Below are 461,373 nucleotides of genomic sequence, written 5' to 3'. Positions count from 1 at the left end.
TTTAGATCTTATTTTTTATTTGCTTCTATTTTATTAGAATTTTTGACATGAAACTGGTCCATGATATTTTGGAATAATTCTGGTTTAACAGAAGAAAAAAATGTGACTGAATAATCATTTTTTAGTTGAGCGATACGATGGAAATCATTTGTGGTTATCAAAATTTTAGGAGATTTTTTCACTCTCTCTATCCATTGATTAAAAGTTTCTCTATTCTGAGTGGCAATAACTTTAAATTTCATTTTTGAGAATCCATGACCACTATAATTAGATGAAATTCCATCAAACGTTCCTGATTTATTTGCAATTAAATTTAGATGAGTCTGCATTCCTGGCATAGCGTACATTTGACTTCCTAAGGCTGGAACAAAAAAGGAGTTCATTACTGTATGAGAAGTAATTTTGAAGTGTACAGGACAATTAGCTGGAAAAGCAATCTCATTTATAGTAGCAATACCTTGCTCAGGATAGATAAATAACCACTTCCAGTTTAGCGAAACCACTTCGATTAGGATTGATTTAACATCAGGTTTTAAAGATTGTCGAGGTTCTAGTTCGTGGGTCGATTTCCATGAAAGAATGCTGAGAAAGATAATTATCAAGATAGGAATAGTCCATACTATTGCTTCCAATTTATATGAGTGATCCCAATCTGGATTATATTGTGCCAATGTGTTGGATTCTCGATATTTCCAAGAAAACAGAATAGCCATATAAATTGCAGGTAATACAACAATCATCATTAGACCAAATGCTGTTAGAATTAGGGAGCGTTGTTCTATGGCAACGTGTCCTTTTGGATCCATTAACACACTTTGACAACTGTTGAGCAGCATGAGCTGCATTATTAATGAAAAAATAGCTATTCTTTTCTTATATGTTCTGCATTTCATGCAATAACCTCAAATAGCAAGGGTTTCATAAACATATACAATGATTATGACTTTTTGTTTATTAATTATTTTGATTTTGAAAATTTTATTTTAGTATATGACTATTTTTATAATTACTGTGTTTATAAAAAACATATTTTATAATAAAGGCCTTTCTTTTGTAAATTGTTAGCTTTTATTTTTCTTGATATTTTATTAAAACGTTAATCTAAATGATAGTGAATAAATAGAAGAAGTTAGTATAGCATTAGAATTAGCGTAGTGCGATCTGTTCTGTTTAATTTTAATTTCTTTTATCATGTATTTCAGAGAAATAAGCTAGAATTAATAGATTATTTAGGGCGGAAGAGATTTTACATTAGATCTTAATATTATAAATCTTGGAAAGTTGTAAAAATTGGATTTCTAGAAGTTTTTCTATTTTTTCATAAATAAAAAATAATTTTCATTTATTGTGTAAATTTATATTTTATATATTGATAATAAGTATGCGTGATAGAATAGATTGACTAATTAAGGATGATAATTTTATGCAAAATTATTTAAGTTTTAAAGATATCTTATCTTTAGGTCTTATGGCTTTAGCTTTTTTTTTAGGAGCTGGAAATATCATATTTCCACCTATGTTGGGTATTCAGTCTGGGGAATATGTTTGGTATACAGCTTTAGGGTTTTTGGTTATGGCCGTAGGACTTCCATTTCTTGGAGTTATTGCATTAGCACGAGTTGGAGGAAGAATTGAAGTTCTGAGCGAACCGATTGGTAAATACTTAGGGGTTACATTAGCAACTATTTGTTATCTTATTGTTGGGCCTTTATTTGCGATACCGCGTACTGCTAATGTTTCATTTGAAATGGGATTAGTGCCATTATTTGAACATACTAAATCGCTTATGTTGTATTATAGTCTTTTTTATTTTTGTTTAGTTAGTCTTATTTCTCTGTATCCTGCTAAATTATTAGATATAATTGGTCATGTTTTAGCTCCATTGAAAATATTATCTCTAATTTTTCTATCGATATCGGCATATTTGTGGCCCGCAGGTAGAATGATGTCTGTTTCTACAGATTATAAGAATATGGCATTCTCTCATGGTTTATTAGGTGGCTATTTAACTATGGATGCTTTGGGTGCATTAGTGTTTAGTACTGTGATTATTAATGCTATACGCTCGCGTTCTATTAGCGAAGAAAAATTATTGATGCGTTATACTATAATTTCAGGAGGTATTGCTGCTTTTGGTTTAACTTTAATCTATTTGGCTTTATTTAAAATCGGTTCTGATAGTGCTAATATTTTGGATCATCATGTTAATGGTACTGTGATTCTATATACTTATATTCAACATACTTTTGGTCTGGTTGGTACTATTTTTTTATCTATATTAATTTTTATTTCTTGCTTAGTAACTTCTGTAGGTTTGACTTGTTCTTGTGCGGAGTTTTTTGAGAGGTATCTACCTTTTAGTTATCGTCAAGTAGTTTGTATTATTGGTATTCTTTCTTTATTTTTTTCTAATTTTGGTCTCAGTTATTTAATTCAGATATCTGTTCCTATATTGATAGCAATATACCCTCCTTGTATCATGTTAGTCTTATTAAGTTTTACGACGCTTTGGTGGAAAAAGAGTAAAAGAGTTTTTATTCCAGTTTTTTTTGTTAGTTTAACCTTTGGTATTTTAGATGTAATACAAAATTCCAGTTTAAAAGTTATTCTTCCTGTGTTAATTCAAGATTTTCCTTTGATTGATCAGGGGATGATATGGCTTTTTCCTTCATTTGGAACAGCTCTTGTCTTAGGTTTTTATGATCGCTTTTTTCTTCAGTAAATAAGAAGATGTAAAGTAAGTAAAAGCTGTAAAATGGATATTGTTATCATATTTTATTTACAGCTTTCGCAAAATAACTCATGATTTAGATAGATTCTTGTAATATTTTCTATGTTATAGAATTCATTGAAATATATTTTTTAATTGAAATGCATCGTATGTTTAAGAGAGAATAAAAGAAGTTGATTTTTAGTAGAATAAAAGTTCTATAGAATTTTGAATTCATAGTCAAGGTTTCTGATATTATTAATATAATTTTGTTTTTAGGGCAGTATTCTCATCAATAAATTATATATTTATATCCAATATCTTTCCGAGATATTAGATATTGTATTATGAGTTAGTTATTTCTTAGATTTAGAGAATATAGATTAGGTTCTTCTGATATAATTTGTAATTATTAGGGTTAAATTATTTTCTAAATTTTTATTTTTAAATACTGGAACCTAGTTATGGGTTTATTTAAAAAGGATTAAAAGAACTATATGATATAGTACTAGAGTTAGGAATGTTGAATAACTATAGTATAACACTGTTAATATATGCTTCATATATTCTTAAGTGTTAGATTCATGTGTTTTTAGTTTTATGAGAAAGTAAGTTATGTAGTATTCGTTATAATTAATTTTAAAGCATTCCAAATTAAAGAATTTCAAAATTTGGATATTTTATCGTGAGGGAAGAGTTAGGTTTTTTAATTATGGTTATATTTTCATAAATGGTCTGATTTTAATTTCATGATTACATATGAATGTATTATGGATATTCTTACATTAATTTTTAATTTTATGGTATTTAGTCGCTGTGAAATGTTAGATTAGATATCTCTAGTGTATTATGTTTAATATATGCTAAGTTATTCGAATAATATCTATGCATATCTACATGTATTGATAATAATTATGGATTATCAAGCAATCTAATACGATTCTATTATAATTAGAAGAGAGTTATTTGATTCGAGCAAGATAATTAGTATTATACTACGTAGTATATATAATTATTGTATGTAGATTTAATTTTTTTAGTCAAGAAACTTAGTGGTGTGAATAGCAATGGTAATCCTAAGTGATTCACGCGTGTAATTTAACTCATTATTAAAATATAGTATCTCTAAAAATAGATTAATAAGTTATATATGACAACAGTTCTTTTGGGCTAGAAAATTATTGAATGATAGATAAAATTTATAGTATGTTTAGTTTATAAGTGATATGGATCACTAATAGAACTTAGTTGAATGTTGTTTTTTATTTTTTTCTTAATTTCATATTGGTTGTATTGTCAATAGCTGTTAGTGTTAGCTCTAAGCGTGTTAGATCATATTTAAACATTGATCTTAAAAATATCTAGATTGGTGCGAAAATTTTTAATATGGCATAATGGCATTGTAATTTATTTAAAATATTTCGTTTTAAAGGGAATTTTTTTCTTTTGATTTATATAGTGTGAGTATCATACCTAGAAGAAATGGTATAAGTAATACTAGAGACGATTTGCTAAGACTGCTATCATTTATAACTCTTTCTAGGGTTAATGCGATTAAGGGAAATATCATAAAAACAAGCGATGCCTGAAAGGGTTTAATAATTTTTTGAAGAAAAAAATATGCTAGAACTCCTCCCACGCTCGCTACTATACCGAGGTAGGCTATCGCTAATAAGGATTGTGTAGAAAACATCTTAACATCGGTAGTTTCACTCAGACCAGCTATGGTGAGAATTATGCCAGCACCCAAACAAGGTAGTGTGTTATAACTGAGAACCGAGATAGTCATGCAGCGTTTTTTGCATAGGACATACATAATAGCATGTATTAGAACTGCTGCAACGAGTGCTAATACACCCCGTATTTGGGTATCTAGGTTGTTATGATGTGCCTCTTGCCATAAAATTATGATTAATGTGCTAATGCTTATCCATAAACCCACAATTTGTTGCGTCGTGGTTCGTTCATTTAGAATGAATCGAGAGAGAATAAGAACAATAGCGGGCATGATGGAAAAAATAATTGACGCTAGACCAGAGGCAATGTATCTCTCTCCATAAATCATGAGCGTAAATGGTAAGGCAAAATAAAAAAGTGTTACATATAATTGGAAGAGACCCTGACTAGACGGGAATAAAAGAGGAGCTTGTTTATAACGTGATAACAAAAACAGCAGTGGCGTTGCAAATAGAAAACGAAGTCCGGTGGCAAGAATAGGTGGAACAGAAGAAACAGCAATTTTCATTGCCATCCAGGTAGTTCCCCAAGTAAAAGAGACAGCAGTAAATAAACTGATGATCACGAGGTTATGAAAAATTTTTCTTCGCATTATATCTCCATTCTATTAAACTTTGGTCATGTCTTACATAAGATTAACGATATATGTGGAGAAAAAGTTACTAAACTCTCATTTCAAAAGTTATTACAAGGAGAATATATTGCTACCAATAACGTTGGATAAAAAAGATCGTTTGTTACTCAGTCTTCTTCAGAAGGATTGTACTCTTTCTTTACAGGTTTTGGCAGAGACAGTTTGTCTTACTACCACTCCTTGCTGGAAACGATTGAAGAGGTTAGATGATGAGGGGTATATTCGTGCTCGGGTAGCATTATTAAATAGTTATAAGCTTGGTTTGGATCTTACTGCTTTTGTTTTTATAAAAACCCATCAGCATAGTAGTGATGGGTTTGATCAATTTGTTAGCACAATACAAATAATGCCTGAGGTTATGGGGTTTTATCGAATGGCGGGGGAATATGATTATCTTCTCAGAGTTCAAGTCGCTGATATGAAAAGTTATGATAGATTTTATAAAAACTTATTGCATAGCGTACCTACTTTGCTAGATGTTACTTCAAGTTTTGCAATGGAAGAGATTAAGTATACTACTTCTTTGCCAGTGCGCCTTTAAATAGAGAGGTTTCGGATGAGTCAGGCCGATCATCAGGATTTTTCAGTTAGGTTATTTAGCCAATTAAGCTGGTATTTTTTACGTGAATGGCGTCGTTACCTTGGGGCGGTCCTTCTTCTTCTTATAATTGCAATATTAAAGTTGTTACCACCATGGGTTGTAGGAAAAATAGTAGATGGTGTAAGTCGTAATGAGTTAAGTCACAGTCAGGTGTTGATGTGGGTTGGTGTTATGTTTCTTACTGCTACGGTTATTTATGTATTACATTATTTATGGCGTATACTATTATTTGGCGCTTCCTATCATTTAGCAGTAGAATTGCGTGCAGGTTTTTACAGGCAGCTTAGTTGTCAACATCCTGAATTTTATTTACGTCGTCGTACTGGTGATTTAATTGCTCGAGCTACTAATGATGTCGATCGTGTAGTCTTTGCAGCTGGTGAAGGTTTTCTTACTCTAGTAGATTCTTTAGTAATGGGAGTCACAGTATTGCTAGTCATGGGTTCACAAATTAGCTTAAAATTAACAATATTAGCACTTATGCCAATGCCTATAATGGCTTTAGTTATTAAATGTTATGGTAATCAACTGCATCAACGTTTTAAAAATGTACAAGCTGCTTTTTCGTTATTAAATGATCAGACACAAGAAAGTTTAAGCAGTATTCGAATGATTAAAGCTTTTGGTTTAGAGGATCATCAATCAGCTAAATTTGCGGCTATTGCTAAAGATACAGGAGAGGAAAATTTGCGCGCTGCTCGTATTGATGCTCGTTTTGATCCTACTATTTATGTTTCTGTTGCATTGTCAAATTTGTTAGCTATTGTTGGTGGAAGTTGGATGGTGTGGCATAGTACGATTACTTTAGGTCAGTTAACTAGTTTTGTTATGTATCTAGGTTTAATGATTTGGCCTATGTTAGCATTAGCATGGATGTTGAATATTGTTGAGCGCGGAAGCGTGGCTTGGAGTCGTATTTTTGCACTTCTATCGGAGGCTCCAGTAGTGGTTGATGGTCAGAATATTTTACCTAAAAAGCGCGGTTTATTACAAATTACCATAGGAAAATTTTATTATCCAGGGTCAGAAAAGGCTATATTATCGAATCTTAATGTGACAATCCAGCCTGGTCAGATGTTAGGTTTATGTGGTCCAACGGGTTCTGGAAAAAGCACTTTATTAAGTTTAATTCAACGTCATTTTGACATTGATCAAGGGGATATTTTTTTTCATGAAACTCCTTTATCTCAGATTCGTCTTGATTCGTGGCGCAGTCGACTTGCAGTAGCAAGTCAAACTCCTTTTTTATTTTCTGATAGTGTAGCAAAAAATATTGCTTTGGGGCGTCCTACTTCTACTCAACATGAGATTGAGTATGTGGCAAAACTTGCACATGTTCATGAAGATATATTGCGTTTACCTTATGGTTATGAAACACAAGTTGGTGAACGTGGTGTAATGCTTTCAGGAGGGCAGAAACAACGTATTGCTATTGCTCGCGCACTTCTTTTAAATGCTGAGATTCTAGTGTTAGATGATGCGTTATCTGCTGTGGATGGGCGTACTGAACATCAAATTATGCATAATTTGCGTCATTGGGGCGAAAGTCGAACGGTTATTATTACTGCTCATCGCCTTTCTGTTTTAGCTGAAGCTAATGAAATTTTAGTATTGAAAAATGGAATAGTGACGCAAAGAGGGGATCATCAAAAGTTGTTGGCTAATAAAGGTTGGTATCGTGAAATGTATCGTTATCAGCAGTTAGAGGATGTATTAGATAAGGATAATATAGAATACGGAGCGGCCGATGACTAATGTAGTCAAACTGTGGCCAACTATAAAAAGGTTGCTTGCATATGGCGCCCCATGGTGGAAGTCTCTTTGTTTAGCTATTGTAATGCTATGGGTTGCTGCGGGAGCAGAAGTTATAGGTTCAATACTTCTTAGTGTGCTCATTGATCAAATGGCTAAACACTATGTGCCTTTTGGAGGTTTGTCGGGATTAATAGTATTGGGTTACCTTCTCTTACAGATATTGGCGGCATTGTTATACTATTGGCAAGCGTTATGGTTTAATCAAGTTTCAGTTAGAGTGGTTCAGGATTTACGAACTAATGTGATGGATGCAGCATTACGCCAGCCTTTAAGTGTTTTTGATTCTCAGCCAGTCGGACAAATTATTTCAAAGGTTACTAATGACACGGAAGTAGTACGTGATTTATATGTGACCGTAGTTTCTACAGCATTGCGTAGCAGCGCATTAGTTGGAACGATGCTTGTGGCAATGTTTAGTCTTAACTGGCGTATGGCATTGGTAGCAATGACAATTTTTCCTGCTGTATTAATAGTGATGTTTATATACCAGCGTTGTAGCACTCCAATTGTGAGACGAGTTCGCAGTTATTTAGCTGATATTAATAATGGTTTTAATGAAGTTATTAATGGAATGAGTGTTATCCAGCAGTTTCGACAACAAGCCCGTTTTGGCAAGCGGATGGGAGAAATTAGTCGATTACATTATCTATCTCGTATGGAGACTTTAAGGCTCGAAGGGTTCTTATTACGACCACTTTTAAGTTTTTTGTCTGCGTTAATATTATGTGGTTTAATGATTCTTTTTGGTTTTTCATCTATTAATACTATTGAAGTTGGCGTATTATATGCTTTCATCAACTATCTTGCGCGGTTAAATGAGCCCCTAATTGAAGTAACTACGCAACAATCGATTTTACAGCAGGCCGTAGTTGCAGGCGAGAGGATTTTTGAGTTAATGGACTCTCCTCGACAGCACTATGGTGAAGATATAGAGCCATTGCATTCTGGAAGGATCGATATTCGTAATTTGACTTTTACGTATTCTTCTTTCTGCCCGGTCTTAACCGATATCAATATATCGGTACCTACTCGACATTTTGTGGCATTAGTCGGGCATACTGGAAGCGGGAAAAGTACATTAGCAAATCTTTTAATGGGTTATTATCCTTTAAATAAAGGTGAAATTTTACTTGATTCTAGACCGTTGTCTTCGTTAAGTCATTCTGTATTGCGCGATAGCGTAGCTATGTTACAGCAAGATCCAGTAATATTAGCTGATACGTTTTTTGCTAATGTTACTTTAGGTAGATCTATCACTGAGGAGGTAGTTTGGCAAATTTTAGAGATAGTACAATTGGAAGATCTCGCGCGATCAATGCCACAAGGTATCTATACTCATTTAGGAGAGCAGGGTAATTTTCTATCTATTGGACAAAAACAGCTTTTAGCGATAGCAAGAGTATTGGTTACCACACCTCAGATACTGATTTTAGATGAAGCAACAGCTAATATTGATTCGGGCACTGAACAAGCAATTCAGAAAGCTCTATGTCTTTTACGTAAAGAAGCAACATTAATAGTTATCGCCCATCGTCTCTCAACAATTACTGAAGCAGATACAATTTTCGTACTACATCGAGGACGAGTAGTAGAAAGTGGTAATCATCATCAATTATTACAAAAACAGGGTCGTTATTGGCAGATGTATCGATTGCAATTGGCTAGTGAAGAAATTTTCATGATGTAATATATTCATGAAATAGAGATTATGATAATTCTATTATTTTCAAGGTTTTGATATATTAGAATAAGGATATTACTTAGTATATATATAATTATATGTATAATATAAACGAAGAGATGAGATATAAGATGAAATGTTACTATATCATTTTGATAGAAATATAGTATATTTTATTCACTGTATTAAGAGTTATATTTGGTTATTTTTAATACATAGATGAAATTACAGTATCATGGGATTTAGAATGTTTTTTATTATTTGAGTATATTTAAGTTTTTATTCCTATTTTTTTCCATTTTTTTATTTAATCGTTTATGTTCGTTATGAGCATTAGATATTTTTATTTAATGGATGATATTTTTCTGCCATACATACAGCAGCAGTAAATAAAATAGCTGCAGATGAGTTGAGAGCGGTCTCAGCAGAATCCTGCAAGATGCTTATAATAAATCCGATTGCGACTACCTGCATGGCTATTTCATTAGGAATACCAAAGATGTGACATACTACTGGTATTAAAAGTAGAGATCCACTGGCAATACTAGAGGCACCACAGGCGCATAAAGACGCTACTAGGCTAAGTAGAATAGAAGTGGACCAGTCTAGACTAATTCCTAAGGTGTGCATTGCTGCTAGTGTTAACACCGTAATAGTGATAGATGCACCCGACATGCTAATATTGGCTCCAATAGGAATTGATACAGTATAGGTCTCTGGATTTAGATTTAATTTTTTGGCTAGAATGATATTGACTGGGATATTAGCAGCGGAACTGCGAGTAAAAAAGGCAGTTACTCCGCTTTCTCTTAAACAGATAAAGACTAATGGATAAGGATTACGACGTATTATATACCATACAATTAGCGGGTTTAATAGTAGTGCAATTAGAAGCATGCATCCTAGAAGAAGGCTGAGTAGTCCAGCATATTGCCATAATACCTTAAATCCAGTTGAGGCTAGGCTCGAGGAAACTAATCCGCAAATGCCAATTGGTGCAAATTTGATTATTAAGTGAACTAGTTGTGTGATTGCAGATGCAAGATCGTTCAGTAGAGAACGGGTAGTTTTACTGCTGTGACGAAAGGCAAATCCCAAGCTAATCCCCCATAAAAGAATACTAATATAATTAGCTTGTATTAATGATTGAAGGGGATTAGTTACCATGCTCATTAGCAAGATTCTTAATACTTCTAACGTTTTAGAAGGTTGGGTTACAATCGTAGTATTAGTTGAAGGTAGCGTTAAAGTTTGTGGAATTAAGTAACTGAAGATTAATGCAATTACAACTGCGCTAAATGTACTCAGTAAATAGAGAATAATAATTTTTCGAATGTTATGTTTTTGCCCTTCATTATAGTTAGCAATAGATGTTAGAGTAAGCACTAGTACGAGCAATGGAGAGATGGATTTTAATATATTTACAAATAAGTCCCCTAGAACTCCTATTGCTATTGCATACTCTTTTGAAAACCAAGCTAATGTCATGCCCAATGTTAAACCAAAAATAATTTGCATCACCAAATTATTTTTTATATTTTTTTTATTTTTTTGTATTATCATTGTAAGATCGCTATTTATTAAATTAATGTTTGTGATTGTCGGAATTTGTATATGTAGTATTGATTTAAAGAGGTATGAGGATATACTGTAAGAGAAAAAACAGACTAATAATTTTAAATTATGATTGTTTAAATTTGCAGAATTATAGTAATAAATGATCAAGAACAGTTGATTGAGTAATTTGAATGAGTCTTTTTTACTTAATATATAAGATTTTTCTCAATCAGAATTAGAAATAATTCTTTTAATGTAGAGTCAAAGCAGACTGTGTACTGCATATTACATGATATGTATAGGGAATATTTAATGTAATGATGTAATGATTAATAGATTGAGTTAATTTATAGGGTAGTTATACAGTGGAGGCGCTTATATAGTCAAAGGATTTTTTTTTAATTATAAGATGTTTTATTTACAGACAGGGTCTTCGTAATTCGTTTTTAGAAACATATTTTTTGTTTTTTTATTTATTTTTTATAGCTATATGCCTGCTATGTTCGTCAAATAAAGTGATCAAAAAATTATTTAATTATTTTTTATATGAAGAGCAATATTAGAAGATTAGTCAAAAGATATGTGTGGATATCTAATAGGGATTGATAGATATCAAGTTAATTATATTATATATTTTATATATTTTTCTAAGTAATATGTGTTTGGTTTTATTTTTCCTTCGTTGAATAATGAACTTACAGATTATAAGTTTAATTTTCAGTTTTTTCTTGTATTCTTTAGTCTTTAGATAAAAATAGATATTATAGAATTATTTCTTTATTTTTATGGGTGTAAATAAAAGAATTACTTTAACTTTTATTTATTAGTCATTAATTTTTTGTGATGAATATTAATGATTTAGTATGATGTATTAGTAATATAAATTTAATTGTGTTGAAATAGTTAAAGAATTTTTACAAATTAGTTTAGATTTGATCACCAATATCATTTAGTGATATGTTTTATAATTATGTTTTTCAATTAAAACAGTGGTTTTAAGAAAATTAGTTTGTAAAAACTAATTTAGACATGGATAAAATCCACAATTAATTTGTAACAATCAGAAAATTACTATGTTAGTATGTAATATTTGTCTAGGTTTTTTCAGGTTAATAGTTCAATGCCTATCACATATGTGGGGAACATGGAGACAATATTTAGTTTTATTCGTCTATTTGTTTGTGATTTAAACGGTTAGTATATTGCAATGATGTACTAAATTAAATTTAACATAATGGTCTCATTAATGTCATTAACATTACCATAACGGGTAGGCTAAGTCTATATTGAATATTATTCAATAATTGGTATACAGGTATCATCAAGTCTATGATTTTTAGATTAAAGAAACTGAATATTGTTTTGAAATCTATTAGCATATAGCTCATAAGAGAGAGATCGCCAATGCTTCGTTGTTCATATTAGTAATTAAAGATAGAAATAGTCATCATACTATTTTTTATTTTGGGCAAACTTATTCACTAAAAATTCACAGAGGTTAATAAAGATTCATTACCGCATATTAAGTCATGGATAACATCGTAAAATGGTAATAGATCAAAACTACTATCAAATTTTTATCTAGAAGCGATCTTCATTGGGCACGTTTGTAAAACAAACAATGTAAGTTATTATAACTACGTGGGATATAAGAACTCTCAGAGCGAGAAACTAGTAAAATTCTTAGTTTTTTTTAAATTTGTATCAGATAGATTTGAACACCGATTTGTGATGGTGACAAGGATTATATTTTTGTGTATGTATTTGTCAAATTTACTTGAATTCGTTCTAATATATATCAGTTTATAATGTAGGGTTGTTCTTTTCTTTTGTTATTAGGTGCTTATACAGTCTTTTTACGAAGATAAGACCTTCGATCTATTTTCTTTAATTTTTCATTAATCTCTGTTTTCAGAGAAAGTAAGCACTGATGAATTAAAGTCATAATTAGTTGATTTGTTATAAAATTCTATTAATATGCACAGATATTATAATATTTTTCTACAGTAAAAATTCTGATTTACTGATTTAATAGTGTTATATTACTTGATTTTAAATCAAGTGACTAGATTTTAAGAACTGATTTTTAAAAAATAACATTGATTAGATTTTAGTGATATTCTTGATTATCCTATACCTCTATATAGAGGTATAGGATAAGTAAACTTAGATTATAAAGTTTAGGAATATTGCATGTATTATGGTGTGCCTATCTGTAATACAGATTTCATATAAGTAACAATTATTTTATTATTTACTTCTATATGAATGTGTTAGAAAGTTTAAGAAGTATGAATCATAATGATTTTGTAATCGAAAATATATTATAGTAGAGTTTATAGAGTTTTCGATAAGAGAGTTAAGTTTAATACTTAGGGTTAAAACAATGGTCCATACAGATTAGCTATTGGGTATTTTAGATTTTTTCTTATGAAAATCAATATAAGTAGGATTCTAGTTTTTCTTTTTTTTTACCTTTAACACCTATACTCATATTATATCTTTTTTGTAAAAGAAATGATCTAGCAAATGATAAATATATCATATATGAATATCATGAATTGTATTAATTATTAAAATAGTAAAGTTAATAGTGCTTATTTTATTTAAGTTTGAATGATTTAGTTTTTATATTTTTCTTATTTTATCAGATTTTATGATATATAGAATTTTATTGCAATCTTAAGACATATCAGTCAACTCCCAATAAATACAGAAACTATATAAAAGTATTTTTTTTATTTATCTATATTTAGATCACATATCATTTCATTTTTTTATTAGTTATATTTAAATAGAAAAATCAGGTACAATTATATTTTTTCTGAATAAAAAGATATAACATTTATTATGCGAATATTATAATTTTCTATAAAAATATTAATTTACAGTATGTAATGTCATAAATATCATTATTATTGATGGTGAGTTCTACATTGGTATTACATTATTTATATTTTTATGGGTTTTTAACATTTGTAAAGATATGAGAATAATTAAAATTCCAATATATCTTATAGCCAATTATTTCTACTTCTACAAAGTTAACAGAAATATTAAACATATAAATTGATCTATTTTTTTTAAATATTCTTTAAATATTAAAGAAGGGCCCCGTCATTTCTGACGGAGCTTATATAGAGTATTTAGATTTTCACTGATCTTACTTATAGGTAGTCAATGATAAACTTAGATTACATATTAGATGGTGCTAACATTTACTGCAGCTGGGCCTTTCTGTCCATCCTGAATTTCAAATTCAACACTCTGGCCTTCAGCGAGAGTTTTGAAACCGTTACCCTGAATAGCGGAGAAGTGCACAAACACATCTTTGCTTCCGTCAGAAGGAGTGATAAAACCAAAACCTTTAGACTCATTGAACCACTTAACCTGACCTTTAATCTTTGCCATTTTACACATTCCTTAGAGAGATTATTCGCCCGTGGGCTTTTGACGTTCAGAAAAACTAAAAACATTACTGCATGAGATATTAATTAAGGCGTGGCAAGGAAGCGGTATTCAACGTCAACGTTTGTACTCATATCTTCTTTACTGTCTTTAATTCAAATCTTCTTTACTAAAGAAGTGGCTCATAAGCAGAGATGCATCTTGTTTTACTAAGATGTTTATCACATATCTGCTAATTAATGGCAAGTCATTTTTACAATGATAAGGGTATATCTTAACATCTTTTAAATTTTATTTGTCTCATGCAGTGTAACTGTTGGCGTATTATGTGCTAATGAAATGTTCTATTCATTAGAATAAAAGGTAATTTAATTGGTTAGTTTGATTAATAAAGCGATTTGTATCAAACATGTGTTTTTTGAGCATGTCGATGTTTATCTATTTTAAAGAATATAAATAATGTAATACCAATGTAGAACTCACCATCAATAATAATGATATTTATGACATTACATACTGTAAATTAATATTTTTATAGAAAATTATAATATTCGCATAATAAATGTTATGTCTTTTTATTCAGAAAGATTATAATTATACTTGATTTTTTCTGTTTAAATATAACTAATAAAAAAATGATAATGATATGTGATCTAAATTTAGATTAATAGAAACACTTTTGTAACATGTTTGTATCTATGCAGATTTTTTTATAATTTTTTATTAAGTGGGGTGAGCTAAGATGGAATGATAAGGTAGATGAGTTATAAAATTATTGTAAGTTGAGATTATATTTACATGATAGAGCATAAATTATATTTTCAGGATTATCAAAATAAAGCATTGTATTGTTAGGTAATATGTATCGTTTATAGGATTGTTTCCGTATGGAAGTGTCGTGGAAAATCTTTAGATGCAGTGTATGTGTGATGAAATAGATTAAACATTATGGTTTTACACATATAACCATACTCAAAGATGTTCTGTATATAAATATTATTTATTGTATTTTTATAAGATTATCAGGATTTTATAGAAATATCATAGTTTATGTGAATGACGTTATTATATCTGTAATTGATATATCAAAATATCATTGATACGTGTCATGATTTAGATAGAATTGGAATCTTAGATTCCAATTTTTTAATCTACAAATTACTATTAACTGTGATATATAATTATCATTATCTAGAGAGATGAAATTATTTCTAATTTTAAGCGAGATAGATTATTTGTATAGTATAAATGGAATGATTCTTTTCAAGGTCGTATTTCGATAATATGACACATTTATTATAGATATTATATTAATAAATAACATATCAGATATACCTGAGATTGTAATCAACTATTCCAGTACTCTATTCTTATATCTAATGTCTTATAGTTCTAATTTTTATAAGATTTTATAAAGTGATCTTAGTTGATTTTAGCTTAAGCAATGTCAGATTAAATAAGATTCTTATACTTTCTTTTATAGTTAGGTGGTTATAAATTTAATTATTTAGCCATTGTGAATTTTCATATTTTCTTTTTGAGAAATATCACATAATAAATTATGGATCTTTGATAAAATCAGTATTTATATTGTTTAGAGATTTTATTGGTTTTTTTCTATAGCGTAAAAGATGATTTTTTTGTATAGGATAGTATCCCTATACGTATAACGAATTATTTATTTCATAAGTGATTTGAAAGAGTAAGTTTATGCATCAACCTTTAACTTTATTTATTAGCATGCGTTATATGCAAGGTCGTAGATTCGATCGTTTTGGATACTTAGTTGGATGGTTCTCTATTATTGGACTTGCAATTGGTGTAATGGTTTTAATCACAGTGTTATCAGTAATGAATGGTTTAGAACACCAATTGGAAACAAAAACTCTTGGTTTTATTCCTCACGCATTAATTACTAGCCGCTCAGGATCTATTGATCCAAGAAAGATTCCTTCTAGCAGTTTTCATCTGAAAGGCGTTACTCGTATTGAATCATTAACTATAGGTGAAGTGGTGATACAGAGTGCTGATCACGTTAGCGCGGGGATGATTTTAGGTATTAATCCTAATGAACATGATATATTAGAACCTTTTTTTATTAATGCGCGACAGACAGATCTGAAAGTAGGAAAATATAATATTATTGTTGGTTCAAAGTTAGCCAATCAGTTAAAATTACATCAAGGAGGGCAGGTGCGCTTATTAGTACCAGCTGTTAGTTATTTGACTCCATTTGGTTTTCTTCCGAGTCAGAGGTTATTTAATGTCATTGGTGTCTTTTTTTCTGATAGCGATGCAGATGCTTATCAGGTTTTAGTTAATCAACAAGATGCTTCATCTTTGATGTCTTATCGTATTGGGCGCATTACTGGATGGCGTCTTTGGTTAGAAAAGCCATTAGAAATTGAAAAAATTAGTTCTCAATCCTTATTAGAGGGTCTTGTATGGAAAGACTGGCGTGATCACAAAGGGGTTTTATTTCAGGCAGTAAACATGGAAAAAAATATAATGGGGTTATTGTTGAGTCTTATTATTTTAGTATCTTCTTTTAATATTGTCACATTTCTTTTTCTTCTTATTCTAGAGAAAAAGAATGAGGTTGCTATTTTGCAAACTCAAGGTCTAAGGCGTAGCCAAATAGCTATGATTTTTATTATACAAGGGTCGATAGTTGGTTTCTTTGGCTCTTTGATTGGAGCTTCTCTTGGGATATTTTTAACCACCCAGATTGGTCGTTTGATGGGGGTATTAGGAGTTTTATTTACAGATATTGTAAGATTGCCTACGGTTATTTCTATATCTCAAGTAGTTGTTGTTACCATCAGCGCTACAATGATTTCGTTTCTTTCATCACTTATTCCATCTGTCCGTGCTTCTGCTCTTTCGCCAGTTGAGGCGTTGCGTCATGAGTAAACAGATTTTATTGCAGTGCAATAATCTATGTAAAAGTTATCAAGAAAATAATATAAAAACTGATGTTTTGCATAATATTACATTTAGTGTGCAACCTGGTGATATGGTTGGGGTTGTCGGAAGTTCTGGTTCTGGAAAAAGCACATTACTTCATATTTTAGGTGGACTGGATTCTCCTACTTCGGGAGAAGTTCAATTTGAGGGTCATTCGTTAAATACCATGTCCTCTTCAGATAAAGCTGAATTACGTAATCGAAAATTAGGTTTTATTTACCAGTTTCATCACTTGTTATTGGATTTTAGTGCATTAGAAAATGTAGCTATGCCTCTTTTAATTGCGAAAATGAATTATAGAAAGGCACGGGTTTTGGCAGAAAGGATATTAAAGATTGTTGGTTTAAGCTCTCGGATGACTTATCGCCCATCAGAGCTCTCCGGAGGTGAGAGACAAAGAGTAGCAATAGCGCGCGCCTTAGTTCATGGTCCTCGTCTGGTTTTGGCAGATGAACCGACAGGTAATTTAGATACAGTTAATACGCATGTAATCTTTGAATTATTGACTCAGATGAACAAAGAGCATAATACGGCGTTTGTTATTGTGACCCACGATTGGTATTTAGCTCAACGTTTACAACGAAAAATAAAGATGGAAGATGGTTACCTAGGAAATCTGAGTAGTGCATTAGGTCAAGTATCATGAAACGCTCTTTAGCTGTGTTTTTGGGTTTTCGTTTGAGTCATTCTAGTCGACGAGGTAGCATAGTTTCTTTAATGGGGATAGTATCCATTCTTGGAATGGCCTTAAGTACTTCTGTTTTAATTATTAGTTTTAGTGTAATCAATGGTTTTGAACATGAATTAAATCAACGTGTTCTCTCTGTAGTCCCACATGGTGAGATAGAATCAGTTAGTCAGATCTTTTCTACTTGGAAGTCTTTATTAAATGTTGTGGAAAAAGTTCCTGGTATAGAGGCGGCAGCACCTTATATTCATTTTTCCGGGTTAATTCAAACCGGAAAAAGAGTTTTAGCAGTTCAAATCAAAGGGGTAGATACACAATTAGAAAGTCGAATTAGCTCGATTCCTTTCTATGTAGAGGGAGTAACTTGGGAGAACTTCATATCTGGTCAAAAGAAAATTCTTATAGGAAAAGGGATTGCTCATAGTTTAAATGTTAAAGTAGGTGACTGGATTAATCTTATAGTGACTACGAGAAATTCTGAGAGTAATTTTTTAAAAAACAAGAAGGTCCTTCTTCAGGTTATTGGGTTTTTTAACCTGAATGGAGTGCATGCTAATAATTTAGTGTATATGCCACTTATTGATGCGCAGAATTTATTAGGGATCGGTGAGAATATTACTGGTATTGCTATTAAGGTTGATAATCCTTTTCATGCTGAAAAATTGGTTCATCTAGCTGGAGAGGCGACAGGTTTATATGTTGGAGTGCGTAGCTGGATAAGTGCTTATGGATACATGTATCATGATATTCAGATGATTCGAGGATTACTTTATCTAGCAATGGTTTTAGTCATGGGTATTGTTTATTTTAATATTATGTCTACATTAGTCATAGCTATTAAGGATAAAGGTTCTGATATTGCTATATTACGTACTTTAGGTGCTAAAGATGAACTAATCTGTTCTATTTTTCTCTGGTATGGATTGTTGTTAGGTAGTTTAGTGGGAAGTATAATCGGGGTATTGATTGGAATTATAGTGGTTGTTAATCTTCAATCTATTTTCTTTTGTGTTGAAAACATAACTGGATATCATATATTGCCAGGTGAAGTTTATTTTATTGATTTTATTCCATCAAAACTCTATTGGCTTGATATAATGATTATATTAGTTACGGCTTTAATTCTAAGTTTAGTAGCTAGCTGGATACCAGCTAAACAAGCTATAAGCCTGTGTCCTGCTAGAGTTTTATTTAAGAAGTAGGAGAGATAATCATATAGTATTATGAAAATAATTATAATACGTCGTTTTTTCTAAACTAAAGTATATTTTTTCTAAACTAAAGGATATAATGCTTATATTATATATTTAAAATAATATGTAATATTTCTAAATTTTTTATATTAAGAAAAGTCTAAATAATTAATATTAGATATATTTTTTGATGTTAGTATAGATTTAAAATTTATCTAGCAATATTTTTAGATCATTTTATATTATTTAAAGATGATATTCAGTATTTTTTGAAAATTATTATAGAATGTATATTTGTTTTATATATCTCCAGATAAAATTGAAAACTATTTATAATTCTTTTATTATTCATATATGTATTTGATATTTCTAAGATCTATTTACAATTATTAAATTTTTTATATTAATTGATGAGTAGTAAATTAATTTGATTTACTATAGTTTCTATTATGGATCTAGGATGAATGTAAACAAAATAAAATCATATTGTTAATAGATAGTTATTATCTGATTTTATTTACTTTGAGATATGTAGTATATTTTATCTTTTAAGAAAGATAAATTTTAGTATAGGATCAAATCTATCTTTGATTAATTTTGAAATATTATCAAGAATCTTATTTTTAATTAGCTATAAATATTAGTTTTATTAATTTAGATGGGTACTGAAATTTAATTTCAGTTAAAAATATACTATATTTTACACCAATGATTAAATAGTTCTATCTTGAGATATCAGATTTGGAGAATTTTATGTGGAAAGGGCTTAGATTAACTAATAGAGCAGTGAAACAGATTATCCATTTATCAAAAAGAGATCCTGACATCAAAGGTGTTCAATTAGACATTAAATCTTCTGGATGCGCTGGTTTGACTTATGCCATGAAATTAGTTAAAGATTCCTCAGAAAATGATTTGATTTTTACTCATGACGGCGCAAGCTTATTTGTTCCGGTTCGTGCTATGCCTTATATTGATGGTACAGAGGTGGATTATGTACGCATAGGTTTAAATCATATGTTTAAATTTAATAACCCTCAAGCTAACAATTCTTGTGGTTGTGGTGAGAGTTTTGCTATTGAGTAAAGTATATGTCTAATAATCATAATAAATCTGATGGCTCTCAAATCTTAAATAGTAGATATTTAAAATATAAGGAAGGTTTTGTTACTCAATTAAAAACTGAACAGTTAAAGAATGGCATTAACGAAGATGTAGTGCGTGCGATTTCATCTAAGCGCAATGAACCCGGGTGGATGCTAGATTTTCGTCTTCAAGCATATACGTCTTGGCTGAAAATGAAAGAACCTCATTGGTTAAAAGCGGATTATAATAATTTGAATTATCAAAATTATAGTTATTACTCTGCGCCTTCTTGTTCCAGTACCAATGACTCTCATCACTCGACATTAGACATGTCTGTACCTTCTTCTCATGGTATGTCTAATTATTTAACCAAAGAAGTAGAAGAGGCTTTTCAGAAACTAGGCGTTCCTCTGAATGATGAGGAGGGAGTAGCAGTTGATGCTATTTTTGATTCAGTGTCTGTATCGACAACTTATCGTGATAAACTAGTAAAAAAAGGTATTATCTTTTGTTCTTTCAGTGAAGCAATTCACATCTATCCTAATTTAGTAAAAAAATATCTCGGTAGCGTGGTTTCTTTTCGTGATAATTTTTTTGCTGCATTGAATGCAGCTGTAGCTTCTGATGGAACTTTTGTCTATATCCCTAAGGGAGTTAGATGTCCGATGGAGTTGTCGACTTATTTTCGTATTAATGCAGCTAAAACTGGTCAATTTGAACGCACCTTACTTATTGCTGATGAAGGAAGTTCAGTTAGTTATATTGAAGGGTGTTCTGCTCCAATTCGTGATAGTTATCAATTACATGCTGCGGTAGTTGAAGTAATTGTTCATCAGGATGCAAGCGTGAAGTATTCTACGGTACAAAATTGGTTCTCTGGAAGAGAAGCTACAGGTGGAGTTTTAAATTTTGTAACGAAACGTGCAGTATGTTCTGGGAAGAATAGCAAAATGTCTTGGACTCAGTTAGAAACTGGTTCTGCTATTACCTGGAAATATCCAAGTGTAATTTTACGTGGTGAGAACTCTGTTGGTGAGTTTTTTTCAGTAGCACTAACTAGTGGTCATCAACAGGCTGATACTGGTACTAAAATGATCCATATTGGTAAAAATACAAAATCAACTATTATTTCTAAGGGTATTTCAGCAGGTCGAGGTCAAAATACGTATCGTGGTTTGGTAAAGATCATGAAAACTGCTTTTAATGCACGTAATTTTACTCAATGTGATTCAATGCTTATTGGTTCTGAATGTTCTGCGCATACGTTTCCATGCGTTGAGGTTCGTAACCATACTGCGCATCTCGAGCATGAAGCAACAACTTCACGCATTGGTGAGGATCAATTGTTCTATTGCTTACAACGAGGGATTAATCAAGACGATGCTATTTCTATGATTGTTAATGGGTTTTGTAAAGATGTTTTTTCAGAGTTACCTTTAGAGTTTGCGGTTGAGGCCAAGAAGTTATTATCTATTAGCCTAGAACATAGTGTGGGTTAATTTGATATATATGACTGTGGTTGACAAGGACATCTTATGTTAAGGATTAAAGATTTATATGTTAGTATTGATGGGAAAGAGATCTTACAAGGTTTAAGTCTTCATGTTAAACCAGGTGAGGTACATGCTATTATGGGTCCTAATGGATCAGGAAAAAGCACTTTGGCGGCTACCTTATCCGGACGACAAAATTACGAAGTAACTAATGGTAGTGTTGAATTTAAAGGTAAAGACTTATTAGGTTTAGATCCTGATTCTCGTGCGGGAGAGGGTATCTTTATAGCTTTTCAATATCCAGTTGAAATATCAGGAGTGAGTAATCAGTTATTTCTTCAAACTGCAGTGAACTCTGTTCGTAAGTATCGCAATCAGGAAGTATTAGATCGTTTCGAGTTCCAAGATTTTATTCAAGAAAAAATTAATCTTTTGCAGATGCCTAAAGATTTACTGACTCGTTTTGTTAATGTTGGTTTTTCTGGAGGTGAGAAAAAACGTAATGATATTTTACAAATGTTTGCTTTAGAGCCTTGTTTATGCATTTTAGATGAAACGGATTCTGGTCTGGATATTGATGCTTTAAAAATTGTATCGAGTGGAGTTAATAGTTTGCGAAATTTTGGTCGTTCGTTTATTATTATAACGCATTATAAACGCATGCTAGATTATATTCAGCCGTCTATGATACATGTTTTATCTCAAGGGAAAATTGTAAAATCAGGAGGTTTTTGGTTAGTAAGTCAACTAGAGGAGCAAGGTTATGGTTGGCTTCTGCAGAAGGAAGAATAATGTAATCGAACAATGGTCGAGTTTGTTGAAACTTGGTCATAAGAAGCTTTCTAAGGAAAGAGATATTCATTGGAATGAGCTGCTTCGTTTAGGTTTACCCGAACCCCAGGAATCAATTTGGAAATATACTCCATTAGATCAATTAATTGATAAAAAATTTGTTTTTCCAGCATCACCTCAATTAGGTTATGATTTTATTAAAAAAGAAGCATTTACTATTGATGCAGTACGTTTAGTTTTTATAGATGGTTGGTTTGTACCTGAATTCAGTGATGATCAATATGATTCATTTTCTATTAAAGTATCTCAAGAATTTGCCCAAAAAGAGGAATGTTCACCAATCATATCTGATTTTTTTTTACATTTAACTGAAAGCTTGGCGAGGCAGGTAATCTTTATTCATTTAAAAAGTGGTATTATAGCTAGACGTCCACTATATCTATTACATATTTCTAGTGGTAGCACGAGCAACACTGTTTTTACTTCTCATTATCGTCATCATTTTCAACAGGATGATAGAAGTGAGGCTGTGGTTATTGAACATTATATTAGTCTAGACAACTCATCTCATTTTACTGGTTCGCGATTAACTGTATCTGTGGGAAATAGTGCTAAGTTAACGCATTATAATTTTTCATTTGAGGGAAGAAAGAGTTATCATATATCCCATAATGACTTAAAGATTGGTTGCGAATCAGAAGTATTCAGTCACAGTTTCCTTTTAGGATCCGGACTGACTCGCCATCAAACGAGCGCGCAATTGAATGGAGAGCGTTCTAATTTGATAATGAATAGTTTGATGATTCCTATAGGTAAAGAAGTCTGTGAAAGTCGTACATTTCTAGAACATCACGCTGGTTACTGTATAAGCTCTCAGCTTCATAAAACTATTGTTTGTGATTGTGCTCGAGCAGTTTTTAATGGCATTATGCGTGTATTAAAAGGTGCTAATAAAACAAAAGGTTATATAATTAATAGGAATATGTTACTTGGGCTTTTTGCAGAAGTTGATACCCAGCCTCATCTAGAGATTTATCATGATGATGTTCAATGTGGACATGGCGCAACAATTGGTGATATTGACAAAGAGAAAGTATTTTATTTACAGTCACGTGGTATTGATGAAGCTTCTGCGTATCGTATGATTATGTATGCATTTATTTCTGAATTAACTACCATGGTTAGTTATGATCTTATAAAAGAAGAATTAATTCATCGTATTATGAAGAGATTTTCTGGTGGTGTATTATGAGTTTTAATTTAACTTCTATTCGCGCAGAATTTCCATTATTATTGCGAAAAGTGAACGGATATCCACTAACTTATCTGGATAGTTCAGCAAGTACACAGAAACCTTGGGTAGTAATTAATGCAGTAAATCATTTTTATAAATATGGTTACTCTTCTGTTCATCGCGGTATTCATACACTTAGTTCTGATGCTACTTTTGAGATGGAGCGTATTCGAGCTCAGGTTGCCTCTTTTATTAATGCATCTAATATGGAAGAAATTGTTTTTGTGAAGGGTGCAACAGAAGCTATTAATTTAGTTGCCAATAGTTGGGGAGGGAGTAATCTTCAGTTTGGTGATAATATTATTATCACAGAAATGGAACATCATGCTAATATCGTGCCTTGGCAAATGGTGGCGAACCGTTTGGGAGTGGAAGTTCGTTTTATTCCTTTATGTTTGTCAGGAAATTTAGATTTACCAAAGTTGACATCATTGATAGATGATCGTACTCGTTTATTAGCAGTTACGCATGTATCTAATGTGTTAGGTACAATGAATCCAGTTAAAGAGATAGTTAGACAGGCTAAATCGGCTGGGATTGTGACTTTAATAGATGGAGCTCAAGCGATAATGCATCATTCAGTAGATGTTCAGGATTTAAATTGTGATTTTTATGTTTTTTCAGGTCATAAAATGTATGCTCCTACCGGTATTGGAGTACTTTATGGACGACAGGATATTTTGAGTGTGATGCCACCATGGCAAGGTGGAGGATCGATGATTTCTAGGGTTAGTTTAAAAGATGGTACATCATATGCTGATGTTCCTTGGGTTTTTGAAGCTGGTTCTCCAAATATTACTTCTATTATTGGCCTAGGGGCTGCTTTAACTTGGATTAAAGATTTAGGAATGGATCTGATTGTTCATCGTGAAACAGAGTTAATGCGTTATTCTTTAGATCAGTTATCATTGGTTCCAGATATTATAATTTATGGATCTTTGCAATCTTGTGGTATTATTTCTTTTAATCTCGGTAAACATCATGCATTTGATGTAGGTAGTTTTCTTGATCAGTATGGGATTGCTATACGTACTGGTCATCATTGTGCTATGCCATTAATGCAGTATTATAAAGTGCCCTCTATGTGTCGCGCCTCCTTTTGTCTTTATAATAGTGAAGAAGAAGTAGATCGTTTAGTCACTGGATTAAAACGAATCAATAATTTATTGGTATAAATTATTAGAATAATAAATGAAAATCTATAGGATGTTTGGTAGTTAATTTTTTAGTGGTATAAGAATATTTTAATAATGATATGATCATATCAAAGATAGATAAAAAGAGATTTCGGCATAGTTAGAAAGATTTGTTGACATTCATAAAGAGATTAAGATTAAAAGTTTAGTTTAGAATATATATTCTAAATGCAAGGCATGTCATCTTGATAATTTTTGTAGAGATAAGGATCTTATACATAGCTCCTAAGATAGTGTTACTAATAATACTTATGTTTATAACATAGATAGATTATTTGAGAAATATCTATATTACTGGATATAGAATCTATGATTTTGGTCGTTTTTGGAAGATAGAAAGATAGATTATGTAGGGTCATTATAGATTGAAGATTTAAAATTGATTTATTATAATTTTTTGTGTTTAAAAATTATGACATTAATAATCTATATTAGATATCAGTTTAATACTTAGGATTTTTAATAATATGATCAAATACACAATTATTATAAATAGAAATATTTAAAAGTAACATTTCACTAAAGTATGGTAAAGTTCGATCTTCTTGATTTCCTACGGAAATTTAGGTCGACTACAATTAGGTAGGGAGTGATGTATATGTTCAGAATTTTTATAAACTCCATTAGTTTCTAAGAAGTTAAAATAGGATTTTTATTGACATCATGCATAGATATGATTGAATCATAATTCAGGGATGGATTTTACTTTTAGTGAATGCCTAAAAGCAGATGAACAGGTGTCAGAATAAATTTTTAGTTATCTTATAGAGAATAGAATTCTTATTCTAGTAAGCGTTAGTCATCTAGAAAAGAGTTATACTGATTCAGTATAGAATTGTTTTGAGTCTTTGTATGTGTTTATAAGAACTATCAAAGATATACATAAATAGACCTATATAATGATATCGTTTTAATATCTTATGAATTAAAGAAAGTCTAAAGAAAATTAATATCATCAGAAAGTGGGTGAGAGTGAGGATTTTAGTGAGCGCTTTACCAGATCGAGAAAAGTTGATATCTAATTTTAATCGCTGTCTTAATCAGGAAGAAAAATATTTATATATTATTGAATTAGGCGCTAGACTGCCATTATGTCCTGACTCTCTTTACACATTAGAAAACATCATTCCTGGTTGTCAAAGTCAAGTGTGGATAACCGTTAATCTCGATAGAAATGGTTTAGTTATGTTTCAAGGAGATAGCGATGCTGCGTTAGTTAGAGGTTTAATTGCGATTGTTTTTTCATGCTATCAAGATATGACACCAAAAAATCTTTTAGAGTTTGATGTATGTGCTTGGTTTTCAGTTCTTACTCTTACTACACATCTAACGCCCTCTCGCTCACAAGGGTTGTTTTCTATGATTCGTGCTATTCAGAAGAAGTCATTATTATTAAAAAAGTATATCAGTAATTAAATATGAGTAATAGAAACATAAAATTAAAAGTTTTTAATTATAATATACATATATCATTTTGTCAATGATGTTAAGATTGAACATAAGTCAAGTAAATATTGTACTGTGTATGTTTTCATCAGTAATATATCTTTGTAATATTTCTAATAAAATATAGATTTATCTATAAAAATTAAATATTTTTAATATATATAATATATTTAGGTATATATATTTTTCTTGATTTTTTTATAGAAGATTGATTTCTTCTATTGACTACTATTTACATAGTAAATTTAGTAATTAGAATAAAAATCGTTAATTCTCTTTAAGGGTTAAAAAATTTAGCATGCGCGTTAATTTAAGTAAGACAACAGTGTTTCATGCTTGTTACGTTAATTAATTTATCTGATTAATGTAGATAATCATTCATGTATTTTTACATGAAGATGAAAGAGATTGTGTGTTATTTTATAATCGTTATGTAGGAAAGAAGATATTTATTTGTAGATTGGAAATTGATGACAGATGTCAAGAACTTGTTTTTTTATTCTGAGACTAACAGTTCGATTAGTAATATCGTCCAGTATGTCGCTGACCCATTCTGCAATTTTTTGTACTTCTTTTTCTTTTAATCCCCTCCTCGTTATGGCAGCAGAGCCAATACGTATACCAGATGTAATTAAAGGGTTTTTAGGATCATTGGGTATGCTATTTTTATTAACAATAATATTGGCTTGACTTAAGGCAAGTTCTGTTTCTTTTCCGGTTAGGTTTTTATTAATTAGATTTAGAAGGAATAAATGGTTATAAGTTTTACCAGAGACAACTTGATAACCTCGATTTAAGAAGATTTTTAGCATAGCCTGGGCGTTTTTAGCTACATTCTCTTGGTATATTTTAAATTCGGGTTCCATTGCTTCTTTAAAGGCAACTGCTTTTCCTGCAATTACATGTAATAATGGTCCTCCTTGCCCTCCAGGAAATACTGATGCATTTAGTTTTTTATATAAAACTTGATTTCCACCTTTTGCTAAAATAATTCCCCCTCGGGGGCCTGCTAGAGTTTTATGTGTAGTAGAAGTAACAACGTGAGCATAGGGTAAAGGGTTTGGATAAATATCAGCAGCAATTAAACCAGCAATATGTGCCATGTCAATCAAAAGATATGCGCCTATGCCATTGGCGATATAACGCATTTTTTCCCAGTCACAGATACCTGAGTAAGCTGAGAATCCGCCAATAATCATTTTAGGTCTATATTTTTTAGCAAGATCAGACATTTCATTATAATTAATATTACCATTATCATCTATACCATATGAAATTACATTATAAAGTTTACCTGATAAGCTTACAGAAGCTCCGTGACTTAAATGGCCTCCATGTGCTAATTTCATGCCAAGTATAGTGTCACCGTTCTGAAGAAGTGCGGTATAAACAGCAAAGTTTGCTTGAGATCCTGAGTGAGGCTGTACATTGACATAATCAGCTTTAAATAACTCTTTAGCTCGATCAATGGCTAGTTGTTCAATAATATCAATATATTGGCATCCACCGTAATAGCGTTGACCTGGATAGCCTTCTGCATATTTATTAGTGAGGCAAGAGCCTTGTGCTTCCATAACTCGTGGGCTAGTGTAGTTTTCTGAAGCAATCAGATTAATGTTGGTTTCTTGACGTTCTTTTTCTTTTTCTAAAGAGCGCCATAACTCTATATCATAATCAGAAATATTCATATTTCTTGTTAACATTTGCATGTCCTAATAGTATATAGGTTGATAAGGTTTGATTATCATTTTACATCAGAATATATCACTAATTTTTTCGTATGGATTTATTTGATTTTAAGCATTGGTTTATAGATTCAGTTATGAAATAGATTATGTAATATTAGTTGATTGGTAAACCATAACTGAATAGTTTATTTCTAATAATAAATAACAACAGTTTAGATCTCCAGTCTTTAAGAGATATTAATTTTTTATTTTGCTTGATTATTTTGATTTGGTATTTATATTTTATTACTCGATGTTGAATCAGAAATTATTACAGATTTATTATAGGGTTTTTATAATAAAAATTATGTTTAATAAGAATTCAATGAGTGTGTAGATAAGTAGTAGACAATAATTTAAGTATATTAAAATACGATGATCTTAATCATATCAATACATAATAGTAATTTCTATAATGAATAATTTTTTATGAAAAATTAGATTACAGATATGTAGTCTAGTATTTGGTACTATAGTAGAATTAAGTGCAATAATTTTTATAAGTATTTGATTAAGCTTATGAAATTTATATTTCAGCATGAAAGATTAGAAAAGTTTTTAATATAAAAGTTTTATATAATTCATATTAAAAATATGAATTTTTTATATAGTTATTCAACAAATCAGTATTATAGATGCATTATCTGTTTTTGTATAGAACATTAATCTAATGCTAGATAAGTATATTGGTTAAATCGATTAGTATCAGTATGACTAAATATTGTGATATTAATGAGGTTTCATAGATTGCTATTTTAGCAATCTACATAATGCTCTTACTATCTATGAATAGTAACATTTTAATCATATTGAGATATCATAATGGCTCTTTAAAAAAGATTTGTTATCTAAGTAATTTATTAGGTATTTATTTTAAATTGTTTTATATTGGATATGGTATGTATATTTTTATTTTTAGTCTAATTGCGTTAGACTAGGCCTTAGTAGGTATAAAATCATCTCTAGTTCTTACAGGTATTCTTGATAATCTTTTTGTTATATTATGGAGTATTTACAATTTAAGGGGTCTTGAGTAGAATTTAAAATTTAGTATATCGTTTTGTCGATATTTAGATAAATAGATTATCTTTTAATATCAAAGATAAGTATAGAAATAAAATATTTGACACATAATTCAGGGTTAATTGATATTTAATCAGATAGAATGTTACGTTTTTTAGTAAAGAACTAAGTTTAGTTCAATAGTGTTGTGTTATTATTTTGTGTAAAAAAATAGGTGTTCTACTTTTTAGAATTATAGGGATAATGGTTTTTTTGCATTAGATAGATTAGATGATAATAGCATCATTTAGCATTTTATGTGATTATAACATATTCATAGTTTTCATTAATGAAGTTTAATTTTTGCTTTCTTAGGTGAGATGATTGTTTTTAATTAAAATACTAATGTGAAGTAGAGATAATTTAATATGTTATAGGCAGCAATAGATTATATGAGTTCATGTAAATTAATCAATTATAATCTATATTAAAATATTGATATACTTAAAAGTAGATGATAGTTTTGTATTTCGTGTCTTTTTCATAGTTAGAACAATATGTTAAATTAATCCATTCAGTTTCTCATGGTACTATAAAAAGAGAATCACCTATGCATCATAGTGATACGATTGTGGCACAGGCCACTGCGGCCGGGTATGGAAGTGTTGGGATTTTACGTATTTCTGGTCATAAATCGGATGAGGTTGCACGGCAGGTGCTTGGAACTCTACCGAAACCGAGATACGCAGAATATCTTCCATTTTTTGATTTAAATGGTAGTATATTAGATCAAGGTATTGCACTATGGTTTCCTGCTCCATATTCTTTTACAGGTGAAAATGTTCTAGAACTTCAAGGGCATGGTGGTCCAGTTATTTTAGATTTACTTTTAAAACGTATCTTGTTATTACCTGGTTTACGTATTGCTAAGCCTGGTGAGTTTTCAGAACGTGCTTTCTTGAATGATAAATTAGATCTTACACAGGCTGAAGCAATTTCTGATTTAATTAATGCTAGTACAGAACAGGCGGCACGTTCAGCAGTATGCTCATTGCAAGGTGGTTTTGCGACGCGCATTAAAGATCTAGTTGAAAGTTTAACTAGTCTAAGAATGCACGTAGAAACTATTCTTAATTTTCCAGATGAAGAGATCGATGTCTGTTTTCAGAGGATCAAAACAGAGTTTGATCAAATAGTTTTTTATCTAGATTTAGTGCGTAAAGAGGCGCACTTAGGTAGTATTCTTCGTGAAGGATATAGAGTCGTGATCGCTGGTCGGCCTAATGTAGGAAAATCTACTCTTTTTAATCTACTTACTGGGCGCTCATCTGCTATTGTCACTAATGTTGCAGGTACTACGCGCGATGTATTGCGTGAGCATATTAATTTAAATGGTATACCATGTTGCATTTTTGATACTGCTGGATTGCACAAGGCTAATAATGAAATAGAGCAGATTGGTATTGAACGAGCTTGGAAAGAAATTAAAAAAGCCGACCATGTTTTATTTGTTTGTGACGCTACTTGTACTGATTATATCAGTCCAGATAAGATCTGGCCAGACTTTGCCCATCTTTTAGAGAGTATTCCTTCCTTTACTGTTGTCCGGAATAAGATAGATTTAACAAATGAAAAAATAGGCGTTGTAGAAAAGAATGGATATTCAGTTCTTTCTATTTCGGCATTGACCAGAGAGGGTATATCTGATCTTTATGCTCATTTAAAAGTGAAAATAGGTCTAGTTGGTTCCATTGAGGGTGCTTTTCTTGCTAGACGTCGTCATTTAGAGGCTTTAGAGTTAGCTGATATGTATCTTAAGAATGCCTATCATCACCTCTTTTTAGAGGAAGAGCAAGATGTATTAGCGGAGGATTTACGTTTAGCTCAAGAGGCATTGAATGAGATTACGGGTGTATTCAGTTCTAACGATTTATTAAATCGTATATTTTCTAGTTTCTGTATTGGTAAGTAAGTAGTAGTAAGTTAATAATGGGTAATATTAGTAATGCGTAAGATAATGTATAATGATTGTATCAATATAGTGATTGATGTTATAGATATTGAACAAGAGGATATTTTTAATGCTTAAAAATATTCATAAGGTATGTAATGATTCTTTATTCTTAATCTTATTTTTAGATTGGATTTTTTAATAAATAAATCTCTTTAAATTTATATATTTTAGTCAGGTAAAGATCTATTAAATGGTAGAAGGTAATGTTTTTTATTTTTATTGTGGGGTTTTATGTATAAAATTGGATAAACTTTTAGTATTTTTTATTATTGATTATGGATAAATAGAAGTTCAGATAAGGTTAAAATTTTTCTTTTAGTGTTTCGAGTAAACATATTGAAATTATTCTTTAATCAATTAAAGATTATATAAACATTATATAAGTTTTTTAGAGAGAAAAAATAGATAATCTATAATTAGTTTTGGGATGATATTTTTCAATTGGTTGAAGATTTTATTCTGTACAGAACCTTCTTCTTTAGTCAGAATGGTTGATTGTAATTCTATTAGAGAATATACAATATTTTATATTGTTTTCAGTGTTATACTATCTTGAGTGGGTCGGTATTAGGAGGTGTAAGTATGAATAAGATTCCCATGACATTAAGAGGTTTACATAAGCTTCGTCAAGAATTAGAAGAATTAAAAAATGTAAAAAGACCTGCTATGATTGCTGCAATTTCTGATGCTCGTGAGCATGGGGATTTAAAAGAAAACGCAGAATACCATGCCGCTCGTGAGGAACAAGGTTTCTGTGAAGGTCGAATTAAAGAATTAGAAACAAAACTCTCACATTCTCATGTTATTGATGTTAAAAAAATGGCTGTCAATGCTAATGGGCGTGTAATTTTTGGGTCTACTGTTACAGTCCTAAATATTAAAACGAATGAAGAATTTACCTATCGGATTGTAGGTGATGACGAAGCGGATTTTAAAAAACAATTAATTTCGGTTAATTCACCTATGGCGCGTGGATTGGTTAGTAAGATGGTTGATGATATCACTGTTATTAAAGCCCCTGGGGGCGATGTTGAATATCAGGTTATACGAGTAGAATATCTCTAGTTTTTGAATTTAAATGATATTAATCATACCTTCATGATATAGGCTATGATATTTAACAAATGTTTTCTGAGTATAGAAAATTATTCTTTACATGCTGTTTTATTTTTTATTGGTTAAGAAGTTTTATGATATCTATCAGTTTATTTTGATTAAAATATAATCTTTTCTATATTGATAGAAGGAATACAGTTATATAAATAAATGATTAGTGTGTTATCTTGAGAACATGTTTAGAATATGAGTATCGATATCAGAGGTTAAATACTATATAAATTAGTATATCTAGCGGGTTTTGAGAAGCTTGTATCTTAATAGTCTTAATCATCTTTGTGATATCCATCAATATTATTATTATATTTTTAAGTATTACAGTTATTCATAATAAGCAATATGGATTAATGAACAGTTGTGTTTATTTTTTTAGAGTTGCTTTGTAAGCAACCTTAGATATTTTGTTTGTATTTGTGTGATTGTGTGAAGTATTGATTTATGGTAAAAATATATTATTTTCGATGTACGTGATAAGGTGACATCATTGATAAATTGTTTTATATGTTAGCAAGACGTCAGATTAATTCGAATCATTGCGTTGCATGAATTGATTGCATATTGTTTATAGTCAAATCCCACAATGGTTAAAGACCTAATGTATAGTGTGTTTTGTATTTTGTATCAGATTAAGTCAGGACCTTACTCTATCTATCTAGTTTTTATTTAATCTAAAATAGATGTGGAAGTAATATGGGAACTAATAAGCGCTCGATAAGTTCTAATTGGTGGCTTCAACGACATTTCAGTGACCAATATGTGCTTCAAGCAAAAAAACAAGGTTTACGATCACGTTCTTGGTTTAAGTTGGATTCTATTCAAAAAAGCGATAAATTATTTAGTTATGGGATCACAGTGATTGATTTAGGATCTTCTCCAGGAGGATGGTCACAGTACGCATCAAGGCAAATTGGTTCTACTGGTCGTGTAATTGCTTGTGATCTTATTGTGATGAAACCACTTATTGGAGTTGAATTTTTACAAGGAGATATTCGAGATCCATTATTGATGGAGGCTATTTTGGAGCGAATAGGTTGCACTTCAGTTCAGGTGGTGATGTCTGATATGTCTCCTAACTTGACTGGTAATTCTGTGATTGATCTTTCACAATCATTTTACTTATGTAAAATTGCGTTAGAAGTTTGTTGTAAAGTTTTATCATTTAACGGGAGATTTGTAGTAAAAGTATTTCATGGTGAGGGTTTTGAAGAATATTTACGAGATATTCGCTCTTTATTTTCTAGTGTTAAAATTCGTAAACCAAATTCTTCACGTTCTTGTTCACGTGAGGTTTATATTGTTGCTACAGGACCTATGCCTCAAATCGTAGAAGAGAGAGATCTTATACTATCTTAAATTAAAGGAATGAGTGGTTTTTAGAGCAATACTTAATGCTGTTTATTTATAGCGTGTATAACATGAGGTTAATTACTTGAGTGATATGGCAAAAAACTTAATTCTTTGGTTAGTTATTGCAGTTATGCTAATGTCGATATTTCAGAGTTTTGGACCTAATGAGTCAAATGGCCATCAGGTTGATTATACCACCTTTTTGTCAGAAGTTAATCAGGATCAAGTACGGGAGGCTCGTATTAATGGTAGGAAAATTGATGTGCTCACCAGTAATAGCCGGAGATATGTTACTTATCTCCCAATGAATGACCCAAAACTATTGGATAATTTATTAACTAAAAATGTTAAAGTTCTCGGAGATCCGCCTGAAGAACCCAGTCTCTTAACATCGATTTTTATTTCATGGTTTCCGATGTTTTTGCTTATTGGTGTTTGGATTTTCTTTATGCGTCAAATACAGGTTGGTGGTGGCAAGGGAGCGATGTCTTTCGGAAAAAGCAAGGCCCGAATGTTAATTGACGATCAAATTAAAACTACTTTTTCTGATATTGCTGGTTGTGATGAGGCTAAAGAAGAGGTAAGTGAATTAGTTGATTATCTTCGTGAGCCTGGTCGATTTCAAAAATTAGGCGGTAAGATTCCAAAAGGTTTGCTTATGGTTGGTCCACCAGGTACTGGTAAGACCCTTCTTGCAAAAGCAATTGCTGGTGAAGCTAAAGTACCATTTTTTACTATTTCTGGTTCTGATTTTGTAGAAATGTTTGTTGGTGTTGGTGCATCTCGTGTGCGAGATATGTTTGATCAGGCAAAAAAAGCTTCGCCATGTATTATTTTTATTGATGAAATTGATGCTGTAGGTCGTCAGAGAGGAGCCGGATTAGGTGGGGGACATGATGAGCGTGAGCAAACACTAAATCAAATGTTAGTCGAGATGGATGGCTTTGAAGGCAATGAAGGTATTATTGTAATTGCAGCAACTAATCGCCCTGATGTATTAGATCCGGCATTATTACGTCCTGGTCGTTTTGATCGACAAGTTGTAGTGGGTTTACCAGATGTAAGGGGTCGTGAGCAAATTTTAAAAGTACATATACGGTGTGTACCTTTATCAACTGATGTTGAAACAGGTATTATTGCTCGTAGTACTCCTGGTTTTTCTGGTGCAGACCTTGCAAATTTAGTTAATGAAGCTGCGCTTTTTGCAGCTCGTGATAATAAGAAGACTGTATCTATGCTTGAATTTGAAAAAGCTAAAGATAAAATCATGATGGGTGCAGAGCGTCGTTCCATGGTTATGACTGAAGCACAGAAAGCCTCTACTGCCTATCATGAAGCTGGTCATGCAATTATCGGTCGATTGGTTCCTGAACATGATCCAGTACATAAAGTTACTATTATTCCTCGAGGTCGAGCATTAGGTGTAACTTTTTTTCTTCCTGAAGGTGATTCAATTAATGCCAGTCGACAAAAGCTTGAAAGTCAGATTTCTACTTTATACGGTGGTCGTTTAGCGGAAGAGATTATTTATGGTATTAAAAATGTTTCTACGGGTGCATCTAATGATATTAAAGTAGCAACATCCATTGCCCGAAACATGGTTACTCAATGGGGATTTTCAGAAAAACTTGGTCCCCTTTTGTATGCAGAGGAAGAGGGTGAAGTATTTCTTGGTCGTTCAGTAGCAAAACCTAAACATATGTCTGATGAAACTTCGCGTATCATTGATCAAGAAGTTAAGTCTTTAATTGAAACAAATTATAGACGTGCTCGTTCAATTCTTTATGAAAATATTGATATTTTACATGCCATGAAAGAAGCTTTAATGAAGTATGAAACTATTGATGCTTCTCAGATTGAGGATTTAATGGCACGTCGTGCGGTTCATCCTCCAGAAGGATGGGTCGATCTTGATCAAACCAATGAATCTGATATAAATAGAGTACCAGATACTTCTCCTATGGATAATGTTTCTAATGCATCTAGTATTAATAATACGATGTTTGAGAGAACTAAAAGTAAGTAAATACAATAATTCTGTTGTAGGAATGATTGTTAATAAATGATTGGTACTCCCAAGAGTGATATGGCTCAAAACTGGGGATAATGTATTATGAAGTTATGGGCAAGGGATGTCATGTTAGATTTAACTCACTCTCATGTGATGGGAATTTTGAATATGACTCCTGATTCTTTTTTTGATGGAGGTAAAAATCACGTATTACCTGAGGTAATTACCTATGTTGAGAGAATGATTGATGCTGGCGCTACTATAATTGATATAGGTGGCGAATCTACTCGTCCTTATGCTTTGAAGGTTAGTATAGAAGAAGAATTAGAGCGCGTGATACCTATAATTGAAGGTATTGCTCAACGTTTTTCAGTTTGGATCTCTATTGATACATCAAAACCTGAAGTAATGCATGAGGCAGCTCATTCTGGTGCTCATATGATTAATGATATTCGTTCTTTAAGGTCTCCAGGTGCTCTTGCTATGGTAGAGAGATTAGGTTTACCTGTTTGTTTAGTTCACATGCAGGGCGAGCCTCATAACATGCAGGATAATCCGTTTTATTATGATGTTTTAAATGATGTAGAAGCATTTTTCATAGAGAATATTGCTCGTTGCGAAGCGGTTGGGATCAAAAAAGTTCAGTTAATATTAGATCCTGGTTTTGGTTTTGGTAAAAGTATTATTCACAATTATCAATTATTAGGTCAACTGGAAAGATTGCATCATTTTGGTTTACCGTTGTTAGTGGGTATGTCGCGTAAGAGTATGATTTTTGATCTTTTAAGCGTAAGTTCCTTGAATAGTTTAAATGGAAGTTTAGCTTGCGCAGTTATTGCTGCGCTTCAGGGTGTTCATATTTTTCGCGTTCATGATGTAAAAGAAACTATAGAGGTATTGCGGATTGTTGAAATGATGCGGGCTGTTAATGGCAGGGATATGTAAATAGCATGCGCATACGGAAATATTTTGGTACGGATGGTATTCGTGGTAGAGTGGGTCAGCTACCTATTACTCCGGATTTTATTTTAAAGCTAGGTTGGTCTCTAGGAAAGGTTCTGTTACGCTATGATTCTAGGGAAATTATAATTGGAAAAGATACGAGAATTTCTGGTTATATGCTGGAATCTTCTTTAGGAGCTGGGTTATCAGCGGCTGGATTATCGACGGCTCTAACTGGTCCTATTCCGACCCCAGCTATAGCCTATTTAACTCGTGCTTTTCGAGCTTCTGCTGGAATTGTTATTTCTGCATCACATAATTTGTTTGATGATAATGGTATTAAGTTTTTTTCGAATGAGGGTAGAAAGCTTTCTGATGAAGTAGAATTAGCAATTGAAAATGAAATAGAGCAATCATTTACTTGTGTAGATTCCTCGATTTTAGGCCAGACTACGTGTATTAGTGACGCTACCCGTCGGTATATTGAATTTTGTAAAGGTACGTTTCCAAGTTATTTAACACTAAATCCGTTGAAGATTGTTGTTGATTGTGCTAATGGTGCAACTTATCATATTGCACCGAATGTTTTACGAGACCTTGGTGCTAAAGTTATTGCAATTGGTGTACAGCCTAACGGAATAAATATTAATAAAAATTGTGGTTCTACTGATTTACGTTTACTGCAGTCGCGTGTAATTGAAGAAAAAGCTGATGTTGGGTTAGCATACGATGGGGATGGTGATCGAATTATTATGGTTGATCATCTTGGTCATAAAGTTGATGGTGATCAAATTTTATATTTAATTGCTCGTGAGGAATTGTACCGAAAAGAGTTAAAAGGTTGTGTAGTTGGTACGATTATGAGTAACATGGGCTTAGAGATTGCTCTTAGAGAGTTGGGTATTCCATTTGCTCGATCTAGTGTTGGAGATCGCTATATATTGGAGATGTTAAGAGAAAAAGGATGGCGCTTAGGAGCAGAAAATTCTGGTCATGTAATTTTATTAGATAAAACTACTACAGGTGACGGTATTATTGCTGGTTTACAGGTGTTAGCTGTGATGTTAAATAATAATACGAGTTTGTATGATTTATGTAGTGGTATTAAGCTTTTTCCTCAAAGAGTGATTAATGTATCTTGTAGCAGAAATGGGAATCCGTTAGAATCGATACAGGTACAAGAAATACAATCTAAAGCAGAATTAGAGTTGAAAGGTTGTGGGCGCGTTCTTTTGCGCAAGTCTGGTACCGAGCCACTAATTCGTATTATGGTAGAAGGAGATAATATTAAGCAAGTTACTTTTTTAGCGCAACATATCGCGCATGTCATAAAAACTATAGTATAGATGTGGATTTTTTAATAATTTATTTTGTTATGATTGTTTTTTCGGATTTATTGTTTATATATCTACTTCACTTTTATTGGAAAATCAGATAGTTAAACCTATTGATATTCTTTGTCAACTTCAATGATGTTTTAATTTTTGCATTTTTTTTCTGATTGTAAAGAAATAAGATCAATGTAATATAATTTTATTATATATTGTTTGTTTTTTAATAGATACATTATGTATGAGTATCTGTTTGGGCATTAGTTTGATTGAGTTAAAAGAATATGGATATTTTGAAATTTTGCATATAATTGTTTTGACAATCAAAACAAGAAGAGTATATTTATTTTAAATAAAATGCCATTGTATGAAAATAGATTTTAAATATTTTTATCTGAATAGGGATTTGAATATATAGTTATTAGATTATGTTAGAAAATTTTGATTTATTACACGAAAGGATAATCGAATATTATATTTTGTTTAGAATGTAGTATAAATTTTATTTTTATTTCTGATATAAATAGCATATTTTGATTTTTTTCAAATAAAAAGATCTATGTATTGATAATATTTTTATGTTATATTATAATTATCAATGAATGAGATTAGATAAAAGAATAGTATTAAAAAATTAGAAGTACTTATTAGAAATAAGTAGCTATTATAGATATAATATCTTTTTAAGAACAGGGTTTATTCATTTTAATTGTTAAGATATTTTTTAGATTGTGATATTTATAGGCAGTGGAAAAAGGATGTTAAGTATTTATTCAGCCTTTGTTTGTATATTTATAATAATAGCAATTACGTTAATTATCTTGATTTTATTACAAAAGGGGTCAGGTATATCTATAGGCAATTCTTTAAGATCAGGTGCTTCTAGTACTTTTTTTGGATCTAGCGGCTCAGGTGGTTTCTTGACTCGTCGCATAACCCCTTTTTTAGCGATTTTATTTTTTTTTATTAGCTTGATATTAGGTAATATGAATAATCATTCAGAAAAAAATGATGATAAATTGGATAAAATTGTTCATTTAGAACATGATCAAAACTCTAATCCTAGTGTATCTTCTTCTTTTAAAAAAAAGAAAGATCTTCCTTAAATAAGACAGAAGGAAGATTTTTATAAAATTAAGTATATAGAAATTGTCTTGATTTTTTGATAAGCCGTGGTGGTGGAATTGGTAGACACGCTACCTTGAGGTGGTAGTGCCTAAATGGGCTTACGGGTTCAAGTCCCGTCCTCGGTACCATAAAAAATTATTTCTTAATTAAATTTTTTCTTGTGTATTGATTCTGGATTGATATATAATAAACCGCGGGGTGGAGCAGTTTGGTAGCTCGTCGGGCTCATAACCCGAAGGTCGTTGGTTCAAATCCAACCCCCGCAACCATTTTTATAAACTATTTTAGTGATATAGTTTTATATAACATATTATGGTAGATTGTTAGAGAGAAAGTTTTTGGACATTACCGAACTTTTATCAGCGGGTTACAATGGTCCAGTAATAAAAAACCCCGAAATGTTTCGGGGTTTTTTATTACTGGACCAAGGATTAATGGGCTCTATTAGGCCCTTTTTTTACATCTACTAATCGAGATTAAGATAAACAGGATGTATATAGATTGTAATCTTTTATCAATAAATTTATATCTATACTGTATTAGTATGTGATTTTTAAATAAGTCAGAGTATGGTTTTAGTTTTTCTCTTGTTGTCATGTTCAGACAGGTGAATAAAGATGTTACTGTTAAACTTCATAGTAGTTTTAGTATTTTAACTGAGTTATTTTGGTTGTCGGTTAAAATAAAGAGAGAACATGGGGTTTCTGTAGCCTTGAAGGATGAAAAATAAATTATTCATACAATGATGTAGATAGTATCGGATACAGTCGAGTCGCGTTTTATACATTAGAGATCAGAACCCTGAAAGTGGCAGGCTACTCTTTAGTTTTTTTTAAAGATATGATGGTAACCGTTTGCAAGGGTAACGACAAAACATGTGCTAATGAGCATCTAGCAAGCAAACGCGGTTTCCTACCTTTCGAAGTCTGGATTGAGGCATACTGGGATGAATAAAGAAATCTTAGCTGTTGTAGAAGCGGTCTCTAATGAGAAATCGCTCCCACGCGAGAAGATTTTTGAAGCGCTAGAGAGCGCATTGGGCATAGCCACTAAAAAAAAATACGAACACGATATTGATGTGCGCGTGATAATTGATCGAAAAAGTGGCTATTTTGACACTTTTCGTCGTTGGCGCATTGTTGAAGAAGTTAGTCATCCTACTTGCGAGATTACATTAGAAGCCGCACTGTATGATGATGGATCGCTTTCTTTAGGCGAGTATGTTGAAGATCAGATTCAATCTGTTACCTTTGATCGTATTACAACTCAGACCGCTAAACAAGTGATTGTACAAAAAATGCGTGAAGCGGAACGTGCTATGATTATAGATCAGTTTCGCAAACAAGAAGGTAGGATTATTACTAGTATAGTGAAGAAAGTTAGTCGTGACATGATTTCTCTTGAAGTTCGTTCCAGCGATAGCTCTAATGCTATCGCAGAGGCAGTAATTATTCGAGAAGATATGTTACCTCGTGAAAATTTTCGACCTGGAGATCGTGTTAGAGGAGTGTTGTACTCTGTTCGTCCTGAAGCGCGTGGGGCTCAGTTGTTAGTTAGTCGTTCTCGGCCTGAAATGTTAGTTGAGTTATTTCGTATTGAAGTTCCTGAAGTTGCGGAAGAAATTCTTGAGATTAAGGCCGTGGTTCGTGATCCAGGTTCACGAGCTAAAATTGCTGTTAAAACTAATGATAAACGCATTGATCCAATAGGTGCATGTGTTGGTATGCGCGGAGCTCGCGTTCAGGCAGTGTCTAGTGAGTTAGGGGGTGAACGTATTGATATTATACTCTGGGATGATAATCCAGCGCAATTTGTAATCAATGCGATGGCTCCAGCAGATGTGACTTCTATTGTGGTAGATGAGGATGCTCATACAATGGATATTGCTGTAGAATCTGGAAATTTAGCGCAGGCTATTGGTCGTAATGGTCAAAATGTTCGTTTAGCCTCACAGCTAAGTGGTTGGGATTTAAACGTAATGAAGCTAGAGGATTTACAAATAAAGCATCAGGCTGAAGTTGATAAGTCTGTTCATATTTTTACTAAATATTTAAATATTGATGAAGATCTTTCCATTACATTGGTGCAATCTGGTTTTTCTTCTTTAGAGGAGTTAGCTTACGTTCCTCTCAATGAGTTATTGGAGGTTAATGGCTTAGATGTGGCCAGGGTAAAAATGTTACGTGATCGTGCTAAGGATGCATTAACTACTCTTGCTCTTGCTAGAGAGGAAGGCATGGTTGATATTCAGCCGTCTGAAGATTTACTTAATTTTATGGGATTAGAGCGAGATTTAGCTTTTAGACTAGCTAAAAAAGGAGTTTGTACGTTAGAGGCCCTTGCAGAACAAGGTGTGGATGATTTGTCAGATATTGAGGGCCTAACCGATGAGTTGCAGGCTGGTAAATTAATTATGGCTGCACGCAATATATGTTGGTTCGGTGCCGAAACATAATAAACTGTAGCAGGAAGGAGTAGCATGACGAGAGATGTGACTATAAAATCGCTGGCTGTAGAAATTCAGACATCGATAGAACGCCTAGTACAGAAATTTGCTGATGCGGGAATGCAAAAAACTGAAACTGATTTTGTTACTCAGCATGAAAAAGAGGCACTTCTTGCTCATCTTAACTGTAATCATGATAGTGGATTAGGTAAATTGATTTTACAACGCAAAACGCGAAGTACTTTGAACGTTCTAGGCACTGGAGGTAAAAGAAAATCAGTGCAAGTTGAGATCCGAAAAAAGCGTACTTATACGAATTATGCTTCAACTCGTGGAACGCAAGGAGAAGAAAAAACGCAAGTATGTCGTGAATCTAAATCTGTTGAGTGTCGTAAAGATAATTCTAAATCTCAAATTTTAGAATTAAATTCAGAGTTAACTAAACATGTAGAGAAAACTAAAAATATTAAAAATAATAAGTTTCATCGTCAAATAATAGTAAGAAAAGAAATAAGTGATAAAAACTCTAATACTATTTCTTCTATTGAGCAAGCTGATAAAGTTCGTCGTGAAGCACAGGTATTGGAATTAAAACGTAAATCTGAAGAAGAAAATCATCGTAAGATTGAAGAAGAAGCTAAACGTGTTGCCCGCGAAGCGCGTAAAATGGCAGAAGAAAAAGGTGAAGAGTGGTCAACAATCATTAAAGAGATAGAGGATATTTCCGACTATCATGTTACAACCTCTACTCATGCTCGAGAAGCAGAAGATGAGAATGATGCTCAGGTTGAAAATGAGCGTCGAAGTCGTTCCATACGTATACCTAAAACTCAAGTTCGAAAAAAAGGTAATAAACATTCTGAAGCTAAAACCGATCGTGAAGAAGCTCGTGCACAAGTGCGCTATGGTAAAGGAGGCAAGCGTAAGACCAGTGCTTTACAACAGAGTTTTCATAAGCCTGCACAGGTTATTAACCGTGATGTAATAATTGGTGAAACTATTACTGTATCGGAATTAGCTAATAAGATGGCTGTGAAAGGGTCTCAAGTGATTAAAACTATGATGAAGTTAGGTGTTTTAGCCACGATTAACCAAGTGATCGATCAAGAAACTGCTCAGGTAGTAGCAGAAGAAATGGGTCATAAAGTAACATTACGGAGAGAAAATGAGTTAGAAGCAGCTTTAATGAGTGATCGGGATACTGATATAGTTTTAGCTAAACGAGCTCCTGTTGTCACTATAATGGGTCATGTTGATCACGGTAAAACATCTTTGCTAGATTATATTCGTTCTACCAAAGTTGCTTTTGGAGAAGCGGGGGGAATTACTCAACATATCGGTGCTTACTATGTAGAAACGGTAAATGGTATGATCACCTTTTTAGACACGCCAGGGCATGCGGCTTTTACCGCTATGCGAGCTCGTGGAGCCAAGGTGACAGACATCGTTATCTTAGTAGTAGCTGCAGATGATGGGGTTATGCCTCAGACTATTGAGGCGATTCAGCACGCTAAGGCGGCTAAAGTCCCGGTTGTAGTTGCAGTAAATAAATGTGATAAGGTGGAATCTGATCCAGAGCGTATTAAACATGAATTAACGCCATATGGTATTATTCCAGAAGAGTGGGGTGGGGAGAATATTTTTATCAATCTCTCTGCTAAAACTGGTAGAGGTATTGATGACTTGCTAAAGGCCGTTCTTCTACAAGCAGAAATGCTAGAACTTACAGCGGCACATCAAGGTATGGCAGTTGGTGTGGTTATTGAGTCCTTTTTAGATAAAGGTCGAGGACCAATTGCTAGTATTTTAGTTCGTGAAGGTACGATAAAAAAAGGTGACATTGTTTTATGTGGTCTTGAATATGGTCGTATTCGAGCGATGCGTGATGAATTAGGTCGTGAGGTTTTAACAGCAGGGCCATCAATTCCAGTTGCAATTCTGGGTATGTCTGGTGTTCCAGTAGCGGGAGATATAGCTACCGTCGTTCGTGATGAAAAGAAGGCTCGTGAAGTTGCATTATATCGTCAAGGTAAATTTCGAGAAATAAAATTAGCTCGCCAGCAAAAAGCTAAATTAGAAAAAATGTTTTCTAGTATTAAAGAGGGTGAGATATCTGAAATGAACATTGTACTAAAAGCTGATGTTCAAGGTTCGGTAGAGGCTATTTCAGATGCGCTAATTAGTTTATCCACTTCAGAAGTTCAAGTTAAAATTATTGGTTCAGGTGTTGGTGGTATTACAGAAACTGATGCCACTTTGGCTGCAGCCTCTAATGCTATTGTAATTGGTTTTAATGTGCGCGCTGATGCATCAGCACGGAGAATTATAGATGTAGAAAATATAGACCTTCGTTATTACTCGATTATATATAATTTGATCCATGAAGTCAAATTAGCGATGAGTGGAATGTTATCGCCTGAGTATAAACAGAAGATTATAGGTTTGGCCACTGTTCGTAACGTGTTTAAATCTCCCAAGTTTAGTGCTATTGGTGGTTGCATGGTAACTGAAGGTACAATCAAGCGTCATAATCCAATTCGTGTCTTGCGTGATAACATAGTAATTTATGAGGGTGAATTAGAATCGCTTAGACGATTTAAAGATGATGTGAATGAAGTTCGTAATGGAATGGAGTGTGGTATTGGTGTAAAAAATTATAACGATGTTCGTGTAGGAGATGTGATTGAGGTGTTTGAAATAATTGAAGTACAACGAACGATCGATTAAAACTCCTAATGTAGAAAATAAGAATTGCATAGATATTGTGCTTGATCAGTCAGTATAGGACTTTTTTATTTAGGTTATAGGGTTATAAAAAGGGTTGATGGTCGAGGCTCGCTAATGTTAAAAATTTACGAAATGGGCCTCTCTAGCTGAGTTAATATCAGGAGATCACTTATATGGAAAAAGAGTGCGGTCGTTTACAGCGTATTGCTCAAGAACTCCACAGAGAAATTGCCGTTATTCTTCAATCTGAAATTCGAGACCCTCGTTTAAATATAATGGTAACTGTTTCTGGGGTGGATGTCTCTCGTGATTTATCTCATGCTAAAGTATTTGTTACATTTCTAAATGAAAAAGAAGATGTACAAATTCAAATGCGTTTACTAGTTTTATCAAAAGTTTCTGGCTATATTCGTACTTTATTGAGTAAAGTAATGACACTTCGTGTTATACCTCGTTTGACTTTTTGTCATGACAACTCCTTAATAGAAGGTGAGCGTATGTCTAGTTTAATTTCTTCTTTAGTTACTCTTGACACACATCGACGAGCTTTAGCAGAAGACAAAATGGAAGAAGGTCATCTAAACTCATGAAATATCCTTTGTATGTGGGCCGCAATATACATGGTGTTTTATTGTTAGACAAACCTTCTGGTCTAACTTCTAATAGCGCTTTACAGAAAGTAAAGCGTTTATATCACGCTAATCGTGCAGGGCATACTGGTACATTAGATCCGTTAGCTAGTGGTATGTTACCTATTTGTCTAGGAGAGGCAACTAAGTTTTCTCGATATCTACTTGATTCTGATAAATATTATCAGGTTATTGCTAGACTTGGACAACGAACTACTACTGCAGATGTAGAAGGTGCTGTTTTAAGTGAACGTAAAGTGACATTTACTGATGAAATATTAGAAAAATCATTGCATAGTTTTCGTGGTGAAATAGAACAAACCCCTCCAATGTATTCAGCCATTAAATTTCAAGGACATAAACTTTATCAATATGCGCGAAAAGGTCGCCATGTACCGCGTTTATCACGTAGGATTATAGTACATAAATTATTATGCATAAGTTATAATAAACATGAAATAAAGTTAGAGATGCATGTATCGAAAGGAACATATATCCGCACTATTATTGACGATCTTGGTGAAAAACTAGGCTGTGGTGCGCATGTAATCTATTTACGTCGTTTACAGGTTGCACATTATCAGATAGATCAGATGATTACTTTAAAGAGCCTTGAAAAAATCAAAGATCAAGCCTGTCTTGCTGGTATAAAATCGCAATACTCGCTAGATCCTCTTCTTATGTCAATAGATAGTCCTGTCTCTTTATATCCAAAGATCAAGTTATTTCCGATACTCGCGGAGTCTTTCAAGAAAGGTTGCCCGGTACGAGTAGATAGTTCTCTGGAATCTGGATTAGTGCGCGTAAGTGAAGGTAGTCAAGATAAGTTTCTTGGGATGGCAGAGCTTACTTCTGATGGCATTGTGTTTCCTCGTCGTTTAGTATCAGTTGGAGTAAATGTGTAATGTAGAATTTATAATATAAAGCAGGTGTTATAGAGAATGGTATTATGTCGATTGGTATTAGGGATAAAGAGTACGAGATACTGATTATTTTTTATGATAGGTATAAATGTATTATGATGATTTTTAATTACATCATTTTCCTTTATTTAGATCATTAAAATAGAAAATTTTTACTTTATGAGTTGTGATAATTATATCTCCAACTAGAGAAGTAATTCTGTTGATTAAAAATTTACGTATATAGAATATAAGATTCTGTGTTTATAACTTAAATCTAATTGTATGTTATGCAATATGTATGAAATAGTATGTTACATTAATGGTAGTTACTGTAAAAACAGATATATCAGATACTAACGATTATTCTAAGATAGTTGATATTAAGTTATGCTACTAATAAGAAGTAGAGAAGTGTTTTTATTATATTTGATCCAGATTGCATATTTTTATTAGTTTATGAAGAATATTTAATAGCTGAATTAGAGATCGGCAGCTATATATGTATAGTACATTTATTGGAGTTATAACTATGTCTCTAAATAAGACAAAAAAACAAAAGATTATTTCTGAGTATGGTAAGAATGATAAGGATAGCGGTGCTACAGAAGTACAGATAGCATTGTTAACTGCCCGCATTAATCATCTTCAATCTCATTTTTCTGAGCACAAAAAAGATCATCATGGTCGTCGTGGTCTTCTTCGAATGGTGTCGCAAAGAAGACAGCTTTTACATTATCTAAAGAGAAAAAAGGTTAGATCGTACAATTGGTTAATCATGAAGTTAGGTTTACGACGTTAGATCAAGAGATAGAGTGCATCTATCTCTTGCTAAGAGATAGTATAGCCCGGGCTTAGAGGGGAGATTTGTTTTCCTTTAGCTATGGAAAATATTTATCGATCATGATGCATCACGAAGATTCGATTAATGACATCTATTTAAAATAGGCTAGATACTATATTAAGATAGACTAGACGCTATAATTGAGGAACTAATTTTGCTCACTTCGATGGTACAAAAATTTCAGTACGGTCAACATGCGATCTCTATTGAAACTGGTATAATGGCCCGTCAAGCTACTGCGGCTGTTATGGTCAGTATGGATGAAACAACGGTATTTGTAACTGTGGTTTGTCAGAAAAAGGCAAAACCAGGCCAGTCCTTTTTCCCTCTCACCGTCAACTACCAAGAACGTACATATTCCGCTGGTCGTATTCCAGGTAGTTTTTTTCGTCGTGAGGGTCGGCCTAGTGAAGTTGAAATGCTGACTTCACGTTTAATTGATCGGCCGATTCGACCGTTGTTTCCCCAAGGATTTTTTAATGAAGTACAAGTTATTGCTACCGTGGTATCTGTTAATCCTCAGGTCAATCCTGATATTGTTGCAATGATTGGGGCGTCTTCTGCATTAGCTTTGTCAGGATTGCCATTTAATGGACCTATTGGCGTTGCGCGAGTGGGTTATATCAATAACCAATATGTTCTGAATCCAACAACTGATCAATTAAAGGAGAGTAAACTGGATTTAGTAGTATCTGGTACTACAGGTGCGGTACTAATGGTTGAATCTCAAGCCGAGATTTTAACTGAAGAAGAAATGTTAGGTGCGGTCGTATTTGGGCACAAACAGCAACAGATTGTAATTAATAATATAAATTCTTTGGTAGCTGTAGCAGGAAAACCACATTGGGATTGGAATCCAGAAGTGGTGAATCAGTCATTACGATTACGAATGTCTGAATTAGCTGAATCGGGTCTTAGTGAGGCTTACTCTATTACTAAAAAACAGGAAAGGCAATCACAGATTAATTTAATTAAATCTGAAACTATTTCGTGTTTATTAGAAGATGACCAGTCATTGGATCTTGATTTAATCAATGCCATTTTTTATGATTTAGAGAAAAATGTAGTAAGAAGTCGTATTTTGGATGGTGAACCACGTATTGATGGTCGTGATAAAGATATGATTAGGGCCTTAGATATTCGCACTGGTATATTACCGCGCACTCATGGATCTGCACTTTTCACACGTGGTGAAACCCAAGCTCTTGTTACTGCTACATTGGGTACTTCGCGTGATGCACAGAATTTAGATGAAATCATGGGCGAGCGTACTGATAACTTCTTGTTTCACTATAATTTTCCTCCATACTCTGTAGGTGAAATTGGTATAGTTGGTTCACCGAAGCGTCGTGAAATTGGCCATGGTCGCTTGGCTAAACGAGCTTTACTTGCTGTAATGCCAAAAGAAGAGACTTTCCCTTATACCGTGCGTATAGTGTCTGAAATTACTGAATCAAATGGTTCTTCATCTATGGCTTCTGTATGCGGTGCATCTTTAGCATTAATGGATGCAGGTGTTCCTATACAATCAGCCATTGCTGGTATCGCAATGGGACTTGTGAAGGATAATGAAAACTTTGTTGTACTTTCTGATATTCTAGGTGATGAAGATTATTTAGGTGATATGGATTTTAAAGTTGCAGGTAGTCGTGAAGGTATTACTGCACTTCAGATGGATATAAAAATTGAAGGTATAACACCTGAAATTATGCGATTCGCGCTTAATCAAGCTCAGGGGGCTCGTTTACATATTTTAGATGTAATGGAAAAGGCATTAAGCAGTCCACGTTGTAATTTATCTCAGTTTGCTCCACGTATGCAAACTATTCACATTAGTGTTGATAAAATAAAAGATGTGATTGGTAAAGGAGGAGCTGTGATACGAGCTCTTACTGAAGAGACGGGGACTACCATTGAAATTGATGATGATGGGACAGTAAAAATTGCAGCTATTAATGATGAGAAGGTACAACATATTCTTAGTAGGATTGCAGCAATTACTGAAGATATTGTAGTCGGTCGTACTTATAATGGTAAGGTTATGCGGATTGTAGATTTTGGTGCTTTTGTGGCTATTACAGGTGGCAAAGAGGGGTTAGTTCATATATCTCAGATTACTGATAAACGTGTTGAAAAAGTAACAGACTATCTTCATATGGGACAAGATATTTTAGTTAAAGTCTTAGAGGTAGATCGACAAGGTCGAATTCGTTTAAGTATGAAAGATGCTATACAATAATCTTAGATTTAATAATCTACACCAAGAAACTTGAAAATAATAGAATGTTTAGTATGTTAGATTCATGCTCGCCTAGAATGGTGGGCATGTACTCTGAGAGAGTGTGTTGACTTTTCATACCAAGGTAACTAAAGCAGACAAGATGATTATTGAATTAATTTTTACTTATTGGATATGTATATATCTCTGAAGAACTATATTTATAGTTTTACTTTTTTATAAAAGTAAGAATAATTTTTTTAATTATGTGCTAAGGACATGTTTGCACGGCTTTTATATATGAAAATAGTGTTGTATGATGTAGATCATACAGGTCAATATATTATTGTGAATCATATTATTTATTTAAAATATATTTATCTACTTTTAGTGCAGATATTATCTATGAATCAAAGACGTTGAATTTTCTTTAATTTACTAGCTACAAGTGAGAATAAAATTTTGGATATTAGTTATGTTTAGTTTTAAATAGTCGATGATAGATTTTAGATTATGATTTTTCCAAGGATAGACCATCTCATTCTTCATTTTATCACAAGATGTAAAATACATATTTCAGATAGAATACTGTTCTATTAGGTTTTTCTAATTTTATTTAAAATTATATATTAGCATACTTAATTAGAGGAAGGATTAGAGCGTGGATGAGATTTATAAGTGTCATGATTTAATCAGGTATTAATCTGATCAAGATGTTTTCTTTTTTAAATAGGTAACATAATAATATATCAAAATATTTGATAATGGATTTTAATATTTAGTATTCTATGATTTATTATTGAATACAGTTAATATTTCAAATATACACAGATAATGACTGGTTCGAAATATCAGATTTTTATTTAATACCAGTCCGATCACCATGATATTGATGGATAAATTTTAGTGTATTGACATTAATTAATTGAGCCGGTACACATCTTTTGATGAAAATAATTATCAATTTTCACAATAAGTTATGTAGACTGGCCGATGCAATCTAAGAGGCACATGTACTACATGACTGATATGCAAACTACTTTTTCGTCTCTTGGTTTAAAAGAGACCTTAATTCAATCTCTCAATTCTATGGGTTATATTAGACCATCTCCTATTCAGGTCGAATGTATTCCGCATCTTTTAGCTGGTCGAGATGTATTAGGAATGGCTCAAACTGGAAGCGGAAAAACCGCAGCTTTCGCATTACCATTGATTCAAAACATTATTTTAACCAGCAAATCGCCACAGATTTTGGTTTTAGCCCCGACTCGTGAATTAGCAGTGCAGGTTTCGGAAGCAATTACAGAGTTTTCTAAAAATATGAGAGGCTTAAATGTTGTGGCTCTTTATGGGGGGCAGCGTTATGATGTTCAGTTACGAGCCTTGCGCCATGGACCTCAGGTTGTTGTTGGTACACCCGGTCGTCTTCTCGATCATTTAAAACGTGGTACGCTGGATTTATCTAAACTTCATGGGTTAGTTTTAGATGAAGCCGATGAAATGCTTCGAATGGGGTTTATAGAAGATGTTGAAACGATTATGGCGCAAATTCCGGATAATCATCAGACAGCTTTATTCTCTGCAACCATGCCAGATGCAATTCGTCGGATTACTAAACGTTTTATGAAAAATCCTCAAGAGATACGTATTCAGTCAAGTGTGAATACACGTCCGGATATTAGTCAAAGTTATTGGATTGTTTATGGGCGAAAAACAGATGCGTTAACTCGTTTTTTGGAAGTAGAAGATTTTGATGCGGTTATTATTTTTGTGCGTACAAAAAATGCTACATTAGAGGTAGCTGAATCACTGGAGAAAAGCGGATACAATAGTGCTGCTCTTAATGGTGATATGAATCAATCATTACGTGAACAGACTTTAGAGCGTTTAAAAGATGGTCGTCTAGATATTTTAATTGCTACAGATGTTGCCGCGCGCGGTCTCGATGTTGATCGAATAAGCTTAGTTATTAACTATGACATTCCTATGGATGTAGAATCTTATGTTCATCGTATTGGTCGCACTGGGCGAGCAGGCAGAGCTGGTCGCGCTCTTCTTTTTGTAGAGAATCGAGAGCGTCGTTTATTGCGCAATATTGAGCGTAATATGAAGCTGAGCATCCCAGAAGTTGAATTGCCAAATACTACATTACTTGGACAGCGTCGTTTAGAAAAGTTTTCTGAAAAAATTCAAAAGCAATTAGAAAGTTGCGATTTAGAAGAGTATCGAGCATTACTTTCTAAAATACAGCCTTCTGATTCAATAGATATTGAGATTTTAGCTGCAGTTTTATTAAAAATTGCTCAAGGTGAGCGTCCTCTTTTAATACCTTCAGATCCGATATATCGTTTTCGCCGCGAAGCTAGAGATCGCGAAGACCGTCGGAATCATCGATCTGGTCGTGATCTAAAAGATGGAGACCGATCTCGGAGATATCGGCAAGAGATTAGAGATATAATGGCCCTATATCGAATTGAAGTAGGACGCGATGACGGAGTAGAGGTACGTCACATCGTTGGTGCCATTGTTAATGAAGGTGAAATTAACAGTCGTTATATTGGTAATATTAAATTATTTTCGAAATATGCAACGATTGAGTTGCCAAAAGGCATGTCTAATACTTTAATTCAGAATGTTTCTCGTACGATGATTCTCAATAAGCCTATTAATATGAAGTTAATAGGTGATGCGTATATCCGTCGTAGTGTTGAACGTCGTTATAGTAATAGTAGTTTAAGCCCCTCTTATTCAAGTGAAGGAAATCGCTTCAGTAATGAAGCTAAAAATGAACGACGTTTAGGTAGCTTTAATCGAGATGATAACCGTCGTACTACAAGTTCACCGCGTGAATATAGTGTTAGATCCGTCTCTCGACGGAATGATGTATAGTTTAATTTACTTTATACACATTAGCATTATGAAGTTCAGGCGGTTATAACATATCCGCCTGAAACTGATCACTGATACTTAGTGCGTATTAATGTAATCAATAGCAGCTTGAACAGTAGTTATTTTTTCAGCTGCTTCATCCGGGATTTCAGTATCAAACTCTTCTTCTAATGCCATCACTAATTCAACAGTATCAAGAGAATCTGCACCCAGATCTTCTACAAAAGAAGCAACGTTGACTACCTCCTCTTGCTTAACACCAAGCTGTTCGCTAATGATTTTTTTAACACGTTCTTCGATAGTGCTCATATAGTTCAATTTCCTATCAAAACTCGCTTGCGCGATGGTTTTTATAGTTTATAAAATGTTGAAAAAGATGCAACTAAATTCCAGTGAGTTATGCCATGATTTATACAGTTTATTTAATGATTATATCATGAGCATTCCACCATTCACATGAAGTGTTTCTCCAGTAATGTATGAGGCTGCCTCAGAGGCTAAAAATGTTACAGCTTGTGCAATGTCTTGAACTTGACCAAGGCGACCGATAGGTATTTTTGTCATAATTTCTTCTCGTGTTTTTGCGCTGAAAGTCCGTGTCATGTCAGTTTCAATAAATCCAGGTGCTACGACATTTACGGTGATACCACGGGATGCTATTTCACGCGCGAGAGATTTACTCAATCCAATTAAACCTGCTTTAGTTGCTGAGTAGTTAGATTGTCCTATATTTCCTGTGCTGCCAATTACAGATCCAATATTAATAATTCTACCGTTTCTTTTTTTGATCATAGTTCGTAAAACGGCTTTAGATAAACGAAAGATCGATGTCAGATTAGTGTCAATTACTTTATTCCATTCATCATCTTTCATTCGAATAAGTAGTTTATCACGTGTAATGCCTGCATTGTTAACTAATATATCTATTTCACCGAAGTCTCCGTGAATGTGATCTAATGTTTGTTCAATAGAATCTATGTTGCTTACGTTTAGAAGGAAGCCTTTACCATTAGAACCTAAATATTTACTAATGGCATCTGCACCGTTTTGGGTTGTAGCTGTGCCTAATACTGTAGCACCATGTATTGTTAGATTCTCTGTTATAGCGCGACCGATCCCTCGACTAGCACCGGTTACTATTGCAATTTTACCTTTGAAGTTCATTTTATTATTTCCCTCCTTCGTATTGTACTTCGAGCGCCTTTTCTAAGCTATCTTGATCATTTATTGCAGTTAGCGTCAAACTAGGCTCAGTACGCTTACTCAGGCCAGTTAAAGTTTTTCCTGGTCCAATTTCCAGTAAACAGGTAATACCTTTTTTTTTAATAAATTTTATAATTTCTATCCATTGTATTGGGTGATCTAGCTGACGAATTAAGGCGTTACGTATAGCATTCGGTTTAGTTTCAATGACCACGTCAACATTGTTTATTACTGGAAAAATTGGCGAATGAAAATCTATTTTTTCAAGTGCAATACTGAGTTTTTCTGCTGCTGGTTTCATCAAAGCGCAGTGCGCGGGTACGCTAACTGATAGGGGTAATGTAAGTTTAGCTCCAGAATGTTTGCAGGCTAAACTAGCACGATCAACGGCTTCTTTATGACCTGCAATAACTATTTGATCTGGTGAGTTATAATTTACTGGTGATACGATTTGGTCACGTGAAGATTCTTGACAGATTTTCATTATAGATTGTGGATCTAGTCCAATAATTACTTGCATGGAGCCTATGCCTTCAGGGCACAGCTTCTTGCATGAGTTTTCCACGAAGTTCTACTAGGGTGATTGCGTCAGAGAAGTTAAGAACTTCTGCACAAACTAATGCGCTGTATTCACCCAGGCTGTGTCCTGCTAATAATGAAGGTATTTTTTTACTTTTTTCTTTCCAAATTTTAAAAATTGAAAAAGATGCAGCCAAAATCGCTGGTTGGGTGTGGTATGTTGTATTTAATTTTACTGATGGTCCCTCTTGTACCAGTTTCCATAAATCATAACCAAGTACATTAGAGGCTTCTAAAAAGGTTTTTTCTACTAGATTATAAGCTTGAGCTAAGTTAGCCAGCATTCCTATTTTTTGCGATCCTTGACCTGGGAAGACCATTGCAATATTGTTCATTTTGATTTCCTTTTTAATATGCAATCATGATTAAAATCGAATTAGTGCTGACCCCCAAGTGAGTCCCGCACCAAAGGCTTCTAATAAAATTAATTGACCATGTTTAATGCGATTATCACGGACTGCCTCATCTAGAGCTAATGGAATGGAAGCTGCAGAGGTATTTCCATGATGATCAAGAGTAATGATAACTTTATGTATATCTAAACCTAACTTGCAGGCAGTAGCAATAATAATGCGTAGATTAGCTTGATGTGGAATCAGCCAGTCTATAGAAGAACATTGAAGATTATTGGCTTCTAAGGTTTCTTTAACAATATTTGTTAGTTTATTGATAGCAACTTTAAATACTTCACTGCCTGTCATACTAAGATAAGTATTGTTATTTGGTTTAGTGTTATCTCGATTGGGCAATGTTAGTATATGACCATATCTTCCGTCTGAATGAAGGTGAGTAGAGATAATTCCTTGTTCTTCTCTAGCACCTAGTACTACAGCGCCTGCTCCATCGCCAAAGAGAATTAATGTATTACGATCGTTAGGATTTAACATACGACTCAAGATGTCAGAACCAATGACTAGTGCATACTTGACTAAATTGCTTTTAATATATTGATCTGCTACGCTTAATGCGTAGATAAAACCTGAACAGGCAGCTGATAAATCAAAAGAAGCAGCATCATGAATTTCTAACATTTTTTGAATCATACAGGCAGAGCTAGGAAAAGCATGACTTGAAGATGTAGTAGCAACAATAATTAAGTTAATTTCATTTTGTTCGATGCCGGACATTTCAAGCGCTCGTTGAGCTGCCTGAAAACCAATAGTTGCTACTGTTTCATTAGGTAGAGCAATCCGGCGCTCTTGTATGCCAGTACGAGTTTTAATCCATTCGTCTGATGTGTCTATCATTTTTTCCAAATCAGAATTTGTTCGCACCTGTTCGGGTAGGTATCTGCCTGTACCGATAATTTTTGTATACATGTGCGCTTAGTCACTCTTAGATAATAAAGCTTGTACGCACATTGAAATCCTGTCGAGAACTCTTTGTTGTACTATTTGCTCAGCTTGTTGAATGGCTGCGATAAATCCGAAATTATTCGCAGAACCATGACTTTTTACTACTACGCCTTGCAATCCGAGAAGAAGAGCGCCGTTGTATTTGTCAGGATTTAAATGATGTAATTGATGTATTAAATCTTCGTCTAACCATTTTTTTAGTAGATTTTGGTGATAGCTCGGTTTTTTTTCTAGACCGTTGGATTGAACTAGTAAAAGAAACATTCTTACTATTCCCTCTATAGTTTTTAAGATAATGTTTCCTACAAAACCATCACAAACAAGCACGTCTGTTTTGTCAGAAAGGAGATCATGACCTTCAATATAACCAATAAAATTAATTTCTTTAGATAATTTAAGTATATATGCTGCATCTTGAACAGAGTTCAATCCTTTGATTGGTTCTTGACCGATATTAATCAAAGCAACACGAGGTTTTTGGACAGCTAAGAGCTCTTCAGCTATTACAGATCCCATTATGGCAAATTGTACTAATAATTTGCTTTCTACAATAACATTGGCTCCTACATCTAACATTACAGTCTTGCTTTTTTTTTGGTTTGGTAGAATAGTCATTAATGCTGGACGATCTACTCCAGCTAGTGGTTTCAATAAGAGCTTAGCCAATCCCATAATAGCGCCAGTATGACCTGCGCTTACACAGGCATGTGCTTTACCGTTTTTTACTTGCTCTAACGTGATTCGCATAGAGCTTCCATGACTAGATCGAATAAATTCAGAGGGTTTTGCATTGTCAGAAATAACTGATTGAGAAGCAATAATTTCTAGACGAGATAGTAAGAAAATATCTGTATTAAGTAATAGCGGTTTAATAATGACAGGATCACCAACTAGAATAATATGTAAATATGGATTAAGTGATAACGCTTGAATTGATGCAGGGACTGTCATGTGGGCTCCTATATCGCCGCCCATGACATCTATTGCTAAAGTCAGATTTTTCAAAATAATGGTAGATGGTAATTTAAGTGAAAAGGACCTTTCGGCCTCGATAGTAGCCATCTGAAGTGATATGATGACGACGATGCAGTTCACCAGATAGTTTATCAATGGAGAGCGTAACTGTGGTTAAGGCGTCATGCGCTCGTCGCATCCCTCGTTTAGATCGCGTTGGTTTGTTTTTTTGTACAGCCATAAGTTTCTCTCCTGTTATGGGTTATTTTTTCTTTTTTTAGGTTTTTAGCGTGTCTAATTTATTTGTTATTATTATTTTTTTAGTTAAATTTATCATGTGTGTTTCTTAAAATCATAACAGTATATGATATGGTTTTATTATAATATTCATAAATAGCATATTTATTCTTCTGTGATAAATGATCGTTAATGCATATTATATCTAATAAAATATAATTTCTAATTATAGTTAATTTATATGTTATATAACATAATTTGTATTATTAATTATTTTAATTTTAATATCTTTAATAAGATGTACTATCGTATACATCTAAATAAATTCATATTACTATACTACTATAGAGAAAGAGTGATAGTATATAGCACTATGAAGACGAATTATCAATGTTCTAAAATATAATATATTTTATATTATTAAAACTTTTATATATAAAATAGGTGTACCCGTCAGAATAGGATATTGACTTGTCTTTTTATTATAAAGGTATTGTTCATAATGAATTTTAGTTTTTGTGCACATTAAGGATAACTAAACAGATATGTAAATTACAATAAATAATATATTATTTTATAGTTGCTCAATTTTTATTTTAAAATATTTTATTAGAGTATAGGATACTGTCTATCAAGATATCCTTGATATCTACTTGCAGTATTACGAGTGCAATATCTTGATCTTGAGATTTTTAGATGAGGGATCTTAAATGTAATATTGCGCATGGGGTATTTCCTAATATAATTTAAGGGTGTAAACTGAGATTGTGACAATACAACTTTTATTTACTAAATAAAGAAATTCTATTTTAATAGAAAGATACTTTGAGTATGTTCTCGATACTTTGTCTATTAATGTGACTATAGTAGTGTTTGTAATTGAAACTTAATGTGGATTTACAACATAGTTGAATGTTTTATGTCGTCCTTTTTTGGATTTATGAAAAGAGAACTATCATTTAAAAATGAATGATATTTTTCATTTTTAGATTAGTTACAGATGTCATTCATAGAATCAAGAGAAAAATTATTTGGAATTAAGAATTATTAGTGTATAGTTTTTTAGAATTTATGGGATTCTAATTTAAATTTAGTAAGATTGTTTGAGTGTTTTTATAATAGATCTTTTTCAGAAGTAAAAAGATCAAGATTATATAGTATATGTAAAGTATAGTATATATGAATTTGATTTATTTTTGTATTAGTATGTTCACTAATACAAAATATGGAGAAAATAAATTGATTATATATTTATAATATAAATAAGAATAATGTGTGATCTAATTTTATAGTACTAAAATATTAGTATAGGGATGCATCATATAAGATGTTAATATATAGACGTTATTTTTTTTATTAATTTAAGATCCCACAATCATTAATGGATCTATCTTACCGTCTACCTTAAATAAAACCATGAATTTTTAAAAAATTGTACTTATATTTAATTTTGTTTTCACAAGTTACCTGTATGTTCTATATAAAGATTTTTTATATTATTTTAGATAGAAAAAATTTTTTATTTTAGATTGGTTTTGTAAATAGGTGATATCTCTTTAAAAGAGATATCAGTAGGACTGAGAGTTAGTAGGATTAGATAGATTAATTTCATATAGATATTTTATATCTTGAATGCAAATAAGTGGCTTTAAGGTTAGAGTTGCGCACGATTTTTTATCGTGAAGATATATTGTAATACAACTAAATACATATAATTACTCATTTTATTAGTACAACACACTGTTCCAAAATAAACTAGCTCATAATTTAAGTTTTGGTTTCATTATGCCAATGAAATATGTTTCTATTTAATCGAGACAGTTTTTAATTTTTTTAGGTTCTTTGTCATGAATTCTTGATCTTGAGTCGATTTTTTGTATTTAGGTATTATTAGTATAATAATACACAAGTATTATGTTTATAATATTCTTTAAAGTTGTATTTAAGAATATCTTGTTTGTGATTGTTATTGATAAACTTTGGTATTATGTGGTTTATCAAGTAAAAGAGGATATGATATAAAATAATGATAAGCATCTATTAATATAGATTAGAGATGTAAAAATTTTTATCAGAAAAATATGAGCAAGCTGTCTTTATATAAATAATTTTTAGTTATATGAATATTAAAGATGAGGTTTAATATATGTTTTGGATATTATATCTAATTTTATATGATCTTTGTTGAGAGATAAGAAATAGTCTTATATTAGCTCAATAGCTCTGTATCTTCTATTGTATTTTAGACCTTTAATAACTAAGTTGATATATCATGGATTTTTTAAATGCATACGCAGAAGTGTAGTAAGGTTAGAGTATGCATTGGTTTTCTTTATTTTTTTTTGTGTTTTATTCAAAAAGTCTTTGATAATTAGTTCTTCTGTACCTTCTGTATCTTTATTGATTATTATTACAAATCTTGCACCTAGTTTCATTGCGTAAGTAAAGTGTTTTTTTAGGTTTCCGTCACAGGAATTACTTATTAGTTTTAAGTCAGGCATACTGTCACGTAATTGTTCAGACAAAATTAATCCTAAATTGTGTTGTTTATCTCCTTTGGTGATTAGATAAACATCGATAATCTGATTTGATATTGGTATTGAGTTAAAATTTTGTACTAATAGTGCTAACCTTTCTAATCCTATTGCGAAACCAATAGCTGGAGTTGATTGTCCACCAAGTTCTGCAACTAAATCATCATATCGACCACCAGAACAGATTGTTCCTTGTGCACCTAGACTATTGGTTGTCCATTCAAAAACCGTTCGATTATAATAATCAAGACCACGTACTAGACGTTGGTTAATATGATAAGGAATGCCAGCGATATCTAATTGGTCACATAGTCTTAAAAAATGATGATTGGATTCAAGATCTAGATAATCTTTTAGAGGCGGAAGATCTTTCAATAGTTCTTGAATATGAGGATTTTTGCTATCTAGAATTCGAAGAGGGTTAGAATATACACGATTTTTGCAATCTTTGTCTAAAAGAGGAGTGTTATTTCTTAAAAAGGAAATAAGTATATTATGATATTTCTTTCGTGTCTCTAGTGATCCGATAGAGTTTAACTCTAACCTAAGATAATGAGAAATACCTAATAGTTTCCAACATCTTGCAGTCATTAAAATTAATTCAGCATCGATGTTTGGACCTTTTAGGCCAAATACTTCAGCACCAACTTGATAGAATTGCCGATAACGACCTTTCTGTGGTCGTTCATAACGAAACATTGGTCCCATGTACCATAGGCGTTGTTCTTGATGATAAAGTATACCATGTTCAATTCCTGCACGTACACATCCAGCAGTCCCTTCCGGTCTTAATGTAATACTATCACCATTACGATCTTGAAAAGTATACATTTCCTTTTCTGTTACATCAGTGATAGAACCTATAGCGCGTTCAAATAGCGAAGTTTTTTCAACAATTGGAAGACGAATTTCACTGAAACCGTAGCTAGTTAGAACTTGTTTTAATATGCGTTCGATTTGTTGATAGCAAGAGATATCTATTGGAAGATGGTCTTTCATACCACGAAGTGCTTGAATTTTATGTTTTTTCACTATCTACCCTTTTATTTCTAATAATATATAATTTTACTTATGGTTTATAGATTTATAAAATTGTATATGTTTTGCATAATTTTTTAATGAATTGATATCTATTGGATTTCTTTAATAAGATAATAATCTTAAGATTTATTATAAGTTATGCAATATTCACAAGCTTAAATATGATTTCTATTTTTTTAGATGTAGTGCTTTAGCGCGAATACGTTCCTCTAGTTGATCCATAAGAGTCTGATTGTCGATTCGCGTATTTAACTGAATTCCATCTTCATAAAAACTACTTTTGTTACGGTTACCTACTAAAGCTATGGTCGCTTGTTTAGCCTCCCCTGGACCATTGACCATACAGCCAATAATTGCAATATCCATTGGAGTAAGAATGTCTTCTAATCGTTTTTCTAGAGTGTTAACTATATTAATAACATCAAATTCTTGACGTGAGCAAGTTGGGCAGGCGATAAAATTAATACCACGTGAACGAATACGTAGGGATTTCAAAATATCAAAACCAACTTTTACTTCTTCGATTGGGTCAGTTGCCAGAGATATTCGTAGTGTATCACCAATGCCCTCCAATAGGAGGGAGCCTATCGCTATTGCTGATTTTACTGTTCCAGATCGCGCTCCTCCAGTTTCTGTAATGCCTAGATGAAGTGGCTGTTTAATTTGTGTAGCTAAAAGACGATATGCTTCTATGGCGGTTAAAACATTAGATGATTTTACACTGACTTTAAACATGTCAAAATTAAGGTCATCAAAATGATTAATATTACGTAAAGCTGATTCAACTAAAGCCTCTGCAGTAGGACTATTATATTTTTTTTGTAAATCTTTTTCTAGTGACCCGCTATTAATTCCAATTCGAATTGGAATGTTATGATAGCGAGCGCATTCTACAACTTGGCGAATTCGATGTTTGTTACCGATATTTCCTGGATTAATTCGTAAGCAGTCTACTCCATACTCGGCAACTTTTAGGGCGATTCGATAGTCAAAATGAATATCTGCGACTAAAGGAGCAGTAACTTGTTGTTTGATAATACGAAATGACTCTGCAGCTTCCATAGTAGGTATAGATATTCGAATAATATCAGCACCAGCTTTTTCTAGAGATTGAATTTGAGAAATAGAAGCTTCAATATTAGTTGTAGGTGTATTGGTCATAGATTGAACAGAAATGGGCATATTATCACCTATAGGAACTTTCCCAATATTAATACGCATTGATTTACGACGGGTAAGAGGTTTCAAATTACTCATATTGTTCTCCATAATAACTAAGGATTAGGTGAGAATTAAAGGTAAACTAAAAGAAGGAGTATAAGGATAAATGAGTTTAACATTAAACATTCAAGTGCAGGGTTATCTTTATTGTGCCTGGAGAGAAAGGTGTAGAATTTATATTCTAAATAAAAGAACATTGGTTTAGTAAATTTATCTAATTTTTGGATTAGATGTTATTGGTATTATCTAATCTTATCTTAATTGTTATTCTCTTCATGAGAATTTATTATTATACATTCTGTCAGAAAAGAACAAATAATCTATTCCTAATTAACTTATAAAATTAATTATTTTGGTCTCGGTTAGATGTAAGATTAAGTAAGTATTGTTTTGAGTTTACTATGATTCATAGTATCTCTTTTAGAGCTGTATATAGATTATTAAATCTTGTATTAATCCATTATTCTAGTTTAGATTAATATAAGTATAAATTTATAAAAAACATTAATGATTCTCTCTTGTAATAATTGTATTTGAATTTTTAATAGATACCAGATGGTCTTAAGCAGTCGTGTAATTTTGCCACCACCAAGTCATGGTAAGACCAAGTATCAAAATGAGAATTAGCCAAGTAATTAGCATTAACCAGTTATCTCGTTTGGTTCTCTGTTGTCCTAGAGAGTAGCTTTTCATAATTTCTACTTTGGTATCATTAACTGGCATTTGTTGTTCCATAAGTGTAATAAGTTCTTCTTCTGAAACTTCAACCAAACGAGCATAAGAGCGGATATAGCCTCGCAGGAAAGTTGATGCGAGTGAAGAAGAGACGGTGTCTTCTTCAATATCTTGAATAATAGATACTTTTAGGCAGAGACGCTCAGCAATGTGTTGCTGTGTTAGGCCCATTTTTTCACGGGCATCCCGTAAGCGTTCTCCTATTAAAGTTATATGGTATTTATCTTGAGTAGCTTCAATAGTCATGAGAAAAAAATATCGCTGCTGTATCGATAGTGAAAAGTTTTTTAAATTTCTTGTGAAATTATATATCAAAAATGGAACTTTCTTTCCAAAGTAAGGAAAATAATCTATCTAAATTTTTTGAAAGAAATAGGATATTTTTTGATAAAATTTCACAGGAAGCATAAGTTAAAGTATTTTCTTACTATTAGCCCTAATGTTTATCTTATTTATTTCTCTAGATTAGTTTGAACATATAAATATCTAATCTTGTCTACAGATTTATTTATGGAAATATAAAATAATATCTATATTTCTATCGTTAGGAGCCATCTAGTTTTTGTATATTTTGTTATATATTATATAAGCATAATACTATATCACACCAAGTTAGATCAGAGGGAGTAGATTGTAATTATTATAATGTGATATCTTAGCTTGAATTTTTTCTTTTTTATTTAGAATATTTTATTTGTGTGGTCTATTCATTTATTGTACCTGGTTATACTACTGTAGTTAAGGATGTTTTTTTTAAAAGTTCTTTGTAACTTATAAATAGAAAATTAAATTGTATATTTATTGATTTTAAATCTGTATCGATAAAATCTATGTTTTTTTAAATTGAAATTTGGTTAATTTTGTATTTCTTCCATGATATTAGAGAAAATTTAATTATAATTTAGTTAGAAATAGAAAATTATAGATCTGAATATTTGTTTTTATTCTGATGATTGTCCTTAGTTTTCTAAAGTTAAGTCTAAGATCGTACGTAAATTATATGAATTAGTCAGATTTTTTCTGAAGTCTCTATGTATTTATATATATAAAACAACTGATATTATTGATCTATTTTTTTAAGTAGATTCTATGATAGGTAGTTTGTTATATAATTTGTATTAGATTATATCTTGTATTTTTCAGGAGTTTTATCTGAATGTGGTTGATTGTATATAGTCAGATTAAATCAGGAAGTGATCCTACGTGCAATTAATCGTATAGCTTGTTAATATTAATTATTTCATCTATTCTTTTATCATACATGATATTTTTAGTCCGGTTAATTACGTGTCCAGATAATTGCCCACAGGCTGCATTAATATCATTACCACGTGTTTTACGTATAATTGTAGTAAAACCATGATCTATTAGTATTTTAGCAAATCTATTAATGCGGCTATACGAACTGCAATGAAAGAGTGCACCCGGAAAGGAATTCCAGGGTATTAAATTAATTTTACACGGTGTATCTTGTAGTAGTTTTGCCAGTTGATGCGCGTTATTTTGGCTATCATTAATTCCATCGAGCATTACGTATTCAATAGTTACACGTCCTTTATTTGCTCGAGACATGTTAATATAGCGTTTAACTGATTCTAGTATATTTTCAATATTATATACTTGATTGATAGGCATAATTTGATTACGTATTTGATTATTTGGTGCATGGAGTGATACGGCTAGTGCCACATCAACTTTCTCTATTAGTTTATCTAGTGCCGGAATAATTCCAGAAGTCGATAAAGTAACACGTCTTTTAGATAAACCAAAGCCAAAATCATCTAACATAATTTCAATAGATGGAATAATATTATTTAGGTTCAAGAGTGGTTCGCCCATTCCCATGATTACTATATTAGTAATTGGGCGTTGATTAGTAATTAGATTTTTTTTAAGGATTGTGATAGCGCGCCAGATTTGTCCAATGATTTCAGAGGTTTGTAAGTTACGGTTAAACCCTTGTTGTGCTGTTGAGCAGAATTTACATGCTAATTTGCAACCAATTTGTGAAGATATACAGAGTGTAGAGCGATCTTTTTCTGGAATGTAGACGGTTTCAATTTGTTGATTTCCAATCTGCATACCCCATTTAATAGTACCGTCTGAGGATTTTTGTGTTGTTGTTACTTCTGGAGCACGAATTTCTGCAATGGATTTTAGTTTATTACGAAATAGTTTATTGATATTAGTCATATCATCAAAATTTGTATAGAAGTGATGATAGATCCATCGCATCACTTGTTCAACACGAAAGGGTTTTTCATTTAAATCAGAAAATAATTTATGCATTTTTTGACGATTTAGGTTTAATAGATTAATTTTTTCTGATTTACTAATTCTTATGTCATTTGAGGATGATAAGGATATGATGTTTGGTGCTAACATAAGTGGTCTCTGGTTTTTTAGAATAGATCAAAGGAATTGAGAATCAGTGTACATGTAAATAGCTTCTATAGGAATCCTAATTTATTAGAGAATATAGTTATTTAGATGTAGAATAGAGGATGATGAGTTTTGAATTTATTTTAAAAATAATAATATAGATACTACTATTCCTTTTGAAGGAAAGGAGGGATATTATTTTAATGTATACATAATAGGGAGCATAACTTATATCTGTATGTGAGTAAAATCGTAATAATTCTACTATGTATTGTATTACTTTATGTCATAGAACAACCTGATTGATTTTATCTGAATTTGTATCAAGTTTTCAATATTTTGTTTTGTAAATTTATTTTTTTATTTAGAGTTGTTTAATTATTTTGATATTTTTTGAATAGATCGATTGTAATCTATGATAGATATACAAGTATTTACTATTACTTGATGATTTTGATTTTTTATTAAGATCTATACAGTAATCAATCATCATGTTTCAAAAATCTTCGTTTTATTTAGAAAATACCGAGAGTAATATGATGATATATGAAAATCCTTAGTATTCTCTGTTACAGAGAATCAAGTATTGATCAGGTTCTTATTAAAGTAAGAAGTCATTTAAACGAGAATTATTCTCCATATTTTATTGAAAATTATTACTAAGTTATAAAATTCAAGTTCTATATTAGAGTTGTGTATAATCAGTCTATTTTATAAATATTAAATATTTTAAAATTTATAGTATCATGTATTATGGTATAATATCATATAATTATAATATATTATGTTGGTATATATTTTTAGGAGTTATTTATGAATAGTATAAAAATCAGATCTTTTTTTTAAGTAAAAATGTTGAAAATTAAAACTTAATGAGCTGAACGCCAGATTTTTTTGTTGTGAGTAATATACTAGATAGATAGATTTTATATTTATTTCATAGATTTATGTATCAATAAGTGTGATAGTAAATAGAGGTCATTTTAGTTAAAGATTTAGTAAGAGATATATATTGTGAGATATAATGATTACTACTATAATCTTAGTAAGCATACAATGAATACTAACGTAAGAATATGCTATCATAATTTCTTTATAAACTGTAATGCTTGATTGTTAATCAACATAAATGATTTAGAAATCATTATGATTATTTATTGAGATAGTATAATAATTACTTTCTAAGTTATGAATATCTAAGTTACTTTGTGACGTCTATATATAAAATATATATCTAACTTTAGTTTGTATTTAAATTAGAATTTTAATATACAGGACATTTTAAAATAAAAGAGAATTTTTCGGCTAAGTATATTTATGAATTCTGTCTTGGGTGTATTTCTTCTTTCTTGAAGAAGAAGAAAATTTCACGTTTTGCAGACACGGATGAATCAGAACCATGTATAGCATTTTCAGTCAAGCTATCTGCATAATCAGATCGTAGAGTCCCCGCAAGAGCCTTAGATGGGTTTGTATCTCCCATTAATTCTCTATATCGCTGTATAGAGTTATGTCCTTCTAATACTGAGAGAAGAATTGGCCCAGAAGTCATAAATTTAATTAAATTATCAAAAAATAATTTACTTTGATGTTCTTGATAAAAATCTCTAGCTTGTCTTTCGGACAAAATTTTCATTTTGTTAGCAATGATTTTTAATCCTGCGGATTCAAATCGATTAAAAATTGCACCAATAATATTTTTTTTTATAGAATTTGGTTTAAGAATAGATAAGGTTTGTTCCATAGTTATGCTCATCTTTGGGTGAATTTATATGTATATAAAGAATATTTTTCATAAAAACTACAATTTAAAATTAAGGTGTCAGTAATATTCAATATTCTATTTTAGATTCCTAACATACCATCGATTTTATTTTTCATGGATATGATTAAAATTACTTTATCATAGTTTTAATTCTTTTTTAAGGATTAAAATGAATATTGCAGAAGTTATATCAATGAAGATCAAGAGTATTTCCTTTTTAAAATTATCAGATTGGTTTTTTTGGATTATTATTTTATTCAAAGTAGTATTATTTGACTTTGATTGTATGTGGGGCAGTTATGTTTGCAAGTAAGTATAAAATTTTTTATTTATCAAATATAGAATAACTAAGTATATCAGAATAATTTATTTAAGTATTTTATTGTGTGGTTTTCATTTGTAATACGTGATTTTAAAAATATATAAAGTATATTTCTATATTTTGTTTTTAAGAAATATTAAAGAACATATCTTTATATTTTGATTTTTCTTATTTTATTTATCTTGAAAGGATAAAAAGATAAATAGTAGTGCATGTACAAAAATTTTAGAGATATATAATATTATCTATATTAATTATAGATAATTGGGCATTTTCTTTCCTCAAAAGATTTAGAATGTTCTATAGCTAAAATGTTTTTAATTTAGAGAAGGTGGTTGATGATACATTTTTATGAGTTTTTATAAATTATCATCTATCTTGTAAAATCTAGAATAATTTTTACAGAATTGTCTTTATTTTATTTAGAAGTAATTACATTTGAATTAGATTTTTAATTTTTATATCTGCGTCTACATGATTTTCATAGTTAATTTCAGGTAAGTTAAACCCAAACAGACGCATAAAAGCATTTTGATATCCAGAAAGGTCAGTCAATTCACAAAGATTATCATTAGTGATAATTTTCCATCGTTTAGAAATAGTATTTTGTACATCAGGGTGTAATTCTTTAGAGTCCATTCGAAATCGACCCATCTCATCTAAGAGAGGCAAAGGATTGTATAAGTTGTCTTTTAAAAGAGAGTATACTTGTTCGATACAATCTTCATACGTATCTCTTTCTTTCATCACTTTTAAGAGTAGTGATAAATATAGTGGCATCATCGGAATAGCAGAGCTAGCTTGAGTGACTACAGCTTTAAGAACTGAAACGCGGGCATCACCGTTATTTTTAGTCATTAAGGTGTTTCGTATATGCAATGCTCTTTTGTCTAGATCTTTTTTTGCTGCACCTATGGAGCCGTTCCAGTAGATATCGTGTGTAATTTTTTCTCCAAGATAGCTAAAAGCGGTGGTTTTTGCTTCTTTGGATAGCACATTAGCTTCAAGTAATGCATGTATCCATGTTTGCCAGTTTTTTCCTCCCATAACAGTGATCGTATTATTAATTTCTTCCAGTGAAGCAGGTTCTAATAAGATATGGGAAATTTTTTTTGTCTTAGTGTTTAATGTTTTTGTCATCATAGGTGTTCCTATGGGTTTTAATACGGAACGCAACACTTGGCCAGTATCTGGATCGGTACAATGCGAAGCAGCAAGGCTATATACGACAAGATCTACTGTTCCTAAATCTCTTTTAATGATTTCAATAGTTTTCTTTTTAACAGCATTAGAATAAGCATCACCATTAATATTTTTTACGTATAAATTAGATAATATTGCTAGTTCCGTAAATGCAGCAGAATTATACCAACCAGCACTTGCTGATTTATTTTTTTCTCCTGAGCGTTCAAAAAATATACCAAGTGTACTGGCTCTACACCCAAAAGCAGAGGCAATACGCATAGCCAATCCATAACCAGATGAAGAGCCAATGATTAGAACTTTTTTAGGACCATGTGCAAGAACTCCTTGGGTTTTAATATATTTTATTTGTTTTTCTACATTATATTTACAACCTCTTGGATGGGCAGTAACACAGATAAAACCTCTAGTCCGTGGTTGAATAATCATTTTTACCTCAATAAAATTATTTAACAAATCTATCTATTTATATATCGTTTTTAAGAATGTAGTTACTACGATTTGAGCATAAGTTTAAAAATATCTGTATTTTTATCTAAATAACTAGTTTTATGATATCGGTTTATATCAGTAAGATTTATTGTATCTCAGAAAATTTAGTTGTTTATATATATTTCTAAGATTTTTATCATCGTTAGGTACTTAGGAGTACTATTTCTAATAGATTTAAGTTTACATTAATATATTTGCGGTGTTTTAGGTAGGATATTACAATAATGATATGTTTTGTCAGAAAATATACAGAAATATTTTGTCTATAATTATTTATTAAAAAATTTTTTAGATAGGGTTTATCTTGTCGTCTTTTAGAAAACCCATGAAGTATTACTAGTATTAGATTTTATAAGAGAGTATGAATGAGTTTGGATAGTAATGTGCTTCAACCTCTTATCATTTTTATTTGAGAAAAGGAATGCTTCTTTTTGTGATGAAATATTAATTAAGATTCTTTATTAACTAAAATTCTTCATTAATGGAAGAGTATTAAAGGTTGGTTTGTTTCTATGAGACTTAAGTAAAAATTTAATTTTAATGAAAATTAATCTAAATATAGATAAATAGCTATGTTTGTGTGATAGATAAATATTTTACTGTATATGTTGGTATATGATATTCATAAGAAGGATTAGAGGGTTATTGATTATTTATAATACGAGTTATTGAATATAAAATTCAATATTTTAATAGTTTTTAAAAAAATCATTTTAAATTAAAAATTTTATTATGAGGTATTTCATACTATAACTAGTTATGAAGCTGACTGATAAGCCGGGTTCTGTCGAGGGCAGTCATTCATCTAGACTAGTAATCGCTTACTAGTTCAAGCAGCTTACCCGAGTTCTGTACGGGTCGTATTAGCGAACTCCTATTTAGCTTTGCTCCGGGTGGAGTTTACCGTGCCGCTATCTGTTACCAGATGCGCGGTGTGCTCTTACCACACCTTTTCACCCTTACCTGAAAATTCTAATTTCATAGAATATTGGCGGTATACTTTCTGTTGCACTGGTCGTTAGCTTACGCTACCCAGGTGTTACCTGGCACCCATACCCTATGGAGCCCGGACTTTCCTCCTTCCTTTTCTTTTTTATGATAAGAAAAAGACGGCGACTGCCTAGTCAGCTTCATAAGGAAGTATATAGGATATTATAGTTAATTGTCATTAATATTTTATGTTAATTTAATTTAAAAATAAGTTTAATATTAAACTTTAATTCTTGCAAAGTGATATTTTTTTATTTTTTGTCTGAGACAGATAGTTATTAAAGGTAGACTATTACTGTTTGAGCGAGTTAGGTTTGAAGAGGTTATTCTTTTTATTAAGAAGTTCTTGATGGATTGTGATTCCTTAAATTGTATTAGATATAATTAATATTTTTTTATTGTAGTTGTATTTGATGATTTCAACTTCGATATGTTTTGATATAAATATAAGTGATTGCAATTCATTGTATAGTATATATTTTGATATATAGAGATATAATCTAGCATAGAGTAGTATATATTACTTTAATTTGAAGTAAGTATAAATATGGAAGTTATTTGATAGATTGACTAAATATCATTAAATTTTTTTGATAACAATAGATTCAGAATCAGTGTGCGATATATTATTATTTTTTATAAAATACAAGTGTTAAAAGATGTTTTTCAGTTTCACAATTTATTATATTGGTTTGTAGCCTTATTATCATAGATTAGATTGATATTATGTATATATGTCATGCACGATGATTTTTTTAATTAGTAGATAGAAGAATTTTCGGAATTAGAAAAAAGATTGTTAATAGTAATGCATGTTATGTTGATCTTCTGTTAGTTTATATTTAAAGTTGGTTGTTTGTATCTGAATTCATTGTTTTTTTTAACTTTCATATCAAGATATGAACTATGATGTTTAAATATATTTATAGATGTATTCATAAGTGTATTCATAGATTTTATCTAGTATACAACTGAGTTATATAGATATCAGTTATATAGCAAGCAGTAGTAAATTAAGTAATTGTATTTAAGACAATGGTGTTATTTTCAGTGTAATAATTTATCTTTGATTGGAAGTAGATATCATGATTTTTAATGTATTTCACTGATAATAAAATAAATAATATTTATTTAAATTTAACTTAGCAATATATTAATTGGTCTTGTTGAGTATAAATTTTCAGGATAAATGTACTTGAATTTTAATAAAAGAATCGAAAGAGGTATTGAATGAAACGTGCTGTGGTTACTGGTTTGGGGATTATTTCCAGTATTGGTAATAACCAAGAAGAAGTTCTGGCATCCTTACGTTCTGGACGGACTGGGATTACTTTTTCCCAAGAGTTAAAAGATTCTGGTATGCGTAGTCACGTTTGGGGAAATATTAAGTTATCTAAAAATGATATCTCAGATCGCATTGGGCGTAAAATTCTGCGTTTTATGAGTGATGCATCTATTTATGCGTTTCTTTCTATGCAGGAAGCTGTAAAAGATTCGGGTCTTACGGATAAGCAATATCAGAATAATCCGCGTGTAGGATTAGTAGCTGGCTCAGGTGGTGGCTCTCCGTTTTATCAAGTAGCTAGTGTAGATGGAATGCGTGCTAAGGGTTTACGAGGTGTAGGTCCGTATATGGTTACTAAGGCTATGGCATCTGGTGTCTCAGCTTGTTTAGCTACTCCTTTTAAAATTTATGGTGTCAATTATTCCATTAGTTCTGCATGCGCAACCTCAGCGCATTGTATTGGTAATGCTGTAGAGCAGATTCAGTTAGGTAAACAGGATATTGTCTTCGCAGGTGGCGGTGAAGAGTTATGTTGGGAAATGTCTTGTGAATTTGATGCAATGGGTGCATTATCAACTAAGTATAACTCTATTCCAGAAAAAGCCTCACGTACTTATGATCTTGGTCGTGATGGGTTTGTAATTGCGGGTGGAGGAGGTATAGTAGTAATTGAAGAATTAGATCATGCGATTAAAAGGGGAGCCCATATTTATGCTGAGGTTGTTGGCTATGGTGCGACTTCTGATGGGGCTGATATGGTTGCACCATCCGGGGAAGGTGCAACTCGCTGTATGCGTATGGCTATGGAGGGCGTAGACCTTCCTATTGATTATCTTAATACTCACGGGACCTCAACATTAATAGGTGACGTAAAAGAATTATGTGCAATTCGGACTGTTTTTCGAGAACAACATCCGGCAATATCGGCTACTAAGGCGATGACTGGTCATGCATTGGGCGCAGCAGGTGTACAAGAGGTAATTTATTCGCTATTAATGTTAGAGCATGGTTTTGTTGCACCTAGTATCAATATTGATAGATTAGATCCTGCTGCGGAGGGGTTAGACATTGTTACTGTGCCTTCCAAAAGAAAGCTTACTACCGTTATGTCGAATAGTTTTGGGTTTGGGGGTACTAACGCCACATTAGTAATGAGTAAACGGGTATAATTTTTTAGATGTTTATGAATTCTTTTAGTGTATTGACATATAGCTTATGGTTGATATATTTCAGAAAAGAGAGATAATATATGGTATATGAAATGCTTTACTTACCTATGAGTAATAAGATTAAGATTCTAATTATTTATGAAGAATAGAATATATTAATGATTGTTATGAGTGTTTGTAGGTATTTGTTACATACAATGAATATAAAGTATTGATAGTATTTAGTTGATTTCTAGATATAATTTTTCAGTGATATTAGTGTAGATATATTAAAATTTAGATTTTTAGTATCTATATCTAAAATGTTCGATTATATTAAATATAGGATTAATTTGATACAGAAGGTATAGGACGCATGTGTTTTTGTATTTTTTTATTTATTAGTATGGTTAATTAATAAGAAGATTTTGTTTCTAGTTAATCTGATATAAAAGTATTTATATATTATTATTGTGTTTTTCAATATTTTTTATTAGATGAACTAAACATATAGCACGTATAATTTTGTCATATAAATATTCATTCTATCTTGTCATAAGATATGTATCTTTTCATTTTCTTTGTATGATTTATACTCTTAGTTGTCATAATTAATTTTTGTTTTTTTAGATATATTTGATAAGTTTATCATATTTTATTTTTTAATGAGAGCCTCTTTATTTTTAGATAATATAGTTACGTACTTATCAAGGTTCTTAAGATAAGGTTTGATATTTTCTTTTCATTGATAGTTTAAAAGAAAAGAGAAAATTACTGTTTATAGTTTCTAAAACTAGAGGACGATTGTAAATCTTTATCCGTATAGATATTTAGATATATTATTTAAGATATGTAGATAATATAAATTTTATTTATTTTTATAATTTTCTATAGAAATGATCTATGACGTATGCATCCAACTTCGGTTTGTTTTCATTTTTTTCTTTAATATTATCTAGTAGATTATATTTTATCAGTATTATGATGCTTGATGGGGTTTTTTTTAAAAAATAGATTTCATATCTTTAAAGAAATATTGTCAAGATCAAAAGATTCTTTATTAATTACTTGATATACTATTTATTTTCTTATTTGGATAAACAAAGGTTAGGTTTATGTTTAAAGATATTTTTATATTATGACAATCAATGTATTGTTTTCTTCGTACTGTTTTTAAATTTTTTGATCAAGTATCACAAAATTTAATTGTAGTTTTTTTATTCATACCCCATATGTAACAATGTTAGGTATTCAGAATATAGAAAGGTCGATATGAATATATGCATAGTTAATAAAATACACGATGATTATTTTATTTAGTAAAAAGTAAAATACAATAAATTTAATAGTTGCTCTTGGCAAATAATTAATAGTTTTTAGTGTGGTTAAGAATTTATTTTCTATTTATTTCAGTGAAGTATTAATAGATTCTTGAAATTTAAGTGATAGGTTTGTAAATAATATTTTATTGTTGGATATAAGACAATGCTTGCTTTTTTACGTGTCGTTTTTATTTTAGTTTATTCTATTATTGTTTCTATTTGTGGTTTTTTTTATTGTATTTTAAGTCCACGAAACCCGTGTCATGTTGCAACCTTTAGTAAGTTATTTGGTCATCTGTCTCATTTTATTGGTGTAACGGTCTGTCTACGTAAGCCTTTAGGTTCTGAACATTATCCTAATGCAATTTATATTTGTAATCATCAAAATAATTTTGATATGATTACTGCAGCTAAGATGGTTCAGGTTGGTACCGTTACTGTTGGAAAAGTTAGTGTATTATGGATTCCGTTTTTTGGAATTCTCTATTGGTTAAGTGGTAATATTTTGATTAGTAGGAAAAATTATACTCAATCATATAGGGTAATTAGAAAATTAATTAGAAAGTTTAAACAAAAAAAAATTTCTTTTTGGATATTTCCAGAGGGCACTCGAAGTCGAGGTCGAGGTCTTCTCCCATTTAAAATGGGGGCATTTTATACAGCTAAAGCTGCAGGTGTTCCTATTATTCCAGTAGTAGTATCTAATACTCATGGTAATATTAATCTGAATCGTTTAAAAAACGGTTTTGTTATTGTTGAAATGTTACCACCCATTGATCCTCGTTGTTTTTCTGATCAATCAGTTCGTTTTTTTTCTAATTATTGTAGAAAATTAATGATAAAAAAGTTATATCAATTAAATACTGAAATTTTTTTACATGAAAATATTCATCGTCGTTTTAAGTGAAACCAGATAAGATAAATTTCTGTAAATATTTTTAGTCTGCATTTAATCAGTAAATTAATATTAAAAATTTAGTATAAGAGATTATTTATGATTTCCTCCTATCTTTAAGATAGATTAGTACTGGAATTTCTAAATATATTTAATAAATTTTTTGGATTCGATTTCGTGATCTTTATCTTTAGTTTATGGTGATATTTATGATGTATCATGTAATATATATTAATTATTGTGATATTAATTAATTCAATTCATTAAATATTAGTCTTGATAAAATACTAGATAATATAAACAGTATTTCTATTTTTTAATTAAAATTTTATTAATATTTTATTTAATAAGGAATGGTATTGACATGTTGTCATATCGACCCATCCGTTGCGCATTGATTAGTGTTTCTGATAAAACAGATATACTTCCATTAGCACAAGATTTATCTCGACGCGGTATAAAATTGTTTTCAACCGGAGGGACCGCTCGTTTCTTGGCTAGTTCTGGTCTAATTATCACTGAGGTGTCTGATTATACTGGTTTTCCAGAAATCATGGACGGACGGTTAAAGACGTTACATCCTAAAGTACACGGTGGCATCTTAGGGCGGCGTCATAAGGATTGTGACGTTATGGATTCACATGGGATTATTCCTATTGATATGGTTGTGGTTAATTTGTATCCATTTTCTCAAGTTGCATCTTGTAGCGCGTGTACATTAGAAGAGGCAATGGATCAGATTGATATTGGTGGTTTAACTATGATCCGAGCTGCTGCCAAAAATTATAGAGATGTTGCTGTTGTAGTTAAGATTAGTGACTATACTACTATTAGTAAAGAATTAGATAAAAATGGAAATTCACTTACATTAAAAACTCGGTTTCATTTAGCAACTAAAGCATTTAAGTATACCGCATCTTACGATAGTAAGATTGCTAACTATTGTGGTGATATTTTAAAAGATTCTGATCAATCAAGTATGAAGTCATCTGAATGCTTTCCTTCTAACCTGCATTTAAATTTTATTAAGAAAGAGGATATTCGATATGGAGAAAACTCTCATCAACAGGCAGCTTTTTATATAGAAAATAAATATCTTCAACCGTCTGTAGCTACTGCACAGCAATTACAGGGTAAGAATCTTTCATATAATAACATTGTTGATGCTGATACAGCGCTAGAGTGTGTAAAGGAATTTGAGTTACCATCTTGCGTGATTGTGAAACATTCTAATCCCTGCGGAGTGGCATCGGCGCAGACCATTTTTGATGCATATGAGAAAGCTTATAAAACTGATTCATCTTCTGCATTTGGTGGTGTAATTGCTTTTAATCGTGAATTAGATTTAGCTACTATACAGGCAGTTATTAGTCGTCAATTTGTAGAGGTTATTATTTCTCCTTCTATTAGTTCTGAAGCTATGAACTTAACTATAACTAAAAAAAATTTACGTATACTTATTTGTGGAGCATGGAAGCAACGTCAGATGGAATTGGATTTTAAGCGTGTCAGAGGAGGTCTTTTGGTTCAGTCTCAAGATACAAAAATAGTATCTAAAAATCAGCTTCGAGTAGTTAGTAAGCGTTTAGCAAGTCAGAAGGATATGCTCGATTCTCTGTTTTGTTGGAAAGTAGCTAAATTTGTGAAATCAAATGCAATTGTTTACGCACGAAATAATATGACACTCGGTATAGGAGCTGGTCAAATGAGTCGTGTTTATTCTGCTAAAATTGCTTCTATTAAAGCGGCTGAGCAAGGACTGCAATTACATGGTTCAGTTATGGCCTCTGATGGTTTTATTCCTTTTAGTGATAGTATCGAAGTCGCTGCTTCTGTTGGGGTGAAATGCGTAATTCAGCCAGGTAATTCTATTCGTGATGATGAAGTTATTGCAGCTGTGGATAAGTATAATATGGTTATGATTTTTACCGATGTTCGTCACTTTAGGCATTGATCTTAGATGGAAAAATATTTAGTTATATAGGGAACTTAATAGATTATTTTTTATTGTATCTGATTGTAATAGATATTATAGGTAATTTTGCATTACTATAGTTAATTAAAAGAAAAAGGCTAAGATAAATATTGTAATTTTTATTGCAAGTGTTTGATTATTTTTGAGTAGATGATATTATTTATTATTAATAATAATATTAAGTTTTAAACAAAATATCAGCGCGCTTTATTAAATGAAAGAATTGATGTTATCAAGTATGTGCTACATATTAGGTGGTATACCTTATATTATCTGATTTTTAGAAGGATTGAAGAGAAATCCAGTTTTGTGTAACTAAAAACTCACTATTAAATATGATTTAATATGATATATAGATCCTTAGGTTGAATATACTGAATCATTTTGTTCTTACTATTGTAGTATACTCTTATTGAAAAGTGTTATTTTGGATTACTGTAAGATAGATCCTATCTAATTTAGATATTCATTATCTATAATATAGATAAGTATAGTTAAATATATTGATTTATAAAATTATATCTATGTATTATACATAATATACTCGATAAAACCAGATAAAGATCATGGTGATTTAAGAAAAGATTGACTCTCTATCTAGAGAGATAGAGAGTATTTTATATTATATTTTGGTATAATTGGTTCATTAACTTCAAATGTTCAGTAATATATATAGAAAATTATTTTAAATAGGCTGCTAGAAAGTTATTTGTCAGGTTTTTTAAAAAACCTAACTACATTATAGTATTAGAGTGGAATTTTTTATTTGTATTAGTATAGATGCGAGACTATTAAAAATAAACCTTTAATTTTAAACAAAATGAGATTTAGATGAAAGTTTTAGTAATTGGTAATGGTGGGCGAGAACATGCCTTAGCATGGAAAATTTCTCATTCTAAATTAGTGACTAGTGTATTCATTGCGCCAGGAAATGCTGGAACTGCTTTAGAATCTAAGATGAAAAATATAGCTATTTTGTCGAATGATCTGGATAGATTGTTGATTTTTGCTTTAAATGAAAAGATTGATTTAACGGTTGTAGGTCCAGAAACCCCTTTAACATATGGTATAGTGGATAGATTTCGTGAGGTGGGTTTAAGAATATTTGGTCCAACTCAATCAGCGTCTCTTCTAGAAGGTTCCAAAGCGTTTACTAAAGATTTTTTAGTTCGTCATAATATTCCAACAGCTGAATATCAAGTTTTTACTAAAATTGAGCCAGCACTTGTTTATTCGCGTGAGAAAGGATTTCCTCTTGTCATTAAAGCTGATGGTTTAGCGTCAGGCAAAGGAGTCATTATTGCCATGACAATGGAGGAGGCTGAATCTGCTATACGAGGGATGTTGGAAGGCAGTTTGTTTCACAGAGTAGAGAATCAAATTGTCATAGAAGAATTTCTATATGGTGAGGAAGTGAGTTTTATTGTTATGGTAGATGGTGAGCATGTTCTACCTATGGCTACAAGTCAGGATCACAAGCGGGTAGGCAATGATGATACTGGCTTAAATACTGGTGGAATGGGAGCTTATTCGCCGACAAAAGTGGTTACTAGTGTAGTACATAATAGAATTATGGATGAGATTATTTGGCCAACTATTCGAGGAATGGCTTATGAGGGTAATCTCTATACTGGATTTTTATATGCAGGCTTGATTATTAATAACAATAATCATCCTAAGGTTATTGAGTTTAATTGCCGCCTGGGAGATCCGGAGGCTCAGGTTATTTTATTACGATTGCAATCTGATTTAGTTGAGTTGTTATTGGCAGCCGAGTCTGGTTTTTTGCATAAAAAAGAGGCAAAATGGGATCCTCGCCCATCTTTGGGATTAGTTCTTGCAGCTAATGGTTATCCTGGAGAATACATAAAAGGTGATCCAATTTATGGTCTTTCATTATTAGATAAATTAGATGGAAAAGTATTTCATTCTGGAACAATTCTTAAAGATCAGTTTGTCATAACTAATGGTGGTCGTGTTTTATGTGTCACTGCATTAGGATCAGATATTATATCTGCACAAAGACATGCCTATGAAATTGCAAATTTAATTTCTTGGAATGGAAAGTTTTTTCGTAAAGATATAGGTCATAATGAGGTTAATCGGGAATTACTAAGAATAGATAAGGAGCTTTGATAAAAACAATTTAATAACTGATATTTTAAGTTTTTAATAGTGATAAAAATTTTTATTTGTATTTTTAAATTTTTAGATTTATTGTTAATATATTAGAAGATATATAGATGTTTTAAATAAAAATTGTTATATAGGTAATAGAAGTTAGAAAAATAGATTTAGTGTATTACATCGATGGCAATTTTGATAGCATTTCTTTTTATCTACTTGTTATAAGTAATTATTTTTTTAGAAAAATCATAAATTTAGTATTATTTTTTTATTAAGGTTTTGGTAAAGGATTTTTAAAAAAACCTATATATAACATAACGTTTTATATAGTGTCTTATAAGATAGATAGTTAGAATTTTAACTGAAGTTGTGATAGGACTTTATGAGATATATTATAGAATAATATATGTGTTGTATTGTTTTCTGTTTCATGATTTAATTAGTAATTAAATATACCATAAGCGATAGAATTAGTGAGATTCGCATTTGAATAAGAATCAAATGCGGGAGTGTTATTTTTCTTAAGTCTTCTTTATGTAATTACTCACAATCTACAGTTTTCTGAAGCAGAACTGTACTATATACTTTTAGTTTAATAATTAAAGTTTTGATATGTTAAATAGTTAATAATGATGATTAGAATTATTTTATTTTTTGTTTTTTTATATAGAAAATAGTTTATTATAGTTCTTTTTTTATATTCATGTAACCTAAATACGTAATTGTTATTCAAGTAAGTAATACTATTACATGTATATTTTTCCTACGGTTGGAATATTCCGACCATAATAAATTTCACGCATTTCTTTCCATAAGAGATTAGTAATTCTTTCATGTTCTTTTTTTCCTAAATCTTCTAATTTAGAATTAAATAGATAGTGTGTAAGATCAAATTTTTTTAGAAGCATCTTAGTATGAAAAATATTTTCTTGGTATACATTCACATCCATCATATCATGTTTTAATTTCATATCTTCTGACATGAAATTCTGTATTGAATTGATCTTATGATCAATAAAATGTTTTACGCCATTAATGTCACGTGTAAAACCTCGTACACGATAATCAATGGTCACAATATCTGAATCTAGCTGGTGTATTAAGTAATTAAGAGCTTTTAAAGGAGAAATAACCCCGCATGTGGATACCTCAATATCAACTCGAAAAGTACATAATCCCCCTTCAGGATGGCTTTCTGGATAAGTATGTACGCAAATATGACTTTTATCTAGATGTGCAATCATTGAGTGTGATAGTGGGCCGGGATGTTCTGATGTATCTATATCATGTGGATCTATGGTTTCTTCGCCAATTAGAATTGTTACACTAGCACCTTGTGGCTCATAATCCTGACGGGCAATATTTAGAACGTTTGCTCCTATAATTGAACAGGTTTTACTGAGAATTTCAGTTAACCTCGTAGCGTTATATTGTTCATCAATATAAGCGATATATCCGTCGCGTTCTGCTTCTGTATTAGCGTAACATATGTCATAGACGCAAAAACTTAAACTTTTAGTTAAATTATTAAATCCATGTAATTTCAACTTTTGCAATTGTATTTTTTTCCTTAAAATTCTGAGGAAGCTTCTAGCGCATCTAGAAAATATTGCGGTAAGGAAAAACTGCTAGCGTGTAGTGCTGGATTGTAATATCGGCATTTGAGATTTGTTTTATTATAACGATTAATGAGGGTTGATAGATTTATTTGGCGTAGCATAGGATTATTGCTTGACCAGGAAAAAGTCATTATACCGCCATAATAGGTAGGTATTGATGCTTGATAGAAGCTCACATCATTAAAATAGTTTTTTAATTTACGATAACTATTTATTGCTTCGTTTAATTGAAAAAAACAGACTCCACTTTGCGTCACCAAAATACCATCTGGATTTAGGCACTTGTGACATCCTTCATAAAATTCTGAAGTATACAGGTTTTCTCCTGGGCCAATTGGATCAGGAGAATCAGAAATAATTACATCAAATCGATCAGAAGTTGTTTGCACAAAATGAACACCATTATCAATAACAAGTTGACAAAAAGGGTTTTCAAAAGAACCAGCATGGTGATGAGGTAGATATCGTTTAGATAATTCAATTACACTTGAATCGATTTCAACTAGGGTAATTTGTTCAATATTTTTATGATAACTTATTTCGCGCAGCATCGCACCATCTCCTCCCCCAATAATTAATACTTTTCGCGCGTTACCATGGGCTAATAGTGGGACATGTGCCATCATTTCATGATAAATAAATTCATCAGATTCAGTAGTTTGTACTATTCCATCGAGTGCTAGGATACGACCTAAGTTTGTATTTTCAAAAATAATTAAATTTTGGTAATTGGTGCGTGTACGATGTAGTATTTTATTGATAGTAAAATATTGCCCAAATTTAGAATGAAGTGTTTCATGCCATAAGATATTGGTTAACATATTAAGGAAGTCCTAGTTACAATTATAAGAAAAATAACATTTTATTATATAACTTGATTTATGAGAGGTTGGTATGCTTGAGTGATATATTTATTTATTACATTATTCTATAATAATGTAATATAATTATCTTTATAACTAATATACACACAAGTCAATTTTTAATTATTTTCTTGATGAGAGGGAGAAGATTGTGCAATTTTTTTTTAAAAAATGGTAAAACATTACCATACGCCTTGTAAATCAAGAAATTTTTAGTGATTTTAAAATCTTGTAAGATCTTATCAGTCTAGTTCTAGAGCCGAATGACTCTTTTTTGCATATAGATGATTTGTATATTTGTTTAGATAACAACAAATATTGTCATTAAATCGTATTGTAATTAGTTGATTTAATTGGTTATAGATATTGTTTATATAATATTTCATTATATTAAAGCATACTTAATTTATTTAATAGTGTAATAAAGAATTATTATAAATAGAAAACTTTCTAAGTATGGTTCTATTGTCTTTTTATACATAACTAAGAGAAATAAATATTTTATCTTAAGAAAGTGAGTATTAGTATATACATAGTTTCTATATTATAGAAAGAGAATCATGTTAGATATTTTTTATAGTATAAATGATAGATTACCTGAATATGTTCTTTTAGAATTAAGTATATACAATAATATTAATTATCTTAATTTTAACAAATATTGTTTTGTGTATCAACGAAATAAGTCTCAAGAGATAAGATAACAATTTTTAAAATATATATTTTATAGGATATTTATTGATATTCACTGTATTCCGTATAGCACGTATAAGGTGTTTTCATTTATTTTGTCAGTATGCATTATTGTACTAATGAAATACCTATTTAATGTGTAAAATGATAGATATTTTTTATATTACAGAGTTACTCTGATTTATTAGTCATTGAACTTTTAAATACTGAATTAGTTCGGGATTATAATAATTATAGGATTGCAGTAATTTTGTTTAATCTGTTTGTAGCTATGTATACTTTTCATTTTCTATGTCTATTTGATTTTTCAGTAATTAATATCAAGAGAGACAACATGCTGTATATACAATTTATTTTTTAGATGAGAAGGCTGGACGAGCAATAATAGTTCGAGTATCCATCCGTATTTCTGTGATCGTTACATCAATCAAATCGGTGACTTGGTAAAGTAACTGGCCTTTTACGAGGATACTGCCAGTATCATGTTTGCAGATCAGGTTTTCACGAATTGAATAGATTAGTTCTGCAGGAATAAATGCTACAGCGCCATTTTCTTGAAGTCGAACGCGCATTCCGTGACGATATACATCTAACACTTCAGCTTTAAAGAAACGATTACTACCAATGTCTTTTTGTAAGAAGCGTGAATACAACCATTCACCTATATCTCGTCCAGCCATTCGGTTTTTTCGACGACGCTCTACCATGTAGGTTGTTAGTTCTTCTTTTGGATGTAAAGCTGTTTCACCTTTGATCATGGATTTTATTAAGCGATGATTAATCATATCGCCATATTTGCGAATAGGGGATGTCCAGGTAGCATACGCTTCTAAACCCAGACCACAATGTGGTCCTGGAGTAGTGCGAATTTCAGAAAATGATTGGAAACGTCGAATACGATTTGCTAGGAATTGATTTGATTGACAGTCTAGTTTACGTCGTAGGTTGCGAAATCCATCTAGGGTAGAAAGAATAACAGGATCTACGATAATTCCATGATTAGCTAAGATTTCTGATGCTTGATTTGCATGGACTTTGTCAAAACCATCATGAACATTATAGATACCAAATCCAAACCTTTTACTTAACGCCTGAGCAGCGCAAATATTTGCTAGAATCATTGATTCTTCTATGATTTTATTTGCAATGCGTCGGTGTTCAGTAATTATATCTAATATTTCTCCCTGTTTATTTATTACAAAGCGGAAGTCTGGTTGTTCCTGAAATAATAGAGCGTGCGTTTGTCGCCAGTTACTACGAGCTAAATAAAAACGGTGCAGAAGACAGATTTGGTTAGCTATTTCTTGGCTTTCTGGCTTCCAGGGGCTGGATTTGTCTGATTCTAACCAGTCAGAGACACTGCTATATACTAATCGTGCCTTAGATTTGATCCAGGCCGCAAAAAATTCTACAGATTGAGAGGGTGTGCCATCTTTGGAAATAGTAACGCAGCAAACAAGTGCAGGTCGACGCTGTCCTTGGCGCAGAGAACAGATATCTTCTGATAACTGTCTAGGTAGCATTGAAACATTAAATCCTGGTAGATAGTTGGTAAAAGAGCGTTCAGCGGCAATTTGATCTAATATGCTATTAGTTTCGATATAAGAAGTTGGGTCAGAGATTGCAATAAATAGTTTAAGTTCGTCATCACCAATATCTTCTATATATAATGCATCATCCATGTCTTCAGTATGAGCGCTATCAATGGTAATAAATGGGATGTTGGTAAGGTCTTTACGTTTTAGTTTTTCATTAAGCATTTCTTTTGGAATTGGCGCATTAGGTTCTTCGCGTTCTAAATTATAGCGCGCGAGCGTGACCCACCATGGCGCAAGATTATCTTCTTTTTTGGTAATAAACTCTGTAAGTTCAGCATAGAATGCGTTATCACCATTTAATGGATGATGGCGTATCTTTGCTACGGTCCAATCTCCTTCCTGGAAGCAATGTTTAACATTAAATCCAGCATCGCATGGGATTGCAGTTTTTAGCCAAGGATTATCCGGCATGATAAGTAAACGATTATTTTTTTTCTGTATTCGACCAACAAAACGCTTGAGAGATGGTTCAATAAGTTTTTCAGGACAGGCAATTTCTCGATCTTTATTTGTCTGAATTACCGCGCTTATACGATCACCATTCATTACTTTTTTCATAAAAGAGCGTGGAATGAAGTAACTTTTTTGTGCGTTAATTTCTAAAAATCCAAAACCTTTTTCGGAACTTTTAACTATTCCTTCCACCCGGAGAAGTTTAGAATTTAGTTGTTTTTTAAGCTTAGCAAGAAGAGGATTATTTTGGAGCATGATATTAATAGATTTTGAGTTAAATGAAATATGAATTATTATACGTTTTTTCTTTAAGGAAAATAAGACTGTAGAGAGAATTAAATTTTTACCTAATATTGATGAAAAAGAATTGTAAAAATCGATAATTTAATAATCGATAATTTAATAGAAAAAACTATAGGTTTAGATGTGCAATATATCAATAATTAACTCATTATTGAGTTTTTATAAAAAAAGAAATATATCATGTTGTTGAATGTGTTTAGTGATTATATTGATTTAATGTTAATTTCTAATTATGTTTGATAATAGCACAGATCTCTCATGGAATACCTAGGTTTTAAGTTATTTTATTTTAGATATGTTTCTAAGCATCTTCTTTGAATTGTTCATTATTAACAATAAACTTTTATATCCTAGTGAAAGATTTTAGAGTTACTATTTTATCGCTGAATATTGTTATTATTTTAACTAATGTAGAAAAACTATATTTGAGTTCTCTTAGGTGTTATTAAATTCAATCATATTTTATTATATCAAATAAACTCTTGATGGTATAATTTTAGATATTACATGGAATGACTGTTTTTATCAACTTTTACGTAAATAGATAATTATTTTGTAGATATATAGAATAATCTGTAGGAGATTGAACTTATAGTATAATATACTATATATATTATTTAATAGTGTAGATATTTATTTTTTATTTTACAATTACATTATTTTCATAGATCTTGAGAAATGGGAGAATATTGCATGTAATATATCAAATATTAAGATAGATAATGTCAGGTAAGAACAGTGCTTATACCATGTTTATATTACTAGGATCATATTTTTATTTTATTTTTTGGTTTTTTTATAGCTAATTTAGTATCTATTTTATAGATCAGATACTAAAGAATTCTTCTGTAGATGAAGAGAGACATATTTATATAGCATGAATGCAATTATTTTATTAGATAAATAACCAGAAGTTTTTATTATGAGTTAGTAACTATAAAAGAAGAGAAGATTTATTATATGCTATATTTTAGATAAAGTTTTAATAAAATATGTTCTTTATTATATATTTGAAGGGATTATATACCTATTGGATGGCTAGGTTTAATATATAAATCTTCATCATAATTCCGTAAAACAGAAAAAGTTTATAAGAAAAAGAAGAGAGTCTAATTACTTATTTTATACGAAAGGATCATTTGAAGATATTGATAATTACGTAATTTGTTGAGATTACTAAATCAGTGATTTAGATTATATGTGTTAGGTTTGGAGAGGGCTTTAAAGTAGTCGTTTAATATGTAATTTTATTACTCCAATAAGATTTTGACTGTTTATTAAGAATGGTTGAGTTTTCATCTCAAATTATCACTAGCGTACTAATTTTGTGTATATCACTCTGCGAGAGGTGATTGTATATTAAATAGATTTATTTCTTAATCTAAGATTCAGAGTCATTGTTGCGTATATATATTTTTTTACTATGTTCTTTTTAAGTTATTAGATAATGTGATAATCTATATATTTTACAGTTAATACTATTTTCTTATTCTGATATATATTATTCTTTTTTTAGCAAAATGTTAGTAGAAGTTAATATATTTTATAGTATATAGTATGTTTTTTTTCGAAAAGAACCTTTTTTCTTGTATCTTATATTTATCATAATAAATAGATCTATTCTCTAATAGATTGTGTTCCTTGCCTCTATAGGACAGGGTTAATCTTGATATGAGGCTGACTTATCCGTAAGGAGCGAATTAAATGCGTCATTATGAAATTGTATTTCTGGTGCATCCTGATCAAAGTGAACAGGTATCTGGCATGATTGAACGTTATAGTAGTATTATAACGATATCAAAAGGTAAAGTTCACCGTCTTGAAGATTGGGGGCGTCGCCAATTAGCTTATCCAATTGATAAGCTTCACAAGGCTCATTATGTACTTATGAATATAGAAGCATCAGAGGAAGCTATTGATGAATTAATAAATAGTTTTCGGTTTAACGATGCTATTATTCGTAATATGATTATACGAATTAAAGACGCAGTGACTGCACCATCTCCAATGGTTCGAGCAAAGGAAGAGCGTCGAGATCGTCATGAGGATTTTTCTAATGATTCGATTTCTAGTACAGAAATTAGTAATATCTCATAAAAAATCTTCTTTATTCGGGATGAATATGTAATTTTTTTTTGGAGTTATTCGTTAGGAACCAATAAGAATTGTTAGTCTATTAAGGGTTTCATATTGTCAGATAATTATTAAATATAATGTATAAGATATAGAAGCTAATTACAACTAGAGAAGTGGGTGTTAGATGCTTAATTGTAATAAGTGGTGATATTTGTTAGGTGATAAGAAAGTTTATAATTTTAGTTAATATGCTTAAATTTTAAAGGGGTAATTTCTTCAATTAAGGCTTGAATGGTTTGAGATAAATCATGCTTCATGTCATGAAGATTGAGTTTATAGAGTTTGGAGAGTAATTATATGGCCCGTTATTTTCGTCGTCGTAAGTTTTGTCGATTTACTGCCGAAGGTGTGCAGGAGATTGATTATAAAGATATTTCTATATTGAAAAATTATATTACTGAAAGTGGAAAGATTGTACCAAGTCGAATTACTGGTACTCGCGCAAAATATCAGAGACAACTTGCAAGGGCAATTAAACGAGCTCGATATTTATCTTTATTGCCGTATACTGATTGTCATCAGTAATTGAATATTCTTTGGTAAATTAAAGAGGATTGTGAATATGCAAGTGATTCTGCTAGATTGCGTAGAAAATCTTGGTAAATTAGGCGACCAAGTGAATGTCAAAGCAGGTTATGCTCGTAATTTCTTAGTCCCAAAAGGAAAAGCTGTTTTAGCCACTAAAAAAAATATTGAATTTTTTAATATTCGTCGCTCAGAGTTAGAAGCTAGAGTGATGGAGGTTCTTACTATTGCTCAGAAGCGAGCTACGAAAATTAATGAGTTAGGAAGTGTTACTTTGTTCGCTAAATCAGGTAGTGAAGGTAAATTATTTGGTTCAATTGGGACTCGTGATATTGCTTTAGCTGTTACAAAAGCTGGTATTGAGGTTTTGAAAAATGAAGTACGCTTACCAAATGGAGTATTGCGTACAATTGGAGAGCATACAGTAGATTTTCAAGTTCATAGCCAAGTTTTTGCTACATTAATTATTAACATTGTGTCGAGGTCTTAATTTACATCGTGAATATTTTAGTTTTTCTATATAAACATTATTATAGCATAGAATGAATTTAATCTTAAGTATAAAGATAAATTTAATTATTTATTGGATAATAAATGTTATAAAAAAGGATAAATTATTTTTCGATATGGTATTTAAAGATTAGTTATTTGTATTGACATGAATAAAAAAAAGGAGCAAATCAATTGAGATGGTTAGATCGAAATTTATTTCGATAATATATCTGTCATAAATAATATAATCAATGAATTAAAAAATGAGCATAGAAATATTATGCTCATTTTAAATCATAACTCTGAATATATATAAAATACTTGTTTTATACATTATAATCATCAATTTATTTGTGAATTAAGTATTCTACTGTAGATAGTGAATTGCTATTTCTTTAGTGTCTAAACACTAAAGAATCGGAATTCGATTAATAGAACTCTTAAAATTCGTTCTAATCTAAAAAAATTAAACATTTTATGTATTTGGCGGAACGGACGGGGCTCGAACCCGCGACCCCCTGCGTGACAGGCAGGTATTCTAACCAACTGAACTACCGCTCCACGGTATTAAGTTTATATTATATATAATTATCATATATATGATAGATCAAATTTTATATGTAGTCAATATTTTATTAAAAATTTATTTTACGCGCTTTATGTCGTTAAATAAAAATAAGAACCTAAGAAAGAAAAAGAATTGTGATTTTTTATTTGTTTTTATTTTTTTTATTCCACAAACACACTCCTCTTTTTTCGATTATTTCAAGATATGTTCTATGTTCTATAAGTTCAGATTTATTTGCTCGTATAATGCGTAATTTAGAATCTGCTTGCTTAATAAACCGCATTTTTTCTACATTTTGTATACTATTTAGATTTCCTGTTCTAGGTAAAGCAAAAGAAGTTTGACCTCCAGTCATGCTTAAAAATATTTTTGCTAGTAATTTTGCATCAAAAAGCGCACCGTGTATTATACGCTTACTGTTGTCTATATTATAACGCGCGCAGAGTGCATCCAGGTTATTTCGTTTGCCAGGAAATAACTTACGTGCTATAGATAAGGTATCTATTATTTTGTAGCATTCTTCTATTTTAGAGATTTCATGATTTAGTTTAAAGAATTCATGATTTATAAAGCCAAGGTCGAAATTAGCATTATGCATTACTAATACAGAGTTATGTATATAGGTTAAAAAATTTTCAGAAACTTGAGCAAATGTTGGCTTATCTTTTAAGAATGCATCAGAAATGCCATGTACTTTGAATGCCTCTGGATCTATTTCTCGATCGGGCTTAAGATAGACATGGAAATTATTATCTGTTAAGCGTCTATTTATTATTTCAACAGCTCCAATTTCAATAATACGATGCCCCTCATATGGAGTACCAATTATATTCATACCAGTAGTTTCGGTATCTAATACAATTTGCCTCATTGTGTTTATTTTATTCATAAAATTTATACATGCCAGTGGATTTAGTATTTGTTATGGTTTATTTGTCTGTAAAGGAGTTTACCAGATATGTGTAAAAAGGTAGAAGTTTTTACTGATGGATCGTGTTTGGGTAATCCTGGTCCTGGGGGATACGGTGTGATTATGTATAGCGATGGTTATAAAAAAACCTTTAGCGCAGGTTTTTATTTAACAACTAACAATCGGATGGAAATGATGGCTGCAATAGTAGCATTAGAATCGTTGCGAAACAGGTCCGTAGTGGTACTAAGCACTGATAGTCAGTATGTTCAACAAGGGATTTCTATCTGGATGACTGCTTGGAAAAAACGTTCATGGAGAACCGTAAATCGTCAAGTAGTTAAAAATATTGATCTCTGGAAGCGGTTAGATGAAGCAATTTCTTATCATCATATGACTTGGCAGTGGATAAGAGGGCATAATGGTCATATAGAAAATGAATCATGTGATACACTAGCCCGTTTTGCAGCTGCACATCCAACTTTCGATGATCTTGGTTACAGTTTATAAGATAATTTTTAGTATTTATGTATAAGTATAGATATGAAAACAAGTTTTTATATTGTATGAATGACTAGTTTTCTACAATTAATACTTATATATAAGTAAGATTGTTTTTATTATTACTAATTTTTGTGATCATTATGGCGTTTTAGTTAAATGACTAATTATAGAGAATTGTATTGTATACTATGATGATTAGTATAATAGATTATATCTGCAATATAAATTGCAGATTGTTTTTGGCCTGTATTGACAATATTTACTTTGGTTTTATAGTTTTTTATTTTTGTTTTTATATTTTTTATTGTGTTTTATCTTTGACCAAAGTTATTATATTTTATATTTTTAATAGAACAATTAAATAGTTATATTTTCTATTTTTAGCTTAACGAAGGTTAAAAAATTTCACTAATTATACATAGATTACCATTGATTAATTCATAGAATATATATTCTAATATATTAGACTCTACGTCTAATGGTATTTAAAGTAGATTTTAAATTAATTTATCTATATAGAATTTAGACATTTAGAGAAGGGATTATATAAAAATACTATTTTATTTTTCACAATCCATATCGTGGTTATGAATCTGATCTGATTATTTTAAATAATTTTCTATATATATTTATTATAAAAATCACGTGTTGGATCTTTAGAATTATATAACTAATAAAATATTATTTTATTTTTTAGAGTATTGATTGTTGTAACTACGTTTGAATGAGGTTGGTGTGAAGTTAATAAGTATACCAGTTCGAAAAGATAATTATGTTTGGATATTGAGTGATAACGATGGTCACTGTCTTATTATTGATCCTGGCGAAGCAGAACCTGTATTACAGATTATAAGTCAATATCGTTGGTCTCCAGTAGCTATTTTATTAACGCATCATCATAACGACCATACGAATGGAGTCTTGGAAATATTACTTTTTTATCCTAAACTTATGGTTTTCGGGCCATCAGAAACACAAGATAAGGGAGTGAATACTTTAGTAGAAGAAGGAGATCAGTTTTATCTTTTAGGTCTGAAATTTATAGTTATATCCACACCAGGTCATACTTTAGGACATGTTGTATATTATACTGATCCTTATTTATTCTGTGGAGATACGCTTTTTTCTGCAGGATGCGGTAGAATTTTTGAAGGTACACCACAACAAATGTTTCAGTCATTACAGAAGATTAATCGTTTACCCGGTAGCACTTTAATATGTAGCGCGCATGAATATACTTTATCAAATTTAATGTTTTCCTGTTTTTTTTATCCAACAGATCCTCTTATAAAAAAATATTATTCTAAAGTTAAAATCTTACGAGAAAAACAGCTTATTACATTGCCTACTAGGTTACAGAGTGAACGTAAGATTAATATTTTTCTAAGAACTCAGGATGTTAATATACACCGATTACTTAATATGGATGTAGTGAATTTTATTGAATGGGAAGTGTTTTCAGCATTACGCAAGAAAAAAGATTCCTTTATATACTGATTTAGTATGAGTAATAACTTAGTGTTTTATGTCATTTAAAATAAACAAATAACTTCATATAGAATAATAGGTGCTCTGTAAACACAGAGCGTAGGATCATTCTATCTATAAATATGATGGGTTGTATTATATACGTTAATTTTTTAAAATTATTTTAACTTTTATAATAATAAAATTATTTATATAATATTTTAGACTGAAATATAGTAAAGTCTATGTAATCTCTAATTATTGGCTTATTATAGGTAAGATAAAGATTTAAATATAACTATGCTTAATATGTTTTCATTAATCAAAGTACGTTTGTTTTATTATTTCTATTTTTTAAGAAGTTAAAAATGTTTAGAAAAACTTCAAAAGTTAGATTATGCCTTATGAAGCCTATCATTTCTATAAATTTATTTTAGATTGAAGATCATCAGGATGAGTGTTTACAGATCTTTATAATTATATTATTTTTATTTTAGTCGATTTACATTAATATTATATTGTATGTTTTTCTAATCTTATGGATATAAGAAGAAGTAGTTGTTTATTCACTGACATTCTATGTCTAGAACTATGATTTTTGGTCGTAATAACTAGAGTGTGATCTATGTGATTTAGGTTAAACTGTATAATGGTGTATTTATATTTTTATATTCTATACATAACGAATGTATAATATTACATTATATTATTTTTAATCAAAAAGAGTTTATTAGATCTTATTTTTTATTCAGACTAAGGTTGTCTATTGCTGGATTACTTTAATTATTATGTGTTTCTATTAATATAACTTATTGAGTATTCAATAGGTTAGTTTCGTAATATATGAAATATTTTGATTATTATCTCTAAAGAGAATTTAAGAGAGTTTTTATAATAAATAATGATGAGTATTTGATTTTAGTTTCTATATAATAGCCTATGTCAGTGACAATATGTATTAATCTTTAGATGAATCGAGTAAAATTATTGTGTTTATTAAGATAAAAAATAAGAATATCAATTGATTTATATTAACCATCTGATAATAAAGAGAGATTGCATATTTTAATATTCTTAGTTAGCATGAAAGATGATATGCTCTTATAGAGATATTTTCTCAAATAGTATTTTTTATTATCTGTTGGAAGAATGAATTATGTCTAATCGTGATACTTTGTTCTTATTACCAAGAAAAGAACTTGGAAATTGGAAATTTGACGCAGAGGTTGTAGAAGTATTTCCGGACATGATACAGCGTTCTATTCCTGGTTATTCTAATTTAATATCTATGATTGGACTATTATCCAGGCATTGTGTTCAAAGTAACTCGTTAATCTATGATCTTGGTTGCGCTCTTGGTGCTGCTGTTGTTTCTATTCAGAAAAATATTAAAGTAATAGGTTGTAAAATTATTGCGGTGGATAATTCTTCATCTATGACTAATAGATGTCGTCATTATATGAATAGTTTTAACTTTAATACTCCAGTGGAAGTTCTTACTATGGATGCTTGCCAGGTACCAATTCATAATGCTTCTTTAGTTTTATTAAATTTCACTTTACAGTTTATTCCTATAGATAATCGACAGAGGTTATTAGATTCTATATGGAATGGAATGAATCCAAAAGGTGTTTTGGTTTTGTCTGAAAAGCTTAGTTTCAGCGATCAAGAGATTGAGAGTTTATTTTTGAAGACGCATTATGATTTTAAGAGAGATAATGGTTATAGTGCATTAGAAATTCAACAAAAAAGCAAAATGCTCAATTCGGTTATGATCACTGAAACTCTTGATGTTCACAAAAAAAGGTTAGAAAAATCTGGTTTTCAGAATTATGAGCTATGGTTTCAGTCTATTAATTTTGGTTCTTTATTAGCATTCAAGAGAAATCTTAATTAATGGATTTTAGTGGATTTTATAACTTTTTAGCTACTAACCACCTTTCGCGTTGGTTAGAAACTTTACCAATGATTTTATCTAATTGGCGGGGCCAATTTAAACATAAGAATTTTAAAGCTTGGGAAAGTGTTGTGCAAACGCTTCCCTTTCTTATTCCAGAATCATTAGATTTGGTGGATGGAGTGAGTGCTGACAGCACTCTGATTACTTGTCGTCATCGCTTAGGTATTGAGAACTTATTACGTCAGTTGATGCCATGGCGTAAGGGGCCTTTTTTGTTGTATGGTATCTATATCGACTCTGAATGGCGCTCGGACTGGAAATGGGATAGGTTGTTTCCATATATCTCTTCTTTATCTGGTCGTATTGTTCTTGATGTAGGGTGTGGTAGTGGTTATCATATGTGGAGGATGCTGGGGGCTGGTGCACGTTTAGTGGTAGGTGTTGACCCTATTCCATTGTTTTTATGTCAGTTTGAAGCGGTGCGTAAGTTGTTGGGTGGGGATCAGCGTGTTCACCTTCTACCGATTTCTATAGAAAATTTACCTATTATGAAGGTATTTGACACAGTATTTTCTATGGGTGTTCTTTATCATCGGAGATCACCTTTAGATCATCTTATTCAACTAAAAAACCAGCTTGTGGATGGTGGTGAGTTGGTTTTAGAAACTTTAGTAGTAGAGGGTGATGATCAAAGAGTGCTTATTCCAAAAGAGCGATACGCTCATATGAATAATGTTTATTTTATTCCATCTAGCGCAGCATTGAAACGATGGGTAGAGCGATGCGGCTTTAAGGATGTGGAGATTGTTAATACTTCTGTTCTCAGCGTTGATGAGCAACGCTATACTAATTGGGCATATAATAACTCTTTATCTAGTTTTCTAGATCCAAAGAACTCAGATAGAACAATGGAGGGGTATCCAGCTCCCTGTCGAGTAATACTGATTGCAAAAAAAAATCTTAAACATATTAGTTTTTAATGTTCTTTTAACTATATTAAAATAATCTATTAATATAGTAATCTTTTCTATCTAGAAATTTATTCTGAAATAACGAAAGAGCATATAGGTATTGGTTGCATAAAAGATCATATCTTATATTTTTTAAATATTATTTATTTTATTTTTTTTATAATTAAGTATTTAAAAATCATACTTTAACTGACATACCGATATTTAGAGATAAAGGGGTAAGTTTCTGATAAGAAAAAGAGTAATAGTTTTTTATTTAGAAAATCCTTATTATTGATAATAAATAAGAATAGTTTTTTAATAATATTAAAATTAATGAAATAGGATTGAGCAGTCTTCAGATAAAATAATCATTTAGTGATTATTTAAGTGGCTTCTTAAGTTCTGATTTTGAAAGATATTCATACGATAATATTCCTAGTTATTGCAGTTGACTTGGAATTTAATACTGTAGAAAAATTTATGGAGATACTCTTATAATCGCGCATACCTTAATCCTTTAATGTATTGTATATTGTTTTTGATTTCATTTTATTATTATAAAATCATATTTTTGTATTATATAATTTATATGGTAAACGTTGAATCATTAGTTTTCCTTTGTGATCGTTCAGTAAGCGTAAAGAAGTATTTTCTTTGAGATTTTTTTTTAAAATAGCTTGAATCCAAGTAGTGGATTTTCCAATCTGGCATGCAGCAAGTATCGTTCCAGAACGACGCCATTCATGGTCAAGTTTCATTTCTAATGCATCTCCGGCTTTCGGAATGCTTTCTGTTGTTCCAGTTAACCAATATAATGATCGTTTAGTAGAATTACGAAATTGAGTTTGCGCGATTATTTCTTGCCCTATGTAGCATCCTTTATTAAAGCTAATAGCATTTAATTCTTGTAAATTAGTTTCTTGTGGAAGAAACTGACCGCTAGTATTATTATCAATAATTGGCAGGCCTGCTGCTATATCTAGCGCTAGCCACTGGTTGCTATCATACAGTTTTTCTTTTACTATTAATATTTCACGGATAACCAATGCCTGTTTTATTGTCGTTATTAGTAAAAAACGTTCAGAAGGTTCTCCAAACCATAGTAATACGTTGTTTTCTGAGTGAACAACTGGTGATATAGAATCAGGCAAAGGTTTAAAGATGGTTTCTAACATAGATCGAGATTGATAACCAGCTATACCAAGTAATACATAATTTTTGTCGATAACGATGTTCGTTTTGGAAAACACTGCATATTTTTTTAAGATATGTGATTGTGTTTCAATTACGTTTCGTCGTGTGATATAGGCTAATCCATTGTCATGATGAAACAGACGTATAGTGCTCCAAATTTTCCCCTTTGGATTACAGTGAGCAGTTATAAGATGCTGGTGAGGTAGTAGGGTTTTTACATTAATTGTCAGCTGGCTTTGTAAAAAATTAATATGATTAGGTCCATTAATATAGACCATCTTCCATTCATCTAACGACATAAGAACAAGAGGAAGATAAGTAGATTCTAGTGATCTACTAGGATGGTAATCTGTCATTACTATAATGGCATCCTCTGTTAACTAAGATTTTTTAGTTTTATATTGATAAGAACTAGAAATATTGCTTGGTAATTAACTTTCTGTGATCACAATAATATATTATATTGCTTGAAAAAAATAATTAAGAGTTATATTTAATATTATTTGATAAATTATAGGTTTTATATTAGATCCTAATTATTTTTTATATTTATCATGTTAACTATAACTGATGTTATCTTTTTATCTGTATAACCATATCATATTGATTGTCTATCATCTAAGTAGTATTAGATTAAAAGTTATAATTTCTATATGACTATATTCCTTTTATCTATCGTGACTAACATTAGATGTAATAGGTAATTTGTAATGATCTTCGTGTATCAATGTTTTATCTATATATCTTATAGATTATAAGTGATTGTTATTTTTAAACAATTATATTGATTAGGTTATAATCTTATTTTTGTCAAGTAAAGAAAAGTTAACAACAGATAAGTTACTTAATTAATATTGATGTATATATGATATATTGTTTTATTATCCACTGAGTTATCTTGTTACAATATCAGAACAAGGTAATAAAATTAAAAATTTTTTTCTTCAGTTTTATTTTGTCAGTAATCTTGATATAATAAATTTATTCAAACAGAGTCAAATACTATATCTCTGCATATATTTTATATTTTTGTTTAAAAAGATATTTTTATAGAAACGAGAATTTTATATTCTAAATAATCTTGTAATGTATTCAATTTAAATCTTACTTGATTGGTATTAAAGATTATCAGCAATGAATTTGTTGAGCATGTGTGTATTTATGTAAGATAGATGTATGAATAAGGAGTATTCTAGATAGTTGTATTTATATTTTATATTTAGTTATATTAATTATTGTTAATATAGTTATTTTTTGTTAATTATGTATGTTATTTTTTTAATTTTAGTAAGTTAGGTTCGGGTATATATGGATTTCTACTTTCTTTAAGCTGGATTTGAATTGGAGATCCTATGATATGTAACGCTTGACGAAAATAGTTTATAAGATATTTCTTATAAGAATCTGGTAGATCTTTAGTCATATTTCCGTGGATTACTATAATCGGTGGATTATATCCTCCGGCATGGGCATATTTTAGTTTAATTCGTCTATTACGAATGCGTGGTGGAGGGTGTTTATCTATAGCCATATTTATAATTTTCGTTAAGACAGATGCTTGCAGTGGGCGCATAGAACAGTCATATGCTTCATTAATGGATAGAAATAAATTATTTATACCTTGTTGGTTTATAGCAGAAATGAAATGAATTCGGGCAAAATCAATAAATTTTATGCGAGATTGAATTAGTATCTTTACTTCGTTATAGCGTGCTTTGGATATAGTATCCCATTTGTTAACAACTAAAATTAACGCACGTCCGTTATGGAGAATTAAACTGAGAAGTGATAAATCTTGATCAGATACACCTTGATGAGCATCGATCACTAATATTGCGACATTAGCGTCTTCAATTGCTTTTATTGTTTTGATTATAGAATATTTTTCGACAACATTTTGTATGTTATTACGTTTACGTAATCCAGCGGTATCAATTAAGATATATCTACGGGAATTACGTTGCATGGGTACGTATATACTATCGCGTGTAGTCCCAGGCAGATCAAAGACTATTACCCGTTCTTCGTCAAGAAGACAATTTATAAGAGTGGATTTTCCAACATTAGGTCGACCAATGATTGCCACTTTAATAGGAGAAGAGGATGAGTATAAATATTTTTTGTTGTTCTGTGTTGTTTTTTCTTTATTGTATATTTGAGGTTTTTGATCAGGGTGTTTTGGATCATTGAATTCTTCCGCTTGTTTGATGTATTCAGGGTTTGTTTGCAGGGCTAATTTTTTGGTCCATAGCAAGAGAATTATTTTTAATAAATTAGTAATACCGAGATTATGAGATGCATCAATTGGATAAACTTTCCCTAAACCAAGTGGCCAGAATTCTGCTAATACAGAATGTGTGTTAAGACCAATTATTTTATTAGCAATTACTATAGTAGGTTGATTTTTACGTAGTAATTCTTGAGCAATGTAAATGTCATCAGGCATTAGTCCAGCTCGAGCGTCAACTAAAAATAAGATGATATTAGACTCATTAATAGCTAGACGTCTTTGTTCTTTTATTAGTTTCTCTAAACCTTTTTGTTGTTTGTTATGTGCACCACCGGTATCAATACAAATAAATTCGTACCCCTCGATACTCGTGCGACCATATTGTCGATCTTGAGTCAGTCCAGGAAAATCAGATACTAACGCATTTCGTGTGCGTGTTAAACGATTAAAAAGAGTGGATTTTCCAACATTAGGACGTCCGATGAGTGTCATTACAGGAAGCATGTTAGAACCTCAGGAGTGTATATAATATATATTGATTCATGATAACTTTTTGACATTCTATAATTCATTTTTTTAAAATATTGTATTAATTTATCTTTTTTAGGATAATTTTATTATATTAATATAATAAACAATCTTATTGATTCAGGAGGTATTAATATTATTGGTAGTTTTTTTCTCTTAAAAATAGTTTTCTTTGAAAGACTTAAAGAAAAGAAAATGTATTTGATGGGCTTTGATTAACTTAATGATAATTAAATAAATAAGTGTTATATTGTATATAATTTTAGATTAAGATATGTACGTTCAATGGCTGAACCAGAAGGATAATGATAATTAGAATGTTCATGTTTGTAAGGTCGTATTCATAATCATACTCAAGAGATCAGTGTATATCTTATTCTTTTATTTATTCATTTAAGTAATGTTATACATGATTATAGTTATGATATTATTTTTGATCCATTTAAATATCATAAGTGATAATGATTAATGTTGTTGTTAATTAATATTAATGCTTCAGAAAATATTTTTAAATTTTATAAAAAATATTTTCTATTTTAGAAGACAATATTTTTAATTAAATAATTAAAAAAATGCATTTATTATAGAGAATTTCTTTCTATGGGTGATTGGTGATTAATGGTTATTTCACTTTTTCTAATTATGCTTAAGTAAAAGCATAGAGCTTAATTGTATTTAAATAGATTTAGTCAGGAAAAGAAACCTATATTAAGATTTTATGATATTTATTAGGAATAACGATGTTTCATTAAGAATGATATTTAGTTTTTTACATAAATCACTAAAACCTCAATATTAATTTTTAAATCTTTGATTCTGTTAATTTTTTTAATTTTTTACAACATTGATAACCTTCTAGAGGGAGATTTAAGAACTTAAGATAATTGTTAGGATTTAGTGAATTTATAGTTATAAACTATAGATGCACTTTGTAATCAAAGTATAATTGTTAGCCATATATTCTGATTATCGGAGATATCATTAGATTAATGAATAAATTATTGTATGCTTATTATCTGTATTGTAAATAGGTTTTATTAAATTTTGTTTTTTTAAAATTTTATAATTATCATGTATTATATTAATAATAAATCATATGATAAGAATAGTGAACATTTTTTAGATAGCATAAAGAAATTTTAGTTCTATATTATCTACATTTGATTATTTTTATTTTGAAATTTAGACAGATATACGATGTTGAGTTTACTATTATAGGTTTTTGACTGATTAAAGTTTAACTAAGGTTAAGAACCTTATTGCATGTCTATATAATTAGAGTGAGTAATTCTCTCTATTCAGTTGACTGTAATTATAATAAAAAATTTTATTTAGGTATAGTAAAATTGGTATTACCTCTAGTAAAACATTTTTAATTAGTATTAGATTTTAACAGTATATTTACGATAATGATCGTATTTTGATTAGTTTTTTTTAAAGGAGAATATATGTTGATTAGAGTTAGTTCTTTGTATAGTGATACCATTCACTTCTTTCGGCATCAATGGTTTAATATTATATTAATAGCATTTTTGATTTCATGTATAACGATATTACTGAATAAGACTTTCATGCCATCTCTTGATCAGATTCAAGTTCTTAACAATAAAGAAGTGATTAGTTCAACTAATAATCTAATAGAAATTATTCGTAATATGTCTCTTCAGCAACAACATGTTCTTTTACAAGTCTCTGCGGTTGGAACCTTTTCTTCTTTAGTCGGAAACACCATTCTATTAGGTGGAATGCTTAGTTTGATTTCTATCGCATCATCTGGAAAAAAGGTGAGTGCATTAATTGCATTAGGTGCTTCTATTCCAAGTCTTTCCCGTCTCTTTTTATTAATTTCTCTAATGACATTAAGTATTCAACTGGGATTTATGGTATTAGTTTTTCCAGGTATTGTATTATCAGTGTTATTTGCGTTAGCTCCAGTAATTTTAAATACTGACAAGGTAGGGATCTTGACATCTATACAGACTAGTAGTCAAATTGGATGGAGTCAGATACGGTTAATAGCACCTCCCGTCATGTTTTGGATGTTATCTAAGGTCTTTGTTCTTTTATTAATATCAAAGTTAATATCTGTTCCTCCAGATATAGCTTCTATTATTCTCAACACTTGTAGTAATTTAATTTCTGCTATATTGATTATATATTTATCTCGCCTTTATATGTTATTAAATTAAACTATATTTAATTGTTTAAAACAAACTAGCTGTTATACAAATTATTGATATTTCTTATGTTGGACATTGTTATGAAGAAATTATTTGATGCACTTCCTCTGTTATTTTTTTTTATTTTTTATAATATATACGATATTTTTATTGCTTCTGCAGCAATGATTGTTACTTCTGGATGTAGTTTAGTTATGAGATGGTGGTTGTATTCTAAATTAGAAACCTTGTCATTGATTTCTTTTGCTTTTATTTTTATTTTTGGAACTTTGACTATTTCTATGCATAACCCAGACTATATTAAGTGGAAGGGGACAATTTTATACGCACTTATTTCTATAGTGTTTTTATATAGCCATTTTTTTATGCAAGAGACTCTTGTTGAGAGCATGTTAGGTAAAGATATTCATTTGTCCAAATCTTCTTGGCGACGTTTAAATATCATCTGGGTAATCTTTTTTGTTTTTTGTAGTATTATGAATACATATAGCATCTTTTATTTTTCTCAAGCAATGTGGGTAACTTTTAAGGTATTTGGATTAGGAGGATTTGTTTTATTATTTGGATTATGGAATGGAGTTTATATTTATCGTAAATTATATACTAACAATAGTATCTTAAAGAGAAATAAGTAAAATTATAATAGGTTATAGTATTTAACTAATTAAGAGTATGTCATGAATATAGATCTAAGAAAACCGCCTGGTAAGATAGTTTTAAGAACCCTAGCTATGCCGGCAGATACTAATGCTAATGGCGATATATTCGGTGGATGGTTAATGTCACAAATGGATATTGGCGGCGGTATTTTAGCTAAAGAGATAGCAGAAGGGCGTGTAGTTACGGTACGTGTTGATGATATGACATTTTTAAAGCCTGTAAAAGTAGGTGATGTCGTGTCATGCCATGCTTGTTGTATTGGTACCGGCAAGAGTTCAATTAGAATTAAAATAGAAGTATGGATAAAAAAGATATCTTCAGAACCACTTGGCCAGCATTATTGTACAACTCGAGCTATGTTTGTTTATGTTTCTGTAGACAAGAACGGTAATTCGCGTCCTTTACCAGAAGGAAAAACTGGATGGGTTTTATAACCATCTTTATAGTTCAAATTTCAAATTATCCTATTTTATGAATGAATCTTATTCTCTAAAATATTCATAAAAAGATTGATTTTATTCTATATAGAAGGGTATTTGAGTATAAAATACGAAATGTAGATATTGTGGTATGGTTTTCTTTTATCAGATATAAGCTAAGACATTATTTTTAAATTCATGACAATAAAATTAATAATTTATGTGGAGTTAGATCTTTTTGATAAAGTAAAACTATTAATCTAGTTTTATATGATATATTAGATATGAAAAAACCAATTATTTGAAATAAAATATACTCAATTCTCATTGTAGTTATAATAAAGAAGGGTGTTATGCATTAAATAGGAATTATTAGTAATATGATAAATGTATTGATATAATACTTGATCATTATCTCCATGATAATTTAATAACAATTAATAGAACTAATGAGATTATGATCATAAAATATTTTTATGGATATTATAATTGCATATTAGCACACTGAGTATTTAATTACATCTATATAACTATTTTGTAAAAATATAGTTATTTTGATTTTATCACGAATAAAAGTTGATAATATTGCATAATTTATTTTATCTATAGTTTAATATTACTGGTTTAAAATATCAGGATTTGTATTGTAAAGATTTTTGTAGGTTTCTTTTTTTAATTAAAATTAAAATTCTTATATTATATTAATATTGATATTTTATCATATTGAGATAATTTTTATTTTGATAAGAAATTAGACTTTCACTTTGATAAAGTTAATAGTAATTACAGGATAAATAATATTTTTGTATACAATATTATTGTTTTAATAACATAAAAATTACTTGATTGATATTATATATATTTGATTAATTTATGTAAAAAATTTTTATGAGACGCTCTGATTATACCATTGTAGTATGTAATATTTTTATGAAGATCGATTAGTTTTATTTTAATGTTTGATTTTTTTATTTTGTTTCATTACAGAGTATATAATTTTTACTCAAGTAATCTCATATTTGTAGATCTTTTAGATTAATTTTATTTATGATCATTGTCTTTTAGGATGGAATGTTATATTTTTATTTTTTGTTAATGTGGTTAATATTTTTACTGGATTTATAATCAAGATATTTTAGACAAATTGATATAACTGAATTTAAATAGAATTTAAATATATCGAATAGTCTCAATTTTAATCAATATGATTATAATGATTCAATTAATTAGATTAGAAGCATCTCTTTTGGGTTCAACTAATGTAATAACTATGTATAATAGGTTATTGTTTACTTTTCTTAGTTAAAGAGAAAACTGTATTTATTTATGTATAGATAATGAATATCTTATGATTTTATTTTTTTTCTTTAGAGTGAACATATTACTAAAAAAAGAAATGGATCTACTTTATTAGCTAAATTTAATAAACCTGTAGTACAGTGTCATTCTTTTAATTCAGTTGTATTTTTAAACATAATTTTCTATTATTATAGTATATGTAGATTACAGAAGATATTAGATAGAATTAATCATATAGATTTTAACTAGAGTAGTGGTTTTCCGTAAGAGTTGGATAGAAGGTTCTAATTATTATAGGATTACAATTAATGATTGTTTGTATGTTATTAGAACTTGATTCGTATTTGTATTAAAAGTGGTTAGATGAATCTAATACTCTGCTATATCTTTTTATAGATTATGATTCATAATCACCATTATAATTATGATAAAACGTTATATAGTTTGTCTTTATTATGTTGAAATCACGATTTAATTAATAGATTGTTCTAATCATGTAAGAGTTTCTTGGATAGATATTTCAAAGATAGAAATATTTTTGTTTATTTTATAATACTACAGTTAGTTAGTCATGGTTATTTAAATATATATTAGTACCTAATATATTTATATTATATCTATAATATAGACCATGAGTTTCTTATTAGATGAGATCTATCTTAATTCTACTCAGGTAATAGTAGTAATGTCATTTTTGATGGTTTATGAATATTGACTATTACTTTTTCAATATATGGTTGTTTTATGAAAGGATTATCACAGATTATAGATAAGTGTTATATTTTAGAGAAAGCAGTTGAAACTGCTCTTAGTTTAGCTGAAGCGAATCATAGTCAAGCAGAAGTGACTGTGGTTCAAAGTAATGGTATTAGTATTAGTACTAGCTATGGAGCGATAGAAAATATTGAGTTGCATAGCGATACTTCACTTGGAATTACTGTTTATTACAAACACCATCAAGGAAGAGCCTTTTCTACAGACTTAAGTCAAGTGGCAATTAAACACACCATAGAGGCAGCATTAGGGTTTTCGAGATACACTTCTCCGGATCCTTGTTCCGGTATACCAGAACTAACTCTCTTGGCATGGGATTCTCCAGATTTAGATTTATGTTATCCATCCAGCATGGATATTGATTCTTCTATTAATTTAGCATCTCGCGCAGAGAAATCGGCTTTACAGATGGATCCGCGTATTACTAAGACTGGAGGCGGGAGATTTGATAGTCGTATAGGCATAAAGGTTTTTGGTAATAGTTACGGAATGCTTCAACACTATTGTTTTACTCAGTATGCACTTTCTAGTTGTGTCATTGCTGAAGTTAACGGGAAGATGGAACGAGATAATTTTTATTCAATTAGTCGGTCCATTACGGATCTTCAGTTGCCAGAGGAGATCGGCAAAGAATGTGGTCGTCGAGTTTTATCACGTTTATTACCTCGAAAAATTGGTACTATGAAAGTACCTGTTATCTTTTTTTCAGAAGTGGCAACAGAATTATTTGAGCATCTTGCGGTAGCTATTAATGGAAGTAATGTATATCAAAAATCTACTTTTTTATTAGATGCTTTGGGTCAGCAGATTTTTCCTAAATGGTTGAATATTATAGAAGATCCTCATATACGAAAAGGTTTAGCATCGGCTCCATTTGATAATGAAGGCGTGCGTACACAGAAAACTGAGATTATTAAAAATGGTATTTTACAACACTGGTTACTTAGTAGTTATACCGGTCGGAAACTTGGATTACAGAGTAATGGCCATGCTGGTGGTATTTATACTTGGTTTGTGTATGGAGAAAAAAAATCTTTTAATCAAATTCTTAAACAGATGGGCACGGGGCTTCTGGTAACTAAATTTTTAGGTCAGGGATTTAATAAGATGACTGGAGATTATTCTCGTGGTGCTTCGGGATTTTGGGTAAAAAACGGTACAATTGAATATCCGGTTAGTGAACTAACTATTTCTGGTAATTTAAGGGATATGTGGAAGGGGATTATTTCTATGGGTGATGATACTGAAATACGTGGTAACATTCAATGTGGATCTATTTTCATATCTGAAATACAAGTTGCAGGATATTAGTTTTTTTAACTACGTTTATTATGTAACATTCATAATATATTTTTTATAGTTATTGAATAATGTTCATATTATATATGCTTCATTATAAAAACGTTTGTCAAGCATAGAGGTGTCTGGTCCATAACTGTATTATAGCGATCTTCATATTTATCTCTGTCTATTTGTCTAAATATCAGAAGGCTTTAATATGTCAGTATATTGAAGGTATTTTGAGATGATAATTAATAGTTTAAGATGCTTATGTGCAATTGTGTTTTATGATTTGATTATTGTTTTGATATATAGTTGATAGTATTTATATATGTATAATGCTAAAATATAGTAGATAATATAAATTAGGAGGCAGATTTTTAGAGGTATTTGCATAAAGTTTTGTAATGAAAAAATTACTGCGTGTATAAAATAAAAAGAAAGATATCGTCGAGATAATTAAAAATAAAGAATCATATGCATTAAGATTTCTTTGATCGTAATAGATTTGATTTTAATATCAGGTCTATAATTGTTTTATTCTATTTTAGTTTGATCTAATAATAGATTTTATGAGGTGAGTGTCAGTAAGTTCATTAAAATCAGTTTTTTATAAAAAGATCAAGAATTTATGGATTAAATCCTGAGAATTTGATATGTTAATTTAACATAGAGAATTTCTATTTTATTAAATAACATATAAAACAAACGTTGTTTTTACCTAACAAATAATATCTATTATATTAGATAGATGCTAGGAAGAACAATTTTATTGTAGAAATGAAAAGATAAACATGATTATTTAGTGTTCAGGAGCTATAAAGAATGCGGAATAGCCTAGAAAATAATGCTGCATAGTTTAGAGCAGCTATAATATTTATTATATTGCATATGTTTATTATTGATATATAAATCATAGTGTTATGATTATAACACGTCTCTAGTGATCATTGTTCTTTAGTTAGACGAACTAAATATTTTATTAGCATGGACGAGTTTTATTTCTTAATATACATATATTATGGGATATACCAGACTGTTTATCTATTTTCTTTCTTCACTCATCTCTATAAGGATAATAATGAGAGATTGATAGAAGAAAGATTAGTTAAATAAAAATTAATTGGCAAGTGTTTCTTTTTTTTAGAAAATTCAATGTTTTATATAGACTATACAAGGTGATATTAATTATTTTTTGTAAGAGGATTAAATTTTGTGTTTAAAAAATAAGAACTAGACTTGGAATTAGTATAATAATGAATAGTTAATTGCACGCTCCTAATAGCGGGTCTTTGATAAAAAGAATGATATGATTAATGAATTAACCAAGTTATACATAGATAGCAAGATTGTCGATTAGATGAGATCTATCTGTAATAAACTGAAGTGGTTTCAATGGGTAGAGTAACCACTTGGTCTCATGTATTTTCTAATGAGAGAGATAAACCTTATTTTAAGGTTTTAATTGATCGACTTCATTATGAGAGAATGACTGGAAAAATTATTTATCCTGATAAAAAGGATGTGTTTCGTGCTTTTCGTTTAACTCCGTTAGCAGAAGTAAAAGTTGTTATTATTGGACAAGATCCCTACCATGGTCCTGGTCAGGCAGATGGTTTATCTTTTTCTGTAAAACCTGGTATACATATTCCTCCATCTTTATCTAATATATATAAAGAGTTAGTCAGTGACATTCCTGGTTTTTTGCCCCCTACACATGGATGTTTAGACAGTTGGGCAATTCAAGGAGTTTTATTACTTAATAGTATTTTAACTGTGGAAGCTGGGCGTCCTTATTCTCATTCGAACTTAGGTTGGGAAATCTTTACTAATCAAGTTATTTCTGTTATTAATCAATTCTCTAGAAATATAGTATTTTTTTTATGGGGTCTCTATGCGCAAAGAAAAAGTATACTTATTAACCCAAAACGTCATTGTATTTTTTTAGCACCACACCCATCACCATTATCAGCGTTTCGTGGCTTTTTAGGTTGTAAGCATTTTTCTAAGGCTAATCAATGGTTGATTAGAAAAGAAAAGACCATTATAAATTGGACACCGTATTTGCCTTTAAAGGGACATCCCATTGATTAGTTCTTTGATAAGAAATATTTAGATCATTCATAATGAATACATTATCTAATCAAGGAAGTATATTTCGTTCTTTGGTTAGATAATGTATTTGTTTATTTATACAACGCAGTTATTATCATGCGATTCTTAGAATAAGAATCGTGTATTTAATATAATAATTCCTTAAAAGAATAAAGGTTAGCTTTTCTTGCCTTTAGAAACAGAAACCATTGCTGGTCGAAGTAATCGACCATTTAATGTATAGCCATGCTGCATAACCATTATTACATGGTTGGATTCTACCTCTTCAGAATCTAATATTGACATAGCTTGGTGAACTTCCGGATTAAACGGAACATTAGTTTGACTAATTATTTCTATGCCAAACTTATGGACTGCATCTAGCAATGTTTTCATTGTTAGATCAACCCCTTCTATCATGGGTGCTAGTGCAGGATTAGATTTATCTGCTATTTCTAGAGCTCTTTCGAGGTTATCAATAACAGGTAATAATTCATTGGCGAATTTTTCTAGAGAAAATTTATGTGCCTTTTCTATATCTATTTTAGTACGGCGACGAATATTTTCAATTTCAGCTTGAGCTCTTAGCTTGGTATCACGTAAAGTATTTTTTAATTCAACTAAATGCGTTTCTAGAATAGCTAAGTTCTCAGTATTATCCTTTGTTACTTCTGACGACATAATTTGATCTTGTTGATTTCCGTTTTCTATTTCAATTTTATTTATATCTGTTTCATTTATTTTTTTTTGGTCTGGACTACTCATGAATTTCTCCGTGTATATAGACATTCATCTCGCTAGTCTTCTTACTATGGGGGTGATCATTGTGGTTTCAAGGGATATGTCACGGTCAGACTAGTTTGTTTTATAAGGAATATTAATATAATGAATCGGTTTTTTAGTTGTATTGGGATTATTGGACATCCACGTCGTCCTGCTATTTTGAGTACTTATAATATGCTTTATCGCTGGTTATTGGCAAAAGATTACCAAGTAATTATTGAGACGCATATTGCAACTCAGTTAAATCTCCGTTATCGTGTTAAAACTGGGACCTTATCAGATATTGGTCGTATAGCTGATTTAGCTGTCGTAGTTGGTGGTGATGGAAGTATGTTGAGCGCTGCTCGCAGTCTTGCTTGTTATGATATCAAGGTGATTGGTATTAATCGAGGGAATCTTGGATTCTTAACTGATTTGGATCCGGAAAACGCTTGGTTACAGTTAGAACAGGTGCTAGCTGGCCATTTCTTTGTTGACAGACGTTTTCTTTTGGAGGCGCAGATATGTCATAAATCAGGACCGCCATGTATTGCTACTGCAATGAATGAAGTAGTAGTACATTCTAGAAAAACAGCACATATGATTGAATTTAAAGTATATATTGATGAAATGTTTGCTTTTTCAGAGCGCTCTGATGGTTTAATTGTTTCAACTCCTACTGGTTCAACTGCTTATGCGTTGTCTGCAGGAGGACCTATTTTAATGCCATCAGTAGATGCAATAGCATTAGTACCTATGTTCTCACATACGTTATCAGCTCGTTCTTTAGTAATTCACAATAACAGCAGTATCTGTCTGCGTTTTTCAGACATATGTGGTGATCTTGAAATTAGTTTTGACAGCCAAACTGTTTTTCCTATTCAAAAAAGTGACCATATTGTTATTTATCGTAGTAATGATGAATTAAATTTAATTCATCCTAAACATTATAATTACTTTAATATTCTTAGTTCAAAGCTTGGATGGTCAAAAAAATTTTTTTAAAATTATATAAATATAATTTTATATATCTTTGAAAATATTAAAAAATAATGGCTAATTTTAGCTCTATCTATTTCGTTATAATATGGAAATATTGATTTCTCTTAAATGAGAAAATATTAATTTATACTGATACAAATGGGTTCATCATGTCTTGAAATGATCTCAGTATTGTAGTTAATTTTGCTTTTGAAATCACTATTTCAATAACTTGTTGCTCTAAAGCAGCATGCTGAACATTTTTCATAAGTGTGGTATTTTTTTTGTATAATGCGATCGTTTTTGATGAATCCTCATGAGAAAATGCTGTCTCTTGAATTAATTTTTGAACATGATCTTCAGTAATTGTTATGTTATGGGTGTGAATAATATTATTTATAAGGAGGTTAATTTGTACACGGCGTCGCGCTTCTTCTTCAAAGAGCTCACGAGGTAATGTTAGTGTACGTTTTTTATTTTCACTAAAACTCTCTTTTGTTTGATTTTTTAGGATATTAATTGTGTTTTCAAGTAAAGAAGCAGGCACTTCTATGTTATTAGCTTTAATGAGTTCATCGATCACCTGTTTTTTAATGTATTTATATACAGCAATATTAAGTTCGCATTGCATGTTTTTACGAACTTCGCTACGAAGCTCTTCTAGGGATCCATTTTTTATACCAAGATGTTTAATGAAATCAGGTGTTAAGTCTGGCAATTTTTGCCTTTCTACTTTTTTGAGTACTATTTTAAATACTGCATCCTTGCCTCTTAGGTTTTCAGTGGTATATTCTTCTGGGAATTGAATATTAATTGTGAATTTTTCGCCTGCTTTATGACCAATAATTCTTTCTTGTAAAGTAAGGATCATAATTTCTGAGTCTGTGTATCCTTTTCCTGTTGTTAATATAACATTAGAGGCTTTATTCCCTTCAAATGGTTGATTATCTATAAAGCCAATAAAGTCAAGAGTTACACGATTATCTATAGTTATGGGTTCAGAAGTTTCTTCCCACGTAGTTCTTTGTTTTCTAAGAAGATCTAACATTGCGCTAATATCGTCTTCAGTGACTTCAGTAATTGGTTGTTTAATCTCCATGCCTTCTAGGCCTTGCACTTTGATTTCTGGGTAAACCTCAAATTCAGCAGAAAAGGTATAATCCTCACCATAAAGATATTCTTTAGGCATGTATTTCGGTGCGCTAACTGGGTTAATCTTTTTTTGCGTAATTACATCAATAAAGTAATATTGCATAAGATCATTTAAAATATTTTGATGAATAGATGTGCTATAACGTTGCTTAATCAAAAATTTTGGTGCTTTGCCTTTGCGAAAACCATCAATTCTTATTTTTTTAGCTATGGTATCTAGCTCATTCTGGATTGCTTTTTCAATCACTGTCTTATCAATAGTAATTGTAATTCGTTTACCTAGACCTTGAGTTGTTTCAACTGATGTTTTCATTATGTGACCTCAAAAATAATTTATGTGGTTAACTTTAGATACATCCTGTTATTTTTTACAAGATGAATTGTATAACCAAAGTGCTAGAACTATACTCTTTTTAAACAAGTATTGTAAAAATATGTTAATATTATAAATATACTACTGTATCATATCTCTTCGTGTTTTAATCAGTTTAGAGCAGCTTCTTTAATTGAATATAGTTCCTTTTAATGTAGAAAAGTAATTGCAGATTCCTTATTAAAAGTAATATATACTATAATATAGTAATCGAAAGGGCATAATATGTAACGTAGGTTATATAATAAAATATTTAAGGATGTTATTGTAACTTTTTAAATAAAATATAGTAAAACACTGTGTGTTTAGAGAAAGCAAAATGTAATATCAAGGATTGATATTAAATCAATTTCAGTATAAGTAGATTTTCTTATCCAAGAATATAGGTATTGATTATGGTGACTCAGATTCATTTTTAGTAGATTTTTCGTGTATAACAAAGAGTTTTTCTTTGATTTTTCAGAGAAAGGTGGCTCTTTTTAAGAAATTTTTATTAATGAGATTGATTTATTTATTACATGCATGTGAATTAATGAGAATTCAATAAATTATTATTAACTAATAATATTAAATATTTATAGTTTATAAGTTTATATACTAGAGTAATTGATTCAAATGATTAGGATGGATATATGGTAATAATTTTACATTTTTTCTTTTTGAGAGGGAAGTTCTATCTAAATTAGATTCAATACTTATTATTATTTTTTAAAATAAAAATTTTCTTAAGTATTCATTCTTTTGTTTTGAAAAATAATTAATGATATTTATATTTGTATAAATAGACAATATCTTATTCTGAATTAAAGATAAATACTATCAAAAATATTTATACGAATCAAATGCTAAATGATCTATAAAACCCCAATGATGGGGTCTTATAGATCATTGAGGGTTAATCCAAATCATGGTCTTCAATAGATTGAAGACCTTGTACTTCAATTTCTACGCGACGATCTGGTGCTAAACAGGCTATCAGTTCTTCTCGTTTTTCTATATTTTCACAAGTATTCATAGAGATGGGGTTGGTTTTGCCTGCTCCATGTGAATAAATTTGATCAGAAGGAACACCTTGAGACACAAGGTAATCTACTACAGATTGGGTGCGTTTTTCAGATAGTTTTTGATTATATTCTTCAGAACCAATAGAATCTGAATAACCTACTAATTTTATAGAGCGGTGTTGAGGGTCCATACTTTGTAGTTGAGTACATACTTGATTAAGAGTGTGCCTTCCTTCTTTTTTTAAATCTGTTTGATCAAAATCAAACAATACATCAGATTTTAGTGTATAATGATTAGTTTCCTTAGTTAGAGGTGATGTGAAAATGTGCATTAAAGATGATACATCTTGACCAAAATGATAGGAGAGACCAATATTTAGCTGGTTATTATCAGGACGAGTACCTACAGTTGATGCATCTCCGATATTATTAATCCATTGATAATCGAGATGTGTAGTCCAATTTGGAGTTAGAGTGTATTCTATTCCTAGTGTTGCTACCGGTGACACACCAGTATAATTTGTTCTTTTTTGTTCTTTTTCTAATTGTTTTTGTTTGGTTTCAGTATGCCAAACCATACTTCCTAATCGGGTATATATATTAAAATTATGGGTCAGAGGGTAGCTTAATTTAGTTGCCAGCTGCACTCCTTGTGCTTTAAAAGCACCGTGCGTTTTTGTTCCTTTATAAGGCATGCGTCCTAACCAGTTGTAGCCCAAGTCAAATCCAAGATATTGATTAGCTTGATAACCAAAGAATGCGTTAGAGCTTAATTGGTTCTTGTGGGTGGGACCGTCATTATCAAGGTAATGATTACCATAATATTTTGTGTCATGGTACTGAGACCAGCCAAATTGTCCACCAATATACCAAGTATCATCTTGAGTATTGGATTGCGCTGTTGTAGTAAAACTAGCAAGCGCTGCTGTAATTGCGATAGCTGTTTTGTTCATTTTTTTTCTCGTTATTATGCATATCAAACATGGACTTTAAGTTGTGTCTTTGGTAAAACCATTTACTATATTATTCAGCTGTTTTATAGCCCTCCATAAATATATATAATGTTTAAGTTTTGTCCTAGTTGATAACTAAAGTTTACAACGTACTAGAAAACTTACAAGTGTGTTATTCTATAGTTGAATAAAAAAATAAAGTATTTATGAGGATATTATATTTAATTTTTAATTATTTATAGATTCTGGATAGAGATATAAATATATTAACAGATAGTATATTTAATTTTACCGAAAGAAATTTACAATAATCAGATGAATTTTTACAGATATACTTTCGGTATTAGATAATAGTACTTTATCGATCATGTTCTGAAAAATACTGTATTAAAATTGATAAGACTTTAGCATTGTCAAATCTAGCAAGTCAGATATTTTTTAAATGAAGATTTAATAAAATGTTTATGAAACAATAAGCCTAATAATAATCCAGCTTATAGATTTTTTCTATATCGGATTTTTTGAACCATAATTATATGATTGTTTCTATTTGCATATAGATTTATGTTTTAGACTGATATAGTCTAATATATTTTTTATATATCTATAATCTTTATTAACATATTGATAACAAAATATTGAGATATATGGAGATGGTTAATATCTAAGATGATTTTTTTAAGTATATCACTTGAATTGTGTCTAAGTTAGATAATTTTAGCATGGAGTATTTTAGATCAGAATGAAAGAGTAGCATGTGAGACGATCTATAAAATTTTATATTTATTTCAAGATAGAAGTATTTTAAATACTACATATTTTCTGTATTTAATCTATATAGGTCGTAACAATATAATAGAAAAATCATTAGAGTAAGATAAACAGAGAATTTGTATAAGCCTTTACGACGAAAATCTTAATTCATTAGTGTTTAAAAATTTATATAACAATACTTGATTTTGTGCGTTTGCTAAATAATGTATAATTTTAAATTAATAGATTAGGCATAATCAGTATATATCAAAAATATCATGTAGAATCAGACAAAGAGGGGTAGTGGTTATACTAATAAATAGAGTATTTTATAAGGACCGCATATAATAATAATTGAAAAATTAGGTATATAACACTTTATCATTAATGATTTATAGTTGTACGATTTATGTGTATAAATTTTTTATTTACTTTATGAACTAATTCTATAAGACCATATTGAATGTTATTATGTTAACCATGAGATATGTATATGCTGAATGCATTTAGACTAAAAAACAATCGTCTAAGCCGATTGGAATTGGAGAATCCTAGTTCTAACGACAATTTAAGTGAGTCAATTTGGGTTGATCTAATTGAACCAGAAGAGATTCAACGGGCACATGTGCAAAGCGTTTTAGGACAAGTCTTAGCTACTCGGCCTGAATTAGAAGATATTGAAGCATCAGCACGTTTTTTTGAGGATAAAGATGGGTTGCATGTACATTCATTTTTCTTTTATGCAGACATGGATGATCATGCCGGTAATTCAACAGTAGCATTTACAATTCGAGATGGTCGTCTTTATACTTTGCGTGAACGTGAATTACCAGCATTTCGCCTATATCGTATGCGAGCGCGTAATCAAACTTTAATTGATGGTAATGCTTATGAATTATTACTAGATTTATTTGAAACTAAAATTGAACAACTAGCAGATGAGATTGAAAATATATCGAGTAACTTAGAAAAATTTAGCAGAATAATTATGGGTGGAAAGCAATGCGATGAATTTGATGAAGCTTTATCTGCGCTAGCAGGTCAGGAAGATGTTGGTTGGAAGGTTCGTCTTTGTCTGATGGATACCCAAAGAGCTTTGAATTTTTTAGTAAGAAAAGCTCGTCTACCTAGTAATCAGCTAGAGCAAGCACGTGAGATTTTACGTGATATTGAATCTCTTTTACCACATACAGAGTCATTATTCCAGAAGGTAAATTTTTTAATGCAAGCAGCTATGGGATTTATAAATATTGAGCAAAGTCGTATTATTAAAATTTTTTCAGTTGTATCAGTAATTTTTTTGCCTCCTACTCTTGTGGCTTCTAGTTATGGGATGAATTTTATGTTTATGCCGGAGTTGAAATGGTCTCTAGGGTACCCTTTAGCCATTATAGTCATGATACTTGCAGGACTCGCGCCCTATGCTTATTTTAAACGAAAAAATTGGTTGTAGAATTGTAATCTATATTTTCAGATATAGACGGTTTAAGTATTAGGGTAGATGATTATAGAAATTACCTCATGCATAAAAGGTAGTTATCTGTAAGCTAATATAGTAAAGTACTATAAATGAGAATTTATGGATCATATAATGATGTTGATTTAAATTTATAGACTGTCTATTTTTTAAAAATTTGTTGAATTAGAGCTCTGACTGGATTTTATATGATATATTGGGAATGAATCGTTAGTCAGTTAACCTGAATTTAAAATAATAGTATTATCTAGATTAGTGATTTTCAATAAATCGAGAGATATTTTTCTGGATAGATTCAATGAATCTACGTTATTGTAATTAATTTTTAAAGATATTATTTATTTTTTTATTTGTAACAATTATCTCTTTGTTAGAGATAGCTGATATTTCATAAATTCATAATTTATTTTGTGATTATTCACAAACGTGAGTAAAAATACGGAGTTCTTTTGGAATTTTAAATATCACGTTTTCTTCACATCCTCTTAGTTCTGTAGGATATACTCCTCCGAGTTTGGACAGTTTGTGAATAACTTGTTGCACTAGAATGTCTGGTGCAGATGCTCCAGCTGTTACTCCAATATGGTGAGTGTTTTTTATCCATTTTTCATCAATATCTGCTTCAGAGGCAATGAGATATGAGTTCGTTCCTATGGATTTAGCTTCTTCGACTAATCGATTAGAATTAGAGGAGTTTTTAGATCCAACCACCAGAACAAGATCGCTTTTATATGCTAAAGTCCTGACTGCTTTCTGACGATTACTTGTAGCATAACAAATATTACTGTTAGGCGAGCTTTTTATTGCAGGAAAACGAGAGCGGAGCGTATGAATAATAGGTTGGCTATTATGAATGGATAGGGTAGTTTGTGTTATAAAAAACAATTTATTTTCGTTTTTCACTTTGAGTAAAAACACGTCTTCTTGTTTTTCAATTAGATATATGTCACCATTTGGGTTCTCATACTGACCCATAGTTCCTTCGACTTCTGGATGACCAGAATGGCCAATTAGAATAGTTTCGGTTTCTGAGCAGCTAGCGCGAGTTACTTCTATATGAACTTTTGTAACTAATGGGCAAGTTGCATCAAAAAGTTTTTTTAAACCTCTCTCTTTAGCTTGTTGACGTATTTTCCTGGATACACCATGAGCAGAGAAGATAAGAATGGATTTTTCTGGAACTTGATTTATGTTTTCAACAAAAACTACTCCACGATCTTTAAGATTATTAACTACATAGTGATTATGAACTATTTCATGGTACACAAAGACTGGTGCTCCATATATTTCTAATACACGCTCTACAATATTAATTGCACGTTTCACACCAGCACAGAAACCACGTGGTTTAGCTAATAATATTTTCATGAATAATTTCTAGGATAATAGATTGGTTTTATACTAATTTAGTAAAAGGAAATAGCGTTTTTTATAACTATAATGGTTAGTAGATCTTATCTGTTCTATAGAATTATGTTAAAAAGGCATCAGATCTATTTGTAAGAAAAAATATTTATAGTGCTTGTATCTCAATGTGAATAATATGTTTATAAATTGATTTTTTATATTTTAATCATATTAATTTACTTATTGGAGTTAGTAAAATTAGATTCATTTCATTATTTTATTTTAAATTAAAAATATTGTTCTGTAGTTTGATGTAGTATAACATACTAATGTTGTTACTATAACCAATTATATTATAATTGTTTATTTTTTGTTAGAATTTAATGGTGTCTTAGTTTAGTTCTAATTAAAATGGTACATATCGAATCTATAAACAATAAATTATAGAAATTTTTTATCTTTAATGATAATTAGTGATTGTAATAATCATAGAAAACAGATAAATGACTAATGATTCTTATTTTTATAAAAATTTATTTTTTACTACAATTAAAGGTTTTTGTATCTCATTATTTAATAACTATCATTAGCTTAATTATTAAGTAAATAAGTCAAGATAAAAGGAAGTACGGAAGAGTGCTCATTCAAGGTATTTAGCTGTTTTGGTCAACTTTATATTAATCGCATGATTACTTCATATTTTTTGAAAATCCTACGAGATTTAGGATATGGTTTGATATTTATATTCAGAAAAACAAGATATTTTCATATTATTTTTTATTAGTAGATAGCAAGGTAAGATTAGTTTAGTTTCTAACTATGGATGCGTTATAGCTAGATATTGTAGTAAAATTTTTAAAAAGAGATATTGATTAATATAAGTTATTGAACTGTGTGCTTGTATAAGAGATGGATTAGCTTTATATAACGATAATACTATATTTTTTAATAAACTTTTTATATTGTTTACAATTTAAATTGATTTATTCCTTAAATATAAAAAAATAGAACCAATGCATACCGAAGTATCTGCAATATTAAATGTAGCAAAATGCCAATTACTAATATAAAAATCAATAAAATCTACGACATATCCATAACACACTCGATCATAAAGATTTCCTAATGCTCCACCTATAAGCAAAGAATAGGCCATTTGATTTATTTTGTAATTAATATTAGTTCTATAAAGTTTGATTAAGAGAATAATTACGATAGATATCGTAATGCCAACTAAAGACCAGCGGTAGTAATTTGTTATATGTGAAAGAAAACTAAATGCTACACCGTAATTATGAGTATAAAAAAAATTAATATAAGGGGCTAAAGGTTTTAATTCATATAGCATTAAATGCTGCATAATCCATTTTTTACTGGCTATATCAATGGTACTTATTGTTACAATTAAATATAACCATTTCACTTTTCTGTAGATCAGATTTAATGATATCATACAAATTGTCGCTCTTCACCATCTCCCTTGATATTTGTAATACAACGTTCACAAAGGTCAAAATATTTGGAATTTAGGCCAACATCAGGAGTGTGATGCCAACATCGTAGGCATTTTCTTCCACTGGCTTTGTGTACAACTACCTTCAAGTCTTTAATCATATCGCTTTGATATGCGTCGCGAGGAGCATCATCCAGATGTAATACTTCACTGCTTGATGAAAGAAAAATAAAACGAAGCTCTTCACGTAGACGAGTTAACATGCTTGTCAATGGTTCATGTGTGTATAAAAGAATCTTTGTTTCTAGTGCAGATCCAATTTTTTTCTCAAAACGAGCTTGTTCTATGGCTTTATTTACTTCACTGCGAACTTTGAATATTGTATCCCAGTATTCATTATTCATAGATTCCTGATCATTTAAACTAAATAAGTCTGTAAACCATTCTTCTGTAAATACATATTTTGTTCGTTTACCAGGTAAATATCCCCATAGCTCATCTGCAGTAAAAGATATAATAGGTGCCATCCAACGAACTAATGATTCGGCAATATACCATAATGCTGTTTGACAGCTTTGACGAGCAGTGCTTTTAGTTTTTGCGGTATATTGGCGGTCTTTAATAATATCGAGATAGCATGATCCCATTTCAATAGAGCAAAATTGTACTAATCGTTGTACTACTGTATGGAATTGATATGCCTCGTAGGAGGCAATTATTTCATTTTGAACTGTTAGTGCGCGACCTATAACCCATCGGTCTATTATGACCATATTTTTTTCTTTTATTTTATCAGTGTCAGGATTAAAATCGATTAAATTAGATAATAAAAAACGTGCGGTATTACGGATGCGACGATAGCTTTCAGATGCGCTTTTTAGTATCTGATTTGAAATAGCTATTTCTCCAGAATAATTTGTTGATGCTGTCCACAAACGTAGCACATCGGCGCCTAGTCTATTGACAATCTCTTGTGGTCTAATTGTATTACCTCTAGATTTTGACATCTTATAGCCTTTGTCATCTACAGTAAAACCATGAGTCAAAACTTCTCGATATGGAGCTTTACCTGTAATAGCTGTAGAAATTATTAAAGATGACATAAACCAGCCGCGATATTGATCAGAGCCTTCTAAGTAGAGATCTGGTAAATAGTCTTTAAATTCATTTCGTGATTTAAATACTGAATAACTAGTTGATCCCGAATCGAACCAAACATCTAGAGTATCAGAGACTTTTAGATAGTCTTCTGAATTTAATGTAATGTAGTCAGACAGTTTCAGATCCCACCATGCTTGTACGCCATTTATTTCTACTAATTTAGCGACTTTCTCGATAATGTCTAATGACTGAGGATGTAATTGATTAGTCTCTTTATGGACAAATAACGTTAGAGGAACACCCCATATTCGTTGGCGCGAGATACACCAGTCAGGACGATTAGTGATCATAGATATAATTCGTTCCTGTCCCCATTCTGGTATCCATCTTACGTTATGCGCCTGATTTAAGGATTGTGCCCTGAGTCTTTTCTTATCCATGCTAAGAAACCATTGAGGGGTACAGCGAAAGATAATAGGCGTCTTATGACGCCAGCAGTGAGGATAGCTGTGATCTATTGTATCTATGTATAGAAGTGCGTTTTTTTCGCGTAGAAGTGTAATAATAATCTGATTGGATTTAAATACGTTTTTACCATCTAGCTTTGGGTGAATTGATGGAATATAGCATCCATCTGGTCCTACGGAATTAGAGACTTTAATCTCATATTTTTGACTGACAATGTAGTCATCTACACCATGAGCAGGCGCTGTGTGTACTAGACCCGTTCCATCGTCTAGAGTTACATGTTCGCCTAGGAAGATAGGAGAAATTTGAGGAAGAAAAGGGTGATGAAATTCTAACTTTTCCAATTCTGATCCAGAGGTTTCACCTAAAACTTTCCACTTCATTATACCAATTTTTCTCATACAACTATTCACTCTTTCTGAAGCAATTATGAGAGTTCTTTCGCCAGTACTCACTAATTGATAACTGAATTTTGGGTGTAGTGATATAGCGCGATTAGCTGGTATGGTCCATGGGGTAGTAGTCCAAATTACTATCGAAATTGGGCCAATAGTATCGAGATTACTAAATTTACGTTGTACTTTTTTTTTGTCAACAGCATCAAATAGAACTTGAATAGATGGAGAAATTTTATTTAGGTATTCTACTTCTGCTTCTGCTATTGCAGAGCGACAATTTAAGCACCATTGTACTGGCTTGGCACCCTTATATAGATGACCCTTTTGAATCATTTTTCCAAGTGATCGAATGATATTGGCTTCCGTCTGAAAGTCCATGGTTTTATACGGATTATCCCAGTCTGCTAATATACCGAGGCGAATAAAGTCAGTTTTCTGTTGTTCTACCTGTTGAGAGGCATATTGTCGACATGCAGCTCGGAAGTCAGATTTACTTATGGATCTCCTAGTTTTAGAAAGACTCTTTTCTACTTCTTGTTCAATTGGTAGGCCGTGACAATCCCATCCTGGGATGTAAGGAGCATTATAACCCGAAAGGCTTTTAGATTTGATAATAATGTCTTTTAAAATTTTATTTACTGCATGGCCAATATGGATATTACCATTTGCATAAGGAGGTCCATCGTGTAAAAAAAATGTTTTTTTCCCTTCTTTAGCATTTCGAATCATGTTATATAATTTATCATTATACCAACGTTGTAATATAAATGGTTCTTGTTTTGCTAAATTTCCTTTCATAGGGAAATCTGTTTTTGGTAAATTAAGAGTTGATTTATAGTTAATCATTAGATCCTTGTATTTCGTTTTTTTTTGTATTTTACGGGTTTATATTAATAAAAACCTTCTAAATAGATGGATAGAAATTTTTTGTATTTATTGAAAATCTAATTATAGTGGATGATAAGTATAAGTTACATAATATATTATATGTTTGAGTTATTATTTTAACTGAGAAAGAGCATTTTATATTTTAATAATAGCATTCACACCAAAGGTTTATGAATTTCTTATTTCACTAGTGATTGACAATACGTGTTCAGTTAGTTTTATAGCATGCAAAATTGTATTTTTGAGATCTTTGAATAACATATACTTTATTTTAATTTTTTGCGATACTGTTTATTTTGTTTTTTTTATTAATTTTTCTTAGTCTTGATTGATGTTATAAAATAAATATTTAGATGAGTGTAATGGATAATTACAGTCTATAATTTTTCTTAATAAGTTTTTTGTTAATAAAATTATAACTATAATATTAAATTTTGTTCATATTGTTTCACTGTGTAATTAATATAATGTATTATATGGATTGATTTTTTTATTGATGTAAAATTAAAAATAATCTATTTCAGAGATTGAATATGTATATAATTCATTATCGAAGATTTCTATATTGAGATGGTAGAAGTAAGATAACTTCGGTTCATATTGAAGTTTTGTAGATTAAAATATTTTATAGTGATATAAATATGATATTCGTTTATGTGTTATATAATTTTCAGTGCTATTAAAATAGGTATTAGGTTAATAAGATATAGTATTAGTGATCGTATTTAAAGGACAAGGTCTAAGTTATTGTTGGATTATTATGATTAGTTGTATATTATTACAAAGAGTTTAGAGTATTGCTTGAGATTACACAATTAAAGATTATCTCTTTAGAGATAATACATGATGTATTAATAGTTTAATCATGATTGCTTGCGAATAATGTTTGAAAATTTCTTGACACCTTTGTGAAAAAGACCATAATTTTTTTATTTATACATTCTTAATAATATTATTAGGAGTAATGTTTTGGCAAATATTAAATCAGCTCAAAAACGTATTGTAACTTCTGAAAAGCGTCGAAAAAATAATATCAGTGATCGATCAATGATCCGTACTTTTATTAAAAAAGTATACATGGCTATTTCTAGTGGGGACAAAAAGTCTGCTCAGAATGCATTTTCTATTATGCAGCCACTGGTTGATCGTTATGCCTCTAAAGGACTTATTCATAAAAACAAAGCTGCACGACATAAATCTAATTTAATGGCAAAAATTAAAAAAATGCCTATGAATTTATCTATACATAAATAATTTTTTTAAAAGTTTATATTTTTTATATTTTCTGTTTTTTATAAAAGGTTAATTAGGATGTTTGTTAATCTTCGAGAACATTTAGTTTCATGGTTAAGAATTATTTATCACTAATATAAATCATGTATTTTTATTGATATTTCTATATTAGAATATGATGATAGTAGATCAAATCTATAATTTTTATCTTTTTAAACATAAACTATATAATATATTATTAATCAAGATATGAGATAAGTAACTAATTTTAATTGATAAGTATCAATTATTTAAGTTTTGCGTAATACTCAATGTATAATCTAATTATACATCTTTTTTAACAATTTCGTGGTTAAGTTATTGATTAAATAAATATCGAAAAGATGTAAAGATTTTACATCGGAGACTATAAGCCTCTATAAAATGAAAATATTTATATTTCTTATTATATAGATTGAGATTTGAACAGTTTTCAGAACTATATTAATATAGATTTTTTTAATTGTTATATTATATTCTATAATACATAGAAGAGGTATGAGAACGTGATTTTTTCTGATAGAAAATATTTTAAAAAGAGAGATAAGTCAGTAAATTTGTAAATTTGAAGTAACGTATGTAATAATTAAAGTTTAATTCTTTACTTCTAATAAAAGAAGGATAGTTATTTTTAATTTAACTATTAATTAATCTTATTTAAATTAAAAAGACTTTTCTTGATCCGTTATGATATGTAATCTATCTTTGTATTTAGGTAAAATTTTCTTCAACTAGATGATTGTAGGAAAGTAATAACTAGAAGGTTTTCTACCTACTGATTTTTATTCATTTAATATATTGTGATGTAGTAGTTATTTTTTGGACTAAAATGATATAAGAATTATTAAGATTTATATTTTAGATAGTTTTTGATATTTTCTTGATCGTTCTTTCTTTCTAAGAGTTAGAATGATTTTTGTCTTAGTAAGATTTTAGTTTCTGGTGTACTTTTAGTCTAATACCTCCTGTTAGGTTATATTAGAATCATGTATTTTTTTGACTTAATTAAATTAAGTGACTTTTTTATTTGGATTAGACGAAAAAATTGTATTTCTTTTAAGTACAATTTTGAATTGCATCACATTTAGTTATTGGTCTAATAAATTACATATATTTAACAAATTTTTATTTTAACTAAAATAGATATATGAATTTATGGTTTATGTGTAACTTAGTTTTTTTATAGAAAGTAACTTGAGGATCATTAGTGATCTTAAGTTTTAAGAAAATGAATATTTTATAAATATAAAATAAGTAAAATTAAATTAAAGGTTTATATTTTTTTGTTTATTTTATATTATGTAAAGAAGGAGTTCTTTATTTGAGGGTATTTAAAGAATCTATATTTTTAATATATTGTTGTTCTGTGATCCATCCATGAAGATCTATTTTTTTGCATCGTTGACTACAAAACGGTCTCCAGTGATTAAGCTTATCCCAAATCACTTTTTTTTCACAAGTTGGACATTTCACTGAATTAGGATTGTTCATTATTCTTTCTTTATTATTAGTTTCGTAATGGTTTTATTTAATTTTTTATCTATTAATGTAGATTATTATTTAGATAATGTTCCTAGTTTAATTAGTTCAGTTATAAATAATTTAGATCTTTTATATTAGATGTACCTTTTAGTATCTAGAAGGAGTTTATATATTGATTGGTTGATAGATATTTATTTTTATATCTGAATGATAAAATATACATTACTAAAAAGATAGAAAGTTTGTTCCAAGAACTACGTGTGGTATTTTGAGATATTCTGTTTTGAACAGAATTAAGTTATTATAATAATTAACATACAAATATTAAAGAGAACTTGTTTATATCTTTCTAAGATAGAGGATTATGATGAATAAAGATTTCTTAATTTATATATTTCAGATATATTGATTATAGATTTGTAATCGTAATTATGATATTTAATAGTATATTGTCATAATTAGTTTTATGTATAAATATTTTATAGATTTTATGGTCGCTTATATATGATATATATCATATATAAGAATATTGTAGGTATATATACCATATATTACTAATTTTTATATATACATACAATTTATATTAGTTTTATATTTTATATTGGATGATAGTTTAATTTTTTTTCTTTAAGTTTACTATTGCTTTATAAATAAGTATTTAATTTATGTTAGTTTTCAACAATGATTTTTTTGAAAGAAACCGTCGTCTATTTGAATAATACAATCAAGTAAGGAATTTTCTAGTTTACCATACGTTTTCTATATTTTAATCATCATAATCCTATCTATTAATATAGATCGTGATTTATTTTTTTTATTTTAGAAAAATATAATTATATTGATATGTTTATCAAACGGGGTTTTTATATAAAAATAAAAATCAATCATTTTTATTTCTTTAATCTAAAAAGAAATGATATTGATCATATCAAATTATTAAGACTATTTCAATTTTATTTTTCTATTGGGAAAAGATTAAGAATTATAGTATAACTTTATGATATTAGAGTTGATCATTTGGAGCGGGAAACGAGACTCGAACTCGCGACCCCGACCTTGGCAAGGTCGTGCTCTACCAACTGAGCTATTCCCGCAAAAACTAGATAGGATTAATTGTTTTTTTTATTATTAACTACGAATTATAACAATATTATTTTTCTATGCAACTTGTCTCTTATGGACTAAGAGTATCAAGTTATCTGGATAATGATCGTATCATATTGCGATGATAATTAAAATATTTATTATTATATTCATTTCTAATTCTCTTACTATTTAAGGACTAGTAAGCATGCTGACTATTTATCACTCTAATGATTTAGAGATGTTGAAAAATTTGGTTTGTAGTAAAATAGAAAATACACCTCTTTCAAACCCATTGTGCCCTGAAGTATTTTTGATACAAAGCGTTCAGATAAGAGAATGGCTAAAAATAAAATTATCTGAAGAACTTGGTATAGCTGCTAATATTGATTTTTTTTTACCGTCTGCTTTTATGTGGGATATGTTTGCGCGTGTGTTTCCTTTTTTTACTCGAGACAGTACGTTTAATCAATTTAATATACGTTGGAAGTTAAGGGCTCTTTTCCCTACAATTTTGCTACACGAATCTTTTAGTATGATCGGTCAGTATCTAAGTAACGATCAAGAATATCGTAAGTTATTTCAATTAACAGAGCGTATTGCTCAATTATTTGAACAGTATTCCATTCATAAACCTGAGTGGTTAAATGCATGGGAAAATGGAGAAATAATAGAGAACGAGTTAGGAATCCATCAGGCATGGCAATCTAAATTATGGATGGAATTAGTAAAATATACCAAGAAGTTAGGAGAGTCCATTTGGCATAGGGCAAGTTTATATCAATATTTTATCTCTACATTACAGCAGGCATTATTAAAGATTCCTAATCTTCCTAGCCGTATTTTTATTTTTGGTTTCTCATCTTTACCGGCTGAGTATTTAGAGGCTTTAGGTAAGCACACTAATATTTATCTTATGTGTGTTAACCCTTGTCGTTACTATTGGGGTGAGATTCAGGAATATCAATTTTTTAAGAAACTTAAAAATTCTGTTTCATTGTGTTATAAAAAGAAAAACTCGATAGAACAATTGCATGGTCGTGATGATATTAATTTATCATTTTCTGAGATTAGGAAAAGAAAAGAAATTAATCCTCTTTTAGCTTCGTGGGGTCAATGGGGGAGACAATATTTTGTTTTATTAGAAAAAACTGAATCATATCAAGTATCTGATTTTGTAGATATTTCAACTACTAGTTTGATAAATATTCTTAAAAGAGATTTGTTAGAACGAGAGGATCATTCTGTTATTGGTTTTAATAGAAATCAGTTTAACCATAGTCATACAAAGCGTATATTAAGCATAGATGATAGATCAATAGAAATTCATCTATGTCATAGTGCAAAACGTGAAGTTGAAGTTTTGCGAGATCAGTTACTAAATATGATGGAGAAGGATTCAACGCTCAGTGTTCGTGATATTATTGTAATGGTTTCTGATATCAATATTTACGCGCCATTTATTGAATCTGTTTTTGGTGATGTGTCTTCGGATGGTTTTATTCCATTTACCATTTCTGATTCTAGAGTGACTACTCAGCCCAATTTAATTTTTCAAACTTTTATAACATTGCTTATTTTGCTAGATAGTCGTTTTACTTCTGAAGAGGTTCTTTCTCTGTTGGAGGTTCCTGTAATTGCTAGTCGTTTTTCTATAAATTCTGAGGGTTTATCTATACTTCGTAAGTGGGTAGTAAAATCGGGAGTAAGATGGGGGTTAGATGATGAGGTTTTTTATGAGATTGATCTTCCTGTCGTTAGTCAGCATACTTGGCGTTATGGTTTAAGTCGTATGTTTCTTGGCCACGCAATGGATAGCCAAGGGGGTTTATGGGAGGGAGTTTTGCCTTTTGATGAGTGTCGTGGGTTAATGCCTGAAGTAATAGGTAATTTTGCTGAATTTGTAATGAAATTAACATATTGGAAAAAGTGGCTTAGTCAGCCATTAGAGTTATCTAGTTGGTTACTTTTTTATCGTCAGATCATGGACGATTTTTTTCTTAGAGATAGCGATAATGAAACTGAGTTAGAATTAATTGAACAAACATGGAATAAAATTGTTAATTACGGCATTGATTCTTTGTATCAACAAGAGATTCCTTTATCACGTTTAAGAGAAGAGTTGGAATTAGAGTGGAACTCTCAAAAAAAAAGTAATTATTCTATAGGTTCGGCAATTAATTTTTGTAGTTTTACTTCTATGGGATCCATTCCTATAAAAGTAGTATGCCTTTTAGGAATGAATGATGGTGTCTATCCGCGTCTTACATCTCCATGTAGTTTTGATTTAATGCAAAAAAATGTACAAACAGAGTATCTTGATTCTTCTAGAGAAGATCACTATTCATTTCTTGAGATTTTATGTTCAGTTCAGGAAAAATTATACATTAGTTATATTTTTCGATCTATAGAGGATGATACTGTATGTTATCCATCAATTTTAGTTAATGAGTTAATAGACTATATTAGTCAAAGCTTTTGCTTGCCTGAATATCGAGATAAAGATATTGAGAGTAGTTCTAAGGCTGTAGTACAACATCTTCAATATTCACATAATCGTATGTTGTTTCCCACAGAGAATTTTACTTCTCAATCAAAATTTTATAATATTGATTCTGAGTACTTACCTTCTTTTAGTGCTGAAAATATGAAGAATTCATCTTTTATACAGAGCTCACTAAGAGAAAATAAAATAAATATTAGTTTGAATCATTTTTTAAATTTTTGGACTCATCCTGTTCGATCATTTTTTCAATCTCGTCTTGGTGTGTATTTTCAGATAGAAGAATGTATATTACCAGATACGGAATCATTTATACTGGATAGACTTAGTTGTTATCAGATGAATAGTCAGTTATTAGATCATCTTATTAATGATAAAAAAACTGACTTTCTTTATAAACAAGCACGCGCATCGGGTCTATTGCCTTATGGTTCATGGGGCGATCTTTTTTGGAGGGAACAAGAAGATAAAATGAGCGAGATAGCTACAAAAATTCAGTCTTATCGCACAAAATTAGAAAACAGAAACATATCTTTGATGATTGATGGTTTTGTTCTTACCGGTTCTTTAACTGAGATTCAAGTTAATGGGTTATTACGTTGGTCTCCCAGTATGCTTCGTTTATCACATGGTTTAAAGTTATGGTTAGAGCACTTAGTGTATTGTGCTACTGGAGGTACTGGTTTCAGCCTGATGTTTGGATGTAATAATAGTCTATGGCATTTTCTTCCAGTATCCATAGATGATGCGTACAAGCATCTATTAGATTATATTAATGGTTATCGACTAGGTATGCGTAGTCCCTTATTGCTTACCTTTTCTGGAGGAAAATGGTTACAAGCATGTTTTGATCAGAAAATGGGTATTATTAACAATAATGATCTGTCTCAAAAAAAAGCATATAGAAAGTTATTACAATGTTGGGAAGGAAATAGCCAGACAGATGGAGAAAGAAATGATGTTTATTTACAGAGATTACTACCTTGTTTAAACAAAGATAGTATTAAGTTAATAACAGATCAGGCAGAGCTCTGGTACACATCTGTATTGCGATATAATCAAGTATAACCAAGAAAGGTTTTAGTTTATTACAATAATTAAGGATATCTTACGTATTATTTGTCTTAAATATATTAGCATTTAAGAAGATGTATATTTTCTTAGAAGATAAAACAAGAGATGCTAATTATAGATAGATCGATGTTAGATAACATGTTACTCTTGAAAGAGTTCTATAAAGAACAATATATTCTTATATATGTTAAAAAATTATCATAAAGGGTAATGTATTTAAAATAGATTGCTTTTAATTAAGTATATCAGATTCTTTTTTTGGATGTGTTTTAATGTCTCTATTTTAGTAGAATGCCATTGGGTTACATATTGTTGTTAGTATAGAGATTATTGTTAATAATAGATTTTAAAAATCTTTATTTATTGCCTAATTTTGGTAGATTAGGTTCATAATGATATCTAATTTTAGTCATGAATATTTTCTTTAAAATGTAGTGATATATGAGCAAGTGGATAAAGCAGTCCTATGTTAAGGTAAATCGATTTTTAGTCAGATATAATCAGAACATATAGAAAATGAACATTTATAGTAAGGGAAAGGAAGAGCAACTTGGGTTTTATATCCTAGATATAGATGTCTTAGATGATTGATTGATAGAGTTTATGGCTCAATAATTAGTTTTTTTGATTATCTATAATAGATTTTATATTAAAATAAATTAGTTTTGGATAACTCTTTGAGGAGTGATCTAAAATAGATAGGATTTAATCCTAGTAGATAGAACATAGTCATGTATGTTTTAACTTCTATTATTGTAAAAAGATTTTGCAAGAAAGACTTAGTCTTTCTACAGAAAGAGTCACTTGATTGGCCAGGATATGTATAAAATATTAAATTATGTACTGTTTTGTTTTATAAAAAATAGAAATCTTCTTTTAACACAAGGCTTCTATTTCCTATATTAAATTTAAATAATTTGATTTATTTTCGATGATTGAAGATACTATTCTCGTATCATTTGTAATGAATGAGTTACTGGTCGTTACATATATTTTCTTTGTAGATTTGATGACTATTCTTTATTTTTTATACTGATAGTTTTCCGGTATGTTAGAGATTGTCACTATCATTGATAGTAATATATAATCTAGATTTGTTATTATTAAAAGAATAATATACGAAGAAGAACTGAATCGATGTGCAAAGAACTATTGAAGGCAGTGGTAAGTGAATTGGAAATTAGAACTATATAAAACTGGTTGATATTTTTATCTTTATATATTATAGATTTTTTTTCGTAGTTCTTTATGGTTAAAAATATTATTATTTATTGAATATTTATTAGTATTAATAGGTTATGTCTTTTAACATAGGAGATAGAAAATAAATTAATTTTACTTAAATTATATTTTGTTATCGAGACGATTGATTTAGAAAAAAATATTGAATGTTCTAAGCTTGTCTTATATTTTTGAGATGACTAGATCTCTAATATGATGATTTATTAGTATATTAATAATTATGTATAATCAGTATATTATAATTAAATAGATCAGAGAAAATATTTCTGGTTAGCTCTATGAGAAAGATATGCATTAATATTTTATTTTTAATTGAGTTAATAATAAGATAACTTATTTCATACTGTTATAACGTTTCTCTGAATTAAGAGTATGTTTCTAACAATTAAATATGTTGACTGATATTCTTTTGGTTATGTAATAACATGGGGGTTGATAGTATCATATACAATATAGTGAATTATAATTCAATGCCTTAAATACTCATCTGTATTAGAATTTCTATATTATAAGTTCTATATGGATTATTTAATTATTTAAAATAAAATTTATTTTTCTATTTTCCAAGATCTTAGATAAAATTATGTTATAATGATAAAATAAATTACTATTCATTTTATTTTGTAAAAATTCTAGTAATTTTTAATATAATAAATTATTGTTCTTTTTTCTTTTTATAGTTATGGTTTAGTTAATGTTATTTAATTTAGACAAGAATAAGGTAATGTATAGTGTTATAAAGTTTTGATTGATAATAAGTGAGTAAATAGAGAAATTTATTTTTTTTTAATTGTCTTAGGTTAAAGACTGAACAATCTTTTTATTAAAAAATATTATAAGTTTAATACGTATCGATTATGTATGTAATTTTGTTACATATGAGTTATTTTGACATCACATCTTTATTGTATGTATACAATATTTTACTTTTTAGATTATTTCTATAGTGTTTTAATATAAAAATTTTTATTGAAATTTATAAATAAATTGCAATTACTGAAAGATAGGAATTTCGAAAGATCGGTTTAGACCTGGTTTATTTTTTTATAAAATTTTGCTAATTTAAAGAAAGAATTAGATAGTATATCTACTAATATAATACACTCTTTATTCAAAAAGATATAAAATTGAATAATATAATTAGTTAAATTAATTAATTTATATGTGGGATTAGAATGTATTCCAATATAGGTATGTTATCTATAAAAAATGTAATATCACCTTCTCTAATTGTAAAACATGATATTATCTATCTATCGTCGTATAGAATAATCATGAATGCATATACTAAGTTTGCCATGTATTTAATGAACAAACAAGTAATGTGAAATTACTAATTTACTTTTTATTAAGATGAGATTTAAGATAAAACATTTTTTTAACTGCGCGTTATATGTCAATATATTAAGTTATTTATTTTATGTACACACATACAGAAATGTTATTTTTAATGACTGAGGCTAAGTTGTGATTGAGAAGCTGCGTAATATTGCTATTATTGCTCATGTTGACCATGGAAAAACTACCTTGGTTGATAAATTACTGTTACAATCTGGTACTTTTGATGAGCGAACTGAAATCACTGAACGTATAATGGACTCTAACACTCTAGAGAAAGAGCGTGGAATTACTATACTTGCAAAAAATACTGCCATTCAATGGCATGGACATCATATCAATATTGTAGATACTCCTGGTCATGCTGATTTTGGTGGTGAAGTAGAGCGTGTGATGTCGATGGTTGACTCTGTTCTTCTTGTGGTGGATGCTATAGATGGACCTATGCCTCAAACGCGTTTTGTAACTAAAAAATCTTTTGAATATGGTTTAAGACCAATTGTTGTTATTAATAAAGTAGATCGTCCAGGTTCTAGACCAGATTGGGTCGTAGATCAAATTTTTGATTTGTTTGTGAATCTTGATGCAAACGATGATCAACTTGATTTTCCTATAATTTATACTTCTGCTTTAAATGGTACATCATCTTTAGATCATAAGAATATGACAGACGACATGACTCCATTATATACAGCCATTATTAATCACGCTTCTCCTCCAAAGGTAGAAATAAACGCACCATTTCAAATGCAGATTTCTCAGTTGGATTATAATCATTATGTTGGACTCATTGGTATCGGACGTATTAAGCGTGGTCAAGTTAAACCAAATCAGTTAGTTAGTATAATTAATAGTAAAGGTCAAGTTCGTAATAGTAAAGTCAATAAAGTTTTTACTCACTTAGGTTTAGAACGTATCGAAGCGACTCACGCTGAAGCTGGTGATATAATTGCAATTAGTGGGCTTGGTGTATTACATATTTCTGATACTCTTTGTGATCCACAAAACCCAGATCCATTACCTACTCTTAATGTTGATAAACCTACTGTGAGTATGTATTTTAACGTGAATACATCGCCGTTTTCTGGTAAAGAAGGGAAGTTTGTTACTTCACGTCAGATCTTAAATCGTCTAAATAAAGAGTTGCTCTATAATGTAGCATTAAGAGTCGAAGAAACCGAAGATTCTGATGTATTTCTAGTATCTGGTCGTGGTGAGTTGCATTTATCTATATTAATTGAAACTATGCGTCGTGAAGGTTTTGAACTTGCTGTTTCCCGTCCTAAAGTGATTCTGTGTGAAATGGATGGTCGCATGACAGAACCATTTGAGTGTGTCACTGTGGATATCGAAGAATCAAGTCAAGGTGTTGTCATGCAAGCTATGGGTATGCGAAGGGGATCAGTAAAAAATATGTTATCTGATAGCAAGGGTCGAATTCGTCTTGATTATTTAATGCCATCTCGTGGTTTAATTGGTTTTCGAACTGAGTTTATGATGATTACTTCTGGTACAGGTAATTTGCATTCTACCTTTAGTCACTATGATGATATACTTCCTGGTAAAATAGGCCAACGGCAGAATGGTGTCTTAATTTCTAACGGAACAGGTAAAGCAGTTGCTTTTGCTTTGTTTAGTCTACAGGATCGCGGTAAGCTTTTTCTTGGTCATGGTTCTGAGGTGTATGAAGGTCAAGTGATTGGTTTGCATTCGCGTTTAAATGATCTTACGGTGAACTGCTTAACTGGTAAAAAACTTACAAATATGCGTGCCTCTGGTACTGATGAAGCATCTATATTAGTTCCTCCTATTCACATGACTTTAGAGAAAGCACTTGAATTTATTGATGACGATGAATTAGTAGAAGTAACTCCTCAGTCCGTGCGTATTCGGAAACGTTATTTAACTGAAAATGCTCGTAAACAAGCTAATCGACGCTTGATAGATTCTTAATTTTTTATCATATTTCAGTTTATGTTATTTGATAGAGACAATAGTCTAATGTTGTTTTGGATCACGCTTTTATCATATTGAGATAACCAGTAAAGTATCTAATCTTTATCTAGATTTTTTATTGATATGATTTTAGATTGTCATTCATTAATAATTTTATTAATTTTAATCTTGTAGTATCGTAGATTATTAGTATGTATGGTTACGTCACTAGTGTTTAACAATTCGTATTATAGTTTATAGATATAGATATAAAATTTGTAGTGATTTTTTTTGAGTTTTAGTTTTAATATTATTTATTAACTTGATCATTATCATTTTATATATTCTTTTTTCAAAAAGAATTTTAGAGATTGTTAGAAATTATATTTAGAATTTTTAAGATTTTAAATGAATTAGTTAGGGAGATGGTTTATATATAAAATATGAAAATTTTTTATTAACTTGATAATCGATAAGGTATATGGACTGTTTTATTTTTTTATTAGTTGAGTGTAGAGATTTTATTTTTTATCAATTTATCTTAGTATTAAGATAGAAATATACGTGCCTTAGTTTTTATATTACTTGACAATAGATATTTTACTATCGTAAAATAAAATAATGTTATTGATGGTTAAGTTTAATGCACGTTGCATCAGGAGAAGATCTAATTATGTCTAATAATTTTCTTAAATAGCATGAAGAGATAAGATTAGAAGTTTAGTATAATGTGTTTAGAAGATATTAGATCATATCAAAAATGTAATAGTTTTGTTTAATTAAATGGATCTTGTAGTTTGATTAGATCCTGTCAATTCTTTCTTTATTTATTTACTAGATATATTAGTTTTTTTAGTTAATATTGCTTATTTATTTAGATAAATTTTTTTAGTCTTGTTTATTTAGTTTTTTTCCATAAGTCATTACTTATTATTTTAATAAAATATTGTATATACAATATGTAAGAGATATATGCATAATCGAATTTAATAGTTCATGTTATAGATTTTATATTTTATTTAAAAAGGAATGTCGTCTTCAAAATTAATAAGTGGATCATTATCTTGAATGATGTTTTTGTGTTTTATTTTTTGTGGTAGAGAATTAGACAACTTATTTAAATCATTAGATAAGTTAATTTCGTGTTCATTTTGGTTTTTTTCTTCCCATTCAGTTCTTTTTCCGGGGTTAGATTGGGATCGACCTCCTAGCATATGCATAGTTCCTCCTACATGATTCACTATTATTTCGGTAGTGTATTTTTCTATTCCGGACTGATCTGTCCATTTACGAGTCTGTAAGCTTCCTTCAATATATATTTGAGAGCCTTTGCGTAGATATTCAGACGCTACTTCAGCAATTTTCCCGAATAATACGACGCGATGCCATTCAGTCTTTTCTTTTGTTTCTCCGGTTTGCTTGTCGCGCCAGCTATCAGATGTTGCTACAGTAATATTCGCTACAGCGCTTCCATTAGGAATGTAGCGAATTTCTGGATCTTGCCCTAGATATCCGATTAAAATAACTTTATTTATTCCTTTACTGGCCATATCATATCTCCAAATCATAATGTTATTTTACTAAAACTAAATATTACCATAGTTGGTACCTAACATCTATATTTATTAAATATGAAGGTAATGTATTTCTAATTAATTATTGATTTTATACAAAATTTTCATATATTGAAAAGAGGGATATGAATTTATTTTCAATATTTTTAATATTTTAATTTAAGTATAATTTTACGTTTTGATATTGGTGTTGCCTTCTTCTTTAAAAGAATAGAACTTTTCATTGTTATAAAAATCAAAGAATTTTTTATTTAGTAAGAGATTATGGTGTGTTAGATGTCACTAGTATTCATTTTTTTATTTATATTCTTACATTGCCTTCTATATATTATCTAAGATATCTTTTATATTATAGTCTACAGTTGTTTAGTCTGCTACATAATCATTATATATATAGATTTCTATAGTCAATAATTTTTATAGATTGGTAATAGTGTCTTTCTTTATAGGTTTATAAGTTTGAAAAATTTTATTGTGTCTTTGGTTAAAAATTATTAAAAATTTGAATTGGAAAGGATTTCGTGGATTAAGTTATAATAAATTATAACTGAGTTATTACTATATGTAATCTTTTCGCTTAAAATACTTATCAACTCTCAATATTGCTCATTTTGAATTTTCTTATAATGATTTTTTCTGATGTTTATTGTAAGTATTACCTATTGTAAGATATTTACTTGCTTATTCTTTAAGATCTTTCGAATGTACGAATGATATGCTAATAATTTTAAATATTAATTTAATGTGATTTTTTATTGAATTTAGTATTAAGATTTTATTTAAATATCCTTTCTGTTTAGAAGAAAGTTCTTTTTGTATACTGATGTGCATATTCTAGTAAGTGTTGCGTTGTATTGAGATATGTGTATCAATTATTAATTATTTTTAGGAAAAGAATAGGTTGATTATTTTATATCAATTTTCATATAATCAGTGTATTTATAATTCTTATAATTTAAGAGTTTTGTTATATTTACTATTCGTTATAGTAATGGACTAAAGAAGTAAAATAGTCTCTCTATAATCCGTTTCCAATAAGCCCGTTGTGACCAGAGTAGCGCATCAACTAGACGTGATTGAGAGATATATTCATTTTGTATACGTGATAACTCTCTACCACATTTATCATCATCAATTACTAGAGTAATTTCAAAATTAAGCAATAGACTACGCATATCAAGATTTACGGTACCAATCAAGCTAAGTTGGCCATCTACAAGAATGCTTTTGCTATGTAATAACCCCCCCTCAAACTGATAGATTTTTACCCCAGATTCAAGTAGCTCACTAAAAAATGCTCTGCTTGCCCATCGAACTAGAATGGAGTCATTATGGCGTGGAACAACAATCTTTACATCTACGCCACGATAAGATGCAGTGCAAATTGCATGTAGTAAATTATCGCTAGGCACTAAGTATGGAGTAGTAATGATTAGCGTTTTTTTTGAAGAATAGATTACAGTTAATAGAGACTGATGAATTATTTCTTTTGGAAAGCCCGGGCCTGAAGCAATAACTAAAATGGTATGATCATTTGTTTTCTTCAATGGAAGTGTAGTATGATTTAGAACAGAAGGGGGGGGGATGTGTTTACCTGTTTCAATTTCCCAGTCTCCTGAATAAATAATGCCCATAACTGTTGCAATCGGACCTTCGATTCGGGCCATAAGATCCACCCATTGACCAACTCCGGATTCTTGTTTAAAAAAAAGAGGGTCTACTAAGTTCATACTCCCAGTATAGGCGATATGGTTATCAATTAACACAACTTTGCGATGTTGACGTATATCCATTCGTCGGAGAAAAATACGAAGAAGACTAACTGGAAGCGCTTCTACTACATCTATACCAGCATTACGCATCAGATTAGGCCAATCCGTACGGAAAAATTCTACGCTTCCAGCAGAGTCTAGTAATAGACGGCAATGAACACCTCGGCGTGAGGCTGCCATAAGCGCTTTTGCAACATCGTCAGCTAGTCCACCAGGCTGCCAGATATAAAATACCATTTCAATATTATTGAGTGCTAGTTGAATATCTTGTACTACGTTTTTCAGTGTAGAATTGCTAGTTGTTAAGAGCTCAAATTGGTTTCCTTTTACGCCGGCTATTCCTTGACGTTTTTCACAAAGTTGAAACAATGGTTGAGCGATATCACTGTTTTGTTTATCATAAAAATCTTGATGAGATTTTAAATTTCTTAACCATATAGAGGTGGATAGCCATATAGTTCGAGCTCGTTTAGTACGGAGTTTTCCTAAATATAGTTCTCCTAGTGAAAGATAGGCAATAATTCCTAGAAGAGGAAGGATATAAATAATTAGAAGCCACGCCATAGCGAAAGGTACAGAGCGTCGTTTAATTAAAACTCGTAATGTTACGCCGGCAATCAATAGCCAGTAACTAAATATTAGTAGCCAGTTTGTTATAGTATAAAAGGTAATCATGAAATATGCAGTTTCGTTCACAGGTCTGTGTTAGCTTTATTAAAGCATCAGAACTCGTGATATAGTGACTTTTATCATGCTAATTTTGTTTTTTAACATTAATATTGTCATTAGTCATGGTAATATAATTTGATTTTAATGTAGATAGTTTTTTTCGAATCTCTATTTTCTGACTAATGATTAGATAAATGGTTATGATTAAATTTACATAATTTATTTTTTGAAATATCAATTTTATTGACTATAAGAATATATACTGGATATAAAATATATTTTTTCTGGAACTTTTTGTGCATCTTTGAATCAGGATTTATTTGATCTAGTTTAATGTAAAATATACATTATTTTATGCTGTATTTTATTTTCATGTGGATAATCTAGTTATATGTAGCGAATATTTGTATCTTTATATTAAGAGTTAGTATGATTTTATTTTATTCTCCTCTTGTTTTTATGATTGTATTTTTATGTAGTTCCCTATAATTAACACGTTGGTTTGTATATCTTTCATAAAACATAGATATTTTTGATTAAAATGCATATTTTCGATTTTTCTAACACTTTAGATTTTTTTTTCATCGTAGATAATACCAGATAGATTAATTATTTTTTTATTGTATCTTAACCATAGTTTATAGCTAAAGAAAGATTTTTTATCTTATATATATTGAAAAATTGATCATGGTAATGTATTCTATTTTAGAATTTCTCATCACTTTAATTAAAATAAGATATTTCATTGATTTTTAAATCAGTCTGATTAAGCGTACAGATTTAAATGTAATAAATATTATTACTTCAGAGTTGTCCTTTAATCTAAAAAGAGGGTAGTAAATGAGGGTATGTAACTGCAATAATTTTCTCAATAGTTCGAAACTGAATTATTTTTAGATTTTATTTTTCATACTTTTTTACGAAAGTATTATTTATATGATATAATCATCCTATGATTAGCGATTTTAGTTCTAGTTATATCAATAATACTTAGTTTTTGTAGTGGTCAGATAATTATACCATATGATATATTAGGTCTAGGTTTATTGATATAGTTATTCTATTTAATAATAGAATTTTTGATTAAATTTTGATTTAGTTAGACCACTTTAGTTTATGATACTCTTCTGTCTATGTTGGTTTGGTTTATTGACAGAGTCGAAATCATAAAATTACAGAATTAATTAAGCTCATCAGATTATAATATGAGTAAATTAAGTTAACTTGTTTTTAAGAAGTAGTTTCTAGTATTGTTATTTCTTTTTCTTAGAGTTTTCTCCAAGAATAGCAGTTGTTTTTAGAGTAATGTATTTATAAACATCATAAGAAAGGCATCATTATTTAGGGTTAAACCCTGTTGATATTAAATATATGATTTGTTTTATTTTAAAAATAAAGAGTAGCGTCTCTATTTTCTGTAGATAGGATTACAGAGAGTAATCAAATTTTTCTGATTGATGTGGGTTTATATGATTGATTATATTTGAGTGATAGAATAAAATTAATCATTTGGACAGATCAGTGACTTATAAAAAACGATAGTGTGATTAATTGGCCGCGTTTTAGTGACAAAACTAAATAAGTTTACTTACTTGCTAGACAAATAGATAAAAATTTTTTAATTTCGTTAATTGTATTAGTTAAGTATACGCTTTTAACTTAATTATAGGTTATTTTATATTTGTTTTCTTTTAAAATGTGTTGTTATGATAAATAATCAAGATTTGATTGATGTTTAATAAGTTTTTAGTATTAATTTAGAATAATATAAGTGATAGGTCTACATTTATCGAGATGTAGAGAAGATAACTTATATAACTATGATTATAATGCGAACTCTTATTAAGATCTGAGTTGTTATCCAGATAATACATCTATGATACTTAAATATATATTTTATACTTAAATATATACTTACAATAATTGTTGTAAGAGTAAATTCTCTGAACATCTATAATTGAATATATTAGAATTCAATTGAGTTTATTTTTAACCTATTAGTTAGAGATAGTTGATCTAAGCTTTTTCAGAGCGAGCTTGGTTTAGTAATTTTTTTCATAGAGATAGGAAAAAAGATTACCTAATTGGTTAACTAAAACTAATGTTAAGTAGTATAATTTTCTGAGCATTTTTTAATATCTCCCTAGAAAAGCGCTTAGAGATGTTATTAATTAGGAATTAATAGAATATATTTACTAAGTTATTAATTGTGTAAGTTTATGTAACATATTATGATTTAGGGATTAATGTATTTTCTTTTATATATAACATAATAAAAGAGTTAATTTCATATTTATAATCTATAATTGTTAAGGAGAGCCTATCGAAATGTCATCAATTAATTATTAAAATTTTAATAATAATTATTATTGAATAATTTTAATACACTCTTACATTATATTTAATAAATTTTAATATTTTTAATATTTTTTATTGAAAATTGCTTTCTTTTTAGTTTTTAGATCTATATAATAGGACATTAGGATTTTATAAACAATAAAGAAATAAAATATAATAATGAAGAGATAGTTTGTATTTTTTTGGAAAAAAAATCATAATATTTTTATGTATTGAAGACTGTTAGTATGTCAATGGGAGAGCTTTTAGCGTACCTACAATGTTAATTTGAGAATTCGGTCAGGTCTGGAAGGAAGCAGCCGTAACAAATAATACATGTGTTGGAATACAGCTAATGCAGCTCTCCCACCTATTTTTTTAGGAAATGATTAGATCATTTTATATTTGATTGATATATTAAAGTGATATGGATAACTTTGTAGTCTGAATAATAACAAGTAACATTTCTATGTTATTCTTTAGGCAAAAATAGTTTTCTTATATGGTCAGTCTCTACATAAGAATCAGAGTGTATAATATATTTTCTTTTGTTTAAGAAAAAAGCTAGATATATCTAATTTTTCATTTTTTCTATTTTTTAAGTAAAATTTAGATATTTTATTTGTATAAAAATTGATTTTAATCACATCTTTATGTTAACCTAATGAAGGTGATTTATATTGAAATCTATTTTTAATTCATACTGTATCTAGATGATCATCGATAATGTAAAGGTTAAAATACTGATTACGTTTTGTTTAAATAGATAGATTATATTTTTTTCGAGGTATAATTTTCTGTTTTATTATTTTTGATTTTTTAACGCTAATATAAATACAGTATGTGAGGTTAATTAGTATTTGCATTTTGTCTGCATTAGTTTTATTTTTTTTATTTGATTCACATATTGGTATTTCTTAAATTTTCTAATTCTCTTAGAAGAGAATGGTTATTACCACTATTTTTATATCCATGCATCTTAATAAGAACTATTTTGTCATTATATCTAGATAACTACCATAATGTTGTAGTTGGTTAATTATATACCATAATTTTCTAGTTTTCTTTGACTAACTCTGGATTGTTTCGCTTCTTCGTCAAATTTATGAATGTCTATAACTTCTAATTTTTCTTTTAAGAACTGATAGTGATATTTTTTAGCAAGGTCTAATCCAGTCTTCTCTAGACCTTGTTTTTTTAAAATATGAAGTAAACGGGAAGAATAGGTTAAACCTGGATTATCAAATGATTTTTGTAGATTCTGGCATGTCTTTTGGTAAAGAGGTTTTTTACTAGAGTTATCTAAAATTTTTGCTATTAGAATTAGGTCTTGAAGAAGTCTATTTCCTACCTGAGAAAGAAAATAGGGCTTATTATTATGACCCATATGGACTTTTTGTCCCATTTTACGTCCTTCAGTGCTTACTAAATTCCAGTTCTTTCGTGCATAATCTAACTCAGTATTATTTAATTCAGGAGAGTCTGCTAGGGAGCACCAAATAAGAAAAAGATCAAGAAAGCGTATTTGTTCATCTGTAATTCCAATTGGTGAGAATGGATTAATATCTAATGATCGTACTTCAACATATTCAATCCCTCGGTATTTCAGTGCGTCAGACGAAACTTCATTTAGATTTGTAAGACATTTAGGGCGTATAGGTATATATAATTCGTCTTCAATTTGTAGTATATTAGTATTGAGTTGTAACCAATTGCCTTGTTGATCCTTGATTCCTATTGCCGAAAACTCTTCTGAAGGCGTTTGAGTTGCCGTTTTAATATTAAAAATATAATCTTTCAGGTTGTTAAATGTGATAGCTAGTTGTTTGTTATTGCGATTAGTATAACCAATCTCACTAATTCGTAGCGAAGTTGCATATGGAAGTGAAAGCATGTCTGGATGGTTATATTCAAATGGTAATTTAAGATGTTTGTCTTGAATTAAAGAAGGGGGTATAGCTGGTGAAGAACCAAAAAGATAAGGAATTATCCATCCTAGTCTATAGTAGTTTCGTATTAAACTTAAGTAACCAATAGATATTATTTCTTTTTCATTGTTTGTTGTATTAATATTTTTCCAGAGGCGCCAAAAAGATAAAGGTAATGAAAAATTATAATGTATTCCTGAAATCATTTGTATTAATGCACCATATCGATTTTTAAGTCCTTGTCGATACTGGGTTTTCATTTGTCCAAGATGTGATGATCCGTATTGTGCAAGTTTTATACTTGAGTTAGGACATATTCGGCATGGCATGCTGATAGGCCACATCATTTCGTTTTCTAGTTGAGACGAGACATAACGATGAATATCACGTAGAAATTGTAGTAAATGATTAATATCTTGATCAACTGGTGTAATGAATTCTAATAATGCTTCTGCAAAATCTGTAGTGATCCAGTTATGTGTTAAAGGAGATCCAAAGTTTTTTGGATGGTCAGTGGTTGCAAGGTATCCATCAGGTTTAATACGTAGGGTCTCTCGTTCAATTCCTCGACTGATTCCCTTAAATACATAAGGATGAGCATTTAGCCAAGATAAAGCTTGTGACAGATCTGGAATCAAATGTGCCTCCAACTTAAAGATAATATGTGCATTAAAGAATTATATAGATCATTGTACCTATTGAAGGTGAATGAATCCATGATAGTATTCTATATTTCGTAGATCCATGGTATGGATGTATCTAAATATTTATATTGATATTAGAGTGCAATCATTATTAGTCTTAGTGTGTGCGTTATGAAAATATATTATAAAGTTGACAATGTTTAGAATTCTCCTTAAATCAGATACAAGGATTGGGGCTGATCTTTTATTGGTTTCTTTGAGTTAAGTAATTTAAGAGTATTGCAAGATTAGATTATTAAATCTATGAGAATATGTTTTTGTTGTGATCTAATGATATTTCTACATGATCTATATTTTTTTGACTCCATTTTATTACTTTAAAAAAATAATCTATTAGGAAAGTCAATTGGTTATTTTATTTTGATAATTAGATTAATTGTATATTAATGTGTGATTTAGATTTTAAAAATATTAAAAACAGCTGAGGACTTATAATCATCTCTATAATTAAAGGTAATTATACCTCTATTTCTGGAATTTTTTGGTCTTACTGATCTAGATAATCAACTTAATTAAGATCCTTTATTATGGTTAACAGAATCAATGTCTAAGAGAGATTGAAGTTTGAGGATAAGAAGTATTTTAATATTATGTTATAGACATTTTAATGAATTTATTTCTTGCATGAATTGTTTTATTTTCAGAAGTTAATAGAATCTTCAAAAATAATAAATCATCGAGTTCTTTATAATCGATATTACTTGAGGATTTAGTTTCTTGTATTAACAGAAATTAGTTAGTATAATATAATTATATTTACTAAATTTTGATAAAAATTATTATTTTACGTAAGAGTGCATTGTTTAGAAAAATTAGTTATTATTATATGGTCATTTTGATAGAATTCGAACATTGAAATATTGAGATATTATTGTAAAATAGAAAAGTAAAATACTTAATAAACCATATGTATTATTTTATTAGTACAGAGAGTGTCATGTCATTATATTTTTACTGTTATATTATTATAAGTCAGGATACATCCATTGTTTCTAACAATGATATATCATAAAATTTTGTATAAGCAGGATAATAAATATTTATGTATAAGGAGAAGGACTAACTTTAGTATTTGTATTTAGATTTATGGGTTATTGCATTAAGATTATTATTTAACTAGGAAAGAAATTTTTGTGATTGTGTTTAAATTAAAACGAAATAAGCATCAAGAGCATTTTGCAATGCTACCAAAAATTTCGCAGTCTGTGATGGATTTTATTACATTATTTTCTCCGGTTGACTTTCGTAAAACTTTATTGGAACGGATTTTTCAGGCTACAAGACGAGTTTGTATCGTGGCTTTATATTTAGAGAATGATGAGGGTGGTCAATCGATTTTTTCTGCACTTTATAAAGTTAAAAAACAGAAACCTAATTTAGATGTTAGCGTAGTAGTTGATTGGCATCGTGCTCAGCGTTGTCGTATCGGTAGTACTTGTAGTTTTACTAATGCTGATTGGTATTATGAGATAGCCAGTCAAAATCCTAATATCTCTATTCCTATTTATGGAATTCCTGTTAACACCCGAGAAGCTCTGGGTATTTTGCATTTAAAAGGGTTAGTTATCGACGATACTGTTTTATATACAGGTGCGAACTTTAATAACATTTATTTACATCAGAATAATCAATATAGATATGATCGTTATCATATTATTGGAAATCGATTGCTAGCTGATACAATGTTTAATTGGATCAGTGTTAATTTATTAAAATCTAAAGCTACGCAGAGATTAGATCAATGTTATCGTCCTCGTAGCTCACAGATTAAAAATGCAACAAGAAAATTACGTCATGATTTAAGAAGATGTCATTATCAATATTTGGGAAATATCATGAGTAATAAGCTATCGGTTACTCCACTTCTTGGGTTGGGTAGGCGTAGTTTATTAAATAAAACTATTTATTATCTTATTGTTTCTGTTAAAAGTCATCTTATTATTTGCACTCCTTATTTTAATCTTCCGTCTATTTTAGTACGAAATATCATCTATATTTTACGTCATGGCAGAAAAGTTGAGATTATTGTTGGAGATAAAACTGCGAATGATTTTTATATTCCTGAAAGTCAACCATTTCAGATTATTGGGATCCTACCTTATTTATATGAGATTAATTTACGCCGATTTTTAAGTCGTTTACAAAATTATATTTATAGAGGACAACTAACAATACGTATTTGGAAAGATGGTAATAATAGTTATCACCTTAAAGGATTATGGGTAGATGATACATGGATGATGATTACTGGAAATAACTTTAATCCGCGTGCGTGGTCTCTAGATTTAGAAAATGCAATATTAATTCACGACCCGCTACAGCAACTTGCAGATCAACGTTTCCGTGAATTAAATATAATTCGTCAAAATACTAAATTTATATATCATGCTAATGATTTAGAGAATATTGTTGATTATCCAGATAAAGCACGAAGATTAATTCTTGGGGTTCACCGTATGCAGATAGATCGACTGCTTCGACGTATTTTATAGGCATTGATAGTTGTTGGGGGTAGTGCTTTAATAATATTAATTAATAGAGGATTCTTTGATTGAGGAGAAATTATCTCTGTAATGTACATTTAAATTAAATAGTAAATAATTATAATTAGTTTTTTTATTTTTATTTTTTTTGTAAAAAAAGAATATGAGTTTATATGATATTAAAATTATAGATAAACTTAGGTTTTTTAAAAAATAGATCTAATATTGTTTTTTTATTTTTTTTTGAAATAAGTATTACATAGATATTGTTATGTTATATTGAGAATAATTTAATATGTATATCATATTTCTTGAGATAGTTAATCAATATAGTTTCTTTTATTGATTATGAAACGTACTTCGAATAAAAATATGATGTTCAGTTATAGAATTTAGGGTTAAGATGAAATGAGTGGTATTACAAAATTATAGTATGGTTATATTATAACTATTTACTAATAGTGAGATGTTTAATTTTTAGATTTCTATGGTTTTAGAATTAGATTGATTTTAGATGAAAAAATAATAGATAGTTTGATACTCGAGTATTGACAAATAGTGAGTAAAAAGTCTTGTGTATTTGATGTAATTTTAAAGAAGAAGTCTACAAAGAGATGATATTTTATAGAAAATTCTCAATAATTTTATCAGTTGTATAGTAACTAATTTATATAAGAATCTTTATAAGATATATTTTACTCTGAACTAGAGAATGATAAATATATAGTAATATTCTAACTAGGTAATCAAAGAAAATAAATATTTTCCATTATATAGTGATATGCAAAAGAGCAAGCATGCTCGTACTGTGCGGTTATTTACATAATTGGTAATCCTTAACTTATGAATAATGCTTACTATATCTATATAAATCAAAATTAGTAATTAGATTTTAATATAAGGTTAATATCAATATACGATTAATTTGATTATATATTGGGGAACGACTTCTTCTTAATAATTCTACTGAATTACTGAGATAGGTCTAATAATTAATTACACATCGCTTTACAATATCATTGTCCTAATATATTTAATATGAATATATACATTATATTAGGCTGTTTAATGATGGTATACACTTATGATTATTGTGTAGATTCTAATCACATTAAAAGTTGGAGAGAATTTAAATATCTATTTAATTATATGATTACAGATAAGTTATATATCATTAATATTTTAATTACATAATATTAAAATAATATTTTTTAGTTATTAGGGTGGGTCAAGAAAGAGATAAGCAGTAAGAGGAACAATTTATTGTGTTATTTCATATTGTATAATATTTATATTTTATTTTTCATTTTTTTATTTAGTAAGATCTTGTATAGATTGATGTTTTGTTAAATAAATTTGTTTCTGATTATAAGATCAGGGTTTTATATCTTCTAATCATAGGGTATTCATGGAATATTATTATGATTTTAAAATCATAAGCATTAATGAATATAAGTAGAATCAGTATCTTTTATGTGTGTCAATAATAAAATTATTCGATGTAATTCGATACGGATCACGTATTGTAAAATAAAGTATGTTTGATAGTAGATATTAAGATGTAAAGAGAATCAGTAAGTATCTTATTATCCGTTAAGTTATGTTAGTTTTAATAAAATTTAAGCTTGTCCTTCATTTATATAATATAGTAACTTAATGTGGTGTCATATTATATCCTAATAAGGATAATGCCATTGTTTCTATCATTACGTTATTTGAGATGTGTTTATCAATACAATACTTATTTTAAGAATCGAGCATTTTATATTACTAAAATTTGGATCTATTTAGTAGATGTTAGGTGTTTTTATAAAAAATGATATTCTACTATTGATTTTAAAATATCAGTTCATTGTCATTATATTCTATAATTTTCTAAACAGATTAATTAAGTGAAGTTTGGTGTTTTCTAATTAATTACAAGTATTTGTAGATTATGGTTCTGTTTTAGAAAAAGATAAAATTATTTTTTTAAAGTATTAACTTAAAGTTAATATAGTCATATATGTATTGTTAATTATTTTGATTGAATAAATAAAAAACTTGTTTTCTAGGATTTATTTCAAAGGAGTGTGAATATGAAGGTAGTATCTTTTTTGATATTAATGTGTAATATGTGTATGTTACAAGGGTGTTCAGCTGCATTAGTTACAAGCACTGCAATAGCAGCTCAGGTTGTTACTGATCCACGAACTGTAGGTACTCAAGTAGATGATCAAATTTTAGAATATCGAGTGACTAAGGCGTTGCGTAAAGACCAAAAGATACACAAAATGACACATATTTCAGCTACTTCTTATAAGGGGATGGTGCTACTAACTGGTCAAGCTCTTGATAATCAGTTGGTTCAGCATGCCCAAGAGATTGCTATGAGTATTAAAGGTACTACTTCAGTGTACAACGCAATTCGTATAAAAAAAAATGTAAGCTTGGGCACAGCTTCGTTTGATGCTTGGATTAGTACTAAAGTGCGTTCACAATTTTTGAGTAATAAAAAGGTGAAGTTTTCACACGTTAAAGTTCATACTGAATCTAGTGAAGTATTTTTGTTAGGCTTGGTCACCAAAGAGGAGGCAAAAATATTAGTAGATATTGCTGAGCATGTACACGGTGTGCAGCATGTTGCTACAATATTTACTATTGTACATTAATTCACGATGTTATGGTATTTTGGTTCTTATCTATATTAATTAGATTATTCTAAAAGTTAGGAGATATCGCTATGTTATTTATATTGCATGATATTGAATATTTAATAACATTATTAATATCTTCTAATATTTTTTTATATAAATTTATTAATAGATTATTTTAATTAATCTCACTATTTTTAACAGAACGCACTGTCTTTAAGAAAGAAATAGCTTTTATTTAAGAAGTTATAATTATATTTATAAGGTCGATATATCTTAATAAGATAGATAGTTGATTCTATTTAATGGGGTAAATCAAATTATTAATTATCTTTTTAAGAGAGATATGTAAACTTTTTAAGATTATGAAGTATGTCAGAATTAATTGATTATGTAAATATAGAAATATAGATGAGCGTATATTTTTCCATGAGTTTTATCTTAGTGAAATAACATAAGTGTTATTAATAGTGATTGTTATGTATTTTAAAGGTTATAATTTTGATGTTATGATATAAATATCTAATATTACGTTTAACTTTGGATTATTGTCAGGATTCTATTATAGCTATTTTATTAATATTTTATTTTTTTAAGTTTTTTGATTATTTTGTTTTTTTAATTATAAATAAATGTGATTGGTTATTACGTTTTCATTAATTATTACTTAATAATTGTAGGAATTCTTGTCGGGTTTGTTGATTAGATTTGAATAGTCCTCCTAAAGAGGTTGTTGTAGTTGTGGTTGTGTTATCACGAACGCCGCGTGCTTTAACACAATAATGTCTTGCTTGAATTGATACTGCTACATTACAGGTATTTAGAAGTATTTGTAATGCAACCAGGATTTGCTGAATTAATCTCTCTTGTAGCTGAGGTCGAGAGGAAAAAAAATGTACAATACGATTAATTTTAGATAATCCAATAACTGTATTTTTTGGGATATAAGCTATAGTAGCTTGACCATCAATCATCATGAAATGATGCTCGCATGTGCTAGTTAAGGAAATATTACGTATAATAACTATTTCATCAATTTTCATGTTACTGTTAAATAATGTAATTTTAGGAAAATTGGCGTAGTCTAGGCCGAAAAAGATTTCATCTACATACATGTTAGCTATGCGCTGTGGTGTTTCCATTAAACTATGGTCTTGTATATCAAGTCTCATAACTTCTAGAATTTTCGTTATATAATTAGAAATTAATGTCTTACAAGCATGTTTATCTATGTTAGAATGTGATTCTTTTAATGGGGCTTCCAAATTGAGTTCTACTAAGGCGTCATGCACGAGCTTGGCTTCTGAGCTTATTATCGACATCTATTATTTTCTCCGGAAGTGATTTAGTTTCTTGTTAATAAAGCATGCTAATCAGATTTTCTCTAATAGGAAATAGATGTGTGTTAGTTATTTAACTTAGAGAAGTTAAAGTTTCATATGTGAATTTAAAAAAATAATTAATATTATATAATCCATGCGTGTATCGGTATTGTTTTTATTTATTTATATCATAAAATCTATGTAAATAAGAATTTTGGCTAAAGCTAGTTTTATTGTATAAAATTATTATATCTGATTAGGTTTTTACACTTATAAGCATTAGGAGATATAGATTAAGCATTAGGAGATGTAGATATTTAATTTTTCTATAAAAATGAGATTATTATAGCATGAATTGAGGATATTCAATTATTTTATGAAGTGTTTAATAATTCTTATAAAGAATTTTCCCATATTGATAGAATAGCATGATTGTTATTTAATCGAGAGTATATTATATGGATATCAAAAATAAATCGCGAATTTATTGGGCATGCCATCGTGGTATGAGAGAACTTGATTTATTGATTATTCCTTTTTTTCAGTATGATTTTGATTCTTTGAGTAAAAATGATCAGAAGATATTTTTTCGTTTATTGCAGAGTAATGATCCAGATTTATTAAATTGGTTAATGCGTTATGAAGTACCGGAAGATACTGATCTACAAAGAATAGTATCCATAATTCAACAGAGAAATCAAATGCGTGAGTTTGTTATACGGTAAATGATATTTGAGTAATATTATCGTTTTGTTTTTACAGAAGTATATATTTATTGATTTTTAATTAGAGATATTTTTTAAGATTAGTATGGAATAAATGCATTAGTGTGTTCTATCTTAGAAGATAATCTACTAAGAATGGTCTGTTATAGTTTAATGATTGTGTTTATGAGAAACTTATAAAATAAGTTTATTGTTTATGACAATGACGCACTATAGATCACATCGCATTTTTAAGTGCTAAAATTTTATTTTGTTATGTGTGTGATATTGATTTTTATAATGGAATATTTTGTATAAACTATTTTTTTAATATTTTAATATTATTTTATATAGTAAAGTACTAAAATTTTTTAGTAATTATACTCATCTAGTAATTTTTATAATTAAAAATGATAAATTTCTTATATGATTAGATTAGAACATTTGGAGAATTTAACTCTGTTCTTATTTGATAAGAAATTATATAAGATTAAGATGATATATATGTATTAGAGATTATAGATCTATTATAGAAGAAGATTTCATTGGTAAATCTATTGATTGCACTCAAAACATATTATTTTAGTATGATTCACAGTAAAGTTAATTCAATTATAATATTATCTATTACTTTCTGGATTACAAGTACTCAATGAATAGATTGAATGGTCTCTATAAGACTAATTTTATTCATCGTTCTAGTGAGCTGTAATATTTATCATATATATCATTTTTATATAATGAATGGATATTGTTTAATTGATTAATTTTTGATTATATATTTATCATACCGTATTCAGCTCTTAAAGAGCTGAATACGGTTAGTTATGTAAGTAATTTATAGTGAATCCTTCTACTATTATGTTTAATATTTTCATCATATACTAAACTTTACATCAATTAAATTGAGAGTAGTCAGTGAAAAAGCTTCTATTGTCTTTCTTGATTAATGAAATAAAAGAATTAAAGATCCTATCTTATAGATGTAATTGTTAAAGAATAATATTACCGAATTGGTTACTAGATAGTAGAATATATTAGTTATAATATTAATTTATATACTGTTACTTATTAGACCTAGGTGTATTTAACAAGATGATTGTATTTATCTTAATTTAGATTATTTAATGTTCATAACTATTTGTATATTTATATTGTGTATACTCTTTATATAAAAAGAGTAATATAAATAATATTTTTTAGATTTTTCTACAATTGTTAATTGTTTTAAAGTAATTAATATAATTACATCTTATTCATTTCATATTTTTCTAGTCAATACTTATGTTTATATGAGTTTTAAGAAAAAATTAGATAATATCAACTCGTAACTAAGTGTGAGTCAGAAGTATTTTAAAGAAAAAATAATTCGTTTATGAGGGTGCTCCTGGCGGAGCTACTAGAGTTTACTATAGACTATCTTTATTTATATCTATGTTAGACATAAAATTATTTAATATTTTTTATTTCAGGTTATTAATTAATATTATATCCTATATCATAAATTATATATTAGTGTTGTTATGAAATTTAAAAAATTAGACTTATCAGTCTGCGAACAAGAAAAAGATTGAAATAGTTGATGATTAGAATGACTAGAATGAGATTTATTTTTTCTAATTAGAGCATAAAGTTTAATTTTTCTCTCATATTATGAAGATTATTTCTCCACGGTTAATAAAACACAAAGGATGCATCCTTTATAAATCAGAGGTCGTGGTAGATCTCATTATAGTTAAAGTTTCTCATTATATTAAGATATATACGTAGGGTTGGATAGGGCATCTGCATAGTGTAAGATTATTATCTGTATTTTTGAGATCAGTCTGATAGTAATTAGTTTTATCAAGAATAGTTAGCACATTAGCATAATTATGTCATTTAATATTCCAATCTTACTTACCTTGTGTCGTATAGGGCTTATTCCATTTTTTGTATTTGTTTTTTATTTGCCATGTCGCTGGGCTCCATTAGTATGTGCATTGATTTTTATATTTGCATCTATTACTGATTGGTTCGATGGTTTTTTAGCGCGTCGCTGGAAACAAACTACGCAATTTGGAGAGTTTCTTGATCCAGTAGCAGATAAAATTATGGTAACAATTGCATTAGTATTAGTAGTTGAATATTTTCACTCTTGGTTAATTACGCTACCAGCTTTATCAATAATTGCGAGGGAAATTATTATTTCTGCTTTACGTGAGTGGATGGCGGGACGAGGAAAAAGTAGAAGTGTTTCAGTATTATGGATAGGCAAGGTCAAAACTACTGTACAAATGTTAGCGTTATTCGCATTACTTTGGCGCCCAGATGGTATGGTTGAAAGAATTGGAATAGCAGCATTATATATTTCCACGATGCTAACAGTTTGGTCAATGTTTCAATATTTACATTCTGCACGTAGTAATTTATTTGAACATTAATAAATATTATAAGTATGTATAAAAAGGTGTTTTTATAGAAAATTATATTGACTTTATCTTTTGTTTACGTTTAAAATTTAACATTAAATAATGTAGTTTATTATAACTATATAGAATAAATTTAGAAAGTGTAAAAATATGAGTTACGCTTTTATGATACAATAAAATTGTATGTTATTGCTTAAATTAAGCATGAAATGGTGAATACTAGCTTGTGGGATTTTAGTTTTTTTATTTTGTTGTATTTTATGAAGATTGAATTGATGTTTAATTAATTTTCGAACTTAATGGGTTAATTTTATTGGTGAAATTTAAGGCGCGTTGGCAGAATGGTTATGCTGCGGATTGCAAATCCGCCCACCCCGGTTCAACTCCGGGACGCGCCTCCACTATTTAACTTTAAGCCCGGGTGGTGAAATTGGTAGACACAAGGGATTTAAAATCCCTCGGCTTATAGCTATGCGGGTTCAAGTCCCGCTCCGGGTACCATTTGAGACTTTACTACGAAAAGAAATTTTATTTACATGTTGATTTTTTTTGTTTTTACATTTTATATCTCTGAGTTATGAACAAATTTCTTATATATATGGTTTAATTTGTTTGATTTTAAGATATTAATTTAGTAATTTTGACAGTAGATCACATTGGAACATTGTATTCACATCGCAGTAGAATCGTATATATTTTTTAAATCATCATATTTTGATATATTGTTTTGAGATAATAGATAAGATTTTTTTAAATTTTTTTGCGAAAGAAAAACTAACTCAATTAAGAAAAGTATATATTTTAAAATTAAATATAGTGAATTAATGGATTTTTAGGATAAAGATAGTCCATATTAATATCGTCACTGTTTATATATTACTATATAAGATATAATCGATTTATGTTTACGGAAGGGTACATGTATATTAATTCGAATGAATTGAAGAGTGGTAATATATATTAAAATATGATATCATATAAGATGTAAATAAATTTTTAATAAATTACTTAGTGAGAGTTATATTAATAGAAGTGATTATTTTAATTCTAATTTAAATTAAAAAGTAAGAGGATAAAATCCTTTTCATTATTTTAATGAAAATCATTCTATTCAATAAAATAATTACAGAATTATCATTTCAGTGTTTTTTAAATCTAAAAAACTCCTAGATATTTTATTTTGATAAATGAAGAGGTCTGTTATTATATAATAATAGAAATTATTTAATTGAACTGGTTTTATAATGAATAAAATGATATTTAGAGGTTATTGAAGTATGAATTTTAAATTCAGATAAATATAGACTTGTCTTATATTATAAATTAAAATGTATATTTTAAGCATTGTTATAGTTCCATAAATTAGAAATTTATAGAATATCTATTTATTTAATTATCACTTCGTTTGATTAACAATTAAATTATAAAATTTTAGTCATGTTGTATAATTTAGAGGAAATTATATATTTTTTTTAAAATTGTAAATTTAATTTATAATTAATTTATAGATAATTTTTTCATATATAGTTTGTATAACTCTTTGCCCGGATAGCTCAGTTGGTAGAGCAGTGGACTGAAAATCCCCGTGTCCTTGGTTCGATTCCAAGTTCGGGCACCATATTAAGATATTAGATGGTAATATAGTAAAGAACCTTACTGTGATAAGAGATTGAGTTTGAGGTAAGACGATAATTAATCTACTTTTATAAAATTTGATTTTTATTATTATAATAATGATGATGCAATAAGTTAGCCTGGAGCGTTAATTATTTAATATAAATATTTTAGATGTCTTGATAAGTTTTCTTATTAAAATTTCTATAATAATATAAAAGAATTATTATAGAAATTTGGTTAAATACTAAAATCTTGATTAACAATAACTATATAAATTTTGATAAAGAAAATAACGTATTTTTTATTTTTAGATTTTATATTTGCAAGAATTTTATAAAGATTTTAAAGATATATATCTTATACTATTTTTTTGTTAGACTATACCATAAAGGTGAAATTGATATCATTTTTAAAATTTTAGTTAAATTTTTATAAGAAAAATAAGGGTTTAGTATAAATAAAAATATTTATTAAAATTTACCTCTTTACTATGATTTATAGTATAAAAATAATATTTATGCATTAAATATCTAAATCAGTATTTTATATTTACAGTAATTGTTTTATTACGTTTGAATTATGTAAAGTTATTGTTGTTAGTATATAATTATACAACTATTACTTTATTAATTCAGTATAATTAGCGTGATGTGATTTTTTAATTTATATCTAATACAAATTAGACTTATTTATATAGCGTGTAAAAAGATATTTAAAACTAAAAGGACGTAATAATGCTCATTATTCATGCTTCAATTCGTCAGAAGTGTGGCAAGAGTTCGAGCCGCCGGCTACGCATATCTAATAGATTTCCTGCAATTGTATACGGTGGAAACGAACCTTTATTTGCTATTGAAATAGCTGAGAAATTTGTAATTAATCTTCAGTTAGAAACTAGTTTTTATAAAAATGTTATTTCTTTAGTTGTTGATGGGATAGAAACTAAGGTTAGGGTGCAGGCAATGCAGCGACACCCGTTTAAGCCAAAGATACATCATATTGATTTTATGCGTATTGTCGAATCATCTAACTTGAGTAGATATGAGTCTTAATATATTTTAAATGGAACTCTATGACTTTTTACAAAGACATAGAGTTCCATTTAAAATATATTATTTGGAATATAAAATACTGATTTAGATATTTAATGCATAAATATTATTTTTATACTATAAATCATAGTAAAGAGGTAAATTTTAATAAATATTTTTATTTATACTAAACCTTTATTTTTATTGTAAGAATGTCATTCATTTTATAATTAGGCCTTTTTGTAATTATAGACAAATATATCTTCTTTTTTTTGTATTAGCAAATACAGGTGGTTTGATCCTAATTTATAGAATGCTTATTTTCCTGTTAAATTTAGTAAAAGGAATGTTTTCCATATTGATGGTCGGTGATATCTTGTATTCCTTTTAATTCTGGAAAGGAAGTCAGTAGTTCTTTTTCAATACCTTCTTTAATAGTAAGGTTTACCATAGAACACCCGTTACAACCTCCTATAAATTTAAGAATTGCATATCCTTCATCAGTTATATTTATTATTGAAACTCCACCACCATGATGAGCTAATTTTGGATTAATTTTTGTTTGTAAGATATGTTTTACTCGGTCAATAAGTGGAGAATTAGAATGAATTTTAGGTGTTTTAGCATTAGGTGCTTTTAATGTTAGCTGAGATAGAAGTGCATCAGTAACAAAATCGATTTCGGCATCTTGAAAATATGGATGACTATTTTCATCAATAAATACTGAAAATTGAGAGAATCTTAATTCAGTATCGGTTTCTGCTACTGTTTCAGGAGAGCAGTAGCTAACACCGCACTCAGCAGTTTCTGTACCTGGATTAATAATAAATAGACGAATTTGGGTTCCGTTTTTCTGAGTTGATAAAAGTTTTATAAAATGCATTTGGGCAGAATTAGTAATCATGATCATGATGAGTTCTCAATAATATAAATACTCATTTTGTTTTATCCATTAAGATTTGAAAAAATAAATAAATAATGGAGAATATTTCTATGGTTATTAGTGCAATAAATTAATGCATATACGTCATATATTTATATATAATGTATTTATTAATTAGTATTGATATTCCATGTATTTCATATCTATCATATCTGGCATTGATGATTAATCTGATGATATCAATTTAAAATTGATGTTAGAAACATTCTATAGTTTATGCATAATTTTTATTAGATAAAAGTGTAGTATAAATATGATTTTTAGTCTATATAATTAAATTAAATTATTCAGTCATATACTAATTATTCTATAAAATTCTGTTGAAAATGATAACAGATTATATCTGATAATTTGATTATTGATAGTAACATTGCCTATTGTTTATAGATGTAAATTTTTCTTATATCTATATTTCATTCATTCATGGATAAAGATATCAATTTGTTATTTTTAATATAAGCATTATATATTAGTATTTTTAATACTCTTATTAATTATCTATATATTTTATTTTAATTATGTTTATAGATATAAGTCTATTTTATAGTCAAATTTAGGCTTGTTGTTTATGTAGATAGAAAAGACTAAGGAAGATGATATAGTTTCTCTAAAATATATAGTTTCTATAATAACTGTATGAATTTTATTCGATAGGATATTTGTTATGTTTTAAGTTGTAAATTTAAATATGAAAGGTTGTGGAAATAGTTGTCCTTATGTTTCACATTTAAAATATGAAATTAGATAATTTTTTAGTGAATAAAAATAGTGATGAATTTAATTTCAATATTAAAATTCTTAATTTTAGATATTTCTAGAACTTAATCTTTATTAGAATTAGATATGCATTAGGCTGAAAAAGAATTAATAGGTTTTTTTAATGTATTTTTACGTACTTTGGTCTATATAGATAGAGATTAGATCTTTTATTAAAAGTAATTTATCGTAAAACATATATCAAATTATTTGTATATATAATAAAAGATATTTAAATTCTACCTTCTAGGTAGAACCATTTATTTATCATCTTAACACATACACCTACAAGTAATTTTTTATGTTCTTCAAAATTAAAATTATATGATAATAGAGATCTATTCTTGACAGATTTTAATTAGATAGCGTTTAGGTTCTGCATCTCGAGTAATTCTCTGTCATTGATTTTCATCTATTAATTATAATATTGATATTTAAATATGTGGTCAAGGGTAAATTGTTTTATTAATGATATTAATATTATATTTTTATAATTTTATATAGATAAAAGTAATAGTTTATCGAGATGCCGTGTTCGTAGTAGATTATTAAAATAATCGATTTATACCATTCAACGCCGCGACCCGATAGGCTTCCGCCATAGTTGGATAGTTGAATGTTGTATTAACAAAATATTCAAGTGTATTACCACCATTTTTCTGTTCCATTATAGCCTGACCAATATGAATTATTTCGGCTGCTCTCTCACCAAAACAGTGGACGCCTAGAATTTCTTTGGTTTCTCGGTGGAAGAGAATTTTTAGACTTCCAACGCTCATACCAATAATTTGCGCACGTGCCAGATGTTTAAACTGTGCTCTCCCCACTTCATAAGGGATCTTCATAGCTGTTAATTTTTGTTCAGTTTGACCAATAGAGCTAATTTCTGGAATAGTGTATATACCTGTTGGTATATCTTTACTTAAATTTGTTATTACCTCGCCTTTAATCATTGCTTGAGAAGCAAGACGTCCTTGATCATATGCAGTTGAGGCTAGACTAGGATAGCCGATAATGTCTCCTACTGCGTAGATGTGAGGTTGCTCTGTCTGATATAGGTGATTCACTTTTAACATACCCCGTATATCTGCCACGAGGCCTACATTTTTCAATGACAAGGAATGTGTATTACCTGATCGACCATTAGCATACAGGAGACATCCTGCTTTTATTTTTTTTCCAGATTTCAGGTGTACAATAATCCCATCAGGCACTTCTTCAATTTTTTTTAGTTCTTCATTAGGCCGAATTACTACTCCATTATTCCAGAGGTGGTATGAGAGGGAATCTGACATTTCTTGATCTAAAAATGAGAGAAGACGATTACGAGTATTAATTAAATCAACTTTAATAGAGAGCCCTCGAAAAATTGAAGCATATTCACAACCAATGACTCCAGCACCGTAAATAATAACGTGATTAAGATCATGTTGTAGATTAAGGATAGAATCACTATCATAGATGCGTGGGTTATTAAAGTCAATATTGGGTGGATGATAAGGTCGTGATCCACATGCAAGAACAAACTTTTTAGCTGTAAGTCTTTCGGTGCTTCCATCAGGAATTAAAATTTCAATTGTATGATTATCAATAAAATGAGCATGTCCTTGAAAAATGTCACAGTGGTTTCGTTCATAAAATCCTTGTCGCACATGAGTTTGTTGGTTGATTACATTAACAGTATGATTCAAGATTTCAGAAAAAGAAGAACGAAGGAATTGAGTTTGATTGCTATAAAGAGGATTGTGGTTAAACTCAATGATTCTGCTTACAGCATGGCGAAGTGCTTTTGAGGGAATAGTTCCCCAATGAGTACACCCACCGCCAATATTCTGATAGCGCTCAATAACTGCTATATGTACTCCTTGTTTAACCAGACCCATTGCAGCACCTTCACCACCTGGGCCTGAGCCAATAACAATGGCATGATAATCATGAGATTTTTTCATACTAAAATTTCCTATATGTTATATCATCAACAGAGTTTTTGGCATTATCTAAATGTGCTTTCATTATAAATATATGTTATCTGTAGTTGATTAATTTTTAATGTATAAGTATAGTTATCTTTGGTATAAGACTACTGTTTTATTAAAATTATTTCTAAGATATACATCTCTAGGATACAATAGAGATGACGATAAGTTCGAAATATATACATCCATAAAATAGGGAGTTTTTGAGAATTAAAGTACTATTAACTATTTTGGTTCTAACGCATAGTCCTGTTGATGCAGGTGTGTAATATTTTTAGAAATTTTAGGAGGATTTCTATCCGATTTGATTTTTATATTTATAATGTAAATTTTTTTTGAATATAGCTTTATAGATGTTAGATTTTGTATATAACTTATATTAAAAATATTATTTATATTATTTAAGATAAATAAGGGTTTTAATAAATTTTTCTATTTTTACATTTAATAGAGAGCTGAGATAGTATTTATTTATAATTTATCATAAATTTTAATGAGCATTTTATTTTTGTTCTTACAAAAAGTTATTGAAATTTTGTAAAATTTATGATTTCTTAATCTAAGAAATGATTTTTTATAGACATAATAATTAATTTAAGCATAATAAATAATAATGATAATTATTAATATAGAAATTATAGAGCAGATAGGAAGAAAATTACTGCATATTTATTGTATAAATTTTGTAGAAAAAAGGGAAATTTATACTCACACGAGTAAGTCATCGTAAGTTATCATTCTTATAACTGTGACTAAATAATTTATTTTGGTAAGAGTGGATCTCAAAAGGGTTTACGTATTTAGATTTAATTATAATATTATTTTAGTATTTTCTTTTCATATTTATGAAGATAACATTTTATTTTTATCAGATTATAGTTAATTTTTTTATTTATTTATATATATTTTATATAGTTTATATAAATGATATTATTATTTATACTTAAATCTTTCAATTATAATTTTTTATTTTGTGTTATTTATTATCTTATTTATTTTATATAATGTATATTAAAAATATGATTTATTCTATTAGTTCTAGTAAAAAAGGTAATCAGATCAATATTATTTAAATGTATTGTATATAATAAAATTGTATTTAAAATGGTTTATACAGTGGTTTTATATAGAGCAGAAAATTATATATATAAGATATGTTGTAATTTTAAATTAATTTCTTTTTAATATCGAAAATAACTATTTATAAAACTTTCTTGTGTAAATTATTTAATTTATTAAAATTTTATATTTACATATCTAATCATACATTTTTTGGAAAATATCTTATTTATTTTTAAAATAGATATTTTTTATAATATCTATTTTTTCATATTTTATATATTATATTTTAGATAGATCATAGGGTCTAAATAGAATATCTTAACAAGTCAATTTTTTAAGAATATAGATATAATATCGTATTCATTAATATTGAATAACGTTTGAGATCTGGAAAATTAATATTGTTTATTCATATTTGAATATGTTGTATTTTAGGATATTCAAGTAACTTCAGACTTTTAGTTACAGAAATGATACGCAGAAACTTGATACCAAGAAAAAGATAGAGAATAGTAGATTGGAGAAGACAATTAGACGGTATATTCTATAGAATATATTTTATTTCATAAATGTAAGGTAAATAGGTTGATAAGAAGATCTAAATAATTTTTTTATTGTTAGTGATCTATATGATATTTTACAATATATTGATTATTGAATAAATAATCAGATATGACGTTAACCATGTGTCGATTTAACAATTCTCAGTTTGTATATGAAGCTATTATTGTAATTAGATTAGTCTTGGATATAATTATTTAGATTTAAGATAACATCTTATTCAGATTACTTATAATTATTTAATATAGTAAAAAATTTATTTTTTTTATATTTTATTTTTAATAAGTTAGTTATTTTATGATATAAATACATAATCTTTAATTAAGATAGAATTAGAGAGTATTTTGCATTTTATTTAGCTAACTATATTAAATATAATTCAAGGATAGAATATTATTCTTCGGAAAAAAAGTGATTATTATAGATAATAGATCTCATGCATTTTACTATTAATAGCGTTTTTAATTTCTGAAATGTAACTTTAAATTCGTATACATAAAAACGAGTTTATCAAAAAATAATGTTATTATGCATTTATTCTACATCAATATAAAATAATATTTTCATATTTTTATTTGATTCCATTGATTTATTCTTATATTCAGTTTTATTGTAATTAAGTAAGTATTTTACTTATTTTATTTTAACATGCATTTTCTTTAAATAGTAACATGTTTAAATGGATAGAATTAGAGGATGTTAACTTATAGAAAATTTAGATTGAATTAATTAGTCTATATATTGAATTAATTAGTCTATATGTAGTAGAGAGTGATTCTATAAGTGCTACAGATGGTATAAATAAGAGAAAATATTTAAAATTATATAAATTAAATTACAACCTATACTAGGTGATCTCATTCTAATATGTTAGGTTTATTAATTTTAATTATATAGAGAGAAGAAATGAGTGTGAATTATAAATATTTGATTTTTAAAGTATTACTATGTATATAGTATAATGATAGATGTTGAATCATGTTCTCTTTACTGTTAGCAATAAAGAATCAAATGCTGTAAAAAAGACCTTACTATAATATAAATTAGTCCATGTTATTGCATTATGAACATATTTTTTAAAAATTGTATTTTAATTTATTTTGCAGGTAGTTTCTATACTATTCAACTTCAGGTATCTGATTTAGTTGTTGTGCTATCGATTTGTAGATAGAGAATGAATATTAAAATTCAGATTTAATTGGACAAGAATTGGTACTGTCTTATGAGATAATAATATGTAATAAAATATTTCATAACATATTCAAGGAAATAAGTAAATTAAATAATCACATTATTTGATAATAAGTTATCAGGGTTATAATTTACAGACGTGATTACGTAAGGATGGTTCATGGCTATTCTTGGTATTGGAATAGATATTGTGGAGATTTTTCGAGTATATAAAGTCATCTCTAGAAAAGGAGATCGTTTAGCACATCGTATTTTGAGTGAATCTGAATGGATTCAATATCAAAAAAACAATAAACCAGAACGTTTTTTAGCCAAACGTTTAGCTGTTAAAGAAGCAGCATCTAAGGCGTTTGGTACAGGAATGCAGGATTTAATAACATTTAACCAATTTGAGGTTTGTCATGATAAACTAGGTAAGCCGTTTTTATGTTTTTTAGATAATGCAAAAATTATGGCCAAGAAATTATTAGTTGAGCATGTTCATGTTACATTATCTGATGAACGGCGCTATACTTGTGCTATGGTTGTTTTAGAAAGTTAATTTATAGAAGATAAGTCTAAATTTATACTGATATTAAGTATGGATTTTATTTTATAGATAAAGAATCACTAGGGATATCAGATGTAATTATAACTTTTAAAATATATGTTATGTAGGTTCTTATTTAACGAAGGGATTTATTGAGACTATTTTATATTTAATATACATGTTAATTAATTGAACTTAGAGTGTGGCATATATTAAGATGAAGTTAAATAATCATTATTATATTTAGAATATAATTTTTTAGATTTTATTTGATTATTGATGTACTAAATATGGTTAGCAATAGTGTAGTTAAAACACCATATGTTATAAAAATCAGTTTTTATATACAAATACAGAATAATATTATCTTTTTATATTTTATCTCTATGTTTTTCTATGTTTGCTGTCTAAATTTATATAATATATATTTTATTAAAAATCTAATAGAGTTAGATTGATCATTTTGTCAATACTTAATTTTTATAAAAAAATTTTCTATACTTTGATTATAAATATTTATTTTTTACTAAAAAATACCTTTGAATATATATTAAAAATTAACTGAATAGATTTTTATTTTTCTACGATATTAAAAACTATAAAAAGTATAGTTTTATTAAACAATAGCATTTGAACGTAGTATTTTTATGATCATGAATCAATTTTTACCTAAAAATAATCTTATTTTTTTTAGTTATTATGATTCGTATTGAATATTATTTCTATTTTAGTAGATATATTTCTTTTTCATGGGTTCTTGAGAGAATTTATCATGAGATAATATAAGAGAATTTATTTAATACGGTTTTTAATTTAAATTAATTGGGATTAATAATTTTAATTTTTAAGTTTAATAGTTTTGTCTTTATTCTGTTTGATAAATAATTAGAATTTATATAGTGGAAGGAATTTTAATTTGAAATAAATATTTTATATATAAGATCTGATCTAAAAAATACTGACTTTATAATTAAGCCATTAGTATACATGCGAATATAGTTTTTGTTTTAAACAATGCCTGTGTATCAATATATATTATAAGTGCGATTTGTTTCTATTTTTTAGTAGATGACAAGAAAACAAGTCGTTATATCTATGCAATGACTTTATACAATAGATACTTAATCTAATTAATTTTCGAATAAAACTTTCTATTAAAAAGAATATAAATTTAATCTTTTTATATTTTTTTATATATTATCTTGCTTTTTTCTCATAGACCTGAATTTTTAAACTAACTTCACTAAGAGCACTATAGATTAGCTATAGATCTAAGGTGGGTCGTATAAATAATATAAATTTATGAAGTTAAATTTTAAAAAATAAGATTAAGATTTGATCTTAATCCATATTGCACTAAATAACACAGTTTGATAGTGGTTTTTCCCGCTTATTCAATGTTTAATTTTCGGTCGCCCAGAAAATATATTTTATTTTTAATAAATATTACAAAATAGGAATGTTTCATTATAGATTCGATACAAATGTAAATAGATTTTAATTTTTTACTACAGTCACTAGTGATAGTTTTTGTTATATTAGAATGTTATTCTAGTTTACATGATTTTAATAACTAATATCAGTCTCTTTATTACATATAGATTAAAGAAAATAGACTAATTATTGTGTTTAGTAAAATCTGGTTGTGATTAACAAGGCAGGTGTCAAAGATTTAAAATATTTTATTAAAAATAACTCACTATATATCTACATTATTAGTTATCAAAACATTAATAAACTTAATCTAATAAATTAGATTGCTTTAAAGTTATGCAAGCGGTTAATTGCTTCTAAATACGTGTGTTTTAACCATAATTCAGTGCATAAAGTGGCTTCATTAATTACATTAATAATTTTTTGTTTTTCTTCTTTAAGAGGTTGCCCTAATACAAATTCTACTACTTTATTGCGATCGCCTGGATGTCCAATACCAATACTTAGGCGGTGGAAATTTCTTTTTTTACCTAAGTTAATATTGATATTTTTTAAACCGTTATGACCTCCATAGTTTTCGTTATTTTTAAACTTAGCTATACCTACTGGGAGATTAAGATCATCATGTGCTACTAATATTTCTTCATTTTGAATATGATAAAAATTAGCCATAGCCAAGACAGATTTACCGCTATTGTTCATAAACGTTGTGGGAATAAGAAGTCTTAAATGCTTATTATCGATATGTAGACGAGCCGTATAACCAAAAAATTTTCGGTTTTTTTTAAAAGATACATCATAGCGTTTAGCCAAAAATTTTACATACCAAGCCCCAATATTATGTCGCGTGCTAGTATAAATAGCCCCAGGATTAGATAGACCAACAATTAACTGGATAGGAGAGGTCACTTTGTAGGATTCCTTTTTTATGTAAAAGATAATGATATATATGTCATTAATCTAGACGTTTTACGGGTCGGATTGAATCGAAGAAATATTTTTAAGTACATGGTTTTCTAGATTATATATTTAGGTCTTGTAGACTACATCAAGATTTATAGATTCTTTATTTAATTTTTTTCTTCATATTTTTAATGAAATTATTATAAAATAAAACGAAGAGGTATTTAATATAATTATATTGTACCTAAATAATAACAATTATTTATGTTTAAGAAATGATTGAATAATGTTGAAATATGCAAATAGAGATATTGGAAATATGAATTATATATGTAGTCAGAAACACTGCGATTTATCTTTTCATAGGTCTGTGTAGATAGTTTATTATTTAATTTTTTATAATTTTTTCAGTTAGAGATATTAGATACTGTTGGATATTGTAAGGAAGGTATGCTGAGATGTTTTTATTTGTTAGTTGATTTTTTAAATCAATAGATAACTTTATCTATTAAATCAAATTATCTGAAAAGATATAAATTAATTTTTAATTTAATAGACGAATTGGTATTATATATTTTTATCGTGTTAGATTAAAATTTATAAGATTCTTGTAACCATTGGTTTATTTTTTTATGTAACTGAGAAGTAACTTTGTTTTGTTGCTGAGTTGCGTCAATAATCTGAATTCGTTTGTCTTTCAGGGCTAGAGCAAGATATCGGTTTCGGGTTCGAGTAAAAAAACCAAGAGATTCTATTTCAATACGATCTAGAGCGCCTCGTTTTTGAGTTCTCTGTAAACTGATCTCAGGGGTTATATCAAGATACAATGTAAGATCTGGTGAAAAATCACCTAAGAGTTCTTCTTTAAGATGGTTAATAAAATCAGGTTTAATTTTTCTCCCGCCACCTTGATAAGCTTGTGATGAAAGGTCATGCCTATCCCCTACTACCCAGGACCCTCTTTCTAATGCTGGTTTAATTATATTGTCTACTAATTGAATTCGTGCTGCATATAGCATTAATAACTCAGCATAATCTGTTATTTCTTCTTTTAACATTTCCTTTTGTTGAATTAATGTTCGTAATTGTTCTGCTATTGGGGTGCCGCCTGGTTCACGTGTATATATAACATTTTTAATTCCATATTGATAAAGAAGAGTTATAATTTCATGACACGCTGTACTTTTTCCTGCTCCTTCGAGACCTTCGATAACAATAAATTTACCACTCATGCTATCTCATTATCTCCTTAAGTAATTTTGAGTTAGTGGATCATGCAACATAATATTTATACTGGTATTGATATAATTTTAGGTTACTTTTTATGTTAAATGGCATTATGTATGTTTACACTAGGGATGTTTAGATTTCTTACAATCACATCATATTCTAAAACTATGATAATAAAGGATTATATTTTTTATATAGTTGAATTGATAGTAATTTTAACTTTAATAATTATTAATGAACAGATGATTTATTGTGATTAGCAATGGAATGATTAGTCGAACTTTATTTTTTTTAGATGCGATTGATTGTTTATAAATTGATTGGTATGCATTCATCGTTTAGATTAGAATAAAAACTGTATCTTATCAGAATGAGAAGTATTTTTTTATTTATAATTGAAGTATATATAGGCATATATTAATGCGCTATTTTAGTCTTAAAAATAATAAGAAACTGTTTATTAAAGAACGATGATGTCAAATGTCTATAACATTATATTACTGAATAATTTCAGTTTGGATCTATTTATCTTTTTAATTATTAATTTACAAATTAATCATGTGTGTTAATTTTTAGTGGTTAATTTTATGTGTGTTTTTTAATAAAGAGGAGTAGAGGTGTATTTTTTATCTTTTATGCAACTAGGTTGTCTATTAATAATATTGTTTTTTTATTTAAGCAAGTATAATTGGTTCTCATGTAGATTGCATGGTTTAGATAGTTTATAAAAGGTTAAGTAGCTAATTTTGCTTCAAATCTATTATTTGGTGAATTGATCGTTTTATGACAACTAAGCTGGAGTTTTAGTCTATAATTTATAAGATATGATTATATTAGTAGTATTTTATTTAAATTTTTAGATAAAACAAGATAGAACGGTTTTTATTTATCTGATAAATATTTCATTCTACTCTGATTTAGCATTGTTCATTAGATAGAGATTAAACATATTACATTTTATAAAAATCGGAGCAAGAATGTTTAGCGTGATTAGAAATATAGGGTGATTGTTATAATTGTATAGAGTTAGTGGCTTATAATTAAAAAAACAATTTAATAACAAAGTGCTATAATTGAATAAAATTAACATAGACATAAATCAAAATCATAGAATTTGTAAATGATGTTAGATGGATGTCTATTTGATTAAATATAAGATTCTTATATATTAATTATTAAGTGATAGCCAATTGTGTTCTGGAATTTTTCAGTTATAAGCAATAGTTATTTTCAAATTATTTTAGAAAACAAGAATAAGAATAAGGAAATTGGAATGATGATAGTTAGTATCTTTAATACAGTATTCCGATATTGATTAAATTAAGTATGCATCAATGTTGATTTAAAACTTTCGGTAAAGGAGAATAAAAAACATCAAATACACAGTTGAAGTTGCAATAGTTGGTGGAGGAATGATTGGCGCAGCTCTGGCCTGCGGGCTTGCAAAAAATGGTTTTCAAGTTGCGTTGCTTGAAAAGAAAATGCCTCTTCTATTTGACCCTAACACTCACCCTAATTTGCGTATCTCAGCAATTAATTCTTCTTCAATTAGCTTTCTGAGACAGTTAGGAGTGTGGCAAGATGTTTTAATGATGAGATGCGCACCTTATCGAAGGCAGGAGGTATGGGAATGTCAAAACACAAAATTAAAATTTGATTCAGCATTAGTAGGATTGCCTGAGTTAGGATATATGGTTGAAAACCATGTTTTACAACATGCATTATGGAAAAAGCTATGTAAAGAGAATATATATCTTTTATGTCCTTCTTTATTGCAAAGCATGAATCGAGTTAATGATCACTGGAATTTGTTTTTAGATAACGGTGACAGAGTAGAGGCAAAATTAATCATAGGCGCAGATGGAGCAGATTCACAAGTATGTAAATTGGCAGGCATCAGAAAGACAGGTTGGTTCTATCAGCAATCCTGCATGTTAATTAGTGTGCATTGTGAAGGTGAAGCAGGAGATATTGCTTGGCAACAGTTTACACCACGTGGACCTCGAGCTTTTTTGCCATTGTTTGGCTGTTGGGCATCATTAGTTTGGTATGATAGACCGGATTGGATTCAAAAACTTCAGTCGATGAGTATGCTTGCATTAACAAAAGAGATTCACAATACTTTTCCAATTCAACTCGGAAAAGTTACTCCTGTTATGGCCGCGTCGTTTTCTTTATCACGAAAACATGTGACATCATATACTTTACCGGGTCTAGCTTTAGCTGGAGATTCTGCGCATACGATACATCCATTGGCTGGACAAGGGGTAAATCTTGGTTATCGCGATGCTATGGTGTTAATTTCGGTATTAAGTAAGGCAAGAGAGAATATGACTAAATGGTTTCATAGAGATGTGTTACAAGGTTATCAATATCAACGAGAAAGCGATAATCGAATGATGCAAAATGGGATGGATCTATTGTACTACGTTTTTAATAAGAAAAGTATACCGATAAAAGTTTTACGTAATATAGGATTATTGATTACTGAACATTCAATGTGGTTAAAACGCAAGACTTTATCGTATATGTTAGGTATTTAATATTTTTATCAATTTATTTATTTCTATCTCATTAATTAATTTTCAAAAAGATTAGTTCAATTTATAAGAATTTTAATAGATTCATTTGGATTCAGATTACGTGATTATTTCCGTAGTTTTTATGAAGTTCTATATAATATAACAAATATTATAATTTTTGTTGCATCTAGGCTCAGGTTTTTCTAAACTAGAGACTAGTTAATAGCCGGCTTAGCTCAGTTGGTAGAGCGACTGACTTGTAATCAGTAGGTCACCAGTTCGATTCCGGTAGCCGGCACCATTTAATGTTTAGGTGGGATTCCCGAGTGGCCAAAGGGAGCAGACTGTAAATCTGTCGTCATTGACTTCGAAGGTTCGAATCCTTCTCCCACCACCATCTTAGTTTATGATAGATGTTAATTAGAATAGAAATTCTAAGATTGATGATAATAAAGTTTATAAATTAAAGAGAATCTTATAGATTAAGATAAATGGTTGGTAAAGCACAATTAAGAAAAAGTGAATAGTAATGATAATTTATATCATGCAATGGTTAAAATTATAAATTAATAGCTAAGTCAGAAGAAAACAAAATGCGGATGTCGTATAATGGTTATTACCTCAGCCTTCCAAGCTGATGATACGGGTTCGATTCCCGTCATTCGCTCCAATCTTGCTGATATAGCTCAGTAGGTAGAGCACACCCTTGGTAAGGGTGAGGCCCCCAGTTCAAATCTGGGTATCAGCACCATTACTAATGCGATTGAGTATTATTGATATTAATATTATTTTTTTAAAATTAATATCAGTGAATAAACAAAATAGATTTTTTCTAATTTACAGAAAGTTAATAATATTCCTTATATATCAATCATAGATTTGATGTATTTAAAATTTAAATGTGAAAACAATTGTATTTTATCTAATTTTATTGATTTAAAGCGATTATTTTTTATGTTTTTATAAAATAAGTATTTTATATTTTCTTTTACACTAAAATAGATAGCTTGATATACAAGCTATCTATTTTAGTGTAATTGATAAAATAAAACAGATAAGTACCTTAAGTAAGATTATGGTACTCATTGACTACTTTTTTAAGGATGGTTTTTTAACAAAAACATAAGTTATATTAATATTTTGATAATTATAAAAAATATACACCTATATTGATAATTAGAATATTTAGAATTATAGATATCATTTTAACTTCATTAGACAGTTGTCTAATAAATTTATAAGATCTTGAATCGTATATTATTGAAAGACTTATCTTAAATAAGAGAGTATAATTTAATTGATTAAGAATCATTAAAAATTAAATATGTGGATGTATTTTATGACAGCTATCATCAGCGTAGTTCTCAAATAGAGAAGTTGATAGGTAGCGCTCGCCCGAAGAAGGTAAGATAACCACGATATTTTTTTCTTTAAAATTATTCTCTTCTTGTAATTTTAATGCTGCCACAATAGCGGCTCCAGAAGAGATACCAGATAAAATACCTTCTTTAAGCATTAAAATTCGTGCTCCATTAATCGCTTCATCATTTGTAACAGATATAACGCGGTCTATAAGATTTATATCCAGATTCATTGGAATGAATCCAGCACCAATACCTTGAATTTTATGCGGACCAGGTTGTATTTTTTTTCCTAATAGAACTTGAGAAATAACGGAAGAATCAGCTGGTTCTACTGCAACTGACATTAGGTTTTTTATTCCTTTCGTGAGTTTGAGGTAACGACTGACTCCAGTGAAAGTACCACCAGTACCTACGCCTGAAATAAATACATCTATGTTTCCATCCGTATCTTGCCAGATTTCTGGACCAGTTGTTTTTTCGTGAATTTCTGGATTTGCTGGATTATTAAACTGTTGTAAAAGAAGGAATTTTTTTGGATTATTGGTGATAAGCTCCTCAGCTTTATCAATGGCTCCTCTCATTCCTTGGATTCCTTCAGTTAATATTACATTAGCCCCTAATGCTCTTAAGAGCTTTCGGCGCTCAATACTCATTGAATCTGGCATTGTCAAAGTCAGGCTATATCCGCGCGCTGCCGCTACATAGGCCAGAGCAATACCGGTATTACCGCTAGTTGGTTCAATTAAATGTGTTCCCTTTTTAAGTACCCCCCGTTTCTCTGCATCCCAAATCATATTAGCGCCAATACGACATTTAACGCTAAAACTAGGATTTCTAGACTCAACTTTAACTAAAATTCGTCTATTTCCAATCCTGTTTAATTGTATAAGAGGTGTTCGTCCGATAGTACAAGAGTTATCTTTATAAATATTGCTCATAGTTTGCCTTTAACTGCAAGTGTAAAGATGTGATAGTGTATAAATATTAATTTTATAGTATTATCAATATCATATATATTTTTTTATATAGTTCAATGATTGACTAATAAGATAAGATTTTTGAGTAAAGAATCAAGAACTCTTTATTTTTATAGAGGAATTTAATTTTTTATTTTTTAAGATATTTGAGACAGTTATCTTATAAAATAATTAAAGCGTTCTGGGTCTTTTTGTTTGAGAATTAAGGTATAACATATTTTAATAATTTTCATTCATGGTATGAACATAAGTGTACAGTTCCATCTTGAGTTTGTATGATGAATATCGTTAGATTGATTTATATAAAAAGGCACTTTGACCTAAATACTAGATAATTAAAAATTAGATTACTATGATATATAGGATCATATCGATAAGTTAGGTATAATGGTTCTCTATTTTTTCATAAAAGACTAATAAAATATAAATAGCTTTATTTTATATGAGGGCTCCAATAAACAGTAAATATTTTTGTATACAAACATACTGGTACTGAAGATTAGTAAATATGATTTATTAGATAGTTTTATCTGAATTTTATTTAGAAAATATTTGATTTATTTTAAAAAAAAATACAAAAATAATCAGGAAGAAACAAAGATTATTTAATCTTATTATAGTTTTACATAATATAGACTGTTATAATCTTCTTCTGAAGATTATATTGCTTACCGTATGTATGTAGGAGGAAATTTGTTAGACCGTTTAAAATTGATTTTATACCGTTTCTTTCCTAAAAAAGTTATGACTGAATTATTAGGATGGGGAGCCAATAAACAAGGTGGATGGTTGACTAAAGCTATAATTGACGCTTTTATCTGGTTCTATAAGATAGACATGAGGGAGGCTAAGTACCCTGATACATCTATTTATCTTACCTTTAATGATTTTTTTATACGTCAGTTACGTGATGATTTATATTTCATTGATACTGATCCGCGGTTATTAAGTTTTCCAGTTAATGGTCGAATTAGCCAGTTAGGTTCTATTCAAGGTGATAAAGTATTTCAAGCTAAAGGTCATACTTATTCTCTCTTAGCTTTGCTAGCAGGAAATTCTTCTATGACATCTTTATTTGAGAATGGAGAATTTATTACTACGTATTTAGCTCCAGGGGATTATCATCGTGTCCATATGCCATGCTCAGGAAGTTTACGTACGATGATTTATGTACCTGGTGAGCTTTATTCACTTAATAGTTTAATGGTAAAGAAAATACCTAATTTATTTGCGCGTAACGAAAGAGTTATTTGTTTTTTTGATACTAATTTTGGAGAAATGGCGCAGATCTTAGTTGGTTCTTCTATTGTCGGAAGTATTCAGACTAGTTGGCTAGGAACTGTTACGCCACCGCGCGCAGGTATTATAAAATATTGGAATTGGCCTAATACCAATCAGGCATCGGATCAAATAGCATTAATGAAGGGTGAGGAAATGGGCTGTTTTAAATTTGGATCCACTGTTATTAATTTATTTCCACCGAGAAAAGTAAAGATAGTCGCAAATTTAATACCAGGAAGTCAAGTTCGTTTTGGTCAACCAATGGCCCAGGTGATAACAGAAGATAATCAAGAAGAAGATTGTTATAAACCCATAATGAGATAGATATGCTACGGCTTTTATTGATTATATTTCTCTTAGGGGGTATTACCCAATTACTTAATATTTTCGTAGCTATAGATGTAGCTCAGATTAGATCTGTATGTAAAGAAGAAAACTATAGTCATATTTATACTAATCCAAAAAGAATTAATAATTATCCATTTCACATTAAAGAAGATCAGTGTTGCTTATACAACCGATATTTGAATTACTCTCAAGAACCTAAGGATATAGATATTTCTTTCTTCTGGAGATATAGAGATTATTTGTCGACAATTCTTGTGACCCCTACACGTCTGATCAAATCAGGTTTTTACATAATTCAAAAGAGTCGTAAGAAGGTAGTTTTAGAGAGTAGTAGTCAGAATATAGACATGTTTTGGAAAACTCAAATTAAGCGATCTGAGTTTTGGAATATAGGTGTTTATTTATTGAACCTATTTTCTTATCCTATTGAAATAATTAATAATCTGAAGATCATAGATCATGTTTGGAAGATATTGTTTTTCTCTGTTTCTAATCAGAAATTGCATGAAGAGGAAAAAAGTAAAGAATTTTTGAGATATTTTTTTCAATTAAATTCCTCTAAATTATATCCAGTATTATCATCTAATTATGCTTGCTTAGAAACAGTTAGTGTTAATACCTATCTGTCTAAAGTAGATAGTTTTAATGTAAAAACAGTACAGCTATGCACTCTGCAAGATTATAATATCCGGAATGTTGTTGGGCAGAAATTAGTATTTATCGGGCAATTTCCTAAAGATCATTATAACATACCTGATAGTATTAGTTCTCAGTTAGATCTAAATCGTGAACTTTTATCAGAGCTAAAGAAGCAGCGTGTGCGTATGGAAATGGTGCTTGCTCAGCAGCATGTTGTTGCTAACCAAATTATACAAGTTCGGGAGGCGTTAAATACAATTAGTGAGCAGTCTCAGTGGCTCAGTATGTCAAATTCACTTGGTGAAGCACTTCGATCTTTAGTTGCTCGCTTACCTAAAATGCCAAAGACTCACCAGTTTAATAGTGAAATGGCTGAATTGCGTGCCAAGCGTTTATATTATATAGAACTTTTAGGGAAACAATCGCTGCTTCTAGAAAAAGATTATTCTTTTTTAACTAAAGATCTCAAAAATATATTCATAACTCAATTAAAAATGCAAAATAAGATTTTAACTTCTTTAATATCTGGTTCTGATATTCTTGCTCTAGAATTAACTAAGTTAAATGTGAGTAATACTCATTTGGTAGATGCTTTGAAGAAAGTTAAAGATGCTAGTCATCGTTACTTGTTCTGGAGTGCTGATGTAAGTTCATTAAATTTTAGATATCCGATTGAATTGGTATATGATTTAAAGAAGCTTTTATCATTGGATACGCTCGGTCAATTAAGTAGAGCAATAATAATGATGTGTACCACTCGGGATACAGTAATTCTACTGTTTTCATCTAGTCTATTAGTTAGTTTTAGCATTGGTTCGCATCCTCATTTTTGTTCTTTTCTTGATCGTGCTTCTAAAAAGGTAGGAAAAGTCACTCAAGACCAGTTTAGTCTAACAATGCGTACTGTATTTTGGTCAATTTTATTTGCTCTACCTCTTCCTGTTTTTTTTGCTGTGTTAGGCTATGGTTTGCAGCGCTCTTGGCCTTATTCCATCGCAGTGGCTATTGGATATGGTGTAACTGCTAGTGTTCCTTTGCTTTGGGGGTTTATGGTCTGCAATACTTTTGCCCACAATAAGGGGCTGTTTATTGTACATTTTCGTTGGCCAAGAGATCGAGTAGCTCTTGCGATGCGTTTTTATAGGTTATGTATAGGCGCAGTTGTTCCTTTGATGATGATGTTGATATCTTTTGAAAATTTATCGGATCGTGAGTTTTCTCCCACTTTAGGTCGTTTTTGTTTTATTCTCATTTGCGGAGCATTAAGCCTAGTTACGGTAAGTTTTAAACATGCTGGTATTCCACTATATCTGGATAAAGATGGGAATAGAAAAAATGTAATAAACAATATTTTATGGAATATTATGCTTTCTATTCCGATAGCCGCAGCCATAGCTTCCTGTGTTGGTTATTTAGAAACGTCTAAAGCTTTGCTAGCTAGATTAGAAACTTCTTTGGCTATTTGGTTTCTTCTTTTAGTAATGTACTATATTATTCGTCGATGGATGTTAATCCAGAGGCGTCGTATTGCTTTTGACCGAGCCCGTGCTCGTCGTGCAGACATTCTCGCGCATCGCGCTCGTAATGAAGAAGAGTTAGGTATTCAGCAGGGTATTTATGATAACATAGAGATTGATGAACCTGGTATTGATTTAGACGCTATTAGCGCTCAGTCATTACGTTTAGTTCGTTCTTTTTTAACATTAGTTGCTCTAGTTTCTGTTATTTTATTATGGTCAGAGATTCATTCTGCTTTTAGTTTTTTAGAGAATATCCGTCTTTGGGATGTAAGTACTACAATTCATGGGGCAAAGAAACCACAACCTATTACTGTTGGATCAGTAATGAATACAGCTTTAGTGTTAATCATTACAACACAGTTAGTTCGGAATATGCCCGCTTTATTAGAGTTAGCGTTACTACAACATCTTAGTTTGAACCCTGGTACAGGGTATGCAATTAAAACTTTAACTAAATATTTGATTGTTTTAATTGGTAGTTTGACTGGTTTTACATTGATTGGAATTGATTGGTCCAAGTTGCAATGGTTAGTTGCTGGGTTAAGTGTAGGATTAGGTTTTGGATTACAAGAAATTTTTGCTAATTTTATATCTGGTTTAATTTTGTTATTTGAGAAGCCAATTCGTATCGGTGATACTGTTACGATACGTGATTTAACTGGAAGTATCACGCGTATTAATACTCGAGCAACTACTATTACTGATTGGGACCATAAAGAAATTATTATGCCAAATAAGTCATTTCTAACTGAGCAATTTATTAATTGGTCATTGTCAGATTCTGTGACTCGGGTGGTATTAAATATTTCAGTCTCATTGGATTCTAATAGTGAAGAAGTGACTCAGGTTTTATTACAAGCAGCTAAAGGTTGTCGATATGTATTAGAAAATCCATATCCAGAAGCTTTTCTTGTAGACTTGCAAAAAGGGATTCAATTGTTTGAATTACGAATTTATGCGGCTGAAATGAATCATAGAATGTTGTTACGTCATGAGCTACATCGACGTATTTTATTAGGTTTTCAGGAGATTGGCATAGAAATACCTTTTCCAATCTTTCAGATATTATAATAAAATATACTTAAATCAAAAAAACTTAATGATTAAAGTTAATTTTATGAAAGAATTTTCTGTTCTAAATAGATTTGAATGAAGTGGTTGTCTATAGACCATGGCATATGAACTGTTTAACGATGTTATATCTTTTATTTTTTATTTTAGCAACGATCTTTTGTGAAGGCAATAACTTCACTTAATGTATTTGCTTTTAGCGCTATCATAATTAAACGATCTACACCTACTGCGACACCAGAGCAGTCTGGCATACCTGATTCAAGTGCATTAAGAAGATAAGTATCAATAGGATGAGTGGGTAAGTTAATAGAAGAACGTTTTTTATTATCTTTTTCAAAACGTTTTTGTTGTTCATGGCTATCAGTTAATTCACGAAATCCATTTGCTAGCTCAATTCCTTTAAAATACACCTCAAATCTCTCAGCAACACGAAAATCTTTTGAGCTGATTACTGCAAGTCCAGCTTGATCTGCTGGAAAATTATAAATAAAAATGGGTTTTTCTTGTCCAATTTTATTTTCAATACCGTTTGTAAACAAAAGTTGTAAGAGGGCATTTCGATTGGCGTTATTTTGTGTAAAATGACTTGCTCCTAGTGTTTTTGCTGCTTTAGACAGATTGTTGATGTTTTCTAATAAAGGATCAATTTTTAAATAACGTAAAAATGCCTCTTGATATGAGAGAAATTCAGCAGGTTTGCAGTCTAGTATAAATTGTAGTAGCTGATCTACTTCATGCATTAAGTGATGCATGTCATAGCCAGGTTGATACCATTCTAGAATTGTAAATTCCGGATTGTGATAACGCCCCATCTCCTCATTACGAAAACTGCGGCTTAACTGATAAATAGCTCCACTTCCTGCCGCTAAAAGACGTTTCATATGATATTCGGGGCTAGTAATCAACCATAGTCTCAGTTTATTTTTCTGCTTGGTCCACCCAGGGGGTTTAAAGTGTGTTTGGAAAGGTGAGAGATGTACATCAGTTACTGTATATTTACTCATAGATGGTGTTTCTACTTCTAAAATATTTTGTTTAGAAAAGAAATGCCGGATTTTTTTTATGGTTATTGAACGTTGTATTAAATTATGCAGTGACGCACTGGGGCGCCAGTCATTTTTATTATTCATTTTCGTCTAATGTTTTTATGAAATATGTGAAATATTTTTAGGATTCTAGGATTTAGTTAATTTTATAAATTTAAAATCTTATTTTCTTTTTAAGAACATATTTAGGATTGTGTTTATTTATTGCATGGTGTCTATTTTTCTATTTAGAGAACAGTTTACAAAAATTACTTATAGTGTATGAACCAATAAAATCTATTTCTAGAAATGCCAAGTAATATATTATGATCTTATTTTAAATAAAACTAGATTATTGTTCATAAATATTTATTATATGTAATATGTCATTAGATTCAAATGGTATACATACAGAAAGAATTTAGTATCACATAATGTGTAATTACTGCTTGACATAGTTATGTTAAAGAGATTGCTCAATGGAGTTTATGTATTATTTTCTGGATAATACAGAAGTTTTCTGACATTTAGGGTAGATTTTATTTACAATAGATTATTTTATGACATTCATTTTATTATATTGTTATTTTGTATAAGTTTTGCAGTTTAGATTCTGAATCTGTTATTTTGACAATCTTTGTGAATTATGATTATTTAAGTTAAGAACAGAAGTATTTTAAGATAAATTTTTAATCTTAAATCTGTATCTATATTGTCTTAGACAAGAGAGATATTTATAATAAAATTATTTTTTATAACTATATTATAAGGCTTTTAGAATAAGTCTGTTATTTAGTTAGCAAAGATAGTAATTATTGAATATGTTATAGAATTGATAATAAGTTTTTTTTGATTTTAATGTACCTTTCTTGTACTAATATATAGAAAATCCTATTTAAGAAATATATTATAAGAAGTCAATTAAACAATTGACTAACTATTTTCTATAAACATTGGTGGTAATGTTCATTATTCAATTTGAATAAATGATTCCATGATCTATTTTTTTAATACGAGTTAATTTTTAGTTGATTTTCGTTATAAAATTTAATATTCATTAACGATGTTGGTCATTAGTTATATTCTAGAAATATGTGTAATGAGTAGATATTTACGGATATGAGTTAAGTTAAATTAGTAAACTAGTTGATTCTAACCTAATGTATATATTGGTGCGATAGATGCATTACATAATATTGAACTTATTGTATAAGTGAGAAGAGAAGATGAAAAGTCATAATGCATATCATTATCCTTTAATCGAGATTTATAGTAACAAAAAAATTACATTTATCTTCGATTTATATTAAGAAGTTATGTTTAAAAAAATATAAAGATCATGGTTTATTAATGATTAATAATGGATTAATGTGATATTTTATCTCTAATAATGTTTTGAACGTTTTTATCAGTTGTACATAATAATTATTATATATAGATAAATTAATTTTTGAAAAAGGTATACGTGTGATTGTATTATTTTGTTACTTTCATTTTATTTCTAAATATTTAATCACTTTTTATACTTAAATAAGAATTGTTATATAATTAATATTATTTTATATGTTTATATGGTTTAGATTAGGTTCATTATTTTTTATGTCTAATGATCTATAATTAGTTTGTAATTTGATAGAAGGTGCTTAATTAGTTTTGGTAGGTGATGATTTTATAATCGGGATTTATTCTAAGCATCCGTAATAGTTAAAATGGTGAGTGAAGTCATTGATTGTAGAATATTTTATTTTCTAATGTTCATATCTATGATATTAATTTTTAATTAAGGATTTGTTCTTTTAGAAAAAGAAATTTAAGTCTTTTATTTAAAATGAATTAGTTAAAATAGAGTATTTGGTTGAGTTAAAATCGTTTTATTTTTGTTTTTTCTACGTTAGACTTTTATTGTATTTTAGTTTTTTTATAAAAGTTTCTAATGCATTTCCATTTATTTTCTTTGATCAATCCATAGAAGATATTGCGCCGGATTATTAGTACATGCGATGTATTATGATGCAATATTTTAAGTGTTTATTTTTTGTAGTTGTGTTATTTTGTGTGTTCCCTTTTGATGTTTTGGCTATATCAAATTTTTATGTGTTTAACAGTAAAAATAAGGCGAATATTACTTTAAGGTTCTCTGTTAAGCCAATATATACTGTGTTCCTTCTTCATCAACCTGATCGTCTAGTTTTAGATCTGTCTCAAGCGATATGGTTTCCTAAATCACCATTAAGTTTTAATAAAATTAATATTATTCACCGAATAAGTTGTAACTCAGAAAGACATAATAAAAGAATTCGATTAGTTTTAGATTTAGCTTCTTCTGTTAGCATTAGGGTGCTTATTAGGCATTCTGGTTTTCATTATAATCTTATATTAAGTATTACCACCTGTAGACGAAATGGGTGTCAAATGATACGTAGTTTCCCACGTGTCATGCGTTCTAAAATATATTCACACAAGGTGTATTGTTTGAATAATTCGTTGTCATCTAGTCGCACCAGTAGTTCTAGTAATGGGAAAAAAAGAACCAGATTAAAAAGGAACACTTACAAGGTAATAGTGGTTATTGATGCAGGACACGGGGGTCAAGATCCTGGAGCTATTGGAAGAAGTGGTTTACAAGAAAAAAATGTTACTATTTCTATAGCTTATAAACTTCAAAAACTTTTAAACTCTGATCCAATGTTTAAAGGAGTGATGACTCGCCATGGTGATCATTTTATTTCTGTATTAGGCCGTTCAGATGTGGCGCATAAGAAACAGGCTAATTTACTAATATCTATTCATGCTGATTCTGCGCCTAATCATAGCGTCTCTGGTGCTTCAGTATGGGTACTATCTAATCAGCGTGTTAAGGTTGAAATGGCAAACCGTCTCGAACAACATGACAATAGATTTGAAATGCCAGTAAGCACTAAAGGCTTTTTAGTTAGAAATAAGTCAGACGTCTCTGTTACTCAAGTCTTGCTAGATCTTCAGTTTGGGCATGTTCAGAAGGTTGGATATGATGTGGCAACTCAGATTATCAAACAGCTCAAATCTATTGGTTCATTACATAAAAATCAACCAGTATTTGCTAGTTTTGGAGTATTAAGTTCTCCTGACGTCCCTTCTCTTTTAATTGAAACTGGTTTTATTAGTAATCCATTAGAAGAAAAACTACTGAGAAGTAGTGCATACCAGAAAAAGATTACTAGGTCTATTTATCAAGGATTGCGTAATTATTTTGTATTTCACTTGTCAAAAGATATGAATAAAATAGGAGAATAGATGATTATCAATCTTAATTACAACAACAATTGTTAGAAGTTGGTTCAGATTAGGTTTAACGTAAAATAATATTAATTATAAATATGATTGATAATAGTTTAGAAGAATTCATTTTGAATTGTATATTATCATTTTTTATTAGGAATGTTATATATTTGATATACATACTATTAAATCACAGGTTTGTCCGAGGAGTTTTTTTGAGATTTTCATAGTATAATTTTTTTGGAGGAGAACGAATATAATTTTTGCAATCTTAAGCATATTTAATACAGTTAGTAGTAGGTTAATTATTTCGTATAAAACTGTTGATTTTTAGTTAAATTGAATTTTATAAAATAAAATATTTAGGATTATGCATTTATAGAAATATTTATAGAAATAATTATATTTATATTTTAATCACGATTTTTAGTTTTGTAGAAAGAATTAATGGTTTTTTTAAAAAGAATGATTTTTAAGTATATAAAGGATTTGATATGACAAAAGGAAATAGCTTTATATCGTATTATGTTTTGAGTGTTTACTGGTTAGATAAAGATTTTGTATAAATAAAACATTATGATGTTGCAATACTCTAATTTAGATATCCTATATCACATGAAGATATATTCCTGTTTGCTATCAATAAGTTTAGCGTGGAAAGTTATTCAAATTGATTTTTATATTTTGTTTTGTTCTTAGAGAAGTGTATGTCAATGATTACCGTTATCTTATCTTATCAAGAATCTATTCTTCATTGTTTTTAATGATAAGTTAAATGATTTGCTGAGAAAGTTCAGTTTTTTATAACAGTGACAATACTATTTGTTAATACATGAAAGTTTTTTAAAATGAGGTTTGAGAAAATTACTGAAAGAAATTAGTTAGAATTGTATGTATTGTATTTTTAGTAAAACTTTGCTCTGAGATGATTTTATGCATGGATGCGTTGTACCGAATGGTAGATATTTTTAATTACAATGTAGTATTTAAGTGGTTTAGACAAGTTTTATGATCTATTGTCTTATGATTTAGTTTTACAGTTAATCTTTTGAGTTAAGAATGATGAAATGTTTCTGGTTTATTAGAATAATCATAAAATTTTTTAATTTTATAAAAATTAGAAAGAATTATTTTCCAGGTACCGGAGAGAACTATTTAATCCTAATATCGATGAAATCGTGATTTCATAGTAATTACTTATTATTTTTTTATTTATGTTCAATATGTAATGTTTTGAAAAAAGCTTTATGTGATTTTAATATTTTTATTTTTTTGATCGTTTCAATTTGATAATAATATTATTAAATTAAGTTTTATCATATGGATAAAAGTTTCAAGAAGAATTTAATTGATTTAAATTATTTTAATAATTATTATTATAATTTTAGTCAATTTAAATTAAAGAGCATCATCTCTATATTATTATTAGCTTTATATATCAAGATTAATTTTATTAAGGCTTCTTTTGAAGCAAGATGTGTTAATTTTGGGAAAAGAGATCTGTTTTTTTCAAGTCTTAATAATAAGGTTTTAGCTGAAGGGCAATTAATTTTTTATTTGAGAATGCCAATAAGGTATAAAAATTTAAAATTTGGTAGAACAGTTTAGATTGATGCATAAAAATAATTAATGATAATATTGATTAAGAATATAAAGAATTTATTTTAAAGATAAATAGATTGTTTAATATTAAAAAATTTCTATTATGTATTTATATAAAAATAAATTATTTAAGCTAAATTAGCATATAGTTGTAATTGTATTGACAGAAGGTGATACAATGTTCTTGTATTTACTTTGGTATTTTAGAATAAAACGTATACAGATTTATTCTAAAAATGTTAGGATATATCGTATTGTTTGCAGTGTTTTGACAGATGGTTGAATTTTACTTTTGTGATTATGTTGTATATTTTTGGAAAAGTATTTTTAGTAGGGCGTATGATCTAATGATATTGTAAGACTATCTCGAAATTAGTATAATTATTTTATAAAATAATGTGCATAAAATTAACGTTAAGATGAATTTTAACACTCTAAAAAATGAATGATGTATTATGATTTCTGCACCATTAGCAATTTTTTTAATGGGTCCTACAACGTCTGGAAAAACTAGATTAGCATCTTTGCTATACAAGGAATTACCTGTAGAGTTGATTAGTGTTGATTCAGCGCTTATTTATCGAGGAATGGATATTGGTACCGATAAACCATCGAAAACGGATTTACAGTGTTCGCCATATCATCTATTAGATATTCGTGATCCTAAAGAGGTTTATTCTGTTTTTAATTTTCGAAATGATGCATTAAATGTAATGGCTAGCATTACTCGACGTGGGTACATCCCCCTCCTTGTTGGGGGAACCATGTTTTATTATAAGGCATTGTTAGAGGGGTTATCAGTTTTACCTCCTTCAAATTTACAAACTCGTAAGTTGATCGAAGATAAAGCCAATAAAGTTGGCTGGCCATACTTACATAGTCAGTTACAAGAAATAGATCCAATATCAGCCAAACTTATTCATATCAATGACACTCAGAGAATTTTGCGTGCATTAGAAGTCTTTTTGATTTCTGGTAAAACTCTGACTGAATTAAATAAAAATTCAGGGGAGTCGTTACAATATAATGTCTTGCAGTTTGTTATGGTATCCATGAGTCGTTTATTTCTCCAGAAAAGTATTGAAGATAGAGTATATCGTATGTTGGAATTAGGTTTTGAGGATGAGGTAAGAGTACTGTATTCTCGCGGTGATTTGCATATGAACATGCCGTCTATGCGTTGTATTGGTTATCGTCAAATGTGGTCCTACTTATCTGGTGATATTCCTTACAAGAGGATGATCGAGACTACTATATATGCTACTCGCCACTTAGCAAAGCGTCAGATGACTTGGCTTCGTAGCTGGAAAAATGATCTATATTGGTTAGATAGTGAAAAACCCGATATGGCGTACAATAAAATATTGCAGGTCATTCGAAGTCGGAGTGAGTCATTTTGTAAAAATAGTAAATGAATGTTCATATTTTCTTAGCCCTATAAGTACAGGGTTTATCAATTTAGAAATAATCAGCCTATTTAAGGAATAGCGAACATGGCTAAGGGACAATCATTACAAGATCCGTTCTTAAATGCACTACGCCGAGAACGTGTTTCGGTTTCTATTTATTTAGTAAATGGAATTAAATTATATGGTCAAATTGAGTCTTTTGATCAGTTTGTTGTTCTTTTAAAAAATACTGTTAGCCAAATGATTTATAAACATGCAATTTCTACTGTTGTTCCATCACGTCAATTCTTGCATCACAGCAATCATGGAACTTCCATGAGCACTCACTCTCATTATAACACTAGTTATCACAATAGTAACCTAACCGGAATCTCATACCTTGAAAAGGATCACCTTCAGACCTAGATATTAAGTATAGATTTGGATAATTAGAATATGTTTTATTATAAGAACTTTAGAGAATATACACTTGATTTTTATGAATAAAAATATTTTATTAATATATTCACTGGTTGGAGTAAGTCTTTAGTTTGATGCGAGTCTATTATCGTAGATATCATGTATAATAAAATATATAAGGTTGATACTTTAATGTTAATTTTTTCATTGATGTTAAATCTTTGTCTACAGATTAGTTTTAGGAGTAATTTTCATTGAATCCTTATTTTTTATTACAAAATATATTTTGTAAGATATAGTGTGTAGATTGCTGAGAATTTAATAGAGAAGTGTTAAATTATATGAAGAGTTAAATTTTTTGAGTTCTAGCATGAAATCTATATACTGTCCATAGCTATAGATTGGTTTATATTTATAGTAATTTAGCAGAATTTGAGTGGGTAAAGTTTAATTTAGTCTAGTGTTTTTTATTAAATGGTTTAGTTGATAGCGATCTTTGAGGAATGCAAGATAGGTTAGGTTAACTAGAAGAGCAATCTGTATGCCGTGTTGCTATTAGAGCTCTAATTTATAGAGATAATTTTAAAAGTATTAAAGTGTTTCTTTTATTTTATTGAATTGAATTAGTTAGCGCGAATAGGGTATAGTTTGTATATGAGTAAGATAAAACATTATATGATTTTCACCTGAATAAGTAAGAGTCTTTTATTTTTATTTATTTTGACTTTTACTTTATACAATGATTTTCTATAGTATTTTGTGATAGTTTTGAGTTTTATCTTAATCTAATTAATAATATTTTTTTATAAATAGAGTTGGAGTGAGAGCATGATTTGGGATCAGAGTTATTGCCAGTACAGCCAGTCTAGTTAATATACCTTTCTGGAATTAAGTGCATTGCGTATACGTGTATCCCGTTGTGGGTATTAAGACATACATAATTGATGGAGCATAAATATGGCCTGGAACCAACCCGGATGTGATGGACAGGACCGAGACCCTTGGGGGGGTAATAAGCATGCTAGTGGTAATTCTACGAATAATGAAGGAGGTTCTGATAAGCGGTCACCTAATTTTGATGACTTTTTTTACCACCTACGTAACAAGATGAGCAAATTAGTATCAGGAAGTGATAAGAATTTAAATAACAATTATGGTCGAAAAAAAACTCCGGGTTCTAAGAGAAAAATTGATGGTGTTATTGGAACTATAATTTTAGGTATAGCAGGGATAATCTGGTCTATAAGTGGACTCTATACTATCAAGGAAGCTGAGCGAGGAGTTATTACGCGTTTTGGAAAATTTAGTCATTTAGTTACACCAGGATTAAATTGGAAGCCGACTTTTATTGATGAGGTTAAGGCAGTAAATATTGAAGCAGTGCGTGAATTGTCAGCTTCTGGAACTATGTTAACTTCAGATGAAAACGTAGTGCGTGTAGAAATGAATGTACAATATCGGGTTACCAATCCAGAGCGTTATTTATTTTCTGTAAGCGATGCCGATGATAGCCTGCGTCAGGCAACTGATAGTGCTTTGCGAGGTGTTATTGGTCGTTTGACTATGGATCGCATTTTAACTGAAGGTAGAACTGTGGTACGAAGTCAGACTCAAAGTGAACTAGAGGAAACTATTAGCACCTATGATATGGGTATCACTCTATTAGATGTTAACTTTCAGACAGCAAGGCCACCAGAAGATGTAAAAGCTGCTTTTGATGACGCCATAGCTGCTCGGGAAAATCGTGAGCAAGTTGTTCGTGAAGCGGAGGCTTATGCTAATGATAAATTACCCCGTGCTCGAGGTGATGCGCAGGGTATACTAGAACAAGCTCGTGCCTATAAAGCACGTATTACCTTAGAAGCTCAGGGAGAAGTGGATAGTTTTGCGCGCATCTTACCAGAATATAAAGCCGCTCCAAGCATTACTCGTGAACGTCTTTATATTGAAACTATGGAAAGAATTTTGCGTCATAGCCATAAAGTTCTTATTAGTGATCAGGGTCGTAATTTAATGGTTCTACCGATAGATCAGTTAATAAAGAGCAAGATAGTGACATCAAGCAATGTCTCTAAAATTAATAAAGGCAGTCAGATGAAGCATCTTACCCCTGTGGCAACTAATCGTAGTAAGGAAAACCATAATAAAGATATCATAGACCAGCGTCGAGACTACGCCCAACGTAGTAATATATTAAACGAAGGGAGAGATTGATGATGCGTAAGATATTTATATTTGTATTAGTTATTTTAATCGCTTTCTATACTTCTACATTTATAGTAGAAGAAGGTCAGCGTGGTATTATGATGCGTTTTGGTAAGGTTCTTCGTAATGATAATAACCAACCTTTAGTCTATATGCCTGGTCTACATTTTAAAATTCCACTCCTTGAGTCAGTGAAATCACTAGATGCTCGTATTCAAACTATGGATAATCAAGCAGATCGATTTGTTACTAAAGAACAAAAAGATCTTATTGTTGATTCGTATATTAAATGGTGTGTGAGTGATTTTAGTCGATACTATCTTGCAACGGGAGGCGGGGATATTTCTCAGGCTGAAGTGTTGCTTAAACGTAAGTTTAGTGATCGTCTTCGCTCTGAAATTGGTCGACTAGATGTCCAAGAGATTGTGAATGATTTTAGTGGTCGCTTAACGACTGATGTACGCGATGCTCTGAATACTGGTAGTTCAGATCAGGACCATTTTGGAGCGATATTACCGATTAATCAAAATAGCATGGCTGAATTAGGTATTAAGGTTATTGATGTTCGCATAAAACAAATTAATTTACCTACAGAAGTTTCTGATGCTATTTATGCTCGAATGAGAGCTGAGCGTGAATCTGTTGCTAGAAGTCAACGGGCAAGAGGAGCTGAAGAGGCTGCAATAGTTAGGGCACAAGCAGATTATGAAGTTGAACATACTCTAGCAGAGGCAAGACGTGAAGCTTTAATTACTAGAGGAGAAGGTGATGCTGAAGTAGCTAAGTTATTTTCTTCTATTTTTAGCCAAGATCCTGATTTTTATGTTTTTCTACGTAGTTTACGTGCCTACGATAATAGTTTTAGCTCTACAGAAGATGTACTAATACTTAGCCCCGACAGTAATTTCTTTCGATTTATGCAGAATCCTAAAATGATTTCTAGTCAAGATAAGATGAAATAAGGATTTTTATAAGATTTGGACTATTGATGTACTCAACTTGCATGATCTATGATATTATATATCATGCAAGTTGAGTACATCAATCATATCAAAAAAACCTGTTTTATATGCTTTTAACCATCTTGCTGCTTTTAAAGCGCCTTTAGCAAAAATTATACGGTTTGAAGCTTTATGGCTAATCTCAATACGTTCTCCAATATTTGCAAACATCACTGTGTGGTCTCCAATAATATCTCCAGCTCGGATACTGGATAATCCAATGGTATTTTTAGTCCGACTTCCATGGATATCTGGAGCTGCCTGTAGAGTATGTGGATCTAAATTCCAGTTCATTTCGTTAGATATTGTTGCAGAAATTTTCTGTGCAGTACCGGATGGAGAGTCAGCTTTATGTCGGTGATGCGCTTCAATTATTTCAATATCAGAATCAGATCCTATAATTTTTGTTGTTTTTTCTACTAATTTTAGTAGTAGATTTATCCCAATACTGAAGTTAGAAGAATATACTAAAGCTATTTCTTTTGCTGATTCTTTAATGAACTCTTGACTTTGTTTATCTAATCCAGTAGTACCAATGACCATAGGTTTATGATATTGTAGACATAATTCCAGGTTTTTTAATGTTCTATCTGGATGAGTAAAATCAATTAGAATATCAAAATCATTCATAACTAACTTGAGATCGTCTGTAATAGATACTCCTAGATTTTCGTATTTGGCTAGTTCTCCAGCATCTTTACCGGAAAAAGATGAACCTTTTCGTACAATTGCAGCTCCAAGAAGCACACCCTTAGTATGTGTAGTGGTTGTTATAAGTTGTCGTCCCATCCGTCCAGAGGCACCTATAATAGCAACACGAACATCTTTATTCATAGAAATATTACCTAGTTCAGTATATATCTTATTAGATTTTATATATTTGAGCCCTTTGAGGGCTCAAATATATTAAGTAGCTATCAATTAAAAATAATTGTTATAATGTTTTAGTGCTAACTTCACTAAGATTAGCATTTAGCAATTCAGATAGGTTGGCTGAAGCCTCATCTGCTGTGAGAGCTTGTTTTTCAGTAGACCTCCTGGTATCTGATGATTTGCGTCGAATACGGGATTTATGATACGCATATCCAGTACCAGCTGGTATTAAACGTCCTACTATAACATTTTCTTTTAGTCCCCGTAATTCGTCATTTTTTCCTGCTACAGAAGCTTCAGTTAATACTCGAGTAGTTTCTTGGAATGATGCGGCTGAGACAAAAGATTCGGTGGCTAAGGAAGCTTTGGTGATTCCGAGTAAGTTACGGACATAGGTAGCGGCGATTTTCCCATTAGCTTCAAGATCTCGATTGCATATGCTTACGCGTGAAAATTCAACTTGTTCACCAATTAAAAAGTCAGAGCTACCTGTGCTTTGAATAGTTGCTTTACGTAACATTTGCCGAATGATTACTTCAATATGTTTATCATTAATCTTCACTCCTTGTAAACGATAAACTTCTTGAACTTCATTAGTTATATAGCGAGTCACTGCATGTACACCACGTAAGCGAAGAATGTCATGGGGTGACTCAGGACCATCTGAAACTACGTCACCACGTTCTACACGCTCACCTTCAAAGACATTTAGTTGTCTCCATTTTGGTATCATTTCTTCATAAGGTTCACTACCGTCGATGGGTGTAATAACCAGACGTCTTTTCCCTTTAGTCTCTTTACCAAAGGAAATAATACCACTAATTTCAGCCAAGAGAGCTGGTTCTTTTGGTCGACGCGCTTCAAAAAGATCAGCTACGCGGGGTAATCCTCCTGTAATGTCTTTGGTACCGCCAGATTCTTGTGGTACGCGCGCCAGGGTATCACCTGCGCTTATTTTCATCCCATCTTCTAGATGAACAATAGCTTTTCCTGGAAGAAAATATTGAGCAGGCATATCAGATCCCGGAATCATTACATCTTCACCATGACTATTAATGACTTTGAGTGCTGGACGTAGATCTTTGCCCCCTGCAGTGCGTTCAGAATTATCTAAAATGACAAGTGAAGAAAGTCCTGTCAAATCATCTGTTTGACGAGTAATGGTTTGTCCATCAATCATATCAGTAAAATGAATAAAACCACTGACTTCGGTGATTACCGGCATAGTGTGCGGGTCCCAGTTGGCCACTATTTCTCCTGCAGTGACATTTTCTCCGGCACCCTTCATCATAGTGGCGCCATAAGGAATTTTATAGCTTTCTTTGGTTCGTCCAAAGATATCAATTAATTTTAGTTCTGTATTACGCGAAGTAATAACTATCTTACCTGAAGAGTTAGTGACTGATTTGGCATTTATTAGCTTGAGTTGCCCTTGATTTTGTATCTGAATGCTCGATTCTAACGCTGCGCGAGATGCAGCTCCGCCAATATGGAAAGTTCGCATGGTAAGTTGAGTACCTGGCTCACCAATGGACTGAGCCGCGATTACTCCAATAGCTTCACCTTTATTGATGATATGTCCTCTGGCGAGATCACGTCCGTAACAATGTGCACATACGCCGAAATCAGTTTCACAGCTTACCACTGACCTAACTGTAAGGCTGTCTACTGAATTTTCTTCTAATAAATCACATTCTTTCTCATGAAGAAGAGTGTTTCTGGGTAAAAGAATGTCCATTGTACCAGGTTTTAAAACGTCTTCTGCCGTTACGCGACCCAAAACTCTCTCTCTCAGAGGTTCTTTGACATCGCCTCCTTCAATAATTGGCATCATCATGACTCCAGTCCGAGTTTTACAGTCATCTTCAGTCACCACTAAATCTTGAGCCACATCGACTAGTCGTCGTGTAAGATAGCCAGAGTTAGCAGTTTTAAGAGCAGTATCGGCTAGACCTTTTCGTGCCCCATGTGTAGAAATAAAGTATTGAAGCACATTTAATCCTTCACGAAAATTAGCAGTAATAGGTGTTTCAATGATAGATCCATCTGGTTTAGCCATTAGGCCTCTCATTCCAGCTAACTGACGAATTTGTGCCGCAGAACCTCGCGCTCCAGAGTCGGCCATCATAAATATATTATTAAAAGATACTTGTCTTTCTTCTATACCATTTCGGTTTATCACTACTTCAGTAGAGAGGTTTTCCATCATGGCTTGAGCAACACGCTCGTTAGCTGAAGCCCAAATATCAATCACTTTATTATAACGTTCCCCAGCAGTTACTAATCCAGACTGAAATTGATTTTGGATTTCTGCCACTTCTGATTCGGCTTGACTAATGATTTCAATTTTATTTTTAGGAATTACCATGTCATCGATACCTACTGATGTACCTGAGCGAGCTGCATAGGCAAAACCAGTATACATGGTTTGGTCGGCAAAGATTACAGTAGCTTTGAGCCCTAAGATTCGGTAACAGGTATTTAACATTTTAGAAATAGCTTTTTTACCCAAGACTTGATTGATAATTGCGTAAGGTAGACCCTTTGGTACTATCATCCAAAGTATGGCGCGTCCAATAGTGGTGTCTATAATATTAGTTTTAGGCACCCATTGACCTAGTTCATTTTTTTCATTTTCAGTGATGCGTACTTTTACTCGGGCATGTAGAGAGGCGAGTCCAGCGCGATATACACGCTCCGCTTCTTTAGAGCTACTCAGAAGCATTCCTTCACCTTTGGCGTTAACGCAATCACGGGTCATGTAGTATAGCCCTAAAACAACATCCTGAGAAGGTACAATAATGGGTTCTCCATTTGCAGGAGAGAGAATATTATTGGTTGACATCATTAGAACTCGTGCTTCGAGCTGAGCTTCCATTGTTAGAGGAACATGGACTGCCATTTGGTCTCCATCAAAATCTGCATTGTATGCTGCACAGACTAATGGGTGAAGCTGTATTGCTTTACCTTCTATAAGAACGGGTTCGAATGCCTGGATACCTAGACGATGTAGAGTTGGTGCGCGGTTTAAAAGAACGGGATGTTCTCGGATGACTTCATCTAAGATATCCCAAACTACTAATTCTTCGCGTTCAACCATTTTTTTCGCTGCTTTAATGGTAGTGGCAAGACCACGCAACTCTAGTTTGCCATATATAAATGGTTTAAATAATTCTAGTGCCATTTTTTTTGGTAGACCGCATTGGTGTAGATGAAGATAGGGGCCTACAGTGATTACTGAGCGACCAGAATAGTCAACGCGTTTACCTAGTAAATTTTGACGGAAGCGTCCTTGTTTACCTTTAATCATATCAGCTAAGGATTTGAGAGGTCGTTTGTTAGATCCAGTGATTGCACGACCTCTTCGGCCATTATCAAGCAACGCATCAACTGCTTCTTGAAGCATGCGCTTTTCATTACGAACAATAATATCTGGTGCTGCTAAGTCTAATAATCGTTTTAATCGGTTATTACGATTAATTACACGACGATATAAATCGTTTAAATCTGAAGTTGCAAAACGGCCGCCATCTAATGGAACTAAGGGGCGTAGATCAGGTGGTAAAACTGGAAGAACATTTAATATCATCCATTCTGGTTTGTTACCAGACTGGATGAATGACTCAAGTAATTTAATGCGTTTAGTTATTTTTTTACGTTTAGTCTCAGAGTTAGTTTCATTTAGTTCTTCACGTATTTGCTCGCATTCTTGTTCTAGATCCATATGTTTTAATATGCTTTGGATTGCCTCGGCTCCTATTTTAGCGTCAAATTCATCACCGAATTCTTCTAAGGCGTCAAGATACTGTTCTTCAGTTAACAATTGGTTTTTATCAAGACTTGTCATACCATTTTCAATAACTACATAGGACTCAAAGTAAAGAACTCTTTCAATATCACGTAATGGCATGTCGAGCAGTAAGCCAATTCGGGATGGGAGAGATTTCAAGAACCAAATATGTGCGGTTGGGGAGGCTAGCTCAATATGCCCCATACGCTCGCGACGTACTTTAGTTTGAGTGACTTCAACGCCACATTTTTCACAAATAACACCACGGTGTTTAAGGCGTTTATATTTACCACATAAACATTCATAGTCTTTTACTGGTCCAAAAATACGTGCGCAAAAAAGCCCATCTCGTTCTGGCTTAAACGTTCTATAGTTGATAGTTTCCGGTTTTTTAACTTCACCGAAAGACCATAAACGTATCATTTCTGGTGATGCTAAAGCAATTTTGATTGCATCAAACTCTTCGGTTTTAGCTTGTGCTTTCAAAAATTTCATTAATTCTTTCACTCATTAGCTCCTATCAGATAAGACTTCGTAGGATGTCAGAGGTGATCTGAAATTCCTGTGACAGGTAAAATAGATGTCAGTATCTATTCATCATCTTCTAGCTCAATATTGATAGCGAGAGAACGGATCTCTTTTAAAAGTACATTGAAAGATTCTGGCATTCCCGGTTCCATCTGATGATGTCCATCAACAATATTTTTATACATTTTAGTTCGACCATTCACGTCGTCAGATTTAACAGTTAGCATTTCCTGCAAGGTATACGAAGCCCCATATGCTTCTAAGGCCCATACTTCCATCTCACCAAAACGTTGCCCGCCAAATTGAGCTTTACCACCTAAAGGTTGCTGAGTAACTAAACTGTAGGAACCCGTTGAACGAGCATGCATTTTATCATCAACAAGATGATTTAGCTTTAGCATGTACATGTATCCTACAGTAACTTGACGTTCAAATACTTCACCAGTACGTCCATCAAATAAGGTAATTTGACCAGAAGAAGGTAAGTCGCCAAGTTGTAATAATTCTTTGATTTCACTTTCTTGTGCGCCATCAAAAACTGGAGTAGCAATAGGCATGCCATTTTTAAGATTTTTGGCTAATGACAAAACTTCATCATCACTAAAGGTTTGTAGGTCAACTTTTTGCCGAACATGAGCGCCGAGGTCGTAAGCGCGTTGAATAAATGCACGAAGACTAGATAATTCTGCCTTCTGCTGAAGAAGCAAGCTGATTTTTTTTCCAATGCCTTTAGCAGCCATACCTAAATGGGTTTCTAGGATTTGACCGATATTCATGCGTGATGGAACGCCTAACGGATTGAGAACTATATCTACGGGGATACCATGCTCATCGTAAGGCATATCCTCTATTGGATTAATTTTAGATATAACCCCTTTATTTCCATGACGACCAGCCATTTTATCACCTGGCTGAATTTGGCGTTTAACTGCTAGATATACTTTAGCAATTTTTAATATTCCCGGTGCCAGATCATCACCTTGTGTGATTTTTCGTTTTTTTGTATCCAGTTTTTGTTCGAATTCACTTTTTAGTTCATTGTATTGTCTGACCAGTTGTTCTAATTGATTTTGTTTTTCTTCATTTATTAGGTCAATTTCTAGCCATCGAGATCGAGGAAGAGTCTTAAGCCTTTCCGATTTAATTCCGCTAGAGAGAAGTAGGTAATAAATACGGTTAAATAGACTCGTTTCAAGAATTTTAACTTGTTCTGATAAATCCTTTTTTGCTTCTTTTAGTTGTAGTTCTTCAATTTCTAAAGCGCGTTTATCTTTTTCTACGCCATCGCGTGTAAAAATTTGAACATCGATTACAGTTCCTGTGACTCCATTGGGAACTCGTAAAGAAGAATCTTTAACATCAGAAGCTTTTTCTCCAAAAATTGCTCGTAGGAGCTTTTCTTCTGGTGTAAGTTGAGTTTCGCCTTTTGGAGTTACTTTTCCAACAAGAATGTCTCCGCCTTTTACTTCAGCACCGATATATACAATGCCTGACTCGTCTAGCTTAGCGAGAGCAGCTTCGCCAACATTAGGGATGTCAGAGGTGATCTCTTCTGGACCTAGTTTTGTATCACGTGAAATACAGGCTAGTTCTTGAATGTGAATAGTAGTAAAACGATCTTCTTGAACAACGCGTTCCGATATTAAGATGGAATCTTCAAAATTGTATCCATTCCAAGGCATAAAAGCTACCCGCATATTTTGACCTAATGCAAGCTCACCAAGATCAGTTGCAGGTCCATCTGCTAGAACATCGTTTTTTTGAATTTTTTCACCAATCTGAACGCATGGTCGTTGGTTGATGCAGGTGTTCTGATTTGATCGTGTATACTTAGTTAGATTATAAATATCGATACCAGCTTCGTTCGGATACATTTCACTTTCATTTACTTTTATGACGATACGGGCTGCATCTACATATTGAACGATACCACCTCGTTTTGCAACAGAGGTGACTCCAGAGTCGACGGCTACAGCACGCTCCATTCCAGTCCCAACCAATGGTTTATCAGCTCGTAGTGTTGGCACAGCTTGACGTTGCATATTTGCTCCCATTAATGCTCGGTTAGCATCATCATGCTCGAGAAACGGGATTAAGGATGCACCAACAGAAACGACTTGTTGGGTTGAGACATCCATATAGTCAATTTGCGCACGATTAAATAAACTAGATTCACCTTTATTGCGGCATGTGACTAGATCTTCAATAATATGACCTAATTGATTGAGATTGGTATTAGCTTGTGCAATAACATAATGACCTTCTTCAATAGCAGAGAGATAATGTATTTCATCTGTTACAATACTATTCTTAACTCGTCGGTATGGTGTTTCTAAAAAGCCGTATTCGTTAGTTTGTGCATAAACAGATAGTGAGTTAATTAGACCGATATTTGGCCCCTCGGGGGTCTCAATGGGACAAACGCGACCGTAGTGTGTTGGATGTACATCTCTTACCTCAAAGCCTGCCCGTTCACGTGTGAGACCACCTGGACCTAATGCAGAGATACGACGTTTATGTGTAATTTCAGAAAGTGGATTATTCTGATCCATAAATTGAGATAGTTGACTTGAACCAAAAAATTCTCTAACAGCAGCAGAGATTGGTTTAGCATTAATCATATCTTGAGGCATGAGAGTGTCTAAATCTCCTAGGGATAGACGTTCTTTCACCGCCCGCTCTACACGTACTAAACCAACACGAAATTGGTTTTCTGCCATTTCTCCAACGGAACGAACACGACGATTGCCTAGATGATCAATATCATCTATTTCTCCAATGCCATTTCGTATACTAATAAGTTTTTTCATGACCTGAATAATGTCATCTTTACTTAATATGCCAGAGCCTGTAATTTCATTTCGTTGTAATGAACGATTAAATTTCATACGACCAACCGTAGAAAGGTCATAGCGTTCTTCAGAAAAGAAGAGATTTTCAAATAGATTTTCAGCTGCCTCGCGAGTTGGTGGTTCACCTGGTCTCATCATGCGATAAATTTCAACAAGAGCACTAAGTCGATCTGTTGTTGGATCAATACGTATGACTTCGGAGATATATGGGCCATGATCTAAATCATTAGTGAATAATGTTTCGAGTTGTGTATGATTAGATTGGATTAATTTATCTATTAGATCTAATGATAGCTCCATATTAGCTTCGATTAAGATTTCTCCAGTATCATGATTAATATAGTCTTTTGCAGCTACTTTCCCAGACACATACTCCATAGGCACTGTGATGTAAGAAATAGCGTCTTTTTCTAATTGTCTAATATGTCGTGCTGTAATGCGACGACCTTTCTCAACGTATATTGTTCCATTTGCTTCAATATCAAATGAAGCTGTTTCACCACGAAGTCGTCCTGGAACGAGTTCCATTTGTAGTCTATTGTTGCTGATATGATATATAACTTTTTCAAAAAATAGATCCAGAATTTGTTCGGTTGTATAATTAAGTGCACGTAAAATAATTGTTGCAGGTAGCTTTCTTCGTCGATCAATACGAACGAATAAATTATCTTTTGGATCGAACTCAAAGTCTAACCATGAGCCGCGATATGGGATAATTCTAGCATTATAGAGAACTTTTCCTGATGAGTGAGTTTTTCCTTTGTCGCTATCAAAAAATACTCCAGGACTGCGATGTAATTGAGATACAATAACACGTTCTGTTCCGTTGATAATAAAAGTTCCATTCTCGGTCATTAGGGGAATCTCCCCCATATATACTTCTTGTTCTTTAATGTCTTTAACAGTTCCTTCTGGTGCTTCCCTCTCGTATATTACTAGACGTAGTTTTACGCGTAGAGGAGCAAAAAATGTAATGCCACGAATCTGACATTCTTTAACATCAAAGATAGGATCACCTAAGAAATAGCTGACATATTGAAGCTCTGCATGAGAGCTATAACTTTGTATTGGAAATATTGAACGGAATGCTGCATCTAGACCGTATTGACCTTCTGGATCTCGTTCAATAAATTTTCGGAACGAGTTCAACTGAATAGAAAGAAGATAGGGAATTCCCAGTACTTCTGGACGTTTTCCAAAATCTTTACGAATACGTTTTTTCTCGGTATAGGAGTAAACCATTAGGGTTCCTCAGTTTGCTGAACAATAGAACCTCTCTGCCCATTTAAATGGGGAGAACAGTTATTCCATGCTATTTAAATAAGAATAATTATGAATGCTAGGTCGATATTGGTCCTACTATTTCCTTTCTCTGATGCAATGATTGTATTGTTTTATCTGAATTCGTTGCATCGGAGTTAGAGAAAGATCTTAAGTAAGTCACTAATTAAATAGTTTCCATCTTTTTGATCTTGTATAAGTTAAGAACACGGTTATTATATCCTTTAGTAATTATCAGTTAAATTGATAATTTTGAATCAAAATATAGCCATTTCTTACAAATTATATTTTTTATTTTATTTCTATAGTTGCACCAGCTGTTTCTAATAGTTTTTTCAATGAAGCTGCGTCTTCTTTACTAATTCCCTCTTTTAATGTAGCCGGAGCAGACTCGACGAGATCTTTAGCTTCTTTAAGACCCAAGCCAGTAGCGCTTCGCACTGCTTTTATTACAGCTATCTTATTAGTTCCAATAGATTGTAGTACGACATCAAATTCTGTTTTTTCTTCTATATCTTCAACATCAGATGTAGGATTTGTCATAGCGTAAGAGGTAGCTGATATACCAAATTTTTCCTCCATGGCAGAGATGAGCTCAACTATTTCCATTACAGATAATGCTGCAACCCCTTCAATGATTTGTTCTTTAGTAATTAACATTGTATTTTCCTGAATTCAGACAGTGGTTGTTACGTAAGAAAATAAGAGAAACAATAAGCCTGTTAATTTAAGAAGTATTAGCTTCCTTTTGGTTACGCAAGGCAACAAAAGTACGTAATAGCTTTCCGGCAGCAGCTTCTTTTATCGTGATTACTAATCGTATAATCGCTTCATGGTAAGTAGGTATATTTGCTAATCGATCAATGAGATCTGAGCTTATTAGTTCGTTTTCAAAGGCTGAGTCTTTAATTTTAAAATTAACATTAGTTTTAGCGAATTCCTTAAACAAACGAGCAGCTGTACCAGGATGTTCCATAGAATATGCAATTAAAGTTGGTCCAGTTAATGTTGTGTTTAAGCACTTAAACTGTGTGTTTTCAATGCTACGGCGTAGCAAGGTGTTGCGTGTAACACGTATGTATACGTTAGCTTTTCGACCTGATTTACGCAGTTCGTTAATTTTGTTGACACTTATTCCACAGGTATTTGCTGTTACTGCAGATAATGCGTTTTTAGCTATATTATGAACTTCAGTAACAATTGTTTTTTTATCTTGAAGATTTAAGGCCATTATCTCTTGCTCCTGGATTATTCTGGAATTCACAGAGGCTTTCTTTCACTCAATTTTCTTATGTTAGGTAGATATTTAATTTATGGTGATTTTGAATTCCATATAGGGGTCAAAATTGTTTTTTTGATCTTGTCAGTATTTCTGATAACTAGTATGTTAAAAACATAGTCTCAGATGCATATATAGCCTTTCTTTTTGAAAGGAAAGCATTTAAAATGTAAAATATTCAGATTGGATGCGTCGTAATTTAATAGTTCTGTTTAATATAACTTATCGATTTTATTGAGATATTGATAAAGTTTGAATTAGTTATTTTTAAGGGAAATATTTAATTATCAATTAATATAAACTCTTATAACTGGATTAGTCTTTTCATCTCTAATTTAAAGTATTTCATAGATAGATTTTAGGAAAAAATTTTTCTCTGGTAAAGAAAAAAGATTAGTTAGTGGAGTCTTTTAGACTAGATTGATCTAATGTAACACAGGTTCCCATGGTAGTCGAGATGCTAATTTTTTTGATAAACACCCCTTTTGATTGAGGGGGTTTGGCTTTTTTAAGAGAAATTAATAGATATTCTAAATTTGTTTTTAAGTGATGTATATCAAAATTAATTTTACCAATGGTGGTATGGATAATGCCGTTTTTGTCGTTACGATAACGAACCTGACCTGATTTAGCATTTCTTACTGCTTCTCTAATATTCTCTGTTATAGTACCTACTTTTAGGTTGGGCATCAGACCTCGTGGTCCAAGAATGTGGCCTAATTGGCCAACAATATGCATTGTATCTGGAGATGCAATAACTACATCAAAGTTCATTTCGCCTTTTTTCACTTTTACCGCAAGATCTTCTAATCCTACCAGTTCTGCACCTTCCTCTATCGCAGATTGAGCGCTGGTTCCTTGAGTAAATACCGCTACGCGTGTAATACGACCAGTACCATAAGGTAATATAGTGGACCCGCGTATATTTTGGTCAGATTTGCGTGGATCAATGCCTAACTTTACTGCTACATCAACACTTTCTATGAATTTAACAACTGCTAGTTTTTTTAGGAGGACTAGAGCTTCATTTATCTCATATGGTTTAGTTTGGTCAATGTTTTCAGAAATTTTTCGCATGCGTTTGCTTAGATTAGCCATTTTTAGTCCTCTATGACCAGGCCTATAGAACGAGCAGTTCCTTCAATAGAACGCGTCATTGCTTCAATATTAGATCCTGTCATGTCTTCATATTTAATCTCAGCTATCTCACGTAGCTTTGCGCGTGATAATATACCGATTTTTTGTTGGTTTGGTTTTGAAGAACCAGATTCTACCCCGGTCGCTTTTTTTAGAAGAATGGCTGATGGAGGGCTTTTAGTAATAAAAGTAAAGGAGCGATCACTATAAACTGTAATAATAACTGGAATGGGTAGTCCTTTCTCGAAAGAATCTGTTTTTGCATTGAATGCTTTGCAGAATTCCATGATATTCACACCTCTTTGCCCAAGAGCCGGACCTACGGGTGGGCTAGGGTTTGCCATACCTGCTGAAACCTGTAGTTTGACATAGGTTTGTACTTTTTTAGCCATAATAATACCTCAAGTAAGGTGATCATACTGTTTTGTTTCTGTATAACTAATTTTGATTTATTATCTTAAAATAAATAAAGATAATGGTGTTAAATTAGAGTAATTATATTATATCTTTCAATTTATAGATATTTAAGTTTTAGAAGGGTGGGGTTTTATGTATTATCATATTAATAATGTATATATTTGTTTAATGATTATATATGAGTTCAGCAAGGGAAAAGAATTAACCTTTTTCAACTTGAGCAAAATCTAGTTCTACTGGGGTGGCGCGACCAAAAATAGATACGGATACTGTTAGACGACTTTTTTCATAATCAACTTCTTCTACAACGCCATTAAAATCGGAAAAAGGACCGTCATTAACGCGCACCATCTCACCTGGTTCAAAGAGTGTTTTTGGACGCGGTTTATCTCCTGCTTGCTGTAATAGCCCCATAATTGCATCAGCTTCCTTAAAGCTGATTGGTGCTGGACGATCTGAAGTGCCTCCAATAAAACCCATGACTCTAGGCACGCTACGTACAAGATGCCAACTTGCATCGTTCATTGTCATTTGTACTAAGACGTACCCAGGGAAAAACTTTCGTTCGCTTTTACGACGTTGACCACGACGGATTTCAACTACTTCTTCGGTAGGAACCATGATATCGCCAAATAGTGTTTCCATGTCATGTAATTTAATATACTCACGTAGGGATTGGGCTACGCGACTTTCGAATCCGGAAAACGCTTGAACAACGTACCAGCGCTTGTTAGGAGCTTCAGACATCTCAAAACCTCAAGCCAGTAATAAATGATATGATGCGAACTAGTAGATTATCCAGCCCCCATAGAATTAGTGACATTACGGCAGTTGCTGCACTAACAATTAATGTTGTATGCAACGTCTCATTAGGAGAAGGCCAAGTGATTTTTTTTATTTCTCTATGCGCTTGATAGATATAGTCTATAGCTATTTTCCCTTTTTCTGTTAATCGAAAAATGCTAGTTGCTGTAGTTAACAAAAAAAGTATCGCCAATATGCGTAGATATACAGGTGTGTTAGAAAACCAAATATTTCCTATGATAGCGATGAGAAAACAAAATATTATGCTTAACCATTTTCCTATTTCTAACCAGCGTTTTTTTTGTTGTGTTCCAGTAAAATATATATTCATAAATGAACCTTTAAATAAAACATTACTGCAATATAAATTAAAGAAATATTGATTTTGTAATTTATACATCTGCTGAGTAACCTTATTATGTATCTGTGTATCAAAGAGCTGTTCTTTTTTAGATTATTCAAATTAAATTGCAAGATTCTCTTTATTTAAGAGAAATGAAGTTTTATAGTTTTTATTACTCTGTCATAGTTAGATGCTTCTTTACTAGAAGCATATTGTAGCCTATTTATAATGGGTCTTAAATACTCTTTTAAAATAATTTTTTAATATTGTTTAAATATAACATGATTATGTATAGATTAGACCTATCTATTAGAGTAGGTGACATCTATAATTAATATTAGAAATATTAGTGGTTTATATTGTAAAAGATTCGTCTATCTAATAAAAATAGAATATCGATTAGGAATATACTAATTTAAGTATGATACGATGTGAGTTTGATAATTTTTCTATCATTTAATTCCAAAGAATGATATTTCCACTTAGTTGGCATTATGAAATTAATACAGGTTTATCGGATTATTTAGGTTATTAAATGAATTAATGAATGATACGTGTTATTTAAGTTTATTTTTATCCTTTTTTTGTAATTGTCATGGGCAATATTTTGTTGTTTCTTTTGATTTTTGGAAAAAGAATTGTTTAAGAGTTACTTGCAATAATATCCTTGATTTATTAAAGGTAAACATGCCTAATAATGAGGATAGATCTTTTTAGAGAAGACGCCTGAATCAAAAGATTTAAGATGATAAAATAGATTGGATTATCGGTTAAATTTAAAATATTTTCATGCGTTTTTATAATATTCATTTTTAGACTTAATTTTTAGTCTTATTTGTATACCTGTTCATAGCCTAGTGTGAGTGATAAAATATAAATATCATATATTTCATTATGATTGTTAAGTTTCTATTCTATATCTAGATATGTATTTACATCTTATGTTTTAAAATTAATTAATTTAACTATAAGAATATATTATTGATAACGGTTACATATGTTCTAATTTAAAAATCCACTTTGTGATGAGAGAAACCTTGTTGTAAGTGAATAACCTAATGAGATTAGGTTATACTATAATAATAATATTTTTAGTGATTTTTGTAATTTATATGGTCTCTCATGAATTTTAAACTGTGTTTTACAAGATCAATGATGCATAAATTCTACTATAATTTATTTTATATATTATCATTTATAATCCAATACCATAAGAGAGATACAATAACTTATTCAATATTTTATGCAATAACTGATTATTGGATTGTATATTAGATAGTTTAGTTGATCCGAGAGTTTGATCATGAAAGATATAATACATTTTAGAATATTAGATAGTAGCTGTTACATTAAATAATAGATTAGGATTGGTAGATAGGCCTATATATCAACACTTTGTCTTAAAGACAGCGTGTAATATTAATTACAGAGTGCTAGTAATTGTTACTTATACCTAACTTTAAAAATATTTCAGAAAAATAAAGAGATTAATTAACTTCAGTTATTTAGTGTGTTAATAAAAAATATTAATACAGTTCCGCATTGTTTATTTCTTTAGATAATGATTAGAAGATAAAGGTAGAGATTATGATTTCAGGTATTTTAACATCACCAAATATAGCTTTTGGAAAGGCTCTTCTTATACGCGAAGAGGAAATTATTATTAATAATCAGAAGATTTCTGCTGAGAAAAAAGACAAGGAAATTCAAAGATTTTTTGATGGACGCCAAAAGGCTACTGAACAGCTTAAAAGTATTGCAATCCAAGCTAGTCAAACTTGTGGAGAAGGGAAAGAAGAAATATTTGAAGGACATCTAATGCTTTTAGAAGATGAAGAGCTAGAAAAAGATGTTGTGTCGTTAATTAAAGAAGAATTATATACTGCAGATGCGGCTGTTTTTACTATAATTAATTCTCAAGTCAAAGCGTTAGAAGAGTTGGAGGATGAATATTTAAAAGAGCGCGCATCTGATATTCGTGATATTGGAAAGCGTTTATTGAAAAATATTCTTGGTTTACATATTATAGATTTCAGTGCCATTAATGAAGAAGTATTGTTGGTTGCCAGAGATCTAACTCCATCAGAAACAGCGCAACTCAATTTGAAAAAAGTTTTAGGTTTTATTACTGACACTGGGGGTAAAACCTCACATACTTCAATCATGGCTCGTTCATTAGGACTACCAGCTATTGTCGGAACGGGAAATATTACGAGTAAGGTTAAAAATGATGATTTTTTGATTTTAGATGCGATTAATAATAAGGTTTACATTAATCCATCTGAGGAAAAAATTGCGGAATTTAAGATTTTAGCTCATCAATATGCTCTTGAAAAAAATGAGTTAGGCAAATTAAAAAATCTTCCAGCGATTACTTTAGACGGTCATCGGGTTAAGCTAAGCGCTAATATTGGGAGTGGGCGCGATATTATAGGTATAGACCGTTATGGAGCAGAAGGTGTTGGACTTTATCGTACAGAGTTTTTATTCATGGATAGGGATTCATTACCTAGTGAAGAAGAGCAGTTTCAAGCTTACAAATCCGTAGCAAAAACAGTAGGAGATCAGGGTGTAATTTTACGAACCATGGATATTGGTGGTGATAAAGATTTACCATATATGCATCTTCCTCATGAGGCTAATCCTTGTCTTGGTTGGCGTGCTATTCGTATAGGTATGGATCGCACAGAAATCTTACATGCTCAGTTACGTGCTATTTTGCGTGCCTCCGTTTTTGGTACATTGCGAATTATGTTCCCTATGATTATTTCTGTTGAAGAAGTTCGTTTTCTAAAAGAGCAGATAGAGATTTTAAAAGTTCAGCTGCGTAAAGAAAGAAAGGATTTTAATGAGACAATTGAAATTGGTATTATGGTAGAAACGCCCGCTTCTGCGGTGATCGCTCACCATTTAGCAAAAGAAGTTGATTTCTTTAGTATTGGAACAAATGATTTAACACAGTATACTTTAGCTGTAGATCGCGCTAATAATTTAATCTCCCATCTTTACAATCCTATATCTCCATCTATTTTGATATTAATCAAACAGGTGATCGATTCTGCTCATTCTGAAGGAAAATGGACAGGAATGTGTGGTGAATTAGCAGGAGACGTACATGCTACTGTGTTGTTATTAGGTATGGGATTAGACGAGTTTAGTATGAGTTCTATTGCGATTCCATCTATTAAGAAACTTATTCGTAGTATTCAATTTAAAGAAGCTCAGCTTTTAGCAGAAAAAGCGTTAATGAAACCAACAGCGGAAGAATTAGTACAACTAGTTGATCAATTTCTTAAAGAATAATTGTTTGGAAAAGGGCGATATAATTTTTTATTAAATATAGTTTTATAAATTTATTCTACGAATATGCCCTAGTGAGTTTTTCTAAATTAGCATAAGCTGAACATTTATAATGATAGTATGTAGATCGTTTTTTGAATTTTTTTATTTATGAAATCACGATAGGTATTATTGTGTTTAGTATGTAATAATCTAAAAAGAAACATTCTTTTTACTTCCTAAATATTAAAACGATAATTTATAAAAATGATGAATGATTTTTAGATGTTAAATAGTCAATAATTGAATAAAAATTATATATGATCATGCTATATGGATAAGGGTTAAACCGATAGGGCGTTAAAGTATATTAATTATATATTGTTTCATTCAACTAAAAGAAAAAATCAAATATTCGTGTTAATTAAATATTGCTGATAAGATAATTATCTTATGTATTTAAAAATGTGAGAACCAATGTCTTTAAGATTTTATGTAGAATCAATTTCTCTTATATTTAATTAGACTTTTATTAATCATGCTTAATGAACTTCTTTCACGTTACCTCATGTGGGAAAATGTAGAAAAGAATAAGTCAATCTACTAATTAACCCATTAACAAGTGAGTTTTACTAAACTCGTATCAGGGCTAAAATGTAATGAAAAAGATTCTTTCTATTCAGTCCCATGCGGTCTTTGATCATGGAGGTAAAGTTGCAGCAAAATTCCTCATGCGACAGTGCGGTGCAAATGTATGGCCATTAAATACTGTACAATATTCTAATCATATTCAGTATGGTTATTGGCCTGAATCAGTGATGTCTAAAGATTATCTTATAGATATTGTTTTTGGAATTGGTGATATTAAGTGGTTAGAAACTTCTGACGAAGTACTAAGTGGATATCTGGGTTCTATAGAACAGTGAGAGGCAATATTCGAGATTGTGCGCATGGTCAAAGAAAACAATCATAACGCTTGGTATCTTTATGGCCCATTAATAGGTCGTACTAAACAGGAATGCGTTGTCGAATCTAGTATCGAAAAGTTTTATCCACAAGGATCACTATTAAAAAGTGATATTGTTATACCTAATTTTCTTAATTTGGAAATATTGAGTAGTCGATTTAGGATAACAAATATTGATGAGGCTATCATTACAGCTCATGTCTTTATTTTTCAGGGATCAAAAGTTGTTTTTATAAAGAAGTTATTCTGAGAAGGATGCTATAGGGATCAATTAGAAATGCTTTTAATCACTGCAGATCAAATATGGCATATTGTTCGACCATTAATAGATTTTGGTTTTTGTGAACTAGCCGAAGTGAGTGACTTAACTAACGGTGTATTGTTGGTCAATTTTCTTTATTCTTTTTTTCTAAAGAGTGCGATAGGGCACGGTGCAGAAGATTTGTATGCAGTTATTCTGAAAACGTATAAAATGGGTGATTATGAGCTGCAGTTAGTTGCAGTACAACAAGGTATTTTAGAACCAATGATCAATTTTACTGTTGTCAAGGTTTTATTTTTATAAAACTTTATCCTTGAAAGGAGGCGCTTTTAATACGTTCTTGAAGACTAGACTGGATGTATTGATGTTCATAGAACATGAATTCGATCATAGCTAGTAGTTAGAGCATGAAGTACGATTAAACCTCATGCATTCGGATCATCTAGTGTTTTTGGATGGCGGTAGCATTATACTAAAGGAGTACTATTTCGGATATCAGGCTACCTGGCTGTATTATATTCTGAATTTAGTGGTCGCTATCTTGTTTAAATATCTAGAAACCTAGATGGAGCACTTACTCGTTAATATGGTCCTAAGTTCAGGTCGTTAAGATATGATTGAACAGTTGCATCATCAATGCGTCATTATAGGTATTGCAGGCGCATCTGCCTCGGGAAAGAGCTTGATTGCTAGTACACTCTATCATGAAGTTCGAGATCGTTTTGGTGATGATAATATTGGTGTAATTCCTGAGGATGCTTATTATAGAGACCAAGGACACCTTACTATGGTTGAACGGGTTAAAACTAATTATGATCATCCAAATTCTATGGATCACAGTTTGCTTTTAGAGCATCTACAAATTTTAAAATCAGGTCACCCTATTGATCTTCCGATATACAGTTATGTTGAGCATACTCGTACTGGTCAAACACTTCATATAAAACCAACAAAGGTTATTATCCTTGAAGGAATTCTTCTTTTAACTAATATTCAATTGCGAAAAGAAATGAATTTTTCTATTTTCGTTGATACCCCTCTTGATATTTGCCTTATGCGTCGTATTCAGCGTGATGTCAATCAGCGCGGTCGTTCTATGGATTCAGTAATAGCTCAGTATCAGGAAACCGTACGACCCATGTTCTTGCAATTTATTGAACCTTGTAAACAATATGCTGATATCATTGTACCACGAGGAGGGAAAAATCGTATTGCTATTGATATTTTAAAAGCAAAAATTAATCAATTTTTTGAATAATCTATTTACAACAAATAAGAGAGAATCAAATAAGTTGATGATTTTCATTTTATTTTTACGATCTATAAAGATTACTCTATGGTTTAGAGGATCCAGGATACACAGACCAATTTTACTTTTTAATCTTTTTTTCTAGGCAGAAATTGGGTACGTTTTAAAATGTAATTTTTGTATTCATCTATATCGAATATAGATGCAGACTTTTTTCATCAAAAAGATTTGTTGAATAATTATTTAGGATGGAATGGATAGTTTTAAATATATAGTTTTCAACTTTTTGGCTCATAGAGGAAACATACTCTTTATCTTACTATCTATATTAAGACTGGTTGATTCAGTTTGGTATTATAAGAGCATTATGATTATTTTTAATTTTGATTCTATAGAATATTCATTCTATTAAATTTTGTTCTTTTTGATAGTAGTTAGTTTTTCCGGTGATCTTTTAGATGACTAACGCTGATCCTTAAGTATCAGAAATGGAAAGATTTATTAATGATTTCTTTAAGATCGAAGAGATAGTGATGATGAAGTAAATATTAATTGTGTCAATATGAATATTGATATTTTAATATTTATTGGGGATTGATTTGTATTTCCAGTTGTTTTGCTAAAGATTTGTGTAGATTTGAATATATTTTATTTTTGCAAAAATGCAACAGAAAAGAGATCTATTAAGATTTCATTCTTTCAGAATAATAAGAAATTTTCTTGATTTAAATTGTTTTAAATTTTTTCAAGATATTAAGGATATTATATTTTTAGTAAATTTTAATATGTATTATACAATAGAGGAATCTATATATATTATAGTCATTGATCGTTATATACTGTTATGGTATGAGTACATTACTTGGATTGTGTAGTGTTAATTAATATATTTAATTAAATTACATGTAAGTTTTAGTATAATTTTTTTACTATATTTCTACATATGAATATATTATTAATTTTTACTTATAATAAATAGTGTAACAATGAGTGTTAGATATATTTAAGTGTGTTAATATCTTTCATTAATAAAAAATAATTTATGAGTAATGTTATTTGTCTTAATATTGACTAATGTGTAGTATGAGTAATACATTATATTAATATCAATTGATTATTTATTAATAAGAATCAATTGTTATAATTTGATAATATATGAATATGAGATTATATTAGTCATCATGTTATTATCTGATAACAAGTCTTATTATTAATAAGAGATTTTTAAGAGTATATTAATTTTTCTTCTTAATAAAATAAGAAAGATATATTTGATAAGTTTTTTTATTTAAAATTGACATTTTGCTTTCTATATGTCTAAGTTATAGACTTATAAGTTATTCAGAACGAATTAAATATATTTAATATTTTATTATATAGTTATAGTGTGGTGTTTTTCTAATATTTTAATATGAAAATATTTTTTCTATACTAGAATATATTCTATTAATAATTATATAGATTTTATATTAAATAAATAAATGACTACTATATCATATAGTTATCATATAGTAGTTTTAGTTAGTGTTGAAATTAATTTCATACACTTAATTCTAACTATGATAAAGAATTATGTTACTTCATATGAATATTTTTATTAATTTATTCTCTGATAAAAGATGATGTATTTATAGAGATCTCATATGTAAATTATAACAATTTTTAGATAATAATCACTCCAAGATAAGATCGGAGATAATAAATGGCTTATTTCTTTCTATAATAAGAGGTAATATTTTTATTATTTTTTTATAAAAAAGTGATCCTATTTAGTTTTCTACAACTTTTCTCATAAATTCTTATGATTCATGGTCAGTCTCTTATAATTGTGATTAGAAATTTTGTTCTCATTATGATTATGATTATTAATGATTATAATTTCGCATAGTTGATTATTAGAATCTATTTATTGTGAATTTATTCATAAAGATTTAGTTGTAAAACTATTATTTATGCATATGGATTTGTAAAATTATTTTGTCTATTAAAATAATTAATATTATTGAAGCGATTGGTTTTCTCATATTTTTTATTAGATTTATTTATTAAAAATATATAATCTATACTTTCTTAGAAAGAATTTTAGATTAATATAATTAGGTTTTTTAGTAGATTAAATGCTATATATTAGTTAATAAATACTTACATAAGAGTGCCTATTATTTCTTGTATAGAATATTATATCATTTTTAATGATATCTTTTTTATTGAGATTAGTAAAATTATACTTAATGGATGCTTTGATTTAGTTCTTTAGAGAGAATACAAATTATTTGCGATCTATGTTTTTAAGAGATAGGAAAGGTAAATTAATTACATGTGTGCTGAGTAGATTAGTTTGGTATATTATCAACAGTAATTCAGTAATAATATTATGAGATATGTCTTGAACAAGGTTCTTAGATAGTTAGGATATTATGTTAATAGGTATCAATCAAAACTATTGACATAATTAAGTTAGATTCTAATTAAATTTTTTTATTTAAAAATGTATTGATGTCTAAGTTTATTGCACTACTATTAGTAGTAATGCAAAAGTAGTAGTAATGTAGACAATTAAAACAGTGTCTACATTTCTGTAAATGTTTTTCAGGAATAATTTATTTATTGTATATAGACGGTTTATGTCGTGTGTATTTTGTGTCTATTATTTAGATAATAGATAATATAGTTAGATTTTTATTTTGAGTTTTTTTATTTACGTTCTATATTGAAATTTTTCACCATGACTATATTGGAATATTTAATTATTGGAGTATTTAATTATGAAGTTAAATAGATTTTTGGCATGTAATATATGGTTTGATTGATGACTTAATCTCTTATTTATAGTGAGATATATGTCTAGTATTTTTTAATTTTTAATTGTTTACTATAGATATTTTTTAGTTTTTTTAAAAAAAATTTAATGAGTAAGTTAAACTATGCGTGTATCTATTCTTAGTTTATTAATGAAAGTAATAATATCTTGACAGTGATTTATTTATTTATGTTATTTTAGAAAAATATTTGGTTATTATATTTTTAGTTTTGAGCTATATAGCCTTTTCTTTATAAAAGAAATCATAATAATTTTAAATTATAGTGATATTAGCAATTGATTATAGTTTTTTTCTTGAAAGTTATGCGGTATCTTGATAAGATTATTGTTTCTTATTATGTGATGTTGTGTATGAAAACTATTAATTTTAATAAGAAATTATTAATTATGGTTTAGGTTATTTTTTCAAGATCATTTTATATTATTTGAGTAATAATAGTAATAATATATATTCTATATGGTGAGAGTGTCTAATCTAGTTTATTAAAATTTATTATTTATTTATATATTGAGATTTTTTATATAGAACCTATCTTTTATTAGGTTGTATCTGATTATGATTTTGAGAGGTAAAATTAGTATAAATTAAGCGTTATAATTTTTACCAAAAAAAATAATTTCACATTCATATAACTAAAGATTTTTATTGAATTTAATCTAAATGGTTAAATAAATTGTTTTATCGTTAAAAGATAATAGTTTTATGTATTTAGTAATTTGTTTTTATTAGATATATAGATCTAATGTAAAATGGTTTTGAATATCATATTATAAAGTGTCTTTAATAATTGATTAATAGAATAAAGAATTATTGTATTCAATACTCTTATTAAATGGTTCTTAATATTCTACACTATGATAGATTAAATTTAGACTATTACTTATCTAGTTTTTTTATTGATGGTAGTTTAGTCTAGATGATTTTCTGTAATTATAAGATTAATTGATATATATAAAGTACGAACTTTAGGTTCTTTGTGATGTTATATAATTTTTATTTAGAAATATTTATTACCTGTTTCCATATATTTTTGAACCAGTTAGTGATTTTTTGATGATTCATGGTTTGTTTTGTTTTGTTTTCTTTTGTTTTTTGACATAGAGGTCTTTCTTCTTCAGTCCACATTGGGAGAATGCGCCATACTGTTTTATCATTACATATCCAAGTACCGGAAAAATTAACATTCATTAATTGAATATTGTGTGGTAATTGTAATTTAAGAGGCATGGGTTCATGATATTCCAGATAGCGTTGATATAATCGCATTGCACCATTTTCACCGTATAAGCGAGTAGGCTGATTATTATCGCGTCCAATCCATGTAATTGTAACAGTTTTTCCATCGATGCCTGCAAACCAGCTATCTACTAAATTATTAGTGGTGCCGGTTTTTCCTGCTAATTGAGCATGAGGGAATTGAACACCTAATGATACTGCTGTACCACGATTGACTACTTGTTGTATTGCATACAATGTTAAATAAGCTGCTTCGATTGGTACTGTTTGTTTTAATTGTGGAAAACTTTGGTACAGAATGTCACCGTCTGCAGACATTACCGATCGAAGAGATGACAATTGTGCACGATTTCCACCACTAGCAATAGTCTGAAATGTTTGTGCCACTTCAATTGGTGTTAGGTTTAAAGCTCCTAGAAGGATAGATGGGATTGGTTGTAATTGATTGTTTGGAGCACCAAGACGAGCCCATGTATCTATTATGGACGTAAGTCCAAGTTGCATTCCAAGAGTAACTGCAGGGACATTGAGTGAGTTAGTTAGGGCATCAATTAGCATAATGCGATCACTAAAATATCCTGAGTCATTTTTTGGTTGCCAAATTTTTCCATTTTTTTGTTTTAGGGATAAAGGGTTATCAGAAATCCATGTATTCAGTCCATAGAGATTAGGATGGCATAAAGCAGTTAAGTAGATTGCTGGTTTTGCAAGTGAACCTATTGATCGCCTTGCTTGCAATACTCGATTGTATCCTGCAAATCGTGGATCGGCTCCCCCAACCATAGCTCGCACTTCACCGCTAAAGCGGTCCACAACTATCATTGCAGTTTCTAGATCCTGTATACCTTGTTTTTTTCGAAGTAGAGCTATTTCTTTTGCTACTGATTTTTCAGCGGCATTTTGAGAGACGGGGTCGAGTGTAGTAAAAATTTGTAATCCAGATAGATCCTGAATTTTATCTCCTATATTAGCGTGTATTTCATTGCGTACCATTTGCATAAATGCTGGTTGCGGTGTAATCACACCACCTTTAGGTAGAATACCTAAAGGACGGGAGCTGAACAGTTCATAACTATCTGATTTTATTATGTTCTTCTGTGCTAGTAAATGTAATAGAAAGTTTCGACGTTTTAATGTAAGTTGTGGATGACGCCAAGGATTGTAAAGAGAAGCTCCTTTAACCATACCGACTAGTAAGGTTTGTTGATCTAGACTTAGTTCATTTACCGGACGGCCAAAATAGTATAAACTTGCTATTGGGAATCCTCTTAGTTGATCATTTCCAGCCTGTCCGAGGTAGACTTCATTAAGATATAGCTCAAGGATTCGATCCTTTTTATAACGCGCCTCTAAAATAATAGCCATATAAGCTTCGTTGATTTTACGCCATAGAGAGCGTTGATTAGTGAGAAATAAGTTTTTTACAAGTTGCTGAGTGAGAGTGCTTCCTCCCTGTACTGCATGACCGGCCATAAGGTTCATAAATAAGGCACGACCAATTGATCTAATATTGATTCCACAGTGTTGATAAAAGCCACGATCTTCAGTTGTTAGCAATGTATTTACTAGAAAATTTGGAAATCCTTTTCTCTCTACAAACAAGCGCTGTTCACCGTTAGGTGATTGTAGTAAAGTAATTAAACGTGGATCTAAACGTAAAAATCCAAAATTTCGTCCGTTTTTAAAATTTTTAATTTCATCTAAGTAATTATTTTTAAAAGTCAGAATTGCATGTATTTGCATTTCTTTTTTATCGGGAAAATTAAAAGTGCGACGTATTATTTCAATGTTTTCATCCTTGATAGAAAATTCACCAGAAGAGATAATATTTTTCACTTGTCGATAGTGAGCTACTTTTAAGAATTGGATAACTTCTTTTTTAGTGTAGAAGGAATGGGGTTGAAGAGTGATTACTCGGCCATAGACTGAGGCTGGTAGTTGCCATACCTTTCCATCAATCCGAGTTCGAATTTGGCTATCAAGCCAATATCCGTATATAGTTATGACTATAAGAATGATACAAAAACTATTGATTATTAATTTAATCCATCTATTTTTTTTATGTATATTGAGCATAACTTTTGTATTCTTCATTAAATTCATCTCTTTTCTAATCTAGATCTAGAGTGTTTTTTGTTTTTTCTTATGATTTTTTATATTGTATAAAAATAATTTTTTCTCTTTTTATTTGTTGACTATTTTTTCTTTTTATGCTCAATTAAAAGTTAATAATTAGAATAATGTTGGTGATTAATATAATAATAGTAAGAGACATAGTCATTATTAAGTGTTAATCTCAATTTAAAGATAATTACACTTGCCTTTCTTATTTAGTGATTATATGATCTGATTTTTTTAGATATCGATCTATAAAGATATAGTGATTGTGATCTTAAAAATCATATACTAGAGTTTGAGTAAGTTTATATCCATGAACATATATTCCAGGTTTTATCATCTGATTATATGTCTCTTTTTGATAATATAATGAGATTTTTCTGTAGCGGTGTTTTGATTGTTTTAATATGATCAAGGTGCTTCGATTTTCAGATTAAAAGGACAAGTGCTTTAGACTGTGAAATTAGTTAGTTATATTTATTGATTAGTAGTTTTAATGATTGTGACAATTAAATCTGGTATGTTTGATTTTTTTTCTATAATATAGCAGTATTATTCATATGTATGATTAAACGATCGATCATAGTTATAGGATGGATGTTTGATTGATTGGAGAAATATGATTAGATAATATCTATTATAGAAAATAGATTGCATAGTTTTCTGATTATCTTTTTATCGTATTATATTGAGTTTTAATGTATTAGATTTATGAAATATGTACTCATTAATTAAAAATAATTAAGTTAAAATTTTATATATATATTTGTAAGGTGTTTGTACTGAATGATATGCTATGAAGAAGTGACTGCATAATTTCTTGTAAATGTTATTTAAAATTTGAGTTTTATAGAGATTTACAAAGTTTTAAATAATCTATTTTAAAAGATAAAAGTTTTTATGAGTTTAGCATATACATAAAAGTCTATCGTATATTCTTTAGCATACAATTAGGATCAGTTGCATGGATAAAGATCGATATATTCTTTATTTTATTATTCTTGATCTAGCTAGACTTGTATATCATGTTATGATAGCTTTATCATAAATAATGATTTTATTTTTGTAAGTCATCTTATTTATTTTTAGAATATTTATCATATTTTTTAACTGGTTTATTATATGTTCGTCTATATATATATTAATCAATATATTTTGAATATTTTTCAAAAATATCATAATATATTATAAAAATGTTTAATAAAAAATAACATTTTGACTCAGAGATAAACTGTTCTGAATCATGTTTCGTTAAAAAAATAAATATGAGATTTAATGATTATATACATTATAATATAATTATTAATTTTTATATGAAATATTGAGTCTCTAGGTAAGTAACTCCTATAATAAAAGGAGTTATCTTCGTAGACTAGTAAAATATCATATAATATTTTATTATATTATTTTTTTAAGTGTAATTGCTATAGTCTATAACTATAGATATCTTTGTAAGATATAAGATATGTTCTTATTTGTTAATAAGATTCTTATGTCATGTAATATGTTATTATTACATATTTTTTTGAAAGTTAGTAAATAAAACTTTCCATTTTAATTTATTAGAGAACTAGAGATAAATGAGTTTTCAATAGATGAAGTAGGTATTTTTAATACTGGAAAAGATCGGATGTGGTTATGGCTTACTGAGAGTAAGCCTATCTTTATTTAAGGTATAGAGATAATGTGAATTTTTTCATAAAATTATAATTTGATTTTTATATTGTTGTAAAAGTAATCAAAATAGTGAATTTATTTCAAAAAGAGGTGTCCTAGTTTTTTGGCTTTGGTATCTAAATACTTTGTGTTATTAGGATTACGTCCTACGATTAAAGGCACGCGCTCAATAATATTGATACCTGATTCTGTAAGCATTTGGACTTTTTTAGGATTATTAGTTAATAATCGAACTTTATTAACACCAAGTAGTTTAAACATATCTGCACAGATACTGAAGTCACGTTGATCTGCTTTGAATCCTAATTTGTGATTAGCCTCAACTGTATCACATCCTAGATCTTGTAGTGCATAAGCGCGTATTTTATTTATCAGCCCAATGTTTCTTCCTTCTTGTCGATGGTAAATAAGTATTCCAGAATTTTGTGTAGTAATCTGTATTATTGCTTCTTCCAATTGAAAACCACAGTCACAGCGTAAACTAAATAGTGCATCTCCGGTTAGACATTCTGAGTGTACACGGGCCAGAACAGGTCGATTCTTAGAAATATCACCAAATATTAAGGAGACATGATCTCTTTGTGTATTTAGTTCCTCAAAACCAACTATTCGGCAATTCCCGAAGGGAGTAGGTAGATTAGCTTCTGCCACTCGTTTAAGTTTCATATTAATCCCCATAAAATCTAGATGTTACGTGGATTTACTGAATAGATGAGATTTTTGGGTGTGTATTGTTGGTTTAATTATAGAAATCCTATAGTACAACATAGATATTGTTTAGCCTACGAAAATACCATTTAGGTGGTAAGTAAGAATGTAAGTGAGGATGATTACCCATTAACAGGATAATCTGAACTAAGAATATTAAAGTAGCTATAGATCTTGAGTTCTGAATTTTAATAGTGTTTTATTTTTAGTAGTTATTATTGTTATCTATAATAGATCGTTGGTTATTTTTCATGGTTTTTCAGTAAATTGATTACTAAATCGCAGACATTTTATTGATATAATAGCATGCATTATGAATGGTTCAATTTCTATAATTTTTATTAATTTAAAGAGTTATAATTATTTTCTTTTTTTAATAAAAGTTTGTTAGAAAACTTTGTATCGTTAATTTTTTTATTACAGTTTTCCACTGTTTGAGATATGGCTTTTCTTAAATTAATTTAATGTTTGGTATGCTATGTTTTATATAGCATTGATGAATTGTGACTAAATGTATTGTGACTATATTCTTTCGTTTGTATTGTACTTAGGTTATAAGTTGCAAAGTAGTATGAATTAAAATCTATAGTTTTATTTGTATGGTGTTATTTGAGGATTTCATATAATTTTTTTAATTTTATTTGTTTGGTATTTTACTAGACTATTCAATGTTATAAAGCAGTTGTGATATTCATTAAAAATAAAAAAATATACTTAAGTGCTTTAGTATATTGAATCTCTTTTAGAGGCAAAAGATAGAAGTGTCATGAAAATAGAAGCGCCCATATTAATATAACGATAACATACTTAATTATTAATAATCCTTAGCTTATTTTAATTTAAGATAAGAATTAGATTTTTTTCTTATGTTTCTTAAACAACACGAGATTTGTATAAATACATACAGAAATATTCTGATGTATGAGTATATTTTTTGATTGCCTAGTCTAGGTTTACTAGATTATTTTTATTATACTTATTTTGTCTTAATTTTTTTCTACTGAGAAATCAAATATTGATTTTCTCTCTAGAAAATATAAAAATAATATGATATTGTATATTAATTATTTTTAAAGTGCAATATTGTTTAAGTTAATGAGTGGGATTCTTAGCGATTAATTTCAATATTTCAATGTCCTTATAAGGATATAATCAATATGTTAGATATATTCAAACGAATCACAATAGGCTCTTTAATACTATTGCTAATGCCTGTATTAGTGATATTATCTGGATGGAAATGGCAACCCATGGATATAGGATGGGGTCATGTATTGATGTATGGTATTACTGCAACTATAAATGACACATGGGTGATATGGACAAGTATTATTTTATGTAGTTGGTTTGTTTATTGTCTGCGTTTTTCTTTTAAATCGACTATTCTTTTGATTATTATCTTGATTTCATCATTGATGATTGGAGAAGGTATAAAGACATTTCTTAAGAATCATGTAAAGGAATTACGTCCTTATAAATTATGGATTTCAGAAAACTACCAAACGAATGTATCTAATGTTATGCAAGAAAAGGATCTTGCATTGCAAGATAAAGCTTTTATATGTTCATTGGATACAAAAAAATTTCCACAATTCCTAATTCAGCATTGGTCTCATTCAAATAACTTTTCTTTCCCTTCTGGACATACTCTTTTTGCTTGCACTTGGGCTTTGATTGGTATAGGTGTTCTTTGGCCACGACGTTATTATTGTACTGTAGTAATAATTATGATTTGGGCTTTAGCGGTTATGGCTAGTCGTCTGATTTTCGGAATGCACTGGTCAATCGATCTTATTGTTGCGATTATTTTTAGCTGGATATTAGCAATATTGGTTACAATATTATTAGAAAGACTGAATTTTATAAAAACAAAAAGTGTACGTAGAAAATGTTGAGTATATATTACTAGTATTATTCTGTTTTATTTTATATCTTATTGATTGTATCTGCTATTGTAAGATATCAGATCTTATATAGATCAATATTAGATAGATTCACAGACTTAGAATATTAGAATATTTTTCTCAAAGAGAAGTATTTTAACCTTAATATAAATTGAGTTGATCTAGGTGTGAGAGTAATTAAAAAAATATATTTTACATCGGAATTCATATAACATTAGACTGGTCTGTTTTAAGAAAAATTATCGATATCTACTTACAGATAAGGGTCAAGATTTATTCTTGAGTTAATTTAATTATACACAATATTTTACTATCAGTCTTTCTATTTAATTTATGATTTATGAATGATTTTCGTCCTAACTAGGATACATGTAAGATTACTGAGTAATATAATAAGTACTATCCATTACTAGAAACTATGTTTTATATAAATTTATTTCCTAGATTCTAATTAGGAAGTGTTAGTTTTTATTTTACTTTTTACGATAATATGTAAAATATGATTAATCATACATTATAGAATGCATAGTTCATTTATATTAGAGCCATCTAGATTTGTATGTTTATTACATAAACAGTTTTTTCTAAAATTAATCAGTATTTTATTTTAGTCTTAGAAAATTATCAAATTTATCATACCAAACCTGATATGGGATTGTTGATTGAATAATTATATATATTAATTCTAATTTTTTTATTTTTTTCTATGAGAACAGTGTAAAGATAGATATATACGATATATGATTTAATCATTTCATATATTTTAAGTAGAGTTTTAAAAATTTTCTTAACATAAGAAAGATGTGACTATTGAATTGTTATTTTTATTATACTTAGAGATATAACTAATAATTTTCTTTATTTTAAAAAATTTTTTATCTTCTTCTATAGCAAATTAATTGATTGAGGTTATTTACATTTTTCTTTTCCATTAAATTTTATTATTTCTGTAAAGTAAGTTTCTAACTCGATGTATTGAATAATCTAGGTGGATAATAAACATTATTATAAATGGAGAAATCATTTAACTAAAAATTACAATTTAAGATAACACATGATTGATATAATATTGATTTATTATCAATGTCAAAAATATTATATAATATAATTATTAATTATCTATAATTTGGAGGAGAAGGAGTTTCCTCAATCCAAGAGCACGTTACTCGATAAGAGATTGCTAAAACTACTGGTCCAATAAATAACCCAATAATTCCAAAAGCTAATAAACCTCCAATCACACCAAAAAAGATAAGAGTTACCGGAAGATCTGCTCCTTTTCTAATTAAAAAAGGCCTTAGGATATGATCTATAACTCCTACTAGACAGCTCCAAATTAATAAAATCGTGCCTTCTGTTGTATTATTGATCCAATAGAGCCAGATAACTGCTGGTACTAAGATAATTAATGGTCCCAACTGTACTAAACATGATAGGATCATAAAAATAGTTAGCATTGATGAAAAGGGGATTCCGGATATACTTAACCCAATACCCCCAAGTATTCCTTGTACCAATGCAGTCACTACTACACCGAGAGCTACGGATCGAATAGCTTGTACTATAAAAACAACAGCTTTATCACCACGGCGATAAGATAATCTAACAATTAAGTGATGTATTCTATGACTTACTTCTTCTCCGCGCCAATATAGTGGAATACTAAAGAGGAGCATCATTCCTAGATCTATTATAAATTGACCGATGTGACTGGCTTGAGTAAAGAAAAACTTAGTAGTGCGACCAATATATGGTTGTATTTGATTAATAAGAATGGCTGAACTACCATTAATTAAATAGTGATATATTACGTAAAGCTTTTTTCCTATTAACGGGTAATTCTGTAAATATGATAACTCAGGAAATTGTATATTCTTATTTCTGATCCAATCAATTATTATGCCACTATTTTCAACTAAACTGTTAATCAAGAGAACAAGAGGAATTATAAAAATTAAAACTAAAACGAATACCATTGTAATAACTGCTAACGATCTGCTTCCATATAGAACGCGTTGAGTTTTAAGCATAAAAGGCCAGGTTGCAATTACGATTATGCTAGCCCAAGTAAATCCAACTAAAAAGGGTTTAAGTATCCATAAACAAGTTGCAATCATTAGGAAAACGAATAGAAGTGAAAGTATGGTTTTATAGCAATCAGAATTACTTTTCATTTTGTTCATTTGCGTAATGTTACTCTGACCTTTAGTTTGATGTATTTTATTTGCTATTAAAAATAAATAAAACTTTAATTATTTATATATGAGTAGTAATATTATAAGGATATTTATTTTTGATAGATAACGTCATAATGTATGATGTTTATCGTATTGTAGATAAAGATCGATGTAGTATAAATTATATAATTTAATCTGATTTCATGAAGAACACGTTGAGTATTAAATGTGCTTCGTTTATTTGTTGATCGGTTATAGTGCAAAAACCTGGGTTATATTAATTCGATTCTAAGATGAATTAGAATGTATAATATGATTATACAGTTTGGTTTTGTATTTTTTTAAAATAAACATGTGTGTTTTAAGAAATTAAAATGTAATATATTGTGCTTTTTTTAAAAAAACACTTTTTGCATTCGTATGCTATACGAATATTAGTGAAGATAATTATCTTAAATCATAGGTTATTGCTAATGTATTAAGAGTCTTCGTTATGTCGGTCTTATTATATTCTAATAAAAAGAGAATTAAGGGGTATTCCTATAAAATAGGTTCTGTATTATAAATATAATACCAACTTTTTATATGAATGTATATATCTATATCAAGTAAACGGGCCATGGTTTCTATGGAGCAATAGTGAAGTTTATATTACATTCTACTGATGGATTCGCTAGACGTGGTTGTTTGATTTTTGATCGCGGTATAGTAGAAACTCCAGCATTTATGCCTGTGGGTACTTATGGCTCAGTTAAAGGGGTAAGCCCAGAAGAGTTACATAATACAGGTTCTCAGATGATTCTTAGTAATACTTTTCATTTATGGTTGCGCCCGGGAACCAAGATTATTAAGATGCATGGTGATCTTCATAATTTTATGAAGTGGCAGGGTCCAATTCTTACTGATTCCGGTGGGTTTCAAGTATTTAGTTTGGGATCTAGTAATACTATTAGTGAAGAAGGAGTATTTTTCCGTAATCCAATTAATGGTTCCGAGGTCTTTTTAGATGCAGAAAAATCGATGGAAATTCAATATACACTTGGTTCAGATGTTGTGATGATCTTTGATGAATGTATGTCATATCCTTCTTCCTGGAAGGATGCTGAGCGTTCGGTGAAAAGATCGTTAAATTGGGCAAAACGAAGTCGTGATCGATTCGAGTCCTTAGGAAATAAAAATGCATTATTTGGTATAATTCAAGGTGGAATTTATACTGATTTGCGAGACATATCAGTGCAAGGATTATTAGAAATAGGTTTTGATGGGTATGCTATAGGAGGCTTGGCGGTTGGAGAACCTAAACAGGATATGAAAAGGATTTTAAAACATGTCTGCCAGAAACTATCACAAGACAAGCCTCGTTATTTGATGGGTATTGGTAGACCAGAAGATTTAGTAGAAGGTGTTTGTTGTGGTATTGATATGTTCGACTGTGTAATGCCAACACGTAATGCTCGTAATGGATATCTTTTTGTTTCAGACGGAATCATAAAAATTCGTAATACCAAATATAAAGAGGATACAGCATCGCTTGATTCTACATGCGATTGCTATACTTGTCTGCATTATAGTCGTGCTTATTTACATCACTTAGATCGATGTAAGGAAATGTTAGGTGCTCGCTTGAATACAATTCATAACTTACATTATTATCAATCTTTAATGTCGAATTTACGTCAGGCTATTACACAGGGTGTATTAAATCAATTTGTTAATGATTTTTATAAAAAATCATTGGTATATAACTAAGATAAATTTTCTTTATCTAAAGAAAATTTAAATTGTAATTCAGTTTAATTTGATTTACAGAAAAAGGCTATTATATATGAAATATGTGTTGTATTTTCTTTCTGGTTTGTCCGAGATTAATTTTGGAGTAATAAAATACTGCAAGATATTATTAAAAGATATGTATATCTTAATTTAGTATTTTAGATAAAAAATAAGCATATCATCTGGTATAAAAGAATCATTTTGAAATATATGTTTTCACATGATAGATAGTGAATATATTTTGAATGAATGAATATATATATTATATGATATCATATAATTATGCGTGAAACATGAGATTTAATTTTAATAGTGGCATGATGATAGAAGATATCTAAGGCACAAAGAAATCTGTAATGTATTTGTTTTTTTGTTCATTTTGATATTTTTATTTTTATGTATTAGTTTTAATTTGACAAGTTTTAATATGAGTTTTAAAAACTATTATAAAATAATAAATAATTAAGTATATTTTACTTAAAAAACTTAAGTAAGTTGTCTACTGTTCTAGACATTTTGATCTTTGTTTAAAAGATAATTATTTCATCATATACGAGAGATAATAAAGTTTATAAATTAGGACAAATAAAACTCAAAAGTTGATTTTAAGAGATATGTTATATTTTATGCATTATAGATTTCATCTAGAAACAGAATTAACGTTTGTAATATAAAAAAGAAGAGTAACTCTAGTTGATAAAATAAGAATTTTATTTTCAACGAAAATAATCTTGTCTATTTTTATAAAATAGACACAGAAAATAGATTATATTTTAATTATTTTAAGTAATTGTTTAGATATTTCTAGTATAAGACTATATAATTTTAGTTAGTATTGGGATCTTGATTTTATCCTCGTTATTATGAAGTTATGACTTCTGATATAATATGTATATTTTATTATTCTATTTTTTTATTGATTTCTCAATGGAGAAGAGATGATTGAACATAGTATTTGGTGTATAAAATTGCTTAAATTCTCTCAGTTCTGTTAGTTCACGTCTTTTATCATCTACTCATTAGTGCATTAGGTATAATATTTTATACCTGACATTATCAGTTATAATTTTTTAGTTAGATAATTAGAGTAACATACTCATACAATAATTGATTCTGAATTTTATTGACAATATTGCGCTTGATATTATTTAGAAGAAATTAAATAAAAATAAGAAATTTATATTATTACTTTATATCAATAACCATATTTTATTGGATAAATCAACACAATAATGAAAATGTACTGCATAATATGTAGAATTTAGTCAGATGTTATTGTGTTACTTAAAGGAAGCTTCTGTGATAAATCATTATCCTTTATGGAAGTATTTGATTTTATTGATTATATTGTTTTTTGGTTTTTTGTATGCATTACCTAATCTTTACGGTGAAGATTCGTCTATTCAAATTACTGGTTTGCATGGCAATATTTTAAATAAGAATACGTTAGTTCAAATTGAAAATTTATTACAAAAGAATCATGTTAAGAGCAAATCTATTGCTTGGAAGAACGGGTCCGTCCTAGTTCGTTTTTCTAACACGAGCTTGCAATTGCAAGCTCGTGAAGTAATTACAAAAGCTGTAGGTAAAAATTACATCGTAGCATTGAATCTTTCTCCAGCAACGCCACATTGGTTATCATCTCTTCTTGCAGAGCCAATGAAGCTTGGTTTAGATCTTCGTGGTGGAATCCATTTCCTTATGGAAGTGGATATAGATAGTTCGTTATCGAAGTTACAACAGGAGAATTTAGAAAATTTACGTAGTGATTTAGATGATAAAAAAATTCCTTATATTGAATTAAGTAAAAGTGATTTGTTTGGTCTAAAAGTACGTCTTTTAGATCAGAAAAGTCGGGACAAAGTAAGAAGAGATGTTCTTTCTCATTATCATGATATAGTGATTCATAATAGTTCTTATAATGTTTTAACTTTAAAAGTTAATGACGAAAGAATTCGCTTAGCGCGTGAATATGCAATAGAGCAGAATATCAATGTATTACGCAACCGAATTACACAATTAGGATTAACAGATGCTATAATTCAACGTCAAGGTAATGCCTTTGTTGTTGTAGAGTTGCCAGGGATTCAAGATACTGCTCGGGCAAAAGAAATTTTGAGTTCTATGGCAACGCTAGAGTTTCGTTTAGTAAATATTCATATTAATGTTGATTCCCCTCTACCTCAAGATTCAGAGGTGAAATATACGAGAGATGGCCAAGCACTTGTGGTGTATAAGCATGTGATCCTGACTGGCGATCACATTATTCACTCTACTACTAGCATTGATGAATATAATCAAATGCAAGTTAATATTTCTTTAGATAGAGAAGGTGGCCACATTATGTCTAACTTTACCAAAGATCATATTGGTCAAGCTATGGCAACTATATTTATAGAATATAAGGGTAGTGGTAAGCAAGATATACGCGGTCATGAAATATTAGAAAAGCATGATGAGATAATTAATGTAGCGTATATTCAGTCACAGCTAGGAAGTAGTTTTCGTATTAGCGGGATTAATAATCAGAAAGAAGCTCGTCAACTTTCTCTTTTATTGCGCTCAGGAGCTTTTGTTGCACCAATACAGATTGTAGAAGAACGTATTATCGGTCCTACTATGGTAGAGCAAAATATATCTCAGGGACTAGAGGCTTGTTTATGGGGGGTCGTTGTTTCTATTCTGTTTATGGTTTTACGATATAAATTATTTGGTTTAGTAGCTGCTTTAGCGTTATTAGTAAATTTAGTATTAATTATTGGAATTATGTCTTTGCTGCCTGGAGCGACATTAACAATGCCAGGTATTGCTGGTATTGTACTAACTTTAGTAGTAGCAGTGGATTCTAACGTTCTTATTAATGAACGGATTAAGGAGGAATTACGCAATGGGTGTTCTATACAGATGGCAATTCATCAAGGTTATAAAAGGGCGTTTTCTAGCATAATAGACGCCAACATAACCACATTCATTAAAGTAATTGTTTTATACATACTAGGCAGTGGTTCTATTAAAGGATTCGCCATTACAACTGCAATTGGTATAGCTACTTCTATGCTTACTGCTATTATTGGTACCCGTTCTATAATTAATCTTATATATGGCGGAAAGCGCGTAACAAAGTTATCTATATAAGAAATAAGGAGAATTAGTGTTACAAGCACAAAATTCTGTAAATATGAATCATAAGCATACAATTATTGATTTTATGAGCTGGAATAAAGTAGTTTTTTTATGCTCAATAATTTTATTAATAGTTTCAATAAATATTATCGGTATGTGTGGTTTTAATTGGGGTCTAGATTTTACTGGCGGAACAGTCATTGAGATGAAACTAGAGAGACCAGTGGATTTAGATTTGATTAGATCTAGTCTTAAGAAGATCGGATTGATTCAGCCTCAAATACAGAATTTAGAGAGCGTTTATGACCTATTAGTGCGAATAGAACCAAAAGAAGATATTAACGGTACTACATTTAGCTCCATAGTTCTTAACACTATTAATACATCAATAGGACAGAATGTTGTTGTCAAACGAATTGAAGTTGTGGGTCCTCGTGTAGGTAAGGATTTACCGAGAGATGCAGTTATAGCGATTATTTCAGCTTGGATAGCTATTTTTATTTATATTTCTTATCGTTTTTCTTGGAAACTTTCTTTGGGAGTTGTCTTAGCTTTAATATACGATATAGTTATTACTACGGGCCTTTTATCTCTGTTTCAAATAGAAATTGATCTAACCATTATAGCTTCTCTTTTATCTATAATAGGATATTCTCTCAATGATAAGATTGTAGTATCAGATCGTATTCGAGAGAATTTTCTTACAATTATATCGAATTCACCTTCTTATATTATTAATCTTTCCTTAACGCAAACTTTAATGCGTACTATGATTACTTCATTAATTACTTTGATGATGGTTTTGGTTCTTTTTATTTTTGGTGGGGTGTTGTTAAAAGGTTTTTCATTAACGATGCTTCTTGGTATTATTATTGGCACTATCTCATCAGTTTATATTTCTTCTTCTTTGGCTTTAGAGATAGGACTACAACGAGAAAATATCTTTTCTGAGGATTTAGATACAGAGGATTAAGATGAGATTTTCATATTTATTTAGCTAATATTTATTAAAAATGAGAAATGAACGGGATTAATTTAACAAAGAAGACCAAAGGTTACACGATCATTACCGCCATAATCTTGAGAGGTTTTTATTTTACAAAAACCATTATCTTCTAGAATGATCCGGACATATTTGGCTTGTTTCCATCCATGTTCTAAAAGTAACCACCCTCCATGAGTTAAATATTTTTTTGCTTGTTTAGAGATGAGTTTAATATCAGCTAGACCGTTATCACTAGAAATTAGCGCGTTCTTTGGCTCGAAACGAAGATCTCCCTCTAGTAAATGTGCATCAGCTTTGTCTATATAGGGTGGATTACTAGCAATAATAGAAAACTGTCGCTTGCCTATAGTAGAAAACCAGTTTCCAGGTATAAAAAATACATTAGTACATCCTAATTTAATTGCATTAAATCTTGCTATTTTTATGACAGGAATAACATTGTCAATTCCAAGAACCTGACAGTCTTTGCGTTCACTGGCAATAGCAATAGCAATTGCGCCACATCCCGTTCCCAGATCTAGTATTGAACAAGTTTTATCAGTAGGAATACGTGCTAATGCTTCTTCTACTAGAATCTCGCTATCTGCACGAGGGATGAGAACATCAGGCGTAACGTTGAAGCTCATAGACCAGAACTCACGCTCCCCTGTTAGGTAAGGGATAGGAGTTCCAATAGTACGCTGTTGGAGTAATTTTTCTAATTCTGCTAAAATAAAAGGATTTAGAAAATTATCATCAAATGCAATAATCCAAGAGCGAGGCTTGTCTATAACTATAGACAACAGGATCTCCGCGTCAAGTTTTGGACTGGCGCTATTAGCAAGTTGCTCTGTAGCGGCCTCTATCCAACGACGTATTTGCATTAGTTCTCCTCAGAAAGAGATGCTAGTTGATCTGCTTGATATTCTTGAACCAGAGGGTCAATTAGGGTATCTAACTTACCGTTCATCGTCTCATCTAGGCGATAGATAGTTAAATGGATACGATGATCTGTTATACGACTTTGTGGAAAGTTATAGGTTCGATGACGATCAGATCGATCACCACTTCCAATTAAATTTCGTCTTTCTGATGATGTTTCTTTTTGACATCGATTTTTTTCAGCTTCTCTAATTCGCAAACTGAGAACCGCTAGTGCTTTAGCTTTATTTTTATGCTGAGAACGTTCATCCTGACACTCCACTATGATTCCGCTAGGAATATGAGTAATTCGGATAGCTGAATCAGTAGTATTAACATGTTGGCCTCCTGCTCCGGAAGAACGAAAGGTATCAATTTTTAAATCTGATATATTAATAACTGGTAGTTCTTTTTTTGGAAGATCAGGCATTACTGCTACGGTACAGGCTGATGTATGGATACGACCTTGTGATTCAGTTTCTGGAACACGTTGCACTCTATGTCCTCCTGATTCGAATTTCAGTCGACCATAAGCCCCGTTACCAATAATTTTAGCCACTATTTCCTTGTACCCACCTAGCTCACCTTCATGAGCGCTCATTACTTCAATATTCCAGTTTTTAGAGTAAGCATATCTACTATACATACGGAATAAGTTACCAGCAAAAATTGCTGCTTCGTCACCACCAGTTCCAGCACGAACTTCTAAATAGCAATTTCGTTTATCATTAGGGTCTGTTGGTAAAAGAAGGTTCTGTAGATGTTGTTCTATGGTTTTGCTACAAGCACGTGCTGTTTGTAGCTCTTCTTGTACTAGTTCACGCAGTTCGGGGTCGTTAAGCATTTGTTCAGTATTTTGAATATCTTCCTGGTTTTTTTTCCATTGAACAAAGCACTGGATAACGTTGGTTAACTGCGTATATTCATGTGATAAAACACGAAAGCGTTCTGGATCATTAATTACTCTGATATCATCAAGCATCGATTTAACTTCTATATAGCGTTCCTGTAATGTTTCCAATTTAGTGATAATAGAAGAATGCATGTATATTATTTTATCCTTTCAATATGATAAAGAATTTTAAGAGAATAAAAACAATGTTCTAATTATTTTCTGTTCTTTTTTTAAAAATTTACTATGAGATAGATTAATATTAATAATATTGAACATTATAAATATATAAAATGGTGTGGTTTTTGTTAATTCTGATTTAATCATTGGAAATAGCGTTTTAGTTATGACAGATTAGGTATCATTGAATTAGAATTTGGCAAATCAGGCGTGAATACTTTAATATTAATTATTGAAGTTTATTAATTTGAATTTAATTATTATTTTTGATCTAGTTAGTAGAATTATCTGTATTTTATACATATCGTTTATGTTACTGAAATTCTGATTATCTAATTTAAGTTAATAATTAAAATAAATTATATTTTATTTTGGTTGGTTCTGATCTTTTATAATAAATAGATATACTTATTATTAGGTGCTTATCTTTCTAGTCAATGTAGTTAAGTAGTAATTGAGAACTAAATAATTTATTAGTTTATAAGGTTATTTTATAACTTAATACAAAAACTTGTATAAAATATATTATAAATATTTTTAATTTGTTTGAACAATATTATTGTTTATTGAAAACTAAATAATGTATTAGGTTTGACCTAGATATGAAGTCCACTAGTTATTGAATTTTATAAAACATATTATCATTTTCTTATATCTATTATTATTTTATTTTATCTGTATATCTACAGAAGAGAGGTATTGATAGATTTAAATTTATCTTGGTAACATTGAAATTACTTCTTGGATTTTTATAAAGTATAAAATACTATAATAACTATAATAACGGGGATGTCTATTAGATCATGTTTCTTTATATGATATATTATCGTTTGGTATGAATTAAGATAGAGGTATTTTCATTATCTGAGAGGTACTCTAGACCAATAGTATATCGTTACTCTTCTGTTTCTAAATTGGGTCATTTATTTATGGCTTGATTAATCTAAGATTTCATGAAAAAAGGAGTTATTTTTGTGTTGATTTTTTTTATTGTTTTCTATTAAAGAAATAAGTTATGAATTGAATGATAGATTTTAGAATTAGATATAGGATGATGATTAATATATATTTTATAATTTGACTTAGAACCTGGTTTTTTTAGAATATACAATTTTATTATTTTACAATATTAATTGTCTTGAGCATGAAAAACAATTAAAGGTTACATGACATAATATCAATTATATTGATAACGATTTTTATTCATTGATACATCAATAGATTAAAAGATCTATTAGGTTATAAGTGTATTAGATTTATCCGTTGTCTTTCTTAGAAATATTAAGAGTCTATTAAGTATTTTAATGACAAATAAAATCACATCATTTATAATTTTTAATGTTACGATAAAAGATATAAAGTTTTATATAATTTCTTTATTATAGAAATAATAGATTTTAGAGGAAAGAAATATTATTTTATAATTTATAATTAGGATAAAGGGAATTAAATCACTGAATATTATTCAAGGACGTAAAATTATTATTTGTGTATTGTACTACCATTTTTTCGGGATAATTTTTTTTCTGGAAATCTTATTATCGTCTTGTACTTTTCATGAGCCAGTCAAAAAATATGGTTTAACAAACATGTCTCCTGAGTGGCATAAGCACCAAAAGTTAATCCAAAGTATTACTCAATATCAAATTCGCGGTGTCTTGTGTTGGTTTTCTGATGACAAGAAAGGTTCTGCTCATTTTAATTGGTATCAGAAGTCACCTGATCATTATCGATTATTATTGACTAATCCATTAGGTGTTACTATTTTTCAAATAAATCAGGAAGATAAATCTACATATTTGATATGTAAGTTAAGTGGTTGTCCCATTCATGGTGATGAAGGAAATATGATTTTTAAAATAACAGGTATGAATATCCCTCTAGAAAATTTTCATCAGTGGATAATGGGCTTGCCAGGAAATGGAACTACTTTTTCTATTGATGAGCAATCCCATCTGAATGAGGTAATCTTTAATAATAATGGACATTACTGTCGTATTTTATTATTAGAATATCGTAGTAGAAATAATTTACCTCCAATGCCCTCTAGGATTGAGTTACATCAAGGTCATAAACATATTATGTTATATGTAGATGGCTAAAAATAATTTCAATGATTAAATGGCCTTCTCCAGCAAAACTTAACTTATTCCTTTATATTACAGGTCGTCGTCAAGATGGATATCATTATCTTCAGACGTTATTTCAGTTTCTTGATTATGGTGATACTGTATCTATTGCAAGTAATCACAGTGGTACGCTTCAGCTAATAACCCCTGTTGCTGATATTAAAGAGGAAAATAATCTCATCATGCGCGCCGCAAAACTTTTGCGTATTCAAGCGGAAATACATGGAACTTTATCTAGTAAAGTCGGGGCAACTTTTTCTATAGAAAAACGCATACCTATTGGTGGGGGACTGGGAGGTGGATCATCAAATGCGGCTACAGTTTTAATAGCACTCAACTATTTATGGAATACTAGATTTAGCTTAAAATACCTATCATTACTAGCTCTACAACTTGGCGCTGATGTTCCAGTTTTTATATGGGGTCTTACATCATTTGCTGATGGCATCGGTGATCGATTAATACCTCTTTTATTGGATGAAAAATGGTATTTAATAATTTATCCTAGCATTAGTATTTCCTCTTTTCAAGTGTTTAGTGATTTTCATTTGACGCGGGATACGCCTCGTCGTCATATAAAAGATTTATTATTAAATCCTTTTCATAATGATTGTGAACGCATTGTGCGTCAGCGATGTAATGAGGTTGAAAAGGTGATTTCTTGGTTGTCAACATACGCTTCACCACATATGACAGGTACAGGTTCTTGTATTTTTGCAGAATTTAACACTAAGAAGTCTGCTTTAAATGTATTAAATCGTATTCCCGAACAGTGGCAAGGGTTTGTGGCGCGTGGGGTTAATACCTCTCCCTTACATACTTTTTTTAGAAGCATAGTCAATTAGTATAATTTTCACCATTTAATTCAATTTAAGCTTTTTTTTGGGTTAGCGGGAGTAAGTTCAGTAAAGAAAAAACTGTGTTTTAATTTCATATGTCTCCTACATTCAAGATATTTTTTAAATTAGATTACTTTATCAGCATTATTGTAATATCACAGATATTGTATTTAAGTTAGGATTTTATAGAAATCTGTGCATTTTAACTATGATGTTATTTCGAAAATATCACTTTCTAAGTGCCAATCCTGAGGTTTTTTCTTGTGCCTAATATGAAGTTGTTTGCTGGTAACTCTGTCCCAGAGTTGGCACGACGTATTGCTAATCATCTTTATACTAGTCTATGTGACGCTGCAGTTGGTCGTTTTAGCGACGGTGAGGTTAGTGTGCAAATTAATGAAAATGTGCGTGGGGGTGATATTTTTATCATTCAGTCTACCTGTGCGCCAACTAATGATAATTTAATGGAATTAGTTGTTATGATTGATGCTTTACGTCGTGCTTCTGCTGGTCGTATTACTGCTGTAATTCCTTATTTTGGTTATTCTCGTCAAGATCGTCGAGTTCGTTCGTCTCGTGTCCCTATCACTGCTAAAGTAGTAGCGGATTTTCTTTCTAGTGTTGGTGTAGATCGAGTTTTAACTGTAGACCTTCATGCGGAACAAATTCAGGGTTTTTTTGATGTTCCAGTTGATAATGTTTTTGGAAGTCCAATTCTTTTAGAGGATATGTTGAAAATTGGATTAGAAAACCCAATTGTTGTTTCTCCAGATATAGGTGGTGTAGTGCGTGCACGCGCTATTGCTAAATTATTATATGATACAGATATGGCGATTATTGATAAACGTCGTTCTCGCGCTAATGTATCACAGGTGATGAATATTATTGGTGATGTAGCAGGCCGTGATTGTGTTATAGTTGATGATATGATCGATACTGGTGGTACTTTGTGTAAAGCGGCAGAAGCTTTAAAATATCAAGAAGCAAAACGTGTTTTAGCTTATACCACTCATCCGATTTTTTCAGGCAATGCAGTAAAGAATCTTCAAAATTCAGTAATTGATGAAGTTATAGTTTGTGATACAATTCCTCTACCTATCGAGATTCAAGCATTACCTACTGTTCGAACGCTTACTTTATCAGGGATGTTAGCTGAAGCAATACGTCGTATTAGTAATGAAGAATCAATTTCAGCCATGTTTGAGTATTAAGTATTAATTCTTTTCCAAAATATATAATTTATTTACATATGATTTACATATAGAAGAAGAAAAGTTCTTTAGTTAGATTTTCTGTAAGAAGTTTGTGTTTTTTATGTTAGAATAGAAATGAATTTTGTTAGCATTAGGTTATTTATCTTGATAATATTGATCAACACTAGGGCTTGTCTACAAGAATTTCTTCTTCTTAGAAAATAAGATATTTTTTAAGATTTCTTTTTAATTTTTACATTTAAGTTTTGGGAAATTTGAATAAATTAAACTATGTTAATTATTGATTTTTTATAGTAAAAAACTATATTTAGAAAAATTCTTATAGAACGTTTTTAAAATAATCTAATTGATTGGCTGAAAGAAATAGATTAATATGATAACATTTATAATAAGATTAAATTATTATAGTACGTGATTTTGACTTAAGAGCATAATGTGTGATTATACCACTAATAGTCAAAAAGATTTTTTATCTCAATCTTATAGAAATTATTTAGAATACCATATTACTTGTATAATATAGTTTATATATCGGTTGAGTAATTTTAGATTTCTTAATAGAATATATTCTCGTTGTATAGATAAAGTTCAATTAATCTAATGCTATTGGTATTGAATGAGTAGTTTTATTTTTGATCTTTAGAGGTTTTTATCGTTATTAATATAGTATCAATAAGAGGAAGTATGCGAGATAATATCTATTATGATTCTTGAATCAAGACAGATGATTGTTAATATATAGTCAATACTAGAGTTATTGTCAATGGTTACCGTTATGATTGAAGGATAAGTATTATTCAATCATATTCATAACTATAGTAATATTTACTATAACAGTTTGTTATCTGATTGTATGTGTTATATGGATTTTTAATGAAAAGTGAGGTCTAAAATATATTTTAGAAATATATTGTGTATTATTAATATTTTAGTAAATGATGATTCTATAATAAGGTTTATTAAGAGATTCTATATGTTCAATATAGATTAACTTGATTGTCTATAATAGACAATTTATAAAGAAATTATAGAAATCAAAATGTTTCATGCAAAGAAAGTTTATAGGATTTTTATTATTCTAGTAGAAATATTATTTTATCACAATAATAAAACGTGGGGAAAAAAGGTATTTTATATTTTAAACTATAAAATTCACGTATAGAATTTTATTAATCTAGAAAATTATTCTTTGATTAATTAGATGGTGCATATATGAGTTTTTTCTTTAAAATCCATAAATTATTTTAATAGAATCTATCAAGATTAATAAGTCATTTTTTTATTTCTGTAAAACATGTAAAGCACATCTTATTTAAGATCATAATTAGATAGAAAAAGTATAATCAAATTAATTGGTTGTTTAGGTGTGAATTACGAAAGGCTTAACTTTTATCTAATTATGTAGAGATATTAAATATGAATGAATTATACTTCTAGTAATCATCGAATGTTTAATATTTGTTTTGGTAGTTATCTGTCTTAATATTTTTATAGAATGAGTAGTTTAATTAATATTAGATTTTGGTTAGATTTTTTTGTAATAGCAAATAAAATAGTAGAATTTTCTACGATTATTAAATAATATGTAGTATATGATTTACTATAAGTAATATATATAGAAATATTATATTTTAGATTAGATAGAATTATTCAAAGTGTTAATTGAATATTTCTTATGACTGTAAATGAATCGATGTCTTTTGTAATCTAACTATATTCGATGTAGTATTGATTTCTTTATTAGAAAAAGGCGCTCCTGAATTAAACAGTAATTGAAATCATTATTCTTATAATTTTATTAGGCATGGATGATTTTAAAACTATTAAATCTATATTGGATCAATAATTAGCATTGAATATTATATGATCTTTTGGTATTAGTTTATAATTACCAAAAGACATGTTAGTATCTATAGCGTGGATTGTTTATATAGAGGTTAGCTCAGTATATTAAAATATACTATAGGTAAAAGTGTTTAGATATCTGGGTTCATTATAATTTTTAATTAGTTAGAAGAACTAGTATTAACTTTCGAATAAATTTTTAAAAAATAGGTGATAGAATTTATTGTTGTCTATTGAGTTTAGATTTTTGTATCCAAGGATTTTTATTGATCAAATTTATAATTTTGTTGTAACTATATTTATTATATGTAGTGTCTTATTAATTAAGAAAGAAAGACAAAGAAATTTGTATTCGTTTTAAAATCTTGCTAGATATAGTTTATATTAAATGACTTATTTTAGAATAAATAGGATTCTATTAGATTTCTTTCTGATAGATTAATAATTTATTTGACACGAACTATTTGGATTTTTTGTGTTTTTTTATTTTATAATAATCTATTATAGACATAATTATAATTAATTAAAAATGAAGTAATTTAATTGTCTTAATCTGGGTTAAGAAAATAAATAAGATATTCGATTTGTAGATATTTTGTTTCTTTTCTTATTTAATTAAATTAATGAATTAAGGTTCTCAGTTAACTGACTATGGTTGAATATAAAGGTTTCAATATATTTTTGTATGGATTATCGTATTAAATACTTTTTTTATAACGTATCTATCTAAATAATATTTTTCTATAGAATTTACTTTTTATAAAGTAAGTAAGAATATATTTTTATATCTACATTGTCTGAAATATAGTTAGAAAGATAATTATCTTTGGCTAAGACGGACACTTTACTGTAATTTTATTTAAATATTCAATTAAAGTTTTTAACTTAGGATTATATTTCATCATTGTTATGATGCAAAAAGTGATTACATAAAGATATTGATTTTTTTTAAATAGATTTATGTTTTACTAGATATAAAATCTACAAAATATAATATAATATGAGATTTTTATTTTTTGAAGAACACATAAAGTTATTAGTTTTTAATAGAAAAACAGGAGTGTTTATATAAAAATTTTAATTTTTAGAAGAGATTATAAAAAATACTATTTATTAAAAATAGATTTTTTATAATCTTTGTAATCTATTTCAATACTCTTTCTCAGAACGCAGATTTTGACTTCTATATGAAGAATATATATATAAAATTCTAATTTTTAAATACAATTTTACTTAATTTGTTTCTTAATGATTAAGAAGAATGATAGGGGACATAGAATCATCTGGTGGTGTATAGTTATATCTAAATAATATATTTAATTTTCTTGACTTAAGTTAAATATTTAATAAATATTTTATGTATACTTCTTATTTTTATATAGATATTTCTAATAAATAATATAGCAGTATTGCTATGTTATTTATTAGATTTTCCAATTAATTAAAGCATAATTTTTTTTACCTCGTTGTAAAAGCGTATATAGTCCAAATAGTCGGTCTTTATTACTAATAATATATTTACTATTAATTTCTAGCACTCCATTAATCTTAATTGATTTAGTAGTAATTAATGTTCGAGCATGACCACGAGAAGTGGCTAGACCAGTTTTAACAAGCGCATCTTCTAAGTCTTGTCCAATATTTAGTTGAGCATTGTTTATTCCATCTTTTGAAAGATATTCTAGGTCTTCTTGTGTCAGGTCTTGTGGATTTCCTGAGAATAAGCTTTGAGTGATGCGTTTTGCAGAGAGAAGCCCCTTCTCACCATGCACTAGCTTAGTCATTGTTTGTGCTAATAGATTTTGTGCAGTTGGCGCATAACTACTATTTTTATCCGTGTCTTCAAGCGTGTCAATTTCCTCAATGTTGATATAAGTTAAGAATTTTAGAAAACGATAAACATCAGAATCATCTGTATTAAGCCAAAATTGATAGAATTTATATGGACTTGTTTTTTTTGGATCAAGCCAAATCGTTCCACTTGTGGTTTTACCAAATTTACTTCCATCAAATTTAGTAAGAAGAGGTAGAGTTAAACCAAATACTTGAGTTTTGTTTAGTCGTCGAGTCAGATCAATACCAGAGACAATATTCCCCCACTGATCTGATCCGCCGATTTGTAAGATTACACCATAGCGTTCGTTAAGATGAAAAAAATCATAGCTTTGTAATAAGTTATAAGCGAATTCAGTAAAGGAGATTCCTTGACTGTGTCGATTTAGTCGTTGACTAACTGAATCTTTAACTAACATCTGATTAATTGAGAAGTATTTTCCAATATCACGAAGGAAGTTGAGTGTATTCATAGATCCAAACCATTCGTAGTTATTAATAATAATTGCTTTATTATTACTATAGTTAAAATCTAGAAACGAAGTAATTTGTAGATTAATTTTTTCTATCCAGTTATTAATAGTTTCTTTAGTATTTAGCTTACGTTCAGATTCTTTAAAGCTTGGGTCACCAATTAATCCAGTTGCACCGCCAAGAAGGACTATTGGTTTATGTCCTTCTTTTTGAAAATGTTGTAAACATATCAATGGTATTAGATGTCCTACATGTAGGCTATCAGATGTTGGATCAAATCCACAATACAGAGAAATGGTTTTATTCTTTAATTTTTGTTCTAAAATATGCTCATGTGTAGTTTGTAGAATTAAACCTCTTCTTTTTAATCTCTGAATTAAAGTATTATTTAACATGAAACCTCTCTTTAAGAAATGATATTGTGTCTGCAGTTGATGTAATCAATATAGTGAGATGTCGGATTATCAATATTTATAGGATATATTGTTACGATAATTTTCAGTTCTGAGGTGAATAAGGGTTTCCGTTGTTACAAAGAAACAAATTGAGTTCACTGATTAATTACAAGTTATGGTTATCTGTGATTTATCATTAAAAGAAGATACTATGTAAATAGTATCGATTATGACGGATTTAGTATCTAGAAGCGAGTTTAGATTTAGTTTCTATCTTTTTAGATATCACGCCTGTTATATCATTTAATTAATAAAGTAGGTTTTTTAAAATTATTTAACAAAAACTTTGAGCAACAGATTGATGGAAACACTCATTAGTTTATTTGATAATATGTAATATTATTAATATGGTATTAATTGTTGATGATATTGAGAATATGAATACATGTTTGTTATTTATAGGAAAATAATTACATTATTTTCGGTTTTATGAGTTCTATAATAGGTATCTAGGTATTTTTGATGAGATCGATATATGCATGATACATGCATGTTGAAAAACATTCGTAATGAATCACTTGTCTTAGTAAAGATTTTATAAACTATATTGCAATATTTTCTCTAATTTTTAGATACTAAATAATTTATTTAAATAATTTTAATTCTATAAAATTATATAATTTATAGCTGGAGAATATAGTTGATTTTTAAATGTTATTTGTATTATAAAAAATAATATTTATATTAAGAATGCTTCTTTATGTTTTTTTAATGATTTTTGAGTTAATCTGCAATAGATCAGAATATTTTTGCTTTCATTAATTGAATAAAGTGGATAATTATACTTAAATGATAGCCTAACTTTCATTAAATCAATGTGACTTAATTAAGTTGTTCTCGATGTAATTTTAAATAGGTTATAATATGAAACATAAAATAGTTAATATTGGTGACATTCAGGTAGCGAATAATTTACCTTCTGTACTATTTGGTGGTATGAACGTTTTAGAATCACGAGATTTAGCGATGAGAACTTGTGAACATTATATCAATGTAACTGAAAAACTTGGTATTCCATATATATTTAAAGCTTCTTTTGATAAGGCAAATCGCTCTTCTATTCACTCGTATCGTGGTTTAGGTTTTGAAGAGAGCATGAAAATTTTTGAGGAAATTAAAAAGACATTTAAAGTTCACGTTATGACAGATGTGCACGAAGTAAATCAAGTAATACTGGTTTCACAGATAGTAGATGTACTTCAATTACCCGCTTTTCTCGCGCGTCAAACTGATTTAATTCACTCTATGGCAAAAACGAATTCTGTCATTAATATTAAAAAACCACAGTTTATTAGTCCAGGTCAAATGGGACATATTATTGAAAAATTTTCTCAAGGAGGAAATGAAAAAATTATTCTTTGTGAGCGTGGTACGAGTTTTGGATATGACAATTTAATTACGGATATGTTAGGTTTTAACATTATGAAACAGGTATCTAAAAATAGACCAGTTATTTTTGACGTAACACATGCAGTACAATGTCGTCACGCAACCAGTATAGTCTCTAGTGGACGGAGTTCTCAGTTGAGTGAGCTTGCTCGAGCTGGTATTGCTGTAGGGATTGCAGGTTTATTTCTTGAGTCTCACCCCAATCCTTTTGATGCGAAATGTGATGGTCCGTCGGCCTTACCTCTTGACAAATTAGAACCATTTTTAGTACAAATTAAAGCGCTTGATGATGTAGTTAAAGGTTTTTGAAACTTGATGTCACTTATTAGTCTTATTGGTACCCCTATAAATTGCTAATATATGTAATAATTTTTAGATGATAAATTAGAGAATATTGATATGTTATATCATGTTCAATATATGTATAGTTTGATAATAATCAAATTCTATACAAGAGAAGAAGTGAAATAGATTGATATGAATTAGTTCTAATATAATGTAATACTATAATTAAGGATTATAAATAAGTTTATTAAGGGGCCTTTTCTAGTAAGGCGCCTTTTATGTATTAGAAGTAGAACACATTAGAGATAATTATATTTTAGGTTAAATTTCATACATTTATTTATGATTTATCAGATGTAATTAATTTAAGTTTTATATGAATACTATTTATTTTTTATTAAAACTATGTTTTATAGTTTTATAAAACTTTCTTAGATCTATAATGCATCTAGATATGCAAAACGATTCTTTCCTGGATAGGATCTCTTTATTTAATGTCTGGACGAAGTAAAGGAAATAAGATTACGTCACGAATTGTATGTCGATTAGTAAATAACATGACTAAACGATCAATACCGATTCCTAATCCTGCGGTTGGAGGTAGTCCATATTCTAGTGCAGTAATGTAGTCTTCATCATAGAAGATTTCTGTAGTATTTTCTTCCATATCTTTATTATAGAGTTGTTGTAGAAATCTTTCTTTTTGGTCTTCTGAGTCATTGAGTTCCGAGAAGCCATTTCCAATTTCACGTCCACTAATAAAAAGTTCAAATCGATCAGTTATTTCTGGGTTAAGATCATTACGACGCGCAAGAGGTGATACTTCTGTTGGGTATTCAGTAATAAAAGTGGGTTCAATTAAATTTTCTTCTATTGTTTTTTCGAAAATTTCATTTATTAGTCGTCCAAGACCCCAAGTGGGATTAATGGCGATACCTAGAGATCGGGTAATTTCTAGTGTTTGATTAAAATTATTAAGATTTACTATATTAATTTGAGGGTGGTATTTAATAATTGCTTGTTTCATTGTTATCTTATGGAACGGCTTGTCAAAGTAAAGAGTATGTTTTCCGTATAAAATTGTAGTTTTACCTAACACATCTTTTGATAGAGTATAAAATAGGTTTTCAATGAGTTTCATAAGATCTTGATAGTCAGAATATGCCATATATAGTTCTAGCATTGTAAATTCTGGGTTGTGACGTGATGACAACCCTTCGTTTCGAAAGCTACGATTAATTTCAAATATACGATCAAATCCCCCTACAACTAGGCGTTTAAGATATAATTCGGGAGAAATGCGAAGATACATGTCAAGATTTAAAGCATTATGATGCGTAGTAAATGGTCGCGCAGTAGCTCCACCTGGTTTCATTTGCATCATGGGTGTCTCTACTTCTAAGAAATTATGACTAATCATAAATTTACGTATTCCTTCGATCAGACGAGAGCGAATTTTAAAAATATTACGTGTATCTGGATTAGTGATTAAATCCAGATAACGTTGACGATAACAGGCCTCTTGATCAGTTAATCCATGAAATTTATCTGGAAGAGGGCGTATTGCTTTAGTAAGGAGGTTGAGCTCAGAACAGTAGATTGATAATTCACCAGTTTGAGTCTTAAATAGCGTGCCTTTAGCACCGATAATGTCTCCAAGATCCCATTTTTTGAACTGTTTTTCATAAAATTCATTCGGTAAAAACTCTCGGGATAGATATAATTGTATATAACCTCCTGAGTCTTGTATTGTTACAAAAGAAGTTTTCCCCATAATACGTCGTGTCATTATTCGACCAGCAACAGTTACTATTATGTCAAGTAATGCTATTTCTGTTTTGTTTTTTTTATCAAATACCGCATGGAGTTCTTCAGAGGTGTGCAGACGACGGAAATTGTTTGGGAATGCTATGCCAGTTTTTTTTAGCGATAGTAGCTTTGTTCGACGTAATTTAGTGTCTTCACTTAGATTTGGTTTTACTTGAGAAATTAATGGTTTCTGATTAGACATGTATATTTCCTATTATAAACCGGATTTTAAGTTTTCTTCAATAAAGAGGTCAAGATTTCCATCTAATACTGCCTGAGTATTCCGTGTTTCGATATTAGTACGTAAATCTTTAATACGTGAGTCATCTAGTATATAGGATCGGATTTGATTTCCCCATGCAATGTCAGATTTATTGCTTTCTTCTATTTTTTGATCTATTTTTTTCTTTTGCATTTTGTATTCATAGAGTTTTGCGCGTAATTGCTTAAATGCTTGCTCTTTGTTTTTATGTTGTGATCGATCGCTTTGACACTGTACTACAATATTGGTTGGTAGATGCGTAATACGCACTGCCGATTCTGTTTTATTAACATGTTGTCCGCCAGCTCCAGAAGATCGGTACACATCAATACGGAGATCTGCTTGATTAATTTCGATATCAAGATCATCATTGATTTCAGGATATATAAATATAGAGCTAAATGAGGTGTGTCGACGTCGTCCAGAATCAAAAGGGCTTTTTCGAACTAATCGATGAACTCCAGTTTCAGTGCGTAACCAGCCAAATGCATAATCTCCAATAACCTTAATAGTTGCGGATTTAATACCGGCAATGTCACCACTATATTCTTCAATAATTTCAGTCTTAAATCCTTTTATTTCAGCCCATCGTAAATACATACGGAGAAGCATTTTGGCCCAGTCTTGTGCTTCAGTTCCGCCAGAACCAGCTTGAATATCCATATAGCAATCTGAACTTAAATGTTTTCCTGAGAACATGATTTGAAATTCTAGTGCGACAAGTTTTTTTTCTAGTTCTTTAAGTTGAGATAGAACATCATAAAACACTTCTTGATTTTTGTTTTCAACCACAAGATCAAATAAAATAGAAATTTCTTCTATATCTTGTTGTGTTTTATCTAAAGTGTTAATCTTACTTTCTAGTAAGGAGCGTTCTTTTCCTAGAGCTTGCGCATGATTAGTGTTTCTCCAGATATCGGATTTTTCTAATTCAAGTACGACTTCTTGTAGTCGTTCTTTCTGTAAATCATAATGTAAGAGTTTTCTGAGCATAGAATTGCGTTTGATCAGGTCTTGAATATGGTTATAAACTGGATTAATTTCAAACATAATTTTCGGTCTTATAAGATAATGAGAGGATGTAGAGATAATGAAATAAATCAAATGCTACTATTTTTAGTCAAACTGAAATGAGTATGAATATATATTACATATATGATACTATAGAATACTTTGATTTCTACTGAACGAGCTATGTAATTACTAAGCAATTATTTAAGTAATTTTGTAAAAGATTGAATTAAATAGATATTTAGTTAAATTATGGTTTAGAATTTTTAATTATGGAGATAAAGGTGCGACGTCCATTTATTATGGGAAATTGGAAGCTTAATGGGAATAAAGATATTGTTAATAAGTTAATTTTTAATTTATGTCAAAAAATGAATGATATCACAGGTTGTGTAGTAGGTATTGCTCCTCCAGTCATCTATCTTGAGCGAGCCCGAGAAGCCTTAAATAATAGTCCAATCGTATTAGCTGCACAGAATGTTGATGTACATCTTTCGGGTGCTTTTACTGGTGATATTTCAGCAAATATGCTGAAAGATGTTGGCATACGGTATGTAATTATTGGTCACTCTGAGCGTCGTGTATGGCATAAAGAAACTGATGAGATCATTGCACAGAAGTTTTCTATTTTAAAAAAAATAGGTTTAATTCCGATATTATGTATTGGCGAAACAGCGAAAGAAAAAGCAGAAGGTCGCACCAAAGAGATTTGTATTCGCCAAATTGATGCGATTCTCTGTTCACAGGGGGTAGACGCTTTTTATAACACAGTGATTGCGTACGAGCCTGTGTGGTCTATAGGAACAGGAAAATCTGAAGTACCTACGCAGGTTCAGATATTGCATAAATTTATTCGTGATTATATTATGAAGAAAGATAAGGAAATCGCTAATCAGATAATTATACAGTATGGTGGATCAGTAACTAATGAAAATGCGGAAGAATTATTTTCTCAACCTGATATTGATGGAGTGTTAGTGGGTGGGGCGTCTCTTCAGGCTAAAGTTTTCTTAGAAATTATAACAATTGCAATGGAAAAGAAATCTTAATTATCGATTTATTATGAATAAAAGTGGTAATTAAAGTGTTTGATCTATTAGAAAATTAGATAGATTTATATATGGAATTAGATGTCATGCATTGATTATACGATGCTAAATTATAGGGATCAGGTTTTATTTTAAAGAAGATACAGTTCAAAAGATAAATTTTTATGACAAACTAATTGTATAGTTACCGTATGACAAGCAACATCAATTTTTATTGAAGAGTGGGTAAGAGTTTTTGTTATTTTTTTAAGAGTCCAAAAGGGGAGAAAATTTCATTATATTTTCTTTCTGAATTATTAAACCCTTTCTCTAGATACGTTTAGAATATTGATTCTATCTTTGTATGGATAAGATCTTATTTAAGCTAGAAGATTAATTTTATTGTTTAACAATTCATTAATTGGAATGTAATCAGATTTTTTGACTAGATTGACTTTATTAACGATGATTTTAAGAAAAGAAAAATGACAAGAGTCTATTGCATTTTCAATACAATCACTTTTATAAATCTGAATTATTTATCTATAAATGGCTATTTTATTTAATTTTTATATTTATGTAATTATGATATCATCATGGTTATATAATTTTGATTTTTTTTAAAATTTATCATTATTATTATTTAATAGTAAAGAGTTAGTAAACATTTTTTATATTTCTAATTAGTGGTAATAAATATTATTTTTATTATTATATTCACATAAATCAACTATAATACAAGAATTGCATTTGGGTTGACGTGCCATGCAGGTATAGCGTCCATGCAGAACTAAATAATGATGACAATGTAGTTTCAATGATTGAGAAACATAGCGAAGTAGTAGTTTTTCTACTATTTTTACATTTTTTCCTATAGCAAATCTGGTGCGATTACAAACACGGAATACATGTCTATCTACAGCAATAGTAGGCTGGCCGAAAACGGTATTAAGAACTAAGTTAGCAGTTTTTCTTCCTACACCAGGTAGGTTCTCTAAATCTTTTCTTTTGTCTGGAATGTTTCCATGATGTTTTTCAAGTAAAATACGGCAGGTATTAATAATATTTTTAGCTTTAATATGAAATAAACCAATGGTTCGAATATATTCTTTTAAAGGCTCCAAGCCTAGGTTAAGAATATCAGTGGGAGTGTTGGCCACTATATACAGTCTATCTGTAGCTTTTTGTACACTAATGTCATTAGCTTGAGCTGATAGAATGATGAAAATGAGATATTCAAATGGTGAGAGAGAATCTAAGGTTATATCAGAATGGGAAGTGCTTTCCCTCAGTCTGGTCATAATTTTATGACGTTTTTCTTGATTCAAAGTTTTTCTCGTTTAAGGTTAGAAGTATAGTTTTTGATCATTTTCTTTTTATAAGAAATTGTTTTGATCTGTTGATCAATGATATGTTTTGCCGCTAACAGCATTCCTAGACCGATAAAGGCTCCTGGCGGAAGCATGGCGAGCAGCATAGGCCAATCAAAATTAATTACTTGGATGCGAATTATTTTAGCCCATGATCCAAGAAGTTGATCTGCATTATCAAATACAGTTCCATTACTGATGATTTCACGTATAGATCCTAAGACTACCATAACGATTGTGGCTCCTAAGCCAATAGAGATACCGTCTATTGCTGAAAAGATTACATTTTTCTTTGAGGCTATGGCTTCAGCGCGACCAACTACTATGCAGTTGGTTACAATTAGAGGAATAAAAATGCCTAATGATTGATATAGATTATAACTATACGCCTGGATTAGCATCTCTATACAGCTAACTACTGCCGCAATAATTATTACATAAACAGGAATGCGAATTTCAGTAGTAATCCATCGGCGGAATAGAGAGATAAGGCTATTAGTACAAGTTAATACAAGAGTAGTTGTTAAACCAAGACCAAGGGCGTTGGTAGCTGTAGACGTTACTGCTAGTAATGGACAAAGACCAAGGAGTTGAACACACGCTGAATTTTTTTTCCATAATCCGTTTATAACTAGTTGAGTTACTGTGTTCATGAGCCTCTCTGGATTAATTTGCTATCTCGGTTAAGTGTTTTAGCGAGGTTGGCCTATAGATAATATCTAAATGGGGGTATTTCTAGTTTTTTCTCAGGCCTCAATATATTTTTTATATATCTAGTATATATGCATCTTTATAGAAGTAGTGTTCTTATTTAGTAAGAATAGTTATCCTAATAATTAATTTTGATTTTATTATTTTATAATAAATTATTTGGTAGGTGGATTTGAATGTTATGAATGCAGGCCTGTAAACAAATAAAAACATTATAATAATAATTATATAATATGTTGTAGTCTGTAGATAGTCAAAGTTATATGATTAATTGAGAACATGTATAATATTTGAGTGTATAGGTTGAAAGGTCTAGATGATAGATATTTATCATTAATCAGATTAATTTAAAAATTTTATAGTTATTTATATAACATAGTGATCTATTTTTATTGGTTTGAAAAATCTTTATTTTTTAAACAAGTAAAAATAAATGACTAATTTTAGCTTAATATCTAAGATATTACACAGAATTAATATTAATAAATCAATCAATACAGCTTATGATTTTAATAAGTTTTAGTCAATGAACTGTTTTTTAGTTTTTATTAATTATGATTTCATCATAATTGGTTTCTCTAAATATAAAATATATATAATAAATATATATTTTTGAATATATAAGAGTGGTTTATTAATTTTCTAATTATTAAATTTTTATAGGTTATATATTGTATTATCAGGTGTGCGCATTCATGGTATAATTAATTGTAATGGTTTTTCTTACTCTTACATCATTAAGTAAATTATAGAGATATTAATTGTATAATATTAAGAGTAGTATTTTACATAAATAAATTATGTTGGAGAACATGATTTTAGTAATAGAGGACGATATAATGTTTTTTTATTCTTGATTTTATTGAATTATAGAAAATTAAATGTGTATTGAATAGTAATTAAAGTATTCCAGTTATTACTTGAATATTTATGAATAGAAAAATTTTAATAGATAATTAAACTGTAATAGAATACTGCGTGGATTGAGGTAAAATTTTCCCTTTTCCATAGAAAAGTATATGTGTAAAATAAACTAGTGATACATATAGATGTATCTTTAATAATACAGATTATTTGACTCTTGAAATATAGGAATTAGAACGGGTATCTACTTTAATAATTTCACCTATTTGTATAAATAAAGGCACTTTTATGCTCGCTCCTGTAGAGAGCGTTGCTGTTTTGCTTCCGGTGCTAGAAGTATCCCCCTTTAATCCAGGATGAGTATCTATAATTTCTATTTCCACAAAATTTGGTGGGACTAGATGGATCGGTATATTATTCCATAGAGTCACAATACATTCAGTATTTTTAAGTAACCATTTATATTTATCTCCTACGATTGTTTCTGAAATGCAATATTGTTCAAAGTTTTTAGGATGAAGAAAATAAAAGAAAGATTGATCAGTATATAAATAAGTTAAATTAGTTTCAATAATATTAGCGCTTTCTACTGATTCTGTGGCTTTTAATGTCTTTTCTATCCGAGAACCGGAGATAAGTCGTCGCATCTTAACACGAACAAAAGCTTGTCCTTTACCAGGTTTTACAAATTGGCTAGATTCAATAGTACATGGTTCGCCTTCAAATATTATTTTCAGACCAGGACGAAAATCATTGTTGCAATAAGTGACCATAAAAACCTTCTGTAATCTATAATATGGATTTCTACCAATATGAAAAAATTTTCAACCTATCAACCTTTCGTTCATGAAGAATGGTTAGATCAATTGGTTGATTCAATCACTGATTATAACGAATTATTACAATTTTTAGCATTAAAAAATCACCCTTATATAACCAGAAATAATTCTGGAATCGGTTATTTTCCCTTACGTGTTCCTCGTTCATTTGCTGAGCGTATGTGTAAAGGTGATCTAAAAGATCCGCTTCTTTTGCAGGTGATTACCTCTAAGCAGGAGTGCATTGATACACCAGGTTATCATTTGAATCCATTAAATGAGCAAAAAAGTGTAGTACCAGGATTATTACACAAATATCATAATCGCATTTTATTTCTGGTCAAAGGAAATTGCGCAGTACATTGTCGTTATTGTTTTAGGCGTTATTTTCCTTATCAATTAAATCAGGGAAATAAACGTAACTGGAAAAAAGCTATATTATATATCCAAAAAAACCTAGATCTAGATGAAGTAATTATATCTGGCGGTGATCCATTAATGACATTAGATAGTGAGTTAGATTGGATTATCTCACAACTTGAGGGCATCTCGCATCTTAAGAGGTTGCGCATCCATAGTCGTCTTCCAGTTGTAATCCCAAAGCGTATTACTCAAGTATTATGTAAGCGTTTAGAATATTCACGATTGCAGATACTAATGGTTACTCATATTAACCACATGAAAGAAATTAATGATGAGCTACAATATAGCATGAATATGTTGAAATCTGCTGGAGTAATTTTATTAAATCAAAGCGTATTATTACGAGAGATCAACGATACTCCAATTGCACTTGCTGAATTGAGTAATGCCTTATTTGATATCGGAATTCTACCTTACTATCTTCATGTGTTAGATAAGGTATATGGGACAGCGCATTTTTATGTTAGTGATCAGCGGGCTCGCTCTATTGTTCGTGAATTACTTTCGATGGTCTCGGGTTACATGGTTCCTAGATTAGTGCGAGAGATTTCTGGAGAACCAAGTAAAACATTGGTAGATTTACAAATGAGACAGGAATAAACGATCTATAAATTATTTTTTACACAAGTCGTTTTATCTAGCTCTTTATATTTTACTTGAGATATATATTATATTAAAGTTTAGATCTGATAATTGTTTATCAACTCAAGTTAAAATAAGAATGACAGTAGATAAGAAAATTATATAAGTTATTTTCTAAGATCATCATTTAGATTTTAAATCTATATCTTGTGATAGTTTTGTGCAGTACAAGAGCCTTCTAATAATATGAATTATTGGTATACTAATTCAATGTAAAAAAGATGATTATCTTTGACTGTAGGCGTAATATTAATCATTAACTTTTTCTATGATTTAATAAAAATCTTAGATTAAGACATTAGTTGTTTTAGACAAACATATTGTATGTATTTATTTTTTTTGGATAATTTATTAAAGAGATATTTATAACAAATGGGTAATAAAACTTGTTTATCGACGCAATCGATTAGTTAATAGAAGTTATAGATTTTCTTCTTTAGTGTGACTTTTCTTTTTGTAAAGACGTTTTATTGCAATAGGTCTATGTTTCCTATGAGTTTATAGGAAAAATTATTTTTTTAAAAAATATAGAATTGTTGTTAAAAAATCTATTCATTGATTTTGATAACCCAAAATGCCTGGTAATCTATTTATGTATAAAATTTTAGATTATTGGAGACATTAAGAAGATCTATGTTAACTACATTCTAGTTCATACACCATTTAGTGGTAAACTTTTCACTTTGTATTTATTTTTTAATAGATGGTTAGATAAAAATATTCTTTTTTTTAAAGAAACAATAAATAAAAATTTATCTCTTCTAAAGAAAAAGATTACTCAATGAATTTAAGATTATGATAACTCATCACTATTTTTATAAAGGTATATATATAATGATACAAACAAGAGGAAAATCAAAAGAACAATAGGACATCTTTAATGTATATATGAGGGTAACAATAAATTAATTACATCTTCTTATATTAAAGATATTCTCATAGGCTTTATTTTGATGATCAAAGTACATCTACCTTATTATTACAATATCATAATACGACATAGATGGTATGTAGATTTTCACCTTTTTATCCTCGTGTCTAAAGGACTTAAAAAATTAGAATTATTAATTAGTAGATTCATGTCTACTAAATAGAATATAGTATTTTTACTCAGTAGACAGTGTATTTTCTTTCTAAGGTATTCTAGATGGTATCTCTTTAGAGATGTGCTTTATTTTTTGTATTTTTAATCCTTAGTAAAATTAGATGACGTTCACAATATTTAATATAAATATTTATTTCTTTACTATAATTGGTATAGTGTACGCGTAAACATAATAAGATTATATTTTTGATGTCATTTTGTGAGTCTATTCCTAATAGGACTGGTAATTCTTTTAAATACTAGTTGAAAATTAAGCATTTTATATAAGATGACCATGACATTGTTTATACTTCTTTCCTGACCCACAAGGGCAGGAGTGATTTCGTCTTATTTGATAATTAATTGACATCATAGATTGAGATTTTTCGTTTTGAGTAATAGGATTAAATATTTCTTTTTTATTTTGCTCTTTGTTATGACAAGAACGCTCTTTATTGTTAGATTCTTCTTCCTTATTTTTTAATTCTTTTAGAACAGGACTGTGATTGATTTTGCTAAGATTGCTTACTACTTCATATTTTAGTGATTCTAGCATGGAAGAAAACATAGTAAAGGATTCTCGTTTGTATTCTTGTTTGGGATCTTTCTGGGCATAGCCACGAAGATGTATTCCTTGTCTTAAATATTCGATTGCAGAAAGATGTTCTTTCCACAATGAATCCAAAGTTGTTAACATTAGAGTTTTTTCGTAGTTTCGCAATATTTTTGGACTTAGGTATTCTTCTATGTAAGAATACTGTTTTTTAGCTTGTGTAATTATTTTTTTTCTTAAAATCTCGATATTAAAATTATTGTCTTTCCCTAACCACTCCGTTATAGAAATAGTTAAGTTAAAGTCATGTTTCAGTCTTTCTTCTAAACCAGAAGAATCCCATATATCTTCTGCAGATTGTGGTGGAATATATTGATATAAAATATTAGTATAGATATCTTCTTGCATCCTAGAAATAATATCGGAAATATCAGATGTATCTAAGAGTTTATTGCGTTGTAAATAAATTACACGTCTTTGATCATTAGCTACATCATCATATTCTAGAAGTTGTTTTCGTATATCAAAGTTACGACTTTCAACTTTTCGTTGCGCATTGGCAATTGCCTTAGTCACCCAAGGGTGCTGAATTGATTCTCCAGTACTCATTCCTAGTTTTCGCATCATTTTAGTTACATTTTCTGAAGCGAAAATTCGCATTAATGAGTCTTCCATTGATAGATAGAAACGAGAAGATCCTTGATCTCCTTGTCGACCAGAACGGCCTCTAAGTTGATTGTCAATGCGCCGTGATTCATGACGCTCTGTTCCAATAATATGTAGTCCACCTGATTCTAATACAGTGTTGTGTCGATTTTGCCACGCAGATTTGCTTTCGGTAATTTGTCTCTCAGTTACTTCTGATAATTCAGATATTTGTTTATTCCATTTTCCTCCAAGAACTATATCTGTACCACGACCTGCCATATTAGTAGAGATAGTAACTGAACCAGGTTGACCGGCTTGTGAAATGATTTCCGCTTCACGTGCGTGAAATTTCGCATTAAGTACCGTGTGTTGAATTCCGGCTTTGGTGAGTGCAAGAGATATTTCTTCAGATTTTTCAATAGAAATTGTACCAACTAGTACAGGTTGTCCATTTAAGGTTCGTTGACGAATATCTTCAATAATTGCATTAATTTTTTCTGCTTCAGTTATATAAACTAAGTCAGGTAAGTCCTTTCTTATCATGGGTCGATTAGTCGGTATGACAATCGTGTCTAAATTATAAATAGATCGAAATTCAAAGGCTTCAGTATCTGCAGTTCCTGTCATGCCAGATAATTTTTTATATAGACGAAAGTAGTTCTGAAAAGTTATAGAAGCTAAAGTTTGGTTTTCATTCTGAATAGATACACCTTCTTTGGCTTCAATAGCTTGGTGTAAACCGTCAGACCAGCGACGCCCTTGCATAGTCCGTCCGGTATGTTCATCGACAATAACGATCTCACCATGCTTGACAATATAATCAACATCACGGGTAAATAAAGCGTGAGCACGTAGTGCAGCAGTGACATGATGCATAATAATAATATTATTTTTTGAGTACAGTGACTCTCCTTTTTCTAAAATATCTTCTTGCACCATTAGATCTTCTACAGAAATAAGACCTCTTTCAGTTAGATATACTTGTCGAGTTTTTTCATCTACTGAGAAATGTCCTTTTCCTTGAAATCTATCGGAATCTTCTTTTTCTTGTCGAATTAACTTAGGAATGATTTTATTAATTTTAATATAAAGTTCAGAGTGGTCTTCAGTTGGACCAGAAATGATTAGAGGAGTACGTGCCTCATCAATCAGAATAGAATCAACTTCATCAACGATTGCATAATGTAATGAGCGTTGCACTCGGTCAACCGCGCTAAAGACCATGTTATCCCTAAGATAATCAAATCCATATTCATTATTAGTACCATAGGTAATATCAGCATTATAGGCTTTACGTTTATCTCTAGAAGGCATGCCAGGTAAATTAATCCCAATCTTTAAACCAAGAAATTCAAATAATGGTCGATTTTGTTCTGCATCTCTTCGAGCTAAATAGTCGTTAACTGTTACGATATGCACTCCTTGTTCTGATAAAGCATTAAGATAGGCAGGTAGTGTGGCTGTTAATGTTTTTCCTTCACCAGTACGCATCTCCGCAATACAACGATTGTGCAGTACTATACCTCCCAAGATTTGTACATCAAAGTGACGCATATTTAAAATGCGTTTACTAGCTTCTCGAATAGTAGCAAAAGCTTCCGGAATTAGATTTTCTAATTTTTCGCCATGTTTTAATCGTAAACGAAATACAGCTGTTTGTTTTTGTAATTCTTTGTCAGTGAATTTTATAAAAGTTAATTCTAAGTGATTAATTAAATCCACTGTTTTTTGCATTCGACGAAGAGCTCGGTCATTACTACTACCAAAAAATTTGGTTAATAATTTCATTAACATAATTGATAATTTCTCAAAAGTGCTTTCAAAGTAAGAAAACATCTAATCTTATTATTGTCATAGATAAATGTTTATAACTTCTTACTTCAGCTAGGTTTAGCGTGAATACTAGAAAAATTCATTACAAATGATTTTCTTATATTATAAGAATAAGTAATCGTTTGATCTGATGTAGTCATTTTTCATTAAGATTAGAGACCTAATTGTTTGTAGAAGAAGTATATTAGTTCTGTTATATAACGATAAAATTAGTCAAGTTGGTTTTTTTTAACAGATTTATGTCGATCATTTAAAGAATAGTATTTTAGAATATACGTGTAGATGGTAGTTATTTTTTAATTTTTATATAAAAATGGAGATTAGTAACTGTTATTTCATTAGTGCAGGATAAAATTATATGTAGAAGTTCTAGTTATGTAACAATATAATTGCATTTACATATGATACTAAATGTATATAAATAGATACCTATTAAGTGTGAGGATGTTGTGATAATACAATTTATGATAAAATAATATATGAGATATTAATTTACTCATAATAGAGTTCTAATAAAATTATATTTACTGAATTCTGATTAAGAATTTTTACATACCATAATGATGGTATTGGAGTTTATTTATGGATAAAAATGGTCCGAAATTGATTAAGAGTGTATTAGATCAGGTTAAAAGAAAGAGTGTTTTACTATATATACAACAGCGTGTTATTGAGATTAATAAACTCACAATATCTCTTCAAGCAGTGTTACCAGAACACCTAAAACCTTGGTGTCGTGTTGCTAATTTTCGGAATGGTATTCTAGTAATTGAAATAGCTAATGCTAATATTTTAATGTCTTTACGTTATGAGGAATCTAATATTTTCTTAAGACTTCGAGAGGAGGTTCTTCCATTGTTATCAGCCATTAAAATCAGAATAAATCCATCCATAGTTTCTTCATATCATCAACGTACTATGAAACACAGTAGTTATTGTGATTTGGAAAAACAAAAGATAAAATTGAGATATCTTAGCAAAGAAAGTGCCAATATTTTACGGAGTGTTGCACAACAAAGCCCAGATAAATTAAAAAAAACTTTAGAAAGACTAGCTTCTCTTTCTAGAGAAGAAAGTACGTACTTAGATGGTATCTAAGTAGTAGTTCTTATTTATACTAACAGAAAATTAGGAGATCTAAAAGTCATTGGCAATGCTTCTTCATCTGCAAATGTTACCCATTCCCACGATTCTCTTTGAGCCAAAAGAGTTCGTAGTAGTTTGTTATTTAAAGCGTGTCCAGATTTATAGGCAGTAAAGGCGCCGATAATATTATGACCGCACATATAAAGATCTCCAATAGCATCTAGTATTTTATGACGTACAAATTCATCTTTAAATCTTAGACCGTCTTTATTCAATACGCGATAATCATCAACTATAATAGCACAGTCAAAACTTCCACCAAGACATAGCCCACGATATTGAAGCGTTTTAATATCGCGCATAAAACCAAAAGTGCGTGCACGACTAATTTGATATGTAAATGCTTCTGTAGAGAAGTCTATGCAGTAACGTTGCGTACTAGCATTAATGGCTGGATGATTAAAATCAATTGTAAAATCAAGAGAAAAACCGTGATAAGGAGAAAATTCTGCCCATTTTTCACCTTCTTCAACTCGTACTGGTTGAATAATTCGTACAAATTTCTTAGCGCTTCTTAGTTCTGTGATACCTGCATCCATGAGTAGGTAGATAAAAGGTGCTGCACTACCATCCATAATAGGAATTTCAGGCGCATTTACCTCTACTAAAATATTGTCAATTCCTAGACCAGATAGAGCTGCACTTAAGTGTTCAACTGTTGAAATTTGAATACCACTCTCATTGACAAGACATGTACATAACATCGTATTACGTACGGATTTTGCGTTAGCTTGAAAATCAACTGGTGGAGTCAAGTCAGTACGACGATATATAACCCCAGTATTTTCTAAAGCGCAACGAAGGGTCAGTGTCACTTTTTTTCCAGTATGTAAACCGACTCCAGTCGTCTGTACAATACGTTGTAATGTCCGTTGTTTAATCATATTATTTTCTCGGAAAACAGGAATATGACTATCAGGATATATCACAAATAAGGAATAAATCTCAATATACAAATACAAATTGATAAAATCTACTTTGTAAATACTTTTAACTGATCTATTTTCTTAAGAAGGCTGGGATATCGAGATAATCCAGTTCTGGATGTGATGTAGAGTTTAGTCCACCCATTGTTTGTGTGGCAGATTGTTGTTCTGATGATAAGTTGGGCAAGATATGTCGTTGATAGTGGTGATTCATTGGCGGATGCATAGTATGCTTATTTGTTGTCAAAGCTGTATCAGCACATCTGCTCATTCCAATACCTGTAGCCACTACTGTTACACGCAGTTCATCTTTCATATCTGGATCTAGTGAGGTTCCGATCACAACTGTAGCGTTATCTGCAGAAAATGCTCGAATCGTATTTCCTACAGCTTCAAACTCATCTAGACGCAGATCAAAACCAGCAGTAATATTCACTAGAACACCACGTGCACCAGAGAGGTCAATATCTTCCAATAAAGGACTAGATATTGCCATTGCAGCTGCTTCTTCCGCTCGATTTTCACTAGATGATATACCTGACCCCATCATTGCGTACCCCATTTCAGACATCACGGTTCGCACGTCAGCAAAATCAACATTGATAAGACCAGGTCGAGTAATTAATTCTGCAATACCCTGAACAGCTCCTTTTAAAACATCATTAGCTGCGCCAAATGCATCGAGTAAAGATATACCACGACCTAATACTTTTAATAATTTATCATTAGGAATAGTGATTAATGAGTCTACATGTTTAGAAAGATCAGCAATGCCTTGTTCAGCAAATGACATACGCTTTTTCCCCTCAAAATTAAATGGTCTTGTTACGATCGCGACAGTTAAAATACCATGATCTTTTGCGACTTCTGCAACTACTGGTGCTGCGCCAGTTCCTGTTCCTCCACCCATTCCAGCAGCAATAAATATCATATCTGCTCCTTCTAACGCTTGGCTCAGTCCTTCACGATCTTCTTCTGCTGAATTTCGACCGACTTCCGGATTAGCTCCTGCTCCGAGACCTTTAGTAATGCTATTTCCAATTTGGATAGTCTGGCTTACGGTTGTTTTACGTAAAGCCTGAGCATCGGTGTTTACCGCAAAAAATTCGACACCTTCAATACGTTCACGGATCATATGTTCTACAGCGTTACTTCCACCTCCACCAACACCAATCACTTTAATAATTGCATCATTCGTTAATTCTAATGGTTCAAACATAATAGTTCCCTCCTCATTGTCTCTCTCTTATTAGAGAGAGCAAAACATACAGAGAATCATCTCCTCATGAAATACAATTAAAATTCTTGTTTTATCCATTTATGGATTTTACGGAACCAATTTTTCACTGAAGCTCTTTTTTCCTCGTTTTCTCTATTATTCCAATGTGATAACTTTCCATAGTGAAGTAAGCCCACTGTTGTCGAGTAACTTGCTTCTTTTGCAGACTCTATGAGTCCTGTAATCTTTTTGGGACACCCAATACGAACTTGCGTTTGAAATGTACGTTGCGCACAGACTTCTAGTCCTGATATTTTTGCTGCTCCACCAGTTAAGACAATACCTGCTGCTAAATGATGCTTTAAACCTTGTTTTCCTAATTCTTCATTAAATGCAACCATTTCATTGTTTACAAGATGAAAGAGCTCACTGTAACGTGGTTCAATAACCTCTGCCAGTGTTTGACGTGGTAAATTTCGAGAAGCACGTCCATGGATAGTTGCAATTTCAATCGCATCATCTTTACTAAAAGATGATCCAAGGACACATCCTTTTTCTATTTTCAGAATTTCTGCAGTGGCTGGAGGGGTACCAAAGACATAAGCGATGTCATTGGTTACCACGTTTCCCGCATAAGGGATTACTTTGCTGTAACGTAATGCGCCTTTAGTATATATAGCTATGTCCATGGTACCTCCGCCGATATCTACCATGCAAACGCCTAATTCTCGTTCGTCTTCAGTTAATACCGCATAGCTTGATGCTAGACCAGAAAAAACTAATTGATCTACTTTTAACCCACAACGTTCTACTACTTTCACGATATTTTTTGCCATATCGTTGTGACAGGTAACTAAATGTACTTTAGCTTGCATTCGTACACCAAATAAACCAACTGGATTTCTAATGCCTTCTTGATAATCAATTGAATATTCTTGAGGAATAACATGAAGGATCCTGTGCTCATCAGGAAGATGTACCGATGTGGCTGTATGCACTACATTATCTACATCATCTTGGACAACTTCTTCATTGCAGATTGGAACCATTCCTATTTCATTTTGACAGTCAATATGTTTTCCTGATAAAGCCAGATATACTGAAGAGATATGACATTCCGCTATGCGTTCTGCTTTTTCTATTGCTATTTGAGTGCATTTAACTACTGACTCAAGATCTTTCACATTACCTTTTTCCATTCCCTGAGACGGACATTCTCCTATTCCGATAATATTAATTATTCCATCAGGAAGAACTTCCCCTATTAAGACAGAAATTTTTACAGTGCCTATCTCAAGACCAACCAATAGTTTTCTATCTATTAACTTAATCATGTTAATTAACCTATATCTTCTTTATATATTTTATGATTGTTAGCAGTCTAATTAAGGGAATTATTGTTAAATTTAATTCTGTGATAGAGTGGTGGTACTGAAAATATAGATACTATATTCCTTTTTTGTCTCATTTTTCGATTATAGGACGTGGGCACAATTTAACAAAGCGTTAGATTGTTAGAATCTCTTTAATTATAAGTCGTATGCCATATAAATATATTGATTGAACAAGAAATTCTAGGTTGTGTTTGTGTTTATGAAGATTCAGTATCACTTTCATGCAGGTAATGGAATATTTATTTTTTTTAAAATATCTTTTACTAAAATTATTAATTGGATAATATCGTTTATTATATATTAAATAAACATCATGAATATGATCTAGTAAATTATTATGTGTTTTCTTAAAAAAGAAATTATAGGTATGACTTTTAGATTTTATATAAAAATATGAATATATTCAACCAGATAGATATTTTATTTATGTACTATTTCTTCGTATAAGAATTTATTAATTTTCAAATAGATGTTCAGTCTATTATTTTGATTCAATTAGTATTTTAATGTGTTTAAGATAAAAACCTCTCCCTCTATGTAGAAAAGGATTTTCTAGCCTGATAAAGAGCAAGTGTTTACTATGTATTAATAGCTAATAAGTAAAGTAATATTGTTAAGTGAAAATAGAATCATGAGTATACAATAGAAACCTAAAAGTAGTACTAAATTGAAATTAGATATACATATAGTTCTTTATTATCAGAGTACATGTGGAATGTTTTAATAAAGTCTATTAATTTTCTAAGGAAAGTATACGAGAGACTAGAGAAGGAAAATTTATTCCTGCTTGTTTTGCTGCAAGAGGAAGCAAACTATGAGAAGTCATTCCTGGAGATGAGTTAATTTCTAGAAGATAAAACTTTTCTTTATCATCCATGATGATGTCTACACGCCCTGATCCAGTGCAGCCAATGGCATTCCATGCTTTTATACTTAATGAGTATAACTCATCTTCTTTTTTCATACCTAACCCTGAAGGACAAAAGTATTGTGTTTTATTTGACGTGTATTTTGAATGATAATCGTAATATTTTCCGCTTGATTTAATGCGTATTGAAGGTAGTAAATCCATGCCAATTATACTAACAGTGTATTCTTCTCCTGTGATAAATCTTTCAATTAACACCTTGTTGTCGTAATGAAAAGCATGGATTAAGGATCTTTTTAACTCTGATTTATGATTAACACGGGAGCTACCAAGGCTAGATCCTTCTTGGTTTGGTTTTACGAAAAGTGGAAAACCAAGTTGATCAAGTTGCACCATTACTTCTTTATCCAATTGATTGTTCATTTGGTCTTGAGTTAGAAGAACAAAAGGAGGAACTGACAAGCCTAATCCCTGCCAAATATATTTGCTTCGTACCTTATCCATAGTGATAGATGAGGCCATTATTCCACTTCCTGTATAAGGAAGTTTTAGGTATTCTAATACCCCCTGTATTGTTCCATCTTCTCCTCCTCGACCATGTAATGCAATAAAGGCTTTAATAAAACCCTCTTCTTTTAACTGCATTAATGGGAAATCACATACATCTATAGGATAGGCATTAATACCGGCATCCTTAAGTCCTTGCAGGACTGCTGCCCCTGATAATAATGAAATCTGACGCTCTGAGGAGGTTCCGCCTAATAACACTGCTATTTTTTGAGTCATAAGATTGTCTTTTATTTTATTTATAATTGTAATTTTAATTTAGCTAGAGTATCAGCAAGTATTCCTATATTACCAGCACCCTGAACTAAAATTAAATCATTCCCAGTTAATTGTGATAATAAATTATCTAGAACCATCTGATAATCACAAGCGAGAATTGGATTGACTTTATCATACGCACGAATTGTGCAACATAAAGAATAACTGTTAATTCCTGTAATTGGAGGTTCACCAATAGGATCTATATCTAGCATTAGAAGAGAGTCTACTTCTGAAAGAACTTTTGCGAATTTCATATAGAAATCACGAGTACGAGTATAACGGTGTGGCTGAAAAATCATTATAAGATTCTTCTCTGGCCAACCGTTACGTACAGCTTTAATAGTTACATCAATTTCTGTTGGGTGATGACCATAGTCATGAAATAACATCGCAGTACTGATTTTTCCATTGTTTTTTTTAGGGAGAAATTCACCAAGATATTCAAAACGACGTGCGGTACCCTGAAAGTTTCGTAATACATTGAGAATAGTGTTATCATCAATATTATCTTCAGTAGCAACTGCAATTGCTGCTGCGGCGTTTAGTGCATTGTGATGTCCGGGTTCATTAAGAATAACACGCATGGCAGGCATCCCTGAACGAGCGATAGTGAAATGTCCTTGTCGGCCGCAAGATATATAGTTTTTAATACGCACATCTGCGTCTTTATTAAAACCATAGGTAGTAACTGAGCAATGGATTTTAGGTATTAAATCACGAATGACCGTGTCGTCAAGACATAATATTGCTTTTCCATAAAAAGGAAGGTTCTGTAAAAAATTAATAAAAATTTTTTTGAGGTTTTCGAAGTCGCCTTGATATGTATCCATATGTTCAGCTTCAATATTGGTAATAATTGCTATTACAGGTTTTAAGTGTATAAGAGATGCATCACTTTCATCTGCTTCGACAATTAGATACTGACTGTGTCCTAAACGCGCATGACTTCCAGTTGACTTAACCAACCCTCCATTTATAAAAGTTGGATCCATTCCACCTTCTATATATATATCTGATATCATTGCAGTGGTAGTTGTTTTTCCATGAGTTCCAGCAACAGCAATGCCATATCGGAAGCGCATGAGTTCTGCTAACATTATAGTTCGGTTGATAACTGGAATGCACGCTTTATGCGCTGCAGAGATTTCTGGGTTATTCGTAGGTATAGCAGAAGATACAACTACTACGTTAGAGCCAGTTATGTTATTTTGGCAATGGTTAAAATAAATAGTTGCACCTAAGGAACTGAGTCGTTTGGTTATTATATTTGGTAATAAGTCTGATCCACTTATTTTATAGCCTTGATAGATTAGAACTTCGGCAATACCACCCATACCAGAACCACCAATACCGATAAAATGGATATGTCGCACTTTTCGCATTTTAGGTATACTAAAAGCTAGTTTTAATGGTTGTCTCGTATTCATTTAGTCCTTCTAGTATTTTTATTGCGTTTGTAAATTTTGGAAGATCGTTTTGTATTATAATATTTTAGCGAATTGCATTTCTTACTATTTCTGCAACACGTTCTGTAGAATCAAGAATTGCCATGGTGTGAACCTTATTAGCCATTTCTAATAGTTTTAGACGATCCCATGAAGCAAGTTGTTCTGCTACGAGATCAGCCGTAAACCAATGTTCTTCATAAATCACGGCGCCTCCTGTTTTAACTACTAACAAGGCATTCCAGTATTGTTGGCGATCTTTATGTTGGAATGGTACAAAAATAGCTGGTAACCCCACGACAGCTAGTTCACTGACTGTCATGGCACCAGATCGACATATCACTACATCAGCCCAAGAATAAGCATGAGCCATATTGTTAATAAATTCTGAAATCCGATAATGAATTGAATTTATCTTCATGTACGCATGTTTTACTGAATGAATTGCTCCTTTACCAACTTGATGCCATAAGCATATTTTGTTGCCAAGTTGATAAGCTACTTGAGGAATAATCTGATTTAAAATATGCGCACCCTGACTTCCGCCTATTACTAAAACGCGGATTGGTCCTTGGCGTCCTGAAAAACGTATAGAGGGCTTAGGTAATGAGAGAATCTCCGTGCGTACTGGGTTTCCAACTACTTCTGCAGAAGTCCAGGCTCCTGGAAATGCCTGTATAACTTTACCGGTAATTTTGCTAGCAATTTATTGGTTAAACCAGCAATGCTATTTTGTTCGTGTAAAATTAGAGGTACACCACAGCTCCAGGCTGCAAGACCTCCTGGTCCAGTAATATACCCACCCATACCTAATGCTACATCTGGTTTCCATTTTTTTATAATTTCTTGTGCTTGAATCCATGCTTTAACAATATTTAAAGGTGCTGATAATAAAGTTTTTATACTTTTGCCACGTAGACCGCTAATTCTAATATACTCAATAGTAATACCGTGTTTTTGGACTAATTTTTCTTCCATCTTTCCAGTAGCACCAAGCCAATAGATTTTCCAATCTATGTTTTTTAGATAGATAGAAACAGCTAGGCCAGGGAATATGTGCCCACCAGTTCCGCCAGCAATGACTAGTAGTTTTTTTTGATTCATTTATGACCTCCGTATAAATACTTGAGATGTGGCTAAACGTGTTTCATGATCGATACGTAATAAACATGTCATTGCTATTGACATAATAATCAAGCTGGATCCTCCATAGCTAATCAGTGGTAATGTTAGTCCCTTTGTTGGTAATATTCCCACTGCCGCTCCAACATTAATTAGTGTTTGAAAGCTAAACCATACACCAATAGCACATGCTAAAAATCCTGAAAATTGTTGATTAAGTTTTAGTGCAGATTGACCAATTTGTACTGCACGAAAAGAAATGGAAAAAATCATTAATAACACTATAAATACACCGATATAACCTAGTTCCTCGCCAATAATTGAGACAATAAAGTCAGTATGTGCCGCTGGTAAATACTCTAATTTTTGTACTGAGTTGCCTAATCCTTGTCCCCATATTTGACCTCGTCCGAATGCCATAAGAGATTGTGTGAGTTGATATCCGTTTCCAAATGGATCCATCCAAGGATTCCAGACAGAACTCACGCGTCGCATTCTATAAGGTTTTTCTAAAATAAGTAACGTTACTGTAGAAATGCTAGGTCCTATAATAAGAAGAAAATGCCATAATTTTGCACCACTAATGAATAGCATTACTAAAGAGATAACAAACATAATTACTATAGTGCCCAAATCTGGTTGAGCCAGTAACAGTGTTGCTAGTATGAGAAGTACGCTCATAGGTTTCCAGAATCCCCAGAAGTTATTACGTACTTCATCAATTTTGCGTACTAGATAATCTGATAGGTAACAGAAAAGGGATAGTTTAGAAATTTCTGCTGGTTGTATACCGATGGGTCCTATAATAATCCATCGCGATGCTCCATTTGCGGATCGGCCTAAGATTAAAACGATCAGCAATAAAATAATTGCAATTAGTAGCATTTTATTGCTGTATTTTTGCCATAATTTCATAGGAATTCGTAGTGTAATTTGAGCCACTGTGAGCGCCAATAATATATAGAGAGCCTCACGCTTTACAAAGAAAAAAGGATCGCCTGATAGGCGATGCCCAATAGCCATGGAAGCTGACGTCACCATCACGAAGCCTATTATCACTAAACCAAATATTAACCACAACAATGTCCGATCATATAAAATTATATCCTTTCTAACTCGTTGATTCTTATACATTAACCAAGGTGTTAACCATTTAATAATTCTGATTAGATTTTTGTGGTTTGTTATATACATTAATTCACTCCTTGTGCGAGTTTAGTAAATAACAAACCGCGGTGTTCAAAGTTTTTAAACTGATCCAAGCTGGAGCAAGCTGGTGATAATAGGACAATATCACCATGTTTAACCTTTTTAGAAATTTGATTTACAGCCTCAGTCATAGTCAAAGTTATTACTGTGATTTCTGAGCGTAATTTTGCTAGCTGTTCCCGGTCGCGTCCAAAACAGTAAATACGAATTTTGGTTCTATAAAGATATGGAACTAGAGGTGCAAAGTTAGCTGACTTTCCATCTCCCCCTAAAAGGAGCCATACGACTCCCTTAGAGTGTAATCCCTTTAGGGCAGCGATTGTGCTAGCTATATTAGTTGATTTTGAGTCATTAATCCAGCGTATTCCGTTGTGTTCATGCACCAGCTGAAAGCGATGTGGTAAACCACGAAAGCTCATTAGTACTTGTTTGCTACTTGTTCTTGGTAAATTAATAGTATCAGCTAGTGCAAGAGCAGTTAGTACATTAATATAATTATGCTTACCTATAAGATGGATTTGGTCAGTTCTAATCAGGCATTCTCCTCGGGCTTGAAACCATGTACCGTTTTCCTTTTTTTTGAGATAGTAATCACCAGAATCCATACCAACGCTGCGATAGTTTTTATTGTTTGATTTTTCTGGTATAGTCAATACGTCATCAGAATTAATTACACATATCTGAGCGTTGTCATAGATACGTAATTTAGCAGAACGATACTCTTCTATCCCTAATGGATAGCGTTCCATGTGATCCTCAGAGATATTAAGAACAGTAGCAGCGGTTGCTCGTAAGCTTTTAGTCGTTTCAAGCTGAAAACTAGATAGTTCTAATACATATAGTTGTGCAGGTTTATTTAATAATGTTAGTGCCGGTAATCCAATGTTACCACCTGTTCCAACTCGCCATCCCCTGTGTTTGGCTATCTTACTAACTAAACATGTTACGGTGCTTTTCCCATTAGAACCAGTAATAGCAATAATCGGAGTCTTTGTTTCTCGGCAAAATAACTCGATGTCACCAATAATTTCAATTCCAGCTTGTGCGGCAGCAATTAATGATGGATGCCTAAGACTGATTCCAGGACTACTAACAATTAACTGAGAACCTAGTAACCAATCATCATTCATACTTCCTAACCAATACTGAACATTGTATGGAAGATTTAGTAAATTTGGCGGTGTAATACGTGTATCTATTACGCGAGGTAGGACACCGCGCGATATAAAAAAATGAACACAAGAAAGACCAGTGAGTCCTAACCCAATAATAACAATGTTTTTTCCTTGATAATCATTCACTACTATCTTGCCTTTAGGGTTACCAATCCAACAAATACTAATGCCAAAGTTATAATCCAAAAACGTATAATAATACGAGGCTCTGGACAACCTTTTAATTCATAATGATGGTGAATAGGAGCCATATGGAAAATACGATGACCGCGTAATTTAAAAAATAAGATCTGAAGAATCACTGACAGAGTTTCTATCACAAATACTCCCCCCATGATGAGGAGTAAAAACTCTTGTCGTAATAATACTGCAATCGTACCAAGCGCACCTCCCAAGGCTAGTGATCCTATATCTCCCATAAAAATTTGAGCTGGATAGGTATTAAACCATAGAAAACCTAATCCAGAACCACTGATTGCAGTACAAAATACAACTAGCTCTTTAGCATGTTTTAGATAGGGAATATGCAGATACTCAGAATATTGCAGATTGCTAGTTGCCCAAGCTACCAATGAAAATGCTGCAACGATAAATATTATTGGCATAATAACAAGACCGTCAAGTCCATCTGTTAGATTCACAGCATTGCTAGTGCCTACTATAACAAAATATGTTAAAAGAAAATATAGAATGCCTGATTGTGGTATGATATTTTTAAAAAATGGAAGTACTAAAGCTGTAGTAGGCGTGTCTTTACCAAAAAAATACATGATACTACATAAGAACAGTGCAATTACTGATTGCAATATATACTTCCATCGAGGTAGTAGTCCTTGACTATTAATATCTTTTACTTTTAAATAATCATCGATAAACCCAATAATACCATAACTAATAAGAATAAAAAGAACACAACAGACGTATAGGTTGAGTGGATTACCCCAAATTAGTACTGAGACAATAATGGAAATTAGTATTATAATACCTCCCATAGTTGGGGTTCCGTTTTTTATAAAATGTGACTCCGGTCCTTCAGTACGAGTTACTTGGCGAATAGATTTTTTCTTTAAGAGGGTAATAATTAGTGGTCCTATCCATAAAGATAGAAAGAAAGAAGTAAGAAAACTCATTACAGCTCGGAAGGTTAGAGAGGAGAAAACATGAAAACCAGAAGAAAAAGTTACGAGATATTCTGTCAGGTAAATTAGCATGTATCTTGCTCCTTTAAGATCCGTACAATGTGCTCCATTGACGTACTACGTGAGCCCTTGACTAATATAGTAATGTGGTGATGTGAGATCAGCAATTGACAAGCTCGAGAAGCCAAACTAGAGAGATCACGAAAATGTTCACCTACACGACTATTGTGAGTAATATGATAGCTAAGATTTCCTGTACTGAGTACTTTTTCAATATTAGTACTATGTATCATATATCCTATTTGAGCATGATATTGATCGGAATTTGTCCCAAGTTCTTTCATGTCACCGATAATGAGCACGCGATATCCTGGCATGGTTTTTAAAACATTTATAGCAGCAATTATAGATCCCATATTAGCATTATAACTGTCATCAATTATTAACTTATTTTTATTTAAAATATATGGAAAGAGACGGCCTTTTATCCCTCGGAAGTTATTTAATCCATGATCAATCGCACTTAGCGATGCTCCACTGGAACATGCTAATGCAGCGGCAGCTAATGCATTAGAAATATTGTGTGTGCCTGGTACGCTTAGTGTAATTTTCACGGACCCGATAGGTGAATGCAGAACAAAATGTGTCCCGTAAATATGAGGAATAATATTAGATGCATAAAAATCACTATCTTGTTTTTTATACAAGGAAAATCGCCAAATAGTTTGTTTATGTAATAAAAACTTCCAATTTAGCCAGTCGTTACTATCATTATTAATAATTGCAGTGCCATTAACTGATAGAGCATTGAAAATTTCTCCTTTGCCTTCGGCAATGCCTCTAGTTGTTTTAAACCCTTCTAAATGCGAAATTGAAATATTATTTACTAGAACGCTGTCTGGTTTTATTAACCCAGAAGTGTAGGAAATATCACCTTTAGTTTTGGCACCTAGTTCAATCACTGCGTATTTATGAATTGGTTTTAGACGTAATAGCGTAATTGGTACTCCAATAGCATTATTTAAATTACCATAAGTACATAATGTTGTTCCGCATTGTTTTAAGATGACTGCTGTCATTTCTTTTACTGATGTTTTTCCAGATGAACCAGTTATACCAACGATTCGTGCTTTAGATTTATCACGAAACCATACTGCTAAATTTTCTAATGCAATACGTGTATCTCTGACAATTAAATGAGGAAAGTCTATTGATAGAGGTCTGTTAACCAAGCAACAGACGCATCCTGCGTTAATAGCATCAGGGATAAAATTATTAGCATCATAATTTTTTCCTTGTAAAGCTATAAACAGACTTCCTTTTTGTGCTTTTCTTGTGTCTAGTGTAATTGATGAGATACAAAGATTACTTCCATAGAGTTTACCGTCAGTTATTTCTGCTATTTGTTGTAAGGTGATAGTGATCACGCTTTAACTCCTACAAGACTCGCAACTATATGTCGATCAGAATAGTTCAAATTATTAGTACCAATTATTTGATAATTTTCACTCCCTTTACCTGCTACTAATATGGTGTCTTTTTTTTGTGCTGTAATCACTGCGTAAGAAATAGCTTCTACGCGATTCATAATGACTTTGGCACGCTTTTTATAAATGAATCCACTTAATATATCTTGAATAATTTTCTTTGGATTTTCGTTACGAGGGTTATCATTTGTGATGATAACCACATCAGATAATTTCTCTACAATTGCTCCCATTAAGGCTCTTTTATCTATATCACGTTTTCCACCGCATCCAAAAATACACCATAATTGCCCTTGACAGTGTGATCTTAATGTAACTAATACTTGTTTTAAGGCATCTGGTGTATGAGCGTAATCTACTATGATTTTTGGTTGATTAATGCCTTTAAAGATCTCCATGCGACCGGATGGAGATTGTAATTGACTAGCAGTTTTTATTAATTTATCGAGCGGATAGGATAAAGATAGAAGAGTAGCTAAAGATATTAATAAGTTGCTAATATTAAATGAACCTATTAGACTACTTTTAATATAACCGTCTCCCCATATGGATTCAAAATTAAGACTTATTCCATTTTCATTATATTTAATTTTAGTAGCACTTAGCCATTCTTTGTGGTTTCTTATTTGATATTGATTATTTATAGTTACTGCAACTGCATTAGGTAATTTTAGAAGCCATTTTTTTCCAATTGCATCATCAGCATTAATAATTATCTTTTGAGTCTTATGTGTAGAAAAGAGAAGCCATTTGACATCTTCATAACACGTAATATTTCCATGATAGTCAAGATGATCGTGACTAAGATTAGTAAAAATTGCTGCTGAAAATTTTAGGGCTGATACGCGGTTTTGAATTAAACCATGTGAAGAAACTTCTATAGCTACAAGGTTTACCATTTTTTCTAAGCATGTCATTAGAAATTTTTGAATATCTATAGCAGAGCTAGTTGTATTTGTTGTGTGTACTAGTTTTCCATATAGACCATTTCCATTTGTTCCCATAATAGCACTGGTTTGACCTATCAGTGATACCCATTGAGCTATTAGATGTGTGACAGTAGTTTTACCGTTAGTACCAGTGACACCAATGACGGTCATTTTATCACTCGGGTTGTGATAGAAACGTCCAGAAAGAACAGAGAGGTGATAAGGTAGTTCTGTTAAATAGATAATGGGAATTCCATGTACGTCTATTATTTGTCCATGATTTGACGTAATATGAGTTTCAGCAATAACTGCTACTGCACCATTAGCAATGGCTTGAGAAATAAAAAATCGACCATCATTATCATGGCCTTTGATTGCAACAAATAGATCTCCTGGTTTTACTTTACGGCTATCTAGTTTTATTTCTTGAATCGCACAATGTGGTGCATTAGATATCCATGGGTTAAGCAATGTGTTTAAATTACGATTTTCCACTTACTTTCTCATTTTTATTCATTTTTGTTGTCTGTTGATTTACGTCTGGAAAAGCATCGGGTTCAATATGCATAATTTGAAGGACATTACTCATGATTGCGCTAAAAACTGGAGCCGAGACAGTTCCGCCATAATATTTACCAGATTGAGGGTCATTGACTACCACAACTAATGCAAAACGAGGCTTGCTTGCAGGTGCCACGCCTACAGTATAAGCGATATATCTTTGAATAAACTTACCACCTAAGCCAACTTTTTTAACTGTGCCTGTTTTAATTGCGACACGATAACCTTTAATAGCAGCTTTAACACCACCTCCTCCAGGTAAAGCGACACTTTCCATCATATGAAGTACTGTGCGTATCAATGGCTCAGGAAAAATACGTTGTCCTGATACTGGAGGGGTAACTTTGAGAATTGATAATGGTCGGTAAATACCGTAACTACCAAATGTTGCATATACTCGTGCTAATTGCAAAGGAGTTACCATTAGACCATATCCAAAAGAAAGGGTAGCTTTTTCTATATCTGACCAGTGTTTTTTTTTAGGATAAAGTCCTTTGCTTTCTCCAATAAGCCCTAAATTTGTTTCTTGTCCCAATCCAAATAGTGAATAAGTGTTTAGTAACGCATCAATAGGCATAGAGAGAGCCAATCGGGATACACCAACATTAGATGATTTCTGAAGTATTCCAGTTAGAGTTAATTCATTGTAAAATGCTACATCTCGAATTTCATGGTTATTAACTCGAAAAGGAATAGTATTTAATATACTATCTTCATTTACAATTTTATTTTGAAGAGCAGTAATTATTACCATCGGTTTAACGGTAGAGCCCGGTTCAAACATATCTGTGATGGCGCGGTTACGCATCATAGCTTGTGTAGCACCATTCAGGTTGTTTGGATTATATGCGGGACTATTAGCCATTGCCAGAACCTCTCCGGTATGAACATCAAGAAGGACTGCTGTTCCAGATTCTGCTTTGTTAAAGATTACTGCATTAGTAAGTTCGCGATATACCTGAGTTTGAAGGCGTTCATCAATACTTAAAATCAAGTTATGTGCATTCTCAGCGTTCACTGATGAAATATCTTCGATTACCGCACCCAGGCGATCTTTTCGTATTGTACGTATACCAGGATGACCTGTTAGCCATTTATCAAAACTTTTTTCAATGCCTTCAATACCTTGTCCATCAATATTAGTAATACCAATAAGATGAGCTGTGATATTACCAGTAGGATAGTAGCGTCGCGACTCTTCTCGTATAAAAATACCTGGTAGATTGAGTTTTTGAATATATTGGCTAATATCTGGATTAATTTGACGAGCTAAATATAAAAAACGATTATTTGGATTTGCACTGATTAGTGCTTCTAATTGATTAAGAGGAATAGACAGTGCGTTGGATAATGCTATCCAACGATGATCTATTGTTATGCCGCCTTTATCGCATAACGCCTTTGGATCAACAAGAATAGCATGAGCTGGAACGCTTACAGCCAAGGGATGTCCTTCTCGATCACTAATCATCCCGCGTGATGCTTGGAGGACTTTTATACGTAATGATCGTTTATCTCCTTCTCGAACTAGTGGATTAGAATTAATTATTTGTAACCATCCAACTCGCAATAACAATGTGAGCATAGAAAAAAAAATAAAAGCATAGATAAAAGAAAACCGCCAGTATGTAAAGATCATTTGTTTTTTTATTGGCTGAAAGTAATTCTTATATTTCTTTAGCTGATTGCTCATTTATTTCCTGTTACTTCATTATTAATTAATAATATTATTTGATAATATCTTAATATGAGATATATTATATTAATAGCATGTCTGTAATTTATTTGACCATACATATCTACTTTTAATTTTTCAAAGAAAAGATACATTCTCTTAAAAGTTTGTACAGATATATCAAAATAACTTCTTAAAAATATCTGGATCAGTAATTGTAAAATTCTAATAACTATAATTCTTAATTCTTACAATAGTAGAGGGTCGTTTCGTAAAAAGCAGGGTTTTTGGCAACAATTCTGTATAGTGATGATACATAGAACTAGATATGCGTATTTAATTCATCAAAACTTAATTGATTATATGAATATTTAATTTGGATAATATAGTTTTAGGTAACGCTCTCTGTAGGGTTGCATTGTCTTCCAAATATATAAAAATTAATTGTAGATACATTATTGATTTGTAATATTTTATTAAGAATAACTATAAATAAATATAGTTTATATTATTAGATTTCTTCTAATAAGTTATTAAATAATCTCTTATATTAGAAAACCTTATTATTATCAGGATAGATAACTTTTTGAGATATTGAATTTTCATAAACATTGATTAGTTTATGAATATATTAAATTAATAGCAATTGAATTACGATTCAATATAAATTAGAAAAAATAGTTAAGCTTTCAACTTAAACTTTTAGTTGTTAGGAGGTCTATGATATAGGTATTGATTAAAATTGGTCCAGATTTTTTATTATTGTTATATTATATAAATATTTTAAATAAGTGAGAAAATTAACGAGATATTTTAACATCAGAATTAATGTTATAGATTGATTGAATTTATACTCTGATCTTACTAATCAGATAAATAGGTTATATATATTTATAAAAACCATTATGTAATGTATCTTGTTGTGGGTTAATTTTTATTATTTTATATCTTATCTTTTTCTGAGTTCTATGGTTTTCATTTTTTATTAGAACTAGACTGGAATATATGTAATGAATATAAGGATCTATTGTTTTATATCTATTCTACTCTGTAGGTCAATATAATAATCTAAGTATTATATAATTATTCGATAAAATGTGTTCTAAAATATCTGTTAAATACACATCAACTCTTTATCTTGGGATAAAGAGCTTAGATATTTTTATCAATTTTTATGACTGAATATATTCAATACGCTATTAGAGAGAGTTCCTGAAATATCTCGCAGAATTCTAATCTAGTACTAGTTATGAGCGATAGATAAAAATCATTTATTAATATAATCAGATAATAAAAAAATTGAAATATATTAATTCTTGGCGTTTCTAATAAAAAGTATATTCTAGGAATATAGATTCTTATTTTATCAGTAAACTCATTACTTTCTTATAAAAATTTAATTTATTATGGCACCATATTTTATGGTAAAGATATTTGATGATTAAGTATCAAATATTGTTTTTTCTACATTAATAGTAATATATAATATATATATTTTTATGTCATGATCAAAAATAAAGACTGAAAACTCATGTTGGTTAAAAGAACAAACTTAGAATCAATTAGTATCATTTTCTGTACTTTATAGACAAGGTTTATATATTTTGTATATAAATAGGTTATGTCTTATAATTATAAGAAAATGTTAATGATATCTAATGTAACTATAGTTGTTATTGATAGATGAAAAATTGTTTTATATAATGATTAACAGAATCTCTTCTTTCTTCCTTTAATAAAATTTGAGCAAGGTTCATAGTTTTTGTTATAGTGTATTTTCTACTTATTATATAATTCTTTTCTTTGTACGAAGATCTACTTAAGTTATTCAGATAAATATTGAAAATAAAATTTGTTTATCTTTTTGATTCTGAATTAAAAAATTTTAACAACTGTTACTTGAATTTTATTATAAAAAATAAGTTATATTACATTTTGGTTCTTTTTGTTTTTTTAAATGTTCTATTATAAGTTTTTGTTAAAATTAAATTAATATCGGATTTGCAATATATCTTATGATGTATTTATCTTATTATAATTTAATTAATTTCATTTTAGTGTTTACTCTTCTGTTTTTTTTAAGATGCTTAATATAAACATTAGTGTTAAACTTAATACTATTGATGGACCTGCTGGGGTATTATAGTATGCTGATAAAGTCAATCCAGATGTAATTGCTAGTATGCCTACAACAATTGAAATTATAACCATGTGTTCGGGAGACTTAGCAAATTGACGCGCAGTAGCTGATGGAATAATAAGTAAAGATGTAATAATTAGAGCTCCAACAAACTTCATTGCTATTCCAATAGTCAATGACGTCATGAGCATTAAAATAATTTTAGTTCGATAAATATTGATACCGTCTATTTGAGCTAGATCAGGACTAATAGTTAGAGCTAGTAGCGATCTCCAATGCCATACCAAGAGTATCCATACTAGTATTACACCAAGAAATATTATGCATAAATCACTGGGAACCACTGATAATAAGTCACCAAAAAGATATGCGACTAAGTCCATGCGAATATTGGAAATAAGACTAATAAGAACCAGACCTAGTGATAAAGCACTTTGGGCTATTATTCCTAATAAAGCATTGAGCTCTAAACTTTTATAGCGTTCTAACCAGACTAGCGCTAGCGATAATAAAATAGTTATGGTAATTATTGTATAAAAAGGATTGATGTTTAATAGAAGACCAAAAGCAACTCCAAGAAGTGATGAATGCGCTAGGGTATCACCAAAATACGACATTCTACGCCAAATGATAAAAGAACCAAGAGGACCTGCAATTAGTGCAATTAGGACTCCTGCAATCCATCCTGGTAATAATAATTCAATCATTACGGCATGGTTTTCATGAGATGAGATACTTCTTTCTAGGAAGTACAATCGTGAGTATGGTTATTGTGTCGATAAATTGCCAACTGCTCTGACCCAAGATAACCAAACATAGAAATAAATTCTGGATGTTGTGATACCGCTTCTGACGTACCGGAGCAACAGATATGATGATTCAAACATAAGACCCTATCTGTTTTAGCCATAACTAAATGCAAATCATGTGAAACCATTAAAATACTACAATTTAGCTCATGTCGAATCTGATCAATTAAATTATATAATATAACTTGACCATTAACATCAATACCTTGAGTAGGTTCATCAAGAACCAATAGTTGTGGCTGGTTAAATAACGCACGCGCTAGCAAAACTCTTTGCATTTCTCCTCCAGATAGTTTTTGAAGAGGGTATGTAATTAGATGTTCTGCTTGTACGCGTTTTAATGCAGAATGAATATCTCTGCATTGTGTTCGAGGTCGTAATTGCATAAAGCGTTTTACATTTAATGGTAGAGTTAAATCAAGAAAAATTTTTTGTGGAACGTATCCTATGCATAGTTTTTTATCACGTTCTATAATTCCAGAATTTGGTGTAATTAATCCTAACACTACGCGTACTAATGTCGATTTTCCCGCTCCATTCGGTCCTAATAATGTCAATATTTTTCCTGATTCTATCTGTAGTGATATATTGGTTAGTATTGGATTTGGACCAAAGTTTACTGAAATTTTGGTAAGTTTAATTAAGTTAGACATAATCGTGATTATAATTTTAAAATTATAATATTAACAATAATAGTTAATATCCGGGTAAAATAAAGCTTTATGTTATATAAAAAATTGCGTTTAATTATAATACAAAGTGGAATTATTATTTTCGCATTATCACTCTTTCCAGTTAAAGCAGCTATTGTTGCTTCAATTAAACCTATAGGTTTAATTGCTGCAGCTATTGCTCATGATATAGTTTCAATCGAGATCATTCTACCAGATGGTGCATCAGTACACGATTACTCACTTCGTCCATTAGATATTAAGAAAATAAAGGCCGCGGAATTAATTCTTTGGTCTGGTCCTGCAATGGAAGCGTTTATGAGTAAAGTTACTGAAACAGTAACTATAGATAAAAAAATTGAGATAGACTTGTTACCTGATATTCAATCTTTATTACTGCGTAATTCTAATGGTAGTTGTTTATCATATTTAGATTCCTCCATTTCTTTAAGAGAAATGGGCTTTGATAAAGATAAAAAAAAACAACACCATAGTCAACATAATATGCATTTTTGGATGTCGCCGGAAATTTCTAGAAAAATTGCTATTGTAATTTATGAAAAATTATTAAAACTTATGCCTATACATCATAAGCAATTAGATGCTAATCTTCAACACTTTAAATTTTCTATGTTAATGACTGATGCCTATATTAATAACCAACTCTCAGAACTTAAGGGTAAAGGGTATTTTGTCTTTCATGATGCGTATGCATATTTTGAAAAATATTACGGTTTAACTCCAGAAGGATGCTTTACTGTAAATCCAGAAATTCCATTAGGAGCACAACGTTTGTATAAGATACGGCGTGCATTGATCAAAAAGAAGGTAATATGTGTTTTTTCTGAACCTCAATTTAGGCCGGCAATAATAAAGGCAATTATTAGGGATACTCCGGTGCGTGCAGGTACTTTAGATCCTCTTGGTGCAGGTATTTCTTTAGGGAAAGATAGCTATGTTCAATTTCTTATTCAGTTATCTGACCAGTATGTGAATTGTCTCAAAGGAGATTAAAGTAAAGGAAGTCGTGCGTGCAGAAAACACTCAACTCTCTTAAGATAGAGTTTAATAGTTTTTCCTATTTTTACCGTATTATATTAAGTATTCTGATTATAGTTAGCCTGATTATTTTTATCTGGAATGTTTGTGTTTATAAAATCATTGGAACAAGTTTTAAAGCTGATCATTCTCACTTTAAGACACTTTCGTTGAGCATTTCTCTTCCGCTAGATAGCGAACCTATAGAGACAGAAAATTCTGTTATAGAAGAAGATCTGCCCAAAGATGAATTTGATAATGATATTCCTAATGAAATTGAAACACATGATTATATTGTTTCCTCAGGAGATACACTGAGTAACATACTAAACCAGTATGGTATTGAGATAGCAGATATTAGACAACTCGTTAAATCTGATCCACATTTATATAATTTAAAAATCGGACAAAAATTTTCATGGACATTAAATAATGCCAGTCGGTTACAAAGTGTTACTTGGGAACGATCCCGTCGAGAAAGTCGACGATATGATCGTGTACAAGATAGGTTCAAGTTATCGGTATTGTTAAAAACTGGAAAATGGCAACGTGATAGATTAACAGTTATAGTTAATGGTAGTTTTATTAGAAGCGCTAAACTTGCTGGGTTAAGTAATAGTGAGATTACTGAAGTTATTAAATCTTTACAGTGGCAAATAGATTTTCGAAAACTCCGTGATGGTGATGACTTTAGGGTTTTAATCATGCGTGAAATTTTAGATGGTCAAAGACAACAAAGTGAATTAATTGGAGTTCGTTTGAGTAGTTCTGGAAAAAATTATTATGCTATTCGCGCTTCTGATGGAAAGTTTTATGATCGTAGTGGGTCAGGTTTGAATAGTGGTTTCATGCGGTTCCCGACAGTTAGGCGATATCGTATTTCATCTCAATTCGATCCACGACGTGCTAATCCAGTGACCGGTCGTATTGCACCACATAAAGGTGTGGACTTTGCTGTTCCTATTGGCACCCCTATTTTATCGATAGGGGATGGTGAGGTCATGGTATCTAAATGTAGCAGTACAGCGGGGAATTATGTAGCTATACGCCATGGGCGTCAATATATGACACGATACATGCACTTGAAAACTCTTCTTGTAAAGCCAGGAGATCGAGTCAAGCGTGGTCAGTGTATTGCTTTTTCTGGTAATACCGGTCGATCGACTGGGCCTCATGTTCATTTTGAAATATGGATTAATAATCATGCTGTAAACCCCTTAACTGCTCGACTTCCTTGTATGAAAGGAATAACTGGTGAGGCCCGTCGACATTATTTAGATAAGGTAAACAAAACCATAATGCAGTTCAAAAATAGATAGACTTCTTCTTTAATAATATTTCGTATAATACTTTAATATATTCATGATAACTTAATAAGTTTCTTTTTTTAAAGAAAGAGAAATTGTCTTTTTATATATGTGAAGATTAAAGATATATGTTTCTTGTATTTTAATTAGATTAAGTAATTAAAGTTTAATTAAGAAGATACAATATGAATATTAAGTTATTTCTTTCTTAAAGAAGATAAACGCTTATATATTTTGATATATAAGATCTCTAAGTGTTATTTAAGAACGTTTTATGAGATATATAGAATCAGAGTTTAATTATAGATTAATACGCACCTCATTTCAGTATCAGAAAAACATATAGAAGTGATGAATAATGATTATCATTATTAACATTGATATATCTTTAATTTATCTATGTGTTAGATTTTTCTATAAAAATCAACTAATATAAAAATATAATGAAAAAATTTTTTAGCAAAAATTACATTAAAATATTAAATAATAATATTATTTAATATAAAGTTTTTAATATCATTTTTATTTGTATTTTGAGAAATCTTCTCACTTCTAAATCAAAGACAATTAGATAACCTATTTATAATACATATTATAAATGTATGGCTTAATTAAGTTATAATACTTAAAGAGTATTATGGATAAAAGTGAATAGTATCTAATGACTATTCTAGAATAAAAATTCTATATCAGATTACGAATACACGTAGATATATATGATAATTATAAAATTAATAACTCTTATTTATATATGATGATTTTGAAGTAATTCTTATTAGTTGCGTTCTTAAGAAGCTAAGAAATATGTTTTTGGTATTTAATGGAATACATCTAGTATTTATATTACTAATAAAACGATATGAAGAATTATTGAGTATATTACAGAATTGTTTTGGTTTGACTAGAGATGATTTATATCATATTTAATAGGGGATTAAAATAATGAAGTATATTGGAGCACATATGAGTGCAGCGGGAGGTCTTCATCTAGCAATAGAACGAGCAGCACAAATAGAAGCAACGGCTCTATCACTTTTTGTGAAAAATCAAAGAAAATGGCATTCTCCTCCTCTTACCGCGGAACAAATTGATTTATTTCGTTATACTTGTGAGAAAAAAAAATTCAATGCATTCCAAATTATACCACATAGTAGCTACTTAATTAATTTGGGTCACCCTACAAAAGAAGGATTAAAAAAATCACGTGTTTCTTTTATAAATGAAGTTATACGTTGTCACCAATTAGGTCTTAAATTAATTAATTTCCATCCTGGAAGCCATCTCAATCAGATAACAGAAAAACATTGCTTAGAACGTATCTCTGAGTCTATTAACATCATTTTAGATAGAACAAGAGGGGTAACTTTAGTAATTGAAAATACTGCAGGACAGGGTAGTAACCTTGGATTTTCTTTTGAACATTTAGCGGGTATTATTAAAGGTGTGGAAGATAAATCACGTGTTGGTGTCTGTATTGATACGTGTCATGCTTTTGCTGCAGGCTATGATTTTCGTACTGAAAGGGCTTGTATAGAAACCTTTATGAATTTTCATCGTATTGTTGGTTTACATTATTTACGAGGAATGCATATTAATGACTCAAAAAATGAGCTAGGTAGTCGGATTGATCGTCATGAAAGTTTGGGTAAAGGTAGAATTGGTCAGGTTTTATTTAGTTGGTTAATGCAGGATAGTCGTTTTGATAAGATTCCTATGATCTTAGAAACAATTAATCCTGCACTTTGGAAACATGAAATATTTTGGTTAAAATCAGAGCAATTGTTAACTAGAAATAACGCAATATTATCATGTTTTTAATAAAAATATTTTATATTTCGAATAATTTTGTTAGTAATTAATAAAAATACAGAATGAACTAAGCTGTATTATACGTAACTTCTGGATTCTTTAATTGTGCATAAGAAACTCCAGCTACTAATGTACCAATTATGATTGCGATGAGATAACCAAAGACCGGAGTAATGGCGCCGGGAATAAAAAGGACAAATAAACCTCCATGCGGAGCGACTAGTTTAGCTCCAATTGCCATAGAGATTGCCCCAGTTACTGCGCCGCCAATAGCACAACAAGGAAGAACGCGTATTGGATCGCGTGCAGCGAATGGAATAGCACCTTCTGAAATAAAGCACATGCCGAGTATGAAAGCCGCCTTTCCCAACTCACGTTGGTTTTGGCTAAATTTTTTTCTTACTAGTAATGTTGCCAGTCCCATTGCAAATGGAGGTACAATACCAGCCGCCATTATGGCGGCCATTGGTGTATAAGTTTGTGAACTCAGAAATCCTACACCAAATGAATATGCTACTTTATTAAGTGGTCCACCCATATCAATACACATCATGCCACCAAGAATAGCCCCCAGGACTATGGAATTAGCGGTTCCAAGATTCTCTAAACCATTAGTCAGGATAGACATAATACTGGAAATGGGTTTACCGACTACATAGATCATCAGCAAGCCTGTCACTAAGCTAGATATTACAGGAAGGAGTAAAATTGGTTTCAATGACTCTAAACTTTTTGGAAGACGACATTGTAAATTAACGAATTTTACCGTGTATCCAGCAATAAAACCGGCAATAATTCCACCAAGAAAACCTGCGTTAACGCTAGATGCTAGCACCCCACCTATTAAACCTGGTGCTAATCCAGGACGGTCCGAAATAGAGAAGGAAATAAAACCTGCCAGCACTGGAATCATTAATGCGAGAGCAGCTCCGCTTCCTACTTGCATCAGGACAGGCGCTAATGCACTAAATTGATGAATAATAGTGTTGCTAACAGCAAATGATAATGCAGTAATTAATCCACCTGCAACAACTAGAGGTAACATATATGAAACTCCAGTAAGTAAGTGACGATATACTCCGGTACTTTCTTGATTTGTTTTTGTAGTTGTTATTTTTTCATTTATAGTTTGATAGAGTTTAGCTTCTGTGATAGCTTTATCTAATTCCTCTTTTGTATTCTTTAGTGCTGAGCTAGTTGAGGTTCGATATATAAGTTTGTCAGAGAATTTAGATAAATCAATATCGATATCGGCGGCTACTATGACCAGATCAGCAAGTTTTACTTCATCATCTGTAATAACATTACCAACGCCTACTGAACCACGTGTTTCTACTTTAATCCACCAACCGCGTTTTTTAGCTTCATTATTTATAGCTTCGGCTGCCATAAATGTATGCGCTATACCAGTTGGACAAGCAGTAACTGCTATAATGCGTTTTTGTTGAATTTTCGGTTGAGGTAAACTGACTAATTGAGGAGCAGATATAGAATATACTTGAGCATCAGTTTGAGCTGTTAACAGAATTTTTTTTGGATGATGAAGTAACTGTGCGATATCTACTAAATAAATTTTTTTACTGTATAGTTGATTATTTATTGAAGGAATTTGACCAACTACGATCACTCTATCGGCTTCTTCTAACTGATCAGTTAGAAGAATACCAGATTGTTCTGCGGCTGTTTTAGTTAGATTTTTCGCCATGTGGCGTGTAGCTAATCCTAGTGAACAATCTATTATCAGAATGGTTTTCATTGCGTCTCCCCAGTTATCATTGTTTGATATGGATGTAAAACAATACGTGCCATCATTGTATCTAATTCTGCACGATCAGAGATTGCAACACTGCCTTGGCTAACTGTCAGCGCAGACAATGCAGTTGCTAAACGAAAGGTGTGCTCACTTGAGTAATTCATACAAAGTCCATAAATCATACCCCCAACCATGGCATCACCTGCTCCAACAGCGCTTACAACATGACACAATGGAGGTTTTGCTATCCATTTTTCAGTAGCAGTGACCCATATTGCTCCTTGAGATCCTAATGATACCACTACATTAGTAATACCTTTTTTTTGGATACTTTTAGCAGAAGTAACAATATCTTCTATGGTTGGCAATTTCTTTCCAACCAAGGTTTCTAATTCATGGTAGTTAGGTTTAATTAGCCATGGATGCGCTTCTAGCCCTGCTACAAGCGTTTCTTCACTGCTATCAAATATGACAAATGGACAGCATTCATTCAGTTTTTTCATCCACTGAGTAAAAGAAGATAACCTAATTCCTTTTGGCAGGCTACCACTAATACAAAGTATATCAAATTTTTTTAACCAGATCAGTGAGTCGTTAGAAAAATTTTCCCAATCTTGTTGGGTGACTGTAAAGCCGGAAAAATTGAATTCAGTAAGAGAACTGTTTTTTTCAGTCACTTTAACATTAACACGGGTTCGTCCTTCTACTAATTTAAAATAATTATAAAAGTTCATTGTTGTAAACAACTTCTGAAAACCATCTTTATTTTCTTTTCCAAGAAAACCGCTTACTGTAATATCAATATCAAGATATTTTAATATTTTAGCAACATTAATTCCTTTCCCAGCCGCATGTAATCCAGTGGTTGTTAGTGAATTTATTGCACCATAATGAATTTTATTAGTATAACCAACTAAGTCATAGGCAGGGTTAAAAGTAATAATAGCTACATGCTTGTTCATGTAGGAATCTCTCCAAGTCCAGAAGAAATAGCTTCCCCGATTGCATTTATTAGTTGTTTGGATTCCGTTCCTTTAGAAATAAATCGTAAGTGATGACCTTTTTTTGCACCAAGAGAAACAAGTTTCATCAGACTTCGTCCATTAGCTGGTTTTCTGTTACCATCAAGATTTATGACACTTACCTCACAGTTAAATTGCTTAATTATATTAACTAGTATAGCACCTGGACGAGCATGTAATCCATGTTCATTACGAATCACAAATTCTTCTATAATTACCTCTTCTTTCACAGATTCGCACGACAACGGATTGTTGAGTATTCTTATTATATATGCGGAATCTCCACTCCATAATTGAAGTGCTTTCTTTTTTTCTAACAAGTTGCTCAAGTTATTTAGTATGTTAAGTGGTTGATCATCAACCACAGAAACTGTTATTAAGAGCGATACCACTTCGCCATTGCAATTGAATGGCGAAGTTGACCGACTGATCGCAATAGCACTGATAAGATTTCCATCAGGGCTATCGTTTATCCAAATTCCTTGCCCAAGATTAAGCGGTTGATTCTTAATGATATAAGAAACAAAAGAAGAGTCTATGGCTTCCTCTTCTTGGAGAAGTCCAGCATTTATAGCTTGTAGCGTAATTAAATTTTTAGCATTTACCTCTGTAGAAATCAAGGAAGAGTTAAATTTAAATTGAGTAGAGAATTTTTCACTAATAAATATATTGCGTAGACTTTTAACTGTATGAGTAGTTTTTAGTTTTTCGATTAGGTTTTCATCACTTAATATATGCGTTAATTTTTTTAATAACAATAAATGTTCATCAGATTTTGCTGCAATACCAATGACCATATACACTATTTGATTTTCTCCCCAATTTATTCCTTTAGGGAAATGGATAATTTGGACACCGGTTTTTACAACTAGACTACGAGCATCAATTGTTCCATGAGGAATCGCAACGCCATTACCTAAATAAGTAGACATCTGGTTCTCACGCGCTAACATAGAATCTAAATATCCACTACTAACGTTACCGGCTTCAGTCAGAGCAGAGTTGACTTGGCGAATTGCATCTTGTTTATCACAAGCCAATGCTCCAGCTATGATATTATTAAGCGCTAATTGCAACATAGTTTTCCTCTCTGCGAAATTTAAATTTTAAACTACCTTTAACAGACAATGTAATCAAAGAAGTGATTAGTTAAATGTATTTTAATGAGTATTACCAATTATTTAAATAAATGTTTAGTTAAAATTATAATCATATTATATATTATACCAGATTTTACTATTCACGACATATTCTTATATTTTGTATTGTCAAAATACAGACTATCAGATTTTAAGTTAATAACATTCATATTATCTTTTGAGATGATATCTTAATAATTTTAATTTAGATCTAAAATGCATGTTAAATTTGAGAGATTTATTTTATAATTAAGTAAGTCAGTAAATATGCTAAAATAAAATAAATCTTTTATCTATCATATAGAATAATATTGCATTATATTAATTGAATATCGATAGAACTAGTTGGTTATAAGGACTCTTAAATCCATGAGGTTTACCTTTGATCAATATATGGTTTAAGTTATTTTTAATGAACTTAAAACTCTTCGAGATCAATAGATTGCTAATACTTTCTGAGTAATATAAGGCTATTATGTATGTTTCATATCTTCAGTACATTTTATTTTTAACAAATACATAAACATATTTAATTCAGTTAATATCATAATTCATTTAATTTGGTATTATCTGTGCAAGTGAATTAACTGAGATTGATTGTAGTGAATATTATAGAGTTAAATATATAAGACTCTCTTAGAGAATAGATGCTCAAATAAGCGATAAAAAAAGAGATTTCTGGATTTTTGAAAAATTTTTATTTACAGATAATTCCTTTATTAGAGGAAGATAAGCTTTGGATTTTTACTAATAGATTATAAAATCTGAATTTTAACTTTTAAATATCTATTCTAATTATAGGTGTATGGAAGAGAACAAAAGTATCTGTGTTATTATTTAGTCGTCATGGGCAAGCTAATGACGATTTTTGATGAAAATTTTTAATAATGTACATCTTAAGATAAGATTCAGTGTTAATAATTTTGATATTAAAAATGCTAATCTTCATTTTTTGTAAGAATCTAATAAGTTTTAATTTATCTATTTATTTACCATGGTCATCTTCATTTTTTTACTAGTTCAGTATTATAAAATAATCTTAATGAATTAAATTAGATATTATACATTAAATAGTTTTTTAAATCTTTCATCTCATCACTTAGAAAGTTTACATTAGAAATCTTTTCTGATATCACGCATTTTGTAGTTAATCAGTATAGTAGTTTAATGATTTTGCCGTGTTTACTTATGTGTTACACTGTGGTTGTAGATTATTTTATTGGATAATTATACAAATTTTTATATTAAAGAATAGATGTTAAAACCAAACTAAGTAAAGAAACAGAATATACAAAACTAAAAAGAACCTAGAATGTTTTCTCATCACATTTTCTTAATTAGTATGGTACTATATAAATAAATTTGATATGATTTAAATAAATCATTCAGTATATCATAAATCAAGCCAATAAATCTTTTGTTTTTACTAGTCTATAATTATTTTTTAGTAAAACTTATACCACAATTCTTAATTAATACAGGTGAATAGAATATAACATATCATCTATAACGAAGTATTTAATACAACATAAATATTTAAGATGATAGAAATAATGATTTATGTAAACTAAGAAATAGTTTAAATATTTTTAGTACAAAATTTATAAAATTTGTATGAATTGAAAGTATATTAGATATAACAGAGTTTAGTAAAATAATCTTGATTTTCACTTCAATTATGTAAGTCATGATTGTTCAAAACTGAGTTTGACTAAAGATAAGAAGATTATAATAGAGAAAATAGTAGATTGGTATATCAGGGAGATTTTTTAGTTTTTTCTTCATGACCAATTATGATATTCTTTCTATGATTAAAGTTTGCAATTAATTTTTGCGATATTGATGTATTATGAATTAATGATATTAAAGAGTTGTTTGATATTTGCAGGATATTTTTACATTTTCTTGATCTTTAGAATAAGTGATTTTTATTTTTCACTGTGATATAATTAAGAATTTAGGAGATATAATGGGTATAGTTTTTTAGTAAAAGGAGATTATTTAATTATTTAGCGTAATTTTATATAAAAAAATTTGAATTGTATTAAAATAGTAACTAGAGGTGTGTTAGAAACATGATCAAGGAACAGACGGAATGATAGTTAATTGGAAATAGAACGTAATATAATTTGAGAAAGATACGGAGCGATACTCGTCAATTAATAATGATTATTATATCTGAAAAACTTCATATCTAAAGTTAATATTCATTAGATGATCAGATTTAACATAAATGATTGAACTTAACATTCATTAGAGGAAAAAACATTATTTGGCAGTAGCTAGTAGGTAGTAATTTTCATAAGTTTTTATATCTATAATAAAAATGTTAATTAACATAATTTTATTTTTTATTTTAGATTTATTTAATTAATAAAAAACTTTTTAGACAGGAATATGATTAATTATTCATACAAAATAGACAACGATACGGGCTTAAATTAAACATACTTAATGGACTAAATGAATTATTTTTTATATCGCTATTATATGGATAATGCAGTTGGTATTCAAGTATAGTTGTATAAGTTATGTTTACTAAAAGATAGTTAATCTATATTATAAGGAATAATAAGAATTATAAAATATGATTTTCTTAACAAAGACTCTGCGTTAATTTCTCAACCATATGATATATTTATATATAATTAACATTACAATCTGATATTAAAGATTAAGATGATTAATTTTTTTATTTTTTTAGATTTTTTAAATGTTATTCCATGATTTAAATTTGAATAAAATTGTAGAATTTAGGGTTTTTATTTTATAATTGATAATTTTTAAGAAGAGATCAAAGTCTTTATTTATTAGAATTTTTAATATTTTTATATAAGTAAATCTAAATAGAGTAATTAGTTAGGGATATGTAGGTTATTAGAATTTTTTCAAAATTATCTGGATTGATTCTCCTGATTTTCATGGTTTCGACAACTATAAAATTTATATTTATAAAAAAAGAAGACTATTTTACTATGATTTTGAATTTGCAACTTGCCTGTAAACATAAGAAGAATTTACCAAAAAAATCTGATTTTTATCATTGGTTGAAAGCGGTGGTTGTTCATTCTCCACCAGAAAAAGAAATTAATATACGCGTAGTAGATACAGAAGAGATGAAGTCGTTAAACTATAAATTTTGTGGTAAAAATAGAGCGACTAACGTTCTTTCCTTTCCGTTTGAAAACATTCCTGGCATTATATTTCCCTTATTTGGTGACTTAATTATATGTCGACAGGTGGTGGAATTAGAATCTTCTACACAAGATAAATCACTTTCTTCCCATTGGGCACATATCACAATTCATGGGTTTCTTCATTTATTAGGCTATAATCATATTTTTGAAAATGAAGCAGAAATTATGCAAAATATAGAGGTTAAATCATTGATAAAACTCGGTTATCCTGATCCTTATATTGTAGAAAGATAATCTAATATATTGGTTCTTATAGATGATGTACATCATAATATATCTCTTATGATTATAAGAGACTGCATAATTCTTTATTTTTTTAAAGAAAGCTAAGATATATGGTAAAGAAGATGTATAAAATTTCATGAATCTTTTATATAAAAAAATTGTGTAAACCTAATAAAATATATTTCAATTGCTATCTTGTTATATGTAAACTGAGATATTATTGATAATAATTGGAATTATATTCTATGGTAATTAATCATATATTCTTCATATATTTTATATTGTTATTTATTTAAAATAATAACTAATTAGAATTCTATATTAGATGGATCGTTTTGTTCTCATAAATTTTACTGAGATGAACGAAAGTTAGGTTAATCTAGAATTATCCATGGTCTACAGTAGTTGATTTATCTATATCGGAAAATATTTTTACGTTTTTTATCAAGAAATAAAAAAATAACTATTTTCTCTAACATACTGAATTATATATTATCATTTATTTGTAATAAGTTTTCAACTTATGACATATTATTTATAAGATGTTATATTCAATACAACTGATTATTTATGGATAATTTATATTAAAAAAGTCAAACTTATAGTATCTTTATTTATTTTTATTTCATTTATAATTTTTATAATTATATATTATAAAATAAGCGGTGGTATTATAAAATTATAAATTTTTTAACGTATATTTTATTAGGTACTTTTAACTATAGAGATTGGAGTATATTGTAATTAGATAGTAATTTATTTTTCGTTTAAAAGAATATGTTTAATTAATAATCTTATAGAAAAATTTTGTCACTCAGATAAATATAATCTAATTTATTTTAATTTTAGACAAATACCTAAATAGGTAAATTGATTTTTTTATTGACAGAGATTGTAACCTTCAGTGTCTTAGTTTTTACAAACATAATTATATAAAGTACAATCATATTGTAGAATAGTAATCTAAATAGAATCGTAATAGTTGATTACTTATTTTCTATTATTGATTGATCTTACTAAGAGCGTATAGTAGATAGCGCTAGAGTCTAAGTTATTTCTCGTCATATAGAAATATTTTATTTGAAATTTTTCAATATCATGAATTTAATCGATGTATTTAATTTTATAATGAATGGATTTATTATTTGAAATATAGTTAAGTTACTTGAAAGTATATAAGAAATATATTTCTGGATAAAAATTAACATATTGTTTTATCTAGTTTAGATGTTGATAGTCTTATTTACAACGTTAACTTGCAAAGTTTAACATAATATTAATTATACGTTTATATATTAAAGAGATATAAAGTGAGGGGTAAGTGATTTGATTATAATCAGATCATATATTTTTTTGAAAATTAAAAGTATCAAGATACAGTATAACATTATCTTAAATAGCTATATTATCTAGTCGATATGTTATAAGGATTTTATATTAAAATTATAATGCACTTATATTTAGTTTGGAAGAATACCATTAGTTATGTGATAAATATTGGTTACAATCAACAGTGGATCCGTTTGTTATTATCGTTAACGTCTGGCGCGATTGGTACGCTTAGTTTTTCTCCTTATAACATCTGGCCTGCCGCTATAGTTTCAATATTCGGTCTGCAGACTTTAACACTTAATCGCACGACTCACCAGATGAATTGTATTGGTTTTGTATGGGGTCTAGGTTTATTTGGAACTGGGATTAGCTGGATTTATGTTAGTATTGATTTGTTTAGCAGTATGTCTTGTGTGATTAACATTCTCTTGATTTTCTTTTTTGTGTCTTATTTGTCGTTTTATCCTTTTTTATTTACTGTACTTCTTAATTTTTGTTGCAGAGAGATCTCTTTTTTACGTTTTGTTGTTGTATCCCCAGCGTTGTGGCAAGTTACTGAATTTTTAAGAGGATCGATGCTCACTGGGTTTCCATGGTTACAATTTGGTTATAGTCAGATTGATGGACCACTAAAATTTTTGGCTCCGTTAATAGGAGTCGAAGGAGTTACTTTTGCTTTAGTAAGTATTACTGGTTTAATGGTATATTCTGTGTTACAGAGGAATATCTTTTTTATAACAGCAAGTATATTGTTATTGCTAATACAATGGCCTTTTCGTATGTTTTCCTGGTTTGAGCTTTTACCAGACCGGTCAGTTTCAGTCGCGTTAGTACAAGGAAATATTGCACCGTCATTACAGTGGGATTCGGATCATTTAAGTCATATTTTGAACATTTATTCTAGATTAACTGATCCTTATATAGGAAAGATACCAATTATTATTTGGCCTGAATCTGCTATTCCAGATTTTGAGACTAACCAGAAGTCATTTCTGCAGACGTTCGATCAAAAATTACGCATGTCAAATACTATTTTAGTTACAGGTATTCTAGATAATCGACTGAAAGAGAATACCCAAAAGATTTATAATTCCATAATTGTCTTTGGCGCTAATCAACCTTATAATTATTTTAACAGTAGTCGGTATCAGAAAAACCATTTAGTTCCCTTTGGGGAGTACGTTCCATTAGAACATTTTTTTCGTTCGTTGAGTTTTTTTTTCAATTTTCCAATTTCTGGATTAAGTAATGGTTCATATATTCAACCTTTTCTCAAAGCTGGAAAATATAATTTATCGGCTTCTATATGCTATGAAGTAATTTTAAGAAAAAAAATACATGATAATTTTCGCGCAGAAATTGATTTTTTTATAGTACTATCTAATGATGCATGGTTTGGGAAAAGCATTGCTCCTTGGCAACATATTCAAATGGCTCAAATGCGTTCTCTGGAGTTAGGTCGTCCTTCATTATATAGTAGTAATAACGGAGTTACTGCTATTATTGATGCTAATGGTAAAATTACACGTGTTATGCCACAATACATCAGTGGAGTTTTAGTTGAGAAAGTAATACCAACAACTGGATTAACTCCCTATGCCCGCTGGGGAAACTGGAGCGTTTGGGGTATAACTTTATCTTTTCTTACGGTTAGACTAATTTTTATTTTTTTATCATATATAGAGGAATAATATGTTTTGATCTGATAAATTTATTTCTATACAATTAAATTGAGGAAATATATGTAACTTTTTGTACTCTAAATATTAGAGGATCATGCACGTGAGTCATATTTTCAAATATAAAATTAATATCGTATTTAAGAATCTTCTGTTCAGAAGAGTTATTATTTGAATAAAAATATGCACTTTGTTATTTAATTTTAGTAAATAATAATTTTTATATATATTTCTATACTTCATCTTGGTTTTTATTGTGTTTAGAAGAGATTTTATTGTCTCTATCATTTAAATGAATTATTTTAAGTAAGAATTAACTATCAGTATTGATTAGTATCAGGAATAAGTTTAAAGAGAGTTTAAAATATTTTAGGTAATTTAAGAAAAATACAAGAAGAAAATAGCTTGTTTATTAAATCAATAATTAATCATGAACCAATAATATTATTATAATAGGAATAGTTAATTTTGGTTAAAAGTAATATCAATATTCTATTTATGATTTATTATCATATGTTATATTAACTCAATTTTTTATTGAATAGATACAAAAACATTATGGTATTTTATATAGCGTGCATAAAAGACACGTATCATAACAATTATGTAAGTCATTTATTTAAATTATGTTTCTATTTTAAATTAACAAATGTATTAAATAAACTACCTGTTCGGAATAGATAGAGAAATCTAATATTTTATCTTAAAATTTTACAAGTAAAATTACATAATCTATTTTATAATTAACTAAAAAAATAAAAGAAGTCTTTTAAGACTATAAGTTCATATTTTGTGAAATATATTTACATTGATTAGATAAAATTTGTATTTCTGTTCAATAGACTCTAATTTTCAGGTTTTATAGAGGGGGAATTCTTGATTATTTGCAGAGACCTTTTCTCCTTTTTAAGAAGAAGTTGGTACGTTTAGAGATATGAGCAATAGAAGTATGAATATGTTTGATTAGATCAATAATTTTTTAAATTTAAATTTAATACTTATCTATTTCTTATATATTGATTTTTTTAAAAAATATATGCATTGTCCATTTTAAGGTTAAATAAAATTGGATTAAAATATTATTATGAAGAATATTTTCTATTTTTTATGTATTGGAATTTCCAGTGATATGATAATGGTTAATAGAGTGATACTTAACTAATATGAAAGGACTGAATGTATGTATTTTCCCTTGTTTTGGAAAACGATTTATTTTTTGATGAGTTATAGGTATTATAAAGCAATCAGAATTCATTTATAATTTATTGGTCTTTTTACAAAAATTAATCATAAAGGCACTTAATCATAGTAATATTGAGAGATCAGTTTTATCTATTTTTATTTGTCTATTCCAAGGTCAATAGAATTAATTTTTATAGATTACTATAAAATAAGTCATAAGATCTGATATGTATAAGTTATGATTAGAATCATACTAACTTAAATTAATTTACCAGTAATGCACTATAGTGATAATATTGAGAATTAGTCTGTTTTCCTATAAAATTTAGAATTTGCATTAAGATTAAAATTAATAAAATAGAATAAGTTATATTAATATTATTAAATTTTTTATTAAAAATATAACATAAAACAACAAGATGAAATATAGATATATAAAATATTCAATACTTTTTTATTTATCTATAAAGTCTAGAAGATATTTTTTATATTAGTACAAGTACCTTGTGTACTTAATATATTGATATCATGACAATGATATATTGATTTCTAGAAAATTATGTTGATGATTTTATAAATTTTGCGATGAGATAAACTCGGATTAAAGGTCATCGTCATTGTATTTTGAAATAATTTAGTAAATTATTACTAATTTTTATAGTTTAAGTATTAGATATTTGAAGTAATATGGGTTATGTAGAATATTTAGATAAATGATCATAGTTATTTAAGGTTGTTACTATGCATAATCTACTTGAGGTTATTCTTGTTATGTTAATAAAAGCGAGTAGTTTATATTATGAGGTGCATTTAGAATAAATTTAAGACTTAGAACACAACTATAATTGTATTATAGAATATGTAATTTTTTATTATGTATTTTAATAGTGTGTTTTTTAATCATAAAGTTTTTAAGAATTAATTATATGATTAGGATCAAAAGAATAGCGTGTATTTTTTATCTCTGTTATTAAATATTATTTAGTATTTTCTAGAAAAATTTTGTTTTAATTCTATTAAGATTAAATAAGGCTATTAGTTTTAGATTTTATAATTCGTAAACATGATCTATTACTTAATTTTTATAATTAGATATAGATTAATTTGAAGTCTCCATTTTTTTAAAAATTATAGCTTTTTTATATTTTAGGTGTAAGTATGTTTAATAGAATTAAATTCTAATCCATTTTTATTGACTTAGTATTAATATTTATTACTCTAATTATATCTCAAAGAGATATAAAGTACCTATGATCTTAGGGTCATAGCGAGGTATTATAGATAATAATTATTTCATATATTTATCCACCCCCCTATAGATCACTAAATATAACATCAGTAACTCTTTTCATACTAGGAAAAATATAAAAATTATTGATTTTATGATAGAAGGGGAAATTCGAATATTTTATATTTTTAGAAACAAGATTTTTTAATGTTAAATATGACTTTAATATAATTATTTTCTGAATGTTTTAATTTTTATGAAGATGAGTAATTAACCAACAGCTATGAAGAGGGCGGGAGTGAAAAAAATCTTTTGGTTTTGTTTTAGCACTTAATTCAGTTACTTTTAATTTTAACAGGTTTAATCCAGTTAAATTTAGTTTAAAACTACGTTTATTATTAGAAAATATGATAGAGCCATTATCATGAAGCAAACGTTTTAAATTGGTGATTATTTCTAGATGATCACGTTGAATGTCAAAATTATTTTTCATTCGCTTGGAGTTAGTAAATGTAGGAGGATCAATAAAAATTAGATCAAATTTTTCTATACTCTCATGTAACCAATTTAGACAGTCAGTCTGAATAAATCGGTGATTATGACCTGATAATCCATTCAATAACATATTGCGTTGAGCCCAATTTATATAAGTATTTGATATGTCAATAGTAGTAGTACTCAATGCACCACCTAAACCAGCATGCACGCTAGCGCTACCGGTATAAGAAAATAAATTAAGAAATTTTTTTCCATTACTCATTTTTCCTAATATTTTACGTGTGTTCCGATTGTCAAGAAATATACCAGTATCTAGATAATCAGTTAAATTAACCAATAATTTTGCATTAAACTCCATGATTTCTAAAAATTTTCCATTGTTATTAAGCTTTTGGTATTGCCTGTTTCTTCCCTTTTGTTTAGTACGGATTTTTAGTATAATTTTATTTAGAGGTATATCCAATACATCTATGGTCGTGGTAATTACATTAGATAGACGTTGTTGTGCCTTAGAGGGATTAATCGTATGTGGCGCTGAATATTCTTGAATTAAAATCCAATCACCATAACGATCAATAGTTACTTTATAATCTGGTAAATCGCAATCATAGATCCGATAACATTCAATTTTTTCGACCTTTGCCCATTTATCTAATTTTTTTATATTTTTTCGAAGACGGTTAGCATAATCTATAATATATTGACCAGATAGAAGAAAAAAATCTATTGGGCTTCTGAGCATGGATTCATATTTTAGCACACAGTTATTCACGTTATTACTCTTAAAATTTGATTGCATATACTAAAAGTATTCATTCTATCTTTATGCATTCAAGTATATTCCGAAGATATGTGTTTTGATGATCATGATTGTTCATCATATCTATGAGCTAGATATAAATGATAGTATAAGTAGGTTTTTTTATAAAATTAAAGAAAAGATGATGAAAGATGTTTTGGTTATACTTATTAATAGTAGATTAAGTTATTGTTTTAATATATATCAAAGATCCTATCTGCTATGTACATCAGAAAAATGCTCTAATCAACGTTGTTCTTCTATACACTACGGTTGTTAATTATGATTACTAGAAGCATAGGTTTTTACTTTTCTTTTCATTCTATATCTTTTTTATTTTATATAGTTTTTAATTAATCAGACTAATCACTCCGATTTTTTATAATACATAATGTGTTGTTTTATTATAAATAATCTGTAAGAAGTCTTGAGTCTAACTTTGGTATTATAAAATATACTCAGTTAATTTTGTCAAAATAACAAGAGATGAAATAAATATTTAACGAATATGCATTATATAGCTATGAGTATTACTCGAGAGTAATAATATATATTTGATAAATGATAACACGCCTGTAATATTTGTTTTCCGAAATTAAATTAACTAGTTATCTAATGATAACCAAAGAGTAAATCAGATATATTTTATTTTAAGCAATATAATTAGAACAAAGAAATGGTATGGCATAAGATACGGATGGATATCGTATTTTTAATAGAAAAATACTGATTATTGTATCCTTCTATAATATTAGAAATCATTCACTATTCAACTGGTTTGTTACTTTATAATTGTTTTTGATGTTTTGAAAATAAAATTTTAATTAATAATTGATCTGTGTAATGTTAAGTCACAAGACATGAAAAAGTACCAGTTATAATTCAGAATTTATTTTATCAATAAAAGATATATAAAATGAACTCTAATCAAATTTGTGTATCATTTAATAAATGTAGACATTGCTAATTTTTTATCACACTTTCTCATGGTTTTTTGCCTTGAAAGTAAATGATATAATCATCATAATATCTTATTACGCTTATTATCATTTGTAATATTTTAGATTAGTATTATAATACTGAATGCACAGAGAACAAACGAATAGATTATAGAGTTAATTGATATGACTTATTTTAATTAAAGTAGAACAATCTATATGCATCCTAATATGCATCCTAATATGCATCCATTACATCTTACGTAATAGTAACTGATTATTTTATAATATTTGATATATTAAAAATATAAATTTCGGACGTCATAAATAAATTATTATGATATATTTAAATTGTTGAAAAATTGTTATTTTATAGATAACTATCATAAATATGTGTTTATGTAGTTTACAAATAAGATTTTTGATTTCATATCTAAACCTCAGTAGATAATAGTGATAAATTGATAACATGAATATGTGGTATGAATGAAAATTTTGTATATTAAAAGATTTTTATGATTAAGGTTTCTCAAATAGTTATTTAGTAGTTTCATGTATAAAAAATAAAATATATATTGTATATTGTACAAAAATATTGTTTTAAAATGACAGTTGCGAATGAATAACATAGAAACACTAAATCAATTTAGTTTTTTTCATTAACCGTAATAATTACTTTGACATTACAAAAACATTAATAATTTAGTAATCAAAATTTATTCATTAAGAATGGTACATTTTATCGATCATATTAAAACATTTTATGAACCAACTAAATTCGCTAAGTATTAGAGTAGATTCTGATTGCGTATCATATTTTAATGGGTAGATACGAGATAGAACCTCGGTCTGGTAAACGTCAAGAATTATTATTTAATTGTTTGACACATGGTCGATATATAATTTTAACTTAATATTACAAAATAAAGTAATAGTGATCATTTTCATTCTTATAAAAGAAATAGAAAAATTTATTCATATAAATTTCATAGAATACACCTTCTTGCTCTAAAGTAAGACAAGGTATAAGTGAGTGCGTATCTATAAAAACATAGAAGTTCATGATAGACTATATTCTATGGTAGAACTATATTGGTCATAATTAGAGTTAATCTAGTAGTAGACTATGTAGATATTGTATTTGATCACTTATTGTCATAGTAGAGATTTGTTAAATATTATACTAAATAAAAGACTTTCTTTTCTTATTTTATATAGATCTATTAATAATAGATACATTAATTATCTATCTATCTAGATCTATATGATTTTTATTTTAAAAAAACATCTTTAATCTATGGAGAGTTAATATATAAGTTATAATATAAAATTATATTAATTATCATCAATAATTATAATTGATGATTTAGATCATAGATTATTGTATCTGAAAAGACAAAATAATCTTGGCAAGAATCAGTTTTTAAAAATTACTATTTTAGGTTGTAATAATTATTTTTTATTTGATATGATTTAATCAGATGATTTAGGCTTTTAGTGATAATTAAAGTAGAATTATCGCGCATCGGCAGAATGTTTTCTATTAAATTGCGGTAATTAACTTGATACCATATTGTGTTAGCAATGCGCATAGCTTCTTTTCTAGATAATTGAGAATAATAGTAAAAATAAGATTTTTGATTTGTAAGAGCGCTTTTTCTAAATCCAAGAAAACGGTTAAGATACCAAGATTGAAGTAAATCATGTGATGCATCAATATAAATAGAGAAATCTATAAAATTTGATGTACAGATCGTGTTATCAAAATACGGATAATTAATTCCGCTTTGCAATACATTTAATCCTTCTAGTATTAGAACATCAGGTTTTTGAACTATTTTTTTCTTAATAGGAATTACATCAGAGACAAGATGAGAATATAATGGAGCTATGACTGGAGAAAATCCGGATTTTATATCTGAAACGAATTTAATTAAATGGTAAATATCATAAGATAAAGGAAACCCTTTTTTCTTTATTAAGCCTCGATCTCTAAGGGCCGAGTTGGGATACAAAAACCCATCAGTACTAATTAGTTCAACGTATCTATATTTTAAATAATGATTCAGTAATATCTGTAATATACGAGCTATAGTGCTTTTTCCAGAAGAAACGCCACCTGTAATACTAATAATATAAGGGATTTTCTGTTTAGGGCTATTAAAAGGTTTTTGGATTATGTCTTGAGATTTCTCATTGGAATTAATATAAAAATGAATTAAATAGGATAAAGGAAGATACACTTCCATTATTTCTTTAATCGAAAGCGCTTTATTAATTTTTTTTAATTGAGTAATTGTGGTGTCTGAAAGTATCATTAATATTAAGTGATAAAATTCTTCCAATCGGTTGCAGTTCAAAGATAAATAAAATTTAGTAAACATGGAATATTGTTGGTATGGATATTACTATTAGTGATTACACGTCCATTTTATACTATAAAAATTAATTTATCAGTTTAGGTTGATAAGTCTTATTAGTTAATAAGACGAAAGATATTATAGAATAATTCCACATGAACTTTCAATACATATAGCAATCAAATAAATTAGAACAAATCTCAATTTAAGAACAGGAAAAGATTCTGACTGTATTTAGATCATCTTAGTTTATAAACAAATGTCATGGTCTTTATTATAAAATTAATTACTCAACGTTCTAGTAAATATTCTAGTCAATATAAAATTTTGTGCAACTGATTTAGAAGAGGTATTTTGATGCAATGAACAAATTATTTCTTAGAATATATTGACACATGTGTAATGTTGACATATTAACATCTTTATAAGAACATGATGAATGATACTACAATGCTTTTATTTTTTACTATTACTAAGATAGTTTCATGTTAATATGTTTGGTGTTTAGATTAAATTGAGTTTAAATAGTCTGAAAAATTCAGTTTATATTGAAAAATATAGTTTATAATTTATTATATTTTACCTTTATTCATACAATGATTATGTATATTAAAATAACTTTATTTTAAGAGAAAATCTAAATTTTAAAGCAATAAGAATAAGATAATCATTTTTAGATGATTTTTTATGAGAACATTTGATAGAACGATGTTAAATTATTTGAAAAGTTTTATTAATTCATTATTGATTTCAGAAATTGTCCGTGCACCATTGATCTTATGATACGTTGTGTTACCTAAACATGCCTCTTGTTGATAGTAATGAATAAGAGGAGAAGTAAGATGGTGATACTCTATTAAACGATGATGTATAGTTTCTATTCTATCATCTTCTCGTATAATTAGTGGCTCTCCAGTAATATCGTCTTGTCCAGTTATTTTAGGAGGATTAAAAATAGAATGATATATTCTACCAGAAGCTTCATGTATTCGACGCCCAGTGATTCTATTAATAATTAATTGATCTGGAACAACAAATTCTAATATTTTATCAATTTTAATGCCCATATCTTTTATAGATATAGCTTGAGCTATAGTTCGTGGGAATCCATCTAATAGGAATCCTTCTGAACAATCATCTTCAATCAGACGATTGTTAACTAATTGAATTACTAGTTCGTCAGGAACCAATTGACCAATGCTTAACAATTGTTTCACTTGTCGACCGAGTTTAGAATCTAATTTTATAGCTCTACGAAACATTTCCCCTGTTGAGATCTGAGGGATGTTATATTTTTTTATAATTAATTGGGAGTGAGTTCCCTTTCCAGTACCTGGAGCTCCAAGAAAAATAATACGCATTGTACTAATCCTTTTAACACTAAAGAGTATTAATACTCATAGACCTAAAAAACAATGCAAGTGATTTTTTAAAAAAGAATGTTTTATTGAGATATTGAAGCATAAAATATGAAATAATATCAATTATCTTTTTATTTATATAAGATACGATTTTGTATATCGATTAGTATAATTTATTATTTTTCTTAGACAGATGATTTCTCTAGTTCAGCCTAAGATATTTTCTGCACATATTACGATCAATCATATAATATTACTTTCATAGTAGCTTTGGATATAAAAATATAGATTCTTATGCAATGTCTGTATAAGAGATTTTTTGTATATTATTCTTTAGTATGTCAAGATCAAGATTCTTTTTCGTGGTTTTTTCTAGATCTAGCTGAGCATCTCAATGAATAATATTTTTTATTTGGTTAATAGAAAGTGACTTGTTATTCAATGACCTTATTGTTAATAAAACAGATAATTTTATATAAAAAATAATCTTTTTTAGTAAAAATTTTTTATCAAAATCATCCAATTACTTGATTAAAGATTCTAGATTTTATGAATTGTTCTTTTGTTCTAAATTGAAAGAAATAGACTTTGTATTAGTTAATATTCTTAGAATAGCATTCTTTTTGTCTTTTAAAATTAGATTTCTTGATCTAAAAGATATTCATGATATTTTATCAATCATATTTTTAGGAATTTCACGTTTAATTTAATTTAATATAATTAATCTTATTTAAGATACATCATTGAATGATAAGAGATTTTTTATTCTTTTTGTATAGACTCGTTCTATTATTATATTTTATCTATTATTGTATTTTACATTGATTAATTTTTTTTATCACTTTACTAACGGTATGAAAAGATCCAAAAACTAAAATTATATCTTTTTTTCTTGTATTTTTCAGCGCATCTATCCATGCTAACTCTACTGATGGAAAGGCTTTTGCTTGATTAAGATATGATATAAGTTTTTTAGCAGTACTACCATATGCCCCCTCTAATGAGGCGCAATACCAATAATCTATGTCTTGGGTAAGACAGGAAAATGTGCCGGAAATATCTTTGTCATTACGCATACCGACTACAGCATGTATTTGTGCTTGATTTTTAATTTCTATAAGTCTTTTGGAAAGATATTGCGCTGCGTGGGGATTATGCGCTACGTCAAGAATTACTCGAGGTTCTTCAGATATTATTTGGAACCGACCAGGTAAAGACGCTTGATGAAGAGAAAGGCGAATGTTGGTTTCATCAATATATAAGGGAGAGCTTCTCAACGCAGCAAGAGCGGTAGCGGCATTATTTATTGGTATTTTCGGTAAAGATAGATGCTCTAGGCTTCCATGAGCATCATAGAACGACCAGCTATCAGTAGCTACTTTATAGGACCAGCTAGAGTTGCATTGCTGTAGAAGTGCACCTATTTCTGTTGCCACATCTTTAATCGACTGTGGCGAATGTGGATCTCCAATTATTGCTGGTTTTCCTTTGCGAAAGATTCCAGCTTTCTCGCGACCAATTTTTTCACAGTCTGTTCCAAGCCATATCGTATGATCAAGCGCGATATTAGTTACTACTGCTACATCTGCATTAATAATATTAGTAGCGTCTAGACGCCCGCCCAAGCCAACTTCAAGGATCAAGACGTCTAGAGATTCTTGTTTAAATAACCATAATGCTGATAATGTACTAAACTCAAAATAAGTAAGCGGGGTATTAGAGCGTCCTGTTTCAACTTCTGAAAACGCTGATGTATGTGCGATATCTGTTAACTCTTTTCCTTGAATACGTACACGCTCAGTATAGTGTGTAAGATGTGGAGAATTATACACTCCAACTGTATAGCCTTCAGCTAACAACATAATTTCTAGAGCCCGACAAGTCGTACCTTTGCCATTAGTTCCAGAAACAGTAAATACAAGAGAAGAGGGAGTTAATAGATCTAGTACGGCACCTACGTGCTTGACACGCTTTAACCCCAGAGCAATAGGCTGGCTATGGAGATATTTTAAATAATGTAACCAGGTTCCTATGGATGATGTTTTTTTAGGTAAGCTATTCATGTTTTAGGTATGTCAAGTGAGTAAATATTTATATAAGATAAGACATTTCTTTTTCACAATAATCTATTTTTTAGTCTCTAGTTTTGAGTAAAGAGGTGTTAAGCACTTCTTTCGGAATAGGAAGATTCATTATTTTGGATAACATACTAGCAATCTTGAATCGTATAACTGGGCGTCGCAAGATCATATCAATCGCTCCTTTTTCAATGAGGAATTCACTGCGCTGAAATCCTGCTGGTAGTTTTTCACGAACTGTCTGTTCGATTACGCGTGGCCCAGCAAAACCAATTAGTGCATTTGGTTCTGCAATGTTGAGATCACCTAACATTGCAACACTAGCAGAAACTCCTCCCATTGTAGGATCAGTTAGAACTGAAATATATGGCAATCCTTTTTCTTGCATTTTTTCTAGCGCAGCACTTGTTTTTGCCATTTGCATAAGTGATATTAGGGATTCTTGCATTCGAGCTCCCCCTGAAGATGAAAAACAAATCATAGGACAGTGATCTTGAATTGCTTGCTCTACTGCGCGAACAAAGCGTCCTCCAACTACGGATCCCATGGACCCCCCCATAAAGAAAAACTCGAACGCTGCTGAAACAACCGGGATACCACACAAAGTACCTTTCATCACTATTAATGCATCTTTTTCGTTAGTCTCTTTTTGGGCAGAAATCAATCGATCTTTATATTTTTTAGAGTCTCGAAACTTAAGTATGTCTCTAGGTTCCATTTCACTAGCAAGCTCAAGAAAAGAGCCAGAATCTAAAAAACTACGAAGACGATCACGACCATGCATGCGCATATGATGATCGCATTTTGGACACACTTCTAGATTACGTTTTAGTTCAGCACGATATAGGATCTGTCCGCAGCTGCTACATTTTGTCCATAGCCCTTCAGGAATACATGCTTTACGTAATGGAGTAATTCTCCTTTTATTAAGAATACGTTCAATCCAACTCATCGCTAACCTGTGATGTTTCCTACAATTAAGTTTTGATCTGATAATCTAATAAGATTATAGTATATAATACAATGTTTCTTTAAACATATATTTAGAAGATTGAGCTCTACATTATAATACACTCACATAAAATGTTTATATTTTAACATATATTTAAATGTAAATTCATTATTTTATTGATAACTATTATTCGTTTATCATATGTAAATTATCATATGTAAATTTTAATAGTTATTAAACTTCTTCTTACAAGAAGATCAACAAATCTCGGTTGTTATCATTATTGGTATTTTTATTATTTTTTTATCCTTACTAGCCTAACCATGATAAACTAGTCGCTTACAAGGATTTTCTATGTATCAGGATCTTATTCTTTCTGAACTGAATCAAGCAGCAGATACGTTAACTCTCTTTCTTCAAAAAAAAGAAAATATTGAGTTAATACAGAGTGCAGGGGTGTTATTAGCGAATGTCTTTAAATCAGGAGGAAAAGTTTTCTCTTGTGGTAATGGTGGGTCACATTGTGACGCAATACATTTTGCAGAAGAACTCACTGGTCGTTATCGAGAAAATCGTCGAGGATATCCTGCAATTGCTATTTCTGACATCGGTCATTTTTCCTGCGTGAGTAATGATTTTGGATATGATTATGTTTTTTCACGTTATATTGAAGCTGTAGGTAAACCAGGCGACATTTTACTTGGATTGTCTACTTCCGGATCCTCAGTCAATGTAATTGAAGCAATAAAAGCAGCATACTCTAAAAACATGAAATCTATTTTTCTTACAGGAACAGATTATGCTACAGTGAACAGTATTGCGGATGTGGTAATTTGTGTTCCACATTTTGGCTACGCTGATCGAATTCAGGAGGTTCACATTAAAATTATTCATATCTTAATATTATTAATTGAGCAAGAAATGAAAAGATTAAAGTGATTACTGTTATATAGCGGTGTATATATGAAAAAATCAAATCTAATAGGAACAAGTTAAATACTTTATTATGAAGTTCCTATTTTTATGGTATTAAATTGATACTATTTTTTTAAAAATTAAAGAATCATGAAATAATTGTTAAGAGAGGATTTATGAAATATAGAAAATGCTTAATTGTAGTCTGAATACTAAAGTTTTTGAATAAATAGTTTTAGAATAATTAATGTATTTTTTATCGGATTTAATGTATAAAATAATATATGTGAAACGGTAGATTGATATTTAATTTGTTTAGAATATACTCTATTCTCAGTGACATAGTTTTTCCTATTTATATTTAAAACGGGTCTAAGTAGAATACCCTATAGATTAATTTAATTTTAATTGTAAATGATTATAATGATTATTCAGGAATTATCAGATATTGATTCTCTTGTTAAGAAAATATCTTTTATGATTTATTAATTTAGTATTTTGTATATATATCTTATCGTATAATACATAGGATAAGATATCTCGTTTGTTAAAACAATAGAGTTAATTTCTAAAGACATAAACTATAAACTAATTAATCACGATATGTAAGTTATAAATCCAGTTTGATCAAATTAAAAAAATTTATTTAAGTGTTACAAATCTAAATAAAGATATAATTATTTTAAGTGGAACTAGAAACGTTCTTTTTATCTGAAGTGGTTTCTCGGAAATGAAATAATACTTGATGATGCTAGAGTCAATAATACTCATAGTGTATTAATGATTAAATTGAAGCGCAGTTTTAATATTAGATCTAGAATAAAAAAGAAGATTGACTGTATTATAAATTAAAATATCTAAAATTCATGTTTTATTAAAGGTATTTTATGTGTCAAGTAATCTGGTGTGATTTTTTTGTGATCATCGGTATTTATTTTTGAAAAAAAAGATGATCATAAAAAAATTTTGCCTCTGATTGAATAAAAAAATTAAATAGGTAGTAGCGCTTAAATAATTTGGATTTTTTTGGGATACTTCTTAAGTAAAGAGAACAGTTAAAATCTATATGAATGATTTAGCTATAGATTATTAAGATAATTAATATGAGAAATTTTGAATTATATGATATTTATTTTCTAGTAATATTTATTTTGATAAAAGCATCAAATACATCATATGACGCGTGCTTAATACGCGTGCATATATTGTTCGAGGAAATTGACACAAATTGATTAATAGGATCAAGAACGCTGTTTCTAATTTATAAACAATATCTTCATATTGATATAGAAAATTAAATGATTCAGTAATGATGTATAAAAATTTTCGTAAAATTATTCTTCTCGTTTATCAACAGCAAAGAGTTTAATTAAAGTAAAATTTTATTTAGCCTATTTTAGAGCACTAAGAAAAGTTTTCTAGATGAAAGTTAAATTATTTTTCTCACTTCAAATAAATGTTTTTTATTGATAGAATAACTTAACTAAATTTATAATAAGTATTATTAATGCGTTATTCTCTAGCATGTTTCGTTATCAATTTTTATATGAATATGATAAGATATCTTATCACTTTAACAGTAATGACAATCTTACTGTTTATAGCTAATTATTATATGAACATCTATCAAACACGTTTGATCAAAAAAAACAATCCTTGATATTAGGTGATCGGATATAATTTAGAGTATCTCTCAGGTTATGAGAGAATATATTTATTTTAATTCTGTTAGTGTATTTCATAGATGAACCATAACATGTTAGTTTGTTTAGATCTTTGTTATTCCTAAATATCTAATAAATATTCATATACCTAGTAAATTAAATTTAGAGTTTATAAATTATTTTATATCGCATCATATAAAATATCATAAAATAGAAAATATCAATATATAATTTTTATTTTGCCCAATATAATTAATCATCAAATTAAGAAAACTGTTTATTTTTTAGTATATTGTGTATTACATTATATTTTCTAAAAAGTAATGAGACTAATTTATCTTACAGTTCCACTTTTTTATATAATTAGTAAGATAGTAAATTATCTAGAAGAGGTTTTTTATTTTAATGTAGTCTCTTTTATTGGCTTATCTTCTATAGGATATTAAAAGTGAGGAGAATTTTGTGCTAAAAGAATACCGCAAGCATGTTGCAGAGCGCGCTGTTAACGGAGTGGTTCCTCAGGCCTTAGATTCCAGACAAATAGTTCAGTTAGTAGAATTACTAAAATCGCCCCCTAAGGGAGAAGAGGAATTTCTCTTAGATTTATTCACTTATCAAGTACCTCCAGGTGTTGATGAAGCAGCATATATTAAAGCTTCTTTCCTCTTTTCTATTGTTAAAGGTGAAGTTAAGTCACCGTTAATTAATTCTGAAAAAGCGGTTCAATTATTGGGTACTATGCAGGGCGGTTATAATGTTAATGCCCTGATCTATGCACTTGATGATAATAAATTAGCTTCTCTTGCATCTAAAGCCCTTTCTCACACATTATTAATGTTTGAGCGATTTTATGATGTTGAAGAAAAAGCAAAAAAAGATCATCTACATGCCAAAAATATTATACAGTCCTGGGCTAATTGCGAGTGGTTTTTCAGTCAACCGCAAGTCCAAGAAAAAATTACTGTTACAGTCTTTAAAGTAACTGGCGAGAGCAATACTGATGATTTATCTCCAGCCCCGGATGCATGGTCCCGTCCTGACATTCCTCTTCATGCCTTAACAATGCTTAAATATCCTCGTCAAGGTGTTATGCCAGATGAGGAAGGGCATATAGGTCCAATACAACAGATTAAAACGTTAAAAAAGAAAGGTTTTCCTGTAGCTTATGTTGGTGATATTATTGGTACTGGTTCGTCACGAAAATCAGCTGCGAATTCACTATTATGGTTATTGGGAGAAACAATTCCATACATTCCGAATAAGAAGAGAGGTGGTGTATGCTTAGGTGGAAAAATTGCTCCTATTTTTTTCAATACCATGGAAGATGCAGGCGCATTACCTATTGAAGCTGATGTTTCAAGAATACACATGGGTAATGTTATTGATATTTATCCATACCGTGGTGAAATTCGTAATCATGAAACAAATCTACTTCTTTCGCGCTTTAAGCTAAAAAATCAAGATTTATTAAATGAAGTGCGTGCAGGTGGGCGTATTCCATTAATTATTGGTCGTTCTTTGACAATAAAGGCTCAACAATCTTCATGCTTATCAATTAGTAGAATGGTACAACCAGAACATAACTCAGTAGTCAGAACAAATGGTTTTTCTTTAGCACAAAAAATAGTTGGCCGCGCTTGTGGACTTAAAGGAATTCTACCAGGCACTTATTGTGAGCCTGTGATTAGCTCGGTCGGATCCCAAGATACTACTGGACCTATGACTCGGGATGAATTAAAAGATTTAGCATGCCTTAAATTTTCTGCAGATTTAGTATTACAGTCTTTTTGTCATACTGCAGCTTATCCGAAGCCTATAGATCTAATAACACATAATAACTTGCCTGATTTTATCATAGATCGTGGTGGAATTTCTTTGCGTCCAGGGGATGGAATTATCCATAGCTGGCTAAATCGGATGCTTCTACCAGATACGGTTGGGACTGGAGGAGATTCTCACACTCGGTTTCCTATCGGGATTTCATTTCCAGCTGGATCTGGTTTAGTGGCGTTTGCCTCCGCTACAGGAATAATGCCTCTTAATATGCCAGAATCCGTTTTAGTAAATTTTACAGGTACGATTCAATCGGGTATTACTTTGCGTGATATAGTACATGCAATTCCATTATATGCCATTAAATTAGGTCTTTTAACTATTGAAAAACAAAATAAAAAGAATATTTTTTCCGGTCGAATTCTAGAAATCCAAGGTTTATCCAACTTAAAGGTAGAACAGGCTTTTGAGTTTTCAGATGCCTCTGCTGAACGGTCTGCAGCTGGATGTGTTATTGATTTAAGCCAAGATTCAGTTATTGAGTATCTTCAATCTAATGTAACATTATTAAAATGGATGATTTCAGAAGGTTATAGAGATTCTCAGACTATTAAGCGACGTATTGATCAAATGGAAAAATGGTTATTACATCCTCATCTATTAAAAGCAGATAATAACGCTCAATATGCTGAAATAATTAATATTAATTTAGATGAGATTGTAGAACCTATATTATGTGCACCTAACGATCCGGATAATGTTTGCTTTTTATCTGAAGTAGAAAACACAAGAATTGATGAGGTGTTCATTGGTTCCTGCATGACAAATATTAGTCATTTTCGCGTAGCAGCAGAGTTATTAAAAAAATGGCAAAAGAATGCTTTACCAACACGTCTATGGATAGCACCACCGACTAAAATGGATATAGAGCAACTAAAACAAGAAGGTTACTATAGTATTTTTATCAATAGCGGTGCCCGAATGGAGATGCCAGGATGTTCTTTATGCATGGGCAATCAGGCACGTGTATCGAATGGTTCGACTGTTCTTTCAACTTCCACCCGAAACTTTCCTAATCGTCTCGGCACTAATGCTAAAGTATTTTTAGCATCCGCCGAATTATCTTCTATAGCATCTTTGTTAGGAAGATTGCCCAGCTGTATTGAGTATAAGGAATTTATGAAACAAGTAAATGATATTTGTTTGAAAAACTATAATTTTTTAAATTTTAATCAACTATGTAAGAATGACAATAAAAATCTCAAAGTAATTTTTCAAACTTAGATATAAATTAGTGTCATTGTATCACTACAATTAAAAAATTGTTTAAAATATAAAATTTGATAAATCATTCTAATGTGTCTTAATAGAGAATTAATCTAAAGTTACTTTTTAATTAGCATATAATGGAATATCAATAGATATTGCGTGAGAACTACGTTCTTAACGATTACATAATAATGTATATTATTTATTCGTAATTTGTTAAACGATATTATCTTTATCGCTTAAGACTTATTAATAAGTAAAGGAAATGATGCCTAATATAGAATTTAAGCAATATAAATACCTAACAAAAATAATAAATGATACTTTTGACAGAATATTATGCATATGTTAGAATATTCTCTTATTAAAAGAGAGATATGGCATTAAGCTATGATGTATAATAGATATCTATAAATACTGTAAAAATGTATAATTACATTAAGAATAGATATGGTAGTACATATGTTAATATAAATAATTAGTTTAGAAAAAAGATTGAATTATTGCGAAATTTCAATAAATTTTCTTGATTAAGAAATGAGATTATGCAAAAAAATTTGCATCTTAATTGGTTTAATATAACTAATCTAATATCAATAATAATTTCAAAGCGATTTTCTGATTCTATGTAAATAGAGTTCTACTGACGTGCCAAGCGAGATATATTTGGAATATAATCTATATTACTGCGCCAGACATTGATTTCTAATCCACCACGACGGGTATAACGAGCATACACGCTCAGAATTTCTGGGCTGCAATAACGCAATATGTCATAAAAAATTCTCTCTACACAATGCTCATGGAATTCATTATGTTGTCGATATGAAATTAAATAACGAAGTAATGATTCATGATTTATTTGTGGTCCGCGATAGCTAATTTGTATTGTTCCCCAATCAGGTTGTTGTGTAATTAAGCAGTTAGACTTTAGTAGATTACTCATTAATTTTTCTTCGACAACACACTGATTAGTAGAATTTAGTAAATAATCAGAATGCAATGTATACTTATCTATTACTATATCTTGATTGTCGATACAAGTTCCATCTAAATATCCAATAGATTGTCCTTCTATATCCTGTATATAGAATAATCTGACTCTAACCAATCCGGTTACACATTTATTTAAGTCGAATTCAATAGTTTGGCATACTTCATTAAAATCGGTAAATTTTGTTTGGTTAAAACTGTTTAAATATAGTTTAAAGCTTTTAGATTCAATTAGGTTTATATTTTTAGCATTAAATACTACTTCTCCAATAGAAATTTGGGGTAAACCCTGTTTATTTAGCCAAGATAGTTCATATAACATCCAAAGATCTTCGCCATAACATGGCGTGTTGTATGAACTGATATCTAAAATATCACGATGTAATCGTCTTGGAATAGGATACAATAGTGTAGGATCATAGGCAGTATGGTATTGTGTTTTTTTCCCTAGTAAAAAACTATACATAGGATGTATATCATTATTGATAGGTTTAGACATCGCTTCTCCTTAGCATAAGGATACCATATTTATGGTAGACAAGCTTAATGTATTTTATTCTATGGTATCTATTTATTATGAATCTAGAAAAAACTTCTATATTTATGTAGAAGAATCAATAGGTGTATATCGCTAAATTTATAGTGATTTTTAATCGTATGGATGATATGTCGTATATTGAAATAGGTTAAATCTGAAATGCTTTCTAAAATTATGCGTTTAATAAATAATATATTTATATTTTCTAATAAATAGAAATCGTCCTAATTACTTATAACAACCCTTCCACTAAATAGAATTCATTTTCTTACCTTTCTATAACATATACAAGGCAAGCTCAATACCATTAAGATTATTGATTATAACAAGATCTAATATAATATTAATTATATCAACTGATAATTCATTTTTAAATAAATCATACTAATTAATAAAGGAAAGGAATACTTAATACATATAGCCCATATTATTTAAATAACTTTATTTTTCATAAAAAATAATTTATTAAATAACTATTAATTTATTTTTTTTGAACCATATTATCAATGGATAATAACTGAAGAGATGATAGCTATTTCGAATATGATTTGATCCTATCAAAAATAATTATAAAATGTAATATTAAGAATAAATATAAAATAAAAGATAACTTTAAAAAATAAGTTTTTATTCTACAAAATACAATTTTTCTTATTTTTAGGAAACGATCCATTATCTAAGTTGTGACTAAGATAATTAAATTTTATAGAAAGATTACTTAATTTAATTTCATAATAAAGATCAATAACTCTTATAGTTTTGAAAATATTAACGAAGTTATAAAATAAAAGGAGATCGGTCAGATCTCTGAATTAGGGAAGCTTACTAGATAATAAGGCAAAAAAGGCAGTATGTCTATATTATAAATAGAAACCTTTTAGACATTATTAAAATAGATAAATTACCATATTACAACTTATAAACATTGATTTATTTAGAGTCTTAATTAGTTAAACTGAGTTTCAATTCACATTCTGTTTATTATAGCTATTTTATAATAATTATACAATATGAGTTAATGTTTTATTTTTAATATAAATAAATTGTCCTAATCTAGGATTGAGTAGATATACTGGATTATTTTTAATAACTTAAATAATATTTGTTTGACTTTAGTATTATGTCAGTCTATTTAAATAGAATCAGTGGTCATGATTTATCTGCTTGATAAGTGTTTATCGGTAGTTTTAATTGACGATAGGCATGTTCCATCAAAGGTAAGGCTTGATGTATGGCTTTTGTGTTAGGATAATCTCTTAAGATGCCTTCAACACGATTAATCACTGCTAAATAAGCTTTTCGTTGAGAATAAAATTCGGCTATAGATAGTTCATATTGTGCTTGACGTTCTCTTAAATAAGAAAGATGTTTTTTTGTTTCTTCAGCATAGGTACTCTTAGGATAGTTTTGCAGAAGTTGTTTAAAATCTTGTAAAGCATTCTTAGTGTAAATTAAGTCTCTATCGGAACGATTAATGCCAATGAAATCTTGTAAAAAATTTTTATCTCGTGCCATGTTGGTTAGACCGCGTATATATATCACGTAATCAATGTTTTTATGATCTGGATTTGCTCGTATAAAGCGATCAATTAGTTCTAGCGCCATAGACAAATTATCATTCTTATAATATGCGTATATTAAATTAATTTGTGCTTGTTGAATATACGGACCATATGGATAACGGTTACAAAATGTTTCTAATTTTTGAATAGTTGATTGTACATTGCCATCGTGAAGAATATTTCCTGCATTGTTGTAAATATAGGAAGGTGGTTGTTCGGATTGCGTATTTACAGACCCGGAGCATCCGATTGCTCCTAAACTTAGGATAGTAGTGGCCATTAAGTATTTTATTTTTATCATAACTCCTGTTTTATCCTCAGATTAATGTTATAACTGTATTATTGAGTTTTTAATAGTAGTGAAATTCTAATGTTTTATTATATTATATAGAATTATTATGATAATCCAATGCGAATAAAAGAAGTTATTAATTTATGTCTTATAAAATAGAACTTAATGCTATTGTACCTTTAGATCCAGTTAAAAATCGTTTAGATCAGATATTGGTGGAATTATTTCCTAAATATTCACGCTCCATGCTAAAAAAATGGATTCTTTGTCAATGTGTAACTGTTAATGGCGTTGTTATTCATATAGCTAAAAAAAGAATATTTGGTGGTGAAAAAATATGCATTAATGTAGAAATAAAACAAATAGATCCCTGGGAAGCAAAAGAGATTCCACTGCATATTGTATATGAAGATCAATATATACTGGTTATTGATAAACAGCCAAATTTAGTGGTACATCCCGGGGCGGGTCATAATCATGATACTGTATTAAATGCCTTGATATATTATTTTCCAGCTATTAAAGAGGTCCCAAGGGCTGGTATAGTGCATCGCTTAGATAAGGATACTACTGGTCTTATGGTCATTGCTAAAACTCCTTCGGCACATGCTCATCTGATAAAAGCTTTAAAAGAACGTAAGATTACTCGTGAGTATGAAGCGATTGCTATAGGTTGTATGATTTCAGGTGGAATGGTTAATAGTCCAATTTCTCGTCATCCTACTAAGCGGACTCATATGGCAATTAATCATTTTGGCAAGCCTGCTATAACTTATTATCGTATTTTAAAAAAATTTCGTTCTCATACCTGGCTAAAATTACAACTTCACACTGGTCGTACACACCAAATTAGAGTGCATATGGCACATATTAATCATCCTCTAGTAGGTGATCCTATATATGGTGGTCGTCTGCGTCTTCCCAAGGGTGCTTCAGAATCTGTTATTTCTACTCTTCATTCATTTCGGCGTCAAGCCTTACACGCAACCATGTTGTGTCTTGAACATCCTATACTTGGCATTCAGATGAAATGGAATTCAAAATTACCACAAGATATAGTTAACCTTTTAAGCTCTTTAGAAACAGACATGAAGGTTTATAAAGAATTATTAGATTATTAATAAATATGAGTTTTTAACAGAAAAACTACGCATCATAAGTGTTTTAAGTCTGAAAATGCAATACTTTGAAATCAGAGTTATGATGTCTAATGGTTTAGAATTTAGTGAAAAAAAATTAATTACTGGTCATATTTAATTATTGAGAATTATGTCTTTCTAGAATCATTAATTGATGTGAAAGATTATAATAGTTATACAAGAAACTATCATCATTGATGGTTATTAACTAGCATAATATGCTTTTGATATTATCTTATCATATTTAATACAGATCCAGACTATACTGCATTCTCTGATATTAGAGAAAACCATTATAATTATAACTTTGATCTTCAATTCTTTATTGTATCTTACATTAAGAATAAAAAATAATTGTATTAAAAAATGAAAAAAAGAAACTTATTAATTTAATGTTAATAATATATATTAAAGTATTTGAATAATTACAGAATTTTATCTTTATGTTTTTAGTAAGAAAGTATAAAGGTTTAGTATTTAAGAAAGAAATAGAATGCTGGAAATTCGTGTATATATATTATAATTTTCATGACTATTTACTATTTTAAAAATTTTTAATTGTATTTAAATTGAGAGTTTCACGGAAAGTAATTCCTAAAATAGATAGTATTAGATTTGAGTTAAACTTTCATGTATATTATATTAGAAATAATATTTCTATGATTGAGTAACGTTACTAATCATCTTTTTTATTTAATCTATATTTTTTTATAAACATTACTATTTGATCTTAATGTTTGAGGAAATAATTTATATATATTTTTAGAATTCTACTTCTAGAATAATACTCAGTTTATTAAAATTTATTCATCTTATAGTGTTTAAATTTAATTAGTATAGTCTTATTAGTTTTTATTTTAAAGTAATTGAAATTTCAGGTTATAGAAATATATGTAGTCACCTATAAATAAGCATAAGTAAAAACATCATTGCTGAAAGTAAATATTCTATAATGAGAAAGTATGTATTTTTTTTATTTTATTTCTTTAATGAACTATCTTTTAAGATATATATGTTTATTATTTTTTTATTTAAAATATTAAAATGAGACTTTTATCATGTTACACATATTCGTAGTAACTATTAGAAGATTCATATTATAATAATATTAATCATCACTACAATAATATGGACTTAGATCTCATTTTTATAGATGATAAAAATTTATAATCATTTTATTTATTTTATAAAATCTTATAGATATATAATCTAATTAAAAATATAAAAATTCATAGTTTTCTCTATATCTATCTTATAGTATTGAAACGATTATGAATGTATAATAGAAAGATTTCTGCAAGTTGCATAAATAAAATAAACAAACTTATATTCATATTAATATGAATGAATATACTCACAATTTAGGATTTTTAGCATTAGGTATCTAGCATACTAAGGTTCTATATTAAGAAAAGATATAATTATATAAAAATATCTTAGATCAGGTTTTATCTATATGCTTAACTAACCTTTTAGTATAAAGATTAGTATCTAATTTTATAGAAAAACAATTATTTATAATTAGATATAATAGATATATAAAATTGTTTAATTATAGTCACAAGACTGAAATTTTTGAATAAAATATTGTATAAATTTGGAAGTCTAATTAAGAATTTTTAAAAGAAATCGTTGAATACAATAGTATGATATTACTATATAATTGTAATTTTGGTACATACCACTGAAAGTCGTTATATTTTATTTGGAGTTTAAATACTCATATTGGTTCTTCAGGTAAGATTATTTAACTATATATTTCAAATTTAGAGAAATGATCTCATCATATCCTATAAACCTATAGGGCAAAATTACTAAATGATAATTATATTATATTGTCTATTATATATTCATGCAAATGATATTAATACTTGTATGCATTTTAAACATATGTGATACGCATGGTTAAAAATTATTCATAATATTTAATCTCTTCTAAAAAAAATTAAAAAAATGCATAGAACTTAGTATTAAAATGATTCAATCAGAATATATAATAAAATTATTAATAAATTTAATTAAATACAGTGATAATTAAAATGGTGAGATATCTTTAAAAAGTCCTACTTTTAGATCGTTAGCCGTATAAATCACTTGATCATCTACTAAAACTTCACCATCTGCTATGCCCATGATTAGTTTACGATTAATAACTCGCTTAATATGAATTTTATAAGAAACCCTATGAGAAATAGTTAGTACTTGTCCTGAAAATTTAACTTCTCCAACCCCCAAAGCACGGCCTTTACCCTTTCCTCCTACCCATCCGAGATAAAAACCAACTAGTTGCCACATAGCATCAAGGCCTAAACAACCTGGCATAACTGGATCACCAATAAAATGACAAGAGAAGAACCATAGATCAGGTCGTATGTCTAGTTCTGCTTCAACAAATCCTTTATTATATTTCCCATTAATTTCTGTGATACTAACGACACGATCCATCATTAACATATTACCAGATGGTAATGGTGGACCTTCAGATCCAAATAATTCACCGCGACTTGAGGCAAGTAAATCCTCTTTGGTATAAAACGAGCATTTTTCTAGCATATTCTCGAGCGACCTTAATGATGATCAAATTAATAAAAATTTATATAATATAAGTTATAATATGATGTAAGCTAAGTGATATATGTACTTTCACTGCACACCATCCTTTAATATGCATCAGAAAATTAAATATAAAACCTATAGTCTGAAGGTTTTTATGAGATCAGTCTTTGATTAGATTCTTAAAAGAATAATCATTTTCTTAATATTGTTTAAGTATTTTTTGTTTGCCTTCGTTAGGATTTTCTGATTCATAACATTGTTTTAATTAGACAAGATCAATATCTTTAATTACAGAAAGAATATATAAACTAGATGTTTATTAACTAGTGACACGTATTGTACATCTTAATTTTTTTAGTCGTTTAATGATTACGGATGCTATAAATTTTAAGTGGTCTAGCATAGGCCCAAATACAGCATCTTTCATGATTTTTAATTTCAAGAAGATCAATTAATTATTTTATTAACTTATGTTACTAGGCGTGTTATGCATATTGATCTTCTGTTTTAGATAAATAACGAATATCATTGTTTATCTATTTATAAAATTATTTTAATTCCAGATTTAATAGTTTTTTCAAAATCTATATTAAACCTAATTGGTAATTATTGCATTTTGTATAAAATATATTCTCTTAAGCTTCTTTAGAAAGCTGTTTTGTATGCCAATGATGATCTAATTATTTAAATTATATAGCTATTTATTTCGTGACATATCAATATCTATTTCATTCTCTTAACTTTAAATAGAGAAGATTAACTAAACAATATCATTTAGTTTTTATATTGATCCTATTGATTGCATGTTGATCGAGAATCTAGTTTCATTTTGATAAAAATAATATTTTATAATAAAATGTATTATTTTTTAATTCTGTAATAAGACATATTTGATGCCTTATTTTGACCGCTTAAACCAATGCAAAAGTGATATGTATTCTCTTGTGTTATGTTGGGAAATTTTTGTAATACGATCTTGAATAGATCTTAGTAAACACGGTTTATCTTTTTTCTTCCATTCTATTCCAGTTAAAAGAACCAGAGCTTCAGCGACAGTAGATACCGACCATATAGAAAATTTACCATTTCGCACAGCATTAATAACTTCTTCATGTAATGACAGGTTTTGTATGTTAGAAGAAGGAATTATGACTCCTTGAGTTCCATTTAGAGTTCTTTTTCTACAAATTCGGAAAAAACCTTCAATTTTCTCATTTACTTTTCCTATTGATTGCACGCGTCCTAGTTGATCAATGGATCCTGTAACTGCAATCTTCTGATTAATTGGTTGTAATGCCAACGCGCTTATTAGCGCGCATAGAGCCGCTAATGATGCGCTATCTCCATCAATTTCTTCATATGATTGTTCAAAGACTAAGGAAGAAGAAAAGGGCATAGTATGATCTAATTTTAGTTCTGTCATGAGCCATGATTCTAGAATCATTATACCTTTAGCATGAAGATTACCAGCTAATTCTACCTGACGTTCTATATCCGTCAACCCTCTATCCCCAAAATGGACTATACAACTAATACGTGTAGGTTCACCAAAAATACGGGGGTGACCTGGGAATTCTATCACTGATAGAGCATTGATTTGTCCAATTTTTTCACCATCTGTTTCAATATGAATCTGGTTATGTAAAATATCATGAAGCATTTTCTCTAATAAAAACCCTTCTCTCCATAAACGAGTGTTCAGGGCGTTTTTAAGATCTTCTCCCTTGATGATTGAATCATGACAATACAACTCAGATTCTTGTAACTGATATCCGATCCATTCTAAATTCAGAGGTAATATTTTATGATCCCCAGTCCAGCGTACAGCTTCTCGAATTAAAATTGGCCAAAAATCAGGAGAAAGAACAGGACAAGTGAGACTATCTGCAATGTTTTGAACCCATCTTTTCCAGTTAATAAATGCTGTATCATCTGATAAATAAATATTATTTTCAAATTCAGCATATAGTGACGTATATGTTAACTCAGGATCTATATTCTCAAATTCAGCTAGTGCGTCTTCTTCTCCAACCAGAATAAGTCGAAAATGCATTGGTATAGAAGGAATTTCTATAGGGAGCGAGCGGGTATGATCAAGTGAATACCATTCATATCGCTGATTAACTAGTATTTTTTTTAGTCGTTTCCACATGAATGGTTGTTCTAATAAGGTTCGAAGAGAAAGGATCAGTATCCCGCCATTAGATTGATGTACCAAACCTGGTGATAGGGATATTTGAGAGTGATGCATGCGAACGCATCCAAACAGAGCCTCGTGCTCAATCCAACCTGCCTGACAAATTCGCTCGTCATTTAAAATATGATTGTTTTGGGATAGTGTTTCTTCCCAATCCGGCCAATTCTTAACTGTTTCATAATGCCCTTCATAGAATCTAGATAGTTTTTTTTTCTTTTGATTTATGATAGAAATTAACATTTTTTGAAATAAAGTTAGGTAGGCGGAGCTATCAGGGCTTTTAATTCTTATTAATGGTACTTGAGCTTTGGTTTTTAAGAAAAGACTAAGTCCATTATAGAGGCGGGCTTGCACAGTACAAAAAACATCTGAGTTTATAACTATTTTTGTTATAGTCAGATGCTCAAAATGATCAGTATCAGGTTGTAGAGATTTCCAATTTAATAAATAATTATGCAAGGTGATTGTATACATTAAAATAAAATAAAATTATATGTTTCTATAAATTATATATGATTTATCAAAATTTGATACAAATCTACTTTATTTAAAGATATAAAGTATCTCAAATCTTTTCTATGGTATCTTAATGATATTTATATTTAATCTAAGGCATTTCTATGTTGATGTTAATCATTATGCATATGAAGTTGCACTATAAAAATATAAGGTATTATCTTGTTTTATAAACATATAAATTTACATATCTTGTGTCCTCGAAATATAGGTAAATTTCGTAATTAATTTATCAAATGTTAACACCATATCATAGAAGTCTCAATAAATATTGAGACTGGATATATGTATGAATTATCAAATGCTTACGATGTCGCTATTATAGCCATTCACTATAAGTTTCGAGCATATAAATAATATTTATAACTTTAACAATGATTTTAATTTTACGAAATATTATTTATGAATCAATTATTGATATATGATATTTTATATGTACAAACAAGTAATGTGATCGATCAGCATTATTATGTCTGTAATAATTTAATATGATTATTACAATTAAGATTGTAAAATATATTAATTTTTTTAGTAATACTTACTATTAAGTAGAATATTTTTATATTCTATAGCTACAGAAAACTTATTATACAACTATTTTATACTTTATCATTTATAGTTTAAACATTTAGAATTGTCGTAGATAAAATGAATATTTTTAATATTACTCCACTCTATTAGAGTGTAGGCTTTAATAGATAAAGAATGAATGTTGTTTTTTATCTCTAATTCAAGAACAGAATAAATAGCGCGATGTCGTTGAATGCGACTTTTGTTATTAAAAATATGACTAACTATAATTACCTTAAAATGACTTCCTAAATCTGAATAAGTTTGGTGATAATGGTTTTCATTTTTTATTACAAGATAAAAAGGACTGAATTCTCTATATAATTTAGTTTTTATAGTTTTATAAGTCATGTTGAGATATTTGTTGGATATAATAATATGTTTGTCTTATATGGATTTTAAGTCAAAAAAAATAAATATCTATATATTTCAAATAAATATTTACTGATATTCGATAAAATATCCAAACCACATTGTTTCTATGATATTAGAAATACTGTAAATTATTAGTATAATTGTAAAATCTATAACAATAGTCCAACAATTATCTAGATAATACAGAAAAGAATTATTGACATAAATCATATTGATTTAGTTTTTTTTACAGATTTCATCCTACATAAATTATCATAATAATCAAAGTAATATCTAAATTTTTTATAAGATAAAAAGAAATATGATATTCAAATTTTTTTACCTCAGGATATATGCCTCTCTGTAGAGAGAGCATAATATAACTATATGAATCTCAGAAGACACCGTTTCTGTGTTTAATCATTCTCATTTTTGTGTAAAAACATCAGTGATTACATGGGTAGAAATTTAGACAAGTGAGAAATAACTGTTAGTAAGATAACACTATCATTATCTGATATTGGTCTAATATTTGATGTGAAGATCATATTAAAATTAATCACTATTCTTAACAGATAATTATGAGACATAGTTCGATATACAATGATTATTGTAAGTTATTTCGCTTAATAATCTTCATATCATTGAATTTTAAATATAACTATAACTCAGTGCAGTATGTTTTAAGTCTATATAGTTAAGTGTTTCCTATGCAGAAAATTACAAATATATCTTTTAATTATCTATTTGTAATAATGATTAAGACAATATAAGACCAAGTTATTTATATGTATTTAAGTAGATGATAACCCATTTCAGCGTTGAGTAACTAAATAAATATGTTTTACTTAAGTTTTAGTTTGTTGACTCAAATTGATATTTGATTAATAAGTTAAGAATAAACGTATGTGTTTTCTATTTTGATAATAAAAAATGAAATACGACATAATAATTAATCTTTAACACGAGAGGAGATAAAAGATTAAGACATTACTAGTTGTTGTTAAAGTATATTATTTCTTTTTAGTCAGTAATGAGAATATTGATCTTTAGCCTTATATGCAATCCTATATTAGTCTATAAATAGACTTATTAACATCATGTTTTATGATTTTCGATATGACATTTTCTATATATGCACGCTCCAGTGATTCGTATATTCAATAATTGCATATAAATACATATGTTAGACAACATCTTTAGATTAAAAATACAGATAAGTCCATTTGAGATTGATTGTTTTAGATTATAAATATGTTCTCATTAAAAATGCATAAAATACTATGTAACATGTAAATTAATTATAAATATACTAATTGTAGTTATACTACAAAAAACTATTGCATAAGATAGGAATTAATATGAGGTAAAGAATGTCTATGAATCTTCAACCATTATCTCTGCCATTATATGGTGAACGATTGATTGAAGCCTCAGCAGGAACAGGAAAAACTTTTACTATTGGTTTACTTTATTTGCGATTATTGCTTGGTTTGGGGAGGGAAGAAGATTTTATTCGTCCTTTATCAGTACAAGAAATTTTAGTAGTCACTTTTACTGACAGTGCAACTGCAGAACTTCGTAGACGTATTTACTGCAATATACATGAATTACGTATTGCCTGTTTATCTGGTCAGAGTATTAATCCGTTTTTCATAGAATTAATGTCTCAGATTACTAACTTATCTGATGCGGCTTCGACTTTATTAATAGCCGAAAAAAACATGTATCAAGCTTCTATTTTTACTATTCATGGTTTTTGTAAACGAATGTTGCATTTTTATTCTTTTGAGATAGGTTTTTTATTTCATCAGAAACTGTTAGTTGATGAAACCTCAATACAACGTCAAGCAGTAATTGATTTTTGGAGGAGATTTTTTTATCCACTATCACTATCAGTAGTTCGTGTAGTGCGACAACTATGGATGGGGCCAGAAGAGCTTTTTAAAGAATTATCACCTTGGTTATGTAGAAAAAGCCTGATACCTTATCAATTACTAGAGCCCAATATATCTATTGTACAAAGATATCAGGAGATCATTTCAGAGATTCAAGAACTAAAAAAGGAGTGGCTTACTTTAGATAATTTATTTGAATTAATTACAAGCTCTGGGATTGATCCTCGTAGTTATAATCATAAAAACCTTCATCTCTGGTTAGAAAAAATTACTTTATGGGCACAAACTCCAACTACAGATTATTTTGTCCCAAAAGAGTTAGCGCATTTCAGTCAGAAGATTTTATTAAATAAAAGTAAAAAAGGTCCCCCTCCACATCATTCTGTTTTTAAGAATATTGAAATATTTCTTGCATGCCCACCTCTTGTCTCTTTGCGCCAATACATAATTACCCATGCGAGACAAGAAGTTGATTGTTTTGTAAGGAAAGAAAAGTCTCTGTGTGCACAAATCGGATTTGATGATCTTCTAGAAGAATTAGATAGAGCTCTACATAAAAAAAATGGAGAAGTATTATCTGGAATGGTGCGCCAACAGTATCCAGCGGTTATGATTGATGAATTTCAGGATACCGACCCAAAACAATATCATATCTTTCGAACTATATATCATGAACAACCTGATATTGTATTATTATTGATAGGGGATCCTAAACAGGCAATCTATACCTTTCGAGGCGCTGATATATTAACCTATATAAAGGCACGTTCCGAAGTTAATGCACACTATACATTAGACACAAATTGGCGGTCATCAGAAGCAATGGTTACAGTAGTAAATCAGTTATTTTTACGAAAAAAAAATCCATTTCTCTTCTCTGAGATACCATTTATCAGTGTTAAGTCTGCACCTCAAAATCATGATTTACAATGTAGCATACAAAGTAAAATACATCCTGCGATCACATTTTGTCTTCAACCTGGTGAAGGAATAGGAATTTTTGATTATCATCAATTTATGGCAGATAAATGCGCCGAAAGCATTAGACACTGGCTTGATAAAGGAGAACGGGGTCAGATGTTAATTGGTAATAAGAAAACAAAAAGACCAATCAAAGCCTCAGACATTACAGTATTGGTGCGTAATCGCAATGAGGCTTCAATAATTAAAGAAGCATTAAACAGATTAAGTATTCCATCAGTATACCTATCTAATCAAGATAGTATTTATAGAACATTAGAAGCTCGTGAAATAGTATATTTTTTACAAGCAGCATCCCATCCTTGGAAAGAATCTTTACTGTTAAGTTCACTAGCTACAAGCTTATTTAACGTCAATGCAGAAACCATTGATGAATTAAAAGGTAATGATATAAGTTGGCGTTCTATAGTAGAGGAGTTTATCTGCTATGACAAGCATTGGAAAAATCATGGCATCCTTTCCATGATACATTTTTTTATCAGAAAACGTCAAATAGCTGAAAATTTATTAGTATCTGATAATGGAGAGAGGCGTTTAGTTAATTTACTACATCTAGGTGAAGTTTTACAAGAAGCTTCCATTATTAGACATAGTCAGAAGACATTAATACGTTGGTTAGTTGAGAAATTAGGACAACCTGATAGTAAAACACCTGTTGAGAAAATACGTTTAGAGAATGATGGTCATTTAATTCAGATCACGACTATTCATAAATCTAAAGGTTTACAATATCCACTAGTATGGCTACCATTTGCTTCCGATTTTCATGATTTAAAAAATAACTATTATCATAATGTTCAATCTTTAATTCAACCACTTGATGTGTCTCAAGATTTACATAATCAAGAGATAGAAGAAAAAAATAGATTAGCAGAAGATTTACGTTTACTCTATGTTGCGCTAACGCGTTCAATATTTCATTGTAGTATCGGTATTACACCAATATTTAAGGGTAGACGTAAAAAACAAGGAAAGAGCGATTTACATCGTAGTGCGTTAGGCTATCTTATTCAAAATGGTATACCTTCTAATGCTACGAGTCTTCGTTTAAAGCTGCAAGAATTAAATAGCAATCTTATAGAACTAGATGAATCCCGCGCAATAAAAAGTAAGAGATGGAGAACATATAAGGCGTATGATCTTAAGACGTCTTTTTCGAATAGACATAAATTGTCACGTTTGATATCAAATGACTGGCGAATGACAAGTTACTCTGATCTTCAAAAAAAAAATCAAAATATAAAGACTGTGATGATAAACTCCTTACCTTATAGTTCTTTTGTCTTTAATAAAAAAGAAGAAAGAAACTCAGAAAAAAAAACAGTAGATTTAGATTTTACATCACATACCTTTCCGCGTGGATCTTCATCAGGAATTTTTCTGCATAAATTATTAGAAAACTTAGAATTTGATGCACCACTAAATGAGCGATGGTTATTACGGCAACTAAGATGTCAAGGGCTAAGTGACCAATGGCAAGAAGCCATGTACAATTGGATAAAAAATATTTTACATACTCCTTTAAATGAAACCGGAGTTAGTCTTAGCCAACTCTCGCGTTCAATAAGACAGGTAGAACTTCAGTTTTACTTACCAATTTCTCGTCTTTTAACAGATAAAGCGCTAAATAACGTTATTAAACATGATCCATTATCTGCAACTTGTCCTCCTCTGGTTTTTTATAAGAGGACAGGTATTTTACAAGGAACTATCGATTTAGTTTTTTTTTGGGATAATAGATACTATCTAGTAGACTATAAATCTAATTGGTTAGGAAATAAGAATAGTGCGTATACAAAGCAGGCAATGCATGAAGTAATGCAGGTACACCGCTATGATATACAGTATCAGATTTATGCTTTAGCATTGCACCGTCATCTACGTTGCTCTATCAAGGAATATGATTATAAACAGCATTTTGGAGGTATCATATATCTTTTCTTACGAGGTCTTGATGGAACTAAAGGTAGTTATGGGATCTATCGTGTTTATCTAGATTCTAAGTTTATGAATAGCATAGATGATCTGTTCTTTCATGAGAAGAAAATCCGGAGAAATCTTGACGGTCTAATAAAATATAATTAATTATGATACTCTTCTCTAAAGAAGATAATCTTAATTATTCAAATGAATTATCGTTCAAATAATATGTTTAACTTAATAAACAAGATAATTTTTTCTATTTTAATTTTAATTTTTTTATTAAACTTTTAAGGTTTTACTATCATTTTATTTTATTTATATCAAGGATAGCTACATGAGTAAGTCAACAACTCCCCCGACTAACTTTATTCGTCAGATTGTTGAAGAAGATTTAGTAAACCGTAAATATAATTTAATACGAACACGTTTTCCTCCTGAGCCGAATGGATACCTACACATTGGTCATGCTAAGTCTATTTGCTTAAATTTCGGTATCGCCGAAGACTACCAAGGACAATGTAATTTGCGCTTTGACGACACAAATCCAATTAAAGAAAATATAGAGTTTATTGATTCTATTAAGCTTGATGTGCAATGGCTTGGTTTTCAATGGCATGGTAATGTTCGGTATGCTTCAGATTTTTTTGAAGAACAGCATAATTACGCCATAGAACTCATAAAAAAAGGCTTAGCATATGTTGATGAACTATCACCTGATTTGATACGACAGTATCGTGGAACTTTAAGATTAGCAGGAACCAATAGTCCGTATCGATCTCGTGGTGTAGAAGAAAATCTAAGGTTATTTTCTGATATGCGGAAAGGTAAATTTTCTGAAGGCGCTGCGTGTCTTCGTGCTAAAATTGATATGGCTTCTAGTTTTATGGTTTTACGTGATCCCGTTCTTTACCGAATTAAGTTTGTTGAGCATCACCAAACTGGTTATCAATGGTGTATTTATCCTATGTATGATTTTTCCCATTGTATTTCTGATGCTATCGAAGGTATTACACATTCTCTCTGTACTTTAGAGTTTCAAGATAATCGTCGATTATACAATTGGGTTCTAGACAATATTAGTATTTCAACACGCCCAAAACAATATGAGTTCTCACGTCTAAATCTTGAATATACTGTAATGTCTAAACGCCAATTACAACTGTTAGTAACTCAGAATCTTGTAGACGGATGGGATGATCCACGCATGCCAACTATTTCTGGTATGCGCCGTCGTGGATACACTCCGGAATCAATACGGGAGTTTTGCAGACGCATTGGTGTCACTAAACAGGATAATTTGGTTCAAATGGAAGCATTAGAATCCTGTGTTCGCGATCATCTAAATGAACATGCTTTACGAACAATGGCTGTTCTTCGTCCAATTCTAATTCATATTACAAATCTACCTAAAGATTATGAAGAAATTATTTGTATGCGATACCATCCAAACAAACCTTCAATGGGTGTTCGAGAAGTGCCTTTTACGAATGAAATCTATATTGATCAATCAGATTTTTTAGAAAATAAGATAAAAAATTACAAGCGTCTTATTTTAGGAGAAGAGGTTCGCTTACGTAATGCTTATATTATTAAAGCTGAGAACTTAGAAAAAGATAACGAAGGGAATGTTATCCGTCTGTATTGTTCATGCGATCTAAAAACCCTCAATAAAAATCCACATGATGGAAGGAAAGTAAAAGGAGTAATTCACTGGGTATCAGCGAAATATAGCTTACCTGCAGAATTCCGATTATATGAGAAACTGTTTATTTGTTCAAACCCATTGAAGAATGAGAATCTTCGTATGAGTATTAATCCAAATTCTCTTGTTATTCAAGAGGGGTTTGTTGAACTTAGCTTAAAGACTGCACAGACATCTCTTTCTTATCAGTTTGAAAGAGAGGGGTATTTTTGTTTGGATAGTATTTGTTCTATGTCAAATAAATTAGTATTTAACCGAACCGTTTCTTTGCGTAATCGCTGGTTAGAAAATAAACATGCGAATAATTCTTAGTCTAAATTAAATTTAGAATCAATAGATCTATCTAAATCTGATTCTCATGATGATGTATTGATAATGGTTAATAAATTTTATTAGATTAAAATAAGTCTAATATATCAGATTTCTCTATTTTATATCTGTACTAATATACTACAGGTATATTTATAATATAGTGCAAAATAATAAGTATATCTCACAACATTATCTAGATTAGATGTATTCTATGTTTTAGATATAAGATGAATAAAATCCCTCAGTCATTTAACAATATAAGATTAAAGTAATTTTTATATATTTGTATATATGATGATAGTATCATGAAAAATCTATCTAAGAAATGAGTCCTAATCCTACATATTAGGATTACAGAACAATATATTATTCATACCTGATGATTATATATCTCTTTCTTAAAAATGAAAAAGTATTGATTCTTTTTAGCAAGATTTTATTTATACTATAACGTCAAAAAGATAAACCAAGAATCAATCAAAGAAAATAGAATTACTTTCTATTTATCATAGTTATCATTTTAAGAATTAAGAAAACCAAGTAATTTCCTTATTATTCTCGTGTAGTTAAGATACAGAATGCTTTTTATTAAATATTAACTAGCGTGATAAATTTTGAATTATTTATGTTAGTAAATCTATATTATGATTTAAAATAATTAAGACTTATAATTCATGCTTATTTAGTATTAGAAATTTTTGGTGAATATTTAAACAGTAAAATATTAGAGTACAACTCTAATAAAAAATTTCTTGGTTAAATAGTTTATATTTGTGAAAATAAATCATCGTTTTGGATTGTAATAAAATCAAACTTTTATATTATTTAATTTTATTAAGTGATATAATCTATTCATTCTTATTACTTTAATAGATTTGAGGATCTAGGTTAGTTTTATGAAAAGATAGAGAATATAAGACTGATTATACATTTCGCTAATGTAGAAATCATATATATTTTTATACTGAAAGATAATACATTGAATTCAGTTTTTAAATTCATTTTTGGTCAGATTCTAACAGACAGTATTTATTTATATCATAAAGTTAGATTTTTTGCGAGATGTGGATTCCATACTATTAAAAGTGACATACAAGTTTACAAATGAGATTAATATAGAAAATATAAAAATCAAAAAATCATAAATTGGATAAGCTCTATATCGGAGAAAAAAGCAATACAATTGCAATGTTTTTATATTTAAGATCTATATACTATTGTAGTATCTCAGAGATGTATTGTCTCAATTATGCATACATCATAAACTATTGAGTTTAAATGATTCTTGGTGTATTGATTATTTATAAGATCAATACAGTACTTTCGTAAAAACATATTTTTTTTGAGAACATTAATGTATGATGATCGGAGTATAACTTGAATACTAAACTGGTTGATCTTCTTGTATTTCCAGAATCCATGACTTATAAAATCATAGGCACACCAAAGATCAATTTTATCAATCAAGTGATTGAAGTAGCGCAATACCATGTGCCTGGAGATTACTCACCAACGGTACTTTATAGCTCTAGAAAAAAATATTGTTCTATTTCTATTACGATTATAGTCAAAAATATTCATGAAGTAGAGCGTTTATATAATGATTTAAGCAAAATAAAAAACGTTCGTATGGTCTTTTAGTTATTCAGACAATAACTGAACTAGATGCTATAACAGCACATTTTTATATTTATTTATATAATTGCGGATTCTAATAAGAATGATTGTTTCATCTTTAGATTCTTTGATGGTTCGAAGATTCGGATTACGCCCTTGGAATACTGTAGTGCAGGATATGCATAAGTTTACCAACCAGAGAAACCAAAAGACACTTGACGAAGTTTGGTTGGTAGAGCACCCTCCAGTATTTACACAAGGGCAATCAGGCAAGATTAAGAATATATTAATATTAAATGAAATTCCAGTCATGCAGAGTGATCGGGGTGGTCAGATAACCTATCATGGTCCAGGTCAACAGATTATGTACGTAATGATTGATTTAAAGAGACGCTCCATTACCCCGCGTCAACTAATTAATTTTATTGAAAAAACGATAATTGATACATTAACCTCTTTTTCTGTTGTTTCCCATACTCAATTGGGAGCACCTGGGGTCTATGTAGATAACAAAAAAATTGGTTCTCTAGGATTGCGTATACGAAAAGGATGTTCATATCATGGTTTATCCCTCAATGTAAATATGGATCTAACTCCATTTCTTCATATCAATCCGTGTGGGTATGCAGGATTAGAAATGACTCAGTTACAAGAAAAGAAAAACAATGTGACGTTAACTGAGGTTCAACCAATATTAATATATAATTTTGCACGTCAATTATCTATCTCTCAAATACACTGGATTAAAGAAAATGAAAATTTCTTATATAAAGAAAAAAGTTAAATTGAATGCAACGCTTAATTAAGATATATTTTTTGTATAAAAATTGTTACGTTTATTTTAAATATATTTTTAATAGAAAAATCAATATCTTATACCATATCATAATTTGTATAAAATTACTATTTTCTATGATTTTATAGAGAAATAGGCTTGTATATTAATTTTATAATTTGTATTTTTTAAATACATTATGTTTTTTAGTATTATTATTATGTTCAATAAGATTGGGTATATATTAAGAAATATCATTTATAACAGTCCTTAATAATCAAGGATTGGGTATAATATTAAATTCAATTTAATTTTATTTTATGATAGAAAATTTATTCTTTTGTAGAAACTTTATTTCTATTCATTTAAAGATCTACACATAATATATTAATTAATTATAGATCAATTAATGATATAATATTTTAAATTTTTATGAAGATTGATAAGATAGTAATATGAGATGATAGATATTATCACTAAAATTTAGAAGATTATATGTAGTTGATATTTATTTTTATGTTAAATAATTTTTTAACCTTTAATAAATAGAGATTTTTTTAAACATCATATCGTGAAGCAATGGGGCCTTCGAAATAATTCTTAAGATCTATAACCTTAAGAATTATTTAAGAAGATTGTTAAGATGGAAATGAAAATATTATTAGCGCTTGTTAATAAACGCATTTATAATATTATCATGAGAATCAGATAATCTTTTCAAGTTTAGTTTAGATTAAAATAATAATAAGTTCAATTAGATTGATCAGATCTGTACTTAATGGCATGTGGAGAGATGATAAATACTATGTTTTAAGTTATGAAAATAATTCTTGTATTAATATGCCATTTACTGAAAAGATGGAATGTATTTAAAAAATATTTAAAAATTATTTATTTATAAAGCACAATACAGCTGTAATTTTTAATTCTAAATAGCTGTCTATATACTACATTTACTAGGCAAAACTAATGAGTGAAGTTCATATAACAAAAACATATATGAAAAATAATGATCAAGAGGTAATGGAAGAAACTAAAGATAATACTAGAATCATAAATTCAACAGGTTTGTTACCTAAGCCAGAGTGGATTAAAATTAAATTTTCTTCTGACTCTAGAAAAATTAAACGCATAAAAGAAGTTATACGCAAACAAAATCTTTATTCTGTATGTGAAGAAGCCGCTTGCCCTAATTTATCAGAGTGTTTTCACCGCGGTACGGCTACTTTTATGATTCTTGGTTCTGTATGTACTCGTCGTTGTCCTTTTTGTAATATAGAAAAAGGGAGGCCTTTAGCTCTTGACCCTGATGAACCAAGTAAATTAGCAAAGATTGTTAATATGCTTAGCTTGCGATATGTAGTGATGACTTCAGTTGATCGTGATGATCTACATGATGGAGGAGCTCAACATTTTGCAAACTGTATTAGTGCCATTCGTGATAAAAATCCATCTATTAAAATTGAAATTTTAGTACCTGATTTTCGCGGATGCAGACAAAAAGCACTAAGTATATTGACAAAGACCCCACCAGATGTTTTTAACCATAACCTAGAAAATGTTCCGCGTATGTATCATATAGTACGCCCAGGAGCAAATTATCATTTTTCACTTCAATTACTTGCAAACTTTAAAAAAGAAAAACCAGATATCCCTACTAAATCTGGTCTGATGTTTGGATTGGGTGAAACTAATAATGAGTTAATAGAAGTAATGAGATGTCTTCGTCAGCATGGTGTTACCATGCTCACATTAGGACAATATTTACAACCGAGTCGTAATCATTTACCTGTTCAGCGTTATGTAAGTCCAGATGAATTTATAAAAATGAAAAAAATAGCTATAAAAATGGGATTTACTCACGTAGCTTCTGGACCTTTTGTTCGATCTTCATACCTGGCTGATATGCAAGAGAAAGGACTAGAGATTAAATAAAAAAAATTGAAAAATATTAGAATTTAATTATTTTATATTTGTATAAAGGTATAATTTTAAAGATAAAAATGATAGAAAATATTTTATATGAATTCAGTGTTTAATTTTTTAAAAAATATTATTCTCTTTATTATATTGAACGCTTACTCTGTTTAAATAAAGACATCTGAAGAAATAGTAGATAGTCGGTATTTTAGTTGTTAGTCAAATTAATTTTATTAAATTATATCTAGTATATCATGAGTTATTTCTTTGATAAAATAAGTCATAGAATTTAATATCTTTTATGAGTATATACAATATCAAAATCTTTTTATATAAAATAGATTCATATGAAAATTTAATATATTTATTGGTAAAATCAATTGTTGCATTGTTCAAGATAGCATTAATTTTAATAAAGATTATTATAATTATTCTTATCGTTTATATTTTTTCTTAAATCAAAAATTTATTCTATGTTTAAAGTTATATATTAAAAGATATCTGAATTAAACGGTTTCGAGAAATACTCAGATTTTTCTAATAGAAAAATGATAACTATTTATATGATAAATGGATGAATTTAAATTATTAAGTGAAATCATATATTATTTAGTAACAATCAAAATTAGTTTTATTTAGGTAATTCTTCTGTTTTATGATAGTCGTTTATAATAATATTTCTGGTTTTTATGTATATTAAAAAATATAAATTTAAGATTTCTTCTTAATAAATCCCTTTTATTAATTATCAAAATGAATTTATATAAAATACCATAAGTAGACAATAAGTATCTTGAGAAAAACCTTATAATACTAAGCATTACATAGAATAAATTAAGAAATAGTTCCCTCATAGGTAAGAGAGAGCACATTTAATTTAATGGATGATAAAGTATAGATAATGAACTCACGTGTAGGTGAGAAAAGAATCATTATAATTACTAATGGATTTTTTGTATTACACAAATAGACGCATAAAATTCTCATTACTGTAGTTATCTTAATTTTCTAGTTAAACTTAATAAAAATGGATGTAGCTAATCAAAACTTGTATTTTATAATTTCTTTTAAGTTAAATTAGGTATCCATAATATTATCTTATAATTATAGTGAGAAAAAATAATGAAGTCGATGATATTGGTAGTATAAATTCTTATCTAACAATTTTTATTTAACTACTCTAGATGTGGGTAATAAGCGATAATTAACTTGATGAACCATTTTTATATGATAATACAATTAATATCATTTACTCTAAGATTTAGATAATTTATAATAAGATTATTGACAGAGAATTCTAATAAAAAGAAAATGATTTTTTATTATTAGAATTCTCTATAATTTTTATTATAGAGAGGATATATTCAAAAGAATATATTGATTAATATAGGTGAGCCATATCTATATATGATATTTACATATTATATCTATATATTATAGATATATATATACAGCTTAGTACTAGAATAATCTAGTTAGAAAAAATGACTACATCTACAAACTATCTTTTAAGATTTAATTTAATACTGTGTATTAAGTATCTTTTCGACCATAAATGAAAAACTAGTTGACGAACAAATAACAGATATATATGATATAATATATATTAGAGTAATGAATGATAATTGATTTAAAACAATAAAATGATTAAGTTATAAACATTGATATTAAGAATTCAACATTCCTTTTGAATGCGGGAGTGGCGAAATAGGTAAACGCACCAGATTTAGGTTCTGGCACTTTAAAAGTCTACGAGTTCGAGTCTCGTCTTCCGCACCATAATCTTAGATAATAAAAAATAAGAATGGGGTATCGCCAAGAGGTAAGGCACCGGTTTTTGATACCGGCATTCCCTGGTTCGAATCCAGGTACCCCAGTCAAATTCAGAAGAGCTAATTTATATAACAAATATAATAATAAAGTATATATCGGCTACTTAGCTCAGATGGTTAGAGCACAGCACTCATAATGCTGGGGTCACAGGTTCAATTCCTGTAGTAGCTACCAAATTTACTGGGGTGTCGCCAAGTGGCAAGGCTCTGGTTTCTGATGCCAGCATTCCGGGGTTCGAATCCCTGCACCCCAGCCAATAGCATAGATTTCTACCTATAATATCAAATTTCAATTTTTCATAAACCCTAAGCATTAAAAGATTATAGGTTAGTAAAATGCTTTCTTTCTAATAAAAGAAAGGGTAGTTTAAAATACTTCTTAATTTCTAAGAAGTTTTTCTCAAGTATTCAATATAATTTGATTTTTTTAGCTCTTATACTTATACTTATACTTATACTTATACTTATACTTATGACCTACCTAACTTCAATTGTTAGGCTATAAGATAACCTTCTATATGTCTTATAAGTTAATTTTGACTTATACTTATTATTTAGTGTTTTTATTTTAAGACAAAATAGTTTTTTATTTGGATAATTTAATATCAGATAGATATATTCCTGTGTTTTGATCAAAAAATTATATCGGGATTCTTTTAAATCGCTTATTATATATTTTATAAAGGTAAAAAATCTTGTTTTATTAAAAAATAATAGACTAGTATTATAACATCTATGAATCTTTATCTAGTTAGTTATTAGTATATGAAGATTTGCATTATTATGTTAAAAACTCTATTATATAAATACCTAGTATATGGTATTTTATCATCTTCGTTATGGTACAAATTGACAGTAGTATTTGCTAATTTAGTATATGAAGCATAAGAATCTTTAATACAATTAATGTATTAATATACGAGATAATCATTGATTATGAAAATAAAAATTAACGCATAATATATAAAAAATTATTATCGTATTATTTAAATAGATTATATGTTAATAATTAATTCATCTTTTAAAAAGATATGTTATTAATCTTATTATTTAAAGAAATTTTTTTAAAAACTATTTTCAGTAAAATTGATATTTTTGATTAGTATAGTAATCATACTAATTTTTTGAAACTTAAAAATTAATTATCAATTAAATTTATTATTATATAAAATATGCAATAATATTTATTATTTAATTAAGAAATTTATAATCATCTAATCATTAGATATTAATGTATATACTACAATATATTTATCTAATTGAGTTCTAATTATTTTCATATAATGTGGAACAATTGAATATTAATTGTATAGCACTGATGTAGTAATTACAAACATGTATAGATAAATTCTTCGTTGCCTATTCTAATATTTTAATTTGTAAAACTTATTTCTTACTAGCAGTATATAAATACTATATAAGTAAATAAATATTAAATATTTGATATATTGACATCTCTATTTTTTTTGAAGATAGAAAATTTTTCTTACTTATTTGAAATAATATTATTATATATAATAAGTCTGAATATAATTGTAGATAGCATATGGTGATTAAAAAGAAATTTTTAGTCAATTTACAAGACTATGTAAATAAAAACAATTTTTCTTGAATATCAATTAGCTCTTATTTTCTCTTTCGTAATCTTCATCTAATAATGAAGAATAGAAAATAAGATACAATTTAATCTTTAATTAGAGTGTAGACACAATCAATATTGTCCTTTATAATTAAATAATTTTACTACATATCTTCACTCAAATATCTAAGAATTATTAAGTGCAATAAAATGAATTATATTATTAATTTCTGATAAATAGTGTTATTTTATATCATACTTTTAGTTTTAAAAAAAGATAATCTTATCCAAACATAGAGATGTTGATTTATTAAAGATGTCTTTAAAATAAAAAAGAAAAAAGAAATTTATTCCAATGATTGATCACATATTTTTCTATTAAAGTAGGAAAAAGACTAAGGTTAAAGCTCTTCTAAACCAAGTTTTTTTTCTAAATAATGAATATTAGCACTGCCAATCTGGAAATTTTTATCTGACATAATATTCATTTGCAATGTGATATTAGTTTGAATACCATCAATAATTAACTCATTTAAAGCATTTTGCATGCGTGCAATAGCTACATTACGATTTTCTCCAAAAGTAATGAGCTTTCCTATCATTGAATCATAATAGAGAGGCACACTGTAACCTGAATAAACATGCGATTCCCATCGTACTCCAAAACCACCAGGTGCATGAAATCGGGTAATTTTTCCAGGACTTGGTATACAAGTAAATGGGTCTTCAGCATTAATACGACACTCTACTGCATGACCACGGACAATGACCTCATCCTCTTTGATTGATAAAGGGTGACCAGAAGCAATACACAGTTGTTCTTTGATCAAATCAATACCGGTAATCATTTCAGTAACTGGATGTTCAACCTGAATACGAGTATTCATTTCAATAAAATAGAACTGACCATCTTCATAAAGAAATTCAAAAGTACCTGCACCACGATAACCAATATCAATACAGGCTTTTGAACAGCGGTTCCCTATATAGCGTCGCATTTTCTCACTAATACCTGGAGCAGGAGCTTCCTCTACGATTTTTTGGTGACGACGCTGCATTGAACAATCTCGCTCGGCGAGATAAATAGCATTGCCATGATCATCTGCTAATACCTGAATCTCAATATGACGAGGATTCTCCAGATACTTTTCCATATAGACTTTTTCATTATTGAACGCTGCTTTAGATTCTGTTTTCGTTATATTAATTAATTGTTCTAAGTCTTTATTAGAACGAACGACACGCATGCCGCGGCCGCCTCCACCTCCAGAGGCTTTAATCATTACAGGATAGCCAATTCGTTCAGCAAAGGCCCGATTTTCATCCATATTTGCAGTCAATGGCCCATCAGATCCGGGCACTGTAGGAATACCTGCTTTTTTCATCACTGCAATTGCTGATACTTTATCACCCATTAGGCGAATTGTATCGGCCTTGGGCCCAATAAAGATAAATCCTGAACGTTCCATTTGTTCAGCAAAATCTGCATTTTCAGATAAGAAACCGTATCCAGGATGAATAGCCACGGCGCCAGTAATTTCTGCAGCGGAAATAAGTGCTGGAATATTTAAGTAGCTTTTTACTGGTTGAGGTGGGCCAATGCATACAGTTTCATCCGCTAATAGAACATGTTGTAAGTCTCGATCAACTGTAGAATGTACTGCAACTGTTTTAATACCTAGTTCTTTACAAGCGCGTAAAATACGTAGTGCAATTTCACCACGATTAGCAATGATAATTTTATCTAACATGGTTACTCTCGCTATTCGATGACGAACAGTGGTTCATCAAATTCAACAGGCTGACCACTTTCAACTAGAATTACTTTTACGATACCAGCTTGTTCGGCTTCAATCTGATTCATCATTTTCATGGCTTCAACAATGCATAAAGTATCACCAATGCTGACTGATTGACCCACCTCTACAAATGGTTGTTCATCAGGACTTGGATTACGGTAAACAGTACCAACCATAGGAGATCGGACAATATAGCCATTAATCTTCGAAATAGAAGATGCTTCTAAAATCGCCTCAGATGGAACGTTTGAATCTGTAGTAAGACTCGGTTTTTTAGTTCCTGATTCTCTTTGTATTTGCTGTAATAGAGAGTGATTAGCATGACGAAGTGCTCGACTAATACGAACCGATTCTTCACCATCAGATATCTCTAATTCAGCGATACCAGATGCCTCAACTAATTTAATTAATTTTTTAAGTTTACGAATATCCATGAGGTAGTTCCATGCTCAGTTTATGCAGATGCAAATAAATATATGCCTATAATTGGTATAGAATACAAGTATTCATGGATCCTAGTTATTTCTCATAATTTTATCAGCATACGTGTTATATAAAAAAATACTTTTAGCTAAAAATAGAATCTGTCATATATGCATGTTTGTTCTAATATAGTCAAGAATTTTGAGAGCAACAATATAATTTATCTCATCTGTTTTTTCGATACAATTCTTATACAATTAGTAATTAAAATTCATCCTAAAACTGCTAGGTTAAAATAAACTAAAACTATCATTATTCGTACTGTTACATGATATAGAATCTTAACTTGTTAATATTTGTTTAGATTTATTATATTTCTGTTGTGATTGCATTCATCTATAAAATTTTAGGATAATTCTACAAAAAATCTACAACAGCATTCTTTTATTTTCTTTTATTATCTATGATTAATATCAGCATAATACAAAATACATGGATGAAGATAGTTTGTCATCCTTTCAGATTGAATTTGCAATAAAGGTTACGCAAAAGGCAAAACTTTTCTCTGATATCTCTATGTATTACTAGAATATTCTGTTACGTTGCTTAATTAGATGAGATCTGATCCACATCTATCAAGACACGTATCTTCTGATAGGTCAGAAGAATAAAATGTTCTATTTCAATTTATTTAGTGCATATACTGATATGAATAGGATGAGCAAAGTAGTTACATCTAAACAATAGAGCATGTATATATTGTTATAATTATGTATTCATGCCGTTATTAAAGACTACAGTGTTAACAGTATTTCCCTTGATGGTAATAAGGCATACTATATCTAATATTAAAGACAAACATTAGACTTTAGAGAAAGACATTCTATATCATTCGATAATTATATCATCCATTTTGAGATATAAAATTATAATGAAAACTAAAAACTATAAATTTATTAAATTATGCATAGATTTAAAACTATGGATTTCTCTTTTTTCCGAAAAACTTTAGATTGACCGTTGGTCATGGAAGAACTAACAAGTAAGATTTAATAAAGAATAAACGTATAAGAAAAACCAGCTAATTTACTATGTAAAATATTTGAATTAATGAATGTAATGGTTAATATCCCTTTTTAATCTAGTTCATTATTTAATATATACCAAATATACATCAAGAATTCGATGGTTATAGTATAATACATAAGTATATCTCAATGATATAGTGAGCAAAACTAAGGAAAATGATACATGATCACATCAATTACATTTGTATAATATTCAATAGTAAAATACTAATATAAACTCAGATGAAAAGTTTTTTAGTAAAAATAAATTTTTAAGAGATGTTGGTAAAAAATAAAAAAATCTTCGGATTATAAGTTTAGACTTTTAACCCTAGAGAAAGAACTTATATATCTATGCTCTGTTCTTATTACAGATAAATAATCTATGATAAACACTTATAGTGTTTTTCATGGAGAAGAACAAAATGATATATAAAATTTCTGCATTATTTATATAGGTTGTTAATAAATTTGATTAATTCTTCTATATGTAGTTTTTATTTTCAGGAGGCATAATAAAATAATCGATGACCAAAAAAATAGCAGCCTATATATTTTCATTAGTTTTAAGTGGTGGAGTAGAGGCAACTACTTTACTGAATAGTTCATATGATGTCTCACGCGAACTTTTTACAGCTCTCAACCCCCCTTTTGAGCAGCAATGGAAAAAAAATAATCCTGGTGATACGCTAATTATTAAACAATCTCATGCGGGCTCCTCAAAACAAGCATTATCTATCTTGCAAGGACTTAAAGCAGATGTCGTAACTTATAACCAAGTCACTGACGTACAAATCTTGCACGATAAAGGACAACTTATTCCATCTGATTGGCAAAAGCGTTTACCTAACGATAGTTCACCATTCTATTCTACAATGGCATTTTTGGTACGAAAGGGAAACCCTAAGCACATAAAAAATTGGAGTGATTTAGTACGTAGTGATGTAAAATTAATTTTTTCTAATCCTAAAACATCGGGTAATGGGCGTTATACTTGGCTAGCTGCTTGGAGCGCATTAGATCTACTGAGTGGACATAATCACTTAAAGATAGAAAAATTTATGAAACAATTACTGCAAAATGTTGAAGTGTTTGATACGGGAGGTCGTGGTGCAACAACAACATTTATTAACAGCGAGATGGGCGATGTACTCATTAGTTTTGAATCTGAAGTCAATACGATTCGGGATCGTTATCCAAAACAAGAATATCAGGTAATTCTACCATCTATTAATATCATTGCGCATTTTCCAGTAACTTGGGTTGACAAAAATATAAGACAAAATCATACCGAAAAGGCAGCGAGATCCTATTTAGAATACTTGTATACACCAAATGCTCAAAAGATTATGACTAGTTTTTACTATCGAGTTAACAATCCTAAGTTAATGGAAAAGAATAAAAATCGGTTTCCCTGTACTCATTTTCTCAAATTAGAAGAAGTTTTTGGTAGCTGGGATCAAATTATTAAAACACACTTTGCAAGCGGTGGTGAATTAGATAAGCTTTTAGCAACGAGGCATGAGTAATTATGTGGGAATTACCAAGTAAACGAGTGCTACCTGGGTTTGGAATTAGCCTTGGTTTCAGTATTTTTTTCATCTGTCTAATCTTGTTGCTTCCTATTAGTGCATTATTGATGCAACTTTCAAAAATGACTTTAGTAGAATATTGGGATGTAATATCTAATCCACAAGTATTAACTGCATATAAAGTCACGTTTATTTCTGCCGGACTTGCATCAATATTTAACGCTTGTTTTGGCATGCTAATGGCTTGGATTCTCACACGTTATAATTTTCCGGGTCGTAATTTATTAGATGTTTTTGTAGACCTACCATTTGCGCTTCCTACAGCCGTGGCGGGCCTGATATTAACTGAATTATTTTCTGTTCATGGTTGGTATGGTAATTTATTGTCATGTTTCGGTATTAAAGTTTCTTATACTTGGTTAGGTATTTCTATAGCAATGGCATTCACTAGCTTGCCTTTTGTAATACGCACTGTACAACCGGTCCTGGAAGAATTAGGTCCAGAATATGAAGAAGCTGCTGAGACACTTGGATCTTCTCCTAAAAAAAGTTTTTACCGCGTGGTTCTGCCAGAATTGGGTCCAGCACTTCTGGCAGGAACTGTGCTTTCTTTTACCCGTAGTTTAGGGGAATTTGGTGCAGTGATTTTTATTTCAGGTAATATTGCATGGAAAACTGAAGTTACATCTTTGATGATTTTTGTACGGCTGCAAGAATATGATTATCCAGCGTCTAGCGCTATTGCCTCAGTAATTTTAGTAACCTCTCTATTCCTTTTAGCTTTAACTAACGTCTTACAGAACCGGCTTGGAAAACGGATTGGAGGACATTAATGTCAGACGTAATAGGAATCTTACACACTAAACGCTCTTCTATTTCTCAAGGATGGAAATGGATTCTGATAGGTACAGGTATAGTAATTTCTTTGTTCTTATTAGCAGTTCCGTTGATAGCAATTTTTTTTACTGCTTTCTCTGGAGGATTATCTGAAACATTAAGAAATTTAAGTGATTCTAATATGCTACATGCTATTAGTTTAACATTATTGATTGCAAGCATTTCCGTACCAGTCAATGTGGTATTTGGAACGTTATTAGCTTGGTTAGTTACACGTTTTTCCTTTCCTGGTCGTCAACTAATATTGACGTTATTTGATATTCCATTTTCTGTTTCACCAGTAGTAGCGGGTTTAATGTATTTGCTATTTTGGGGTATGAATAGTCCCGTTGGAGGATGGTTAGATGTTCATAATATTCAACTGATGTTTTCGTGGCAAGGCATGGTGCTTGTGACTATTTTTATTACTTGTCCATTCGTAGTGCGTGAATTAGTGCCAGTTATGCTCAGCCAGGGTAAACATGAAGATGAAGCAGCGATACTATTAGGGGCATGTGGTTGGCAGATGTTCTATCATGTAACTTTACCAAACATTAGATGGGCATTGCTCTATGGTGTTGTTTTAACTACAGCACGAGCTATTGGTGAATTTGGAGCTGTATCAGTAGTCTCTGGATCAATTCGAGGTGAAACTTATACAATACCATTGCAAGTTGAATTATTAAATCAAGATTATAATACCGTTGGTGCTTTTAGCGCTGCCGCATTATTAACTATGATAGCAATATTAACACTTTTATTGAAAAACGTATTTCAATGGAAATTAAAAAATCGATGATCATATATGACTAGGGAGGGGGGGGATGAGTATTACAATTAGTGATATAAATAAATTTTTTGGCTGTACACAGGTTCTGAATAATATATCTCTAGATATATCTTCTGGAGAGCTTGTAGCGTTATTAGGTCCTTCTGGATCAGGAAAAACGACACTATTACGCATTATTGCTGGTCTCGAGAGTCAGAATACGGGTTATTTAAGTTTTCATGGTCAAGATGTTAGTCGAGTGCATGCACGTGACCGACAAGTTGGTTTTGTTTTCCAAAATTATGCGCTATTTCGTCATATGACAGTATTTGATAATATAGCTTTTGGATTAACTGTTCAACCAAAACGAAAGCGACTTTCATCAAGTTCTATTCGAAAAAAAGTTACAGAACTTTTAGATATGGTACAGCTAGGTCACTTAACAAATCGCTTTCCATCTCAGCTCTCAGGTGGACAAAAACAACGTGTTGCTTTAGCTCGTGCACTTGCAGTAGAGCCACAAATCTTGTTACTAGATGAACCCTTTGGAGCTCTAGATGCGCAAGTGCGTAAAGAATTACGTCGTTGGTTACGCCAGTTACACGAAGAAATAAAGTTTACTAGTGTATTTGTTACCCATGATCAAGAGGAAGCTATGGAAGTCGCCGATCTCATAGTAGTTATGAGTCAAGGTCACATTGAGCAAGTCGGTACACCTGATCAAGTATGGAGTAATCCTAAAACTCGCTTTGTTCTAGAATTTTTAGGTGAAGTTAATTGTATTGAAGGAAATATAGATGGCTCTCAGTTTCAAGTAGATCTATATTCGTGGCCTCTTATTAAGACCACAACCTATCAAGGTAAGGTTCAGCTTTTTTTACGACCATGGGAAGTAGATATTAGTCGTCATAAAACTCTTAAAACTCCTCTACCAACTCGCATATTAGAAGTTAGTCCACGTGGGCACTATTGGCAATTAGTTCTTGAACCAAACACATGGAGAACTGAACCGTTAAGTGTAGTTATGAAAGAGGTGGAATCCTCACCTAAACGGGGTGAATGTATATTTGTTGGTTTGCAGAATGCACGTTTATATCATGGAAAACAAGCCTTATAAACAACGCAGAGATAATTTTATAAATCACTAATATCTATATTAATACAAATATATGTGTTATTATTAATATAAATTTTTACTTATTTTATAATAACACTTTAGAAGTTTCTCTTTATATTTAAAGAGAGTCACTGAGATTTAGTACAAATTATTTCAATGATTTTGATAGATCACAAACTTTTCCTTTTTCCATAAAAGGAAAAATATCTCATTCGATATGTCAAACTATAAAAATAGTTTATTACATATGATAGTTTGTATTCATAATTCTAGATTAATGGTCGATGGCCTGTATAATCAAGCCATAATGCTATTCAAATCTAGATAATGTATTTTTTCAAAATTATTTTTAATATGAGAAAAGAGAATAAGAAAATAAACTAATTCAGAGATATATATTAATAGACTGTGTTCTATGTATAATTAGGACTAATTAATGTTATTTAGTATTATTTTAATTTTAAATTAACATACAAACTTGTAATAGTATTGAATGAACTTCTCGCCATAAAGTGATGAATATATTTAGATAACTGTATTTTAATAGAAAAATTAAGATAGACTATTTTCTATGTTTTAACGTAACCTCACTAAAGACAGATATCAATCTTAATTAATAAGATAGATTTTATAACATGGTTTTTTATACAGACATTAGACTATCACTAGATAATACACAGATAAGAAGCGGCATAAAAATTTATCCATTACTTATATTATGAAAAGATTATATTTCAATAGTTGATCTAAATCATAGTTAGTCTGAATTTGTTAATTCAAGTATTGATTGAAATCGTTTTATATAGAAAGTATAAATACATATACTAAATTTACTTCTATTTTATGTGGATATTATGCAATAGAATTTGAATCTATTATTAATATTATCTATTGTTATTATAGATAAAACCAGATAATTTAATTTTGCTCTAAGAAACAATTAGAGTCTTTGTTTTAAATCTTTTAAATTAAAAGGATATTTTATATTTTGTATTATTATATAGATATATGTAGTCAGAAATGCTCTATATGATTACTACTATAAGTATATACTGAAGATATCCTGAAACGCTCAATTATAGAAAATTAGATTTATATCTATGAAAAAATAGAATGGAACATTACAATATATTTAGATTTTAATCATTCTTAAGATTAAATTCATTTTAATAACTCTTTTTAGTATTGCATCTAAACATACAACACTATGTCATTAGTCACATATCAGTAATCAATAATTACTATATTTTCGTTTTTTTATATTGATTGTATTTCACCATCAAGCATATAAAATCATATTTTTAAATGATCGGTGTAATTAACAAGCATATAAACTTGTTTTGATTGGTATTAGTATTTATTAATTCTTACCAGGTATAGTATAACCGATGCCTCTAGAATAGAAAAACCAGTTATATATACGATATCATATCTAAATATATGATCTTAAATCATATCTAATTATTTAAGCGTGCTTAAAAAGACCAAGATTAAGAATCTATATCTTTAACCATAAAACTTTTAAAACCTATATCCTCAAGGAATATTATTATGCGCACTGAATATTGTGGATCTCTTAATTGTTCGTATATAGGACATAAAGTTATACTATGTGGTTGGGTGCATAGTTATCGTAATCTTGGTCGTCTTATTTTTATTGATATGCGTGATCGTGAGGGGTTAGTACAAGTATGTTTTGATTTAACTAACCAAGAGATTTTTCTTATAGCCACCACATTGCGTAATGAATTCTGTATCAAAGTCACTGGCATTGTTCGGAATCGTGATGAAAAAAACAAAAATAATAGAATCATTACCGGTGATATTGAAGTATTTGCCACTGACTTGACTGTTTTTAACGAATCCGAACCTCTTCCATTAAATCTTAATGAAGAAAACAGCGAAGCGGTACGATTAAAGTATCGTTATCTTGACTTACGTCGTCCTAACATGACAAATCGATTGAAAATCCGGGCTAAGGTTACTAGTTTAATCCGTAAATTCATGGAAGGTTCGGGTTTCATTGATATTGAAACACCGATATTAACTCAATCTACACCCGAGGGTGCTCGAAATTATTTAGTTCCAAGTCGTATTCATTTTGGTAAATTTTATGCCTTACCGCAATCACCTCAGCTATTTAAACAAATATTAATGATCTCGGGATTTGATCGTTATTATCAAATTGTCAAATGTTTTCGTGATGAAGACCTTCGTACAGATCGTCAGCCTGAATTTACTCAAGTTGATGTAGAAGTTTCATTTATGAATTCAAAAACAATTCGAATTATAATGGAGCAACTCATACGTACTTTGTGGATCGATATTAAATCAATAGATTTAGGTGAATTTCCTATTATGACTTTTTCCGAGGCACACCAACGCTATGGTTCTGATAAACCAGATTTACGTAATCCTTTAGAATTAGTGGATATTTCTGATCTACTTAAAAAAGTTGAATATCACATTTTCTCTGAACTTTCTAACAGAAAAGGGAGTCGTGTAGCGGCACTTCGCGTTCCAGGTGGATCTAGCATTAGTCGTAAACAAATCAAGACTTATTCTCAATCTCTTCCAATTCAAGAAAAAACTGATCTTACTTGGATAAAATTAATACCAGATACTAATAGTGACTTGAAAATTATTGGTCCATTAGTTTCATGTATTCCTTCTCAGATTCTTAAAGAAATAATTCAGCAAACTCAAGGGGTTTTAGGAGATATTATTTTTTTATCTGCAAGTACTAAAGAAAAAGTTTCTAACATCTTGGGCCCACTACGTCTAAGATTGGGGTCTGAATTAAAAATTACTAATTATGCTTCTTGGGCACCTCTGTGGTTGATTGACTTTCCAATGTTTGAAAGTGATGGGAAAGGGGGCTTTGTGGCTATGCATCATCCATTTACTTCTCCTAAAGATATATCGCCAGATGAATTACGGCGTCTACCAGAAACAGCGATTTCCGATTCATATGATATGGTAATAAATGGTTATGAAATATGTGGTGGCTCTGTGCGTATTAACAATTTAAAGATGCAGAAAACAGTATTTGATATACTTGGGATGTCTGTAGCAGAACAACATAAAAAATTTGGATTTTTTCTAGATGCTTTAAAGTTTGGTGCTCCTCCACATGCTGGATTAGCTTTCGGACTAGATCGATTAATTATGTTATTAACTGATTCGGATAATATACGAGATGTTATTGCATTTCCTAAAACAACTTCAGCGTCTTGCCTGATGACTGAGTCTCCGCAAACACTTAATGCAGTGGTATTAAGTGAATTAGGACTAGAAGGATTACAACAATTAAATGATGTGCAATAATAGATAGGAAAGGAAGCGTATCAGTTATTCGGTATACATTCTGATACCATTACTATAGATATAGGGTATTTTATATATATTTTATGAGATTTACAGAATATCCTTAGTACATATTATACAAAATTATAACTTCTTATCGACTTATGAGAAATGGGTTGATGGGCATAAGAAATAATTTCTATAAAAAGATGAATTTCTATAATTATTTTCTTCAATCTCTTTTATTAAAGAGTATTTTAAAATTTATTTAAGGTTATACAGCTAATACAGGATCCTCATAATGTTACCATTCTGCATTAATTCAATGATAAATGAAAAATTATGTTATTAATAAAAAGATTATTAACAATAGTATCAACATATCAAATGTACAGTATAGTTTTATGTTATATCACTGACGATAGATTTGTAAAGCGCGCACTTCTAAAAGAAGCTATCTTAAATACAAAAATTCATAGACATAGATTGTAGTGTGTTATTAGATTTAAAATCTCATTATAAAGAGACTAATTAAAATTAGTTAATAATACTTACTGAATTTTCCATTGATACCCTTATATAGCTATACAAGTTAAAAATGGAGAAATCCTATCTGTATAGGAGTTGCGCTACTTACATTGATATGATCGATATCATATAGTATTAATGATTTATAAAATATTAGATTACAATAACTTTAACTTCATACATAATCATAATCTTTATCTTGTCAGTATAAGATATAAAATCTTATCTTTTTTAAGATAAGTAATGTGATGTCTAAACTAATCTTCATCTAATCATTGTGTAAATATATAAATACAAGGCATCAATTATGGTGATAGCTAAACTCATATAGCTTAGTATATAAAGTCAAAATTATATAGATGTTTATAGGTTATTATGTTTAATTTGATTATGTAAATTATTAAAAATTTTCCTTCTGATATTATGAGAAAATAAATATTTTATTTTCTAGAAATATTTAGAAAATTTGTTCTTTTTTAATTTTTAGCTCTTCTGAAAATAGAAAAGAGATCTATAAAAAAAGAATTAATGGTACAACTTCTAGTTATTTTCTCCTCCATTGAGTACCTTCTATGCCATCCTCTAAAAGGATGCCTAATTCACTTAAAGACTTTCTAGCAGTATCAGCTTTATTCCAATCTTTCTTTTTACGCGCTTCAATCCTAACCTGAACAAGCTCTTCAACCTTTAAAAGTGTGTTATTACTAAATACCGTATTACTTTTTTTTAAAAAGTGTTCAGGTTTTTGCTCTAATAAACCAATAATATTACCTAATATACGCAGGCGTGTAGCTAAGTTATTTGCTTTTATTGGATTTTTTATTTTATTAGAATTAATTTCTCGAGCTAAATTAAATAGAACTGAATAAGCTGCAGGAGTATTGAAGTCATCATTCATTAACTGATGAAATTTAGTCTCAAATTCTATATCTGTTTCCAAATAACTGCTAGTATTTGTATTACGTAATGCAATATATAAACGTTGTAAAGAGAAGCGCGCTTGATGAAGATTAACTTCATTGTAATGCAACTCACTTCGATAGTGTGAAGACATAAGAAAATAACGTATAGTTTCTGCATCGTAACGTTTTAATATATCGCGTACAGAAAGAAAATTATTTAATGATTTTGACATTTTATCACGATTAATAATCATGATGCCAGAATGAATCCAGTAATTAACATATGGAGTGTCATATGCAGAGGTAGACTGTGCCAATTCATTTTCGTGATGTGGAAATATAAGATCTGATCCACCTCCGTGAATATCAAAGTGATCTCCTAAATATGTATAATTAATTGCAGAACATTCTATATGCCATCCAGGACGTCCTGGACCCCATGGAGATGGCCAACTTGGTTCATTATCTTTAGAAACTTTCCACAATACAAAATCAATTGGATTACGCTTTATATTATCGATTAATTTTACTCGTATACCAGCTTGTAGATTCATAGGAACTTGTCGTGATAAAAGACCATATTTCAAGTCTTTTTTGATTGAAAACATTACATCACCATTTTTTGCAAGATAGGCGTACTTCAATATAATCAGTTTATGCACTAGTTCGATGATTTCTTTAATATGATGTGTTACACGTGGTTCATGAGTAGGTGGTAAAATATTTAATGCAGAAAAATCTTGATGCATCTTATTAATTAAATTTTGTGTGAAATGTTTAATATCCTTGCTATCTTGAAAGGAGCGTTGAATGATTTTATCATCAAGATCAGTGATATTACGTACATAGTTTAGTTGATATCCAATATAACGTAAATAGCGTGCTATCATGTCAAAAGCAACAAAGGTTCGAGCATGTCCAAGATGACAGGATCCATCAACAGTCATACCACATACATACATACCCACTTTACCATGATGTATAGGTTTAAATATCTCTTTTCTGCGAGTTAAGGTGTTAAAAATCTTTAACATAGAAACATCCCATCTTTAAACGTATTTTTATGGATATTGTTAATTTTTATGAACATAATTTAATAGAACTATCTTATAGATTCATCAGAAATTAAATGTCGTTGCACTTTGATTTAAACTATCGAGAAGATTCTATATAATGAAAATCTTATGTATTAGAAATATTTTCTATAATAAATCAGATTTCATGTCTAATTTCAACAAGCTTCTTTTTTGGTGGAAAACGCTCTATGATTCCTTTAAGGATTAACTTAAAAACATACTGTGTAGGCTGAAATGATATTTCTATTAAAATTTTCTTAGAAATTACTATCTATACATGGATAGAAGATCCTATCTAGGAAATGCATTTGATGTTGAACAGCCAATCTTTTACGATACAATCGTTTAAATTATTTAAAATTTTAACCATGAGATTGTTTAAAAATCAACTTCCTTAACATAAAACTAGGAAATGAATGATATTATGTATGCTTTATAAAAAATCCGATAATATATAGGTACCAATTATTTCTAATTCTACTATAAGTTCTATGTTTCTAATACAATCAATTAAAACCTAACTTTTAAAATATTAATTATTCAAGATTATTGAATAAATTTGAGTATCATAGGGATAATAGATTAAAGAATCTATAAGTAATATCTACTTCAAGAATCTATAATACATTCAAGAATACTATGATAAAGGAATCTCACAAATAAAATCCTGAATGATCTAAGAACTACTTACTCATAATGTCAAAAACTTTATTTATTGCAGATCTTCACTTATGTAATGAAAAACCAGAAATCACTTCTGGATTTTTGAATTTTTTATATTCTGAAGCTAAAAACGCCGATGCATTATATATCTTAGGTGATCTATTTGAATCATGGATTGGTGATGATGATCCCAATCCTCTTCATACTACAATTGCTAATGTATTATGTCAGTTAACAATTCCGTGCAATTTTCTTCATGGCAATCGTGATTTGTTATTGGGAAAACATTTTGCTAGAATTTCTAGGATTAATTTAATGCCAGAAGAACAGGTATTAGAGTTGTATGGGCGACGCATATTAATTATGCATGGTGATACATTATGCACTCGAGATATTTTCTACTTACGTTATCGGAAGATAATAAAGAAACGCTGGTTTCAGAATTTATTTCTATCTTTACCAATTCACATTCGTCAAAAAATTGCATTAAAAGTGCGAACTATTAGTAAAAATGAAAACGCACATAAAGATGTAGAAATCTTCGATGTTAATCCAAAACTGGTTATAGATCTTATGTTTCATTATAATGTTCGAGTTTTAATTCACGGCCATACTCATCGACCTGCAGTACATAAGGTAAGTGTTCATGGGCAATCTGTCCAGCGTCTTGTTCTTGGAGACTGGAATAAGAACGGTTCAGCAATTACCGTAAGTAGAAATGATATTCAATTCATCTCTTTTCCTTTATAAAATAACTTATTTTATATTACTCAGTATCACACCAATGCCATTATACCTTCTTTACTTATAAATATTATACTTTACTATATTCATATATATGTCCTTCTTTTCCATTAAGCTTAAATTGGCTCTCAAGCTTAATATCGATAAACTCTAGCAATTAGGAGTTAGAATTATATGCGCATACTGTCGACACCGCCAGTCACTCGTATTGCAATTGTTATGGGTTCTAAAAATGATTGGCCCACCATGAAGCATGCTGCAGACATGCTTACTCATTTTGAAGTTTTATTTCATTGCGAAATAATATCAGCACATCGTACACCAGATAAATTATTTACTTTTTCTGAGCAAGCTTCAGAAAAAGGTTATCAAGTTATTATTGCAGGAGCAGGTGGATCCGCGCATCTTCCTGGAATGTTAGCTTCTAAAACGCTGATACCAGTATTAGGTGTACCAATAGAAAGCACGATTCTTAGTGGTATTGATAGTCTTCTTTCTATACTTCAAATGCCACGTGGAGCTCCAGTTGGTACTTTAGCAATTGGTAAGACCGGAGCTGCTAATGCAGCATTGCTTGCAGTACAAATTCTGGCGCTTTATAATACCAATCTAACTCTTAGTTTGTCGGCCTGGCGAGAGAATGAAAAAAACAAAATACTGAATCATCCAGACCCACGAGATAAACTATGAAAATAGTATATGTGTTAGGAACAGGTCAACTTGGCTGTATGTTGCGTCAAGCTGGAGAGCTTCTAGGAATTTCTATTTATCTTTTAGATATCGATAGTAAAATAGAGATATCAATAGAAAAAAAAGATCTCATTACTTCAGAAGTTGAACATTGGCCAAATACAGAATTCACTAGAAAACTAACTCTCAATGATTCTTTTATTAATAGAGACACATTTCCTATAGTTTCAGATCGTTTAATGCAAAAACAGTTTCTTGATCAGTTAGGTCTTCCTACTGTACCTTGGGTACCTATCTTCTCTTCGTCGCAATGGAATCAAATTTTTTCTCTATTTGGTGAATCGGTCATTGTAAAACAACGTATTGGTGGTTATAATGGAAAGGGTCAATGGAATATATCTTCTAATTCTCTATCTCTTTTTCCAAATAAATTCTACGGTAAAGCTATTGTGGAAAAAAAGATTAATTTTACTGATGAAGTATCTTTAATTGGTTCTCGTGGATACGATGGAAAGGTAATTTTTTATCCATTAACCTATAATTTTCATCAAGATGGAATTTTGCGAGTTAGCGTAGTCTTAGATAACGAAAACCCTATTCAGAAAGAAGTTGAGTGCATGTTATCATCTATCATGCATATGCTAAATTATGTTGGTATTATGACAATGGAATGTTTTGTCACTCAAAAAGGTATACTTATTAATGAATTAGCACCACGCGTACATAACAGTGGACATTGGACTCAGGATGGTGCATCTATAAATCAATTTGAAATGCATTTACGAGCTATTCTTAATCTTCCTATGCCTGCTCCAATTACATATAAACCAGTTATAATGCTGAATTTACTTGGAATTAATATTAATACAGCCTGGTTACATGATCCAATAGTACGTTTACACTGGTATAACAAAGAGGTTTATAGTTTTCGTAAGGTCGGTCATCTGAATTTAGTCACTGATAATTCTATAAAAATGAATATGGCATTAGATCGTCTAAAAATAAGGCTACCTTCAGGTTATGTCACAGGTATAAGTTGGGCACAAAATCAACTTAAGAGAATTTAGAAATCAATTCTAAATCCAGTAGTAAACTGATAAAAAAAGAAATAAAAACTTAAAGAGTTCTTTAATAGAACAGATTTTCATAAAAAAACATATTAAATATAATATCAAAAAGTAAAGAAGGTATAGATAATATAGATCCCGCATTCATCTTAATAAATTTAATGTACTTGAGTTCTTGATAACATGAAAACTTATACTATGTATCATATTAGAAATCATATAGTTAACAGATATATCTGCTTTCTAAGAAACATTAATTGTTATAACTTGTGCATAGATCTAATAAGAATCTTATGCCTATAATTTAAATTTTTTAATTAAAAATCATGTAATATCAAAGATATATGAATAGATAAAAAGCTAATGATTATAAACTATGTTTTAGATTTGGCATATGTATTGAAAAACGATGGTATATCTTACGTTAAGATAACATCAATGTAATTATTAGACCTATTACTTCTTCTCTTCAGGTATTAGACAACTAAGATAACTATAGTTATTAACTGATTACCTTATTACAATATGAAGTAGATTAAGACTGGAGTGCTTAATAATGGATCATATAGTACCCTCTATCCATGTAACTGACTCTGCTGTAAATCGAGTCAAACAACTAACCTCTTATGAGAAAAATCCTCATTTGAACCTTCGCGTGTATATTATTGGTGGTGGTTGTGGTGGGTTTCAATATGGATTTAGTCTAGATAATCAAATTCATGATGAAGATGTTATAGTGCAGAATGCAGGTGTGGTCATAGTCATTGATCCTATAAGTTTACAATATCTTTCTGGTGGTTCAGTAGACTACATTGAAGATCTTGAAGGATCTCGTTTTATTTTTAAGAATCCTAATGCAAAGACTACTTGTGGATGTGGTTCTTCTTTTAGTATTTAATGAAAACAGTAATAAAGATTATTACATCATAATACTATAAAATTAGTGTAAGTATAGAGTTATAATAGATAAAACAATATGTATATTGTGTATCTTTATATTATAAAGATATGATCTTTAATATTTTATCCTTTATGCACTATCAGAATCTTTCTAGTATGTATACTTTTGATATATTTACATATTTATATTAAAAATAAGTAGTTTTCTAGTAAAAAACTAAGTTGTAAACTATTTTTTATCAATAAAAAAATAAAATTTATTTTATGTATTTAATATCTTTCAACTACTTGATTACAAGATTTTAATCTATGATAGAATTTATTCTATTTGTAATATATTTTCCCTAATTATTAGATTCTCCTTATCTATCAATTATTTTGAATAAAAGTAGATATTCTGAAAAGAATATTTAATTAGAAAAACACTTAAAAATAATCTTCAAAAAAATATGAGACAGTTCTTCTGAGGAAGAAAAGTTCTTATTTTGATCACGAATCACTAGCATCTCATATTTACATACTATTACCAAATAGTATACGATTGATATCTAATTGAGATATATTGCTATATGTATCTTACTTTCCTCTCATTATCAATGATCTCCAATGTATAATATGCAGAGATTGGTAATCTACCTATAATTATACAATTTTTCGATAATAACTAATAAAAAATTCTATATGATAGTCAAGAAGTTTAGAAAAACATAACATTTATATCAAATTGATAAAATATAACATATCTTTCTTATTAATAACTCTATGAGGACAATAATTAAATTATTAAGATTACTAATATTTTTATTTTCTAGAATTTTCTTCCTAATATTGTCTACATAAATTTTCTTAAAAATAACATTTTATATAGAGTCAGATCCATGTCCCGCTCACCAATTGAGTTTAAAGGAAGTAATTTTACTTTTTTAGTGCTTTATCTATATGATATTGACTACAAAATTATAGGGAAATCGATCCAAAAAAAGATGGATAATGCGCCTGGTTTTTTAAGAAATGCACCAATTATTGTGAATGTCTCTATGTTAAGTAGTAACGTCAACTGGAACCATATGCAACAAGTAATCCTAGAGACAGGATTATTAATTGTTGGTGTTAGTGGATGTAGAGATGAAAAATTAAAACAAGTTATCATTAATTCCGGTCTAGCAATACTTAATGAAGGTGCAATTGATAATTCTCATAGTAAAATCTATACTTCCAAAAGTACTCCTAATCAAATGAAAGAGAAGTGTAAAACAAGGCTAATTTCTTCTCCAGTGCGTTCTGGTCAACAAATTTATGCCAAAAACACTGATTTAGTCATTATAAATAGTGTAAGCGAGGGAGCAGAATTGATTGCTGATGGTAATATTCATGTTTATGGCAGTATGCGAGGTCGCGCATTAGCGGGAGTCGATGGAGATGAAAGTTGTCAAATTTTTTGCACTCACTTATTAGCAGAACTTCTATCTATTGCTGGACAATATTGGATGATGGAGCAAATACCCTCTAATTGTTTTGGTAAAACATCTCGTTTGTATCTTGAATCCGGTGTTTTAACTTTACAAAATTTAATTTGATTAATGTTCACGAGCCCTTTCTTTATTAAGGAAAGATTATAATATATGTCACGCATAATCGTTGTTACATCTGGTAAAGGAGGTGTAGGTAAAACCACCTCCAGCGCATCTATTGCTACTGGTCTAGCTCAAAAAGGTAAAAAAATTGTTGTCATTGATTTTGATATTGGCCTACGCAACTTAGATTTAGTCATGGGTTGTGAGCGTCGCGTTGTCTATGATTTTATTAATGTCATACATGGCGATATCTCTTTAAACCAAGCTCTGATTAAAGATAAACATACTAAGGACTTGTTTATTTTGCCCGCTTCACAGACTCGTGATAAAGATGTGTTACACCGTGATGGCGTCCAAAAAGTTTTAGATGATTTACATAAAATGGAATTTGAATTTATTATTTGTGACTCGCCGGCTGGAATTGAAACAGGGGCTTTAATGGCACTGTACTTTGCTGATGAAGCTATTGTTACCACTAATCCAGAAATTACTTCTGTTCGTGATTCCGATCGAATACTTGGTATTTTATCTTCTAAATCTCAACGCGCAGAGATGTGTAAAACACCTATTAAGGAACATTTACTTTTGACACGTTATAATTCAGATCGAGTTAATCGTGGTGATATGTTAAGCATGCAAGATGTTTTAGATATATTACATATTCCTATTGTTGGAGTAATTCCTGAAGATCAATCTGTTTTACGTGCGTCAAATCAGGGTAAACCTGTTATTTTAGATCCTGTATCTCGCGCAGGAAAGGCTTACATTGATACTGTAGATCGCCTACTTGGAAAAGAATGTCCATTACGTTTTATTGAAGAAGAAAAGAAAAGTTTTTTAGCGCGTCTATTTAAAGGATAAACAATGCCCCTACTTGATTTCTTTTTATCCCGAAAAAAAAATACAGCACATATAGCTAAGGAGCGTTTACAAATCATTGTGGCAGAACGTAGAGGAGCAAATTATGAACCCCATTACTTAGCTCAATTGAAAAAAGAGTTATTAGAGGTAATAGGTAAATATTTAAAAATTGATCCCGAAATGCTGAAGGTAAGGTTAGATCAAAAAGATCAGAATATTTCTATTCTTGAACTAAATATTACATTCCCTGAGACAGAAGAAGAGGAATCTACTAAATAATTTATGACCTATACCATTTGATTATATAAGTAGATTGACTTTTTTGATGAATACGAAGATTCATAATCTTTAATATGACTTTCATTTATGTCTGTAAGTAGAAACTATGTAAGTATACATATATTGTTTTATAAAAATAGTAGACAGATAAATATTTTTTTTATAAAATAACAATTTGTAAAGGAGAGTTGCGCCCGTAGCTCATATGGATAGAGCGCTGCCCTCCGGAGGCAGAGGTGACAGGTTCAAATCCTGTCGGGTGCGCCATATTCGTTTATAAAATATATTTGTTAGATTGGTGTACTCTTTACATAGAAGAGGTTATAATAATATATTAATATTAAAAATGTGGTGGCCATAGCTCAGTTGGTAGAGTCCTGGATTGTGATTCCAGTTGTCGTGGGTTCGATCCCCATTGGCCACCCCAAAATTGCTGATATGCGAAGATGGCGAAATTGGTAGACGCACTAGCTTCAGGGGTTAGCGTCCGAAAAGACGTGAGGGTTCAAGTCCCTCTCTTCGTACCATACGATATAATGAATTTATCTATAATAATACTCGGCGAGTAGCGCAGCTTGGTAGCGCAACTGGTTTGGGACCAGTGGGTCGGAGGTTCAAATCCTCTCTCGCCGACCACTTAATATTAAGTAAAAAAATTATTTCTCAGGTTTAACTGAAATTTTTTATTTCAAATGGATAAAGTACTTAGAAGATTATCTAAGTATAATAAGTAAATAAAAAAAATTTTATAATGACCAATACTAGAGTATTAAAATCCTCTCTATATTTATACTTCAAATTAGTTATATCTCTATATAGATATAAATAATAACATTTATTAATAAATATAGAAAAAATAAATATAGAAAAGATATTTCAATGCGGGAAGATAACAGAATAAACGTTATTTTTTCTGATTCATATGTTGGTATTTTCTAACCTAACAATTTTCTCTTTAATAAGTATTTATCTCTAATTGGATTAATATCATACGACTATATGATAATCATCATAATCGATGTATATAATACAGGATATGTGGCATATAATTTAACGTTTGAGTATTTGATTCATTTTGTAATTAAGAACTGAGTAAAGCATAGAAAGAAGTCATAGATTATGCTTATTAGAGTATTATTCCTACTTAGGCAAGAAGGAATATTACTCTAAATAATAACGAGAGAATTGTATATGAAAATAGGTATTATTGGCGCAATGGAAGATGAAATTGCTCCATTACGTAATAAACTTAAAAACCAAAAAAGATTTTTACTTGCTGGAGTTGAAATTTATACTGGCATTCTAAATAATATAGAGGTATTTCTTCTAAAATCAGGAGTTGGAAAAGTTTTTGCTACATTAGGTACTACTTTATTGCTGCATATATATAAACCAAACCTAGTCATTAATATCGGATCAGCTGGTAGTCTACATCCATTACTAAAAATAGGAGATATTATTATCTCAGATGAACTGAGATATCACGATGTTGATGTTACTGTATGTGGTTATACACAAGGTCAGATGGTAGGGTGTCCATTGAGCTTTCCAGCTGATAAGAACCTAATTTCCATAGCAGAGCTCTGTTCAAAAAAACTCAACCTACATTCAGTGAGTGGATTAATAGTTAGTGGAGACACATTTATTAATGGTGGTGTTCTACGACAACATATTCGTAATATTTTTCCAAAAGCTATTGCAGTAGATATGGAATCTTCTGCTATTGCTCATGTTTGCTATCAATTTTCAATTCCTTTTATTGTTATACGCTCAGTTTCTGATATAGCAGATCAGGAATCTCCTCTCAATTTTAATAATTTTCTAAATTTGGCATCGCATAACTCATCTCTCATGATAGAATCGTTTCTATCTTATTTAGACACTCCTTAAGTTCATTTCGCCATGCATCTACCATTATGAACTGATAGTATATTACCACAACCATACGATGCTATTTATTGATAAAGCTCATCATAGTAAGCATAGTATTCCCTTCTATTAGAAGGGAACCCATATATTTGATGCTTTGTTTAATGAAAAACTTTCTTTTATATTGATTTTGATACTTAAGGTGATAGCTGTTGCGGAAAATAGAGTTTTAGTTTAATGTAAAAAATATTGATTTATTAATCAATGATCTTTTATATCACAACTGCTTCATATTAAAATGACTTTTAAGGGCAACTATGTTTGATATTGGTGTCAATTTAACTAGCTCTCGATTTAAAAAAGATTATTTAGATGTTTTAGAACGCGCGCGTTCAGCCGGTATAACCGGTATGGTTATTACTGGAACTAATATATCAGACAGTAAAAAAGCTCTTAACTTAAGCAAACAAAATTTAAATTATTGTTGGTCTACTGCTGGAGTTCATCCTCATTATGCTAATAGATGGTCAGAAGATTCTAATGGTGAGCTTCGTTCTTTAGCCAGCGAACCTCAAGTGGTAGCTATTGGTGAATGCGGGTTGGATTTTAATCGAAACTTTTCAGAACCGAAGCAACAATGTTATGTATTTCAAGCTCAATTAGAATTAGCTGTAGAGTTAAACTTACCAGTATTTTTACATTGTCGTCAAGCTCATAATTCTTTTATGTCTCTTCTTAAACCCTTTATTCCTCAGATAAAGGGTGCTGTTCTTCATTGCTTTACCGGAACGTATAAAGAATTGCGATCTTATTTAGATGAAAACTTATTCATTGGCATTACAGGATGGGTCTCTGATCAGAATAGAGGAAGAGAGTTAAGAAAGCTTATACCTTTAATTCCCTCTACTCATTTATTGCTGGAAACAGATGCACCTTGGCTATTACCTCAAGATATATATCCTTCACCATTATCAAAACGCAATGAACCTAGTTTCTTATCGTATATTTTACAAAAAGTAGCATTCTTACGAAAAGAGGTTGAAACTGAATTAGAAATACAAACAACATTAAATGCCCATAAATTCTTTTCTATCTAAAAAAACAACCTATTTCAATAGCTGTTTTTGAAGGTGGATAATGCTCATTTATTAGCAACTAAATTACTTTATATAACTATCTTTACATGATAATAGCGTATTTAGAAAAATACGCGTGAATCATTTACAGTATGATTATTATTTAGTTTTGGAACAAAAATAACTTGTTATGAATTTCTTTCTTTTTAACTTTAAAAAAGAATTTTACTAAAATTAGGATCTACAATATATATTGTACTTTTATGTTAATTAGTATTCAAATATTATAAATATGTAATCAAGTACATTAGTAATGTTACATATTAAGTAAATATCTGATATATTGTCTTATACACTCTAATTACTATATTATTTTATATGTATTTCTCTATAGAACTTCGATTATTATATTCAATAATATTGATGAGTATAATTGATTTTTTTATACATCTCAATATAAAGATATTGTTTCTTGATAGAATGGATTAACTTTATTATATCTTTTCTAAGATATAGAAATAATAGTGATCTTTTAATAAAGATATGATCTTATTTTGATAAAAATCGTTTTAATTTAATATTCTGAGTAATTTACTCGCATAAACATGGTGCGTCCGAGCAGATTCGAACCACTGACCCCCACCATGTCAAGGTGGTGCTCTAACCAACTGAGCTACGGACGCGTTATCTCTATAATCGTTACTATTTAATGAAATATGATCACAAATTTTCTAATTTATTTGAAAATTTTGATTACCTTTCTTGTGCTTCTATTCAATAAGTTTAATCTTTTGACTTTTCTAATATCTTATTTTAGTACAATTATTATGATAAATTAATATAATCTATTTTGGATTATAATAAAATATAAGATTCTTGTCTGAATTGTCCTAACACAGTACCATATGGGTATTAAATAGATTTATTAAAAATAATTATATCCAGTCAAGAGAACGGTGTCTACTATTAAAATCAAAAGTAAATATGATTTCAGAGCATAAAAAACCAAACAACAAAAAATTAGAAATATAAGTAATCACTTAATTATATAAGAATGTTGAATTTTGATATAATTCTTTTGTTTACTTCTTAAATTTAAATTTATATATTATTTCTTAGGATTCATGCTACTCTACATTCCTGATAAGATATTGATCAAATATATATTTGATTAAAAATGATAATAAGAAAATATATATAAATTTATGATAGAATGTCATATTCATATATAAAATAATTCAATTATATGAGTTTTTTATCAAATTAATTTGCATTTTTCTAAAAATAGACAGAGGTCTTCTCCTAGTCAATAGCAGGTATGTATAATAAAAAAAACAATGCTCTAAATACATCGAATCTTAATATTCCTTAATCATTTTCAGATCTGTAGAAATAAAAATCCTTTTTATTTATAAGACCGTCTACTAATATATATTAGTATATTAGTTTTATAAATTAGCTCATAAGATGAAGATAATATCTTATAGTAAACTGAAATAAGTTGTTTATATTATTTTATATATATAATTACCATAATTTATTCATCAAATCATGTTATAAACATAATTTAAATCTGATATTATATAAGATATGATTTTTTTAGTAAAATGCATCTCACATGAGGATCTCTAAATTTTATCTATGTTGATACCAATCAATAAATTTATTTTAGAACACATCATTAGCTTTGTCTAAAAACTTAGTTTACAATGATTTTATAGACTACAGAATGTTCTATGGGCTAATATTATTCTTTTCTAGAATAAGAATAAAAAAACTAATTGTATTATAAAATTATCAATTAAATCGTCGATTCTGGGGTATTTGACTTCATAAATGTCTAGTTATCTAACGATAAGTCATACTGATTTTTTCTTATCTTTTATATTTCATTTATCCTCTTGTATATAATTTATATATACTCTAAATTTCTGCATCCAGTTAACCATAGACGTATAAATATATCAGTGAAATAATAAAAAGAAATAACAATAACAAAAGAAAATATATTAAAATCTCTTTGGGCAGTAAAGGTCATATCTCTGGCGCTCAGAGTTCTATCCATACTAACATTCAAGCTATTATGCAATGTATAAAACTATGCAAATAATTATTTCAATAGTTTGAACTAATATTTATAATCTATAGAAATGTTATAAGTATATAACTCTATAACGTTATTTTTTATATAACTTTGTTTTAAGCAATATAAAAAACTAGATCATTTCTATGATCAGTTCTTATTTATTTAATAGACATTTGATGCTATTTACAAATGTCAGTAATTAGAATATATTTAGATTAAAGGATTGTCTTTATAGAATGTTTAAAAAATTCCGTGGCATTTTTTCTAATGACCTTTCTATCGATTTGGGTACTGCGAATACTCTAATATACGTGAAAGGACAAGGTATCGTACTTAATGAGCCCTCTGTAGTGGCTATTCGACAAAATCGTGCCGGTGCCCCAAAAAGCGTAGCAGCGGTTGGTTATGCTGCAAAACAAATGTTAGGTCGCACCCCTACTAACATTGCTGCTATCCGTCCTATGAAGGACGGAGTAATCGCTGATTTTTTTGTTACTGAAAAGATGCTGCAACATTTTATTAAACAAGTACATAGTAATAGCTTTATGCGCCCAAGCCCTCGTGTACTTGTCTGTGTTCCAGTTGGAGCTACGCAAGTAGAACGTCGTGCAATTCGTGAATCTGCTCAAGGCGCTGGAGCTCGTGAAGTCTTCTTGATTGAAGAACCAATGTCTTCTGCAATTGGAGCAGGTCTTCCGGTTTCTGATGCAACTGGATCTATGGTGATAGATATTGGGGGTGGTACTACTGAAGTTGCAGTTATCTCACTGAATGGCGTAGTATATTCTTCTTCTGTTCGAATTGGTGGCGATCGCTTTGACGAAGCTATTATTAATTATGTTCGACGAAACTATGGCTCTCTTATTGGTGAAGCTACTGCTGAACGGATTAAACATGGTATTGGGTCTGCCTATCCTTGTGATGAAATACGTGGAATTGAAGTGCGAGGAAGAAACTTAGCAGAAGGAGTCCCTCGTGCTTTTACTTTACATTCCCAGGAAATCTTAGAAGCAATGCAAGAGCCTTTGACTGGTATTGTCAGTGCTGTAATGGTGGCCTTAGAAAAGTGCCCGCCTGAATTAGCATCTGATATTTCTGAACGAGGCATCGTTCTTACTGGGGGTGGTGCGTTATTACGAAACTTGGATCGTTTGCTGATGCAAGAAACTGGGATTCCTGTGGTAGTCGCGGAAGATCCACTGACTTGTGTAGCTCGGGGAGGCGGTAAAGCTTTAGAGATGATTGACATGCATGGGGGGGATTTATTTAGTGAAGACTAGTAGTTTTTCTGATATTTTGATGACTTTGTCAGGAAAGTTAAGATGGTATAAAATAAAATATAATTTGTCTTATTAAATCACAACACATAATCAGTTCAACACTGATTCCTGACTGGTTGTGACAAGAATATATAGTTGATATCAGTTTTAACGTATTTACATTTACTAAATTCTAGGATCTAATTAGTGAGAGATCCTCTACATAATATTGATTCTTATATGTAGTTATGAAAATACATAGGTCAGTGATGGCATCATTATCTTGACTATATTTCATGAGTATATCTTTCTATCATTTAGTAAAAATTTATTGACTCAGAAGTTTGGAGGATAACATTTACTTTATGAAACCGATGTTTAGTAAAACTAGTTCTTTGCACTTGAATCTACTAATAGCCATTATTCTTAGTACTATAATGATGATTGCCGATAATCGATTTCATACTTTCTCTTCTATTCATTCTTATATGAATACTGTTGTTAATTCACTTTATCTTCTTATAAACGTTCCGCGTCAAATGTTAGATTATTTATCTCAAATATTTACTTCTCATCATGCGCTCGATCTAAAAAATAAAGCACTGCAAAATCAACTTATGTGTAAGAATAGTGAATTACTTATATTAAATCACATGAAGAAAGAAAATGCTCATCTCAGAGCCTTGCTTGGATCACCACTGCGTGAAGATGAACACAAGATCATAACACAAGTCATTTCATCTAGTGCTAATCCATATATGCATCAAGTAATTATTGATAAAGGTAGAATAGACAATGTCTATGAGGGACAACCTGTTATTAGTGATCAAGGTGTAGTCGGACAGATAGTTTCAGTAAGTAAAAATACCAGTCGAGTTCTATTAATCTGTGATGCCTCTCATGCGTTACCCATTCAAGTATTACGTAACGATCTTCGTGCTATTGTTTCTGGAAATGGATGTTCAAAAGAACTGCAACTTGAATATTATCCGGATCATACTGATATGCGCTGCGGAGACATGTTAGTGACATCTGGTCTTGGAGGTCGTTTTCCAGAAGGCTATCCTGTTGCAATTGTATCTTCTATTAAAGAAGATAATCATCATGGTTATTCTATAATTCAGGCACGACCAGTAGCCGATTTACAACATCTACGATACTTACTTCTTTTATGGGTTGGCAATCGTTATAAATCTCACCCACCAATGCCTAATGAAGTTCATCATATGGCTGAAGAACGTCAAAAAAAGAAAATGACCATGCCATTACTATCAAAGACTAAAAATATAACTGAAAATCAAGTAATACCAAGGCACTCTAATCATTCCAAAACTACGGAAGGTATACAAGAAACTAATATGTGATTAGTTTCTTAAAACCATATGAACTCATGCAGTCTTTAAATTATTTCTGTAGTTGTAGATATTGGTTAATCTGGTTGTCTTTCTTAGTTGCATTAATATTACAAAGTATGCCATGGCCTGAACCATTATCATTATTTCGTCCCTCATGGTTATTATTAATCCTAATTTACTGGATACTAATAATCCCTGATCGGATCAATATTGGTACTGCATTTTTTATGGGTATTGTAACAGACCTTATCTATGGATCTACCCTAGGTCTACATTCGCTAGCTTTAAGCGTGATCACCTATTTAGTATCCAGACAAAACCATCAAATTTGCAACTTAGCGTTATGGAAACAAGCGTTATCTGTAATAATATTAGCATGGCTGATGGATATTATTATATTTGTATCAGATTTATTAGTAATAAACGTTGTTTTTTTCCCGGAACAATTATGGAATGGGGTCACTAGCGGTATACTTTGGCCATGGATTTTTTTGTTAATGCAAAAAATTAGTCATAATTTATTCTCTAATACAAAAGTTGTATTTTAGTTGCATTAATAAAATTAAATTTTATTATGAATAATATATCAATTACTAGTTAAATCGTATAAACTTTAATCTTATATCAATTAAATTTTCTTATAATTAAGAATACATGACAATGATAGATCATGCCTCTCTAGAAGAGAAACTCTTTTCTTAATATCAATTAACTGATACTAATAGTTATCTAATTGTATAGTATTCTGACTATATTTGAAGTAGTAGAGATAATGTTTAATACCTTAAAACATCATGATTCACAGTAATTTAGTGTTTATCGTTATCAACCCTGTAAGATAGGGACTGGTCTAAATTAATATGCTAGTTATTTTTTTTAATTATCAAATTTTTACTTATCTTACAGACGATGAAATCAAATTAGTTTTGATTAAACCAAAGTTCTAAAAATAGCATAGAAAAAATTCAACTTAGATATTACAAGTATCGTATGTTCATTAATAATTCAGAATTAATCTCCTTGTAGTTATAAAAAAGAAATTAAATAATGATTTGAAGTAATAAAACTAAGACAAGAAAATCATTAAATTGAATTTATCCATTAAATGAAATATTAGAGAAGAACGGTTGTATTATAACTAAAAAGAACGAGGATATTAGATTTGATCCTATTTTAGGATAAAAAGAAACTCTTCTAATATCATGTATATGATGGCTAATGATTTAAATAATTTTTACATTAATTATGATTTGTTAACTTGAATTACTATATATTACATATCTTTTTTTCTGTTTAAAATATTTAGTGTCATAAAAGAATATAAAAAAATATTATTTATCTGTAATAACAGATACCAATATTCATAATAACATATCTATTTGAATATATACATATTACAATATGTATCATTATTTATTAGTAATATATGATTATTTTAAGTTATTACTAATAACATAACTCAGAAATAAGATACACCCTGATACTAGATTTATTGAAATCTGAGATTTATCTATTTCAAACAGAATGGTGATTGATATGTATTTAACATTAAGTCTATTTTATATATGTGCCTAGTTAGTTGTATTTAGATTTTGACGTCTTATTGAGAAGACTAACTAGATGATTGATTTTACTATCTTTTTTTATTTCTGGTGTAATAAATGAGGACAATCCATATTGTTCAAATTGTATTAATATATTACGCATAGTATTAATAATTAAAACTGATAAAATATTTCGATCTACATTTATTCCAACAGATTGGAGGTCTATTCCACCGTATTTTCTCATTATTTCCTGTGCTTGATCATACATATTAAGATTAATTCCTATTCCAATCACTAAATCTAGAAATTGACTGGGTTGATTTTTTATTTCTATTAAAACACCAGCTAATTTACGATTATGAAGATAAATATCATTTGGCCATTTGACTTTAATATTAGATGCTCCTATTTTCCGAAAAATATCAGAAATTGCTAAACTTATAATAAGACTTAAATATGTAGTTGATACTAAGTTGTTTTTTAAGCGCCAATATATAGATAAATACAGATTAGATCCAAAGGAAGAAAACCATGGTCGACTTCGTCGACCATGCCCCATGCTCTGATATTCAGCTATACAAACATCACCTGTTTTTAATTTAGAAATGGAATTTAATAAGTATTGATTAGTTGAGTCAATCACTGGAATAACTGATAAACGTCCTCCTGTCATCTCCCCTTGAATGATATTTTCATCTAAAAGATACATAGCAAATCCCAGGCAATAACCTTGATCTCTAATAGTTAAGATATTAATTCCCATCTGTTTTAATATCTGGATATAATAATAGATATCTATTAATCCTATTCCCAAATTGTGAATAAATTCTTCTCTTGAATGAAGTTGACCATCAGATAGAATCTGAATAAATTTTATGGGTATAATAGGGTTATTCATATTATGGCCTTTACGGAATCTGTTATTCCTGTTGCAGAAATAAAGCATACTTCTGGTTCTAACCAAACATTAAATTTCTCCGCTACACGTTGACGGACAATACGGGCTAAATTTATGATATCCTCACTACTAGCAGAACCAGTATTAATCAATACTATTGCTTGCTTACCATATACCGCAGCTCCACCAATATGGTGTCCTTTCAGAAGACAATGATCAATAAGCTGAGCAGCAGACAATTTTACTTTACCGTTTTTTTGCAAATATTGTGAAATCTTAGGATAACGAGAAAACAAATCAGAAGCCACTGAAGAAGTAACTAACGGATTTTTAAAAAAACTCCCTGCATTACCTATTGTGCATGGGTCTGGAAGTTTACTACGACGTATTCGACACACAGCATTGAATATTTTTATTGGTGTGACTGTCTTTGAGTTAAGATAGCGCAAATGACCATAAGTAAGAATAGGTCTCCATTGTTTATTTAATTTCAGCCCAACAGCAATAACAGCATATTGATCCTTGTATAAATGTTTAAATATACTATCTCGATAACCAAAACAACATTCTATCGTGTTAAGACGTCGATACTCTCCATTAGACAAAAAGATAATATCTACGTATTCACACACTTGATCTAATTCAAGGTCATAAGCTCCAATATTTTGAATTGGTGCTGATCCAACACAACCAGGAATCAGTGCTAAATTTTCTAGACCACCAAGTCCTCTATCTAATGTAGTTTTTACTAGTTGATGCCAATTTTCTCCAGCACCTACATGTAACAACCATGAATTAGTTTTTTCGACTATTCTAATTCCTTTAATGCGGTTAATAAGTACTTTTCCATTAAAATTTTGTAGAAATAGTACATTACTACCCTGGCCTAATAATAGTATTGGCTCATCCTTCTGACAATCTTTCGGCTGACATTCATAAAAAAGCGCAGATATGCTTGTAACTATCACAATATTTTTAGCGTAAACATTAATACCAAAAGTATGCCATGGTTTTAGTGAAAACCGATGATAGGACATAAAAAATCCTTTACAAATTAAGTTTACAACCAAAAGACCTTGCATATAGCATCTGTGTTGGTATCAGAATAGGATCTTTAATTATAAACCACATATTTATTTATATAATCTTCTATAGAATATTCCATAATATTTATTTTTTTTGTAAATAAAGTGGACTAGATTCTAATTAGATCGACACTCTGATAATACAATAGAACAATTAATTATAAAATATAGCATTTCCCTTAAAAAAAATCGGTCTATATATACTGATATACTATTTAAGTAAATAACTAAAAGAGTATCATAATTGTATTATTAGAAAGTTAATGCAGATATCAGGGACTTAATATTCCATTATATAATCAATAACAATGAGTTAAATAACATTAATACGTACATATAAAATTTATATCACCAATTTCTAATCTAACTCTATCAGGTAGTTAGATTCAGAATTATGTGATTTATTTATACAATGTGATTTATTTATACAATAAATACATTATTTAATAAGATAATAATCTCCTATCTAGTAAGTATACCAGAAACCTGGTTTCTTAAAAAATATTAAACATACATTAAAAATAAAAATTATTTTTCATATCTTATTTTTTAGATTAAATTATAATTGATATTGTTTTTTTAAATAATTTATACACTATTCTTGATAGTTTAATATATAGATATGTAACCATGGATCAAATTAATTAATGATAGATAAACATCCTCATAATAAAAGGAAAATAATAACTATTATACAATGTAGATAATATGTCTCGTTAGTATCTTACTATTGTTTTATCTTTATTTTATTTTTTTATTAGTTTATTAAAAATCTCTATTTCAGAAAAACTTGTTATTTGAAACAGGACAAAATCTTAGTTAAAAATCTTTGAACCTAATTGGATTTATTATAAGTCAAATATCATATAATATATGATTATTTCCAAATCGACTTTTTATTATATATAAGCAATTATTGGAATAATTATTAATTATTAATAAAATAAGACTTTTTATTAGTCGTATGTATCGCATTTTTTTATTAAAAAAGCATTATTTAAAATAATATCATATTTTTAAATACTTTTTCTTGTAATAGAGCTCTCTCTTTAGAGAGAGAATTAGTTTTTCTATAATTTGTCAAAACTAAAAATCTTTTTTATTTTTTATTTTATAGGATGCAGTATCCCTATAAAATATTAAGAATTTTATTTAATTTGATCTTTAACTAGTTCAATATCTGTATAAAAAGAAATATTCAATCTTGATTATATTGATAGATTTATATTTAAAAGTGTACTCAATAGGGATACGAATAAGGATTATTATTTTAATCTATTTTAATAACTAATCAATCTTCATAAAATTAGACCTCCTAATTTTTAATGATAAAATTGTATAATAATTACAGTTCTTATGTTATATAATCTATCTTTGTACTTTTATAAAGTAATTTTTAATGTTTTAAGTTTTTCTAATTACTTATTCATCCTCATAAGTTAAATAATACAGAATTATACATAGTCTGGAGTCAAATATGTATTCTTTTAGAGAGCTTTCTAATGCGATTCGTGCATTAAGCATGGACGCAGTACAAAAAGCGCAATCTGGTCACCCGGGAGCCCCAATGGGTATGGCAGATATAGCAACAGTTTTGTGGTGTAAATTTCTTAACCATAATCCAAACAATCCATTATGGGTTAATCGCGATCGTTTTGTGCTCTCGAACGGGCATGCTTCTATGTTACTTTATAGTCTTTTACATCTTAGTGGTTACAAGTTATCAATAAATGAATTAGCTAATTTTCGTCAGATCAATTCTAAGACACCAGGACATCCAGAATATGCTCATACAGAAGGCGTAGAAACCACTACGGGTCCTCTTGGGCAAGGCGTTGCTAACGCGGTCGGCATGGCCATTGCAGAACAAACGTTAGCTTCGCAATTTAATCGCCCTGAACACCGGATAGTAGATCATCGAACCTATGTTTTTATGGGAGACGGATGCCTAATGGAAGGCATCTCCCATGAAGTATGTTCACTGGCAGGTACATTAAAGTTAGGTAAACTAATTGCATTTTATGACCAAAATGGTATATCTATTGATGGGGAAACTAGTGGATGGTACACTGATGATACTGCACAGCGTTTTGAATCTTATAACTGGCATGTAATACGTAATATAGATGGACATGATTCTGATTCAATCACTAAAGCAATCGAAGAATCAATTAAAATTGAAAACCAGCCATCTCTACTAATATGCAAAACTGTAATTGGTTTTGGTTCTCCAAATAAAAGTGGTTCAAATCAAGCCCATGGTGGCCCTCTGGGAGATGAAGAAATTCTGCTTACTCGTCAGAAGTTAGGCTGGCACTACGAACCATTTAAGATTCCAAAAACAATCTATGCACAATGGGATGCTAGAGGTTCTGGTCATCAAAAAGAAGAAAGATGGAATATAAAATTTAGACAATATGAGAAAAAATTCCCCATGCTTGCTCAAGAACTAAAAAGACGCCTGACAAAGACGTTACCATTAAATTGGAATGTTCAATCAACGAGCATTATTCAATCTTTACAATCTAATCCAAAAAATATTTCTACTCGTACAGCATCACAGAGTGTTATCGAAGTTTTTGGAAAACTATTACCAGAGTATTTAGGTGGTTCTGCAGATCTAACACCAAGCAATCTTACTATGTGGTCTGGATCTAAGCCTATTCATCAAGACCCATCGGGTAACTATATTCACTTTGGAGCTCGAGAATTTGGTATGAGTGCGATTTCTAATGGAATAGCACTCCATGGTGGTTTTTTGCCATATACAGCAACCTTTTTAATGTTTTTTGAATATGCACGTAATGCCGTACGCATGGCAGCATTAATGCGAATCAGACAGATTATGATATACACTCATGACTCTATTGGATTAGGTGAGGACGGTCCTACACACCAACCCATTGAGCAGTTATCGAGTTTGCGTCTTACACCAAATATGAGTACTTGGAGACCTTGTGATCAAGTTGAATGTGCAATTGCCTGGAAATTCGCCATTGAACGTTATGATGGTCCCACTGCTCTTGTACTTTCCCGTCAGAATCTAACACAACAAAAACGTACTGATGAACAGTTATCTAATGTTGTTCGTGGTGCATATATCCTCCAAGATTGTGTAGGACAACCAGACCTTATTATAATTGCCACAGGATCGGAAGTTGAATTAGCAGTAAATGCATATCAATATCTCACTCAAGAAGGGTATAAATTACGTTTAGTTTCTATGCCATCTACTGATGTGTTTGATAAACAAGATATTTATTACCGCGAATCGGTATTACCAAGTTCTATAACCTCTCGTGTAGCAATTGAAGCAGGTATTGCTGATTATTGGTTTAAATATATTGGTCTAAACGGTGCTATTATAGCAATGACCCAATTTGGTAAATCGGCTCCATCAGAAAAACTTTTTAAACTATTTGGCTTTACAGTAGAAAACGTAGTAAAAAAGATAAAAGATCTACTTAAATTCTATAATACAAAGTTAATTCATTAAAAATATTTTCTAATTATTCTCTTAGTCATTCTTATTAGAATGACTTTATATAGATATTAAAAATATAATTTAAATATCAATGATTTCTAATTTTAAGACACTTTAATAGATTTATGATTGAATAATAATGTTCACTTTAATTATATAAATAGATGGAATCAATATTGTTAACAGTTGATATATTATATCAATAATAGTCTGGTATTTTTTATAGAAAGGAATACTATTTATTATAAATATATAAAAATAAGATTAAGCGATCGGGTAATTTTTATAGAATTCATTGTTTAATATTTGGATATTATTGTAATAATTAGTGTTATTACAAAATATAAAAGCCAATACTTTTATTATTTCCCTCTTTTAAATTAGAAATTATTAGGATAAGGAAATATATAAATTTCTTTTTATTTTAAATATAAAATAAAGTGCTTAAAACTAAATCAAATTTAATAGAGTAAACATCGTTTAAATATCTAGGCAATATTTTACTTACAATACCTCATAATCATTTCCAGTAATTAGAAGGTATTTCCTCCATCAAAACAATGAAGATGGTCAATTAAAATAGAGCGATTACTAAATAATCATATCTAATATGGAATGATTTCTATCTTTTTTATCTTACTAGACTTCAGCATGAATGATACTGACAATCTATTATTTATTCTAGTTAAAATAATAATTGATACTAAATTGAGTTTTGATAAATATGTTTAAAACAGATAACATCATGCATTGATTATTAAGCCAAATATCAATGCTCCAATGTATGAATCCAATATTTATTTATTCTAGATAGCGCGCTCATAATTTACTTATTCTAGAATAAAAAATTAGAAGACTATTGTAATAAATACAACTAATTACAAATATATCGTTTTTAATAAGAAAAGATAATCCATACTCAATGTTATATTTCAAAATAATGTTATAGTATGTTTAATATTATTCTATTTATAAAAATATTAATAGTTCATTTGTTATTATAACTTTAGTTTATACTAAATATAAAACACACTTTCTCTGATGAGAATTCGCTCATAATCAAAACTATCTTATAGTCTTGTATTACAAAGGAGGGGGTATGCCTATAGCAAGAATGATTGATCTGGATCTTGTTGGAAAACGCGTTCTAATTCGATCTGATCTTAATGTGCCAGTCCAAAAAGGGAAAATTCTATCTGATGCACGTATTTGCGCCGCTCTACCAACTATTGAAATAGCCCTTAGAAAAGGCGCTTACATAATGGTAAGCTCACATATGGGGCGTCCAACTGAAGGGGAATACAATGAACACTTCTCTCTTTTACCTGTAGTTAACTATTTAAAAGAGAAGTTGGGTAGGAATTGTGTGTCTCTCGTAAAAAATTATTTAAACGGTATTCACTTATCCTCTGGAAAAGTACTAGTACTAGAAAATGTTCGTTTTAATAAAGGAGAAAAAAACAATGACATAATACTTTCTAAAAAATATGCCGCATTATGTGATGTTTTTGTTATGGACGCCTTCGGGTCTGCGCATCGAGCACAAGCTTCTACTTATGGAGTAAGTAAATTCTCTGAGGTTGCCTGCGCAGGTCCACTTTTATTATCCGAATTAGATGCTTTAGACAAAGCGCTTAGGAATCCCTCTCGTCCTATGGTAGCGGTGGTAGGTGGGTCCAAAGTTTCTAGCAAATTTCATACGCTACATTCGCTTGGTAAAATTGCTGATACTGTAATTGTTGGAGGAGGCATTGCTAATACTTTTATTGCTATTGATAATAGTGTAGGAAACTCACTTTATGAACCAGTTTTTGTTAATCAAGCTAAAATATTGCGTGATACCTTTTCAGTAGAAGTTCCTATTGATGTTCGTGTAACCACTCCGAATGTAGAAAAGAATCAATGTATTGTTAAGCAGGTCTCTGAAATACAAGTAAATGAAGAGATTTTAGATATTGGCGATAAAACTGCTTTATCCATGGCTAAATTATTAAAATCCGCTCGTACTATTCTTTGGAATGGTCCTGTTGGTGTATTTGAATTACCTAACTTTCAGAAAGGTACGAAAATCATTGCTCAAGCAATTGCAGATAGTAATGCATTTTCTATTGCAGGAGGTGGGGATACACTAGCTGCTATTGATTTATTTGATATCAAAGACAAAATATCTTATATCTCTACTGGAGGAGGGTCTTTCCTAGAATTTATAGAAGGAAAAGATTTACCTGCGGTGACTATACTAAAAGATCGTACACATCATGGATATAATAAGAAATAAATATCTTTGTCTTCTAGTTAGAATTAAAATTCTCTTCAACTGATCTCGTCTTCAACTAATCTGATAAAGCAGGACTAGTGTATATGTCTAATCTTTTAGATTTTGTGAAACCAGGTGTTATTACTGGTCATGATGTACAAAAAGTGTTTAAAATAGCTAAAGATAATCATTTTGCATTACCATCTGTGAATTGTATAGATACTAATTCTATTAACGCTGTATTAGAAACTGCTGCACAAGTTCAATCTCCAGTGATTATTCAATTTTCCTATAATGGAGCAAGATTTATGGCTGGGAAAAAACTTGAGCTTGAACCACCCCATACTGCTTCTATTCTTGGCGCCATATCTGGTGCAAAGCATGCCCATTTAATGGCAAAATACTATGGCATTCCAATCATATTACATACCGATCACTGCCCAGAAAAATTGTTACCTTGGATTGACGGGCTTTTAAAAGAAGGGGAAAGTTATTTTTTTCAAAATGGAAAACCTTTGTTTTCCTCTCATATGATTGACTTATCTTCCGAACCTATAGAAAAAAATATTGAAATTTCTCGCCAATATTTATCACGAATGAAAAAAATCAATATGACTCTAGAAATTGAACTAGGTTGCACTGGAGGGGAAGAAGATGGTGTTGAGAATAGCCACATGGACGCAGATAAGTTCTATACGCACCCAACTGATGTGAACTATGCATATACTATGCTCAGTTCAATCAGTACAGATTTTACAATTGCAGCTTCTTTTGGCAATGTCCATGGTGTATATCAACCGGGAAATATAACATTAAAACCAATTATTTTACGTGACTCACAAGATTTTGTTATGAAAAAACACAATTTATCTCATAACCCATTAAACTTTGTATTTCATGGTGGATCAGGGTCATCTTCTGATGAAATCAAAGAAGCTATTAGATTTGGTGTTGTTAAAATGAATATTGACACCGATATTCAATGGGCATCCTGGCATGGTATTCTTCAATACTATAAAAAAAATAAATCTTATCTCCAAGGCCAGCTTGGAAATTATTTGGGAGATGATAAACCAAATAAGAAGTTTTATGATCCAAGAGCATGGTTACGTGAATCTCAGTTATTTATGATAGATCGCTTAAAATATTATTTTAAACAACTGAATGCTATTAATGTACTTTAGTTCATTCTTAACTCTAACCACTATTTTTAGTGGTTAGAATGTTCTTTAGAAGACATACTCTTTTATGTAGGAAGTCATAAGAAATAAAAGTATATTAAACCAGAGACCTATCAATAGATAGGTTTGTATCTAGACATAATATCAAAAATTAAATTAGTTTAATTATTAAATATATTGTAGTCTATACTTACCGAACATGGAAGATCATCTGGTCATGATAATAAAAATACATACATCTAAATGTATTTGTACTATCAAATCCTTAGTACATCCGACTTATCTAATAAGGAAAATAAGGAAAAGTTTAAGAAACATCTATAACAATATCAGAAATATATATACAATATAATTGTATAAAAATTAAATTCCTATTTAAATAAGAAAAATTAATATTAAATAAACAGAAAGATCAATGATTCTAAATATAATCTGTAATCATTTTCAATACATTTATCAATAATTCCGTAATTTTTATAGTATAAAGAATCTATCCATTATTATATCATCACGATTTTTGACAGAAATATTCTAGATAAAAAGGATGTCTATAAACTAAATTTGATTCTAACTAAATTACTAGAGAATATTCTTTAGTATTTGTATCCAAAACCTTTACAGTTCTTATATTAAAATAGTCTTTAATACGATTTTCTATAATTAGAGACAAAAGGTTATGATCTATAACCATTACTATTTATTTCTATCTAGCTATGACCAGTCTATCAGACACGCATGATAGACACAGGAGACTATAAATAGTATTTGATATGCATTTTATTAAAATATCTATAAATCTATTTTTTATTTCTTCATCAAGAAACCAACATATATTAATTGAGCGAAAACTATTAAACTTTGATCAGAGATCAAACTATTCTATAATATATTAAAGAATTTTAATTTTTTACATAAATATATCTCAATTACTTATTATCCTATTGTTTATACCAAATAATTTTAATCTTTTAGTATTATTCTATTTTCTATCAATTGAAAATTGATTATATATCAAAACTAATAAGCTATTAAATATAGCTTTTTCTGTTTATACAATTAATTAGTAATGATAAAATCATCTTATATTATAACATGAAATTCATCAATACTTTCAGATATCATTTTATGAATTCTATCTATAATTCTATTAATCAACTATATATAAAAATATAAATAAATAAGCTATTTTCTTTTATAAATTAGAGAAAAACAATATAAATTAGAATAATTAATCATTATATTTTGTAAAAAATTTATTTGAATGGAAATTTGTTTTTCACAACTTAAGAAATTTAAATCGAAACATATTTCTTATCATAAAAAGATTGGAATACATATTAAAATCAGAATACTTACGCTATTTATCATAGATAAAAGCGCACATAAAAAAAGATAATAATATCTCTTAGATCTAACATTAAAAAATATAAAATAGTGATGATTTAATTTCTATGATAGAAATATTGAAGATATTAAATAGTTTTAACACTATGTGTACCTGTAATTAAGAATATGACTATTTATACTATTAATCATAATAAATTTTTCTGATAAAAGGAAAGTATTTAGAGTTATATAATGACTCTAATAAACAATATTAATAATATAGACATCATTTTCTTCTGATTTGTCAGGAGACAATAACCCTTTAAAACCGCAACCTACTAACCCCGCGATCATTATTATTAGAACTAAAAATCTCATTATTTGTAATATAACTATTAATTTAATCATTTTCAATCTGATTTTTACATCTTACATTACGAATATCATCTTCAATACTACAGATTTTATTGGTTATTAATTGTACTAGGTCTTGAAAATGACATGCATATTTTGAGAAAGCTTGATTACTTTTCTAATTCTTCATAATTTAGTAATCAAAACCATAGGATTATATGTATAATACAATAATATTATTATATTAATAATATTTAGACATTTAAGAAAATCTTAATTAATTTAATTTATCATCAACTAATTACTATTGAACTATTATTAATAATTAAAAACTAGAAACATAGAACAGATAAAATTCGGATCTATTTATTAGATTAATAATTTCATATAATATCTATTAAATTATAAATTCTATATTTAAAATACATATATCATATATATTGAATAATTTTACTGCATGTTAGTTTTAATCTAAAGATAAAAATTAATAAAAAATCATCTCTACTTAATAAGATGAATTTTTGAAAATAAATACTATATTTCTTGGTCATAAACGATATATGACCATCCCTTATACTCTAAGTATTTTTTAATTACTTATGAAATATTAAAATATAAAATTACATAAAATATTGATTATAAAAGAATACGTTGGATTATCAATCCTTTGGTATTGTTTATAATTCATCTATAAAATTTTAATTTTAATATTAATTATCTTTTGATATACTAAAATTTTTTTTAAAAAACGTGATTAATACTTATTATATAAAAGATAAATGATTAATATATTGATTAAAAATAAAAAAAACAAATCGGAAAGTATCATATACTAAAATATATATTAAACCATATACTAATAATCTATATTGAAAATATATAAATTCAACGTCGTTTTTAAAAAGTATATTACTTATATACCTAGTATGACTTATTTTTCTAACATAATAGATTTATTTCTATATAATATAATTATCAATGTTAAATTTTAATTTCATATATTATAATGAAAAAGAAGATATTAACATCTTTCATATTATGAAAGAAATAAAATAATTTTTTGAAATTAATTACTTTATTATGTAATAATCTTATTATTTTGATTGAGTTTAAAATAGTCATATCATATTTGAATATGATTATTATCACGATTTTCTCTTTTGAAAAGGAATAATTTATGCGTTATAGTTATCGGAAAAATATCTATATGCAGACTTGCATTTATTCTTTAATAAAGACAATAGAATATGATATAATTTTATTAATCATTCTAAGATTATTGAACATATATTTAATAAATCGATCATTCTCCTCTTCCCGTCTTTTCTTGATATTCCATCTGTTTTATTAATTAAAATATTTGATCCTAAATAACTTAACTAATATAATTAAATATTATTTCACTTATGTTGATAGCTCATGAGTGAACGTATTTAAATTTTCTAATTAAAAATCTATATCTCTTAATAGAGTATAAGAGTCAAGTAGTCACTTTCTAATAAATTTACGATAAAAAACTGATATATACATTGTATCAATCTGTCAATATACAAAATACCTGTACAATATTATAGACATAATATAATACATCTACATATAATATATCATATAATACATCTACATAGTAGATACTGTATTAAAATTAGTTTTAATAAGAGATTAGTTACACTTGTTTTAAATCTAAAAACTATAAATACAACATGGAGCGAAAAATGATAAAAATATAGTACAACTATTCTCATATTTTCCTATTAGACAAAATATATTATAATATATACTATCATTTTTATTAAGTTATTTAAAAATATCATGCATCTACTTTGAAAAATTTAACATAAAGTGTCTCAATATATATAAAAATAATTGATTTTTTATTCTAACAATTTTGATATTTTAAGGTAGTTAACTTTGACAAAAAGCATAGCGATAGCTCTTTAATTAAGTCTCGAAAAGTCAATGATAAACATTTATTTTAATTAAAATGATTTAAATTAGATATTCTATAACTACTATTCATTTGATAGCGCAGCCCTTTTTAAAACCAATGAACATATATTGAATTCAACTATTCTTGTCCTTACATCAAGTCTATACACTTAATTGATTATATGGCATATTTACAAAAGATTAGGCAAGATGGTATGAAAGATGTCACGAAAAGTCTTAAGAATCGCTACTAGAAAAAGCCCTCTAGCTTTATGGCAAACACAATATGTCACAAATTCTTTACTTATACATTATCCAGAACTATGTATACAAAAAGTTCCTATTCTGACACGTGGTGATATTATGCTTAACACATCACTAATAGGAATAGGTGGTAAAGGATTATTTGTAAAAGAATTAGAGCAGGCTATTTTATCAGATCATGCAGATATAGCAGTGCACTCCATCAAAGATTTACCAATCTACTTTCCAGAGGGACTAGGTTTAGTCACCATATGTGAACGCGAAGATCCTCATGACGCATTTGTTTCCAATCACTATTCATTAGTAGAGTTTCTTCCACTGGGATCAATCATTGGTACATCTAGCCCACGACGACAATGTCAGCTACGAGCTCAACGCCCAGATTTAATTATTAAATTCCTTCGTGGAAATATTGCAACTCGTCTTGATAAACTAGATCAAGGGACATATGATGCAATTATTCTAGCTGTTGCTGGACTAAAGCGATTGAATTTAAGTTGCCGAATTAAACACGTCATACCAGCCGAGGTAGTGCTTCCTGCCGTTGGTCAGGGCGCAATAGGTATTGAATGTCGTTTGGATGATTTAGAAACCATTAACTTACTTAAGATATTAAATCATAGTGATAGTGAAGATCGGATAATTGCAGAACGTGCTATGAACACTCGTTTATCTGCTCATTGTCAAATGCCAGTAGGTAGTTATGCCCTTTTGGAAGGGGAGGATTTATGGCTTCGAGGACTAATAGGTTCGTTAGATGGTAGTCATATCATACGTAAAGAACGACGAGGTCCACGTAAGCAAGCGGAAAAAATAGGTATTTTATTAGCCGAAGAACTCTTGATGCATGGGGCTCAGAACATTCTTTCATCATTTACTGTAGATACGCTATTTAAATGAATATTTTAGTTACTCGGCCAGAACCGTCAGCAGGCGATTTAGTAAACCAGCTACGTCATCAAGGACATATTGCGTGGTCATTTCCATTAATAGAGTTTGCTCCAGGCGCTCAATTGCATATTTTATCTAAAAGAATAAAAATGTTAAAAAAAGCAGATCTTGTATTTATTCTTTCTCAAAACGCTGTTCATTATATTAATATTTTTTTTAAAAATGAAAAATTTTTCTGGCCGAAAAAATTAACTTACTACGCAATAGGACACAGTACAGCATTAGCTTTTTATAAAATAAGTGGACATGAAGTATCCTGGCCAGATTCACAAGAAACGACCGAGATACTAATTCAGAACTTAGCCTCACAGACTATCTTTGGTAAGAGAGCTCTAATTCTTCGAGGTAATGGTGGAAGAAATTTACTGGAAAACACCTTACGCTACTATGGTGCGGAAGTAGAATGCCTTGAATGCTATCAACGTTGCGAAAAACATTATCATGGCTCAAAAGAAGCTCATCGTTGGAGAAGAAAAGGTATAAACACACTAGTCGTCACTAGTGGTTCAATGTTACAACAGCTATACTGTCTATTTTCTGATACGGATAGGGATGAGTGGTTGTTACGCTGCCGTTTATTAGTAGTAAGTAAACGTTTATTAATTTTAGCACGCAAACTTGGTTGGATCAACATCTATGTTGCTAACAAAGCTGATAACAATTCATTATTGCAAGCAATTTCATATTTCTCTTAATTGTTTCTATACATATCAAAGATGGTAACTGAGACCCTATTATATTTAATATCCATATGTTCAGTAACATCTATTTTATTTAAGATAGAATCCATATTTTTTCTATTCTAAATTAAAATTTTTATAAAACATAAATAAAGATATCGTATAGTAATGCGATTACTTAATGATTGTAATCATATTAAATTATTTTAAATCAGCATAAGGTAATCAATACTAGATTTGATAATGATCACCCAAACTTATAGGTAGAGTCAATTTTGATTATTTTAATAATCCTTAGTGGTTCTATAAGCTTTAAAATAAATCTGATATATTTAAAGATCATTAAGATTATTTATCTTCACATAAACTCATTTCTTAGGGAAGAGATCTTGATATTGAATGCTAAAAATTAATTTTTTAATTATGTAGAATTAGTTCTAATATAGTGTTATTAGTATAACTGTCTAAAAATAAAAATATATCTACACCATACGCTATAGATATATAAAACTACTATGCATCCATTTCAATATACGATTAATACTAAAAATTTGGATTATTTAGAAAGATTATTTACTTAATGCGTTCTAATATTAATTAAATATGTCATATTATTACTTCGATATATTTATCTTTGTATTATCACTAAATAATTAAAAATTAATTTATTTCAGTCATCAGATTATGAATATAAACTTTTTGTCACCGAATTGATTATACATAATAACAACTATCTCTTGTAAGAGATTATTAGAGTATTAGATTCAATAAAATGTAACTAAAAGCTCTGAAATATATATCAATATCACTCCTAAATGAAGTTATATGGGTTATGTGCGAATAAAGATTTATTGTTGTTAAATTCATATTCTATCTACATAGTAGAAGACGTTGATTGCATTAATATTTTAATATAACTTAATAAGTAACTCAACTTAGATTTATGCCTTTCCATAAAGAATCTATGTATCATTCTGATATTGACATTTAAAAAAACTAATTATGGACCTATTCTATCTAATTATAGAAAAACAACGATCATAATGATTCCAAGATAAATAAAAATAATTTTTATTCAATTAATTAATGATATGCACTGTATGTATATAGATATATTAATCTGATTTCACCAACTATTATAGTATGCTGTTGTTTATTTAAAAACATATATGTGTTTTTTTGATAAAAAATTATTATAAAGCTTGTTTTTCACAAAATTAAATATAAATCTATATTTAATATATAGATATTATCCATTGTTCTTGTTAGTCATCTAACTTGGTCTAAAATTGATACATATAAATAACATTATTTTATAAATACTAACCTTGGTTTCTCTAACTTTACGAATAAAATAGAATATTGATTGTCTAATATATAGTTATGATTAATCAAAATATGCATTGAAGTGTTATACTATACTTGATCATTTATAAGATGATATGGGTTCTGATTCAATGAACTATGTAGTTTAGAGGAAAAGTTTAAAACTTTTATGCAATATTCTACAATAAACTTCTAAGATTTTTGGATAAGATATAAATTTATTTCGATCAATGCAGTAAATATCGATTTTTCACAGAAAATTTTACCGAAAATACTATAATTAATAAAAAATAAAACCTTCAAACACTAGAAATAATTATTCAAAATGTAATATAGCTTAGTTCTATACAATTTATGATCAAATATATTATCATAAAAAATGATATTTAAAAAATTTCTAGCTCTCATTGTTACATAAAATGCCTTTTTATTGTGCTAACTATTAACTATAATGTATACTAATTGAAATCAGTCGACATAATGAGACAAAAAAGAACAACTATGGAAATACCTTCTTGATTAAAGAAAAAATCATAAATTTTAATATGCGTTACGTACTACTATATATAAATGGAAAATTCTAATTATATCAAATATAATCTCGTTATGATATTAAACTAATATATCATATATTTAGAAAAGACCGATAACGATCAATAGCTATGAAATTATACTACTTTCATCAATTTTAAAAGATCTGCATGGCTTATTCTAAGCCATGCAGAATAATTAATCTATGCTATTATAGTAGATAGATTGGAATAAAATATGAATAATACATTCAATACTTTCTATAACATATTTGTTAAATTTTAATTTATTAATCTCTTTTGAATTATATAGATTAATCAAATCTACCGTTTTATAATGATCTCAGATCAGTAAATTATATTGAATAATGCTATAAATACATTGATGTATTTTAATTAGAAAGTTTTGTAGATAATAAAATTATCTATGAAATTAAAGATATTATCTTTAATACCATTCAAAAATATAATTTTTATACAAAATTTACTATTTTAGTAAGCCTACCTTCTCATTATCTTATTATCTCATTATCTTATTAGAAGAATGAGTAATCATATCATCAAGTCTATTACAACCTTGATTATATTGAGTAAGCGAAAGATGCATCAATAAAAGGAAAATGGATATTCTTTTCGGAGATTGAAAAATCGACATCTTCAATTAATAAAATTAGATAGTATAATCGAGATAGTGCTATTTGTACGAAATAAAGAGATGATTTATTTATTCTGGTCTAGACGTGATCTTAGACTATACAATAACTTGATATATTATCTTTTTTAAATTACAGATCAACTTAAAAATATAGTCGTAGAATAACAAAATTTAGACAAGTTGAGTTATTTTCCCTATAAATATTGGAGTGACTGTATTGATTTTATTTCTGGTGGTATCAGCTTAATATTATATAATCTAGTTTCTATAACTGAACTTACTGAAATAGATAAGTAGATTTATCTTTGATTTCTAAATATCCTAAATGAGATACCTACTCCTATATGATTTAAATTAATAAATTATACCTAATTCTTCTCAACTTAAAATTTTAAATAAAATAGAATTTTGGTTTATTGTTGTTTAAAGTTATAGAAATAGTCACTATGATCTTATCTATACATTAGATAACCCCAAAAAAACCACAATGACCTAAATACAGAAAGTTTCTATTTGAAAATATAGTCGATTTCCTCTCATAATCTTACTCAATGAGTAATAATCATTATTACTGTCATGTTCTCATCTAATAGTATTAAATAAATTAGGATTATAGAAGTTACATCTAATAAGCCCAAACAATATTTCAGACTCTATAACTTAAGCAACATGTCTGATCCTTATTTTTTTACGTAGAATCTTTAACTATTTAGTTAATTCTTCTTCCGTAAAATCAATAAATTACAGATATTATTCTGTTTTGTCTATGCTGTAATAAGATTACTTATTTACTTAAAAATAAATATTCTAAATATTATTATTCTAATTTTCTATTATGAGATTACAATAATTACGTGTATTATAACTATTGCTTTCTTCTTAATTTGATAGAACAAGAGAATACATCGTTATAACTATTAAAAATAAACGAATGTAAAGTTCCTATTAAGGGAAGTTATATTCTTATAACTCTTTACTATATTTTATTTGCTTATTAATGATTTATTACCTAATGATGTTTTTTTATGAACGTGATTGTATCTATGCCGATCATTAATTGAGTAATTGTTATCTTCACGCATCTAAATTTTAGATATTAGACTAATTATAAAAAGAAAAAATTATTTTTTATTTTGATATCTTCTCATAAGAAGATGGATATCTATTATTTTATGACGACTATATTAGGTTTGTTAATTATTAGACGAGGTAACTTAAATTCTATATTATTAATTCCTTTATACCATTTTAATCTTAGTTATAACAAGACTGTGTAGGAGACTATAACATCAGAACGTCAGAAAATTTAATAATATAAATCTCATATTAGAGAACACTCGTATTACATACATATAATTATTTCATACCAGATACATTAATATCTATAATTATAGAACTATATTAGTAATATATTAGATAATCACCTATATATCTAAAAAACTATATGTTTTGTACATATGCGCCATTTATATTACATTTATATTAAATCATCTAGATTACTTTTATTTTAGTATATTTCCAACATTGTTACTAACAATAAGAATAAAATTTCTATATCTCAAATTATTTGAGATTTTTTATAAAATAACCATAGTATCTATTAATTATATTTTAAACACATAAGATTTATTTCTTATGGAAATTTTTTATTAATTTAACTGGGTAAGTTTAAACCTATTCAAACTTTGTAAAAATTATTAAAATTAATTATATAAACTTATTTATATTTTTTATCTTGTTATAAGAGAACAAAACGTTAGATTGATTTATATAGAAATTGAGATTAATCGTAATATATTACACTACTCTATTTATAGAAAGAGGCATAGTAAAATCAATATATAAAAATAATAACTCGTCATGAAAAATACAAAATAAAATTGTGTTACAAATTAAAGATTTATTCTCAATTTTAAATTTTTCTAAATAAGAAATAATTAGACAAATTTTATCATTGCAAAACTAATGATATGTTGAGATAGATCTATATCTATTATAGATTAGATATTTGAACATTATTAAAATAAATACTCTTGATCAAAAGAAATACTATGATTAAATTAGATCTCTGAAGTAAAAGTATAAAAATTTATTTTTTTATTAATTCCATATTGTAGAATAATTAAATTCTAACTATCCTGAATAAAATAATAAAATATAGCTAAAAAATAAATATTCTTAGCTATATATAAATTACATAAACATTTATTATTATACTAACTATATTAAAACTATCTAATATAGAACGTTATACACTAATCGAACGGTATAATATTTTTCGAAATATAGTCATAGGAATGGTTTGATGACTTACACAGTCTTCATCTTTTTTAAGATAGGCATAATCTGAAAATAAATCTTATGGATATTAAGTTTATCCAAATAAACCTAATTCATAAAGATTTCTGAATGTGCAATTGATATAATATATATAGAAATATCTTTGATATAACTAAAAGACCAATATAGTAAAGATAATTTAAAAAAAATAAGAAAAAACTAATTATATCCATAGCTATCTTTGTAAGCTGTCCTTTTTTTCTTTAATTTAAATGAGACGCGACCTGTTATTATGATAACAAGGATTTAAAAACACTTAACGGATTAAAATGATAATTAGAACTTCTAATTAAGTTATTGCATATTTGTATAATTAGAATGCCAGAATTTCTGGATTATGTATTCATATATCCAAGGAATCCCAAATTTCATCGATACGAGCGGTGACAACAGGGTCTTTTTTGATAGGCGTTCCCCAAGTTCGTTGAGTTTCACCCTCCCATTTATTAGTTGCATCTATCCCAATTTTTGATCCTAATCCGGAAATAGGTGAAGAAAAATCAAGATAATCAATTGGCATTTTATCTAGTATCATTGTATCACGTAACGGATCTGTTCTCGTAGTTATTGCCCAAATCACGTCCTTCCAATCTCGAGCATTAATATCATCATCACAGATGATGATAAATTTCGTGTACATAAATTGCCGAAGAAATGACCATACTCCCATCATGATTACTTTTGCATGACCAATATATTTCTTTTTAATTGTTAAGATAGCTAGACGATAGGAACAACCCTCGGGTGGTAAATAAAAATCAATAATTTCTGGAAACTGTTTTTGTAAAATAGGTATAAAAACTTCATTAAGTGCTACACCTAAGACTGAAGGTTCGTCTGGAGGACGTCCAGTATAAGTAGAATGGTAAATTGCTGAACGACGCTGTGTAATATGCGTAACCGTTAGAACAGGGAACTCATCTATTTCATTATAATATCCAGTATGATCACCATAAGGACCTTCAGGTGCTGTTTCACCCGGTTCAATATATCCTTCTAAAATTATTTCTGCTCTAGCTGGTACCTCTAAATCATTAGATATACACTTAACAACTTCAGTGTGAGCCCCGCGTATGAGCCCAGAAAATGAATATTCTGAAAATGTATCTGGAATTGGTGCTACTGCTCCAAGTATGGTAGCTGGATCAGCTCCAAGTGCTACAGATACTGGAAAACGCCTCTCAATATATTTTTGATTCCAATCTCGAAAATCTAATGCACCACTACGATGAGGTAACCATCGTATAATAAGCTTATTAGTACTTATGATTTGTTGACGGTAAATGGCGAGATTCTGTCTTTCCTTATTTGGCCCCCGTGTGATCGTTAATCCCCATGTGACCAATGGTGCAATATCGCCAGGCCAGCACTTCATTATTGGAAAGCGCGTTAAATCAACATCTTTTCCGCAGCAGACCTGCTCTTGACAAGGGGCATAACGAAGACGCTTTGTTGTCATGTTAAGCGCTTGCTTCCAGTGTGGAATTTTGTTATAAAAATCACGAAAACCACAAAGGGGATCAGGCTCTTTAAGAAAAGCAATCAAACGCCCTACTTCACGCAAAGATTTCACATCTGTTTTACCCATTCCCATTGCGACACGATTAACTGTGCCAAATAAATTGCATAAAACTGGCATGTCATAACCCTTAGGGTTCTCGAATAATAAAGCTGGTCCACCGATCTGTAAGACACGATCAGAAACTTCAGTCATTTCAAGATGAGGATCAATTACTTGTTTAATACGTCTCAATTCTCCTTTCTCTTCTAAGAAAGAAATAAATTCTCGTAGGTCTTTATGTCTCATAACTTACCAATAATGCCTAAAAATGATTTTACCAATCATAGTCATAATTTTTTCAAATAACAGATTAAATAGAATAAATTATAATATCTATATTATATAATAAATGATACATCTATTAAGATAATGAACTATACTATGTTAATTTTTTTTAAAAAAACGCATATTATGTTTAACGCAACAGTATTAATAATTGCACTCATTAATTCTCTAATCTATAAAATTCAACTAATCTATTTATAGATAGTTATTAAGAGGCATTGAATAATTCTGTTCAAATATATCGAAACATTATATATTAGATAGAATATAGTTGGAAATAGAGTTTAATATCTATTAGGATAAGGATTATGTTATATGATGATTATATTTCAATATTTTAGATGTTGAATATTATTGTGTATTGGCTTTACAAGATAATTAAATATCTTCTAACCTTCTAAGCAGGTTTCTTATATGTGATATTTACTAGATGAAAAACTCATCATCAAAATACTGTTATAAATATAACGTTTAAGCTCTAATTTGAACGTTATATGAGATGGCAATAAAACTCAAATAAACAAACGGTCATCATTTAAATTTAAATACATGCTAGTAATAACTTTATTGTGTTACTCTATTCTACTATCTACTATAGTTTTATTAAAATATTAGTTTTCATTCATATTGTCATTATAACACTCCTGTAATCATCTAATAAACACCTCTATCCTAAAGTGTCATATATGGTATAAGCTTGTCATATAAGTAATTTACATAATTACTAGATTAGTGCATATAAACAATGCAATAACTTTAAAAAAGAGAAAACACATTAACATATACAACAGATATACCGTTGATTATAAAAACTTCTATATATAAATATTACTTATCATAGTTAAATGTTCCATAGAAAATTTAACTACATCATATGTAAACATATGTGTCATAAATAATTTTTATCAATATTAATATTAAAAACTCTACTTATTTAATTTTCTTGAGTAAGAAAAGATTAATAAATTAGTAAGTCTAATATAATAGTAATATACCTTAAATAAGAAAATAGCTTGTACAACAGTAGTACATTAAACAACGAAAAAATTAATGAATTAAATTAGAAAAATTTATTTAAGTAATAATCATAAATATTTTGTAAGCTTAAACAATAAAATCTATATATCCCATTGTTCTCCTTAAATTCATCAAGATTATATAAATAAAAAATTTGTATATATAAAATCATTAGATCCATCTACAAATATCCGTATTTAATTTTTGATTTAATCTAGACAATAACGCTTAACTTAAGATATATGAATACTAGAATATAAGTATATCAATATTTATTGAATTACAGATTCTTTTAATAATTACAGACTCTAAGGACTTCTAAGTCAATATGGCTATGAAAAGCCACTAAGACATTTATTAATCCAGTCTTCTTATAAATAACAATAGAAACAACTTCTTTAAATGTTATAACGTTAATTAAATAGAAACAAGGAAGATCCCTATGTCAGAACGCTTATATTATGACTCAGATCCGACCGAAACTAATGATTGGATAGACTCAATTAAATCAGTGATACATTCAGAAGGTTCTGAACGTACGCAATATTTGATTAATCAAGTATTAAAAGTTGCTCATGAAAATGGTGTAGAAATACCTAATCATCAATTGAATAATCGCAATAATCCCTATGTAAATTCTATTCCTGTACAAGATGAACCAGCATATCCAGGCGATATTATTTTAGAAAATCGTATTTGTTCCGCAGTACGGTGGAATGCAATTATTACTGTTTTGAGAGCTTCACAAAAAAATCTAGGATTAGGTGGGCATCTAGCTTCTTTTCAATCTGCCTCAGTTTTATATGAAGTATGTTTTAATCATTTTTTCCGAGCAAGCACTACAAAAGATGGTGGTGATCTCGTTTATTTTCAGGGGCATTCTTCTCCAGGTATATATGCTCGCGCCTTTCTTGAAGGACGTCTTAGTGAGCAACAAATGAACAATTTTCGTCAAGAAACCAAAGGGTGTGGGTTACCATCTTACCCACATCCCCAACTAATGCCTAACTTCTGGCAATTTCCAACTGTATCCATGGGATTAGGTGCTGTAGGCGCTATTTATCAAGCTAAATTTTTAAAATACCTTCTCAACCGAAAGCTAAAAGATACATCTAAACAAACAGTTTATGCTTTTCTTGGTGATGGCGAAATGGATGAGCCAGAATCCAAGGGTGCTATTACCATAGCAACCCGAGAAAAATTAGATAACTTAATTTTTATCATTAATTGCAATCTTCAACGATTAGATGGTCCGGTTATAGGAAATGGAAAAATAATTAACGAACTAGAAGGAATCTTTTCAGGGGCAGGATGGAAGGTAATTAAAGTAATTTGGGGTAGCAAATGGGATCCACTATTCCGTCAAGATACTAGCGGTAAATTAGTTCAATTAATGAATCAAACTGTGGACGGAGACTACCAGACTTTTAAATCTAAAAATGGAAACTATATACGTCAACATTTTTTCGGAAAGTATCCAGAAACATTAAAACTAGTAGAAAATATGACCAACGATGAAATTTGGTCCCTAGATCGAGGCGGTCATGATCCGAAAAAAATCTATGCTGCACTGAAAAAAGCAAAAGAAACTGAAGGTCAACCCGTAATAATTTTGGCTCATACTATTAAGGGCTATGGAATGGGTGAAATTGCTGAAGGTAAAAATACAGCACATCAGATAAAACAGATGAGTATAGAGAATCTACATTATATACGTGACCGTTTAAATATTCCTATTAATAATGATCAAATTAAAAATTTACCCTATTTTACGTTTAAAAAAAATTCAGATGAATACAACTATCTTCATAACCAGCGAATTAAACTAGGTGGCTATTTACCCACTCGAAGAGAAATGTTTAATGCAACTATCGATCTCCCAATATTAGAAAAATTTTACCATGTTTTATCTGAATCATCTAAAGAAATATCAACTACTCTTGCTTTTATACGCACGTTCAATGTTTTACTCAAAACCTCTTCCATTAAAGATCAACTAGTACCAATTGTTGCTGATGAAGCTCGTACGTTTGGAATGGAAGGCTTATTCCGTCAGATTGGAATATATAACTCAACTGGTCAGAAATATTGCCCTTCAGATCGCGATCAAGTTGCATATTATAAAGAAGAAACAACAGGTCAGATTCTACAAGAAGGGATAAATGAGTTAGGAGCTGGAGCATCTTGGCTAGCCTCAGCGACATCTTATAGCACTAATAATTTACCTATGATTCCATTTTATATCTATTATTCGATGTTTGGTTTTCAGCGTATTGGTGATCTTCTTTGGGCTGCCGGAGATCAGCAAGCACGAGGTTTTCTTATTGGTGGAACTTCAGGACGCACAACTCTAAATGGAGAAGGACTCCAACATGCAGATGGTCATAGCCACATACAAGCTCTTACTATTCCTAACTGTATTTCTTGGGATCCAGCTTACGCTTATGAAGTAGCAGTTATTATACATGATGGATTGACTCGCATGTATGGTACTGAACAAGAAAATGTTTTTTATTATATTACTGTAGGAAATGAAAAGTACCATATGCCAGCAATGCCAAAAGGAGCAGAATACGGTATTCGAAAAGGTATATATCAGATAGAAAATATAGAAGGGAAAACAGGAGAAATTCAGCTTTTAGGATCAGGTTCTACTCTTAGGCATGTTCGTATAGCAGCGCAAATATTATCAAAAACCTATAATATTGGTACAAGAACATATAGCGTGACCTCATTTACAGAATTGGCTCGCAACGGTCAACTTTGTGAGAGATGGAATATGCTACACCCAATGTCAACACCTCGTATACCATACATTACTCAGGTTCTAAATGATCAACCAGTGGTAGCTGTTACTGACTATATGAAGTTATTTGCAGAACAAGTACGTAATTTTATTCCTTCCAGTATATATCGTGTATTAGGTACTGATGGATTTGGTCTTTCAGATAGCCGTGAAAACTTACGTGATTATTTTGAAATTAATACCTATTACATAGTAATTGCAGCCCTAAGTGCTTTAGCTGAGAATGGACAAATAAAGCAAAAAATAGTAGCTGAGGCCATAGAAAAATTTGAAATTAATGCTAATAAAATCAACCCGGCTTTAGCATAAGAGGTATAGGATATGACCATTGAGATACACGTACCTGATATTGGAACTAAGACTGCAGAAGTGACCGAAATTCTCGTGCAAATTGGAGATAAAGTAACAGTTGATCAATCAATTTTAACTGTTGAAACTGAAAAAGCCTCTATAGAAATTCCATCACCCCTGACAGGAACAGTTAAAGAAATTACAGTTAAAATTGGTGATCAAATTAGTCCAGGTATGTTGGTAATGTTTTTTAATTCTGAGAATGTACCTACATCAGACATGTTAGACATAACATCAGATCAAGACATGATGTCTTCATCATTAATAGTTTCAACTAAATATGTTCATGCTACTCCACTAATTCGTCGTTTAGCCCGAGAATTAGGTATAGACTTATCCAAAATCGAGGGAAGTGGAACTAAAAGTCGGATTTTAAAAGAAGACATACAGAATTACGTAAAAAATATAATTCAATATCATGAAGAAGCTGGAGAAGATAGCAAGTCTCCATCAGAACCAGTTCTGTTACAAACAATAGACTATAATAGTTTCGGCGAAACTCAAGAAATTGAGCTCAGTCGAATCCAAAAACTTTCTGGTAAAAAATTGTATAGTAATTGGACAACAATTCCGCATGTAACTCATTTTGATAAAACAGATATTACCGAATTAGAGATATTCCGTAATCATCAAAATGATTTAGCAACGAAAAAAAAACTTGATGTAAAAATAACTTTAGTAGCATTTATCATGAAATCTGTTTCTCTAGCTTTAGAGAAAATGCCACGCTTTAATAGCTCGTTATCTTTGGATAAACAAACATTAATTTTAAAAAAATATATTAATATCGGGGTCGCAGTCGACACAATTAATGGCTTAGTGGTTCCAGTATTTCAGGCAGTTAAAACAAAAGGTATTATTCAAATAGCTCATGAACTAACTGAAGTGGCTACAAAAGCTCGTTTAAATAAACTAGCTCCAAGTGATATGCATGGAGGTTGTTTTACTATTTCCAGTCTTGGTGGTTTAGGTACTACTTATTTTACGCCAATTATTAATGCTCCAGAAGTTGCTATTCTCGGTATTTCAAAGGCTCAAATAGAACCAGTTTGGAATGGTAAAAAATTTATACCACGCTTAATGATGCCTATCTCACTCTCCTTTGATCATCGTGTAATTGATGGGGCTGAAGGGGCAAGATTTATCACAATGATTAAAAACACAATGGCTGATATTCGTTATTTGGTAATGTAATCAGATTTTTAATCTATAGATTTCATGGTATGATATATTAAAGGTTGCAAGTAATTTTATACAAAAATATAATCTAATTTAGATATTTTATAGTAAAAATCAAAAACCGACTTATCTCCTAGATTTTAATTAAGAGGTCCTAATGAGCAAGGAAATTCACACCCAGGTTGTTGTGATTGGATCTGGTCCCGCAGGTTACTCAGCGGCGTTTCGTGCAGCAGATTTAGGTCTTCAGACTATTCTTGTTGAGCGTTACAGTAATTTAGGTGGTGTTTGTCTAAATGTTGGCTGCATTCCGTCCAAAACCTTATTACATATAGCTAAAGTTTTAGGGGAGTTGGACACGCTCACAACTCAAAACATTGTTATAGGTAAGAGACAGATCAACCTAGATAAAATTCGTGAACAGAAAAGAAGAGTGATCTCTCAGCTAACCAATGGGCTAACTAAGTTAGCACAAGCGCGTAAAGTTAATATAGTACATGGTGTCGGAAAATTCAGCAACAAAAATACACTTAAAGTAACTACAGAATTAAATTCAAGTACAGTCATAAATTTTGATCACGCGATAATTGCAGCAGGTTCATCTGCCGTGAAAATACCAATGGTACCATATGAAAATTCACGCGTTTGGGATTCTAGCGATGCATTGCAACTTAAGGAAGTACCAGGTCACCTCCTAATTATAGGAGGTGGTATTATAGGTTTAGAAATCGGAACAATATATCACGCCTTAGGTTCAAAAATTGACTTAATAGAAATGTGTGATCAAGTAATCCCTAGCGCAGACCCAGACATAATAAAAACTTTTACTGGGGAAATTTCAAATAAATTTCATCTTATGTTAGAAACTCAAATGACTCATGTAGATACGAAAAGCGATGGACTCTACGTATCTATGGAAGGAAAACAAGCACCATCTCAGCCACAACGCTATGATGCTATATTAGTAGCAGTGGGACGAAAACCTAATAGCAGTTCTTTGGATCTCAATCAAGCTGGAGTAGAGTTAAATGATCGTGGGTTTATTTCTGTCGATAAACAAATGCGTACTAATGTTCCTCATATTTTTGCGATCGGTGATATAGTCGGTCAACCAATGCTAGCACATAAAGGTATGCATGAAGGTCATATAGCTGCCGAAGTAATTTCTGGAAAAAAATATTATTTCGACCCAAAAGCAATTCCATCTATTTCTTATACGGATCCAGAGGTTGGTTGGGTTGGTATAACCGAAAAAGAAGCAAAAGAACAAGGAATATGTTATGAAATATGTACATTTCCCTGGACAGCTTCAGGTCGAGCCGTAGCTTCTAACTGCGGGAATGGAATGACAAAACTAATTTTCGATACAATTACACGTCGTATTATTGGTGGTGCAGTTGTTGGTGTAAATAGCGGTGAATTACTAGGTGAAATTACTCTAGCAATTGAAATGGGTTGTGATGCGGCAGATATCGCTTTAACTATTCATTCCCATCCCACTTTACATGAATCAATTGGTCTTGCTTCACAAATTTTTGAAGGAAGTATTACTGACCTGTTCAATTTAAAAGCATCAAAGATATAATCTTCTTTTCCTGACAAAGAATATAAATATTTAACCCAGCGAGCTGTAAATAAAAAGTAAGTTAATTTATCAAGACATGACTGATTATATGTCATAATCATAAAGTATATTTTCTGTCAATAATTCTCAGTCTTATGTATGTTTAAATTACTATTACTCATTAATGACCCTGCATATCTATTCACTACTAAAATACTAAAATATTTCATATTCTAAGGAGTCACTAATGATACATTCTAAACATAATAAATTAATTATTTTAGGTTCTGGACCAGCTGGCTACACTGCTGCTGTCTATGCAGCCCGTGCAAATTTAAACCCAGTTTTAATCACAGGATTTGAACAAGGTGGACAGCTCGCTACTACAACTGATGTTGAAAATTGGCCAGGTGATCCTGATCATTTGACAGGCCCATTGTTAATGCAACGCATGCATCAACATGCATTAAAATTTAATACCGAAATAGTATTTGATTTTATTAATAGTGTTGATCTGTATACTCGTCCATTTACTTTAATTGGCGATCAAAGTCAGTACACCACCGACGCATTAATTGTTGCTACTGGCGCCTCATCTCGATATCTTGGTCTTCCTTCAGAGGAAGAATTTAAGGGACGAGGCGTATCTTCTTGTGCAACCTGCGATGGATTTTTCTATCGAAATGAAAAAGTTGCAGTTGTTGGTGGTGGTAATACAGCAGTGGAGGAGGCGTTATACCTGTCTAATATTGCCTCTGAAGTCCATTTAATTCACCGTAAAAATAGCTTTCGTGCAGAAAAGATTCTAATAGATCGTTTAAATCAAAAAATTAAGAAGAAAAAGATTTTTCTACATACAGATTATAAAATAGAAGAAATATTGGGAGATGAAAACGGTGTAAATTCAATACGTCTGTGTTCCACTCAAAGTAATACAATTAAGGATTTAGTAGTAAAAGGTGTATTTATTGCTATTGGACATAGTCCCAATACCTCTATCTTTAATAATCAGCTAGAACTGAAAAATGGTTACATTATAGTACGTTCAGGAACTAATGGTAATTCTACGCAAAGTAGCATAGAAGGCGTATTTGCTGCTGGTGATGTAATAGATCATGTGTATCGTCAAGCTATTACTTCCGCTGGAACTGGGTGCATGGCAGCTCTTGATGCTGAGCGCTATCTAGATAGATTAGCTTTATAAGTGCAATGCGCATTAAAATAATTTCATATTTATCTGTATAATTTCACAGATCGATTAAAGTTACTTGATGTATTAATTCTTATCAGATACTAGAGTCCTAATATTAAACCGCTCTATTCTCTTTAAGTTAATATATTTTCACCAAATATATTGAATCAATGAAAGAAGATATTTATAGATTTCTATAAGAAGACTTTTTTAAAACAAGTCTAATGTATAAGTATTAGTTTTTACTCATATAAACACTTTTTAATTATTAGATAAATTCTTCAGACAAATAGCTTGGTGGAATCTAGTGCGGCTTTTCTCACTTATATTACCTCTGGTATCTGTTAGGTTTGCATTAAAATATACAATGTAGTGTCATCGAAATCTTGTCAATCCTAATATATATCAATTTATAAAATCATATGTACTATTTAAATGGACCACAACACCAGTCTATAAAGATAGGAAAAGAATCTGGACCATTTTCTTCATGGATATTAAAATGATATAATATTTTATATACTTAAATAAATTACAATATAAAAATCTGTTTATAATAGAAAAAAAATGTCAAATAGATATTAATAAGCATAAGAGTTATGTTTAATAACAGGAATAAAAAAAACCTTTACAATCCTCATACCAAGTCTGTATCCCTAGTCTAATTTAAGACTTATAATCTATATCCTATAATTAAAAATATCTTATTTCAGGTGAAATATTATTGTGTTGACATTCAAGGATCTTCAAAAAATAAAAGATACAAATTCAATTCTTGATAAAATTATATCGTATTAGAATCTTTAATAGATGAAATTCCTTAGATCAATACTCTCTATAATTAGCATATGAACAACTCTACCTTATCCTGTAACATGAATAAAGTAAGATAATTATTGTCATAAAGATACAGTAAAACTTTTAACTGATTGATATAAAATTCACATTCTCAGGCAATACAATGAATATTCAAAATTTAATTAGATGTAAAGTCAGTAGCGCAATGATATCGGCAGGCGCTTCAATACATTATGATCCTCAAGTTCGCCGTTCGGCGCGCATAGAATTTGGAAATTACCAAGTAAACGGTATTATGACCTTAGCAAAAAATCTAAAAATATCGCCACGACAATTAGCAAAAAAAGTTCTTGATCAATTAAATTTAGATGACTTAACTAAAAAAGTTGAAATTGCTGGACCAGGATTTATTAATATTTTTCTTGACCCTAAGTGGTTATCTGTACAAATTGATAATGTTTTAAAACAAGAAAATCTTGGGATCACGCCGATCAATAAACAAGTTATAGTAATAGACTATTCTTCGCCGAATGTGGCCAAAGAAATGCATGTGGGTCACCTAAGATCTACAATTATTGGTGATGCAATGGCTCGCACGTTAGAGTTCCTTGGGCACAAGGTGATTCGAGCAAATCACATTGGTGACTGGGGTACTCAATTTGGTATGCTTATTGCTTTTTTAGAAGAAAAATACAATAAAAATTGTAAAAATATAACTTTGACAGACCTAGATATTTTTTATCGTAATGCTAGACAACACTATGATAATAATCTTGAATTTGCTGAACGTTCTCGCCAATATGTAGTCAAATTACAAGATGGCGATCAATACTGCCGAAGAATATGGAAGCAATTAGTAAATATCACCATGCAAGAAAATCAGATCATTTATGATCGCATGAATGTGACCCTGACCCATCAAGATATAATGGGTGAGAGCATGTATCATCACATGATGTCAGATATTGTCTCTGATCTTAAAACTAAAGGGTTAGCAAGGCAAAATCAGGGAGCTATCGTAGTTTTCTTAGAAAAATATAAAAACAATGCTAATGAAATACCTGGAGTGATTATTCAAAAAAAGGATGGTGGCTATCTCTATACTACAACCGATATTGCTTGTGCTAAATACCGCTATGAAACCCTCAAAGCTAATCGTATTTTATACTATACGGACTCACGTCAGAATCAACATCTCTTACAGGCTTGGGATATTGCTCGTCAAGCCGGTTATATTCCTGAGAGTTTACAATTAGAGCACCATATGTTTGGTATGATGTTAGGTCGGGATGGCAAGCCCTTCAAAACGCGTCGCGGTAATACTATTAAACTATCTTATTTACTAGATGAGGCTATACATCGTGCCACTAAACTAATATTAGATAAAAATCCCGATTTACCCAAAGATAAACTGCAAGAATTAGCACGTATTATCGGAATTGGTGGATTAAAATACGCAGATCTCTCAAAAAACCGCACAACTAACTACGTCTTTGATTGGGATCACATGCTTTCATTAACAGGAAATACTGCACTTTATATACAATATGCTTTAACACGAATTCTATCAATATTTCGTAAAGCACAGATTAATCAAGAGGAATTACTGACAGCTACAACAAATATAGTCAATAATTGTGAAGTAGCTCTTGCTGTGTGTTTATTACAATTTAATGAAATCATAATCGAAGTGGCTCAGGATGGCATGCCACATCTTATGTGTTCTTATTTATATAGATTGGCAGGTCTTTTTTCTAACTTTTATGAAGAATGTCCAATTCTGTACGCAAAGAACAAGAAAATTCAACAAAGTCATCTTCGTTTAGCTTTATTAACTGAAACAACTCTTAAACAAGGATTAAATCTTCTAGGCATTGACACAATCGAGTCTATGTAAATATATGCATTAATAGCTAATAATAGATTTTATCGAGTTATTTCACTTTATTAAACATATGCTTTATTCGTCAAATTTTAATAAAGAAAAATTTATTTTATTGATAAGATTTCATTGTAATCGAACTAGATTGTTATTAAGTGCAGTGGGTTTCTTTCATAACTGACAAGTAATAAAACAACTACTTAAGTACACTGATTATTTTTAATGACAACACATAAAGAATTTCTAGTTATTTGATTTAAAGTATCTATAATCTCAATGTGTTTCACACTCCTAAAGTAATCATACTCAAAATCAATATAGCGATGCTATATATTGCTTAATAACACTGAAACTCATATTAAAAATTTTAAAAAAATTAACTATTTGTAACTAGAACAACAAGATGTTAGCTAAACTAATTTACTACGTTCAATTATTATACCTACTTGACGTGCTTGCGGTACTGCACTAGGCTTACTAACTTTAATACGAATCCATTTCAAGGAGTATTTTTGGAGTAGCATCATTGCGACCTCTTCTGCTACACGTTCAATTAATGCAAACTTACCTTTAGTCACAAAAGTAATAATAGAGTTGGTTATATCAGAATAATTAAGACAATCACTGATATTATCACTTAAAGCTGCTTTACGGTGATCCCATTCTATATCCACATCTAATAGTAATTTTTGTTTTATAAGTTTTTCCCAATCGTAAACTCCAATAATAGTCATAATACTTAGTTGATCAATATATAAAATATCCATACTGTATCTCTTTTCTACTGTGATTGTACAACATACTCTAATAGTTTATTAATATAAATAAAGTTATCCTTCAAAAAAATTAAACCTTATCTATTCATTTTCTTTAGTATCATTTATATATATTTTCTATATTTATTCTTAATTATGATACAATTAGTATTTTCAATAGTTTCTTAATTATTTTATTAACTTCAATCTTCTATCACTCATTGTGGATGAGTATATATGGTTTGCATGGACATATAGATAAAGAAAAAGTCTAGAATAATTAATTCCGTCTTCAACTAATCATTATAATCTTATTCTTTTTTAGTTAAAAAAAATTAAAATATTTTCTATTATCTTAAAAGATATAGATTTACTAGTCTTTATAATCATTTGATATTTATAAAACATGCATTACTCTTCATATGCCATTTTGATTAATCTGACTAATAATTTTGATGCAATAACAATCATAACTCTGGTTTTTCTTTTTTAAATCCTACTCCATGCGCTTTATTAGTTTATTTCTATCTATATCATTCTTTTTACTATTTTTTCAATCAATATCCTAATTAACCTTCATTCTCACATTCACCACCACTTCCTTAATTCTCCTTCTCTAATTAAGAGAACACTCACATGAAGAATAGGATAATTATGCTTTAGACAATAATAAAAACGACAATTTAAATTAAAGGTAAATCTGATAGTAACCATTTTGGATAAACAGTAATTCTAAGATTAGAATTGATCTTCTTACTATTTAAGCGGATCATACCTGCATAAGCAATCATAGCCCCATTATCAGTACAAAATTCTGGACGAACATAAAAAACTTTTTCTCCTCGTTGATGAATAATCTTAGTAATTTTTCTACGTAACTTTCGGTTAGCACTAACCCCACCTGCAATCACTAATCTCTTAAAACCGGTCTGGTCTAAAGCTCGACAACACTTTATTAATAAAGTATCAACTACTGCATCCTCAAAAGCACGCGCAATATCTGAATATGTTTGTCTGCTATTATCATTTTTACATATAGTACGGGCTACGCATGTCTTTAATCCAGAAAAACTAAAGTCTAATCCGGGTCGATTTGTCATTGGGCGTGGAAAAACAAAGCGATTCTTTACACCATATTCAGCTATATCAGATAACATAGGTCCACCTGGATAACCCAATCCTAAAAGCTTAGCTGTTTTATCAAATGCTTCACCTGCTGAGTCATCAAGTGATTGTCCTAATACAGTATATTTACCAAAATCTTTTGCACTTATTAACTGAGTATGACCACCAGAAACTAATAATGCTATAAATGGAAAAATTGGTGGATTATCTTCTAGCATAGGAGAAAGGAGATGGCCTTCCATGTGATGTACAGCGATAGAAGGAACATTCCAAGAAAAAGCCAATGAACAACCAATGCAAGCTCCTACCAATAAAGATCCAATGAGTCCAGGTCCAGCAGTATAAGCAACTGCATTAATATCTTTTCCATTTAATCCAGATTCTTGTAGGGCTGCTTGGATCAATGGCACTATTTTCCTTGTGTGATCGCGAGAAGCCAGTTCAGGAACTACGCCACCATAATGGGAATGTAATTGAGCTTGACTATAAAGTTGATTCGAAAGCAATCCTAATACAGAATCATAAATAGCAATACCAGTGTCATCACAGGATGTTTCAATACCAAGTACACGCATAAATTTTTCTCTTATTATTTTTTTGATTTTACAACATAATATTACACATTATAACATGAAAAAATTATAGGAAAGATAGCTAATCTTCTTCTGTTTCATTTACAAAACTAATAGACTCTTACTTGATCTAATATTAATCTTATTTGAACTAAAATTTAGATGCAAAACATGATCTTTAGATAAGTGGTTTACTAAAAAATAAACTTATATACAAGTAATATGATACTATATTGTCTTATAATACAACCTATGTTAGAGTCATTTAAAAAAATTTATCCATATTGTATTAACATCCATAACAACTGAATGCTTTGAGGTAAGAAGTACATGCCGGTAATAAAAGTACGTGAAAATGAGCCATTCGATATTGCGCTACGTCGATTTAAACGATCTTGTGAAAAAGCAGGGGTACTAGCCGAAGTCCGTCGTCGTGAATTTTATGAAAAACCAACAACTGAGCGAAAACGAGCTCAAGCATCTGCAGTAAAGCGTTATGCAAAAAAACTAGTACGTGAAAATATACGTCGTGCGCGCCTCTATTAATTAATTGATTGGTTAATTATAAGATGTGCGTGTTAAATTAAAAAGAAAATGTATTTTCTAATCCGTGTTTTTAAGGAAGTACGGATTAGTTCTCTTTATCATATGCAAGTGATAAAGATCGGATAATACAGGATGTATAATAAGCTTATGACGGGGCGGATTCCAGTTTTATTTATTAAAAATTTATTAGAAAGAACAGATATCGTAAGTTTTATTAACTGTCATATTAAATTAAAAAAACTTGGTAAAAATTACAATGCATGTTGTCCCTTTCATAATGAAAAAACCCCTTCTTTTACTGTAAATCGTGAAAAACAATTTTATCACTGCTTTGGTTGCGGAGCTCATGGTAACGTCATCGACTTTCTTATTCATTATGAACATTTAAATTTTATTGAAAGCATTGAAGAATTAGCAAATATACATGGTCTAAAAGTTCCAAATAATAAAAGTAATCCATTAAAACAACCTGAAAGCTATCAACGTCCTCTTTTATATCAATTAATGAATAAATTAAGTAAATTTTATCAACATACTTTATTGCAACAACCAATATCAGGAGCATATAGTTACCTTACACATAGAGGGATTAGTAATAAAATTATTCAGTATTTTTCTATTGGATTCGCCCCACCAGGTTGGAATAACGTCTTAAAATATTTTGGGAGAACCTCCTCCCAACGTCAGTTATTAATGAATTCAGGTATGTTAATTACCAACAATCAAAAATGGTCTTATGATCGATTCCGAGATCGAATTATGTTTCCTATTCACGATAAAAGAGGACGAGTAATTGGATTCGGAGGAAGAGCGATCAATAATGAAAGACCAAAATATCTAAACTCTCCCGAAACAGAAATCTTTCATAAAGGTCGTCATTTATATGGTTTATATGAAGCACTAACTAATAACCCTAAACCAAGAAAATTACTAGTGGTTGAGGGCTACATGGATGTACTAACTTTAACTCAATTTGGAGTCTGTTATGCAGTAGCCTCTCTTGGTACTTCTACAACATCTGAACATGTTCATATGTTATTTCGTCTTACTGATACAGTGATCTGTTGTTATGACGGCGATAAAGCAGGATACCAAGCAGCTTGGCGCACATTAATTATTAGCTTACCGTATATGAACGATGGACGCACTCTACATTTTATGTTTCTACCTAATAATGAAGATCCTGACACTTTGGTGCGTAAAGAAGGTAAAGAATCATTTGAAAAACGCATGGACAATGCAACTCCTCTTTCAGTCTTTTTGCTTAATACGCTTATATCGAAAGTAGATTTAAGTTTTCCAGAAGGTCGAGCGCGACTTAGCTCTTTAGCGCTACCTCTTGTGCATCAAATACCAGGTAGTGCTTTACGTGTTTATCTGCGTCAAGAATTAGGAAATAGATTAGGTTTGCTTGATGATAAGAAGCTCGATCACTCTTTTTTAAGAAAAGAAAAAAATAAAGAAAGTATTATAAACCCATCAATTAAACACATTACAATACGTATATTAACTAGTCTCTTAATTCACCAACCGAATTTAGTAAAAACAGTTCCTAATCTAGATAGATTAGAGTCACTAGAAATACCTGGTATACTATTATTTATCGACCTAGTAAAAACTTGTATAACTTATCCTGACTTAAATACAGGTCAGTTACTAGAGCTCTATCGGGGAACAAAATTTATCCATTACCTTGAAAGATTAGTAATGTGGAACCACATGGTAATAGATGAGCAAATCGAAACAATGTTTCTTGATTCTCTCAGGAGAATTTACAATTATGCCTTAGAGCGAAAGCTAGAAGAACTAATTGCCTATGATCGCTCCAATGGACTTAGTAGTGAGGAAAAACGCGTTCTATGGAAGATAAACAAAGCTCTAAAAAAATAGTATAGAAAGTCAACTTACGATATGATCTCATCTATTAAATAATATTAAAGAATGATCAATATACAAATAAGCATCATTGCTTTACTAACTAGTACGGAAAGTAAGGTGATTGTAATTAAATACAATTAAAGTCAGTGTTTAGTGAGTTTTTACTTAAAACTCAACACCACTATAACGGGTCATAACAGTAACTAGAACGACCCACACTATTATTCTTGGAATCTTAGTCAACCAAGAGAATCTAATTAAAGAATTATGGACGCCGTCTTATGGAGCAAAACCCGCAGTCACAGCTGAAGCTACTTGTTACTCGTGGTAAGGAGCAAGGCTATCTTACCTATGCTGAGGTTAATGACCATCTGCCGGAAGATATTATCGATTCTGATCAGATCGAAGATATCATCCAGGTGATTAATAACATGGGTATTCAAGTTTTAGAGGAAGCACCCGATGTTGATGAGTTAATGTTAAATGATAATAGCAACGATACTGATGACGATGCGGCTGAAGCAGCCGCTCAAGTATTATCTAGTGTTGAGTCTGAAATTGGACGCACCACTGATCCAGTTCGTATGTATATGCGTGAAATGGGTACAGTAGAATTATTAACACGTGAGGGCGAAATTGATATCGCAAAACGTATTGAAGATGGAATTAATCAAGTTCAATGTTCTGTTGCAGAATATCCTGAAGCCATTACATATTTATTAGAACAATATGATCGCGTCCAGGCAGGAGAGGCTCGTTTATCTGACTTGATTACTGGTTTCGTTGATCCTAATGCGGAAGAAGACATCTCTTCGTCTCCTATGCATATAGGACCCGAATTATCTACAAACGATCATGAAAATGACGAAGAAGAAGAATCTAGCGACAATGAGGCGGAGGATGAACATAGTATCGACGTTGAATTAGCAAGTGAAAAATTTACTGACTTGCGTCATCAGTATGAAATGACGCGCTCTGTAATTAAAATGAGAACCCGAAACCATACAGAAGCACTTGAAGAAATTCAAAACCTATCAGATGTCTTTAAGCAGTTCCGTCTTGTACCAAAGCAATTTGATTTATTAGTTAATAGCATGCGAATAATGATGGATCGCGTTCGAACTCAAGAGCGCATAATCATTAAGTTATGTGTTGATTTATGTAAAATGCCGAAAAAACATTTTATCACAATGTTTTCTGGTCATGAAACAAATGGAATATGGTTTCAATCCGCTATAGATATGAATAAGCGATGGTCAGAAAAGCTGAAAGACGTTTCAGATGATGTCGCACGAAGCTTGCACAAATTACAACAAATTGAAGATGAAACAGGGCTCACTATTGAGCAGGTAAAAGATATTAACCGTCGAATGGCCATTGGAGAAGCCAAAGCTCGTCGAGCCAAGAAAGAGATGGTTGAAGCAAATTTACGTCTAGTTATATCTATTGCTAAAAAATATACTAATCGTGGACTGCAATTTCTAGATCTAATTCAAGAAGGTAATATTGGACTGATGAAAGCAGTCGATAAATTTGAATATCGACGTGGTTATAAATTTTCAACTTATGCTACCTGGTGGATTCGACAAGCTATTACCCGCTCTATCGCAGATCAAGCACGTACTATCCGTATTCCAGTGCACATGATTGAAACTATTAATAAACTGAATCGAATTTCACGGCAGATATTACAAGAAATCGGGCGAGAACCTACAGCAGAAGAATTAGCTGAACGCCTTATGATGCCAGAAGATAAGATCAGAAAAGTAATGAAAATTGCTAAAGAACCAATCTCAATGGAATCTCCCGTAGGAGATGATGAAGATTCGCATCTTGGTGATTTTATTGAAGATACTACATTAGAACTCCCATTAGAATCGGCAACTTCTGAAAGTCTTCGTTCAGCTACTCATGAAGTTTTGTCTGGTCTAACTGCGCGTGAAGCTAAAGTTTTACGGATGCGCTTTGGTATCGATATGAATACCGATCATACTTTGGAAGAAGTTGGAAAACAATTTGATGTTACACGTGAGCGAATCCGACAAATTGAAGCCAAAGCGCTTCGTAAACTACGTCATCCTAGTCGCTCTGAAGTTCTCCGAAGCTTTTTGGATGATTAAATTTTTACTTTTAGTAAAGTAAGATAGTATCTTACAGAGAAATATTAATATGATAACATCATGACTATTTTTCTTTGTATTATTCTTATATAACTGTATTAATAATCATTAATTAAACTCATTACAGGACGTTTGGTATATGTCAAATAAATTATTACAGAACAGTCGTATCTAGTATAAATTTTTTAATGAACTAGTTTTGCAATGTAGATCTTCTTATCGATTTATCTAGGATTCTATCCTAATAAATAAATGTTATAAATTATATATAATAGATATACGTTAAGTTATATGTTCTCGAGTATGTTATCAGATAAAGACGCGGTTTTTAATGCATAACTCAACACTTCTTCAATGCACGTGACTAGCTTAATCTCAATGTCAGAAATAATATTTTCTGGAATCTCTTCCAGATCGCGCTCATTTTCATGAGGAATAAGCACTGTTTTAATACCTCCGCGGTGGGCTGCTAAGAGCTTTTCTTTCAACCCACCAATAGGTAAAACCTGACCTCGTAAAGTAATTTCACCAGTCATAGCAACATCAGCACGAACTGGGTTTCCAGTCAGACTGGACACTAGTGCGGTGCACATTGCAATACCTGCGCTTGGCCCATCTTTTGGTGTCGCCCCTTCTGGCACATGTACGTGAATGTCTTGTTTCTCATAAAAATCACTTTTGATTTCTAGTTTTTTTGTCCGAGCTCTAACCACTGTTAATGCAGCTTGAATTGATTCCTGCATTACTTCTCCGAGAGAACCTGTATATGTTAACTTTCCCTGGCCTGGAACACATACTGTTTCTATCGTCAATAAATCACCACCAACTTCTGTCCATGCTAATCCTGTGACTTGCCCTACTCGATCCTGACTGTCAGCTCGACCATAATTGTAACGTTGTATGCCTAAATAATCTTTTAAGTTATTAGAATCAATTCTAATATGTTTAATCGACTTCGTCATAAGAAGAATTTTAACTGCTTTTCTGCATAATTTTGATAACTCACGTTCTAGATTGCGCACGCCAGCTTCACGCGTATAGTAACGAATGATACTAATTATAGCACTTTCATCAATGGTTAGTTCATTTTCTCTTAAAGCATGACGTCCCGTTTGCTTTGCTAAAAGATGTTGTTTAGCAATATTTAATTTTTCATCTTCTGTATAACCGGATAAACGAATGACTTCCATACGATCCAGTAATGGTGCAGGAATGTTCATTGAATTGGATGTTGCAAAAAACATAACATCAGATAGATCATAATCTACTTCTAGATAGTGATCATTAAAAGAAATATTCTGCTCTGGATCCAGCACTTCTAGAAGAGCTGAAGAAGGATCTCCACGCATATCTGATGACATCTTGTCAATTTCATCTAACAAAAATAATGGGTTTTTCACTCCTACTTTTGCCATTTTTTGAATTAATTTTCCAGGCATTGACCCAATGTACGTACGACGATGTCCACGAATTTCTGCTTCATCCCGGATACCCCCTAGCGCCATACGCACATATTTTCTCCCAGTCGCTTTAGCAACCGATTGACCTAAAGATGTTTTACCTACGCCAGGTGGTCCAACTAAACAAAGAATTGGACCCTTTGCTTTATTGACTCGATTTTGTACCGCTAGATATTCAATAATTCGATCTTTCACGCGCTCTAAACCAAAATGATCAATATCTAAGGTTTCTTGGGCCTTTCTTAGATCTTTCTTTACCTTACTACGAGCACTCCATGGTACTTGAACCATCCAATCAATATATCCACGCACAACTGTTGCTTCTGCTGACATCGGAGACATCGTTTTTAACTTTTGTAATTCAGATTCGGTTTTCTCCCTAGCTTCTTTCGGCATTTTAGAGCTATCAATCTTCCGTCTTAATATTTCATGTTCATCAGGGGATTCATCCATATCACCTAATTCTTTCTGAATAGCTTTCATTTGCTCATTTAGATAGTATTCGCGTTGACTTTTTTCCATTTGTTTTTTAACACGACTACGAATACGTTGCTCAACTTCTAATAAATCAATTCCTGACTCCATCATTGCCATTAAATACTCTAAACGTTCACTAACATCTGACATTTCTAATATTGACTGCTTATCCGCTAACTTTAATGGCATATGTGCGGCGACAATATCTGCTAAACGTGCTGCGTCATCAATGCTATTAATAGATGTTAGGACTTCAGGTGGAATTTTTTTATTTAACTTAATATATCCTTCGAATTGATTAATGGCAGTTCGTACCAATACTTCTTGTTCACGTTCTTCAATTTTAGGGGAAACAAGATACTCTGCTTTAGCTGTAAAATGATCGCCATTATCAGATAATTTTGTTATATGAGCACGTTGCAAGCCCTCAACAAGAACTTTTACGGTACCGTCAGGTAATTTTAGCATCTGCAAGACAGAGGCAACAGTACCAACTGAAAATAAATCCTGAATACTAGGGTTATCCGTAGAAGCCTCTTTCTGGGCAACTAACATAATCTTATTATCATGATCGATAGCAGTTTCAAGACAGCAAATAGATTTTTCTCGTCCAACAAACAACGGTATCACCATATGAGGATAGACAACAACATCCCGCAAGGGTAAAACAGGAATTTCAATATGCTTAATACGCTCAGGATTCATAGAGCTCTCTCTCTTAATTTAATTTTAGCCTGAGTAAAGCAGGACTGCAAAATGCAAACAAAATAAGTTTTTAATCCAATTGAATCCACAAGTATATAGATATATGGGGATGAATTTAATAGATTCAATATTAAAGTAGGGAGAAAGGAACTAAGTAGATTTTTTCCCGCATTCTAGTAAAAATTATTAAAAGGAATAAATAAGATGCTATCTACTATTAACACAATGGTATATTATTTCTAATAAAATTTGGAATTTCTCAAACCGAAATCTAATTTAAATTTTGAGTAACTTATAACCACCAGGTTTGTAATACAAGTTTCTTTATACTAAATCAATAGTTATTCGTCATTAACAATGATACCTGGACTGATTAACGATATATCGTAATAACTGTGTTATTAAGTAAATATAAAAATATTAATTTCTATATATTCATATATAGAATATATCTCTCTTCTGATCTCAAAAAATTTGAATACTTCTGATCAATACCATTTAATAATTAAGATTATATCATGTTTTATCTAATTTCTAATATATTGTTATATTACATTCAATCCGTGGATTTATATTATCACTAATTTTTTAATAGATTTTATTTATATACATCAGACATATCTAGACATTAATCTGTATTAATATTTATTTATGTATGAATCAACTGGTCATCGATCATATGATTATATAAATTTATCGCTTTATTTTTTAATTTTGTGAATTTAACTTAAATGGAAGATTTCCATAAACAAAATATAACTTATCATTGTGTTTTTGTATCATCTAAAATATTAAAAAATTAATCTATAAAATTTTACTGAAATATCTACTAACATTCTAAAAAATTAGATTGCTTATCATATGAGTATGTAAATTACATTATAAGTCTTATTATATAAATAATTACTTCTTTGCAAAAAGAATAAAAAAGATATTACCCTATGATTCTATCATAATAAGATTATATATCTTCATTATCTAATCTTTTTCAAAACTTCCAAATAATTCTCGCACTAGATTCATTAGAATCTTTTTAAAATTGCATACGATTCTATTTTTAGAAAAATAACATTAAATATAACTTAACATGTTTATATAATATTGAAAATATATTCTATAAACATCGTTAAATCAATTATTTAAATAATATCATTACCTAATGATTCTCTATGAGTTTTTAATACAATCCAACCATGGGCATCCAAGTGATTCCAATGTCCTTTATCAATATACGAATCACTTGACGATTATTTTCTTCGTCTAAAAAGTGTCGTATTCGTCCAGCAACCACTCTTCCTATACCATTTACTAAAATTAAATCATCTATGTTAGCATTCATTAATGCATCTAAAGTCTTGAAATGAGCTGCAAGATTAACTGCAGTTGTCTGTCCAATGTTAGAAATCCCAAGAGCATACAAAAAACGCGAAAAGGTAGTTTTTTTTGCTTTCTCTAATTGATCTACTAAATATTGTGCTGCTTTGGGTCCCATGTGCTCCATCTCACTCAGCTGAGTAATGGTTAGATTAAATAAATCAGCTAAATTTTTAACATATTTTTTCTCCACTAATTGAGTAATAATTTTTTCACCTATTCCATGAATATTTAAAGCTCTTCGTGATACAAAATGTTTTAAAGCTCCTTTAAGCTGCGCGCTGCAAGTCAGACCATTGGTACAACGCACACCTGTTTCTCCCTTTTCGCGCTTTAACACTGATCCGCATGCCGGACAAAAAATTGGAATGATCACTTCATATCTTTGAGCATTACTACCAATTATACTAACAATCTGAGGGATCACATCACCTGCTCTTCGAATAGTCACACGATCTCCAATTCTAATTCCTAATCGACTAATTGAGCTAGTATTATACAACGTAGCACTGCTTACTATTACTCCAGAAATACTGACGGGCTCTAATTTAGCCACCGGCGTCAGAACGCCAGTTCGACCTACTTGAAAGTCTATATCACGAACAGTTGTAATTTTTTCTTGAGCTGGAAATTTAAAAGCCACTGCCCATCGGGGGGCATGTGTAATACATCCTAGCTTCTTTTGTAATAATAAGTCATCAACTTTAATGACTACACCATCAATATCATAGTCCAAAAAAGGTCGGTTTATTTTCATTTGATCATAAAACTCTAATACTTCATCTCTGGTATAACAAAGACGCGTATGTTCACTAACCGGCAACCCCCAGTCCCGAAATTTTTTCAGACATTTGATATGACTAGTTGGCATTGTTCCTCCTTCCACCAGCCCTAGTCCATAACAAATAAAACTAAGTTGACGTTTAAGCGTAATACATGGATCTATTTGACGCAATGATCCTGCAGCAGCATTACGAGGATTAGAAAAAACTTTATGTCCAGAAGACAGTGCTTCATAATTTATTTTTTTAAAATGTGAAAGAAACATAAAAGCTTCTCCTCGCACTTCAAGATGCTTTGGGATGTTATGTCCATTTAAATAAGAGGGAATAGATTTAATCATTCGTATATTATTAGTAATATTTTCTCCATTATTACCATCTCCACGAGTAGAAGCCCGGACTAACCGTCTATCTTCATATAGCAAACTAACTGCAAGACCATCAAATTTTAACTCACAACAAAATCTGATTTGATCCGAATCATACAACTCGTCTTCTATTCGTTTATGAAAAGCTAGATAACTATTTTTGTCAATAACATTATCTAATGATAGCATAGGTACTTCATGATATACTTTTTTTAAAGTATTTCGTGACATAGGGGAAGAACCAATACATTGAGTCGGTGAGTCAGTCATTAGAAACTTCGGGTATTCTTTTTCTAATACACGCAGTTCATTGATTAGTAAATCATATTCAGAATCTGAAACTTCCGGTTGGTCCAACATGTGGTATTGATATTGATAATGACGCAGAAGGATTTGGAGATTAGTAATTTTATCTTTTATAGAATCGATCATATAACACCATTCCTACCAATAATACCACCATAAAAACATAGAAAAAATCCACACTAGGTGACTAACAATAATAAAAGAAAGACATTATTTAGTCTAGTCACGATTATACGAATTTTCTCTACAAGTTACTTCTAGACTATCCTATTTTAATAGGATCACTATCTTATCATTCCTGTAATATATTATCATGATCGGAATGATTAATAATACATTTTTTAATATTAGGATATCAATCCTAAACATAATTATTTTAACAAATCAATTTTCTCTCCACTCATCATTAAAGAACGCAAAGAAACCAATAAATATAATAAAATTCAATAAATTAAAATTAAATACTTATTTATTCAGTTAATAATATTCTGTGATATTATTTAATAAGACAAAATGAGCCTCATTATAAAGCGTGCTAACTCTAATATAATTTTTATAGATTGAGTCAAATGTATACCAAAAAAACCAATATACGTGTTTTATATAAACCATTTTTTAAGATAAATAATCTTTATCAATCAAAATTATATATAAATTGAAATTAGATATTAATGACATTATTTCTAGATAATAATCCTCTCATCATATAATTAGTAAATATTCTAAAATAACCTATGTAATACAGTATTCTACATAATATATTGATTGTTAATGATCTCTTCTTTAAGAATAAATTGGTTATTTAACCATTACGTTCCGGATTAAGAATCTGTATTCCCTAATTTTTCTTAAAGATATAGAAAATATATTTTCTTGTAAATTATTCCTATAAATACAGATATAGATTTCATCTGATTAACTTCCAGTCAGAATATAATTTTAAATACTAAAAAAATAAAGCGTACAGTCATTAAACTCTCTGTCTTCGTTAAAGATAGGTCAGAATATGATAGCTGTATTTGTATTAGAGATACACACAATCTCTATAATGATTCATATATCATAACTAATCTGAAAAAAAAGATTTTTGTTCTATATTAAGATTCATAAATATCCTATTTTTTATTTTATTTTTATTTTTTGAAATTAAAAATTTCTAAGAATAAAGAAAATAATATTAATTACTAACTCGTCTATTATCATGTATCTCTATTTAAGATACTACAATCAGAAATGTAAACATCACTTTAATAGTTAAAATTCTTATAATATTGTTATAGCTATATCTTCTAACTATGGAAGATCAAAACAACTAAGCCAAATGCCATAATAATATCTCTTTAATTGAATAAAGTAATAATTATTTTCTCATGTCTAAAATTACATCTATTTTTAAATATTCCTTACTGTAGCATTCCGATAGACTAAATAAGGTGTGATAAATATCATTATCCTTCTGGAAATCACTTCAATAATATGCTATTAAAGAGCTTAGATCTTATCCTAAGATACATTCTTTCTCGAACAAAAACCAATTAACTTCTAATTGTTTTTAAGTCATTACAATATGCGAATATATAAATATTGTATAATTTTCATTTTTTATCTTAAAATAAGCATGAAAACCGCAAACTCATATATTACTGAGTTATTACTAAAATAATGTATTTATCTTATCTAAAATTTCAAGCGTGTTCTCTAATATATAGAATATAAACTCATTAATTTCGCTAACTATGAGAATAATACATCCTAATAATATTGATTTTTATACAAAATAATATATCACGCAGATAACGTTGATACATATTATTAGCTTTCTTAATCATTTTAATATATGTCTCAAAATATCATAAAATATTTGTTATTACTGTAATAAACACATTGAATTGATCTTATAAAAATAAGAAAATAATTAAAAGTACAAATGAAATTATCAATTTCATCTTTTTTTATACATTTTTAGGCTTTAAAAACTATGAGGTTAGTATATTAAATGATGACATCAGTATATGATTTCATTTAATAAAACAAATTTAGTCATAAAAAATTAATCATATCAGCATTACAACATTCGTAGTAAACATCATTAAAAAAATCTTGTTAGATGTTTATATTAAAGCACACTTTAAAATCAATAATATAGAGTATGTTATTTTTTTAAACTTGATTAGAAAAGGATCGCAAGAGTGATGCAAGAGCAATATTGCCCACACGAAATAGAATCTTTTGTCCAAAAATATTGGGAAGAAAATAAAACATTTCAAGTTTCTGAGAGAGCAGATAAAGAAAAATATTATTGTCTCTCGATGCTTCCTTATCCATCTGGTCATCTACACATGGGTCATGTACGAAATTATACTATTGGTGATACACTCGCGCGTTATCAACGCATGCTGGGTAAAAATGTATTACAACCTATTGGATGGGATGCTTTTGGGTTACCAGCTGAACAAGCTGCAGTAGAGAATCATGTCAAACCATCATTCTGGACCCGTTCTAATATTAACTATATGAAAACTCAAATTCAATCACTAGGATTTAGTTATGATTGGAGCCGTGAAATTACTACCTGCCAACCAGAATATTACCATTGGGAGCAATGGTTCTTTACTAAGTTATATGAAAAGGGTTTGGTCTATAAAAAAACTTCGGAAGTAAATTGGTGCCCACACGATATGACAGTATTAGCCAATGAACAAGTGATAAATGGTTCTTGCTGGCGCTGTCAATCCAAGATTGAGCTTCAAGAAATCCCACAGTGGTTTATTAAAATAACAAGCTATGCTGAGGAATTACTTAATGATCTGGATCAACTTAGTGGATGGCCGGAAAAAGTCAAAACAATGCAACGTAACTGGATCGGTCGCTCTGAAGGAACTGAGATAAAATTTCCAATTGTAGGTAAAAAAGAAGCGCTTTTGATTTATACAACCCGGCTTGATACCTTAATGGGTGTTACCTATCTTGCAATAGCAATCAATCATCCTTTGGTCAATCAGATCTCTCTCGTACATCCCGTTCTAGGCGTTTTTATTGCTACTTGTCGACAAACTAAAGTGTCTGAATCTAACTTAGTTAAATTAGAAAAAAAAGGAATTAATACTAATTTATTCGCAGAACATCCATTGACGGGAGAAAAATTACCCATTTGGGTTGCAAATTATGTACTCATGGAATACGGAACAGGTGCTATTATGGGCACACCAGCCCATAATCAAGCTGATTGGGATTTTGCTATGAAATATCATATAGCAATTAAATCTGTCATTCTTAATTCTGATAGTCAGATCCCTGATTTAAAACAATCAGCAATGACAGAAAAAGGCATCCTCTTTAATTCAGGTCAATTTAATGAATTATCCTCTGATAATGCAACTAAAGAGATACAGAATCAATTAATTAAACAAAATTCTGGCCAAAAAATAGTTAAATATCGTCTCCGTGATTGGAGTGTATCACGTCAACGATATTGGGGAACGCCTATACCTATGCTCACGCTTAAAGATGGCTCTATTATTCCTGTGCCCGAATATGAGCTTCCCGTTATCTTACCAGAAGATTTAGTGATGAATGGAATTGCTAGCCCAATTAAAACCAATGTAAAATGGGCACAAACTTCTCTTGATGGCCAATTAGCTCTACGAGAGACTGATACCTTTGATACCTTTATTCAATCATCCTGGTACTATGCACGTTATACCTGTCCAAACTATTCCAAGGGTATGTTGGACTCTAAATCTGCAAACTATTGGTTACCAGTGGACCAATATGTAGGAGGAATTGAACATGCCATAATGCATCTTCTTTATTTTCGTTTCTTCCATAAACTACTGCGTGATGCAGGACTAGTGAGCACTAATGAGCCCGCTAAACGTCTTTTATGTCAAGGAATGGTTTTAGCTGATGCTTTCTATCGAATTGGTGATAACGGTGAACATTGTTGGATAGCGCCGAATAATGTTGTTGTAAAGCGTGATACGCAAGGACAGGTCATTCAAGCTGTTGATAAAAATGGAAAAAAACTCGTATATGCCGGTATGAGTAAAATGTCAAAATCTAAAAAAAATGGTATAAATGTACAACTAATGGTGGACCGATATGGTTCTGATACCATTCGTTTATTTATTATGTTTTCTGCGCCGGCAGAGATGCCATTAGAATGGAGAAATTCTGGCGCTGAGGGAGCACATCGTTTTCTAAAACGAATATGGAAATTAACTAGAAAACATGTCAATCAAGGGAGGACTACGATATTAAATGTCAATCGATTAAGCAATCAACAAAAAACACTACGCCGTTCTCTTCATAAAACTATTCGCAAAGTATCTGACGACATAGGGCGTCGTCAAACATTTAACACAGCAATTTCAGCTATAATGAAATTATTTAATAAATTAGAACACGCCCCACAAGAGATCGATCAGGATCGGGCATTAATGCAGGAAGCATTGCTAGCTATAATTCGAATGTTACATCCATTTACCCCACATATCTGTTTTATTTTATGGAGAGAGCTAGGCGGATATGGAAATATAGATTTTGCTCCATGGCCACAAGTGGAACTAGAGGCAATAAAGGAACATCATCTAACTATAGCTATTCAAGTGAATAATAAAATTAGAGGGACAATTATTGTCGCTTCAGAGTCAACTCAATCACAAATTGAAGCTCTTGCTATAAAAGAACCTTGTATAGAAAAATATCTTCGTTTCTCTAGGATTCGAAAGATTATTTATGTACCAGGTCAGTTAATTAATCTAGTTCTTAACTAGGCTCAAGAGATTTGATATAATGAACTATATAAAATTCTCACTATTACTCATCATCAGCATGACCATTTGCATGGTAAATGGATGTGGATATCATCTTCATCGAGCTTTCACAACACCAGATTCAATGAAGAATCTTATCGTACATACAGCAGATCTATATAGCCCACTCACAGTGGAAATGTATAAACAACTTAGACAGTATGATGTTAATATCATCAATCAAGAAAGCACAAAAGGGGATATTCCGTCTTTTCATCTTGGTAAAGAAATCCTTCATCGTAATACTACTACAACTTTTTATGATGGCAAAACTGCTGAATATTCTATTGTAATGATTGTAAAAGCGCATATGGTAATACCTAATCAAGGATTCTATCCGATTATTTCTCAAGTATCGAGTTCATTTTTTGAAAATCCACATACTCCTTTAGCTAAAGACGCTGAAGAAAGTCTTATTATTTATGATATACGAAAAAAAGTAGTCAGCGATCTTATTCATCAAATCTCAAGGATTTATCTTGAAACAACTAATGCTACAAAAAAGATAAATAACCCAATTAGACTCAAGAATTCAAACCTATCCCCTCGTATTAGACCAGAAACGTACTGTAATTCTAACCAATGATTCAAGTTTATCCTGATAAGCTAAATAATCAATTAGCTCAGCAATTAAAAAAATGTTATATCTTGTATGGATCAAATATTTTTTTTATTCAAGAAGCAAAAGAGGCTATCCATAAAGTTTCTAAAGATAAAGGTTTTAAGGAACACCTTACAATTTCATTAGATCATAAGACTGATTGGCAAGAAATTTTCTCTATTTTTAAGGAATTTAGTTTATTTTCCAGAAAAAAAATATTATTTCTCATATTACCAGAACAAGGTCCAAATGTAGTAATAAAAAAGAAACTTATTGTACTGGTTGAATTATTACATAGTGATATTATCTTAATAATACACATCCCAAGATTAACGAAAAGACAAGAAAATGAAACTTGGTATAAAACTATCTGCACTCATTCAGTATTAGTGTTTTGTCAAGAACCAGAGAAGAAAGCACTACCTTTTTGGATTGCCTCTAGAGCAAAACAGCTTAATTTAAAACTAGACGATAACTCCAATAAACTATTATGTTACTATTATGAAGGTAATCTTCTTGCGCTTTCTCAAGCATTAGATAAATGTTCAATACTATGGCCTAACAGTTATCTTACATCGACCCACATCAAACAAGTGATTCATAATGCGGCATGCTTTAATCCGTTTGACTGGATAAATGCGCTATTTCTAGGAAATAGCCAGCGAGCACTTCGTATTCTTCGTCAAATACGAACCACAGATACTGAATCAGTCATCCTTTTACGAATATTACAAAATGAGCTTCTTTTATTATTAAAGTTCAAACGAAAGATGATTTACATACCGCTTCCAATTTTATTTGATCAGTATCATGTATGGCAAAAGCGTCGCTCTCTATTAAGTCACGCACTTCAGCGCCTAAGTATTACTAAGCTCACTCATATCTTTACATTATTAACACGAATAGAGCTTCTTTTAAAAGAAGAACATATCCCATCAGTTTGGATAGAACTAGAAGTTTTGACATTAACATTCTCAAAGCCTGAATTCCCATTGAGTTTTTTAATATAACACCTAATTATCATAGATTTTAAACTTAGTTTGATTTCGTTTTAGATCTATTTATCATGACTACCTGAAGCTAGAAGAAGAAATAAATTCTCTTTCGATCTAAATAAGCTATTTTTGCTATCTAATTAAAACTCTCTATACTCCGATCGATCCAATAGGAAATCGTCATAGCGCGTTAACATAACGCACTTTGTTATTAAACATTACTCTCTTATTTAATATTAATTTTCATGCAATAAACAATCATATCCTATTATATATATTAATTCAGTTACCTATTGTACGTAAAGAAAAAGGAATATTTTAATCTCTATCTTTTATTACGGATCCTAACAATCGATTAACTATATAAAAATGATGTCAAGTAAGATAAGATCTTATTGATAAGTGATGTTTTATGATCTCAAAACGATGGTTATCTAAAAAAAACGACAACCGATAGGATATTGGTAATGATTGAGAATTTATATTACCAATGTAATATAAAAAATTATTTGTCGATCCATTTGGTCGAGTATATCTAAAAAAATATACTAAAGATATCAATATCCTCTACTGATATTGGTGACAATCGATATCGAATCTTATCTCATTAGTATCTTTTTACTAAAAAGATTAAGGTAATTTCTTATCTAACACAATTATATCAAAATTAATATAATTAGTATATATGAGGTTATTCAAATAACCTAAATAGTATTTTTAACAAATCAGATAGAACTTTATATAACATAATAACACGAACTAAATAGAGATAAAGAATCAACTAACTATTTTCTCTCAGTTGTGATATAGACTAACTTTCTTCTGAGATCTCAATTATTAACATATTAAAAAGTTCATTTTTAAAAAAATAGATTTACAAAATATGATTATGTTACTACTAAATCCTCTTCCTTTACTTTATTTGCTCTTTGACGACTTCTTAATAAGAGAAGGAGATAACATTTATACCTAGATGATTTTTCAAATCAATTTCCGCTAAATCTTTATAGACAACAACAGAAAGAATAAGAAACATTGATATAGTTATCAATAGCTACTAATAATACCGAACACCATGTAGATTGACCATCTTTAAGAAACTAACTTTTCCATAATTCTCTGATACATCAAGCTTAGAATCTTTAAATCAGATTCCTTTACACATTCATTAATTTTGTGAATTGTGGTGTTTACCGGACCTAATTCCACTACTTCTGCTCCCATTTTAGCAATAAAGTATCCATCAGAGGTTCCTCCGGTTGTTAAAATTTTAGGTGTAATCTTTGAATAATGCTGTATTGCATTTACTACTTCATTCAACAGATTGCCCTTTTTAGTCAAAAAGGGATGTCTAATAATGTCCCATTTAATACTATAATTCACCTGATTCTGATTTAAAACATCCTCGACACGAGATTGAATTATTGAAGCACTTACCTGAGTGTTAAATCGAAAATTAAACTGTACAAAGCAGTTGTCTGGTATAGTATTATTACTTCCAGCTCCTGCCTGTATATTAGCGATTTGCATGGAGGTTGGAGAAAAAAACGCATTACCTCTATCCCATTGTATATTTATCAGATGATTTAAAATCGGAACTATGCGATGGATCGGATTATCAGCAACATGTGAATAAGCAATATGACCTTGAATACCATGCACAAATAGATTTGCTGTAAGAGAACCACGACGACCATTTTTGATTACATCGCCCAGCTTTTCATTACTCGATGGTTCTCCTACTAAGCAATAATCTATACATTCATTACGCTCCATTAATCTTTCTACAACTTTTACTGTTCCATTAATCGAACAACCTTCTTCATCAGAAGTAATTAAAAATGCTAAACGACCTCGATGTTGTGGATGTGATTGTACAAAGCGCTCTGCAGCAACAATCATAGCCGCCAGAGAACCTTTCATATCAGCAGTTCCTCGACCGAATAACATCCCATTTTTAGTAGATGGCTCGAATGGTGAATATAACCAATGCTTTATTTCACCTACTGAAACAACATCAGTATGACCTGAAAAAACCAGGGTTTTGCCTTCCCCTCGTGACGCCCACAAATTTAATGTTTTTCCAATGTTGATTGATTCAATTGTAAAACCTATGGCCTGTAAGCGATCTATTAAGATAGGTTGACAGCCCGCATCATCAGGACTAAGAGAGGGGCATCTAACAAGTTGTTTGACGAGATCAATCACTGGACAATACATAATGATCTTTCTTTCCTAAAGAAATAAATAACTTAGATATAAAAAGCTCTTTTCTGAACCTGGAATTATACTAATACTGTTTTTATATGAACAAACATACATATTATGTAATAATAACGACTACTAAATGTAGTATTTGAAATATAATCTATTTATAAATCCGTATCAAATGAAGATGGTCTAATTATGAATTAGTATATAATATATATATTCCCAATCAATTTGTTTTAAACAATGAATTTAAATAATAAAAATATTGAATAGTAGATCTTATATGTATAATGCATTTTTAGATAAAATAAATTATAACTCATTCTTCTTATGAAAACTATAATAAAACAAGTAACTTATCTAGTATTAATATCGTAACTATAGAATATATAAAAATATTTTCTACTACTCTGTATATTTCTCCTAACTAAAATACTAGTCATATTATGTCAATCTAGATGCTTATCTCTTAATCTCAGGATGCGACTATATTTAATAATTTATTTAGTATAGATTTATATCTACTACGTATGATTAATACCATGATAAAAGAAATATGCTATCATGATAGCATAAAATCATTGCAAAATAATAATTAATAAAAAATTAGATTTGACTAATAATATTCTTCTTTCCACAAACTTATTTCTTTTGTGATTTAACTGATTTTCGTTGTTAAGAACAATATAAATATTGTCTTTAACAGTGAATTAAAAAATTATCTAATTTTTTGTATATTGTCAATTTAAGAGAATAAGATTAAGAATCTTAACAAGTATTTACAAAGATTAGAAATTAATTTCTTTTAAAAAAACTAATTATGAATTAATAGTAAAACTTTACTATTTAAATATCAGAACAATTTATTTCCTTTATCGTGATAAAGTATCATATTTTAATGACTAACTAGAATTACAATACAAAACCTTAGAACTTCCATTTTGAATTTTATTATCTTGTCAATTAATAACCTAATGTCTTATAAATAATCTTTATATATATCTAATAGATCATCTCTAGTAATATGAGAGATGATCAAATAATTACTAAATTTTTAATAAAATAAACTGATATGAATCATTGAAAAATTGATAGATTTTCTATCACAATCATATATTCATTCTAAATAAAAATAATTCAGAAAGTAGGTGTTCATATTTGTAAGTCATTAAAATATATAACAAAATTACCTTTATTTTTCAATCGTTCGTCTATATTTATTATACAATTATTCTTCTCATCTATAATATTTTATAATGCTTAAATCATTTGAAAAAAATCAATTAAATATTATATCCCTATTCACTCAGTAATTATAAAATCTAAATTTATTTAAATATTAGTCATACTAATAAGTAAGCCCATAAATTATCAAAATAAAATGGATAACTAATTCACATGTGTAGACGATGATAGACAACTTACTGCTTACTAATTTTTAGTACAAAACCAATTCATTCATTAATTATAAGGTAATAATTAAATAAATTAGTATGCATTACTTTTTATAATAATCTTTTTGAAAAACTCTAAGTCTCTGATATTTTTTGGAAAAACTATGTATACAAAGTCATATCCTTACCCAGGATAGTATATAAAATAAACAAAATAAAAGAATTACAAGATTTAAATTAGATTATATAACATATTTTCCCTAACAAGAAATTCAGTAAAAATAACGCTATCTTCTATGTAAATAATCTTACATTCTAAGATTTCATTAAATTAATATATATCTTATATTAAGATATCTGGCTGTAAATCATAAATTAATTCATAATCGATCTATGGTATTATTTCTTTCTGAAGATAAAAATACAATTTACTCACAAATTGTATTTATACAAAACACCCCATATTCTCTAGTCTCTACCTAATCAACTTAATTAGATTTTTTTTCTAATCAAAGTTGAGCACTATCAGTGCAACTGATGATTTTATATACAATTTTTGGATATTATTATTTAACTATTTTAAATAATAAAAAACATAAAAAATTTAGCTCAGAGAGTCAATCTATACTCAGTTATTTTGGTGAAAAAGTACATACTGTCTATTTTATGTAGAATGACATTAAAATGATCATAATTTTTTATAAAAATGAGAGATATAATCACATCATCATATATTCTAAGAGATGGAATCTAATAAGATATTTTAAAAAAGAAAATTATATTCTTGCTGCGCTGTGTACTAGAATAAAAATTTATTTATTATTATCTTATATACTATAAATGCTCTTCTTATTCTTCTTTAATTTTTAAAGATAGAATAAGAGTATCAATTTAATAAATCATCTATACTAACGAAATCATATCTTATTGATTCTCTAATTTCATGCCATCAAAAAGTACGATAAATCTATAGATTATCTCAGATTTAATATCAGATATTGACAATACATCAACCAATAAAAATTAATATAATCATTTGATATAAATACAATTAATTTTATTTGATAAAATCAATTTATAAAAAGAATACGCTCTGAACCCAAGAGGTCAATGTCGATTGAGAATAAGATAAAACTAAATTGATTGAGAAACAAAGACACTGCCACCTTAATAAAAATGACAAAATTCATATATGTGACAATAGGAAAAAACTAGATCAATACAACACAAATCCATTCTAATATTACGGCTATATCATGTTACGATTCTATAATCATTAATATATGAAAATGTATGTAAAATCGACTTTTATAATAATTTTTTAAAAAAATGAAAAAGATATATCATAGATATGATATATTTTATATATATTTATTTAATTTAGTCTATTATATAGTATATTTACTACTTATTTATTATTCTTATTAAGAATAATACATCCTTTTTATAAAATTAAACTATCCACCAGCATATATATTAAAAATTAAAATATCACTCTAGTTAATTTTAACTCAATTTTTTTATTTTACTTCATTGAAAACCTTCTAACAATCCGGTTATCTATAACGATAGATACATCTCATACACTCATATAAAACTCAATAACTCAGATTATTTCAAAAAATTTTGAAAATATAATAATTTAACAATAATTTTTTGAAATGTCATATCCTAAATCTAGTACCTTAACTTAAGTACAATGCTCCTTATATTGTATCTTGCAGTCACTATAATTTCTGTTTCAAGTTTATTTGATAAAATTGATAGATTATCTCACTAATTAATTCTATTATTACAATAATAACCTTACATAATTAATTTTATAGATTATTGTACTCACCTTATGAAAAATAAGATTATTAGTTACAACCTTACTGAATTCTTTGGTCTCAACTAATTACAGAAAAAATGAATAATTTATTCTAATAGAAATGTAATTTCTAACTACATTTTTTTTAAATTGATCAAAGTTAATTAGATTAACTAATGAACAAATCTGAAATGAAATAAAAAGATCTTGATAATAATAAAAATTATTAATCCTTATTTTTATACACTGAATTAATTATCTCATCTTGTTTTTTCTACGTTAAAAATACTATTTCTTTAGTAGTTCAAAATCTTTAAACATTTTTTCTATATCATCATTAGTACGTAAAACCATAGCCGTATCTACAATGTTGCGAACTAAATAAGGAGAAAACTCTGAATAAAATTCATACATATAATTACGAAGAAAAGTTCTACGACGAAAAAATTTTAATTGTGCTAAAAGTAAATAGGTCTTTTGCGTTAATTCTGACTAAATCAAGATCATAAACTGGATTCACCGCTATGCTCGCAATAACCCCTAGACAAAGACCTAATCTTACATAAGTCTTAATTACATCAGCGTCAGTAGACGTTAAAATAATATGCGGCGTTAATCCATAACGATAAAATGAAATATCAAGCTCTGAACGATCCGTAAAACCAAAAGTATAAGTAACTAATGGATATTTAGCAACTTCTTCAATAAAGATTGACTCTTTGGAGGCAAAAGGGTGATTAGGTTTAACAATAATAGAACGATTTCAATGATAACAGGGTAGCATGATTAAATCATTATACAAATGCACATCTTTAGTAGTAATCGCAAAAATCAGTATTTCCTTGGCAAACTAATTCAGCGATCTGAGAAGGAAAACCTTGATTCATGTGCAAAGATACATCTGAGTGTCAATCAAGAAACGTTTTCATTGTTTGAGGTAAGGCATAACGTGATTGAGTATATATAGTAGACATATACAATAATCCTTTATTAGGCTAAGTATGCTCACCTACTACTAATTTAATCGAATCTACTTTAGACATAATATCGCGTGCAATACGAATAATGTCGACCGCTGCTGGGGTGATTGTAATCAGATGTTTTCCGCTACGAGAAAACATCTGAATACCTAATTAATCTTCCAGCATGCGTATTTGCTTACTAATGCCAGGTTATAAAGTCCTTCATTGGTTGAAGGTATATTCAAATTATGATTAACGACTTCGACAATATAATGTAACTGATTTAATTTTATTTTGTGTTCCATCTTCTTTGGATCCACATAAAAAACTTAGAGATTAGCTCAATGAATTACTTTGATAAGCTTTTTCTACAAATAAAGTTCTATATATATTATATTATATCAAATTTGATGAACTTGTATAAAACCGAACTAGAAAGGAGTTCTCAGATCAATAAAAGAACTCAATACAGTAAGTACTTTGAAAATCAGACTGATATTTAAGAAAACACATACTATTTAACATCTCCATTATTCTATTGATTAATATAGTAGAAGAACAAACTTTAATTATCTTGAGATAATAAGTATACTCAGCTTACTGTATTATACAGTATCATAATATCGTTTTCAGAAAGACTTTAATAAATAAAGTGTTATGTCAATTTTAGTATAAAAGTATTTGTTCTACTACTTTTTAATAATTTTTTATTTCCTCTGTTATCATATCAACGTTAATCTGATGGTCAATGAATATATTGAAACTCTGCATAGAGTTAGTTATGATTTTATATCAAACTCCATTCTATATTTTTAAAATTACAGACATTATTTATAAGATTCAATCTTCTGTACTTAAAAGACATATTAAAATATGTCCTCTTCTGGAATATAAAAAAATTATAACTTATATCACTACGCTATAACTGAAGAATAAAACATAATATTGCATCATAAATAAACTATATTAAATGATTTATCTTATATTTCTAATTGACATTTATAGGATATAAGATAAATCTTCGATAAGTCGTTATATAACAATCACCATCACTGATTAATTCTAAAACAATGTTCACTTTACATTAAGTTTTAATATATAATGTTCACTCAGTGATTACTGAAATATATAAAGATAGCATTCTAAAATGTAGAATTTTTAACATTTATCAAAAATCTATCTCTATCATTAGAATTCTATCATTGAATCAATCTAATACATATTATTTATCTCTTTTATGTTACGTTTCATTAACCAATGAATATAAAAATGCGAAGAAGTTAAACATTAATGCATAAATAAACGCATTATTATATTCTAAATCCGTTTTATTATCTCTAATAATCTTAAATTAAAGAGAGATCTATATAAAATTATAGAACTGCTACATTTTATAAATATATAAACAAATATAGAACAACTTTCTTATAAAAAATAAGAAGATCTTTTAAACATAGAGAAAAGTCAATATCTATCATTTAACGTTTTACTTCTTGCCACCGACCATCAATAAAATATGCAAACCAACCAGTTTTTTTCCCGTTTTGTTCAGTAAGAACAAACTGTGTTTTATTTTTACGACTAAAACGAACTATAGATGGATTACCATCTCTATCTATAACAGGTGCATTAGCTAAGTAATGCAGGTTTGTTGGTAAACGATCTCGATAAAGTCGTAACTCTTCAACCTTAGGTGATCTAGTTTCACGTGACCTAGGAAAAGTATTAGCAGCTAGAAAAATGCCTGACGCACTTTGACGTAAGACAAAGTAAGCATCTGAGGTTTGACAGAGCAACTCTGGCAATGGGATTGGATCTAATTTCGGTGGGGCTATATTTCCATTTCTCAGAACTTTTCGTGTATTTTTACAATGTTCGTTCAAGCAAGCCATATATTTTCCATAACGACCAACTTTCATAGACATTTCCGATCCACATCTTTCGCATAAAATTGAAAGATCAGTACGGCCTTGTATTTTAAACTCACCATATTGAATTTCATAACCATTACACGCAGGGTTTTGACCACATATATATAGTTTACGTTGATAATCAATTAAATAACAATCCATAATCGTATTACATAGTAAACATCGTCGTCTTATACTAAATGTATGCGTTTTATCTTCGTTATTTTCTAAATCATTAAACACTACGTTATCTGGAATAAGATTAATAGTTTTTTTACACCGAGAAACAGCAGGTAACGCATAGGAAGAACAACCAAGGAAAACCCCAGTAGTTGCAGTACGAATACCCATTCCACTTCTACAAACCGGACATTCTATAGATGTAGGAACCATTTTATTAGGCTGCATGCCACCTACTTCAGGATTCATTTCGGCTTTTTCTAGATGCTTACTAAAATTTAGAAAAAAAATATCTAAGACTTCCTTCCACTCTACTTGATTATGTGCAACTTGATCTAAACTATCTTCCATATTGGCAGTAAAGCTATAGTCCATTAAGTCAGGAAAGTTATCTATTAAGCGATCAGTAACGATTTCACCTATTTTCTCAGCATAAAAACGGCGGTTTTCTACCCTAACATATCCACGCTCCTGAATGGTCGAAATAATAGAAGAATAAGTTGATGGGCGACCAATACCTCTTTTTTCAAGATCATGAACTAATAAAGACTCACTAAACCTATATGGTGGCTTAGTGAATCGCTGAGTTGGTACAAGATTTTGTAAAATTAAAACACTTCCAACGCTTATTATAGGAAAGATTTTATTATCAGTACATTCTCCTGTTACTGACAGTAACCGCGTCCATCCATCAAAAAACAACACTCTCTTTTTCTCTTTAAGAGTAAAATTAGCAGCCTCTGCAATTAATGTTCGAGTATTATATATTGCAGGTATCATTTGACAGGACACAAATTGACTCCAAATTAACTTATAGAGTTTTTTAGCGTCTTCAGGCATGTCATTAAGTTGTGAAAAAAGAACTTTTACATCTGACGGACGAATTGCTTCATGAGCTTCATGCGAATTCTTAGCGCTATTATATAGGTTTTTTTCTTGTGGTAAGTATTGCTTACCAAAGACTATCTCAATATAGTCACGTACCATAATTAAAGAATCTTGGCTTAAATTAGTTGAATCAGTGCGCATGTAAGTAATATAACCGGCCTCATAAAGATATTGAGCCATAACCATAGTATGCTGAACACTAAAAGATAATCGCGTACTAGAAGCTTGCTGAAGCGTTGAGGTAATAAATGGTGCACTAGGATTTCTGATAGAGCGTTTATCTTCACAGAAGGTAACTTTAAAACAGGCTGTTTTTAACACCTCAAGAGCAATATTGATTTGAGATTCTTTACTTGGAGAAAATGCTTGTCTTGATTGATGAGTAACCTGCATCCGAAGACTAACGCCTTCTAAAGTAGATAGTTCAGCATGTAAGAGCCAATACTCTTCAGGTGTAAAAGACTTAATCTCACGTTCACGTTCTACAACTAAACGAACCGCTACTGATTGCACGCGACCAGCAGAAAGACCCCGTGCAATCTTTTTCCACAGCACAGGAGAAATCATATAACCTACTATACGATCCATAAATCTCCGTGCTTGCTGTGCATAAACGCGATTAATATTTAATATGCTTGGATGATTAAATGCTTGGCAGATAGAATTTTTAGTGATTTCGTTAAAAACGATGCGCTTATAACGCGTTTTGTCCCCGCCAATAACTTCTTGTAAATGCCAAGCAATCGCCTCGCCTTCTCGATCTAAATCGGTTGCAAGATAGATAAATCTAGATTGCTCAGCTAATATTTTAAGCGCGGACACCAATTTTTCTTTTCCAGGTAAGATCCGGTAATTAGCCTTCCAACCATTAAAAGGATCAATGCCCATGCGACTAATTAAAGATTTATTTATATTGTTTTTATTTTTATTAACTGCATTACCAGAGTGACTGTAAATATTTTTTTTTTCTATCTTCCTGCTAGTCGGCAAGTCACGAATATGACCAAGACTAGATTTCACTACATAATCTTTTCCAAGATATTTATTAATTGTTTTTGCTTTTGCCGGAGACTCAACTATTACTAACACTTTTCTCATAGTTACCTTGCCTAATTAACACTATATGAAGCCATAGGCTCTTTCTTTGTAAGATGTTCAATTATATAATTTATAATAGTTATTTTAGATGAAATAATTATTGTCTATCTATGTTATAGATAGGATTGACTTATCAATAAATGCTCTTCAAATTTATATGGAACTTATACATAAATACTGAATGTCTATAATACTGATATTATAAAATATCTGTCATTATGTATTTAAAATAAAAATACAGTTATATAATTGATTTTATCAAAACAACACGAATTCTTCTTAACTAAAAAGATATTAATAAAAATCTATGCACAATATATTTTATCACTATGCAAATTTGTGTTACAAGTAAAAGAATTATCACAAACTCATGTTATATTTAAAATAATAATCCTATCATTTATTTTATGGTACTGCATACAATCTTATATTAAGTATTCTTATATTTTCTTATAGATAACCTTCCTGCTAGGTACATCCCTTAAAGGCAGAGTATACATATGGTTTCTATTATTTAATTTATTAATTAAATCTAGATTTTTAACTAAAATTACATTAAAATTTATAATCTACATTTAATTTTAAATAACTAAAATAGTATATAAAATATATACTTCTTTAGTTTCAGTTAACTACTGAAAATTTTTTTAATTTTATAAATTATAAACAAGCACATAGAATTTTAACATGATAAATCTATAAACAATTTCTATTATTTAATTTTATCGTAAAATATGCAACCAAATCAAGATCTTATGATCTATTTTTGTAAATAAAATCAATCCTATTTTTTTTAAAAATACATTAAATTTAAAATAGATGGGATATACTTTTGAATATTCTTTATAGTCTTGTTATGTCTTGAACAATAAATTTTATATCAACATTTAATCTTAAATATTTAAACATAGTTTAATCAATAAAAAAATTTCATAATGAAATTATTTCTTAAGACATTAATAATTCATAAAAATATTCATGTGCATATCAATTATAATGAAAGTTATATTAATCTCATAATAAACGTTAGATTATAAAATAATAGTAATATATTCTACTTAATCACAGTTGAATCATATATAGAATCTAATGAATTATCTATATAATACCATTAACACTTATATCAGATACAACATGAAAAAAAGAAAAAATTAGTAACAGTTTATAGAAATAAAAAATTTTAAAATTATAAATTCATTATAAATCTCTAGAGAGAATACTGAACTCTTCCACTTTTTGAAAGAAATACAAAATAAAAAAATAACTAGTATAACGTAAAAAATTATGATGATAATTATCAATAATTATTATATAATAATTATGAAAAAACTAATTTTCACACATCTACATTGGGTATCCATTATAAATGTTAAAGAAATATACTTTAATCACCTTACATTATACTCTATTAGAGGTTCTCTTATTATTGAGAGCAATATGTATCATAATTGGAATGGATTAACGAAGTTTCAGCATCAATGTTATTATCAAAATAAATTCTTTACCAAAAATAAATAGCTAATCACAATTGAGTTTAATTCAATTATAATTTTTATTTATTGTTCTTATTGATTTTAGACTCGTGAAGAAGTCTTCTTAAGAAGAAATTCAGAGAATTTCATAATTATTGAATATTGTAAAATATATCCAAATTAGATACATAAATTTGTTTCCATAATTCTTTTTTTTCTTCTCTATCGTTAGCAAGCTCCTCTAATACAGAGGAGGTAATATTAATTCCAGTTGATTCACTCGGGATTTGTATCCCTAAATACCATTTATTATAAAAGATATCTTTTGGTAACATTTTTATCTGGCGAGGAGATAACATCTGAACCTGTCCTATATTTAGGTTCATCGCACGTAACACATCCATAAGTAAAGTATCATTCTGCAATATTATTTTATGCGACACAATAACTAATTGTGTAATGACAGGTAGAGATATAGCCATTTCACCTTGAAACACATGATAATGACGAGTTGTATATGGTATAATACCCATATGATCTAAAATCTGGTTACGTCTGAGAGACATTAGATACTCCTAATATCATTATTTTATTTTTTTGATATACACTTAATCAATCTATATCTACGATAATAGACTATTTTGGTAGATATTTCTATTTCTCTTATTAGTATAATAAGATAAGTTAGTATTGACTTAAATAATATAAAAAATTGTATTTCTTCTAATTTATACCTAAAATTAAATTCATTTAATTCAAAAATAAGAAATATCAAAAACACTCTAATTATAATCACTTTATCTAGCATAATAATTTCTATACTTAAACAATTTCTACGGTGGTCTTCTAGGAAAATTTAGATGTCTAAATTGACTCCATCCAGTATTCTTATATCGCGCAACTACCATATATTTACTAAGCGTCATGTATTTTTTGCAGGTAATTTACAAGATTCTCTACCAGGTTTCTTAAAAACTGCACAGAGTTTCGCACATACTCAACAATATAATCATTGGCAAACTCTAAAATCTTTTCTTAAAAAGCGAGCTTATTATAGTCTCATTATTACTAGAGATATGGTATTACACTGTAATACATTAATATATTTTTGGCCTAAAAATAAACGAGAAGCAGATTTTCAGTTACAAAATCTTCTTTCCCTTCTTCCGATTGGCAGTGATATTTTCATTGTTGGAGAAAATCGAAGCGGAGTTCGTGGAGTAGAAAAGATCATTACACACTCTTTAAATCTTAAAAAAATTGATAACGGATGCCGATCTAGTCTTTATCAGGGAACTCTAAACGTAAATTCATCTTTTAATGAAAAATTATTTTGGAATGAGTATAAAATTAATAATATAATTTTGAAAAGTTTACCTGGAGTATTTGGTTTTAAGGGTCTTGATATGGGAAGCCAGTTACTAATATCTACTTTAAATAAAAATCTAAACGGCAAGGTATTAGATGTTGGTTGTGGTACAGGAGTGATCTCTGCTTTTTTATTTAGTCTATCACCTCAAGTTCATCTTACATTAATTGATGTCCATGCCGCAGCGATTGTGTCTAGTCGAGCTACATTATTGTCAAACTGTTTTAGCGGTAAAGTATATTGCAGTAATCTTTACTCTAATGTTAATGAGCGATTTCATTTAATTATATCTAACCCACCGTTTCATACTGGTTTAAAAACCAATTTAGAAATAGCATATAAATTAATTAAAGGTGCACCAAAATTTTTATATAAACATGGAGAGCTTCGCATTGTCGCTAATTCTTTCCTTCCTTATCCAAAAATTTTAGATGATACTTTTGGAAACCATCAAATTCTTGCGAAAAATCAATCATTCAAGGTTTATCGTTCTATAAAAATTTAGTTTAATTAAAATTAAATATCTCTGATCGTGGATAAATTAAACTTATATCTCATAAGCTAAGTATTAATCATCTAAAAAAAGATATTATTTTCTAGTTAGAAATAAACTTATGATAAACCTAGAATATAACCGAACCTAATATAAAGTGATTTTTTTAAGAAAACTACTACTTTTATAAAAAGTAAAATTATACTTTAATACATTAAATTACATGAACATTTGGCTTATGTAGATATAAAATAGAAGGTTTATTTTGATCAAGACCATCTTAATTAGAAAACTAAAATCCTATCTTATCCTTACAAAAAGATAATCATTTTTAATTTACTATTTACAATATAACTACCATTTAATAACTCTAAATGATTTGTATTGTACTATAAAAATCTGATTAAATGAGTGATAAAAATTATCATACGCATGTCAAAAGTATAAAAAATAAGTTTAGATAACTACGATTTCTTTAATATATTTTAGAGCTTTTTTCTATAAAAAAGTTCTTAATATGCTAATCTGTTAGTGTAGACATGTTATTATTTTATAATAAATCTCATATAGACGGAATATTCCTATGGAATATCGATTCTTTTTCCTTATTCAGTTAACTATACAATCATTTCATGATAGCTAATAAATAAAAAAATGTAATAAATATTCATATATTAATATTTATATATAATCACTTTTCAATAGAGAGTAAGTAAATATGATTTTATCATCATTACAAAATATTCGCGTCTTCTATGATGGATCATTCTTGTCTATCTACCTTTGTTAAAATTTTATATCTAATATTCATGATATCTTATATATTGGTTTTAATCACATTACTACCATTCATGATGATAAACAATAGAAGATGAGATATTTTATCTACCTCTAAACTATCAATTTAACATATATCAGTGAACTACAAAAAATCAAAATACAAAATTTGGATCTTCTTCTGTATCTGAAGATATATATATTTTTACTAAAAAATCTTTATAAGAGTTTATATTCTTGGCCAGAATATTGAAATACGCTGATTGCAATCATATTTTATATGATTTGTAAATACATCACTTAATCACTTTAATCCAATTTATCTTTAATGTATTCTAAAATACAAAAAGTAATTTAATTTAGCTTTATTCTTGTAAAACACTTAAATATATATTTCTAATCCTTTGATTACTAGTAGATTTGACCATCAATCTCAATTTATAATATAAATAAAGTAAGTTATCAAATAACTAAAGTTAAAAAATCGATTAATCCAGTGACATTAAAATAAAAAATTACACAATAGATTTCTGTAATTTTATGAGACTAGTTTTCAAAAATTAATCATAATAATTAATTTTCCCTGTAAATAGTTCTTTTATTCTTTAATAACCTAGTAATTACCAATAAAGATCATAAATTTCAGTAGATTAAACAAATAACTAAACACAGTAATCAAACTTAATATCGAAAAAATATAATACTAGATATATTTTCTATACTCAATGAACTCATATGTTTCTGTTTACAAAAGGTGAATAATAAAATCATCAGATAACTAAATTAATGACTAAAACCATTAAACTTGTTAATCTTTAATACTATTGTCACAAATTAAATAAAAACTAAAAAGAATATAATATTTTTAGACGAGATGAAATAATGGAAAATTAGCTTATTTTAATTTCTTTATAAGCATACAATTCATAAAATTTTAATTAGAGAAGGAATAAGCTAGAATAGATAATTTAGTAAACATCATAATAATCATCAAATTGTTATCACCATACCCATCTAAAACAATCAGAGAATTCTAGAAAGATAATCTAACTATTAATTTTAAAATAACATACGATCTGAACCATAATTTGATTAGATAGTTAGTAAACTAATAAAACACATTATTTGACTTTTGAGCATAAAAAGTGAATAAAAATATTGGTGTACAAACCATCATGAGATAAAGTTTTTATAAAAATTTAATATGATACAAATTTTAGACGAAACGAATCAAAAGTATAAAACTCATCATATAGCTAAAGTAATTTTTATTCTTAACTCCATAAGGATAAAAATATTGTTATTTATAAAAGAGAATAACATGAGTTTTAATATAGATAGCAACAAAAAGCTTATTCGATAATGTTTCTGATAAATAAAAAAATAAATAATTGAGTTACGTTTTAAAAATATGCTATTTATTAATATAATATATTGAGTTAAATTGCAATTTAAAAATTACTTCATCCTATTATAGTTATTATTAACTTACATAGAAAACAAAATTATATAGTATTTATAATTAATGCAATAAAAACTACGAAGAATCTAAAGTTATCTTCGAATAGATTAAAAAATATTTTCTATATGAATAAATAATATCTATATATTTTGCCATTGCGTAAGTATTGAAATGCGACGACGCATTAGTTCATGATAAATTTCCTTACCTTCGAATCCTCTATATAAAATTTCTTTCGTCGACACATTTTGCACCAACCCCCATGCTCGGCGAAGATATTCACTCTGTTTATAACAGAAGTCTATAGAATCACTATTTCGACGGGAAAATATTTCACTAACTAAAGCTATTTTGTTTACACGAGATGGTTTTCTCCAGGCATCAATTTTGTTAAATAAACCTATTAATTCAGAAGGCGAGCGAGACTGAATTGTATCTACAATATGATGAAACTTTATAACTACCATTGCGAAATTACGTAAAGAATGAGGAACAGATAATCGCATACATAAAGAACTAATCAGAAGAGTCCTATATGAATTAAATTCGTCATAGCTAGCCCATGTAATATGTCGTAAAGACGCTAAGGATAAATCATACAATAAAACAGAAAAACGGATGTCTATATCTGTAGTTAATTTAGCTGCAATTGATAACGCCATTGGAGAATGAAGATAAATTTGTATTTTTGAGTTTTTATGTCTGTTAGAAACGAAACTATTAATAGTGTTTAATTCTGGAAAAAGAACTGTAAGAGAACCACATAATTGCAAAACTTGAAAAAAAACATCAGGATTTTCGGTACGCAAAGCGGCTAGCAACTCCTTCCATATTCTTTCTCTAGGAAGAGAACAAAGTTCACCATTTTTTGACATACGTTTCATTATTGTCAAAGTTTCATCAACAATATGAAAATTTAAATGAGCCAAAGATGCAGAAAAACGCGCCACGCGTAATACACGCAATGGATCTTCGTAAAAAGAAGAAGAGACATGACGTAGTTTTCGATTTTGTAAATCAATTATTCCACCATGCGGGTCATAGTATTTACCACTTTGATCCTGAGCAATAGCATTGATAGTGAGATCACGACGAGCTAAATCCTGTTCTAAAGTGACCTCTGGTGATGCATGACAAATAAATCCAGTATATCCTGAAGAAATTTTTCTTTCAGTACGAGCTAATGCGTACTCTTCACCGGTGTCAGGATGAAGAAACACTGGAAAATTACGACCAACTTTCTTATATCCTAAATCTATCATCTTTTGAGATGAGCTCCCTACTACAAGCCAATCTTTATCTTTTAATGGTAAATCTAGTAATTGATTACGTATTGCACCACCAACAAGATATATTTTCACCATAACGCCTACAAAATTATTAAAAAATCAATTTAATCAACCTAACTGAACTTTATGCACTGAGGTTAATTCTTTTAATAGAATTTTTTCATCAACTCATGATCTTTAATTTTTTATATAGTACTAATAGTTCTAAATATTCGTTTATACCAATATATTGTATGTAGTTAAAGTCATTTAATACTATATGATATCAATCTCCTCTCTTCAGAGAAGATCTTTCAATTTTTATCAGTAACAAGTAATTTTCTTGATTTATTCTAATAAATACATAATTCTTCACTTTTCTGAAGCACCTATTGAAACTGTAAATTTTTATCAACTAATTTTATTTGAAATTTGCATATTTAATGACATTAAAAAGGAGGTTACCTTATAATATATATTATGAACTATTACTTATTTATATTGATTTAATACTAATAAAGTTCCTCTATATAATAGAGGATTATTCTAATTACTAGAATGATATAAGATCTTCTATCTTGAGAACCAAAGATAGTAATATCATACAACATTATCTAGGTTTATAAAAAAACCATTAATTATTAATGTTTTATAGATCATGCTATAAAAATTTTATTTTGTTGATAAAGAAAAAAAGAATAAAATTTTTAATAATTAGTTAAAAAATAAAAACCTAGTGAATGAAAGATCAAACATAAAAAATATACTTACTTTATTACACTAAAGTAAGGTTCCTTAATATGACTAATTTTCTCTCAACTAGGTTTTAATATTTACAACGATGAATAGAAGATATATCAAGAGAAAATATTATTAATAAATTTTCAAAACAAGATTGATGTATCTTTTTCTTAAAAGCATTGATAAAATACCTATTCGCATGATAGGTACACTACTGTTATGATAATAGACTATTAAAATTAAACAAAATTAACTTAACTTTTAAAAAAAGATCTTTTTAGTCAACCCAAAAAGGAGTATATTAGTATCATACCTTTATTTTAATAAATAACATAATATAAAACATAACTATTACTTCAGTCATAATCGCTTATCACATGATTGCATAATAATATCAGATTACACGATAATTAATATTGAATGTTACAATTACTATCATTACTTAATAAAATACTATTTGTTAGAATTTTATTCTTCGATATATTTGATTATATATCCATATATACAATATCTTTTACACATCAAGACTTATTGAGATATTTACATGAAAATTAAATATTTTTTAATTAGTATAAGTAATTATACTAATTCATATTCTATATTCTAATTAGTGAGTAACTTAATATTTAAGTTATAATAAACTCACTCAATTTCTAGTTAATTAATATAATTTAGGGTGAACTGAGTGAATATACTCTCTTTATATGGACTTTTTCTTGCAAAGACACTCACTTTAGTCGTGTCAATATCAGCAATAGCAATAATTATTACAAATTTAACTAAACGTAACAATGCTCCAACTGGAAAACTAAAACTAACTAGGTTGGATGAAAGTTATACTGAAATTCAGAATAACATGTGTTTAGCAAAAATGACATCTGCACAAAAAAAAATATGGAAAAAAGAATTTAATAAGAAAAAGCAAAAAGAAGAAAAGATAAATAAAAAACAAAACCGATTGCAACAAAATCTAAAAATACACAAACCAACACTATACGTCCTTGATTTTCAAGGAAGCTTAGATGCTAGAGAGGTGTCTTCGTTACGAAAAGAAATTTCTGCTGTACTCTCTGTAGCTAAAAAGGGAGATGAAGTTCTCTTGCGCCTAGAGAGCCCAGGAGGATTAGTTCACGGCTATGGTCTAGCCGCATTTCAATTACAACGTTTACGAAATCAATCTATACCACTCACGATTTCTGTAGATAAAATTGCTACGAGCGGTGGGTACATGATGGCCTCTGTAGCCAGTCATATTATTGCTGCTCCATTTTCACTTATCGGTTCTATTGGCGTGGTAGCACAAATTCCTAATTTTAATCGTCTTTTGAAACGGAATGAAATTGATATTGAGCTCCATACAGCAGGTAAATATAAACGAACATTAACTCTTTTTGGTGAAAATAGCGAAGAAGGACGTGAAAAATTCCGAGATGATCTAAATCAAACTTATTTACTATTCAAACAGTTTGTAGGCGAAATGCGACCTAAATTAAATATAGAAACAGTATCAACTGGAGCTCATTGGTATGGGTCTCAAGCTTTAGAACAAGGACTTATAGATGAAATTGGCACTAGCGATGATTTTATTATTAATAAAATGGCTACACACCAAATTCTATCGGTGTGTTATATTCGTCATCAAAAAGTAATTGATCGTTTAATAAATAAATTTTCTTATAGTGTTAAAAACTTACTGAAATTTTTAATAATCTAGCTACTTTCTACTTATGTGATTAATAATAAATATATAAATATAATTATAATTATCTGATAATTACTAGTTATCTTTCATTTTATTACTCAAGAAATTTTTTAATAGTTAATTAAATTTAAGTCTTGAAATAATGTAACTCATGTGGACTAAATATGATTTCACTTTTGAAAATTAAATTTTATAGAATATCTTTTTATTTTTTTTAATTCAATTAGATTTTATACATAATATGCAATATCTATTCTGTTAAGAATAGATATTGCATATATCAATCAATTTTTATAAACTTTACTATGATTGAAAATCATAATTCTTATTCTTGATATAAAACATATCTCTTTAATTAAAGTATCTATAAAGTATAGATTAATAAATCTGCATACATTAAATTTAATTTTCTTATATGACAATGATCTGTTCTTTGATTATAGAATATCAATAAATAAGTAACAAAATTTTACTTTTTATAGATATATTTTTCTAAATTTCAATTTTATTGATAAAATTTTACACATTAATAATATTATTATATTTAAAGCAAAGACAGTGAATTTAAATCGCAATTAATACGATCAGTATATATTTGTTTATAGGATTACATCCTAATAAAATGCTGACGATAATAATCTAATTCTGCTATAGATTCATAAATATCATCTAATGCATTATGTTTATTATTTTTTTTAAATCCATGTAAAATATCTGGTCTCCAACGAGCGACCAGTTCTTTCAGAACGCTAATATCTAAGGATCGATAATGAAAATAAGATTCTAATTCTGGCATATATTCACGTAAGAATCGACGATCTTGTCCAATGCTGTTACCACAAATAGGTGAGCTATAGCGTGGGATACGTGGTTTTAAAAATTCCATAATTGCTAGTTCTGCAGAGCGTTCATTAAATATACTCGATCGAACTCGTTCTACTAAGCCGCTTTTTGTATGAGTCTGTATGTTCCAGTCATTCATAGATTTAAGGTACTTTTCATTCTGATGAATAGCTAAAACTGGTCCTTCAACAATAAAACTTAGATGATTATCAGTTAAAATCGTAGCTATTTCAAGAATACGATCGTTCTCTGGATTTAGACCGGTCATTTCAAGATCCATCCAGATTAGATTATGAATATTTTCAGTCATAACTAATCCTGGTTAAAATTCTAACAGATTATAACTATTAATTAATACTGATATACATAATCAATTTGAAATTTGATCTATAAAATTGACTAGTAATGATCCAAAACGCTATGTTGGACTAATGTATAATTAATAATATTATAATCCATACAATACTATATATTTGTCTATTAAAAATATATATATGATCAATACAAGTTTTATTACTATATGTATTGTAATTAACACTGCTACTGAGACTAGAAAGAATTATATCACAAGAAATGCGTACCTCATCCAACGAATAATTAAATATTTTAATATTTTATTTATTTTTAATGATAAAATAAATTACTTCTTTTTTTAAAAAATTCACCCTATATTTGATCATACAAAATAGATGATAAATAAGCTTTATGAATAAAAGAATTGGTTATTTCCGGAATCCATAACCGATAAACTCTAATATAGAGAAAATCATCTAATATTACAAAATTGAAAATAATGTTGTTAATTTAATAAAAACTTTTACCATTTTTTCATTAATTTTAATACAAAAATGATTATTAATTTTTAATTTTCTAAAACTTATTTTATTTTATATTAAAATCTCTTCAATTATTAAATAAATACATTTTTTCTTTTAAAAATGAGTATAAATATTCATACAGAAAAAATAAAATTTTTAAAATCTATTTTTGATCAAATAAATAAATTGATCATTTAGATTTAAAACTATTTATTGGAGAATAAATATCAAAACGATGTTTTTTAGTCTTTAAAATATGATCTGTATGTGTTCTTGACAAAGCTTGAGCATTACGTGGTCGTTTTACTACTACACGCTTCTTTGCTAACATTCGAGCAGGATGTAAAAGTGAATCTGCATCTGCATCCATTCCTACTAAAGACTGTAATATACGCATTTCTTTTTTTACTAAAGCCTTTTTTTTCTTTAATGGATACATAGGATCAAGATAAACTACATCTGGTATAGGATCGATATTTTCTGATACCAATAAACTAGAAGAAGGTAACAGAGTCATATGTTCACTTAACCATGAACCTATTTTTTTATCAGTATACCCACGACGTAATCCATCATCCAATAATGCTGCTACAACAGGATTACGCTCTAACATACGTATGTGACAGCCAAGCATGGCTAAAATAAAAGAATCACGTCCAAATCCTGCTGTTGCATCCAGGATATTAGGGAAATAATTTTTTTTAATACCCACAGCTTTAGCTATGGCTTCAGATGTTCCTCCACCAAACCTGCGTCGATATGTTATACTTTTACAGAAAAAATTGACAAATATATTGCCAAGCTCAGGTTCATTAAGATTGCATACTGCAAGATGATCAGGTTTAGCTATAAGCATGATAGAGCTTTGTGGGTCATGAATTAGGCTCCATCGTCTAAGTAAACTAGAGAAGGAATTTTGATATTTACTTTCTGATGTATCTAATAAACAAACACGCACTAATAAATTACCTCCTAATGAGCTTTACAAGCTTATCCCATTTTGATAGAGAAATGCATCCATTTGTGGTTTATGACCGCGAAATCGACAAAATAATGTCATAAAATCTTCTGATCCGCCACGCATTAAAATATTTTCAAGAAAAGACAGACCGATTGTATGGTTAAAAACACCTTTTTTTTCAAAAAGAGACCAACAGTCTGCGGATAAAACAGCAGACCATAAATAGCTATAATATCCCGAAGCATAACCACCGGAAAAGATATGACTAAATGTATGTGGAAATCGATTCCATTCTAATTTAGGAAGAACAGATATCTGATTATGAACATCGTGAAAAATATCTAAAATTTTTATATCATCATCTTTATGAAAATCTTGGTGTAAACGAAAATCAAATAATGAAAATTCTATCTGACGTTGAATCGATAGTGCTGATTGATAATTTTTAGCTTCTAATATTTTAGATATTAACTCATCTGATAACGGCTTAAATGTCTGATAATGTTCAGAAATAATTTTTAGCGATTCTGGGTGCCAACACCATTGTTCCATTAACTGACTAGGTAACTCAATGGCGTCCCATGGAACTCCATTAATCCCAGATATTGAAGGTATATCAATGTTTGTTAGAATATGATGAAGACCATGCCCAAACTCATGAAAAAGCGTAATTACTTCATTATGGGTAAATAGAGCCGGTTGAGCATTGAGCGGTCGATTAAAGTTACAAACTAGATAAGCTACTGGTTTCTGAAGAAATCCATTCGATTTTCGCATCCGACTAACGCATTCATCCATCCAAGCTCCGCTTCTCTTATAATCACGTGAATATAAATCAAGAAAAAAACTTCCTCGATAATTATCTTCCTCATCAAGAATATCAAAGAATCGTACATCTTTATGATAAACCTCTACATCATATCGCTCTTTACACTTCATACCAAAAATCCGATGTATTATTTCAAATAAACCATTAAGAACACGATACTCAGGAAAGTAAACTCGAAGATCTTCACTGTTAAAATTATATAAATATTGTTTATATTTTTCACTATAATAAGGAATATCCCAAGGTTGTAACTCATTAAGATGGTATGTTCTTTTTACGAAATCAGTTAACTTTATTAACTCCAATTCTGCACTGGGTTTCACTTTGTCGGAAAGATTGCTTAAGAATTTAGAAACCTGCATGGGGGTTTTAGCCATTTTAGTTACTAATGATTGAGAAGAATAGGAAGAAAAACCCAATAATTCAGCTAACTCATAACGCAGTGTCACCTCTTCCTTCATTACTTCTGTATTATCCCATTTGCCAGCATAAGGGCCTTGATCTGACGCACGTGTCAGATAAGCTCGATAAATTTCTTCTCGTAAACACTGTTTATCACAGTAAGTTAAGACTGATAAATAACTAGGGTAATCTAATGTTAATAACCAACCCTTACGACCTTGCTCCTCTGCTTTTATTTTTGTGGACAAAATCGAGCTCTCCGGAATGCCGGAAAGCTCGATTTTGTCTGTAATTAATTTACTCCATGCTAGAGTAGCATCTAAGACATTATTGCTATATTGAGATGCAAGAGCAGACAAGCGTAAAGTAATCTCTCCATATCGATGTTGCATTTCTTTCGGGAGGTCAATTCCAGATAACTTAAAATCACGAAGGGCATACTTAATCGTTATTTGTTGCTCAGGGCTTAAAGCTTGATAAATATGAGCTTGATTCTTAATATTGTCATATGCCTGGTATAAAACCTTATTCTGACTAATCCAAGTTCTGTACTCTTCTACAAGAATTAATGTTTTTTCATAAGCCAAACGCAACACAGGGCTATTTTGAACTGAGTTCAAGTGACTTATTAATGCAAATAAACGATTCAACTCATCAGTGGCTTCACTTATAGGCTGAACCAAACTGTCCCAGCAATATGGACCTCCTTGACTCACTATTTTTTTTATTACTAAACGACAGTCATTCAGAGTTTTGGTTATAGCTGGTACTATGTGTTCAGGTTGAATACTATAAAATGGAGGTAATGTAAAAGGAAAAAGTAAAGGATTAATCATTAGATAGTCCTATAAATATAGTAATAATTATATTATAAAGTAATAATAATTCTGATAACAATGAGATAAATTTGATAAAATTTTTTTAAAAAATATGATAATCTGTAAGTAGATTGCATAGAAAATTATTTTTCTCATAATTTATCTGGATATATAGTAAAAACATGTAAATTATCTATATAATATTCTAAAAACTGGTAAACATGCTAATATATTTGTATATCACAATACTAAACGCTATTTATTAAAAAATAAAAATAATTCCTAATCCGATATTCCTGTAATAGTAAAAAGAATTAACTTATTAAGTAATCAATTATGTGAATAATGAATGACTTTTTGACCGAACTGATATTGGATGTATACTATGATTGTTTTATGTTTTTAGATTGTAATAATTCAAACTATTAATCGAAATGTAATAAATATTATTATTACATTTTAGTAAATCGTTTATTCATTCTCAAAAAATAAAATTATCTACTTTAGAAAACTGGTATCAAAGATCTACATCTTATTACCCTTAGTTCTAAAACAATAATCACAACATTTAGTCTAAATTAAAATTATTGAATAATAACATATTTAACATTAAATATATGCATTATCTTAAAATAAATCCATCGAATCCTTTCTATCCATTGCTATATCTATGATTCTATCTATAACTATAGATGCTTGTTTTTATTTTATTAATACAAAGAATTAATCTGTAAACCTTTTAAAAATTTATTCTTTTAAAAAAGAATGACCTTAGTAAAATCTATATAATTATAGCGATTCAACTTCTTATATAATTTATAATTGCATATCATAAAATGATATATTACACTCATAATATTTAATATCTTTAAAATAATTACCAACGAACTACTCATATCTTATACAGTTCTAAACAATTATATGATATTTTCTTTATATAATCATATATATTTGGATGTTTGATTTAATTGCTATTATGATGTAAAAATTATCTTCTAGTGATTTTTGTTAAACAATCGTATTATTAAGTTGGATTAACTTTTAAATTGAGGAGATCAGAACTTAGTAATTGTCTTTGCCTCTAATAATCCTTTGTATGATCTTGCTAGTAGTAATTCCATCTTCAAAATTTAGCACTCTTACACTACCACCATTATCTAACACCTCTTTACTTCCTACAATCTCTTCAATTGTGCATTTATAATCACCACCCTTTACTAGAAAATCAGGAAGTATTTTTGTAATTAGCCGCTTTGGCGTGTCGTCATCAAAACTAATTACCCAATCAACAGATTTCAATCCACCTAATACTCGCATTCGATTAACAAGTGGATTAACTGGTCGAGACATGCCTTTTAAACGACGAGTAGATAGATCACTATTTACTGCTACAATCAGACGATCTCCTAATTTACGCGCATTGGATAAATAAGATACATGTCCTGCATGTAGGATATCAAAAACACCGTTCGTCATTACTATTGTTTCACCACGTTGACGAGATTTTCTAATCTCAATCATCAACTGTGCTTCATCAATCATTCTACCACCTTCTTTCAATCTCATGTCAATAGCATGGTCAAGCTCAACTGCAGATACAGTTGAAGTACCAATTTTACCTACTACTATCCCTGCTGCTATATTTGCAAAGAAACAACTCTCTTCCAAGGTGTAACCAGCCGCTACAGAAGTTGCTACTACACTAATTACTGTGTCTCCTGCTCCAGTAACATCATAGACCTCTTTTGCCTGAGTTGGCATATAACAAGGATTTTGATCTGGTTGTAATAATATCATCCCATGTTCTGAACGAGTAATAAGTAATCCAGAAAATGAATTTTCTTGCATTAATCTTGTACCTTTTTCAAGAATATCATCTTCATTTTTGCATTTGCCTACAGCCTTTTCAAATTCATGTAAATTTGGTGTAATCAACGTAGCTCCATAGTAACGAGAAAAATCATTACCTTTAGGATCTACTAAAATAGCGATACCTTTATTTCGTGCTAAAGTAATGATCGTTTGAACATTGGCTAAAGCGCCTTTATCATAATCAGATAAAACAATCGCTCGGATATGTGGTAAAAATTTATATATTCGATCATGAATAAGCTCGGAATGAATTCCTTCTAATTTTTCTTCAAAATCTAAACGAATAAGTTGTTGATTACGTACTAACACACGTGTTTTAATAATAGTAGAATAATTATCAACAGAAATAAAATCACATATTACATTCACATTGTCCAGAGCTTTTCGTAAAGATTTTGCAGCCTCATCAGCTCCAAGAAAACCAATAAGATAAGGTTGGGCACCTAATGAAACAATATTCATAGCAACATTAGCAGCACCACCAGGACGATCTTCTATGTGATTAACTTTTACTACTAAAACTGGTGCTTCAGGAGAAATTTTTGGTGTAAGTCCGCGCCAATACTGATCTAACAATACATCTCCTACTATTAACACGCCAACACCTGTAAAGTTAGGCAAGGTAATGTTCATTACATAAGCTCCGCATACATACAACTCACTGCATGAACTGATAAAATCAATTTAAATACGAAAATAATCTCTATATAGTAACTACTACTATATATAATATCTGTATTTTATAATAAAGGAACCATTCCTCTAAATCTTATCTGCGTAGTAATGCATTAAAATATAAAAAAACTTTCTAAAAAGCAGTCACATAAAATGTTCTGATGTTATTTATAAATCACTCTAATAACTATGGAGATATTGCCCCTTACCTAATTTTTTATTTCTTTTAAAAATTTCTGTAAAACTGATTAATAATCAATAACATTTATCCTGTATAAAAAAACGAAAAAAATAGCATATAATTGGAAATTATATAATCGAAATTAATTAATCATTACCAAATAAATAGCAATATATATTTTCTATTAACTTTCGTTTACTAGAATGGTCAAGTAATAGAACTATTCTTATAGTTAGATCTGAATAGGATTAGATCTAATGTCTTGTTTTTTTCTATATTAAAATAGAATCTCTTTATTCTACAAATCCTTAAAAATTTCAAATAATCACTATCGTGATAAATAAGAACATTTATAAAAAGATAAAAAACACCTTAAATGTGAAAAAACAGCCTTATAGATGTAAATGAAAACAATAGATGTCATCAATACTATTTCTACATTATATGTAATATAGAATTATATATTATTCTTCATCATAAAACACTTATAATTAGGCTGCCAACATAATTAAAATAAATTTTAAACCCAAGATACATGCATGAAATGTGTCTAAACTAATCTTCAATCCTTCCTCTTATCAGGGGAAGGATTGAAGAGCCTGACTTTACTGTCTGATCCAAACAATCGTAGTATCTATATTTATTTTACATATAAATTCAGATATTACTGAATATGACAATTAATTAAAATATTCATATATAAAAATACATCTCTGATCGTATTCATATTTAATGATCATCAAAAATAATTGTCTTAAACATAAGAACAATACAAATAACACTTATTTATTTTATCATTAATAAATATTATTCTTATAAATCTTGAGTCTCTAAACAAGAGAATATCATAGAATATAAATAACTTATCTAGATATCGATTTCAAGTAATCTGATATTTTATAATAATAGTAATTATTAGCTTTTATAATATCCATTATATTACATGCAATTATTAAATCAACACATAACTAAGGTATATTACTATAATTATAGTAATATATAAAACTAAGTGTTATGTTTATTAAACATGATAACTATCTAATCTCATCAGCATATTCTCTCTAGATACAAAATAGATGTTCTCTTATGCAATCTATCAAAAATAGAGAAATAATCAACTATAGTTTATTTCGTATCAACAATATCTTTTATTACATTAATCACTTTCACTAAAAAATGAAAGATCAATAAAGTCCAATCAAGTTACATATCATCAGAAAAATCAGTAAATTTCTATTTAAAATGATGCATAGCTATTTTATCGCGTATATAATTTACACTCATATCAATAGTATTTTGAGCTTATAAATATAAAACTTACCAATATATAATTAATCTATCTTATAAAAATCAGGACTAATTTCTATCTTCAACAAACACCTTCTTTTTAACTACTATCATTTATAGTAGATATACTTTATATTTTTATCACTAATATTAAAGCTTATAACTCTCTATTTAATTAAAGACAATTGCTAGGTTTGGGAAGACCAGCAATTTTCGTAGCTTGTTTTGCTGGTCCTTTTGGGAAAAGACGAAAAAGATAACGACTATTCCCTTTTCCTTTACCATGCCTATTTTGTATCATTCTGACTAACATATGCACTGTCGGAGAAATATTAAATTCTAGATAAAAGTTGCGCACTAAATAAATAATTTCCCAGTGAGATGGACTGAGATTAACACCATCCTCTTTCGCAATTTTTTTTGCAACATCTTCCGTCCAATCTGTTACAGACAAAAGATAACCTTCTATATCGCGATCCATTTCCTTATAAAGATCTCTATGTTGAAATGAACTCTTTTGCATCTCTGATCTGATTGTATGCAATCTTTAAAAGATAAATATATTATCTTATAAAATCATATGACTAGCATCATTTATATATTATAAAATATAGATTAATTACCTTATATTTTCAGAATCTGGTTTTATCATTTCTGGCCGACCAACTAACGCAATATAAACCATAGGAACATGATCACTAACACGCACACCACACTTCCAAATATGGATATAACCACCAGATCGATCTATGAAACGCGGGCCTAGTTGATTAAACAATTTTCTCACAATCTCATTGTCACGAATTCGAGAAAAAACTAGACGACGATTAGCAAGGCTATCAGTTTTAGAAAGGGTAATTAATGGTTCTATGATACGACGAAGCTCTTTTGCTTTCGCTACAGTTGTCTTAATTAATTCATAGCGAATTAATGAAGCGGCAATGTTTCGAAACATTGCCTGACGATGGCTGCTATTTCGATTTAGTTGACGCCCTATTTTACGATGGCGCATGACTTTATCCTTTTATAATAAGATTATAACTTTATATCATATGATTAACTAGTAATGCTGGCGGCCAATTTTCTAAACGCATTCCCAGTGATAAATTACGAGAAGCCAAAACATCTTTAATCTCAGTTAAAGACTTTTTACCAAGATTAGGCGTTTTAAGCAATTCAACTTCAGTACGTTGCACTAAATCACCAATATAGTGAATAGATTCCGCTTTAAGACAATTAGCAGAACGAACTGTTAATTCCAGATCATCAACTGGCCGCAATAAAATTGGATCAAATTCTGGTTTTTCTTCTTTTACTTCTGGTTGACGCACATCCCGCAAATCAACGAATGCCTCTAATTGATCTGCTAAAATAGTAGCTGCCCGACGAATAGCCTCTTCAGGATCAATAGTTCCATTCGTTTCCATTTCAATAACCAACTTATCTAGATCCGTGCGCTGATCAACACGAGCGGCCTCAACGTTATAAGCAATACGTTCTACAGGACTATAGCAGGCATCTACTAAAAGTCGTCCAAGTGGTCTCTCATTTTCTTCTGCATAGGTGCGAGAAGAAGCAGGTACGTATCCTCGACCACGCTCTACTTTCATTCTGATCACAATAGTAGAATTTTCTGAGGTTAAATGACAAATCACATGGTTTGGTTGGACAATCTCAACATCAGAATCATGTATAATATCAGAAGCAGTTACAGGACCAATACCTGATTTATGCAAAGTTAAAGTTGCTTCATCTTTTCCATTAACTCTGACCGCCAAGCCTTTTAAATTAAGTAGAATATCTAAAATATCTTCCTGTACACCCTCTTTAATAGAGTACTCATGCAGTACTCCATCGATTTCAACCTCTGTAACAGCGCAACCAGGCATTGAGGATAATAAAATACGACGTAGCGCATTACCAAGGGTATGACCGAAACCACGCTCTAAAGGTTCAAGGGTGACCTTGGCATGTGTTGTGCTAACTTGCTCAATATCTACTAAACGCGGTTTGAGAAACTCTATCACAGAACCCTGCATTGTATCCTCTCTTTGGCACCACTCTACTTTACTTTGAATAAAGCTCAACTATCAAATGCTCATTAATGTCTGCAGTAAGATCAGTACGTACTGGGATATGCTTAAAAATACCTTCCATCTTATTCATATCCAATTCGATCCAACTTGGCTTTTCGCGCTGATTAGATAATTCTAAAGCAGATTTTAAACGAGATTGTTTTTGAGCCTTTTCACAAATACTGATAATATCATTTGGCTTTACCTGATATGAAGCAATATTTACTACTCGTCTATTTACCATAATTAATTTGTGACTAACAAGTTGACGCGCCTCTGATCGTGTAGTGCTAAAACCGATACGATATACTACATTATCAAGACGGCTTTCTAAAAGAACTAAAAGTTTTTCTCCAGTATTTCCTCTCAGACGAGCTGCCTCTTTGTAATAATTACAAAATTGACGTTCTAGCACTCCATACATACGACGCACTTTCTGTTTTTCACGCAACTGTCCACCATAGTCAGATAAACGTGATTTACGTATTCCATGTTGACCAGGAGCTTGTTGTAACTTACATTTTGTTTCGATTGTACGAACACCAGATTTAAGAAATAAATCTGTGCCTTCACGACGGCTCAGTTTTAATACTGGACCTAAGTATCTTGCCATATCTGCCTCCAGAATTCCTTAATAACAGGCCGCTCTTATACACGACGCTTTTTAGGCGGACGACAACCGTTATGAGGGATCGGAGTCACATCAGTAATGTTTGTGATGCGAAAACCTGCTGCGTTCAGGGCACGAATCGTCGATTCGCGCCCTGGACCTGGACCCTTAACCATAACCTCTAAGTTTTTAATTCCATAATCTTTTACAACTTCTGCGCAATGTTCTGCGGCAACCTGTGCAGCAAATGGAGTAGACTTACGAGAACCTCGAAATCCAGAGCCACCGGCTGTTGCCCAGCCTAAAGCATTACCTTGACGATCGGTAATAGTCACAATGGTATTATTAAAAGACGCATGAATATGCGCAACACCATCAGATATTTGCTTTCTTAAACGCTTACGTGCACGAACTGGTGCCTTTGCCATTATTTAATCACTCAGACTATTTTTTTATTAGTTTACGAGGACCTTTGCGAGTACGTGCATTAGTCTTCGTACGTTGTCCTCGAACTGGTAAGCCGCGTCGATGACGTAAACCTCGGTAACACCCAAGATCCATCAAACGTTTAATGCTCAGAGTAACTTCGCGACGAAGATCACCCTCAACAACAAATTTTGACACTGAATCACGCAGTATATCGATATTCTCTTCGGATAGCTCACTGATCTTAACATTTTCGTCAATCCCCGTTGATTTACAGATGAGTTGTGAACGAGTTTTTCCGATACCGAAAATTGTAGTTAATGCAATTACGGTATGTTGATGATCAGGAATGTTAATGCCTGCTATACGGGCCACTATGCACTCCTATAAATTCACTACAACTAATGTCTCTCTATCCAATAAGCACATTACTAAAGCGCTAAGATGAGCATGAATAGAAATTGAATATATGAACTAGTTAATCTATCCAGCTCCATGCAATTTTGCAAGAAAAATATGCTACTAAATTAACCTTGTCTCTGTTTATGCTTAGGTTCAGCGCTACAAATTACACGAACAATTCGATTTCGTCGAATAATTTTACAATGACGACATAACCTTCTAACAGAAGTACATACTTTCATTTTTGGTCTCCATGACTTCTTTTAATCGTTTTACTAACTATTATAATCTTTTAAATTAGCCTTTTTTAAAACAGAATCATACTGATTTGACATAAGTAAAGTTTGTAATTGAGTTATAAAATCCATTATAACAATAACAACAATAAGTAACGAAGTACCACCAAAATAAAATGGCACTTTCATTGCATCTCTTAAAAACTCTGGAATTAAACAAATAAACGTAACATATAACGCACCAATCAGTGTTAGACGAATCATCACCTTGTTAATATATTTTGCCGTTTGCTCCCCTGGACGCACACCTAATATAAATGCACCACACTTTTTTAAATTATCAGCCGTTTCTCTTGAATTGAAAACAAGTGCTGTATAAAAAAAAGAGAAAAAAATAATTGCTATTATATAAAGTAATAAATAAAGAGGTTGATTAGGTTGTAATAACATGGAAATTTCTGTCAACCAATCCCAATTTACTCCTCCACCAAACCAAGAAGAAATAGTAGCTGGAAGTAATATTAGACTAGAAGCAAAGATAGCTGGGATAACCCCAGCCATATTCACTTTCAATGGTAAATGAGTTCTATGTGCAGAATATGCACGACGACCCTGTTGACGCTGTGCATAATGAACTATAATACGTCGTTGACCACGCTCAACAAATACCACAAAAAAAGTTATAGAAAATACTAATATCACAACCGTTAACAATAAAAAAAAGTTGAGATCACCTTGCCTTACTTGCTCAAGAGTATGAGCAATTGCAGGAGGTAAGCCCGCAACAATACCTGCAAAAATAATAATCGAAATACCGTTTCCTATACCTCTTTCAGTAATTTGCTCACCTAGCCACATCAAAAACATTGTCCCAGTAACTAAGCTTATAATAGCAGTTATATAGAAAAAGAAATCGGGATTTAAAACTAATCCTTGCATACCAGGAAGATTAGGTAAACCAGCAGCTATACCAATTGACTGAATAATGGCTAATATTAATGTACCATAACGAATATATTGAGCAATCTTACGACGCCCAATTTCCCCCTCTTTTTTAATCTCAGATAAATATGGGTTCACTATGCTTATTAACTGAATAATAATTGATGCTGAAATATATGGCATAATACCTAACGCAAAAACAGATGCACGACTTAAAGCACCACCAGAGAACATATTAAACATTTCAAGAATAGTGCCACGTTGTTGTTCAAGAAGATTCGAAAAAATGGTGACGTCCACGCCTGGAATTGGAATAAAAGAACCAATACGAAAGACAATGAGAGCTATAATAATAAATACAACTCTAGACTTTAGTTCATCAACACTGCTTTTTTGACTTAAAAGATCGAATTTTGTCTTCTTAGATAACTTCGAGTGATTATTCCTCAATTGTACCGCCAACCTCTTTAATAGCAGACCGTGCACCTTTGGTTACACGCAAACCGCGAATGATTACTGGCGCAGAAATTGTGCCAGACATAATAACTTTGACAAACTTTGTTTTTATACTTATAAGACGAGCTTCTTTTAAAGAATTTAGTTCAACAAAATCACTTTTAATTTTAGCTAAATCCGATAAACGTACCTCTTGAGTAACCATAGATTTTCTGGATGTAAAACCAAACTTAGGCAGACGTCGATATAAAGGCATTTGTCCACCTTCAAATCCACGATTAAGGCCCCCGCCAGAACGTGATTTCTGTCCTTTATGACCTCGTCCTGCAGTCTTTCCAAGACCAGATCCAACACCTCGACCAAGACGTTTAGGCGTATCTTTAGATCCGTCAGCTGGGGATAGGGTATTTAAGTACATTGTTTTACGCCTCTTTTTCTTTTATTGTAATCATATGGGAAATTGAGTTTACCATACCACGAATAGATGGTGTGTCATTACGCTCCACAGTCTGATTAATACGACGTAAACCTAATCCAAGTAATGTTGCTTTGTGTTTAGGTAAGCAACCGATAGAGCTTTTAGTTTGAGTGACTTGAATAATCTTAACCATAATTAATATCCCACAATATCTACAATTGATTTACCACGCTTGCTTGCAACACTTTCTGGAGACTTCATTTTTATAAGACCATCTAACGTTGCACGAACGACATTGATTGGATTCGTAGAGCCATAAGTTTTAGCTAAAACATTATGAACACCAGCCACTTCTAATACTGCACGCATGGCGCCACCTGCAATAATACCAGTACCTTCTGAAGCAGGTTTCATAAAAATTTGAGAGCCTGTATGAACTCCTTTTACAGCATGTTGTAAAGTCCCGTTATTTAACGAAATAACAATCATGTTTCTACGGGCTTTTTCCATTGCTTTCTGAATTGCTGCTGGAACTTCACGCGCTTTACCATAACCAAAACCCATTCGACCATTACCATCACCCACTACAGTTAATGCAGTAAACGAGAAAATACGACCGCCTTTAACAGTTTTGGAGACTCGATTTACCGAGATTAATTTTTCTTGTAGTTCACCAACTTGTTTTTCAATGTGTACCATCTTACGCCTCATAGCCTATAACAGTAAACCAGCTGAACGAGCAGAATCTGCTAACACCTGGATACGCCCATGATACTGAAAACCAGATCGATCAAAAGACACGCGAGTAATACCTTTCTCAAGAGCTCGTTCAGCAATAATTTTTCCAACGTTTTCCGCAGCTTTTTTATTTCCAGTATACATTAAGTTGTCACGAATTACTTTTTCTACCGTAGAAGCTGATACCAAAACATCTGATCCACTTGGAGTAATTATTTGTGCATAAATATGATGTGGAGTACGGTGAACAACTAATCGAATAGCACCAAGCGCTTTCAATTTACACCGTACCCGAGTTGCCCGTCGCAAACGGGAAGATTTTTTATCCATAATACCACCTTACTTCTTCTTAGCTTCTTTACTACGTACAGTTTCATTAAAATAACGAATCCCTTTACCTTTATAAGGCTCGGGGGGACGATAGGCACGAAGATCAGCTGCAACCTGGCCTAGTAATTGTTTATTAGCACCTTTTAAAAGAATTTCTGTCTGACTAAGGCATTCCGCCGTAATACCTTCCGGAAGAATATGCTCAATCGGATGAGATAATCCTAAAGTTAAGTTCAGTTTATTGTCTTTTAGACTTACACGATAACCCACACCAACTAGCTGTATTTTTTTAAAAAAACTACTAATTACACCAAGTATCATAGAATACACCAAGGAACGCGAAGTACCTGCTTGAGCCCATCCATCTAAAAAACCTTTTCTTGGAGAAAAAATTAAAGAATCCTTAAATCTCTTTACTTCTACGGCTTGATGTAGGGCACGAGTTAACTCGTGTGTCATACTTTTAATCGAAATAACTTGACCATTCAATCCTACCTCTACACCGGAAGGGATTATAATAGGTGCTTTAGCAATACGAGACATTTCCCTCTCCGATTACGCCACATAGCAAATAATTTCGCCGCCTAGACCAAACTCTCGAGCTACACGGTCAGTCACGACACCCTTAGAAGTAGAAACTATAGCAATACCTAAACCTGCCATTACTTTTGGTAAAGCATCTTTACGTTTAAAAATACGTAACCCAGGACGACTAACACGTTGAATATTTTCAACAACAGCCTTACCTTGAAAATATTTAAGCGTTAATTCTAATTCTAACCGACAACCACCTCTAGTCTTATATTCTAATATGTAACCTTCTTCTTTTAATACCTTCGCAATTGCCATTTTTAATCTAGAAAAAGGCATTCTAACTAAAACTTTATTTGCAGACTGCCCATTACGAATACGAGTCAACATATCAGCGATTGGATCTTGCATACTCATTTGTATTTACTCCCATGAGATTAGTAATGCTACCAACTAGCTTTTTTTAAACCAGGAACTTCACCACGCATAGCAGCTTCACGCAATTTCATTCGGCTTAAACCAAATTTACCTACATAACCATGTGGCCGACCAGTTTGTCGACATCGATTTCTCTGACGAACAGGACTAGAATCACGTGGTAAAGTTTGTAACTTTAACATAGCATCCCATCGATCTGCAGTTGAAGTACTCGGGCCAGAAATAATAGATTTTAGTTCTTCACGTTTGACTCGATACTTATCAGCTGTTTTCACACGAAGAATCTCGCGCGCTTTTAGTGCTTTCTTGGCCATAAAAAGCCACCCTCCTTATTTACGGAATGGAAAATTAAATGCTTCTAACAGCGCAAGACCTTCATTATCAGATTTTGCAGTTGTAGTAATTGTAATATCCATCCCACGAACACGATCAACTTGATCATAATCAATTTCAGGAAAAATAATCTGCTCACGTACCCCTATACTATAATTTCCATGCCCGTCAAAAGATTTAGTAGACAAACCTCGAAAATCACGAATACGTGGAATAGCAATAGAAATAAGTCGCTCCAAGAACTCCCACATTCGCTCACTGCGAAGCGTTACTTTACAGCCAATCGGATAGTCCTGACGAATTTTAAAACCTGCAATTGACTTACGCGCTTTAGTGATACAAGGTTTTTGACCAGAAATTACTGTTAAATCAGCCACTGCACTATCTAGTAGTTTTTTATCAGTAATCGCTTCACCGACACCCATATTTAAAGTAATCTTCTCAAATCGAGGAACCCTCATGGGGGAACGGTATTGAAAATCAGCCATAATTTTTTTTACTACTATTTTTGTATAAAAATCATGTAATTCCGCCATGGTCTACTGCTCCAATTTACTGAATAGTTTCACTATTTGACTTAAAAAAACGAACTTTTTTCCCATCCTTAAACCTAAATCCTATGCGATCGGGCCTACCCGTTACTGCATTGAAAAATGCAACATTAGAAATGTGAATCGGAGCTTCTTTTGTAATGACTCCACCTAATTGATTTGAAGATGGAATAGGTTTCTGGTGTTTTTTAATTAAATTAATTCCCTCAACCATTACCTTTCCTTCAACTAAAACTTCTCGGACTACTCCTTGTTTTCCTTTATCTTTTCCAGTTAAGACGATTACTATATCACCGCGTCTGATCTTAGCTGCCATACTTACTCCTTACAATACCTCTGGTGCCAGAGAGATAATTTTCATAAACCGTTCACAACGTAATTCACGAGTTATCGGACCAAAAATTCGTGTGCCAATAGGTTGTTCACTTTGATTATTCAATATAACACATGCATTACCATCAAAACGGATTACAGAACCATCTGGACGACGAACACCTTTTTTGGTACGCACAACTACTGCTTTTAGTACATCACCCTTTTTAACTTTACCACGCGGGATAGCTTCTTTAATGGTAATTTTAATAATATCTCCTACCCCTGCACAACGGCGGCGAGATCCGCCTAGAACTTTAATACACATAACGCGCCGTGCACCAGAATTATCGGCTACGCTCAGCATAGTCTGTTCTTGAATCATGGTCATACTCCGCTTAGTTCAATGGACACTGTGGAACCTTCTTAATTTTATTTATAAATCGCCATATTTAGACAGAAAAATATTATAACACTGCCAGTCACGTATAGATAGAAATAATAAACGGCTCCAACGAGCCGTTAATCCAAACCTTTAACTATAGAAAATCCTACTACAAAATTGCTTTTTCTATAACAGAAACCAAAGTCCAAGATTTGGTCTTAGACAATGGACGGCATTCACGAATACTCACTGTATCACCGATATTACATTCATTTTTCTCATCATGCACATGTAATTTTGTCGTACGCTTAATAAATTTTCCGTATACTGGGTGTTTCACAAATCGCTCAATGGCTACAACAATAGATTTTTCCATCTTATTACTCATGACTCTGCCTTGCAAAGTACGGATTTTATCGGTCATCACGCCCCTGCCTTTTCAGTTAATAAAGTCTTAATCCGCGCAATTTTACGGCGAACCTGTTTAAAAATATGAGTTTTTTTACATTGATTAGATCTTATCTGCATACGTAAATGCAACTGTTCTTGTAATAGTTTAAATAACTGACTATTAAGCTCTTCTATACTTTGTGTGCAAACTTCCATTTCTCTCATTACATCACCGTTTTAGTTATAAAGGTGGTTTTGATGGATAATTTAGATGCTGCTAGTTTACAGGCCTCCCGAGCCAACTCTTCTGATACGCCATCAATTTCGTATAAAACTTTACCAGGCTGGACAAGAGCGACCCAGTACTCTACATTTCCTTTCCCTTTACCCATGCGAACCTCTAATGGTTTCTGAGTAATCGGTTTATCTGGGAACACACGAATCCAAATTTTACCTTGACGTTTAATAGCGCGAGTCATAGCACGACGCGCTGCTTCAATCTCTCGAGCAGTCAGTCGACCACGGTCTATAGCTTTCAAACCAAAAAAACCGAAGCTAATATCCGTACCCTGCGCTAAGCCGCGATTACGACCTTTTTGCATTTTACGAAATTTGGTACGCTTTGGTTGTAACATTGGTGACTCTCCTTACTTACGACTTTTTCGTTGTTTCTTTTTAGGTGGAGCTACCTTCTCCGGTTGCTCAACCTCAGCCATACCACCTAGGACTTCACCTTTAAAGATCCAAACCTTAACACCAATGACACCATAAGTTGTATGCGCTTCAGCAATATTGTACTCAATGTCTGCTCGGAGGGTATGAAGAGGGACACGCCCTTCGCGATACCATTCGGTACGTGCGATTTCTGCCCCGCCTAAACGTCCACTAACTTCAACTTTAATCCCCTGAGCACCTAAACGCATTGCATTCTGTACTGCTCGTTTCATAGCGCGTCGAAACATTACTCTACGCTCTAACTGTGAAGCAATACTATCAGACACTAGTTTTGCATCCAATTCTGGTTTGCGTACTTCAGAAATATTAATTTGCGCTGGCACACCGGCTATATCCGCTACTACTTTTCGCAGTTTTTCTACATCTTCGCCCTTTTTTCCAATAACAATACCAGGACGAGCTGTATGAATAGTAACACGAATGCTCTTAGAAGGTCTTTCAATAACGATACGAGAGATAGATGCTTTATTAAGTTCTTTCATAAGAAATCGACGAACTTTAAAATCACTATCTAAATTATCAGCAAATTCTTTGGTATTGGCAAACCAAGTAGAACTCCAAGGCTTCACAATACCCAAGCGAATACCATTTGGATGTACTTTCTGACCCATTGTTCATCTCCAGTGTCTCAGCAATCAGACACAGCTACAGTAATATGACTAGTACGCTTTAAGATTCGATCCGCTCGACCTTTAGCGCGCGGCATAGTACGTTTCATGCTTGGGCCTTCATCAACAAAGATCTTAGTGATTTTTAAATTATCAATATCAACACCATCATTGTGTTCAGCGTTTGCAATAGCGGATTCTAAAACTTTTTTTACTAATACCGCAGCTTTTTTGTTAGTATAAATTAAAATCTCTAAAGCTTTCGACACTTTCTGTCCACGCACAAGATTTGCAACCAAACGAATCTTCTGCGCAGAAGAACGAGCGCGACACTGTCTTGCGATAGTTTCCATCTCCCTCTCTCTTAACGCTTTTTAGCTTTTTTATCCGCAGAATGACCGCGGTATGTACGAGTAGGAGAAAATTCACCTAGTTTGTGACCAACCATATCATCAGATATAAAGATAGGAATATGATGACGTCCATTATGGACAGCGATAGTCAAACCAACCATCTTAGGAAAGATGGTTGAACGACGTGACCAAGTACGCACTGGTTTCTTTTCTCCAGTGGCCAAAACTTTCTCTACCTTCTTCAGCAAGTGTAGGTCAATAAATGGCCCTTTCTTGAGAGAACGTGGCATTTTTTATCCTCTAAAATTATTTACTACGTCGACGAACGATGAATTTATTAGTCCGCTTGTTACTCCGTGTTTTCTTACCCTTTGTTTGTAAACCCCAAGGAGAGACTGGGTGCTTACCAAAATTACGCCCTTCCCCACCCCCATGTGGGTGATCTACAGGATTCATTGCTGTACCACGGACAGTAGGACGAACACCTCGCCAACGAGCAGACCCCGCTTTACCTAAAACACGCAACATATGCGCGCTATTGCCAACTTCTCCAAGAGTCGCTCGACAATCGGATGGAACCTTACGTATCTCACCAGAACGTAGACGCAAAGTAACATAAGAACCTTCTCGTGCAACAATCTGTACGTATGTACCGGCTGAACGCGCAATTTGCCCACCTTTACCTGGTTTCATTTCTACATTATGTACAGTAGAACCCACTGGTATATACCGCATTGGTAACGCATTACCAAGCTTAATAGTAACATTAATACCAGATTGAATCTGATCACCTACTTTGATCCCTTGTGGGGCTAAAATATAACGACGCACACCATCTCTATATAAAATCAATGCAATATTTGCAGAACGATTCGGATCATATTCAATACGCTCAATTATTGCGGGCACATCATCTTTATTTCTTTTACAATCGATGACGCGATACGCTTGCTTATGTCCACCACCGATATGACGAGTCGTGATACGACCCAAATTATTTCGACCACCAGTTTTACTATTTTTTTCTATTAAAGGAGCAAAAGGCTTGCCTTTATATAACTCTGGATTCACCACTTTCACTACGTGACGACGTCCCGGAGATGTCGGTTTACATTTAACCAGCGTCATGATTCTTTCCTCAGGTCTACTCAACACCACCGAATAAATCTAGAGTTTGACCTTTTTTCATAGTGATATAAGCTTTTTTCCAGTTACTACGACGACCAACACGCTGCTTATGACGTTTGGATTTACCTTTAACTAACACAGTATTTACATCTTTTATCTTCACTGAAAAAAGTCTCTGTACAGCGGTCTTTATTTCTAATTTTGTAGCATCTTTAGAAACTTTAAGGACAATAGTATTCGTCTTTTCTAGAACTCTGGATGCTTTCTCAGAGAAGTGTGGCGTACGCAGAACTGTTAGTAGACGCTCTTCCCACTTCATACTAATATCTCCTCTATTCTTTTCACTGCATCGGCAGTTATAAGAACTTTCTCAAAAGCAATCAAGCTAATTGGATTAATATTTTCTATACCACGTACGTCAACTTTATATAGATTTCTAGATGCTAATCGTAAATTATCTTCTATCATCACAGTGATTATCAATACATCCTCTAGATTCATCTCTTGTAGTTTCTTTAGTAAACACCTTGTTTTAGCTAATTCCAAAGAAAACTTCTGAACAATAATTAGTCGATCTTGACGTAGCAATTCCGACAAAATACTTTTCAGCGCACCACGATACATCTTTCGATTAATTTTCTGACTATGATTTTGAGGTTTAGCAGCAAAAGTGACACCGCCCGATCGCCAGATTGGACTTTGTAAAGAACCAGCTCGAGCGCGACCAGTTCCTTTTTGTCGCCATGGCTTTTTTCCTGATCCAGTAACTTCTCCACGAGTTTTCTGAGAACGAGTTCCCTGACGAGCACCCGCCGCATAAGCAACTACCACTTGATGAATTAACGCTTCGTTAAAATCACAACTGAAGATAGTGTTGGAAACATTGATCACGCTTCGTGCGTCTTTCAAAACTAATTCCATATCTATCCCCTTAGGCCTTCACAGCTTCTTTAATGATAAGATCACTACCAATAGAACCAGGTACTGAACCTCTAACTAAAAGAATATTTCGATTATAATCAATACGAACAACCCTAAGACTCTGAATAGTTACACGTTTGTTACCCATCTGACCTGCCATTTTCTTACCTTTAAACACTTTTCCAGGCGTCTGATTTTGACCAATAGAACCTGGAACACGATGAGATAGTGAATTACCGTGACTAGCATCTTGAGTTCGAAAATTCCATCGCTTTACTGTACCTGTAAAACCCTTTCCCTTAGATAACCCACTCACATCCACTTTTTTTATATCAGAAAAAATATTAATGTTAATGCTTTGTCCAACCCTGAATTCAGAGATATTCGAAATTCGAAACTCCCATAAACCACGACCAGCCTTAACACCAGCTTTAGAAAAGTGCCCTGCTTCAGGCTTAGTAATACGATGAGCTTTTTTCACACCAGTAGTAAGCTGAAGAGAATTATAACGCTCTTTACCAACTTTTTTTACCTGGGTGATACGATTCTCTTCCAATTCAATTACAGTTACAGGTATAGAAACACCATCTTCTGTAAAGATACGGGTCATACCTAATTTCTTACCAACTAAACCAATCATCTCTTCCCCTAGCTTCTTTAATCAGCTTATTAACCTAGACTGATTTGCACATCTACACCGGCAGCAAGATCCAAGCGCATAAGTGCATCAACCGTTTTCTCAGTGGGCTCAACAATATCAACTAGACGCTTATGCGTACGAATTTCATACTGATCGCGCGCATCTTTATTCACGTGAGGAGAGATCAAAATCGTGAAGCGCTCTTTACGAGTCGGCAATGGAATAGGACCACGTACTTGCGCACCAGTTCGTTTAGCGGTTTCTACAATCTCCATTGTTGATCGATCAATTAAACGATGATCAAACGCTTTCAACCGGATTCGAATTCTTTGGTTCTGCATGAGATCAGAACTCCAATTATTTATAAAAGAAAAGATTAGTACTGTCATCTATTATATCTGATAGATGCAAGCAATTTTTTAACGTAAACAACTAAAAAAGACAACTACAATAACAAATATCAATAAACTGATCTAAAACAGCTGTGAACCATAGACTACAATCATCACTGATGACATTATAGTATATCCGAAAGTAAATCAACTGTAATATTATTCAGTTCGATGCTCTAATAAATTTACACAGAACTATAGAAAGATAAAAGAGCGCATGCGCTCTTTTATCTTTCTATAGAGACTATATACAAGAATACGCACATTAAGAAACTATTTTAGAAACTATACCCGCTCCAACAGTACGACCTCCTTCACGAATAGCAAAACGCAAACCTTCGTTCATAGCAATCGGATGAATTAAGTTTACAACCATTTTGATATTATCTCCTGGCATAACCATCTCAACGCCTTCTGGTAACTCAATAGTGCCTGTTACATCAGTGGTACGAAAATAGAACTGTGGACGATATCCTTGAAAGAACGGAGTATGACGCCCCCCTTCTTCTTTAGATAAAATATACACTTCTGACTCAAATTGAGTATGCGGCTTAATCGTCCCTGGTTTAGATAAAACCTGACCTCTCTGAATATCTTCTCGCTTTATACCTCGAAGTAAAATACCACAATTCTCACCAGCACGCCCTTCATCTAAAAGTTTACGAAACATTTCAACTCCAGTGCAGATGGATTTAACGGTATCTTTAATACCAACAATCTCCACTTCTTCGCCAACTTTAATGATACCACTCTCGACGCGACCAGTGACAACAGTACCCCGACCGGAGATAGAGAAGACATCCTCAATTGGCATTAAGAATGTTTTATCAATAGAACGCTTGGGTTCTGGTATGTAGTTATCTAAATGAGAAGCTAACTCTAGGATTTTAGCCTCCCACTCTGCTTCACCTTCTAATGCTTTTAATGCAGATCCATAGACAATAGGTGTTAGATCGCCTGGAAAATCATATTGAGACAATAAATCACGAACTTCCATTTCCACTAATTCAAGCAATTCCTCATCATCTACCATGTCACACTTGTTCAGAAAAACAATTATGTAAGGCACGCCAACCTGTCGACCAAGTAAAATATGTTCACGAGTCTGTGGCATCGGCCCATCTGTAGCGGCAACCACTAAAATTGCCCCATCCATCTGAGCGGCACCAGTGATCATATTTTTGATATAATCAGCATGACCTGGACAATCAACGTGCGCATAATGCCGCGTTACAGTGTCATATTCAACATGTGAAGTATTGATAGTAATCCCACGTGCTTTTTCTTCTGGTGCGTTATCTATTTGATCAAAGGCGCGAGCAGTACCGCCGTAAGTTTTGGCCAGTACAGTTGTAATAGCAGCAGTTAAGGTGGTTTTACCATGGTCAACGTGCCCAATAGTGCCAACATTGACGTGTGTTTTAGAGCGTTCAAATTTTTCTTTAGCCACAGCGATATTCCTTACTTTTTGTGCTTACCTAATAATAAGTAAACACGGGACTAATTACATAAACCCAAAAACTTATTTACCACGAGCTTCAATAATAACTTGAGCAACATGGTTAGGTGCCTCAACGTATTTCAAGAATTCCATAGAGTACGAAGCGCGACCCTGAGTCTGTGAGCGGAGGTCAGTTGCATAGCCAAACATAGAAGACAATGGCACTTGAGCACATACTGTCTTTCCGGTAGAAGACTCTTCCATACCTTCTATTAGGCCTCGTCGGCGATTCAGGTCACCAATTACATCACCCATGTACTCTTCTGGAGTATCAACCTCTACTTTCATGACAGGTTCAAGAAGAATAGGTCTGGCTTGACGAAACGCAGATTTAAAAGCTAAAGACGCAGCTATTTTAAACGCTAATTCAGAAGAATCTACATCATGGTATGAGCCATAATGCAAACGGACCTTAACATCGACAACAGGATATCCCGCTAAAGGCCCGGACTTAAGCTGCTCTTGAATTCCTTTATCAACTGCTGGAATAAATTCTTTAGGAATGGTACCACCAACAATATCATTAATAAACTGATAACCTAGACCACCAGCCTCCAAAGGACACATATCAATTACAACATGACCAAATTGGCCTCGGCCACCCGACTGCTTAATATATTTACCTTCAACATCTGTAACAGATGTACGAATGGTTTCACGATAAGCCACCTGAGGCTTACCAACGTTAGCTGAAACATTAAATTCACGTTGCATTCGATCTACTAAAATTTCTAAATGCAGTTCACCCATACCAGCAATAATAGTCTGTGATGACTCTTCATCTGTCCAAACACGAAATGAAGGATCTTCTTTTGCCAGTCGACCAAGAGCCATTCCCATTTTTTCTTGATCCGCTTTCGTTTTTGGCTCCACTGCTACAGAAATTACTGGTTCAGGAAAATCCATGCGCTCTAATATAATTATATTATTTATATCACAGAGAGTATCACCTGTGGTCACATCTTTTAAACCAATAGCAGCAGCTATGTCGCCTGCACATACCTCTTTGATTTCTTCACGTTTATTAGCGTGCATTTGCACAATTCGACCCAATCGCTCACGCTGAGCTTTTGCAGAATTCATAACAGTATCACCGGATTTTACAACACCAGAATATACACGGAAGAAAGTTAAGTTTCCAACAAATGGGTCGGTGGCGATTTTAAATGCTAAAGCAGAAAAAGGAGCCGTGTCATCTGCACTACGTAGAGCCGGAGTATCCTTTCCGTCATCTAAAATTCCATTAATTGCGCTCACATCAGTTGGGGCAGGTAAATATTCAATCACTGAATCGAGCATCGCTTGCACACCTTTGTTCTTAAAAGCAGATCCGCAAGTCACTAAAATTACTTCATTCTTTAAAACACGCTTCCTCAAAGCATTTTTAATTTCTTGTTCAGTAAACACTTTTCCACTAAGATACTTATCCATTAACTCCTCAGAAGATTCTGCTACAGACTCAAGTAATTTTTGGTGCCAATCTTCGGCAGACTCCTTCATTTTTAAAGGGATTTCCTCATATGAAAAAGTTAAACCCTGGTCACTATCATTCCAGTTAATAGCTTTCATCTTAATCAAATCAATCACACCAGTAAATCTATCTTCTGCTCCAATAGCTAGTTGTATTGGAACTGGATTTGCTGATAAACGCGATTTTATCTGATTTACTACTTTAAAAAAATTAGCCCCCATACGATCCATTTTATTAATAAAGGCAATGCGTGGTACTTTATATTTATTAGCCTGACGCCAAACAGTTTCAGACTGTGGCTGCACGCCTCCGACGGCACAATAAACCATTACTACACCATCTAGTACACGCATCGAACGCTCAACTTCAATAGTAAAATCAACATGTCCTGGAGTATCAATAATATTGATTCGGTGTCGCTTAAACTGATTAGCCATACCAGACCAAAAAGCAGTAGTTGCCGCAGAAGTAATAGTAATTCCACGCTCTTGCTCTTGAGCCATCCAGTCCATTGTAGCTGCGCCATCATGTACTTCACCAATTTTATGGTTTACACCAGTATAAAATAGGATACGCTCAGTAGTCGTTGTCTTACCAGCATCGATATGCGCACTAATACCGATATTGCGGTAGCGTGTTATAGGTGTACTACGAGCCATGTGTTTCCTCTAATTTCCGAGTATTCTTAGTTAGTTAATCCTAGTAATATTATTTATTATATTTTACACGGATTAATCACAAATATATCGCTATTACCATCGGTAATGAGCAAAAGCCTTATTAGCTTCAGCCATACGGTGCACATCTTCACGTTTTTTTACTGCAGCTCCTTTATTTTCAGAAGCCTCAGACAATTCATGAGCCAAACGAAGCGCCATAGATTTATCACTACGTTTTCGAGCGGATTCTACAATCCAACGCATTGCTAATGTATTACGACGAACCGGACGAACCTCAACAGGAACTTGATAAGTAGAACCACCTACCCGCCGAGACTTCACTTCAACAGTTGGCCGAACATTATCTAGAGCTGTTTCGAATATTTCTAAACCGTTTTTACTAATTTTACTAACTACATTAGCTAGTGCATTATACACAATAGTCTCAGCAATAGATTTCTTACCATTTTTCATGAGAATATTAATAAATTTTGCTAAGAGATCTGACCCAAACTTAGGATCTGGAAGAATTTTACGTTGACTGATGATACGACGACGTGGCATGAGGAGTACTCCGTGGTTCATTCAGGATGCCAAACATTTTCATTCGCGTCATAAGAGCATGTTTGGTTATTCTCTTTTACTTAACCTTCAGAAAAAAATTAAGTTTTTGGTTTTTTGACGCCATATTTAGAACGTGCCTGCTTACAATCTTTAACCCCTGAACAATCTAACGCCCCACGCACCGTATGATAACGTACACCAGGCAAATCTTTAACTCGACCTCCACGAATAAGAATGACAGAGTGTTCTTGTAAATTATGACCCTCACCTCCAATATAAGAAGTTACTTCAAACCCGTTTGTTAAGCGAACTCGACATACCTTACGCAAAGCGGAATTCGGTTTTTTAGGAGTAGTAGTATAGACTCGAGTACATACACCACGTTTCTGTGGACAACCTTCTAGTGCCGGAACATTACTTTTTACTGATTTTCTAACACGTGGTTTACGAACTAACTGATTAATTGTTGACATAACAAAACTCCTGGACTTTAAATATTCTTTTCTTTTTTTCTTGACATCTAGGTAATAAGAAAATGTAAGTGATATTAGAAAACAACATTTTAGATTCAAGTCCAAAAAGAGTCAAGAAATAACCAATGTTACTATGATTTACCAAAAAAACCTTAATAATATTTACCAACATATTTGCTGTGGATTCTCTAATGTAAGCATCACAAAATAAGTATAACTAATGATTTCAACTTGAGAGGACACTTGATTCATTAAACCACGAGCTAACAGATCGACTCTTAATGCATGTATATAGGCTGAGGTATTAATCAATATGGACAGAGCTTTAGTTCCTGCCAATGCAAAAATTACTCCATCCTCAAGTAACAACACATGGTCACCCACTGCTATTAAACGTCGTATAGCAAGTACATCACAACGAAATGGTGACATCGTTAATGTATGTAGCATAATCTTCTAGGTTTAAAAAGTAATAAGTCGATGATAATCATTTAACTTTAGACGCAGTGCCGATGAAGATAGTACATCAGCGCCCAATACATTTGGAGCGTCGATAACCACACCGCGTTCAACTAATGCGTCTGAGCATATGTAAAATCTCTTGATCTCATATAAGGAAAGTAAACTAAAAGTAGAAATATAGTTACGTGCTAAAATCAAATCTGGTTTTTGATTAGTAGTTAATTGCAATACACCATCACTCACAAAAAATAAAGCAATGTTGTCACTAAAAGACAATAATGCCAATATTGCATCTAAACCTTCACGTCCAAGACTAGATCCATGTGGACCTCGTGTAAAAATAAAAGCAATGGACTTCATTAAAATTGTACCACTCGATCACAATTCAATAGTGCTTCAGCTAGTTCCCCCAAACCACTTAACCTAAAACCAGAAGCTAAATTAGACGATAATAAATGCAAGTTCTCTGCCTCTTGTTGACCACAGACGCCTCGACGCAATGCTGCCGAAATACAAACATTTAATATAACACCATGTTGTTTAGATAATTTCTGCCAATAACGAGTCAGATGAACTTCATCATTGCTTGGACAATTCAACACACTAGCGTTTAAAACGCCCTCACAATAAAAAAAAATACTAGTAATTGTATGTAACTGCTCTATTAACTCACTAGCAAATAACCACGCTGTACTAGATCGTTGGGTCCCATAAGCAGGTCCAGTTACCATAAGACAAAAACGCATGAGCTATATTTTGTGTACCTGTCTTGATGTCTAAACATAGTTATAAAATTAAATATTATTTTTTCTATCTTTGGTTAAAAATAGTTACTGTATTACCTGATAAGTTGAACTCTAATATAAAATATAATATCCTAATTTTTTATATAATTGAATAACTTTATTTATTGGGTATAAATATAATTATTTAGGCTTCTATCTCTAATATCTAAAATATTTTAATACATAATTCATTACCCGCCCAAAGCTTGATTTTTAAAAAAATTCCTAGCAGTTACGACGTCATTTTTAATTTGATTTTTTAGCTCATTAATTGAATCAAAACGCTGTTCAGCACGTATTTTACGTAACATAACAACCTCTAAATATTTACCGTAAATATCCAAAGAAAAATCAAAAAGATAAATTTCTAACTGTTGAGCGCCAAGGTTAAAAGTTGGACGAACCCCAATATTTGCGATACCAGGTAATATCCTGGAATCATATCCTTGTACATGAACAATATATACACCTGCAAGAGGCAAAACTACTCGAGATAAAGACAAGTTTGCAGTGGGGAATCCAATTACTCGCCCTAAGGCATCACCATGAATTACTCGACCAGATATACTGAATGGCCTACCTAATAATCTCTGAGCTAACTCAAAATTATCTTCAGATAACGCGTGGCGTATTGCTGTACTACTGATACGATTTTCCGAATCACACAAAGCTTTAAAATTTATAATATCAAAACCATAATGAATACTTGCTTCCTTTAATAAAGGAAAATCACCAGAACGATGAATACCAAATTGAAAATCACTGCCTACTATAAGTAACTGTATATTCAACTTCTTTACTAAAATCTCAGAAATAAAATTTTGCGGACTATAAGAACTAAAATCATGATTAAATCGAATACAAAGGACCCAGTCCACACCAGACCGCGCAAGAAGACGCACCTTCTCATGAAGTCTTGTTAAACGCGCAGGGGCATGTTTATTAGAAAAAAACTCAAGTGGATGAGGCTCAAAAATCATAACCATGACTGACGTATTACGTTGCAAACCTTCTTCATATAACTTTGCCAATAATTTCTGATGGCCACGATGCACACCATCAAAATTTCCGACAGTCAATACGCAACCTTGATGATATTTTCGAAGATTGTGTATTCCGCGTATTAACTGCATAAATTTCTCAAATTATTTAGCAAATAAATGTTCAAAACAAATAATAATCAAATCCTTTTCTAAAATATACTAAACATCTATTTATTATTGATCTTACTATAAACAAGATGTTTCTTTTCAGATCAACAATTGATTGCAATAATATTAAATCATGCACTAATGTCTAATTTAGTGAATAGCTAAACATATTTTATATTTATATAATGTACTCCATAACCATGTTATAAGATTATAGTATAAAACCGACTAAAATATAATATAAAAAATAGATCTATCATCCATTTAAAATTGTATATTATAAATTCTAATAACATATTTTGTTACTAAATCATTACAATTGATGTAGATTTTCAGATAAATATTTAGCAATACCGTCAGAAGACGGTGTAATGGTATCTTTTCCTTTTTCCCACTGTGCTGGACACACTTCCCCATGAACTTCATGGAACTGTAATGCATCAATCATCCGCAACATTTCATTAATATTACGTCCAAATGGTAGATCATTAACTACTTGATGACGCACTATACCAAACTGATCGATAAGAAAAGACCCACGTAATGCGATACCAGCATCTGGATGCTCAATACCCCAAGATTTCTGAATCTCACGTTTAATATCAGAAACCATTATATACTGGACTGAACCTATTCCTCCTTTATGAATTGGAGTGTTACGCCACGCTTTATGCACAAATACCGAATCTAAAGAGATACCAATTACTTCTGCACCACGATTTTGAAACTCTGCGTATCTCTTGTCAAAAGCGATTAATTCTGACGGACATACAAAGGTAAAATCCATAGGCCAAAAAAATAGAACACTAGTTTTTCCAGAAGTAAAGTCTAAAAAGTTAAACTTCTCTATAATTTCGCCACTTCCAAGAACAGCAGAAGCTGTAAAATCAGGGGCAATGCGACTAACTAATACCATGTTAACTCCTAAAATCACCTAAAATTCTTAAAAATAAAATATTTATAATAACATTTTAAATAAGAGACTTAATAAAATCTCAAAATCTGACTAACAGGGAACGTTGGATCTAATCATTAATCATCAGATCACTATACTTTTAGATATTAAAAAAATCAATACCTTTCTCTAATTCACTTTTCATACAATCTAAAAAAGATTTGATAATTAATTTAAACCTCTCTTAACATATCGATATGCTATAATCACAAGTTAACTAATCAAAAAACATAACTTAAATGAATAGATATTAATACAAATAATTATATAAAAATTTATTTTAAAAATAATGAAACTCGAACTTTAATAGTATCTAAATATTAGAGATACAAAATATCCTATAAAATTTTTATGACATATTTATGTAATATAGATATCGTGTTCAAGTATAATAGCCTAAACAGAAAATATGTATTTAACACGGATTTTTTTAAATAAATATAAAGAACCCTGATCTATTTAAATTATTAGTATCATAAAATTAATCGAAAAACCCTATATTCATAGGTAAAGCCCTGTTAATTAACAGTGACCTACTGATACATACAAAGAACTTTAATTATAAATTTATTATGATATTATCTATTATTAATATCACAATATCTGATTATATTTCTTTGCAAAAAATAAATCACATTTATTCCATTTATATCAATTAATAGAGTAAATATCATATTTCAAGAGTAGACAATTATAAAACTGATTTTGAGAGGGGAAAATAAATATTTTCTGATTTCATTCTCGCTAACACAATACACCTGAGGAAATGACATCTCAATATAACCTGTTTAAAACTACCTTAGAACTAGGAGCCGATAGGAATTTTAGAGAAAAAATAGTGACTGGGGTTTTACTAAAATAGCAATACTGAAAACTAATGTTACTCTTTACTTTCACCTTAATTAAAAAGAATAATTATTAAAAACTTTATATGCCTTAGAATTTATGGCTTGAAAAATCCTACATCTAAATCTCGAATACCACCAGACTGAATTCCAAGATGGAAAGGTCTTTGTGTAAAAAAATAATTAATCAATTTTTACAAAGTAAAAATCTTGATAAAAAATAAAAAATTTCTTAACTTAAAAAGAGCATATCACAACTCAAAAAAATAAAAAAACTAATAATTATCTTTGGTGAATCTTAAGACACAAATCTCCTATTCACCTTCTTCATACATTCTTACACAAAATAAAAGAACTTATAATCAATTTCATACTATATATTTAATATTAACAACTTTAATCAAAACATTATATAGATAGTATAGATTAAATCTAATAATACATATTTATGTAATTATGTACATATGTAGTTAGTATGAGGTAAATAAAACAAATCACTTATATCTAACAGTGTTATGTTGGATAATATAACAATCATAATCATTTAATATACAATTATAGTCAAGTTTATATTATACTAATAAATTCGAATTATGTGGTTTAGACTAAAGTTTCTATTTAGATAGCAATCATATTGCTCTTTCCTTCAACTAATTGAATAACGAAAGAACGAATATGACTGATCTCTCATATCATTCCTATCTCTAATTAAAACTAACAATCGAAGAAAAATTAACTATTTTCCATAAAACCTTTATGATCCATATCATCTGACTCATAAGAACAATATAACTATAAATAGACATCACGAATAGACACTACTCTTTAATTGAAAATCTCTTACAGAAACAAAAATTATTATCTATATTCATAAGATATTCTACTTTTACTGTGCGCCAAAAAATAAAAAACATAGAAACAATTAAGTTAAACTATCATCTTTTCTTATTTCAAATACAAGTAAATATTTGATGAAAAGAGTATTAATTATCATATTAATTAAATGTATTAACTCCTGATATCAACTAATAACATAAGTCAAACATCCTTGTGCATATCTCATAAATCTTTAACTAATAAACACTTCAATAAGAACAACTTTGTTATCTCATAAAATCTATTAAGATTAGTGAAATAAAATAATAATGATCATGATTTAATGCATGAAAAAGAAAATGGTTAATAACCTTAAAACTCCGACTTCTACCATGAAACAAATATTTCTATTATCTCATATCTTTTTATCATAAGTAAACAGTATATTTTGATATAAATTAACAATCCAACATGTATTATTATTTATATATTTAAATCTTCACATGTATAGACTTTAATATTTTAAATATATATGTTATAAAAATAGTATTTTACTGATAGTTCAGACATTAAAGTCAAAAAATACTATTAATAAATAACCGTGCAGACTGTATAGTTTTCTAAAGTTTAGACTCAAGATACAATATTCAATTATATATTAGTGCTATGAATAAGTCATAAATATTATTAATATTAATAAATAAAATAATTAAGAATGTGATATTTATCATCTAAAAATAATAAAAACTATGTTAACTTTTTAACTCTCTGAGAATGGAATATTTACACTTTAAAGACATAATATCAAACTAATATGATAATGCATAAAAAGATATGTTACTCTTAAATTTGCAATTTCAGAAACATATGTTTTAAACTTAATATTTATACTTTAAATAAATAATGCATCACATAAAATAACCATTCATTTCTAATCAAGAAAGAACATATATATTCTAATATTATTTTATTTCGAAACCATTAAGTATAACGTGTAATCTGAACTAATAATATTCTATGATTATCGGATATAACCGTATCTGTATCTAGTCTTAAATATCATACTAGATACTCTCAAAAAGTAAATAAGAAAAATCTTCTTTTGTGATCATCTATAATAAACTACTATAAACTCTTGTAAAAAATCTACCCAAATAGGTTGTTGAATGATTTAATTTAATTACGAAAATAAAATAATAATTATTATTACTTAACTATAACTGATACCTACATTCATAAAATAAAACTATATTGTACTAATAGCTACAATCAGGAACTTAATCATGCCAAAAATTCGCGTTGAAAAAGACTCCATGGGCACTATGGAGATATCTGAAGACCAACTTTGGGGCGCCCAAACACAACGTTCATTATCATACTTTAGAATCTCTACAGAAAAAATGCCTCTAGAATTCATATATGCGTTAGCGCTTATTAAACGTGCGGCAGCTAAAGTCAATGCAGATATAGGCGTGCTTTCACTTGATATAGCATATGCAATAATAAAAGCAACTGATGAAATACTTAGTAATAAACATTGGAATCAGTTTCCACTATCAATCTGGCAGACGGGATCTGGAACACAAACTAATATGAATATGAATGAAGTATTAGCTAATCGCTCTAGCGAAATTTTAGGAGGGGAGAGGGGTATGTCGCGATTAGTTCATCCACATGATCATGTCAATCATAGTCAGAGCTCTAATGATGTATTTCCGTCTGCCATGCATGTTGCAGCAATAATAGCCCTACATGAAAAACTAATTCCTTCTCTTACAGCTCTTAAAAATACACTTTATCATAAATCAGTAGATTTTAAATCTATCATAAAAATTGGACGAACTCACTTACAAGATGCCACACCATTGACTCTAGGACAAGAATTCTCAGGATGGGTAGCAATGTTAAAACACAATCTTGAACATATTATAAAAAGCATTCCTCATCTCTCGGAACTTGCTATAGGAGGCACGGCTGTTGGAAATGGTTTAAACACTCACCCAGAATATGCTGTAAATGTTTCTAAAGAGCTATCTGTACTCACTGGAATAAAATTTATTACTGCAGTGAATAAATTTGAAGCTCTAGCAACCTGTGATGCATTAGTCCATGCACATGGAGCACTAAAAGGACTAGCAGTCTCTTTGATGAAAATTAGTAATGATGTACGATTACTTGCCTCCGGGCCACGCTGCGGAATTGGTGAATTAACAATTCCTGAAAATGAACCAGGTAGTTCTATTATGCCAGGAAAGGTTAATCCAACTCAGTGCGAGGCATTAACAATGATTTGTTGCCAGGTTATGGGTAATGATGTAGCTATCAATATAGGAGGGGCATCTGGAAACTTGGAGTTAAATGTTTATCGACCTATGGTTATCTATAATTTTTTACAATCTGCACGTCTTTTATCTGACGGTATGAATAGCTTTAATAAACACTGCGCGAAAGGAATTAAGCCAAATTATACCCGTATTACACAATTATTAAATGAGTCATTAATGTTAGTAACTGCACTAAATACACATATTGGATATGATAAATCAGCAGATATATCTAATACAGCACATAAAGAAGGATTAAAACTAAAAGAAGCTGCAATAAAACTTGGTTATCTTACTTCAGAAGAATTTGACAACTGGGTGCAACCTAAAAAAATGATTGGAACCATAGATATAGAAGATTAAACCTTCTAGGTCAAAAATAAAAATTTTAACATATCAAATGTTTATATAATAGTTTTTACCTTTTATTCTACTGTTACTGATTTTGCTAGATTTCTTGGTTGATCTACATTATTTCCTTTAAGTAGAGCTATATGATAACTAAGTAACTGCAGAGGTACAGTATAGGAAATTGGTGTAATAATCGTTTCAACATATGGTAAAGAAATAATATGCATTCTCTCAATATTAAAAACACAAAATTGAGCATTGGTAAAAATATATAATGAACCACCTCGAGCACGCACTTCTTCTATATTTGATTTTATTTTTTCTAAAAGATCATTATCTGGTGCAACAACGATCACTGGCATATTGTCATCAATCAAAGCAAGCGGACCATGTTTTAATTCTCCAGCAGCATATGCTTCCGCATGAATATAAGAGATCTCTTTTAGTTTTAGAGCCCCCTCCATTGCAATCGGATATTGCGTTCCCCTACCAAGAAATAAAGCATTCTCTTTATTAATAAAATCTTTCGCCAAATCAGCCATAAAATCATTTTGCAATAACATTTGATCAATGCGATAAGGTAACATTTTCAATGCCTCGACAATATTCCTTTCAATCTCAGGCTTCATGCCTTTCAAATAACTAATTTTTGCAAGCAACATTAACAAAATAGTCAATTGAGATGTAAAAGACTTAGTCGATGCAACACCAATTTCTGGACCTGCTTGAGTCATAAGAACTAAATCGGATTCACGCACTAAAGAAGAGCCAGGTACATTACAAATTGCTAAAGATCCTAAATAGCTCATCGTCTTAGAAAGACGCAGTGCGGCTAGGGTATCAGCAGTTTCTCCAGATTGAGAAAGGGTTATTAAAAAGCTATTATGTCTTACCACGGGTTGTCGATAACGAAATTCAGAAGCAATTTCAACATCACAGGGTACTTGAATCAATGATTCAAACCAATATCTTGCTACCATGCCTGCATTATATGAAGTACCACAAGCGACAATCTGGATATGTTTTAAATTTTTTAATAAAATTTCATTTTTTGACCCTAACTCAGACAAATCAACTTTATTATTTTTTAGGCAACCTTTTAACCTTTTTTTAATTACTGTTGACTGCTCATAAATTTCTTTCTGCATATAGTGATGATACACTCCTTTATTTACCGAGTCATGTCGTATGTTAGATAATATTTCAGGGCGCTGAACACTATTACCACAACGATCAAAAATCATAATACTAGATGATGTAATTTGTGCTATATCACCCTCTTCTAAATAAATCAATCGACGTGTTACTGGAAGCAATGCTATAGGATCAGATCCTATAAAGTTTTCACCAACACTACAACCAATAACCAATGGACTGCCAGAACGTGCTGCAATTAATCTATCTGGCATACGTCTATCTAAAATAACCATTCCGTATGTTCCACGAAGACGCGGAAGAACACGCTGTACTACCTCAAGGAATGACCCACCTTTTTTCCCTTCCCAATCAACTAAATGCGCCACTACTTCTGTATCAGTTTCTGACGAACATATATAACCACATGCTCTTAGTTGTTTATATATAGACTGATAATTTTCAATAATACCATTATGGACTATACTAATATCAGACGATATATGTGGATGAGCATTAATTTCTGACGGTTTTCCATGCGTAGCCCAACGCGTATGTGCAATACCTATCTTACCTGATAAAATAGTATTTTCTACCGCATCAGCTAAATTCTGAACCCCTCCAAGACGACGAAGACGAATTACCTGTCCATAAATATCCACAATAGCTAAACCTGAAGAATCATAACCCCGATATTCCAAACGTCGTAATCCATCAAGTAAAATCTCTACAATATTACGATACGAAATTGCACCAATAATTCCACACATAACAATCATTTTCCTGGTATAATGGTCAATAGGGTGTCAGAGTTATGTTCTGATTTTACAGCATCTAGTAGATTGTCTATCATTGCAGCAGCCCAACAGTTAGTTATGGCATTCATCTTCTTGTTATACGATGTATAGATAAGAAAACATGAACTCATCCTTAATTTTTCTTTTTTTCTTTTTTCCAATTGACATTAAATATTTGTTCTTTTCGGTTATATACTAACCCGTTATCAGGAACATCTTTTATAATGGTGCTACCAGCAGCAATAGTCACTCCAGTTCCAATATGAACTGGAGCAATAAGCTGAGTACCTGAACCAACAAAAGCATCATCACCAATAACAGTCTTAGATTTATTTATACCATCATAATTACAGGTAATAGTACCTGCTCCGATATTCACATTAACACCAATCTCTGCATCTCCAAGATAACTCAAATGTGCTGATTTAGACCCGGAACCAAGTATGGTATTTTTCATTTCCACAAAACTACCTACATGAGAACCTGTCGATAATTTACTACCTGGACGTAAATTAGCAAATGGACCCACTCTGGACCATGGCTCTAACTGCGCGCCATCAAGTACACTATAAGGATTAATAACACTATCATCAGAAATGAAACTATTTTTTATTACGCAACCAGTTCCAATTTTAACTCGATTACCAATGATAACAGTGCCTTCAATAATTACATTAGTATCAATCATAACATCACGACCATGCTCTAATATACCACGTAAATCAAAACGAGTCAGGTCTTGCAACATGCCGCCTTCTAAAAGAAATTTTTCTGCTAATTCTACTTGGTAAATACGCTCTAAATTAGAAAGTTGAAGACGGTTATTTACACCAGTGATTTCAGTTAGGCGTTCTGGATGTACTGTTTTAATAGAACAACCAGAATCATGCGCAATAGCTATGATATCAGTAATATAATATTCACTCTTTGCCTTTTTATAAGTTAATTGACTTAACCAGCGCTTAATGTCTGATCCATTAGCAAGAAAAATTCCACTATTAACTTCATTGATAACTAATTGCTGTAGTGTAGCGTCTTTGTGTTCGACAATACCTATGACTTTTCCATGGCGACGAATGATTCGTCCATAACCATCTGGATTATCAAGTTGTACTGTTAAAAGAGCTATACCACCAGGTGGTTTTGCTTTCC

Annotated in this window: 269 protein-coding genes, 20 tRNA genes, 2 other RNA genes and 8 pseudogenes (1 of these 299 cut by a window edge); 147 read left to right on the top strand and 152 right to left on the bottom strand. The window is 30.1% G+C overall.

The genetic code is table 11. The features are described 5' to 3' along the window. Positions 1-8 precede the first annotated feature (8 nt). Positions 9-893 (bottom strand): ubiquinol oxidase subunit II, encoded by an 885-nt coding sequence (gene cyoA / locus HACICURT3053_RS02665; protein WP_157992181.1) that lies wholly within the window; start codon positions 891-893, stop codon positions 9-11. 530 nt (positions 894-1,423) lie between these two features. Between cyoA and brnQ the strand changes: the two genes are divergently transcribed. Continuing rightward, on the top strand, positions 1,424-2,722 hold the full coding sequence (gene brnQ, locus HACICURT3053_RS02660; RefSeq protein WP_157992180.1) for a branched-chain amino acid transport system II carrier protein: 1,299 nt from the start codon (positions 1,424-1,426) through the stop codon (positions 2,720-2,722). A gap of 1,414 nt (positions 2,723-4,136) precedes the next feature. Here the strand turns inward: brnQ and HACICURT3053_RS02655 are convergent. After that, positions 4,137-5,039, bottom strand: a complete 903-nt coding sequence (locus tag HACICURT3053_RS02655) for a DMT family transporter (RefSeq protein WP_157992179.1) — start codon at positions 5,037-5,039, stop codon at positions 4,137-4,139. A gap of 109 nt (positions 5,040-5,148) precedes the next feature. On the opposite strand from HACICURT3053_RS02655, the gene HACICURT3053_RS02650 reads away from it, so the two are divergent. The 3 genes from HACICURT3053_RS02650 to HACICURT3053_RS02640 are packed head-to-tail and all read left to right on the top strand — an operon-like array spanning position 5,149 to position 9,184. Beyond that, on the top strand, positions 5,149-5,622 hold the full coding sequence (locus HACICURT3053_RS02650; RefSeq protein WP_232037553.1) for an Lrp/AsnC family transcriptional regulator: 474 nt from the start codon (positions 5,149-5,151) through the stop codon (positions 5,620-5,622). A 15-nt stretch (positions 5,623-5,637) separates the two neighbouring features. Then, complete coding sequence (locus HACICURT3053_RS02645) at positions 5,638-7,437, top strand: SmdA family multidrug ABC transporter permease/ATP-binding protein (protein ID WP_157992177.1); 1,800 nt, start codon at positions 5,638-5,640, stop codon at positions 7,435-7,437. Next, on the top strand, positions 7,430-9,184 hold the full coding sequence (locus HACICURT3053_RS02640; protein WP_157992176.1) for a SmdB family multidrug efflux ABC transporter permease/ATP-binding protein: 1,755 nt from the start codon (positions 7,430-7,432) through the stop codon (positions 9,182-9,184). Before HACICURT3053_RS02645 ends, HACICURT3053_RS02640 begins: the two co-directional genes overlap by 8 nt. Positions 9,185-9,511: 327 nt before the next feature. On the opposite strand, the gene sstT is transcribed toward HACICURT3053_RS02640, so the two are convergent. The 3 genes from sstT to HACICURT3053_RS03435 all read right to left on the bottom strand — a co-directional run bounded on the left by sstT (position 9,512) and on the right by HACICURT3053_RS03435 (position 14,298). Continuing rightward, positions 9,512-10,741, bottom strand: a complete 1,230-nt coding sequence (gene sstT, locus HACICURT3053_RS02635) for a serine/threonine transporter SstT (protein WP_157992175.1) — start codon at positions 10,739-10,741, stop codon at positions 9,512-9,514. A gap of 3,195 nt (positions 10,742-13,936) precedes the next feature. Beyond that, a complete protein-coding gene (gene cspE, locus HACICURT3053_RS02630; protein ID WP_157991161.1) occupies positions 13,937-14,146 on the bottom strand; it encodes a transcription antiterminator/RNA stability regulator CspE in 210 nt (69 codons plus the stop codon). Between the two features lie 83 nt (positions 14,147-14,229). Further along, the gene (locus HACICURT3053_RS03435; RefSeq protein WP_414973888.1) at positions 14,230-14,298 is read right to left on the bottom strand and encodes a DUF2627 domain-containing protein; all 69 of its coding nucleotides are present in this window, start codon (positions 14,296-14,298) and stop codon (positions 14,230-14,232) included. Positions 14,299-15,853: 1,555 nt separating this feature from the next. Here HACICURT3053_RS03435 and lolC point away from each other — a divergent pair. The 9 genes from lolC to sufE all read left to right on the top strand — a co-directional run bounded on the left by lolC (position 15,854) and on the right by sufE (position 26,268). Beyond that, complete coding sequence (gene lolC / locus HACICURT3053_RS02620) at positions 15,854-17,056, top strand: lipoprotein-releasing ABC transporter permease subunit LolC (RefSeq protein ID WP_157992174.1); 1,203 nt, start codon at positions 15,854-15,856, stop codon at positions 17,054-17,056. Further along, on the top strand, positions 17,049-17,756 hold the full coding sequence (gene lolD, locus HACICURT3053_RS02615; RefSeq protein WP_157992173.1) for a lipoprotein-releasing ABC transporter ATP-binding protein LolD: 708 nt from the start codon (positions 17,049-17,051) through the stop codon (positions 17,754-17,756). Before lolC ends, lolD begins: the two co-directional genes overlap by 8 nt. Then, entirely contained in the window at positions 17,753-19,000 is a 1,248-nt protein-coding gene (lolE, locus tag HACICURT3053_RS02610) for a lipoprotein-releasing ABC transporter permease subunit LolE (protein WP_157992172.1), read from the top strand. Before lolD ends, lolE begins: the two co-directional genes overlap by 4 nt. Positions 19,001-19,723: 723 nt before the next feature. Beyond that, positions 19,724-20,077 carry a Fe-S cluster assembly scaffold SufA gene (gene sufA / locus HACICURT3053_RS02605; protein ID WP_269472368.1) on the top strand — a complete coding sequence of 118 codons (354 nt, stop codon included), beginning with the start codon at positions 19,724-19,726 and terminating at the stop codon, positions 20,075-20,077. 5 nt (positions 20,078-20,082) lie between these two features. Continuing rightward, positions 20,083-21,576, top strand: coding sequence for a Fe-S cluster assembly protein SufB (gene sufB, locus HACICURT3053_RS02600; RefSeq protein WP_157992170.1), 1,494 nt, complete (start codon positions 20,083-20,085; stop codon positions 21,574-21,576). Between the two features lie 36 nt (positions 21,577-21,612). Then, positions 21,613-22,362 (top strand): Fe-S cluster assembly ATPase SufC, encoded by a 750-nt coding sequence (sufC, locus tag HACICURT3053_RS02595; protein ID WP_157992169.1) that lies wholly within the window; start codon positions 21,613-21,615, stop codon positions 22,360-22,362. Next, positions 22,334-23,614 (top strand): Fe-S cluster assembly protein SufD, encoded by a 1,281-nt coding sequence (gene sufD, locus HACICURT3053_RS02590; protein WP_157992168.1) that lies wholly within the window; start codon positions 22,334-22,336, stop codon positions 23,612-23,614. Before sufC ends, sufD begins: the two co-directional genes overlap by 29 nt. Next, a complete protein-coding gene (gene sufS / locus HACICURT3053_RS02585; protein WP_157992167.1) occupies positions 23,611-24,831 on the top strand; it encodes a cysteine desulfurase SufS in 1,221 nt (406 codons plus the stop codon). Before sufD ends, sufS begins: the two co-directional genes overlap by 4 nt. A gap of 1,005 nt (positions 24,832-25,836) precedes the next feature. Continuing rightward, complete coding sequence (gene sufE / locus HACICURT3053_RS02580; protein WP_157992319.1) at positions 25,837-26,268, top strand: cysteine desulfuration protein SufE; 432 nt, start codon at positions 25,837-25,839, stop codon at positions 26,266-26,268. Between the two features lie 479 nt (positions 26,269-26,747). On the opposite strand, the gene glyA is transcribed toward sufE, so the two are convergent. Then, positions 26,748-28,001, bottom strand: coding sequence for a serine hydroxymethyltransferase (glyA, locus tag HACICURT3053_RS02575; RefSeq protein ID WP_157992318.1), 1,254 nt, complete (start codon positions 27,999-28,001; stop codon positions 26,748-26,750). Between the two features lie 1,636 nt (positions 28,002-29,637). On the opposite strand from glyA, the gene mnmE reads away from it, so the two are divergent. The 18 genes from mnmE to HACICURT3053_RS02490 all read left to right on the top strand — a co-directional run bounded on the left by mnmE (position 29,638) and on the right by HACICURT3053_RS02490 (position 51,571). Next, the gene (gene mnmE, locus HACICURT3053_RS02570) at positions 29,638-30,999 is read left to right on the top strand and encodes a tRNA uridine-5-carboxymethylaminomethyl(34) synthesis GTPase MnmE (RefSeq protein WP_157992166.1); all 1,362 of its coding nucleotides are present in this window, start codon (positions 29,638-29,640) and stop codon (positions 30,997-30,999) included. 624 nt (positions 31,000-31,623) lie between these two features. Then, a complete protein-coding gene (gene greA, locus HACICURT3053_RS02565; protein WP_157992165.1) occupies positions 31,624-32,106 on the top strand; it encodes a transcription elongation factor GreA in 483 nt (160 codons plus the stop codon). 741 nt (positions 32,107-32,847) lie between these two features. Then, positions 32,848-33,510 carry a 23S rRNA (uridine(2552)-2'-O)-methyltransferase RlmE gene (rlmE, locus tag HACICURT3053_RS02560; RefSeq protein ID WP_157992164.1) on the top strand — a complete coding sequence of 221 codons (663 nt, stop codon included), beginning with the start codon at positions 32,848-32,850 and terminating at the stop codon, positions 33,508-33,510. A gap of 85 nt (positions 33,511-33,595) precedes the next feature. Next, on the top strand, positions 33,596-35,530 hold the full coding sequence (gene ftsH, locus HACICURT3053_RS02555) for an ATP-dependent zinc metalloprotease FtsH (protein ID WP_157992317.1): 1,935 nt from the start codon (positions 33,596-33,598) through the stop codon (positions 35,528-35,530). Between the two features lie 87 nt (positions 35,531-35,617). Beyond that, the gene (folP, locus tag HACICURT3053_RS02550; protein ID WP_157992163.1) at positions 35,618-36,460 is read left to right on the top strand and encodes a dihydropteroate synthase; all 843 of its coding nucleotides are present in this window, start codon (positions 35,618-35,620) and stop codon (positions 36,458-36,460) included. Between the two features lie 5 nt (positions 36,461-36,465). Further along, on the top strand, positions 36,466-37,803 hold the full coding sequence (gene glmM / locus HACICURT3053_RS02545; protein ID WP_157992162.1) for a phosphoglucosamine mutase: 1,338 nt from the start codon (positions 36,466-36,468) through the stop codon (positions 37,801-37,803). A 743-nt stretch (positions 37,804-38,546) separates the two neighbouring features. Next, on the top strand, positions 38,547-38,894 hold the full coding sequence (gene secG / locus HACICURT3053_RS02540; RefSeq protein ID WP_157992161.1) for a preprotein translocase subunit SecG: 348 nt from the start codon (positions 38,547-38,549) through the stop codon (positions 38,892-38,894). 63 nt (positions 38,895-38,957) lie between these two features. Next, positions 38,958-39,044 (top strand) — tRNA-Leu (locus HACICURT3053_RS02535). Between the two features lie 64 nt (positions 39,045-39,108). After that, positions 39,109-39,185, top strand: a tRNA-Met gene (locus HACICURT3053_RS02530). A gap of 69 nt (positions 39,186-39,254) precedes the next feature. Further along, entirely contained in the window at positions 39,255-39,386 is a 132-nt protein-coding gene (locus HACICURT3053_RS03410) for a hypothetical protein (RefSeq protein ID WP_269472359.1), read from the top strand. Positions 39,387-39,723: 337 nt separating this feature from the next. Continuing rightward, positions 39,724-39,870 carry a hypothetical protein gene (locus tag HACICURT3053_RS02525; protein WP_157992160.1) on the top strand — a complete coding sequence of 49 codons (147 nt, stop codon included), beginning with the start codon at positions 39,724-39,726 and terminating at the stop codon, positions 39,868-39,870. Beyond that, the gene (gene nusA, locus HACICURT3053_RS02520) at positions 39,863-41,371 is read left to right on the top strand and encodes a transcription termination factor NusA (protein ID WP_157992159.1); all 1,509 of its coding nucleotides are present in this window, start codon (positions 39,863-39,865) and stop codon (positions 41,369-41,371) included. Before HACICURT3053_RS02525 ends, nusA begins: the two co-directional genes overlap by 8 nt. A 24-nt stretch (positions 41,372-41,395) precedes the next feature. After that, a complete protein-coding gene (gene infB, locus HACICURT3053_RS02515; RefSeq protein WP_157992158.1) occupies positions 41,396-44,089 on the top strand; it encodes a translation initiation factor IF-2 in 2,694 nt (897 codons plus the stop codon). A gap of 173 nt (positions 44,090-44,262) precedes the next feature. Further along, positions 44,263-44,679 carry a 30S ribosome-binding factor RbfA gene (gene rbfA / locus HACICURT3053_RS02510; protein WP_157992157.1) on the top strand — a complete coding sequence of 139 codons (417 nt, stop codon included), beginning with the start codon at positions 44,263-44,265 and terminating at the stop codon, positions 44,677-44,679. Further along, entirely contained in the window at positions 44,676-45,623 is a 948-nt protein-coding gene (gene truB / locus HACICURT3053_RS02505) for a tRNA pseudouridine(55) synthase TruB (protein ID WP_157992156.1), read from the top strand. The genes rbfA and truB overlap by 4 nt, the downstream gene beginning before the upstream one ends. A 529-nt stretch (positions 45,624-46,152) precedes the next feature. After that, the gene (gene rpsO, locus HACICURT3053_RS02500; protein WP_157992155.1) at positions 46,153-46,422 is read left to right on the top strand and encodes a 30S ribosomal protein S15; all 270 of its coding nucleotides are present in this window, start codon (positions 46,153-46,155) and stop codon (positions 46,420-46,422) included. 208 nt (positions 46,423-46,630) lie between these two features. Further along, on the top strand, positions 46,631-48,703 hold the full coding sequence (gene pnp / locus HACICURT3053_RS02495; protein ID WP_414973887.1) for a polyribonucleotide nucleotidyltransferase: 2,073 nt from the start codon (positions 46,631-46,633) through the stop codon (positions 48,701-48,703). Between the two features lie 999 nt (positions 48,704-49,702). Beyond that, complete coding sequence (locus HACICURT3053_RS02490; RefSeq protein WP_157992153.1) at positions 49,703-51,571, top strand: DEAD/DEAH family ATP-dependent RNA helicase; 1,869 nt, start codon at positions 49,703-49,705, stop codon at positions 51,569-51,571. Positions 51,572-51,649: 78 nt separating this feature from the next. On the opposite strand, the gene acpP is transcribed toward HACICURT3053_RS02490, so the two are convergent. The 13 genes and pseudogenes from acpP to rnpB all read right to left on the bottom strand — a co-directional run bounded on the left by acpP (position 51,650) and on the right by rnpB (position 68,726). Next, entirely contained in the window at positions 51,650-51,880 is a 231-nt protein-coding gene (gene acpP / locus HACICURT3053_RS02485; protein WP_157992316.1) for an acyl carrier protein, read from the bottom strand. A 120-nt stretch (positions 51,881-52,000) separates the two neighbouring features. Continuing rightward, complete coding sequence (gene fabG / locus HACICURT3053_RS02480; RefSeq protein WP_157992152.1) at positions 52,001-52,735, bottom strand: 3-oxoacyl-ACP reductase FabG; 735 nt, start codon at positions 52,733-52,735, stop codon at positions 52,001-52,003. Between the two features lie 4 nt (positions 52,736-52,739). Further along, positions 52,740-53,688 (bottom strand): annotated as a pseudogene (fabD, locus tag HACICURT3053_RS02475) (ACP S-malonyltransferase). Positions 53,689-53,718: 30 nt separating this feature from the next. Next, a complete protein-coding gene (locus HACICURT3053_RS02470; protein ID WP_157992151.1) occupies positions 53,719-54,672 on the bottom strand; it encodes a beta-ketoacyl-ACP synthase III in 954 nt (317 codons plus the stop codon). Between the two features lie 6 nt (positions 54,673-54,678). Beyond that, on the bottom strand, positions 54,679-55,713 hold the full coding sequence (gene plsX / locus HACICURT3053_RS02465; RefSeq protein WP_157992315.1) for a phosphate acyltransferase PlsX: 1,035 nt from the start codon (positions 55,711-55,713) through the stop codon (positions 54,679-54,681). Between the two features lie 19 nt (positions 55,714-55,732). Continuing rightward, positions 55,733-55,903, bottom strand: a complete 171-nt coding sequence (gene rpmF / locus HACICURT3053_RS02460; protein ID WP_157992150.1) for a 50S ribosomal protein L32 — start codon at positions 55,901-55,903, stop codon at positions 55,733-55,735. Positions 55,904-58,169: 2,266 nt separating this feature from the next. Continuing rightward, positions 58,170-59,465, bottom strand: a complete 1,296-nt coding sequence (hisS, locus tag HACICURT3053_RS02455) for a histidine--tRNA ligase (protein ID WP_269472358.1) — start codon at positions 59,463-59,465, stop codon at positions 58,170-58,172. A 177-nt stretch (positions 59,466-59,642) separates the two neighbouring features. Then, positions 59,643-60,731 carry a flavodoxin-dependent (E)-4-hydroxy-3-methylbut-2-enyl-diphosphate synthase gene (gene ispG, locus HACICURT3053_RS02450; protein ID WP_157992149.1) on the bottom strand — a complete coding sequence of 363 codons (1,089 nt, stop codon included), beginning with the start codon at positions 60,729-60,731 and terminating at the stop codon, positions 59,643-59,645. A 528-nt stretch (positions 60,732-61,259) separates the two neighbouring features. After that, positions 61,260-61,676 (bottom strand): annotated as a pseudogene (gene rodZ / locus HACICURT3053_RS02445) (cytoskeleton protein RodZ); the annotation flags it as partial. Between the two features lie 963 nt (positions 61,677-62,639). After that, entirely contained in the window at positions 62,640-63,815 is a 1,176-nt protein-coding gene (gene rlmN, locus HACICURT3053_RS02440; RefSeq protein WP_157992147.1) for a dual-specificity RNA methyltransferase RlmN, read from the bottom strand. A 1,312-nt stretch (positions 63,816-65,127) separates the two neighbouring features. Further along, the gene (gene ndk, locus HACICURT3053_RS02435) at positions 65,128-65,562 is read right to left on the bottom strand and encodes a nucleoside-diphosphate kinase (RefSeq protein ID WP_157992313.1); all 435 of its coding nucleotides are present in this window, start codon (positions 65,560-65,562) and stop codon (positions 65,128-65,130) included. A gap of 769 nt (positions 65,563-66,331) precedes the next feature. After that, entirely contained in the window at positions 66,332-67,531 is a 1,200-nt protein-coding gene (gene fabV, locus HACICURT3053_RS02430) for an enoyl-ACP reductase FabV (protein WP_157992146.1), read from the bottom strand. An 820-nt stretch (positions 67,532-68,351) separates the two neighbouring features. Then, an RNA gene (rnpB, locus tag HACICURT3053_RS02425) (RNase P RNA component class A) lies at positions 68,352-68,726 on the bottom strand. 1,088 nt (positions 68,727-69,814) lie between these two features. Between rnpB and fabB the strand changes: the two genes are divergently transcribed. The 4 genes from fabB to purD all read left to right on the top strand — a co-directional run bounded on the left by fabB (position 69,815) and on the right by purD (position 77,345). After that, on the top strand, positions 69,815-71,038 hold the full coding sequence (gene fabB, locus HACICURT3053_RS02420; protein WP_157992145.1) for a beta-ketoacyl-ACP synthase I: 1,224 nt from the start codon (positions 69,815-69,817) through the stop codon (positions 71,036-71,038). A 1,464-nt stretch (positions 71,039-72,502) separates the two neighbouring features. Next, a complete protein-coding gene (locus HACICURT3053_RS02415; protein WP_157992144.1) occupies positions 72,503-73,246 on the top strand; it encodes a 1-acylglycerol-3-phosphate O-acyltransferase in 744 nt (247 codons plus the stop codon). A 352-nt stretch (positions 73,247-73,598) separates the two neighbouring features. After that, on the top strand, positions 73,599-75,188 hold the full coding sequence (gene purH / locus HACICURT3053_RS02410; protein WP_157992143.1) for a bifunctional phosphoribosylaminoimidazolecarboxamide formyltransferase/IMP cyclohydrolase: 1,590 nt from the start codon (positions 73,599-73,601) through the stop codon (positions 75,186-75,188). 852 nt (positions 75,189-76,040) lie between these two features. Then, positions 76,041-77,345: a phosphoribosylamine--glycine ligase gene (gene purD, locus HACICURT3053_RS02405; protein ID WP_157992142.1), complete on the top strand. Its 1,305-nt coding sequence runs from the start codon at positions 76,041-76,043 to the stop codon at positions 77,343-77,345. A 737-nt stretch (positions 77,346-78,082) separates the two neighbouring features. Here purD and speD read toward each other — a convergent pair. The 3 genes from speD to HACICURT3053_RS02390 form a co-directional block, all read right to left on the bottom strand. Then, positions 78,083-78,892, bottom strand: a complete 810-nt coding sequence (speD, locus tag HACICURT3053_RS02400; protein ID WP_157992141.1) for an adenosylmethionine decarboxylase — start codon at positions 78,890-78,892, stop codon at positions 78,083-78,085. A 14-nt stretch (positions 78,893-78,906) separates the two neighbouring features. Continuing rightward, on the bottom strand, positions 78,907-79,776 hold the full coding sequence (speE, locus tag HACICURT3053_RS02395; RefSeq protein ID WP_157992140.1) for a polyamine aminopropyltransferase: 870 nt from the start codon (positions 79,774-79,776) through the stop codon (positions 78,907-78,909). A gap of 1,085 nt (positions 79,777-80,861) precedes the next feature. Continuing rightward, positions 80,862-82,817 (bottom strand): exoribonuclease II, encoded by a 1,956-nt coding sequence (locus HACICURT3053_RS02390; protein WP_157992139.1) that lies wholly within the window; start codon positions 82,815-82,817, stop codon positions 80,862-80,864. Positions 82,818-84,569: 1,752 nt separating this feature from the next. Here HACICURT3053_RS02390 and rpsF point away from each other — a divergent pair. The 3 genes from rpsF (at position 84,570) to rplI (ending at position 86,016) form a co-directional block, all read left to right on the top strand. Then, on the top strand, positions 84,570-84,962 hold the full coding sequence (gene rpsF, locus HACICURT3053_RS02385; RefSeq protein WP_157992138.1) for a 30S ribosomal protein S6: 393 nt from the start codon (positions 84,570-84,572) through the stop codon (positions 84,960-84,962). A 336-nt stretch (positions 84,963-85,298) separates the two neighbouring features. After that, positions 85,299-85,526, top strand: a complete 228-nt coding sequence (gene rpsR, locus HACICURT3053_RS02380; protein ID WP_157992137.1) for a 30S ribosomal protein S18 — start codon at positions 85,299-85,301, stop codon at positions 85,524-85,526. 37 nt (positions 85,527-85,563) lie between these two features. Continuing rightward, the gene (gene rplI / locus HACICURT3053_RS02375) at positions 85,564-86,016 is read left to right on the top strand and encodes a 50S ribosomal protein L9 (protein ID WP_157992136.1); all 453 of its coding nucleotides are present in this window, start codon (positions 85,564-85,566) and stop codon (positions 86,014-86,016) included. 486 nt (positions 86,017-86,502) lie between these two features. On the opposite strand, the gene HACICURT3053_RS02370 is transcribed toward rplI, so the two are convergent. Together HACICURT3053_RS02370 and dnaQ are read right to left on the bottom strand one after the other, a co-directional pair. After that, positions 86,503-86,579, bottom strand: a tRNA-Asp gene (locus tag HACICURT3053_RS02370). Between the two features lie 149 nt (positions 86,580-86,728). Beyond that, positions 86,729-87,475, bottom strand: coding sequence for a DNA polymerase III subunit epsilon (gene dnaQ / locus HACICURT3053_RS02365; RefSeq protein WP_157992135.1), 747 nt, complete (start codon positions 87,473-87,475; stop codon positions 86,729-86,731). Positions 87,476-87,544: 69 nt separating this feature from the next. Between dnaQ and rnhA the strand changes: the two genes are divergently transcribed. From rnhA to cmoB, 4 genes are all read left to right on the top strand, one after another. Beyond that, entirely contained in the window at positions 87,545-88,006 is a 462-nt protein-coding gene (gene rnhA, locus HACICURT3053_RS02360; RefSeq protein WP_157992134.1) for a ribonuclease HI, read from the top strand. A 729-nt stretch (positions 88,007-88,735) separates the two neighbouring features. After that, positions 88,736-89,497 carry a hydroxyacylglutathione hydrolase gene (gloB, locus tag HACICURT3053_RS02355; protein ID WP_157992133.1) on the top strand — a complete coding sequence of 254 codons (762 nt, stop codon included), beginning with the start codon at positions 88,736-88,738 and terminating at the stop codon, positions 89,495-89,497. A gap of 1,126 nt (positions 89,498-90,623) precedes the next feature. Beyond that, on the top strand, positions 90,624-91,364 hold the full coding sequence (gene cmoA, locus HACICURT3053_RS02350) for a carboxy-S-adenosyl-L-methionine synthase CmoA (RefSeq protein WP_157992132.1): 741 nt from the start codon (positions 90,624-90,626) through the stop codon (positions 91,362-91,364). Next, positions 91,364-92,347, top strand: coding sequence for a tRNA 5-methoxyuridine(34)/uridine 5-oxyacetic acid(34) synthase CmoB (gene cmoB, locus HACICURT3053_RS02345; RefSeq protein WP_157992131.1), 984 nt, complete (start codon positions 91,364-91,366; stop codon positions 92,345-92,347). Before cmoA ends, cmoB begins: the two co-directional genes overlap by 1 nt. A 536-nt stretch (positions 92,348-92,883) precedes the next feature. Here cmoB and ygfZ read toward each other — a convergent pair. Both ygfZ and der read right to left on the bottom strand, forming a co-directional pair. Next, the gene (gene ygfZ / locus HACICURT3053_RS02340; protein ID WP_157992130.1) at positions 92,884-93,870 is read right to left on the bottom strand and encodes a tRNA-modifying protein YgfZ; all 987 of its coding nucleotides are present in this window, start codon (positions 93,868-93,870) and stop codon (positions 92,884-92,886) included. A 914-nt stretch (positions 93,871-94,784) separates the two neighbouring features. Then, entirely contained in the window at positions 94,785-96,248 is a 1,464-nt protein-coding gene (gene der, locus HACICURT3053_RS02335) for a ribosome biogenesis GTPase Der (RefSeq protein ID WP_157992129.1), read from the bottom strand. Positions 96,249-97,720: 1,472 nt separating this feature from the next. Here der and HACICURT3053_RS02330 point away from each other — a divergent pair. From HACICURT3053_RS02330 to ung, 5 genes are all read left to right on the top strand, one after another. Further along, the gene (locus tag HACICURT3053_RS02330; protein ID WP_157992128.1) at positions 97,721-98,461 is read left to right on the top strand and encodes a YciC family protein; all 741 of its coding nucleotides are present in this window, start codon (positions 97,721-97,723) and stop codon (positions 98,459-98,461) included. A gap of 71 nt (positions 98,462-98,532) precedes the next feature. Next, positions 98,533-99,087: a septation protein IspZ gene (gene ispZ, locus HACICURT3053_RS02325; protein ID WP_157992127.1), complete on the top strand. Its 555-nt coding sequence runs from the start codon at positions 98,533-98,535 to the stop codon at positions 99,085-99,087. A 42-nt stretch (positions 99,088-99,129) separates the two neighbouring features. Continuing rightward, a complete protein-coding gene (gene yciA / locus HACICURT3053_RS02320) occupies positions 99,130-99,546 on the top strand; it encodes an acyl-CoA thioester hydrolase YciA (protein ID WP_157992126.1) in 417 nt (138 codons plus the stop codon). 2,028 nt (positions 99,547-101,574) lie between these two features. Then, on the top strand, positions 101,575-102,915 hold the full coding sequence (pmbA, locus tag HACICURT3053_RS02315) for a metalloprotease PmbA (protein ID WP_157992125.1): 1,341 nt from the start codon (positions 101,575-101,577) through the stop codon (positions 102,913-102,915). 1,365 nt (positions 102,916-104,280) lie between these two features. Beyond that, positions 104,281-104,979, top strand: a complete 699-nt coding sequence (ung, locus tag HACICURT3053_RS02310) for a uracil-DNA glycosylase (protein ID WP_157992124.1) — start codon at positions 104,281-104,283, stop codon at positions 104,977-104,979. A gap of 177 nt (positions 104,980-105,156) precedes the next feature. Here the strand turns inward: ung and grpE are convergent, their stop codons facing one another. After that, on the bottom strand, positions 105,157-105,744 hold the full coding sequence (gene grpE, locus HACICURT3053_RS02305; RefSeq protein WP_157992123.1) for a nucleotide exchange factor GrpE: 588 nt from the start codon (positions 105,742-105,744) through the stop codon (positions 105,157-105,159). 120 nt (positions 105,745-105,864) lie between these two features. Here grpE and nadK point away from each other — a divergent pair, with 120 nt between their 5' ends. After that, positions 105,865-106,746 (top strand): NAD(+) kinase, encoded by an 882-nt coding sequence (nadK, locus tag HACICURT3053_RS02300; protein WP_157992122.1) that lies wholly within the window; start codon positions 105,865-105,867, stop codon positions 106,744-106,746. Between the two features lie 121 nt (positions 106,747-106,867). Here nadK and tig read toward each other — a convergent pair whose 3' ends face one another. Continuing rightward, entirely contained in the window at positions 106,868-108,187 is a 1,320-nt protein-coding gene (gene tig, locus HACICURT3053_RS02295) for a trigger factor (RefSeq protein ID WP_157992121.1), read from the bottom strand. 955 nt (positions 108,188-109,142) lie between these two features. Continuing rightward, complete coding sequence (gene ompA / locus HACICURT3053_RS02290; RefSeq protein ID WP_157992120.1) at positions 109,143-110,204, bottom strand: porin OmpA; 1,062 nt, start codon at positions 110,202-110,204, stop codon at positions 109,143-109,145. A gap of 1,246 nt (positions 110,205-111,450) precedes the next feature. Between ompA and corA the strand changes: the two genes are divergently transcribed. Beyond that, positions 111,451-112,410, top strand: a complete 960-nt coding sequence (corA, locus tag HACICURT3053_RS02285; protein WP_157992119.1) for a magnesium/cobalt transporter CorA — start codon at positions 111,451-111,453, stop codon at positions 112,408-112,410. Positions 112,411-112,848: 438 nt separating this feature from the next. Here corA and ispH read toward each other — a convergent pair whose 3' ends face one another. The 3 genes from ispH to ileS form a co-directional block, all read right to left on the bottom strand. Continuing rightward, positions 112,849-113,802, bottom strand: a complete 954-nt coding sequence (gene ispH / locus HACICURT3053_RS02280) for a 4-hydroxy-3-methylbut-2-enyl diphosphate reductase (RefSeq protein ID WP_157992118.1) — start codon at positions 113,800-113,802, stop codon at positions 112,849-112,851. Positions 113,803-114,754: 952 nt separating this feature from the next. Beyond that, a complete protein-coding gene (gene lspA / locus HACICURT3053_RS02275) occupies positions 114,755-115,234 on the bottom strand; it encodes a signal peptidase II (RefSeq protein WP_157992117.1) in 480 nt (159 codons plus the stop codon). Beyond that, complete coding sequence (ileS, locus tag HACICURT3053_RS02270; protein WP_157992116.1) at positions 115,231-118,047, bottom strand: isoleucine--tRNA ligase; 2,817 nt, start codon at positions 118,045-118,047, stop codon at positions 115,231-115,233. Before ileS ends, lspA begins: the two co-directional genes overlap by 4 nt. A gap of 1,011 nt (positions 118,048-119,058) precedes the next feature. Here ileS and rpsT point away from each other — a divergent pair. Next, positions 119,059-119,343: a 30S ribosomal protein S20 gene (rpsT, locus tag HACICURT3053_RS02265; RefSeq protein ID WP_157992115.1), complete on the top strand. Its 285-nt coding sequence runs from the start codon at positions 119,059-119,061 to the stop codon at positions 119,341-119,343. A 1,335-nt stretch (positions 119,344-120,678) separates the two neighbouring features. Here the strand turns inward: rpsT and HACICURT3053_RS02260 are convergent. Both HACICURT3053_RS02260 and HACICURT3053_RS02255 read right to left on the bottom strand, forming a co-directional pair. Continuing rightward, positions 120,679-120,852, bottom strand: a complete 174-nt coding sequence (locus HACICURT3053_RS02260) for a DNA gyrase inhibitor YacG (protein ID WP_157992114.1) — start codon at positions 120,850-120,852, stop codon at positions 120,679-120,681. A 1,009-nt stretch (positions 120,853-121,861) separates the two neighbouring features. Then, positions 121,862-121,937: transfer RNA gene (locus HACICURT3053_RS02255), tRNA-Gly, on the bottom strand. Between the two features lie 197 nt (positions 121,938-122,134). Between HACICURT3053_RS02255 and recC the strand changes: the two genes are divergently transcribed. After that, on the top strand, positions 122,135-125,497 hold the full coding sequence (recC, locus tag HACICURT3053_RS02250; RefSeq protein WP_157992113.1) for an exodeoxyribonuclease V subunit gamma: 3,363 nt from the start codon (positions 122,135-122,137) through the stop codon (positions 125,495-125,497). A 2,715-nt stretch (positions 125,498-128,212) separates the two neighbouring features. Next, positions 128,213-130,036 (top strand): translational GTPase TypA, encoded by a 1,824-nt coding sequence (typA, locus tag HACICURT3053_RS02245; protein WP_157992112.1) that lies wholly within the window; start codon positions 128,213-128,215, stop codon positions 130,034-130,036. 1,001 nt (positions 130,037-131,037) lie between these two features. Here the strand turns inward: typA and HACICURT3053_RS02240 are convergent. Together HACICURT3053_RS02240 and cls are read right to left on the bottom strand one after the other, a co-directional pair. Continuing rightward, entirely contained in the window at positions 131,038-131,568 is a 531-nt protein-coding gene (locus HACICURT3053_RS02240) for a single-stranded DNA-binding protein (protein WP_157992111.1), read from the bottom strand. A 1,007-nt stretch (positions 131,569-132,575) separates the two neighbouring features. Next, positions 132,576-134,039, bottom strand: coding sequence for a cardiolipin synthase (cls, locus tag HACICURT3053_RS02235; protein ID WP_157992110.1), 1,464 nt, complete (start codon positions 134,037-134,039; stop codon positions 132,576-132,578). A gap of 2,595 nt (positions 134,040-136,634) precedes the next feature. Here cls and ffs point away from each other — a divergent pair. Beyond that, positions 136,635-136,731, top strand: an RNA gene (ffs, locus tag HACICURT3053_RS02230) — signal recognition particle sRNA small type. A 678-nt stretch (positions 136,732-137,409) separates the two neighbouring features. On the opposite strand, the gene gshA is transcribed toward ffs, so the two are convergent. Then, positions 137,410-138,936 carry a glutamate--cysteine ligase gene (gene gshA / locus HACICURT3053_RS02225; protein WP_157992109.1) on the bottom strand — a complete coding sequence of 509 codons (1,527 nt, stop codon included), beginning with the start codon at positions 138,934-138,936 and terminating at the stop codon, positions 137,410-137,412. Positions 138,937-140,138: 1,202 nt separating this feature from the next. Between gshA and pssA the strand changes: the two genes are divergently transcribed. Together pssA and dolP are read left to right on the top strand one after the other, a co-directional pair. Next, positions 140,139-141,494 (top strand): CDP-diacylglycerol--serine O-phosphatidyltransferase, encoded by a 1,356-nt coding sequence (gene pssA / locus HACICURT3053_RS02220; RefSeq protein ID WP_157992312.1) that lies wholly within the window; start codon positions 140,139-140,141, stop codon positions 141,492-141,494. Between the two features lie 2,069 nt (positions 141,495-143,563). Continuing rightward, positions 143,564-144,136 carry a division/outer membrane stress-associated lipid-binding lipoprotein gene (dolP, locus tag HACICURT3053_RS02215; protein WP_157992108.1) on the top strand — a complete coding sequence of 191 codons (573 nt, stop codon included), beginning with the start codon at positions 143,564-143,566 and terminating at the stop codon, positions 144,134-144,136. 638 nt (positions 144,137-144,774) lie between these two features. Here the strand turns inward: dolP and folE are convergent. Then, positions 144,775-145,440, bottom strand: coding sequence for a GTP cyclohydrolase I FolE (gene folE, locus HACICURT3053_RS02210; RefSeq protein WP_157992107.1), 666 nt, complete (start codon positions 145,438-145,440; stop codon positions 144,775-144,777). A gap of 458 nt (positions 145,441-145,898) precedes the next feature. Here folE and sdhE point away from each other — a divergent pair, with 458 nt between their 5' ends. From sdhE to rplY, 6 genes are all read left to right on the top strand, one after another. Further along, a complete protein-coding gene (sdhE, locus tag HACICURT3053_RS02205; RefSeq protein WP_157992106.1) occupies positions 145,899-146,165 on the top strand; it encodes an FAD assembly factor SdhE in 267 nt (88 codons plus the stop codon). 1,853 nt (positions 146,166-148,018) lie between these two features. Next, entirely contained in the window at positions 148,019-148,567 is a 549-nt protein-coding gene (pgsA, locus tag HACICURT3053_RS02200; RefSeq protein WP_157992105.1) for a CDP-diacylglycerol--glycerol-3-phosphate 3-phosphatidyltransferase, read from the top strand. Between the two features lie 315 nt (positions 148,568-148,882). Beyond that, positions 148,883-148,956, top strand: a tRNA-Cys gene (locus HACICURT3053_RS02195). Positions 148,957-148,970: 14 nt separating this feature from the next. Then, positions 148,971-149,056: transfer RNA gene (locus tag HACICURT3053_RS02190), tRNA-Leu, on the top strand. Between the two features lie 1,041 nt (positions 149,057-150,097). Further along, positions 150,098-150,173: transfer RNA gene (locus tag HACICURT3053_RS02185), tRNA-Phe, on the top strand. Between the two features lie 733 nt (positions 150,174-150,906). Beyond that, a complete protein-coding gene (rplY, locus tag HACICURT3053_RS02180) occupies positions 150,907-151,224 on the top strand; it encodes a 50S ribosomal protein L25 (RefSeq protein WP_157992104.1) in 318 nt (105 codons plus the stop codon). A gap of 313 nt (positions 151,225-151,537) precedes the next feature. Here the strand turns inward: rplY and nfuA are convergent, their stop codons facing one another. Both nfuA and sthA read right to left on the bottom strand, forming a co-directional pair. Further along, positions 151,538-152,113: a Fe-S biogenesis protein NfuA gene (gene nfuA / locus HACICURT3053_RS02175; protein WP_157992103.1), complete on the bottom strand. Its 576-nt coding sequence runs from the start codon at positions 152,111-152,113 to the stop codon at positions 151,538-151,540. Positions 152,114-153,450: 1,337 nt separating this feature from the next. Next, on the bottom strand, positions 153,451-154,851 hold the full coding sequence (sthA, locus tag HACICURT3053_RS02170; RefSeq protein ID WP_157992102.1) for a Si-specific NAD(P)(+) transhydrogenase: 1,401 nt from the start codon (positions 154,849-154,851) through the stop codon (positions 153,451-153,453). 3,001 nt (positions 154,852-157,852) lie between these two features. On the opposite strand from sthA, the gene acpS reads away from it, so the two are divergent. Then, complete coding sequence (gene acpS / locus HACICURT3053_RS02165; RefSeq protein WP_157992101.1) at positions 157,853-158,233, top strand: holo-ACP synthase; 381 nt, start codon at positions 157,853-157,855, stop codon at positions 158,231-158,233. Positions 158,234-159,973: 1,740 nt separating this feature from the next. Here acpS and pth read toward each other — a convergent pair. Beyond that, positions 159,974-160,564 (bottom strand): aminoacyl-tRNA hydrolase, encoded by a 591-nt coding sequence (pth, locus tag HACICURT3053_RS02160; protein ID WP_157992100.1) that lies wholly within the window; start codon positions 160,562-160,564, stop codon positions 159,974-159,976. Between the two features lie 584 nt (positions 160,565-161,148). Further along, positions 161,149-161,790: a dTMP kinase gene (tmk, locus tag HACICURT3053_RS02155; RefSeq protein WP_157992099.1), complete on the bottom strand. Its 642-nt coding sequence runs from the start codon at positions 161,788-161,790 to the stop codon at positions 161,149-161,151. Between the two features lie 1,362 nt (positions 161,791-163,152). On the opposite strand from tmk, the gene HACICURT3053_RS02150 reads away from it, so the two are divergent. The 5 genes from HACICURT3053_RS02150 (at position 163,153) to HACICURT3053_RS02130 (ending at position 165,061) form a co-directional block, all read left to right on the top strand. Further along, entirely contained in the window at positions 163,153-164,331 is a 1,179-nt protein-coding gene (locus HACICURT3053_RS02150) for an FAD-dependent monooxygenase (protein WP_157992311.1), read from the top strand. A gap of 204 nt (positions 164,332-164,535) precedes the next feature. Further along, positions 164,536-164,611, top strand: a tRNA-Thr gene (locus HACICURT3053_RS02145). An 11-nt stretch (positions 164,612-164,622) separates the two neighbouring features. Beyond that, positions 164,623-164,707 (top strand) — tRNA-Tyr (locus HACICURT3053_RS02140). A 198-nt stretch (positions 164,708-164,905) separates the two neighbouring features. Next, a tRNA-Gly gene (locus HACICURT3053_RS02135) sits at positions 164,906-164,980 on the top strand. Between the two features lie 5 nt (positions 164,981-164,985). Beyond that, positions 164,986-165,061: transfer RNA gene (locus HACICURT3053_RS02130), tRNA-Thr, on the top strand. A 567-nt stretch (positions 165,062-165,628) separates the two neighbouring features. Here the strand turns inward: HACICURT3053_RS02130 and cysK are convergent. Next, entirely contained in the window at positions 165,629-166,612 is a 984-nt protein-coding gene (gene cysK, locus HACICURT3053_RS02125; RefSeq protein WP_157992098.1) for a cysteine synthase A, read from the bottom strand. 732 nt (positions 166,613-167,344) lie between these two features. Between cysK and asd the strand changes: the two genes are divergently transcribed. Then, positions 167,345-168,256, top strand: a complete 912-nt coding sequence (gene asd / locus HACICURT3053_RS02120; RefSeq protein WP_157992097.1) for an archaetidylserine decarboxylase — start codon at positions 167,345-167,347, stop codon at positions 168,254-168,256. 2 nt (positions 168,257-168,258) lie between these two features. Further along, positions 168,259-171,510 carry a miniconductance mechanosensitive channel MscM gene (gene mscM, locus HACICURT3053_RS02115; RefSeq protein WP_157992096.1) on the top strand — a complete coding sequence of 1,084 codons (3,252 nt, stop codon included), beginning with the start codon at positions 168,259-168,261 and terminating at the stop codon, positions 171,508-171,510. A gap of 146 nt (positions 171,511-171,656) precedes the next feature. On the opposite strand, the gene epmA is transcribed toward mscM, so the two are convergent. Continuing rightward, entirely contained in the window at positions 171,657-172,643 is a 987-nt protein-coding gene (gene epmA / locus HACICURT3053_RS02110; RefSeq protein WP_157992095.1) for an elongation factor P--(R)-beta-lysine ligase, read from the bottom strand. Between the two features lie 1,890 nt (positions 172,644-174,533). Here epmA and HACICURT3053_RS02105 point away from each other — a divergent pair. From HACICURT3053_RS02105 to hflC, 5 genes are all read left to right on the top strand, one after another. Continuing rightward, on the top strand, positions 174,534-175,811 hold the full coding sequence (locus HACICURT3053_RS02105) for an N-acetylmuramoyl-L-alanine amidase (RefSeq protein ID WP_157992094.1): 1,278 nt from the start codon (positions 174,534-174,536) through the stop codon (positions 175,809-175,811). Between the two features lie 2,042 nt (positions 175,812-177,853). Continuing rightward, entirely contained in the window at positions 177,854-178,813 is a 960-nt protein-coding gene (gene miaA / locus HACICURT3053_RS02100) for a tRNA (adenosine(37)-N6)-dimethylallyltransferase MiaA (RefSeq protein ID WP_157992093.1), read from the top strand. 78 nt (positions 178,814-178,891) lie between these two features. Further along, positions 178,892-179,212: an RNA chaperone Hfq gene (gene hfq, locus HACICURT3053_RS02095; RefSeq protein ID WP_157992092.1), complete on the top strand. Its 321-nt coding sequence runs from the start codon at positions 178,892-178,894 to the stop codon at positions 179,210-179,212. Between the two features lie 951 nt (positions 179,213-180,163). Further along, positions 180,164-181,420 carry an FtsH protease activity modulator HflK gene (hflK, locus tag HACICURT3053_RS02090; RefSeq protein WP_157992091.1) on the top strand — a complete coding sequence of 419 codons (1,257 nt, stop codon included), beginning with the start codon at positions 180,164-180,166 and terminating at the stop codon, positions 181,418-181,420. A gap of 2 nt (positions 181,421-181,422) precedes the next feature. Then, positions 181,423-182,373 carry a protease modulator HflC gene (gene hflC / locus HACICURT3053_RS02085; RefSeq protein WP_157992090.1) on the top strand — a complete coding sequence of 317 codons (951 nt, stop codon included), beginning with the start codon at positions 181,423-181,425 and terminating at the stop codon, positions 182,371-182,373. A 54-nt stretch (positions 182,374-182,427) separates the two neighbouring features. Here the strand turns inward: hflC and dapB are convergent, their stop codons facing one another. From dapB to secE, 9 genes are all read right to left on the bottom strand, one after another. Beyond that, positions 182,428-183,246, bottom strand: a complete 819-nt coding sequence (dapB, locus tag HACICURT3053_RS02080) for a 4-hydroxy-tetrahydrodipicolinate reductase (RefSeq protein ID WP_157992089.1) — start codon at positions 183,244-183,246, stop codon at positions 182,428-182,430. Between the two features lie 100 nt (positions 183,247-183,346). Beyond that, complete coding sequence (gene rpoC, locus HACICURT3053_RS02075) at positions 183,347-187,582, bottom strand: DNA-directed RNA polymerase subunit beta' (RefSeq protein WP_157992088.1); 4,236 nt, start codon at positions 187,580-187,582, stop codon at positions 183,347-183,349. Between the two features lie 83 nt (positions 187,583-187,665). Continuing rightward, positions 187,666-191,697: a DNA-directed RNA polymerase subunit beta gene (rpoB, locus tag HACICURT3053_RS02070; RefSeq protein WP_157992087.1), complete on the bottom strand. Its 4,032-nt coding sequence runs from the start codon at positions 191,695-191,697 to the stop codon at positions 187,666-187,668. A 330-nt stretch (positions 191,698-192,027) separates the two neighbouring features. Then, on the bottom strand, positions 192,028-192,396 hold the full coding sequence (rplL, locus tag HACICURT3053_RS02065) for a 50S ribosomal protein L7/L12 (RefSeq protein WP_157992086.1): 369 nt from the start codon (positions 192,394-192,396) through the stop codon (positions 192,028-192,030). A 67-nt stretch (positions 192,397-192,463) separates the two neighbouring features. Continuing rightward, on the bottom strand, positions 192,464-192,967 hold the full coding sequence (gene rplJ, locus HACICURT3053_RS02060; RefSeq protein ID WP_157992085.1) for a 50S ribosomal protein L10: 504 nt from the start codon (positions 192,965-192,967) through the stop codon (positions 192,464-192,466). Between the two features lie 441 nt (positions 192,968-193,408). Further along, on the bottom strand, positions 193,409-194,113 hold the full coding sequence (gene rplA / locus HACICURT3053_RS02055; RefSeq protein WP_157992084.1) for a 50S ribosomal protein L1: 705 nt from the start codon (positions 194,111-194,113) through the stop codon (positions 193,409-193,411). A gap of 2 nt (positions 194,114-194,115) precedes the next feature. After that, positions 194,116-194,544, bottom strand: coding sequence for a 50S ribosomal protein L11 (rplK, locus tag HACICURT3053_RS02050; RefSeq protein ID WP_157992083.1), 429 nt, complete (start codon positions 194,542-194,544; stop codon positions 194,116-194,118). Positions 194,545-194,770: 226 nt separating this feature from the next. Continuing rightward, positions 194,771-195,316 carry a transcription termination/antitermination protein NusG gene (gene nusG, locus HACICURT3053_RS02045; protein ID WP_157992082.1) on the bottom strand — a complete coding sequence of 182 codons (546 nt, stop codon included), beginning with the start codon at positions 195,314-195,316 and terminating at the stop codon, positions 194,771-194,773. Between the two features lies 1 nt (position 195,317). Next, entirely contained in the window at positions 195,318-195,704 is a 387-nt protein-coding gene (secE, locus tag HACICURT3053_RS02040; RefSeq protein WP_157992081.1) for a preprotein translocase subunit SecE, read from the bottom strand. Positions 195,705-197,303: 1,599 nt separating this feature from the next. Between secE and ptsI the strand changes: the two genes are divergently transcribed. The 5 genes from ptsI (at position 197,304) to udk (ending at position 201,482) form a co-directional block, all read left to right on the top strand. Continuing rightward, positions 197,304-199,019, top strand: coding sequence for a phosphoenolpyruvate-protein phosphotransferase PtsI (ptsI, locus tag HACICURT3053_RS02035; protein WP_157992080.1), 1,716 nt, complete (start codon positions 197,304-197,306; stop codon positions 199,017-199,019). Positions 199,020-199,654: 635 nt separating this feature from the next. Next, positions 199,655-199,921 carry a carbohydrate kinase family protein gene (locus HACICURT3053_RS03395; protein ID WP_232037550.1) on the top strand — a complete coding sequence of 89 codons (267 nt, stop codon included), beginning with the start codon at positions 199,655-199,657 and terminating at the stop codon, positions 199,919-199,921. A gap of 18 nt (positions 199,922-199,939) precedes the next feature. Continuing rightward, complete coding sequence (locus HACICURT3053_RS03390) at positions 199,940-200,212, top strand: carbohydrate kinase family protein (RefSeq protein WP_232037549.1); 273 nt, start codon at positions 199,940-199,942, stop codon at positions 200,210-200,212. A 27-nt stretch (positions 200,213-200,239) separates the two neighbouring features. Then, complete coding sequence (locus HACICURT3053_RS03385) at positions 200,240-200,527, top strand: carbohydrate kinase family protein (RefSeq protein WP_232037548.1); 288 nt, start codon at positions 200,240-200,242, stop codon at positions 200,525-200,527. Between the two features lie 310 nt (positions 200,528-200,837). Further along, positions 200,838-201,482 carry a uridine kinase gene (udk, locus tag HACICURT3053_RS02025; RefSeq protein WP_157992079.1) on the top strand — a complete coding sequence of 215 codons (645 nt, stop codon included), beginning with the start codon at positions 200,838-200,840 and terminating at the stop codon, positions 201,480-201,482. A gap of 3,806 nt (positions 201,483-205,288) precedes the next feature. Here the strand turns inward: udk and mrcB are convergent. Together mrcB and ribA are read right to left on the bottom strand one after the other, a co-directional pair. Further along, positions 205,289-207,598, bottom strand: a pseudogene (mrcB, locus tag HACICURT3053_RS02020) (bifunctional glycosyl transferase/transpeptidase); the annotation flags it as partial. 1,803 nt (positions 207,599-209,401) lie between these two features. Continuing rightward, on the bottom strand, positions 209,402-209,992 hold the full coding sequence (ribA, locus tag HACICURT3053_RS02015) for a GTP cyclohydrolase II (RefSeq protein ID WP_157992077.1): 591 nt from the start codon (positions 209,990-209,992) through the stop codon (positions 209,402-209,404). A 1,199-nt stretch (positions 209,993-211,191) separates the two neighbouring features. Between ribA and pgpB the strand changes: the two genes are divergently transcribed. Beyond that, the gene (gene pgpB, locus HACICURT3053_RS02010) at positions 211,192-211,929 is read left to right on the top strand and encodes a phosphatidylglycerophosphatase B (RefSeq protein WP_157992076.1); all 738 of its coding nucleotides are present in this window, start codon (positions 211,192-211,194) and stop codon (positions 211,927-211,929) included. 1,124 nt (positions 211,930-213,053) lie between these two features. Here pgpB and ydiK read toward each other — a convergent pair. Next, positions 213,054-214,121, bottom strand: a complete 1,068-nt coding sequence (gene ydiK, locus HACICURT3053_RS02005; RefSeq protein WP_157992075.1) for an AI-2E family transporter YdiK — start codon at positions 214,119-214,121, stop codon at positions 213,054-213,056. A gap of 633 nt (positions 214,122-214,754) precedes the next feature. Between ydiK and tgt the strand changes: the two genes are divergently transcribed. The 3 genes from tgt to secF all read left to right on the top strand — a co-directional run bounded on the left by tgt (position 214,755) and on the right by secF (position 219,984). Further along, positions 214,755-215,864 carry a tRNA guanosine(34) transglycosylase Tgt gene (tgt, locus tag HACICURT3053_RS02000; RefSeq protein WP_157992074.1) on the top strand — a complete coding sequence of 370 codons (1,110 nt, stop codon included), beginning with the start codon at positions 214,755-214,757 and terminating at the stop codon, positions 215,862-215,864. 1,323 nt (positions 215,865-217,187) lie between these two features. After that, positions 217,188-219,023, top strand: coding sequence for a protein translocase subunit SecD (gene secD / locus HACICURT3053_RS01995; protein ID WP_157992073.1), 1,836 nt, complete (start codon positions 217,188-217,190; stop codon positions 219,021-219,023). A 16-nt stretch (positions 219,024-219,039) separates the two neighbouring features. Continuing rightward, on the top strand, positions 219,040-219,984 hold the full coding sequence (gene secF, locus HACICURT3053_RS01990; protein ID WP_414973882.1) for a protein translocase subunit SecF: 945 nt from the start codon (positions 219,040-219,042) through the stop codon (positions 219,982-219,984). A gap of 62 nt (positions 219,985-220,046) precedes the next feature. Here the strand turns inward: secF and prmC are convergent, their stop codons facing one another. Together prmC and prfA are read right to left on the bottom strand one after the other, a co-directional pair. Then, positions 220,047-220,880, bottom strand: coding sequence for a peptide chain release factor N(5)-glutamine methyltransferase (gene prmC / locus HACICURT3053_RS01985; RefSeq protein WP_157992072.1), 834 nt, complete (start codon positions 220,878-220,880; stop codon positions 220,047-220,049). After that, positions 220,880-221,962 (bottom strand): peptide chain release factor 1, encoded by a 1,083-nt coding sequence (gene prfA / locus HACICURT3053_RS01980; RefSeq protein ID WP_157992071.1) that lies wholly within the window; start codon positions 221,960-221,962, stop codon positions 220,880-220,882. Before prfA ends, prmC begins: the two co-directional genes overlap by 1 nt. A gap of 1,520 nt (positions 221,963-223,482) precedes the next feature. On the opposite strand from prfA, the gene lolB reads away from it, so the two are divergent. The 3 genes from lolB (at position 223,483) to HACICURT3053_RS01965 (ending at position 226,168) form a co-directional block, all read left to right on the top strand. Next, positions 223,483-224,091 (top strand): lipoprotein insertase outer membrane protein LolB, encoded by a 609-nt coding sequence (gene lolB / locus HACICURT3053_RS01975; protein ID WP_157992070.1) that lies wholly within the window; start codon positions 223,483-223,485, stop codon positions 224,089-224,091. Between the two features lie 11 nt (positions 224,092-224,102). After that, positions 224,103-224,963: a 4-(cytidine 5'-diphospho)-2-C-methyl-D-erythritol kinase gene (ispE, locus tag HACICURT3053_RS01970; protein ID WP_157992069.1), complete on the top strand. Its 861-nt coding sequence runs from the start codon at positions 224,103-224,105 to the stop codon at positions 224,961-224,963. A 257-nt stretch (positions 224,964-225,220) separates the two neighbouring features. Then, positions 225,221-226,168, top strand: a complete 948-nt coding sequence (locus HACICURT3053_RS01965) for a ribose-phosphate pyrophosphokinase (protein WP_157992068.1) — start codon at positions 225,221-225,223, stop codon at positions 226,166-226,168. A gap of 3,272 nt (positions 226,169-229,440) precedes the next feature. Here the strand turns inward: HACICURT3053_RS01965 and tyrS are convergent. Next, on the bottom strand, positions 229,441-230,718 hold the full coding sequence (gene tyrS, locus HACICURT3053_RS01960; RefSeq protein WP_157992067.1) for a tyrosine--tRNA ligase: 1,278 nt from the start codon (positions 230,716-230,718) through the stop codon (positions 229,441-229,443). 924 nt (positions 230,719-231,642) lie between these two features. Here tyrS and kdsA point away from each other — a divergent pair. Next, on the top strand, positions 231,643-232,476 hold the full coding sequence (kdsA, locus tag HACICURT3053_RS01955) for a 3-deoxy-8-phosphooctulonate synthase (protein ID WP_157992066.1): 834 nt from the start codon (positions 231,643-231,645) through the stop codon (positions 232,474-232,476). Between the two features lie 463 nt (positions 232,477-232,939). On the opposite strand, the gene lysS is transcribed toward kdsA, so the two are convergent. Both lysS and prfB read right to left on the bottom strand, forming a co-directional pair. Further along, positions 232,940-234,463: a lysine--tRNA ligase gene (gene lysS, locus HACICURT3053_RS01950; RefSeq protein WP_157992065.1), complete on the bottom strand. Its 1,524-nt coding sequence runs from the start codon at positions 234,461-234,463 to the stop codon at positions 232,940-232,942. A 12-nt stretch (positions 234,464-234,475) separates the two neighbouring features. Then, complete coding sequence (gene prfB, locus HACICURT3053_RS01945) at positions 234,476-235,573, bottom strand: peptide chain release factor 2 (RefSeq protein ID WP_157992064.1); 1,098 nt, start codon at positions 235,571-235,573, stop codon at positions 234,476-234,478. Positions 235,574-235,818: 245 nt separating this feature from the next. Between prfB and tpiA the strand changes: the two genes are divergently transcribed. Next, positions 235,819-236,583, top strand: a complete 765-nt coding sequence (tpiA, locus tag HACICURT3053_RS01940) for a triose-phosphate isomerase (RefSeq protein WP_157992063.1) — start codon at positions 235,819-235,821, stop codon at positions 236,581-236,583. 662 nt (positions 236,584-237,245) lie between these two features. Here the strand turns inward: tpiA and nth are convergent. From nth to efp, 3 genes are all read right to left on the bottom strand, one after another. After that, positions 237,246-237,890 (bottom strand): endonuclease III, encoded by a 645-nt coding sequence (nth, locus tag HACICURT3053_RS01935; RefSeq protein ID WP_157992062.1) that lies wholly within the window; start codon positions 237,888-237,890, stop codon positions 237,246-237,248. Continuing rightward, on the bottom strand, positions 237,887-238,585 hold the full coding sequence (locus HACICURT3053_RS01930) for an electron transport complex subunit E (RefSeq protein WP_157992061.1): 699 nt from the start codon (positions 238,583-238,585) through the stop codon (positions 237,887-237,889). Before HACICURT3053_RS01930 ends, nth begins: the two co-directional genes overlap by 4 nt. A gap of 1,128 nt (positions 238,586-239,713) precedes the next feature. Next, a complete protein-coding gene (gene efp / locus HACICURT3053_RS01925) occupies positions 239,714-240,280 on the bottom strand; it encodes an elongation factor P (RefSeq protein WP_157992060.1) in 567 nt (188 codons plus the stop codon). A 39-nt stretch (positions 240,281-240,319) separates the two neighbouring features. Here efp and epmB point away from each other — a divergent pair, with 39 nt between their 5' ends. Then, a complete protein-coding gene (gene epmB / locus HACICURT3053_RS01920) occupies positions 240,320-241,348 on the top strand; it encodes an EF-P beta-lysylation protein EpmB (RefSeq protein ID WP_157992059.1) in 1,029 nt (342 codons plus the stop codon). Positions 241,349-242,754: 1,406 nt separating this feature from the next. On the opposite strand, the gene secA is transcribed toward epmB, so the two are convergent. Beyond that, positions 242,755-245,469: a preprotein translocase subunit SecA gene (gene secA / locus HACICURT3053_RS01915; RefSeq protein ID WP_157992058.1), complete on the bottom strand. Its 2,715-nt coding sequence runs from the start codon at positions 245,467-245,469 to the stop codon at positions 242,755-242,757. Positions 245,470-246,090: 621 nt separating this feature from the next. On the opposite strand from secA, the gene HACICURT3053_RS01910 reads away from it, so the two are divergent. Then, the gene (locus HACICURT3053_RS01910) at positions 246,091-246,606 is read left to right on the top strand and encodes a DUF721 domain-containing protein (RefSeq protein ID WP_157992057.1); all 516 of its coding nucleotides are present in this window, start codon (positions 246,091-246,093) and stop codon (positions 246,604-246,606) included. A 14-nt stretch (positions 246,607-246,620) separates the two neighbouring features. Here HACICURT3053_RS01910 and lpxC read toward each other — a convergent pair whose 3' ends face one another. From lpxC to znuC, 14 genes and pseudogenes are all read right to left on the bottom strand, one after another. Next, positions 246,621-247,538, bottom strand: coding sequence for a UDP-3-O-acyl-N-acetylglucosamine deacetylase (gene lpxC, locus HACICURT3053_RS01905; protein WP_157992056.1), 918 nt, complete (start codon positions 247,536-247,538; stop codon positions 246,621-246,623). Positions 247,539-247,769: 231 nt separating this feature from the next. Then, a pseudogene (gene ftsZ, locus HACICURT3053_RS01900) lies at positions 247,770-248,799 on the bottom strand (cell division protein FtsZ); the annotation flags it as partial. A gap of 77 nt (positions 248,800-248,876) precedes the next feature. Then, positions 248,877-250,133 carry a cell division protein FtsA gene (ftsA, locus tag HACICURT3053_RS01895; protein WP_157992054.1) on the bottom strand — a complete coding sequence of 419 codons (1,257 nt, stop codon included), beginning with the start codon at positions 250,131-250,133 and terminating at the stop codon, positions 248,877-248,879. Between the two features lie 793 nt (positions 250,134-250,926). After that, positions 250,927-251,847, bottom strand: a complete 921-nt coding sequence (locus tag HACICURT3053_RS01890; protein WP_157992053.1) for a D-alanine--D-alanine ligase — start codon at positions 251,845-251,847, stop codon at positions 250,927-250,929. A 20-nt stretch (positions 251,848-251,867) separates the two neighbouring features. Next, complete coding sequence (gene murC, locus HACICURT3053_RS01885; protein ID WP_157992052.1) at positions 251,868-253,316, bottom strand: UDP-N-acetylmuramate--L-alanine ligase; 1,449 nt, start codon at positions 253,314-253,316, stop codon at positions 251,868-251,870. A gap of 64 nt (positions 253,317-253,380) precedes the next feature. Further along, positions 253,381-254,438, bottom strand: a pseudogene (gene murG / locus HACICURT3053_RS01880) (undecaprenyldiphospho-muramoylpentapeptide beta-N-acetylglucosaminyltransferase). After that, on the bottom strand, positions 254,439-255,650 hold the full coding sequence (ftsW, locus tag HACICURT3053_RS01875; protein ID WP_157992051.1) for a cell division protein FtsW: 1,212 nt from the start codon (positions 255,648-255,650) through the stop codon (positions 254,439-254,441). Further along, the gene (gene murD, locus HACICURT3053_RS01870) at positions 255,650-256,966 is read right to left on the bottom strand and encodes a UDP-N-acetylmuramoyl-L-alanine--D-glutamate ligase (RefSeq protein ID WP_157992050.1); all 1,317 of its coding nucleotides are present in this window, start codon (positions 256,964-256,966) and stop codon (positions 255,650-255,652) included. Before murD ends, ftsW begins: the two co-directional genes overlap by 1 nt. Positions 256,967-256,968: 2 nt before the next feature. After that, complete coding sequence (mraY, locus tag HACICURT3053_RS01865) at positions 256,969-258,051, bottom strand: phospho-N-acetylmuramoyl-pentapeptide-transferase (protein ID WP_157992049.1); 1,083 nt, start codon at positions 258,049-258,051, stop codon at positions 256,969-256,971. Further along, positions 258,045-259,406: a UDP-N-acetylmuramoyl-tripeptide--D-alanyl-D-alanine ligase gene (murF, locus tag HACICURT3053_RS01860; protein ID WP_157992048.1), complete on the bottom strand. Its 1,362-nt coding sequence runs from the start codon at positions 259,404-259,406 to the stop codon at positions 258,045-258,047. The genes mraY and murF overlap by 7 nt, the downstream gene beginning before the upstream one ends. After that, the gene (gene murE / locus HACICURT3053_RS01855; protein WP_157992047.1) at positions 259,403-260,890 is read right to left on the bottom strand and encodes a UDP-N-acetylmuramoyl-L-alanyl-D-glutamate--2,6-diaminopimelate ligase; all 1,488 of its coding nucleotides are present in this window, start codon (positions 260,888-260,890) and stop codon (positions 259,403-259,405) included. Before murE ends, murF begins: the two co-directional genes overlap by 4 nt. Continuing rightward, positions 260,877-262,649, bottom strand: coding sequence for a peptidoglycan glycosyltransferase FtsI (gene ftsI / locus HACICURT3053_RS01850; RefSeq protein ID WP_157992046.1), 1,773 nt, complete (start codon positions 262,647-262,649; stop codon positions 260,877-260,879). Before ftsI ends, murE begins: the two co-directional genes overlap by 14 nt. Positions 262,650-264,692: 2,043 nt before the next feature. Continuing rightward, complete coding sequence (gene znuB, locus HACICURT3053_RS01845) at positions 264,693-265,478, bottom strand: zinc ABC transporter permease subunit ZnuB (RefSeq protein ID WP_157992045.1); 786 nt, start codon at positions 265,476-265,478, stop codon at positions 264,693-264,695. A gap of 35 nt (positions 265,479-265,513) precedes the next feature. Beyond that, complete coding sequence (gene znuC / locus HACICURT3053_RS01840; protein ID WP_157992044.1) at positions 265,514-266,233, bottom strand: zinc ABC transporter ATP-binding protein ZnuC; 720 nt, start codon at positions 266,231-266,233, stop codon at positions 265,514-265,516. Between the two features lie 69 nt (positions 266,234-266,302). Here znuC and znuA point away from each other — a divergent pair, with 69 nt between their 5' ends. The 3 genes from znuA to nfo all read left to right on the top strand — a co-directional run bounded on the left by znuA (position 266,303) and on the right by nfo (position 270,414). Continuing rightward, positions 266,303-267,265 (top strand): zinc ABC transporter substrate-binding protein ZnuA, encoded by a 963-nt coding sequence (gene znuA, locus HACICURT3053_RS01835; RefSeq protein WP_157992043.1) that lies wholly within the window; start codon positions 266,303-266,305, stop codon positions 267,263-267,265. 17 nt (positions 267,266-267,282) lie between these two features. After that, positions 267,283-268,608 carry a murein DD-endopeptidase MepM gene (gene mepM, locus HACICURT3053_RS01830; RefSeq protein WP_157992042.1) on the top strand — a complete coding sequence of 442 codons (1,326 nt, stop codon included), beginning with the start codon at positions 267,283-267,285 and terminating at the stop codon, positions 268,606-268,608. 930 nt (positions 268,609-269,538) lie between these two features. Continuing rightward, entirely contained in the window at positions 269,539-270,414 is an 876-nt protein-coding gene (gene nfo / locus HACICURT3053_RS01825) for a deoxyribonuclease IV (protein WP_157992041.1), read from the top strand. A gap of 58 nt (positions 270,415-270,472) precedes the next feature. Here nfo and fruA read toward each other — a convergent pair whose 3' ends face one another. Genes fruA through fruB form a run of 3 tightly spaced genes read right to left on the bottom strand, consistent with a single transcriptional unit; the run spans position 270,473 to position 274,259 of the window. Next, the gene (gene fruA, locus HACICURT3053_RS01820) at positions 270,473-272,161 is read right to left on the bottom strand and encodes a PTS fructose transporter subunit IIBC (protein ID WP_157992040.1); all 1,689 of its coding nucleotides are present in this window, start codon (positions 272,159-272,161) and stop codon (positions 270,473-270,475) included. After that, positions 272,158-273,120 carry a 1-phosphofructokinase gene (gene fruK, locus HACICURT3053_RS01815; RefSeq protein WP_157992039.1) on the bottom strand — a complete coding sequence of 321 codons (963 nt, stop codon included), beginning with the start codon at positions 273,118-273,120 and terminating at the stop codon, positions 272,158-272,160. Before fruK ends, fruA begins: the two co-directional genes overlap by 4 nt. Further along, positions 273,117-274,259, bottom strand: a complete 1,143-nt coding sequence (gene fruB, locus HACICURT3053_RS01810; RefSeq protein ID WP_157992038.1) for a fused PTS fructose transporter subunit IIA/HPr protein — start codon at positions 274,257-274,259, stop codon at positions 273,117-273,119. The genes fruK and fruB overlap by 4 nt, the downstream gene beginning before the upstream one ends. Before the next feature lie 3,035 nt (positions 274,260-277,294). On the opposite strand from fruB, the gene ybeY reads away from it, so the two are divergent. Together ybeY and lnt are read left to right on the top strand one after the other, a co-directional pair. Next, positions 277,295-277,750 (top strand): rRNA maturation RNase YbeY, encoded by a 456-nt coding sequence (ybeY, locus tag HACICURT3053_RS01805; protein WP_157992037.1) that lies wholly within the window; start codon positions 277,295-277,297, stop codon positions 277,748-277,750. A 1,478-nt stretch (positions 277,751-279,228) separates the two neighbouring features. Then, a complete protein-coding gene (gene lnt / locus HACICURT3053_RS01800) occupies positions 279,229-280,764 on the top strand; it encodes an apolipoprotein N-acyltransferase (protein ID WP_232037547.1) in 1,536 nt (511 codons plus the stop codon). A gap of 2,645 nt (positions 280,765-283,409) precedes the next feature. On the opposite strand, the pseudogene rlmKL reads toward lnt, so the two are convergent. The 5 genes and pseudogenes from rlmKL to accD form a co-directional block, all read right to left on the bottom strand. Further along, positions 283,410-284,351 (bottom strand): annotated as a pseudogene (gene rlmKL, locus HACICURT3053_RS01795) (bifunctional 23S rRNA (guanine(2069)-N(7))-methyltransferase RlmK/23S rRNA (guanine(2445)-N(2))-methyltransferase RlmL); the annotation flags it as partial. A 2,479-nt stretch (positions 284,352-286,830) separates the two neighbouring features. Beyond that, positions 286,831-287,781 (bottom strand): type I pantothenate kinase, encoded by a 951-nt coding sequence (coaA, locus tag HACICURT3053_RS01790; RefSeq protein ID WP_157992034.1) that lies wholly within the window; start codon positions 287,779-287,781, stop codon positions 286,831-286,833. Between the two features lie 692 nt (positions 287,782-288,473). Beyond that, positions 288,474-289,118 carry an adenylate kinase gene (gene adk, locus HACICURT3053_RS01785; RefSeq protein WP_157992033.1) on the bottom strand — a complete coding sequence of 215 codons (645 nt, stop codon included), beginning with the start codon at positions 289,116-289,118 and terminating at the stop codon, positions 288,474-288,476. An 806-nt stretch (positions 289,119-289,924) separates the two neighbouring features. Continuing rightward, positions 289,925-291,181: a bifunctional tetrahydrofolate synthase/dihydrofolate synthase gene (gene folC / locus HACICURT3053_RS01780; RefSeq protein WP_157992032.1), complete on the bottom strand. Its 1,257-nt coding sequence runs from the start codon at positions 291,179-291,181 to the stop codon at positions 289,925-289,927. Between the two features lie 70 nt (positions 291,182-291,251). Then, positions 291,252-292,148 (bottom strand): acetyl-CoA carboxylase, carboxyltransferase subunit beta, encoded by an 897-nt coding sequence (gene accD / locus HACICURT3053_RS01775; RefSeq protein WP_157992031.1) that lies wholly within the window; start codon positions 292,146-292,148, stop codon positions 291,252-291,254. A gap of 354 nt (positions 292,149-292,502) precedes the next feature. On the opposite strand from accD, the gene lpcA reads away from it, so the two are divergent. Both lpcA and acnB read left to right on the top strand, forming a co-directional pair. Further along, positions 292,503-293,087 (top strand): D-sedoheptulose 7-phosphate isomerase, encoded by a 585-nt coding sequence (gene lpcA / locus HACICURT3053_RS01770; RefSeq protein ID WP_157992030.1) that lies wholly within the window; start codon positions 292,503-292,505, stop codon positions 293,085-293,087. 2,102 nt (positions 293,088-295,189) lie between these two features. Then, positions 295,190-297,784: a bifunctional aconitate hydratase 2/2-methylisocitrate dehydratase gene (acnB, locus tag HACICURT3053_RS01765; protein WP_157992029.1), complete on the top strand. Its 2,595-nt coding sequence runs from the start codon at positions 295,190-295,192 to the stop codon at positions 297,782-297,784. A 625-nt stretch (positions 297,785-298,409) separates the two neighbouring features. Here the strand turns inward: acnB and queF are convergent. Then, the gene (gene queF, locus HACICURT3053_RS01760; RefSeq protein ID WP_232037546.1) at positions 298,410-299,261 is read right to left on the bottom strand and encodes an NADPH-dependent 7-cyano-7-deazaguanine reductase QueF; all 852 of its coding nucleotides are present in this window, start codon (positions 299,259-299,261) and stop codon (positions 298,410-298,412) included. Positions 299,262-300,449: 1,188 nt separating this feature from the next. After that, the gene (bamD, locus tag HACICURT3053_RS01755) at positions 300,450-301,163 is read right to left on the bottom strand and encodes an outer membrane protein assembly factor BamD (protein WP_157992028.1); all 714 of its coding nucleotides are present in this window, start codon (positions 301,161-301,163) and stop codon (positions 300,450-300,452) included. 134 nt (positions 301,164-301,297) lie between these two features. On the opposite strand from bamD, the gene rluD reads away from it, so the two are divergent. Then, complete coding sequence (gene rluD / locus HACICURT3053_RS01750) at positions 301,298-302,275, top strand: 23S rRNA pseudouridine(1911/1915/1917) synthase RluD (protein ID WP_157992027.1); 978 nt, start codon at positions 301,298-301,300, stop codon at positions 302,273-302,275. Between the two features lie 2,052 nt (positions 302,276-304,327). On the opposite strand, the gene fabA is transcribed toward rluD, so the two are convergent. From fabA to HACICURT3053_RS03430, 3 genes are all read right to left on the bottom strand, one after another. Then, positions 304,328-304,846 carry a bifunctional 3-hydroxydecanoyl-ACP dehydratase/trans-2-decenoyl-ACP isomerase gene (gene fabA, locus HACICURT3053_RS01745; protein WP_157992026.1) on the bottom strand — a complete coding sequence of 173 codons (519 nt, stop codon included), beginning with the start codon at positions 304,844-304,846 and terminating at the stop codon, positions 304,328-304,330. Positions 304,847-305,747: 901 nt separating this feature from the next. Continuing rightward, a complete protein-coding gene (locus tag HACICURT3053_RS01740; protein WP_157992025.1) occupies positions 305,748-307,505 on the bottom strand; it encodes an AAA family ATPase in 1,758 nt (585 codons plus the stop codon). A 666-nt stretch (positions 307,506-308,171) separates the two neighbouring features. After that, positions 308,172-308,483, bottom strand: coding sequence for a BolA family protein (locus HACICURT3053_RS03430; protein ID WP_157992024.1), 312 nt, complete (start codon positions 308,481-308,483; stop codon positions 308,172-308,174). Between the two features lie 1,376 nt (positions 308,484-309,859). Between HACICURT3053_RS03430 and recB the strand changes: the two genes are divergently transcribed. From recB to HACICURT3053_RS01690, 9 genes are all read left to right on the top strand, one after another. Then, positions 309,860-313,450 carry an exodeoxyribonuclease V subunit beta gene (recB, locus tag HACICURT3053_RS01730; RefSeq protein WP_157992023.1) on the top strand — a complete coding sequence of 1,197 codons (3,591 nt, stop codon included), beginning with the start codon at positions 309,860-309,862 and terminating at the stop codon, positions 313,448-313,450. A gap of 172 nt (positions 313,451-313,622) precedes the next feature. Next, on the top strand, positions 313,623-315,302 hold the full coding sequence (gene glnS / locus HACICURT3053_RS01725; RefSeq protein WP_157992022.1) for a glutamine--tRNA ligase: 1,680 nt from the start codon (positions 313,623-313,625) through the stop codon (positions 315,300-315,302). 1,377 nt (positions 315,303-316,679) lie between these two features. After that, entirely contained in the window at positions 316,680-316,943 is a 264-nt protein-coding gene (ybeD, locus tag HACICURT3053_RS01720) for a DUF493 family protein YbeD (RefSeq protein ID WP_157992021.1), read from the top strand. A gap of 79 nt (positions 316,944-317,022) precedes the next feature. Next, positions 317,023-317,703, top strand: coding sequence for a lipoyl(octanoyl) transferase LipB (gene lipB, locus HACICURT3053_RS01715; RefSeq protein WP_157992020.1), 681 nt, complete (start codon positions 317,023-317,025; stop codon positions 317,701-317,703). A gap of 1,014 nt (positions 317,704-318,717) precedes the next feature. After that, entirely contained in the window at positions 318,718-319,629 is a 912-nt protein-coding gene (lipA, locus tag HACICURT3053_RS01710) for a lipoyl synthase (RefSeq protein WP_269472366.1), read from the top strand. A 1,678-nt stretch (positions 319,630-321,307) separates the two neighbouring features. Further along, positions 321,308-321,393, top strand: a tRNA-Leu gene (locus tag HACICURT3053_RS01705). Between the two features lie 26 nt (positions 321,394-321,419). After that, positions 321,420-321,491 (top strand) — tRNA-Gln (locus HACICURT3053_RS01700). Between the two features lie 53 nt (positions 321,492-321,544). Then, positions 321,545-321,621, top strand: a tRNA-Met gene (locus HACICURT3053_RS01695). 7 nt (positions 321,622-321,628) lie between these two features. Next, a tRNA-Gln gene (locus tag HACICURT3053_RS01690) sits at positions 321,629-321,703 on the top strand. A gap of 1,723 nt (positions 321,704-323,426) precedes the next feature. On the opposite strand, the gene accC is transcribed toward HACICURT3053_RS01690, so the two are convergent. Further along, complete coding sequence (gene accC / locus HACICURT3053_RS01685) at positions 323,427-324,776, bottom strand: acetyl-CoA carboxylase biotin carboxylase subunit (RefSeq protein ID WP_157992018.1); 1,350 nt, start codon at positions 324,774-324,776, stop codon at positions 323,427-323,429. Between the two features lie 11 nt (positions 324,777-324,787). Beyond that, entirely contained in the window at positions 324,788-325,258 is a 471-nt protein-coding gene (gene accB, locus HACICURT3053_RS01680) for an acetyl-CoA carboxylase biotin carboxyl carrier protein (protein ID WP_157992017.1), read from the bottom strand. A gap of 1,583 nt (positions 325,259-326,841) precedes the next feature. Between accB and cysP the strand changes: the two genes are divergently transcribed. The 5 genes from cysP to aspS all read left to right on the top strand — a co-directional run bounded on the left by cysP (position 326,842) and on the right by aspS (position 333,935). Beyond that, positions 326,842-327,843: a thiosulfate ABC transporter substrate-binding protein CysP gene (gene cysP / locus HACICURT3053_RS01675; protein WP_157992016.1), complete on the top strand. Its 1,002-nt coding sequence runs from the start codon at positions 326,842-326,844 to the stop codon at positions 327,841-327,843. Between the two features lie 2 nt (positions 327,844-327,845). Beyond that, positions 327,846-328,679, top strand: a complete 834-nt coding sequence (gene cysT, locus HACICURT3053_RS01670; RefSeq protein WP_157992015.1) for a sulfate/thiosulfate ABC transporter permease CysT — start codon at positions 327,846-327,848, stop codon at positions 328,677-328,679. Further along, the gene (cysW, locus tag HACICURT3053_RS01665; RefSeq protein WP_157992014.1) at positions 328,679-329,521 is read left to right on the top strand and encodes a sulfate/thiosulfate ABC transporter permease CysW; all 843 of its coding nucleotides are present in this window, start codon (positions 328,679-328,681) and stop codon (positions 329,519-329,521) included. Before cysT ends, cysW begins: the two co-directional genes overlap by 1 nt. A gap of 25 nt (positions 329,522-329,546) precedes the next feature. Beyond that, positions 329,547-330,608 carry a sulfate/thiosulfate ABC transporter ATP-binding protein CysA gene (cysA, locus tag HACICURT3053_RS01660; RefSeq protein ID WP_157992013.1) on the top strand — a complete coding sequence of 354 codons (1,062 nt, stop codon included), beginning with the start codon at positions 329,547-329,549 and terminating at the stop codon, positions 330,606-330,608. Between the two features lie 1,551 nt (positions 330,609-332,159). Then, on the top strand, positions 332,160-333,935 hold the full coding sequence (gene aspS / locus HACICURT3053_RS01655; RefSeq protein WP_157992012.1) for an aspartate--tRNA ligase: 1,776 nt from the start codon (positions 332,160-332,162) through the stop codon (positions 333,933-333,935). 1,051 nt (positions 333,936-334,986) lie between these two features. Here the strand turns inward: aspS and cysS are convergent. Beyond that, on the bottom strand, positions 334,987-336,378 hold the full coding sequence (gene cysS, locus HACICURT3053_RS01650) for a cysteine--tRNA ligase (RefSeq protein WP_157992011.1): 1,392 nt from the start codon (positions 336,376-336,378) through the stop codon (positions 334,987-334,989). A gap of 738 nt (positions 336,379-337,116) precedes the next feature. Here cysS and lpxH point away from each other — a divergent pair. The 13 genes from lpxH (at position 337,117) to HACICURT3053_RS01585 (ending at position 346,164) form a co-directional block, all read left to right on the top strand. Next, a complete protein-coding gene (lpxH, locus tag HACICURT3053_RS01645) occupies positions 337,117-337,833 on the top strand; it encodes a UDP-2,3-diacylglucosamine diphosphatase (protein ID WP_157992010.1) in 717 nt (238 codons plus the stop codon). A 168-nt stretch (positions 337,834-338,001) separates the two neighbouring features. After that, on the top strand, positions 338,002-338,517 hold the full coding sequence (purE, locus tag HACICURT3053_RS01640) for a 5-(carboxyamino)imidazole ribonucleotide mutase (RefSeq protein ID WP_157992009.1): 516 nt from the start codon (positions 338,002-338,004) through the stop codon (positions 338,515-338,517). Beyond that, positions 338,514-339,584, top strand: a complete 1,071-nt coding sequence (gene purK, locus HACICURT3053_RS01635) for a 5-(carboxyamino)imidazole ribonucleotide synthase (protein ID WP_157992008.1) — start codon at positions 338,514-338,516, stop codon at positions 339,582-339,584. The genes purE and purK overlap by 4 nt, the downstream gene beginning before the upstream one ends. A 553-nt stretch (positions 339,585-340,137) precedes the next feature. Next, complete coding sequence (erpA, locus tag HACICURT3053_RS01630; protein WP_414973886.1) at positions 340,138-340,482, top strand: iron-sulfur cluster insertion protein ErpA; 345 nt, start codon at positions 340,138-340,140, stop codon at positions 340,480-340,482. An 880-nt stretch (positions 340,483-341,362) separates the two neighbouring features. Then, entirely contained in the window at positions 341,363-342,061 is a 699-nt protein-coding gene (gene minC / locus HACICURT3053_RS01625; RefSeq protein ID WP_157992006.1) for a septum site-determining protein MinC, read from the top strand. A 45-nt stretch (positions 342,062-342,106) separates the two neighbouring features. Next, a complete protein-coding gene (minD, locus tag HACICURT3053_RS01620; RefSeq protein WP_157992005.1) occupies positions 342,107-342,919 on the top strand; it encodes a septum site-determining protein MinD in 813 nt (270 codons plus the stop codon). Positions 342,920-342,922: 3 nt separating this feature from the next. After that, a complete protein-coding gene (gene minE / locus HACICURT3053_RS01615; RefSeq protein WP_157992004.1) occupies positions 342,923-343,198 on the top strand; it encodes a cell division topological specificity factor MinE in 276 nt (91 codons plus the stop codon). A 190-nt stretch (positions 343,199-343,388) separates the two neighbouring features. Beyond that, positions 343,389-343,465 (top strand) — tRNA-Arg (locus HACICURT3053_RS01610). An 84-nt stretch (positions 343,466-343,549) separates the two neighbouring features. Continuing rightward, a tRNA-His gene (locus tag HACICURT3053_RS01605) sits at positions 343,550-343,625 on the top strand. A gap of 13 nt (positions 343,626-343,638) precedes the next feature. After that, positions 343,639-343,725: transfer RNA gene (locus tag HACICURT3053_RS01600), tRNA-Leu, on the top strand. Positions 343,726-343,757: 32 nt separating this feature from the next. Further along, positions 343,758-343,834: transfer RNA gene (locus HACICURT3053_RS01595), tRNA-Pro, on the top strand. Between the two features lie 555 nt (positions 343,835-344,389). Beyond that, entirely contained in the window at positions 344,390-345,088 is a 699-nt protein-coding gene (gene mtnN / locus HACICURT3053_RS01590) for a 5'-methylthioadenosine/S-adenosylhomocysteine nucleosidase (RefSeq protein ID WP_157992003.1), read from the top strand. Between the two features lie 296 nt (positions 345,089-345,384). Next, the gene (locus HACICURT3053_RS01585; RefSeq protein WP_157992002.1) at positions 345,385-346,164 is read left to right on the top strand and encodes a TatD family hydrolase; all 780 of its coding nucleotides are present in this window, start codon (positions 345,385-345,387) and stop codon (positions 346,162-346,164) included. 585 nt (positions 346,165-346,749) lie between these two features. Here HACICURT3053_RS01585 and HACICURT3053_RS01580 read toward each other — a convergent pair. Further along, positions 346,750-346,826 (bottom strand) — tRNA-Val (locus HACICURT3053_RS01580). 1,639 nt (positions 346,827-348,465) lie between these two features. On the opposite strand from HACICURT3053_RS01580, the gene HACICURT3053_RS01575 reads away from it, so the two are divergent. The 3 genes from HACICURT3053_RS01575 to mreD all read left to right on the top strand — a co-directional run bounded on the left by HACICURT3053_RS01575 (position 348,466) and on the right by mreD (position 351,391). Next, positions 348,466-349,509, top strand: a complete 1,044-nt coding sequence (locus HACICURT3053_RS01575) for a rod shape-determining protein (RefSeq protein ID WP_157992001.1) — start codon at positions 348,466-348,468, stop codon at positions 349,507-349,509. 344 nt (positions 349,510-349,853) lie between these two features. Then, positions 349,854-350,852 carry a rod shape-determining protein MreC gene (gene mreC / locus HACICURT3053_RS01570; RefSeq protein ID WP_157992000.1) on the top strand — a complete coding sequence of 333 codons (999 nt, stop codon included), beginning with the start codon at positions 349,854-349,856 and terminating at the stop codon, positions 350,850-350,852. Positions 350,853-350,878: 26 nt separating this feature from the next. After that, entirely contained in the window at positions 350,879-351,391 is a 513-nt protein-coding gene (gene mreD, locus HACICURT3053_RS01565; RefSeq protein WP_157992308.1) for a rod shape-determining protein MreD, read from the top strand. A 1,027-nt stretch (positions 351,392-352,418) separates the two neighbouring features. On the opposite strand, the gene HACICURT3053_RS01560 is transcribed toward mreD, so the two are convergent. Then, positions 352,419-353,288, bottom strand: coding sequence for a biotin--[acetyl-CoA-carboxylase] ligase (locus HACICURT3053_RS01560; protein WP_157991999.1), 870 nt, complete (start codon positions 353,286-353,288; stop codon positions 352,419-352,421). Then, positions 353,285-354,325 carry a UDP-N-acetylmuramate dehydrogenase gene (gene murB / locus HACICURT3053_RS01555; protein WP_157991998.1) on the bottom strand — a complete coding sequence of 347 codons (1,041 nt, stop codon included), beginning with the start codon at positions 354,323-354,325 and terminating at the stop codon, positions 353,285-353,287. The genes HACICURT3053_RS01560 and murB overlap by 4 nt, the downstream gene beginning before the upstream one ends. A 1,525-nt stretch (positions 354,326-355,850) precedes the next feature. On the opposite strand from murB, the gene tkt reads away from it, so the two are divergent. The 5 genes from tkt (at position 355,851) to hemD (ending at position 366,811) form a co-directional block, all read left to right on the top strand. Beyond that, positions 355,851-357,869 carry a transketolase gene (gene tkt, locus HACICURT3053_RS01550; RefSeq protein ID WP_157991997.1) on the top strand — a complete coding sequence of 673 codons (2,019 nt, stop codon included), beginning with the start codon at positions 355,851-355,853 and terminating at the stop codon, positions 357,867-357,869. 1,102 nt (positions 357,870-358,971) lie between these two features. Beyond that, complete coding sequence (locus tag HACICURT3053_RS01545) at positions 358,972-360,135, top strand: phosphoglycerate kinase (protein ID WP_414973885.1); 1,164 nt, start codon at positions 358,972-358,974, stop codon at positions 360,133-360,135. 83 nt (positions 360,136-360,218) lie between these two features. Continuing rightward, positions 360,219-361,298 (top strand): class II fructose-bisphosphate aldolase, encoded by a 1,080-nt coding sequence (gene fbaA, locus HACICURT3053_RS01540; protein WP_157991995.1) that lies wholly within the window; start codon positions 360,219-360,221, stop codon positions 361,296-361,298. Between the two features lie 3,825 nt (positions 361,299-365,123). Next, the gene (gene hemC, locus HACICURT3053_RS01535) at positions 365,124-366,065 is read left to right on the top strand and encodes a hydroxymethylbilane synthase (protein ID WP_157991994.1); all 942 of its coding nucleotides are present in this window, start codon (positions 365,124-365,126) and stop codon (positions 366,063-366,065) included. Beyond that, positions 366,062-366,811 carry a uroporphyrinogen-III synthase gene (gene hemD / locus HACICURT3053_RS01530; protein WP_157991993.1) on the top strand — a complete coding sequence of 250 codons (750 nt, stop codon included), beginning with the start codon at positions 366,062-366,064 and terminating at the stop codon, positions 366,809-366,811. Before hemC ends, hemD begins: the two co-directional genes overlap by 4 nt. A gap of 5,179 nt (positions 366,812-371,990) precedes the next feature. On the opposite strand, the gene ubiD is transcribed toward hemD, so the two are convergent. Beyond that, positions 371,991-373,454, bottom strand: coding sequence for a 4-hydroxy-3-polyprenylbenzoate decarboxylase (gene ubiD, locus HACICURT3053_RS01525; RefSeq protein ID WP_157991992.1), 1,464 nt, complete (start codon positions 373,452-373,454; stop codon positions 371,991-371,993). Positions 373,455-374,952: 1,498 nt separating this feature from the next. On the opposite strand from ubiD, the gene aceE reads away from it, so the two are divergent. From aceE to argS, 5 genes and pseudogenes are all read left to right on the top strand, one after another. Beyond that, the gene (gene aceE / locus HACICURT3053_RS01520; RefSeq protein WP_157991991.1) at positions 374,953-377,625 is read left to right on the top strand and encodes a pyruvate dehydrogenase (acetyl-transferring), homodimeric type; all 2,673 of its coding nucleotides are present in this window, start codon (positions 374,953-374,955) and stop codon (positions 377,623-377,625) included. Positions 377,626-377,697: 72 nt separating this feature from the next. Beyond that, a pseudogene (locus HACICURT3053_RS01515) lies at positions 377,698-378,861 on the top strand (2-oxo acid dehydrogenase subunit E2); the annotation flags it as partial. A 142-nt stretch (positions 378,862-379,003) separates the two neighbouring features. Beyond that, a complete protein-coding gene (gene lpdA, locus HACICURT3053_RS01510; protein ID WP_157991989.1) occupies positions 379,004-380,431 on the top strand; it encodes a dihydrolipoyl dehydrogenase in 1,428 nt (475 codons plus the stop codon). Between the two features lie 226 nt (positions 380,432-380,657). Further along, positions 380,658-381,614, top strand: coding sequence for a thioredoxin-disulfide reductase (gene trxB, locus HACICURT3053_RS01505; RefSeq protein ID WP_157991988.1), 957 nt, complete (start codon positions 380,658-380,660; stop codon positions 381,612-381,614). 949 nt (positions 381,615-382,563) lie between these two features. Then, a complete protein-coding gene (gene argS, locus HACICURT3053_RS01500; RefSeq protein ID WP_157991987.1) occupies positions 382,564-384,297 on the top strand; it encodes an arginine--tRNA ligase in 1,734 nt (577 codons plus the stop codon). A gap of 395 nt (positions 384,298-384,692) precedes the next feature. Here argS and folB read toward each other — a convergent pair whose 3' ends face one another. Both folB and tsaD read right to left on the bottom strand, forming a co-directional pair. Further along, complete coding sequence (gene folB, locus HACICURT3053_RS01495) at positions 384,693-385,049, bottom strand: dihydroneopterin aldolase (protein ID WP_157991986.1); 357 nt, start codon at positions 385,047-385,049, stop codon at positions 384,693-384,695. Between the two features lie 671 nt (positions 385,050-385,720). After that, entirely contained in the window at positions 385,721-386,737 is a 1,017-nt protein-coding gene (gene tsaD / locus HACICURT3053_RS01490) for a tRNA (adenosine(37)-N6)-threonylcarbamoyltransferase complex transferase subunit TsaD (protein WP_157991985.1), read from the bottom strand. A gap of 327 nt (positions 386,738-387,064) precedes the next feature. Here tsaD and rpsU point away from each other — a divergent pair, with 327 nt between their 5' ends. The 3 genes from rpsU (at position 387,065) to rpoD (ending at position 391,278) form a co-directional block, all read left to right on the top strand. After that, positions 387,065-387,280 (top strand): 30S ribosomal protein S21, encoded by a 216-nt coding sequence (gene rpsU / locus HACICURT3053_RS01485; protein ID WP_157990974.1) that lies wholly within the window; start codon positions 387,065-387,067, stop codon positions 387,278-387,280. A gap of 147 nt (positions 387,281-387,427) precedes the next feature. After that, positions 387,428-389,170 carry a DNA primase gene (gene dnaG / locus HACICURT3053_RS01480; RefSeq protein WP_157992307.1) on the top strand — a complete coding sequence of 581 codons (1,743 nt, stop codon included), beginning with the start codon at positions 387,428-387,430 and terminating at the stop codon, positions 389,168-389,170. A gap of 269 nt (positions 389,171-389,439) precedes the next feature. Beyond that, entirely contained in the window at positions 389,440-391,278 is a 1,839-nt protein-coding gene (rpoD, locus tag HACICURT3053_RS01475; RefSeq protein ID WP_157991984.1) for an RNA polymerase sigma factor RpoD, read from the top strand. Between the two features lie 287 nt (positions 391,279-391,565). On the opposite strand, the gene lon is transcribed toward rpoD, so the two are convergent. Together lon and ligA are read right to left on the bottom strand one after the other, a co-directional pair. Then, positions 391,566-393,920 (bottom strand): endopeptidase La, encoded by a 2,355-nt coding sequence (lon, locus tag HACICURT3053_RS01470; RefSeq protein ID WP_157991983.1) that lies wholly within the window; start codon positions 393,918-393,920, stop codon positions 391,566-391,568. Positions 393,921-395,097: 1,177 nt separating this feature from the next. Beyond that, positions 395,098-396,876 (bottom strand): NAD-dependent DNA ligase LigA, encoded by a 1,779-nt coding sequence (ligA, locus tag HACICURT3053_RS01465; protein WP_232037544.1) that lies wholly within the window; start codon positions 396,874-396,876, stop codon positions 395,098-395,100. Between the two features lie 2,066 nt (positions 396,877-398,942). Here ligA and leuS point away from each other — a divergent pair. The 3 genes from leuS to holA are packed head-to-tail and all read left to right on the top strand — an operon-like array spanning position 398,943 to position 403,175. Continuing rightward, the gene (gene leuS, locus HACICURT3053_RS01460; protein ID WP_157992305.1) at positions 398,943-401,525 is read left to right on the top strand and encodes a leucine--tRNA ligase; all 2,583 of its coding nucleotides are present in this window, start codon (positions 398,943-398,945) and stop codon (positions 401,523-401,525) included. Positions 401,526-401,544: 19 nt separating this feature from the next. Then, positions 401,545-402,150 carry an LPS assembly lipoprotein LptE gene (gene lptE / locus HACICURT3053_RS01455; protein ID WP_157991982.1) on the top strand — a complete coding sequence of 202 codons (606 nt, stop codon included), beginning with the start codon at positions 401,545-401,547 and terminating at the stop codon, positions 402,148-402,150. Beyond that, complete coding sequence (gene holA / locus HACICURT3053_RS01450) at positions 402,147-403,175, top strand: DNA polymerase III subunit delta (RefSeq protein ID WP_157991981.1); 1,029 nt, start codon at positions 402,147-402,149, stop codon at positions 403,173-403,175. Before lptE ends, holA begins: the two co-directional genes overlap by 4 nt. A 1,077-nt stretch (positions 403,176-404,252) precedes the next feature. On the opposite strand, the gene dapE is transcribed toward holA, so the two are convergent. The 4 genes and pseudogenes from dapE to HACICURT3053_RS01430 form a co-directional block, all read right to left on the bottom strand. Beyond that, positions 404,253-405,380 carry a succinyl-diaminopimelate desuccinylase gene (gene dapE, locus HACICURT3053_RS01445; RefSeq protein WP_157991980.1) on the bottom strand — a complete coding sequence of 376 codons (1,128 nt, stop codon included), beginning with the start codon at positions 405,378-405,380 and terminating at the stop codon, positions 404,253-404,255. A gap of 3,483 nt (positions 405,381-408,863) precedes the next feature. Further along, positions 408,864-409,830, bottom strand: a pseudogene (gene cysB, locus HACICURT3053_RS01440) (HTH-type transcriptional regulator CysB). A 1,185-nt stretch (positions 409,831-411,015) separates the two neighbouring features. Next, entirely contained in the window at positions 411,016-413,613 is a 2,598-nt protein-coding gene (gene topA, locus HACICURT3053_RS01435) for a type I DNA topoisomerase (protein ID WP_157991979.1), read from the bottom strand. A gap of 1,624 nt (positions 413,614-415,237) precedes the next feature. Continuing rightward, positions 415,238-415,651, bottom strand: coding sequence for a DNA polymerase III subunit psi (locus tag HACICURT3053_RS01430; RefSeq protein WP_157991978.1), 414 nt, complete (start codon positions 415,649-415,651; stop codon positions 415,238-415,240). 294 nt (positions 415,652-415,945) lie between these two features. On the opposite strand from HACICURT3053_RS01430, the gene rsmC reads away from it, so the two are divergent. Continuing rightward, a complete protein-coding gene (rsmC, locus tag HACICURT3053_RS01425) occupies positions 415,946-416,959 on the top strand; it encodes a 16S rRNA (guanine(1207)-N(2))-methyltransferase RsmC (protein ID WP_157991977.1) in 1,014 nt (337 codons plus the stop codon). 2,367 nt (positions 416,960-419,326) lie between these two features. Here rsmC and HACICURT3053_RS01420 read toward each other — a convergent pair. After that, entirely contained in the window at positions 419,327-420,547 is a 1,221-nt protein-coding gene (locus tag HACICURT3053_RS01420) for a multifunctional CCA addition/repair protein (protein ID WP_157991976.1), read from the bottom strand. Between the two features lie 1,333 nt (positions 420,548-421,880). Here HACICURT3053_RS01420 and sohB point away from each other — a divergent pair. Continuing rightward, a complete protein-coding gene (gene sohB, locus HACICURT3053_RS01415; protein WP_157991975.1) occupies positions 421,881-422,909 on the top strand; it encodes a protease SohB in 1,029 nt (342 codons plus the stop codon). Positions 422,910-423,504: 595 nt separating this feature from the next. Here sohB and orn read toward each other — a convergent pair. The 42 genes from orn to HACICURT3053_RS01205 all read right to left on the bottom strand — a co-directional run bounded on the left by orn (position 423,505) and on the right by HACICURT3053_RS01205 (position 453,915). Next, a complete protein-coding gene (orn, locus tag HACICURT3053_RS01410; RefSeq protein WP_157991974.1) occupies positions 423,505-424,050 on the bottom strand; it encodes an oligoribonuclease in 546 nt (181 codons plus the stop codon). A 698-nt stretch (positions 424,051-424,748) separates the two neighbouring features. Next, complete coding sequence (locus HACICURT3053_RS01405; RefSeq protein WP_157991973.1) at positions 424,749-425,516, bottom strand: class I SAM-dependent methyltransferase; 768 nt, start codon at positions 425,514-425,516, stop codon at positions 424,749-424,751. A 24-nt stretch (positions 425,517-425,540) separates the two neighbouring features. Then, positions 425,541-427,586 (bottom strand): oligopeptidase A, encoded by a 2,046-nt coding sequence (gene prlC, locus HACICURT3053_RS01400; protein ID WP_157991972.1) that lies wholly within the window; start codon positions 427,584-427,586, stop codon positions 425,541-425,543. A gap of 1,044 nt (positions 427,587-428,630) precedes the next feature. Beyond that, on the bottom strand, positions 428,631-430,073 hold the full coding sequence (hldE, locus tag HACICURT3053_RS01395) for a bifunctional D-glycero-beta-D-manno-heptose-7-phosphate kinase/D-glycero-beta-D-manno-heptose 1-phosphate adenylyltransferase HldE (protein WP_157991971.1): 1,443 nt from the start codon (positions 430,071-430,073) through the stop codon (positions 428,631-428,633). A gap of 1,685 nt (positions 430,074-431,758) precedes the next feature. Then, positions 431,759-432,106: a TusE/DsrC/DsvC family sulfur relay protein gene (locus tag HACICURT3053_RS01390; RefSeq protein WP_157991970.1), complete on the bottom strand. Its 348-nt coding sequence runs from the start codon at positions 432,104-432,106 to the stop codon at positions 431,759-431,761. A gap of 96 nt (positions 432,107-432,202) precedes the next feature. Further along, positions 432,203-432,595, bottom strand: a complete 393-nt coding sequence (gene rplQ, locus HACICURT3053_RS01385; protein ID WP_157991969.1) for a 50S ribosomal protein L17 — start codon at positions 432,593-432,595, stop codon at positions 432,203-432,205. A gap of 31 nt (positions 432,596-432,626) precedes the next feature. Then, positions 432,627-433,622, bottom strand: coding sequence for a DNA-directed RNA polymerase subunit alpha (locus HACICURT3053_RS01380; RefSeq protein WP_157992304.1), 996 nt, complete (start codon positions 433,620-433,622; stop codon positions 432,627-432,629). A 28-nt stretch (positions 433,623-433,650) separates the two neighbouring features. Then, the gene (gene rpsD / locus HACICURT3053_RS01375) at positions 433,651-434,271 is read right to left on the bottom strand and encodes a 30S ribosomal protein S4 (protein ID WP_157991968.1); all 621 of its coding nucleotides are present in this window, start codon (positions 434,269-434,271) and stop codon (positions 433,651-433,653) included. 35 nt (positions 434,272-434,306) lie between these two features. Continuing rightward, positions 434,307-434,696: a 30S ribosomal protein S11 gene (gene rpsK, locus HACICURT3053_RS01370; protein WP_157991967.1), complete on the bottom strand. Its 390-nt coding sequence runs from the start codon at positions 434,694-434,696 to the stop codon at positions 434,307-434,309. 16 nt (positions 434,697-434,712) lie between these two features. Further along, positions 434,713-435,069 carry a 30S ribosomal protein S13 gene (gene rpsM / locus HACICURT3053_RS01365; protein ID WP_157991966.1) on the bottom strand — a complete coding sequence of 119 codons (357 nt, stop codon included), beginning with the start codon at positions 435,067-435,069 and terminating at the stop codon, positions 434,713-434,715. A 152-nt stretch (positions 435,070-435,221) separates the two neighbouring features. Then, positions 435,222-435,338: a 50S ribosomal protein L36 gene (rpmJ, locus tag HACICURT3053_RS01360; protein ID WP_157991965.1), complete on the bottom strand. Its 117-nt coding sequence runs from the start codon at positions 435,336-435,338 to the stop codon at positions 435,222-435,224. 33 nt (positions 435,339-435,371) lie between these two features. Beyond that, complete coding sequence (secY, locus tag HACICURT3053_RS01355; protein WP_157992303.1) at positions 435,372-436,724, bottom strand: preprotein translocase subunit SecY; 1,353 nt, start codon at positions 436,722-436,724, stop codon at positions 435,372-435,374. After that, complete coding sequence (gene rplO, locus HACICURT3053_RS01350; RefSeq protein ID WP_157991964.1) at positions 436,714-437,148, bottom strand: 50S ribosomal protein L15; 435 nt, start codon at positions 437,146-437,148, stop codon at positions 436,714-436,716. Before rplO ends, secY begins: the two co-directional genes overlap by 11 nt. Before the next feature lie 4 nt (positions 437,149-437,152). Beyond that, positions 437,153-437,341, bottom strand: coding sequence for a 50S ribosomal protein L30 (gene rpmD / locus HACICURT3053_RS01345; protein WP_157991963.1), 189 nt, complete (start codon positions 437,339-437,341; stop codon positions 437,153-437,155). Positions 437,342-437,343: 2 nt separating this feature from the next. Then, on the bottom strand, positions 437,344-437,847 hold the full coding sequence (rpsE, locus tag HACICURT3053_RS01340; RefSeq protein WP_157991962.1) for a 30S ribosomal protein S5: 504 nt from the start codon (positions 437,845-437,847) through the stop codon (positions 437,344-437,346). Positions 437,848-437,862: 15 nt separating this feature from the next. After that, entirely contained in the window at positions 437,863-438,216 is a 354-nt protein-coding gene (rplR, locus tag HACICURT3053_RS01335) for a 50S ribosomal protein L18 (RefSeq protein ID WP_157991961.1), read from the bottom strand. Between the two features lie 9 nt (positions 438,217-438,225). After that, positions 438,226-438,759 carry a 50S ribosomal protein L6 gene (gene rplF, locus HACICURT3053_RS01330; RefSeq protein ID WP_157991960.1) on the bottom strand — a complete coding sequence of 178 codons (534 nt, stop codon included), beginning with the start codon at positions 438,757-438,759 and terminating at the stop codon, positions 438,226-438,228. Between the two features lie 12 nt (positions 438,760-438,771). Continuing rightward, positions 438,772-439,164: a 30S ribosomal protein S8 gene (gene rpsH / locus HACICURT3053_RS01325; RefSeq protein ID WP_157991959.1), complete on the bottom strand. Its 393-nt coding sequence runs from the start codon at positions 439,162-439,164 to the stop codon at positions 438,772-438,774. A 29-nt stretch (positions 439,165-439,193) separates the two neighbouring features. Continuing rightward, positions 439,194-439,499, bottom strand: a complete 306-nt coding sequence (gene rpsN, locus HACICURT3053_RS01320) for a 30S ribosomal protein S14 (RefSeq protein WP_157991958.1) — start codon at positions 439,497-439,499, stop codon at positions 439,194-439,196. A gap of 15 nt (positions 439,500-439,514) precedes the next feature. Continuing rightward, a complete protein-coding gene (gene rplE, locus HACICURT3053_RS01315) occupies positions 439,515-440,054 on the bottom strand; it encodes a 50S ribosomal protein L5 (RefSeq protein ID WP_157991957.1) in 540 nt (179 codons plus the stop codon). Between the two features lie 16 nt (positions 440,055-440,070). Next, complete coding sequence (gene rplX / locus HACICURT3053_RS01310) at positions 440,071-440,385, bottom strand: 50S ribosomal protein L24 (RefSeq protein WP_157991956.1); 315 nt, start codon at positions 440,383-440,385, stop codon at positions 440,071-440,073. A gap of 9 nt (positions 440,386-440,394) precedes the next feature. After that, complete coding sequence (gene rplN / locus HACICURT3053_RS01305; protein ID WP_157991955.1) at positions 440,395-440,766, bottom strand: 50S ribosomal protein L14; 372 nt, start codon at positions 440,764-440,766, stop codon at positions 440,395-440,397. Between the two features lie 169 nt (positions 440,767-440,935). Next, entirely contained in the window at positions 440,936-441,190 is a 255-nt protein-coding gene (rpsQ, locus tag HACICURT3053_RS01300; RefSeq protein WP_157991954.1) for a 30S ribosomal protein S17, read from the bottom strand. Next, positions 441,190-441,381 (bottom strand): 50S ribosomal protein L29, encoded by a 192-nt coding sequence (gene rpmC / locus HACICURT3053_RS01295; protein WP_157991953.1) that lies wholly within the window; start codon positions 441,379-441,381, stop codon positions 441,190-441,192. Before rpmC ends, rpsQ begins: the two co-directional genes overlap by 1 nt. Then, on the bottom strand, positions 441,381-441,791 hold the full coding sequence (gene rplP, locus HACICURT3053_RS01290) for a 50S ribosomal protein L16 (protein WP_157991952.1): 411 nt from the start codon (positions 441,789-441,791) through the stop codon (positions 441,381-441,383). Before rplP ends, rpmC begins: the two co-directional genes overlap by 1 nt. A gap of 12 nt (positions 441,792-441,803) precedes the next feature. Further along, positions 441,804-442,502: a 30S ribosomal protein S3 gene (gene rpsC, locus HACICURT3053_RS01285; RefSeq protein WP_157991951.1), complete on the bottom strand. Its 699-nt coding sequence runs from the start codon at positions 442,500-442,502 to the stop codon at positions 441,804-441,806. 17 nt (positions 442,503-442,519) lie between these two features. Beyond that, positions 442,520-442,852, bottom strand: a complete 333-nt coding sequence (gene rplV, locus HACICURT3053_RS01280; protein WP_157991950.1) for a 50S ribosomal protein L22 — start codon at positions 442,850-442,852, stop codon at positions 442,520-442,522. 11 nt (positions 442,853-442,863) lie between these two features. Next, positions 442,864-443,142, bottom strand: a complete 279-nt coding sequence (gene rpsS, locus HACICURT3053_RS01275; RefSeq protein ID WP_157991949.1) for a 30S ribosomal protein S19 — start codon at positions 443,140-443,142, stop codon at positions 442,864-442,866. A 16-nt stretch (positions 443,143-443,158) separates the two neighbouring features. Next, positions 443,159-443,980, bottom strand: coding sequence for a 50S ribosomal protein L2 (gene rplB, locus HACICURT3053_RS01270; RefSeq protein ID WP_157991948.1), 822 nt, complete (start codon positions 443,978-443,980; stop codon positions 443,159-443,161). A gap of 16 nt (positions 443,981-443,996) precedes the next feature. Beyond that, positions 443,997-444,299, bottom strand: a complete 303-nt coding sequence (gene rplW / locus HACICURT3053_RS01265; RefSeq protein WP_157991947.1) for a 50S ribosomal protein L23 — start codon at positions 444,297-444,299, stop codon at positions 443,997-443,999. Continuing rightward, entirely contained in the window at positions 444,296-444,901 is a 606-nt protein-coding gene (gene rplD, locus HACICURT3053_RS01260; protein ID WP_157991946.1) for a 50S ribosomal protein L4, read from the bottom strand. The genes rplW and rplD overlap by 4 nt, the downstream gene beginning before the upstream one ends. A 10-nt stretch (positions 444,902-444,911) precedes the next feature. Further along, entirely contained in the window at positions 444,912-445,541 is a 630-nt protein-coding gene (gene rplC / locus HACICURT3053_RS01255) for a 50S ribosomal protein L3 (protein ID WP_157991945.1), read from the bottom strand. A gap of 29 nt (positions 445,542-445,570) precedes the next feature. Further along, complete coding sequence (gene rpsJ / locus HACICURT3053_RS01250) at positions 445,571-445,882, bottom strand: 30S ribosomal protein S10 (protein ID WP_157990933.1); 312 nt, start codon at positions 445,880-445,882, stop codon at positions 445,571-445,573. A 316-nt stretch (positions 445,883-446,198) separates the two neighbouring features. Then, positions 446,199-447,383, bottom strand: coding sequence for an elongation factor Tu (gene tuf / locus HACICURT3053_RS01245; protein WP_157991944.1), 1,185 nt, complete (start codon positions 447,381-447,383; stop codon positions 446,199-446,201). A gap of 72 nt (positions 447,384-447,455) precedes the next feature. Next, positions 447,456-449,564, bottom strand: coding sequence for an elongation factor G (gene fusA, locus HACICURT3053_RS01240; RefSeq protein WP_157991943.1), 2,109 nt, complete (start codon positions 449,562-449,564; stop codon positions 447,456-447,458). Between the two features lie 93 nt (positions 449,565-449,657). After that, positions 449,658-450,128: a 30S ribosomal protein S7 gene (gene rpsG / locus HACICURT3053_RS01235; RefSeq protein ID WP_157992302.1), complete on the bottom strand. Its 471-nt coding sequence runs from the start codon at positions 450,126-450,128 to the stop codon at positions 449,658-449,660. Positions 450,129-450,226: 98 nt separating this feature from the next. Then, positions 450,227-450,601 carry a 30S ribosomal protein S12 gene (gene rpsL / locus HACICURT3053_RS01230; protein WP_157991942.1) on the bottom strand — a complete coding sequence of 125 codons (375 nt, stop codon included), beginning with the start codon at positions 450,599-450,601 and terminating at the stop codon, positions 450,227-450,229. 162 nt (positions 450,602-450,763) lie between these two features. After that, positions 450,764-451,051, bottom strand: coding sequence for a sulfurtransferase complex subunit TusB (gene tusB / locus HACICURT3053_RS01225; RefSeq protein WP_157991941.1), 288 nt, complete (start codon positions 451,049-451,051; stop codon positions 450,764-450,766). 12 nt (positions 451,052-451,063) lie between these two features. Further along, complete coding sequence (gene tusC / locus HACICURT3053_RS01220; RefSeq protein WP_157991940.1) at positions 451,064-451,423, bottom strand: sulfurtransferase complex subunit TusC; 360 nt, start codon at positions 451,421-451,423, stop codon at positions 451,064-451,066. Next, positions 451,423-451,809: a sulfurtransferase complex subunit TusD gene (gene tusD / locus HACICURT3053_RS01215; RefSeq protein ID WP_157991939.1), complete on the bottom strand. Its 387-nt coding sequence runs from the start codon at positions 451,807-451,809 to the stop codon at positions 451,423-451,425. The genes tusC and tusD overlap by 1 nt, the downstream gene beginning before the upstream one ends. Before the next feature lie 230 nt (positions 451,810-452,039). Then, the gene (gene ribF, locus HACICURT3053_RS01210; protein ID WP_157991938.1) at positions 452,040-452,981 is read right to left on the bottom strand and encodes a bifunctional riboflavin kinase/FAD synthetase; all 942 of its coding nucleotides are present in this window, start codon (positions 452,979-452,981) and stop codon (positions 452,040-452,042) included. A 331-nt stretch (positions 452,982-453,312) separates the two neighbouring features. Further along, positions 453,313-453,915, bottom strand: coding sequence for a peroxiredoxin C (locus tag HACICURT3053_RS01205; protein ID WP_157991937.1), 603 nt, complete (start codon positions 453,913-453,915; stop codon positions 453,313-453,315). A 2,983-nt stretch (positions 453,916-456,898) separates the two neighbouring features. On the opposite strand from HACICURT3053_RS01205, the gene fumC reads away from it, so the two are divergent. Beyond that, positions 456,899-458,302, top strand: a complete 1,404-nt coding sequence (gene fumC, locus HACICURT3053_RS01200) for a class II fumarate hydratase (protein ID WP_157991936.1) — start codon at positions 456,899-456,901, stop codon at positions 458,300-458,302. A gap of 62 nt (positions 458,303-458,364) precedes the next feature. On the opposite strand, the gene glmS is transcribed toward fumC, so the two are convergent. Together glmS and glmU are read right to left on the bottom strand one after the other, a co-directional pair. Then, positions 458,365-460,194, bottom strand: a complete 1,830-nt coding sequence (glmS, locus tag HACICURT3053_RS01195; RefSeq protein WP_157991935.1) for a glutamine--fructose-6-phosphate transaminase (isomerizing) — start codon at positions 460,192-460,194, stop codon at positions 458,365-458,367. 160 nt (positions 460,195-460,354) lie between these two features. Beyond that, positions 460,355-461,373: the 3' portion of a bifunctional UDP-N-acetylglucosamine diphosphorylase/glucosamine-1-phosphate N-acetyltransferase GlmU gene (gene glmU, locus HACICURT3053_RS01190; protein WP_157991934.1), read on the bottom strand. 352 nt of this gene lie beyond the right edge of the window; only the last 1,019 of its 1,371 coding nucleotides appear in the window; the start codon falls outside the window, past its right edge — the gene reads right to left on this strand; its stop codon occupies positions 460,355-460,357.

Origin of the sequence: Candidatus Erwinia haradaeae, from assembly GCF_900698855.1 — a bacterium.
Taxonomy (GTDB): Bacteria; Pseudomonadota; Gammaproteobacteria; order Enterobacterales; family Enterobacteriaceae; genus Erwinia_E; species Erwinia_E haradaeae_F.
Note: the sequence above shows the minus strand (reverse complement) of the source record. Positions and strands in the feature narration are given on the sequence as shown.

Coding starts and splice junctions, on each gene's coding strand:
- dapB (WP_157992089.1), bottom strand. CDS start 183,246: ATGAATAAAGATGTTCGTGTTGCTATTATAGGTGCCTCTGGACGGATG.
- pmbA (WP_157992125.1), top strand. CDS start 101,575: ATGAAAGGATTATCACAGATTATAGATAAGTGTTATATTTTAGAGAAA.
- greA (WP_157992165.1), top strand. CDS start 31,624: ATGAATAAGATTCCCATGACATTAAGAGGTTTACATAAGCTTCGTCAA.
- lon (WP_157991983.1), bottom strand. CDS start 393,920: ATGAATCCTGAGCGTATTAAGCATATTGAAATTCCTGTTTTACCCTTG.
- sufB (WP_157992170.1), top strand. CDS start 20,083: ATGTCTAATAATCATAATAAATCTGATGGCTCTCAAATCTTAAATAGT.
- cmoA (WP_157992132.1), top strand. CDS start 90,624: ATGTCTAATCGTGATACTTTGTTCTTATTACCAAGAAAAGAACTTGGA.
- rpsD (WP_157991968.1), bottom strand. CDS start 434,271: ATGGCAAGATACTTAGGTCCAGTATTAAAACTGAGCCGTCGTGAAGGC.
- ptsI (WP_157992080.1), top strand. CDS start 197,304: ATGATTTCAGGTATTTTAACATCACCAAATATAGCTTTTGGAAAGGCT.
- adk (WP_157992033.1), bottom strand. CDS start 289,118: ATGCGTATTATTTTTCTTGGAGCTCCAGGTACTGGAAAGGGAACTCAC.
- speE (WP_157992140.1), bottom strand. CDS start 79,776: ATGTTAACCAATATCTTATGGCATGAAACACTTCATTCTAAATTTGGG.
- fabB (WP_157992145.1), top strand. CDS start 69,815: ATGAAACGTGCTGTGGTTACTGGTTTGGGGATTATTTCCAGTATTGGT.
- HACICURT3053_RS01545 (WP_414973885.1), top strand. CDS start 358,972: ATGATTGATCTGGATCTTGTTGGAAAACGCGTTCTAATTCGATCTGAT.
- rplJ (WP_157992085.1), bottom strand. CDS start 192,967: ATGGCCTTAAATCTTCAAGATAAAAAAACAATTGTTACTGAAGTTCAT.
- dolP (WP_157992108.1), top strand. CDS start 143,564: ATGAAGGTAGTATCTTTTTTGATATTAATGTGTAATATGTGTATGTTA.
- accD (WP_157992031.1), bottom strand. CDS start 292,148: ATGAGTTGGATTGAACGTATTCTTAATAAAAGGAGAATTACTCCATTA.
- rlmN (WP_157992147.1), bottom strand. CDS start 63,815: ATGTTAGCACCAAACATCATATCCTTATCATCCTCAAATGACATAAGA.
- hemD (WP_157991993.1), top strand. CDS start 366,062: ATGAATATTTTAGTTACTCGGCCAGAACCGTCAGCAGGCGATTTAGTA.
- glnS (WP_157992022.1), top strand. CDS start 313,623: ATGAGTAAGTCAACAACTCCCCCGACTAACTTTATTCGTCAGATTGTT.
- folP (WP_157992163.1), top strand. CDS start 35,618: ATGAAGTTATGGGCAAGGGATGTCATGTTAGATTTAACTCACTCTCAT.
- ligA (WP_232037544.1), bottom strand. CDS start 396,876: ATGATCGATTCTATAAAAGATAAAATTACTAATCTCCAAATCCTTCTG.
- lipB (WP_157992020.1), top strand. CDS start 317,023: ATGATTGTTTCATCTTTAGATTCTTTGATGGTTCGAAGATTCGGATTA.
- HACICURT3053_RS02490 (WP_157992153.1), top strand. CDS start 49,703: ATGACTGATATGCAAACTACTTTTTCGTCTCTTGGTTTAAAAGAGACC.
- ispH (WP_157992118.1), bottom strand. CDS start 113,802: ATGAAAATATTATTAGCTAAACCACGTGGTTTCTGTGCTGGTGTGAAA.
- ftsH (WP_157992317.1), top strand. CDS start 33,596: ATGGCAAAAAACTTAATTCTTTGGTTAGTTATTGCAGTTATGCTAATG.
- cysW (WP_157992014.1), top strand. CDS start 328,679: ATGTCAGACGTAATAGGAATCTTACACACTAAACGCTCTTCTATTTCT.
- rpoB (WP_157992087.1), bottom strand. CDS start 191,697: ATGGTTTACTCCTATACCGAGAAAAAACGTATTCGTAAAGATTTTGGA.
- rpsL (WP_157991942.1), bottom strand. CDS start 450,601: ATGTCAACAATTAATCAGTTAGTTCGTAAACCACGTGTTAGAAAATCA.
- secA (WP_157992058.1), bottom strand. CDS start 245,469: ATGTTAATGAAATTATTAACCAAATTTTTTGGTAGTAGTAATGACCGA.
- HACICURT3053_RS01205 (WP_157991937.1), bottom strand. CDS start 453,915: ATGGTATTAGTTAGTCGCATTGCCCCTGATTTTACAGCTTCTGCTGTT.
- ftsA (WP_157992054.1), bottom strand. CDS start 250,133: ATGATTAAGTTAATAGATAGAAAACTATTGGTTGGTCTTGAGATAGGC.
- HACICURT3053_RS02415 (WP_157992144.1), top strand. CDS start 72,503: ATGCTTGCTTTTTTACGTGTCGTTTTTATTTTAGTTTATTCTATTATT.
- rplV (WP_157991950.1), bottom strand. CDS start 442,852: ATGGAAACTATCGCAAGACAGTGTCGCGCTCGTTCTTCTGCGCAGAAG.
- ribA (WP_157992077.1), bottom strand. CDS start 209,992: ATGAAACTTAAACGAGTGGCAGAAGCTAATCTACCTACTCCCTTCGGG.
- tmk (WP_157992099.1), bottom strand. CDS start 161,790: ATGAGTGGTAAATTTATTGTTATCGAAGGTCTCGAAGGAGCAGGAAAA.
- cysP (WP_157992016.1), top strand. CDS start 326,842: ATGACCAAAAAAATAGCAGCCTATATATTTTCATTAGTTTTAAGTGGT.
- rplN (WP_157991955.1), bottom strand. CDS start 440,766: ATGATTCAAGAACAGACTATGCTGAGCGTAGCCGATAATTCTGGTGCA.
- rplC (WP_157991945.1), bottom strand. CDS start 445,541: ATGATTGGTTTAGTTGGTAAGAAATTAGGTATGACCCGTATCTTTACA.
- HACICURT3053_RS01910 (WP_157992057.1), top strand. CDS start 246,091: ATGGATAAAAATGGTCCGAAATTGATTAAGAGTGTATTAGATCAGGTT.
- lpcA (WP_157992030.1), top strand. CDS start 292,503: ATGTATCAGGATCTTATTCTTTCTGAACTGAATCAAGCAGCAGATACG.
- HACICURT3053_RS03430 (WP_157992024.1), bottom strand. CDS start 308,483: ATGACTTATAAAACTATAAAAACTAAATTATATAGAGAATTCAGTCCT.
- HACICURT3053_RS02240 (WP_157992111.1), bottom strand. CDS start 131,568: ATGGCCAGTAAAGGAATAAATAAAGTTATTTTAATCGGATATCTAGGG.
- cysA (WP_157992013.1), top strand. CDS start 329,547: ATGAGTATTACAATTAGTGATATAAATAAATTTTTTGGCTGTACACAG.
- udk (WP_157992079.1), top strand. CDS start 200,838: ATGATTGAACAGTTGCATCATCAATGCGTCATTATAGGTATTGCAGGC.
- HACICURT3053_RS03395 (WP_232037550.1), top strand. CDS start 199,655: ATGAAAAAGATTCTTTCTATTCAGTCCCATGCGGTCTTTGATCATGGA.
- cyoA (WP_157992181.1), bottom strand. CDS start 893: ATGAAATGCAGAACATATAAGAAAAGAATAGCTATTTTTTCATTAATA.
- orn (WP_157991974.1), bottom strand. CDS start 424,050: ATGACTGAAAATATTCATAATCTAATCTGGATGGATCTTGAAATGACC.
- minD (WP_157992005.1), top strand. CDS start 342,107: ATGTCACGCATAATCGTTGTTACATCTGGTAAAGGAGGTGTAGGTAAA.
- rplE (WP_157991957.1), bottom strand. CDS start 440,054: ATGGCGGAATTACATGATTTTTATACAAAAATAGTAGTAAAAAAAATT.
- rpoD (WP_157991984.1), top strand. CDS start 389,440: ATGGAGCAAAACCCGCAGTCACAGCTGAAGCTACTTGTTACTCGTGGT.
- fabV (WP_157992146.1), bottom strand. CDS start 67,531: ATGATTATTCAACCACGGACTAGAGGTTTTATCTGTGTTACTGCCCAT.
- rplD (WP_157991946.1), bottom strand. CDS start 444,901: ATGGAATTAGTTTTGAAAGACGCACGAAGCGTGATCAATGTTTCCAAC.
- ispE (WP_157992069.1), top strand. CDS start 224,103: ATGATTAAATGGCCTTCTCCAGCAAAACTTAACTTATTCCTTTATATT.
- fruB (WP_157992038.1), bottom strand. CDS start 274,259: ATGTTGCAATTAGCGCTTAATAATATCATAGCTGGAGCATTGGCTTGT.
- lolC (WP_157992174.1), top strand. CDS start 15,854: ATGCATCAACCTTTAACTTTATTTATTAGCATGCGTTATATGCAAGGT.
- hemC (WP_157991994.1), top strand. CDS start 365,124: ATGTCACGAAAAGTCTTAAGAATCGCTACTAGAAAAAGCCCTCTAGCT.
- rpsO (WP_157992155.1), top strand. CDS start 46,153: ATGTCTCTAAATAAGACAAAAAAACAAAAGATTATTTCTGAGTATGGT.
- sufS (WP_157992167.1), top strand. CDS start 23,611: ATGAGTTTTAATTTAACTTCTATTCGCGCAGAATTTCCATTATTATTG.
- rpsS (WP_157991949.1), bottom strand. CDS start 443,142: ATGCCACGTTCTCTCAAGAAAGGGCCATTTATTGACCTACACTTGCTG.
- lolE (WP_157992172.1), top strand. CDS start 17,753: ATGAAACGCTCTTTAGCTGTGTTTTTGGGTTTTCGTTTGAGTCATTCT.
- HACICURT3053_RS02655 (WP_157992179.1), bottom strand. CDS start 5,039: ATGCGAAGAAAAATTTTTCATAACCTCGTGATCATCAGTTTATTTACT.
- cysS (WP_157992011.1), bottom strand. CDS start 336,378: ATGTTAAAGATTTTTAACACCTTAACTCGCAGAAAAGAGATATTTAAA.
- cysT (WP_157992015.1), top strand. CDS start 327,846: ATGTGGGAATTACCAAGTAAACGAGTGCTACCTGGGTTTGGAATTAGC.
- topA (WP_157991979.1), bottom strand. CDS start 413,613: ATGAGAAAAGTGTTAGTAATAGTTGAGTCTCCGGCAAAAGCAAAAACA.
- rnhA (WP_157992134.1), top strand. CDS start 87,545: ATGTGTAAAAAGGTAGAAGTTTTTACTGATGGATCGTGTTTGGGTAAT.
- HACICURT3053_RS02470 (WP_157992151.1), bottom strand. CDS start 54,672: ATGTATACAAAAATTATCGGTACAGGCAGATACCTACCCGAACAGGTG.
- mscM (WP_157992096.1), top strand. CDS start 168,259: ATGCTACGGCTTTTATTGATTATATTTCTCTTAGGGGGTATTACCCAA.
- HACICURT3053_RS01575 (WP_157992001.1), top strand. CDS start 348,466: ATGTTTAAAAAATTCCGTGGCATTTTTTCTAATGACCTTTCTATCGAT.
- ygfZ (WP_157992130.1), bottom strand. CDS start 93,870: ATGACAGATTACCATCCTAGTAGATCACTAGAATCTACTTATCTTCCT.
- rsmC (WP_157991977.1), top strand. CDS start 415,946: ATGTCTAAATTGACTCCATCCAGTATTCTTATATCGCGCAACTACCAT.
- ybeY (WP_157992037.1), top strand. CDS start 277,295: ATGATTTTGAATTTGCAACTTGCCTGTAAACATAAGAAGAATTTACCA.
- ftsW (WP_157992051.1), bottom strand. CDS start 255,650: ATGTATATAACAAACCACAAAAATCTAATCAGAATTATTAAATGGTTA.
- minE (WP_157992004.1), top strand. CDS start 342,923: ATGCCCCTACTTGATTTCTTTTTATCCCGAAAAAAAAATACAGCACAT.
- minC (WP_157992006.1), top strand. CDS start 341,363: ATGTCCCGCTCACCAATTGAGTTTAAAGGAAGTAATTTTACTTTTTTA.
- lysS (WP_157992065.1), bottom strand. CDS start 234,463: ATGTCTAATCAGAAACCATTAATTTCTCAAGTAAAACCAAATCTAAGT.
- aspS (WP_157992012.1), top strand. CDS start 332,160: ATGCGCACTGAATATTGTGGATCTCTTAATTGTTCGTATATAGGACAT.
- rpsG (WP_157992302.1), bottom strand. CDS start 450,128: ATGCCACGTCGTCGTATCATCAGTCAACGTAAAATTCTTCCAGATCCT.
- leuS (WP_157992305.1), top strand. CDS start 398,943: ATGCAAGAGCAATATTGCCCACACGAAATAGAATCTTTTGTCCAAAAA.
- rplQ (WP_157991969.1), bottom strand. CDS start 432,595: ATGCGCCATCGTAAAATAGGGCGTCAACTAAATCGAAATAGCAGCCAT.
- tsaD (WP_157991985.1), bottom strand. CDS start 386,737: ATGCGTGTACTTGGTATTGAAACATCCTGTGATGACACTGGTATTGCT.
- sthA (WP_157992102.1), bottom strand. CDS start 154,851: ATGAAAAAATCTCATGATTATCATGCCATTGTTATTGGCTCAGGCCCA.
- rpsN (WP_157991958.1), bottom strand. CDS start 439,499: ATGGCCAAGAAAGCACTAAAAGCGCGCGAGATTCTTCGTGTGAAAACA.
- rpmF (WP_157992150.1), bottom strand. CDS start 55,903: ATGGCTGTACAAAAAAACAAACCAACGCGATCTAAACGAGGGATGCGA.
- nusG (WP_157992082.1), bottom strand. CDS start 195,316: ATGTCTGAAGCTCCTAACAAGCGCTGGTACGTTGTTCAAGCGTTTTCC.
- secE (WP_157992081.1), bottom strand. CDS start 195,704: ATGAATATATATTTTACTGGAACACAACAAAAAAAACGCTGGTTAGAA.
- znuA (WP_157992043.1), top strand. CDS start 266,303: ATGTTATATAAAAAATTGCGTTTAATTATAATACAAAGTGGAATTATT.
- rpmJ (WP_157991965.1), bottom strand. CDS start 435,338: ATGAAAGTATGTACTTCTGTTAGAAGGTTATGTCGTCATTGTAAAATT.
- fruA (WP_157992040.1), bottom strand. CDS start 272,161: ATGAAAACCATTCTGATAATAGATTGTTCACTAGGATTAGCTACACGC.
- recC (WP_157992113.1), top strand. CDS start 122,135: ATGCTGACTATTTATCACTCTAATGATTTAGAGATGTTGAAAAATTTG.
- grpE (WP_157992123.1), bottom strand. CDS start 105,744: ATGAGTAGTCCAGACCAAAAAAAAATAAATGAAACAGATATAAATAAA.
- rpsC (WP_157991951.1), bottom strand. CDS start 442,502: ATGGGTCAGAAAGTACATCCAAATGGTATTCGCTTGGGTATTGTGAAG.
- fruK (WP_157992039.1), bottom strand. CDS start 273,120: ATGAACAAGCATGTAGCTATTATTACTTTTAACCCTGCCTATGACTTA.
- rplB (WP_157991948.1), bottom strand. CDS start 443,980: ATGACGCTGGTTAAATGTAAACCGACATCTCCGGGACGTCGTCACGTA.
- HACICURT3053_RS03385 (WP_232037548.1), top strand. CDS start 200,240: ATGCTTTTAATCACTGCAGATCAAATATGGCATATTGTTCGACCATTA.
- rplA (WP_157992084.1), bottom strand. CDS start 194,113: ATGGCTAATCTAAGCAAACGCATGCGAAAAATTTCTGAAAACATTGAC.
- epmA (WP_157992095.1), bottom strand. CDS start 172,643: ATGAATAATAAAAATGACTGGCGCCCCAGTGCGTCACTGCATAATTTA.
- purH (WP_157992143.1), top strand. CDS start 73,599: ATGTTGTCATATCGACCCATCCGTTGCGCATTGATTAGTGTTTCTGAT.
- rplX (WP_157991956.1), bottom strand. CDS start 440,385: ATGGCAGCTAAGATCAGACGCGGTGATATAGTAATCGTCTTAACTGGA.
- holA (WP_157991981.1), top strand. CDS start 402,147: ATGATTCAAGTTTATCCTGATAAGCTAAATAATCAATTAGCTCAGCAA.
- sstT (WP_157992175.1), bottom strand. CDS start 10,741: ATGATAATACAAAAAAATAAAAAAAATATAAAAAATAATTTGGTGATG.
- prfB (WP_157992064.1), bottom strand. CDS start 235,573: ATGTTTGAAATTAATCCAGTTTATAACCATATTCAAGACCTGATCAAA.
- mtnN (WP_157992003.1), top strand. CDS start 344,390: ATGAAAATAGGTATTATTGGCGCAATGGAAGATGAAATTGCTCCATTA.
- znuC (WP_157992044.1), bottom strand. CDS start 266,233: ATGTCTAACTTAATTAAACTTACCAAAATTTCAGTAAACTTTGGTCCA.
- rlmE (WP_157992164.1), top strand. CDS start 32,848: ATGGGAACTAATAAGCGCTCGATAAGTTCTAATTGGTGGCTTCAACGA.
- rpmC (WP_157991953.1), bottom strand. CDS start 441,381: ATGAGAGAAATGGAAGTTTGCACACAAAGTATAGAAGAGCTTAATAGT.
- lolD (WP_157992173.1), top strand. CDS start 17,049: ATGAGTAAACAGATTTTATTGCAGTGCAATAATCTATGTAAAAGTTAT.
- acpP (WP_157992316.1), bottom strand. CDS start 51,880: ATGAGCACTATCGAAGAACGTGTTAAAAAAATCATTAGCGAACAGCTT.
- mraY (WP_157992049.1), bottom strand. CDS start 258,051: ATGCTAATTTACCTGACAGAATATCTCGTAACTTTTTCTTCTGGTTTT.
- purD (WP_157992142.1), top strand. CDS start 76,041: ATGAAAGTTTTAGTAATTGGTAATGGTGGGCGAGAACATGCCTTAGCA.
- acpS (WP_157992101.1), top strand. CDS start 157,853: ATGGCTATTCTTGGTATTGGAATAGATATTGTGGAGATTTTTCGAGTA.
- miaA (WP_157992093.1), top strand. CDS start 177,854: ATGATTTCTGCACCATTAGCAATTTTTTTAATGGGTCCTACAACGTCT.
- brnQ (WP_157992180.1), top strand. CDS start 1,424: ATGCAAAATTATTTAAGTTTTAAAGATATCTTATCTTTAGGTCTTATG.
- lpxC (WP_157992056.1), bottom strand. CDS start 247,538: ATGATTAAACAACGGACATTACAACGTATTGTACAGACGACTGGAGTC.
- lpxH (WP_157992010.1), top strand. CDS start 337,117: ATGTCAAAAACTTTATTTATTGCAGATCTTCACTTATGTAATGAAAAA.
- fumC (WP_157991936.1), top strand. CDS start 456,899: ATGCCAAAAATTCGCGTTGAAAAAGACTCCATGGGCACTATGGAGATA.
- rpsQ (WP_157991954.1), bottom strand. CDS start 441,190: ATGACCGATAAAATCCGTACTTTGCAAGGCAGAGTCATGAGTAATAAG.
- glyA (WP_157992318.1), bottom strand. CDS start 28,001: ATGTTAACAAGAAATATGAATATTTCTGATTATGATATAGAGTTATGG.
- rplK (WP_157992083.1), bottom strand. CDS start 194,544: ATGGCTAAAAAAGTACAAACCTATGTCAAACTACAGGTTTCAGCAGGT.
- pgpB (WP_157992076.1), top strand. CDS start 211,192: ATGTTAGATATATTCAAACGAATCACAATAGGCTCTTTAATACTATTG.
- tyrS (WP_157992067.1), bottom strand. CDS start 230,718: ATGTTAAATAATACTTTAATTCAGAGATTAAAAAGAAGAGGTTTAATT.
- HACICURT3053_RS01585 (WP_157992002.1), top strand. CDS start 345,385: ATGTTTGATATTGGTGTCAATTTAACTAGCTCTCGATTTAAAAAAGAT.
- purE (WP_157992009.1), top strand. CDS start 338,002: ATGCGCATACTGTCGACACCGCCAGTCACTCGTATTGCAATTGTTATG.
- rpsR (WP_157992137.1), top strand. CDS start 85,299: ATGGCCCGTTATTTTCGTCGTCGTAAGTTTTGTCGATTTACTGCCGAA.
- rpsH (WP_157991959.1), bottom strand. CDS start 439,164: ATGAGTATGCAAGATCCAATCGCTGATATGTTGACTCGTATTCGTAAT.
- truB (WP_157992156.1), top strand. CDS start 44,676: ATGAAATATCCTTTGTATGTGGGCCGCAATATACATGGTGTTTTATTG.
- ompA (WP_157992120.1), bottom strand. CDS start 110,204: ATGAACAAAACAGCTATCGCAATTACAGCAGCGCTTGCTAGTTTTACT.
- HACICURT3053_RS01560 (WP_157991999.1), bottom strand. CDS start 353,288: ATGAATAACCCTATTATACCCATAAAATTTATTCAGATTCTATCTGAT.
- rpsF (WP_157992138.1), top strand. CDS start 84,570: ATGCGTCATTATGAAATTGTATTTCTGGTGCATCCTGATCAAAGTGAA.
- sufD (WP_157992168.1), top strand. CDS start 22,334: ATGGTTGGCTTCTGCAGAAGGAAGAATAATGTAATCGAACAATGGTCG.
- argS (WP_157991987.1), top strand. CDS start 382,564: ATGAATATTCAAAATTTAATTAGATGTAAAGTCAGTAGCGCAATGATA.
- corA (WP_157992119.1), top strand. CDS start 111,451: ATGCTGAATGCATTTAGACTAAAAAACAATCGTCTAAGCCGATTGGAA.
- HACICURT3053_RS02330 (WP_157992128.1), top strand. CDS start 97,721: ATGTTGATTAGAGTTAGTTCTTTGTATAGTGATACCATTCACTTCTTT.
- pgsA (WP_157992105.1), top strand. CDS start 148,019: ATGTCATTTAATATTCCAATCTTACTTACCTTGTGTCGTATAGGGCTT.
- lipA (WP_269472366.1), top strand. CDS start 318,718: ATGGAAGAAACTAAAGATAATACTAGAATCATAAATTCAACAGGTTTG.
- HACICURT3053_RS01380 (WP_157992304.1), bottom strand. CDS start 433,622: ATGCAGGGTTCTGTGATAGAGTTTCTCAAACCGCGTTTAGTAGATATT.
- ribF (WP_157991938.1), bottom strand. CDS start 452,981: ATGCAGTTAATACGCGGAATACACAATCTTCGAAAATATCATCAAGGT.
- tkt (WP_157991997.1), top strand. CDS start 355,851: ATGTATTCTTTTAGAGAGCTTTCTAATGCGATTCGTGCATTAAGCATG.
- fbaA (WP_157991995.1), top strand. CDS start 360,219: ATGTCTAATCTTTTAGATTTTGTGAAACCAGGTGTTATTACTGGTCAT.
- yciA (WP_157992126.1), top strand. CDS start 99,130: ATGAATATAGATCTAAGAAAACCGCCTGGTAAGATAGTTTTAAGAACC.
- rplI (WP_157992136.1), top strand. CDS start 85,564: ATGCAAGTGATTCTGCTAGATTGCGTAGAAAATCTTGGTAAATTAGGC.
- glmS (WP_157991935.1), bottom strand. CDS start 460,194: ATGTGTGGAATTATTGGTGCAATTTCGTATCGTAATATTGTAGAGATT.
- ileS (WP_157992116.1), bottom strand. CDS start 118,047: ATGATTAACTATAAATCAACTCTTAATTTACCAAAAACAGATTTCCCT.
- ispG (WP_157992149.1), bottom strand. CDS start 60,731: ATGAGTAATTTGAAACCTCTTACCCGTCGTAAATCAATGCGTATTAAT.
- HACICURT3053_RS02645 (WP_157992177.1), top strand. CDS start 5,638: ATGAGTCAGGCCGATCATCAGGATTTTTCAGTTAGGTTATTTAGCCAA.
- epmB (WP_157992059.1), top strand. CDS start 240,320: ATGAAAAAATTTTCAACCTATCAACCTTTCGTTCATGAAGAATGGTTA.
- nusA (WP_157992159.1), top strand. CDS start 39,863: ATGAATAAAGAAATCTTAGCTGTTGTAGAAGCGGTCTCTAATGAGAAA.
- fabA (WP_157992026.1), bottom strand. CDS start 304,846: ATGCTAGAAAAATGCTCGTTTTATACCAAAGAGGATTTACTTGCCTCA.
- ydiK (WP_157992075.1), bottom strand. CDS start 214,121: ATGAACAAAATGAAAAGTAATTCTGATTGCTATAAAACCATACTTTCA.
- tig (WP_157992121.1), bottom strand. CDS start 108,187: ATGAAAACATCAGTTGAAACAACTCAAGGTCTAGGTAAACGAATTACA.
- accB (WP_157992017.1), bottom strand. CDS start 325,258: ATGGATATTCGTAAACTTAAAAAATTAATTAAATTAGTTGAGGCATCT.
- cspE (WP_157991161.1), bottom strand. CDS start 14,146: ATGGCAAAGATTAAAGGTCAGGTTAAGTGGTTCAATGAGTCTAAAGGT.
- HACICURT3053_RS02260 (WP_157992114.1), bottom strand. CDS start 120,852: ATGAACAATCCTAATTCAGTGAAATGTCCAACTTGTGAAAAAAAAGTG.
- hflK (WP_157992091.1), top strand. CDS start 180,164: ATGGCCTGGAACCAACCCGGATGTGATGGACAGGACCGAGACCCTTGG.
- rpsJ (WP_157990933.1), bottom strand. CDS start 445,882: ATGCAGAACCAAAGAATTCGAATCCGGTTGAAAGCGTTTGATCATCGT.
- lpdA (WP_157991989.1), top strand. CDS start 379,004: ATGAGCAAGGAAATTCACACCCAGGTTGTTGTGATTGGATCTGGTCCC.
- rbfA (WP_157992157.1), top strand. CDS start 44,263: ATGGAAAAAGAGTGCGGTCGTTTACAGCGTATTGCTCAAGAACTCCAC.
- nfo (WP_157992041.1), top strand. CDS start 269,539: ATGAAGTATATTGGAGCACATATGAGTGCAGCGGGAGGTCTTCATCTA.
- rplW (WP_157991947.1), bottom strand. CDS start 444,299: ATGAAGTGGGAAGAGCGTCTACTAACAGTTCTGCGTACGCCACACTTC.
- rplL (WP_157992086.1), bottom strand. CDS start 192,396: ATGTTAATTACTAAAGAACAAATCATTGAAGGGGTTGCAGCATTATCT.
- rluD (WP_157992027.1), top strand. CDS start 301,298: ATGTCTTATAAAATAGAACTTAATGCTATTGTACCTTTAGATCCAGTT.
- efp (WP_157992060.1), bottom strand. CDS start 240,280: ATGGTCACTTATTGCAACAATGATTTTCGTCCTGGTCTGAAAATAATA.
- sufC (WP_157992169.1), top strand. CDS start 21,613: ATGTTAAGGATTAAAGATTTATATGTTAGTATTGATGGGAAAGAGATC.
- HACICURT3053_RS01890 (WP_157992053.1), bottom strand. CDS start 251,847: ATGACTCAAAAAATAGCAGTGTTATTAGGCGGAACCTCCTCAGAGCGT.
- HACICURT3053_RS01930 (WP_157992061.1), bottom strand. CDS start 238,585: ATGAACACAGTAACTCAACTAGTTATAAACGGATTATGGAAAAAAAAT.
- rpsU (WP_157990974.1), top strand. CDS start 387,065: ATGCCGGTAATAAAAGTACGTGAAAATGAGCCATTCGATATTGCGCTA.
- hldE (WP_157991971.1), bottom strand. CDS start 430,073: ATGAACATTACCTTGCCTAACTTTACAGGTGTTGGCGTGTTAATAGTA.
- HACICURT3053_RS02105 (WP_157992094.1), top strand. CDS start 174,534: ATGCGATGTATTATGATGCAATATTTTAAGTGTTTATTTTTTGTAGTT.
- coaA (WP_157992034.1), bottom strand. CDS start 287,781: ATGTTTACTAAATTTTATTTATCTTTGAACTGCAACCGATTGGAAGAA.
- pnp (WP_414973887.1), top strand. CDS start 46,631: ATGGTACAAAAATTTCAGTACGGTCAACATGCGATCTCTATTGAAACT.
- sdhE (WP_157992106.1), top strand. CDS start 145,899: ATGGATATCAAAAATAAATCGCGAATTTATTGGGCATGCCATCGTGGT.
- dnaG (WP_157992307.1), top strand. CDS start 387,428: ATGACGGGGCGGATTCCAGTTTTATTTATTAAAAATTTATTAGAAAGA.
- folE (WP_157992107.1), bottom strand. CDS start 145,440: ATGTCGATAATAAGCTCAGAAGCCAAGCTCGTGCATGACGCCTTAGTA.
- murC (WP_157992052.1), bottom strand. CDS start 253,316: ATGAATACGAGACAACCATTAAAACTAGCTTTTAGTATACCTAAAATG.
- queF (WP_232037546.1), bottom strand. CDS start 299,261: ATGTCTAAACCTATCAATAATGATATACATCCTATGTATAGTTTTTTA.
- mnmE (WP_157992166.1), top strand. CDS start 29,638: ATGCATCATAGTGATACGATTGTGGCACAGGCCACTGCGGCCGGGTAT.
- bamD (WP_157992028.1), bottom strand. CDS start 301,163: ATGATAAAAATAAAATACTTAATGGCCACTACTATCCTAAGTTTAGGA.
- znuB (WP_157992045.1), bottom strand. CDS start 265,478: ATGATTGAATTATTATTACCAGGATGGATTGCAGGAGTCCTAATTGCA.
- hfq (WP_157992092.1), top strand. CDS start 178,892: ATGGCTAAGGGACAATCATTACAAGATCCGTTCTTAAATGCACTACGC.
- cls (WP_157992110.1), bottom strand. CDS start 134,039: ATGATTACCTTTTATACTATAACAAACTGGCTACTAATATTTAGTTAC.
- dapE (WP_157991980.1), bottom strand. CDS start 405,380: ATGTATTGTCCAGTGATTGATCTCGTCAAACAACTTGTTAGATGCCCC.
- folC (WP_157992032.1), bottom strand. CDS start 291,181: ATGAATAGCTTACCTAAAAAAACATCATCCATAGGAACCTGGTTACAT.
- fusA (WP_157991943.1), bottom strand. CDS start 449,564: ATGGCTCGTAGTACACCTATAACACGCTACCGCAATATCGGTATTAGT.
- murB (WP_157991998.1), bottom strand. CDS start 354,325: ATGTCCTATCATCGGTTTTCACTAAAACCATGGCATACTTTTGGTATT.
- tusC (WP_157991940.1), bottom strand. CDS start 451,423: ATGAAGTCCATTGCTTTTATTTTTACACGAGGTCCACATGGATCTAGT.
- der (WP_157992129.1), bottom strand. CDS start 96,248: ATGCTTCCTGTAATGACACTCATCGGACGTCCTAATGTTGGAAAATCC.
- prmC (WP_157992072.1), bottom strand. CDS start 220,880: ATGCAAATACGTCGTTGGATAGAGGCCGCTACAGAGCAACTTGCTAAT.
- nadK (WP_157992122.1), top strand. CDS start 105,865: ATGAATCGGTTTTTTAGTTGTATTGGGATTATTGGACATCCACGTCGT.
- HACICURT3053_RS01390 (WP_157991970.1), bottom strand. CDS start 432,106: ATGCAAAAGAGTTCATTTCAACATAGAGATCTTTATAAGGAAATGGAT.
- rpsE (WP_157991962.1), bottom strand. CDS start 437,847: ATGGTACACATTGAAAAACAAGTTGGTGAACTACAAGAAAAATTAATC.
- rplO (WP_157991964.1), bottom strand. CDS start 437,148: ATGTACTTAAATACCCTATCCCCAGCTGACGGATCTAAAGATACGCCT.
- HACICURT3053_RS02640 (WP_157992176.1), top strand. CDS start 7,430: ATGACTAATGTAGTCAAACTGTGGCCAACTATAAAAAGGTTGCTTGCA.
- kdsA (WP_157992066.1), top strand. CDS start 231,643: ATGAAACATAAAATAGTTAATATTGGTGACATTCAGGTAGCGAATAAT.
- lptE (WP_157991982.1), top strand. CDS start 401,545: ATGAACTATATAAAATTCTCACTATTACTCATCATCAGCATGACCATT.
- ubiD (WP_157991992.1), bottom strand. CDS start 373,454: ATGAGACATAAAGACCTACGAGAATTTATTTCTTTCTTAGAAGAGAAA.
- mreD (WP_157992308.1), top strand. CDS start 350,879: ATGCAGTCTTTAAATTATTTCTGTAGTTGTAGATATTGGTTAATCTGG.
- prlC (WP_157991972.1), bottom strand. CDS start 427,586: ATGATTAATCCTTTACTTTTTCCTTTTACATTACCTCCATTTTATAGT.
- tusB (WP_157991941.1), bottom strand. CDS start 451,051: ATGCTACATACATTAACGATGTCACCATTTCGTTGTGATGTACTTGCT.
- tusD (WP_157991939.1), bottom strand. CDS start 451,809: ATGCGTTTTTGTCTTATGGTAACTGGACCTGCTTATGGGACCCAACGA.
- cmoB (WP_157992131.1), top strand. CDS start 91,364: ATGGATTTTAGTGGATTTTATAACTTTTTAGCTACTAACCACCTTTCG.
- HACICURT3053_RS01430 (WP_157991978.1), bottom strand. CDS start 415,651: ATGTCTCTCAGACGTAACCAGATTTTAGATCATATGGGTATTATACCA.
- hflC (WP_157992090.1), top strand. CDS start 181,423: ATGCGTAAGATATTTATATTTGTATTAGTTATTTTAATCGCTTTCTAT.
- dnaQ (WP_157992135.1), bottom strand. CDS start 87,475: ATGAATAAAATAAACACAATGAGGCAAATTGTATTAGATACCGAAACT.
- aceE (WP_157991991.1), top strand. CDS start 374,953: ATGTCAGAACGCTTATATTATGACTCAGATCCGACCGAAACTAATGAT.
- prfA (WP_157992071.1), bottom strand. CDS start 221,962: ATGCATTCTTCTATTATCACTAAATTGGAAACATTACAGGAACGCTAT.
- secG (WP_157992161.1), top strand. CDS start 38,547: ATGTTAAGTATTTATTCAGCCTTTGTTTGTATATTTATAATAATAGCA.
- recB (WP_157992023.1), top strand. CDS start 309,860: ATGTCTATGAATCTTCAACCATTATCTCTGCCATTATATGGTGAACGA.
- ftsI (WP_157992046.1), bottom strand. CDS start 262,649: ATGAGCAATCAGCTAAAGAAATATAAGAATTACTTTCAGCCAATAAAA.
- rplP (WP_157991952.1), bottom strand. CDS start 441,791: ATGTTACAACCAAAGCGTACCAAATTTCGTAAAATGCAAAAAGGTCGT.
- rplY (WP_157992104.1), top strand. CDS start 150,907: ATGCTCATTATTCATGCTTCAATTCGTCAGAAGTGTGGCAAGAGTTCG.
- infB (WP_157992158.1), top strand. CDS start 41,396: ATGACGAGAGATGTGACTATAAAATCGCTGGCTGTAGAAATTCAGACA.
- folB (WP_157991986.1), bottom strand. CDS start 385,049: ATGGATATTTTATATATTGATCAACTAAGTATTATGACTATTATTGGA.
- trxB (WP_157991988.1), top strand. CDS start 380,658: ATGATACATTCTAAACATAATAAATTAATTATTTTAGGTTCTGGACCA.
- ung (WP_157992124.1), top strand. CDS start 104,281: ATGGGTAGAGTAACCACTTGGTCTCATGTATTTTCTAATGAGAGAGAT.
- rpmD (WP_157991963.1), bottom strand. CDS start 437,341: ATGGTTAAGATTATTCAAGTCACTCAAACTAAAAGCTCTATCGGTTGC.
- lspA (WP_157992117.1), bottom strand. CDS start 115,234: ATGATATCATTAAATCTGATCTACAGAAAAGTGAAATGGTTATATTTA.
- purK (WP_157992008.1), top strand. CDS start 338,514: ATGAAAATAGTATATGTGTTAGGAACAGGTCAACTTGGCTGTATGTTG.
- HACICURT3053_RS02390 (WP_157992139.1), bottom strand. CDS start 82,817: ATGCTCCAAAATAATCCTCTTCTTGCTAAGCTTAAAAAACAACTAAAT.
- rpsK (WP_157991967.1), bottom strand. CDS start 434,696: ATGGCAAAGGCACCAGTTCGTGCACGTAAGCGTTTAAGAAAGCAAATA.
- ispZ (WP_157992127.1), top strand. CDS start 98,533: ATGAAGAAATTATTTGATGCACTTCCTCTGTTATTTTTTTTTATTTTT.
- nfuA (WP_157992103.1), bottom strand. CDS start 152,113: ATGATCATGATTACTAATTCTGCCCAAATGCATTTTATAAAACTTTTA.
- rplR (WP_157991961.1), bottom strand. CDS start 438,216: ATGGATAAAAAATCTTCCCGTTTGCGACGGGCAACTCGGGTACGGTGT.
- accC (WP_157992018.1), bottom strand. CDS start 324,776: ATGTTAGATAAAATTATCATTGCTAATCGTGGTGAAATTGCACTACGT.
- glmM (WP_157992162.1), top strand. CDS start 36,466: ATGCGCATACGGAAATATTTTGGTACGGATGGTATTCGTGGTAGAGTG.
- fabG (WP_157992152.1), bottom strand. CDS start 52,735: ATGAACTTCAAAGGTAAAATTGCAATAGTAACCGGTGCTAGTCGAGGG.
- cysK (WP_157992098.1), bottom strand. CDS start 166,612: ATGAGCAATATTTATAAAGATAACTCTTGTACTATCGGACGAACACCT.
- rplF (WP_157991960.1), bottom strand. CDS start 438,759: ATGTCTCGTATTGCTAAAGCACCTATTATAATCCCTTCCGGTGTAGAG.
- mreC (WP_157992000.1), top strand. CDS start 349,854: ATGAAACCGATGTTTAGTAAAACTAGTTCTTTGCACTTGAATCTACTA.